The 461,373-nt window shown below is 35.4% G+C and carries 450 protein-coding genes, 12 tRNA genes, 6 rRNA genes, 1 other RNA gene and 14 pseudogenes (1 of these 483 only partly in view); 255 read left to right on the forward strand and 228 right to left on the reverse strand.

Annotated elements, in window-relative coordinates; genetic code table 11:
* The 3 genes from dnaA to gyrB all read left to right on the forward strand — a co-directional run bounded on the left by dnaA (window position 1) and on the right by gyrB (window position 4,849).
* A complete protein-coding gene (gene dnaA, locus EL158_RS00005) occupies window positions 1-1,320 on the forward strand; it encodes a chromosomal replication initiator protein DnaA (protein ID WP_027304165.1) in 1,320 nt (439 codons plus the stop codon).
* Between the two features lie 139 nt (window positions 1,321-1,459).
* The gene (gene dnaN, locus EL158_RS00010) at window positions 1,460-2,527 is read left to right on the forward strand and encodes a DNA polymerase III subunit beta (protein WP_027304164.1); all 1,068 of its coding nucleotides are present in this window, start codon (window positions 1,460-1,462) and stop codon (window positions 2,525-2,527) included.
* A gap of 9 nt (window positions 2,528-2,536) precedes the next feature.
* Entirely contained in the window at window positions 2,537-4,849 is a 2,313-nt protein-coding gene (gene gyrB, locus EL158_RS00015) for a DNA topoisomerase (ATP-hydrolyzing) subunit B (RefSeq protein WP_027304163.1), read from the forward strand.
* A 1,152-nt stretch (window positions 4,850-6,001) separates the two neighbouring features.
* On the opposite strand, the gene rrf (EL158_RS00020) is transcribed toward gyrB, so the two are convergent.
* From rrf (EL158_RS00020) to EL158_RS08445, 16 genes and pseudogenes are all read right to left on the reverse strand, one after another.
* A 5S ribosomal RNA gene (rrf, locus tag EL158_RS00020) occupies window positions 6,002-6,118 on the reverse strand.
* A 241-nt stretch (window positions 6,119-6,359) separates the two neighbouring features.
* Window positions 6,360-9,447 (reverse strand): 23S ribosomal RNA (locus tag EL158_RS00025).
* Window positions 9,448-9,980: 533 nt separating this feature from the next.
* A complete protein-coding gene (gene metK / locus EL158_RS00030; protein WP_027304815.1) occupies window positions 9,981-11,180 on the reverse strand; it encodes a methionine adenosyltransferase in 1,200 nt (399 codons plus the stop codon).
* Between the two features lie 176 nt (window positions 11,181-11,356).
* Window positions 11,357-11,974, reverse strand: coding sequence for a LysE/ArgO family amino acid transporter (locus EL158_RS00035; RefSeq protein ID WP_034956241.1), 618 nt, complete (start codon window positions 11,972-11,974; stop codon window positions 11,357-11,359).
* Window positions 11,974-12,348, reverse strand: coding sequence for a hypothetical protein (locus EL158_RS00040; RefSeq protein ID WP_126361337.1), 375 nt, complete (start codon window positions 12,346-12,348; stop codon window positions 11,974-11,976). Before EL158_RS00040 ends, EL158_RS00035 begins: the two co-directional genes overlap by 1 nt.
* A 72-nt stretch (window positions 12,349-12,420) precedes the next feature.
* Window positions 12,421-12,497 (reverse strand) — tRNA-Ile (locus EL158_RS00045).
* 7 nt (window positions 12,498-12,504) lie between these two features.
* Window positions 12,505-12,580 (reverse strand) — tRNA-Ala (locus EL158_RS00050).
* 112 nt (window positions 12,581-12,692) lie between these two features.
* Window positions 12,693-14,205 (reverse strand): 16S ribosomal RNA (locus tag EL158_RS00055).
* A 352-nt stretch (window positions 14,206-14,557) separates the two neighbouring features.
* Entirely contained in the window at window positions 14,558-15,613 is a 1,056-nt protein-coding gene (locus EL158_RS08905; protein WP_404842019.1) for a methyl-accepting chemotaxis protein, read from the reverse strand.
* Window positions 15,614-15,661: 48 nt separating this feature from the next.
* Window positions 15,662-16,198 (reverse strand): annotated as a pseudogene (locus EL158_RS08910) (MCP four helix bundle domain-containing protein); the annotation flags it as partial.
* A gap of 95 nt (window positions 16,199-16,293) precedes the next feature.
* Window positions 16,294-17,034: a pilus assembly FimT family protein gene (locus EL158_RS00065; protein ID WP_027304790.1), complete on the reverse strand. Its 741-nt coding sequence runs from the start codon at window positions 17,032-17,034 to the stop codon at window positions 16,294-16,296.
* Entirely contained in the window at window positions 17,018-18,235 is a 1,218-nt protein-coding gene (locus EL158_RS00070) for a glycosyltransferase family protein (protein ID WP_027304791.1), read from the reverse strand. The genes EL158_RS00065 and EL158_RS00070 overlap by 17 nt, the downstream gene beginning before the upstream one ends.
* Before the next feature lie 39 nt (window positions 18,236-18,274).
* Window positions 18,275-18,499 carry a hypothetical protein gene (locus EL158_RS00075; RefSeq protein WP_126361343.1) on the reverse strand — a complete coding sequence of 75 codons (225 nt, stop codon included), beginning with the start codon at window positions 18,497-18,499 and terminating at the stop codon, window positions 18,275-18,277.
* Window positions 18,469-18,837, reverse strand: coding sequence for a hypothetical protein (locus tag EL158_RS00080; RefSeq protein ID WP_027304792.1), 369 nt, complete (start codon window positions 18,835-18,837; stop codon window positions 18,469-18,471). The genes EL158_RS00075 and EL158_RS00080 overlap by 31 nt, the downstream gene beginning before the upstream one ends.
* 127 nt (window positions 18,838-18,964) lie before the next feature.
* Window positions 18,965-19,285: a hypothetical protein gene (locus EL158_RS00085; RefSeq protein WP_027304793.1), complete on the reverse strand. Its 321-nt coding sequence runs from the start codon at window positions 19,283-19,285 to the stop codon at window positions 18,965-18,967.
* 105 nt (window positions 19,286-19,390) lie between these two features.
* Window positions 19,391-19,564, reverse strand: a complete 174-nt coding sequence (locus EL158_RS08445) for a hypothetical protein (protein WP_155837621.1) — start codon at window positions 19,562-19,564, stop codon at window positions 19,391-19,393.
* A 153-nt stretch (window positions 19,565-19,717) separates the two neighbouring features.
* Between EL158_RS08445 and EL158_RS00090 the strand changes: the two genes are divergently transcribed.
* Genes EL158_RS00090 through EL158_RS00100 form a run of 3 tightly spaced genes read left to right on the forward strand, consistent with a single transcriptional unit; the run spans window position 19,718 to window position 21,968 of the window.
* The gene (locus tag EL158_RS00090) at window positions 19,718-20,563 is read left to right on the forward strand and encodes a TerC family protein (protein ID WP_027304795.1); all 846 of its coding nucleotides are present in this window, start codon (window positions 19,718-19,720) and stop codon (window positions 20,561-20,563) included.
* Window positions 20,563-20,772, forward strand: a complete 210-nt coding sequence (locus EL158_RS00095; RefSeq protein ID WP_027304796.1) for an alkylphosphonate utilization protein — start codon at window positions 20,563-20,565, stop codon at window positions 20,770-20,772. The genes EL158_RS00090 and EL158_RS00095 overlap by 1 nt, the downstream gene beginning before the upstream one ends.
* 8 nt (window positions 20,773-20,780) lie before the next feature.
* On the forward strand, window positions 20,781-21,968 hold the full coding sequence (locus tag EL158_RS00100; protein ID WP_027304797.1) for a metallophosphoesterase: 1,188 nt from the start codon (window positions 20,781-20,783) through the stop codon (window positions 21,966-21,968).
* Between the two features lie 9 nt (window positions 21,969-21,977).
* On the opposite strand, the gene dnaE is transcribed toward EL158_RS00100, so the two are convergent.
* On the reverse strand, window positions 21,978-25,571 hold the full coding sequence (dnaE, locus tag EL158_RS00105; RefSeq protein WP_027304798.1) for a DNA polymerase III subunit alpha: 3,594 nt from the start codon (window positions 25,569-25,571) through the stop codon (window positions 21,978-21,980).
* 124 nt (window positions 25,572-25,695) lie between these two features.
* On the opposite strand from dnaE, the gene EL158_RS00110 reads away from it, so the two are divergent.
* Window positions 25,696-25,929, forward strand: coding sequence for a SelT/SelW/SelH family (seleno)protein (locus EL158_RS00110; RefSeq protein WP_257425461.1), 234 nt, complete (start codon window positions 25,696-25,698; stop codon window positions 25,927-25,929).
* Window positions 25,930-25,952: 23 nt separating this feature from the next.
* Here the strand turns inward: EL158_RS00110 and EL158_RS00115 are convergent, their stop codons facing one another.
* From EL158_RS00115 to moaC, 6 genes and pseudogenes are all read right to left on the reverse strand, one after another.
* Window positions 25,953-26,522 carry a DJ-1 family glyoxalase III gene (locus EL158_RS00115; protein WP_027304799.1) on the reverse strand — a complete coding sequence of 190 codons (570 nt, stop codon included), beginning with the start codon at window positions 26,520-26,522 and terminating at the stop codon, window positions 25,953-25,955.
* A gap of 48 nt (window positions 26,523-26,570) precedes the next feature.
* Window positions 26,571-28,169 (reverse strand): annotated as a pseudogene (locus EL158_RS00120) (methyl-accepting chemotaxis protein); the annotation flags it as partial.
* Window positions 28,170-28,344: 175 nt separating this feature from the next.
* Window positions 28,345-28,536, reverse strand: a complete 192-nt coding sequence (locus tag EL158_RS08915; protein WP_027304747.1) for a hypothetical protein — start codon at window positions 28,534-28,536, stop codon at window positions 28,345-28,347.
* Window positions 28,537-28,632: 96 nt separating this feature from the next.
* Window positions 28,633-29,763 carry a hypothetical protein gene (locus tag EL158_RS00130; protein WP_027304746.1) on the reverse strand — a complete coding sequence of 377 codons (1,131 nt, stop codon included), beginning with the start codon at window positions 29,761-29,763 and terminating at the stop codon, window positions 28,633-28,635.
* Window positions 29,764-29,774: 11 nt separating this feature from the next.
* Complete coding sequence (locus EL158_RS00135) at window positions 29,775-30,038, reverse strand: HP0495 family protein (RefSeq protein ID WP_027304745.1); 264 nt, start codon at window positions 30,036-30,038, stop codon at window positions 29,775-29,777.
* Window positions 30,016-30,489, reverse strand: coding sequence for a cyclic pyranopterin monophosphate synthase MoaC (moaC, locus tag EL158_RS00140; RefSeq protein WP_027304744.1), 474 nt, complete (start codon window positions 30,487-30,489; stop codon window positions 30,016-30,018). Before moaC ends, EL158_RS00135 begins: the two co-directional genes overlap by 23 nt.
* A gap of 83 nt (window positions 30,490-30,572) precedes the next feature.
* On the opposite strand from moaC, the gene EL158_RS00145 reads away from it, so the two are divergent.
* Entirely contained in the window at window positions 30,573-30,716 is a 144-nt protein-coding gene (locus tag EL158_RS00145) for a highly acidic protein (protein ID WP_027304743.1), read from the forward strand.
* Window positions 30,716-32,005 (forward strand): MFS transporter, encoded by a 1,290-nt coding sequence (locus EL158_RS00150; RefSeq protein WP_027304742.1) that lies wholly within the window; start codon window positions 30,716-30,718, stop codon window positions 32,003-32,005. Before EL158_RS00145 ends, EL158_RS00150 begins: the two co-directional genes overlap by 1 nt.
* Here the strand turns inward: EL158_RS00150 and cheQ are convergent.
* The 4 genes from cheQ to rpmI all read right to left on the reverse strand — a co-directional run bounded on the left by cheQ (window position 32,002) and on the right by rpmI (window position 34,081).
* On the reverse strand, window positions 32,002-32,478 hold the full coding sequence (gene cheQ / locus EL158_RS00155; protein WP_004276006.1) for a cheVAW transcriptional regulator CheQ: 477 nt from the start codon (window positions 32,476-32,478) through the stop codon (window positions 32,002-32,004). The two genes, EL158_RS00150 and cheQ, sit on opposite strands and share 4 nt — an antisense overlap.
* A 19-nt stretch (window positions 32,479-32,497) precedes the next feature.
* A complete protein-coding gene (gene cheP / locus EL158_RS00160; protein ID WP_027304741.1) occupies window positions 32,498-33,352 on the reverse strand; it encodes a cheVAW transcriptional regulator CheP in 855 nt (284 codons plus the stop codon).
* A gap of 97 nt (window positions 33,353-33,449) precedes the next feature.
* Entirely contained in the window at window positions 33,450-33,803 is a 354-nt protein-coding gene (gene rplT / locus EL158_RS00165; RefSeq protein WP_004276008.1) for a 50S ribosomal protein L20, read from the reverse strand.
* Window positions 33,804-33,889: 86 nt separating this feature from the next.
* Window positions 33,890-34,081: a 50S ribosomal protein L35 gene (gene rpmI, locus EL158_RS00170; RefSeq protein ID WP_002777995.1), complete on the reverse strand. Its 192-nt coding sequence runs from the start codon at window positions 34,079-34,081 to the stop codon at window positions 33,890-33,892.
* 141 nt (window positions 34,082-34,222) lie between these two features.
* Between rpmI and EL158_RS00175 the strand changes: the two genes are divergently transcribed.
* From EL158_RS00175 to EL158_RS00190, 4 genes and pseudogenes are all read left to right on the forward strand, one after another.
* A complete protein-coding gene (locus EL158_RS00175) occupies window positions 34,223-35,365 on the forward strand; it encodes a Cj0814-related protein (RefSeq protein WP_027304740.1) in 1,143 nt (380 codons plus the stop codon).
* A gap of 78 nt (window positions 35,366-35,443) precedes the next feature.
* Window positions 35,444-35,829, forward strand: a pseudogene (locus EL158_RS00180) (hemerythrin domain-containing protein).
* A gap of 74 nt (window positions 35,830-35,903) precedes the next feature.
* A complete protein-coding gene (locus EL158_RS00185) occupies window positions 35,904-37,085 on the forward strand; it encodes a NifS family cysteine desulfurase (RefSeq protein WP_027304739.1) in 1,182 nt (393 codons plus the stop codon).
* A 9-nt stretch (window positions 37,086-37,094) separates the two neighbouring features.
* Window positions 37,095-38,066 (forward strand): iron-sulfur cluster assembly scaffold protein NifU, encoded by a 972-nt coding sequence (locus EL158_RS00190; RefSeq protein ID WP_027304738.1) that lies wholly within the window; start codon window positions 37,095-37,097, stop codon window positions 38,064-38,066.
* A gap of 17 nt (window positions 38,067-38,083) precedes the next feature.
* Here the strand turns inward: EL158_RS00190 and EL158_RS00195 are convergent, their stop codons facing one another.
* The 3 genes from EL158_RS00195 to galU form a co-directional block, all read right to left on the reverse strand.
* On the reverse strand, window positions 38,084-38,518 hold the full coding sequence (locus EL158_RS00195) for a Dps family protein (protein WP_027304737.1): 435 nt from the start codon (window positions 38,516-38,518) through the stop codon (window positions 38,084-38,086).
* A gap of 75 nt (window positions 38,519-38,593) precedes the next feature.
* Entirely contained in the window at window positions 38,594-39,814 is a 1,221-nt protein-coding gene (locus tag EL158_RS00200) for a glucose-6-phosphate isomerase (protein ID WP_027304736.1), read from the reverse strand.
* Complete coding sequence (galU, locus tag EL158_RS00205; RefSeq protein ID WP_004278108.1) at window positions 39,808-40,632, reverse strand: UTP--glucose-1-phosphate uridylyltransferase GalU; 825 nt, start codon at window positions 40,630-40,632, stop codon at window positions 39,808-39,810. Before galU ends, EL158_RS00200 begins: the two co-directional genes overlap by 7 nt.
* Window positions 40,633-40,735: 103 nt before the next feature.
* On the opposite strand from galU, the gene EL158_RS00210 reads away from it, so the two are divergent.
* From EL158_RS00210 to EL158_RS00255, 12 genes are all read left to right on the forward strand, one after another.
* The gene (locus tag EL158_RS00210) at window positions 40,736-41,155 is read left to right on the forward strand and encodes a MerR family transcriptional regulator (RefSeq protein WP_027304735.1); all 420 of its coding nucleotides are present in this window, start codon (window positions 40,736-40,738) and stop codon (window positions 41,153-41,155) included.
* A gap of 217 nt (window positions 41,156-41,372) precedes the next feature.
* Window positions 41,373-41,792, forward strand: a complete 420-nt coding sequence (locus EL158_RS00215) for a cupin domain-containing protein (RefSeq protein WP_034956189.1) — start codon at window positions 41,373-41,375, stop codon at window positions 41,790-41,792.
* A gap of 2 nt (window positions 41,793-41,794) precedes the next feature.
* Window positions 41,795-42,070: an LbetaH domain-containing protein gene (locus EL158_RS08630; protein ID WP_225532260.1), complete on the forward strand. Its 276-nt coding sequence runs from the start codon at window positions 41,795-41,797 to the stop codon at window positions 42,068-42,070.
* Window positions 42,067-42,369, forward strand: coding sequence for a DapH/DapD/GlmU-related protein (locus EL158_RS08635; RefSeq protein ID WP_225532262.1), 303 nt, complete (start codon window positions 42,067-42,069; stop codon window positions 42,367-42,369). The genes EL158_RS08630 and EL158_RS08635 overlap by 4 nt, the downstream gene beginning before the upstream one ends.
* A gap of 140 nt (window positions 42,370-42,509) precedes the next feature.
* Window positions 42,510-43,085, forward strand: coding sequence for an NAD(P)H-dependent oxidoreductase (locus EL158_RS00225; RefSeq protein WP_027304733.1), 576 nt, complete (start codon window positions 42,510-42,512; stop codon window positions 43,083-43,085).
* Window positions 43,086-43,093: 8 nt separating this feature from the next.
* Window positions 43,094-43,240 carry a hypothetical protein gene (locus EL158_RS08450; protein ID WP_164715681.1) on the forward strand — a complete coding sequence of 49 codons (147 nt, stop codon included), beginning with the start codon at window positions 43,094-43,096 and terminating at the stop codon, window positions 43,238-43,240.
* A 38-nt stretch (window positions 43,241-43,278) separates the two neighbouring features.
* Window positions 43,279-43,512, forward strand: a complete 234-nt coding sequence (locus tag EL158_RS08640) for a hypothetical protein (RefSeq protein ID WP_225532263.1) — start codon at window positions 43,279-43,281, stop codon at window positions 43,510-43,512.
* A 127-nt stretch (window positions 43,513-43,639) separates the two neighbouring features.
* Window positions 43,640-46,303: a DEAD/DEAH box helicase gene (locus tag EL158_RS00235; RefSeq protein ID WP_027304732.1), complete on the forward strand. Its 2,664-nt coding sequence runs from the start codon at window positions 43,640-43,642 to the stop codon at window positions 46,301-46,303.
* A gap of 292 nt (window positions 46,304-46,595) precedes the next feature.
* A complete protein-coding gene (locus EL158_RS00240; protein ID WP_232008209.1) occupies window positions 46,596-46,763 on the forward strand; it encodes a hypothetical protein in 168 nt (55 codons plus the stop codon).
* 203 nt (window positions 46,764-46,966) lie between these two features.
* A complete protein-coding gene (locus EL158_RS00245) occupies window positions 46,967-47,326 on the forward strand; it encodes a DUF485 domain-containing protein (RefSeq protein WP_004278096.1) in 360 nt (119 codons plus the stop codon).
* Complete coding sequence (locus EL158_RS00250) at window positions 47,323-48,969, forward strand: cation acetate symporter (RefSeq protein WP_027304731.1); 1,647 nt, start codon at window positions 47,323-47,325, stop codon at window positions 48,967-48,969. The genes EL158_RS00245 and EL158_RS00250 overlap by 4 nt, the downstream gene beginning before the upstream one ends.
* Before the next feature lie 111 nt (window positions 48,970-49,080).
* Window positions 49,081-50,892: a PhoX family protein gene (locus tag EL158_RS00255; protein ID WP_027304730.1), complete on the forward strand. Its 1,812-nt coding sequence runs from the start codon at window positions 49,081-49,083 to the stop codon at window positions 50,890-50,892.
* A gap of 30 nt (window positions 50,893-50,922) precedes the next feature.
* On the opposite strand, the gene EL158_RS00260 is transcribed toward EL158_RS00255, so the two are convergent.
* The 6 genes from EL158_RS00260 to EL158_RS00285 form a co-directional block, all read right to left on the reverse strand.
* Entirely contained in the window at window positions 50,923-51,516 is a 594-nt protein-coding gene (locus EL158_RS00260) for an FkbM family methyltransferase (RefSeq protein WP_174705430.1), read from the reverse strand.
* Between the two features lie 11 nt (window positions 51,517-51,527).
* Complete coding sequence (locus EL158_RS00265) at window positions 51,528-51,692, reverse strand: phosphoglycerate mutase (RefSeq protein ID WP_126361352.1); 165 nt, start codon at window positions 51,690-51,692, stop codon at window positions 51,528-51,530.
* A gap of 10 nt (window positions 51,693-51,702) precedes the next feature.
* Window positions 51,703-52,719, reverse strand: coding sequence for a GTPase ObgE (gene obgE, locus EL158_RS00270; protein WP_027304729.1), 1,017 nt, complete (start codon window positions 52,717-52,719; stop codon window positions 51,703-51,705).
* Complete coding sequence (gene queF / locus EL158_RS00275; protein WP_027304728.1) at window positions 52,710-53,102, reverse strand: preQ(1) synthase; 393 nt, start codon at window positions 53,100-53,102, stop codon at window positions 52,710-52,712. Before queF ends, obgE begins: the two co-directional genes overlap by 10 nt.
* 272 nt (window positions 53,103-53,374) lie before the next feature.
* Complete coding sequence (locus tag EL158_RS00280; RefSeq protein WP_126361355.1) at window positions 53,375-56,380, reverse strand: hypothetical protein; 3,006 nt, start codon at window positions 56,378-56,380, stop codon at window positions 53,375-53,377.
* A 194-nt stretch (window positions 56,381-56,574) separates the two neighbouring features.
* Window positions 56,575-56,650: transfer RNA gene (locus EL158_RS00285), tRNA-Phe, on the reverse strand.
* Window positions 56,651-56,775: 125 nt separating this feature from the next.
* On the opposite strand from EL158_RS00285, the gene EL158_RS00290 reads away from it, so the two are divergent.
* Together EL158_RS00290 and EL158_RS00295 are read left to right on the forward strand one after the other, a co-directional pair.
* On the forward strand, window positions 56,776-58,119 hold the full coding sequence (locus EL158_RS00290) for a TrkH family potassium uptake protein (protein ID WP_027304777.1): 1,344 nt from the start codon (window positions 56,776-56,778) through the stop codon (window positions 58,117-58,119).
* 11 nt (window positions 58,120-58,130) lie between these two features.
* The gene (locus EL158_RS00295; RefSeq protein WP_027304778.1) at window positions 58,131-58,781 is read left to right on the forward strand and encodes a potassium channel family protein; all 651 of its coding nucleotides are present in this window, start codon (window positions 58,131-58,133) and stop codon (window positions 58,779-58,781) included.
* Here EL158_RS00295 and EL158_RS00300 read toward each other — a convergent pair.
* Window positions 58,778-59,938 carry an amidohydrolase family protein gene (locus EL158_RS00300; protein WP_027304779.1) on the reverse strand — a complete coding sequence of 387 codons (1,161 nt, stop codon included), beginning with the start codon at window positions 59,936-59,938 and terminating at the stop codon, window positions 58,778-58,780. The two genes, EL158_RS00295 and EL158_RS00300, sit on opposite strands and share 4 nt — an antisense overlap.
* A gap of 1 nt (window position 59,939) precedes the next feature.
* The gene (locus tag EL158_RS00305; protein ID WP_027304780.1) at window positions 59,940-60,842 is read right to left on the reverse strand and encodes an NAD(P)H-dependent glycerol-3-phosphate dehydrogenase; all 903 of its coding nucleotides are present in this window, start codon (window positions 60,840-60,842) and stop codon (window positions 59,940-59,942) included.
* An 89-nt stretch (window positions 60,843-60,931) separates the two neighbouring features.
* Between EL158_RS00305 and EL158_RS00310 the strand changes: the two genes are divergently transcribed.
* Entirely contained in the window at window positions 60,932-61,306 is a 375-nt protein-coding gene (locus tag EL158_RS00310; protein WP_027304781.1) for a hypothetical protein, read from the forward strand.
* Here EL158_RS00310 and EL158_RS00315 read toward each other — a convergent pair.
* The 3 genes from EL158_RS00315 to EL158_RS00325 are packed head-to-tail and all read right to left on the reverse strand — an operon-like array spanning window position 61,277 to window position 64,501.
* Window positions 61,277-63,385, reverse strand: a complete 2,109-nt coding sequence (locus EL158_RS00315) for a heavy metal translocating P-type ATPase (RefSeq protein WP_027304782.1) — start codon at window positions 63,383-63,385, stop codon at window positions 61,277-61,279. The genes EL158_RS00310 and EL158_RS00315 overlap by 30 nt on opposite strands.
* Window positions 63,385-63,579 (reverse strand): heavy-metal-associated domain-containing protein, encoded by a 195-nt coding sequence (locus tag EL158_RS00320; RefSeq protein ID WP_027304783.1) that lies wholly within the window; start codon window positions 63,577-63,579, stop codon window positions 63,385-63,387. The genes EL158_RS00315 and EL158_RS00320 overlap by 1 nt, the downstream gene beginning before the upstream one ends.
* Window positions 63,569-64,501: a cation diffusion facilitator family transporter gene (locus tag EL158_RS00325; RefSeq protein WP_027304784.1), complete on the reverse strand. Its 933-nt coding sequence runs from the start codon at window positions 64,499-64,501 to the stop codon at window positions 63,569-63,571. Before EL158_RS00325 ends, EL158_RS00320 begins: the two co-directional genes overlap by 11 nt.
* Before the next feature lie 78 nt (window positions 64,502-64,579).
* Between EL158_RS00325 and EL158_RS00330 the strand changes: the two genes are divergently transcribed.
* The 4 genes from EL158_RS00330 to EL158_RS00345 all read left to right on the forward strand — a co-directional run bounded on the left by EL158_RS00330 (window position 64,580) and on the right by EL158_RS00345 (window position 69,102).
* On the forward strand, window positions 64,580-65,395 hold the full coding sequence (locus tag EL158_RS00330; protein WP_027304785.1) for a thiamine-phosphate kinase: 816 nt from the start codon (window positions 64,580-64,582) through the stop codon (window positions 65,393-65,395).
* Entirely contained in the window at window positions 65,364-66,485 is a 1,122-nt protein-coding gene (gene truD, locus EL158_RS00335; RefSeq protein WP_027304786.1) for a tRNA pseudouridine(13) synthase TruD, read from the forward strand. The genes EL158_RS00330 and truD overlap by 32 nt, the downstream gene beginning before the upstream one ends.
* 54 nt (window positions 66,486-66,539) lie before the next feature.
* On the forward strand, window positions 66,540-67,148 hold the full coding sequence (locus EL158_RS00340) for a hypothetical protein (protein WP_027304787.1): 609 nt from the start codon (window positions 66,540-66,542) through the stop codon (window positions 67,146-67,148).
* Between the two features lie 115 nt (window positions 67,149-67,263).
* Complete coding sequence (locus EL158_RS00345; protein ID WP_126361358.1) at window positions 67,264-69,102, forward strand: flagellin; 1,839 nt, start codon at window positions 67,264-67,266, stop codon at window positions 69,100-69,102.
* A 26-nt stretch (window positions 69,103-69,128) separates the two neighbouring features.
* On the opposite strand, the gene EL158_RS00350 is transcribed toward EL158_RS00345, so the two are convergent.
* From EL158_RS00350 to EL158_RS00395, 10 genes are all read right to left on the reverse strand, one after another.
* A complete protein-coding gene (locus EL158_RS00350; protein ID WP_027304347.1) occupies window positions 69,129-70,310 on the reverse strand; it encodes a type II secretion system F family protein in 1,182 nt (393 codons plus the stop codon).
* Window positions 70,307-71,914: a GspE/PulE family protein gene (locus EL158_RS00355; RefSeq protein WP_034956026.1), complete on the reverse strand. Its 1,608-nt coding sequence runs from the start codon at window positions 71,912-71,914 to the stop codon at window positions 70,307-70,309. Before EL158_RS00355 ends, EL158_RS00350 begins: the two co-directional genes overlap by 4 nt.
* Window positions 71,911-72,477 (reverse strand): CDC27 family protein, encoded by a 567-nt coding sequence (locus EL158_RS00360; RefSeq protein WP_027304349.1) that lies wholly within the window; start codon window positions 72,475-72,477, stop codon window positions 71,911-71,913. Before EL158_RS00360 ends, EL158_RS00355 begins: the two co-directional genes overlap by 4 nt.
* A gap of 1 nt (window position 72,478) precedes the next feature.
* Window positions 72,479-73,081, reverse strand: coding sequence for a TniB family NTP-binding protein (locus tag EL158_RS00365; protein WP_027304350.1), 603 nt, complete (start codon window positions 73,079-73,081; stop codon window positions 72,479-72,481).
* Entirely contained in the window at window positions 73,074-74,480 is a 1,407-nt protein-coding gene (gene mshL, locus EL158_RS00370) for a pilus (MSHA type) biogenesis protein MshL (protein WP_027304351.1), read from the reverse strand. The genes EL158_RS00365 and mshL overlap by 8 nt, the downstream gene beginning before the upstream one ends.
* The gene (locus EL158_RS00375) at window positions 74,458-74,718 is read right to left on the reverse strand and encodes a transformation system protein (RefSeq protein WP_179975631.1); all 261 of its coding nucleotides are present in this window, start codon (window positions 74,716-74,718) and stop codon (window positions 74,458-74,460) included. Before EL158_RS00375 ends, mshL begins: the two co-directional genes overlap by 23 nt.
* A 35-nt stretch (window positions 74,719-74,753) precedes the next feature.
* The gene (gene nifJ / locus EL158_RS00380) at window positions 74,754-78,317 is read right to left on the reverse strand and encodes a pyruvate:ferredoxin (flavodoxin) oxidoreductase (protein ID WP_027304352.1); all 3,564 of its coding nucleotides are present in this window, start codon (window positions 78,315-78,317) and stop codon (window positions 74,754-74,756) included.
* Between the two features lie 334 nt (window positions 78,318-78,651).
* Window positions 78,652-79,776, reverse strand: coding sequence for a cytochrome d ubiquinol oxidase subunit II (gene cydB, locus EL158_RS00385; protein ID WP_027304353.1), 1,125 nt, complete (start codon window positions 79,774-79,776; stop codon window positions 78,652-78,654).
* Window positions 79,776-81,311 carry a cytochrome ubiquinol oxidase subunit I gene (locus tag EL158_RS00390; RefSeq protein ID WP_027304354.1) on the reverse strand — a complete coding sequence of 512 codons (1,536 nt, stop codon included), beginning with the start codon at window positions 81,309-81,311 and terminating at the stop codon, window positions 79,776-79,778. The genes cydB and EL158_RS00390 overlap by 1 nt, the downstream gene beginning before the upstream one ends.
* Entirely contained in the window at window positions 81,308-81,532 is a 225-nt protein-coding gene (locus EL158_RS00395) for a DUF4492 domain-containing protein (RefSeq protein ID WP_027304355.1), read from the reverse strand. Before EL158_RS00395 ends, EL158_RS00390 begins: the two co-directional genes overlap by 4 nt.
* A gap of 88 nt (window positions 81,533-81,620) precedes the next feature.
* On the opposite strand from EL158_RS00395, the gene EL158_RS00400 reads away from it, so the two are divergent.
* The 4 genes from EL158_RS00400 (at window position 81,621) to EL158_RS08830 (ending at window position 84,475) form a co-directional block, all read left to right on the forward strand.
* Window positions 81,621-82,340, forward strand: a complete 720-nt coding sequence (locus EL158_RS00400) for a cytolethal distending toxin subunit A/C (RefSeq protein WP_027304356.1) — start codon at window positions 81,621-81,623, stop codon at window positions 82,338-82,340.
* Window positions 82,340-83,137, forward strand: coding sequence for a cytolethal distending toxin subunit B family protein (locus tag EL158_RS00405; protein ID WP_027304357.1), 798 nt, complete (start codon window positions 82,340-82,342; stop codon window positions 83,135-83,137). Before EL158_RS00400 ends, EL158_RS00405 begins: the two co-directional genes overlap by 1 nt.
* A gap of 9 nt (window positions 83,138-83,146) precedes the next feature.
* Window positions 83,147-83,716 carry an RICIN domain-containing protein gene (locus tag EL158_RS00410; RefSeq protein WP_027304358.1) on the forward strand — a complete coding sequence of 190 codons (570 nt, stop codon included), beginning with the start codon at window positions 83,147-83,149 and terminating at the stop codon, window positions 83,714-83,716.
* A 627-nt stretch (window positions 83,717-84,343) separates the two neighbouring features.
* Window positions 84,344-84,475, forward strand: a complete 132-nt coding sequence (locus EL158_RS08830) for a hypothetical protein (protein ID WP_263864771.1) — start codon at window positions 84,344-84,346, stop codon at window positions 84,473-84,475.
* Between the two features lie 23 nt (window positions 84,476-84,498).
* Here the strand turns inward: EL158_RS08830 and EL158_RS00415 are convergent, their stop codons facing one another.
* Both EL158_RS00415 and EL158_RS00420 read right to left on the reverse strand, forming a co-directional pair.
* A complete protein-coding gene (locus EL158_RS00415) occupies window positions 84,499-85,578 on the reverse strand; it encodes an NAD(P)-dependent alcohol dehydrogenase (protein WP_027304359.1) in 1,080 nt (359 codons plus the stop codon).
* Window positions 85,579-85,629: 51 nt separating this feature from the next.
* Window positions 85,630-87,948, reverse strand: coding sequence for an autotransporter outer membrane beta-barrel domain-containing protein (locus EL158_RS00420; RefSeq protein ID WP_027304360.1), 2,319 nt, complete (start codon window positions 87,946-87,948; stop codon window positions 85,630-85,632).
* Window positions 87,949-88,182: 234 nt separating this feature from the next.
* Between EL158_RS00420 and ccoN the strand changes: the two genes are divergently transcribed.
* From ccoN to EL158_RS00510, 19 genes are all read left to right on the forward strand, one after another.
* A complete protein-coding gene (gene ccoN, locus EL158_RS00425; RefSeq protein WP_027304361.1) occupies window positions 88,183-89,649 on the forward strand; it encodes a cytochrome-c oxidase, cbb3-type subunit I in 1,467 nt (488 codons plus the stop codon).
* 11 nt (window positions 89,650-89,660) lie between these two features.
* Window positions 89,661-90,326: a cytochrome-c oxidase, cbb3-type subunit II gene (ccoO, locus tag EL158_RS00430; protein WP_027304362.1), complete on the forward strand. Its 666-nt coding sequence runs from the start codon at window positions 89,661-89,663 to the stop codon at window positions 90,324-90,326.
* A 4-nt stretch (window positions 90,327-90,330) separates the two neighbouring features.
* A complete protein-coding gene (locus EL158_RS00435; protein ID WP_004276660.1) occupies window positions 90,331-90,594 on the forward strand; it encodes a cytochrome c oxidase, cbb3-type, CcoQ subunit in 264 nt (87 codons plus the stop codon).
* Entirely contained in the window at window positions 90,594-91,472 is an 879-nt protein-coding gene (gene ccoP, locus EL158_RS00440; protein WP_027304363.1) for a cytochrome-c oxidase, cbb3-type subunit III, read from the forward strand. The genes EL158_RS00435 and ccoP overlap by 1 nt, the downstream gene beginning before the upstream one ends.
* Window positions 91,472-91,690, forward strand: a complete 219-nt coding sequence (locus EL158_RS00445) for a DUF4006 family protein (RefSeq protein ID WP_027304364.1) — start codon at window positions 91,472-91,474, stop codon at window positions 91,688-91,690. Before ccoP ends, EL158_RS00445 begins: the two co-directional genes overlap by 1 nt.
* Entirely contained in the window at window positions 91,687-91,788 is a 102-nt protein-coding gene (locus tag EL158_RS08645; protein ID WP_223293652.1) for a hypothetical protein, read from the forward strand. Before EL158_RS00445 ends, EL158_RS08645 begins: the two co-directional genes overlap by 4 nt.
* The gene (locus tag EL158_RS00450) at window positions 91,785-92,405 is read left to right on the forward strand and encodes a TPM domain-containing protein (RefSeq protein ID WP_027304365.1); all 621 of its coding nucleotides are present in this window, start codon (window positions 91,785-91,787) and stop codon (window positions 92,403-92,405) included. Before EL158_RS08645 ends, EL158_RS00450 begins: the two co-directional genes overlap by 4 nt.
* Window positions 92,398-92,958 carry a hypothetical protein gene (locus EL158_RS00455; RefSeq protein ID WP_027304366.1) on the forward strand — a complete coding sequence of 187 codons (561 nt, stop codon included), beginning with the start codon at window positions 92,398-92,400 and terminating at the stop codon, window positions 92,956-92,958. The genes EL158_RS00450 and EL158_RS00455 overlap by 8 nt, the downstream gene beginning before the upstream one ends.
* Window positions 92,955-95,339, forward strand: coding sequence for a PD-(D/E)XK nuclease family protein (locus EL158_RS00460; RefSeq protein WP_027304367.1), 2,385 nt, complete (start codon window positions 92,955-92,957; stop codon window positions 95,337-95,339). Before EL158_RS00455 ends, EL158_RS00460 begins: the two co-directional genes overlap by 4 nt.
* Window positions 95,336-98,068, forward strand: a complete 2,733-nt coding sequence (locus EL158_RS00465) for a RecB-like helicase (RefSeq protein ID WP_027304368.1) — start codon at window positions 95,336-95,338, stop codon at window positions 98,066-98,068. The genes EL158_RS00460 and EL158_RS00465 overlap by 4 nt, the downstream gene beginning before the upstream one ends.
* Window positions 98,069-98,129: 61 nt before the next feature.
* Window positions 98,130-98,543 (forward strand): hypothetical protein, encoded by a 414-nt coding sequence (locus EL158_RS00470; protein WP_027304369.1) that lies wholly within the window; start codon window positions 98,130-98,132, stop codon window positions 98,541-98,543.
* Between the two features lie 18 nt (window positions 98,544-98,561).
* On the forward strand, window positions 98,562-98,843 hold the full coding sequence (locus EL158_RS00475; protein WP_027304370.1) for a YkgJ family cysteine cluster protein: 282 nt from the start codon (window positions 98,562-98,564) through the stop codon (window positions 98,841-98,843).
* 56 nt (window positions 98,844-98,899) lie between these two features.
* Window positions 98,900-99,916 (forward strand): hypothetical protein, encoded by a 1,017-nt coding sequence (locus EL158_RS00480; RefSeq protein ID WP_027304371.1) that lies wholly within the window; start codon window positions 98,900-98,902, stop codon window positions 99,914-99,916.
* Between the two features lie 43 nt (window positions 99,917-99,959).
* Window positions 99,960-101,615: a phage tail family protein gene (locus EL158_RS08455; protein WP_027304372.1), complete on the forward strand. Its 1,656-nt coding sequence runs from the start codon at window positions 99,960-99,962 to the stop codon at window positions 101,613-101,615.
* Window positions 101,616-101,706: 91 nt separating this feature from the next.
* Complete coding sequence (gene rplM, locus EL158_RS00490) at window positions 101,707-102,132, forward strand: 50S ribosomal protein L13 (RefSeq protein ID WP_027304373.1); 426 nt, start codon at window positions 101,707-101,709, stop codon at window positions 102,130-102,132.
* A gap of 2 nt (window positions 102,133-102,134) precedes the next feature.
* Window positions 102,135-102,527 (forward strand): 30S ribosomal protein S9, encoded by a 393-nt coding sequence (gene rpsI / locus EL158_RS00495; protein ID WP_027304374.1) that lies wholly within the window; start codon window positions 102,135-102,137, stop codon window positions 102,525-102,527.
* A 34-nt stretch (window positions 102,528-102,561) separates the two neighbouring features.
* A complete protein-coding gene (locus tag EL158_RS00500) occupies window positions 102,562-103,476 on the forward strand; it encodes an outer membrane protein A (RefSeq protein WP_027304375.1) in 915 nt (304 codons plus the stop codon).
* Window positions 103,473-104,117, forward strand: coding sequence for an HAD family hydrolase (locus EL158_RS00505; RefSeq protein WP_027304376.1), 645 nt, complete (start codon window positions 103,473-103,475; stop codon window positions 104,115-104,117). The genes EL158_RS00500 and EL158_RS00505 overlap by 4 nt, the downstream gene beginning before the upstream one ends.
* Before the next feature lie 65 nt (window positions 104,118-104,182).
* Window positions 104,183-104,605, forward strand: a complete 423-nt coding sequence (locus EL158_RS00510) for a PepSY-like domain-containing protein (protein WP_027304377.1) — start codon at window positions 104,183-104,185, stop codon at window positions 104,603-104,605.
* Here the strand turns inward: EL158_RS00510 and EL158_RS00515 are convergent.
* Both EL158_RS00515 and typA read right to left on the reverse strand, forming a co-directional pair.
* Window positions 104,602-105,234 (reverse strand): hypothetical protein, encoded by a 633-nt coding sequence (locus tag EL158_RS00515; protein WP_027304378.1) that lies wholly within the window; start codon window positions 105,232-105,234, stop codon window positions 104,602-104,604. The genes EL158_RS00510 and EL158_RS00515 overlap by 4 nt on opposite strands.
* Window positions 105,234-107,042, reverse strand: coding sequence for a translational GTPase TypA (gene typA, locus EL158_RS00520; protein ID WP_027304379.1), 1,809 nt, complete (start codon window positions 107,040-107,042; stop codon window positions 105,234-105,236). Before typA ends, EL158_RS00515 begins: the two co-directional genes overlap by 1 nt.
* Window positions 107,043-107,172: 130 nt before the next feature.
* Here typA and EL158_RS00525 point away from each other — a divergent pair, with 130 nt between their 5' ends.
* The 6 genes from EL158_RS00525 to rnhB all read left to right on the forward strand — a co-directional run bounded on the left by EL158_RS00525 (window position 107,173) and on the right by rnhB (window position 113,248).
* Complete coding sequence (locus tag EL158_RS00525; RefSeq protein ID WP_027304380.1) at window positions 107,173-107,499, forward strand: hypothetical protein; 327 nt, start codon at window positions 107,173-107,175, stop codon at window positions 107,497-107,499.
* A 14-nt stretch (window positions 107,500-107,513) separates the two neighbouring features.
* On the forward strand, window positions 107,514-109,418 hold the full coding sequence (fliK, locus tag EL158_RS00530; protein WP_027304381.1) for a flagellar hook-length control protein FliK: 1,905 nt from the start codon (window positions 107,514-107,516) through the stop codon (window positions 109,416-109,418).
* Between the two features lie 54 nt (window positions 109,419-109,472).
* On the forward strand, window positions 109,473-110,339 hold the full coding sequence (locus EL158_RS00535; protein WP_027304382.1) for a flagellar basal body rod modification protein: 867 nt from the start codon (window positions 109,473-109,475) through the stop codon (window positions 110,337-110,339).
* A 3-nt stretch (window positions 110,340-110,342) separates the two neighbouring features.
* The gene (locus EL158_RS00540; RefSeq protein ID WP_027304383.1) at window positions 110,343-111,980 is read left to right on the forward strand and encodes a flagellar hook-basal body complex protein; all 1,638 of its coding nucleotides are present in this window, start codon (window positions 110,343-110,345) and stop codon (window positions 111,978-111,980) included.
* 96 nt (window positions 111,981-112,076) lie between these two features.
* Window positions 112,077-112,724, forward strand: coding sequence for a ferritin family protein (locus EL158_RS00545; protein ID WP_027304384.1), 648 nt, complete (start codon window positions 112,077-112,079; stop codon window positions 112,722-112,724).
* A complete protein-coding gene (gene rnhB / locus EL158_RS00550) occupies window positions 112,724-113,248 on the forward strand; it encodes a ribonuclease HII (protein WP_027304385.1) in 525 nt (174 codons plus the stop codon). Before EL158_RS00545 ends, rnhB begins: the two co-directional genes overlap by 1 nt.
* Here rnhB and EL158_RS00555 read toward each other — a convergent pair.
* From EL158_RS00555 to EL158_RS00590, 10 genes are all read right to left on the reverse strand, one after another.
* Window positions 113,241-113,897 (reverse strand): sulfite exporter TauE/SafE family protein, encoded by a 657-nt coding sequence (locus tag EL158_RS00555; protein WP_027304386.1) that lies wholly within the window; start codon window positions 113,895-113,897, stop codon window positions 113,241-113,243. The two genes, rnhB and EL158_RS00555, sit on opposite strands and share 8 nt — an antisense overlap.
* Entirely contained in the window at window positions 113,894-115,006 is a 1,113-nt protein-coding gene (carA, locus tag EL158_RS00560) for a glutamine-hydrolyzing carbamoyl-phosphate synthase small subunit (protein WP_027304387.1), read from the reverse strand. The genes EL158_RS00555 and carA overlap by 4 nt, the downstream gene beginning before the upstream one ends.
* Complete coding sequence (locus EL158_RS00565; RefSeq protein ID WP_027304388.1) at window positions 115,003-115,554, reverse strand: DUF507 family protein; 552 nt, start codon at window positions 115,552-115,554, stop codon at window positions 115,003-115,005. Before EL158_RS00565 ends, carA begins: the two co-directional genes overlap by 4 nt.
* 65 nt (window positions 115,555-115,619) lie before the next feature.
* On the reverse strand, window positions 115,620-116,168 hold the full coding sequence (locus EL158_RS00570; protein ID WP_004276087.1) for a MotE family protein: 549 nt from the start codon (window positions 116,166-116,168) through the stop codon (window positions 115,620-115,622).
* Window positions 116,161-116,589: a flagellar export protein FliJ gene (locus EL158_RS00575; RefSeq protein ID WP_027304389.1), complete on the reverse strand. Its 429-nt coding sequence runs from the start codon at window positions 116,587-116,589 to the stop codon at window positions 116,161-116,163. The genes EL158_RS00570 and EL158_RS00575 overlap by 8 nt, the downstream gene beginning before the upstream one ends.
* On the reverse strand, window positions 116,586-117,836 hold the full coding sequence (locus tag EL158_RS00580) for an adenylosuccinate synthase (RefSeq protein WP_027304390.1): 1,251 nt from the start codon (window positions 117,834-117,836) through the stop codon (window positions 116,586-116,588). The genes EL158_RS00575 and EL158_RS00580 overlap by 4 nt, the downstream gene beginning before the upstream one ends.
* A gap of 15 nt (window positions 117,837-117,851) precedes the next feature.
* Window positions 117,852-117,949 (reverse strand) — tRNA-Sec (locus tag EL158_RS08460).
* Between the two features lie 42 nt (window positions 117,950-117,991).
* The gene (locus tag EL158_RS08650; RefSeq protein ID WP_225532267.1) at window positions 117,992-118,399 is read right to left on the reverse strand and encodes a hypothetical protein; all 408 of its coding nucleotides are present in this window, start codon (window positions 118,397-118,399) and stop codon (window positions 117,992-117,994) included.
* Window positions 118,360-118,662 (reverse strand): DUF1796 family putative cysteine peptidase, encoded by a 303-nt coding sequence (locus tag EL158_RS08655; RefSeq protein WP_225532268.1) that lies wholly within the window; start codon window positions 118,660-118,662, stop codon window positions 118,360-118,362. The genes EL158_RS08650 and EL158_RS08655 overlap by 40 nt, the downstream gene beginning before the upstream one ends.
* The gene (locus tag EL158_RS00590) at window positions 118,655-119,860 is read right to left on the reverse strand and encodes a saccharopine dehydrogenase family protein (RefSeq protein WP_027304391.1); all 1,206 of its coding nucleotides are present in this window, start codon (window positions 119,858-119,860) and stop codon (window positions 118,655-118,657) included. Before EL158_RS00590 ends, EL158_RS08655 begins: the two co-directional genes overlap by 8 nt.
* A gap of 101 nt (window positions 119,861-119,961) precedes the next feature.
* On the opposite strand from EL158_RS00590, the gene EL158_RS00595 reads away from it, so the two are divergent.
* Window positions 119,962-121,137: a putative transporter gene (locus EL158_RS00595; RefSeq protein WP_027304392.1), complete on the forward strand. Its 1,176-nt coding sequence runs from the start codon at window positions 119,962-119,964 to the stop codon at window positions 121,135-121,137.
* Here EL158_RS00595 and EL158_RS00600 read toward each other — a convergent pair.
* From EL158_RS00600 to EL158_RS00630, 7 genes are all read right to left on the reverse strand, one after another.
* Window positions 121,128-122,561 carry a nicotinate phosphoribosyltransferase gene (locus EL158_RS00600; RefSeq protein WP_034956032.1) on the reverse strand — a complete coding sequence of 478 codons (1,434 nt, stop codon included), beginning with the start codon at window positions 122,559-122,561 and terminating at the stop codon, window positions 121,128-121,130. The genes EL158_RS00595 and EL158_RS00600 overlap by 10 nt on opposite strands.
* Window positions 122,467-123,489: a ribonucleotide-diphosphate reductase subunit beta gene (locus EL158_RS00605; RefSeq protein WP_004276628.1), complete on the reverse strand. Its 1,023-nt coding sequence runs from the start codon at window positions 123,487-123,489 to the stop codon at window positions 122,467-122,469. Before EL158_RS00605 ends, EL158_RS00600 begins: the two co-directional genes overlap by 95 nt.
* Before the next feature lie 2 nt (window positions 123,490-123,491).
* Window positions 123,492-123,902 (reverse strand): RDD family protein, encoded by a 411-nt coding sequence (locus EL158_RS00610; RefSeq protein ID WP_027304394.1) that lies wholly within the window; start codon window positions 123,900-123,902, stop codon window positions 123,492-123,494.
* Complete coding sequence (gene pyrE / locus EL158_RS00615) at window positions 123,902-124,510, reverse strand: orotate phosphoribosyltransferase (protein WP_027304395.1); 609 nt, start codon at window positions 124,508-124,510, stop codon at window positions 123,902-123,904. The genes EL158_RS00610 and pyrE overlap by 1 nt, the downstream gene beginning before the upstream one ends.
* 2 nt (window positions 124,511-124,512) lie before the next feature.
* The gene (gene frr / locus EL158_RS00620; protein ID WP_027304396.1) at window positions 124,513-125,070 is read right to left on the reverse strand and encodes a ribosome recycling factor; all 558 of its coding nucleotides are present in this window, start codon (window positions 125,068-125,070) and stop codon (window positions 124,513-124,515) included.
* Between the two features lie 9 nt (window positions 125,071-125,079).
* Window positions 125,080-125,430: a preprotein translocase subunit SecG gene (secG, locus tag EL158_RS00625; protein ID WP_027304397.1), complete on the reverse strand. Its 351-nt coding sequence runs from the start codon at window positions 125,428-125,430 to the stop codon at window positions 125,080-125,082.
* A gap of 96 nt (window positions 125,431-125,526) precedes the next feature.
* Window positions 125,527-126,222 (reverse strand): Bax inhibitor-1/YccA family protein, encoded by a 696-nt coding sequence (locus tag EL158_RS00630; RefSeq protein ID WP_027304398.1) that lies wholly within the window; start codon window positions 126,220-126,222, stop codon window positions 125,527-125,529.
* 147 nt (window positions 126,223-126,369) lie between these two features.
* On the opposite strand from EL158_RS00630, the gene EL158_RS08660 reads away from it, so the two are divergent.
* From EL158_RS08660 to EL158_RS00655, 5 genes are read left to right on the forward strand one after another with little or no spacing between them, the layout of a single operon-like run.
* Window positions 126,370-126,609 carry a hypothetical protein gene (locus EL158_RS08660; RefSeq protein ID WP_027304399.1) on the forward strand — a complete coding sequence of 80 codons (240 nt, stop codon included), beginning with the start codon at window positions 126,370-126,372 and terminating at the stop codon, window positions 126,607-126,609.
* Window positions 126,591-128,306, forward strand: coding sequence for an LTA synthase family protein (locus tag EL158_RS00640; protein WP_225532273.1), 1,716 nt, complete (start codon window positions 126,591-126,593; stop codon window positions 128,304-128,306). The genes EL158_RS08660 and EL158_RS00640 overlap by 19 nt, the downstream gene beginning before the upstream one ends.
* Before the next feature lie 52 nt (window positions 128,307-128,358).
* Window positions 128,359-128,994 carry a carbonic anhydrase gene (locus EL158_RS00645; RefSeq protein ID WP_004276623.1) on the forward strand — a complete coding sequence of 212 codons (636 nt, stop codon included), beginning with the start codon at window positions 128,359-128,361 and terminating at the stop codon, window positions 128,992-128,994.
* Window positions 128,991-130,874 (forward strand): mechanosensitive ion channel family protein, encoded by a 1,884-nt coding sequence (locus EL158_RS00650; RefSeq protein ID WP_027304401.1) that lies wholly within the window; start codon window positions 128,991-128,993, stop codon window positions 130,872-130,874. The genes EL158_RS00645 and EL158_RS00650 overlap by 4 nt, the downstream gene beginning before the upstream one ends.
* On the forward strand, window positions 130,871-131,746 hold the full coding sequence (locus EL158_RS00655) for a fumarylacetoacetate hydrolase family protein (protein WP_027304402.1): 876 nt from the start codon (window positions 130,871-130,873) through the stop codon (window positions 131,744-131,746). Before EL158_RS00650 ends, EL158_RS00655 begins: the two co-directional genes overlap by 4 nt.
* Here the strand turns inward: EL158_RS00655 and EL158_RS00660 are convergent.
* Genes EL158_RS00660 through EL158_RS00670 form a run of 3 tightly spaced genes read right to left on the reverse strand, consistent with a single transcriptional unit; the run spans window position 131,741 to window position 133,855 of the window.
* Complete coding sequence (locus EL158_RS00660; protein ID WP_004276620.1) at window positions 131,741-131,974, reverse strand: replication/maintenance protein RepL; 234 nt, start codon at window positions 131,972-131,974, stop codon at window positions 131,741-131,743. The genes EL158_RS00655 and EL158_RS00660 overlap by 6 nt on opposite strands.
* Window positions 131,967-132,326: a diacylglycerol kinase gene (locus EL158_RS00665; protein WP_027304403.1), complete on the reverse strand. Its 360-nt coding sequence runs from the start codon at window positions 132,324-132,326 to the stop codon at window positions 131,967-131,969. Before EL158_RS00665 ends, EL158_RS00660 begins: the two co-directional genes overlap by 8 nt.
* The gene (locus EL158_RS00670; protein ID WP_027304404.1) at window positions 132,323-133,855 is read right to left on the reverse strand and encodes a lipid A/FlgG phosphoethanolamine transferase EptC; all 1,533 of its coding nucleotides are present in this window, start codon (window positions 133,853-133,855) and stop codon (window positions 132,323-132,325) included. The genes EL158_RS00665 and EL158_RS00670 overlap by 4 nt, the downstream gene beginning before the upstream one ends.
* Before the next feature lie 102 nt (window positions 133,856-133,957).
* Between EL158_RS00670 and EL158_RS00675 the strand changes: the two genes are divergently transcribed.
* Window positions 133,958-134,716 (forward strand): exodeoxyribonuclease III, encoded by a 759-nt coding sequence (locus EL158_RS00675; protein WP_027304405.1) that lies wholly within the window; start codon window positions 133,958-133,960, stop codon window positions 134,714-134,716.
* Here EL158_RS00675 and EL158_RS00680 read toward each other — a convergent pair.
* From EL158_RS00680 to mutY, 3 genes and pseudogenes are all read right to left on the reverse strand, one after another.
* Window positions 134,713-135,027: pseudogene (locus EL158_RS00680) on the reverse strand (manganese efflux pump). The gene EL158_RS00675 and the pseudogene EL158_RS00680 overlap by 4 nt on opposite strands.
* 212 nt (window positions 135,028-135,239) lie before the next feature.
* The gene (locus tag EL158_RS00685; RefSeq protein ID WP_027304406.1) at window positions 135,240-136,091 is read right to left on the reverse strand and encodes a radical SAM/SPASM domain-containing protein; all 852 of its coding nucleotides are present in this window, start codon (window positions 136,089-136,091) and stop codon (window positions 135,240-135,242) included.
* A complete protein-coding gene (gene mutY, locus EL158_RS00690) occupies window positions 136,081-137,079 on the reverse strand; it encodes an A/G-specific adenine glycosylase (RefSeq protein ID WP_027304407.1) in 999 nt (332 codons plus the stop codon). Before mutY ends, EL158_RS00685 begins: the two co-directional genes overlap by 11 nt.
* Window positions 137,080-137,152: 73 nt before the next feature.
* Between mutY and EL158_RS00695 the strand changes: the two genes are divergently transcribed.
* The 5 genes from EL158_RS00695 to EL158_RS00715 all read left to right on the forward strand — a co-directional run bounded on the left by EL158_RS00695 (window position 137,153) and on the right by EL158_RS00715 (window position 138,332).
* Window positions 137,153-137,917 carry an SIMPL domain-containing protein gene (locus EL158_RS00695; RefSeq protein ID WP_027304408.1) on the forward strand — a complete coding sequence of 255 codons (765 nt, stop codon included), beginning with the start codon at window positions 137,153-137,155 and terminating at the stop codon, window positions 137,915-137,917.
* A 60-nt stretch (window positions 137,918-137,977) separates the two neighbouring features.
* A tRNA-Gly gene (locus tag EL158_RS00700) sits at window positions 137,978-138,052 on the forward strand.
* A 3-nt stretch (window positions 138,053-138,055) separates the two neighbouring features.
* Window positions 138,056-138,144, forward strand: a tRNA-Leu gene (locus tag EL158_RS00705).
* Window positions 138,145-138,167: 23 nt separating this feature from the next.
* Window positions 138,168-138,241: transfer RNA gene (locus EL158_RS00710), tRNA-Cys, on the forward strand.
* Window positions 138,242-138,244: 3 nt separating this feature from the next.
* Window positions 138,245-138,332, forward strand: a tRNA-Ser gene (locus EL158_RS00715).
* A 103-nt stretch (window positions 138,333-138,435) separates the two neighbouring features.
* Here the strand turns inward: EL158_RS00715 and EL158_RS00720 are convergent.
* Together EL158_RS00720 and EL158_RS00725 are read right to left on the reverse strand one after the other, a co-directional pair.
* On the reverse strand, window positions 138,436-141,582 hold the full coding sequence (locus EL158_RS00720; protein WP_126361362.1) for an autotransporter outer membrane beta-barrel domain-containing protein: 3,147 nt from the start codon (window positions 141,580-141,582) through the stop codon (window positions 138,436-138,438).
* A 108-nt stretch (window positions 141,583-141,690) separates the two neighbouring features.
* Window positions 141,691-142,227 (reverse strand): gamma carbonic anhydrase family protein, encoded by a 537-nt coding sequence (locus EL158_RS00725; protein ID WP_027304410.1) that lies wholly within the window; start codon window positions 142,225-142,227, stop codon window positions 141,691-141,693.
* 75 nt (window positions 142,228-142,302) lie between these two features.
* Between EL158_RS00725 and EL158_RS00730 the strand changes: the two genes are divergently transcribed.
* Window positions 142,303-142,938, forward strand: a complete 636-nt coding sequence (locus tag EL158_RS00730; protein ID WP_027304411.1) for a protein-L-isoaspartate(D-aspartate) O-methyltransferase — start codon at window positions 142,303-142,305, stop codon at window positions 142,936-142,938.
* Here EL158_RS00730 and EL158_RS00735 read toward each other — a convergent pair.
* Window positions 142,935-144,245 carry an aromatic amino acid transport family protein gene (locus tag EL158_RS00735; RefSeq protein WP_027304412.1) on the reverse strand — a complete coding sequence of 437 codons (1,311 nt, stop codon included), beginning with the start codon at window positions 144,243-144,245 and terminating at the stop codon, window positions 142,935-142,937. The two genes, EL158_RS00730 and EL158_RS00735, sit on opposite strands and share 4 nt — an antisense overlap.
* 8 nt (window positions 144,246-144,253) lie before the next feature.
* Window positions 144,254-145,414, reverse strand: a complete 1,161-nt coding sequence (locus tag EL158_RS00740) for a tetrahydrodipicolinate N-succinyltransferase N-terminal domain-containing protein (protein WP_027304413.1) — start codon at window positions 145,412-145,414, stop codon at window positions 144,254-144,256.
* A gap of 156 nt (window positions 145,415-145,570) precedes the next feature.
* Between EL158_RS00740 and EL158_RS00745 the strand changes: the two genes are divergently transcribed.
* The 3 genes and pseudogenes from EL158_RS00745 to EL158_RS00755 all read left to right on the forward strand — a co-directional run.
* Complete coding sequence (locus tag EL158_RS00745; protein ID WP_225532318.1) at window positions 145,571-146,863, forward strand: hemolysin family protein; 1,293 nt, start codon at window positions 145,571-145,573, stop codon at window positions 146,861-146,863.
* A gap of 19 nt (window positions 146,864-146,882) precedes the next feature.
* A complete protein-coding gene (locus EL158_RS00750) occupies window positions 146,883-147,188 on the forward strand; it encodes a restriction endonuclease (RefSeq protein ID WP_225532275.1) in 306 nt (101 codons plus the stop codon).
* Between the two features lie 40 nt (window positions 147,189-147,228).
* Window positions 147,229-148,204, forward strand: a pseudogene (locus EL158_RS00755) (Na+/H+ antiporter NhaC family protein); the annotation flags it as partial.
* Between the two features lie 18 nt (window positions 148,205-148,222).
* Here EL158_RS00755 and ung read toward each other — a convergent pair.
* Entirely contained in the window at window positions 148,223-148,909 is a 687-nt protein-coding gene (gene ung / locus EL158_RS00760) for a uracil-DNA glycosylase (protein WP_027304419.1), read from the reverse strand.
* A gap of 215 nt (window positions 148,910-149,124) precedes the next feature.
* Between ung and EL158_RS00765 the strand changes: the two genes are divergently transcribed.
* From EL158_RS00765 to rpmA, 9 genes are all read left to right on the forward strand, one after another.
* The gene (locus EL158_RS00765) at window positions 149,125-150,537 is read left to right on the forward strand and encodes an aspartate ammonia-lyase (RefSeq protein ID WP_027304420.1); all 1,413 of its coding nucleotides are present in this window, start codon (window positions 149,125-149,127) and stop codon (window positions 150,535-150,537) included.
* 23 nt (window positions 150,538-150,560) lie between these two features.
* On the forward strand, window positions 150,561-151,889 hold the full coding sequence (locus tag EL158_RS00770; protein WP_027304421.1) for an anaerobic C4-dicarboxylate transporter: 1,329 nt from the start codon (window positions 150,561-150,563) through the stop codon (window positions 151,887-151,889).
* A gap of 65 nt (window positions 151,890-151,954) precedes the next feature.
* On the forward strand, window positions 151,955-153,307 hold the full coding sequence (locus EL158_RS00775; protein ID WP_027304422.1) for a COG3014 family protein: 1,353 nt from the start codon (window positions 151,955-151,957) through the stop codon (window positions 153,305-153,307).
* An 11-nt stretch (window positions 153,308-153,318) separates the two neighbouring features.
* Entirely contained in the window at window positions 153,319-153,687 is a 369-nt protein-coding gene (locus tag EL158_RS00780) for a YcfL family putative periplasmic lipoprotein (protein ID WP_027304423.1), read from the forward strand.
* Between the two features lie 15 nt (window positions 153,688-153,702).
* Window positions 153,703-154,326, forward strand: coding sequence for a penicillin-binding protein activator LpoB (gene lpoB / locus EL158_RS00785; RefSeq protein WP_004276030.1), 624 nt, complete (start codon window positions 153,703-153,705; stop codon window positions 154,324-154,326).
* 69 nt (window positions 154,327-154,395) lie between these two features.
* Window positions 154,396-155,724 (forward strand): DUF6844 domain-containing protein, encoded by a 1,329-nt coding sequence (locus tag EL158_RS00790; protein WP_027304424.1) that lies wholly within the window; start codon window positions 154,396-154,398, stop codon window positions 155,722-155,724.
* A 10-nt stretch (window positions 155,725-155,734) separates the two neighbouring features.
* The gene (locus tag EL158_RS00795) at window positions 155,735-156,937 is read left to right on the forward strand and encodes a CsgG/HfaB family protein (protein WP_027304425.1); all 1,203 of its coding nucleotides are present in this window, start codon (window positions 155,735-155,737) and stop codon (window positions 156,935-156,937) included.
* A 106-nt stretch (window positions 156,938-157,043) separates the two neighbouring features.
* Window positions 157,044-157,352 carry a 50S ribosomal protein L21 gene (gene rplU / locus EL158_RS00800; protein WP_004276027.1) on the forward strand — a complete coding sequence of 103 codons (309 nt, stop codon included), beginning with the start codon at window positions 157,044-157,046 and terminating at the stop codon, window positions 157,350-157,352.
* A 9-nt stretch (window positions 157,353-157,361) separates the two neighbouring features.
* A complete protein-coding gene (gene rpmA / locus EL158_RS00805; RefSeq protein WP_002778821.1) occupies window positions 157,362-157,616 on the forward strand; it encodes a 50S ribosomal protein L27 in 255 nt (84 codons plus the stop codon).
* Window positions 157,617-157,728: 112 nt separating this feature from the next.
* Here rpmA and EL158_RS08665 read toward each other — a convergent pair whose 3' ends face one another.
* The gene (locus tag EL158_RS08665) at window positions 157,729-157,908 is read right to left on the reverse strand and encodes a hypothetical protein (RefSeq protein WP_232008210.1); all 180 of its coding nucleotides are present in this window, start codon (window positions 157,906-157,908) and stop codon (window positions 157,729-157,731) included.
* Between EL158_RS08665 and EL158_RS00810 the strand changes: the two genes are divergently transcribed.
* Window positions 157,908-158,570 (forward strand): NYN domain-containing protein, encoded by a 663-nt coding sequence (locus EL158_RS00810; RefSeq protein WP_027304426.1) that lies wholly within the window; start codon window positions 157,908-157,910, stop codon window positions 158,568-158,570. The two genes, EL158_RS08665 and EL158_RS00810, sit on opposite strands and share 1 nt — an antisense overlap.
* Window positions 158,571-158,823: 253 nt before the next feature.
* Here EL158_RS00810 and EL158_RS08920 read toward each other — a convergent pair.
* Window positions 158,824-158,937: pseudogene (locus EL158_RS08920) on the reverse strand (S24 family peptidase); the annotation flags it as partial.
* Window positions 158,938-159,091: 154 nt separating this feature from the next.
* On the opposite strand from EL158_RS08920, the pseudogene EL158_RS00820 reads away from it, so the two are divergent.
* The 4 genes and pseudogenes from EL158_RS00820 to EL158_RS00835 all read left to right on the forward strand — a co-directional run.
* Window positions 159,092-160,938, forward strand: a pseudogene (locus EL158_RS00820) (integrase catalytic domain-containing protein); the annotation flags it as partial.
* 162 nt (window positions 160,939-161,100) lie between these two features.
* A pseudogene (locus tag EL158_RS00825) lies at window positions 161,101-161,974 on the forward strand (AAA family ATPase).
* A 133-nt stretch (window positions 161,975-162,107) separates the two neighbouring features.
* Window positions 162,108-162,298: pseudogene (locus EL158_RS08670) on the forward strand (hypothetical protein); the annotation flags it as partial.
* Window positions 162,299-162,615: 317 nt separating this feature from the next.
* Window positions 162,616-165,294 (forward strand): autotransporter outer membrane beta-barrel domain-containing protein, encoded by a 2,679-nt coding sequence (locus tag EL158_RS00835; RefSeq protein WP_126361365.1) that lies wholly within the window; start codon window positions 162,616-162,618, stop codon window positions 165,292-165,294.
* Window positions 165,295-165,393: 99 nt separating this feature from the next.
* Here the strand turns inward: EL158_RS00835 and EL158_RS00840 are convergent, their stop codons facing one another.
* The 12 genes and pseudogenes from EL158_RS00840 to gatB all read right to left on the reverse strand — a co-directional run bounded on the left by EL158_RS00840 (window position 165,394) and on the right by gatB (window position 173,744).
* On the reverse strand, window positions 165,394-165,978 hold the full coding sequence (locus tag EL158_RS00840) for a ferric reductase-like transmembrane domain-containing protein (protein WP_027304428.1): 585 nt from the start codon (window positions 165,976-165,978) through the stop codon (window positions 165,394-165,396).
* Entirely contained in the window at window positions 165,975-166,865 is an 891-nt protein-coding gene (msrP, locus tag EL158_RS00845; RefSeq protein WP_027304429.1) for a protein-methionine-sulfoxide reductase catalytic subunit MsrP, read from the reverse strand. The genes EL158_RS00840 and msrP overlap by 4 nt, the downstream gene beginning before the upstream one ends.
* A 13-nt stretch (window positions 166,866-166,878) precedes the next feature.
* Entirely contained in the window at window positions 166,879-167,559 is a 681-nt protein-coding gene (pyrF, locus tag EL158_RS00850) for an orotidine-5'-phosphate decarboxylase (RefSeq protein ID WP_027304430.1), read from the reverse strand.
* Window positions 167,556-167,954: a transcription antitermination factor NusB gene (gene nusB / locus EL158_RS00855; RefSeq protein WP_027304431.1), complete on the reverse strand. Its 399-nt coding sequence runs from the start codon at window positions 167,952-167,954 to the stop codon at window positions 167,556-167,558. Before nusB ends, pyrF begins: the two co-directional genes overlap by 4 nt.
* 1 nt (window position 167,955) lies before the next feature.
* Window positions 167,956-168,426 carry a 6,7-dimethyl-8-ribityllumazine synthase gene (gene ribH / locus EL158_RS00860; RefSeq protein WP_027304432.1) on the reverse strand — a complete coding sequence of 157 codons (471 nt, stop codon included), beginning with the start codon at window positions 168,424-168,426 and terminating at the stop codon, window positions 167,956-167,958.
* A gap of 9 nt (window positions 168,427-168,435) precedes the next feature.
* Window positions 168,436-169,239, reverse strand: a complete 804-nt coding sequence (gene kdsA / locus EL158_RS00865) for a 3-deoxy-8-phosphooctulonate synthase (RefSeq protein ID WP_027304433.1) — start codon at window positions 169,237-169,239, stop codon at window positions 168,436-168,438.
* Between the two features lie 86 nt (window positions 169,240-169,325).
* Entirely contained in the window at window positions 169,326-169,817 is a 492-nt protein-coding gene (fldA, locus tag EL158_RS00870) for a flavodoxin FldA (RefSeq protein WP_027304434.1), read from the reverse strand.
* Between the two features lie 74 nt (window positions 169,818-169,891).
* Complete coding sequence (locus EL158_RS00875) at window positions 169,892-170,206, reverse strand: DUF2325 domain-containing protein (RefSeq protein WP_027304435.1); 315 nt, start codon at window positions 170,204-170,206, stop codon at window positions 169,892-169,894.
* An 88-nt stretch (window positions 170,207-170,294) separates the two neighbouring features.
* A pseudogene (locus EL158_RS00880) lies at window positions 170,295-170,876 on the reverse strand (RsmD family RNA methyltransferase); the annotation flags it as partial.
* Window positions 170,875-171,258 carry a hypothetical protein gene (locus EL158_RS00885; RefSeq protein ID WP_027304437.1) on the reverse strand — a complete coding sequence of 128 codons (384 nt, stop codon included), beginning with the start codon at window positions 171,256-171,258 and terminating at the stop codon, window positions 170,875-170,877. The gene EL158_RS00885 and the pseudogene EL158_RS00880, both read right to left, overlap by 2 nt.
* Window positions 171,255-172,316: an HdrB C-terminal domain-containing protein gene (locus EL158_RS00890; protein WP_027304438.1), complete on the reverse strand. Its 1,062-nt coding sequence runs from the start codon at window positions 172,314-172,316 to the stop codon at window positions 171,255-171,257. The genes EL158_RS00885 and EL158_RS00890 overlap by 4 nt, the downstream gene beginning before the upstream one ends.
* 9 nt (window positions 172,317-172,325) lie before the next feature.
* Window positions 172,326-173,744 carry an Asp-tRNA(Asn)/Glu-tRNA(Gln) amidotransferase subunit GatB gene (gene gatB, locus EL158_RS00895; RefSeq protein ID WP_004276704.1) on the reverse strand — a complete coding sequence of 473 codons (1,419 nt, stop codon included), beginning with the start codon at window positions 173,742-173,744 and terminating at the stop codon, window positions 172,326-172,328.
* A 97-nt stretch (window positions 173,745-173,841) separates the two neighbouring features.
* Between gatB and EL158_RS00900 the strand changes: the two genes are divergently transcribed.
* The 15 genes from EL158_RS00900 (at window position 173,842) to EL158_RS00975 (ending at window position 188,793) form a co-directional block, all read left to right on the forward strand.
* The gene (locus tag EL158_RS00900) at window positions 173,842-174,564 is read left to right on the forward strand and encodes a class I SAM-dependent methyltransferase (protein WP_027304439.1); all 723 of its coding nucleotides are present in this window, start codon (window positions 173,842-173,844) and stop codon (window positions 174,562-174,564) included.
* The gene (locus EL158_RS00905) at window positions 174,557-175,228 is read left to right on the forward strand and encodes a class I SAM-dependent methyltransferase (RefSeq protein WP_027304440.1); all 672 of its coding nucleotides are present in this window, start codon (window positions 174,557-174,559) and stop codon (window positions 175,226-175,228) included. Before EL158_RS00900 ends, EL158_RS00905 begins: the two co-directional genes overlap by 8 nt.
* A 77-nt stretch (window positions 175,229-175,305) precedes the next feature.
* Window positions 175,306-177,168 carry a methionyl-tRNA formyltransferase gene (locus EL158_RS08675; protein WP_232008211.1) on the forward strand — a complete coding sequence of 621 codons (1,863 nt, stop codon included), beginning with the start codon at window positions 175,306-175,308 and terminating at the stop codon, window positions 177,166-177,168.
* A 24-nt stretch (window positions 177,169-177,192) separates the two neighbouring features.
* Complete coding sequence (locus EL158_RS00920; protein ID WP_027304441.1) at window positions 177,193-178,314, forward strand: N-acetyl sugar amidotransferase; 1,122 nt, start codon at window positions 177,193-177,195, stop codon at window positions 178,312-178,314.
* Window positions 178,315-178,605: 291 nt separating this feature from the next.
* On the forward strand, window positions 178,606-178,875 hold the full coding sequence (locus EL158_RS08680) for a methyltransferase domain-containing protein (protein ID WP_126361368.1): 270 nt from the start codon (window positions 178,606-178,608) through the stop codon (window positions 178,873-178,875).
* Entirely contained in the window at window positions 178,841-179,281 is a 441-nt protein-coding gene (locus tag EL158_RS08465) for a methyltransferase (protein ID WP_225532283.1), read from the forward strand. Before EL158_RS08680 ends, EL158_RS08465 begins: the two co-directional genes overlap by 35 nt.
* Window positions 179,278-180,276 (forward strand): N-acetylneuraminate synthase, encoded by a 999-nt coding sequence (gene neuB, locus EL158_RS00935; RefSeq protein ID WP_027304444.1) that lies wholly within the window; start codon window positions 179,278-179,280, stop codon window positions 180,274-180,276. Before EL158_RS08465 ends, neuB begins: the two co-directional genes overlap by 4 nt.
* Window positions 180,269-181,423 carry a UDP-N-acetylglucosamine 2-epimerase gene (neuC, locus tag EL158_RS00940; RefSeq protein ID WP_027304445.1) on the forward strand — a complete coding sequence of 385 codons (1,155 nt, stop codon included), beginning with the start codon at window positions 180,269-180,271 and terminating at the stop codon, window positions 181,421-181,423. Before neuB ends, neuC begins: the two co-directional genes overlap by 8 nt.
* The gene (locus EL158_RS00945; protein WP_027304446.1) at window positions 181,420-182,454 is read left to right on the forward strand and encodes a nucleotidyltransferase family protein; all 1,035 of its coding nucleotides are present in this window, start codon (window positions 181,420-181,422) and stop codon (window positions 182,452-182,454) included. The genes neuC and EL158_RS00945 overlap by 4 nt, the downstream gene beginning before the upstream one ends.
* The gene (locus EL158_RS00950; protein WP_027304447.1) at window positions 182,435-183,352 is read left to right on the forward strand and encodes a Gfo/Idh/MocA family protein; all 918 of its coding nucleotides are present in this window, start codon (window positions 182,435-182,437) and stop codon (window positions 183,350-183,352) included. The genes EL158_RS00945 and EL158_RS00950 overlap by 20 nt, the downstream gene beginning before the upstream one ends.
* Window positions 183,349-184,050 (forward strand): acylneuraminate cytidylyltransferase family protein, encoded by a 702-nt coding sequence (locus EL158_RS00955; RefSeq protein WP_027304448.1) that lies wholly within the window; start codon window positions 183,349-183,351, stop codon window positions 184,048-184,050. The genes EL158_RS00950 and EL158_RS00955 overlap by 4 nt, the downstream gene beginning before the upstream one ends.
* On the forward strand, window positions 184,037-184,795 hold the full coding sequence (gene ptmA, locus EL158_RS00960; RefSeq protein ID WP_027304449.1) for a flagellin modification protein PtmA: 759 nt from the start codon (window positions 184,037-184,039) through the stop codon (window positions 184,793-184,795). Before EL158_RS00955 ends, ptmA begins: the two co-directional genes overlap by 14 nt.
* Entirely contained in the window at window positions 184,795-186,693 is a 1,899-nt protein-coding gene (locus tag EL158_RS00965) for a motility associated factor glycosyltransferase family protein (RefSeq protein ID WP_051529137.1), read from the forward strand. Before ptmA ends, EL158_RS00965 begins: the two co-directional genes overlap by 1 nt.
* Window positions 186,690-187,661, forward strand: coding sequence for a GDP-mannose 4,6-dehydratase (locus tag EL158_RS00970; RefSeq protein ID WP_027304451.1), 972 nt, complete (start codon window positions 186,690-186,692; stop codon window positions 187,659-187,661). Before EL158_RS00965 ends, EL158_RS00970 begins: the two co-directional genes overlap by 4 nt.
* Window positions 187,654-188,793, forward strand: a complete 1,140-nt coding sequence (locus EL158_RS00975; protein ID WP_027304452.1) for a LegC family aminotransferase — start codon at window positions 187,654-187,656, stop codon at window positions 188,791-188,793. The genes EL158_RS00970 and EL158_RS00975 overlap by 8 nt, the downstream gene beginning before the upstream one ends.
* Here EL158_RS00975 and EL158_RS00980 read toward each other — a convergent pair.
* The gene (locus EL158_RS00980; RefSeq protein ID WP_027304453.1) at window positions 188,790-189,470 is read right to left on the reverse strand and encodes a F0F1 ATP synthase subunit A; all 681 of its coding nucleotides are present in this window, start codon (window positions 189,468-189,470) and stop codon (window positions 188,790-188,792) included. The two genes, EL158_RS00975 and EL158_RS00980, sit on opposite strands and share 4 nt — an antisense overlap.
* A gap of 174 nt (window positions 189,471-189,644) precedes the next feature.
* Between EL158_RS00980 and infA the strand changes: the two genes are divergently transcribed.
* The gene (infA, locus tag EL158_RS00985) at window positions 189,645-189,863 is read left to right on the forward strand and encodes a translation initiation factor IF-1 (protein ID WP_004275892.1); all 219 of its coding nucleotides are present in this window, start codon (window positions 189,645-189,647) and stop codon (window positions 189,861-189,863) included.
* A gap of 218 nt (window positions 189,864-190,081) precedes the next feature.
* Here infA and EL158_RS08925 read toward each other — a convergent pair whose 3' ends face one another.
* The 5 genes from EL158_RS08925 to purM all read right to left on the reverse strand — a co-directional run bounded on the left by EL158_RS08925 (window position 190,082) and on the right by purM (window position 192,550).
* The gene (locus EL158_RS08925) at window positions 190,082-190,327 is read right to left on the reverse strand and encodes a substrate-binding domain-containing protein (RefSeq protein ID WP_404842020.1); all 246 of its coding nucleotides are present in this window, start codon (window positions 190,325-190,327) and stop codon (window positions 190,082-190,084) included.
* Window positions 190,328-190,392: 65 nt separating this feature from the next.
* Window positions 190,393-190,596, reverse strand: a complete 204-nt coding sequence (locus EL158_RS08625) for a hypothetical protein (protein ID WP_027304454.1) — start codon at window positions 190,594-190,596, stop codon at window positions 190,393-190,395.
* Entirely contained in the window at window positions 190,580-191,410 is an 831-nt protein-coding gene (locus tag EL158_RS00995; RefSeq protein ID WP_174705423.1) for a glycosyltransferase family 9 protein, read from the reverse strand. Before EL158_RS00995 ends, EL158_RS08625 begins: the two co-directional genes overlap by 17 nt.
* Window positions 191,379-191,567 (reverse strand): hypothetical protein, encoded by a 189-nt coding sequence (locus tag EL158_RS08580; RefSeq protein WP_174705424.1) that lies wholly within the window; start codon window positions 191,565-191,567, stop codon window positions 191,379-191,381. The genes EL158_RS00995 and EL158_RS08580 overlap by 32 nt, the downstream gene beginning before the upstream one ends.
* Window positions 191,564-192,550, reverse strand: a complete 987-nt coding sequence (purM, locus tag EL158_RS01000; RefSeq protein ID WP_027304455.1) for a phosphoribosylformylglycinamidine cyclo-ligase — start codon at window positions 192,548-192,550, stop codon at window positions 191,564-191,566. Before purM ends, EL158_RS08580 begins: the two co-directional genes overlap by 4 nt.
* Window positions 192,551-192,611: 61 nt before the next feature.
* On the opposite strand from purM, the gene coaE reads away from it, so the two are divergent.
* Genes coaE through EL158_RS01015 form a run of 3 tightly spaced genes read left to right on the forward strand, consistent with a single transcriptional unit; the run spans window position 192,612 to window position 194,639 of the window.
* Window positions 192,612-193,199: a dephospho-CoA kinase gene (gene coaE / locus EL158_RS01005; RefSeq protein ID WP_027304456.1), complete on the forward strand. Its 588-nt coding sequence runs from the start codon at window positions 192,612-192,614 to the stop codon at window positions 193,197-193,199.
* On the forward strand, window positions 193,196-193,945 hold the full coding sequence (dapF, locus tag EL158_RS01010; RefSeq protein ID WP_027304457.1) for a diaminopimelate epimerase: 750 nt from the start codon (window positions 193,196-193,198) through the stop codon (window positions 193,943-193,945). The genes coaE and dapF overlap by 4 nt, the downstream gene beginning before the upstream one ends.
* Window positions 193,920-194,639 carry a glucosaminidase domain-containing protein gene (locus EL158_RS01015; protein ID WP_027304458.1) on the forward strand — a complete coding sequence of 240 codons (720 nt, stop codon included), beginning with the start codon at window positions 193,920-193,922 and terminating at the stop codon, window positions 194,637-194,639. Before dapF ends, EL158_RS01015 begins: the two co-directional genes overlap by 26 nt.
* Here the strand turns inward: EL158_RS01015 and EL158_RS01020 are convergent.
* Genes EL158_RS01020 through EL158_RS01070 form a run of 11 tightly spaced genes read right to left on the reverse strand, consistent with a single transcriptional unit; the run spans window position 194,607 to window position 204,000 of the window.
* Window positions 194,607-195,626: an ATP-binding protein gene (locus tag EL158_RS01020; RefSeq protein WP_027304459.1), complete on the reverse strand. Its 1,020-nt coding sequence runs from the start codon at window positions 195,624-195,626 to the stop codon at window positions 194,607-194,609. The two genes, EL158_RS01015 and EL158_RS01020, sit on opposite strands and share 33 nt — an antisense overlap.
* 1 nt (window position 195,627) lies before the next feature.
* Window positions 195,628-196,137, reverse strand: a complete 510-nt coding sequence (locus tag EL158_RS01025; protein ID WP_027304460.1) for a DUF2393 family protein — start codon at window positions 196,135-196,137, stop codon at window positions 195,628-195,630.
* Entirely contained in the window at window positions 196,137-196,667 is a 531-nt protein-coding gene (locus EL158_RS01030; RefSeq protein WP_027304461.1) for a DUF2393 family protein, read from the reverse strand. Before EL158_RS01030 ends, EL158_RS01025 begins: the two co-directional genes overlap by 1 nt.
* A gap of 9 nt (window positions 196,668-196,676) precedes the next feature.
* Entirely contained in the window at window positions 196,677-197,762 is a 1,086-nt protein-coding gene (locus tag EL158_RS01035) for a prohibitin family protein (RefSeq protein ID WP_027304462.1), read from the reverse strand.
* 10 nt (window positions 197,763-197,772) lie between these two features.
* On the reverse strand, window positions 197,773-198,687 hold the full coding sequence (gene ilvE, locus EL158_RS01040) for a branched-chain-amino-acid transaminase (protein ID WP_027304463.1): 915 nt from the start codon (window positions 198,685-198,687) through the stop codon (window positions 197,773-197,775).
* 44 nt (window positions 198,688-198,731) lie between these two features.
* Complete coding sequence (locus EL158_RS01045) at window positions 198,732-199,577, reverse strand: DcsG N-terminal domain-containing protein (RefSeq protein ID WP_027304464.1); 846 nt, start codon at window positions 199,575-199,577, stop codon at window positions 198,732-198,734.
* The gene (locus EL158_RS01050) at window positions 199,577-200,014 is read right to left on the reverse strand and encodes a pseudoazurin (protein ID WP_034956056.1); all 438 of its coding nucleotides are present in this window, start codon (window positions 200,012-200,014) and stop codon (window positions 199,577-199,579) included. Before EL158_RS01050 ends, EL158_RS01045 begins: the two co-directional genes overlap by 1 nt.
* Window positions 199,998-200,777 (reverse strand): ABC transporter ATP-binding protein, encoded by a 780-nt coding sequence (locus tag EL158_RS01055; RefSeq protein WP_027304466.1) that lies wholly within the window; start codon window positions 200,775-200,777, stop codon window positions 199,998-200,000. Before EL158_RS01055 ends, EL158_RS01050 begins: the two co-directional genes overlap by 17 nt.
* A complete protein-coding gene (locus EL158_RS01060) occupies window positions 200,764-201,822 on the reverse strand; it encodes a FecCD family ABC transporter permease (protein WP_027304467.1) in 1,059 nt (352 codons plus the stop codon). Before EL158_RS01060 ends, EL158_RS01055 begins: the two co-directional genes overlap by 14 nt.
* A complete protein-coding gene (locus tag EL158_RS01065) occupies window positions 201,812-202,906 on the reverse strand; it encodes an ABC transporter substrate-binding protein (protein ID WP_027304468.1) in 1,095 nt (364 codons plus the stop codon). Before EL158_RS01065 ends, EL158_RS01060 begins: the two co-directional genes overlap by 11 nt.
* Window positions 202,903-204,000: an ABC transporter substrate-binding protein gene (locus tag EL158_RS01070; RefSeq protein ID WP_027304469.1), complete on the reverse strand. Its 1,098-nt coding sequence runs from the start codon at window positions 203,998-204,000 to the stop codon at window positions 202,903-202,905. Before EL158_RS01070 ends, EL158_RS01065 begins: the two co-directional genes overlap by 4 nt.
* A gap of 195 nt (window positions 204,001-204,195) precedes the next feature.
* Between EL158_RS01070 and EL158_RS01075 the strand changes: the two genes are divergently transcribed.
* The 17 genes from EL158_RS01075 to EL158_RS01155 all read left to right on the forward strand — a co-directional run bounded on the left by EL158_RS01075 (window position 204,196) and on the right by EL158_RS01155 (window position 219,206).
* A complete protein-coding gene (locus EL158_RS01075; protein ID WP_027304470.1) occupies window positions 204,196-204,402 on the forward strand; it encodes a tautomerase family protein in 207 nt (68 codons plus the stop codon).
* The gene (gene bcp, locus EL158_RS01080) at window positions 204,399-204,857 is read left to right on the forward strand and encodes a thioredoxin-dependent thiol peroxidase (protein WP_027304471.1); all 459 of its coding nucleotides are present in this window, start codon (window positions 204,399-204,401) and stop codon (window positions 204,855-204,857) included. Before EL158_RS01075 ends, bcp begins: the two co-directional genes overlap by 4 nt.
* Entirely contained in the window at window positions 204,857-205,939 is a 1,083-nt protein-coding gene (locus EL158_RS01085; protein ID WP_027304472.1) for an epoxyqueuosine reductase QueH, read from the forward strand. Before bcp ends, EL158_RS01085 begins: the two co-directional genes overlap by 1 nt.
* Window positions 205,936-206,802 carry a hypothetical protein gene (locus EL158_RS01090; protein ID WP_027304473.1) on the forward strand — a complete coding sequence of 289 codons (867 nt, stop codon included), beginning with the start codon at window positions 205,936-205,938 and terminating at the stop codon, window positions 206,800-206,802. Before EL158_RS01085 ends, EL158_RS01090 begins: the two co-directional genes overlap by 4 nt.
* Before the next feature lie 72 nt (window positions 206,803-206,874).
* On the forward strand, window positions 206,875-207,315 hold the full coding sequence (gene fabZ, locus EL158_RS01095) for a 3-hydroxyacyl-ACP dehydratase FabZ (RefSeq protein WP_027304474.1): 441 nt from the start codon (window positions 206,875-206,877) through the stop codon (window positions 207,313-207,315).
* 7 nt (window positions 207,316-207,322) lie between these two features.
* Window positions 207,323-208,114 (forward strand): acyl-ACP--UDP-N-acetylglucosamine O-acyltransferase, encoded by a 792-nt coding sequence (lpxA, locus tag EL158_RS01100; RefSeq protein ID WP_027304475.1) that lies wholly within the window; start codon window positions 207,323-207,325, stop codon window positions 208,112-208,114.
* Window positions 208,107-209,336 carry an ATP-dependent Clp protease ATP-binding subunit ClpX gene (clpX, locus tag EL158_RS01105; RefSeq protein WP_027304476.1) on the forward strand — a complete coding sequence of 410 codons (1,230 nt, stop codon included), beginning with the start codon at window positions 208,107-208,109 and terminating at the stop codon, window positions 209,334-209,336. The genes lpxA and clpX overlap by 8 nt, the downstream gene beginning before the upstream one ends.
* Window positions 209,337-209,346: 10 nt before the next feature.
* Window positions 209,347-210,387, forward strand: coding sequence for a rod shape-determining protein (locus tag EL158_RS01110; RefSeq protein ID WP_027304477.1), 1,041 nt, complete (start codon window positions 209,347-209,349; stop codon window positions 210,385-210,387).
* Entirely contained in the window at window positions 210,377-211,126 is a 750-nt protein-coding gene (gene mreC, locus EL158_RS01115) for a rod shape-determining protein MreC (RefSeq protein WP_027304478.1), read from the forward strand. Before EL158_RS01110 ends, mreC begins: the two co-directional genes overlap by 11 nt.
* A gap of 57 nt (window positions 211,127-211,183) precedes the next feature.
* Window positions 211,184-214,459 (forward strand): carbamoyl-phosphate synthase large subunit, encoded by a 3,276-nt coding sequence (gene carB / locus EL158_RS01120; protein WP_027304479.1) that lies wholly within the window; start codon window positions 211,184-211,186, stop codon window positions 214,457-214,459.
* A gap of 17 nt (window positions 214,460-214,476) precedes the next feature.
* Window positions 214,477-215,118: a PI-PLC domain-containing protein gene (locus tag EL158_RS01125; RefSeq protein WP_027304480.1), complete on the forward strand. Its 642-nt coding sequence runs from the start codon at window positions 214,477-214,479 to the stop codon at window positions 215,116-215,118.
* Window positions 215,111-215,737 carry an HAD family hydrolase gene (locus EL158_RS01130; protein WP_027304481.1) on the forward strand — a complete coding sequence of 209 codons (627 nt, stop codon included), beginning with the start codon at window positions 215,111-215,113 and terminating at the stop codon, window positions 215,735-215,737. Before EL158_RS01125 ends, EL158_RS01130 begins: the two co-directional genes overlap by 8 nt.
* Window positions 215,734-216,459, forward strand: a complete 726-nt coding sequence (locus tag EL158_RS01135; protein ID WP_027304482.1) for a glycosyltransferase family 2 protein — start codon at window positions 215,734-215,736, stop codon at window positions 216,457-216,459. The genes EL158_RS01130 and EL158_RS01135 overlap by 4 nt, the downstream gene beginning before the upstream one ends.
* Window positions 216,452-216,784, forward strand: coding sequence for a nuclear transport factor 2 family protein (locus EL158_RS01140; RefSeq protein ID WP_027304483.1), 333 nt, complete (start codon window positions 216,452-216,454; stop codon window positions 216,782-216,784). Before EL158_RS01135 ends, EL158_RS01140 begins: the two co-directional genes overlap by 8 nt.
* Window positions 216,781-218,130, forward strand: a complete 1,350-nt coding sequence (locus tag EL158_RS01145; protein WP_126361371.1) for a DUF8374 domain-containing protein — start codon at window positions 216,781-216,783, stop codon at window positions 218,128-218,130. The genes EL158_RS01140 and EL158_RS01145 overlap by 4 nt, the downstream gene beginning before the upstream one ends.
* Before the next feature lie 48 nt (window positions 218,131-218,178).
* Window positions 218,179-218,484 carry a cupin domain-containing protein gene (locus EL158_RS01150; RefSeq protein WP_263864795.1) on the forward strand — a complete coding sequence of 102 codons (306 nt, stop codon included), beginning with the start codon at window positions 218,179-218,181 and terminating at the stop codon, window positions 218,482-218,484.
* Complete coding sequence (locus EL158_RS01155; protein WP_027304486.1) at window positions 218,481-219,206, forward strand: glycosyltransferase family 2 protein; 726 nt, start codon at window positions 218,481-218,483, stop codon at window positions 219,204-219,206. Before EL158_RS01150 ends, EL158_RS01155 begins: the two co-directional genes overlap by 4 nt.
* On the opposite strand, the gene dcd is transcribed toward EL158_RS01155, so the two are convergent.
* Entirely contained in the window at window positions 219,207-219,767 is a 561-nt protein-coding gene (dcd, locus tag EL158_RS01160) for a dCTP deaminase (RefSeq protein WP_027304487.1), read from the reverse strand.
* Between the two features lie 108 nt (window positions 219,768-219,875).
* Between dcd and EL158_RS01165 the strand changes: the two genes are divergently transcribed.
* Window positions 219,876-220,634 carry a basic amino acid ABC transporter substrate-binding protein gene (locus EL158_RS01165; protein WP_027304488.1) on the forward strand — a complete coding sequence of 253 codons (759 nt, stop codon included), beginning with the start codon at window positions 219,876-219,878 and terminating at the stop codon, window positions 220,632-220,634.
* On the opposite strand, the gene EL158_RS01170 is transcribed toward EL158_RS01165, so the two are convergent.
* The gene (locus tag EL158_RS01170; RefSeq protein WP_027304489.1) at window positions 220,635-221,903 is read right to left on the reverse strand and encodes an aminotransferase class V-fold PLP-dependent enzyme; all 1,269 of its coding nucleotides are present in this window, start codon (window positions 221,901-221,903) and stop codon (window positions 220,635-220,637) included.
* Between the two features lie 113 nt (window positions 221,904-222,016).
* Here EL158_RS01170 and EL158_RS01175 point away from each other — a divergent pair, with 113 nt between their 5' ends.
* Together EL158_RS01175 and EL158_RS01180 are read left to right on the forward strand one after the other, a co-directional pair.
* Window positions 222,017-222,808, forward strand: coding sequence for a DUF234 domain-containing protein (locus EL158_RS01175; protein WP_051529139.1), 792 nt, complete (start codon window positions 222,017-222,019; stop codon window positions 222,806-222,808).
* A 7-nt stretch (window positions 222,809-222,815) separates the two neighbouring features.
* The gene (locus tag EL158_RS01180) at window positions 222,816-223,850 is read left to right on the forward strand and encodes a fla regulon two-component system sensor histidine kinase FlgS (protein ID WP_027304491.1); all 1,035 of its coding nucleotides are present in this window, start codon (window positions 222,816-222,818) and stop codon (window positions 223,848-223,850) included.
* Here EL158_RS01180 and flgG read toward each other — a convergent pair.
* From flgG to EL158_RS01205, 5 genes are all read right to left on the reverse strand, one after another.
* A complete protein-coding gene (gene flgG, locus EL158_RS01185) occupies window positions 223,821-224,612 on the reverse strand; it encodes a flagellar basal-body rod protein FlgG (protein ID WP_027304492.1) in 792 nt (263 codons plus the stop codon). The genes EL158_RS01180 and flgG overlap by 30 nt on opposite strands.
* A gap of 25 nt (window positions 224,613-224,637) precedes the next feature.
* Window positions 224,638-225,450 carry a flagellar hook-basal body protein gene (locus tag EL158_RS01190; protein ID WP_027304493.1) on the reverse strand — a complete coding sequence of 271 codons (813 nt, stop codon included), beginning with the start codon at window positions 225,448-225,450 and terminating at the stop codon, window positions 224,638-224,640.
* A gap of 66 nt (window positions 225,451-225,516) precedes the next feature.
* The gene (locus EL158_RS01195; RefSeq protein ID WP_027304494.1) at window positions 225,517-226,326 is read right to left on the reverse strand and encodes a metal ABC transporter permease; all 810 of its coding nucleotides are present in this window, start codon (window positions 226,324-226,326) and stop codon (window positions 225,517-225,519) included.
* A complete protein-coding gene (locus EL158_RS01200) occupies window positions 226,319-227,146 on the reverse strand; it encodes a metal ABC transporter ATP-binding protein (RefSeq protein WP_027304495.1) in 828 nt (275 codons plus the stop codon). Before EL158_RS01200 ends, EL158_RS01195 begins: the two co-directional genes overlap by 8 nt.
* Window positions 227,146-227,994, reverse strand: coding sequence for a metal ABC transporter solute-binding protein, Zn/Mn family (locus tag EL158_RS01205; protein ID WP_027304496.1), 849 nt, complete (start codon window positions 227,992-227,994; stop codon window positions 227,146-227,148). Before EL158_RS01205 ends, EL158_RS01200 begins: the two co-directional genes overlap by 1 nt.
* A 150-nt stretch (window positions 227,995-228,144) precedes the next feature.
* Between EL158_RS01205 and EL158_RS01210 the strand changes: the two genes are divergently transcribed.
* Complete coding sequence (locus EL158_RS01210) at window positions 228,145-230,139, forward strand: methyl-accepting chemotaxis protein (RefSeq protein WP_126361377.1); 1,995 nt, start codon at window positions 228,145-228,147, stop codon at window positions 230,137-230,139.
* 48 nt (window positions 230,140-230,187) lie between these two features.
* On the opposite strand, the gene EL158_RS01215 is transcribed toward EL158_RS01210, so the two are convergent.
* Both EL158_RS01215 and EL158_RS01220 read right to left on the reverse strand, forming a co-directional pair.
* Window positions 230,188-230,646, reverse strand: a complete 459-nt coding sequence (locus EL158_RS01215) for a hypothetical protein (RefSeq protein WP_027303821.1) — start codon at window positions 230,644-230,646, stop codon at window positions 230,188-230,190.
* Between the two features lie 112 nt (window positions 230,647-230,758).
* Complete coding sequence (locus tag EL158_RS01220) at window positions 230,759-231,673, reverse strand: DMT family transporter (protein ID WP_027303822.1); 915 nt, start codon at window positions 231,671-231,673, stop codon at window positions 230,759-230,761.
* 92 nt (window positions 231,674-231,765) lie between these two features.
* Between EL158_RS01220 and der the strand changes: the two genes are divergently transcribed.
* From der to pflB, 5 genes are read left to right on the forward strand one after another with little or no spacing between them, the layout of a single operon-like run.
* Window positions 231,766-233,145, forward strand: coding sequence for a ribosome biogenesis GTPase Der (gene der, locus EL158_RS01225; RefSeq protein WP_027303823.1), 1,380 nt, complete (start codon window positions 231,766-231,768; stop codon window positions 233,143-233,145).
* The gene (locus tag EL158_RS01230; protein ID WP_027303824.1) at window positions 233,138-233,629 is read left to right on the forward strand and encodes a shikimate kinase; all 492 of its coding nucleotides are present in this window, start codon (window positions 233,138-233,140) and stop codon (window positions 233,627-233,629) included. The genes der and EL158_RS01230 overlap by 8 nt, the downstream gene beginning before the upstream one ends.
* Window positions 233,626-234,585 (forward strand): tryptophan--tRNA ligase, encoded by a 960-nt coding sequence (gene trpS / locus EL158_RS01235; protein WP_027303825.1) that lies wholly within the window; start codon window positions 233,626-233,628, stop codon window positions 234,583-234,585. The genes EL158_RS01230 and trpS overlap by 4 nt, the downstream gene beginning before the upstream one ends.
* A gap of 47 nt (window positions 234,586-234,632) precedes the next feature.
* The gene (serS, locus tag EL158_RS01240) at window positions 234,633-235,868 is read left to right on the forward strand and encodes a serine--tRNA ligase (protein ID WP_027303826.1); all 1,236 of its coding nucleotides are present in this window, start codon (window positions 234,633-234,635) and stop codon (window positions 235,866-235,868) included.
* A gap of 8 nt (window positions 235,869-235,876) precedes the next feature.
* Entirely contained in the window at window positions 235,877-238,321 is a 2,445-nt protein-coding gene (gene pflB, locus EL158_RS01245) for a motility protein PflB (protein WP_027303827.1), read from the forward strand.
* Here the strand turns inward: pflB and recJ are convergent.
* Window positions 238,307-239,893 (reverse strand): single-stranded-DNA-specific exonuclease RecJ, encoded by a 1,587-nt coding sequence (gene recJ / locus EL158_RS01250; protein WP_027303828.1) that lies wholly within the window; start codon window positions 239,891-239,893, stop codon window positions 238,307-238,309. The two genes, pflB and recJ, sit on opposite strands and share 15 nt — an antisense overlap.
* Window positions 239,877-241,502, reverse strand: coding sequence for a CTP synthase (gene pyrG, locus EL158_RS01255; protein ID WP_027303829.1), 1,626 nt, complete (start codon window positions 241,500-241,502; stop codon window positions 239,877-239,879). Before pyrG ends, recJ begins: the two co-directional genes overlap by 17 nt.
* A 103-nt stretch (window positions 241,503-241,605) precedes the next feature.
* On the opposite strand from pyrG, the gene EL158_RS01260 reads away from it, so the two are divergent.
* From EL158_RS01260 to EL158_RS01275, 4 genes and pseudogenes are all read left to right on the forward strand, one after another.
* Window positions 241,606-241,788 (forward strand): hypothetical protein, encoded by a 183-nt coding sequence (locus EL158_RS01260; RefSeq protein WP_051529118.1) that lies wholly within the window; start codon window positions 241,606-241,608, stop codon window positions 241,786-241,788.
* Window positions 241,789-241,817: 29 nt separating this feature from the next.
* Window positions 241,818-243,512: pseudogene (locus EL158_RS01265) on the forward strand (motility associated factor glycosyltransferase family protein); the annotation flags it as partial.
* A gap of 18 nt (window positions 243,513-243,530) precedes the next feature.
* Entirely contained in the window at window positions 243,531-244,145 is a 615-nt protein-coding gene (gene thyX / locus EL158_RS01270; protein WP_027303830.1) for an FAD-dependent thymidylate synthase, read from the forward strand.
* Window positions 244,146-244,263: 118 nt separating this feature from the next.
* Complete coding sequence (locus EL158_RS01275) at window positions 244,264-245,652, forward strand: cation:dicarboxylate symporter family transporter (RefSeq protein WP_027303831.1); 1,389 nt, start codon at window positions 244,264-244,266, stop codon at window positions 245,650-245,652.
* Here the strand turns inward: EL158_RS01275 and EL158_RS01280 are convergent.
* From EL158_RS01280 to gltX, 3 genes are read right to left on the reverse strand one after another with little or no spacing between them, the layout of a single operon-like run.
* A complete protein-coding gene (locus EL158_RS01280; RefSeq protein WP_027303832.1) occupies window positions 245,642-246,319 on the reverse strand; it encodes an MqnA/MqnD/SBP family protein in 678 nt (225 codons plus the stop codon). The two genes, EL158_RS01275 and EL158_RS01280, sit on opposite strands and share 11 nt — an antisense overlap.
* 8 nt (window positions 246,320-246,327) lie before the next feature.
* Window positions 246,328-247,563, reverse strand: a complete 1,236-nt coding sequence (locus tag EL158_RS01285; protein WP_027303833.1) for a malic enzyme-like NAD(P)-binding protein — start codon at window positions 247,561-247,563, stop codon at window positions 246,328-246,330.
* On the reverse strand, window positions 247,560-248,954 hold the full coding sequence (gltX, locus tag EL158_RS01290) for a glutamate--tRNA ligase (protein WP_027303834.1): 1,395 nt from the start codon (window positions 248,952-248,954) through the stop codon (window positions 247,560-247,562). Before gltX ends, EL158_RS01285 begins: the two co-directional genes overlap by 4 nt.
* A 111-nt stretch (window positions 248,955-249,065) precedes the next feature.
* On the opposite strand from gltX, the gene EL158_RS01295 reads away from it, so the two are divergent.
* Window positions 249,066-249,884, forward strand: a complete 819-nt coding sequence (locus EL158_RS01295; RefSeq protein ID WP_027303835.1) for a peptidylprolyl isomerase — start codon at window positions 249,066-249,068, stop codon at window positions 249,882-249,884.
* Between the two features lie 13 nt (window positions 249,885-249,897).
* Here the strand turns inward: EL158_RS01295 and EL158_RS01300 are convergent, their stop codons facing one another.
* On the reverse strand, window positions 249,898-251,088 hold the full coding sequence (locus EL158_RS01300; protein ID WP_027303836.1) for a M20 metallopeptidase family protein: 1,191 nt from the start codon (window positions 251,086-251,088) through the stop codon (window positions 249,898-249,900).
* Entirely contained in the window at window positions 251,063-251,947 is an 885-nt protein-coding gene (gene ppk2 / locus EL158_RS01305; RefSeq protein WP_027303837.1) for a polyphosphate kinase 2, read from the reverse strand. The genes EL158_RS01300 and ppk2 overlap by 26 nt, the downstream gene beginning before the upstream one ends.
* 82 nt (window positions 251,948-252,029) lie before the next feature.
* On the opposite strand from ppk2, the gene dsbD reads away from it, so the two are divergent.
* Genes dsbD through EL158_RS01320 form a run of 3 tightly spaced genes read left to right on the forward strand, consistent with a single transcriptional unit; the run spans window position 252,030 to window position 255,707 of the window.
* On the forward strand, window positions 252,030-253,688 hold the full coding sequence (gene dsbD, locus EL158_RS01310) for a protein-disulfide reductase DsbD (RefSeq protein ID WP_027303838.1): 1,659 nt from the start codon (window positions 252,030-252,032) through the stop codon (window positions 253,686-253,688).
* The gene (locus tag EL158_RS01315; protein WP_027303839.1) at window positions 253,688-254,356 is read left to right on the forward strand and encodes an MOSC domain-containing protein; all 669 of its coding nucleotides are present in this window, start codon (window positions 253,688-253,690) and stop codon (window positions 254,354-254,356) included. The genes dsbD and EL158_RS01315 overlap by 1 nt, the downstream gene beginning before the upstream one ends.
* A 10-nt stretch (window positions 254,357-254,366) precedes the next feature.
* Window positions 254,367-255,707: a sodium-dependent transporter gene (locus EL158_RS01320; protein ID WP_027303840.1), complete on the forward strand. Its 1,341-nt coding sequence runs from the start codon at window positions 254,367-254,369 to the stop codon at window positions 255,705-255,707.
* Here EL158_RS01320 and EL158_RS01325 read toward each other — a convergent pair.
* From EL158_RS01325 to EL158_RS01345, 5 genes are all read right to left on the reverse strand, one after another.
* On the reverse strand, window positions 255,670-256,563 hold the full coding sequence (locus EL158_RS01325) for a 1-aminocyclopropane-1-carboxylate deaminase/D-cysteine desulfhydrase (RefSeq protein WP_027303841.1): 894 nt from the start codon (window positions 256,561-256,563) through the stop codon (window positions 255,670-255,672). The two genes, EL158_RS01320 and EL158_RS01325, sit on opposite strands and share 38 nt — an antisense overlap.
* Window positions 256,550-257,491, reverse strand: coding sequence for an OmpA family protein (locus EL158_RS01330; protein ID WP_027303842.1), 942 nt, complete (start codon window positions 257,489-257,491; stop codon window positions 256,550-256,552). The genes EL158_RS01325 and EL158_RS01330 overlap by 14 nt, the downstream gene beginning before the upstream one ends.
* On the reverse strand, window positions 257,481-258,848 hold the full coding sequence (locus EL158_RS01335) for a MotA/TolQ/ExbB proton channel family protein (RefSeq protein ID WP_027303843.1): 1,368 nt from the start codon (window positions 258,846-258,848) through the stop codon (window positions 257,481-257,483). Before EL158_RS01335 ends, EL158_RS01330 begins: the two co-directional genes overlap by 11 nt.
* 72 nt (window positions 258,849-258,920) lie before the next feature.
* A complete protein-coding gene (gene fbaA, locus EL158_RS01340) occupies window positions 258,921-259,985 on the reverse strand; it encodes a class II fructose-bisphosphate aldolase (RefSeq protein ID WP_027303844.1) in 1,065 nt (354 codons plus the stop codon).
* Window positions 259,985-260,806 (reverse strand): peptidylprolyl isomerase, encoded by an 822-nt coding sequence (locus EL158_RS01345; protein WP_027303845.1) that lies wholly within the window; start codon window positions 260,804-260,806, stop codon window positions 259,985-259,987. The genes fbaA and EL158_RS01345 overlap by 1 nt, the downstream gene beginning before the upstream one ends.
* Window positions 260,807-260,882: 76 nt before the next feature.
* Between EL158_RS01345 and nth the strand changes: the two genes are divergently transcribed.
* From nth to EL158_RS01365, 4 genes are read left to right on the forward strand one after another with little or no spacing between them, the layout of a single operon-like run.
* Window positions 260,883-261,518 carry an endonuclease III gene (gene nth, locus EL158_RS01350; RefSeq protein WP_027303846.1) on the forward strand — a complete coding sequence of 212 codons (636 nt, stop codon included), beginning with the start codon at window positions 260,883-260,885 and terminating at the stop codon, window positions 261,516-261,518.
* Window positions 261,515-262,159 (forward strand): DNA/RNA non-specific endonuclease, encoded by a 645-nt coding sequence (locus tag EL158_RS01355; protein ID WP_027303847.1) that lies wholly within the window; start codon window positions 261,515-261,517, stop codon window positions 262,157-262,159. Before nth ends, EL158_RS01355 begins: the two co-directional genes overlap by 4 nt.
* A complete protein-coding gene (locus EL158_RS01360) occupies window positions 262,159-262,776 on the forward strand; it encodes a trimeric intracellular cation channel family protein (protein ID WP_027303848.1) in 618 nt (205 codons plus the stop codon). Before EL158_RS01355 ends, EL158_RS01360 begins: the two co-directional genes overlap by 1 nt.
* On the forward strand, window positions 262,773-262,994 hold the full coding sequence (locus tag EL158_RS01365) for an EexN family lipoprotein (RefSeq protein ID WP_027303849.1): 222 nt from the start codon (window positions 262,773-262,775) through the stop codon (window positions 262,992-262,994). Before EL158_RS01360 ends, EL158_RS01365 begins: the two co-directional genes overlap by 4 nt.
* A gap of 52 nt (window positions 262,995-263,046) precedes the next feature.
* On the opposite strand, the gene EL158_RS01370 is transcribed toward EL158_RS01365, so the two are convergent.
* The 11 genes and pseudogenes from EL158_RS01370 to EL158_RS01420 form a co-directional block, all read right to left on the reverse strand.
* Window positions 263,047-263,619, reverse strand: coding sequence for a hypothetical protein (locus EL158_RS01370; RefSeq protein WP_027303850.1), 573 nt, complete (start codon window positions 263,617-263,619; stop codon window positions 263,047-263,049).
* 90 nt (window positions 263,620-263,709) lie between these two features.
* Window positions 263,710-265,503, reverse strand: a complete 1,794-nt coding sequence (locus EL158_RS01375; RefSeq protein ID WP_027303851.1) for a Na/Pi cotransporter family protein — start codon at window positions 265,501-265,503, stop codon at window positions 263,710-263,712.
* 9 nt (window positions 265,504-265,512) lie between these two features.
* Window positions 265,513-265,947 (reverse strand): hypothetical protein, encoded by a 435-nt coding sequence (locus EL158_RS01380; protein WP_027303852.1) that lies wholly within the window; start codon window positions 265,945-265,947, stop codon window positions 265,513-265,515.
* Window positions 265,944-266,273: a rhodanese-like domain-containing protein gene (locus tag EL158_RS01385; protein WP_027303853.1), complete on the reverse strand. Its 330-nt coding sequence runs from the start codon at window positions 266,271-266,273 to the stop codon at window positions 265,944-265,946. Before EL158_RS01385 ends, EL158_RS01380 begins: the two co-directional genes overlap by 4 nt.
* Window positions 266,270-268,111 carry a molecular chaperone HtpG gene (gene htpG, locus EL158_RS01390; RefSeq protein ID WP_027303854.1) on the reverse strand — a complete coding sequence of 614 codons (1,842 nt, stop codon included), beginning with the start codon at window positions 268,109-268,111 and terminating at the stop codon, window positions 266,270-266,272. Before htpG ends, EL158_RS01385 begins: the two co-directional genes overlap by 4 nt.
* A gap of 42 nt (window positions 268,112-268,153) precedes the next feature.
* Complete coding sequence (locus EL158_RS01395; RefSeq protein ID WP_027303855.1) at window positions 268,154-268,852, reverse strand: lysophospholipid acyltransferase family protein; 699 nt, start codon at window positions 268,850-268,852, stop codon at window positions 268,154-268,156.
* Entirely contained in the window at window positions 268,827-269,999 is a 1,173-nt protein-coding gene (locus EL158_RS01400; protein ID WP_027303856.1) for an SH3 domain-containing protein, read from the reverse strand. Before EL158_RS01400 ends, EL158_RS01395 begins: the two co-directional genes overlap by 26 nt.
* A pseudogene (gene purQ, locus EL158_RS01405) lies at window positions 269,935-270,643 on the reverse strand (phosphoribosylformylglycinamidine synthase subunit PurQ). Before purQ ends, EL158_RS01400 begins: the two are co-directional and overlap by 65 nt.
* 9 nt (window positions 270,644-270,652) lie before the next feature.
* Window positions 270,653-270,889 carry a phosphoribosylformylglycinamidine synthase subunit PurS gene (purS, locus tag EL158_RS01410; RefSeq protein ID WP_027303858.1) on the reverse strand — a complete coding sequence of 79 codons (237 nt, stop codon included), beginning with the start codon at window positions 270,887-270,889 and terminating at the stop codon, window positions 270,653-270,655.
* A gap of 9 nt (window positions 270,890-270,898) precedes the next feature.
* Window positions 270,899-271,609, reverse strand: a complete 711-nt coding sequence (gene purC, locus EL158_RS01415; RefSeq protein WP_027303859.1) for a phosphoribosylaminoimidazolesuccinocarboxamide synthase — start codon at window positions 271,607-271,609, stop codon at window positions 270,899-270,901.
* 2 nt (window positions 271,610-271,611) lie between these two features.
* The gene (locus EL158_RS01420) at window positions 271,612-272,937 is read right to left on the reverse strand and encodes a S41 family peptidase (protein ID WP_174705432.1); all 1,326 of its coding nucleotides are present in this window, start codon (window positions 272,935-272,937) and stop codon (window positions 271,612-271,614) included.
* A 93-nt stretch (window positions 272,938-273,030) separates the two neighbouring features.
* Between EL158_RS01420 and EL158_RS01425 the strand changes: the two genes are divergently transcribed.
* From EL158_RS01425 to EL158_RS01435, 3 genes are all read left to right on the forward strand, one after another.
* Window positions 273,031-273,306 carry a metal-sensing transcriptional repressor gene (locus EL158_RS01425; protein ID WP_004276174.1) on the forward strand — a complete coding sequence of 92 codons (276 nt, stop codon included), beginning with the start codon at window positions 273,031-273,033 and terminating at the stop codon, window positions 273,304-273,306.
* A gap of 83 nt (window positions 273,307-273,389) precedes the next feature.
* Complete coding sequence (locus EL158_RS01430; RefSeq protein WP_034955777.1) at window positions 273,390-275,963, forward strand: ATP-dependent Clp protease ATP-binding subunit; 2,574 nt, start codon at window positions 273,390-273,392, stop codon at window positions 275,961-275,963.
* A gap of 219 nt (window positions 275,964-276,182) precedes the next feature.
* On the forward strand, window positions 276,183-277,484 hold the full coding sequence (locus EL158_RS01435; protein ID WP_027303863.1) for a major outer membrane protein: 1,302 nt from the start codon (window positions 276,183-276,185) through the stop codon (window positions 277,482-277,484).
* 283 nt (window positions 277,485-277,767) lie between these two features.
* Here the strand turns inward: EL158_RS01435 and EL158_RS08685 are convergent.
* Window positions 277,768-277,836, reverse strand: a pseudogene (locus tag EL158_RS08685) (hypothetical protein); the annotation flags it as partial.
* Between the two features lie 154 nt (window positions 277,837-277,990).
* Window positions 277,991-278,974, reverse strand: coding sequence for a type II asparaginase (locus tag EL158_RS01440; RefSeq protein WP_034955881.1), 984 nt, complete (start codon window positions 278,972-278,974; stop codon window positions 277,991-277,993).
* 180 nt (window positions 278,975-279,154) lie between these two features.
* Between EL158_RS01440 and accB the strand changes: the two genes are divergently transcribed.
* Together accB and EL158_RS01450 are read left to right on the forward strand one after the other, a co-directional pair.
* Complete coding sequence (gene accB, locus EL158_RS01445; RefSeq protein WP_027303865.1) at window positions 279,155-279,607, forward strand: acetyl-CoA carboxylase biotin carboxyl carrier protein; 453 nt, start codon at window positions 279,155-279,157, stop codon at window positions 279,605-279,607.
* Window positions 279,608-280,939, forward strand: coding sequence for an acetyl-CoA carboxylase biotin carboxylase subunit (locus EL158_RS01450; RefSeq protein WP_027303866.1), 1,332 nt, complete (start codon window positions 279,608-279,610; stop codon window positions 280,937-280,939). It begins immediately after the preceding gene.
* A 208-nt stretch (window positions 280,940-281,147) separates the two neighbouring features.
* Here the strand turns inward: EL158_RS01450 and EL158_RS01455 are convergent, their stop codons facing one another.
* Genes EL158_RS01455 through hemB form a run of 9 tightly spaced genes read right to left on the reverse strand, consistent with a single transcriptional unit; the run spans window position 281,148 to window position 288,737 of the window.
* Window positions 281,148-281,768, reverse strand: a complete 621-nt coding sequence (locus tag EL158_RS01455; protein ID WP_027303867.1) for a formyltransferase family protein — start codon at window positions 281,766-281,768, stop codon at window positions 281,148-281,150.
* Window positions 281,765-282,256, reverse strand: coding sequence for a UDP-4-amino-4,6-dideoxy-N-acetyl-beta-L-altrosamine N-acetyltransferase (gene pseH, locus EL158_RS01460; RefSeq protein ID WP_126361380.1), 492 nt, complete (start codon window positions 282,254-282,256; stop codon window positions 281,765-281,767). The genes EL158_RS01455 and pseH overlap by 4 nt, the downstream gene beginning before the upstream one ends.
* Window positions 282,253-283,086, reverse strand: coding sequence for a UDP-2,4-diacetamido-2,4,6-trideoxy-beta-L-altropyranose hydrolase (gene pseG / locus EL158_RS01465; RefSeq protein WP_027303869.1), 834 nt, complete (start codon window positions 283,084-283,086; stop codon window positions 282,253-282,255). Before pseG ends, pseH begins: the two co-directional genes overlap by 4 nt.
* Window positions 283,083-283,763, reverse strand: coding sequence for a pseudaminic acid cytidylyltransferase (gene pseF, locus EL158_RS01470; RefSeq protein ID WP_027303870.1), 681 nt, complete (start codon window positions 283,761-283,763; stop codon window positions 283,083-283,085). Before pseF ends, pseG begins: the two co-directional genes overlap by 4 nt.
* Window positions 283,760-285,019, reverse strand: a complete 1,260-nt coding sequence (locus EL158_RS01475; protein ID WP_027303871.1) for a (Fe-S)-binding protein — start codon at window positions 285,017-285,019, stop codon at window positions 283,760-283,762. The genes pseF and EL158_RS01475 overlap by 4 nt, the downstream gene beginning before the upstream one ends.
* Complete coding sequence (gene hemN / locus EL158_RS01480; protein WP_027303872.1) at window positions 285,019-286,374, reverse strand: oxygen-independent coproporphyrinogen III oxidase; 1,356 nt, start codon at window positions 286,372-286,374, stop codon at window positions 285,019-285,021. The genes EL158_RS01475 and hemN overlap by 1 nt, the downstream gene beginning before the upstream one ends.
* Window positions 286,361-286,861 carry a DUF2603 domain-containing protein gene (locus EL158_RS01485; protein ID WP_027303873.1) on the reverse strand — a complete coding sequence of 167 codons (501 nt, stop codon included), beginning with the start codon at window positions 286,859-286,861 and terminating at the stop codon, window positions 286,361-286,363. Before EL158_RS01485 ends, hemN begins: the two co-directional genes overlap by 14 nt.
* On the reverse strand, window positions 286,858-287,757 hold the full coding sequence (argF, locus tag EL158_RS01490; protein WP_027303874.1) for an ornithine carbamoyltransferase: 900 nt from the start codon (window positions 287,755-287,757) through the stop codon (window positions 286,858-286,860). Before argF ends, EL158_RS01485 begins: the two co-directional genes overlap by 4 nt.
* The gene (gene hemB / locus EL158_RS01495) at window positions 287,754-288,737 is read right to left on the reverse strand and encodes a porphobilinogen synthase (protein ID WP_027303875.1); all 984 of its coding nucleotides are present in this window, start codon (window positions 288,735-288,737) and stop codon (window positions 287,754-287,756) included. The genes argF and hemB overlap by 4 nt, the downstream gene beginning before the upstream one ends.
* Window positions 288,738-288,795: 58 nt before the next feature.
* On the opposite strand from hemB, the gene ribA reads away from it, so the two are divergent.
* The 5 genes and pseudogenes from ribA (at window position 288,796) to EL158_RS01520 (ending at window position 295,416) form a co-directional block, all read left to right on the forward strand.
* Window positions 288,796-289,356 (forward strand): GTP cyclohydrolase II, encoded by a 561-nt coding sequence (ribA, locus tag EL158_RS01500; protein WP_004276166.1) that lies wholly within the window; start codon window positions 288,796-288,798, stop codon window positions 289,354-289,356.
* The gene (rsmG, locus tag EL158_RS01505; RefSeq protein ID WP_027303876.1) at window positions 289,353-289,919 is read left to right on the forward strand and encodes a 16S rRNA (guanine(527)-N(7))-methyltransferase RsmG; all 567 of its coding nucleotides are present in this window, start codon (window positions 289,353-289,355) and stop codon (window positions 289,917-289,919) included. Before ribA ends, rsmG begins: the two co-directional genes overlap by 4 nt.
* An 82-nt stretch (window positions 289,920-290,001) precedes the next feature.
* Window positions 290,002-292,315 (forward strand): annotated as a pseudogene (locus EL158_RS01510) (DEAD/DEAH box helicase family protein).
* Window positions 292,315-293,802 (forward strand): class I SAM-dependent DNA methyltransferase, encoded by a 1,488-nt coding sequence (locus EL158_RS01515; protein ID WP_225532289.1) that lies wholly within the window; start codon window positions 292,315-292,317, stop codon window positions 293,800-293,802. The pseudogene EL158_RS01510 and the gene EL158_RS01515 overlap by 1 nt, the downstream one beginning before the upstream one ends.
* 6 nt (window positions 293,803-293,808) lie before the next feature.
* Complete coding sequence (locus tag EL158_RS01520) at window positions 293,809-295,416, forward strand: restriction endonuclease subunit S (protein WP_027303877.1); 1,608 nt, start codon at window positions 293,809-293,811, stop codon at window positions 295,414-295,416.
* Here EL158_RS01520 and EL158_RS01525 read toward each other — a convergent pair.
* The gene (locus EL158_RS01525) at window positions 295,413-296,396 is read right to left on the reverse strand and encodes an MnmA/TRMU family protein (protein ID WP_027303878.1); all 984 of its coding nucleotides are present in this window, start codon (window positions 296,394-296,396) and stop codon (window positions 295,413-295,415) included. The two genes, EL158_RS01520 and EL158_RS01525, sit on opposite strands and share 4 nt — an antisense overlap.
* 79 nt (window positions 296,397-296,475) lie before the next feature.
* Between EL158_RS01525 and EL158_RS01530 the strand changes: the two genes are divergently transcribed.
* Window positions 296,476-297,318: a hypothetical protein gene (locus EL158_RS01530; protein ID WP_051529121.1), complete on the forward strand. Its 843-nt coding sequence runs from the start codon at window positions 296,476-296,478 to the stop codon at window positions 297,316-297,318.
* Here EL158_RS01530 and dnaG (EL158_RS01535) read toward each other — a convergent pair.
* Complete coding sequence (dnaG, locus tag EL158_RS01535; RefSeq protein ID WP_027303880.1) at window positions 297,315-299,102, reverse strand: DNA primase; 1,788 nt, start codon at window positions 299,100-299,102, stop codon at window positions 297,315-297,317. The two genes, EL158_RS01530 and dnaG (EL158_RS01535), sit on opposite strands and share 4 nt — an antisense overlap.
* 58 nt (window positions 299,103-299,160) lie before the next feature.
* Between dnaG (EL158_RS01535) and EL158_RS01540 the strand changes: the two genes are divergently transcribed.
* From EL158_RS01540 to aroC, 4 genes are read left to right on the forward strand one after another with little or no spacing between them, the layout of a single operon-like run.
* Window positions 299,161-300,120 (forward strand): tetratricopeptide repeat protein, encoded by a 960-nt coding sequence (locus EL158_RS01540; protein WP_027303881.1) that lies wholly within the window; start codon window positions 299,161-299,163, stop codon window positions 300,118-300,120.
* Complete coding sequence (gene rnhA, locus EL158_RS01545; RefSeq protein WP_027303882.1) at window positions 300,107-300,544, forward strand: ribonuclease HI; 438 nt, start codon at window positions 300,107-300,109, stop codon at window positions 300,542-300,544. The genes EL158_RS01540 and rnhA overlap by 14 nt, the downstream gene beginning before the upstream one ends.
* Window positions 300,544-301,218, forward strand: coding sequence for a ribonuclease III (rnc, locus tag EL158_RS01550; RefSeq protein ID WP_027303883.1), 675 nt, complete (start codon window positions 300,544-300,546; stop codon window positions 301,216-301,218). The genes rnhA and rnc overlap by 1 nt, the downstream gene beginning before the upstream one ends.
* A complete protein-coding gene (gene aroC / locus EL158_RS01555) occupies window positions 301,215-302,300 on the forward strand; it encodes a chorismate synthase (protein ID WP_027303884.1) in 1,086 nt (361 codons plus the stop codon). The genes rnc and aroC overlap by 4 nt, the downstream gene beginning before the upstream one ends.
* Here the strand turns inward: aroC and EL158_RS01560 are convergent.
* The 4 genes from EL158_RS01560 to EL158_RS01575 all read right to left on the reverse strand — a co-directional run bounded on the left by EL158_RS01560 (window position 302,297) and on the right by EL158_RS01575 (window position 306,171).
* Window positions 302,297-303,478 carry a DUF2920 family protein gene (locus EL158_RS01560; protein WP_126361386.1) on the reverse strand — a complete coding sequence of 394 codons (1,182 nt, stop codon included), beginning with the start codon at window positions 303,476-303,478 and terminating at the stop codon, window positions 302,297-302,299. The two genes, aroC and EL158_RS01560, sit on opposite strands and share 4 nt — an antisense overlap.
* A 67-nt stretch (window positions 303,479-303,545) precedes the next feature.
* Entirely contained in the window at window positions 303,546-304,544 is a 999-nt protein-coding gene (locus tag EL158_RS01565) for an SLAC1 anion channel family protein (protein WP_027303886.1), read from the reverse strand.
* On the reverse strand, window positions 304,544-305,218 hold the full coding sequence (locus EL158_RS01570; protein ID WP_027303887.1) for a cytochrome b/b6 domain-containing protein: 675 nt from the start codon (window positions 305,216-305,218) through the stop codon (window positions 304,544-304,546). Before EL158_RS01570 ends, EL158_RS01565 begins: the two co-directional genes overlap by 1 nt.
* Window positions 305,215-306,171, reverse strand: a complete 957-nt coding sequence (locus tag EL158_RS01575; RefSeq protein ID WP_027303888.1) for a 4Fe-4S dicluster domain-containing protein — start codon at window positions 306,169-306,171, stop codon at window positions 305,215-305,217. The genes EL158_RS01570 and EL158_RS01575 overlap by 4 nt, the downstream gene beginning before the upstream one ends.
* A 170-nt stretch (window positions 306,172-306,341) precedes the next feature.
* Here EL158_RS01575 and EL158_RS01580 point away from each other — a divergent pair, with 170 nt between their 5' ends.
* A complete protein-coding gene (locus EL158_RS01580) occupies window positions 306,342-306,629 on the forward strand; it encodes an EexN family lipoprotein (protein WP_027303889.1) in 288 nt (95 codons plus the stop codon).
* A 164-nt stretch (window positions 306,630-306,793) separates the two neighbouring features.
* Here EL158_RS01580 and prfA read toward each other — a convergent pair whose 3' ends face one another.
* The 6 genes from prfA to EL158_RS01610 form a co-directional block, all read right to left on the reverse strand.
* A complete protein-coding gene (gene prfA / locus EL158_RS01585) occupies window positions 306,794-307,861 on the reverse strand; it encodes a peptide chain release factor 1 (RefSeq protein WP_027303890.1) in 1,068 nt (355 codons plus the stop codon).
* Entirely contained in the window at window positions 307,862-308,125 is a 264-nt protein-coding gene (gene rpsT, locus EL158_RS01590) for a 30S ribosomal protein S20 (protein WP_004276151.1), read from the reverse strand. It abuts the gene before it with no gap.
* Between the two features lie 76 nt (window positions 308,126-308,201).
* Entirely contained in the window at window positions 308,202-308,702 is a 501-nt protein-coding gene (locus tag EL158_RS01595) for a phosphatidylglycerophosphatase A family protein (RefSeq protein WP_027303891.1), read from the reverse strand.
* Between the two features lies 1 nt (window position 308,703).
* Window positions 308,704-309,861, reverse strand: a complete 1,158-nt coding sequence (locus tag EL158_RS01600; protein WP_027303892.1) for a sulfate adenylyltransferase — start codon at window positions 309,859-309,861, stop codon at window positions 308,704-308,706.
* Window positions 309,839-310,738 carry a DNA-binding transcriptional response regulator gene (locus tag EL158_RS01605; protein ID WP_027303893.1) on the reverse strand — a complete coding sequence of 300 codons (900 nt, stop codon included), beginning with the start codon at window positions 310,736-310,738 and terminating at the stop codon, window positions 309,839-309,841. The genes EL158_RS01600 and EL158_RS01605 overlap by 23 nt, the downstream gene beginning before the upstream one ends.
* Window positions 310,738-311,853, reverse strand: a complete 1,116-nt coding sequence (locus tag EL158_RS01610) for a bifunctional 2-C-methyl-D-erythritol 4-phosphate cytidylyltransferase/2-C-methyl-D-erythritol 2,4-cyclodiphosphate synthase (protein ID WP_027303894.1) — start codon at window positions 311,851-311,853, stop codon at window positions 310,738-310,740. Before EL158_RS01610 ends, EL158_RS01605 begins: the two co-directional genes overlap by 1 nt.
* A gap of 104 nt (window positions 311,854-311,957) precedes the next feature.
* Between EL158_RS01610 and EL158_RS01615 the strand changes: the two genes are divergently transcribed.
* Complete coding sequence (locus tag EL158_RS01615) at window positions 311,958-313,055, forward strand: Mrp/NBP35 family ATP-binding protein (protein ID WP_027303895.1); 1,098 nt, start codon at window positions 311,958-311,960, stop codon at window positions 313,053-313,055.
* Here EL158_RS01615 and EL158_RS01620 read toward each other — a convergent pair.
* Genes EL158_RS01620 through dba form a run of 4 tightly spaced genes read right to left on the reverse strand, consistent with a single transcriptional unit; the run spans window position 313,048 to window position 316,804 of the window.
* Window positions 313,048-314,223, reverse strand: coding sequence for a replication-associated recombination protein A (locus EL158_RS01620; RefSeq protein WP_027303896.1), 1,176 nt, complete (start codon window positions 314,221-314,223; stop codon window positions 313,048-313,050). The genes EL158_RS01615 and EL158_RS01620 overlap by 8 nt on opposite strands.
* Window positions 314,223-315,062 carry a glycerophosphodiester phosphodiesterase family protein gene (locus EL158_RS01625; protein ID WP_027303897.1) on the reverse strand — a complete coding sequence of 280 codons (840 nt, stop codon included), beginning with the start codon at window positions 315,060-315,062 and terminating at the stop codon, window positions 314,223-314,225. The genes EL158_RS01620 and EL158_RS01625 overlap by 1 nt, the downstream gene beginning before the upstream one ends.
* Before the next feature lie 38 nt (window positions 315,063-315,100).
* Window positions 315,101-316,627: a disulfide bond formation protein DsbI gene (dsbI, locus tag EL158_RS01630; protein ID WP_027303898.1), complete on the reverse strand. Its 1,527-nt coding sequence runs from the start codon at window positions 316,625-316,627 to the stop codon at window positions 315,101-315,103.
* A 9-nt stretch (window positions 316,628-316,636) separates the two neighbouring features.
* On the reverse strand, window positions 316,637-316,804 hold the full coding sequence (gene dba, locus EL158_RS01635) for a disulfide bond formation protein Dba (protein WP_027303899.1): 168 nt from the start codon (window positions 316,802-316,804) through the stop codon (window positions 316,637-316,639).
* 155 nt (window positions 316,805-316,959) lie between these two features.
* Between dba and EL158_RS01640 the strand changes: the two genes are divergently transcribed.
* From EL158_RS01640 to EL158_RS01735, 20 genes are all read left to right on the forward strand, one after another.
* Window positions 316,960-318,492, forward strand: a complete 1,533-nt coding sequence (locus tag EL158_RS01640) for an ABC transporter substrate-binding protein (protein WP_051529122.1) — start codon at window positions 316,960-316,962, stop codon at window positions 318,490-318,492.
* Complete coding sequence (locus EL158_RS01645) at window positions 318,492-319,433, forward strand: ABC transporter permease (protein WP_027303901.1); 942 nt, start codon at window positions 318,492-318,494, stop codon at window positions 319,431-319,433. The genes EL158_RS01640 and EL158_RS01645 overlap by 1 nt, the downstream gene beginning before the upstream one ends.
* Window positions 319,430-320,215 (forward strand): ABC transporter permease, encoded by a 786-nt coding sequence (locus EL158_RS01650; RefSeq protein ID WP_027303902.1) that lies wholly within the window; start codon window positions 319,430-319,432, stop codon window positions 320,213-320,215. Before EL158_RS01645 ends, EL158_RS01650 begins: the two co-directional genes overlap by 4 nt.
* Window positions 320,116-320,952, forward strand: a complete 837-nt coding sequence (locus tag EL158_RS01655; RefSeq protein WP_232008212.1) for an ATP-binding cassette domain-containing protein — start codon at window positions 320,116-320,118, stop codon at window positions 320,950-320,952. The genes EL158_RS01650 and EL158_RS01655 overlap by 100 nt, the downstream gene beginning before the upstream one ends.
* Window positions 320,945-321,601: an ABC transporter ATP-binding protein gene (locus EL158_RS01660; protein WP_027303904.1), complete on the forward strand. Its 657-nt coding sequence runs from the start codon at window positions 320,945-320,947 to the stop codon at window positions 321,599-321,601. The genes EL158_RS01655 and EL158_RS01660 overlap by 8 nt, the downstream gene beginning before the upstream one ends.
* Window positions 321,602-321,714: 113 nt before the next feature.
* On the forward strand, window positions 321,715-322,104 hold the full coding sequence (locus EL158_RS01665) for an NAD(P)H-quinone oxidoreductase subunit 3 (protein WP_004276853.1): 390 nt from the start codon (window positions 321,715-321,717) through the stop codon (window positions 322,102-322,104).
* Window positions 322,086-322,589 (forward strand): NuoB/complex I 20 kDa subunit family protein, encoded by a 504-nt coding sequence (locus EL158_RS01670; RefSeq protein ID WP_004276137.1) that lies wholly within the window; start codon window positions 322,086-322,088, stop codon window positions 322,587-322,589. Before EL158_RS01665 ends, EL158_RS01670 begins: the two co-directional genes overlap by 19 nt.
* Window positions 322,586-323,380, forward strand: a complete 795-nt coding sequence (locus tag EL158_RS01675) for an NADH-quinone oxidoreductase subunit C (RefSeq protein ID WP_164715682.1) — start codon at window positions 322,586-322,588, stop codon at window positions 323,378-323,380. The genes EL158_RS01670 and EL158_RS01675 overlap by 4 nt, the downstream gene beginning before the upstream one ends.
* A gap of 1 nt (window position 323,381) precedes the next feature.
* Window positions 323,382-324,608, forward strand: a complete 1,227-nt coding sequence (nuoD, locus tag EL158_RS01680) for an NADH dehydrogenase (quinone) subunit D (protein WP_027303906.1) — start codon at window positions 323,382-323,384, stop codon at window positions 324,606-324,608.
* Entirely contained in the window at window positions 324,605-324,832 is a 228-nt protein-coding gene (locus tag EL158_RS01685; RefSeq protein ID WP_027303907.1) for an NADH-ubiquinone oxidoreductase subunit E family protein, read from the forward strand. The genes nuoD and EL158_RS01685 overlap by 4 nt, the downstream gene beginning before the upstream one ends.
* The gene (locus EL158_RS01690; RefSeq protein ID WP_004276858.1) at window positions 324,829-325,512 is read left to right on the forward strand and encodes a hypothetical protein; all 684 of its coding nucleotides are present in this window, start codon (window positions 324,829-324,831) and stop codon (window positions 325,510-325,512) included. Before EL158_RS01685 ends, EL158_RS01690 begins: the two co-directional genes overlap by 4 nt.
* Window positions 325,509-327,968 (forward strand): NADH-quinone oxidoreductase subunit G, encoded by a 2,460-nt coding sequence (locus EL158_RS01695; RefSeq protein ID WP_027303908.1) that lies wholly within the window; start codon window positions 325,509-325,511, stop codon window positions 327,966-327,968. The genes EL158_RS01690 and EL158_RS01695 overlap by 4 nt, the downstream gene beginning before the upstream one ends.
* Window positions 327,961-328,959 (forward strand): NADH-quinone oxidoreductase subunit NuoH, encoded by a 999-nt coding sequence (gene nuoH, locus EL158_RS01700; protein WP_027303909.1) that lies wholly within the window; start codon window positions 327,961-327,963, stop codon window positions 328,957-328,959. Before EL158_RS01695 ends, nuoH begins: the two co-directional genes overlap by 8 nt.
* 8 nt (window positions 328,960-328,967) lie before the next feature.
* Window positions 328,968-329,618, forward strand: coding sequence for an NADH-quinone oxidoreductase subunit NuoI (gene nuoI / locus EL158_RS01705; RefSeq protein WP_027303910.1), 651 nt, complete (start codon window positions 328,968-328,970; stop codon window positions 329,616-329,618).
* Window positions 329,618-330,136: an NADH-quinone oxidoreductase subunit J gene (locus tag EL158_RS01710; protein WP_004276862.1), complete on the forward strand. Its 519-nt coding sequence runs from the start codon at window positions 329,618-329,620 to the stop codon at window positions 330,134-330,136. Before nuoI ends, EL158_RS01710 begins: the two co-directional genes overlap by 1 nt.
* Window positions 330,133-330,429 (forward strand): NADH-quinone oxidoreductase subunit NuoK, encoded by a 297-nt coding sequence (nuoK, locus tag EL158_RS01715; RefSeq protein ID WP_004276128.1) that lies wholly within the window; start codon window positions 330,133-330,135, stop codon window positions 330,427-330,429. The genes EL158_RS01710 and nuoK overlap by 4 nt, the downstream gene beginning before the upstream one ends.
* Window position 330,430: 1 nt before the next feature.
* On the forward strand, window positions 330,431-332,221 hold the full coding sequence (gene nuoL / locus EL158_RS01720) for an NADH-quinone oxidoreductase subunit L (RefSeq protein ID WP_027303911.1): 1,791 nt from the start codon (window positions 330,431-330,433) through the stop codon (window positions 332,219-332,221).
* A complete protein-coding gene (locus tag EL158_RS01725; protein ID WP_027303912.1) occupies window positions 332,222-333,700 on the forward strand; it encodes an NADH-quinone oxidoreductase subunit M in 1,479 nt (492 codons plus the stop codon).
* On the forward strand, window positions 333,693-335,087 hold the full coding sequence (locus EL158_RS01730) for an NADH-quinone oxidoreductase subunit N (RefSeq protein WP_027303913.1): 1,395 nt from the start codon (window positions 333,693-333,695) through the stop codon (window positions 335,085-335,087). Before EL158_RS01725 ends, EL158_RS01730 begins: the two co-directional genes overlap by 8 nt.
* 20 nt (window positions 335,088-335,107) lie before the next feature.
* On the forward strand, window positions 335,108-337,474 hold the full coding sequence (locus EL158_RS01735; protein WP_027303914.1) for a DUF7494 domain-containing protein: 2,367 nt from the start codon (window positions 335,108-335,110) through the stop codon (window positions 337,472-337,474).
* On the opposite strand, the gene miaA is transcribed toward EL158_RS01735, so the two are convergent.
* Window positions 337,467-338,327 (reverse strand): tRNA (adenosine(37)-N6)-dimethylallyltransferase MiaA, encoded by an 861-nt coding sequence (gene miaA, locus EL158_RS01740; protein ID WP_027303915.1) that lies wholly within the window; start codon window positions 338,325-338,327, stop codon window positions 337,467-337,469. The genes EL158_RS01735 and miaA overlap by 8 nt on opposite strands.
* Window positions 338,328-338,392: 65 nt before the next feature.
* On the opposite strand from miaA, the gene mqnP reads away from it, so the two are divergent.
* From mqnP to trxA, 18 genes are read left to right on the forward strand one after another with little or no spacing between them, the layout of a single operon-like run.
* Window positions 338,393-339,268 carry a menaquinone biosynthesis prenyltransferase MqnP gene (mqnP, locus tag EL158_RS01745; RefSeq protein WP_027303916.1) on the forward strand — a complete coding sequence of 292 codons (876 nt, stop codon included), beginning with the start codon at window positions 338,393-338,395 and terminating at the stop codon, window positions 339,266-339,268.
* On the forward strand, window positions 339,259-339,753 hold the full coding sequence (locus EL158_RS01750) for a hypothetical protein (protein WP_126361389.1): 495 nt from the start codon (window positions 339,259-339,261) through the stop codon (window positions 339,751-339,753). The genes mqnP and EL158_RS01750 overlap by 10 nt, the downstream gene beginning before the upstream one ends.
* On the forward strand, window positions 339,746-340,255 hold the full coding sequence (locus EL158_RS01755; protein ID WP_027303918.1) for a DUF6115 domain-containing protein: 510 nt from the start codon (window positions 339,746-339,748) through the stop codon (window positions 340,253-340,255). The genes EL158_RS01750 and EL158_RS01755 overlap by 8 nt, the downstream gene beginning before the upstream one ends.
* The gene (moaA, locus tag EL158_RS01760; RefSeq protein ID WP_027303919.1) at window positions 340,255-341,217 is read left to right on the forward strand and encodes a GTP 3',8-cyclase MoaA; all 963 of its coding nucleotides are present in this window, start codon (window positions 340,255-340,257) and stop codon (window positions 341,215-341,217) included. Before EL158_RS01755 ends, moaA begins: the two co-directional genes overlap by 1 nt.
* A complete protein-coding gene (locus tag EL158_RS01765) occupies window positions 341,218-341,961 on the forward strand; it encodes a 7-carboxy-7-deazaguanine synthase QueE (protein WP_027303920.1) in 744 nt (247 codons plus the stop codon).
* Complete coding sequence (locus tag EL158_RS01770) at window positions 341,958-342,539, forward strand: 6-pyruvoyl trahydropterin synthase family protein (RefSeq protein WP_027303921.1); 582 nt, start codon at window positions 341,958-341,960, stop codon at window positions 342,537-342,539. Before EL158_RS01765 ends, EL158_RS01770 begins: the two co-directional genes overlap by 4 nt.
* Entirely contained in the window at window positions 342,539-342,721 is a 183-nt protein-coding gene (locus tag EL158_RS01775; protein ID WP_027303922.1) for a hypothetical protein, read from the forward strand. The genes EL158_RS01770 and EL158_RS01775 overlap by 1 nt, the downstream gene beginning before the upstream one ends.
* On the forward strand, window positions 342,721-343,137 hold the full coding sequence (locus EL158_RS01780; protein WP_027303923.1) for a hypothetical protein: 417 nt from the start codon (window positions 342,721-342,723) through the stop codon (window positions 343,135-343,137). Before EL158_RS01775 ends, EL158_RS01780 begins: the two co-directional genes overlap by 1 nt.
* Window positions 343,118-343,792 (forward strand): 16S rRNA (uracil(1498)-N(3))-methyltransferase, encoded by a 675-nt coding sequence (locus EL158_RS01785; RefSeq protein WP_027303924.1) that lies wholly within the window; start codon window positions 343,118-343,120, stop codon window positions 343,790-343,792. The genes EL158_RS01780 and EL158_RS01785 overlap by 20 nt, the downstream gene beginning before the upstream one ends.
* Before the next feature lie 46 nt (window positions 343,793-343,838).
* A complete protein-coding gene (rpmE, locus tag EL158_RS01790) occupies window positions 343,839-344,039 on the forward strand; it encodes a 50S ribosomal protein L31 (RefSeq protein ID WP_004276113.1) in 201 nt (66 codons plus the stop codon).
* 1 nt (window position 344,040) lies between these two features.
* Entirely contained in the window at window positions 344,041-344,874 is an 834-nt protein-coding gene (gene rsmI, locus EL158_RS01795) for a 16S rRNA (cytidine(1402)-2'-O)-methyltransferase (protein ID WP_027303925.1), read from the forward strand.
* Entirely contained in the window at window positions 344,875-345,564 is a 690-nt protein-coding gene (gene rlmB, locus EL158_RS01800; RefSeq protein WP_027303926.1) for a 23S rRNA (guanosine(2251)-2'-O)-methyltransferase RlmB, read from the forward strand.
* Window positions 345,551-346,492 (forward strand): RodZ family helix-turn-helix domain-containing protein, encoded by a 942-nt coding sequence (locus EL158_RS01805; protein ID WP_027303927.1) that lies wholly within the window; start codon window positions 345,551-345,553, stop codon window positions 346,490-346,492. The genes rlmB and EL158_RS01805 overlap by 14 nt, the downstream gene beginning before the upstream one ends.
* 1 nt (window position 346,493) lies before the next feature.
* Window positions 346,494-347,297, forward strand: coding sequence for a hypothetical protein (locus EL158_RS01810; protein ID WP_034955859.1), 804 nt, complete (start codon window positions 346,494-346,496; stop codon window positions 347,295-347,297).
* Window positions 347,298-347,299: 2 nt separating this feature from the next.
* Window positions 347,300-348,502, forward strand: coding sequence for an LL-diaminopimelate aminotransferase (locus tag EL158_RS01815; RefSeq protein ID WP_027303929.1), 1,203 nt, complete (start codon window positions 347,300-347,302; stop codon window positions 348,500-348,502).
* A 2-nt stretch (window positions 348,503-348,504) separates the two neighbouring features.
* Window positions 348,505-349,749, forward strand: a complete 1,245-nt coding sequence (locus EL158_RS01820) for a homoserine dehydrogenase (protein WP_027303930.1) — start codon at window positions 348,505-348,507, stop codon at window positions 349,747-349,749.
* A complete protein-coding gene (locus tag EL158_RS01825) occupies window positions 349,749-350,087 on the forward strand; it encodes a YraN family protein (protein WP_004276453.1) in 339 nt (112 codons plus the stop codon). The genes EL158_RS01820 and EL158_RS01825 overlap by 1 nt, the downstream gene beginning before the upstream one ends.
* A 53-nt stretch (window positions 350,088-350,140) precedes the next feature.
* Window positions 350,141-350,455, forward strand: coding sequence for a thioredoxin (gene trxA / locus EL158_RS01830; protein WP_004276883.1), 315 nt, complete (start codon window positions 350,141-350,143; stop codon window positions 350,453-350,455).
* A 263-nt stretch (window positions 350,456-350,718) separates the two neighbouring features.
* Here the strand turns inward: trxA and EL158_RS01835 are convergent, their stop codons facing one another.
* Entirely contained in the window at window positions 350,719-351,405 is a 687-nt protein-coding gene (locus tag EL158_RS01835) for a UpaP162 family type II restriction enzyme (protein WP_034955874.1), read from the reverse strand.
* The gene (locus EL158_RS01840) at window positions 351,395-352,675 is read right to left on the reverse strand and encodes a DNA cytosine methyltransferase (protein ID WP_027303932.1); all 1,281 of its coding nucleotides are present in this window, start codon (window positions 352,673-352,675) and stop codon (window positions 351,395-351,397) included. Before EL158_RS01840 ends, EL158_RS01835 begins: the two co-directional genes overlap by 11 nt.
* A 132-nt stretch (window positions 352,676-352,807) precedes the next feature.
* Between EL158_RS01840 and EL158_RS01845 the strand changes: the two genes are divergently transcribed.
* Window positions 352,808-353,473 carry a Crp/Fnr family transcriptional regulator gene (locus tag EL158_RS01845; protein WP_027303933.1) on the forward strand — a complete coding sequence of 222 codons (666 nt, stop codon included), beginning with the start codon at window positions 352,808-352,810 and terminating at the stop codon, window positions 353,471-353,473.
* 35 nt (window positions 353,474-353,508) lie between these two features.
* On the opposite strand, the gene EL158_RS01850 is transcribed toward EL158_RS01845, so the two are convergent.
* Genes EL158_RS01850 through alaS form a run of 3 tightly spaced genes read right to left on the reverse strand, consistent with a single transcriptional unit; the run spans window position 353,509 to window position 358,504 of the window.
* Window positions 353,509-355,428, reverse strand: a complete 1,920-nt coding sequence (locus EL158_RS01850; RefSeq protein ID WP_027303934.1) for a penicillin-binding protein 1A — start codon at window positions 355,426-355,428, stop codon at window positions 353,509-353,511.
* Window positions 355,425-355,970 carry a septum formation inhibitor Maf gene (gene maf, locus EL158_RS01855; RefSeq protein ID WP_027303935.1) on the reverse strand — a complete coding sequence of 182 codons (546 nt, stop codon included), beginning with the start codon at window positions 355,968-355,970 and terminating at the stop codon, window positions 355,425-355,427. The genes EL158_RS01850 and maf overlap by 4 nt, the downstream gene beginning before the upstream one ends.
* Window positions 355,970-358,504: an alanine--tRNA ligase gene (alaS, locus tag EL158_RS01860; protein ID WP_027303936.1), complete on the reverse strand. Its 2,535-nt coding sequence runs from the start codon at window positions 358,502-358,504 to the stop codon at window positions 355,970-355,972. Before alaS ends, maf begins: the two co-directional genes overlap by 1 nt.
* Before the next feature lie 88 nt (window positions 358,505-358,592).
* On the opposite strand from alaS, the gene hemH reads away from it, so the two are divergent.
* The gene (gene hemH, locus EL158_RS01865; protein ID WP_027303937.1) at window positions 358,593-359,507 is read left to right on the forward strand and encodes a ferrochelatase; all 915 of its coding nucleotides are present in this window, start codon (window positions 358,593-358,595) and stop codon (window positions 359,505-359,507) included.
* Here hemH and speA read toward each other — a convergent pair.
* From speA to EL158_RS01935, 14 genes are all read right to left on the reverse strand, one after another.
* Complete coding sequence (gene speA, locus EL158_RS01870; protein ID WP_027303938.1) at window positions 359,488-361,320, reverse strand: biosynthetic arginine decarboxylase; 1,833 nt, start codon at window positions 361,318-361,320, stop codon at window positions 359,488-359,490. The two genes, hemH and speA, sit on opposite strands and share 20 nt — an antisense overlap.
* Window positions 361,317-362,543, reverse strand: a complete 1,227-nt coding sequence (hisS, locus tag EL158_RS01875) for a histidine--tRNA ligase (protein WP_027303939.1) — start codon at window positions 362,541-362,543, stop codon at window positions 361,317-361,319. The genes speA and hisS overlap by 4 nt, the downstream gene beginning before the upstream one ends.
* Window positions 362,536-363,117 carry a dTMP kinase gene (gene tmk / locus EL158_RS01880; protein ID WP_027303940.1) on the reverse strand — a complete coding sequence of 194 codons (582 nt, stop codon included), beginning with the start codon at window positions 363,115-363,117 and terminating at the stop codon, window positions 362,536-362,538. Before tmk ends, hisS begins: the two co-directional genes overlap by 8 nt.
* Window positions 363,108-363,584 (reverse strand): pantetheine-phosphate adenylyltransferase, encoded by a 477-nt coding sequence (gene coaD, locus EL158_RS01885; protein ID WP_027303941.1) that lies wholly within the window; start codon window positions 363,582-363,584, stop codon window positions 363,108-363,110. Before coaD ends, tmk begins: the two co-directional genes overlap by 10 nt.
* Window positions 363,585-363,664: 80 nt before the next feature.
* The gene (locus tag EL158_RS01890) at window positions 363,665-364,618 is read right to left on the reverse strand and encodes a hypothetical protein (protein ID WP_027303942.1); all 954 of its coding nucleotides are present in this window, start codon (window positions 364,616-364,618) and stop codon (window positions 363,665-363,667) included.
* A 13-nt stretch (window positions 364,619-364,631) separates the two neighbouring features.
* Window positions 364,632-364,847, reverse strand: a complete 216-nt coding sequence (locus EL158_RS01895; protein ID WP_027303943.1) for a hypothetical protein — start codon at window positions 364,845-364,847, stop codon at window positions 364,632-364,634.
* A 397-nt stretch (window positions 364,848-365,244) separates the two neighbouring features.
* Window positions 365,245-366,432 carry a DnaB-like helicase C-terminal domain-containing protein gene (locus EL158_RS01900; protein WP_126361392.1) on the reverse strand — a complete coding sequence of 396 codons (1,188 nt, stop codon included), beginning with the start codon at window positions 366,430-366,432 and terminating at the stop codon, window positions 365,245-365,247.
* The gene (locus EL158_RS01905; RefSeq protein ID WP_126361395.1) at window positions 366,432-366,764 is read right to left on the reverse strand and encodes a hypothetical protein; all 333 of its coding nucleotides are present in this window, start codon (window positions 366,762-366,764) and stop codon (window positions 366,432-366,434) included. The genes EL158_RS01900 and EL158_RS01905 overlap by 1 nt, the downstream gene beginning before the upstream one ends.
* Window positions 366,765-366,826: 62 nt before the next feature.
* A complete protein-coding gene (locus tag EL158_RS01910) occupies window positions 366,827-367,123 on the reverse strand; it encodes a hypothetical protein (protein WP_126361398.1) in 297 nt (98 codons plus the stop codon).
* The gene (locus tag EL158_RS01915; RefSeq protein ID WP_126361401.1) at window positions 367,120-367,998 is read right to left on the reverse strand and encodes a phage replication initiator YdaU family protein; all 879 of its coding nucleotides are present in this window, start codon (window positions 367,996-367,998) and stop codon (window positions 367,120-367,122) included. Before EL158_RS01915 ends, EL158_RS01910 begins: the two co-directional genes overlap by 4 nt.
* Entirely contained in the window at window positions 367,995-368,276 is a 282-nt protein-coding gene (locus EL158_RS01920; RefSeq protein WP_027304825.1) for a hypothetical protein, read from the reverse strand. The genes EL158_RS01915 and EL158_RS01920 overlap by 4 nt, the downstream gene beginning before the upstream one ends.
* Window positions 368,251-368,562: a hypothetical protein gene (locus EL158_RS01925; protein ID WP_027304824.1), complete on the reverse strand. Its 312-nt coding sequence runs from the start codon at window positions 368,560-368,562 to the stop codon at window positions 368,251-368,253. Before EL158_RS01925 ends, EL158_RS01920 begins: the two co-directional genes overlap by 26 nt.
* Window positions 368,563-368,742 (reverse strand): hypothetical protein, encoded by a 180-nt coding sequence (locus EL158_RS01930; RefSeq protein ID WP_027304823.1) that lies wholly within the window; start codon window positions 368,740-368,742, stop codon window positions 368,563-368,565.
* Window positions 368,739-369,878, reverse strand: a complete 1,140-nt coding sequence (locus EL158_RS01935) for a tyrosine-type recombinase/integrase (RefSeq protein ID WP_126361404.1) — start codon at window positions 369,876-369,878, stop codon at window positions 368,739-368,741. Before EL158_RS01935 ends, EL158_RS01930 begins: the two co-directional genes overlap by 4 nt.
* Window positions 369,879-370,034: 156 nt before the next feature.
* Between EL158_RS01935 and EL158_RS08690 the strand changes: the two genes are divergently transcribed.
* The 4 genes from EL158_RS08690 to EL158_RS01950 all read left to right on the forward strand — a co-directional run bounded on the left by EL158_RS08690 (window position 370,035) and on the right by EL158_RS01950 (window position 375,738).
* Window positions 370,035-370,175, forward strand: coding sequence for a hypothetical protein (locus tag EL158_RS08690; RefSeq protein ID WP_232008213.1), 141 nt, complete (start codon window positions 370,035-370,037; stop codon window positions 370,173-370,175).
* 1,362 nt (window positions 370,176-371,537) lie between these two features.
* Window positions 371,538-371,804, forward strand: coding sequence for a hypothetical protein (locus tag EL158_RS01940; protein WP_126361407.1), 267 nt, complete (start codon window positions 371,538-371,540; stop codon window positions 371,802-371,804).
* Window positions 371,805-372,040: 236 nt separating this feature from the next.
* On the forward strand, window positions 372,041-373,573 hold the full coding sequence (gene dnaG / locus EL158_RS01945) for a DNA primase (RefSeq protein ID WP_027304828.1): 1,533 nt from the start codon (window positions 372,041-372,043) through the stop codon (window positions 373,571-373,573).
* 593 nt (window positions 373,574-374,166) lie between these two features.
* The gene (locus EL158_RS01950) at window positions 374,167-375,738 is read left to right on the forward strand and encodes a hypothetical protein (RefSeq protein WP_027304830.1); all 1,572 of its coding nucleotides are present in this window, start codon (window positions 374,167-374,169) and stop codon (window positions 375,736-375,738) included.
* Here the strand turns inward: EL158_RS01950 and EL158_RS01955 are convergent.
* Window positions 375,735-375,953 carry a hypothetical protein gene (locus tag EL158_RS01955; protein ID WP_126361410.1) on the reverse strand — a complete coding sequence of 73 codons (219 nt, stop codon included), beginning with the start codon at window positions 375,951-375,953 and terminating at the stop codon, window positions 375,735-375,737. The genes EL158_RS01950 and EL158_RS01955 overlap by 4 nt on opposite strands.
* 260 nt (window positions 375,954-376,213) lie before the next feature.
* On the opposite strand from EL158_RS01955, the gene EL158_RS01960 reads away from it, so the two are divergent.
* The 4 genes from EL158_RS01960 to EL158_RS01975 all read left to right on the forward strand — a co-directional run bounded on the left by EL158_RS01960 (window position 376,214) and on the right by EL158_RS01975 (window position 395,713).
* Window positions 376,214-377,935 carry a portal protein gene (locus EL158_RS01960; RefSeq protein ID WP_126361413.1) on the forward strand — a complete coding sequence of 574 codons (1,722 nt, stop codon included), beginning with the start codon at window positions 376,214-376,216 and terminating at the stop codon, window positions 377,933-377,935.
* A 304-nt stretch (window positions 377,936-378,239) separates the two neighbouring features.
* The gene (locus EL158_RS08590; RefSeq protein WP_126361415.1) at window positions 378,240-393,191 is read left to right on the forward strand and encodes a putative barnase/colicin E5 family endoribonuclease; all 14,952 of its coding nucleotides are present in this window, start codon (window positions 378,240-378,242) and stop codon (window positions 393,189-393,191) included.
* A gap of 182 nt (window positions 393,192-393,373) precedes the next feature.
* The gene (locus tag EL158_RS01970; protein ID WP_051529154.1) at window positions 393,374-393,913 is read left to right on the forward strand and encodes a Panacea domain-containing protein; all 540 of its coding nucleotides are present in this window, start codon (window positions 393,374-393,376) and stop codon (window positions 393,911-393,913) included.
* Between the two features lie 246 nt (window positions 393,914-394,159).
* Entirely contained in the window at window positions 394,160-395,713 is a 1,554-nt protein-coding gene (locus EL158_RS01975; protein WP_225532328.1) for a terminase large subunit domain-containing protein, read from the forward strand.
* Window positions 395,714-395,953: 240 nt separating this feature from the next.
* On the opposite strand, the gene EL158_RS01980 is transcribed toward EL158_RS01975, so the two are convergent.
* Genes EL158_RS01980 through EL158_RS01990 form a run of 3 tightly spaced genes read right to left on the reverse strand, consistent with a single transcriptional unit; the run spans window position 395,954 to window position 397,325 of the window.
* Window positions 395,954-396,580 (reverse strand): hypothetical protein, encoded by a 627-nt coding sequence (locus EL158_RS01980; protein WP_027304821.1) that lies wholly within the window; start codon window positions 396,578-396,580, stop codon window positions 395,954-395,956.
* Window positions 396,581-397,087, reverse strand: coding sequence for a hypothetical protein (locus tag EL158_RS01985; RefSeq protein ID WP_126361418.1), 507 nt, complete (start codon window positions 397,085-397,087; stop codon window positions 396,581-396,583).
* Window positions 397,080-397,325 carry a cupin domain-containing protein gene (locus EL158_RS01990; protein WP_126361421.1) on the reverse strand — a complete coding sequence of 82 codons (246 nt, stop codon included), beginning with the start codon at window positions 397,323-397,325 and terminating at the stop codon, window positions 397,080-397,082. The genes EL158_RS01985 and EL158_RS01990 overlap by 8 nt, the downstream gene beginning before the upstream one ends.
* Window positions 397,326-397,659: 334 nt before the next feature.
* Between EL158_RS01990 and EL158_RS01995 the strand changes: the two genes are divergently transcribed.
* The 19 genes from EL158_RS01995 to EL158_RS02070 all read left to right on the forward strand — a co-directional run bounded on the left by EL158_RS01995 (window position 397,660) and on the right by EL158_RS02070 (window position 411,160).
* Window positions 397,660-397,989, forward strand: coding sequence for a hypothetical protein (locus EL158_RS01995; protein ID WP_126361424.1), 330 nt, complete (start codon window positions 397,660-397,662; stop codon window positions 397,987-397,989).
* Between the two features lie 323 nt (window positions 397,990-398,312).
* Entirely contained in the window at window positions 398,313-399,059 is a 747-nt protein-coding gene (locus tag EL158_RS02000) for a hypothetical protein (RefSeq protein ID WP_126361427.1), read from the forward strand.
* 68 nt (window positions 399,060-399,127) lie between these two features.
* Window positions 399,128-399,676, forward strand: coding sequence for a hypothetical protein (locus tag EL158_RS02005; protein WP_126361430.1), 549 nt, complete (start codon window positions 399,128-399,130; stop codon window positions 399,674-399,676).
* A gap of 400 nt (window positions 399,677-400,076) precedes the next feature.
* Complete coding sequence (locus EL158_RS02010; RefSeq protein ID WP_126361433.1) at window positions 400,077-401,258, forward strand: phage capsid family protein; 1,182 nt, start codon at window positions 400,077-400,079, stop codon at window positions 401,256-401,258.
* Between the two features lie 310 nt (window positions 401,259-401,568).
* Entirely contained in the window at window positions 401,569-401,952 is a 384-nt protein-coding gene (locus EL158_RS02015) for a hypothetical protein (RefSeq protein WP_126361436.1), read from the forward strand.
* 306 nt (window positions 401,953-402,258) lie between these two features.
* Window positions 402,259-403,182: a hypothetical protein gene (locus EL158_RS02020; RefSeq protein WP_027304819.1), complete on the forward strand. Its 924-nt coding sequence runs from the start codon at window positions 402,259-402,261 to the stop codon at window positions 403,180-403,182.
* Window positions 403,182-403,949, forward strand: coding sequence for a hypothetical protein (locus EL158_RS02025; RefSeq protein WP_027304820.1), 768 nt, complete (start codon window positions 403,182-403,184; stop codon window positions 403,947-403,949). Before EL158_RS02020 ends, EL158_RS02025 begins: the two co-directional genes overlap by 1 nt.
* Before the next feature lie 199 nt (window positions 403,950-404,148).
* Window positions 404,149-404,301 (forward strand): hypothetical protein, encoded by a 153-nt coding sequence (locus EL158_RS08695; RefSeq protein WP_155837625.1) that lies wholly within the window; start codon window positions 404,149-404,151, stop codon window positions 404,299-404,301.
* 51 nt (window positions 404,302-404,352) lie between these two features.
* On the forward strand, window positions 404,353-404,946 hold the full coding sequence (locus EL158_RS02030; protein WP_027304835.1) for a hypothetical protein: 594 nt from the start codon (window positions 404,353-404,355) through the stop codon (window positions 404,944-404,946).
* Window positions 404,947-405,000: 54 nt separating this feature from the next.
* Window positions 405,001-405,798: a hypothetical protein gene (locus EL158_RS02035; RefSeq protein WP_034956264.1), complete on the forward strand. Its 798-nt coding sequence runs from the start codon at window positions 405,001-405,003 to the stop codon at window positions 405,796-405,798.
* 303 nt (window positions 405,799-406,101) lie between these two features.
* Entirely contained in the window at window positions 406,102-407,412 is a 1,311-nt protein-coding gene (locus EL158_RS02040) for a tropomyosin (protein WP_126361439.1), read from the forward strand.
* A gap of 208 nt (window positions 407,413-407,620) precedes the next feature.
* Window positions 407,621-408,100: a DUF4376 domain-containing protein gene (locus tag EL158_RS02045; RefSeq protein WP_126361442.1), complete on the forward strand. Its 480-nt coding sequence runs from the start codon at window positions 407,621-407,623 to the stop codon at window positions 408,098-408,100.
* A gap of 2 nt (window positions 408,101-408,102) precedes the next feature.
* Window positions 408,103-408,243, forward strand: a complete 141-nt coding sequence (locus tag EL158_RS08525; RefSeq protein WP_164715684.1) for a hypothetical protein — start codon at window positions 408,103-408,105, stop codon at window positions 408,241-408,243.
* A gap of 452 nt (window positions 408,244-408,695) precedes the next feature.
* On the forward strand, window positions 408,696-409,088 hold the full coding sequence (locus tag EL158_RS02050) for a DUF1353 domain-containing protein (protein WP_027304832.1): 393 nt from the start codon (window positions 408,696-408,698) through the stop codon (window positions 409,086-409,088).
* An 8-nt stretch (window positions 409,089-409,096) separates the two neighbouring features.
* Window positions 409,097-409,270: a hypothetical protein gene (locus tag EL158_RS08530; protein WP_164715685.1), complete on the forward strand. Its 174-nt coding sequence runs from the start codon at window positions 409,097-409,099 to the stop codon at window positions 409,268-409,270.
* 306 nt (window positions 409,271-409,576) lie between these two features.
* Window positions 409,577-410,035 carry a DUF5675 family protein gene (locus tag EL158_RS02055; protein ID WP_126361445.1) on the forward strand — a complete coding sequence of 153 codons (459 nt, stop codon included), beginning with the start codon at window positions 409,577-409,579 and terminating at the stop codon, window positions 410,033-410,035.
* A gap of 9 nt (window positions 410,036-410,044) precedes the next feature.
* Window positions 410,045-410,434 carry a DUF7365 family protein gene (locus EL158_RS02060; RefSeq protein ID WP_126361448.1) on the forward strand — a complete coding sequence of 130 codons (390 nt, stop codon included), beginning with the start codon at window positions 410,045-410,047 and terminating at the stop codon, window positions 410,432-410,434.
* Window positions 410,435-410,595: 161 nt separating this feature from the next.
* Entirely contained in the window at window positions 410,596-410,988 is a 393-nt protein-coding gene (locus tag EL158_RS02065; RefSeq protein ID WP_126361450.1) for a hypothetical protein, read from the forward strand.
* Window positions 410,939-411,160, forward strand: coding sequence for a hypothetical protein (locus tag EL158_RS02070; protein WP_126361453.1), 222 nt, complete (start codon window positions 410,939-410,941; stop codon window positions 411,158-411,160). Before EL158_RS02065 ends, EL158_RS02070 begins: the two co-directional genes overlap by 50 nt.
* Window positions 411,161-411,167: 7 nt before the next feature.
* Here EL158_RS02070 and EL158_RS02075 read toward each other — a convergent pair whose 3' ends face one another.
* The gene (locus EL158_RS02075) at window positions 411,168-411,647 is read right to left on the reverse strand and encodes a hypothetical protein (RefSeq protein WP_126361456.1); all 480 of its coding nucleotides are present in this window, start codon (window positions 411,645-411,647) and stop codon (window positions 411,168-411,170) included.
* Window positions 411,648-412,192: 545 nt separating this feature from the next.
* On the opposite strand from EL158_RS02075, the gene EL158_RS02080 reads away from it, so the two are divergent.
* Window positions 412,193-412,519 (forward strand): helix-turn-helix transcriptional regulator, encoded by a 327-nt coding sequence (locus tag EL158_RS02080; RefSeq protein ID WP_051529155.1) that lies wholly within the window; start codon window positions 412,193-412,195, stop codon window positions 412,517-412,519.
* Here EL158_RS02080 and EL158_RS08535 read toward each other — a convergent pair.
* From EL158_RS08535 to EL158_RS02095, 4 genes are all read right to left on the reverse strand, one after another.
* Window positions 412,499-412,675 (reverse strand): hypothetical protein, encoded by a 177-nt coding sequence (locus EL158_RS08535; protein WP_155837624.1) that lies wholly within the window; start codon window positions 412,673-412,675, stop codon window positions 412,499-412,501. The genes EL158_RS02080 and EL158_RS08535 overlap by 21 nt on opposite strands.
* Before the next feature lie 470 nt (window positions 412,676-413,145).
* Window positions 413,146-413,262 (reverse strand): 5S ribosomal RNA (rrf, locus tag EL158_RS02085).
* 241 nt (window positions 413,263-413,503) lie between these two features.
* Window positions 413,504-416,591, reverse strand: a 23S ribosomal RNA gene (locus EL158_RS02090).
* A 533-nt stretch (window positions 416,592-417,124) separates the two neighbouring features.
* Window positions 417,125-418,153 carry a bifunctional 3,4-dihydroxy-2-butanone 4-phosphate synthase/GTP cyclohydrolase II gene (locus EL158_RS02095; protein ID WP_027304816.1) on the reverse strand — a complete coding sequence of 343 codons (1,029 nt, stop codon included), beginning with the start codon at window positions 418,151-418,153 and terminating at the stop codon, window positions 417,125-417,127.
* Window positions 418,154-418,241: 88 nt separating this feature from the next.
* On the opposite strand from EL158_RS02095, the gene EL158_RS02100 reads away from it, so the two are divergent.
* From EL158_RS02100 to EL158_RS02110, 3 genes are all read left to right on the forward strand, one after another.
* Window positions 418,242-418,316, forward strand: a tRNA-Gln gene (locus EL158_RS02100).
* 14 nt (window positions 418,317-418,330) lie between these two features.
* Window positions 418,331-418,406: transfer RNA gene (locus tag EL158_RS02105), tRNA-Met, on the forward strand.
* A 96-nt stretch (window positions 418,407-418,502) separates the two neighbouring features.
* Window positions 418,503-418,730 carry an acyl carrier protein gene (locus EL158_RS02110; RefSeq protein WP_027304817.1) on the forward strand — a complete coding sequence of 76 codons (228 nt, stop codon included), beginning with the start codon at window positions 418,503-418,505 and terminating at the stop codon, window positions 418,728-418,730.
* Between the two features lies 1 nt (window position 418,731).
* Here EL158_RS02110 and EL158_RS02115 read toward each other — a convergent pair whose 3' ends face one another.
* Together EL158_RS02115 and EL158_RS02120 are read right to left on the reverse strand one after the other, a co-directional pair.
* The gene (locus EL158_RS02115; protein ID WP_126361459.1) at window positions 418,732-419,967 is read right to left on the reverse strand and encodes a DUF2920 family protein; all 1,236 of its coding nucleotides are present in this window, start codon (window positions 419,965-419,967) and stop codon (window positions 418,732-418,734) included.
* On the reverse strand, window positions 419,954-421,219 hold the full coding sequence (locus EL158_RS02120) for a DUF2920 family protein (RefSeq protein WP_126361462.1): 1,266 nt from the start codon (window positions 421,217-421,219) through the stop codon (window positions 419,954-419,956). Before EL158_RS02120 ends, EL158_RS02115 begins: the two co-directional genes overlap by 14 nt.
* Window positions 421,220-421,282: 63 nt before the next feature.
* Between EL158_RS02120 and EL158_RS02125 the strand changes: the two genes are divergently transcribed.
* Entirely contained in the window at window positions 421,283-422,779 is a 1,497-nt protein-coding gene (locus EL158_RS02125; protein ID WP_126361635.1) for an amino acid adenylation domain-containing protein, read from the forward strand.
* Window positions 422,766-423,491 (forward strand): GNAT family N-acetyltransferase, encoded by a 726-nt coding sequence (locus EL158_RS02130; protein ID WP_027304761.1) that lies wholly within the window; start codon window positions 422,766-422,768, stop codon window positions 423,489-423,491. Before EL158_RS02125 ends, EL158_RS02130 begins: the two co-directional genes overlap by 14 nt.
* A 56-nt stretch (window positions 423,492-423,547) precedes the next feature.
* Here the strand turns inward: EL158_RS02130 and lon are convergent, their stop codons facing one another.
* Window positions 423,548-425,923 (reverse strand): endopeptidase La, encoded by a 2,376-nt coding sequence (gene lon, locus EL158_RS02135; RefSeq protein WP_027304760.1) that lies wholly within the window; start codon window positions 425,921-425,923, stop codon window positions 423,548-423,550.
* 22 nt (window positions 425,924-425,945) lie between these two features.
* Window positions 425,946-426,593: an outer membrane protein assembly factor BamD gene (locus tag EL158_RS02140; protein ID WP_027304759.1), complete on the reverse strand. Its 648-nt coding sequence runs from the start codon at window positions 426,591-426,593 to the stop codon at window positions 425,946-425,948.
* Window positions 426,594-426,732: 139 nt separating this feature from the next.
* Here EL158_RS02140 and fliW point away from each other — a divergent pair, with 139 nt between their 5' ends.
* The 5 genes from fliW to EL158_RS02165 are packed head-to-tail and all read left to right on the forward strand — an operon-like array spanning window position 426,733 to window position 429,274.
* Window positions 426,733-427,122 carry a flagellar assembly protein FliW gene (gene fliW / locus EL158_RS02145; RefSeq protein ID WP_004276902.1) on the forward strand — a complete coding sequence of 130 codons (390 nt, stop codon included), beginning with the start codon at window positions 426,733-426,735 and terminating at the stop codon, window positions 427,120-427,122.
* The gene (locus EL158_RS02150; protein ID WP_034956206.1) at window positions 427,122-427,856 is read left to right on the forward strand and encodes a pyrroline-5-carboxylate reductase; all 735 of its coding nucleotides are present in this window, start codon (window positions 427,122-427,124) and stop codon (window positions 427,854-427,856) included. The genes fliW and EL158_RS02150 overlap by 1 nt, the downstream gene beginning before the upstream one ends.
* Window positions 427,853-428,167, forward strand: a complete 315-nt coding sequence (locus EL158_RS02155) for a type II secretion system protein (protein ID WP_004276904.1) — start codon at window positions 427,853-427,855, stop codon at window positions 428,165-428,167. Before EL158_RS02150 ends, EL158_RS02155 begins: the two co-directional genes overlap by 4 nt.
* Window positions 428,151-428,825 (forward strand): PulJ/GspJ family protein, encoded by a 675-nt coding sequence (locus EL158_RS02160; protein WP_027304757.1) that lies wholly within the window; start codon window positions 428,151-428,153, stop codon window positions 428,823-428,825. The genes EL158_RS02155 and EL158_RS02160 overlap by 17 nt, the downstream gene beginning before the upstream one ends.
* Window positions 428,822-429,274 carry a hypothetical protein gene (locus EL158_RS02165; RefSeq protein ID WP_004276906.1) on the forward strand — a complete coding sequence of 151 codons (453 nt, stop codon included), beginning with the start codon at window positions 428,822-428,824 and terminating at the stop codon, window positions 429,272-429,274. Before EL158_RS02160 ends, EL158_RS02165 begins: the two co-directional genes overlap by 4 nt.
* An 8-nt stretch (window positions 429,275-429,282) precedes the next feature.
* Here EL158_RS02165 and rpsR read toward each other — a convergent pair whose 3' ends face one another.
* From rpsR to EL158_RS02195, 6 genes are all read right to left on the reverse strand, one after another.
* Window positions 429,283-429,543: a 30S ribosomal protein S18 gene (rpsR, locus tag EL158_RS02170; RefSeq protein ID WP_004274960.1), complete on the reverse strand. Its 261-nt coding sequence runs from the start codon at window positions 429,541-429,543 to the stop codon at window positions 429,283-429,285.
* Window positions 429,544-429,555: 12 nt separating this feature from the next.
* Window positions 429,556-430,053, reverse strand: coding sequence for a single-stranded DNA-binding protein (locus EL158_RS02175; protein ID WP_004276907.1), 498 nt, complete (start codon window positions 430,051-430,053; stop codon window positions 429,556-429,558).
* Between the two features lie 8 nt (window positions 430,054-430,061).
* Window positions 430,062-430,439 (reverse strand): 30S ribosomal protein S6, encoded by a 378-nt coding sequence (rpsF, locus tag EL158_RS02180; RefSeq protein ID WP_027304756.1) that lies wholly within the window; start codon window positions 430,437-430,439, stop codon window positions 430,062-430,064.
* 97 nt (window positions 430,440-430,536) lie between these two features.
* Window positions 430,537-431,643, reverse strand: coding sequence for an RIP metalloprotease RseP (gene rseP, locus EL158_RS02185; RefSeq protein WP_027304755.1), 1,107 nt, complete (start codon window positions 431,641-431,643; stop codon window positions 430,537-430,539).
* A complete protein-coding gene (gene pgsA, locus EL158_RS02190) occupies window positions 431,640-432,170 on the reverse strand; it encodes a CDP-diacylglycerol--glycerol-3-phosphate 3-phosphatidyltransferase (RefSeq protein ID WP_027304754.1) in 531 nt (176 codons plus the stop codon). Before pgsA ends, rseP begins: the two co-directional genes overlap by 4 nt.
* A 79-nt stretch (window positions 432,171-432,249) precedes the next feature.
* Window positions 432,250-433,332 (reverse strand): CinA family protein, encoded by a 1,083-nt coding sequence (locus tag EL158_RS02195; RefSeq protein ID WP_027304753.1) that lies wholly within the window; start codon window positions 433,330-433,332, stop codon window positions 432,250-432,252.
* An 85-nt stretch (window positions 433,333-433,417) separates the two neighbouring features.
* On the opposite strand from EL158_RS02195, the gene ileS reads away from it, so the two are divergent.
* The 9 genes from ileS to EL158_RS02240 all read left to right on the forward strand — a co-directional run bounded on the left by ileS (window position 433,418) and on the right by EL158_RS02240 (window position 443,982).
* Entirely contained in the window at window positions 433,418-436,168 is a 2,751-nt protein-coding gene (gene ileS / locus EL158_RS02200) for an isoleucine--tRNA ligase (RefSeq protein WP_027304752.1), read from the forward strand.
* Between the two features lie 96 nt (window positions 436,169-436,264).
* Entirely contained in the window at window positions 436,265-437,626 is a 1,362-nt protein-coding gene (gatA, locus tag EL158_RS02205; protein ID WP_027304751.1) for an Asp-tRNA(Asn)/Glu-tRNA(Gln) amidotransferase subunit GatA, read from the forward strand.
* A gap of 3 nt (window positions 437,627-437,629) precedes the next feature.
* Window positions 437,630-439,084: an IMP dehydrogenase gene (guaB, locus tag EL158_RS02210; protein WP_027304750.1), complete on the forward strand. Its 1,455-nt coding sequence runs from the start codon at window positions 437,630-437,632 to the stop codon at window positions 439,082-439,084.
* A complete protein-coding gene (gene xseB, locus EL158_RS02215; protein WP_004276915.1) occupies window positions 439,081-439,254 on the forward strand; it encodes an exodeoxyribonuclease VII small subunit in 174 nt (57 codons plus the stop codon). The genes guaB and xseB overlap by 4 nt, the downstream gene beginning before the upstream one ends.
* Entirely contained in the window at window positions 439,247-440,047 is an 801-nt protein-coding gene (locus tag EL158_RS02220; protein WP_027304749.1) for a carbon-nitrogen hydrolase family protein, read from the forward strand. Before xseB ends, EL158_RS02220 begins: the two co-directional genes overlap by 8 nt.
* A 56-nt stretch (window positions 440,048-440,103) precedes the next feature.
* Window positions 440,104-441,861, forward strand: a complete 1,758-nt coding sequence (locus EL158_RS02225; protein ID WP_232008214.1) for a motility associated factor glycosyltransferase family protein — start codon at window positions 440,104-440,106, stop codon at window positions 441,859-441,861.
* 336 nt (window positions 441,862-442,197) lie between these two features.
* Window positions 442,198-443,710 (forward strand): 16S ribosomal RNA (locus tag EL158_RS02230).
* Window positions 443,711-443,822: 112 nt separating this feature from the next.
* Window positions 443,823-443,898, forward strand: a tRNA-Ala gene (locus EL158_RS02235).
* Between the two features lie 7 nt (window positions 443,899-443,905).
* Window positions 443,906-443,982 (forward strand) — tRNA-Ile (locus EL158_RS02240).
* 210 nt (window positions 443,983-444,192) lie between these two features.
* Here the strand turns inward: EL158_RS02240 and EL158_RS02245 are convergent.
* The 5 genes from EL158_RS02245 to EL158_RS02265 are packed head-to-tail and all read right to left on the reverse strand — an operon-like array spanning window position 444,193 to window position 449,678.
* Window positions 444,193-444,630 (reverse strand): YqaA family protein, encoded by a 438-nt coding sequence (locus EL158_RS02245; RefSeq protein ID WP_027304055.1) that lies wholly within the window; start codon window positions 444,628-444,630, stop codon window positions 444,193-444,195.
* Window positions 444,623-445,147: a PIN domain-containing protein gene (locus EL158_RS02250; RefSeq protein ID WP_027304056.1), complete on the reverse strand. Its 525-nt coding sequence runs from the start codon at window positions 445,145-445,147 to the stop codon at window positions 444,623-444,625. Before EL158_RS02250 ends, EL158_RS02245 begins: the two co-directional genes overlap by 8 nt.
* Window positions 445,144-447,948, reverse strand: a complete 2,805-nt coding sequence (gene uvrA / locus EL158_RS02255) for an excinuclease ABC subunit UvrA (protein ID WP_027304057.1) — start codon at window positions 447,946-447,948, stop codon at window positions 445,144-445,146. The genes EL158_RS02250 and uvrA overlap by 4 nt, the downstream gene beginning before the upstream one ends.
* Window positions 447,948-448,517 carry an elongation factor P gene (gene efp / locus EL158_RS02260; RefSeq protein WP_004276920.1) on the reverse strand — a complete coding sequence of 190 codons (570 nt, stop codon included), beginning with the start codon at window positions 448,515-448,517 and terminating at the stop codon, window positions 447,948-447,950. The genes uvrA and efp overlap by 1 nt, the downstream gene beginning before the upstream one ends.
* Window positions 448,518-448,571: 54 nt before the next feature.
* A complete protein-coding gene (locus tag EL158_RS02265; RefSeq protein WP_027304058.1) occupies window positions 448,572-449,678 on the reverse strand; it encodes a polysaccharide pyruvyl transferase family protein in 1,107 nt (368 codons plus the stop codon).
* Window positions 449,679-449,766: 88 nt separating this feature from the next.
* Between EL158_RS02265 and rnpB the strand changes: the two genes are divergently transcribed.
* Window positions 449,767-450,085, forward strand: an RNA gene (gene rnpB, locus EL158_RS02270) — RNase P RNA component class A.
* Here the strand turns inward: rnpB and EL158_RS02275 are convergent.
* The 6 genes from EL158_RS02275 to hemC all read right to left on the reverse strand — a co-directional run bounded on the left by EL158_RS02275 (window position 450,073) and on the right by hemC (window position 455,890).
* Window positions 450,073-450,336 carry a hypothetical protein gene (locus EL158_RS02275; RefSeq protein WP_027304059.1) on the reverse strand — a complete coding sequence of 88 codons (264 nt, stop codon included), beginning with the start codon at window positions 450,334-450,336 and terminating at the stop codon, window positions 450,073-450,075. The two genes, rnpB and EL158_RS02275, sit on opposite strands and share 13 nt — an antisense overlap.
* Complete coding sequence (fliS, locus tag EL158_RS02280; protein WP_004276923.1) at window positions 450,329-450,709, reverse strand: flagellar export chaperone FliS; 381 nt, start codon at window positions 450,707-450,709, stop codon at window positions 450,329-450,331. Before fliS ends, EL158_RS02275 begins: the two co-directional genes overlap by 8 nt.
* Before the next feature lie 9 nt (window positions 450,710-450,718).
* Window positions 450,719-452,656, reverse strand: a complete 1,938-nt coding sequence (gene fliD, locus EL158_RS02285) for a flagellar filament capping protein FliD (protein WP_027304060.1) — start codon at window positions 452,654-452,656, stop codon at window positions 450,719-450,721.
* A gap of 1 nt (window position 452,657) precedes the next feature.
* Window positions 452,658-453,017, reverse strand: a complete 360-nt coding sequence (gene flaG, locus EL158_RS02290) for a flagella length regulator FlaG (RefSeq protein ID WP_027304061.1) — start codon at window positions 453,015-453,017, stop codon at window positions 452,658-452,660.
* A 150-nt stretch (window positions 453,018-453,167) separates the two neighbouring features.
* Window positions 453,168-454,967, reverse strand: coding sequence for a menaquinone biosynthesis decarboxylase (locus EL158_RS02295; protein WP_027304062.1), 1,800 nt, complete (start codon window positions 454,965-454,967; stop codon window positions 453,168-453,170).
* Window positions 454,964-455,890: a hydroxymethylbilane synthase gene (hemC, locus tag EL158_RS02300; protein ID WP_027304063.1), complete on the reverse strand. Its 927-nt coding sequence runs from the start codon at window positions 455,888-455,890 to the stop codon at window positions 454,964-454,966. The genes EL158_RS02295 and hemC overlap by 4 nt, the downstream gene beginning before the upstream one ends.
* Before the next feature lie 151 nt (window positions 455,891-456,041).
* Here hemC and yedE point away from each other — a divergent pair, with 151 nt between their 5' ends.
* Together yedE and yedF are read left to right on the forward strand one after the other, a co-directional pair.
* Window positions 456,042-457,232 carry a selenium metabolism membrane protein YedE/FdhT gene (gene yedE / locus EL158_RS02305; RefSeq protein WP_034955945.1) on the forward strand — a complete coding sequence of 397 codons (1,191 nt, stop codon included), beginning with the start codon at window positions 456,042-456,044 and terminating at the stop codon, window positions 457,230-457,232.
* Entirely contained in the window at window positions 457,232-457,459 is a 228-nt protein-coding gene (gene yedF, locus EL158_RS02310; protein WP_027304065.1) for a sulfurtransferase-like selenium metabolism protein YedF, read from the forward strand. The genes yedE and yedF overlap by 1 nt, the downstream gene beginning before the upstream one ends.
* Here yedF and recR read toward each other — a convergent pair.
* The 5 genes from recR to EL158_RS02335 form a co-directional block, all read right to left on the reverse strand.
* Window positions 457,456-458,034, reverse strand: a complete 579-nt coding sequence (gene recR / locus EL158_RS02315; protein ID WP_004274931.1) for a recombination mediator RecR — start codon at window positions 458,032-458,034, stop codon at window positions 457,456-457,458. The genes yedF and recR overlap by 4 nt on opposite strands.
* Window positions 458,024-459,268: an ArsS family sensor histidine kinase gene (locus tag EL158_RS02320; RefSeq protein ID WP_027304066.1), complete on the reverse strand. Its 1,245-nt coding sequence runs from the start codon at window positions 459,266-459,268 to the stop codon at window positions 458,024-458,026. The genes recR and EL158_RS02320 overlap by 11 nt, the downstream gene beginning before the upstream one ends.
* Entirely contained in the window at window positions 459,265-459,936 is a 672-nt protein-coding gene (locus tag EL158_RS02325) for a response regulator transcription factor (RefSeq protein ID WP_004276932.1), read from the reverse strand. The genes EL158_RS02320 and EL158_RS02325 overlap by 4 nt, the downstream gene beginning before the upstream one ends.
* Before the next feature lie 358 nt (window positions 459,937-460,294).
* Complete coding sequence (locus EL158_RS02330; protein ID WP_225532300.1) at window positions 460,295-460,678, reverse strand: FxsA family protein; 384 nt, start codon at window positions 460,676-460,678, stop codon at window positions 460,295-460,297.
* Window positions 460,669-461,373, reverse strand: the 3' portion of a protein-coding gene (locus EL158_RS02335) for a proline--tRNA ligase (RefSeq protein ID WP_027304068.1). The gene runs 1,002 nt beyond the window's last position; the window shows 705 of its 1,707 coding nt (coding positions 1,003-1,707); the start codon falls outside the window, past its right edge; it ends in the stop codon at window positions 460,669-460,671. Before EL158_RS02335 ends, EL158_RS02330 begins: the two co-directional genes overlap by 10 nt.

Consider the following 461,373-nt stretch of genomic DNA (forward strand, 5'->3'; position numbering starts at 1 on the left):
ATGGACGCAAGTGAAATCTTAAATATTTTAAAAAAAGATTTAAAAGAAGAAGAATATAAAAATTACATCACCCATTTAAAATTTAACGAAAAGCAAAGTAAGGCAGATAGTCTAATATTCAACGCTCCAAACGAATTTTTAGCTAAATTTATCCAAACAAAATACGCCGAGAAAATCGCCTACATCTACGAAGCTCAAAGTGGCAATAAGGCTAAAATTTTAATCCAAAGTCAAACACATAAAAATAAAAATTCCACCAAAATAGACATCGCACACATTAAAATGCAAAGCACGATTTTAAACCCCTCTTTTACCTTTGATAGCTTTGTCGTAGGCGGGTCAAATCAATACGCCTACGCCACTTGTAAAGCTGTAAGCCAAAAAGACAAACTTGGAAAGCTTTATAATCCCATTTTCATCTATGGTCCCACAGGACTTGGAAAAACGCACTTACTTCAAGCGGTGGGAAATGCGTGTTTAGAAATGGGAAAAAAGGTCATTTATGCGACAAGTGAAAATTTCATCAATGACTTTAATTCTCACATCATCAACAAAACGATGGATAAATTTCAAGAAAAATATCAAAACTGTGATGTTTTACTCATAGATGATGTGCAGTTTTTAGGAAAAACGGACAAAATTCAAGAAAAATTCTTTTTCATTTTTAATGAAATTCGCGACCAATCAGGTCAAATCATAATGACTTCTGATAATCCTCCAAATATGCTAAAAGGCATTACAGATAGACTTAAATCACGCTTTGCAAATGGCATTATCGCAGATATTACTCCGCCTCAGCTTGAAACAAAAATCGCCATTATCCGTAAAAAATGTGAATTTAACGAAGTGAATTTAAGTAATGAAATTATCAGCTACCTTGCCACAGCTATGGGAGATAATATCCGTGAAATTGAAGGTATGATCACAAATTTAAATGCCTATTCTAGACTCATCAATCAAGAAATAAGCCTAGAATTTGCTAAAGAAATGATGAAAGATCATATTAAAGAAAAAAAAGAAAACATCACCATAGAAGATATTTTAAGCATTGTTAGCAAGGAATTTAACCTTAAAACAAGCGATATAAAATCAACAAAAAGAACGCAAAATATCGTCCTAGCAAGACGCATTATCATCTTCTTAGCAAGGGAGCTTACAAGCCTCTCTATGCCACAACTTGCCGTGTATTTTGAGATGAAAGATCACACAGCCATTTCACATAATATTAAAAAAATTAATGAAATGATCGAAGAAAATCATCATTTAAAAAACAAAATCGAAGAATTAAAGAATAAAATTTTAATCAAAAGTCAAAGTTAATGTGAAAAAATGTGAAAAACTATAAAAATTTAAAATGTAATAAAACTATGATAAAATACATTTTTAAAAGAACTTTTCACATTTTCAACATACTTATTATTATGATGAAAATTTAAAATAATTACAGAAAGGAAAACTGATGAAAATCAACATCAACAAAAACACCCTAGAAGCTGCCATACTTTTATGCAACGCTTATGTTGATAAAAAAGACTTAAGCACAGTTACTTCTCATCTTTTATTCGAAGCAAATGAAGACAAACTTATCATAAAAGCAAGTGATTATGAAATAGGCATTAATTACAAAATCAAAAAAATTCGCATTGAAAATCCGGGCTTTGCCACAGCAAATGCTAAAAGTATCGCTGATGTAATTAAAAATTTAAATAATGAAGAAATTATTCTTGAAACGATTGATAATTTTCTTTTTATAAGACAAAAAAATACAAAATACAAACTTCCTATGTTTAATTATGAGGATTTTCCAGCTTTTCCAAGTATAGAAAATAAAAATAAATTTGATATTGATTCTAGTGATTTAAGTCGTTCTTTAAAAAAAGTTCTCCCAAGTATCGACACAAATAATCCAAAATATTCTTTAAATGGAGCTTATTTAGACATTAAAGAAAATAAGATCAACTTTGTAAGTTCAGATTCTAAACGCCTTGCCATTTATACATTAAATAAAACAAATGACAATGAATTTCACATCAGCATCCCTAAAAAAGCCATTATGGAAATGCAAAAACTTTTTTATGAGAAAATTGAAATCTATTATGATGAAAATATGCTTATCGCTAAAAATGAGAATTTTGAATTTTTCACTAAGCTCATTAATGACAAATTCCCAGATTATGAAAAAGTTATCCCTCAACAATTTAAGCAAGAATTCACACTCCAAACAGAAGATTTCATTGATGCACTTAAAAAAATTAGCGTAGTAACCGAAAGTATGAAACTTCACTTCACTAAAAATAAAATCATCTTTGAGGGCATTAGCCTTGATAATATGGAAGCAAAAACCGAGCTTGAAAAAGAACTTGAAGTCGAAAATGATTTTTCTCTTACTATTAAAATCAAATATTTGCTCGATTTTTTAAATTCCATAGAAGAAAACGAATTTAAAATTAAAATCAATGAGCCAAATTTAGCTTTTGTAGTGAGTTCAAATGAGCTCGAAGTTGTTATTATGCCTATGATAATTTAAAGGAAAAATATGCAAAAAAACTACGGCGAAAGTAATATTAAGGTTTTAAAAGGCTTAGAAGCGGTTAGAAAACGCCCGGGTATGTATATAGGCGATACTAATATCAATGGACTTCATCATATGATTTATGAAGTTGTGGATAATTCTATCGATGAAGCTATGGCTGGGCATTGTGATACCATAGATATAGAGCTTACGACTGAGGGTAGTTGTATAGTCAGTGATAATGGTCGTGGAATTCCTGTGGGTATGCACCCAACGGAAAATATGCCTACACTTACTGTTGTTTTAACCGTGCTTCACGCAGGAGGGAAATTCGACCAAGATACTTATAAGGTCTCAGGCGGACTTCACGGCGTGGGTGTTTCAGTTGTTAATGCTTTATCTAAAAAGCTTGTTGCCACCGTGCAAAGAGAAGGGAAAATTTACCGCCAAGAATTTGCTAAAGGGCAAATAGCTAGTGAATTTGGCATTATAGGCGAGAGTAAAAAAACAGGCACGAGTATAGAATTTTTCCCTGATGAAGAGATTTTTGAACTTACGGAATTTGATTATGAAATTCTAGCCAAGCGTTTTAGAGAATTAGCCTATCTTAGTCCAAAAATTACCATAAATTTTAAGGATAATCGTGTCGGTAAAAGCGAAAGTTTTCACTTTGATGGCGGAATTTCACAATTTGTCAGCGATTTAAATAAAAAACAAGCCTTAACTAAGCCTATATTTTTTAGCGTTGATGAAGATAATGTTAATGTTGAGATTGCCTTACTTTATAATGATACTTATAGTGAAAATTTGCTCTCTTTTGTCAATAATATCAAAACTCCAGACGGCGGCACTCACGAAACAGGCTTTAGAATGGGGCTTACGCGTGTAATTACAAATTATGTCGAGGCAAATGCAAGTGCGAGAGAAAAGGATAATAAAATCACAGGCGAAGATGTCCGTGAGGGTCTTATCGCCATAGTTAGCGTGAAAGTGCCTGAACCTCAATTTGAAGGACAAACGAAAGGCAAATTAGGCTCTTCTTATGTGCGTCCTATTGTTAATAAAGCTAGTTTTGACTATCTCACAAAATATTTTGAGGAAAATCCTATCGAGGCTAAGGCAATTATGAATAAAGCCTTAATGGCAGCTAGAGGAAGAGAAGCTGCGAAAAAAGCAAGGGAACTTACGCGTAAAAAAGAAAGCTTAAGCGTAGGGACACTACCTGGAAAACTTGCCGATTGTCAAAGTAAAGACCCAAGCGAGAGTGAAATTTATTTAGTCGAGGGTGATAGTGCGGGAGGCTCTGCTAAACAAGGACGCGAAAGGGCTTTTCAAGCGATTTTACCTTTAAGAGGTAAAATTTTAAATGTCGAAAAAGCAAGATTAGATAAAATTTTAAAAAGTGAGCAAATTCAAAATATGATCACCGCTTTTGGCTGTGGGATAGGCGAGGACTTTGACCTTACAAAATTGCGTTACCATAAAATCATTATTATGACAGATGCTGATGTCGATGGCTCACACATACAAACCCTACTTTTAACTTTTTTCTTCCGCTTTATGAACGAGCTTGTCGCAAATGGACACATTTACCTAGCCCAGCCTCCGCTTTATCGTTATAAAAAAGGTCAAAAACGAGAAATTTATCTTAAAGATGAAAAAGCCTTAAATGAATTTTTAATCGAAGTTGGTATAGAAAATTCGAATTATGAAGGCATAGGACTTAACGACTTAAAAGACTTTTTAAAGATAGTTGCAGCGTATCGATCAGTTTTAAAAGACTTAGAAAAGCGTTTTAATGTCATTTCAGTTATAAGGTATTTAATAGAAAATCCCGATTTGATAAAAAATTCCAACGAAGAGCTTTTTAAGATCATTAAAGCCTTTTTAGAAAAACAAGGACATAATATTTTAAATTCTTATCTTAATGAAAATGAACTTAGAATTTATGTGCAAACTGAAAGCGGACTTGAGGAGCTTATCATTAATGACGACTTATTTTCTCATCCACTTTACACAGAGGCTAGTTATATCTTCACTAAAATTAAAGAACGAGAGCTAAATTTTGAAAGAGATATTTTAGACATTCTTGATGAGGTAGAGAAAAATGCCAAAAAAGGTGCTTACATACAACGCTACAAAGGCTTAGGCGAGATGAACCCTGAACAACTTTGGGAGACAACTATGGACCCTAGCATTAGAAGACTTTTGAAAATTACTATTGAAGATGCCAAAAGAGCTGATGATACCTTTAATCTTTTTATGGGTGATGAGGTTGAGCCAAGGCGTGATTATATCCAAGCCCACGCAAAAGATGTTAAGCATTTAGATGTGTGAAGTTATTGACAACTTCCAAATGATTATGGAGTTTTAGGAATTTATACAGGCTTTGAAAATGCTGAGCAAAAGGTTAATGCACAAAGATTAGATTTAGACGGAAACTCTTATTATGCAGGTTTAATTTTTAATCTTATAAATACCTTTCTAGAATAACATATCATTTTAAACTCATCGTCACATCAAAATTCCAACTTCTACGCATATTGTCTTTGAAAAAGGTAATATGCACTCATCATTGATAAAGAAGTAAATGTTACAAAAGATGATAATATCACATTTTATCTTGTTAAAAAATGAAGCTTACAAAATCTTGATTTCAGTCTCAATCAATCTTAATAAAAAGCTTGTTTAAAATTTATCCGTAGCCCTATCGATTAGCTTATCGCTTTTATTTAGGGCTTTATCTGTAAGATTTTATCTGCTTTATTTGAGTTTTCTTTTTCTTCAGCATATAAGCACGAAGATAATACAAAAATAGAAAGGATAAGTCCTAAAAATACTTTCATTTTGATTCCTTTTGATAAAAATTTTCAGTATTTTAGTTTTTTTGAATTTTTGCTGAATTTTAAAAAAAATTTAAAACAATAAAAACTAAGTTCTTATTAAAGCTTTCATAAAGAATTCAACAGCAAGGAGGCATTATGATAAAAATGATAGACTTAAAAAAGAGCTTTTTAATAGCTCATTTATATTATGCAAAGTAGTCAAATGCAAGATAGCAATAGTCCCAAATTTATCAATTTTCATAGTTTAAAAATCAATACTTAGAAAAATTAGCAAATGAGTTATACGGCATTTAATGTTGTTTTATTTTGCAAATTATTTTATCTATACTAAAAAATTTAATTTTGCGTTTTCTAAATTCATTAAAACTAATTAAGGAGCATTCAAACAAAAAATGCTTAAAATAACAGCGTTTATTTATCGGTGGAGCTTAGTTAAACGGGCTTTTAATAGCCTTAAAAGGGGCTTTAAAAGCTTCAGTGCGGTTTCTTTGATAGAGCTTTAAGGGCGTTATGTAGCAAACTTATGGTTTCAAAAAATGCTTATGACACCATATTTAAAGGCTATGTATTTTATGGCTTTGTTTATAAAATACATTTCTTAGGCTATAAAAGAGCTATGAAGGTATCTAAAAAAGAATTAACAAGTCCGCAATGAGCTACTTTCCCCCTGCCAGTAAGGCGTAGTATCATCACCCACGATGTGCTTAGCTTCTTGGTTCGGGATGGAGCAAGGCGTTTCCACATCTGTATAATCACGGACATTGTTATTTAAATATTCTTTGAAAGATTGAATTTAAGAATAAAACTTAATCTTTTATTTCTTTACTTTTTTCTTTATTCTCTTTCTTCTTTTCTTATCTTTTATCTTAGATAAGTTTTTATATAGAATACTTAAAAAACAATGTTAAGAGCAAGTTTTATTAAACTCTTTACACTTTATTAAGGTTAAACCTTAACAAGGAAGTGATGCTTTATTAACTTAAAAGATAAGTTAATATTTATAAGATAAGCCAAACGCTCTATTAGTACTGGTCAGCTAAAGGACTTTCATCCATTACACACCCAGCCTATCAAACTAGTAGTCTTCTAGAGAGCTTAGAGAAGATTCATCTTAGAGTTGGCTTCACGCTTAGATGCTTTCAGCGTTTATCCTTTCCAAACTTAGCTACGCTGCGATGCTCTTGGCAGAACAACAGCTACACCAGTGGTTTGTTCAACCCGGTCCTCTCGTACTAGGGTCAAATCTCTTCAATCTTCTTACGCCCACGGCAGATAGGGACCGAACTGTCTCACGACGTTCTGAACCCAGCTCGCGTACCGCTTTAAATGGCGAACAGCCATACCCTTGGGACCTGCTCCAGCCCCAGGATGCGATGAGCCGACATCGAGGTGCCAAACCTCCCCGTCGATGTGAGCTCTTGGGGGAGATCAGCCTGTTATCCCCGGGGTACCTTTTATCCTTTGAGCGATGGCCCTTCCACACAGAACCACCGGATCACTAAGACCGACTTTCGTCTCTGCTTGACTTGTATGTCTTGCAGTTAAGCTGGCTTATACCTTTATACTCTACTAGCGATTTCCAACCGCTATGAGCCAACCTTTGTAAGCCTCCGTTATTATTTGGGAGGCGACCGCCCCAGTCAAACTACCCACCAGACATTGTCCCACTTGAGGATAACTCAAGCTGGTTAGCTACCCAAATAAGAAAGAGTGGTATCTCAACAATGGCTCATATACAACTGGCGTCATATACTCAAAGCCTCCCACCTATCCTGCACATTCTTATCCAAATAGCAGTGTCAAGCTGTAGTAAAGGTCCACGGGGTCTTTCCGTCTTGCCGCGGGTAGGAGGAATTTTCACCTCCACTACAATTTCACTGGATCCCTCTTTGAGACAGCTCCCATCTCGTTACGCCATTCATGCAGGTCGGTATTTAACCGACAAGGAATTTCGCTACCTTAGGACCGTTATAGTTACGGCCGCCGTTTACTCGGGCTTCGATCAAGAGCTTCGCTAATGCTAACCCCATCAATTAACCTTCGAGCACCGGGCAGGCGTCACACCCTATACATCCTCTTACGAGTTAGCAGAGTGCTGTGTTTTTGGTAAACAGTCGGGAGGGACTCTTTGTTGTAACCTTCTTTGCTTTCGGAGTAAATCCTAATACAAAGGGAGGCACACCTTATACCGAAGATACGGTGCTATTTTGCAGAGTTCCTTAAAGAGAGTTCTTCCACGCGCCTTAGAATACTCATCCCACCCACCTGTGTCGGTTTACGGTACGGGCAACATTAGCTAAACTTAGAAACTTTTCTTGGCTCGACGGCATCAGGGGTTCTTCTTTCCATCCGAAGACTTCAAAAAGCCTTTCAGTTCTCGGAGTATTCTTATACGGATTTTCCTGTATAAGCTCCTACGACCTTAGACTAGCACTTCCATCCGCTAGCCCCCTTAGCCCTAAGCGTCCTTCCATCGCACACTAATGTTGGTATAGGAATATTAACCTATTTGCCATCGCTTACCCCTTTCGGACTCAGCTTAGGACCCGACTAACCCTACGATGACGAGCATCGCGTAGGAAACCTTGGGTTTACGGCGTTAATGATTCTCACATTAATTATCGCTACTCATGCCTGCATGCTCACTTCTATTCGCTCCAGCACTCCTTGTCGGTATACCTTCGACGCAAATAGAACGCTCTCCTACCACATTGCACACAACTTAAACGACTTAACTCTTTTAATCTAAGAATATTTTTATTGTTTTTTACTATATTTTATTATTTTTACGAAGTTTTTGTTTTTATCTTTACTCTATAAAAATGAATAAAGATAAGCAAAAAATAAATAAAAATAAATTTAGTTTCTCATATTTTAAATTTAAATCATCTAAGTTGTGTGCAAGTCTAAAGCTTCGGTACTTACTTTAGCCCCGTTATATTTTCCGCGCAAAATCACTAGACCAGTGAGCTATTACGCTTTCTTTAAAGGATGGCTGCTTCTAAGCCAACCTCCTGGTTGTTTAAGTAACTTCACATCGTTTTCCACTTAAGTAAGATTTGGGGACCTTAGCTGTTAGTCTGGGTTGTTTCCCTCTTGACGACGGATTTTATCACTCGCCGCCTGACTGCTGTGATTACATATAAGGTATTCGGAGTTTGATAGGGTTTGGTACATTGGTGTATGCCCTAGCCCATTCAGTGCTCTACCCCCTTATATTACGACACAACGCTATACCTAAATATATTTCGGAGAGAACCAGCTATCACGAAGTTTGATTGGCCTTTCACCCCTATCCACAAGTCATCCCATAGCTTTTCAACGCTAGCGGGTTCGGTCCTCCACTAGTTCTTACACTAGCTTCAACCTGCTCATGGATAGATCACTTCGTTTCGGGTCTGCAGCATCTGACTTAGCGCCCTATTCAGACTCGCTTTCGCTACGGCTTCGCGTTAGCTTAACCTTGCCAGACACCACAACTCGCAGGCTCATTATGCAAAAGGCAGTCCATCACACTGTATTGCTACATAGTGCTCTGAATGATTGTAAGCAAATGGTTTCAGGTTCTATTTCACTCGGCTCACCGCCGTTCTTTTCACCTTTCCCTCACGGTACTTGTTCGCTATCGATCTGGTAGGAGTATTTAGGGTTGGATAGTGGTCTACCCAGCTTCAGACAGGATTTCTCGTGTCCCGCCCTACTCAGGATACTGCTAGCTAAGGTTAGGTTTTTGCATACGGGACTATCACCCTCTATGGCTACACTTTCCAGAGTGTTCTGCTAACCTTTCCTCTTGCACATTGCAGTCCTACAACCCCCAGTGCAAGCACTGGGTTTGCCCTCTTACGCTTTCGCTCGCCGCTACTGACGCAATCTCGTTTGATTTCTTTTCCTGAGGGTACTAAGATGTTTCAATTCCCCTCGTTCGCTCCATTATGGTAGTATATATCTCTATATACTGGGTTGCCCCATTCGGAAATCTAGGCATCAAAGCTTCTTGACAGCTCCACCTAGCTTATCGCAGTCTAGTACGTCCTTCATCGCCTCTACCAGTCAAGGCATCCACCATTCGCTCTTAGTAGCTTACCTTTTAATGTTCTTTTAGTAAAGAACCAAAGCTAAAGATTACCCCGCCAAGCCTTAAGGAAATTCCTTAAGCTTAAGGGCTTGTCTAAAAAGCTCTAGTTCTACTAAAAAAACAATGACATAAAAGCCAAAATTAGCTTTTTTGATTCTAAAACGCATCACTTCCTTGCTAAAGTTTAATGATAAAAGAGCTATATTATAAATTGAAACTATATATTTAAAGATAGGTTCATTACATATATAAAGACGGAAAGTGTTTAATCTTTAGTTCATATAAACGCAAAGTCAATGTGAAGCTAAAGCGTGTATTAAACTTTATTTCTTTTATCCTTTAACAAGGTTCAGTAAAATTGTTTATTAAAACTTGCTTGTGACTCTTAACAATGATAAGTTAAAGAACGGCTTTCTAAAGGAGTTAAAATGTTGTATTTAGACTTTTTTAGAAAGTGAAAGTCGAAATTATACATAAAGAAGCTTAAGGGAAGATGAAAGTGGGAAGATTTGTGAAAAATATTAAGCCCTTGTGGGGCTTAATATTAAAGTAGGTTTTTGAATTTGTCTAAAGCGTCTAATTTTTCCCAAGGATAGTCTTTTTGCCCCACCTGTCCTCTTGCAGCAACATCAGCGTATAAAAATGTGCTTTCGCTTGGCTTATCAAGAGCAAATTTATCTCTAATCCAATTAGGAGTGAGCGCAAAATTTTCCATCACAAATTCGCTTAATTTATCATCATCGACACTGCTCAAATTTGTCCCCATACAATCCACGCTTACAGAAGTCGGCTTTGCCACGCCTATGGCGTAACTTAACTGAACAATACATTTTTTCGCAAGTTTTGCAGCAACTATATTTTTCGCTAACCACCTAGCCGCATAAAGTCCGCTCCTATCGACTTTAGTGTAATCTTTGCTAGACTGCGCTCCACCACCTATAGGCGAGTAGCCACCAAAACTATCTACGATAAGTTTGCGTCCCGTTAAGCCACTATCGTGTAAGGAGCTATGATTGACATATTTGCCTGTTGGATTAATTAAAATTCTTGTCGTTTCTGGGCAAAAAAGCTCTTTAGGTAATTTTGTATCCAAAATGAGCCGCATAACCAACGCCCTTAATTCCTCTATTTTCATACTCTCTACGCAAGGAGCAGAGACTACTATGGTGTGAATTTTTTGCGGAGAGCAATTTTCAAAATTTGCCTTCGTGCCATAATCAATCGTAACCTGTGTTTTTATATCCACGCCAAGTTCATTTGGATGTGCTTTAGCGTAAGTATAGACCTTATCGCAAAGCATTCTAGCATAGCTAATCGCCGCTGGCATATACTCTTCCGCCTCGCAGCTTGCAAAGCCAAACATTATGCCCTGATCTCCGGCACCTGTTTCGCCGTCCTCTTGATCGACCCCTTGATTAATGTCTGGGCTTTGCTCATTTAAAAACACCATAACATCGACTTCATCAGGGTGCAAACATTGCTCTTTACTAAAATGTCCAGCCCCATCATAGCCTATTTTTCTCAAAACATTTTTAACTAAATTATCGTAATCGGTTTTACTAAGCTTGTGATTTGACTTAACTTCGCCTCCTATCACAACCTTATTACCTGCGACAAAAACCTCACTCGCCACTCTTGAATTTTTGTCATTTTTCAAGAGTATATCCACTATTGTATCAGCGATTATATCAGCACATTTGTCAGGATGACCTGCGCTTACGACTTCTGAAGTGAATAGATACATAAAAGTCCTTTCGTAAAAAATAAAGGGGGCATTATACAAAATTTAAGTTACAATACGCTTTAAACTCATATAAAGTAAATTCTTATGTGAAAAGCTCAAACTTCAAATTTGATATGCGTCAAATCTACACATTGTTTAGAGCGTGTGAAATGAATTTGCTAAGAAGTTGTAAGGTATTAAATTCTTTCCAAAATATATAAAATTAGAGAATATGCAACCATACACATTATAAGACATACAAACAAATCAATTATTTTTACAATGTTTGGCTTTATATAAGAACTCAAAAATTTAGCCCCATAACCTAAAGAAAAAAACCACAAAAACGAAGCACTTAAAGCTCCTAATGCAAAAAGAATTTTTTCATCAAAAGAAAAATTTAAAGCCGCACTGCCTACTAAAAAAACCGTATCTAAATAAACATGAGGATTGGCAAGAGTAACAAGCAAAGTCGAAATGATCACTTTTTTTAATGGAGGAGGATTTTCTTTTGCTAATTGTAACTTTATAGAATTTGCAAAAACAGCTCTTAAGGATAAAAAAGCATAATATAAAGCAAAACACACGCCACAAAGAGCTAAAATAAGAGCTAAAATTTGATTTTTCGCAAAAATTTCCCCAACACCAAAAATACCCACACATATCAAAATCACATCACACAAAAAACAAAGCAAACAAACGATGAAAATGTAATGGTTTGTTAAAGCCTGTCTTAAAATAAAAACATTTTGCGCCCCTATGGCTACAATAAGAGATAAAGAAAGCAAAAAGCCCTTAAATAACGGAGTCATCATCAAATTCCAAGTAAAAATCGCACCTTTTCAAAATCCGCTTCCTGGATATAATCTCCGCTCAAAGCCGATATAACCAAAACGCCAATATGATTTTCTTTTCTACAATCGAAAGCATCGTTGTTAATAAGAGCTAAATTTTGATTATGATTTGAATTGATAAAATGTTGAGAAATTAAACGCTTTTTATTTGCCTTCATTGTGGCTAAATGCTTAAGAATATTTTTATCAATATGGAGCTGCGAAAAGTCAAAATCTAAATCGATGAATTTTTTGACATAATCTATCTTATTTTTATGCGGCAAATGTAAATCGTCCTCGTACTTCAAATAAGAATTGGAAATCTTGTTTTGCTTCGTTTTTAAATCAATTTGCATATTAACATTATTTATAGGGGAAATAAGAAAATTATTCACATAAAACCTCGATTAAACTTTATCCAAACCTCATGGTGGGCCTAACAAGACTTGAACTTGTGACCTCACCCTTATCAGGGGTGCACTCTAACCAGCTGAGCTATAGGCCCTTTATAATGGTGGAGAATAGCGGGATCGAACCGCTGACCTCCTGCGTGCAAAGCAGGCGCTCTCCCAGCTGAGCTAATTCCCCAAAATTAGCTTATCAATCTTTAAAATCTAAACAAGGACAATTGAATAAGTTAGCTTTGTGAGAAAGCTACTTTTATACTCTATCCTAATGAAAGGATAAAGTTGTACTCTAGAAAGGAGGTGATCCAACCGCAGGTTCTCCTACGGTTACCTTGTTACGACTTCACCCCAGTCGCTGATTCCACTGTGGGGGATAACTAGTTTAGTATTTCCACTTCGAGTGAAATCAACTCCCATGGTGTGACGGGCGGTGAGTACAAGACCCGGGAACGTATTCACCGCAACATGGCTGATTTGCGATTACTAGCGATTCCGGCTTCATGCTCTCGAGTTGCAGAGAACAATCCGAACTGGGACATATTTTATAGATTTGCTCCACCTCGCGGTATTGCGTCTCATTGTATATGCCATTGTAGCACGTGTGTCGCCCTAGGCGTAAGGGCCATGATGACTTGACGTCGTCCCCACCTTCCTCCTCCTTACGAAGGCAGTCTCCTTAGAGTGCTCGACCGAATCGTTAGCAACTAAGGACGAGGGTTGCGCTCGTTGCGGGACTTAACCCAACATCTCACGACACGAGCTGACGACAGCCGTGCAGCACCTGTCTCAACATTCTAGCAAGCTAGCACTTCCGTATCTCTACAGAATTTGTTGGATATCAAGCCTAGGTAAGGTTCTTCGCGTAGCTTCGAATTAAACCACATGCTCCACCGCTTGTGCGGGTCCCCGTCTATTCCTTTGAGTTTTAATCTTGCGACCGTACTCCCCAGGCGGTATGCTTAATGCGTTAGCTGCATTACTGAGATGACTAGCACCCCAACAACTAGCATACATCGTTTAGGGCGTGGACTACCAGGGTATCTAATCCTGTTTGCTCCCCACGCTTTCGCGCCTTAGCGTCAGTTGAGTTCCAGCAGATCGCCTTCGCAATGGGTATTCTTGGTGATATCTACGGATTTTACCCCTACACCACCAATTCCATCTGCCTCTCCCTCACTCTAGACTATCAGTTTCCCAAGCAGTTTAATGGTTAAGCCATTAGATTTCACAAGAGACTTGATAATCCGCCTACGCGCCCTTTACGCCCAGTGATTCCGAGTAACGCTTGCACCCTCCGTATTACCGCGGCTGCTGGCACGGAGTTAGCCGGTGCTTATTCCTTTGGTACCGTCAAAATTCTTCCCAAAGAAAAGGAGTTTACGCTCCGAAAAGTGTCATCCTCCACGCGGCGTTGCTGCGTCAGGGTTTCCCCCATTGCGCAATATTCCCTACTGCTGCCTCCCGTAGGAGTCTGGACCGTGTCTCAGTTCCAGTGTGACTGATCATCCTCTCAGACCAGTTAAGCGTCATAGCCTTGGTAAGCCTTTACCTTACCAACTAGCTGATACTATATAGTCTCATCCTACACCGAAAAACTTTCCCTATCTAACTTATGTTAGGTAGGAGTATGGGGTATTAGCACTCATTTCTAAGTGTTGTCCCCCAGTGTAGGGCAGATTAACTATACCTTACTCACCCGTGCGCCACTAATCCACTTCTAGCAAGCTAAAAGCTTCATCGTTCGACTTGCATGTATTAGGCACGCCGCCAGCGTTCACTCTGAGCCAGGATCAAACTCTCCATATTGACTTCTTTAATGTAGGCAAAGCCTAATGAAGAAGAATACTAAAGATAAGATTGCTAAAAGCAATCTATATAAGTTTCCTTAATATCTTTAGTGCTATGAAGTTTTAATCTAAAACTTTTAATGTTTATTTCACTTTATTTATAAAGTGTGGCTCAATCGTCACTTATTTAGATTTCAAAGATTGACTATAAGATTTGAATAACAATATCGATGTTAAAGAACAAGACTTTTTAGGTTTTTAATGAGGCTTAAAGCTGAGTTAAAAACAATAAAGAAATGAAATTATAGTAAAGAAAGCTTAAGGGGAGGTTAAAGTTGGGGAGGATTGGAGATTTAAAATCTCCAATTATTTTAAAGTTTAAAAATTTGAATTTCTCTTTGAAGATTATCGCTAAGATCCTTAAGTTCCATCATAGAATTTCTATTTTCTCCAACTGCTTTTTGTGTTTGCTCTGAAATACTTGCGACAAAATTAATTTTTTCTTCAATCTCATTCATCAAATTCACTTGTTCTGCGACCTCTTTATTAACCTCTTGTGCTTTGATAAGACTATCATTTGCTTGATTAAAGATGATCTCTACGCTATCTCTAACGCCCTCACTTAAAGCTTTACCTTGTGAAATGAGAGGAATAGATTCTTCAATGGCACCCACAGTGGCTAAAGTTTCTTCTTGAATTTTCTTGTTTATCATCGCAATTTGCTCTGTTGCCGAGCCTGTTTTTTCTGCAAGTTTGCGAATTTCATCAGCCACGACTGCAAAGCCACGCCCTACTTCACCAGCTCTAGCTGCTTCTATGGCGGCGTTTAGTGCAAGTAAATTTGTTTGCTCTGTAATTTCACTAATCAACTCCGTGCTTGTGCCTATGTTTTTAGCATGCTCATCAAGCAAATTGATTTGCTGAGAAATTTTAGAAGAATTATCGGCAATGAATTCCATTTGCGAAGCGGTATCTTCGGCGGATTTTTTATTATTTTCACAAATTTCTGTCGTATCTTTTGAATTTTGCTCTGTTTCTAAAGCAATTTGAGAAACATTTTGTGTTTTTTGACTGACCTCTTTAATCTTTTGCGCTGATTCTCTTGAAGTTTTACCCTGAATAATTACAGATTTTTCCGTCTCCACAAAACGCTCGACTGCTAAATCTACTTTTTCATTTAAATTCTTTGAAGTGTGAAGCATTTGTTCAACTATGTTTCTTAATTGCTCTTGCATTTTTCCCACTGCATAAAGTATGCTTTCATTGTAATTTGTATCAATCTTTTGGGTTAAATTTCCATTTGCCACCTCTTTAATAACGCGATTGACCTCATTTGGCTCACCTCCAACAGATTTTTTAATATAAGAAACGATAAAATAAGCAATGAATAAAGCAAACACTAAAGCAGCACCGACAACACTTAGCATAGTAATTCCGAAAGAGCCTGTTGCCTTGAGTGATTCGCCAGTTAATTTTTGACTTGAAGCCTCTTCATAGTCAATCAATTTGTTAATCTGTGCTAACCACAAAATAAATTTAGCCCTAGCTTCATCGAGTAAAAGCTCTGTGGCGACTGTTTTATTGCTCTTTGTAATGACTTGATTAATAATCTCTTCGTAAAGTTTTTTTGTGATAGCATTAGTCTTAGCAATATCTTCATACATAGCTTTTTCATTAGCATCGCCGACTCTGTTTAAAATATCTATCAAAACCTTATCCGCCCTATCATAATCCTCCTCAAGCTTTCTAATCTCCGCTAAAGTCTGCTCCAAATCTGCCTTATCATTATTAATCAAAAGCACATCGCGCACCAAAATCGACCTATCATGCACACTCCCCCTATAATTTATCGCTTGACGCGAAATGAGAGCATTTCTATCTGTGGTCATTCTTAAAGCATCATCTAAAAAATTTACCTTAGCCATAGAAAAAAACGCAACTAGCAACATAATAACGATAATGAAAGAAAAACTTAAATAAAGTTTAGCTGAAATACCTAAATTTTTTAACATTTTTGTCCTTTACTTAATAAAATAATTTTTTTAATAATTTTTATTATTTAATAAAACGAAATTATAATTTATAGAACTTATTGTTTTATTAAAAATCATATTTTACCACATTCAACTAATTTATTTTTTAAAAAAACAAATTGCGTGTTAAAATTGCTAAATTTTGGGATATAAGCATAACCGCTTAATGTGTCTATGACAATGCAAATTTGCTTTTTATATTTAGAATTAAGGCGTAAAATGCAAGTAGAAGAGCTTTTAGCAAGGCTTTTGTCAAAGGCATTTTTGGCACTTCTTAAAGGAGAATAGAGCCTACCAAATTCATCAAAAATAATACGCGTAGTCCCACTACAAGCACCCTTAAATTCAACCTTTTCTATGCCAAATCTTTTTTCAATATTAAACCTCGCACTCGCCTTTTCATCATCTTTATGAATCACTCCACTTTGTCCTGAATTCATCAATTTCATAGGATTTACAATATCTACGGCGATTTCTCTATCCAAATTCACATTAAGCTTGCCTAAATTTGCGTTCCCATCGCCATTTTTATCTAAAAAAATTGTATAAGTTTGCTCATAATTACTTGCCGCAGAATTGATAAAATAAAGCTGCCACCTGCTTTTATACCACTCTCTTTTAGCGTGGCTTAGCTCGTTTGCTCTAAAAGAGTTTTGCATAAGAGCTAAATTTCTCGTGTATAAAATATCATTTAAAATACTTCTTGCACCCTCGCTTAGCTTATCTTGTTTTAAATTAAAACCTGCAAAACTTATCAGTATGCCCAAAATCATCATCACAAGCACAAGCTCAAGCAAACTAAAGGCTTTTTTCACGCTCAAAACTTTTAATTTGATAAATTTTTCGGTGCTTACCAAAAGAAAATTGTATAGTTTTGAGCTTAGGATCCAAGCTCTCGCCCTTTTTTAAAGCCTTAAGATAATAAAAATCGCTATTTTTAATGCCATAAAATTCCAGTCTTTTTTGTAAATCTTCAGCGACTCTTAGGGCTGTAATGCCTTCTTTTTTAAGCTCAAGGCTTAATTCTTTTGCCAGATGATAATTGTAAGCAAAATGCTTTTTTGGCTCATCGATGATATAATATAAAAGTTGATTTGCTACGATGATAAAATAACAAAAAAGCAAAAAAATCCCCGCACATTCAATGAAAATTTTATATTTTAGTCTAAATTTGGGCAATCTTACCCTGTAACTTTGCATTAGGGTTTTAATAAGCAAAGGAGTGCAAATCACACAAAAAGGCAAAAAATCCTCCAAATAAAGCTTCTGTCTTAAAGAAAGCAAAGAGCAAAAAAGAAAGGTTGTAGTCATTAAAAACCATAGCAAACTTTTATCTTTTTTAAAGGCAAGGCGGTAAATCACATAAAAAAAATAAACAAAAACTAAGGGCGAAAAACACGCCGCAAAAATGCCCAAAGTATCTAAAAAATAGCCCTTAGGTCTCCCACCCGTGTCAAAGCCATAATAAAACACACTCAAAACAAAAAGCGTTAAAGAAAAGATAGATAAAAAGCCATTTTTCTTATAAATTCCAAAAAAGAAAAAAGTAAGGAAAAGGATAGAAAAGGACTTATCGACAAATAAAACAAGCACAAAAAGCGGATAAAAAAGCCATTTTTTCTCATATTCATACGCACAAAGCAAGGCTAAAGAAAGCAAGATGACAAAGGAAGCTTCATTGACAAGCAAGGCACTTGCCACGGTGCCGGGAAGTAAGATGAAAAGCAAAAGAGAAAAAATGCTATCGCTCATTTTTTTCGTGTATTTTAAAGCGAGTAAAAAAAGCAAAATGCAACTTAAAAAATGAAAAAGTAAAAAAGCGAAACGCAAGCCAAAGTCATTTTTTCCAAATAAAAGCGTCCCAAAATGTGTAAAATAATAAAGCAAATTTGAAGCGTTAAAATAAATTTCTGCCTCATCTTCGCTAATGCTTAAAGTCGAAATTCCATAAAGCAAGGCGACTAAATCGACAAAAAGTATCAAAAAAACAAATTTAAAATCTAAAATTCTTCTCATCATTTTAGATTTTATAAAATTTAAGCTTAATCAAAAGCCTTAAGCGTTTAATTTCGTTTTAATTTTTTCACACTCTTTAAGCTCGTTTTGAAGTTTTATTGAGCCAAAGAGCATTAAATTTAAATAAAAAAGTGGGAAAAATGCACCCCTAAGGATAAAAAATGCAAATTTAAAAATCCAAACAATCCAAATGGTATTATCGGCATACATTCTATTCTCTTCCAATTTTTCTCTTACTCCAGCGGCAGTATTTTCAAACTCCATTTTTTTTGAGTTCTTTCTGCAAATCCAGCAAAAGCCCAAATAAAACAAGCGATAAGATAATGCTCAACTGAAAATGAAATACCTTCCGCAAAAGGAGATAGCAAAACTATACAACCTATCGCTAAAATCACGCTCCAAATGATTTTTTTTAGTGTGATTTGGCTCAATTCTTTTTTAAGCTCCACAATATAGTTTTCCACCATAGTCAAATGACAAGGCTTACAAATAGGCTTATTATCTATCTTAAAGGCGTTTGTAATGCACTCATTACAAAGCCCTACATTACAATTTTGACAAGCACCAACGGCAACTTTTTCATTATGATTAAAACAATTCATAGTAATCCTTAAAATAAATTTAAGTGATTTTATGAAAAAAAACAAATTGCAAATCAAAATATTGTGAAAATAATAAAAATAAAAGAAGTAAAGGCAAAAAATATTTGCCTTTAAAAGTGTAGCAAATTTACAAAGCCTCTTTCTTTTTGATTTCTTTAAATTTAATCCAAGCAATAAGCTCAACAATGTTTGCGACAATTATACCCAAAATAGGAATAAAAAGTGTAAAAATCGCAACCGCACGACATATAAAAGCGTATAAAAAGAATTTTTCATTTGTAACTGCAGCTAAGTCTCTATAATAAAAATAGCCAAACACCAAACCGCCAAGGCATATCAACGCACCAAGCACAATAAAAGCTATCGTTCCAAAGCTAAACTCACTGCGGCTGTCTAAGCCTATAATAAAACCTCCAGCAATGGAAAATCCCACAATCATTTCTCCCAACAAAACCAACCCCCAAGAAGTCCAAAAATCTAGCCTATAACAGGTATAACACCAAGAAAAATTCCAGCCACATAAATATAAGCTTTTGTTTTAATAGAACTAATGCTATCGCCTCCTTGCATAATATTTCCAATGCTTATGGAATTTTTTTGCGATAACTATAGACTTCGCCTTTGTCCCGTCAATCTCAAAATCCACTTCGGCATTGATAACATCATTCATCGTTTTACTGCCCAAATTTCTTACATCTTGAATTGTAGCGATTCCCATCATTTGCATCAATAAGACCATCAGCGAGTATTTTACCCTGCATTTTGACTCCTTGTAATTTAAAATGAGCCGTATTTTTTTTGTATTTTTGCTGAATTTAAGCCTTAATTTGTTTTAAAATTATAAAATTATGCCTTTTAAATAAATGAAGGATTTTACATAATGTTTGAATGGGTTTTCAGCCCCGATGCGTGGGTAACGCTCATCACCTTAAGCGCACTTGAAATTGTGCTTGGTGTAGATAATATCATTTTTTTAGCGATTTTAGTCAGCAAACTTCCGCTAGAACATAGGGATAAGGGGCGCATTTTAGGACTTGGCTTTGCGATGGTTACGCGAATTTTGCTTTTGCTTTCGCTATTTTGGGTGATGAAGCTTATAACGCCTTTATTTTCTCTTTATGTCGGCGATGTGGGAAATTTAAGCGAGGAAGTCAAAAATGCAGCCCTTTTTAGCTTAAGCTTTTTTGCCTTTTTTAGTGGCGGTATAGCAGACTTTGAGGGGCTTAAATACTGGGGAGAAATTTCTGGTAGGGATTTGGTTTTATTTTTCGGGGGCTTGTTTTTGATTATTAAGTCCATAAAGGAAATTAAAGAAGAAATTTTAAGTGAGCATAGTGATGATGATAAGCCCCATATTAAAATAAGCTCCAAACTCTGGGTAGTCGTAGCCGAAATCGCCATTATAGACATTGTCTTTTCACTTGATAGTGTGATTACAGCGGTAGGGATAGCGGATAATATTGAAATTATGATTATCGCGGTGATTTTGGCAGTTTTAGTGATGCTTTTTGCCTCTAAGCCCATTGCAGATTTTGTGGAGAGGTATCCTAGTATCAAAATTCTAGCCTTAGCCTTTTTGATTATGATAGGTGTGGTTTTAGTGGCGGAGAGTTTAGAGCTTCACTTTGGCAAGGCTTACATTTATGTGGCTATGGTCTTTGCTCTTGGAACAGAAATTCTTAATATCATCGCCGCAAAGAAAAAAAATAAAAGAAAGGAGAAGTAATGGCAAAGGATTCAAACGGCACAGAGCTTAATGCTGGAGATAGCGTGAGTGTGATTAAGGATTTAAAGGTCAAAGGTGCTAGCACAACTCTAAAGCGTGGCACAACGATTAAAAACATCAAACTTACAAATAAAGACAACGAAATCGAAGCTAAGGTTGATAAATTTGGCACTTTAGTGTTAAAGACTGAATTTTTAAAGAAAATTTAGGATTTTTTTTGCGTATTTTACTCATTTTAAGAGGAAATTACCACGCTGGGCAAGATGAATTTATCCTACAAAATGAGCTAAAAGACTATACGCTTGATATTAATGAATTAAGATTTTTAAGTGCTAGAAGTAAAAATACACTCGGTGGCTTAAAAAGTCTTAATTATAAAAATGACAATGAGCTTAATCGCATTTTGCTTTATTTTTTAAAAATAAGAATGCAAAAGGGCGAATTTTGTGTTATTAATGCCTATAATGAGGCTTTAAAATCCTTTAAAGATTTAGCTACGCTGTATCGCTATAAGCTTTTTATTATCGATTTTAGCGATACTCCGCTTCATATTTGTAAGCAAAGAAATGCCCTTGAAGCACAGAAAACAGGCTTTTTAATCCCGACAAAATTACTCGAAAAAACACACGATTTGCTTAAAAAAATTCCCAAAAAATACGCCGTTTTAAAGCCAAATGAGTGGAAAAATTGCCTTTATCAAATGCCAAATTTAAGTGCATATAAAAAAATTCATCATATCGGCGACTTACAGGGCTGTTATAGTGTGCTTAAAAAATACTTAAGGGAATTAAAAGATGATGAATATTACATTTTTTTGGGTGATTACATAGATAGAGGCATTGAAAATGGCAAGGTTTTGAAATTTTTACTTAAAATTTGTGAAAAAGAAAATGTGTGTTTGCTGGAGGGAAATCACGAAAGATATTTGATAAAATGGGCAAATGGAGAACTTGTCAATTATAAAGAATTTAGCGAAAATACTCTAAAAGATTTCCGCAAAGAAAAGTTCACTCCAAAAGACGCTAGGAATTTTTACCCACACTTAAAAGAGTGCTTGTGGTATAAATATGGCTCGAAGAAAATCTTTTGCTCGCATGGGGGCATTACACTTTTGCCTAAAAAAAGTGAAAATTTAAGCTTTGTGCCAAGTAATGACTTTATTTACGGCGTGGGTGATTATGATGATAGCTTAAAAGTGGCGGAAGAATTTTTACAAAATCACCCACTTAGCTTTTACCAAATTTTTGGACACAGAAATCGCCTTAAACTCCCCATCAAACTTAACAAAAGAGTATTTTTATGTGAAAGTAAGGTCGATGATGGAGGCTTTTTACGCATTGTAACGCTTGATAAAAAAGGCTTTGAGTGCGTAGAGGTCAAAAACGAAATTTATAGGAAAAAATAGTAGGGACTTTCACCCTACATATTTGCTTAAAATTTTCTCGCTTACCCTATCTGAGATGATAAAATCCGTATGATAAAGCAAACAAGACCCCGCACTAATCACCCTTAAAACAAGCTTTTTATTGCCTTTTTCGTTAGGATTATGTGCGTTTCTAGCTAACTCGTGAATTTCATAAATAAGTTCTTTATTTAAGCGGCTTAAATCAAGCTCGATGATGTTATTTTCAAATTCCATAGGCTCTTTTGTGTAGTCATTTTTCTTTTCAAATTTTTTAGAAGAATATTTTTTAACCGCCTTAAAATCGCCACCTTTAATTTCGTCCAAAGTGCGAACTGCTTTTAGAGTAAAACTAAGTCTTGCATCATCATTTCTAAAGCCAAGCACAAAGCCAAAAGCGTCATTTTTACGCTCTTTGATGATGGTTTCTATCTCCTCAATGTGCGACTCAAAAATGGTTACCTCAAAAGAAGAATAAAAGTCCAAAATTTCAAGTATGCCGTAGCGTTTGCCACTCTTACTCATCAAGCTTTTAAAATTTTCCACCTTACCTATGCTTAAAATTTCTCCACCACCCTTAAGATTTTCAAAATCTATGCTTTTTGTGTATTCTATGCCGTTAATCTCTTCAAAAAATTTATCCAAAGGATGCCCTGAGATGTAAATTCCTAGAATTTCCTTTTCATAGCCAAGTTTTTCCATAGCTTCAAATTCGCTATTATCCACCACTATATTGATCTTTGTGTCGGCATTTAACTCCTCCGCACCAAAAAGCGAACTGGCAGAATTTTTTCTCACTTCAGCCATTTTTCTCGCACTTTCGGCTAGGGTGTCAAGATTATTAAACAAGCATTTTCTTGTAAAACCAAAATCATCAAAAGAACCCGCCTTAATAAAGCCCTCAAGGGTTCTTCTATTAATCTTAGCTGTGTCAATTTTACTTAAAAAATCGTGCAAATCCTTAAAATCCCCATTTTTAGATCTTAATTCTAAAACATTTTCAATCGCAGGTCCGCCCACGCTCTTAATCGCTCCCAAGCCATAAACGATAGCCTCCGTGCCATCCTCTTGTTTAATGGCACTAAATTCACTGATAGCCTTATTAATCCTCGGTGGCAAAAGCTTAATGTTCATCTTTTTCATTTCTTCGATATACATAGCAACATTTTCGATTTTATTTTGCTCACTTGTCAAAAGAGCCGCCATAAATTCACTAGGATAATAAGTCTTTAAATACGCCGTTTGAAAGGTAATAAGCCCGTAAGCTGCCGAGTGCGATTTATTAAAACCATAGCCCGCAAACTTAACGATAAGCTCCCACAAATCCTCCGCCTTAGCACGGTTATAGCCCTGCTTTTCAGCACCATTTGCAAATTCATCTTTAAGCTTTGCCATTTTTTCAGGGTCCTTTTTACCCATAGCTCTTCGCACTACATCAGCCCCGCCCAAAGAAAAGCCGCCGATGATTTGCACGATTTGCATCACTTGCTCTTGATAAACGATAACGCCATAAGTTGGCTCAAGCACTTCTTTAAGCACATCAAAGGGATAAATGATTTTTTTAAGTCCGTGCTTTCTGTCGATGAAATCATCAAGCATTCCAGATTCCATAGGTCCGGGACGATACAAAGCCAAAACAGCGATTAAATCCTCAAAATTTTCAGGTTTTAAACGCGCATTGAGGCTTTGCATACCATCAGATTCTATTTGAAAAATCCCAAGCGTATTTCCGCTTTGTATGGTCTTATAAACCTTAGCATCATTGACATCAATGCTTTCCCAAACAATGTCTTTATTATAACGCTCCTTAATGAGTTTAATGGCATTGTGGATAAGGGTTAGCGTTTTAAGTCCCAAGAAGTCAAATTTTATCAAATCCACATCTTCTAAATGATCCTTAGAATATTGCGTAATTAAATGCCTTTCATCGTTTTTGCTTTGTCTAAAAAGTGGAGTTTTATTCCATAAGCTTTCATTTGAAATCACAAGTCCAGCCGCGTGTATGCCTGCATTTCTATTTAAGCCCTCTAAAGCCTTAGCATACTCCCAAAGCTCTTTGCCTTTAGGGTGTTTTTCTATAAATTCTTTGATTTTAGGCTCTTTTTCATACGCCTCATCAAGAGTGATTTTAAGCTCTTCTGGCACAAGTTTAATAAATTCATCAACATCTTGTAAGCTTATATCCAAAACCCTCGCTACATCGCGTATAACGCCCTTAGCTAAAAGTTTATTAAAGGTGCTAACCTGTGCGACCTTATCACTGCCATATTTATCAATGACATAATCAATCACTTCATCACGCCTATCTCTACAAAAATCCACATCAATATCAGGCATACTCACACGCTCAGGATTTAAAAATCTCTCAAAAAGCAAATTATAAGGAAGAGGGTCAATGTCTGTGATTTTAAGTGCATAAGCGACTAAGCTTCCCGCTGCCGAGCCTCTGCCCGGACCCACAGGGATATTTTTATCCTTAGCGACTTTGATAAAATCATGGACGATTAGCATATAACCTGAAAATTTCATCTCTTTGATGATTTTAATTTCCGTTTCAAGCCTTGCTTTATACTCATCGTGTTTGTTTTCATCGACAAATTTTAACCTCTCTTCAAGTCCCTTTCTACAAAGATGCTCAAAAACTAAATCATCGTTTTCAAAGCTAAATTCCACATTCTCTTGTGCTAAAGCAACATTAAATTCCTTAGCATATTCTCTTGTAAATTTAAAATTTGGAGGAGTTGGATCGCCTAGTTTTAATTCTAAATTGCATTTATTTGCTAAATCTTGCGTATTTGAAATAGCTTCTGGAATGTCCGCAAAAAGTTCGCTCATTTGCTCACTTGTTTTGACATAAAATTCTTTGACGCTATGACGCATTCTATCAGGGTCATTAAGTCTTTTTCCCATACCTATACACATAAAAACCTCGTGTGCTTCGGCTCTTTCTTTAAAAGTATAATGCGTGTCATTTGTGGCTATAATTTTAATGTCAAGTTCTTTAGAAAGCCTTATAATATCATCATCAATAGCTCTTTGATCGTTAATACCGTGCCTCATAATCTCAAAATAAAAATCCTCCCCAAACACCCTTTTATACCAAAGAGCCGCTTCTTTTGCCGCCTCGTAGCCCTTCGCGCCAAAGCGGATATTTCTTTCATTATAAATATTTAAATGCCAATTAACCTCACCTTGTAAGCAAGCAGAAGAGCAGATAAGCCCCTCGCTATGTTTTTCTAAAAGCTTTTTATTAATACGCGGATAATAATAAAGCCCGTGAATATAACTTTGCGAGCTAAGATACATTAAATTCTTATAACCTATTTCATTTTTCGCATAAAGGCAGAGATGAAAACGCTGTCTTGAGCTTTTATCGCCTAAATCGTCCATATTATGCAAATACGCCTCAAGCCCAATAATAGGCTTAAGCCCGTGCGATCTCATCGTTTGATAAAAATCAATCGCCCCAAACATATTCCCATGATCTGTCATCGCCACGCTTGTAGCACCTTGTTCTTTAAGCGTGAGGGCGAGTTCTTTAAGCTTGTTTGCCCCGTCTAGCATTGAATATTCTGTATGTAAGTGAAGATGTGTAAATTGACTCATTGCTAATCCTCGCTAAAATTTTTTAGAAAGATTATAAAAAATCCTTGCTGAATTTAAAGAATTTTAAAGAGCATTTTTATCTTTTTTCGTTAAAATCCTCAAACTTTAAATTTAAAGGATCAAAATGCAAATTAAAATTTATTATTGTCAAATATGAAACTATAAGCCACAAGCTGCAAGGGTTGCAGAAGAGTTGCAAAAGGACTTTAATGATGTGAAAGTCTCATTTGAAGTCGGTGGTAGAGGAGATTTTATAGTCGAGCTTGACGAAAAGGTCATTTTTTCTAAAAAGGCTTTAAAAGACGGGGAGCGTTTTCCTGAAGTTGGGGAGATTAGCAAACTCATTAAAGAAAATTAAAATAGGCGGTTAAAGCCGCCTTATCAAGCCTTACTTAAAGGCACAAGCATACCCTCATATAAAGCCTTATAAATTTCCTCTCCGCAAAGTGCTTTTGCAAGTTCCAAACCAAATAAAATCGCCGTTGCAGGACCTGCTCCTGTGATAACATTATCCCTCACAAGCACAGCTTTTTCGAGCCTTTGTCCCTTAAGTCCAGTCTCACAACCCGGATAACAAGCAAATTCCGCACTCAAAACCCCCGCTTCATTTAACACAATGGGCGAAGCACAAATCGCCGCAACAATCTTTTTGTCGCTATGAAGTTTTTTGATGATACTTAAAATCGTGCCATTATTTTTAAGATTATTCATACCATCAAAACCACCCGGCAAGGCTATGGCGTCAAGGCTTTTTGTATCGACACTTTCTAAAGAACACTCCGCCTTAATAAAAATGCCATTTGCACCCTTAACCCAAAGCTCACTATCTAAAGAAGCGATGATGAGTTCTAAATTCCCACTCATCGCACTCGCTCTTTTTAAAACATCTGCTATGCCTATAAATTCGGCTTCTTCAAAACCTACCGCAAGTGGAACTAAAACTCTTTTCATCTTTGCTCCTTATTTATGATTAAATTATTTTACAAATTTAAAGCAAACCTAAAACTTCTTCTTCACATCTTCAAGGATATTATTAGCTATATCACTAACAGTGTTAGAGATGATAGCACTTTCATTAGCAATTTCTACATTATCCTTAGTGGTTTGATCTATTTGAGCCACACTTTCATTAATCTGTGTGATACCAGCAGTTTGTTCTTTAATGCTTTCTGCCATATCATTGATAGATTGGACAAGTAAATTAGTATTTGCTTCTATCTCACTTAAAGACTTTTGGGTTCTTTCTGCTAGTTTTCTTACTTCATCAGCCACGACGGCAAAGCCTCTTCCGTGTTCTCCTGCTCTTGCAGCTTCTATGGCAGCATTAAGAGCTAGAAGATTGATTTGATCAGCTATATCACCTATAATGCTTGTTACATTTTTAATATCTTCACTTTGAGCGATAACATCACTTGTTTTTTGAGAAACATTTTGCATAGAGGAGGTTATCTCTTCTAAAGCAGCAGCAGTTTCTTCTAAAGAAGCAGCTTGAGAATTTGAACTTGTAGTAAGGTTTTGCACAGCGTTTTGAAGTTTGGAGCTTTCATTGGCTAAAGAATTTGCAAAATCAGAGCTTTGTTTAAGCATTTTGATGATTTCTTCGCCTAAGGCATTAGTGGTTACTTCTACACTACCGCTTGCATTTTCTATTTTGTGTCTAAAGTCTAGGCTTTTAAATTCTTCAAAGATAGAATGAATTTTATTCATATCTTTACCCACTTTAGTTTGTAAGACATCAAGGAGATTATTAAGAACGCTTTTAAGTTCTATGAGTTGTGGGTTTCTAGGATTAGCTGTGATTCTTGCTGTTAAATCTCCGTTTTCGACTATGCCTACTGTGGTAACACTTTCTTTTACAGCTTGTTTATCTTGGTCTAAGCCTTCTTTGGTGGCTTTGATGTTTTCGTTAATAGCAGCTGCCATTTGACCAAATTCATCGCTTGTTTTAATGCTAATGGTAGAGATGTCTTGTGTTTTATGATTGATGAAATCAAAGAAGGAGTTGAGACCGGATTGGATGGAGTTGAGTGGATATAAATTTCTAGCAATTAAAATTCTTACCAAAAGAAGTGCTACGATGATAGCCACTAAACCAGAAATAACTTGTTGAAACAAAATTTTATTACTCGCTTTAGAACAACTACTTTCAGCTGTAATGGTGCAAATTCTAAAATAAGGATTAAAGGTTAAATCGCACATTACCGCCTGTGCTTTACCATCATTACCTTTGACATAAAATAAAGTATCGTCATTATCATCATCTAAAAGATGTGGATTTGCCTTAATTGCATTAGCAATATTTTTACTTAAAGTTGTTTTGCTTAAAATTTTCTCTTCTTCTTCGTGGAAAAGTATATCACCATTAGGACTAATCACTTGAGAATACGACTCCGCAGTGCGTCCCATCATTAAAATTTGGTCAGAAATCGCTGCTAAATTCAAATCTCCACCCACTATACCGACAAATGTGCCATTATGGATAACTGACACGGTATAAGTGATGACTGTTTTGCCATCTGTTGCATTTTTATAAGGTTCGGTGGCGATTAGCTTATCTTCTTGTTTAGTTTTTTCATACCAAGGTCTTGTTTTGAAATCAAGTTGCTTAAGGCTAAGTGAAGTGCGATTTGAAAGGTAAGTTTTAGCATTTTGCTCACTTGCAAAGAAAACTTCGCCAAATTCTGCCGTTTTAAGTGTCATTTCAAGTAACTCATAAATTTCGTCTTCGTCCAAATGTCCTATTTGAGAGGCTAGAACGGTCATAGCATTTCTTTTAAATCCTATTAAAAGTCTTTAAGGTATCGTCCATTAATTTAAATTGCGATTCCTTAAGGAGTCTAAAGCTATTTTCTTTAGAGCCAAAATAAGCTACAGCACTTGTGATGCTTAAAATAATTACAATCAAAATCCCAACATAAAGTGTTAGTTTTGAAGATACACTCCCTAATTTCCCTTGTTTTACCATACCTATCCTTCTTGTATTGAAATTAAATTTAGGATAAATATTGTATTTAAATTTTATTTAAAAAATTTGAAAATAGTTTTTATTATTTACTTTATATTAATTTTTTTTATGGATAAATTTTTTCGCCCTCTCCCATAGTCTAAAACCCAAATTTTTAGCTTTTTTAATATTTAAATTTTTATATTTTTCGCTTGTTCTTTTTTCTAATTTTAAAAAATTCGCATTTAAATCGTTCATCTTTCTTTGTGCAAATTCATTAAAGTCATTGATTTTAGGATTTTTCTTAAGTTCCACCAAAAAGAAGTTTATTTGCTCTCTATTTTCATTTGCAAAGCGTTTAAGTTTGGCAAAAATGCTATCAAACTCCTCTTCGATTAAACGCTCAATTAGCTCTTTTGAAGGGTTTTTTTGCTTTTTTGCCTCTGTTTTTAACAAGGATACAAAATCGTCCTCAATGCCGATTAATTCTTTACTTTTAAGTCGAATTTCCTCCTCAAATTCGATGAAAGTAAGAGAATTTTTAAATTTTTCTATCCCCAAACTAATGCCATCACTCACACCTCTAACCGCTCCTAAAACCAAGTCTTTGGCAAAAACTATGCTTTCATTTGCAAGCTCAAACACCACATTTAAAACAAGGCTTGAAATTTGCAAAATTCTTTCTTTTTCAAAATGCGACTCACAAATGGCATTATAGACCAAATTTTTAGCAATCTCCTCGCTCGTTAGCTCTATATCCTCACCCTTTTCAAGTGTCGTTAAAAAGGCACTTTCGGCTGTTTCTTTCAAAATGCCTAACATCTCAATGTCAAATAAAATTGCCCCATCAAGCCCCTTAGAAAACTCATTTTTGAAATTTGACTCTTGTAATATTTTTTCAAATTCTAAAAAGCGATGGCTGATTTGATTTTTCAAAGAAATTTTATAATTTTCTATTTGCCCCTCAAGTCTCTCCGCTTCCGCTATAAGAGCATAAAGCGAATTTTGTGCGTCCTTAGTGTTAGCCCTAACCATCGCTTTAATCACCTTTGTTATATTTTCTTCATCAAACAAACCAAGCTTTTTCAAAATGTCTAAAAAGCCTAGTAAAAGTTCATTTAGGGCATTTGCTTTTTGATTTTCTTGCTTATAGACTAAATTAAAACTTAAATCCTCCAAAATTTCCTTCACATTTTCAGGGCTTAAATTTGACAAAGAATTTTCAAAAATCATTAGGGTATTTTTCATCGTTTGCCTTTCTACAATACAAATTTAGATTTTTCTTTAAGTTTTGCAAAAATAGAAAGCCTATCTTCCTTACTATCCACATAAACGCTTAATAAATAGCTTTGATATTTACCATTTTTACTTGAATTTGAAGCCTTATATTTAAATTCCCTCTGCTTTAAAATGCTTTCAAAAAGCTCTCCTGCCCTCTCTTCACGCTCAAGTATGACCTTAAAATCCCAGAAAGTAGGGTAATTAATAATAGGTTCTTGCTTAAAATCGCACAAATTGACCACTTTTGCCACCTTCCTTGCTTAAAAGCATAATTTCATCAAGGCACATCATTTTATCAATAGCCTTAACCATATCATAAATTGTTAAAAGTCCAACACTTACAGCCGTTAAAGCTTCCATTTCTACGCCTGTTTTGCCCTCGCATTTCACACTTACGATAAGCTTAAAGGCACACTCCTTTTCAAGCTCGATGATGTCGGTTTCGACCTTAGAAAGCATTAAAGGATGGCACATAGGGATCAAATCGCTCGTTTTCTTCGCTCCCATAATCGCCGCTATAATCGCCGTTTGAAGCACGGGACCCTTTTTGGCACTATTAGTTTTAACCGCCTCAAAAGCCTCTTTACTCATCGTGATTTTACCGCTAGCCTTTGCGATTCTTAGCGTGTCATTTTTCTCACTCACATCGACCATTTTGGGACGATTTTTCTCATCTAGGTGGGTTAAATTCATCATTTTCCTTAAAAAAATGCAAAATTATAGCAAATTTAATGAAATTTAAGCTAAAATACACTTTTTTAAATTAAGGAGTAAAAATGTCTTGGAACGATGAGAAAGAAAATTTCGAAGAATTTGATGATGAAGAAGAAGTTAGGAATTCGCATAATTCTTATAATTATGATGAAGATGATTACGAATTTGATGATGAAGAAAATGACGATTTTTACGAGGTGGACTAATGCAAACTTTAAAAAGAAAACACTTTAAAACTCTCGCTCTTTCCTCTTTGGGCGGAACTTTAGAATTTTATGATTTTATCATTTTTGTCTTTTTTGCTGCTTATATTTCTAAGAATTTTTTCCCTGAAAATTTAAGTGAGTTTTGGAAATTATTTAACACTTACGGCATTTTTGCGGCTGGATACTTAGCGCGTCCTTTGGGTGGGATAGTTATGGCACATTTTGGCGATAAATTTGGGCGTAAAAATATGTTTATGTTAAGCATTTTACTTATGGTGATCCCTACTTTTTCTTTAGCTTTTATACCAGGTTTTGAAACTCTAGGTTATACTTGCATCGTGCTTTTGGTGCTTGTGAGAGTCTTGCAAGGCATAGCCATAGGTGGGGAATTACCCGGTGCTTGGGTCTTTACCTACGAACACGCCCCATATCATCAACGACACACCTATTTAGGCATTTTAACTGCTTCTGTTTGTGGTGGAATTTTGCTTGGAAGTTTGGTATTTTTGATGATGAATAAAATTTACACTCAAGAAGAGCTTTTTGAGTGGGCTTGGAGAGTGCCGTTTTTCTTAGGAGGAATTTTTGGCATTATTTCTGTATATCTTAGAAAATTTTTAAGCGAAACACCTATCTTTGAAGAGATGAAAAGAGAGCAAAACTTAGAAAAATTCCCACTTAAAGAGGTTTTTAAAAGAGCGAAGCTTAGTGTAATTTGCTCTATGCTTATCACTTGGGTTTTAACGGGGTGTGTTGTCATTTTAATCTTGCTTTTACCAAGCTATATGAGTGCAATGCTTCAAATCGATAAAATCGAACAAAGCTATTTGCAAATGCTAGGTATCGTTTCGCTTTGCGCAGGTTGCGTTTTTAGCGGAATTTTGGGTGATAAAATCGGCGTTGCAAAGACTTGCATTTTATTTGCCTTAGGACTTATCGTTTTTAATTTCATCTATTTTAGCACTCTTTACGCACCAAATTCTAGCCTTAATAGCGTTACAAAATGGTATCTTTTGGCTTGTTTTTTTGGAGGGATAGTTAATCTCTGCCCTATGATAATGAGTGAAATTTTTGACCCTAAAATCAAATTTTCCGGACTTTCTCTAGGCTATAATCTCGCCTACGCTTTAGCTGGAGGATTTACCCCGCAGCTTGCCTTTTTCTTGCATACTTTTGCTTTGCAAAATTTGGATAATGCTTTGCGTTTTTCTCTTGGATTTTACATTTTATTTTTAGGTTTTGTGGCTTTTTTAACGGCTTTTATGTATCAAAAATTAGCTAAATTTTAATAATAGCCCACGCATAAACTTGGCGTAATTTTAATACGCCTTTCTAATGGCGTGGGGCTAAAAAAATGGCACTTTTCTATATAAATGTGTTGATGATAATCAAGCTTTAAAAAATCATAAAATTTCTTTAAGTTCACAAATTTAACCCCAAAAAGCTCTTTAAGCTCCAAAAGTTTATAAATGGCGGAATTATTTTTCTCAACTAAATGAGAGGGGGAAAGTGTCGTAAAGGAGCAAAAAGCACTTGCTAACACAAAACCACTTAGATCCGTGCATTGCTTAAGGGCATTTTGATGCTTTTCTAAAATGCAGTTTTTATGCAAGAAAACAATTCTCGTGCCTTGATACCTGCCTATCTCGGCTTTTTTCCAAAATTTATAGGCATTTTTAGAAATATTTGCAAAATGAGAAAATTCGACATTTAAAACATAATGATCTAAAAATTCATTAGGAGGTAAAATAAGACTTTTCATCGCAAACTAGCCAAAATGGCTAGCCCTTATTGATATTGTTGCGTGCTTTTTCAGGAAGCTTTGCGATGAAATTATCCATATCAAAAGATACGCCGCCATTTTTTGCTTCTTGCATTAGAGCTATGACTGCCTCGACATTAAAAGGCGAAGAGCCGTGATAAGGTGCGAAAAGATGATTGGTAATAGACAAAACATAGGCAGATTTTTTCACATTATCAGAAGCAGCGTGAGGAGAATTGATGTAGCAAACACTTTCAATCAAACTCTCATCAAAATTCCACCTATGAAGCAAAAAGCCTAAAAATGAGAGACTATCCACACCTAAAAATTCGTTTTCAATTAAAGAAATGTTAGAAAAATTAGCCGCTTTAAGCCTTTCTAAAAATTCCTTATCTTTCTTATTTTGTATAAGAAAATGAGAAAATACAACCATACCAAGCCTTAAAAGCATCACGCAAGGCACAAGAGTGTAGGAGAGCTTTTTATCCTCATCATTAAGCCAATTTGTGATGAAATTGACCTCTTCATTGCAAGAATTTAAAAAATCCTCAGTGTTTAAACCATAAGGGCTAAGATCGATTTTAAAATTATCTTTAATAGAATTTGCTAAAACTACATTTTTAATATTTCCTATGCCAAGCAAGGTTATAACTTGTGTGATGGTCGTTATCTCACTTTTAAAACCATAAAAAGGGGAATTGACAAGTTGCAAAAGCTTTGCCATTAAAAGTGGGTCGCCAGAAATAATCTCCGCAACTTTTTCCGTCTCAATCTCAGCACCCGCTTCATCGATGTAAGCTCTAAGCTTATTAACAGTGTCTGGTAGGGGAGGTAAGCTTTCTACGCTTTGAAGCAAAAGCTCGTTCATATCCATTTTTTATCCTTATTAGGAAAATTCTAAAAAATGATTATAGCTTAATTTTGTTAATTAAAGTTGTAAGAATTTATCCAAGTTAGACTTGGATAAAAGATTATAGAGCTTTTTTAACGGCGTCTGCTATCTTAGCAAAAGCTGCTGCGTCATTCATAGCCAAATCGGCTAAAATTTTTCTATCAAGCTCAATACCCGCTTTTTTAAGACCATTGATAAATTTAGAATAACTTAAATCATTTAGCCTACAAGCTGCATTGATACGCACAATCCAAAGACGGCGAAAATCTCTTTTTTTACGGCGTCTATCACGATAAGCATAAACTAAACTTCTTTCTAATTGCTCTTTAGCTTTTCTAAAATGCTTACGGCGTCCGCTATAAAAACCACGCGCTAATTTTAAAACTTTTTTATGTCTGCGGCGTCTTACCACGCCTGTTTTTACTCTTGCCATTTTTATTTCCTTTCATAAAGTGGCGTCCAAATTTGGAACTTGCCCTTAAATTTTTAAGGGGAGCTTGAATGACCGAAGTCAAAAACTTAAATTCCTAGCATTTTCTCCACAGCTTTTACATTTGTGCTATGCACATATTTAGCTGTTCTTAAGTCGCGCATTCTCTTTGCAGGCTTTTTTGTCAAAATATGACTACGAAATGCCGAGCCTCTTTTGATCTTGTTTTTACCTACTTTGAAGCGTTTAACTGCGCTTTTAACGCTTTTCATCTTTGGCATACGCTTTCCTTTGGTTTAATTTTTTCATAATGAAAGGGCGAATTATACTAAAGCTTTGCTTTTTTTGGGCTTAAGCTTTGAAATTTAACTTGGCACATTTTTTGCTTGATGATTAAAGCAATCAATTTGAAAAGAGCAACAATGATAATTAATTCAACAAACAATTACCAAAATTTCGCCCCCTCTCATCTCAATTTAGCAAATTTAGAGCAAAAAGAAACGGAGGCTAAAACAGAGCAAAAGCAAGAATTAGAACAAAGCTTTCATACGAATTATAAACAAACTTATAGTAGCGAATTTGGCTTTAGAATCGATGAAAAAGGCTTTTTTGAAAAGGACTTAAATCAAATCGCCAATCTTCCGCAAAATTACGCTATACACATTAATAGCGTGCGTTTAATCGCCAAAGAAATCGTCAAAACAGAGCAAATTAATCATAATCAAATCGACCTTCCTAAACTTTTAAACGAGCATTATAACGCTTTAAAATCTTTAAATGAGGAATTTAAAAGCGAAGATGATGTGAGCTTAAATCGTTCTCAAATTTCTTCTTTAAAGGCTGGATTTTCCACTATGAGTGGGGAATTTAATGATGCAATTATCCGTGTATATCCTCATCAAGAAGCCCTTATTAGAGCTCAAAAAGAAATAAGCTCTTTAAACACCCTCTTTTTGGATAATAAAATCACAAGTTTTCAATTTGACAAAGCTCTAAGCAACACCTCATCAAATAAAATTTTAAAGCCTTATCTTAGTAAAAATGGCGAGGTTTCTAAAACGGGACTTTTAATGAATTTTACTTATCACAATATCAAAGAAACAAACGAAAAAGAAGCAAATTTTTTTATGAAACCTGCAAATTTAGACCTTAATTCCCATCAAAATTTATATAAAATTTTAAAAGGTGAGCTAAAAACAGAAGATTTTATCAAGGATAATAACGAAGAAAAAATGAGCTTTGATCTTTATCTTTATGTCAATGGAGTAGATAAAAAAACGACTTCACAAGATAAACTTTCCGTATTTTTTCAACAATATATCAATTATCAAAAAGAGATGAATTTGAGAGAATTTGCAAATTCTAGTTCCATTTTTAAGCTTTATAGCGATGGGGTTAGAGAAGACTTTGAGTCTATGGCAAGAGACTTTAAAAGTCAAAATGAAAATTTAGAAAATATCAATTTGCAAAGAGCTAAAGAAGCAGAGAATTTTTTAGAACGCCGCCAGAAAATAGCAAATTTTAATAAAATCGTCAGTTCCTATTTAGATGTGATGAATTTTTAAGCGAAGAAAAGATATGATCCGCCCTTTTCAATTTTCTAAATTTCAAGGAAAAAATTGTATCGTCTAGAATCCTTAACTATGCATAATAAGCTTTTAGATGCCCAGCATAAAGAGCTTTACGAACTCGCTAAAAGAATCACGCATTTAAATTCTTCCTTTGTGTATTCTAAAGAACTTAAGCCTTTTTTGAGAGAATTGCTTTCATTTATGAATAGGCATTTTGTCGATGAAGAAGAATTTATGCTGCAAATCAATTATCCAAATTTAAGCGAACACAAAAAATTCACCGCAAAATCATCTTAGAAATTGAAGAAATCATCATCACGGAAGCTAAAATTTTAAACACTATGTCAAGAAAAATAGAAAATGTCGTAACGGATTTAATTTTCAAACACACAGCCAAAGAGGATTATAAAATCGCCCAATTTTATGAAGAAAATTTCCTCAACAAAGGCAAAATTTAAACAAGATTTTATAAATTTTTGCTATTATCCACTTTAAAAAGACTTAATATGTCCTAAATAAAGGAGTTATTTTAATGAAGGTTTATTTAGACAATAACGCAACAACAATGCTCGACCATAGTGCCTTAGAGCTGATGTTGCCTTATCTTAGAGAAAGTTATGGCAATCCAAATAGTTTGCACCAGTGGGGTAGCTTAACTCACCCAGCCTTAAGAGCAGCTATGGATAAGCTTTATGAAGGGCTTGGAGCGAGTGATTTAGATGACATTGTCATCACTTCCTGTGCGACTGAAAGTATTAATTGGGTGCTAAAAAGTGCTTATTTTGACTATATTTTAGATAAAGAACGCGATGAGATTATCATCTCAAGTGTAGAGCATCCTGCTGTTTCTGGGGCGGCACATTTTCTAAAAAGCCTTGGCGTTAAAGTCATTGAATTGCCCGTTAATAGCGAAGGCGTCTCAAGCGTAGAGCATTTAAGAGAAGTGATAAGCGATAAAACTGCCCTTGTGAGCGTAATGTGGGCAAATAACGAAACAGGTATGATTTTTCCCATCAAAGAAATGGCAGAACTTAGCCACGAATTTGGTGCATTATTTCACACAGACGCCACACAAGCAGTAGGGAAAATCAAAGTTGATTTAAGGCAAAGTGGGGTCGATTTTGCCTCTTTTTCAGCACATAAATTCCACGGACCAAAGGGCGTGGGCGGACTTTTCATCAAAAAAGGTTTAAAACTCACTCCGCTTTTACACGGGGGTGAGCATATGGGAGGACGGCGAAGTGGAACGCTAAATGTTCCTTATATCGTGGCTATGGCAGAAGCTTTACGCATAGCAAATTCTATGTTAAATTTCGAAGACTCTCACATACGCCGCTTAAGAGATAAGCTCGAAGACGCTGTTTTGAGCATAGAAGATACTAGTGTCGTAGGAGATAGAAAAAACCGCGTCCCAAATACCATTTTAGCAAGCATAAAAGGAGTCGAAGGCGAAGCGATGCTATGGGATTTAAATAAAAATGGCATAGCCGCTAGCACGGGATCAGCCTGTGCGAGTGAAGATTTGGAAAGCAATCCTATAATGGAAGCCATAGGTGCTGAAAACGACCTTGCTCATACAGCTTTAAGGCTTTCTTTATCGCGTTTTAACACGGAGGAAGAGATAGACTACGCAGCGACTCAAATCAAAGCCGCCGCTAAACGCCTAAGGGCAATTTCAAGCACTTACGCTTATAATCCAAACAATTATAAATAAGGAAAAACAATGGCTAAAAATAATCTAATCGGTGGTTCCATTTGGGACGAATACTCTCAAAAAGTGCAAGATAGAATGAATCATCCTAAATTTATGGGTGAATTTAACGAAGAAGATGCGAAAAATAGAGACGCAAAACTGATTGTGGCAGATTTTGGTGCAGAAAGCTGCGGCGATGCGGTGAGACTTTTTTGGCTTGTCGATGAAAAAACGGACACTATTATCGATGCGAGATTTAAAAGCTTTGGCTGTGGAACGGCAATCGCAAGTAGCGATACTATGGCGGAACTTTGCATAGGTAAAAAAGTCGATGAAGCCGTAAAAATCACAAATTTAGATGTCGAGTTTGCAATGCGTGATGAGCCAAATACCCCTGCCGTGCCACCACAAAAAATGCACTGCTCGGTTATGGCTTATGATGTGATTAAGCAAGCAGCAGCGACTTACAAAGGCGTGTCTCCTGAAGATTTTGAAGAGCAAATTATAGTTTGTGAATGTGCTAGAATCAGTCTTGGGACAATCAAAGAAGTCATTAGGCTTAATGACCTTCATAGTGTCGAAGAAATCACGCAATACACTAAGGCTGGAGCTTTTTGTAAATCCTGTATTAAACCCGGCGGACACGAGGCTAGAGAGTATTATCTAGTCGATATTTTGGCACAAACTAGAGCCGAAATGGATAAGGAGCGTTTGAAAAATTCTACAAAAGATAATGTTGCTTTTGATGAAATGACTATGGTGGGACAACTTAAAGCTGTTGAAGCTGTATTGGATACGGAAATTCGTCCTATGCTTCAAGGAGATGGTGGCGATATGGAAGTTATAGATTTACAAAAAGCTGAGGGAGGGGCTATTGATATTTATATCCGTTATTTAGGGGCTTGTAGTGGCTGTTCTAGTGGGAGTGGAGCGACTCTTTACGCGATAGAAAGCGTCTTGCAAGAAGAGCTTAGTCCAAATATACGCGTTATGCCTGTGTAAGCGGAGTTAAACTCCGCTTAGGCTAGGCTTGACTTAAGCATCCAAAGACTTTTTTCATACTTAGCGATATTTTCTTGTGCGAAAGCCGCTGTTGTAGTATCTGCGGCTTTTTCTGCTTCTTCATTGAGCTTTTTAAATTCACTTAAGAGATATTCATAATCTTTTTTTACAAGCTCTAAAATCTCAAGCGGGGTAAAGCAGTCTTTTTCCGCTTTTGGAGCCTTAGCATTTTCTAGCAAAACCTTAGGGCAAACGATAGCCTTTTCTCCAAGCTGTAAAGCTCTCTCCGCACAAGCGTCAAAAAGTTCGGCTAACTCTTCATAAGCTTTTTCTGTATATTCGTGGATAGAAAAAAACTGAAGTCCCTTAACATTCCAGTGATAATTGTGGAATTTAATCCACAAGCTATGCGCATCCGCTTGTAATTGTAATAATTGTTTTGTTACTGACATTTTGTCTCCTTTTTAAGATTTGTAAAATTATAGCATTGAATTCTTAAATAATAATTATTATTAATTAAAAAAATTTTATTTCCTTAATAAATTTTTTAAAATAAGCTTTCCAACCTCAACTCCGGGCTGATCGTAAGTATTAATTCCAAGCATAAGCCCACACGCCGAAGTAAAAAGCTCATAATAATACATCAAATACCCACAATGCCACGCATCAAGCCTCTCAAGCTCTATCACATCGACACTTAAATTCTCCGCACACAAGGCGTGCATAGTCGCATCGCACTGGGCGTTTAAAAGCTCGTGTAAATTCACGCCATTACTCAAAGAATCTAGAAATTTAAAATGAATATCAGGGATAAGTGGGGCTTTTTGACTATCCTTAATTTTTAAAAAAGTTATGGTTTTATTTTTCGGTCCGTCCATTATAAGCTGCAAGAAACTATGCTGATCTCTAGCACCGATGAGAGCTATGGGCGTTAAACCTAGTCTTTTATAGCCTTGCTTTTTGCCAAGACTTTCAGCGATGAGCTGGATATACCACTCATTAAAGCCCTTAAAAGCATCACTATAAGAAAAAAGCACATTAATGTTTGCACTTTTATGCGTGCAGTAATGATAAGCCTTTTGCAAAATCACATCTTTTTTATGCGAGAAAAAGTCCTCAAAGCAAGCTTCCGCTCCCTTTAAAAGTGCTTTGGCATTATAGCCACAAAAGCAAAGTGGCACAATGCCCACAGCAGATAAAATGCTAAAACGCCCACCGACATTTTGTGGGATAAAAAAGCATTTTATCCCCAAACTCTCGCCCTCTTTATGCAAATTTGAATTTTCATCAGTGATAAAAACAAAATACTTATGAAGTTCGTTTAAATTTAAATTAAAATGTGCGATGATGAGTTTAAAAAGGCTAATTACCTCGACCGTGCTACCTGTCTTACTTGTGATGATGAAAAGACTCTCCTCAAGCTTGACTTGCTTTAAAATTTGACTGACAGAATGCGAAGAGGTATTATCAAGTATTAAAAGCTCTCTATCATTATCTTTTTCGTCAAAAAGTAAGTCTTTAAGGGCTTTTACTCCACAACTTGACCCGCCCATACCGACTAAAACGACCTTTTTAACATAAGCTTTTTGAGAGATAAATTCCAAGCTTTCTTCTATCAAAGTCTCGCCCATTTTATGCAGGTGATAATAGCCCACATCGCCACTTTCTTGCTCGTCATTAATGCGTCTAGCGTAAGCGTCTATCTTCTCTAGGCTTGTTTTTTTAAAAAAAAGGGTATTTTCTAGCATAAACTTTTCTTGTAAAAATAATTTGTCGCTTCGACATATCCATCAACACTACCGCAGTCAAAGCGTTTTCCCTCAAATTTATAGGCTAAAACCATACCATTAGTTGCTTGAGTTAAAAGGGCGTCTGTGAGCTGAATTTCGCCGTTTTTCCCCGCCTTAGTATTTTCTAAAATGCCAAAAATATCAGGCGTTAAGATATAACGCCCTATAATGGCTAAATTACTCGGTGCTTCTTCAACGCTTGGTTTTTCTATCATAGAATGCACCATAATTAAATTATCCTCCACGGCATTTCCTGCTATGACGCCATAATTACTCACCTGATCCTTTTCCACCTCCATCACGGCGATAATGGTGCAGCGGTATTTCTCGTAAATTTTAACCATTTGAGCCATTACATTTTGTCCGTTTTCATTGACGCATAAATCATCAGCCAAAATCACCCCAAAAGCCTCATCACTCGCCAAAGGTCGCCCCTTTAAAACCGCATCGCCTAAGCCTCTCATTTCATTTTGTCTTGTAAAAGTAAAAGTGCAACGGCTTATTAAAGAGCGAATCTCGCTTAATAAATACTCCTTTTTCGTGCCTGAAATTTGATGTTCAAGCTCATAAGAGATGTCAAAATAATCCTCCAAAGCCCTCTTTCCACGCCCTGTAACAAAGCCCATATTGTCCATACCTGCCTCTAAAGCCTCATCAACTCCATAATGAATCAAAGGCTTAGTTAAGATAGGAAGCATCTCCTTTGGTAAAGCCTTAGTTGCTGGTAAAAAGCGTGTGCCATAGCCCGCAGCGGGAAAAATGCAAGTTTGAAGCATAAAATATCCTTAAATTTTTGTAAGGATTATATTTAAATTTTACAAATGAAATTCAATTAAATTAAATAATATTCTTTAAATACAATTACAAAAAGGATAGCAAATGGCATATACAATCATAGAAGTTGAGAGAATGATAAATATCCCTTCAAGAAAGATTAGATTCTGGCTTGATAAGGGGCTATTTCCCTTTGTGGAACGCGATGAAAATGGGGTGCGTTACTTTGCAAAAAGTGATATGGAGTGGGTGAAGTGGATAGAGTGGCTTAGGCAGTGTGGAATGAGCTTGAAAGAAATTAGAGAGTATGCGGAGGCTTTGAGTGGAGGCATTAAAACTGCACCAAAACGCAGGGCATTATTGCAAAAAAGCTATGCAAATTTACAAGCACATATCGCTTCATTGCAAGAGATTTCACAAAAGCTAGAGACAAAAATTGGGCTATATGATGAGATGATAGAAAAGGGCGTAGATACCTTTAACCCACAAAGTAGGGATTATAAAGAGTGCGAAAAGCAGTGCTAAGCTACTGCTAAATCGCCCTTAGTCAAATAGGCTATATTTCCTTAGCCTTAAACCTAACTTTGAAATTCTAGCCGCTTTCAAGCCCTAGTCTAAATAAGTTCAAAAATCTTGCATTTTCCCCTTGACAGACACTAGGTGTCAGGCTTTATGCTTTTATTTTAGAATCTAATATTTGCTTAAAAGCTTAGATTCTATCAAATACTCAAAGGAGACAAATATGCAAGAGATTACAAAAGATGCAACAGAGATGAAAGGAGATTCTAGAATCTTTAGTGGTGAAGTTGGAGTTACAATGCTTTTTGAGAAAAATGCGTGGCGAGATTTTAGCGGTGCAAAGGTGCATTTTAGCCCAAAGGCTAGGAGTGCTTGGCATACTCACCCCGCTGGACAGACACTTATCGTAACGCAAGGTGTGATTTACACAGGCACAAAAGATGGCATTATCCACAAAGCAGAAGTAGGGGAGAGCATTTCTTGTCCGCCGAATGTAGAGCATTGGCACGGAGCTGGGCTAGAATCTAGCGGCACACATATCGCCCTAACGCAATATGATAAGGATTCTAATGTGATATGGGGCGATAAACTAAGCGATACAGAGTATTTGCAAGCGATTAAACAAGCAGAGAAAAGGAAGTGATTATGCAGGATATAAATAAAGCAAAAGCTACAACAAACGCTACGCCAAGCACAGATAGAGATATTTTGGATATAAATGGGGAGTTAATAAGCCCTGATGATAAGGATTTCTCACAGATTTTAGCCGTTATAGAAAACACACAAAAGCTAGATAAAGATTCGCTAAGGGCTGTTTTTAGCGAGATTGTAGGCTATGAAGTGGATTCTAGCACTTGGATATTCCCGCCTTTTTATACAGATTTTGGACGCAATATCAAGGTAGGCAAAACTTCTTTATGAATAGCTCTTGCACTTTTATGGATAGGGGCGGGATTACAATCGGTGATGATGTGTTTATCGCCCCAAAGGTATGTCTTACCACAATCAATCACGATTTTAACCCCTACAATCGCAAGGCGACTTTCACAAAGCTCATTGTGATAAAAGATAGAGTGTGGATAGGGATAAATGCCACGATTTGCCCGGGCGTTACCATTGGGGAGAATTCAATCATCGCCACAGGAAGCGTGGTAACTAAAGATGTCCCACCAAATGTCATTGTAGGCGGAAATCCAGCTAAGATTCTAAAAAGGCTTTAGAATCTAATATAGGGATTGTGAGATAAAGCATTTTGATATAAGAGGATTCTAAAATTATATATATTTTTTTATTTTCTCCCTTGACAAACACTAGGTGTCAGGATTTATAATGTCGCTTATATTTCACAAAAGGATTTAATATGCAAGCATTACTCATAAATGGCAGTAAAAAATTTGGCAATGATGGCACAAGGCTTAATGCTACTTTACAAAGTGTGGCAAAAGAGGAGCTAGAATCTAAGGGCTATAAGGTGCTAGAGACAATTATTGATAAAGGCTACACACCACAAGAGGAGATAGCAAAGATTAAAGAATCTAGCCTTATTATTTATCAAATGCCTGCGTGGTGGATGGGTGAGCCTTGGATTGTGAAAAAATATATTGATGAGGTGTATCTTGGTGGGGTGGGCATTTTGTTTGCAAATGATGGGCGAAGTCGTGCTGATGAAAGTTTAAAATATGGCAGTGGCGGACTAGCACAGGATAAAAAAGTAATGCTAAGTGTAACTTGGAATGCCCCAAAAGAAGCCTTTATAGAATCTAATGGCTTTTTTGAAGGTGTGGGGGTGGAGGGTGTGTATTTGCACTTACGCAAAATACACGAGTTTTGTGGTATGGAGTGGTTGCCGATTTTTATGTGTAATGATGTGGTGAAAAACCCACAGGTGGAACGCTATATTACTAAGTATAGAGAACATATAAGAACATATTGTTAAGGAAAATTATGATTATTCTAATCGGTGGGGAAAGCCATACAGGCAAAATGCTTTTGGCACAAAGGTTGCTTGAAATCTATCATTATCCTTATATGAGTTTAGATCATTTAAAAATGGGCTTTATAAAAGGGGTGAAAATCCGCCTTTTAGCGTAGAAGAAGATTCTAAAATCACCGCATTTTTATGGAATATCGTGCAAGGCATTATTGAGACTTGCAATGAGCAAAATCTCATACTAGAGGGCGTGTATTTAACGCCAAAAAATGTGCGAAATTTGCTAGATTCTAAGCCCTTTGCACCTATAAAAGTGCTTTTTCTTATCTTTTCAAAGCAATATATTTTAAAACATTATCACACAATAAAACTCAAAGAAAATACCATAGAAAAACGCAGGAATCTTATGTGGCTAGTAAAGAGCAGCTTATAAAAGAGCAATGCAAAAAGTGTAATATTCCATTTATTGAGATACAAGAAGATTATGAGAGTGAAATGCAAGGGGTGGTTGTGGTGTAATATTTTATCTTATAATATCATAAACTTATTATGGAGCATTTATGGATAGCACAAAGTTTTTGATTATACTTAATGGTGAAGATAAAACAGAATCTATTGCAAGTATAAAAAAGCAAGATGATGTATGGCACATCACATTTGCTAATAGGGCAAAAACCTATACTTATAAATACGATAAAGTTATCTTTCTTACAAATCCACAAAGACACACAAAGCCAGAGAAGCTTGGTATTTATAATGCTAAATTTGCTCTTATTTTTGAAAAATATTGCAAAATATTTTTTGACAATGGGACAACAAAATTGCTAGAAACAGCAATACTATTACCAAATGTAAAAAGCAGTAATGCTAATGTGTTTTTGTATTGCAAAGAGTTGGCTACTATCGTGGGGGTAAAAAATGAAGATAATGAATCGCTTCTATCAAGGGCATACAATAAAATAGATATGTTAGTAAAAGAGAGTGTTTTGAGCAATTATTTACACCCAAGTCAGCCGCATAGGACTAATGAGATAAATGCTCCCATACTTTCGCCATTTGGCTTAAATGCCTCACAATTCCAAGCAATTTGCAATGCTCTAGAATCTCAAATAAGTATCATAGAAGGACCACCCGGCACAGGTAAAACACAAAGCATATTAAACATCATTGCAAATAGTCTATTTCTTGGAAAAAATGTAGCCGTGGTTTCTAACAATAATGCTGCCACGGATAATGTCTTTATGAAGTTAGAAAAATATGGCTTAACATACTTATGTGCAAAACTTGGCAAAAAAGATAATATCAAGCAGTTTTTGCAGAATCAATCACACACCTACCCAGATTTTGCACAATCTATTACACAAGAAAGGAAAGATACCTTCTCTCAAGCTATCAAAAAGCTCAATATACAAGCACAAGAAATCTTTACTTTGCAAAATGCAATCGCAAAACAAAAGACTATGCTTAGTGCATTAGAGCTAGAATTTCACCATTTTACAATGCAAGAAAACTTAACGATACGACCACATTTTTTAACACTTTTGCAAAAGGATTCTACTCTTTTGTTAAAGACAAAAATTGCTCTTGAAAACACCCCAAAAGGCTGGCGATATTTTTTACTTGTATGCAAACTTTTCTTAATACAACGCATTGGAAATTTTACTTTTTATAAACTTCCCCTGCAAGATATTATCCAGCATTTTGAATATGCCTATTATATGCAAAGCATCGCTACTGCTAGAGAAATACTCACGCACGATACAAAGCGATTAGAAATATTACGCGATACACAGACCCTAGAGCATTTACAAGAATATTCCTTAACCCTTTTACAAGAATCTTTGCGGATTAGATATGGCACCCACACGCAAAGACCCATTTTTAGCGAAAAAGATCTTTTGACTAATGCGGAGCAGTTTTGCGATGAATATCCTATAATTTTTAGCACCACACACGCTATCAAAAATTGCTTTGGGCGAGATTTTCTCTTTGATTATTTAATCATTGATGAAGCCTCGCAGGTAGATTTGGTAACAGGTGTTTTAGCTCTAAGTGTGGCTAGAAATATTGTGATTGTAGGAGACACAAAGCAGCTGCCAAATGTGATAGACTCTACAATGTCTCAACAAATCCAAGAGCTTACCACACGCTATAAAATACCTCCACATTATGACTATATGCAGCACTCTTTCCTAAGCTCTGTGTGCAGTGTTTTGCCAAATGCTCCTAGCATTTTGCTTAAAGAGCATTATCGCTGCCACCCTAAAATCATCAATTTTTGCAATCAAAAGTTTTATGGCAGCGAGCTTGTCATTTTAAGCGAAGATAATGGGGAAGCAAATGTGCTAGAAGCGTATGTTAGCCCTGCTGGAAATCACGCAAGAGGGCATTATAATCAAAGAGAAATTGACATTATTGCCAATGAAATTCTGCCAAACACCACCATAGAGCCACAAGAAATAGGCATTATTACACCCTATAATGAGCAAAAAGCACGGCTGCAAAATGCAGTTGGCGAGATTGAAGCAGACACCGTGCATAAATACCAAGGCAGAGAAAAAGACCTTATCATCATCGCAACTACCGATAATCAAAGCAATGATTTTATCGATGATAGCAAAATGCTAAATGTCGCCATTACACGAGCTAAAAAGCAGCTCAAACTCATCGTATCCTATGAAGTGTGCCATAAGCAAAACACAAATATCAATGACTTTATCCGCTATATTACTTATCAAAGTGCCAAGCCTATAGAGAGTAAAATTTATTCAATCTTTGATTTACTCTATAAAGCAAATGCACAAGCAAGGGCATTGTATCTCAAGGGCAAAAGGCGTATCTCACAATTTGATTCAGAAAATATTGCCTTTGCTTTTATCAAAGATATACTTCAGCAAGATTCCTACCATAGCCTTGATGTTTTGCCACATATACCCCTTGCTAAAGTCATTAAAATAGATGAAACTCTCACACAAGAAGAAAAGCTCTATGCGCAAAACCCACTCACACATTTTGACTTCATCATCTATCACATTATGGATAAAGCCCCCCTGCTTGCTGTTGAGATTGATGGCTATGCGTTTCACCATACGCATAAGCAGCTAAATCGCGATAGGCTTAAAGATAGCATTTGCAAAAAGCACAATTTACCACTTTTGCGTCTTAGCACCACACAAAGTGCAGAATCTAAACGCTTAAAAGATATGCTTCAGGCTTTGCTTTAAAAGATAAATGCGATATTGAATGTAAAAAGAGTCGTAAAAATTTAAAAATTTTAACGACAAGTTGGTAAGCTTCAATCTTGCTAAATTAAGTCATTAAATATTGCAAATTTTCACAAACTCCCTTGACGGACACTAGATGTGAGGTTTTATAATGCCAACTCAAATTTAAAGGATTTTTATGCAACACATCACTTTAAATAATGGCATTACAATGAAAATTGCCTTATTATGACGAACTTATGTATTTATTTTTATCTGTGCGAAACAAAAACTAGCATTGTTTATATTTGCTGTGCTACTTGGGATTTTAGTTAGCATTGTGAATAATGCCGCACATTATGTGATAACGCACCCCTATCCACAAGCCCCTGATTTTGCTAATGGGCGATTTGTTTCATCGGCAAATATAGGATTAAGCACTGCAATGCTATTTAGGGTGCGATTGGAAAAGTTTAAGTAAGCAAGTGGGATAAATCTAGTTTATAATCAAATTTAGAAATCAATTTTTATAAAAATGTGAATTTTAGTAACATTTTTAAGCAAGTGTTACTTTTCTTAATATTTAATCACAAAATTCTACGATTATTTTAAATTTAAACACTTAAAAGCCCTAATGAAGCAATTTTTTTGCTATATTATTTCAAAAATCAAAAGGAGTTCGCTATGAATTTAAACTCTACGCAAAAAAATGCCTTATCAAATTTTAAAAAATTTGTTTCTTTTAGAAACAAAATATCCCTTTACTTGTCCTTAATTGTGCTGATTTGTTACTATATCTTCATTTTAGGCGTAGGACTTACGCCTGAAATTTTAGGCTATAAACTCGGTCCTAGTGCAATAACGCTTGGCATTATGGCAGGGGTTGGCTTAATTGTGCTGTGTATTATTTCCACAGGAATTTATACCTTCATCGCCAATTATTTTTTAGACAAAGAGCAAGAAGAAGTGCTTAAAAACTTAGAAAAAGAAGGCTTGATAGACGCCTTACAAAATGGAAAAATCAGCTATAAGGAGATCTTATGAAAGCTTTAGTTTTTTTAAGCTGTCTTTTAAATTTAACCTTTGGTGCTGGTTTTGAACTAGGAGAGGTTAGTCAAAAGTCTTTAAATATAACGGCTATAACTATGTTTTTACTTTTTGTTTTAGCGACCCTATTTATCACTTATTATTCTAATAAAAAATCCCAATCTAAAAGCGGATTTTACACAGCTGGGGGTAATATCACTGGTATGCAAAATGGTATGGCTATCGCGGGTGATTTTATGAGTGCGGCAAGTTTTCTTGGTATCACGGCTTTAGTTTTTACAAACGGCTTTGACGGACTGATTTACTCCATAGGCTTTTTAGTAGGTTGGCCTATTATTTTATTTTTAATCGCAGAAAAATTCAGAAATCTTGGCAAATTCACCTTTGCAGATATTACAGCCTATCGTTTAGAGGCTAAATCTATAAGAACTATTTCGGCAATTTCAGCCCTAAGCGTCATCGTTTTTTATCTCATTGCACAAATGGTAGGAGCAGGACAGCTTATACAATTACTTTTTGGCTTACCTTACACCTTTGCAGTTATTTTAGTGGGAATTTTAATGATATGTTATGTAGCTTTTGGCGGTATGCACGCAACGACTTGGGTGCAAATCATAAAAGCCATTTTACTCTTATCGGGAGCGACTTTTATGGCGATTATGATTTTATATCTTACGAAATTTGATTTAAAATATTATTTTGATTTAGCCATTTCACACCATCCAAAAGGCGAGAGTATTATGAAGCCTGGCACTTTTCTACCCGATACCATTTCAGCCCTTTCTTTAGGCTTAGCACTGATGTTTGGAACGGCGGGACTGCCTCATATTTTAATGAGATTTTTTACCGTTAAAGACGCTAAAGAAGCGAGAAAGTCCGTTTTTTACGCGACAGGCTTTATAGGCTATTTTTATATACTCACTTTCATCATAGGCTTTGGAGCCATAGCACTTTTACTAAGTAACCCTGAATTTATCAATGCTGATGGAAGCTTTAAGGGTGCTAGTAATATGATAGCTGTAACCTTAGCCGAGCTTTTAGGTGGGGATATTTTTTTAGGCTTTATTTCGGCAGTAGCTTTTGCGACTATTTTGGCTGTTGTTGCAGGACTTGCTATTTCAGGTGCGGGAGCGATTAGCCACGATTTATATGTCAATGTTCTTAAAAATGGCAAGGTCGAACATAAAAATGAAATGAAAATCACAAAATTCGCAACCATAGGCATAGGAATTTTCGCCATTTTACTTGGCATAGTTTTTGAAAATCAAAATGTCGCCTTTACCGTAGGACTTGCCTTTGCTATCGCCGCAAGCGTGAATTTTCCTATACTTTTGCTTTGCATTTATTGGAAAAATCTTACCACAAAAGGTGCTTTTTGGGGTGGTTTAATAGGACTTATAGTCGTTCTTGCTCTTGTGATTTTAAGCCCGAGTATATGGGTTAAAAGTTTTGGCTTTAGTGAGGCAATCTTTCCTTACGACCACCCCGCTTTATTTTCAATGCCTTTAAGTTTCTTACTTATTTATCTCATCTCCAAATTTGACCGCTCCAAAAGGGCTAAAAAAGATAGAGAAGGCTTTGAAGCACAAGATTTTAGAGCGCAAAGTGGTGTAGGCATTAGCGAGGCAGTAGCTCATTAAAATTCATTAAGCGTAAAATGTCAATTTTACATACATTTTACGCACTCTTCTTAAGCTTTTTACAAACTTATTTTACAATTTAATACCACGAAATTTATAAAAAGGATTTTTATGCAAAGACGCGATTTTTTAAAGGCAAGCTCTCTTGCACTTTCTTATGTAGGCTTTTTTACAGCAGCACCAATTAACGCTTTTGGCACTTCTTTAAAGGGACAGAATTTGCTAGGATTTAAGGCAATTAGTGCGAGCACAAAAGATGAGGTTATCGTCCCAAGTGGCTATGAAGTTAAGCCTCTCATTAGCTTTGGCGATCCGCTTTTTAGCAATGCCACGCCTTTTGATGAAGGCAAAACAATCAACGCAACTTCCATTGCAAATATCGCAAAAACTTTCGGTGATAATACAGACGGAATGTCGCTTTTCCCACTTGATGATGAAAGAGCCATTTTGTGCGTTAATAATGAATATATTAATCCAGAGCTTTTATTTAACGATAATGGTAAAACTATGGATGAGCAAAAAGTAGCTTATGAGCAAAATGCTGTGGGTGTAAGCATTTTTGAGATTAAACAGGGTCAAAACGGCTTTGAAGTCGTGCTAGACTCTCCTTATAATCGCAGAATCACAGCCCACACTCCTATGCAAATTAGCGGCGGTGCAAAGGGTCATAAAAGTATGCGAACAAAGGCAGATAAGAAGGGTGAATTAGCACTTGGCACACTTAATAACTGTGCAAATGGACAAACTCCGTGGGGGACTTACTTAACCTGTGAAGAGAATTTTGATGACTTTTTTGGAAGTAGCGATGCAAACTACAAATTTACAGAAAGTGAAAAACGCTACGGACTAGGCGTAAAAAGCACTTATGGCTGGGAGATTGATTCTAGATTTGACCTTGCTAAAAATCCAAATGAGCCAAATCGCTTCGGCTTTGTTGTCGAAATCGACCCTTATGATGCAAATTCTACGCCGATTAAACGCACTGCACTTGGTCGCTTTAAGCACGAAAATGTTGAAATTGTCATTAGTAAAGAGGGTAATGTAGTCGCTTATATGGGCGATGATGAAATCAATGAATTTTTATACAAATTCGTTTCAAAAGGCAAATTTGATCCAAATAATCCTAAGAATAATAAAAATCTTTTAGATGAAGGAACACTTTATGTCGCAAAATTTGAGGGCGAGAATTTAAGCGGAAAAGGCGAGTGGATAGAATTAAGCTATGGTAAAAATAACCTTGTTGCTAAAAACGGCTTTCACTCTCAAGCCGATATTTTAATCAATACACGCCTTGCAGCAAGCATAGTAGGAGCGACTCCTATGGATAGACCTGAGTGGATTGCTGCTGATTTAAAAGGCGAATTTGTCTATGCAACACTAACCAATAATAAAAAAAGGGAAAGCACAGACGCTGCAAATCCACGCGTTAAAAACATTTACGGACAAATTATAAGGTGGAGCCCTAAGAAAAATAATCATTTAGATACCAAATTTGAGTGGGATATGTTCTTACTCGCTGGTAATCCTACCAAACATCCAAACAGCCTTCATAAAGGAACAAGCAATATCACTAAGGATAATATGTTTAACTCACCTGATGGCTTGAAATTTGATAAATTTGGTCGTCTTTGGATACAAACGGATGGCGATTATTCCAACAAGGGCGATTATGAGGGTATGGGAAATAATCAAATGCTTTGTGCTGATCCTGCCACAGGCGAAATTAGACGCTTTTTAACCGCTCCTATTGCTGCGGAAGTTACTGGACTTGCTTTTTCAAGCGATCATAAAACGATGTTTGTCGGTATCCAGCACCCGGGAGAAAAACTTGCTCCAAGCCACTATCCAAACGGCGGAAATTCTACACCTAGAAGCACCATTGTCCAAATTCGCAAAAAAGACGGCGGCATTATAGGTAGCTAAAAAGAAAGGCTTAAAAGCCTTTCACCACTTTTAAACCCAGTCTAAATAGATATTTTTAATTTGCTTTTTTGCGATTTTTTCTTTTAATATGCTTATTTTTTCTTTAGGATTATCAAAAAATCTTTCGTGAGTTTCTACCATAATATACTCGATATTTTCATATAAATTTTTTTCAATCAAAGCGTTTAAAACATCAAATTCAGCCCCTTCAATGTCAAGCTTTACAAAGGCTATTTTGCCGTGTTTTTGAATAAGCTCTGCGATAAATTCACAAAAGTCTATCATCTGCACTTCATAAGCACTTTTTTGCTTTGCTTTAGGCATAGAAATGATGCTATTTCCACTGCTTACAACATCTTCGTTCATATTATAAAAAATCGCTTTTTCATTTTTATGTGAGATAGCTTGCTCTTTTAAAATCAATCTTTCATTATCCTTATAAAGATTTTTCAAAAAAGCCGCTAGGTAGATATTTGGCTCAAAAGCATAGCAAATTCCGCCACTTGCTAAAGCCACATCACTAAAAACACCAGCATGCGCTCCGCCGTCTATGAAAACGACCTCCTCGCCCCTACTTGAACGCAGATAAAAATCATAAAAAATATGACGATACTTAGGACGAATTTCAGCCCTTTCTAAGAGAAAGTTAAAATATGAAACCCCCCCCCCCCCATTTGTGCATTTTGCAAAAGCTCACATTGATATTTTAAATATCTTTTCATATTTGTATATTTACAAATTCTTAATTTACCAAGATAAATTTCTCTTAAACCATTTTCGTGCTTGATTTTACGAAACATTTTTACTCCTTTAGTTTTTATTTTTCACTTGTTCTAAAAGTTTGAATTTAAGCTCTTTAAGTCCTGTTTTATCAAGGCTTGAAACTTTTAAGATAAACATAGGCTTTTCATTTTGTAAAAAGCTTTCTAAATCCTTAATATTTTCTTTAAGCTCCTTAGCAAAACCCAAATTCTCGCTATCAATCTTAGAAATCATCACACCAAAAGAACGCTTACTAAGCTCTTTAGAAAAGCTAAGAAGCTCCTTTTTTAAAATGATAAATTGCTCTTTTAAGCTCATTTGTCTCATCGTATCCAAAACAAAAAGCAAAAAATTCGTCCGCTCAATGTGCTTTAAAAACAAAAGTCCCAAGCCTTTCCCTCCACTAGCACCCTCAATAATGCCCGGGATATCCGCCATTACAAAAGAGTGATATTCATCAACCTCCACAAGCCCGAGTTTAGGTGTCAGCGTGGTGAATTCATAATTGGCAATTTCAGGCTTTGCGTTTGAAACTACGCTTATAAGAGTGGATTTACCAGCATTTGGAAAGCCTACTAAACCTACATCGGCGATGAGTTTTAGCTCAAGCCTTACCTCGCAAATTTCGCCTTTAACACCGGGCTGTGCGTAATCAGGGCGTTGATTAGTTGAGTTTTTAAAATGCGTGTTTCCAAGCCCTCCCTTACCGCCTTTTAAAAAAACTTCCCTCTGCCCCTCTTTCACTAAATCAAGCAAAATTTTACCCGTTTTTGCGTCAATGATTTGCGTTCCTTGTGGGACGATAAGCTCTAAATTTGTGCCTTTTTTGCCATTTTTATTACGCCCAGATCCTGCGGCTCCATTTTGTGCGCGAAGTTCTTTTTTGCCTTTAAAATTCATTAAAGTATGGGTATTATTATCACAAATGATAATTACATCGCCGCCATTTCCGCCGTCTCCGCCATCAGGTCCGCCCAAAGGCACATGCTTTTCACGGCGAAAGCTTACCGCTCCTTTGCCGCCGTCTCCTGAAGCAAGGGTTAATTTTACGCTATCTATAAACATTGAGGCACGACCATATCGCTACGGCATTCTATGAGAGTATGCACATTTCCGCGTGGGTTAAAGTCCCCAACGACCTTTATCCATTTAGGTTTTAACTTATCTTTTAAAGTGCTATAAATTTCATTAATGCTTGCTTCGTGGCTAATATTACGATTCATAAAAGAATTGATATAAATTTTTATCGCTTTTAGCTCAACGACAAGCTTATCAGGCATATACTCCACATAAATAGTGGCAAAATCAGGATACCCACTCCTAGGACAAAGACAACAAAACTCAGGCAAAGTAATCTTAATCACATAATCATTTTGTGCCGTGTTTTCCCAAAGCTCCAAATCTTTATCGACATCAAATTCTTTAATTTCTTTTTCACCATAACGCATAGTAATCCTTTGTAAATCAAAAATTATACAACAAAGAATTAAATGGTAGCCAAAAGCGTGAGCCTCATAGGCTCACATAGTAGTTAAACTCTCACCACCACCAAGCATATCTAAACATAAAGGCGTGAGATCTTATAGTATTAGCTGAAGAGAAAATTCCACTATATCCTAAAGCTATTTTTTACTAAGGAGTTTTATAGAAATGCAAACTAAAAAAATAAACAGACTAACTCATAAGGACACAAGCCTTAGCTTATATCCTTTAAAAAGTCTTAAAAAGTCTTATGCAGTCTTAAACTAGCAGTGTGTGATGTTGCACTTTCTCCAAAGAGGAATTTATAGCCTAAACTTACATCTACTCCATAAGGATTTATCCACATAAAAGCTCCCCCTAATTGTGAATAGTATTTTGATGTTTCAAAATGATTGGTAAAGTTTTGATTATTGATTTTAGTTTGGGTATCTATTTCATTATTAAGATTGACCCTTACACCTCCATCAAGCTGAATAGCAACATTATCTTTTCTTTTAAACCAATTCAAACTTGCTGTTGCATAAGTGATACCATAAGTCATATCATCTAAGCTTTCTTTATAGGCTAATTTATTCCCTTTCATATCAAAGCCTTTTAACTTAGCTCCTGTATGACCTATGCCTATTTGAGGAGTGAGATATTGGCTATGATCTTGTAAGTTATAATAAATAATAGAAGCTAAAAATACTCTAGCATCATAAGCATAGTTTTTTGCATCTCCTTGAGATTTAAAACCACTTACTGGTTCTCTTTCAAGATCTGCTTTAGTATAAGAGCCTCTTATATCCACTCCACCAAAAAGTTGTCCTATATGACTTTGAGCTAGTTCTATGCTATATTTTGAACCAAGTAAGAAAGTATCACTATCAAAATTAAAGACATCATCAGCTAAATGAGTCTTATTTTTCTCTACTGCTCCATAAAGCATTAATAAGCTATTATCAAAATATGTATGTCCTCCTGCTAAGATACCAGAGCTTGTTCCATCTGCTTTTTCTGGTATATCTGCTAAGTCTGTTTTAATCTTAGAATAATAAGGACGCACAAAGATATCAAAATTTGTATCAGGTTGGGTTCTTTTATATCTTAAAGAAGCACGACTTGCTTCATTTAAGAAAGAATCAAATAATAAAGAACGACGCCCTAATTGATTGATAAAGGCTTGAGAGAATAAACCTGCCGCACCAAGATTAGCATTAAAACGGGTGTCTATAGTTTGAGTTTGTGCATTAAATTTCCCATAAAAGCCACTTTGTTTAAGATCTTGTGAAAAGTCTGCACTTTTAACATAAACATTTCCAACTCCAGTATTAGCAGCACCTGATACTGAATTAGCTAAAGAAACACTTTTACCAATTTGTGTATCCTCACTCACTAAGGCTATGGTAAGTTTATCTATGGCTACTTTAGCTTGAGTGGTATTAGCATTACTTGTGCTATCTACAAGCTTAACAGTTGCATAGGTTTCTTGTGCTGTGGTGGCTGTTCTTACTTCACCAAAATTTAGAGTAGGAGCAGCACCACTTGCTATTCTAAAGGTAGAAATTCCATTATTATAGCCTATATTCATATTATCATTAATATTAATCTTACCATTTCCACCTATTTCTATATTAGCAATTCTACCTTGCTGCATATTATTTAGTTCAAAATCACCTGAAGTAATTTTAAGATTTTCAATAGTGCCTTGGTAATTGTTTAGGGAGCCACCTGTGCTAGTGAGGGTGTTAATCGTGCCTAAATTATTCACTTTTGCATTTGCACTTGTATTATTAAGCGTAGTGATACTTCCTCCACTTGTATTCATTACATTAGCACTATTATTAAGAGTGCTAATTGTGCCTGATTGATTATTAACATTACCTCCTGTGTTATTAAGCATAGTGATAGTTCCACCTGTATTCATAACCCTACCGCTAGTATTAGTTAAGGTTGCTATAGTTCCGCTTTGATTTGTTACACTTGCATTGGCATTATTGTTATTAAGCGTAGTGATGGTTCCGCCTGTATTCATTACATTACCGCTACCATTATTGTTGAGGGTGGTGATAGTTCCGCTTTGGTTGGTTATAGTATTCATATTATTAAGAGTGCTAATTGTTCCGCCTGAGTTTGTAGCTTTACCATTATTGTTAAGGGTAGTGATAGTGCCCGTGCCATTTATAGCATTGATAGTGCCACTATTATCAATATTACTTAAAGTTGAATTATTTCTTATTTGGCTTATGGTGCCTCCTCTGTTTTCAATCTTATCACCTATGCTACCGCCATTCTCTATGACTATGCCTTGACCACCAATGGTGCCTGTATTTAAGATGCCACTGCTAATCGTTCCGCTTTTAATTTCTATGCCCCCTCTTATCTCTGTGTTATTAATAATTTTTTCTATTGTTCCGCCATCATTGATGATTTTACCTTCAATGCGACCTTCATCATAATTTGCGGGAAGATAATTTTGAACAATTAGGTGCGTAATGGTTCCTTTATTAGTAAAATCTCCTGCTAGAATACTTCGCATAAAAATAGCTCCACCTGTGATGTTTGCTGTGGTATCCCATTCAATATTCTTTATATATCCATAATTAGATAAATTTCTCTGTATATTCCCACTCACTTTAAGCTTATCTATCTTGTGATAAGTTTGAAATCCACCGCTTACAGTCGCACCATCTTCAATAGTAAGAGTGCCTATGCCTCGACTATTGCCTGCGTTATTTATAGTTTTTAAATTCGCACCTTGCTTAATTGTTAAATTCTCAATGCGCCCCCCGCTCTCATTACGAATACTATTGCCACCAGTATTATTTATTGTTCCACCGACTTCAAGATTTGTTATTGTCCCTTGATTAAAAATACCGTGCTGTTGCGTAGTGAGTGTTTTACCATTACTTAACACAATACTACTAACGCTAGTGCCTTTACTCACAGAGACACCGCCCCTAGTGCCAGTAGAGCCATTAGCAGTAAGGTCAGCATTGATAGTTAAAGTTCCTGCGGAGTTACCATTTGTATAAAAAATCCAGTTTTTGTTATTAACCGTGCCTCCGTTTGAGATTGTTAAATCATTGCCATTTTGGCTACTTCCATCAGGCTTATTATGCACCCACCCTGCTTGCAAAGGGCTATATAAAGCAGTGATGACGCTTAAGGCTAAGAAAGAGGGGATTAAACGACTTTTGAAACTATGAGAGTCTAAGCGACTCTGGGGTAAATTTTGAATTCCTTGCTGATTACAGAAGAGCATTGCCCCCCCCCCCCCCCGCAAGAGAGTTAATAAGATCTTTTTTCATAACTAAATCCTTTCTAAATAAGATAAAAATTACCCTCAATTATAAAATAAAATTAACAAAAAGTAAAGAGGAATTTGAAAAATCGTTTTTTTTTTTTTTTGTAAAATGTGTAAAAATAGGAGTTTTAAAGGGATAAATGGAGTAAAAGTGGTGGTTAGAGGCAGAATCGAACTGCCGACACGCAGATTTTCAGTCTGCTGCTCTACCGACTGAGCTATCCAACCACAATGAAAAATGTAATTCTATCTTTTTAACTTTAAGATAAGTTTAAAAATTCCAAATTTATTTTATACTTTTTAAAGTTTTGATAAGATAGAATAAAATTTTTTAGCTTAAAAAAGAGGAATTTTTGAAACAATTTGGACTAGATAGACGCACCTTTAAAATTTTTCTCGCAGGATATATCATCATCGCTTTTTTTGGTGCGGTGCTTTTGAGTTTTGAGTGGGCACATACTAAGCCTATATCCTTTATAGACGCTTTTTTTACTAGCACTTCGGCTGTAAGTATGACGGGGCTTGTAGTGAAAAACACGGCAGCGGATTTCACACTACTGGGGCAAATCATCATCTTAGCGCTTGTGCAAATTGGCGGCTTGGGCTATATGGGGATAGGACTTTTTGTCTATATGCTCATACGCAAAAAGGTCGGCTTTAGTGGTAGGAATTTGCTTAAAGAGTCCTTGCTTTATCCCTCAATGGACGGGATTTTTAAATTTTTTAAAAAAGTTTTGCTTTTTATTTTCATTATAGAGCTTATAGGCACGGTGCTTTTTACCCTGCGATTTGCCTTAGAAATGGACTTTACTAAGGCTTTATGGTTTGGCTTTTTTCACGCTGTGAGTGCCTTTAATAACTCAGGCTTCATACTTTTTGAAAATGGCTTACTACATTATAAACACGACCTTGCGATTAATCTTTTGATTACTTCTTTGGTGATTATTGGGGGGCTTGGGTATTTTGTGGTGATTGAGCTTTATTTCTTTCAAAAAAAGCGTTTGCAAAGCCTTAGTTTGCATACGAAAATTGTCATTTTTGCGACTATTTTTTTCATCATTTTTTCTACACTCATCACTTTTATTTTTGAATATTCTAACGCTAAAAGCATAGGGGAATTTTCCTTTTTTGACAAACTTTTGGCGTCTTATTTTGCGGCTGTGAATTACCGCACTTCAGGCTTTAATACTTTAGATATTGCAAATTTTAAAGATGCGAGTTTGTTTTTTGGCTCTTTGTTTATGGTGATAGGGGGTGCGCCTGGAGGCACGGCTGGGGGTATGAAAGTAACAACTGTGATGGTGCTTTTACTCTATGCTTACTGGACTTTGAGAAATGGGCGTGTGAGAATGTTTGGCTATGAAATTCCGCAAGAAACGATTAATAAGGCTTTTATCATAGCCGTTGGTTCGGCTGTTTATATAGTCGTGGCGGCGATTTCTATCTCCTTGCTGGAGACGGATTTTAAATTTATCGCTTTATTTTTTGAGACCTCTTCTGCTTTTGCCACGGTGGGACTTTCGGTAGGAGATGGGGGGACTCTTTCTTTATGTGCGAAATTCCACGATACGAGCAAAATTATTATTATCATTATGATGATAAGCGGTAGGATAGGCGTTTTTGCCTTTTTTCTTTCTGTGTTTAACCAAGATAAGGCTATACATTTAAGATACCCTCAAGGCAGGGTTAATTTATAAAAAGGATAGAGATGAAAAATTTAACTTATGGCGTGATAGGACTTGGAAAATTTGGCTCTGTGGTGGCGGAGGAGCTTTTAGCCGCAGGGCATACGGTGGTGATAGCGGATAAAGATGAAGAAGCGCTTAAGAATATACAAAATAGCGTTAATTACGCTTATATTTTGGACTCTACTAATGTCGCTGCCCTTAAGGAGGCTGGTTTTCACGACCTTGGGGTTGTGATAGTAAGTATAGGGGAAAATGTGGAAAAAAGCATTTTAACCCTAATGGCACTTAAAGACATAGGCGTGAGTAATATCATCGCAAAAGCCACTTCTAATATACACGGACAAATTCTTTCAAAGCTGGGTGCGACTAAGGTCATCTACCCTGAAAAAGAAAGCGCAAAAAGACTGGTGAAGGAATTTTTGGTGCAGAGTATGGATTTTGAAGTATTTGACCTCTCTTCTAATACTATGCGTGCGGTAAAAATCACTATCGATGATAAATTAGCAGGAAATTCACTCAAACACATCGCGCAAAATATGCACTTAGTCGCCTATAAAAAACTCAATAGCAACTGGGAAATTTTGCCCGATTTAGAGACCATTACGGCTTTTTCGGGTGATGTTGTGATTTTACTTGGCACGACAAAAGAGCTAAAAGAATTTGAGCATTAAAAGACAAATTCGCCTTTAAGCAAGTGGTGTTTAACCTCTCCTTTAAGTGTATCCTTGCTATAAAGGGAGTTTAGAGGAGCTTTTGTGCTTACATTTTCGTCAAATAAAATCAAATTTGCTTCTTTGCCCTCTTTGATTTCTCCGCTGTTTAGCTTTAAAAACTTGGCTGGATTGAGACTTGTCGCTTCGCATAATTTTTCCCACGATATAAAGGCATTTTGCACTAAAAAGCTATAACAAAGGCTCACATACTCGCAAATGCTGTGAATTCCAAACGCCGCTTCATCAAAGGCTAAATCCTTTAAATTTGAAGACTTAGGGCAGTGCATAGCACTTAAAAAGCGAATTTTGCCTTTTTTAAGGGCATTTTGTAAAAAGGCTCTATCCTCTTCGCTTCTTAAGGGAGGTTTGATTTTCGCGGCGGTGTTAAAATTCTCACAAGCATTTTCATTTTTAATAAGATGATGAATACTTATCAAAATCGTCTCATCGGTAGCGATCTTAAGGGACCTTGCAAGACTTAAGCAATCATATATAACCTCACTTTGATAAAAAGCGGCGATTTCTTTAAGCTTTGCGACTTCGCTACTTTCTGCAAGCTCACTCATACCTATAAGCCCTAATTTAGAGCTTAAAAGGCAGTCGTTCATCACGCCATTATCGTCAAAATCTTCATTTAAGCATTTTGCAAAAATAGGCACTTTTTTCATCAGGGCGTATTGCATAGCGATTTTAAGAATATTTGCATTAAGTTTGCTTTCAAGATCCAAAGCCACAGCACCTTGATTAATCATTGAAGCGATATTTTTAAGCGGTTCTTTAACCTTAACGCTAGAAAAAATTTGTAAAGTTCTGTGTGATAAATTTTGTAAAAATAAAATAAAAGTTTCTTCATCAAAGTCCATTACATCACGCAAAAGTATAGTGCTAACTCCGCCTTTTAAGCACTCTTTTTCCAAAAGATCTAGGTGATTGAGCGAAAATTTGTCATTTTTAAGATAGACACATAAATCGATAAAAGAGGGCAAAAGCGTTAGCCCCTTAGCGTCAAAAATTTCTTCTCCTTGCAAATTTTCGCCTATTTTTTGTATGAGTCCTTGTGAAATTTCAAGGTCTTTTAGCTCTTTTCCATAAATTTTTGCATTTTTGATAATCATTTTATATCCAATCTTTTTGTTTTAAGAGTTTTTCTACCGAATTTCTTACGCTCTCACCTTGTAAAATGCTTACTACTTCGCTTACTATGGGGGTGTAAATTTGATTTTTTTTAGCCAATTTTTCGATAGCAAAAGCCGTTTCAACGCCCTCAGCCACTTCGCCAAGCGTTTGTAAAATTTCTTGCAAATTTTTATTTTGTGCTAACATTAAACCTACGCGGTAATTTCTTGAAAGCATACTTGAAGCTGTTAAGAACAAATCCCCAGCCCCGCTTAACCCTAAAAAAGTCTCCTCTTTTGCCTTAAAAAATTTGCCAAAGCGGTGCATTTCGATTAAGCCTCTTGAAATGAGACTTGCCCTTGCATTATTTCCAAGCTTTAAGCCATCGCATATCCCACTAGCTATAGCAAGGACATTTTTATACGCTCCGCAAATTTCAGCCCCTCTTACATCATCATCAATATAAGTTTTGATAAAGGGAGGGAAAAAATTTGCAAATTCCTTACAAAGGGCTAAATTTTTACCATTAATCATCAATGCAGTTGGCAAGTGCTTTTCTACCTCCGCAGCAAAGGACGGACCGCTTAAGACGCAAATTTGATTTTCATCTAAAAATTCCATAAAAATTTCATCTAAAAATAATCCTGTCCTAGCCTCAATCCCCTTAGAAGCAATCAATACTTTTGCATTTTGATTTTTAAAATGCGTTTTAAGCCAAGTATGCAGGGCTTGAGCACTTAAAGCAAAGATGAGATAATCGCATTTTAAAGCTTCTTTTATGGGGATAAAATGAGGCATTTCTCTTGGAGTAGGAGAGCTTATAAAGCAGGTATTTTTCGTGTTTAAAGCGTGGTATAATGCACTTCCCCATTTTCCAGCACCTATGATGGCAATTGAACTCATTTAGCACTTTCTATTGATTTTATTTTATTTTATCCTTTTTTCATTAACTTTAAGCAAAATAAGGTAAAATCGCACTAAAAAGGATTTTTATGCTTATTTTTGGATACAAGTTTATAAAAGCTCCAAATTTCATTTTTACAAAAGAAAATTTTAGTGATGTAAGGGGGGCGATTTTTTGTTTTGATTATGATGAAAAATGTATTAAAGAAGCGAAAAAAAGGGGGGTTAAATTTGCCATTTTCATTAAGGATAAAGATGAAATTTTTCTCTCTAATGCTTTAGGGGCGGAATATTTAATTTTTAAAGATGAAAATTTGGCTAAGTTTGGTGCAAAGGCGGCGGAATTTTATTTATTTGATAGTAAAATTTTAGCACTCGTTAAAGAATTTTGTCATTTAGAAAAATACTATGAAATGGGCGTTGATGGCGTGATTTTAGAAAGTTTTATCCATTTTAAGTCTTAAAGAATTTAAAACCACAGCTAAAGAGCTTAAACTCATCATTAAAGCGGCTAAATGTGGGCTTAATGAAAGGCTAAAAGCCCCCGCTGCAAGAGGTATGCTAAAAAGATTATAGCTAAAAGCCCAAAAAAGATTAAGCTTGATGATGTGTTTTGTCCTTTTTGCCAGATGAAAACAAAGCTTAATGAGGGTCAAATCTTCACGCATTAAAATAATATCGGTATTTTGCTTTGCTAACTCACTTGCCTCGCTAAAACTTATGCTAAGGTCTGCTTTTTGAAGTGCGGCGGCGTCATTTAAACCATCGCCTATGAAAAGAATTTTACATTGTTCTTGTTCTTTTTGTAAGAAATTAAGCTTATCTTTGGGGGTCATTTTAGCGTGAAAGTCGATTTGTAATTCTTTGGCTATTTTTGCTACGCTTTTTTCATTATCTCCGCTTAAAATCACGCTTTTAATGTGTTGTAAATTTAAAAAGTTTATTAGCTCTTTTGCATCTTTTTTAAGGGCATTTTGTAAGGCTACGCCTCCAAGGCAAACGCCATTTTTAGCAAAATAAACCCTAATGGGTGCAAATTCATCGCAAGTATTTAAAAATTCTCTCGTTTTTTCTAGTTCTTTTGTGTCTTTAACTAGCTCTTCATTGCCTATGAGATAGGTATTTTCGTCCTCTTTGTAAATAAGCCCCTTGCCGATTTGATGAGTGATTTCACCTTTTAAGGTGCTTTCTTTTGATTTTTTAGCGATAGCTTTTGCGATAGGGTGAGAACTTTGAGTTTGAATTTGAGCGAGTTTAAGGAAATTTTCTTCACTTAAATTATGCTTAAAAACGCTTAGTGTATTTTGCGTGAGTGTGCCTGTTTTATCAAAAAACACAAGTTTGATTTGACTTAAAATTTCAAGTGCGGCAGGGTTTTTAAGCAGGATAAAATTTTTAGCTCCTTTTTCAAAGGCTAGAGCTAGAGCTAGAGGCGTGGCAAGTCCTAAGGCACAAGGGCAAGAGATCAAAAGCACGGCTAGCGCGTGTAAAAAAGCCTTTTCTAAATTTGGTAAATAAAATAGAAAAACTAGCAAGGCTAAGATGAGGATAAAGCCCACAAAATAAGCCGAAATTTTATCAATCAAACGCATTAGGGGGCTTTTAAAAAGACTCGCCCTAAAAACAAGGTCTTTAAGCTGCTCTAGGGTGCTATCCATAGCCTTTTTGCTTGCCTTTAGCTTTAAATTTCCGCTAATGATCATCGCCCCAGCCTCTATACTTTCTCCAGCTTTTTTAAGCACAGGCATAAATTCGCCATTTAAAAAGCTCATATCCACTTCAGCCCTGCCCTCTAAAATCAGCCCATCGACAGGACTTACTTCATTTTGAGAAAGTAGCAAAATATCATCAGTTTTGACAAAAGAGCTAGAAAGCTCCTTAATCTCGCCATTTTCAAGTAAAATTCTTGCCTTTTTAGCCTCTAAATTTTGGAGTTTGTTTTGGTATATTTGTGCTTTATTTTTAGTTTTTTCCTCGATAAATTTACCCAAAAGCACAAAAGAGACAATCATCGCCGCCCCGCTAAAATATAAATGCTCCCCAAAAAGCCCAAAATACACACACAAAGAGTATAAAAACGCACTTAAACTTCCCAAAGCAACTAGGGTATTCATCGTCAAATTTTTATGCCTTAAGCCCTTTAAAGCACTGAAAAAGAAGTCAAATCCGCAGTAAAAAATCACCACAAAGCTTAAAATAAGTTGTAAATTATAAGAAAAAGTGTTAAAAACAAACATTTCAAAAGCCATAATGACAGAACTTAAGATAAAAGCAAATAAAAGCTTAAATTTAAGGCGTTTTAGCTCTTTTTGCTTTGCATTTTCTATATTTAATTCATCTTGTAAGACACTAAAGCCTAGTTGAGAAATTTTATCTTTTACGCTTTGTTTTGCTGTGTCATTTTTAAGTAAAAAAACTCCACTCATATTTGTGTAAGAAATGCTAGCATCCTCCACGCCCTCAAGCTTTCTTGTAGCATTTTCTATGGCATTGGCACAATTTACACAGCTCATTTTGCCGATTTTAAGTCTATATTCTTCCATTAAAGTTGCTCTAAAAGTTCAAAACCTAGTTCGCTTAATTCTTTTTTAAAATTTTCTTTATCTTTTTCTTGTAAATTGACGCTTAAAATTTTAGCCTCAAGGTCAATTTCAATCGCACCAAAAGTGCTTTCTAGTGAATTTTTGATAAGACTTACGCAGTTATTACAATTCACATTAGCTATTTTAAATCGCATTTTTACTCCTTAAAGCTTGTATGGTCGAATGTCCTATATGAAATTTCTCAAGTAAATTTTTTGCCAAATCTTGCGATAAAAGCTCAAATTCATCAAGGCTAACAAGAGGCGTTTTAATATGCATAGTCGCCACTAGCATTTCATTAGTAATTTGCGTAATGTGTAAGTCAAATACCTCTTCAACTCTTTCATCCTCTAAAATCACAGCCTTAACGGCATTAATATCAACAGGAGAGCTTTCAAGTAAGATATTTGCACTTTGTTTAAGTAAAATCACAGCCCAACGCAAAAGTAAAAAAGCTAAAATGAGCGCTAAAAGACTATCGATGTAAAAAATTCCACTTAAATACACAGCCACTCCCCCCACGACAACCACAACAGAGCCAAGCAAATCACTCATCATATGGTAAAAGGCGGATTTGATGTTAAGATTATCCAAATTTGCATTTTTAAACATCAAAAAAGCGTTAAAGGCATTGACTAAAAGTCCCAAAAAAGCAACGATAATCATAGTCTTAGCGTCAATTTCTTCTGGATAAAAAAGCTTATAAATACTCTCATAAATAATAAAAATCGCCGATAAAATAATACTTAAAGCATTAATAAAAGCAACCAAAACTTCAAGGCGAAAATAGCCAAAGGTTTTTTGCTCATTTTGCCATTTTTGCACGGCAATTAAGGCAAAAAGACTTAAAGCTAGAGCAAAAACATCCGAAAACATATGCAAGGTATCACTTAAAAGAGCTAAGGAATTTGAAAGCAAGGCATAGACAAATTGCACAAACATCATCGAGGCAGTCATCGTTAAAGAAATCGTTAAAATTTTCTTATCCATAGTTCTTACATCGGCGTGATTATGAGCGTGAGTGTGATCGTGCTTACAAGCCTTTAATAAAGGCTGATGTGAGAGATAATCATACATTTTGATCCTTTTGCTAAATTATAAGCAATTTTTACAAAATTTCACTAACAATTAAAGAAAATTCTATAAAATTTCCTTATGAATAAGGAAGATTTTATCATTAAGGCTTTTAAAAACAAGCTTAACGGAGATGATGGTGCCGTGCTTGGAAAATGGTGCTTTAGTAAGGATTTGTTTGTCCAAGATGTGCATTTTAAACGCTCTTGGCTAAGTTTAGAGCAAATCGCTACAAAAGCAATGCTAGTTAATATCTCAGATGCCGTAGTGATGAACGCCGTGCCAAAATACGCTCTTTTAGGACTTAGCTTGCCAAATTTAAGCAAAAAAGAGCTTAAAAATTTGCAAAAAGGCTTTTTAAAAACGGCGAAAAAATTCAAAATCAAAATCATAGGCGGAGATACGATACAAAGTGATAAAATAAGCATTAGCATTACTTTAATTTCTAAGGTTAAAAAACCTGTGTTTAGAACAGGGCTTAAAAAAGGACATTTGCTCGCTTTTACAGGCAAACTAGGTCAAAGCTTAGAGGGGCTTAAAACCCTGCAAAATGGGGGGAAGCTTCCTAAAAATCACAAATTTATTAAGCCTAAATTACAACCTAAATTTTTTTATGAAATCGCCCCTAAAATCTCTTGTGCTATGGATATTTCAGACGGCTTAAGTAAGGATTTATCACGCCTTTTAAAGGCTAATCATTTGGGCGTTTTCATGTTTAAAAAACTTAGCAAAAAAGAGCTTTATAGCGGGGAGGAATATGAAATTTTATTTGGCTTTGACAAAAAACACAAAAAAGAACTTAAAAAAATCGCCAAAAAACACAAAATCAAACTCAATATTTTTGCTAAAGCAGTGAAAGGAAAATATGAATTTAAAGGACGAGAACACCATTTTTAAGCCCTTGCGTGTGCTAAGACATAGTAAAATTAATGCGTATTTTAGTAAAAATAGCGAAGATTTTGTCGTAAGGGAAAAACCGCTTTATGAGTTTAGTGGGGATGGGGAGCATTTGATTATCCAAATTTGCAAAAAGGACCTTAGCACAAACGAGGCTTTGCGAATTTTAAGCGAATTTAGTGGGGCTAAAATGCGTGATTTTGGCTATGCAGGACTTAAAGATAAGCAAGGATGCACCTTTCAGCACATCTCTTTACCTAAAAAATTTGAAGCAAAACTTAGTCATTTTTCCCACCCTAAAATGAAAATTATGCAAAGTTTTATCCATAATAATAAGCTAAGAATAGGACATTTAAAGGGAAATTCCTTTTTTATCAGGCTTAAAAAAGTGCTAGCTAGTGATGCGCTTAAACTAGAACAAGCCTTAGAAAATCTTAACAAAATGGGCTTTGCAAATTATTTTGGCTATCAGCGTTTTGGCAAATTTAAAGATAATTATAAAGAGGGACTTGCCATTTTACAGGGTAAAAAGATGAAAAATGTCAAAATGAAAGATTTTTTACTTTCTGCTTTTCAAAGTGAGCTTTTTAATCGCTATCTTAGCAAAAGAGTGGAAATTTCGCATTTTTCTAAGGAATTTAGCCTTAGTGAGCTAGGTGAAATTTATCACATTTCTAAAGAAGAAGCAAAAAGCTTAAAAACACAAAAGCAGTTTTTTAAACTTTTAAAAAACGAGGTTTTGGGACATTATCCTTTTGGGAAGTGTTTTTTGTGTGAAAATTTAGAAAATGAGCTTGTAAGATTTAGGGCAAGAGATATTAGTGCTATGGGGCTTTTAGTGGGAGTTAGGGCGTTTGAGTGTGGGGAGGGTTTTGCGAAAAATTTAGAACAAGAATTTTTTAAAGAAGGCTTGGAATTTAGGAATCAAATGCAAGGCTCAAGGCGTTTTATGTGGGGATATTTAAAAGATTTAAAATATCATTATGACGCACAAAAGGCACATTTTAGCTTTGAATTTTTCTTAGAAAAAGGCTCTTATGCAACTGTTATTTTGGACGAGCTTTTGCAAAATGAGGGTTTAGAAAGCTAAATTTTTTTAAAAAAAAGCCGATATTAAGGATACCCCACGCGTAAAGGAGCAAAAATGCAAGTGGATACTTATGCAAATGTCGCTAGCATAACGCACGCGGTTAGCAATAAAAAGGCAAATGTGGAGTCTAACACCCAAACAATAAATTTGCAAAGTGCGAATTTAAAGGATGAAGAGACTTTAGACAAATTAAATTCTCTCGGCGGAAAAGGCTTATCGCGGCTTTATTTTATGGAGTTTGCACAGCAAAGTATGAATGCCATTTTTGGCAATACTAACGCACAGGCTGGAGTGTCAAATTTATTAGGCGGCACGGCGGAGTCTATCCTTTCTAAGATAGATTTTGCAGGGCTTGGCTATATGGGAAAAAGTCCCCTAGCTATGAATCAAGATGAACTTAAAGAGCTTGTTGGGGAGAATGGATTTTTTGGTGTCGCAAATACAGCAAATCGTATCGCGGACTTTGTGATACAAGGTGCTGGAGACAACCTTGAAAAGCTTCAAAAGGGCTTTGAGGGTATGAAAAAAGGCTTTGAAGAGGCACAAAATTTGTGGGGTGGAAAACTGCCTCAAATAAGCCAAGACACTATCAATCAAGCCCTAGAAAAGGTCAGCAAACGCATTGACGAGCTTGGCGGACAAACGCTAAATCTTGAGGCTTGAATCTAAGGCACATCTTGTGCCTTAACTTTCTTTTATCTTATAAAATCATTAATTATTTAAACTTGGAACACTTCTTGCTTTATCCCTTTCGAGCAATATTTTGAAAGGATTTAAAATGGGTTTTAGAATAAACACAAATATCGGTGCGTTAAACGCTCACGCAAATTCAGTGGTTAATGCAGGACAGCTCGATAAGTCTTTATCAAGACTAAGTTCTGGTCTTAGAATTAACTCAGCAGCAGATGATGCTTCAGGGATGGCGATAGCGGATTCTTTGCGTTCTCAAGCAGCCACTTTAGGGCAAGCTATTAATAATGGTAACGATGCCATAGGTATCTTACAAACAGCTGATAAGGCTATGGACGAGCAGCTTAAAATCTTAGATACTATCAAAACTAAGGCAACTCAAGCAGCTCAAGATGGTCAAAGTCTTAAAACAAGAACTATGCTTCAAGCAGACATCAACAGGCTTATGGAAGAGCTTGACAACATCGCTAATACAACTTCCTTTAACGGAAAGCAGCTTTTAAGTGGTGGTTTCATCAATCAAGAGTTTCAAATAGGCTCACAGTCTAATCAAACTATAAAAGCAACCATAGGACCAACACAATCTAGCAAAATCGGTCTTACGAGATTTGAAACGGGTGCGCAAATTATTCAAAGTAGTGAAGTTGAAATGACCATTAAAAATTATAATGGCTTAGAAGATTTTAAATTTCCTAAAATTAAAATTTCAACCTCAGTAGGAACAGGGCTTGGTGCTTTAGCTGAAGAGATTAATAGGGTAGCTGATAAAACAGGTGTTCGTGCTAGTTTCAATGTCCAAACAGTAGGTGCAAGACCTGTTATGAAAGGCACAACAAATGAAAATTTCGCTATTAATGGTGTAATTATTGGCAAAATTTCTTATGAAAATAATGACTCAAATGGTGCTTTAATCGCCGCTATCAATGCCGTTAAAGATACCACAGGCGTTCAAGCAGCTTTAGATGAAGAAGGTAAGCTAGTGCTTACTTCAGCTGATGGTCGTGGGATTAAAATCAGTGGCTATATAGGACCTGGTGCTGGCATAGCTATGAATATGATGGAAAACTATGGTCGTTTATCCTTAGTGAAAAATGATGGTAGAGATATAGCCATAGAGGGAACTGGCTTTGGCTTTGACAATGATAAACTGGTTTCTCAATCTTCTGTATCTTTAAGAGAGACTAAGGGTCAAATTTCTAAAGAATTAGCCGAAGCTATGGGCTTTAACTCTGTAGATAGGTTAGGAAGTGTCCAAGTAGGCGTTAGCGCTCTTTCAGTGCTTGCAGGAACAGGTATGAGTACTATTACTACACTTGTACATAGCAATGGTAGTGGTTTTTCTAAGTGGGTAACTACTAAAATCTCCAATGTGGGTCAAATGATAGATATAGGACCTGGACTTGGAACACTCTCTACTATGGGAGCAAGACTTTCAGCTTTGGGTATGTCAGGTTTAGCTTCTTTACAATTCTCTGCTGTTTATACAGTAGCTTTCAATGCTCTTTCGACAGTGAAAGGAGATTTACAAATAGGCTCTGCTCAAGCGGGTGGTCTTAGTGCTATTTTATCTCAAATCGGTGTTGTAAGAGAGACAAATAGAACTGATAATATCGGTCAAGTGCAAACTGCAGGTGTAACAACCCTCAAAGGTGCTATGGCGGTAATGGATGTTGTTGAAACAGCGACTATAAACCTAGACCAAATCCGTGCAGACATCGGTGCCGTGCAAAATCAGCTTCAAGTTACGATTAATAACATTACCGTAACTCAGGTCAATGTTAAAGCTGCTGAATCAACCATACGCGATGTGGATTTTGCTGCTGAGAGTGCCAATTTCTCAAAATATAACATTTTAGCTCAAAGTGGATCTTACGCTATGAGTCAGGCAAATCAAGTCCAACAAAATGTTCTAAAACTTTTACAATAATGCTTAATGGGTGCTTTTTGCACCCATTATACTCCACTACTTAGCTCCCACATCGGCAAAAAAATCCCTAAAGCTAAAAATAAAACCAAAATTCCCACAAGCAAAGTCATCAAGGGCTCTAAGAATTTTAAAAATATCTCAATAAAATCCTCTTGCTTTTCTTCGTAAAAATGGGCAATTTTAGCACTTAGAAGATCTAGCGTTCCACTTTTCATCGCACTATGAAGTAAAGAAATGACAAGCTCATCAAAAATCTCCGCTTTTTTAAAAGCTAAAGAAAGCTCTAATCCCTGCCCCAAAGAAAGCTCGATCTGCTTAAATTTCTCTTTTAAAAATTTATTTTCCACACTAGAACTTGCCAAATGAAAGGCTTGTGAGAGGGCATTACCGCTTTGTAAAAGTAAAGAGAAAATCATAAAAAAATAATAATTTTGATGATAAAGAATAAAACGCGAGAAAAAAGGAAACTTTAAAAGCATCAAATCCACCCAAAAAGCAAATTTGACACTTTTTTTATAAATGACAATAAATCCACTCAAAAAGCCTACAAAAACGCAAATCAAAGACAAATAATTCTCACTTAAAAATACATAAATATTAAGTAGAATTTGCGTCATTAAGGGCAAATTTGCTCCCAAACTTTCAAAAATGTCCAAAAATTCAGGTACAACAAAAAACATTAAAAATAAAAACGCCCCAAAAAGTGCCAAAAAAACTAAACAAGGATAGTGAATCGCCTTTTTAAAACGCTTTTTGTTTAAAATCAGCTTTGTTCTTAATTCTGCAATTTGAGAAAAAATATGTGCCAAATTTCCCGTCTTTTCGCCCATTTTAATGAGGCTTAATTCGCTCAAGTTTAAATTTAACGCTAAATTGCTAAATGCCACACTTAAACTCTGCCCAGAATTTAAATTCACACTTAATTCTTTTGCCGCGTCTTTTAAATGTTTGCTAGAGTTTTCACTCATCAAATTTAAAGCTTCCTTAATGCTTAATCCCGCATTAAGCAAGAGGGCAAATTCTTTAAAAAAAGCACAAAAAAGCGTATCGCTAATCTTAATCCTACTTTGCTTTTTAAGTTCCTTTAAGCTTATAATTTGCAAATTTTGTTTCAAAGCCATAGTTTGGGCGGTGTTAAGATTTTTCGCCTTGATGATTTTCTTTAATTTTTGCTGATTTTTAAGATAATAAAGCTCATAAATTCTCACCCCACTACCCTCATAAGCTCATTAAAACTTATTATGCCACTTTTTGCCTTTTTAAGTCCTAGCTCAAACATCGTTAAAAAGCCTTGTTTTCTAGCGTAAGTTAAAAGCTCATTTTTGCTAGCATTTTTACGAATTAGCTCTTTTAAACCCTCATCAAGCTCCAAACACTCTTCTAGCAACTCCCTCCCCCAAAAGCCACTAAAATGGCACTTTTCACAGCCTTTAGCCTCGTAAAATACTTCCTCATCTTCAAGCTTTTGTATTTTACAATAGGGACAAAGCCTTCTTGCAAGGCGTTGAGCGATGATGAGATTAAGCGAAGAGGCTATTAAATAGGGCTTTGCTCTCATATCAAGCAAGCGTTCTATGGTAGAAAGGGCATCATTTGTATGGAGTGTGCTAAGGATTAAATGTCCTGTTTGCGCACCTTTTAAAGCTATATCAAGACTTTCTTCATCGCGGATTTCACCGACCATAATGATATCAGGATCCTGCCTTAAAATCGCCCTTAAAGCATTGCTAAAATCAAGCCCTGCTTTAGAATTAAGTGCGATTTGTTGAATTTGAGGCATTTTATATTCTATGGGATCTTCTGCGGTAATGATTTTTTTCTCCACACAAGCAAGACTTTTTAGACAAGCGTATAAAGTCGTGCTTTTACCGCTGCCTGTGGGTCCTGTGAGTAAAATCATACCAAAAGGTTTTTGGATATTTTTTGTAATTAAGGCTAAATTTTGCTTAGAAAAATGCAAATTTTCAAGGCTTAAAAGCTCCAAATCCTGCCTTAAAATTCTAAGCACCACACTTTCGCCCTTTTGCAAAGGTAAGGTTGAGATACGAAAGTCAAATTCTACGCCCTCGTAATTCTTATTAAAACTCCCATCTTGTGCTTTTCTGCTTTGGGCGACATTTAAATGTGCCAAAAGTTTAATGTGAAAAATCAAAGCCTGATAAAGCTGCTCCTCCAAAACACAAAAAAGACGCAACACCCCATCGACACGAAAACGAATCAAGGCTTCATTTTCCAAACTTTCTATATGCACATCGCTTGCTCTTAATTTCAAAGCCTCTTGCAAGATAAAATTAAAAAGCAAACTCACGCCACTTTGCTCGTTTTCTTTAGAATTTGCATTTAATTCTTGTTTTAAATTGCTACTTAACTCTTTTAATTTTTGCTTAATGTAAAGCTTATTTAAATTTTGATTTAAGGAATAAATATCGCAAAGTGCATTTTTGATAAATTTGGAGCGAAAAAGATGCTCTATTTTACTTAAAAGCTCCAAATTTATGGGTTTAGAAGAGAGGATAAAGATACTTTCATCATCTTTTTGTAAGGGTAAAATTTGATTTTTCCAAAGCAAAGAAAAGGCAAAAGAATCACACAAATTTTCATCAATATCTTTCAATTCTACAAATTCTAAATCTAAATACTTTGCTAAAGCTCTTAAAAAATCTTCACTTTTCACGCCTAAATTGACAAAAAGCAAATTTAAATCAAGCTCATTTTTTAAATAAAGCTCAAATAAAAAATGCCTCAAATTCTCATCTTCAAAGCCTTCTTTTGCTTCTTTGTCAAAACCTAAATTTTTTAAAAATTCCATCATCTTGCCTCATAAAGCTCAAACACCCTTTTTGCCTCCACCACTTCGCCTAAAGCCTCCTTAGCCTTAGCAAATAAAAGTAGGCTTTGCTTAGAACTTGCATCCATTTCATTTGCTTTCAAGGACCAAAAAATCGACTTTTTATAATCTTTATTTTCCAAATAAAGCTCAGCTAATTTTAAAGCCTTTTCAATGCTAGGATTTTGATAAAACGATCTTTTTAGATTTGCTAAATTGAGGGCATTGGAGCTGATGATGAATTTTTGCGGAGGATTTTGTAAAAGCTCTAATTCCTCCCTTAAAAGTTCTTTTTCTCTTTCAAGTTTTTGATGGTTTATTTTTTGCTTTTCTTGTGTGATTTTTGCTTGGTCTATTTTGCTTTCTAAAGCCCTTTTTTCAGCATTTGCTTTTAAAAAAAGTTCTTTTTTCTCTTGCCATTTTTCCCAAAAGAAAAAAGCACCCCAAAGGGCAAAAATTCCCACAAAAAGCCCTAAAACTCTTTTAAGCCATAATTTTTTCAAATATCTTTTATATGCTTTTTCTAGTTCATAAATTCGCTCTTGCATATTAACCTAACAAATGATTTTCCAAAGCACTTAGCTTTAAAGCATATAAAGGCTCTTTATCCAAAAAGGCGTGAAGCTCTTTAAAGCCTTTCAAAAGTTTATCGACATTTCTTAAATTGTTTTTGCAAATTTTAAAAACAAATTGTAATTCTTTTTGCTCTAACCTTACGCCGTGTTTTTCCTCCACATAATTTAAAAGTTCTTCTTTTTCTAAGCCTTTTAGCTCAAATTCCGCTAAAATTCTGCTTTTAAAATGCTCTTTTGTAAAAATTTTAAGTCTTTTATGTGAGCTTAAAAGCACCAAATTTAAATCACTATAAAGGCGTAAAATTTCAAACAAATCTTCTTCATACAAACCCACCTCATCAAACAAGAGTAAAGCCTTATTTTCCAAGTTTTGTAGGCGTTCTTTAAGCTGTTCTTTGTCTTTAAAAATTTCTGTGATTTTGATGGCATTTTTTTGCCTTGAAAAACGCTCCAAAATCACGCTTTTTCCACTTCCACTTTTGCCATAAAGGCAGATTAAGCCCTTTTTCGCTTCGCTAAGCTCATCAAGTCTTTTTAAAATTTGATCCTGACTTTTAATGCTAATAAACTCACTCATAATGCCTAAATCCCAAATCCTTAAGGCTTAAAACTCCCATTTGCTTATCCACTATGCTAGGCGTGATGATGAAAACAATTTCCGTGCTATTTGAGCTTGTCTCATCGCCACTAAATAAAAGCCCGAGCAAAGGAATTTTAGAGAGAAAATTGACCTCACTTGCTTCTTTGATTTGATTATGTGAGATAAGCCCACCTAAGATCAAGGTTTGATTATTTTCCATAGAAACGACTGTGGATAGCTTTTTTTGTATGGTATCAGGTGCTATGGTGCGGGGGCTACTTTGTCTTTGATTATCTTGAGGATATTTAAAATCACTAAGACTTGGATTAATGCGAAGCATAATTTTATTATCGTCCGAAATTTCAGGCAAAATGCTTAATAAAATCCCCACAAAAATAGAATAATTGCTAAAACTTTCACTCACCGTTGTGCCATTTTCTGTGCCTTTGGAGCTTTCTTTAACTTGGTAATTGATCGTATCACCTACCGAAATGATAGCTTGTTGATTATTTAAAGCCATAAGTTTAGGACTTGAAAGAACCTGAGTTTTGCCATTTTGCGAAAGAAAATTCAAAACAGAATTAAAATTAATATTCGCCCTTAAACCTAAATTTTTCACAAAACCCTGCCCACTTTGAAGCTGGATAAAAGAATTTTGCCCATTTTGCGTAGTGCTGGCAAAATCGAGATTGAAATTTTGCCAATTAATGCCGCTTGAGTGATTTTCATTTAAATTCACAGCGATAATGCTAACATCAATAATCACTTGTTTTTTAAGTCTATTTTCAAGCTTAGTGATATATTCTCCTATCTTTTTAAGCTGTATGGGTGTGCCTGTAACGATGATAATGCCAGCATTTGCATTGATAATAGGCATTTTTACCTCACCATAAGCTTCTAATAAAGCAGTGATTTCTTTTTCTATATTTTGCCAAAAGTCAAATTTTTCCATACTTTTAATCATATTATCATCACTCTCATCACTTAAATCATTTTCATTTTGTCTGGGCTTAGAATCCACAGAAGCCTTAATAATGCTTTGTCCTTCACGAATAGAAGTGATATAACTTAATTTAAAAATTTGCGTTGAAATTCCCCAAATGCTTAAAATCTTGCCATCGAATTCATAATTTAAATTATTTTCTTTCAGCAAAAGCTTAAAAATTTCCTCCAAAGTCATTTGGCTAATGTAAAGACTTTTTTGCATTTTTCCTAGTTCGTTTTTAGCCAATTCATCCTTAACAACTATGCTAAAAGTGCAATAGCTCGCAAGCTCATCAAGTGCTTCTTCTATACTTAAACTTTCTTTAATGTGAATATCAAAAAGTCTTTTTTTGCAGTCCATACCATAAAAAATCGAACAAAAAAACAAATTAATCAATAAAAATCTTAGCATTTTGCCTAAACTCTAAAGTAATATTTTGTTCATCATATTCAAAAATAACGCTTCTTGCGTCAATACGCCTTAAAATCGCATTATGAATAAGGTCATTTTCTTTATACCATTTATTATTAATCCTCACTTTTTGGGGAAAAATGGCTTGAATTTCTAGCTTTGCCATTTGTTCTAAAGTGGGATTTAAGAATGGATTTTGCAAATTTAACAATTTATTTTGTAAATCTTGTGCGTGCAAGCTAAACCCTAACAAACACGCACAAAAAATAGTCCTCACTCGCCTTGCTTTTCATCACTATAATCAGCCATAGCGATGCGTTTGAGCTGTCTATAACGGCGTTGAGCGTCCTTTTTATTACGCTCGAAAAGCTCACTTGCGTGTTGTGGATTAGCTTTTTTCAAAGAATTATAACGCACCTCATTCATCAAAAACTGCTCGTAAAGCTCCCAATTAGGCTCTTTGCTTACCATAGTGAGGGGATTTTTCCCCTCTTCTTCAAGACGCGGATCAAAGGTATAAAGAGGCCAGTAGCCACATTTTGTAGCTAATTCGCCCTGCTCACCAGAATAGCCAAGCCCACCCTTAATCCCGTGTGCGATACAAGGAGAGTAAGCTATCACCAAAGAAGGTCCCTCATAAGCCTCAGCAGCCTTTAAAACCTTAATAAGATGATTATAATTTGCACTTGAATTAACTTGTGCAACAAAAATATAACCATAAGTCATAGCGATTTGCCCTAGATCTTTTTTTTGCACAGGCTTACCAGCGGCGGCAAATTGTGCTACGGCTCCAGTGCGTGAAGATTTAGAGCTTTGACCGCCAGTATTAGAATACACTTCCGTATCCATAACTAAAATATTGACATTTTCCCCACTTGCTAAAACATGGTCAAGCCCTCCATAGCCTATATCATAAGCCCAGCCATCTCCACCAAAAATCCAGTGCGATTTTTTCATCAAAAAGCTTTTTAAATTTAAAATATCTCTAACGCCCTTGATATCTTTATGCTGTTCTAATAAAGGGACTAGTTTATCGCGGATTTGTAAGCTTTCCTCACCCTTGTCCTTATTTGCAATCCACTCTTTAAATAAGGCACTTATGGCATTTGGAACGGCATTGATATTTTCGTTCATAATATTTTTTATGCGTTCCCTTGTGTTTTCAGTAGCGATTTTCATACCTAAACCAAATTCAGCATTATCTTCAAATAAAGAATTTGCCCAAGCAGGTCCGTAGCCGTTTTTCACACTCTTTCTATAAGGAGTAGATGGAGCAGAACCTCCATAAATAGAACTACAGCCTGTCGCATTAGCGATAATCATTCTCTCACCAAAAAGCCTTGTAATAAGCGTAATATAAGGCGTCTCTCCACAACCCGGACAAGCGCCGTGAAATTCAAATAAAGGTTGAGCAAATTGTGCGCCTTTAACACTATCTTTACTTAAAATTTGATCTTTATATTCAATTTGCTTAAATAAATAATCGGCATTTTCTTGCTCTCCAAAGTCCATTTCTTCTTGCAAAGGCACCATTACTAAGGACTTTTCTTTAGTAGGACACTCATGCACACAAAGCTCACAACCTGTGCAATCAAGAGGAGAAACTTGAATTTTAAAACTTAATTTCTCCCCCTTAGTCCCCTTAGCGTCTAAAGCGTGTTCTTTTACACCTCTTGGGGCTTTTGACATTTCTTCATCATTGATTAAAAATGGACGGATAACAGCGTGAGGGCAGACAGATGCGCATTGATTACACTGGATACAATTTGCTTCAATCCAGCGTGGCACCATAACGCCTACGCCTCTTTTTTCAAATTCAGTCGTGCCGTGCTCAAAGCTTCCATCTTCATAGCCCAAAAACGCCGACACGGGCAAATCATCTCCCTTAGCTGCATTCATAGGTTTGACGATTTTCTCCACAAATTCCGTGCCTTTGTAGGCATTAACTTCTTCTTTTTCTTTAATTTCTAAATTTTTCCACTCAGGATCAACTTCCACCTTCACAAGCCCATCAGCACCCATATCTATGGCTTTATAATTCATCTCAACAATAGCATCGCCTTTTTTGCTATAAGACTTATAGGCAAGTTCCTTCATAAATTTTTGCGCATCTTCGTAAGGTATGATTTTAGCAAGTTTGAAAAAGGCTGATTGCATAATGGTATTTGTGCGGTTTCCAAGCCCTATGTCGCGGGCTAGTTTAGTAGCGTTGATGATATAAAAATTCACTTCTTTTTCCGCTAAAGTTTTTTTGACAAAATCAGGAAGCTGCCTTATAGTTTCTTCAGCGTTCCAAATGCTATTTAGCAAGAAAGTTCCACCTTTGCGAATTCCAGCTAAAACATCATAAATTTCCAAATAAGCCGCCACAGAACAGGCTACAAAATGAGGTGTTGAAACGAGGTAAGTGGAGCGGATAGGCTTTTTAGAAAAGCGTAAATGCGACCTTGTATAACCGCCCGATTTTTTAGAATCATAAGCAAAATAAGCTTGTGCGTAAAAATCTGTCTTATCGCCGATGATTTTAATGGAATTTTTATTTGCTCCCACAGTTCCGTCTGCTCCAAGTCCATAAAATAGGCACTCAATAGCACTCTCATCGCCAAGCGCGATTTTCTCACCTGTTTTTAAAGAAGTGTGCGTTACATCGTCATTAATCCCAACCGTAAAGCCATCTTTTGGCTGCTCTTGTTTAAGATTTTCAAAAACGGCTAACATTTGCGCAGGATCGACATCTTTAGAAGATAAGCCATAACGACCACCCACGATAAGCGGAGCATTTTCTCTGCCATAAAAAGCACTCTTAACATCGACATAAAGCGGCTCACCTAAGCTTCCCGGTTCTTTTGTTCTATCTAAAACGGCGATTTTCTTTACAGATTTTGGCATAACATCAAAAAAATATTTAAGACTAAAAGGACGATAAAGATAAACTTTAAAAACGCCCACTTTTTCACCTTTTGAATTTAAATAATCTACAACCTCTTCTAAAGTTTGCGTTACTGACCCCATAGCAATCACAATGCGTTCAGGTTCTTTATGTCCGTAATATGTGAAAGGCTTATACTCTCTACCTGTGATTTTAGAAATTTCTTGCATATAGTCATTAACCACATCAGGTAAGGCATCATAAAAGCGATTTGTTAATTCTCTTGTTTGAAAATAAATATCATCATTTTGTGCTGTGCCACGCGTTTTGGGATTTTCAGGATTTAAAGAAGAATTTCTAAAAGCTAAAACCGCTTCTCTATCAAGCAAGCGGTCAAAATGTGCATAATCCATAACCTCAACTTTTTGAATTTCGTGGCTCGTTCTAAATCCATCAAAAAAATGCAAAAATGGCACACGCCCTCTAATCGCCGCTAAGTGTGCCACACCAGCTAAGTCCATAGTTTCTTGCACAGAATGTGAGCAAAGCATAGCAAAGCCTATTTGTCTAGCGGCATAAATATCTTGATGATCGCCAAAGATGGATAAAGCTTGAGATGCGATCGACCTAGCTGCGACATGGATAACACAAGGAAGAAGTTGCCCTGCAATCTTATACATATTAGGAATTTTAAGTAATAAGCCTTGAGAAGCCGTATATGTGGTCGTCAAAGCACCTGTTTGTAAAGAACCATGCACAGAGCCAGCTGCACCTGCTTCACTTTGCATCTCGACTAGTTTAACAGGCATACCAAATAAATTTTTCTTTCCCGCAGCCGCCCACATATCGGTATAATCAGCCATAGGAGAACTTGGAGTAATAGGATAAATCCCAGCAACCTCAGTAAAAGCATAAGCTGCATAAGCTGCCGCTTCGTTGCCGTCCATAGTTTTCATTACTTTACTCATCTTAACTTCCTTAATTTTACTTTAACTCTTTGCTTTAACTATACTACAATTTCATTAATAAGTGATTGAAAAAAAATAATTGTGAAAAATTTGCTTAAAATTAAGAGAAAAATTTACTCATTACAATGGAGAATAAAAACCCAAGCTTTAACTTGGGTTTATTGCAATATTTTGAAAAGATTCATCTACTATATCGTTTATTTTTCAAAATACTTTAGTCTTTTTATAATTTTTTATCTTTTTCTAATTGATTAATATTTAGCATAATGAATTTATAGCTAAGATAAATCACTAGGGGCCAAATTAATAAAAATAAAGCTTCCATTTTTTCTCCTTAATAAGCATGTTCATCGTTTGCTATTTCTTCTTTTGTGATTTTGATCCTATCCATAGCTCTCCACACATAAGCGATATAAGCCAAAACAAAAGGCACAAATAAAGAAACATAAGCCATTACACTAAGGGTATAATAACTCGAACTAGCATTTTTGATTGTCAGTGAGCTTTGTAAATCACTAAGACTTGGATAAAAGGCACTAGATCCCAAACCTACGCTTAAAAATAAAGCAAAAACACACAAAATAGTGCCAACACCCAAAGTCCAAATAGCCTTAGTGCATTTTTTAGCCCCTTGCACCATACCCAAAAGCACCAAAACAACACCCAAAAGCAAAAGCACCGCAAAGATAGGATAAGAAAGAAAATTTTGCAAATATACATTTGCCTGTAAGCTTACCACGCCCTCATCGCTCACAAAAAAACCATCCTTAAGAAAAATCCAAGCCAAAAAGCCTAAGAAAAAGGGTAAAAATAAGAGGCTATTCATTTTCAATTTAGCAATACATTTAGTCTTAATAGCTTCATCGTTAATATTATTCATAAAATATGCTGTGCCTAAAATTCGGCTTAAAAATATCAAAGTAAAGCCTAAAAGATAATTGTAAGGATTAAGCAAAAGCTCAAGCCCTCTTAAAGGGTGCTGCCACTGGACAAAATTTTGCGAATTTAAAGTAAAATGCGAACCGCTAAAAAAACTACTCACCGCTACACCTATCAAAAATACGCCCAAAAAGCCGTTAATTTTAAGAAAAATTTCGTAAGTTTTTGAACCAAGCACATTATTTTCTTTCAAGCGATATTCATAACTTACTGCTTGAAGTATGAAACAAAGCAAAATGGCAAGCCAAGCCCAGTAAGCTCCCCCAAAACTAGTCGAGTAGAAAAGAGGGAAAGCCGCAAAAGCCGCCCCACCAAAAAGCACCAAAGTTGTAAAACCTAGCTCCCATTTACGCCCTAAAGAATTGATAAGCATAGTCTTTTCTAAGGCAGTGCTTGAAAGCTCGTCCATTAAGGTCTGTCCCCCTTGCACAAAAAACATAAATACCAAAAGTCCGCCCAAAAGACTCAAAATCACCCACCAATAAATTTGTAAGGCTTCAAGCTCTAAACCAAAAAACATTATTTAGCCTCCTTTTCAGCAAAACCTTTTTTAATCTGCGTTAGCATAATCTTAATCTCAGCCAAAAGTAAAGCCGTGAAAAGCACAGCAAAAATCCAAAAAGAAATTTGCACATTAAGCTTACCAAGCTCTGTGGCGGCGATACCCACAGGCATTAAGTCCTGTATAGCCCAAGGTTGGCGTCCCACTTCAGCCACGATCCACCCTGCTTCAGCGGCTACATAGCCAAGCGGTATGCAAAGCACACAAAGCCATAAAATTTTGCGAAATTTCTCAATATCATTTGCCATAGTCAAATAAAGCGTTACAATAAATAATACGAAAAATAAGCTCCCAAGTCCAACCATAATATGAAAGCTATAAAAGGTTAAAGCCACAGGTGGCACAGCATCTTCTGGTTTTTCTAAATAGCCGTAACCAAAATCTTTAAAATTATTTTCAAGCAAACTTCTACTTGTTTGCATTAGGCTTGTATTATTATGCTCTTTGGCATTTTGATAATCTTTAAAGGCATTTATGGCGATTTTGCCCCTATCAATGCGATTTTGCAAAGGCTCAATGCCCTTTTCAACATTACCATAAACAATATCCTCAATGCCCGGAACAAAAGAATGTGGGTCGCGATTACCTAAAATAGAAAGTGCGTAAGGTATAGTTAAATCAAACAAAAACACGCTTTCATTATTATCAATTTCTTTTTTAGGATTTAAAATTCCAAAAGCTACAATACCAGCCCTATGTTCTCCTTGATAAATTCCCTCCATAGTAGCGAGCTTCATCGGCTGAGTTTGAGTAACCCTATAAGCACTTTCATCGCCACTAAAAAATAAGAAAATCGAACAAACAAAACCAAAGCTAGCTCCAACGACTAAAGACTTTTTCGCCTCAATAATATGCCTTTTTTTGAGTAAAAACCACGCAGAAATTCCCATCACAAAAAGTGCGGAAATCACATAACCGCTTCCTATGGTATGCAAGAATTTCGCAATAGCCACAGGAGAAAAAGCGACTTCAAAAAAACTTTGCATTTCGCTTCTTGCGGTATCTGGATTAAACGCCATACCGACAGGATATTGCATCCAGCCATTAGCCACTAAAATCCAAAATGCCGATAAATTTGAGCCTATCGCCACGCACCAAGTTGAGATAAGGTGAAAACCCTTGCTAACCTTATCCCAGCCAAAAAACATTACCGCAAAAAAGGTCGCCTCTAAAAAGAAGGCGAAAATCCCCTCCACAGCTAAAGGAGCGCCAAAAATATCTCCTACAAACCAGCTATAATTCGCCCAATTTGTTCCAAATTCAAATTCCATTATAATACCCGTAGCCACACCTATGGCGAAGTTAATGGCAAATAAAGAAAGCCAGAATTTAGTGATATTTTTCCAACGCTTGCTGCCCGTTTTAACATAAATCGTTTCCATTATCGCTATGATAAAAGAAAGTCCTAAGGTTAGCGGCACAAATAAAAAATGATAAAGTGCCGTAAGGGCAAATTGCGCCCTTGACCAATCCACACTGCTAAGTTCGCTCATTGATTTTCCTTTGAGATGAGATTTTGTATGACGAAATTTGATTTACTTGCATCATCTTTATAAAGACTTTTAAAATTCACATCAAAAACAAAAAGTTTGAGGATAATAAGAATCACAAAAAGCTTTATAAAGATAATTTTCCAAAGGGTTTTGCCTAAGGTTAAATTTTTAAAACCCTCTTTATAAAAATCAAAAATTTTAAAAATAAAACGCAAAGTCATCAAAATTTCCTAACTAATTTAATTAAGCTTGGGATTTTATCTCATTTTATGTTATGATAGACTTAAATAAAAAATGAGAAAGGTTTTTATGCAAAAATTGCTAAAATTTGGAATTTTATTGTGTGTTTTATTGACACTGAGTGCTTGTGGGACAAAAGAAATCAATCCGCTTGGCTCTTCTTTTGGAGCGAAAGATGATAGCGATCCTTTAAAACTTGGAGCAAATCCTACCTTCCCAGCCAAGCAAAAAACACCCACTCTCATTGAAGGACGCAATCTTGTCCCACAAACTAATGTCGTCCCCTTGCCACGCCCTATTCTAGGCTCATCAGGGGATAGCCCTTTGGCGAGTGATTTTATGAGTATTTTAGGACCTAGTGGGGCAGCTTTGACCGTGTGGGCTTTAGCACAAGGGAATTGGATTTGGGGCTATACTTTGCTTGATAGTAAAAGTTTTGGAGATGCAAGAGTTTGGCAGCTACTTATAAGACCTGATAATATCGTTTTAATTAAAAATGCGAAAACCTTAACTTGTCTTAATGCTTACAAAAATGGTATAGTGCATTTTTCTTGCGATGCGAGTAATCCTGCCCAGCTTTGGAAATTAAAACCTATGGATAATGGAGCCGTGCAAATAGAAAATGTTGGAACTAAGAAATGTATCCAAGCACCTATTGACAATCCTTTGGGAGATTTTAAAGTTTTTAGTATTTTTATTAGCGAGTGTCAAAATAAGCAAAATTTAAACCAGCAGTGGTATCTTACCACTCCGCCTTTTAAGGCACAACCTTTATATAGGGAGAGATGATGAAAAAAATTTTTATACTATTTTTAAGCCTTAGCTTTCTTTGGGCAGATTTGGAAAAATATAATGTCGGCACTTGGAATTTGCAAGGCTCATCAGCGGCAAGTGAAAGTAAATGGAGTGTGAGCATACGCCAACTCATCACAGGCGATAATCCTTTAGATGTTTTAATGGTGCAAGAAGCAGGCGTTTTGCCAAATTCGGCAATGATGACAGGTAGAATGGTGCAGCCCGGAGGCATACCGATTCACGAATACATTTGGAATTTAGGCTCAAATTCGCGTCCAAATTCTGTTTATATTTATTATTCTCGTATTGATGTGGGAGCAAATCGCGTGAATTTAGCCATAGTTAGTCGCGTTCAAGCTGATGAAGTCTTTGTTTTACCTCCTCCTACAACCGCTTCACGCCCTATTATAGGCATACGCATAGGAAATGATGCTTTTTTCTCCATACACGCCCTTGCTAGAGGAGGTAATGATGCGGGTGCTATCATTACTGCGGTAGATGCTTTTTTTAGAGATCGTCCTGAGATTAATTGGATGATAGCTGGGGATTTTAACCGACCGCCTGATATGCTCTTAAGATTAGTCGATTTTGATGTGGCTAATCATGTTAATATCGTCTCTCCGTCAAGCTTTACGCAGGTAAGTGGAGGCACACTTGATTACGCAGTTACAGGGAATTCAAACAGAAGACAGCCTTATATCGCACCGCTTTTAAGTGCGATTTTGATGTTAGCGAATCTAAGGACACATTTAGTATCCGACCATTTTCCTGTTAATTTTAGAAAATTTTAAGGAGTAAAAATGAGAAAAATTTTATTATCCTTTTTATTTGCGATAAGTTTTGCTTTCGCAGAAAATCCGGGCGAGGGAGATTTACAAGATTTTACGCAAATTTTTTCCTTGCGTAGTTTAGAAAATGGCATAGTTTTAAGCGTATTTAGAGATAGCACCGAGCTTTTACATCAAAACTGGCGTTTAAGAGAGCTTGTTTTAACAGCGCAACTTAGAGCTAAAGATAAAATGGCAGATAAAGCACCCTTTGGTTATGTACAGTTTGTAACTCCTACGCAAGATGATACTTGTATGGCGATTTTGCCTAGCGGCTTTTTTGGTGCTAAGTCTTGCACAAGGGACTTAGAAGAAGGGGCTTTGGAGACGGTTTTTTCTATTATGCCTACCACGACTTCGGCTGTGCAAATTCGTTCTGTGGTTTTAAATTCTAATGAGTGCATAGGCACTTTTTTCAATCCTAATGTCCCCATAGAAAAGCGTTTTGGACTGAAGCGTTGCACCTTTGACCCTTTTTCAGTGATTTTACCTGAAGACTTAATGATAATCACTCCACCCTTACTTAAGGCTAATGTTTTATAAGAGTTCTTAAGGAACTCTTAACTTACATATTGCTATACATTTAAAAGAGCGATTTTAAAACTATCTGTTACTTTTTGAAACAATTTTTCATTTTTTTAAATTTTTTAATCAAGCAATTTTTCCTTGATATTTACACTTGATTTTTTTGAAATAATTTGTAAATATTTTTACAAGGAGTTTTAATGAAATTAAATTTTTAAGAATTTAGGATTTAAATTAAGTGTAGGACTATGAGTTTTATTAAATAGGACGGAAGTCCCAATCTAGTTTTTGAAGTGCAAATTCTCCCTCATTACGCATTAACCGTCCTTTCTAAAAATGATAAGCCTATTACAATCAATAATGTCATTGTTAATTGTGGAGTGAGTAACTTTGGTTTATATGTTTTTAAACCAAACAATACTTTAAAAAACAATTAAAGAAAAAATTAAGAGTGGGCTACCTCAAACTTATAGTATAGGCGGTAACACTTACCATAGAAATTGGTTTTTTATGATAGCTATCATCACCCAAAAGAAAAATTAGAGCTAGAGCAGATGATAAGGGATATTAAATGAGATTAACCGGCACAAAGTAAAGGTAAGTAGTGTATATGTTAAAGAATTAGCTCAGCTTTATCAACAAGGTATGCAAAAATATTCTCAAACCTTAAAATTTGGCAAAAAAGGTTATTTTAGAATTCATTGTGCTTACGATACCGTGCTAAAAGTAGAGCTTCACACGGATAAACCTACAAAATGCAATAAAATTGCAAAATAACCCTGCCTAAGCAGGGCATACTTCTACTCTAAATTCCTCATATCAATCACATAGCGGAATTTTGCTGTGCCGTTAGTCAGTTTTTCATAAGCCTCATCGATTTGATAGGGTTTGATAAGCTCTGTTTCTGGGTAAATTGCGTGCTTGAGTGAAAAATCCATCATCTCTTGCGTTTCTTTAATGCCCCCTATGAGTGAGCCATAAACCTTTTTACCTGCTTTATACACTAAATCTTTTACGCTAAGGCTTGGCATAGTATCGTGCGGTGGAAGTCCTACGATAGCGAATTCTCCCCCAAATTTGAGTAAATCTAAATACGCACTCACATCATAAAAAGTTGGGATTGTAGAGATGATAAGGTCAAACCTCTCCTTCACTTCATCAGCCCTAACACTAGCATAAAAGCCACTCACACCCATTTTAAGCGCTTCTTCTTTTTTCTTTTCATTTCTCGCAAAAACGCTTACACTAGCACCCATTTTTAAGGCGTATTTAACCGCCATTACCCCAAGCCCTCCAAAGCCAGCCACGCCGACTTTAAAGCCCTCTTTAACCTTGCTAAATTTTAAAGGAGAATAAGTAGTAATGCCCGCACAAAGCAAAGGAGCAACCTTTTCTAATGGGGCATTTTGTGGCACTTTTATGGCGAAATTTTCACTCACGACTATATTATTTGAATAGCCTCCATAAGTGTTTTCACCGCCGTGAAAGATGTCCTTGCTATTGTAGGTAAAAATGGTCTGCCCTCTTTGGCAAAACTGCTCTTGGCTTTGTTTGCACGCCTCGCACTCACCGCAAGAATTTACCATACAACCAACCCCTGCATAATCACCCACTTTAAACTGGCTCACGCCCTTACCCACAGCCACAACTTCACCTGCGATTTCGTGTCCTGGCACACAAGGATAAGTAGCCTCTCCCCACTCACTCCTTGCGGTATGTATGTCGCTATGACAAATTCCAGCGTAAAGGATTTTGATTAAAATATCCCTTTCTCCTAAGGCGTGGCGCGTGAAGTCAAAAGGCGTAAATTTCGCGTCCTTGCTTAACATCGCAAAGCCCTTACTTTGCACCCTACCATTTTCTAAAATCTTGTATGACATCAGCTTTTCTCCTTAATTGCAATTTTAAAAATTCTAAAGCAAAAAGGTAAATTAAAAAACAAGTTTAAAGACTAAATTTCCTCCAAAATAGCCTATTTCATCTTTATTAAAGCTATTTTTGTAAAAGCCCTCTAAACCGACCACAGAATAAGGCGTGAGGTAAAAATAAGAACCTGTATTGATGAAAAATTTATAAGTATAAGGTGCTTTATATCTTAAAGGCTCTTTTGTCGTCCCTGCTAAAAAGTGCTGATAATCCTCTGTGTTGATAATCGCACCTTGTAAGCCGGTATTAAGCTTTAAATAATTTTTCTCAAAATAAGTGCTAAATTCCACTCCGCCCACTACATCTAAATTATAGGCATTTAAACTTTCACTTTCTAAAGGCACGGCATTACCATTTTCTGCAATCTTACTTCTATGATTATAAAAATGCTCCAAACCCACATAAGGCTTGATATTGAAAGTATTATTATAAACATAATTATAATTTAGCAAATTTTGCATACTTAGTTGATAAAAATTATAATCCCCCGTTGAGTTAAGATTAAAAGCTGGGAAAACCATAGTCCTAGAAGTATCAAAAAGCCCCACACCAAGATAAATTCTATTATTCGTAGAAAGTCTATCGTCAAATTCATAATGCTGCGAAATTCCCACGCCAAATAAATCGCCCTTTGACGAAGCCTTATGATAATCATCTCTTTTATGTAAAGAGCTATAACCATAATCTAACTCAAATCTTAAAAGATGCTCATACGCTTCTTTATAATGATTGATATGAAAGCCAAATGTATAGCCCTTACCCTCGCCTAAAAAGCCTGAGGCAAAGGTGCTAAACTCATAAGGTTCATAATCCTTATGAAAACTCAAAAGCTCTCTATCTCGCATAGCATCTAAACTAGCGTGCGGTAGTGATAAATAGCTCATTCTAATGCCCTTATCCGTATCGTCTAAAATGCCTCGCATAATGTCGGCATTATAGGAACTTACGGCAAAGAAATTTTTTATCGCTTTAGCCATTCTAAATCTAGTCGTTGAAACACCTATAATATCACCTAAAGCTAGACTCCTTAATAAGGCTCTTCCATTAGCACTTGCACTATTTCCATAGACAAGCTTTTCAAGCTGCTCGACTTTAGCGGGCGGATTTGAGCCACCGCCACTTCCACCCCCTGAGCCGCCACCCCCTCCTGTGCTAGGACAGGTTAAATTTTGTCCTACCATACCTACGATGATAGAGCCATCGGGACAGGATAAGGTTTGAGTCATATTTGAGCCGCCGTTGATTGCTATATTTGTATTGCCGCTGATATTTCCTGTGATAAGCTGTAAATTTCCTTGCTGATTTATCCCTGTAATGTCGGCTTTAATATCACCCTGATTATTAAGTCCGCTTCCCTGAACTTCCAATTTCCCAAAATTTCCATTATTATCTGCTTTAAAGTCAATGGCTGAATTTGCTTTATTTTCCATACCACCCTTGACTACAACGCTACCGCCTTGTATAGAAAGACTTGAATTTGTTTTATTTTGCGTATCGTTAAAACTCTCATTTGTTAGCTTTCCCTCTATGGTAATGCTACCTCCCTCATTGACGATTTTACCATTGCCGCAAGTGCCAAGTTTATCGCAAATATCAAGGCTATTAGAACCTCCGTCAAAAGAGCCATTACTTACATCACCTTTTATGGTGATTGTTCCGCCTTTATTTGTAAGAGTAGCTAAGCCAAGCTCATTGCCTAAAGTTCCTTTTTCTACACCTTTTACAATAAGAGATTTTGCGGTAAAAGTGCTGTTTTCAATATTTGCATTTTGTGTAAAAATAACCTTATCGTCTATATCTACCTTAGAATTATTTCTTGCTGTAAATTCCCCTGAAGTGCTAAAACCACCTATGGTATTTTTAATTTCTAAGGTGCTATTATCTAAAGATATAGCTTTGTGGCTGGAAAAACCTTTGCCTGCTTTATTATTACCGACAAAAATAAGTTTAGCCTGATTGCTTAAGGTCATACCATCGGCGATAAAATAATCAAAATTTTTAATGTCAAAAGTTCCGCCATTTTGCACAAAAGTCCCAAAATAAATCGGCACATCTTTATCACCCGGCTTGTTTTCAGGCTGTGTTCCCGTGGGTGGATTTTGTCGCGTGATGGTAAGGGTATGCCCATTTCCGTTGAGAGTAAAGTCATAGCCACCACTAGAGCCATTATAATTAAAAGCACAAGATTGAGGGAAGGAACAATCAATAATGGCATTGTGATTTTCATCACTTGTTAAAGTTATGGTAGGTGGAGTAAATTTCCCAGTATAATCCGCATAAGAATAGATAGCACAAAATACACTTAAAGATAGAATTTTTTTCATTATTAATTCCCTTTTAAAAATTTAAATTGCGGATTATACAAAAAAAAAAAAATGATTGCTAAAAATTTTCAAAATTGATTAAAAATTTGAAATGTAATAAGACTTTTTAAATCCTAAATTAAACAAATTTTAAAGTTTTATTAACAAAAATTAAAAAAATTTAGGATTTTAAGGCTAAATCTACAAATAATATTTTATAATACGGCTTTTATGATTTAATTTTAAGGAGAGTCGATGCACCCAGGTAATGTGTTGAACTACGACTATACGGTAGCGAAATACTTTATGTTTGCGACCATATTGTTTGGAATTGTAGGTATGGCGATAGGAACGCTCATAGCATTTCAAATGGCATATCCTGACCTAAACTACTTAGCAGGGGAATACGCCACTTTTTCAAGACTTAGACCTTTGCATACTTCAGGCGTCATTTTTGGCTTTATGCTTTCAGGGATTTGGGCTACTTGGTATTATATAGGACAACGCGTTCTTAAGGTATCTATGGCAGAATCGGCGTTTTTAATGGCAGTAGGCAAACTTCACTTTTGGCTTTATATGATAACGATGATTTTAGCAGTCATTAGCCTCTTTTTAGGCGTAAGCACTTCTAAAGAATATGCCGAGCTTGAGTGGCCCTTGGATATTTTAGTTGTTTTAGTGTGGGTTTTATGGGGTGTAAGCATTTTTGGGCTTGTAGGAATACGCCGTGAAAAAACTCTTTATATCTCTCTTTGGTATTACATTGCAACCTTTTTGGGTATAGCTATGCTCTATCTTTTTAACAATATGGCAGTGCCGACTTATTTTGTAACAGGGCTTGGAAACTGGTGGCATAGTGTTTCTATGTATGCTGGGACAAATGATGCCTTAGTGCAGTGGTGGTATGGGCATAATGCCGTTGCCTTTGTTTTTACCGTGGGAATTATCGCTCAAATTTATTATTTCTTACCTAAAGAAAGCGGACAGCCGATTTTCTCCTATAAGCTTTCTTTATTTGCTTTTTGGGGCTTGATGTTTGTGTATTTATGGGCGGGAGGACACCATTTGATTTATTCAACCGTGCCTGATTGGATGCAAACTATGGGTTCGATTTTCTCTATTGTTTTGATTTTACCTTCTTGGGGTTCGGCGATTAATATACTCTTAACAATGAAAGGCGAGTGGAGTCAGTTAAGAGAAAGTCCTCTCATTAAATTTATGATTCTAGCTTCAACTTTTTATATGTTCTCAACCCTTGAAGGACCGATTTTATCTATCAAATCTGTAAATGCCCTAGCACACTTTACAGACTGGATACCAGGACATGTTCACGATGGCACACTAGGCTGGGTAGGCTTTATGACTATGGCGGCACTTTATCATATGACGCCTAGAATCTTTAAAAGAGAGCTTTATAGCAAATCTTTAATGGAAGCACAATTTTGGGTGCAAACGACAGGTATTGTGCTTTACTTCTCATCAATGTGGATAGCAGGGATTACTCAAGGTATGATGTGGAGAGCTACTGATGAATATGGTAGTTTGCTTTACACCTTCATCGACACAGTTGAAGTGCTTATGCCTTACTACTGGATAAGAGCAATCGGCGGGTTGTTATATTTGCTAGGATTCTTTATGTTTGTTTATAATATTTACAAATCAATTAGCTGTGGAAAAGTGCTTGACAAAGAGCCAAAAAGCGCTTCGCCTATGGCAGCATAAAAGGAGAAAAAATGTTTGCTTGGTTAGAAAAAAATCCTTTCTTTTTTGCTGTGGCAGTTTTTATCGTCATTGCTTATGCGGGTATTGTTGAAGTTTTACCAAATTTCGCAGATAATGCAAGACCTCTTGAGGGTAAAAAGCCTTATTCTGTGTTAGAACTTGCAGGGCGTCAAGTTTATATTAAAGATAGTTGTAATGCTTGCCATTCTCAGCTTATCCGTCCATTTAAGTCTGAAACAGACCGCTATGGTATGTATTCAGTTAGTGGCGAATTTGCTTATGATAGACCATTTTTGTGGGGTTCAAAAAGAACAGGACCTGATTTAGCACGCGTAGGAAATTATAGAACAGCAGATTGGCACGAAAATCATATGCTAGATCCTACTTCTGTGGTGCCTGGTTCTATTATGCCAGCTTATAAGCATATGTTTAGCAATAATGCCGACATTGAAACAGCCTATGCGGAGGCACTCACGGTAAAAAAAGTCTTTAATGTCCCTTACGATGTGGAAGGACAAACTAAGCTTGGCACTTGGGAAGAAGCACAAGAGGAAGTTAAGGCTCAAGCGGCTGAGATTGTGGAGCAGATGAAAAATCAAGAGGTTAAAGACGCTTTTGCTAGGGGAGAAATCAAAGAAATCGTTGCTTTGATTGCTTATTTAAATAGTCTAAAGTAAGAGTATGCAGGATTTAGAAATTTTTTTTAGCGTCATAGGACAGCTTTTAAGCTTTAATTTGTCCGGTATAGAAAAACGCGAATGGGAGATTTTTCAAGGCTATGGCTTTTTCTCCCTTGTTGTTTTTTTAGTCGTTGTTTTATATGCGTATTGGTTTCATCTTTATAGAAGCGAAAAAAGGGGTGAAAGAAATTATGAAAAATATGCCGACCTTGCTTTAAATGATGAACTTGATGACCGTATTTTAGAAAATAAAAGGAGTGCTTAATGCAATGGTTAAATTTAGAAGATAATATTAATCTTTTATCTTTGATTGGGGCGATTCTTATTATTCTAATCACGCTTGTGGTGATAGCTAGAATTTTCCAACAGATGAAAGAAAAAAAAGAAAGTGCGGAGCTTAGTGAGCATAATTGGGACGACATAGGCGAGTATAAAAACCCTATCCCTGTGGGTTGGGCTATTGTATTTTTTCTCACTATTGTTTGGGCGATTTGGTATTTTTTATGGGGCTATCCTTTAAATTCTTATTCAAGAATAGGCGAATATAATGAAGAAGTTGCCGCTCACACAGCCAAATTTGAAGAGAAATTTAAAAATCTTTCCACAGAAGACAAGGTCGCTATGGGTCAAAATTTATTCTTAGTGCAATGCTCCCAGTGCCACGGAATCACCGCTGATGGGATTAATGGCAAAGCTCAAGATTTAAACATTTGGGGTTCAGAAGAAGGGCTTATCGATGTCATCACTAAAGGTTCTAAAGGTATGGGATATCTTATGGGAGAAATGTCTCCAGCAGCTGATTTAGGCATTAGCGAAGAGGATATCCCAGCCGTAGCTGCTTATGTAGCAAAAGAAATTTCAGCCATTAAAAAAACAGCAAACGAAAATTTAGTTGCTAGAGGTAAGGAAGTATTTGCTACTTGTGTAACTTGCCACGGCGAAGATGGCACGGGCGTTATAGGAGGCGAGGTTATGGCTCCTGATTTGACAAAATATGGCTCTGCTGAATTTGTGGTTGAGATCTTAAATAGGGGCAAAAATGGTGCGATCGGCTCTATGCCTAAATTTAATAGCGATCTTTTAAGCGATATTCAAAAACAAGCTGTTGGCGAATATGTCATTTCTCTTTCAAGGGGTGAGTAATGGAAAACACTAATCGTTGCGTATTTTCACTTTCGGGTGTTACAGGTATGCTTATAGCGACAGTTTTATTATTGGCGATTTTAGTTGGGCTTACTATTTGGGGTATTAAGGCACAGCAAGATGTTATGCAAAAGCCTTATAAACTTGAAAATCCACAAGCGGTTAAAATGATAGGCTCTAAGGAACAAGATCATATAATTATAAAGGACACAAAATGAGTAAAACACTTGAGTATTTAATCCTTGTGGGCTTAATCGTTAGTGCTGTGGTAACAGCTTGGTCTGTTTTAACCCTTAATCATCTTAACATAGGATGAGAAAATTTCTTCAAGGTGGCTTTTTAGCCATCTTTTTATCTTCTTTAATGCCTCTTTCTTGTTTTGCGTTAGAGGCGGTGATTTATAATGAAAATGTTTTAAGTCAAAAAGTCAGCAATGAAATTAACCTCATCGGTAAGGAATTATATGAAAAAACGGGAATTTTTTTAGCCATTGCCACTGGAGAACAAAGCTCGTTTGAAAACTTAGCTCAAAAACAAAAAGATTTACCAGAGCCTAATGTCTTGCTAATTCTTTCTAAAAATTCACACAAAGTCGATATAATAGGCTCTAGTGAAGCTTTAAGCTTTTTTGATAAAGAAGCGGTTTTAAGCCCTTATGCTGGCACAGGCACTATACTTCCTATACTAGCCTCTAAAAAAGGCGACATTTATAACGCTGCTCTTTTAAATGGCTATGGCGATATAGCTGATAGACTTGCTAAGTATTTTAATATCAAGCTAGAAAGCTCCATAGGTAATGCCAACAAAGACACGCTAAATATACTTCGCATTTTACTTTATGGCTTTATTTGTTTTGCTCTGCTTTACTACACGCAAAGAAGATTAAAAAAACGAGACACAAAAATAAAAACAAAAAGGAGACGCTTTGGATAAAAAGAAAACTTTTTGGCCCTATGGAATTTTGCTTTCTCTTTTTGCTATTGTTTTAGCTTGTGTGGCGACTATCATTTTTGCAAGTGGGTATCCTGTTTATGAAGACGATAGCTTTTTCTTAAGCTATCAAGAAGTGGAAAACAATTATGATCAAATCGAACTAAAGCAAAAAAAATTTTTTGAAAATTTTGCCTTGATACTTGATGATAGCAAGATAAATTTCGAAGAAAAAATAATTGATGAAAAACGCTCAAAAAAAGCTTATGTTTTAAAAGATGATAATATCACTTTACTTTTAGTCAAACAGCCAGAAAGCAAAATCGAACTAAAAGATATTCATTTAAGTGCTAAACTCACAAGACCGCACACAAGCGAAAATGATATGTTTTTGCAAGAAAAAAATGTTAGCATTAAACTCTTTAATAATGGGGCTAAAGCAAAGGCTTATTTATTTAGTTTGCCTACACTTGCAAAAGGCAGGTGGCAGCTTAAAGTAAAGGCTGAAAATAAGGACATTTTAGGCTTTAAAAGTTTTGAGTTTTTCGTGCAATGAAACTTTATATTTTTAGCTCCTCAAGAAAGATTAAAGAGTATTATCAACAAAGCAAAGGCACAAATGCCCTTATCGACCAAGCCTTAAGCGTAGCCGAATTTTTAGATAAAATTTGCCTAAGTCAAGGCTTTAGAGCTAGTGCTTATGAGCAATTATTATTAATGCAAGAAGCGTGTAAGAAGAGTCAAAATTTAGAACAAAAGCTTGGAATTTCAACCGAATTTTTTGCCTTTTTGAAAAATAATGAATATCTTTTTTCCTTCTTTAGAGAACTTGCCTTAGAAAATAAAAGCATTAAGGACTTGCAAAATAGTGATTATTATGCGAGTTACAATGAGCATTTAGAAATTTTAGACTGCGTTTTTCAAAATTATCTAAATCTTTTAAAAAGAGAAAATTTATACGATGAGCTTTCTTTGCCACTCTCTTACACTCTTAACTTGGACTTTTTGGAAGATTATGAAAGTATTATTTATGATTTGGAGGGCTTTTTAAGCCGTTTTGAACTTTCTTTACTTTTGCAAATAGCAAAGCATAAGGAGCTTATTTTGCGTTTTAAAACAAGTAAATTTAATCTTGCTTATTTTAAAGAGCTGCCCTTTTTAAAAGATGTCATTTTAAAAGAAAACTATCATTATGAATTTAACATCACGCAAAATATTTTACTTAAAAAAGAATCTTTAAAGCCAAAAAATGCCTTTGTAAAAGTTCAGCAATTTGAGCTTAGGATTTTGCAAGCGGCTTTTGTTTTCGATGAAATTTCATCTTTTATTAGAGCGGGACTAAAGGCGGAGGATATTGTCGTCATTACGCCTGATGAGGGCTTTTGCGATTTCTTACGCCTTTTGGATCAAAATAATATGCTTAATTATGCAAGTGGGATTAGCATTAAAGAAAGCCTATTTTATCAAAGATTAAGAAGTCTTTATGAAAGTGCGAATTTGGACGATTTTTATTTTGATGACAATCAAAATTATTTTGACGAAGCACTAAATTTCGACCTACATAATAGCCTTTTGCACTATTTTGAGCTTGATTTTAAGGAATTTAAGGAGCATTTTACTAAAGAGTGTGAATTTTCTTATTTTGAAACCTTGATTAAACAATTTTTAGCAAATGAAAATAGCGAATTAAGCCTTTTTGTAGAAAAGGAGCTTTTTTTCATCAAAAATTTACTTACAAATCAAAAGTTAAATTTAAAGCAAATTTTAGAGCTTTTTTTCATACAAATTTCTTCCTTTAAACAAAGCTATGTCGGCGGCGGGGCTGTTACTGCTATGGGGATTTTAGAAAGTAGAGGGCTTAGTTTTGATGGGGTGATTGTGGTGGATTTTAATGAAGATCTTATCCCAAAAAGAAGTGTTAATGAACTATTTTTAAATAATGAAGTGCGGACAAAGGCAGGACTTATAAGCTATGAAAAAAGAGAAAATTTACAAAGATTTTATTATGAACAGCTTTTTAAAAATGCTAAAAAAATAAGTATTTGCTATGTAGAAAATGAAGAAAAAAGCAGGTCGCGTCTTTTAGAAGACCTTGAATTTAGGCTTGATTTGACTAAGGAATTTAGCCAAAAGGCTTATTTAAACGCCTTAAAACTAAACTATAAAGCAAATATCATCAACCTAGAGCCTCCTCAAGCACCTAAATTAAAACATAATCTTTTCGCCACGCCCCTTTCTTACTCAAGGCTAACTTTATTTTTAGAGTCTAAACGCACTTATTTTTATAAATATATCAAGCATTTAAAAGAGCCAAGAGAGCTAAAAATGGACATAAAAGAGCAAAACGATAGAAAGAGGCTTAAAAATTTAGGTATTTTTGTCCATCGTATTTTGGAGCTTTATTATAAACATTATGATTTTTTTGATGAAAAGCTTTTTGCTTCCTTGCTTGAAAAAGAGGGGCAAAAAGAGGGACTTGACGCTCTTGATTTAGAACTTTTAAAGATAAAATTTAAAGAATTTGCAAAAAAGGAACAAGAGCGTTTTAAGCAAGGTTACCATATTAAGCATTTAGAACTTAATGTGGATAAAAGCATTATTTTAGAGGGTCAAAGGATAGAGCTTGCAGGTAAAATCGACCGCATTGACTCAAATGAGCGTTTTGGGGAGCTGATATTAGACTATAAAAGTGGGAAAATCCCTGAAAAATCCTACCAACTCGCCTTTTATAAGCTTTTATATAATGAAAACGCCCACGCCTCTTTTTATGATTTAAATGATTTTGAACTTAAAGAGGGTAAAGATACAAAAAGCATTTTTGCCCTTAAAGAGGAGCTTGAAAAGCTTTTAGAAGAGGTGGATAAAGAAATCGTTTTTGAAAATGAAAAAAGCAATTTTTGTCCGTATAAATTACTTTATGAAAAAGATTTAAAATGAGTGAATTTAAGCCCTTTTTAGCCCTAGAGGCAAGTGCTGGTAGTGGAAAAACCTTTGCTTTGAGTATGCGTTTTGTTGCTTTGATTTTAAATGGAGCTAAAATTGATGAAATTTTAGCCATTACCTTTACCAAAAAAGCCACAAATGAAATGAAAAAAAGAGTGATAGAAAATTTCTTAACTTTTGACAAAAAAGAAGCCGAAACGAAAGAGCTTTGCAAACTTTTAGGTAAGGATAAAGAGGAGTTAATCCGCTTAAGAGACGCTAAAAAAGAGGAATTTTTAAGAAAAAATCTAAAAATATACACCTTTGATGCCTTATTTTCTCAAATTTTACGCTCCTTTGCTTTAAATTTAGGCTTGATGAGTGATTTTGAAAGCGTTGAAAATTCTCAAGATGTAAGAAAGGCTTTTTTAAAAAAGCTTTCTAAAGAGGAGCTTAAAAAACTGGCAACTTATATTTTAAAAATTGATGAAAAAGAGCATTTTTTTAATGAGCTTGAAAGCCTTTATCAAAACGCTTATTTTAAAAGTCTTAATATAACAAATCAGCCTGATTTATCCAAGCTTCAAAGTGCTTATGATGATTTGAGAAAATACTGCTTAAGTTTTGATAATAAAAATTTAAAAAGCAATTTTAAAAGCGAAAAATTACATCTTAAAGAATTTTTAAAAAGTTCTATTATTGACCAATTTGAGGAAAAAAAATATTTGCGAGATTTAGCCCAAGAAGATGTCAATTTTACTGCAAAAAGAGAGCGTTTTTTAGAAAGTTTAAGGCAGTATGCCCTAGAGCTAGAGGACTTTAAAATAGCGAATTTAATGGAGCTTTTAAAGATTTTTATCGAGGCAAAAAACGATTTACATAAAAATAAAAATATTTTAAGCTTTAGTGATATTAGCAGAAGAGTTTTAGACCTTATACGAAGTGATTTAAAGGATATGATTTATTTTAGGCTTGATGGGCGTATTAGTCATCTTTTAATTGACGAATTTCAAGACACTAGCGTTGTGCAGTATGAGACTTTAAAACCCATTATCGCCGAGCTTGTGAGTGGAGAGGGTGTGAAAAAAAATCGAAGCTTTTTTTATGTCGGGGACAAAAAGCAAAGCATTTACCGCTTTAGAAATAGCAAAAAAGAGCTTTTTGACCTACTTAGAGACACTTTTACGCAGATTAAAACAGAAAACCTTGATACAAATTACCGCTCTTTAGGGCATTTAATCGAATTTGTTAATACTCAATTTAAAAATAAATTTGAAAATTTTATCCCTCAAAAGATTTTAGAGCAAAATCAAAATAAAGGCTTTGTTCGCATAGTGCAAAGCGAGGAAACAGACGCTAAAAAGACCAAGCAAGAACTTCTTAAAGTTTTAAAAGAACAGCTTGATTTCCTACATCAAAAAGGTGTTTTGTATGAGAAAATTTGCATTTTATGTTGGCAAAATAATGACGCAAATGAAATTTTAGAATATTTAAAAGAGCATAAAATCCCAGCTTTTACACAAAGTAATATTTTGCTTGAAAATAAGGCTAGCGTGCGTTTGGTGTTAGAATATGCAAAATACTGCATTTTTGGCGATGTTTTTTATTTAGAAGTGATGAGGGAATTTTTAGGCTTTGAGCCTGAAAGATTGCAGCTTGATTTAGCTAAAAGTCCTGAGCAAAATGTGCTTTATCTCATTAAAAATTTAAAGCTTGACCTAGCCGATATAGCCTTGCTTCAGTTTTTAGAATATGCCAAGCAAAAGGGCAATTTTATGGAGCTTTTATTTAGCCCTTGTCCTTTAAAGATGATGGGCGAGGAAAATTATGGTATTAGCATTATGACCGTGCATAAATCTAAGGGGCTTGAATTTGACTATGTAACCGTGCTTGATAGACTTTCAAAGGGTAAAAATGACAATGAGCAAATTTTACTTGAATACGATATTCAAAAAGGCTGGGAGCTAAGGATTAAAAATGCTTTTCACAAAGCCACGCGTGATACCTCCTATCAAGATTTTTTAGCGAGGATAGAAAAAGCTCAAAAAGATGATGATATTAACAAGCTTTATGTCGCACTCACAAGGGCTAAAAATGGTCTTATTGTCATTAAGAAAAATCCATTTTGCGTTAATGGTAACAATCCAAGCTATTTTAACGGCAAGGGTTATTTAGACCTTGAGTGTTGTGAAATAGGCACTCTTAACGAGCAAACAGCTCCTAAAAACGAGGAGCAAAAAGAGCAAAACACCCTTAAAGAATTTGTCAAAATTCCTCTACAAAATGTCGAAAAAATAGAACTTAAAGAAGAATTTCATTTTGGTAATGCCTTTCACTTTTGTATGCAAAGCTTAAGGCTTCCAAAGGGAGAAAATTTAGAAAATGTCAAGCAAAAAACAAGGGATAAATTCCGCCATTTTTTAAGCGAAGATGAATTTAACGCCCTTTTTAAAAGAGTGCAAAATTTACTTGAAAATAAAGATTTTCAAGCCCTTTTACAAGGTAAAAAATTATTAAAAGAACAGCCGCTTAGTTTTAATGGTGAATTAAAAAGACTTGATTTACTTGCACTTGATGAAAAGGAAGCGTTGATTATTGATTATAAAACGGGTGAATTTAATGCTAAAAATGCCGAGCAAATCACACTTTACAAACAAGCCATTAAAGAAATTTTAAATAAGCAAAACACAAGAGCTTTTTTGGTGTATAGTCTCGATAAAAATATACAAATACAAAAAATTTAAGCAAAACAAAAAAAAAAAAAAATGCTAGACTTTACCACTTTATTTCAAAAAAGGAGCATTGATGTTTTTAGGACTGCTAAATCAAGAGGAAAAATTGGCGTTTTTAGAAATCGCACATCACTTCGCGTGGAGTAATAATAACTTTTCAGATGCACAAAAAGAGATTATTGCTGCATATTGTTTGGAAATGCAAGTGAGTGATATTTCATATAATGAAAGTGAGTTTAGTCTCAAAAATACTTTGGCAAAGTTTAAGGATAAAACACATCAAAAGATTGTTTTGCTAGAGACTATGGCGTTGGCAATGGCAGACAACATCACGACTTTAGAAGCCCTGCATAAAGGCGAAAAGGAAGTGTTAGAGACAATGATTAAGGAGTTTGGCTTGAGTAATGAATTGGCTGTGGTGTATGCAGATTGGACAAAAGCTATGCTAATTCTTACCGATCAGGGTAAAAATCTTATCAGTCTTTAGGTAGAAATTAGGCAGAAAATGGACTTTCCTTGCACAAAATGTGGTGCGTGTTGCAAAAACATTAGTGGCATTAAAGAGCTAGAATCTTACGATTTAGGCAATGGCGTATGCAAGCACTTAGACACGCAAAGCAATGAATGCAAAATCTATGCAAATCGCCCTATGATATGCAGAATAGAAGCGATGTATAAAAAGGTCTATTTGAGAAAATATAGCAAAGAGGAGTTTTACGCACTCAATATAGAATCTTGCAAAGTTTTGCAAGAAAAAGAGGGTGTGGATAGGGCATTTAGGTTGTAGATTCTATAAACTAGAATCTATCTTATATTTTATATTCTAAATTTTAAGGAGGCAATATGCCATTACCATTGATACCAGTTTTACTTGGAGGAGCAGCATTGGTAACTGCTGCATTTGGAGCTAAAAAGGGCTATGATGCGTATGAGGATACAAAGACAGCTGATTATTGGCACAATAGGGCAAAAGAAATGTATAGTGAGACAGAATCTGATCTCAATGAAGCAAGAAAAGCAACACAAGATACTTTTGAAAAATTAGGGCAATTGCAAGCAAATATTGTTGAAAATGAGCTAACAAGCTATGCAGAGCTTATAGACAAGCTTGATATAAAAAGTAATGTAGATTTTGCAAACATTGTAGGAAAAGAAACAATGGATAAACTCGTAGAGGTAAGACAATCTATCGTGTCGTTAGAGACAACGCTAGGTGCTGTTGCTGGGAGTGCTGCGGCTGGGGCTTTGGCTGGATTTGGTGCATTTGGTGGGGCTGGGTTATTAGCAACTGCCTCAACGGGGACTGCTATTAGTGCTCTAAGTGGTGTGGCTGCTACAAATGCGACTTTAGCGTGGTTTGGCGGTGGCTCTTTGGTTGCTGGTGGGCTAGGAATGGCTGGAGGGACCTTGGTGCTTGGTGGCATTGTAGCAGCTCCTGTTATCGCTGTGGCGGCTTCAGTCTTTGCAGCAAGTGCTGAAAAGAAAAAATATGATGCTTATGCGTATTGTGATAGCGTGGAAGCATTGTGTGAGGCTATGAAAGGTGAATCTTTAACACATAAGCAAATACTTGCTAAAAGTAGCGAAAAAATAAAAATCTTGGGAACAAATAGACAAGAAATGGAGGAGTTAATTGGAGAAGTAGAAAGCATTATGCGGGACAAAGGTGTAAGCATATCCATTTGGAACAAAATAGAACAAAGGGTGTTAAAAACCTTAATGCAACTAGCAGAAGCCATTGTTACAACCATCAATGCCCCTATAATGAATGATGAAGATGAATTAACAAAACGCCTAAGAGAACATCAGGAAAAATGCAAAGAACTTATGAGTGAGATTCAAAGAAAATGGGGGGAATGAGATTTTCAATGCTTTATAATCTCTTGTAGCTTAAAGGATTAATATGGCACAAAAAGCACTTTATGAAGAAGTAATTGAAGAAATTGGCACACAAACTTTGGCTCGTTTTGGGTTAAATATCTTTAGTTTAAATACCTATGCAGCATATGGGGCAAGTGTGCAGATGACGCTTGATGCAAGTAAAGCGTATAATCAGCACAAAAAGAATGATCAATATTTTGGACAAACCTTTGAAGAGCTTGATATAGGCAATCAAAATATAAAAGATTCTCTTGCTAATAATGGTAATAAAACTTACACAACAGATACGCTATATGACATTAAAAATGTGCGTGAAATGCTTGCAAGTGGCAAGAAACTAGAGAATCTAAATGAAAAAGATAGGGCAAAGGTGGAATATATTCTAACTTATTATGGCGATGAAGTGAAAAATATGGATTTTGACAAAATTGGAGATTTTGCAACAAAAAATCACAACACCACAGACACAATAACCCTTGATAAAAATGGCAATGTAGTAAAATCCGCACAACTTAAGGTTATTAAAAACACAGAGGGATTACTTAAGGATAGATATTTAGTAGGCGATAGTGCGGCAGATGAACTTAAAGTGCCTTTTGATGAATACAAAGAACATAAGGAAAATTTGGAGAAAATGATCGCAAATGGGAAACAAAATCCAAATGATGAAAAAGCAGTTGCAAAGGCAGAAAAGGCAAAAATCGCTCTAGAAAAACTTAATGCGAGTAATACTTGCAATCGTCTTATGGCTGAAAATCCACGCACAACGGCTGTGATAACTCAAAGCGTAGTAGCAAGCGGGCATATAGCCCAAGCAGGATTTAGCGATGCGATTGTGGTTACTCTATCAACACTTGCAAACGGAATCATCTGGGAAGTGAAGGATATGTTTAGCGGTAAGGTAGATTCTGAAACTTCTATTATGACTAGAATCAAGCGGTTATTGCAAAAGGTAAAAGAAGCCTTTCAAAGTAATTTTGCAAGGGGTGCTGGATTTGGTGCGATTGATGTAGTGGTTGGGATTGTGGGGCAGATTTTTAAAAGTGTTGCTGGGAGTTTAAGGCAGCTTTGGTCTAGCTTGCGAACTTCTGCAAAATCCATTTATAATGGTATATATTCTTATATAAAAGGTGAAATCAAGGATTTTAGAACGCTTACAAAAACGATTTTAAAATCTCTTTTTTCAGCAGCTTGGGTTGTTGGGGCAGTGGGTTTAGAAAAACAAATAGAAAGTGCATTGTTGGGTATAATGCCTCCACTTGCCCCTTTTATCGCCCCAGTGCTTGCCATTGTTGCAGCGGCATTTGCAGTTGTCGTTACAAGTAGAAGCATAGATATGGCAGTAGATGCTCTCTTTGGTGTGTATGCCGCAAGAGATAAAGCAAAGCTAAGGGCAGAGGAGATAGCAAATTTAGTCGCAGAAAAATTGCCTGTATTGATAGAAAATCGAGAAAAGCTAGAGCAGCTTATCGAGGAAACACACCATCAAAGATTAATGGTTATAGATTCTTCTTTTAGAGACTATCAATTAGCCTATGCAAATAACAATGATGTTGGAATCTACAATGCTTTGAATGGTATTTGTAGTCTCTATGGCGAAACATTAAGCATAAAAGATATGAACGATGTCAAACAAATTTTAGAAAAACCAAATAGAACAGGGAAATTGCAATGGTAAATATTTAAGCTTTAAAAAAGCTTAAATTAAGTTAAATTAAAGAAAATATTATTATAATTGCCTTTTTAAATTTTTGGCAAAAGGTAAGAAAATGACAAAGATAACAAAGCCAAACGAGGTCAAACGCGAATGGATCGTTTTAGACGCTGAAGGAAAGCGTTTCGGTCGTCTTTTAACAGAGGTGGCGACTATTTTAAGAGGTAAAAATAAGCCTTGTTATACACCAAATGTCGATTGTGGAGATTATGTCGTCATCATCAATGCTTCAAAAGCTGTTTTCACTGGAGCAAATAAGGCTGAAGATAAGCTTTATCATAGGCATTCTGGCTATTTTGGAAGTGTGAAAAGTGAAAAATTTGGAGATTTGCTTGAAAAAAACCCTGCAAAGCTTTATAAATTAGCCGTTAGAGGTATGCTTCCTAAAACAAATTTAGGTAGAGCTATGCTTAAAAAACTTAAAATTTACGCAGGAAGTGAGCATCCTCACACCGCACAAATCGCTAAAGAAGGAAAATAATTATGGCAAAAGCAACATACGCAACAGGTAAGAGAAAAACCGCTATCGCTAAGGTTTGGATTAAGTCAGGTAGTGGAAAAATAAGCGTTAATGGAGTGGATTTAAACACTTGGCTTGGCGGACACGAAGCGATAAAACTTAAAGTCGTGCAACCTCTACTTGTAACAAAACAAGAAGCAAGTATGGATATACGCGCAACGACTTTAGGGGGAGGCTACTCCGCACAAGCTGAAGCTTTAAGACACGGGATTTCAAGGGCTTTAGCTGCTATGGACGCTGACTTTAGAGCCTTACTTAAACCGCAAGGCTTATTAACAAGAGATAGTAGAAGCGTAGAGCGTAAGAAATACGGACGCAGAAAAGCAAGAAGAAGTCCGCAGTTCTCTAAGCGTTAATGTGGATTTTAAATTCATTTTTGAAAGGTTTGTTATGAAAAAAGTATTTTTATGTTTAGGTTTAGCAAGTGCTTTATTTGCAGCGGATAATAGTGTCAAATTTGAACTAACTCCTACCTTTAGTTTTAATAAATTTGAGGGAAATTTAGACCTTGATGATAGAGCAGCGCCTGGTGTGAGACTTGGCTATCATTTTGATGATTTTTGGCTTGACCAACTTGAGCTTGGCTTGGAGCATTATTCTAATGTAAAATATTCTAACACTGATAGAACAAATCTTACGAAAGTATTTTTAAGTGCGATTAAGGGCATCGATGTAGGTGAAAGCTTTTACTTTTATGGTTTAGCTGGTGGAGGTTATGAAAGATTTTCTAACGAGCAGTTTGACAATGAAAGTGGCGGTTTTGGGCATTATGGTGCGGGTATGAAGTATAAACTTACAGATTCTTTAGCTTTAAGACTTGAGACAAGAGACCAAATAAGCTTCCACGAAGCAAATCATAACTGGGTTACTACGCTTGGCGTAAGTTTTGGCTTTGGTGGCTCAAAAAATAGCTCGACAACTAATACTCAAAAAAACTCCCCGGAAGAAACTTCACTTGAAGGAAAAACCATTAGCTTAGAAGGGCATTTTGACTTTGACAAAACAACTATAAATCCAGCTTTTGAAAGCAAAATTCAAAATATCGCCAAGGTCCTAGAAGAAAATGAAAAATACAACACCATTTTAGAGGGACACACAGATAACATAGGCTCAAGAGCTTATAACCAAAAGCTTTCTGAACGCCGCGCACAAAGAGTCGCAAATGAGCTTATGAAATTTGGCGTAGATAAAAAACGCATTGAAGTTAAAGGCTATGGGCAAGATAAACCACGCTCAAGCAACGAAACAAAAGAAGGTAGAGCGGATAATAGAAGAGTTGAAGCAAGATTTTTCCTCGCTCAATGAAAGATAAAACTCTTCTTTTCGACCTAGATGGCACCTTGATAGACTCAACGCCTGCCATCTTAAATTCTTTTCACTTCGCCTTTGAAAAGCTGGGCTTAAAGCCTAGCTTAGATGAGGATATTAAACGCTTAATAGGACTTCCACTTGATGAAGCTTTTAAAGTGCTTTGTAAAGAAAAAGCGTATTTAGCCGAGCAATTTGTCGATTTTTATAGAGAAAAATACCGCACCATTTATTTAGACCAAACCACGCTTTTGCCTTTAGCTAAAGAGGCTTTAGAAATGGCTAGCGAATTTGCAGATTTAGCGGTTGTAACGACTAAGGGGTCGCAATTTACTAAGCCTTTGCTAGATTTTTTAGGAGTGGGACATTTCTTTAAAAGCATAGTAGGGCGTAATGATGTGCAGTTTGCAAAACCTCACCCAGAGCCTATTTTAACGGCATTAAAAAGATTAAATAAAGACAAAACTCACGCTTTTATGATAGGCGATACTCAATTTGACATTTTAGCGGCTAAGGCAGCAGGAATTTCTCATATAGCCTTAAGCTGTGGTTATGAAAGTATAGAAAGCCTACAAAAATATAGCGATTGTATCAAAAATAACGCTTATGAAGCGGTAAAGCATATAGCAAATTTATAATTTTTACTTCACATTAACTTCACAAAAAAATGTTAAAGTTCTCTTATCAATTTAAAGGAGAAACAATGAAAACAAAAATCGCTCTAGCAGCTTTACTAAGTGCAGCTGTGCTTTATGCACAAGATATGGTTATAAGTCCAGCCCAGCTTCCTAACAATGCGCAAAGCTTTTTAAACACACATTTTAAGGGTGTTAATATAGGACTTGCAAAAAAAGACCTAGATTCTTACGATGTAACTTTGACGGACGGCACGGAAATTGATTTTATCATCAATGGAGAATGGAAGGAAGTTGATGGTAAATATAAGGCAATTCCGCTTGGATTCTTACCTTCTACTCTTGTAGCTAAAGTGCAAGTGAGCCAACCAAACGCACAAATTTTCAAAGTCGAAAAGCAAATTAACGGCTATAAATTTAAATTTAATAATAATATGGAAGTTTATACAGACTTTAATGGCAATATTTTGGGGCAAAAATTTGACGATTAAGCGTTAAAAAGGGAATTTAGTTTTTCTAAATTCCCTTGCATTATTTTCAAATTTTCCTCTACATCTTTTTTAAGATTGACAAAGAAAGGATTCGCCAAACAGGCGATCAAAACACGCCCTTCTTTAGCAAAATAGCTTGAAAGCTCGAAATTTTTTCCTACTACTTTCTTATAAATTTGCTCTTCATCGCCACCATTTAACACCTGCTTTGAAATCAAACAAATTCCACAAAAAAGGCGCCCCAAATGATCCTTAAATTTCACATCATACAAGGCAAAATTTTTAAATTTAATGCCCTTTTCGCAATGAAATTCCTTTAAATCTTCGCTTAATTTAAATTGCATAAATTCCTCGCGTGAAAGCTCATTAATGGGAAAATACGCCTTATGACGCATTAAAAAAAGCTTTAAAACGCTAGTTTCAAGCTCCTTTTTGCTTTTTATAAGCTTTTTGCTTGTAAGGCGGTAAAAAAATACGCCTACAAACATAGCCCCAATCATAGCAATCACCATATCTTTGATAAAAACAAAAGCCAAAAAGCCCACCAGTAAGGCTTCAATGACGCTTAAGAATTTCAAAATCCCTAAGCGTTTTAAGATATAGAGCCTTTGACTTTCTAAATTTGCCATTAAGACTTGCTTTTTTCCATTCTTTTTCTTTGAGTTGGGTCAAGATAGCGTTTTCTCACACGCACATTAAGCGGTGTAACCTCGACAAGCTCGTCTTCTTCTATCCACTCTAAGGCTCTTTCAAGGCTGAGTTTTCTAGGAGGGACAAGCTTAATTGCATCATCACTCCCACTGGCTCTAACATTTGTTAAATTCTTACCTTTGATAGGATTAACATCAAGGTCGTTACTACGGCTATGCTCCCCTATAATCATACCCGTATAAACCTTAGTTTGCGGCTCGATGAAAAGCACGCCCCTGTCTTGAAGATTAAATAAAGAATAGCCCAAAGCCACGCCATTTTCCATAGAAATCAAAGCACCATTTGCCCTTTTCTCCACCGCTCCGCTAAAGGGACGAAATTCCAAAAAGCTATGATTCATCACGCCCTCGCCCTTAGTATCCGTTAAAAACTGGCTTCTAAAGCCTATAAGTCCCCTTGCTGGGATTTCAAACTCAAGCCTTGTTTGTCCATCTCCTGTGGGAGACATCGTTTTCATCTCTGCTTTTCTTTTGCCTAGTTTTTCAATGACTGCTCCGCTAAATTCCTCCGGCACATCGATGACTAAATGCTCGAAAGGCTCTGTTTTAACGCCGTCTTCGTTTTTGACAATTACTTCAGGGCGTCCCATACAAAACTCAAAGCCTTCTCTACGCATATTTTCTGCTAAAATTGTGATTTGTAGCTCACCCCTGCCGCTGACTTTAAATTTACCCTCGCCACTGCTTTCATATTTCATAGCGATGTTAGTTTTCATTTCTGCTTCTAGGCGTTCGGCGATTTTGTTAGAGGTTACATGTTTTCCCTCCGTGCCAGCAAGAGGTCCGTCATTAACGGCAAAAACAATGCTTAAAGTCGGCTCCTCAATGTGAAGGGGGTCTAAAGGCATAGGATTATTAGGGCATACGACACTATCTCCTACATCTAAGGTTTCAAAACCAGCGATAGCGACTATATCTCCACTGCTTGCCTCCTCAATGTCCATTTTTTCTAAGCCCATAAAGCCTATGAGCTTGGAAATTCTGCCATTAACCTTTTCTCCGTCTGCTTTGACTAACATTACAGATTGATTTTTCTTTACAACGCCATTAAAAATTCTTGCTATGCCTATTTTACCGACAAAATTATCATAGCCTAGTGTGAAAACTTGAAGTTGGAGAGGATTTTGCTTATCTCCGCTTGGAGCGGGAACTCTTTCAAGGATTGTTTTAAAAAGTGGCTCCATATTATCACTTGTATCGTTTAAATCAAGTTTTGCATAGCCATTTTTAGCCGCCGCATAAACAATGGCAAAATCAAGCTGTTCATCATTGGCATCCAAAGCGACAAAAAGGTCAAAAATTTCATTAATCACTCTTTCAGGATCAGCTGCTGGTTTATCAATTTTATTAATCACAACTATGGGTTTTAAGCCAAGCTGTAAAGCCTTTTTTACCACAAATTTAGTTTGCGGCATCACTCCCTCTTGTGCATCGACTAAAAGTAAAACACCATCGATCATCTTTAAAACCCGTTCCACCTCGCCACCAAAATCAGCGTGTCCGGGGGTATCGATGATATTAATCTTCGTGCCTTTGTAATTAATGGCTGTGTTTTTAGAAAGTATAGTAATGCCCCTTTCTTTCTCTATATCATTACTATCCATAACGCGTTCTGCGATTTGCTCTCTTTCGCTAAAAGTGCCTGATTGCTTTAAAAGCTCATCGACCATAGTCGTTTTTCCGTGATCAACATGGGCGATGACGGCGATATTTCTTATATTTTCCATTGTAACTCCCAAAGATTTAAAAGGGCTAATTATATAAAAACTTTGCTTAAAGATTGAAAATTTAACTATGACAAAGTTGGAATACTTTTTGCTTTAGTATCTGCAAGACTTAATTTTGAAAGGATACAAAATGTCAAAACCACTTAACGAAGTGCTTTTAAGCGAAATTTTTAACGCAGAGTGTGAAGCAAGGGAAAGCGAAACATTAATGCAAGTTCTTAATTTACTAGAAATTTTAAAAAGTGAAAAAAATAATAAAATGGCACGAATTTCAAGCGAATTAAGCGAACTTTTAGACAATGAGAAAAATTTCAAAAAAATTTCAAAAGCAAAGAATTTGAACGAACTTTTGGATATCTTAGTTTCTTTACAAAAAGATAAAATGATAAAAGTTTATGAAAATTCTTATTTAGAAAAAAAATTTCCAGCCCTAACAAAGGACAATTTTTTAAAATAAACTAAGGATTAAAAATGTCAAATTTAGCCCCACAAAGCGAGATTTTAAATCTCGCCCCAAGTAAAACTAGTCAAGCTTCTTTTAGCAAAACGATTAAAAATAATCCAAAAGAAGAAAAAGCTGGTGAAAATGAAAGGGAGAGCTTTTTAAATGCTTTACTTGCCTCCATTGAGGAGACAAATGAGCATTTGCCAACGCATATGAAGATAAGCGAAAGCGAAATCGTGGGTGAAGTGATGCAAAAATTACAAATCGGCAATTTTGATGAGGGGGATAAAATAAGCGTTTTTGAATCCGCCCCTCTAATGCAAATTTTATCCGTGCTTGATAAATTAAAAACGGATCTTTCTAATGTAAAATTAGCCAATCTTGCAAATAATAATACCCTTTTACAACTCATCAAAAATGAAAATAATTTTAATGCTCTTAAAAATGCAAACAGCTTAGGAGAGCTTTTAAATTTGGCTAAAGATATGGGACTTGAGGTTAGGGACATTAAGATCGATAGATTGCTTGATTTGAAAGCGACTTTTCCAAATTTAGATAAAAAAGACTTTTTTAAGGGGGCTATTGATAATGTTTTTAAAGAAGTTTTAAATCATAAATTAGCCCATATAGAAAAAAGCTTAGATAAAAATTTGCACACGCAAAATAAAACACCTGCAAAAACAAATGAGGCAAATTCCTTGCTTTCTAAAACTTTGCAAAATTTAGACTTTCTTATCAAAAAAGAGGATAAAACTCATCAGTTTGATAAAGCTAAAAAAGAAAACGATGAGGAGATAGAGCTAAAAACTCCTATAAAAACTAATAAAAATGAAATTTTAAACGAAGTTGTAGAAAAATTTTCACAAAAAACTAAAATCAATGAAAAAGAAACGCAAAGCAAAGAAACTTTTAAACTTAAAGAAGAAATAAAAGAGCCAAATTTAGAACCTAAAAAAGAGAATTTAAGCACTCAAAAGGAAAATTTGAAGATTCAAAAAGAGAGTTTAAATATTCAAAAGGAAAATTTTAAGACTCAAAAAGAAGATTTAAGCACTCAAAAGGAAAATTTAAAAACTCAAAAAGAAGATTTAAAAGAGATGACTCATTTGGGCAAAGAGCCTTTAAATAAACCTGATGAAAATGTCAATTTACAAGAAAAAACTAAATCCCCTCTCAAAGAAGCCGTTTTAAATGCTACTTTAGGTAAAGATATAGCAAAAGAGACAATAAAAGAAACGCCCAATGTTAAAGATTTCATACAAAAAGAATTTACACAAAAAGAAACTAGCAAAGAAAATCTTAAAGATGTGAAATTAAATCATCTTAGCGAGGGATTAAAAATCACAAGCGAAAATTTAACAAAAGTCGTGCAAAATAAAACGAGTGAAAATCTTTTTAGCGAGCTTTTAAATAAAGAAACAAATAAAGAATTATTCACTAAAGAAAATGGCGAAAATACCGCCAATACAGAAAAGTCTGGCATAGATGATTTAAATAATCTTGTCAAAGATTTAAGCAGGGTCAATCAAAATCAAAAAATCATCTCTCCAAAAGAGACCTTACAATACTTTTCTAAAGATTTAAAAGAGGCTATGGAGCAGTATAAAGCGCCTATTACCAAACTAAGCATTACGCTTAATCCTTCAAATTTGGGTGAAGTTGAAGTAACTTTAGTGCAAAGAGGAGCAAATCTTCACATTAATTTTAATTCCAATCATAATGCGATGAATTTATTTTTACAGCACCAAGCCGAATTTAAAAATTCTCTTGTAAATATGGGTTTTACAGGGCTTGAAATGAATTTTAGCGAGCAAGGCAAAAGAGAACAGCAGCAAGAAAAGAAAGCAAAATCACATTATTATGAAGAAAATTTTGAAGAAGAAAATAGTCCTAAAATTAATTTAGAACTTGTTTTAGCAAAATATTTCTAAAGTGGAACGATTTTTGCTTTTATTATAGAAAAGACTTTAAATAAGGAGCTTAAAATGACAACGGAATGGAATCCAAATTTAAACTGGCAAAATACACAAAGCAAACCAAACGACACCACCCAAAATAATGGAGGAAGTCTAACTCCTAATAATCAAGGCAATCCCGGAGCTGTTTTAGACAAAGATGCCTTCTTAAAGCTTCTTTTAATAGAAATGCAGCATCAAGATCCAACTGACCCTATGGATAGTGATAAAATGCTTACGCAAACTTCGCAACTAGCAGCCCTTGAAATGCAACAAAACACTAATAACACTATGCAACAAATGGTCGCGCAAATGGAAAAACTCTCAAACGCTATGGGAACAAGTCAAAGCATAGGTGCTTTAGGAGCTATCGGTAAAATGGCAACCGTTGCAGATAATAAAATCAAGCTTACAGGATCTAATGAAGTTATCGCCCTTAAGATGTATTTACCAGAAGCGTCAAATAAAGACGGAATTACCCTAGAAGTCTATGATAAAGATAATAAGCTTGTTTATACGGAAAAAGCGAGCGAGGGCAAGGAAGTTTCAGCAGGACACTTTACTATGGAGTGGCCGGGTAGAAATAATGATGGTGTTTATGCAGGGGATGGAGAATATACGGTTAAAATCGTCTATAACAATCAGCAAGGTGAGAAAGTAACAGCAAGCTATGGAACTTATCCTATCGAGGGTGTAGTGTTTAAAGAAGGGGTTGCCTATGCAAAAATGGCAGGGCAAGAAGTGCCATTTGACGCTTTAGGGGAGATTACAGATTATAAATTTAGTCTAGGTTCTAATAACTCAAACAATAATACAGGTGGAGATAGCGAAAAGCCAGAAACTGACAGCAAACCAACAGACCCTAATGCAAAACCCGAAGAAAAACCTAAGGCTTAAGCAATGATGGGTGCATTTTATAATGGAATAAGTGGTGTTAAAACAAATAGTTTTGGTATTGACATCAGTGCGAATAATATAGCAAATGTCAATACCACAGGCTTTAAGTATTCTAATGCTGAATTTAAGGACATTTTTTATAGCACTATCACTTCGCAATCAACTAATCCAGCTCAAGGAGGATATGGCTCAACGCAAGCTTCTTCAAAACTAGTTTTTGAACAAGGCTCTCCTGTGGCAAGTGAGGGGGAATTTGATGTGGCTTTACAAGGAAAGGGCTTTTTTGGTGTTTTGGGTGCGGATGATATGCCTTATTACACTAGAAATGGGGCTTTTAAACGCGATGCAAATGGGCATTTGGTAGATTCTTATGGAAATTTTGTGTTAGGCACGATGAATCCAGCCTTTCAGGGTATAACATATAGCGATAGAGTAGCGGGACTTATGGGCGATTACTTAAACACAGGAACACCCATTAATAATGGCTTTACGGTAAATTCTAATGACAAATTTACTTTAGGCACCACAGGCTCACAAGGGGCTTTACAAGTGCCTATAAATATGTATCTTCCTCCAAAAGTTACGCAAAATGTGCAGTGGAAGGGAAATTTAAATACCAACACAAAAACTGAAGTTGTAACCATCGATTTAAATCCTAACAATTTTAAAGTGGAAAAAACACCAGATGGAAAATTTAAAGTCAGCGGAAGTGTAAGTAAAAATGAGGTTTTTAGTGCTAAGGAAAATGATAGAATTTTGCTTAATTTCATCGATAAAAATGGCGTTAAACAAAGCTTTGAAGCGACTTTGGATAAGGATTTAAATTTTGTTAGTAAAGAGCTTGACTTAAAGGGTTTAGATACCGACTCTATCAAGCTTGAATCCGCACAAATTAGCACGGAACAGCAAAAGGCAAATAAGGACATTTTAGAAGCACCTATTTATAACGCTGATGGGAGCAAAAGCACACTAAGACTGACTTTAGAGAGAATTTTGCCTCAAGTGGGCGATACTATGGTATATAAAGTAAGCGCACAAATTTACAATGCTAAAGGCGAAGCAGTAGGAGAGCCAACTGAAGGAAGTATGACCTTTAATCAACACGGAGCCTTATTAAGCAATGACATTAAAAGCGTTAATAACCCTGAAGGAGGAACGATTAACATTGATCTAGGAACGCCTTATGACCCTAATATAGCAGGAAGTGGTTATAGTGGAATTTATGTTCAAGCGGGAAAAGAAAAAAATGTCATCACAAGACACGATGGCATAGCGGAAGGATTTTTCGACCAATACAGAATAGGCGATGGAGGTGAGTTAATCGCTCAATTTAGCAATGGACAAACCGCAATAGTCGGCAAAATCGCCCTTTATAATTTCATCAATGAGCAAGGCTTAATGGCTATGGGAGATAATATCTTCGCGGCTACAGGAAATAGTGGCGAGGCAAGTTTTATAATGAAAGACGGAGAAATTGTCAATACTGCTAAATTTAAAGGAGGCTTTTTAGAGCAGTCTAATGTCAATTTAAGTATGGAGCTTTCTAATCTTATCGTTACACAAAGGGCTTTTGATGCAAGCTCTAAAAGCATCACTACAAGCGATCAAATGATACAAAAAGCCATTAATATGAAAAAATAAGTCCTAAAATAGGACTTATTGACACATAAAATCTTTTGTACTATAATTTTTCGATTCTCAAAAAAGAATTAAAATGAAAATCAAAAAGGATACAAAATGAGACAATACGAAACTTATCGATGTCAAAAATGTGGCAATGAGGTTGAGGTGCAAAATGTAGGTGGTGGAACTTTGACTTGCTGTAATGAGCCTATGCAGTGCATTACGAAAGATTTAACTGCCATAAATTTAATGAAAGCTTTCGCAGGTGAGTCAATGGCAAGAAACAAATATGATCTTTTTGCCGATATCGCCGAAGAAGAAGGCTGGCACGCTGTGGCAAGGCATTTTAGAGAAGCTGCGGAAAATGAAAAATGGCACGCTAGAGCGGAATTTAAGGCTTATCACGAATTAGTCGATGGTAAGGCTTTAGACATCACGACTAAAAATCTCGTTTGTGCGGCTGAAGGGGAAAATTACGAGCATACTATAATGTATCCTAATTTTGCAAAAATCGCAGAAGATGAGGGTAAGAAGGCTATCGCTAGGCTTTTTACAGCCATAGGTAAAGTGGAGATAGAGCACGAAAGGGAGTATTTAGCCCTTAAAAAAATGCTTGAAGAAGAGGAATTTTTTAATAGTGAAGTTGAAGAATTGTGGGTTTGCGAAGTGTGCGGACATATTCATCGTGGCAAAAAAGCTCCAGCAGCCTGTCCTTTATGTAAAGCGCCAAAAGAGTATTTTAAAAGAGAATTTTTAGGCTAATGCTTGTTGGTATCGATGAGGCGGGGCGAGGAGCTTTAGCTGGACCTTTATTTATGGCGGCTTGTGAGCTTTTAAAGCCCCTTAATGAGCTTAAAGATTCCAAAAAATTAAGTGAAAAAAAGCGTGAAAAACTTTATGAAGAGATTATTTTAAACTCAAACTATCTAATCCTCGCCTTTTCAAACGCCCAAATTGACACGCTAGGACTTAGCAAATGTCTGCAAAGAGGACTTGAAATCATTCATTTGCATTTTGAAAAGCAAAGAAAAATTTTTGACGGCAATACAAATTACGGTGTTTTAGGTGTAGAAAATTTAATCAAGGCTGATAGCCTTATCGCCGAAGTAAGTGCGGCTAGCATTTTAGCTAAGGTTAGCAGAGATAAGGTGATGCAATTTTTAGCCTTAAAATACCCACAATATGGCTTTGAAATTCATAAAGCCTACGGCACAAAAGCACATAGAGAAAGCATAGCAAAATACGGAGCTTGTAAGCTTCACCGCTTAAGCTTTAAACTCACATAAAGCCCTTAAATCCCATAAAAGCAAGATAAATTCCATACCCTACTATCAAAATGGACGAAAGAGCTGAAAAAAGGCGGCTAAAACGCTCTTTAATATAATTTGAAACATAAGTGAAAAAAAGTAAAGTGGGCAAGGTAGAAAGCCCGAAAATAAGCATAATGAAAGCAGATTTTAATAAATTTGACTGACTTAAAGCGCTAGCTAAGAAAAAATAAACCAAACCACAAGGCACAAAGCCATTACAAAAACCTAAAATCAAAGCACCATTAAAGCCTTTAAAATGAAGAGCTTTTTTAGCAAGTTTTGAGAAAAAAAGCTCCCACAAAATATTTCTTTCTAAAAAATTTAAAATCTGTCCTTTGAAAAATAAGGCTAAACCCAAAATACTCACAAAAATACCCAAAACAAAAAAACTAAAACTTTGAATTTTTGCATTAAAAGCAAGTAAAGAGCCAAATATACCGCATAAAATTCCAAGTAAAACATAAGCAAAAATACGCGATAAATGATAAGATAAATTTAATAAAAAAGGATTTTTAGCCTTGGAGCTTATCTTTAAAAAAGCGAGATTAAATCCCCCGCACATCGCATAGCAATGGCTAAAACTTGACAAAAATGCTATGGATATAATGCTAATAATTTCACTCAAAGTAAATTCGCAAATTCTTTAAAAATATATTTACTCTCATGAGGACCTGAGGAGCTTTCTGGGTGATGCTGCACGGAAATAATGGGATAGTCTTTATATCTCACGCCCTCGACATTATCGCCAAATAAATTTCTATGCGTAATAAAAGCGACCTCACAAAGCTCTTCTGGGACATTGTAGTTATGATTTTGAGCGGTAATTTCGACTTTTTTATTTTCTAAATTAATCACGGGGTGATTTGCTCCGTGCTGACCGAATTTCATCTTATAAGTTTCATAACCAAAGGCATTGCTTAAAAGCTGATGTCCCAAACAAATGCCAAGCATAGGCACTTTAGCTTCGGCTAATTTTTTAATTTCGGCAATTTCATCTTTTAAAATTTTAGGCTCCCCCGGACCATTTGAAAGAAAAACGCCGTGAATTTCACCCTTTTTAAAAAGAGTGATTAATTCTTGTGCTTTCACATTGTAAGGGAAAACTTCGACAGCCAAATTTGCATCCACAAGTTCGTTTAAAATATTTCTTTTGACACCATAATCAATTACGGCGATTTTTTTCTTTGCTTTTTTAGGCTCATTATAAGTTTTGCCGTTCCATACGCCTTGCTCGTGCTTATAGGGCTTTTTAGTCGAAACTTCTTTGACAAAATTCACCTCATCGATCTTTTTACTTGCCAAAAGCTTTTCTTTAAGCTCCTCTTTATTTGAAATTTCTGTCGAAACAATGGCTCTTAAATTTCCGCTATCTCGTATGAGTTTAACCAAAAAACGCGTATCTATATCACAAATTCCTATTTTTTGATGCTTTTTAAGATAAGTATCTAAACTTTCCTTTGCTCTATAATTAGAAAAAGTGGAGCTAAACTCACGCACGAAAATTCCACTCGCAAAAATATCCTTGCTCTCGTCATCGTCCTCATTTGTGCCGACTATGCCGATTTCTGGCATAGAAAAGACGATGAATTGCCCTGCATAAGAAGGGTCTGAAATGATTTCTTGATAACCACTCATCGAGGTATTAAAAACAAGCTCTCCCAAAAAGGTCCCCTCACAGCCAAAAGCCCTAGCACTTAAAAAGACATCGTTTTCTAAATAAATATAAGCCTTCAAAACATACCCTTTTTTCTAAGCTCTTCTTGGTAAAGCTTTTCAAAGATAAGCTCATATTCTTCACTTCCTGGCACGGGCTTATTTTTATAATTACTAATCTTATCATAAACATCATCTTCGATTGTTTCATAAATTTTTAAATAATCTTCAATGCTTGAAAAAATGAGATTTTTTACTCTATTTTCACTCACAATGAAATTAATATAATCATTTTCAACAAGTGCATTTAAAATTTGATGAGAAAGGCGACTGTGTCTTTCCTCTTTATCTAAAATCACATCATATTCAGCAGCCAACTTTCGCTTCACAAGCCAAAACATATTTTTTCTATCAACCTGCATAAGTTCCATTTCATCTTCTTGCTTTTCAAGCAATTCTCTCGCTCTTTCGTCTAATTTTTTTTCTTTATTTAAATCCTCTTCTAAAATATTTTTTACGCATAAATTTAATTTTTCCAACTGGTCTTTAATCTCTATAAAAGAAGAATGGCTAATATCAAGCATAATTTTATTTGCTATATAGGGGATATGTGGGAATTTAATACGCATTTTTAAACCTTTATTTTTAATTTGAAATGATAGCTTATTTTCGGTAAAAAATGGTAATAAAAGCCTTAATTACTCGCGTTATTTTCCGTAGTATTGTCGCTTTTATCTTCTTCTTTTTTGTCTAAGTTTTGAAGTAGTAAAGTTAGCTCACTAGCCTTTTGTGGGTCCATTTTAGAAAGTATGCCTGAAATTTTTCTAGACTCTAAAGAAAGCATTATTTTACTAGCCTCTTCAGCGTCCATTTGACTTAAAACATCTGCCACAGCCGTATCTTTCATTTGAGAATAAATTTCTTTAATGCGACCCTCTGTTTTATTATTGATAGAATTTAAAATTTCCTCATTTTGCTTTAAAAGCCTTTCATTTTCCTCTCTTAAGCTTTCAATCTTAGCTAAAGTCGCATTGACCTCGGCTTCTTTTTGATTTAAGGCATTCATTTTTTCTTTTTGTAAGCTTTCAAAAGAAGCTTTAAAAGCCTCTAAAGCTTGTCTAGCTTCATCAAATTCGCGTGTTTGAATTTCTAGCTCTCCCTTTCTTGATTCAAAATATTGCTGACAATCCTCCGCAAAAACAACTCCAAAAAATAGTGCTAAAATTACAATTTTTCTATTCATCTTTATCCTTTTTAAAAAAACGACTAATCGCAAGCTCATCGAGGAATTTTTCCTCCGCTTTTTGCATAGCCTTTTGCATAGCTTTAAGCTCTTCACTTTGCAAATATTTTATCTTTTCATAATCTAAATGTGCTTTTTTGTATAAAAATTGATAATGATTAACTTCTTTATGAGAAAGCTCTACTTTTTCCTTAGCCCTAGCCAAAGCCTCTCTCGCAACACCTTCCATAAAAACATTTGCTCTTAACTCCTCACTTGAAATTTGACCTTTTAAAGTGCTTAAATTTAACAACTCCTCCTGTGCTAACCCCAAAAGTCTCTCATTTTCTTTTTGCCTTTGCAAGGCGGCGTTTAAGTCTGTTTGTGCCTTGTCAAGCTGCTGTTTTTTGACCTTGATAACGGCGTTAAATTTGCTTTTCATAAGATGATAGTGTCATCTCTTTCCGCACTTGTAGAAATGAGCTTTACCTTTACGCCGACTAATTCTTCAAGTCTAGCGATGTATTTTTTAGCATTTTGCGGCAACAGGTCAAAATCTCGTATCCCAAAGACCTTATCCCAGCCCTCCATTTCTTCATAAATGGGCTTTGCCTTCTCCAAATCGCTTGGCATATAGTCAATTTCTTCACCCTCATACTCATAAGCACGGCAAATTTTAACCTTCTCAAAGCCGTCTAAAACATCAAGCTTCATCAAGGCTAAATGATCAAGTCCATTAAGCCTTGCTGTATATTTTACCGCCACAGCGTCAAACCATCCGCACCTTCTTTTACGCCCAGTGCTAACGCCTATTTCCTTGCCTATCCTTGCGATTTTCTCTCCCTCTTCGCCCTTATCCTCGCTAGGAAAAGCTCCATTTCCCACCCGAGTCGCATAGGCTTTTACTATACCTGTGATAGAACCAGCCTCCTTAGGATTTAGCCCAAGTCCTGTTAAAGCCCCTGCTGAAATGGTATTTGAACTTGTTACAAAAGGATAAGTGCCGTGGTCAATATCTAGCATAGAGCCTTGCGCCCCCTCTAAAAGCACCCTTTTATCTTCATCTAATGCCTTCCAAAGCAATCTAGTCGTATCGGTAATATAAGGCGTTAAAATTTCACTAAAACGCTTTAAATCAACCAAAAGCTCATCTTGATTTGGAATTTCCACACCTAAAAATTCCAAAAAAGTTTGATTATTTTCAAAATCTCTCATCAAATTTTCGCATAATTTTTCAGGCTCTAAAAGCTCGGCAACTCTGTGTCCTACGCGGTTAATCTTATCTGCATAGCTAGGTCCTATACCCTTGCCTGTCGTGCCTATGGCGTTTTTACCCTTAAGTTTTTCTTTTGCTAAGTCTATTAAGGAGTGGTGTTTTAAATTTAAATGCGCCCTATCGCTAATATAAAGTCGTCCTTTAAGATTGTCAAATTGTGCCATTTCGGCGATTAAAACCTCAGGCGAAACAACTACGCCATTACCTATGATATTAATGCAGTTTTGATGTAAAACACCTGATGGCATTAAGTGAAGTGCATAGCGGACACCATTGACCCAAATGGTATGCCCAGCATTATGCCCCCCCGCACTTCGGCATACAAAATCATAATTTTCACATAATTTATCGACTACTTTACCTTTACCCTCATCACCCCATTGAATTCCTACGACTATATCAGCCTTACTCATCGTTTTCCTTTTTTATGGCGAGAAGATGAGAGAATCGAACTCCCCAAAGAATAGCCAGCTACCCTTTCATCTGATTTGAAGTCAGTGGCGCTCACCAGAGTCGCTTATCTTCCGCTTTGATTATAGCATTTTAAGTCAATTTTACAAAATAAGCACTAACTCCTTTTTTCCAAGCTTAAAGAACGCATAATTTTATGCCAAAGCTTAGTATTACCAAGCCAAGCTCTCTTATATGCCTCACCTTTTTTATGCGTATCGTTAAAAAGATATTCTATAAAATGTAGCTTTTCTCCCCACTCTAACTCAACTTTTTTCATTTCCTTACAATTTAAATCGTGGCGGATATTAATAAGAGTGTATTTTGCGTGATGAAAAATTTGCATTTGCTTTAAAAATTTTTCAAATTCCGCATAATTATCTTGCCTACAAGAAACAAAACAAATATGTTTAGAGGCTTTAATGTGGCGTTTTAAATTCTCAAATCGTCTTCTTTTTTGCGTGATAAAACGCTCATAGCCACACTCTAAACTCTCCTCAAAAGAAAAATCGTGCATAGAACGCATCCCATTTGCCTATCTCTTACCCAACGCTTATTTGTGGTGCTAGCCACTTCTTCGTATTCTTTGAAAAAATTTGCAAAATCCTCTTCAAAACAAGCATTAATATCACTTAAAGTATAAAGTCCTAACCAGTCAAAGGGGGAAGAAAAAGTGCGTAATTTAAATTTTCTCAAATAAAACGCCACCTTACAACCCCCACCTGCACTTATAAAAACATCGGCTCTAAATCTTGTGTGGCGTTTAAAAAATGGTAGAAAATCAATCACCCAAATCAGGCTTCATCTCTAAAATTTTCCAAGGAAGCCCCTGTGTATTTAGCTCGTCCATAAAAGGCTTAGCGTCGAATTCCTCCATATTTTTCACACCGACCCCACTCCAAATTCCACGCGCTACAAGCTTTGCACCTATCATCGCTGGAACTCCTGTGGTATAACTTACCGCTTGAGAAAGAGTTTCTTTAAAACACTCCTCGTGATTGCAAACATTATAGATATAAACTTGCTTATCTTTGCCGTCCTTAATGCCCCTTATTACGCAGCCTATATTCGTATAGCCTTTTGTTCTTTCTCCAAGAGAGGCGGGGTCTGGTAAAAGGGTTTTAAGAAATTCAATAGGCACGATTTCTACTCCCTTATGTTTTACGGGTTTAATACCTAACATACCGACATTTTCAAGGCATTTCATATGAGTGAGATAGCTTTGTCCAAAGGTCATAAAAAAGCGAATTCTTTTCAAACTTGGGATATTTTTAACTAAACTTTCAAGCTCCTCGTGATAAAGCAAATAGCTATCCTTTACGCCTACTTCTGGATAATCCCACTCCATTTTAATAGCCATAGGCTCTGTTTCTATCCACTGCCCGTTTTCAAAATATCGCCCCTTAGCTGAAACTTCTCTAAGGTTGATTTCTGGGTTAAAATTGGTCGCAAAAGGGTAGCCGTGATCCCCTGCATTACAATCTAAAATATCGATATAGTGAATTTCATCGAATAAATTTTGCTTCGCATAAGCACAAAAAACATTCGTTACTCCCGGGTCAAACCCACTTCCTAAAAGTCCTAAAATCCCAGCTTTTTTAAAGCTTTCATCTTTTGCCCATTGCTCTTTATATTCAAATTTAGCTAGGTCTGGATGCTCATAATTTGCTGTGTCTATGTAGTGAATTCCTGTTTTCAAACAAGCGTCCATTAGACTTAAATCCTGATAGGGCAAGGCGAGATTAAGCAAAATTTCCGCCCCAGTTTTTTGGATTAAAGTAACCACTGCTTCGACATTATCCGCGTCAATTTCCGCTGTATCCACGCTTACACCCAAACGCTCTTTAATAAAAGAGGCTATGGCATCGCATTTGCTTTTCGTGCGACTTGCGAGAGTGATTTTAGTGAAAACATCACTATTCATCGCACATTTCACACTTGCGACCCTACTAACTCCGCCCGCACCGATAATAAGAAGATTTGCCATTTCATATCCTTAAATTCAATTTTTGCTTATTGTAACAAATTTAAACTAAACACCATTACGAATTTTTACTATAATTTCTCATCTTTTTTATAAGGTTTTTAATGTTTTCAGCGTTTTTTCTCTCTAAAAAATGGGCTTTATGGGCTTATGCGGGACTTTTTGTGCTTTTAGCTTTTTTGTATTTGCAAACAAGTCTTAATGTCGCTATTAACGAGTGGTATAGAGATTTTTATAATATTTTACAAAAACCAAATGTGCAAAACGCCCCTTTAATCTTAGACGCAAATGCGACCAAAATCGCTAACGAAAATGCGCAAAAAGCCTTAGAAAATGCGAATTTCATTAATAAAGCCTCCATTTTTTACTACCAGCTTTTAAACGAATACTTTTTTTCTAGCAAAAGCATAGCCGCTCAAAAAGCCTATGCGATGAGTGATTTTTATTCTAGCATTGCTGTTTTTTTATGTATAGCCTTGCCTTATGTTTTTATCGCCACTTTAAGCATTTATTTTGCAAGCGTTTATACCTTTAAATGGCGTGAGGCTATGACCTTTGCTTATTTGAAATTTTGGAAAAATAAGGACGATAATATCGAGGGAAGCTCACAAAGAATCCAAGAAGATGCCTATAATTTTTCCAAAATAGTCGAAAGTTTAGGACTTGCCTTTGTGAAATCCTTAATGATTTTAATGGCTTTTATTCCTATTTTATGGACTTTAAGCGAAGATGTTTCCAAAATTCTTTTTAAAAATTTAAGCGAAGATAGTATTTTTTATTTTTTAAAAGATATGCAAGGACTGCTTGTTTATGTAGCTTTGTTTATCTCGCTTGGAGGGCTTATTATATCGTGGTTTGTAGGCATTAAACTACCCGGACTTGAATACAATAATCAAAAAGCAGAAGCCGCCTTTAGAAAAGAGCTTGTTTATGCGGAGGATAATCGCAAGGATTATGCTAAAAGCGAGACGATGATAGAGCTTTTTACGGGACTTAAATTCAATTACAAAAGGCTATTTTTGCATTATGGTTATTTTAATATTTGGCTGATAATGTTTGAGCAAATCATCGTCATCGTGCCATTTTTGATTATGGGACCCTCACTTTTTGCTGGAGCTATCACGCTTGGCGTTGTAATACAAATTAACAATGCTTTTGACCAAGTTAGAAGCTCTTTTAGTGTTTTCATCACAAACTGGACTAAAATCACAGAGCTTAGAAGTATCCATAAACGCCTTAGCGAATTTGAAAAAAATATCCTTTATAAAAATCAACCTTGACTTAGACTTTTTTTAAGACTTTTCAAAGCAGGAGAAAGTCTTAGCTCGTAAGCTTTTTTCGCATCAAGTAAGCCTTCATCAAGGCTTGAAAGTTGAGCTTTTGTAAAAAGGGCTAATGTTTCAATGCTTTTATTTGCATAAAGTCTTTTTCCCTCTTTAAAAACACAGCTCAAAAGCTCTTCACGCCTTAAATTCGGTGGCAAATTTTCTAAAACTTCATCATAAATCATAAGCTCATCATACAAAGCTTTTTCTCCCTCATAAACGCGAAAAAGTTTTTTAAAATGTGGAATTGTCGTTTTGAAAGAGTCTTGAGAAATTTTGATTTTGGGATAAATTTCTCCTTTAATCTCCACCGCCACAAGCTTATAAACGCAGCCAAAAATCGCATCGCTAAAAGCCGTGATTAAACGCTCTCCAACCCCAAAGCCGTCAATTTTAGCACCATTTTTAAGTAGGGTTTCAATGCTTTTTTCGTCCAAAGAATTTGAAGCGATGATTTTACACTCTTTAAGTCCAGCCTCATCGAGTTTTTTGCGAATTTTAAGGCTTAATTCACATAAATTTCCAGAATCAATCCTCACAGCCCCCTTTTTAATGCCAAATTCTTTAAAAACTCTAATCGCATTTTCAAGCCCCAAAAAGCAATCATAAGTATCAATAAGTAAAGTTGCATTTTCAGGGTAAAGCTTCACAAAAGCCCTAAAAGCCTCATATTCGTCTGCAAACATTTGCACCCAAGCATGTGCCATAGTTCCGCTTGTTTTTAATCCATAAAGTTTAGCTGCAAGGGTATTTGAAGTGCCTAAACATCCGCCTATCATCGCTGCTCTAGCACCTTTAAGTGCTGCCTCGCCACCGTGAGCTCTTCTTGCTCCAAATTCTAAAACAGCCCTACCCCTAGCTGCCCTTACAATGCGACTTGCCTTAGTGGCGATTAGACTTTGATGATTGAGAGTGCAAAGCAAAAAAGTTTCTAAAAGTTGTGCCTCAATAGCCCTAGCTTTAATCACCATCACAGGTTCATTTGCGAAGATTACCGCACCTTCTTTAACGGAATAAATTTCGCCACTAAATTTAAAATGCTCCAAATATTTTAAAAAGTCCTCATCAAAGCCCTTTTGCCTCAAAAAAGCAAGATCCTCCGCATCAAAATGCAAATTTTCTACAAAATCTAAAACATCTTCAAGTCCAGCAAAAATAGCAAAAGCCCCTCCATCAGGAGCCTTTCTAAAAAAAATATCAAAATAGCAAATTCTATCCGCAAAACCCTCTTTTAAATAGCCTTGCGTCATAGTAAATTCATAAAAATCACAAAGAAGATGATATTTAAAAGTCGTCAAAACTGATACTACCTTTAGAATAATTTGTAACTTTGCTTTCGAAAAAATTGCTTTTTTGGTCATTGAATTTAGAAAAATCATCAACCCACTTAATCGGATGTTTGGCATTGTAAATTCTATCCAAATTAATCGCTATAAGCCTTTGATCGACTAGATAATGAATATATTCTTCGATAATATCGTCCGTAAAGCCCATAATTTGATTTTGCGTGATGTATTTACCCCACTTAATCTCAAGCTCACCAGCTCTTTTAAACATAGAATAAATTTTATCGATATTTTGCTCGTTAAATAAATCAGGTCTTTCTTTACGCACAGAATTGATCATATTTTGAAATAATAATAAATGCGTAATTTCATCTCTTTGTATAAAGCGAATCATTTGTGCAGAGCCTAGCATTTTACCCGCTCTTGCTAGAGCATAAATTGCCGTAAAACCGCTATAAAAATACACGCCCTCTAAAATTTGATTTGCCACCATAGCAAGAAGCAATTTATTATCATCAACATCACCTGCTAATTCTTCATAAATGCCTGAAATAAAGTCATTTTTTTCCCTTAAGGTCGCATCGTGCTTTTCCATTTCATAGATTAAATCCGTATTATCACAAATCGCCTCGACCATTACAGCATAGGATTTGGAATGATTTGCCTCCTCATAAGCTTGGCGTGCTAGGACAGCGTTGATTTCAGGGGCTGTGATATAAGGATTGATATTATCGGCTAAATTATTTGTTTGAAAACTATCCATTGAAATGAGTTGAGACCAGACAAGATCATACATTCTTTTTTCTGCTGCGGTTAAATTACAGCGGTAATCAAGAGCGTCTCTTGTCGTATCGACTTCTTTAGGAAACCAAGTGTTTGCTTCCATTAAATCCCAAAGTTTTAAAGCCCAAGTGTATTTTGCCTTAGTGAAATTTAAAATCCCGTGCGGATTACCTGAAAAAACCTTTCTATCGCCTAAACTTTCATTTGAATTTGGATTATAAATTCTTTTTCTTTGCATTTTTACCCTTTCAAAACTATGCAAGTTTGTGTTAAAACATCGTGCAAACTTAAACGATCTTTTCTTAAAAAGCTTACAAATAAGCCAAAAAATAAACCAAAACTAACAATAAAAATTAAATATCTTAAAAAAATTCGCAAAAAGCTTACCTTTTTGCCCGTTTTTTTGTCTATCAAATATAATTCATAGGCTTTAAGTCCGGGACTTTGCGCCTTTAAACTTAAAAATATAGTTTGCACAAAACCAAAAAATAAAGTGCAAAAAAGCGGTATTAAAACGCTAGTCAAAAAAGCTTCTTTTGAGCCTAAAACAAAATAAAAAGCGTATAAAATCGGCACATAAATTAAAAAAATATCAATTAAAAAAGCACGGAACCTAAGCCACCTTGAAGCGATTTTCGCCTTAGTTTTCATCAATTTCCACGACTTCCAGGCTTAACCGCTTTACTTCCTTGCAAACAAAGTGGGCATTGCTGTGCCTCATAAATTTCAAAATCAAAATTTCCTAAAGCAAAAAGCGGTAAATTACTAGGAAGTTTGGCATTTTCTTTTCTTTCGTTATTTAAATTTTGAACCGCACAAAAACCGCGATTTGCCAAAGCTGCGTAAGCTACGATTTCGCCACCCAAATTTTCAATAATTTTTGCACTTTCTAAAGCACTACCACCTGTTGTGATAATATCTTCACAAATAATGAATTTTTCGCCCTTTCTCACTTCAAAGCCTCGTCTTAAAGTCATCACTCCCTCAACTCTTTCTGTGAAAATAAAACGCTTTTTACTAGCCCTAGCTAATTCATACCCTGCTAAAACTCCGCCCAAAGCAGGAGAGCAAATGCTATCAAATTCTATCTTATAAGAAGTGATGATTTTAGCTAAATTTTCGCATAATTTTCCTGCTAAAATGGGATTTTCAAGCACTTTTGCACTTTGGAGGTAAAATTGCGAGTGTTTGCCAGAACTTAACAAAAAATGCCCCTCTAAATACGCTCCACACTCTTTATAAATTTGCTCCAAATTCATCATCAAACCTTTAAAAGTTGTGTTTCTTTATCTTTAACGCTTTCGTCAATTTTATGTGTGTAAAGGTCGGTTAATTTTTGCACTTCATCATAAGCTTTTTTAGCCTCATCTTCTGAAATAGCCTTATCTTTTTCAAGCTTTTTAATGGTATCATTGGCATCTTTTCTGCCATTTCTTATAGAAACTTTAGCCTTTTCTCCCATAGCCTTAGCATGCTTGACATTTTCTTCTCTTTGCTCCTTAGTCATAGGAGGGAAAAAGAGCTTGACACTTTCGCCGTCATTGTTTGGATTAACGCCGATATTTGCTGCCGCGATAGCACTTTCAATAGCCTTCAGCATAGGCTTTTCCCAAGGGGTAATGCTAATGGTTGAAGCATCACTTGCTAACACTGTGGCAACTTGATTAAGCGGAGTTGCACTTCCATAATAATCCACTTGTATAGGATCTAATATATGGATATTAACCTTACCTGTTCTTAGGGTCGTAAAGTCCTTTTTTAGAGCCTCTAAACTCTTTTCCGCTTGAGCTTTTTGCTTTTCATAAATTTCATTTAGCATTTTAAATCCTTATTTGCTTGTATTAACTTCACCTGGAAGCTGTGGAGCACTCGGCGCACTTGGTATATTTGCTGGTAAATTTGGTAAAGTCGCATTAGAGTCAATTTGCACTTTTTCTGCTAAGGAATTTTTATTAGAACTATTATAAAGATAGCCTAAAGCTATGGTATTTGCGATAAGTAAAAGACCCATTATAAAAGTAAATTTTGCCAAAAAGCCAGCAGGACCTTTCGCACCAAACAAACTTTCATTGCTTCCACTATACGCACCAAGACCTATACTTGAGCTTTTTTGCAATAAAACAGCGATACAAATCACCACAACAATAACAAATTGCAAAACAATTAAAAGAGTAATCATAACCAAATCCTAAGATAAAAAATTTAAATTGACATTGTAGCTAAAAAAGCTTGAAAAGAGTTTGAAACCCCAAAATTTGCGAGAAAACTCGCAAATTTATCGGCTATTAAAACTTCTTAAAATGTTAAGTAAAGAAATGAAAAGATTAACAAAGTCAAGATAAAGGGCTACCGCACCTTCAATAGGCGTTTCGTAATTTCCGCGTATGATATTTTGCGTATCATAAAGGATATAAAATGAAAAAAGTATCGCCGCCACAGCAGAAACTGCTAAATTTAAAAGACTACTTTGAAAGAAAAGATTAAGCAAAGATGCCGCCACAACGACAATTAAAACGATAAATAAAGCCTTACCCATCATTGTAAAGTCTTTTTTGGTATTCATCGCGAAAATGCTAAGTCCCCCAAAAGCTACCGTTGTCAAAGCAAAAGCCTGCGCCACAATCACTCCACCCGTTGGCAATGCCAAAACAGAAATAAGTAAAGGCGTTAGCGTAAGCCCTGAAACAAAGGTAAAGGCAAAAAGCAAGATAAGATTAAGCGGAGCTTCTTTTTTCTTATACATTAAGCCAAAAAGTAAGCCTAACTCGACCGCAAAAAGTATCCAAAATGTAATTTGAGACTGCACAAAAAATTGTGCTAAAGCAAAAATTCCTATATAAGCACCCGCGGTCGCTGCCAAAAGTGAAGCGGCAAAAAGCTGGTAAGTTTGCTTAATAAAAACGCTTAATTCACTTGAACGAGTGTTTTCAAATGCACTAGATTTAGAATAATCTCTATCATAAAGACTCATTATATACTCCTTAAAAATTATCAAAATTTTTTGAAAGCAAAATCTAACATAATTTATTTAACATAAAATAAATTTGCATTTTTTGTGGCGGCTTAATTTGTTTTTTTTTTTTTTTTGATTATAATAACGGCTTTTGGAGGTTGGAAAATGAGAAAAATTTTATTACAAATTCTTTGTTTTAGCTTTATTTTTATGGGGATTTTTATCATCTCTCGTTTTTTAAGTTTGCAAAGTTTAAGTGGTGAAAATGAAGGCTCTTTTATGGTGTATCTTTACGGACTTGGACATGACATGAGGACCTTTAGTGCTGCCTTTTTGCCTTTATTTTTATGTGCGATTTTAGCGCAGTTTAGTGGCTTACTTAAAAAGTGGGGGGGGGGGGGTTAATCCTTAAAATTTACACTTATCTTTCTAGCTCTTATATCGCTTTTTTATCTTTTGTTATTTTAATCTCTTCTTTTATTCATTATTATTATTTTCAAATGTATGGAGAAAAAATTAATGTTTTTATCTTCGGCTTAAAAGATGATGATACAAGTGCTGTTCTTTCTATCATTTTTGAGGATTATCCTATCGTTACAATTTTAATTTTAGCTGTGCTTTTTAGTATTTTTTCTTTTTGGTTTAGTATAAAAATAATGCGTTTTGAGTTAAAGAAAGTTAAAATATCTCTTATTTTGCTTATCTTATTAAATGTGGCTTTGCTGTATCTTTACACGGTGGCTTTAAGAGGGCATTTTACTTATAATGCGCTAAGGGCGTCCAATTATGAATTTAGCACCACAAAAGCCTTTAACGAAATTTCAACTAACCCCCTAATGGCTTTTTCGTGGGCGTATAAAGAATACAAAAATACCCTAGAATTACCAAAAGTCCCAGATGATGCTATAAAAAACCTAGAAAAAGAGCTTTTTGACATTTTAGATACCACGACAAGTCATAATAATCACGCTAAAAATCATGTTTATTTTAATTTAATGGAGAGTTTTGGCTTAAATGTTTTGGATTTTAGCAATGAAAAACATAATTTTTTAGCCGAGCTACAAAAGCATTTTGATGAGGATTTTGTGTGGAAAAGATTTTTATCCGCTGGCAATAACACCATAGAAAGCCTAAATCGCTTAATCTTTTTAAGCCCAAATATCATCTCTAATGGCCTATATCAAAAACAAGTTTTAAGCCTTAGCCCTTTACAAATTTACAAAAAAGCAGGCTATGAAGTCATCTTTGTGTATAGCGGCAATGCTTCGTGGTATAATCTTGGAAATTATTTTAAATTTCAAGGAGCGGATAGAATCGTTGATGAAAATACCCTACTTGAGGAATTCCCACAAGCTAAAGCGACTAAGCATAAATACGGAATCGCCGATGAGTTTATGTATGAAAAAATTTACTCCATCTTTAAAGAGGCTAAAAAACCTACACTCATCGTATCTTTAAGCATTTCTACGCATAGACCTTATATACACGAAAGTAAGAAAAAGCTTTTTGATGAAAATAAGCTAGAGCCTCGTTTGCTTGAAAGTTTTATTATAGACAATCCGCAAAACGCTTTAAAAACCTATGCGTATGCTAATGATGAATTTGGCAAATTTTTAAGCAAGGTAAAACAAAGTGATTTAAAGGATAAAATCATCATCGCAGCAACGGGTGACCACCGTTTTAGAGATTTAAAAATGGACTCTAACACTCATAAAGCCTTTGCTTACAGTGTACCTTTTTATCTTTACTTACCGCAACACTTAAGGCATAATCTTGACTATGATAAAAACCGCGTAGGCTCTCATAAGGACATTTTCCCTACGCTTTATCATTTAAGCCTAAGTCAAACGCAGTATCTTGGACTTGGCGGACGCAATATGCTAGCAAAAGCTAAAGACGCGAAAAAAGAATTTGGCTTTAATGAGCTTGTGTGGATTGATGAAAATGGTGTATATAGTGGCGATAAGGGTTATTATTTTGAAAATAACGCAAGCTTGAAAAATACAAACGAAAGCTTTGAGCCGAGTTTATACCATAAAAATTTTTCACAAAATTATAAAAAATTATACTCATATCAGCTTAGCAAGCGTTTGGAAAAATAAATTTTACCCTAATTTGCTATAATGGCAAAATTTCATTTTTGGGTAAGTTGGTATGGAAAATCTTATTAGCGGTGCAATTAAATTTATGCAAGAAGACTTTAAGGAGCATTCTGCACTTTTTGAAAGCTTAAAAAATAAGCAAAATCCTCATACACTTTTTATAGGCTGTTCGGACTCTAGAGTGATACCTAATCTCATCACAAATACAGGTCCAGGAGAGCTTTTTGTCATAAGAAATATCGCCAATATCGTCCCGCCTTACCGCGTAGGAGAGGATTATTTAGCTACAACCTCAGCGATAGAATACGCACTTACAAGCTTACAAATTAAAAACATTGTCGTTTGTGGGCATAGTAATTGTGGGGGGTGCAATGCACTTTATAGCAGCGAAGAAGAATTGGAAAAAGTGCCAAATGTCAAAAAATGGCTCACTATGCTAGAGCCTATCAAAAAAGATGTTTTACTTTTTTCTAACAATGATTTAGCAATGCGTTCTTGGCTAACTGAAAAGCTTAATTTAGTCAATTCTTTGCAAAATATCCTTACTTATCCCGGAGTTGAAAAAGCTTTAAATGAAGGGAAAATCGAGGTGCATGCGTGGTATTACATCATCGAAACGGGTGAAATTTATGAATATGACTTTAAGGCTAAAATTTTTACCCTAATTCAAAATAGGAGAAATGTATGAAAAAAATCTTTTTAGCACTCTTTCTTTCTTTTTTTTCTTTTTCTTTTGCTCTAAGTAGCGACTTAACAGAAAATAATAAAAATGTAAGAACAGAAAATAATCTTTTCAATCTCGTTCAAAGCTATGTCGAGCTAAATGTCAAAATAAAAGAATACGCTCAAACAAGCGATACAAATTCAAGCACTTATAAACAAATCATCGAAGAATTAAATAATGAAAAACAGAAAATTCTCTCAAGAATCCCAGAAATCATAGTCTCGCAAGAAATCGATCAAAAAAATGTCGAGCTTTTTTTACAAAAAAAAGAAGAATTGAAAAAGCTTAAAAATAAAAGTCCTAAACAAAGCTTTATCTACATTAATACCAGTCTTGATTTGCTTTATTTGCAAATTTTAGAGGAATTTTATAAGGCACTTGCTGAGCTTAAGGAGCTATTTAAAAATGCCGCAAGTAGCGAGGATATGATTAAGCTTATTGACGCAAGTATGGAAAATTTGCAAATGTTTGTCAATGCAGATTTTTCTCCTTATAAGGATAAAATCACAAACACAGCAGAGCTTGAAACAATCAACACAAAAGAAACGCTCATCAAAAATACCTTTAGCTCATATAGCGAAATTTTAAAATATCTTAGAACTAACGCAAGGCTTTTAGAAAGCAACTATCTCTTTAGTGCTTTAGGACTTCAAATTTGGATTGATAAAATCAATTCTTTTTTTAATATAGGATTTCTTAATGTCGGTAAAATCGTCATATCCTTGCTTGTTTTAGTCTTTTTTATGTCGCTTAGGAGATTTTTCTCTCACATTGTTTATTTTTTTCTTGTGAAGTTAATTTATCGTGGCAGGGCAAATGTCGATGACATTAAAACGATGTTTATAGAAAATATCAAAAAGCCTGTGGGTTTTTTGCTTGTTGTTTATGCTATTAGTCTTTGTCTTACCATAGCTTTTTATCCAGCGCCTATGAATTTAGGACTTAGCAATACTTTTTACATCATTTATGCGATTTTTATCGCTTGGCTTATTTTGACTATTTTAGACGGCTATGGTATGGTTTTAATCTCAAAACTTGCCCAAAAAAGCGGTAAAAAAGAAGTTGTCAATCTCATCATTAAAATTTTATATTTTGTTATTATCGTTATCGCTCTTTTGTTTATCTTAGCACAGCTTGGCTTTAATATTTCAGCCATCATCGCTTCACTAGGAATTGGTGGTTTAGCCGTAGCCTTAGCGGCGAAAGATATTATCGCAAATTTCTTTGCGTCTATACTGCTTTTATTTGATAATAGCTTTAATCAAGGTGATTGGGTTGAAGTTTCAGGCGTGGAAGGCACGGTTGTAGAAACTGGGCTTAGAAAAACGACTATTAGAACCTTTGACAATTCTTTAGTTTTTTTACCAAATTCAGTTATTATGGGAGCAAATATCAAAAACTGGAGTAAAAGACGCATAGGACGCCATATTAAAATGTATTTGGGCGTGGGCTATGACGCTACTCCTGAAAAATTAGAAGCTTGCGTTAAAGACCTTAAAGAGCTTTTAAGCACAAGCGCTTTAGTCGCTCACCCTGAAGATAGTGCTTTAAAATATGGCGATAGCTCCGCTAAATATAGGCAAAATCTCGTCTCCATTAACGACCTTGAGGGCTATAAAAATGCTTGTTATGTAGGGCTTAGTGATTTTGGAGAAAGTAGTATTAATATAGAAATTTATTTTTACACAAAAGCCATTACAGCAGATGGTTTTAGAGACGCAAGACAAGCTTTAATGCTCGAATTTATGCGTATTGTAGAAAAAAATGGATTAAGCTTTGCTTTCCCAAGTAGAAGCATTTATATAGAAAATTTACCCCCACTTGATAAGGCTTTTAAAGTATGAAATTTGTGCATTTTTTATGGAACGGCGAAAGGCATTTAGGTGTGCTAAATGCTGAAAATAAAGTCATTTGCTTTAAACATTTGGGTATTAAAACAAATGATATGAACGCATTTATTATCCATTATGATGAATTTAAAAATAAGCTTATTGATCTTAATGCACATCCAGCCATAGAAGTGCCAAAAGAAAAGCTTTTAGCCCCTATAACAGAGCCTTTGCAAGATATTATTTGTCTTGGGATTAATTTTTTAGACCACGCAAAAGAATCGGCGAAATTTAAGGGTGAGAATTTTGAAGAGAGAAAATACCCTGTATATTTTGGCAAAAGGGTTAATTTTGCAAGTGCGCCTTATGGCAAAATTCCTTTACATAGTGGAGTAACAAATCAGCTTGATTATGAGTGTGAATTAGCCTTTATCTTGGCTAAGGACGCTTATAAAATCAAAGCAGACGAGGCGAAAAATTATATCTTTGGCTATACTATCATTAATGAAATTTCAGCTAGAGATTTACAAGCTAAGCATAAGCAGTTTTACCGTGCAAAAAGTTTGGAGGGTAGCACCATAATGGGTCCTTGTATAGTAAGTATTGATGAGCTTTCCTACCCGCCAAAACTTCAGCTTAAAAGCTATGTTAATGGCGAGTTAAGGCAAGATGATAATACAAAAAATTTCATCTTTGACATCGCTTATGTTTTAGAGGAATTAAGTGCCGGTATGCGTTTAAAGGCTGGAACTATCATCTCAATGGGAACGCCAAGTGGGGTTGGTATGGGGCTTAATCCGCCGCAATTTTTAAAAGATCAAGATGAAGTGCGTTGCGAAATCGAAAAAATCGGCACACTTTGCAATATTATCGATAAGAACTTATAAATTTAATTGATAAAAGCCGTTTTTAAGTCTTTTAAAAAGCTTTTTTTCTTCTAAAAATTTAAACGAAGCGATAATGGTAGGCTTACTTTGCCCAAGCTTTTTTTCCAACTCACTTATTTTAATCATCACAAAGCCGTTTTCATCAGCATTTTCACAAAGAAAATAAAGCAATTCAAAACGCTTTTTACCTAGAATTTTTTCTAAAGCTTTTTTAAAATTTTCACACATAAAAAACCTTAAATAAAATCACCCCCCAAGAAAATAAAGCAAAAATAATAGCAAAAAACACAGCCGCACTTCCGCAGTCCTTAGCCATTTTAGCCTTTTCGTGCCATTTATTAGTTATTAAATCCACACAGGCTTCAATCGCCGAATTTAAGGCTTCTGTGATGAGTATTAGCACCAAAACCCCTGCTAAAAACAGATGCTCCATTAAAGTAAGAGGTAAAAAATAATTTAAAATCAAAGCGGGGATTATGATAAAAAGCTCTATTTTAAAAGATTTTTCAAATTGAAGTAAGGCTAAGAAACCTTGCAAGGCGTATTTTGTATTAGCAAAAAAGGAGTATTTTGGCTTCACTTTTTCTCTCCAAATTTAAGATTTAAAAAGTCAAATTCTTCTTCATAAAAAGGTGTTTTAATCTCAAAATAACCCAAAATCGTGCTAAAAATACTATCGTGTGAAGTGGCTAAATTTCTATGCTTAAGGGCTATGTTTTGCAAATTTTCATCATTACTCCATAGAATCATAGGAATATGCGTTTGCGTTTTGGGTGCTATGGCGTAGGGTAATCCGTGCAAATATATGCCATTTTCTCCCAAACTCTCGCCGTGGTCTGAAATGTAAATGAGAGTGTTTTGATAATCTTTAATCGTCTTAAGCTCGTCAATCATCTCTTCGACCACCCAATCTGTATAAAGTATAGTATTATCATAAGTATTGGCGATTTGCTCTGGGGTGCATTTTGAAAGCTCGTTTGTATCACAAGTGGGCGTAAATTTTTCAAATTCTTTAGGATAGCGTTTGTAATAAGCCGGTCCGTGTGATCCTTGCAAATGCACGATGATAAAATTTGCCGTGTCTAAATTTATTAAAGTTTTTTTAAGCTCTTCGATTAAAAAACCATCATATTCTTCTTTAAAAATATGCGTTTGTTTAAGCCTTTGGCAAACGCCTTGACAACCACCTGAATTATTATCCAGCCAAGTCGTATTAACGCCCATTTTATCTACAAAATCTAGCAAATTTTCCTCATAAGTTTTATTGGAAAAATCATTTTTTTTCGAAGCAGAAAACATACAAGGCAAACTTATAGCCGTAGAAGTGCCGCAGCTTGAAACTTTGTCAAAATATACCACACCTTCGTGAGGGGTTGCCAAATTAGTTTGATTTTTATATCCTCCAAGAGAATAATTTGCCGCCCTTGCCGTTTCTCCTATGACAAGCACTAGGTTTCTTTTTGTAGTATTATTTTCCCTATAAGCTTCATTACTTAAAATTTTAAGCTCTGCTTTAGGAGCTAGATAAATTTGATAGTAGCGAAATAAGGCGTAAAATTGATAAAAAGGCACATTATACATTCTCATTTCACTATAAGTTCTAAAAAACGGCACAAAGCTTTTAGTCAGCGGTAAAAAAACAGCACAAAAAATTCCAAATGCCAAGAAAATATTTAATAATCTAACGCCAAGTTGCTTTTTAAAAGGCGGATAAAAAATTGTAGTTTTTAAAATCAAAAAACTAACAATAATAAGCCCCAAAACAAGCAAAATTAAAGGTATATTAACCAAATCAAAAGCCTCTTTAGTATCTGTGTTAAAAACATTGCGTAGCATATCGCTATCGATTAAAACCCCATAACTTTGCATAAAATAAGCACTCATACCAGCCGTAATCAGCAAAATAATAGAAAAAAATTTGCTCAAAAATCTTACAAAAATCACACAAAGTATCATATGCACCAAGCAAGCATAAGCGATGATAAGGGCTAAAGTTAGCCATAATTGATTGGATGATAAATTTTTATAAACAAAAATAAAGCCGTTAAAATTCAGTAAAACAATTAAAAATGTATTTAAAAATACAAATTGAAACCAAGAAATTTTCAAATTTTATCCTTTTTAGTGTCCGCTTAAAGAGCGTGATTATATTTTTTTATCATTAATATTTAGCAAAATTTGATAGAATTAGCCCTTTTGAAAAGGATAAAAATGAAATTATTATCGTGGAATATTAACGGTTTAAGGGCGATTTGTGATAAAGGCGGCTTGGAGTGGCTAAGAGAAGAAAAAATTGATTTTATAGGCTTTCAAGAAATTAAGGCGAGTGAGGATAAATTCCCTAAAAAAATTTACGAATTTCCTTTTAAGCATATGTATTTTAATTCTGCTAAAAGGGCGGGTTATTCTGGCGTAATGAGCCTTTGTAATTTTGAAAGCGAAACGAAAAAATGCGAATTTTTTGACGATGATGAGGGGAGGGTTTTAGAACATCGCTTTGAAAATATCGTGCTTTTTAATATTTATTTTCCTAATGGGCAAAAAGACGAAATTCGTTTAAATCACAAGATGAAATTTTATGCGGATTTTTTAGTCTATTTAGATAAGCTTTTAAAAGAGGGTAAAGAAGTCATCATCTGCGGCGATGTCAATACCGCTCATAAAGAAATAGACCTAACTCACCCTAAGGCAAATGCCAATACTTCAGGCTTTTTGCCTATTGAAAGGGCGTGGATTGATGATTTATTAGCACTTGGTTTCATTGATAGCTTTAGAGAAATTAACGGCGAGATTAAAGAAAAATACTCGTGGTGGTCTTATAGAATGAAGGCTAGAGAAAGAAATGTGGGCTGGAGGATTGATTATTTCTTCATCTCAAAGGGGCTAAAATCTAAACTTAAAAATGCCTTCATCAAAGATGACATTTTTGGCTCAGACCACGCTCCAGTAGGGATAGAGCTGGACATTTAATCCCAAAATAAATGCGAAATAAGTATTTTAAAGCCAAGCAAAATTAGCACACTCTAATTCCGCCTTACCTTTAAGATGAGTGCCAAAGCAATTGCCTATTTTAACGCAATAATACAAAAAATAAAAGTAATGCCACCTATAAGAAAAAGTGCAAGAGTGAGTGAAACCTGTAAAAAAGCGAAGCTTACACCAACTAAAAAACCAAGTGCGGGCATTAAAGCCACCAAAATAAATCCAACAATAAGATAATGCCTTAGCGTAAGAGTTTTAACGCTAAAGCTCTTACATAAAGATACGGCAAAAGCGTCCATTGCCAAGGCACAAGAAAGCAAAACAAGCTCAATAAAACTCGCAACTTAGTCCTCATCCTCTTCATCTTTTATTTTTCAAAAAGCATTTTGGCAATCTCCGGCTTTGTAAAATACTCATCAAAATGATTATTAAGATTCTTTCTCATCACGCCACCATTAACATATTTTAAAGTCATTTTTGTCCTTATATATTTTTCATATTATAGCAAATTTCAAATTTTCGCCTTAAAAAATTCACATCTTTGGCATAAATTTTCTAGTCTTTCTCCTCTTTCAAAGCCCTGTTTTAAGTCTAAAAATTTTTTTGTTTCTAGCAGATTTTGAAAGGAATTTTCAAGCACATTACCCAAATTAATCGCTCCGCCACTATCCAAACAGCAAGGCACAAGTGTGCCATCGCTTAAAATCCCCACCTGCTCTTTTAAAGCGTAGCAAAAGCCCTTTTTAGAAACAAAAGGAGCGTTTAAACTAGGCCAAGTAAAACGCCTTGCTTGGTGCAATATGATATGCCTTTGAAGGCGAATTTTTGACATTTGAAAATTAAATTTCCCCTCAAAACTTCGTCTTAAAAGCTCATAAATCGCTTCATTTTCTTTAGGTGCTTTAAAATCCATATTAAAATTCCATAATCTTAAATTAATAAAACTTGAATTTTTACACTTAAAATGTCTCTCGCAAAGCTTTAAAATAGGCTTTAAATAGGCGTTTAAATCGAGATTTTTTTGCGAAAAAAAAGCGGCAAGAGAAAAATTTATTTGATGGATATTTTCATAATCTAAAAGCAAATTTTGATTTTTCTCACTGAGATAAAATCCGCTTGTTGTGATTTCAAGTCTCATTTTATAAGCCTTAGCTATGCTTAAAAACTGCTCTAAATTATCTAAAATCAAAGGGTCTCCCAAAAGATGAAAGGTAAAAATTTCAGCCCTTTCACAAATTTGCATAGCAATTTTTTCAAAATCTTGCAAGGATAAAACGCCTCTTCGTGCTTTTTGAGAAGGGCAAAATTCGCATTTAAGTCCGCAAATATCGCTTAATTCTATGTAAATTTTTTTAAAACGCATTTTGAGCCTTAAAGATTTGTAAAGCCTTTAAAGAAAGGTTTGAAAGGGCTAAATTTTCAAGCTCCTCTAAGCTTTTAAACTCAAATTCCATATTTTCTTTTTGTAAGATTTGATGATAAATTTTAATCTTTAATTTATATTTTGTATAAGTATGCTTAAATTCCCCTAAAAACCTTGCTTTATAGGGTTTTAAGTTCTCTTTAAAAGGGAAATTATAAAGCCCCTTATAAAGCTTTTTTGTGCTTTTTTCAAGGGCAAATTTACCTCCAAATTCTAAAAAAACTAAATCAAGTTCTAAATTTTCGTAGCGTTTTTTAGGGCTTTTTGTGTAAAGTTCAGGCGTATTTTTACCCTTACAAAAAGCATTTAGTGGACAAAGCTTACATTTTGGATTTTTAGACAGACAAAGCAAAGCACCCACATCAAGTAAGGCTTGATTATGATTAAAAGGTTCTTTTGCGTTTAAAAGAAGTTTGGCTCTAAATTCAAGCTCTTTTTGCGTAGGATTTTCTAAGGCAAAAAGGCGTTTTAAAATACGGCTAATATTCGCATCGACAAAGCTCTCACACGCATCATAACCAAAGCAAGCCACCGCCCCAGCAGTGTAAGCTCCTATTCCGCATAATTTTAGCAAATCGTCTTTTTTACGCGGTAAAAGCCCGCCAAATTCCGCCACACACTGCCTTGCTGCCTTTTTTAAATTTCTAGCCCTTGAGTAATAACCAAGTCCCTGCCAAGCCTTTAAAAGTTCGTCTTCTTTAGCATTTGCAAGGCTTAAAAGCGTGGGGAATTTTTGTAAAAAAGGGAAATAAAATCTTTCTAAAACGACCTTAACTTGCGTTTGTTGAAGCATTATTTCACTAATATAAACGGCGTAAGCTCTATTTACATCATTTTGTAAATTTCTCCAAGGAAGCGTTTTGCGTCCGTTATTTTCATACCATTTGAGTAAATTTTTTTGTAATTTTTCTATCATCTCTTTTTGCATAAGGGCAAAAGTATAGCAAAAATTTTCATTTTTTTGTTAAAATTCATCAAAATATAAACATTAAGGAAAGAAAATGCTAACATTTTTTAAGGGTTTAGGCGTAGGATTTTTGTGTCTCTTGCTTTTTGTGGCGGGAGTTGTTTTTAATGTCGAGTTTTTGGGTAAAGAAGCGAATTCTAATGTAATGCAACTTAGCACACAAATTGAAGCTTATACGAAGTTAAAGCCCGATACTTACGAAGCTGAAATTAATTTTTGGGCAAATGAAAAATTAAGCACGACACTTAATTTAAGCGAGGCAGAAAAGGAGCAAATTTCACAAAGTTTTAAAGAAATTCTAGCAAGAAGTGCGAAAGATAATTTTTGCACAGGCGGAGCTTATAGTTTGGAGGAAAATTATTCTTATGAAAATAATTTAAAAGTTCCTAAAGGACAGAGGCTAAACGCCACTTTACAATGTGAGATAAAGGGCGAAAATTTAAACGCCTTTAATGCTTTTTTAAAGGATCTTAATGACATCGTTGCAAAAAGCGAATTTATCGGCGTTTCGACACCTGCCTTAGTGGCGGTTTATTCTAAAGAAACGCAAAGAAACGCAACAGAAAAGTTAAACGATGAGCTTTTAAACAAGGCTTATGAGTATGAAAAGGCTTATTCTACTAAACTTAATAAAAAATGCGTTTTAACGGAATTTAGTTTTAATCAAAATGGTATGGCAAGGAATTTTCAAGGCGTGATGATGAGTGCGAAAAGCTTGGAAAATGATACTGTGTCATTGCCTTTAACTAAAGAAGAAGAATTAAACGCTAGAGCAAATTTACTCTTTACTTGCAAATAACTTAAAGCAAAATAAACTCTATTTAAGTTTATTTTGCTACAATTTCGCTTTTAACTTTATGCGGGAATAGCTCAGGGGTAGAGCACAACCTTGCCAAGGTTGGGGTCGCGAGTTCGAATCTCGTTTCCCGCTCCACCTGCCCGGGTGGTGGAATTGGTAGACACAAGGGACTTAAAATCCCTCGGAATTTTTCTTCCGTGCCGGTTCAAGTCCGGCCTCGGGCACCACACTTATGAAATTTAGACTTTGAGGCGACATAGCCAAGTGGTAAGGCACGAGCCTGCAAAGCTCTGATCCCCGGTTCGAATCCGGGTGTCGCCTCCATAACGGGAGATGGCTGAGTGGTCGAAAGCGGCGGTCTTGAAAACCGTTGAGGGTAACACCTCCAGGGGTTCGAATCCCTTTCTCCCGGCCACGATACCCACTATCTAAATAAAATTAAATGCTAGTCAAATTTAATTATTTCAATGCGAAGAAATGAAGCGTGAGCCTCATAGGCTCACATAGTAGTTAAACTCTCACCACCACCAAGCATATCTAAACATAAAGGCGTGAGATTTTATGGTATTAGCTGAAGAGAAAATTCCACTATATCCTAAAGAAATATCAGAATCCTTAGTCAAGTCATAAGAAATTCCCCCTTGCACTACTCCATAAAGTCTAGCAATGTCAAGTTCAGCATTTAAGACATTGCTATCAAGATGTAAGGTTCCTTTTGCATCTTTATAGACATTAATAATCGTCCCTAGTGCCACAGCTGTTTTAAAACGATTAATCCAAGGAGTTTCATATTTTATCGTTGCAACTGCATCGATGAAATTAAAATTTTGTGCTAAATAATGCTCCCTTGTGCCTCCTAAGTGATTAAGAGTAAAAGGCTTATTATGCATACCTAGATAATTAAAGCCTATTTGAGGAGAGATTTTTGCATCATTTTTAAGATAATGACTAAATCCTACCCTAGCATTAGCCCCGTATCCAAATACCTTTGCCGTAGAACTAGCAGAGCCTATATAACCACGATAAGTCTTAGTTACATCTCTTTCTATATAATCAATCTTAGTAGTAAGATTCATAAAATAAGTTGTTAAATCATCTTCATAAAAGCTATGATTATAAGTTAAACCTGCATAGTAAGAATTTCCGTCCATTTCTAATCTTTGTGCATTAACCTTTTGGTCAGCATTTTCAAAGCCTGTATAAATTCCTAAGACTCCATAATCATTTGGAAGTTGTCTTTGTGTAGCGATCAGCATACCTGAGGAATTTGATTTTAATTTTCCTGTCTCACTTCCTAAGTCTGCGCTAAAGTTTTGATAATAAGGAATCACAAAGGTATGATTTTGAGAGTTTTGATCTCTGTGATTGGTGTGGAGTTGTTCTAACTGACCTAAGCTTTTTCCATTAGCATTTGTTTCACTTTCTTTACCTGAAACAAAGACTTGAGTGGTTGCTTCTCTTAGTATCCTTGAGAGATTGACATTTCTTATTCTTTGAGAATAAATAATAGATTGTGCTAGGGTTCTACCACTTAGCTCGTCTCTATTAATGATAGCTCTATACTCACCCTTTGCCCCGTAATTTTCAAAGGTATAAATGCCTGAAACAGAATAGAGTTTATTGATATTTATACCTTGACCATTATTGATTTTATCTCCTACAGCATTGCCGTTTTTATCTGCGATGAAAGTGTTAGCATTATAGGTTTTATCTACATCTAAATTATGTGTGCTAACAAAAGCATTTTCTAAGGTAATGTTTGCATAATCTCCATCTACAAGTAAGGCATTGTTTTTTCTTTCTTCTTGTGTGGCATAGTCTTCTTTATTAAAATACCAAATAGGGATATTAAGCTTACCATTATTGTTGTTTTCCATATGGACACCATTTGCTGTTTTACCTATTTGTCCTATGGTTTCAAAATTTTTTGTCCCTTCAATCCTTCTAAAGTCATTAACAACAGTTAAAGTTCCGCCGTCATTGATGATACCATTTGTGATTTTGCCTTGATTACGGATTGTGGCGGTGCCTTTATTTTCAATTTTATTGTTAATAGTGCCTGTGTTGTGGATAGTTGCGGTTGCACCTTGATTATTGGTAATGCCTTGAGCGAGGGTTCCGTCATTAGTAATCTTTGCTACGCCACTATTTGTGAGAGTGTTTGTGATAATGCCATCATTATTGACATCACCGCCTGTATTAGTTAGAGTTGTGATAGTGCCAGCATTATTGACTATTCCATTAGTATTAGTCAGGGTGGTGATAGTGGCATTTTTCATATTTGCTACAATTCCATTTGTGTTATCAAAGGTATCAATTTGACCCTCATTGGCTACTAAATCTGTATTTGCCTTTGTTTGAATTGCCTTTGTGGTAGGGGCTGCTTTGTAGGTAAGAAAAGTTATTGTTCCTTTATTTATAACATTACCGCCTTGATTGCTAGTCAGGGTGGCGATAGTGCCTGATTCATTATTGACATCACCGCCTGTATTAGTTAGAGTTGTGATAGTTCCACTCATTAAATTCGTGTTGCCGTCATTTTGCGTGAGTTTATCAATGGTGTTTGTATTAGCTATGATGTTTGCTGTGCCGTTTTCTTTAGTATAGGTATTAGAGAAATTTTTCCTAAGAGTTAGGGTTAGGGTTCCGTCCTCTTGGCTTAGAGCTGTGATGTTACTACCATTTTCAAGGGTTAGAGCGTTTGTGCCACCTGTAACTTTTAAAGTGCCTACATTAGCACCATCATTTATTATTGTGTTTCCTCCTGCTTGATTAAAAGTTGTTACATTTGAGCCTTGAGCAAGACTACTTGTACCTCCGCTTTGATTGAAGTTAATGACATTAGCATTATTATTTAAAGTTACCTTACCATTTTGCTGATTAAGCGTCGTGATGCTTCCGCCGTTTTGATTAAAGATAGCGTTAGCGTGATTTTGGTCAAAGGTTGTGATAGTACCTCCACTTTGCGTAGTCGTTCCACCTGTTTGGGTGAAGGTAGTTATCGTCCCATTATTTATCGTGGTTATTCCTCCACTTTGGCGGTAATGATTTGCACTCCCCCCATTATTCATTGTCGTGGTGCCTTGTCTTTGAGTGTAGTTATTAACTTTACCATTTATAGTGGCTCGACTTTGCTGGTTTTGTTGGGTGAGATTGTTTATTATTCCGCTACCGCTATTGAGTGTAAAGGCATTAGGTCTTGAGAGTGTGATATTACTAGCATTTCCAGTGAGTGTTAGAGTAACGGGTATGTTTTGGTTGAATCGATTAGCAAAAGTAAGATTTGAAAGGTTACCTTTATTTTGCACACTTATATTTACATTTCTTAATTGATTATTATAAGCATTTGATAAACTAATATTTGTCCGATGCTCAACATTTATAGTTAGATTAGCACCATTGGGAGCATTTGTATTGGGCCATCTATTTGGTCGATATTGCAGAATCATAGTATTGGGCTGTGATTTACAAGTAAGATTACTTCCTGAGTTCATACAAGTCCAAGTAGTAGTAGTATTACCGACTATCCAATTATTTCCCCACACTTCGCAACTCAAAGCAAGAATACAGGCTAAAGATAAAAGAGGCTTTTTATAGGAACGATGAGTTACCCCCCCCCCCCCCCGTGAGAGTTTGACTAAATTGCTGCATATTAAACCTTTCATAAATGAGATAAAATTTATCTGCGATTATAAAATAAAATTAACAAAAAGTAAAGAGAAATTTGAAAAATCGTTTTTTTTTTTTTTTGTAAAAGCCTAGAAAATAGGCTTTTAGGTAACGGAGCTTTCTTTCAAAAAGGCATTTTTAAATTCGACATAATTTTGAGCGGATATTTTAAGAAAATCGACTTCTTCTTGGCTTAATTCTCTTACAAATTTGGCTGGATTGCCTAGTATTAAGGAGCGAGGAGGGAATTTTTTATGCTTAGTTACCACGCTTCCTGCACCTACTATGCTATCCTCCTCTATACAAGCGCCGTCCATTATAGTGGAGTTCATACCGACTAAAACGCGGTTTTTAATCTCGCAAGCGTGAATTACGCAGTTATGCCCTATGCTAACATCATCGCCTATAATGGTAGGATAGCCCTTATCGTTAGGTTCTCTATGCCAAATGTGGATAGTCGTTAAATCCTGTATGTTGGTCCTTTTGCCTATTTTGATGAAGTTAAAATCGGCTCTTAAAACGCAGTTAAACCATACGCTACTATCCTCGCCAAGCTCGACTTCACCGATGACTTTCGCACCTTGTGCTATGAAAACTTTATCACCCACTTGAGGCGTTTTGCCTTGAAATTTGATAAGCATTTTTTCTCCTTTTCGTTAAGTATAGCTAAAAAATTTAACCTTTTTCGTTACAATTTCTCTTTTTTAGGAGTGAAAATGAACGCATTTGAGCAAAAACGCTGTCAAGCTATGGCGGAGGAAATCGCTACAAAAACCTTTATCAATGAAGAGCTTTTTAACGCCTTTTGCCAAGTGCCTAGAGAAATTTTTTCTCCACTTAAAGCCCACGCTTATAGCCTTAATGCCCTGCCTTTGGCAAATTCGCAGTGGATAAGCTCTCCTTTAACGGTGGCTAAGATGACTATGGCACTACAATGTAAAGATGCCGATAGTGTGCTAGAAATAGGCTGTGGAAGTGGGTATCAAGCGGCGATTTTAAGTCGTGTGATAAGACGCGTTTTTACCATAGAGCGTATAGAAAGACTTGCGAAAAGTGCAGCAAATACCTTTAGGGAACTTGGCTTTTTAAATATCAATGTTCGCTTTGATGATGGACAAAATGGCTGGAAAAATTATGCGCCTTATGATAGGATTTTATTTTCTGCTTATGCGACTTCTATCCCTGAAATTTTACTCGACCAGCTAAGTGACGGGGGGATTTTAGTCGCACCCATTTTACATAATGGCAAACAATTTATCACAAGAATTAGCAAAAATGGCACAAATTTACAAAAAGAAATTTTAGAGGAATGCCTTTTTGTGCCTGTTGTCGATGGTAAAGAACAGCTTTAAAAGCTGTAAATTACCGTGATGATAGTGAGTAAGCCTGTCGCAAAAACAAACAAATCTAAAGGCTTATTTTGAAATTTCTTAAGTTTTGAAATGCTATAAATCGCAATCATAGGCATTAAAAATAAAATCGCCGCTATAATAGGACCGCCAAGCTTTTCTATAAAATCTAAAACGCTAGGATTATAAAAGCCTACAAGTAGCATAATGATATACATCACGCTTCCGCAAATGAGCTTGATGAGCTTTTGATTAGGATTTAAAATTCCTGTCATTTTGCAGCACTTACGCACTATGCCATAAGCACCCTCTCTCGCACCAAAATAATGCCCAAAAAATGAACTTGTAATCGCTAAAAACGCCACTAAAGGACCACCATAAGCGATGATAGGATTATCAAGCTTATTAGCAAAATACGAAAGCACGGGGATATTTTGCGCTCTAGCGTCGCTAAATTCCTCGCCATTTAAAGAAAATACGCAAGAAAAGACAAAAAACATCACAAAAATAAGTAGCATAATGGAGGTTTTAAAAAGAATTTGATTAGCTTTTTCTATGCTTTTATGCTCTTTATAGTGCCTTTTCACGCTTAAAGTAAAGGTTGAAATGGCTGGAGAGTGATTGAAGGAAAAAACTAAAACAGGTAAGGTAAGCCAAACTATGGTGATAAATTCTTTAAAATGAGGGATTTGCGTAAAGCTTTCTAAATTCCAGTGAGGGATAAGATAGAGTGAAAATAAAAATAAAATCAAGCATAAAGGATAAACAAGCCATTCGCAAATTTTTGTGATAAGCTCTTCGCTTAGAAGCATTACTAGCATAAACGAACTTACCAAAATAAACACAAGCAAAGCTCTATAAAATGGGGTAAGGTTGGCTATGATTTTGCCATTTTCACTTGTGCTTACGCTATAAATGCTTTGGATAAATTCGGCTACATTTTCACTTGCTAGGGGCATAAACTGATGATAAATAAAGCTTTCAAAGGTATTACTAATCCCCACACAATACGCAAGGCATATAGGAAAAATCGCGAAAAAATAAAGCACGGAGATAAATAAAGCCGTTTTTCTACCAAAATACTCCTCCGCAGCGTGCGTGATGTCCTTATCTGCTCCATTTGCCTGAGAGACAAAACGACTCAAGGCTCTATGGCTAAGATACACCATAGGGAAAATGATAAAACACATCGCTATGACGGGTAAAACACCTCCAGTCCCAGCTTTAATGGGTAAATATAAAATCCCAGCCCCCACAGCCGTGCCAAAAAGAGAAAGCATCCACCTCGTGTCAAATTTATATGATTTCATAGCTTACTTTAATGCAAGGCGGCGTTGAGTGTTATGGCTTTTTTATTAAAACCCACTATCATCGCACCGCTAATGCTATCTTGTCTAAAATGCAGGGCGTTAAGGTTTTTAAGCTCTATGCCTTTATAAATTTCTTTATTAAAATCAAAGCCTAGATTGACTTTTTGAAGCTCTTCTTTGTCTTTGAGTAAAAATTTCGTCCCCTCAAGCACCGCAATGCCAGCATCAATTATACAATTATCCCCCAAAGGTATGCCCGTAACAGAATTTGCACCTAAAAGACAAGCCTTACCTACGCTTATGGCATTACCGCTTGTGCCACTTAAAACGCCTAGTATAGACGCTCCGCCTCCTATGTCGCTACCCTCGCCCACTATGGCACTTGAGCTTATACGCCCCTCGACCATACAAGCACCCGTTGTGCCTGCGTTAAAATTCACATAAGAAGCGCCGGGCATTATAGTCGTGCCAGCGGCTAGGGCTGCACCCATACGCACTTTAGAACTCTCTAAAATGCGTGTATTATCTTCAGGGATAATGTGAGCTAAAAAGCGAGGGAATTTATCGACAAAATCGATTTTAGGATATTGCCTACTCATTTTAAGACGCATTTCATTTTCTCTTAAATACTCAAGCTCGATAGGCTTATCCTCGCTCCAAGCGACATTATGAAGTAAGCCAAAAGCACCATTTAGATTAAGCCCTCTTAAAGGCACTTTTTTAGAAGAAAGCAAATAAAGCTTAAGATACACGCTCTCCACACTTAAAGGCTCTTTATCATCAAAAAGGCACACGAAGGCGAATTCATCATCTTTAAATTTGTCTTTAATGATTTTAAGTAAGTCTATATTTTTATGTCCCTCTTCTTCTAAAAAAGGCTTAAAGCAAGAAAGGGCAAAGTCAATATCCTCAAGCTTTAAAAGCCCTACAAATTCGCTTTTGCTAAAATCAAGCTCCACGCCACGCCTTGCAAAAGCCTCAAGCATAATAGCCGCTGAGGCGTAATTTTGCTCGTAATTAATCAAGGCGAAATTAGCTTGTAGGATTTTATTTTTATTAAGCTGTCCTCTATCTAGCCTTGCGATACCAAAGGCGTAAGGCTTTTTGTAGTTTGCTTTTTGCTCGATTTGCTTTACCAAAAGCAAAAAGTCTTCTTTAGTGTTTATCATCACTTATCCTTTTAAAAAAAATGCTTCAATTTTAACTTTTTTTGTTTAATAATTTTTGTGAAAATTGTAGTTTTTGTGTATAATGACACATTTATTTTCTAAGGAGTTTCATTGGACCCCAGTCAAATCGCTACTGATACTAGCTATTCTATCTTTATGATTTTTGTTGCACTTGCTTTAGTTTTTTTAAATGGTTTTTTCGTTTTGTCTGAATTTAGCATTGTTAAGGTTCGCCGTTCTAAACTTGAAGAAATGGTTAAGGAAAAAAAGCCTAATGCTAAAAAGGCTTTAGATGTAACTTCAAAGCTTGATACTTATCTAAGTGCTTGTCAGCTTGGCATTACCTTAAGTTCACTTGCTCTTGGCTGGATAGGAGAACCTGCCATTGCCAAGATGCTTGAAGCTCCGCTTTTAAAACTAGGCTTAAATGCTGTTTTAATTCATACCATAGCTTTTGTTATCGCTTTTAGTATTATCACCCTTTTGCATGTCGTTTTAGGAGAGCTTGTCCCTAAAAGTATAGCCATAGCCATAGCGGATAAAGCCGTGCTTTGGGTGGCTAGACCTTTGCACTGGTTTTGGATTTTATTTTTACCTTGTATCAAAATTTTTGATATTTTGGCGGCTTTAACGCTTAAAATTTTTGGCATTAAACCTGCTAAAGAACACGAGCTAACGCATAGTGAAGAAGAGATTAAAATCATAGCAAGTGAAAGTCAAAAAGGTGGGGTTTTAGATGAATTTGAAACGGAGATTATCCGTAATGCTGTGGATTTTAGCGATACTGTGGCAAAAGAAGTGATGACCCCTAGAAAGGATATGATTTGCCTTAACAAGCAAAAATCTTATAGTGAAAATATGCAGATTATTTGTGAGCATAAGCATACGCGTTTCCCTTATATAGACGGCTCTAAGGATACGATCTTGGGTATGGTGCATATAAGAGATATTGTGCAAAATGAACTAAATACTAAAAGTGAAAATTTGGAAAATTTTGTCAAGCCGCTTATTTTAGTGCCTGAAAATCTTAGCATTTCAAAAGTGCTTGTGATGATGAATAAGGAGCGTTCGCACACAGCCTTAGTGATTGACGAATATGGCGGCACGGCGGGACTTTTGACTATGGAAGATATTATGGAGGAGATTATCGGCGAGATTAAAAGCGAACACGAGGAAGATAATTATAAAAAACTTGCCGATAATATTTACGAATTTCAAGGGCGTTGTGATATAGAAAAAGTCGAGGAGCTTTTACTCATCACTTATGATGAGGATTTAGAGCAAGTTACCATAGGTGGTTATGTCTTTAATCTTTTGGGTCGTTTGCCTGTGGTAGGCGATAGGATAGAGGACGAGCTTTGTTATTATGAAGTGAAAAAAATGGATGGAAATTCCATTGAAAGAGTGAAGGTCGTCAAAAAAACAAAAACTGAAGAGAGTGAAGACTAAATTCACTCTAAGTTTTTTTTTGATTGAAACCACAAAAAGAGGTTTAAATAATTCTTTTCGATTTGATAAAATTAATCCAAAATACAATTATGACTACATTATTTTTGGGCATTGTGTGCGTTATTACATCGTAAATAAAAAGCAAGATTATCATTATAACCATACTTTAAGAAAAGAATACATTAAGGTTAATGGCAAAGATAAACAACTTGTGATGATGAATCCTGGCAATCAGGTCAATCTTAAGCTTACGCTAAATTTAAAAGAATTGAAGCCTATTGCAAATTTTGCAAACGAACTTTATGCTATTTTTACATCAATTTAAGAAAGATTTTCTAAAATACCTCTTTTAAATTTAAAGGAAAATAATGCTTTTAACAAATCCCATTATATCAGTGTTTTGGTGATGATAATCCTTTGTTTGTTTCACTTTAATGTCTTATTAAGTGTGCTAATTTCTGCTTTAATCGCTGGACTTGTCGCACAAGTGCCTATGCTTGAGACGATGAATACTCTCATCAATGGTATGAAAGGAAATTTACAAACGGCTCTAAGCTATATCCTACTAGGTGCCATTGCAGCAGCGATTTCTAAGACAAATTTAACGGCTTTTCTCATTAAAATCGTAAGCCATTTCATCTCGCATAAAAAATATTTGCTTATACTTTCTTTAGCCTTAATCGCTTGTTTTTCGCAAAATTTAGTGCCTATCCATATGGCTTTTGTGCCGATTTTAATTCCTCCTTTGCTAACACTTTTTAATAAACTTAAAATCGACCGCAGGGGCGTTGCTTGTGCTTTGACCTTTGGGTTTTGGGCTAATTTTTCAAAATTTACTCGTGAATAATCTTAATCAAAACGGCGTAGCCGTGAATTTGAGCGATGTAACAAGCACGATGTTTTTGGCGGCTTTTTGTATGCTTTTTGGGCTTTTGCTTTCTATTTTCATTTTTTATTCTAAGCCTAGAGAGTATCAAGAAATTGCTATTGAAAATATGGATTATGAAAATATTCAAATGACGCGTAGGGAATGGGGCGTTTTAGCGGGGTTAGCTATAAAAAAGTAGATTTAGTCTTTGATGATGGGCTTTATCGCCTTTGTAATGCTTGTAGCGGCTGGCTATGGCGAGGTTTTAAAACAAAGTGGAGCGGTAGAGGAGCTTGTAAATTCCGTTATCCCTTTTGTTGAGGGGAATAAATTTTTGGCTATTTTTGCTATGCTTTTTATAGGACTCATCATAGGCACTTCTTTTGGCACTATACCTATTTATAGCGACTTTATTTTGCCCTATTTGCTTAGAGCTTGGCTTTTCTGCGAATTTGATTATTTTCATCATCGGCACTTTCATCGCAATGTTCTTATAAGTCCCATTTTATAGGTTCTTTGCCTAGTTTTTCTAAGAGAGCATTACTTTTAGAAAAATGCCTACACCCTAAAAAACCCTGCCTAGCAAGAGGGCTTGGGTGTGCCGCTTCTAGGATAAAATGCTTTCGTGTATCGATGAGGCTTTTTTTACTCTGTGCGAATTTACCCCATAAAATGAAAATGAGTCCCTTTTTTTCAAGACTTAGTTTTTTAATAATATTATCGCTAAATTCTTGCCAACCCCATAAACTATGGCTTAAAGGCTTATTCTCCTCTACGCTAAAAATAGCATTTAAAAGCAAAACGCCTTGTCTAGCCCACGCACTTAAATCACCATTTTGAGGGATTTTAACTCCTAAATCCGCATTTAATTCTTTAAAAATATTTCTAAGACTTGGAGGAATTTGCACGCCCTTTGGCACAGAAAAGCTAAGCCCCATAGCTTGATTTTGTTTGTGATAAGGGTCCTGCCCTAAAAGCACGATTTTAAGGGAATTTAAGGGAGTAAGATTAAAGGCGTTAAAGGTTAAATTTGCGGGGGGATAGATGTTTTTTCCAGCCTTTAAAGTTTCGATATATTGCCTTTTAATATCTAAAAAATAAGGTTTTTTAAATTCTTCTTCTAAAAATTCTAACCAGTCGGCATTGATTTTAATCTTATCAAGTTTGATTTCTAGCATAATATCCTTTACTAATGATTTATCATAGAGATTTTACACTATTTTATACAATTTTAAATCTTTTGTAAATATAAAAATAACTTTCAAACGCCCGAAATTAATGAGTTATATTATATCTCATTAATTTTTTCTTAAGTATTTTGGAGTATGATTAATTAATTTTAGGCAAATTGTAGTTTGCATAAAATAATCTAAATTATTTAGAAAGGTTCAAAATGGGAACGAGAAAAGAACACGATTTCATCGGTGAGCTTGAAATTGCTGATGATGTGTATTATGGGGTTCAAACTTTTAGAGCTCTTGAAAATTTCCATATGAGTGGAAGGAGTTTAAAGAATTATCCTTTCTTTATTAAGGCTTTTGCACAAGTGAAAAAGGCAGCAGCTTTAGCAAATAAAGAAGTGGGCGTTTTAGACGCCGATAAGGCAGACGCTCTTGCAAAAGCTTGCGATAGACTTATTGCAGGTGAGTTTTTAGACCAGTTTGTTGTCGATATGATTCAAGGCGGTGCTGGCACAAGCACAAATATGAATGTTAATGAAGTTTTAACAAATATCGCATTGGAGAGTATGGGACATAAAAAAGGCGAATATCAATATCTCCATCCAAACGACCATACGAATTTAGGGCAATCTACAAATGACACTTATCCAAGCTCAATTAAAGTCGCCACACACGCTAAATTAGGCGATTTGCTTAAGGCTATGGAAGAACTTAAAAATGACCTTGAAGCTAAAGCAAAAGAATATAAAGATATGATTAAAATGGGTAGAACAGAGCTTGAAGATGCTGTTCCTACGACTTTAGGAAATACTTTCAACGCTTTTGCAAGTTATATTAAAAGTGATATAGCAAAACTGACAAAAGCAAGAGAGGCTATGACTGTGCTAAATTTAGGTGCAACTGCCATAGGCACGGGTATTAACTGCCACCCTGATTATAAAAATGTCGTTGAGAAAAAACTTAAAGAAATCACAGGCGTAAATTTCACTCCTGCTGAGGATTTAATCGCAGCAACTCAAGACACAGCTGATTTTGTTTATGTGAGTGGTTGCTTAAAAACCGCTGCGGTAAGACTTTCTAAGATCGCAAACGACTTAAGATTAATGAATTCAGGTCCTAGATGTGGGCTTGGAGAAATTACCCTCCCTGCTATGCAACCGGGAAGCTCCATTATGCCGGGAAAAGTTAATCCTGTTATTTGTGAAGTGGTCGGCGAGGCGTGCTATGAGGTTATTGGCAATGATGTTACCATTATGCTTTGCTCTGAAAGAGGCGAATTTGAGCTTAATGCTTTTGAGCCGGGCATTGCGTATGGTTTGTTTAATTCTTTAATTTTACTTGAAAATGCTATGAAAACTCTAGCAAATAAAGCTATTAAAGGCTTAAAGGCTAATCCTGAAGCATGCAAAAAACTCGTGCTTAATTCTATCGGCATAGTAACTGCCTTTAATCCTGTGCTAGGCTATGAAAAATCAGCAAGTATGGCTAAAGAAGCCCTACAAACAGGAAAAGCTGTGGGCGATATTTGCCTTGAAAGAGGTTATTTAACAAAAGAGGAAATTGACAAAATTTTAGACCCTGAAAATATGCTCAATCCTCAAATGAAAGAAAAAAGAAAAGCCTAATTGCTTTTTAATCGAGGAAAATTATGGATATTATGGTTATTTTAGAACTTATCGTGCTTTTGGGTGCGATTTTTGTCGGTATTAGACTTGGAGGCATTGCTATTGGTTATGCTGGTGGTCTTGGCGTTGTGATTTTATCACTTGTTTTAGGTATGAAGCCTGGAAGCATTCCTTGGGATGTTATTTTAATCATTGCTGCGGCAATTGCGGCGATTTCCGCTATGCAACAAGCTGGCGGACTTGATTATATGGTGCGTGTGGTTGAAAAGCTTTTAAGGGCAAATCCTCGCTTTATCAATTATCTAGCTCCAGCTTGCGGATGGTTACTAACCATCTTAGCAGGAACGGGAAATGCGGTATTTTCTCTTATGCCTGTTGTTGTCGATGTGGCTAAGTCTCAAAATATAAGACCTTCTGCGCCTCTTTCTTTGATGGTTGTTTCTTCACAAATCGGCATTACCGCCTCTCCTGTAAGTGCGGCTGTTGTGTATATGAGCGGTGTTTTGGAGGGCTTTGGATGGAATTATCCTACCTTAATAGGAATTTGGATTGTTACCACTTTCATCGCTTGTATGGCAACCGCTTTCATCGTTAGCCTTATCACTCCGCTTGATTTAAGTAAAGATCCTGTGTATCAAGAGCGTTTAAAGGCTGGTTTGGTTCAAGATGCGGGTGAAATTCTACACGGCACAGATAAGCCAGGTGCGAAACTTTCTGTAGGAATTTTCTTATTCACAGTTTTAGTCGTGGTTTTATATGCGACTGCGATTTCAAATAATATTAAGTGGATTGACCCTGTAATTATGCCGCGCGATGCTGCTATTATGAGCTTCTTGCTAACTGCTGCGACTTTAATCACTTGGCTTTGTAAGGTAGATCCAGGCAAAATTTTAGACACTAGCGTATTTAAAAGCGGTATGACAGCTTGCGTGTGCGTCTTTGGTGTGGCTTGGCTTGGAAACACTTTCGTTGCTGGACATGAGCAAGCGATTAAAGATGTTGCGGGTGAGTGGGTTAAACAAACTCCAGCTTTATTAGCAGTGGCATTTTTCTTTGCTAGTATGCTTCTTTATTCTCAAGCGGCTACGGCTAAGGCAATCACTCCTGTTATCATCTCGGCTTTAGGTTTAGCGACTGTTGCGGATTCTGGTATGCTTGTAGCTTGTTTTGCGGCAGTTTCTGCGCTTTTTGTTTTACCAACTTATCCAACTTTGCTTGGTGCGGTTCAAATGGACGATACGGGCTCAACAAGAATTGGTAAATTTATTTTCAACCACGCCTTCTTCTTGCCGGGTGTTTTAGCTATTGCGATTGCTGTGGCTTTGGGCTTTTTAGTCGTTTCACTCTTTTAGAAATTCCCGCTTAAGCGGGAATTTTTTTGCTATAATTTTCTCATTGATTTTGGTAAGGAGTTTTAATGAATTTCAAATTAGGTTTAATTTTTATAGGTGCTTTGCTTTTTAGTGCTTGTTCTAATGGTGCCAAAAGTAATGCGACCTTTGAAAATGCTTTAATAAACAAATATTGCAACGAGGAAATTTTCGCTACAAATTTACAAAAATTAGAACAAAATGATGATGTGATTTACACAGGCTTAAATGTAGGCTTGATCGCTAGAAATTGCGGTGATTTTAATAAAAGTAATGTCTTTTTTGATAAGGCTGAAGAGTCTTATAAATATGATGTGGATTTACAAAATGTCGGCAAAAAGGGTGCTAAGGTCGTTGCAACAACTTTAATTAATGATACCATAGTCGATTATGAGGGTTCTTTGTATGAAAGAATTATGGTTAATGTTTATAAGGGTTTGAATTTTATGAGTCTTAATGACTATGCAAATGCTAGAGTGGAATTTAATCGTGCCTTAATGAGGCAGGACAAAGCTAAAGAATATTTTGCCAAAGAGATAGAAAAAAATAGAGAAAAACTTAAAAAAGCCAAAGAAGATCCAAATTATAAACAAAATATGAACGAAAATGCTAAAGCTATTGATAAAGAATATGCGCATTTGTTTGAGGCTTTTGACACAACAAAAAACTTCGTTAATCCTTATGCAACCTATTTGGCTTCTGTATTTTTCTTTATGGACAATGATTTTAGAAAGGCGGGAGGGCTTTTTAGAGAGGTCGCTGCTATCAATTCTAAAAATGCCGAAATCGTAAAACAAGCCAAGTTTTTCAAAAGTGCCTCAAGCAAAAGCTCTAAAAGCAAGAAAAAATACATTTTTGTCGTTTATGAAAATGGCTTTGGCGTGATGAAGGATGACTTTGCTTTAACTTTACCTTTCTTGGTCGAGGGTAAAATCATTAGCACAAGCGTAGCCTTACAAACATTGAAAAAAAGAGAAGGTTCTTTTGAATTTATAGAAGCAAATGGAGCAAAAACTTCTCAATTTGTTGATTTAGATAACATTGTCGCAACAGAATTTAAAATCAATATGCCGGCAATGATCAGCAAGGCTTTAGCACAAACAATTCTCAAAACAACATTAAATTTAGCGGTAGCAAATAACGACTCCACAGGCGGTTGGCTCACTTTAGCAAGTTCTGTTGCCACAGCGACGACAAATAGAGCTGATGTAAGAAGCTGGAGAGGCTTACCAAAAAGAATTTCTGTGGCTATGGTAGAAAATAAAGGCGAAATTAGCGTAAAAAATCCTCAAGGAGCAGAACTTTTCAGCTCAAAGCTCGACAAGAAGAAAAATGCTCTTGTAATCGTGCGTTCTTTCTCTCCTGTGTTACCTGTCAATGTTCAAGTGATTGAAAAATAAGGGTTAAAAAGATGAAAAAATATATTTTACTTTTTGCCGTGCTTTTTTTATACGCTTGCACTCCTATGCAACAAAATTCAAATGAATTTGCTAATGCAAATTTAAGCTCAAATTTACCTAAAAGCCTTGTCAAACAAATCAAACAACGCATTAATAACAATGGCTTTTTAGAGGTCGAACTCGTGCTAAAAAGCACTTTTGCTAAAGATGTGTTTTATAAGGTAAATTGGCTAGACAAAGACGGCTTTGTACTTAGAAATTCCGTTAAAGAAGACTATGAATTTATAAGAATTCCAGCAGGTCAAGAGGTGATTTTAAAAAAACTTGCTTTTGATAAAAGAGCGGTCGATTTTAGAATCGATATGAAAACAAAAAATTAATCGAAAGGAAAAACAATGAAAAAAACAAAAATTTTAACAGCATTTTTAGCAGGATCTTTATTTTTAGGGGGTTGTGTGCAAAGCACTTACACAGATGGCAAAGCCTCTCAAGTGAAAAAGGGCGATGCGCTTACTTTAGGACTTGATAGAGAAGATTTTGAAAATGCAGCTGAAACGATGATAAATAGTATGCTTAGCGATCCAGCTTTTGCGAATATTAAGCCCGGAACTAGAAAGGTTATTGCCATTGGTAGAGTTATTAATGATACTCCACAAAGGATAGACACCGAAAAATTAACCGCTAAAATTACTACCGCTTTAAGAAAATCGGGCAAATTTGTGCTAACTTCAGCCGTAGCAGCTGGTGGGGCACTTGATAGTATGAGCGAAGATGTGAGAGAGCTTAGGGATAATGATGAATTTAATCAAAATACCATAGCTAAAAAAGGCACACTCGTTTCTCCTGACTTTTCTTTAGCAGGTAAAATCCGTCAAGATAATGTCAAATTAAGCAATGGTAAAACACAAGTGGAATATTTCTTTTTATTAAGACTAACCGATCTAAATTCAGGGCTTGTATATTGGGAAGATGAGCAAACGATAGACAAAACAGGTTCAAGCAAAAGTGTAACTTGGTAAATTTTTAAACCTCAAGTCGCCCAAGTTTCGATGAAGCTTGGGCTTTTTTTATGACTAAAAAGGAAAAAAATGAAAAAAATATTAATTAACTCTTTAATTCTCGTAGGTTTTTTATACGCAAAACCCATAGAAATTTCACAAAATGACATTAATTTACAAAATGAGCTTTCAGACGCTAGTCAAAAAGACATTAGCCCTCAAAGCTTAGATGACTTTTTTGATGAATTTACACAAAAATATAATATAGAATATTCTCAAACAAAGGACGGCAAGACCTTTTATACGGGAGAGGCAGAAGTTTTACTTAAAGAAAATGACCCTGAATTTGCTAAGGCTTTATCGGTGGCTTATCAAAGGGCGATTTTAAATTTACAAAGAAATTTCATAAAAGATACTTTTGGAAGAAGTGCAACAGAAAGAATTTCAAAATACTATGCGGACAATTCTACCAATGCAAAAGAATTTGAAGAGCTTTCTAAAGGCGGGACTATGGAGCAAATTTTTGACAAATTAACGCAATTAGTGGGTGCGAAGCTTGATACCGCCTTGCAAGATCTAGGAATTAATGCGGAGGGCTTGAGTGAAGAGCGTAAAAAAACCTTACTTAAAGATGAATTTTTAAGTAAAACCATAGTCAATGCCATAGGACAAATGAGTGGCTTAGTCCCTGTGCAAAGCGTCATCACACATAAAAATGGTGCTTACCGCATAGGTGTTGTAGCTGTCATCTCCAATAAAACGCGTCAAATTGCTCGCGATATGGCACTTGGTAGAGAAAGTCTTATTAAAGGTAAGGGTAAAAATATAATGGAATATTTACCTAAAGAAAACGCAGGCTTTGTAAATGAGTATGGAATTCGCCTTGTTTATGATGAAAATGGTTCGCCTGTGATTTTAAGCTACGGACATTGGGGATTCGTGCCAAATGCAAGCGATGCAAGAATTACAAATCGCTTAGAGAGTGCCTCTAAAGAAAGTGCATTAAATCAAGCCGATGCGGCGATTATTGAATTTATAAATCTTAATGTAAGCTTAAAAGATGAACAAACTACGGGAGATAGCTTTGAGCAAAGCATTAAACAAAGCGTTAGCGTTAATGATGGTAGCACGGAGGAAATAGAAAGCACAATGGCAAATGTGATTGATAAAATCAATCAACAAGTCAAAACCAAATCAAGCGGTAAAATTCGCGGAATTCGCACTTTAAAACGCTGGAGTTTCACGGCAGAAAATGGCGTGGAGCATACGGGCGTTGTGAGAGCTTATTCTTTCGCTAATCTTAAAAATACCAACGAAATGCTTCAGCAAAAACCAAATTCTCAAGGCACAAATTCTAAATCAAGCGGAGAAAAGGTGCAAAGAAGCTCTAATATTGTCAATAGCATAGATGATTTTTAAGGAGTGAGTGATGAAAGTCATTAAAATTCTTTTCTTAAGCTTATTTTTAAGCTTAAGCCTTAATGCGAAAGTAGTAACTTCAACTAACACCAAATCAAGCACAGGTGAGGGAGTGGGCTTAACAAGAGAAGAGGCGATTAATAATGCCATTATTGAAGCGGTCGGTAAAATGGGCGGAGTTAATATAAATTCCCTTAGAAAGTCTAACTCAAGCGTTTTTTCAAATGGCTTAGATACGACTATACAAGATCATTATAGTGAGCAAATTTCAAAAGCGACTAAGGGTAGAGTGGATAGCTATGAGATCAATAGCATCGAGCAAGATGAAAATGGCAAATATATGGCTAATGTTACGATTTTCAAAACTACAACAACTAAGAAATATCAAGCTCCCGGACTAAGTGCGGATAATCGTAGAAGCATCAGCGTCTTTGACTCCACACCAGACCCCACAAAAAGAGGAATTGGTGCTGCTTTACAACAAAAAATCACCACAAATTTACTTCAAAGTAGGAAATTTAATGTCTTAGATAGAGATTCAAATGGCTACTATGAAATGGAAAAAGCTTTAATCCAAAGTGGCAACGCAGCAAAAGACGAAATTTACAAACTTAAAAATGTGCTAGGGACAGATTATATTTTACTTTTTTCAATTTCTGCACTTGATGGAAAACAAAAAACGAGTAATCTTACAGGAAAAAGCAAAATGGAAGCGGAAGTTGTGATAGATTACCGTGTGCTTTTATTTGCAACAAGGCAAATCAAATTCGCCAACACACTCTCAACGAAAGTGGCTCTTAAAGATGATAGTTTAAGCACAAACGAGCAGGTTTTAGGTCAAATTGCCCGTCAAATTTCTAATGATATTTTAAATGCCATTTATCCCTTAAAAGTAGCTGGTGTGGAAAATGGTGAAATCATTTTTTCACAAAGCTTAAATCAAGGCGATGTTTATGAGTGCTTTTCTTTAGGCAAAGCTATCAAAGATTCTTACACAAAAGAAACCACAGGCAGAATAGAAACAAAAAGTGGCAGCATGGAAGTAACACGCTCCACGCCCAAACTCTCTTACGCGAAAATCACAGAAGGTAGCGTTAAAGTGGGCGATATATGTCGTCCCTTAAGCAATAGCGGAAGCGGAAATGGCTATACAATAGGACGCGATGCAAATTATAAGGTCGAAGAAGGAGGTGGCGTAAATCTTGGCTTTTAATAAAATTTAAAGCTAATTTTTATATAATAAGCCCTTTTATAACTACTAGAGCTTTTAAATCCAAATTTTTGGTGCTTTGTAGGACTACCATTTTAAAGGAAGAGCAATGTATGCTATTATCAAACACAGCGGAAAGCAGTATAAGCTTAGCGTAGGCGATGAGCTTAAATTAGACCGCTTTGAAGCTGAAGAGAAGTCTAGCATTGAAGTGAGCGAAGTGCTTGCGATCAATGATAAGGAATTAAAGGTAGGTGCGCCTTTTGTAGCGGGTGCAAAGGTCATTTTAGAAGTGATTAATCACGGCAGAGACAAAAAAGTCGTGATTTATAAAAAAAGACGCAGAAAAGATTCTAAGCTTAAAAAAGGTTTTAGAAGATCTTTCACACGCGTCAAAGTTAAAGAAATCAAAGCTTAAGGAGTAAAAATGGCACACAAGAAAGGTCAAGGCTCAACGCAAAATAACCGCGACTCCATAGGTCGCCGTTTAGGTGTAAAAAAATTTGGTGGCGAATTTGTCCGTGCTGGCAATATCATCATCCGCCAAAGAGGCACAGCAACTCACGCTGGAAATAATGTAGGCATAGGTAAAGATCATACCATTTTTGCTTTAATTGACGGCTTTGTCAAATTCGAAAGAAAAGACAAAGATAGAAAAAAAGTCTCCGTCTATCCTGCGTAAATTTAGGGGAGTTTATCCTCCCCCCCCTTTTTTTTCTCTCATTTTTTTGTTCCTCTATTTTTAAATGCTTTTTACAATAAAGAGTATATGTATTGACAAATTGTTTTTTTTGTTAAGATTTGGCATTTTGATAGAAAGGAGGAATAGCTATGCCAAAAAACAATCCAAGACCACCTAATGGTCCAAGCACTACTGGTAATCCAAGTGGTGGCGGTCGCGGCAATAACCCGCCTAAAAAATAATTAAAAATTCCTCCTCCTAAATTAAGGGGGAGTTTCAAAAGGAAAAACAATGGAAAATAAAAGCGTAGCCATTTTCATCGATGCGGAAAATATTAGCTTTAAATATGCCAAAGATATTTTTAATATTGCTTCAAGTTATGGAGAGCTTATCATCAAAAGGATTTACGCAGATTGGAGAAGTCCAGCACTAAGTGGCTGGAAAGATGAAATCGCCGAACATTCTATCATTGCGATACAAAATTTCAAATTTAACCGCAAAAATTCAAGCGATATGCACTTAATGGCAGATGCGATGAGTATATTTTATGAAAAAGATGTTGAAATTTTCATCATAGTTTCAAGCGATAGCGACTATATCCCCCTAACACAAAAACTAAGAGAGAGCAAAAAGCAAGTTATAGGTATGGGAGAAAATAAAGCGAACAAATTTTATATTAATGCCTTTAGTGCTTTTCACTATTTAGACAAAAAGGAAGAAAAAAGCGACAAAGTCATCAAAGAGCTTTTTGCTATTATCAATCAACTGATTGAAGAGAAAAATCGTGCTGAATATGCCCAAATTTCTTTAATGATGAAACGCAAATATCCTGATTTTAATCCACAAAATTACGGTTGCCCAAGCTTTAGAAAGCTTATGGATAAATTTGTCAAAGACAAATATCAAGAAGAAATCGCCGATGACAATACCACATTTTATCTTGTTAAAAAATGAAGCTTACAAAATTTTGCCTTCAATCGTAGGCAAGATTAATTAAAAATTTTATTTAAAAATTTATCAGTAGCTCTATCAATTAACTCATCACTTTTATTTAGGGCTTTATCTGTAACTTTATTGTTATTTTATCCGCTTTTTTCTTTAGTTTCTTTCTTTTATGTGGCATTTGTTGGCGGAAAGATAAAAATACACTTTTTAGTATAATTTTATCTTTCCCTAAACTTTAAACTTAAATACATTTTGTTATAAATTATAATTTCCTATAGCTTAAATCATAAGTTTCAACAACTCTGCCTATGATTTTTATTTCTTCATCTTCTTTTATAATAATGGGTAAATAATTTTTGTTATCGCTAATCAAAAATAAAGGTTGTTTTTGATCTTTTCACAAAAACTTTATTTGATACTCTATAATATAAATCCCTCTTTCAATCATAGAACCATCATCTTGAAAAATTATCATTTCGCTTTCTTTGATAGTAGGCGTCATGCTATTTCATATCTTAATAAATGCAATTAATCAAAAATTAATCATTAAAAATACTTTAATTATGATGGAAAAATGCAAAAATAAAATTAAGCAAAATTATAAGTGAAAATAATACAAATTGCATTATTGAAAAGAAAAATTTAAATTTAACAGAGCCAAAAATAAATGATGATTTGGCTGTTTTAAATTTGAAAATTTAAGCGATGAACTTAAAGAAGATGTGAAAAGTAAAGTAAAATTACTTAAACAAGTAGAAAAATATATTGAAGGTGGATTGAAGTAAAAGAGGACTTTGGAGATATGTGGAGTTTCTAAAATGGAAATTTTTAGAATTCGCAAAGCATATAAAGAAAATGGCATTCTAGGTCTTGTCGATACAAAAGGTCTTTACCGCAAAAATAAAACAAAACTTAGCACTTGGATGCAAGAATATGCCTTAAGAGAGTATCGCACCTTTGGAGCAGGTGGATTTAATTTCACTGAGCTTTGGTGCAAATTCATAAGGAGACAACTACTAAAAAATATGACTTTATAGGATTTGATTTAGGATAGGTAAAGCCACTCTTTAGTGTAAAAACCTTGCAAAACTTTATTAAAAACTACTACAAAGATAAACCATTAGAACATTGCATTATTATTCAAGGTTTAGATAAAGCAAAAAGTAAGTTTCTCCCTGCGCAAGGTAATCAAAGAAAGCTTTATGACATGAAAAACATGTATTGGCAAATAGATAGCTCCCCAGCTGATTTTATAATAAGAGATGATGAAACACTAGAGCCTTTTCGCCCTCACATCTTAAGTGTCGTTGATGTCTTTAGAGGTATGGGTGTGGCTACTTTAGTAAGTAAATCAAATTCTTTAAGCCTAACTAGACTTTTATGGAAAGCTATAGATAAGTTTGGAAAACCTGATATGATAAAAGGAGATAATGGAAAAGATTATCTTTCTAAAGATTTTCAAAGCTTACTTGATGGGCTTAATATTACCTATGATGTAGCTATTGCTTATGCAGGAGAACAAAAAGCTTTAGTTGAAAGACGCTTTGGGACACTTCAACATGCAGGAATTTCTAAAATGCATGGATATATTGGCAATAATCTTACTAAAAGAGAAATGATAGAGCAAAAAACTCCTAAAAAAGATAGATGTGCTAAAGATGAATACGGCTTTGCTAAAAAAACTAATCAAAAATTACTTCTTACTTTTAGTGAAGCTTGTGAGCTTTTAGAAGCTGAAGTGATCAAGTGGAACATGAGCAAAGTTCGCCGTAAAAAAGGCATTAAAACTCCACTTGAGCTTTGGAACTCATGCGATAGAGCTATTGTAAAAATATCTTATGAAGAATTTTTGTTTAACGCTGGAAATAAAGAACTTAGGGTCGTGGGTAAAAAAGGCATTAACTTTTAAGATAGAGTTTATAAAAATGCTTTAATGCCAAGCGTTAAATGTGTGCAAAATATCGACAATGTCAAAGAACTTTTCATTTATGATTTAAGCGGAAACTTCCTTTGTCCAGCTCTTGATGAAAGTATAACTAAGCTTAGCAAAGAAAGCTATAAAATGCTTAAAAAAGGTTATGAAAGTGAAGTTAAAGCCATTAAAGAAGTGCTTAAAAAAGATGAGATTGCCGCCTTTACTAAACTTAATATTAAACAAGATTTACAAAGTGTTTTTGAAAACTCACTCGTAGAAGCTAAAGAGGTGCATCAAAAATCCCTTGCAAAAGAAACTTTAAAAACTCAAAGAGAATTAGAAGAGATTAAAAACAATGCTAATGCAGATGAGCTTATTTTAAATGCTAAAAAAGAAATAAATAATGATGAAAGCGAGTTTGATATGGAAGCCTTTGTCGAAAAGAAATATTTTGCTGGTTAAAAATTGTTTAAAGCTTGATTAATCCAAGTTTTAAAGAGTTTTTATAAAGCTCTAAAACAAAGATGCCCTCACTTCAGTAGGACGGGGGCTTTAGGTGGATGCAAGGTCCTGCTCACAAAGCGGAATTTACTTCAGCTGTGAAGTTAAGAGAAAGGATAAAAAATGAAATTAGTAGAACTTACTAAAAAGTTTTTAAATACCCAAAACATCTCTCAAAACAATCTCTCCGATCGTTTAGGGATTAATAAAAGCTATATGGTGGGCTATAAATACGCTTCAAAAGTAGAGCCTTTACTTGAAAAATACATTAAAAGCTTTGTGGAAGAAAAAAGCGTGAAAGAGCTTCAAGCCCCTTTTATCGCTACCAAAAATGCAAAGGCGATTAATGTAACCATTGAAAATGCCATGAGCAATAGAGAAATGGGAGTAATCATTGGCGAAGCGGGGACTGGAAAAAGCAGAGCCATTAAAGAATATGCCGAACAAGAGTGGTGCTTTTTGAAGCAACAACAAAAACTAGTAAAAGAATGCTTTTGGTGGGGCTTGAAAATAAACTCAATGTGTGTTTAAAGATTCTTTATATGATAAGATTGGAGGCATTGCTAGCGAGTTAGCAAGAACTTCAAAGGTTTTAATTATAGATGAGAGTGAGCATTTGCCGTTTCGTGCTTTGGAGTGCTTAAGACGCATATATGATTTTTCAAATACTGCTTTAATCTTAGTAGGCACTAGAAAACTTAAAAACAATCTTGCAGGCATTGGCAGAAATGATTACAACGAGTATGGACAGCTAAGCTTTAGAATTGGTGCAAAATGGGAATTAAAAGGACTTTGCTACCAAATAAAAGATGAAGATTTAAAAACCCTTTGCAATCATTTTGATGTGGAGGAGAAAAAGGCTATTGACTTGGTTTTTAACCTCGCTCGTGGCAACTTTAGAAAAAATGAGAAGCTTTTAAAAAGAGCTTGTGAATTTGCAGATGAAAAAGCGGTGGAGCTTAAACACATAGAGCAGTGCATTACAACCTTGCTTTAAAAAGCTATGGTCTTAAAAGAGTGGTAAAAGATAATTTTAAAATAGAGCCAAAGATTGAAAGCTTAGAAATTAAAAATTTAACAAAGCTCATTGATTTAATGGGCTTGATTAAGTTTTAACAAGGAAAAATAAAATGAATTTGGATTTTTTAAATGAGTTTAAGTTAAAAAATAAAGATTTAAACGAGAAATTAGAGTTTTTAATCCCTGATTTTAGTTAAATGCAAATGGTGGCAGTGGAAAAAGTTATTTAAGCACCGCCATTTCTAAAACACTTTGCAAAAATGCAAGGGTTAAAAGCATCGTTTATGCTGACAAAGAAGATTTTGGTGATCTTGAAAAAAATTAATGAAGTTGCAAATACTGAATATAATAAAGAGGTGGTTACCGGTATTATTATAGATTTTCATAATATCTGTATAGAAAAAGGCGTATTTATTCCTAACATATACTATACAAGAATTCTAAATTGCTTTGATTATTTTGTAAAATGCTTACTATATTTTGATCCTCTCCGCTCAACTCCTATTTTTACACATTTTACAAAAAAAAAAAAAAACGATTTTTCGAATTTCTCTTTACTTTTTGTTAATTTTTCCTTATAATTACGATTATTTTTATCTCATTTATGAAAGGTTTAATATGCAAAAATTTCAACCAAACTCACACACGGGGGGGGGGGGGGAGTATGACTTAAAAAAGCCTCTTTTATCTTTAGCCTGCATTTTTGCTTTAGCTTGTGCTACTAACCTACAAGCAGATGCAGAGGTTACAGAACCGGAAAATCCACAAAGCAATTTTTTAAAATCACATTATAGTTATCAAAGTGAAAGTCGAGAGAGAGAATACAGTCAAAGAATTAATCCAAGAGATTCGATAGGTTGCTCCCATTCAATCTGTAAATATGACCAAGAATACACAAAGGTTAATTTTGCCGAAAATTCTAGCGCTTTGAATTGGAATTATAGGACAACCGATTGGAATAAGCTTACAATAAAAAGTATTGGTTCTATCAAATGGCAAAATTTTGGACTTCATACCGTAAATATCAAAGAAGCTAATATGAAGGGTAATACACAAATCGAATTTCAAATTAAAACAGGCTCTAACTCTATCACTACTCTCAATCATAATGCCAAAAGAATAAATTTTAAAATCAATGGTGGAAGTGGCGGCACCCTAACCATCACCACCCTCAACCAAGACTCCACAAATGGTGACACTCAGCTTTTTAACGGCGTAAGCATACAAACGGTTAATCTTACAGCAGGTAAATTTTATCAATACGCAGGCACAATCAATACGCTTCATATAAAAAATGGCACGGAATTCCGTCAAGGCTTAAAAGATAACGGAACGATAAATAGTGACGGAGACGGAGGCACCATTACCAATCTTACCATTGATAATGGCACCTTTACCAAAGCTAAAGGAAGTGTAACTGGCACTATCACTAATACCAATGGTAATATTAATAATATGGCAAATTCCTCTATCAACACTATCACTAGCACAAATGGTAACATCACCAACGCAGGAACTATCACTTCCCTAACCTACAAAGCAGCCCCTACTACAAAAGCTATCCAAACAAAGGCTAGCACAGATAGTATTACTAACACAGGCACTATTACCACCTTTACAAATGATGGAGGAAATCTAACAAACACAGGCTCTATCCAAACCTACACTCAAGAAAGTGGAAACACAATGCAAAGTGGAGGCACTATACAAACTCTTACTCAAAAAGGAGGAAACTTTACTTATCAAGGTGGAACGATAGGCTCTTTAAAACAAGAAGGCGGAAGCTTTAATAACCTTCAACAAAACATTAGCCTCTTTACCACTCAAGGTGGCTCCCTAAACAACATACAAGGCACTATTGAAAATCTTAAAATTACTTCAGGTGATTTTGAACTAAATAATATGCAGCAAGGTAGAATTGCTAATATAGAAATAGGTGGAAATGGTAAGATTAATATTAATGATAATATGAATATAGGCTATAATAATGGAATTTCTACCTTTAGAATAGCAAATGGTGCTGCTCCTACTTTAAATTTTGGTGAAGTAAGAACAGCCACCACAGCACAAGAAACCTATGCAACTGTTAAGCTTGTAGATACAAATAATGCTAATACCACTCAAGCTAAAGTAGCCATAGATAAACTTACCATAGCCTTAGTGAGTGAGGATACACAAATTGGTAAAAGTGTTTCTTTAGCTAATTCAGTATCAGGTGCTGCTAATACTGGAGTTGGAAATGTTTATGTTAAAAGTGCAGACTTTTCACAAGATCTTAAACAAAGTGGCTTTTATGGGAAATTTAATGCACAAACTCAAACTATAGACACCCGTTTTAATGCTAATCTTGGTGCGGCAGGTTTATTCTCTCAAGCCTTTATCAATCAATTAGGGCGTCGTTCTTTATTATTTGATTCTTTCTTAAATGAAGCAAGTCGTGCTTCTTTAAGATATAAAAGAACCCAACCTGATACAAATTTTGATATCTTTGTGCGTCCTTATTATTCTAAGATTAAAACAGACTTAGCAGATATACCAGAAAAAGCAGATGGAACAAGCTCTGGTATCTTAGCAGGAGGACATACATATTTTGATAATAGCTTATTAATGCTTTATGGAGCAGTAGAGAAAAATAAGACTCATTTAGCTGATGATGTCTTTAATTTTGATAGTGATACTTTCTTACTTGGTTCAAAATATAGCATAGAACTAGCTCAAAGTCATATAGGACAACTTTTTGGTGGAGTGGATATAAGAGGCTCTTATACTAAAGCAGATCTTGAAAGGGAACCAGTAAGTGGTTTTAAATCTCAAGGAGATGCAAAAAACTATGCTTATGATGCTAGAGTATTTTTAGCTTCTATTATTTATTATAACTTACAAGATCATAGCCAATATCTTACTCCTCAAATAGGCATAGGTCATACAGGAGCTAAGTTAAAAGGCTTTGATATGAAAGGGAATAAATTAGCCTATAAAGAAAGCTTAGATGATATGACTTATGGTATCACTTATGCAACAGCAAGTTTGAATTGGTTTAAAAGAAAAGATAATGTTGCTATTCAGCTTGATGGAGGTGTAAGGGTCAATCTTAATAATGAAATAGATACCCAAACTAAAATCAATAATCAAAACTTTACCAATCATTTTGAAACATCAAAATACTATTCACAATTAGGGGGAGCTTTTATGTGGATAAATCCTTATGGAGTAGATGTAAGTTTAGGCTATAAATTCCTCTTTGGAGAAAGTGCAACATCACACACTGCTAGTTTAAGACTGCATAAGACTTTTTAACTGCATAGACTTTTTAACGATAAAGGATATAAGCTAAGGCTTGTGTCCTTATGAGTTTTTATTTGCTTTTTGACTTTTTTTTGTTTGATTTTAGGTTTTTTAGATTTGATTTGTTTTTATATAAAATAGAAAGCTTCTTAAATAACGCAAGGTAAAATAAAACAAAGCAAGACTTAAAGCAAGATACTCAAAAAACTGCGGAACTTTTGCGGATAAAAAATAATGATAACTCGCTATAACTATACATAAATAACCAAGCTTTCTTACATTTTCAAGTTTTTTAAAGGTTTTAAAAGAGCTTAAAAACATCAAAAAAATAATGACAAAGGCTACAAAGCCACTGCCCTCAAATAATCTTTTGCTAATGTCATCATAAAGTTTTAGTAGGCTTAAATTTTTAGAAAAAACAAAATACACAATAAAATGTAAAAAAACCCAAATCCCCCCAAAAAGTCCTAATAATTTTGGATAGGTTTTTGTAGGCTTAAATTTAAAAAGAGAAAAAATAATGCTTAAATGTAAAAATACAAGTGCAAAAATGCCTGTATAAAAATAAAGCTCTTTAATTAAATCAAAGCCCACAAAAAAGACATTATAAACCGCTGCATAAGTGGTAAAAATAAGGCTTAAAATAAAAATGATAAAAGCCAAATTTTTATAAAATTTAGCTTTTAAACGCTTCAAAAATTTGCCCTTAAATCCATACCTGCATATAAATGCGCGACCTCTTTTTCATAGCCGTTAAATAAAAGCGTAGGTTTGGTGAAAAACTCTCCTAAGGCTCTTTCATCGGCTTGCGACCATCTAGGATGAGAGACTGCTGGATTGACATTAGCATAAAAGCCGTATTCATCAGGTGCGTAAGCTTGCCAAGTGCTAACAGGCTGTTCTTTGACAAATTCTATTTTGACTATGGATTTAATGCTCTTAAAACCATATTTCCAAGGCACGACAAGGCGTATAGGTGCGCCATTTTGTGCGAGAAGAGGCTTTTTATACATACCTACGGCTAAAATGCTTAAAGGATTCATCGCCTCATCAAGTCTTAAACCCTCAACATAGGGATATTTAAGCGTTGGAAAAAAGGCGTTTTGGTCAGGAAAGCGGCTTTTATCAAAAAGCGTGGTAAATTTAATAAATTTCGCCTCACTTGTGGGCTTGACCTTATCTATTAAATGCCTTAACTCAAAACCCACCCAAGGAACGACCATAGACCAAGTTTCAACGCACCTAAAGCGGTAAATCCTCTCCTCCAAAGGAAAGGCTAAAAAGTCCTCCATACTAAGCTTTAAAGGCTTTTCAATCTCTCCTTCTATGCTAACTTCCCAATTTTTTGTTGTGAAATTTTTCGCGTGTTCGACTGCTTCTTTTTTATTAACAGAAAATTCATAAAAATTTACATAGCTAGTCGCAAGTTTTTCATCACTTAGTTTAAAATTATTAGGATTTTCATCGGCTTTGAAATTAAGCTCTAAAAGTTTCGCTTCAATTAAAGCTGGACTTAGCAAAGCCCCCGCTCCAAGCTTTAAAAAAGCTCTTCTTTTTTTGTATAAATCTTCTGGGGTTATCATTGTTTTCCTTTCTTTATAGATTTGTTAGTATTTTTTCACAAATTTCTTTAGGGTTTAAAGCCTCATAAATAGGACGCCCAACGACTATAAAATCGCTTTTATTTGCTTTTGCACTTTCTAAATTTGCCACTCTTTTTTGGTCATTTGCTTCCTCTTTAAAGGGGCGAATAGCAGGGGTAAGGGTGAGAAAATTTTCGCTTGTATTTTGCTTAATTAACAGGCTTTCAAACACAGAGCAAACCATACCATCAAGCCCACTTTCATAGGCAAGTTTTGAAAAATTGATGACTGCTTCTTGTAAATTTTGCCTATAAACGCTATAAAACTCTTCCTCATCAAAGCTAGTAAGAGCCGAAACGCCAAGCACTAAGGGGCGTTTTTGCATTTTTGCTAATCTTTGCATAACGCTTTGCATAGCCTTTTTCCCAGCACTTGCGTGAAGATTTATCATATTAACCCCAAGTTTCGCACACTCCTCACAAGCATCGCTCATAGTGTTTGGGATATCATAAATTTTTAAGTCTAAAAAAAGGGGCTGTGTGCTTAATTTTTTAAGCTCTTCTATGAATTTAAAGCCGTCTCTTATATAGGCTCTAAGTCCTATTTTAAGCCATATATCAAGGTCTTTTAGCTCTCTTACAAGCTCTAAACAACGCTCTTTGTTTTCTAAATCTAAGGCTACGCAAAGCTTCATTTTTTAGCCTTTTGTAAGCCGTCTAAAACGCCGTTGATAAGCTTTGGAGCGTTTTCGTTTGCCATTTCTTTTGCTAATTCTACCGCCTCATTAATCACAATAGCCCCTAAGGTTTCTGTGTATAAAAGCTCAAAAGCCCCAAGCCTTAAAATCGCCCTTTCGATGTGTCCTATTTGATGAATTTTATTTTCATTTAAAAAGGTATCGATGTGTTCATCTAAATTTTGCAAATGCTCTAAAACACCATTATATAAGCTTAGTGTGAAATTTTTCGCCTCATTGCGAATTTTTTTCTCTTGTAAAAATTCCGTGATGAAATTGTCATTTTTACCATTTAATTCTAGGGCATAAAGCAGAGAAATCACACTTTGTCTTGCTTGATGTCTGCTAGCCATTTTAAGCCTTTAAAATGTGAGTGAGTCCAAGCATTTCTATGAGGCTAGTCATAGCTTCAAATCCCTTATTTCCAGCTTTTGAGCCTGCTCTTTCTATGGCTTGTTCTAAGGTATCTGTGGTTAAAACGCCAAAACTCACAGGCACATTATATTTTAAACTTATATTTGCAATGCCCTTAGTTGTTTCAGCCGAAACATAGTCAAAATGGGGCGTTGAGCCTCTTATCACCGCACCTAAGCAACAAATCGCATCAAATTTCTTACTTTCAATCGCCACTTTAAGCGCAAAAGGCACTTCAAAAGCACCCGGCACTAAAACAAGGCTTAAATTTTCCTCTTTTCCTCCGTGTCTTAAAAAGGCGTCTTTAGCACCCTCGACTAAGCGGTCTGTGATGATGTGATTAAATCTTGAATTGATGATTGCAATTTTTTCATCGCCTCTTAAATGGAGTTTTCCCTCTAAAATTTGCATAATTTTTCCTTATATGATTTCTTGTATTTTTAAAAGTGTGCTAACGCAGTCTTTTAGTCGCTTGATATTTAGCATATTTGCCCCATCGCATAAAGCCTCGCAAGGATTAATGTGCGTTTCAAAGAAAAAGCCATCAACCCCAACAGCCGCCGCCGCCCTTGCTAAAGGCTCGACAAATTCACTCTTTCCGCCACTACTACCTCCTGCGGCTCCTGGCATTTGCACACTATGAGTAGCGTCAAAAATGACAGGTGCAAATTCACGCATAATCACTAAAGAACGCATATCAACAACCAAATTTCCATAGCCAAAGCTACTTCCCCTCTCTGCCACAAAAACACCATTTTTCTCCGCTATCTCATAGCCTTGTTCCTTAATTCCACGCGTTTGAAGCACTTTTTTAATGCTATATTGTATGTCGCTTGGTGTGAGAAACTGCCCTTTTTTAATATTGATTTTTGCGGGAGTTTTTGCTACGGCGACAAGCAGGTCCGTTTGACGACATAAAAAAGCAGGGATTTGAAGCACATCAGCGACTTCACTTGCTCTTTTTGCTTGATGACTTTCGTGAATGTCTGTTAAAATTTGCATTTTAAATTTATCTTTAACTTTTTGTAAAATTTCTAAGCCTCTTTCAAGTCCGGGACCACGAAAAGAACTTATGCTCGTGCGATTTGCTTTATCAAAGCTCGATTTAAAATAAAAGTCGATTTTGTCATTTTCATTGAATTCTTGTAAAGCTTCTGCTACGCTAAAGACAAGCTCCTCGCTTTCTATCACGCAAGGACCTGCGATTAAAATCATTTTTTTCATCATATTTCCTCTACAAATTTGCAAAAAGATTATAACAAAGAATATTTAATTGTCTGTGAAAAAACCCTCTTAAAGAGGGCTTGAGATTAAGAAAATTGAGGTTTGATTTGTGCGATCCAAGCGTCTATTCTTGCTTCGGTTTGATCTTCTTGATTGTCGTTATCTAAAGCTAGTCCAACAAATTTACCATCAACGACCGCATCGCTAGATTCAAAATTGTAGCCATCTGTGGAAACTTCGCCAACTAAAGTTGCACCAGCATCTTTTAAATTTTGCGCTAATTTTCCCATACCACCACAATAAGTATCCGAATAGCTTTCGCTATCACCCATACCAAAGACTGCTACAACCTTACCGCTAAGGCTTAATCCTGAAAAGTCAAAGCCATCCCAGTCATCTTGCAAATCGCCACTTCCCCAAGTCGAAGTTCCGCAAATAAGCTTGTCGTAAGAATTGATTTTGTCTGCATTAATGTCCGCTATATTTAAAACATCGCTAATGCCAAGTTTATCAGCTATGATGTTTGCCGCACTTTCAGTGTTTCCCATAGCACTTCCGTAAATTACTGCTACTGCCATTTGTTCTCCTTGAAATTTAATATCTGTTAATTTTAGCATAGTTTTGCTAAATCATACAAAAAAAGTTTTATTTGTTAGTATTTAGAGCAAGAAAATTCCTTATCTAGTTTAAAAATTTTGCAATACTCACAATATACGCAACTTACGCTTCTTTTAGCGCATACTAAGGGAATTTTACGCTTTTTTGCTTCGGTTTTGATTTTTTTCATTGTGTTGTGGTTGAGAAAGCTTGTGAGCATAACTACGCATTGTGTGTCGTTTGGGATAGGCTTTTTATTGACTCTGTTTTCATTTCTTGCATCCCAATGCACGATTTTTTTAGCACCTAAATCTTGTAAAACTGCTCGAATGGGCGTTATTTCATCTGCGCCTATGACTAAAACTGACATTGTGTTTCCTTTTTTATATTTTGATAATAATTATTATATTATAAAAAACTGAATAAATTTTGAATTTTATTATCAAAATAAAAGGAATTTAGCTTAAAATTTCATAAAAACTTAAGCTTGTAGCACCGAATTTTTTTAATTTTGTTTTTGTGAAATTCGCTATATTTTCAGGCGTTTCAGCCTTGCTTTGATGTTCTAAGATGATACGCTCTACCCCACTTAAATCAAGTTTTTGTAAAAAATGATAAATCTTATCATAAATTCCGCTAAATCCTTCGCGTATATTAAAAGGTGGGTCAAAATATAAAATAACAGGTTTATTAAGACTTTTTAAAAGCTCTGGCAAAAGTAAAAAGCTATCTCCGTTTAGAATTTCAAGCTCTATTTCAAGGCTTTTGGCATTTTGCGAGGCGATTTTAAAGGCGTTTTTGTCGAGTTCGATCGCATAAGCTTTTAAGGCATAATTGCTTAAAGCTTCAGCAGCCATTAAAGCACTTCCACCAAAGGCTTCAATGAAAATTTTCCCTCTTAAATTCTCTCTTAAGACATTAAAAACGCAAGCTTTTACTATGCTTTTGGTGCTTCTTGTTTTTTCAAGGCTTGGTAAAAGTAGTTTTTTGCCTTTAAATCGACCGCTTTCTATGGCGGTGTAGAGTTTTTGAAAGCTTTTACTCATTAACTAAGGCTTTGACGAGTTTATTTTTAAGCTCTAAAATCGCCATATCGATTTTATCTTGATAATCTTTTTTAAATTCGTTGGCGATATGATCAATTTTTGCTTCAAGCTTTCTTTTTTCCTCTTCTACGCGTTTTTGTGTGGCAAGCTCTAAGGCGGTATCAAATTCTTCTAAACTCGCCAAAAGCTTTTCCTTGCTAAAAGGTGTGGATAAAAAAGGCGAGTTTTTTGCTATGATGAAAAGTGGCTTAGAGCTTGAAATTTTAGTATCACTAATGATAAAATTGCAATCTTTTTTCATCACCAAATGCTCTTTTAAAAATAATTCCAAAGTTCTTTCTAAAAGTAAATCTTTAAATTCTAAAGAAATTTTCATATTAAATCGACCTTTAAAGAGTGGTTTTTAAGGCTTTGAGGCTTAGTCCCTTGCGTTAAAAGCTCAAATTCCTTAAGGCTTAAAACATAAAAATCATCAAATTCTCTTCCGCAACTTTGCATTAATTTTTTCGCACAAGTATCAAAGAGAAAAAAATCATCCGTATTATTGACTAATAAAAAGTCCGCCCCACTATCATAAGCGTCTAAAATAATCTCACTTGCCATTTTGTAAGTTAAATCTTCGTTGAGTTTTAAAAGCGAAAAGCCATTATTTTGATAAGCTTTTTCAAATGCAATGAAGCGAGCTTTTAATTTAGCTTTTAAAGAGTCATCTAAGTCAAAATTGTAACAAGCGATGTTGAAATTTGAAAAATTATGTTTCAAGTGTTCTTTAAAATTTGGAAGACCTTCATTTTCTTTTTTGAAGCAAAGTAAATTTTTATCAAATAGACCTTGTTTTAAAATTTCCTCACAAAGCCATTTTATAGCGTTTTCAAGTTCATCAAAAGGGCTTTTAAGATGATAAAAAATCCCCCTTTCTTTATCGCATAAAATTTTCAAAATAGCCTCTTTTTTGCTAGAGTCTTTTTCTATTATCTTAAAGGCAAGGTAAAATAGGGCATTACCCATAAATTCACTATGAAATTCTAAAAGCTCATCTGCGTAATAAAAATGCTCCAAATTCCCATAAAGCCTTTTATCCTCTTCATCGCAAAAGGGTGCTAAAAGTGTAAATTTCTCCCAAAAATCGCTTTTATCAAACAGCAAATCTTTATAAGCTCTTTTTGTGCTAAGTGGCTCTATGCTAAGTTTTAAGCCAAATCGCAGCAAAATATCCTCTAAAGGCGTAGAAAGAGGAACTGGGACATTATTAATTTTTACATAAGAGTTTTCATTTTCATCAAATTTAAAATAAATATCATCATCTTGCACTTGCAAAAGTAAATCATAAAGCTTTAAAAAATTTTCATAATTCTCATAAATATAAGGTTTATAATAGCTCTCATAATCTAACTCTTTATCAAAGCGAAAAATGCGTAATTCTAGCTTTTTCATTTTTATCCTTTAAGTAAGTTTCGCTTTTAAAAGCTCATTGACCTTAGCAGGATTAAACGCACCCTTACCCTCTTTCATCACCTGTCCTACAAAAAAGCCAAAAAGCTTATCTTTACCGCTTTTATACTCAGCGACCTTATTAGCATTTGCTTCTAAAATTTGTGTAATTACCGCTTCAATAGCCCCATCATCGCTGATTTGTTTAAGCCCTAATTTCTCAATCGCAGCGTCAATTTCCACTTCCACATTTTCAAATACAAAGGCTAAAACATCTTTAGCCGCTTTAGCACTGATTTCTCCTTCTTCAATGCGTTTTATTAAAACGCTTAGTTTTTGTGCATTGACAGGAGAATTTTCTATGGTTAAATCACCCTTTAAAAGTCCCATAAGCTCGGTTGTAAGCCAAGTTACGCAAAGTTTAGGATTTAAATTTTGTCCGCATAAATATTCAAAAAAACGACTCATTTCAAGGGAGCTTATTAGCACCTCTGCATCGCTTTCTTTAATGCCAAACTCACGCATATAACGCGTTTTTTTCTCATCAGGAAGTTCGGGTATGCTTAAAGTTAAAAACTCCTCTTTTAAAAGCACAGGCAAAAGGTCAGGGTCTGGGAAATAACGATACTCTGCCGCCTCCTCTTTACCTCTCATCGAACGCGTGATGAGCTTAGTTGTATCAAATAGTCTTGTTTCTTGCACGACTTCTTCCTCATAAGTGCCGTCCTCCCACGCTCTGCTTTGTCTTTCCACCTCATAATCAATCGCCTTTTGGATAAAGCGAAAAGAATTAAGATTTTTAATCTCTACCCTCGTATAAAGCTTTGTGTCGCCTTTTGGGCGTATGCTTACATTTGCATCGCAGCGAAAGCTACCCTCTTGCATATTAGCGTCTGAAATATCTAAAAAGCGTATAATGGAGTGCAGTTTTTTAAGATAAGCCACCGCTTCATCGCTACTTCTAAGCTCAGGCTCACTTACTATCTCAAGCAAGGGCGTGCCAGAGCGGTTTAAATCGACCTTAGAAAAATTTGCCTCGTGGATATTTTTCCCCGCATCTTCTTCTAAATGCGCCCTTGTAATGCCTATGCGTTTTTGTGTGTCATTTATAGTGATAAAAAGCTCCCCTCCTTCAACGATGGGTATGTCAAATTGCGAAATTTGATAAGCCTTTGGTAAGTCCGGATAAAAATAATTTTTGCGGTTAAAAACGCTTTTTTGATGAATTGTCGCATTAATGGCTTTACCAAAGGATACGGCTTTTTTTACCGCCTCTTCATTTAGCACAGGTAAGGCACCGGGCAAGGCTAGGCAAGTGGGACAGACATTAGTATTAGGCTCTTCGCCAAAGGAAGTAGCACAAGAGCAAAAAATCTTCGTTTTGGTATTAAGCTGGGCATGCACCTCTAGCCCTATCACAACTTCAAACATTGAGTTTTCCTTATGATTTAAATTTGTAGTATTATAATCAAATAATATTAATTTATAATCTTATGTTAAGATAACACATCGCATTTAAAGGAAAATGATGAAAATTTACGCAGACAATAAAGAAGTTTCGAGTAATCAAGGCTCAAATGAGCAAATTTGGGAAGAAATCTTTTCTAAAAAAGAATGGGGTAAATACCCAAGCGAAAGTGTGATCCGCTTTATCGCTAGGAATTTTTATAATACAAAAGACAGAAACACGATTAAAATTTTAGAACTAGGACTTGGCACTGGTGCAAATTTATGGTTTTGTGCTAGAGAGGGCTTTAAAGTCAGTGGCATAGAGTGGAGTAAGACAGGAGTAGAGCGTTTTAAAGCAAGACTTAAAGAAGAAAAGTTAAGCACACAAATAGAACAAATTGAAATAGGAGATTATTTAGAAAAGCTTGATAATTTTAAAGATGAAAGCTTTGACGCGTGGATGGATAGCTATTCTCTAGCTTATAATGATTTTGAAAAAACGAAGCAAATTATAAAAAAAGCGATGAAAAAACTTAAAATAGGTGGTAAATTTTTCTCTCTAACCCCTAGTCTTTATAATGAGGGCTTTAAAGAGGAGGCAAATTTAGGCTATCATTTGGTAAAGCCTGTTAGCGGTAGTGATGCCTTTACAGGCGTGATAAGATACTGCGATGAGGGGGATTTAAGAAAGCTTTATGAGGGGGAGGGTTATAAAATCACAAGTATTAAAATCCATATCCAAAAAGACTTAGAAAAACAACTAAATGAGCTTTACATCATCGAGGGAGAGCGTTATGAATAGAAGTGTTTTATGGGAAGAAATCTTTTCTAAAAAAGAGTGGGGTAAATACCCAAGCGAAAGTGTGATCCGCTTTATCGCTAGGAATTTTTATAATACAAAAGACAGAAACACGATTAAAATTTTAGAACTAGGACTTGGCACTGGTGCAAATTTATGGTTTTGTGCTAGAGAGGGCTTTAAAGTCAGTGGCATAGAGTGGAGTAAAACAGGAGTAGAGCGTTTTAAGGCAAGACTTAAAGATGAAAATTTAAGCACACAAATAGAACAAATTGAAATAGGCGATTATTTAGAAAAGCTTGATAATTTTAAAGATGAAAGCTTTGATGCGGTGATTGATGTGGCAAGTTTATGTTGTAATGATAGGGAGAAAACGCGTCAAATTTTCTTAAAATCCTTTAAAAAGCTTAAGGTGGGAGGTAAATTTTTCTCCCTTACTTTAGCGAAAGGGCTTTTGGGTTATGAAGAGGGTAGGGGCGATTTTTTTGAACCAAAAGAAGGAATTTATACGCATTTGGGTTTATTACGCTTTGACGATGAGCTAAGTCTTAAAGAGCTTTATGCACACGAAAATTTAAAATGCCTTAGCCTTAGCACTCAAATTTTAGAAAATGAGGGCGTAGTTCTTGATAAAATCTTAATTTTTGAGGGGCTTAAAAATGCTTAACACACGGGGGGGGGGGGGGGGTAAAACCCCTTGTTATAGGATATTTAGGCGATGGAAAATGGGCAAGATTTGCTCTTTTGAAATTCTTAAGTGATGAAAGATTAAAAGTGGCTTTTGTCATTTTAAGAGTGCAAAAAGATGTGAAATTGCAAAAATTAGCACGGAAATTTGACCTGCCTTGTTTTGTGTGCGAAGATATCAATAATGAAAAGAGTTTAAGGCTTATTGAAAGTTTTGCGCCTGATTTGCTTGTATCGATGAGTTTTGACCAAATTTTTAAAGAGCGGATTTTAAATGCTTTTGAGGGTAAAATCATTAATTGCCACGCGAGCAAACTCCCCTTTTATCGTGGGCGTAATAATCTAAACTGGGTTTTAATCAACGATGAAAAAGAATTTGGCGTGAGTGTGCATTTTGTAGATAGTGGTGTGGATACGGGTGATATTATCTTGCAAAAAAGCTTTAGTATTAGCGATGAAGATGATTATAGCACGCTTTTAAAGAGGGCTTATAAGGCGTGTGGCACTTTGCTTTATGAGGCGGTGCTTTTATTTTTAAACCCGCCTGTTAGGGCATATTCGCAACGAGGCTTTGTTTGCAAACGCCGCGTTGAGGGTGATGAGAGAATTGACTGGACTTTAAGCACGAGGGAACTTTTTAATTTTATCCGTGCCTTAAATGCTCCAAATTTAGGTGCTTCAGCCTTTATAAACGGCGTTTTAATTAAGCTTTATAAGAGTGAAATTTTAAAGCAAGAATTTAAGGGTGCTGTTGGAGAGATTGTAAGTGTAAATGATGAGGGCTTTATCGTTTGCACAAAAGACGGAGCTTTAAGGATAACGCATTATAAAGGAGAAGTGGCTTTGGGAAGTTTTTTTGACACACGGGGGGGGGGGGGGGGGGGTAACTCTTCCTTCAACAAAAAGGAACTTTGGAAAATGAGTAAGATAAGTCTTGATGCTTTTCTAGGAGAAAAAAGCGGGAATTTTAGCGAGGATCTTTATTTTAGTAAAGAGTATGCCAGGCTTTATGGGGAGGTATTTGAATTTAGTTTTGAGAAAAATGGAGCATTTTTTAAAACTATAGCCATTAAAAAGCAAATTCCAAACACGCCTTTTTTTGACCTGCAAAGTCCTTATGGTTATAGTGGTTTTTATAGCAATTCTAACGATGAAAGCTTTTTAAAACAAGCCCTAGAAAGCCTTAAGCAAAAGGCTTTGAGTGAAAATATCATCGCCTTTTTTCTAAGGCTTCACCCCTTTGATACAAATTTAAGCTTTTATGAGGCGAATTTAGACTTTTTTAAAAAAGAAAGAAAAATCGTTTTAATCAATTGTAATCAAGATTTTACAAGCCTTAGAAAAGACTACTCCCCGCGCATTTTAAGCTATGTGAAAAAGGCACGAAAAGAGCTTGAAATTTCTTTTTGTGATAAAAGTTTTTCTAAGGATTTTTACAAGCTTTATGAAAAAACGATGCAAAGAAATAGGGCGGATAGCTTCTATTTTTTCGAGCAAAAATATTTTGACACGCTTTTTACTTTTAAGCAAAATGTCGTTTTAAGGGCTAAATTTGAGGGAGAAATTCTAGCTTTTGCGAGTTTTTTTGTGGGAGAGGAATTTGCCTACTATCATCTTAGTGCAAATTGTAATGAAAGAAATGCAAATGCAGCTTTGCTTGATTTTTTCTTTGAGTTTTGCGTGAAAAAGGGCGTTAAATTCGTGCTTTTGGGTGGGGGCGTGAAAGATGATGATAATTTATATTATTTTAAAAGTCGTTTTTCAACCCTTTGGACGCATTTTAGTATAGGCGGACTTGTATTTGACACTCTTAATTATGAAAAATTATGCGAGGGAAGCAAAAATGCTTTGTTTTTAAAATACCGCTCTTGTGCGGGGGGGGGGGGGGGGGTTGAGTTTTTTCTAGCTGTGCCGATTTAGCTTTAAATTTCAAAAAGGATTAAAATGCGATATTGTGATTACTGCGTTATGCCAGATACGCGTCCGGGGATTAAATTTAGCCTTGATGAAAAAGGCAAAAATATCTGCTCTGCTTGTATCAATCATCAAAATAAAGATAAAATCGACTATAAAGCAAGGTTTAAAGAGCTTGAAGCCCTTTGCGATAAGCATCGCCGCCGTAATGGTAAATTTGAGTATGATTGTGCCATCGCTGTGAGCGGAGGCAAAGATAGTCATTTTCAAGTGCATATTATGAAGGAAAAGCTTGGTATGAATCCTGTGCTTTTTAGTGTGGAGGATAATTTCACTATGACAGAGGCAGGGAAGAAAAATCTGCGAAATATTAGCGAGGAATTTGGCTGTCATCTCATCACGCTTAAGCCTGACATTAAAACGCAAAAAAGGGTGATGTTAAAAACCTTTGAAAAATATGGCAAACCGACTTGGTTTATCGACCGCCTCATTTATAGCTATCCTTTTGGTATGGCTTTGAAATTTAATACACCCTTGCTTGTGTATGGGGAAAATGTAAGCTATGAATACGGCGGAGGGGACGCTGTAGAAACGCCTAGCGCTAAGGGGATATTTTTAAACGGCGTAGCAAGTGATATGGACTTAAATGAGTTTTTAGATGATGAGGTAAGAGAGGAAAATTTACAGCTTTTCTTCGACCCTAGCAAGGACGATTTAGCTAAGCTTGAGCCTATATATTTGAGTTATTTTATAAAGTGGAATTCCTATCAAAATTATATTTTTGCGAAAAAGCGTGGTTTTTGTGATTTGCAGGGTGAGTGGGATAGAACGCACACGGCAGAGTGTTTTGACCAAGTCGATAGCGTGGCTTATATTGTGCATTCTTGGATGAAATATCCTAAATTTGGACACGCTATGAGTAGTGATTATGCGGCGCGTTTTGTGAGGTATGGATTATTAAGCCGTGAGGAAGCGGTAGAAATCGTCAAAAAAAGGGATCATAATTTAGATAATCGTTGCGTGGAGGATTTTTGTAACTTCGTAGGCATTTCAAAAACAAAATTTTGGCAAATCATAGAAAAGCACTATAATAGAGAGCTTTTTTATCAAAATGAATTTGGGGAATTTAAGCTTAAAAACGAGCTTAAATAGGCGTTTGTGCTGACATTGCTAAGAACGGCAAGTTATAGATTGCCACGAGTTTTTAACAAACTCTCGCAATGACGGCTTTTGCGAAGTGGTGGCTTGGGTTTTAGCTAAGTAGCAAACTAAGGCAAATCCGTAGGATTTGGGCGAGTCGTGCCTTTAGCTTTAAATAAGTTTGAGTGGCAAAACTAGGGGCTTTTTGCTTTGCAAAAAGGGACGGCGTGGGCTTTAGCTTTGCTACTTTAGCAAGGCTTTGCCTTGCGTTAAAAGTAGGTAAAAAAAGGAAAAAATAAAACAATGCAAAATTCTTTATCAACTTATACAAAAAAATATGATGATTTAAATTATGGACTAAGTTTTCCCGATGGACATATCGTGCGTTTTTATGAGAGAATTTTAAAATACAAGCTCGATTTTAAAGCGGGAAATATGCTTGATTTTGGGTGCGGAAACGGAGTGCATAGTGCCTTTTTTAAAAGCAAGGGTTATAAGTGCTTTGGTGTGGATATAGTGCCAAGCTTAAAGCAAGCTTATGAAAAATTTGTTGGGGGGGGGGGGGGGGTGTAAGATTATCCAGCCTAATGCCAGTCTTGCGGGACTTTTTGAGGAAAAGATGAATTTAATTTTAGCAAATCAAAGCCTTTATTATTTACCTAAAAACACTTTAGCACAAAATATGGACGAGTTTTATGAAATGAGCGAAAAGGGGGCTATCTTTTTTGCGACTATGATGAGTGAGAAAAATTATTATTTCAAACACGCAGGAAAAGAGGACGAGCAAGGGCTTAGAAAGGTTGTTTTAGAGGGTAGGCTTAATGAGACAAGTTATATTCATTTTGTCAAAAATGCGACAGATTTAAAAGAGCTTTTTAAGCCTTTTAAATGCCTATATTTAGGGGAGTATGACCCGATTAATTTTTATGAGTTTGAGGGCAGTGCGCACCATTTTATTTTTGTAGGGGTGAAAGAGTGAAAAAAGTGCTAATCATAGCAGAAGCTGGAGTGAATCATAATGGTGATATTAATTTAGCTAAAAAGCTTATAGAGCAAGCCGCTAAAGCAGGGGCTGATGTGGTAAAATTTCAAACCTTTAAGGCTAATTCTTGCGTAAGTGTGAGTGCAAAAAAGGCAAAATACCAGCTAGAAACGACTGCCAAAGAGGAAAGCCAACTTGAAATGATAGAAAAACTCGAGCTTTCTTACGAGTCGCATTTTGAGCTAATGAAGCATTGTAAAAAGCACGGCATTGCCTTTTTATCCACGCCTTTTGATTTGGAGAGTGTGGAGTTTTTAAGGGGGCTTGATTTGCCTTATTTTAAAATTCCAAGCGGAGAAATTACAAATTTACCTTATTTAAAAGCGGTAGCAAAGTGTAAAAAAAAGGTGCTTTTATCCACAGGTATGGCGAATTTGGGTGAGATTGAAGCTGCCCTTGAAATTTTACGCAAAAACGGCACGAGAAATATCACGCTTTTGCATTGTAATACCGAATACCCAACGCCTTTTGAAGATGTGAATTTAAACGCTTTAAAGACTTTAAAAGAGGCTTTTAAGCTTGAGGTGGGGTATTCAGACCATACTGAGGGTATAGTGGCGTCTTTGGGTGCGGTGGCTTTGGGTGCGGTGGTAATTGAAAAGCACTTTACTTTGGATAAGACTATGGAGGGACCTGACCATAGGGCAAGTTTGGAATTTGAGGAGTTAAAAGCACTTTGCAAGGGCATAAGAGAGCTTGAAAAGGCTTTAGGAAGTGGCATAAAAAAAGCAAGTAAAAGCGAAGCGAAAAATAAAATTATCGCTAGAAAAAGTTTAGTAGCAAAGCGTGAAATTCAAAAAGGCGAGAAATTTAGCGAACAAAATTTAACGACAAAACGCCCAGGAAGTGGCATAAGTGCAATGCGGTATGAGGAGTATTTGGGAAAAAGAGCCTTAAAAACTTACAAAAAAGATGAGCTTATCAATGAGTAGGAAAAAAATAGCCCTTGTAAGTGCGACTAGGGCGGAGTGGTATTTGCTATGGAATTTGGCAAAGGAGCTTGAGAAAGATGAGGGGATAGAGCTTTTACTTTTGGTAACTGGGGCGCATTTGAGCGAGAGTTTTGGTAATACTTATCAAGAAATTGAAAAAGATTTTAACATCACACATAAAATTCCTATTTTAGAAAATAATGACGATAAACTAAGCCTTGCGAAAAGCTTGGCGGTGGCGGTGAGTGCTTTTGCGGAGGCTTTTGAGACATTAAAACCTGATGCGGTGGTTATTTTAGGGGATAGATATGAAATGCTAGGCGTTGCAAGTGCGGCTTTGATGATGCATATCCCTATTATTCATCTTTGCGGTGGGGAGCTTACTTTAGGTGCTATGGATGATAGCATAAGACATAGCATTTCTAAAATGGCTAGTCTTCATTTTGTAAGCACCAAAGCTTATAAAAAAAGACTTATGCAGCTTGGCGAGGAGGAGGGGCGTATTTTTAATGTCGGCTCCTTAGCAGGGGAAAATGTCAAAAAATTAAAGCTTTTAAGCAAAAAAGAGCTCGAAAGCGAGCTTGGTTTAAGCCTTAAAAATTTCTTACTCATCACTTATCACAGCGAAACACTAAATTTGCAAAATACAAAAAAAGAAGTGCAAATTTTACTTGATTTTTTAGATACACTTAAAGACATTACTCTAATTTTTACTAAGGCAAATGCCGATGAAAACGGACTTTTAATCAATCAAGCCCTAGAAAATTACTGCCTTAAAAACTCTCATAAAGCAAAGCTTTTTGATAATCTTGGGGCGCTTAAGTATCTAAGTGCCTTAAAACACGCAAAAGCAGTGGTGGGAAATAGTTCAAGTGGAATTTGTGAAAGTGGCTTTTTTAAAACCCCTTGCATTAATATAGGCGATAGGCAAAAAGGAAGAATTAGGGGGGATAATATCATTGATTGTAAGATGAAAGATTTAAAAAAGGCTTTTAAAAGGCTTGAAAGTAAGGAATTTAAAGAAAAAATGAAGCATTTTAAAAACCCTTTTGAAAGTAAAAAAAGTCCATCGATTTTTATAAAAGATGTGATTAAAAACACAAATTTAGCTACAATTTTACAAAAAGATTTTGTGGATAGAAAATGAATATAGAGAGTTTAAAGCTAAGTGTAAATTCCAGCATAGAAAAAGCCCTTGAGATTATAGGAAAAGAGAGGGTCAGGCTTGGCGTAGTGGTAGGTAAAAATGGGGAATTTTTGGGGATTATTTCAGATTCTAACATTAGAAAAGCCTTAATTAATGGCAAAACCTTAAAAAGCAAAATTAAAGAAATTTATACCAAAAACCCCATTACCATAGCCGAAAATACAAGCAAAGCAAAACTTTTAGAATTAAGTGCTAAGACTGATATTTATGATTTTCCTGTTTTAAATAAAAAGGGCGAGGTCGTTTCTATCCGCTCTATTTCTTCGCTTTTAAGCACGAAAAAACTCCCCTTTTATGTCATCTTAATGGCAGGTGGGCTTGGATCACGCCTAAAAGAGCTGACTAAAGAAACGCCAAAACCTATGCTAAAGGTCGGCAAAAAGCCTATTTTAGAAAATATTATCCAAAGGCTTCACACACAAGGCTTTGAAAAATTTATCTTTTGCGTAAATTATAAAAGGCAAATTATTGAGGATTATTTCAAAAAAGGCGAGGAATTTGACATTAAAATTTCTTATATTAAAGAGCGTAAAAAGCTAGGCACAGCAGGGGCTTTAAGCCTCATAAGGCAAAAAATAGAGCAAAGTTTTGTTGTGATGAATGCGGATATTTTAACCGAGCTTGATTTTAATGAGCTTTTAAAAGCACATCAAAAAAGTGGAGCTTTGATGAGCGTTTGCGTGAGGGAATTTCATCATCAAGTGCCTTATGGGGTGATTAAGCAAAAAAATGGCTTTATCACACACATCGAGGAAAAGCCTATGCAAAGCTTTTTAGTTAGTGCGGGTATTTATGTGTGTGAGCCGCAAATTTTAGAGCTTTTGGAAAAAAATGCTTACCTTGATATGCCAGAGCTTATCCAAAAGGTAATGCAAAAAGGCAAGGTGAATACCTTTTTAATCGAGGATTATTGGATTGATATAGGTAGGCTTGAGGAATTTAAAAGGGCAAATGATGAAATCAAAGAGTAAAGCCCTCATCATAGGTTTTGGAAGCATAGGCAAAAAGCATTTTTTAGCCCTTAAAACGCTTGGTTTTGAAGTAAGTGTCGTGTCAAAAAGTGCTAATGAAAGCTTATTTAAGGAGTTTGGAGAATTTGAAATTTATCGCTCTTTAAAGGGACTTGATTTAAGTGAATTTGAGCTTTTTATCATAGCAAATATTACCACTAAGCATTACAAAACTCTTCAATTTTTAGATAAAAGGCTGAAAAATAAAAGCATTTTAGTAGAAAAACCGCTTTTTGAGAAAAATTACTCCTTTAAAGAAAGTGGGAAAAACTGCATTTTTGTGGCTTATTTGTTGCGTTTTCATAGTGTGGTGGAGAAATTAAGAGAGCTTTTAAAAGATGAAAAGCCTTATTTTGCGAGTTTAGAGTGCGATTCTTACTTGCCTAAGTGGCGAAGTGTGGATTATAGGCAAAATTATAGTGCGAAAAAAAAGCTTGGTGGGGGCGTTTTGCTTGATCTTTCTCACGAGCTTGACTTGGCTTTATTTTTGTTTAAAGACTTAAGGCTTAAATTTTCTCAAAATGCCAAAATAAGTGAGCTTGAGATAAAAAGCGATGATTTTGCCTTTTTAGCCTTAGAAAAAAAAGGTTTGAAGGTGCATATAAGGCTGAATTATTTTTCTAAATTTGAAAAAAGACAAATCATTATCCACACACGCACACAAAGCTTAAGCGTGGATTTAAGAGAGGCTAAAATAAGCATTTTTAAAGAAAATGAAAGCGAAATTTTAAATTATGAAAGTGATACTATAAGTCTTTTGGCAAGATTGCAAGAGGCGGTTTTAAGAAAAGATGAGAATCTTTGCACACTCAAAGTTGCAAAAAGGCTTTTAAAACTTTGTGATAAGGCTAGGAAATGATACTTTGCACGATTTGCGTTAGAGGCGGAAGTAAGGGCGTTAAGAATAAAAATATCCGCCAAATTGACGGACTTGAATTAATCGCTTATAGCATTTTACAAGCGAGGGAGAGTGGGCTTTTTGAGCATATAGTCATTAGCACCGATAGCGATGAGATAGCTAGTGTCGCTACAAAATATGGCGGCGAGGTTTTTTTCAAAAGAGAAGCAGCGATGAGTAGTGATAGTGCGGCAAAAGTGCCTGCGATAAGAGATGCTTTGCTAAGAAGTGAGGAGCATTTTAAGAGGCAATTTGACACCTTAATCGACCTTGACGCTACCGCACCCCTTCGCACGAGCGAGGATATTAAAAAAGCTTACAAGCTTTTTAAAAGTGGGGATTATGAGAATTTAATCACCGCCGTTCCTGCTAGGCGTAATCCTTATTTTAATCTCATCGAAGAGCAAAAAGAGGGAGGCTATAACACTTCTAAGCCTTGTTCTTTTGTGTGCCGTCAAGAAGCACCTAAATGTTATGATATGAATGCGAGTATTTATATATTTGATAGGGAGAGGCTTTTAAAAAGAGATGATGTTTTTGGCACGAAAACGGCTTTATATGTGATGAGTGAGGAGAGTGCTTTTGATATCGATAGTGAGCTAGATTTTAAAATCGTAGAGTTTCTATTAAGAGAAAGGAGGCTAAATGTTAAGAGATAAGGTCATTTTCATAGCTGGAGCTTGTGGGCGTATAGGCTCTGCTTTGGCTAGTGAGCTTTTAAGACAAAATGCTAAGGTTATTTTGGCAGATATTAATGAGGCAAATTTAGAGAAATTAAGCTTAAATTTAAGGGGAGAATTTTTAAGCCTTGAGCTTGACATTACAAAAAAAGAAAGTTTAGAAAGTGCCATTAATAAGGCGGTGCGGCATTTTGCTAAGATTGATGGCTTTGTTAATGCTAGCTATCCTTTTGGGAAAGATTGGGGAAAGGTGGAGTATTATGAGGCTAGTTATGAGCAAATTTGTGAGAGTTTAAATTTACATCTTGGTGGCTTTATTTTAGCGGCAAATGCTTTTGTGAAGTTTTTTAAAAAGCAAGGTTATGGAAATATCATCAATCTTAGCTCCATTATGGGTGTTTATGCGCCTAAATTTGAAAATTATGCGGGAACTTCTATGCAAAGTAGCTTAGAATATAGCGTGATAAAAGCGGGGATTAATCATATGGGTGCGTGGATGGCTAAAGAGCTTTTTAATACAAATATCAGGGTTAATACCCTAGCAAGTGGGGGGATTTTAGATAATCAACCAGAGAGCTTTTTAAAAGCTTACCGAAAATGTTGCGCGAGTAAGGGTATGCTTGAGGCTAGTGATGTGTGTGGTATGATAGCGTTTTTATTAAGCGATAAGGCTAAATTTATCACAGGGCAGACTCTAGTCGTGGCTGATGGCTGGGGGCTTTGATGTCTATTTTTGAAAGAAATTTAGCTCACCTTAGCCCCTCTTTACAAAACGCACTTTTAAGCCTTGATGAAAAGAGTAAAAACGCCTTTAAAATCACCGAAGAATACGCAAAAAACGAAAGGGTGTTTTATAAAAATTTCATTGCAGTTGGGGGGGGGGCAGTGTTTGATTATGAGGAGTTTGAAGAGAGGTTAAAAGAATTTAAGGAAAAATACCCCCTTTATCCTGTGCTTTATTTTTACGGCATTTCTAATGCTTTTATGATAGAGAATTTATTGCAAAATCCTTATCATTGCCATTTAGTTATTTATGAGAGAGATTTAGCCTTGCTTTATGTTGTTTTATCAAGCATTGATTTAAGCACGGCTTTAGCACAAAAAAGGCTTTTGATTTTTAATGAAGTGAGCCAAATGGAGTATATTTTTGAGACCCAGCCTTTTTTAGCGTATTCTAGGACTTATTTTTTAGAGCTTATGAGTGATTTTTATGCTAGAGAAGAAAGAGAAGTTTTAGCCCTAAATTCCTTTTTAATGGAGGGTTTTAAAAAGAGCATTTTAAAGCAAGGAAACGACCCAAAAGACGCCTTACAAGGCATAAGACAATATGTTTATAATTTAGCTTCTATGATTAAAAATCCTAGCTTAAAAGAATTATTAGAAAAAAGAAAAGCTAAATTTAAATCCTGTGTGATTGTTAGCACGGGACCAAGCCTTACTAAGCAACTCCCCCTTTTAAAAGAAGTGCAAGAAAAAGTTGTGATATTTGCTGCTGATAGTGCTTATCCTATCCTAATGCAAAATGACATCGTGCCTGATTATGTGTGTATGGTGGAACGCACGGATTTTACGGCGGAGTTTTTTAAGCACGATTTTGGAAATAAAGATGATAAAACGACCTTTTTACTCGCTTCTTTAGTGCATCCAAATGCCATTGAGTATTTAGAAAAAAGAGGGAGAAATTATATTTTAATCCCAAAACATTTAAATTTCGCACAATATGTTGATTTAAAGGCTTTTTCTTTGCTATCTTCTGCTGTGAGCGTGGCACATATGGCTTTTGCCATAGCTTTAGAGCTTGAGTTTAAGGAGCTTGTTTTCATCGGGCAGGATTTAGCTTATAATGATGTGGGGCATTCGCATCCTAAAGATTATCAACATAGTGCAAATTTTGAAAGCGAGGCTTACGAGAAAATTAAGGTTGTAGCTTATGGCGGAGAGGGCTTTGTGGAAAGCCACGAAATTTGGATTTTCTTTAGGCAGATTTTGGAAGATTTAATTAAATATGTCGTAAGTGCTAAGATTTATAACGCCACGCAAGGAGGGGCTAGGATAGAGGGTATGATAGAAAAGCCTTTTAGTGAGTGTTGCAAGGACTTTAATGAAAATAAGCAAAACTTAGAGAAGCTTCAGCCTTTAAGTGAGGATAAGCAAAAAGAATACGCCCTTAAAGCCTATGCTAAAGTTAAAAAAGCTTTTAAAGAAAGTGTGGAATTTCAGGCGATGTTAAGGACTTATTATGAAGACATTGAGCCTGAATTTTTAAGGCTTAACACGCTTGATTTAGAGGAGGGTTTGAGGGAAAGTTTCTCACTTGTGCTAAAGGTTGATAAATTTAGAGATGAATTTAGTGTGATTAGTAGTGTTTTTTATGAGCTTATCCACGCATTTTTTGCACATTTTTGTATGAATTTAAATAAAATTTTAGTGCTAAATCCTCTCACTAAAGAGGATTTTTTTAATAAAAATGTGCTTTATATTAAGGAACATCTTGATTTTATACAAAGCATTTTTGGCTTTGTAAAAGCACAAGAAGAAACGCTAAAATTTGCCCTCACTCCGCTTGAAAATGCTCTAAAAGCAAAGGGTTTAAGCAAATATGTAGAAAGGCTAAATCAATGAAAAAAATTCTCATCACAGGAGCAGACGGCTTTATAGGCTCACATCTTTGCGAGGTTTTACACGCTAAGGGCTATGAAATCAGGGCTTTAAGTCTTTATAATTCTTTTAATTTTTGGGGACATTTGGAGCATTTAGCGTGTAAGGACAAACTTGAGATAGTGAGTGGGGACTTAAGAGACAGCTTTTTTTGCGATAGTCTTGTAAAAGGCGTGGATGCGGTGCTTCATTTAGGAGCTTTAATTGCCATACCTTATTCTTACACTGCACCGCAAAGCTATGTCGATACCAACATACAAGGCACTTTAAATTTACTTGAAGCGGCTAAAAGACACGGCGTAAAACGCTTTATCCATACTTCAACGAGCGAGGTTTATGGGAGTGCGATTTATACGCCCATTGATGAAAAACATCCGCTTCAGCCTCAAAGTCCTTATTCTGCAAGTAAAATCGGGGCAGATATGTTAGCCCTTAGCTATTTTTACAGCTTTAATCTCCCTGTTATTGTAGCGCGTCCTTTTAATGCCTATGGTCCGCGTCAAAGTGCTAGAGCTTTTATCCCTGCGATGATGGTGCAGATTTTAAGCGGAGCGAGGGAACTTAAGGTAGGGGATTTAAGCACGAAGAGGGATTTAAATTTCGTGCGAGATACTTGCGAGGGTTTTGCAGCTTTACTTAGTAATGGCGATTTTGGCGAGGTTTATAATATAGGCAGTGGGGTAGAATATACGATGAGCGAGGTTTTAGAGCTGATTTGTAAGCTAAGTGGGGCGGAGCTTAAAATCACTCAAGATAAAACAAGACTTCGCCCTAAAAATAGCGAGGTTACGAGGCTACTTTGTGATAGTTCTAAACTAAAAAGCGTGAGTGCGTGGCGTAGTCAAATTTCGCTCAAAGAGGGCTTAGAGCAAACCTTAGCTTATGTGAAAGCGAATTTAAATGCTTATAAAACAGGAATTTACAATGTTTGAAAAAGAAATTGCCTTTATTAAAAACCTTTACAAAAAAGAGCAAATCGCCCTTCACGAGCCTTGCTTTGGGGTAGAAGAAAAGACGCTTTTAAATGAATGTATAGAAAGTGGGTTTGTCTCAAGTGTGGGGAAATTTGTAGGCGAATTTGAGGAGCAAATCAAAAAATTTAGCAACGCAAAATACGCCATAGCCACAAACAGCGGCACTTCAGCCCTTCACATCGCTCTTTTGGCAAATAAAGTCGATGAAAAATGCGAGGTCATCACGCAGGCTTTAAGCTTTGTAGCGACTGCAAATGCCATTGCTTACACGGGTGCAAAGCCTATTTTTTTAGATGTGAGCTTAAAAACGCTAAGTTTAAGTGCTAAGGCTGTGAGTGAATTTTTAGCAAAAAATACCTTTATGAAAAATGAAAAATGCTTTAACAAGCACACGAAAAAGCACATTAAAGCCTTAGTTTTAATGCACACTTTTGGCTTAAGTGGCGAAATTGTAGAGCTTAAAAAACTTTGTGAAAAATATCATATCATCTTAATAGAAGACGCCGCAGAGGCACTTGGAAGCTTTTATCACAACAAAGCCTTAGGCACTTTTGGCAAATGTGGAATTTATAGCTTTAATGGCAATAAAATCATCACAGGAGGCTGTGGTGGCGTGATTTTAAGCGATGATGAAAAAATCGCTAAAAGAGCAAGACACTTAAGCACAACGGCTAAAATCCCTCACGCCTATCATTACAAGCACGATATGCTAGGCTTTAATTATAGGCTTTGTAATGTTAATGCCGCCTTGCTCGTAGCACAAATGAAAAAGCTTAATGTCTTTTTGAAAGATAAAAGAAACACGGCTAAACTTTATAAAGAATTTTTTAAAGAAAGTGAATTTTGTGAATTTGTCGATGAAAATGAGGGGGAAAAAAGTAATTTTTGGCTTTGTGCTTTGAAATTTAAAAAGCCTAGTTTGAGAAAAGAATTTATTAAAGTCTGCCTTGCAAATCAAATTTTTGTCCGTCCTGTGTGGAAAAGTTTGGCAGGGTTAAAGATGTATAGACATTGTCAAAAAGATACTTTGAAAAATACAAAAATTTTAGAAAAAACCTTGCTAAATTTGCCAAGTAGCGTCAGGGCTTAATGCCCCTCTTCTACAATGGTCGCTCCCGCTAAATAAACATAAGTTAAAATCATAAAAATAAAGGCTTGCAAAAACGCCATAAAGGTTAAAAGCACATAGGCAGGAAGTGGTGCGATATAAGGCACAAGAGCCAAAATAACGGCTAAAAATAAATCATCGCCCTTAATATTACCAAACAAACGAAAGGATAAAGAAATCACACGAGAAAAGTGAGAAACAAGCTCAATAGGAAACATCAAAGGAGCTAGAATTTTCACAGGTCCCATAAAATGAGCGAAGTATTTTACCACCCCTTGCGTCCTAATACCCTCAAAATGATAATACACAAAAACAATTAAGGCTAAAGAAAGGGTTAAATTTAAACTTGCGCTTGGAGCGTGAAAGCCTGGAATAATGCCTATAATATTACTAAAAAATACAACAATGCCCAAAGTCGCCACGAGGGGGAGGTATTTTCTAGCGGACTTTTCATTACCCATAGTATCATTACCCATAGACAAAACGCCCTCCAAAAAGGCTTCGCTTATATTTTGCATGCCTCTTGGGATAAGCTGCATAGAACGGGTAGAAAGTTTAGCAATAATCACAGCAAATAAAGCTACCAAAGCTAAGTGAAAAAAGTATGAAAAAGTATGACTTGGGTCGATTAAAGAGCTAAATAAAAATAAATCTTTCATCTATATTCCTTAAGGGGCTAATTCTTAAAATCAAAAAGGCAATTCTAGCAAATTTTTGCTTAATATTTTAATATGCTTTCAAAAAAAGCGATATTTTTACGCATTTTTTTTCTTGTAAAAAAACCTTTTTTTTGTTAAAATGACGGCTTTAAATTGACTTATAAAGGATAAATTTTGGCAAAAGATGATGTCATAGAAATTGATGGAAATGTAATTGAAGCTTTACCTAATGCAAATTTTAAAGTCGAACTTGATAATAAACATATTATTTTATGCCACATAGCAGGTAAAATGCGTATGCACTATATCCGCATTATGCCAGGAGATAGAGTTAAGGTTGAGCTAACACCTTATAGCCTTGATAAGGGTCGCATCACCTTTAGATATAAATAAAAAACAAAATTTATTCAAAATGCTGCTTTGCATAAGCGGCGTTTTCATATAAACTCTCTTTATATTTCTCTTTTCATAATTTGTGATGATGTCCTGTCCCTCTTTTTCACTTAAGAATTTTACAAAAAAAAGGGCTAATTTTGAAGGATTTTTTGTCGTCATAGCGACATAGGTGTTAATTAAAACTTTATCATTAGAGTAAAGAATTTCTAAATTTTTTAGCTCATTTTTGGCAAGTTTCCATTAGGCTCGATGTTTGCACTTTTCCAAATGCTCATTTCTTTCTTATGTGTGCCAGAATTGTCCGCTCTTGTGTAAAAAAGTGCTTGATTTTGCGCGATTTTGCTGTAAGCTTCCTTGGCATTTTTTGAATTTTTAATACCAGCAGGGTCATCTTTTGGTCCCAGGATATAAAATTCATTTGAGCCTATGAGGGTTCTATTTGCTGCCCAGCCTTTTTTTATCGCTTATTTTTCTGCTTTTGGTGCATGCACCATAGCGATGTCGATTTGCTTTTCTTTAAGAAGTTTTAAGCTTTCTCCACTCTCTGCTTTAATCCAGGTTTAGCATTAAAAGCCTTAGCTAATTCTTCTAAAAGTCCAAGCTCTCCCAAGCTTCCTGTGGTAAGCTTGATTTGTTCTTTGCCTTCTCCATAAATAGCCGTGCAGTCCATAGCGCTAACCTCCGTAAGTGAAATCACGACAACTAGTGCCATTTTAGATAGCATTTTCATTTTTGATTCTTGTGGTAAAGTGATTTGCTTTTTCATAAAAGTTTTGCATAATCTTAGCATAATTTTTTTGATAGCCATTTTCTTGACTAAATTTATCGCACACTCCGCCGTAACTTCCACCACTAAATCTATAAAAAGTATGTTTTGGGATAAAAATGAGACTTGGAATTTGCAAAATATCGCAAAGATGCACTATGCCAGTATCCACAGAGATAAGTCCATCAAGCTTTTTACAAAAAGCTACAAGGGAGGCTATGGAGTTGTTATTGATGAAAACTTTTAAATTAGCTTGTTCTCTAAGGTTAAATTGTAAGGTATTATGCGTGAAATTGACTAAAACAAACAAAATTTCAGGGTGTTCTTTGGCTAAATTTTGACTTAGATTAAGCCAAGTTCTTGGCAGAGGATTAAAGCCTATGTTTTCTGTTTGATTGCCAAAAATATTAAGGGCGATGATTTTAGAAAATTTGGTATTTTGTTTAAAAAATTCATCACTTAAAATTGTATCACTAGGAAGTAAATTTCTTACTTCTTTAAAATTAATCTTAGAAAAATTTGTATCATAATGTCTTTTATCGATGGCTCTTACGAGTTTAAGAGCGATTTCGCTCATATGAAGTTTAGTCCTTCGGTAAGGCAGAGGTGTGTCAAAATGATATAAAAGGCTAAGAAGATGAGGCTGGGCGATAATGCGTTTAAATTGAAATTTGTGCAGTGTTTTGAAAAAATGTGAATTTCTTATATTGGTGATAAAAACATCGCTTTTTAAATTTTCAAAATCCTTACCCCCCCCCCCCCCCAGTATAAATTTCATCAATGAAAGAGATATTTTGAAGAAAGCTTTCATCACTAAAGCCATTTTGTGCTAAGATGAGTTTATCATTTGGATAAAGGCATTTGATAGCAAAAAGGGCTTTAAAGCATACGAGCAAATCGCCAAAGCCATTTTGATGAAAGACTATGCGTCTCATTCTAAAATAACGCCTTCATTGATAACAACTTCGCCTATGATAAAGGCATCTGTGCTTTCAAGCACCTTAGAGGCATTGCTAGGACTTACGACAAGCACTAAGCCAACGCCCATATTAAAGCTTCTATACATTTCAGCCTCTTCTACCATTTCGCCGATGTGATAGAAAATTTCAGGGATTTTTAGATGATGTTTTCTTATCACAGCACCTAAGCCTCTGGGTAAGACGCGCGGTAAATTCTCTACTAAGCCTCCGCCTGTAATGTGTGCTAAAGCATTAATATGGGGCTTTAGAGCTAAAAAGTCTTTCACATAAATGCGTGTAGGCTCAAGCAAGATGTCGATTAAATTCCTACCCTCGATTTTATCATCAAATTTCATTTTCAGGCTTTCAAAAAGCACCTTTCTAGCTAAAGAATAGCCATTTGAGTGAAGCCCTGAGCTAGGTAGTGCTAAAAGCAAATCGCCGTTTTTCACATAAGATGAGCGATCTAACTCGTCTTCTTCGGCTATACCTACTGCAAAGCCCGCTAAGTCAAAATCATCTTTTGCATACATTCCGGGCATTTCAGCCGTTTCTCCGCCTATTAAAGCACAATTTGCCTTCTTACAACCCTTAGCTATGCCCTCAACCACAGCTTTTGCGACCTCTACTTCAAGTTTTGCCGTAGCGTAATAATCAAGAAAAAATAAAGGCGTAGCAAAATTACAAATCAAATCATTTACGCACATCGCCACTAAATCCTGCCCTATGGTATCGTAGCGTTTTGCATCGATGGCTAGACGAAGTTTAGTGCCAACCCCATCAGTCGCTCCTAAAATCACAGGCTTTTCATAGCCGCTTGGCAGTCTAAAAGCCCCTGCAAATGAGCCTATGCCACCGATGACATTTTGGTTAAAAGTCTCTTTCACAAGAGGCTTAATCGCCTCTACAAAGGCATTGCCATTATCTATACTTACTCCAGCATCTTCGTATGAAATCATTTATTTACCTTTAAGAATTTAAAGGGTATTTTAGTCAAAAAAAGTTTCGACAAGGTATAAAATGAAAAATGCGTATTTTGTGAGTGCGAGCATAGCTTGTGGGAAAAGTTCTTTTGTAAAAATAGCAAATGAGCTAGGCTTTGAAAGTTTAAGTGCGGACTTGATCGCAAATGAAATCACACAAAAAAATGCTGCTGTTTTAGCTGAGATGTTTTTGCTAAATTTGGATAAAGAGGGCAAAATAGATAAAAAAGCCCTTGCAAATTTAATTTTTAAGGATAAAAAGGCTAAAGAAAAATTAGAAAATTTTATGCATCCTAAAATACGCGAAGAGCTTTTAAGAAAAATGCAAATTTTAGAGCAAAAAGGACGCATTTTTTTTGTAGAACTTCCGCTTTTTTTTGAAAGTGATTTTTATCAAAATTTAGGCAAAAGTGTGCTTATTTATGCACCTAAAAATGTGAGTTTGCAAAGATTAATGCAAAGAGATGGGTTAGATAAAGATGAAGCATTAAGAAGAATAAAGTCGCAAATGGATATAGAAAAAAAGCGTGAAATGGCAGATTTTGTGATACAAAATATCGGCTCTTATGAAGAATTTAGGCAAAATTGTGTTAAATTTATCAAAAGCTTAAAGGAGCAGGGGTGAAGTTTTTCAAATATTGTGCTAGTGGGAACGATTTTGTGATTTTTAATGCTGGCAAAAAAGCAAACAGAAGCGAGTTGGCACGCATTTTGTGTAATCGTTACGAGGGCGTGGGTGCTGATGGTATGATAGTGATTTTACCTCACGAAAAATACGATTTTGAATGGGAATTTTACAATAAGGACGGCTCAAGAGCGGCGATGTGTGGTAATGGCTCAAGAGCGGCGGCACATTTTGCTTATCATGTCAATGGGGTCAATTCTAAAATGCGTTTTTTAAGCGAAGCAGGAGTGATTGAAGCGAGTGTGAAAAAAAGTGGGGTTGAGGTAGTTTTAGGGGAGGTAAGAGCTGTTAAAGAGTCTTTTGAATTTGGGGGAAGAGTGTGGCAATATTGCGATACGGGAGTGCCGCATTTGGTGCATTTTTGCGAAAATATCGAGGAATTTGACAAAAAAACCTGTCAAGTTTTAAGAAAAAAATATAATGCTAATGTGAATTTCGCACAAATTATCGATGATAAATTAATAAAAGTGCGAACCTTTGAGCGTGGAGTTGAAGATGAAACTTTAGCGTGTGGGACGGGGATGGCGGCTTGTTTTTATCTAGCATATTTGCAAAAAAAACTTAAGGATAAGGTTAAAATCGTGCCAAAAAGCGGGGAGCAGCTTAGTTTTTCTTTAAAAGATAAGAAAATTTATTTTAAGGGTAAGGTGAAGTGCTGTTTTGAGGCGAATTATTATTTTTCTTAGCCTATTTTCTCTAGCTTTTGCTGGTTTTGACGAAAGTTATTATAAGCTTTCAAATGAAGAAAGAAGGGCTGTTTTTTTTACAAAAATGGATACACTTTTAGATCGCTCCTTTGCTAAGGTGGCTAAGGAAAGGGCTTTTGTAAAGTTTTTTTTAGAAAATGGTGCTAAAAACGGCTTTAGAGAGAGCGAGGGTTTAATCAAACTTGCAAATTTAAGGGAAAAATACCGCGTTAAAAATCTTTTTTCTTGGGAAGAATATGATAAAAAAATGCGTCTAGTGCCCAAATCTTTAGCAATGGCACAAGCTTTAATTGAAAGTGCGACCGCGACAAGTCGTTTTGCAAGAAAAGCAAATAATCTTTTTGGCGAATGGACTTGGGGAGAAAAAGGTATAGTGCCTGAAAATAGAGCACCAAATTCTAAGCATAAAATTCGTATTTTTGACAGCTTAGAGGAAAGTGTGGATTCTTATGTGCTTAATTTAAATCGGCATTTTGCTTATGAAAATTTTCGTAAAAAACGCTACGAATTTGCTAAAGAGGGTAAGGAATTTAGTGGAATCGAAGCAGCTAAAAGCCTTCACTCTTATTCTGAGCTTGGTGGGAGCTATATTAAAATGGTAACTCAAGTGATACAAAAATATAAACTTATGGAGTATGACTTAAAGACTCAAAGCCCACTTATCAAATGGTAAAATTTCAAATTTAACGCCTTGTTCAAAAAAACTTTCTTCGCTTGAAAGTGTGATGAAAACTATGTGGAAAATACCTAATTCAAGGGCTTTTGGTAGAATTTTTTTAGCCCTTAGCTTAATGAGGTCTATGTCTAGGGTTGGACTTGAGATGTAGGCGTGATGCGTGGTGTAAAAGTGGAAAAATTTATTATAAAAAAGCTTTTTTTGGCATTTAAAAAGCTCGCATAGGAGCATATTTTCAAAAAGGGCGTTAAAATTTTTTTGTATGCAAAGGGCATTTCTTAGACTAAAATCTTTAAAATAAATTTTAAAAAGCTTTTTTTCTCCGTGTGTTAAATTTGTAATGATGAAGCGATTTTCTAAATCTTTTATGCTTTTATAAACGCTATCTTTTGAGGTTTTAATTTTTGTTTTAAGGTTTAAAAAAAGTTGGTTTATGCTGATTTCTTTGCCTAAATTAAGAGCCAAGTATTTTAAAATTTCAAGCTCTAAAAGATTAAATTCTTTTGGGGAGATTTTATCATTTTCTTTTTGTCCGTTTTGTAGAAAAAGCCCTAAGAGCTGTTGTATGGGAAGATTTTTTTTACTAATGCTAATAAATTCTTCAAAATCACAAAAATTTAAATAAAGCTCCTTAAAGCCCTTTAAATTTAACAAATTATTATGAGTGCAAACTATGGTATTTACGGGACTTTGAAAGTTTAAATTAGTGGGAGCATTATAAAGGCAGAGAATTTGAATTTGCGGATTTTGCTTTAAAAAGGGTGTTAAATTTTTAAGACTTTCTTTTTCAAAACGCACATCTTCAAGGTCGATAAATAGCACCTCTTCGCTTTTAAAAGAAGAGAAAAAATTCAAAATAAGGCGTTTTTTACCGCTATTTTTCGCACCTTTTAAAAGAATATTTGCAGGATAAAGTTTTAATTTTCTTTCATAATTTGGCTCAAATTTGGGGTGATTTTCATAGAAAAAATTTAAGATTTTCACGCTAGATACATTTTAGGGTATGGTAAAATTCAGCATTATCAAAGCTCGGTGGAAAGGGGACTTTGGCACTGAATTCTTTATAGGTGTTACCCGGGAGTTTGTTGGCTATTTCTATGGTGTAGGTTGCGCTTGTATTTTTCATCGTGGCGTTTTTAAGATTTTCATCAGCAAAAACCTCTCCGCCGACTGCTTTTTTGTTTGTAATGCTTAAATGAAGATAACATTTTCCAATGTCGTATTTTGTAAGGTTTTGCACTCTGCCACTTACAATGAGGCTTTCGTGCCTTAAATCTCTAGTATAAGTGAGTTTAGAAAGTGAAGCTTGTGTGGTAAATTCGCTAATGGTTACTAAAACGGAGTAAATTAAAATCGCCATAAATATGGTGTTGATACTATAAAGAATAAGGGCGATTTCTTTTTGTTTAAATTTGAGAAAGATTAAAACGCAAATTAAAATAAAACAAATGAATAAAAGCACAAAAGCGAGGATATGAAAAAAAGTAAATTGCATTAAAAACACTCCGAACTTAAACGAAGGGTATAATTGCCTTCTTTGTCAAAATTGTCAAAGGCTATTCTTTGAAACTGGGTGCTACCTTTTTCTAAATTATTAAAACTTTTGCTTTTTTGTCTAAAGGCAATAAATTGTTTTTTAAAGCTTGAAATGAAATTGTCATTTTCGTTTGGATTTTGATAAAGCTTGGCAGTAACTTTACAGTCTTTAAAATTAAATTTAGAGGTGTTTGTGATGTTAAAATCGACTATAAAAGCACCCGAGCTTTGTATGATTCTTTGATTTTGTATGGTTGTAATTCTACTTCTTAATTCAAAATCGATAAAGCGATAACCATAAATATAAATCAAAAATGAAGCAATAATGTCTAAAGCTATGATAAACAGGGCTATGATGGGTCTATGGCTTAGAAAAATACATAAAAACAAAATGCAAGTGAAAAACAAAAATACTAGCAAAATTAGCATAAAATCTGCTAAATAAAAATGGCTAGTATAAAAAAGAATCCATTCTTTTATGTTTTCCACTTAATTTTCCTAGTTTGGGCTAACTGCAGTTTGCTTTTTAGCATCCTTAGTATCGACCCAGATATTAGGCACTGCACCGCCAGGCGTTAGGAAAATTTTTGCGTCTTGATTGACCTTTAGGGCTTCATTGAAAGCCTTTTGCGTTTCGATTTGTTTTAAGTTAAGTAAAGGCGTGTTAAGGCTTTGAGCGATTTCTTTATTAGAATAAGCTTGTGCATCCGCTTCTATCTTTACAGCCGTTGCCTTACCCTTAGCACTGATGATAGTCGCATTTGCTTCACCCTCTGCTAAAGCAGCCTTTTTAAGGGCTTCTTGGTTAGCTCTTTCGACTTCGTATTTTGTTCTTTCGGCTTCTTGCTTGGCGATTTGCACGCGTTCAATTTGCTCCTTAACTTTGGCTGGGAGTATGATTTCTCTAAGTTGCACAGCTCTAAGCTCGACAGGTTCATTTGGCTGGGCTATGATGGTTTTTCTTATGCCCTCTTCGATTTGCGTGGCTATGGCGTTACGATTGGTTGGTAATTCTTCAGCCGTGTAGCGTCCTACGACACTACGCACGACATCACGCACAACAGGGTCGATGATTTTATTTTCCCAGTTTAAGCTCCAAACAGCTATGGTTTGAGGCACTTGAATAGGATTTAATTGATATTGCACCGTTACATCAATAGACACGGGCAAACCACGCGAGTCAAGCACAGAAATGCTATTTTTATTAATCACGCCCGTGCCAATACCCAAATTTTCGTTCGTTCCTTCCAAAGAAGCGTAATTAATCTGCCTTACCCTAGTATCCACAACAATCACCCTATCAATGAAAGGTAGGAAAAAGTGAAGTCCGGGCTCAAGGGGATTGGGATCATATTGACCAGTGCGGGCTTTAATGCCCATTTCGCCGGAATTTATGATGACAAAAGGTTTTGCGACAATTAAAATCAAAGCAATAATAATAAGCGTGTAAATCACAGGTGCAAATTTACCAAAGCCTTTAAAATTAAATTCTGGAGCTTTGAAATTAAAATTTTGGCGATGATTGTTTCCGCCGTTTGAATTTCCATTTTTCTTATTAAAATAATCATTTAAATCTGCTGGCATTGTTTTCCTTTTAAATATAAGTTAGCATTGAAGCGTATTTTTCATTACGCCCATAAACTATGTCAAAATAGGCATCTTGAATTTTTCGAGTTAGTTTTCCTCGTAAGCCATCGCCTATTATCCTTGCGTCAATGTTATTAATAGGTGTGATTTCTGCGGCTGTGCCTGTGAAAAACGCCTCATCTGCTGTATAAACCTCATCGCGTGAAATTCTTTGTCTAAGCACATCAATCCCTAAATCGTGGGCGATTTTAAGCACCATATCTTGCGTGATACTTTTGAGAGAAAAATCATTTGGCGGAGTGATTAAAACGCCATTTTTAACGATGAAAAAGCACTCTCCCGTTCCCTCTGCCACAAAACCTTCTTCATCAAGCATTAAGGCTTCTTCATATCCTGCTTCTATGGCTTCAAATTTAGCAATTTGAGAATTGAGATAATTCGCACTTGCTTTAGCCTTACCCATACAAGATTTGACGCTATTTCTAGCAAAAGAGGAAATTTTGACCTTAATACCCTTTTCAAGTCCCTCCTCGCCAAGATAAGCCCCCCATTCCCAAGCAGCTATACCCACACGCACAGGGGCTTTGATATGATAAAGCCCTATAACGCCATCACCTAAGAAGATTAAGGGGCGTATGTAAGTATTTTCTTTAAAGGCATTTGCCCTTAAAAGCTCTATTTGTGCATTTTCAAGCTCTTTTTGAGAGAATGGACAATTTAAAAGCGTAATTTTTGCACTTTCAAGCAGTCTTTTTGTGTGCTCTTCAAGTCTAAAAATCGCTAAACCTCTATCCGTTTTATAAGCTCTAGTCCCTTCAAACACGGCATTGCCATAATGTAAAGAGTGGGTTAGAAAATGCAAAGTTGCATCTTTAAAATTAACAAGTTTTCCATCAAGCCAAATTTTTTCTGCGTGTATCATCTTTACCTCTTTTCATTTAAAAGCGTGATTGTAGCAAAAATAGGCTAACAATTAGCTTTTAGATAAAAATGAAGTAAATTTTTTATAAATATTTCAAGGGCGTTTTCGTGAAAGTCAAAATACAAGCTAGGCTCTATTAATTCAACTTCATTAATCAAAACATTGCCATTTTTTTGCGGCAATAAATCCACTCTAGCATAAAGCAAATTTGAGCTTTTAAGAGCTTTGAGTGCCTTTAGAGCTAGGTCAATGTGAGCTTTGCTAGGGTTTTTAAGTGGAGCTATTTTGACGCCGTAATTTGAATTTGCTCTCCAGTCTTTTTGCGTTTGTCTGTGAATCGCATAATTAAATTTTCCACCAAAAAAGATAAAACAAAACTCTCCTAGCTCCTCCACACTTTCTATAAAAGGCTGAATTAATGCTCCGTGGGGAAATTCTTCTTTAGTGGGTATTTTTTGCTCTAAAAATCGCACTTTATACCCACTTTGCCCGACTAAAGGTTTAATCACGGCTTTTTGAAAAGGAATTAAGCTAAGATCAAATTCTTCATTTTGTTTAAAAATAATACTATCAATGATAGGTAAATTCGCTTCTTCTAAGATCTTAAGATAGCTTTTATCAGCGTTCATCTTTAAAATTTCGCTAGGATTTAAGATGGAAATTTTTGCCCTTTCAAGTTCGTTTAAAAAGTGTAAAAAATTCGCATATTCTAAGCTATAATCCCACACAGCAAGAGGCAAAATGAGGGTGTTTGGAGCTAAATGACGCACTCTTATTTCTTGCCAAGCTTTTAACTCGCATTGATAATGTAAATTTTCTAATTTTGCTTTTAGTTTTTTTAATGCTTCATTGCCCTCTTTATAAGCTTTGCAAGTGGCGATGATAAGCATTATTTTAGCTCTTTAACATAAGCTTCAAGGCGTCCTTGATTCATCATTGCTCTTTTTTCAAGCTTAGGCACGGCGTTTTTGATTTGCTCTAAATTCTCTGCTTTGCCAACTTGTATGAAACCTAGCATATTCATCATTCTATGTGGTGGGCACTCATAAAGATAAACACCCTCTTTTTCAAATGTAAAAGTCGCTTTTTCATCAAGTTTGCTTTCAAATTTGCTAGCACCCTTAGGCACTATCACGCTTTTAGCCCAGTGGCTTTTGTGAGTTGGGACGAAAGTTACGCTATCACCCACTTCTATGTGTAGGACGGCTGGCTCAAAAATCATCGTTTGATTTTTGCTATCAAGATCAAGCATTTTTACTTCATAGTTTTTTGCCTCTAAACTCATCATTAAAAGCCCTAAAATCGCTGTTTTAATTAAAATTTTCATTTTCTTTTCCTTTCAATTCTTTGGCGGCAGATTTAGCCAAAACACAAGGCAAACCCCGCTCACAATAAAAAATGTCCGCATCAATGCGATACACCTCCTTTAACAAGTCCTTATTTAATACATTTTCAGGTTTATCTTTAGCCTTAATTTTTGCTTGATGTAAGATAATAAGCTCATCGGCAAATTGCGAAGCTAAAGATAAATCGTGCAAAATCACAAGGGTTAGCAAATTTTGCTCTTTTGTGTGTTTTTTGACATTTTCTAATAAAACGCATTGATGATGTAAATCTAAAGCTGAAACAGGCTCATCAAGCAGTAAAATTTGCGGTTCCTTCAAAAGCACGGAAGCAAAATTAACCATTTGTCTTTGACCGCCTGAAAGTGTGCTAATATCCCTCTCTGCTAGGTGTAAAATGCCAAGTTCTTCCATAAGTTTTGCGGCTTTTTTGATTTGCATATTACTTAAATACATTCCAAGTTGATCTATAAGCCCTAGTAAAACAACTTCAAGTGCGCTTAAATTAGCGTCTATGTAATTATCCTGAGGCATATAGCCTATAAGCTTTTTGTTTAAATTCTTATCATCAAATTTCACCTGACCAGAACTTGCAAATTCTCCAAAAATAGCTCCTAAAAGCGAAGATTTACCCGCTCCATTTGCGCCTAAGATAGCATAAATTTTACCTTTTTCAAGTTTTAAATTGATTTGATCGACAACGCATAAATTTTTACGATGCACGCTAAAATTTTCAAGCTTTAGCATAATTTTTCCTTGAAAAAATAATCCAAAAAAAGAAAGGCACACCTATTAAAGAAGTGATGATACCAACGGGAAATAAAGCCCCCGGTATAATCACCTTTGATAACACAGAAGCCAAGGATAAAAATGCCGCTCCTACAAACATAGCACTAGGTAGGAAAAATCTTTGATCTTCTCCCACCAACATTCTTGCTATGTGTGGCGAAACAAGCCCTATAAAGCCTATAACGCCCACAAAAGAAATAGCAGTCGCTGTCATAATGGAAACCAAAACAAGAGTTTTAAAGCGTAGAAAATTGAGATTAATCCCCATACTTTTAGCCCTTGCCTCGCCTAATTTAAGTGCCGTTAAAGCCCAAGAATCGCGAAGTAAAAGTAAAACGCAAACAAGAGTTACTATGCTGACTATGGGTAGATTTGTCCAATTTGACTTTAGTAAAGAGCCAAAAAGCCAAAAAAGAATTTGTTGTGAAATTTCAGGGGCGGAGAGATACTGCACTAAAGATAGGAAAGATTGAAATAAAAAAAGTAAGGAAATTCCAACCAAAACAAGCATAGCTGAGTCAAATCTCTTAAAACTTGCAAAGCCAAAAAGCACGGAAGCGGCTAACATCGTCATCAAAAATGCTCCTATGGGAACAGCCGTGATGAGGGGTAAGCCAAAACTTCCAAAGGCTATCACCAAAGACGCTCCAAAGCCACTAGCTGCTGCAAGTCCTAGAGTGTAGGGGCTTGCCATAGGATTATTAAGAAGAGTTTGAATTTCTGCTCCACCTATACCTAAAGCCGCTCCCACGACTAAAGCCATTAAAGCCATAGGAAGTCTTAAATCATAGACTATGCTTAAGGTTGTTAAATCAACCTCTTTTGAAGTAAAAGGCGATAAAAGTGCGCTTAAAACTTCTTTAGGGGCGAGTAGTGAGGGACCTGTGGCGATGTCAAAAATCAAAGAGATGAAAGCAATCATTAAAAAACTTATGATGATATAAAATCTTTTTAATTCTCTTTTTCGATGTGCTTTGAGCGTGGCTACAATTTTATTTTGCATTTTTTGCCTTAATCATAAAAGTGCCTTGAGGTTTAGCCAGAAGAAATTTTTGATGAAAATCCAAATAAGTTTTTAAAGGGTCAATGTCTTCAAAAAGGCTAGGATAGAGAGTTTTAGCTATAAATTCTACCATAGCTACATCGGCTAAAGTAGTGCTTGCTCTGTGATAAGCACCGAAGAGTTTGTGATGGATGATGGCATTTAAATTCTCATATCCTTTTCTAAATTTAAACCCTTCAAGTCTTTTTAAAGCCTCATTTTCTTCAATATTAAAGCCCATAACCATAGCTTCTTTGTTTTTTTCCAAATCACTTTCTCTACCTGTAATGATGATAACATCAGGATTAGCCGCTAAGACGAGTTCAGGATTAATCACGCCCCATTTTTTTACCAAATTTCTAGCGATATTTTCACCTCCTGCTAAGTCAATCAAAGCTCCCCACATATCATCGCCAAAGGTAAAGCTATTTTCTTGCGGACCTTTATTACCAAATTCTATATAAATTTTTGGCTTAGGTAGTGCGGCTGATTTTATCCTCTCTTGCACGACATCGATTTTGCTTTTATAAAAATTAACTAATTCCAAAGCCCTTGCTTCCTGTCCTAAAATTTGTCCCAAAATTTCTGTGCTAAGACTATGTCTAGCGACACTTTCTTGATTGTAATCAATCACAACAACAGGGATATTATGCTTTTCAAAAGTGGATAAATCTTCTTGAATCACTTCATATTGCCACGCTGCTAAAATGAGTAAATCAGGCTTTAAAGCGAGCACTTTTTCTACAGAAAAGGTTCCAAATTGAGGGTCGCCTACATCGGCTAAATTTTTAATGCGAGGGATAAATTGAGCATAAAATTCATAACTATTTTTGGCATACACAGCCCAACCATCTTTTACAAAACCAACAACCTTATCGAAAGCTTCAACCCCACCTACTGCTAAGAAGTCAGTGTAATAAAATCCTAAAACAATGCGTTTTGCGGGTAAATCCACCCTAACTTCTCTATCTAAAACATCTTTAATCGCTACTTCTTTAGCGTTAAGACATACTATTAAGCTTAGAAAATAAAATAAAACTTTCATTTTGCTTGTACCCCAAAAGTCCCTTCAGGTATAACCGGGAGATAGTTTTTGTGAAAATTGATATAGGTTTGAATCGGGTCAATATCCTCAAACAAGCTTGGATACAAAGCTTTGGCGATGTATTGGATCATTGCAGCATCGGCTAAAGTCCTTGAAGCACCCATATAAAGTCCGTAAAGTCTATTGTCCTTTATGGCAGGTAATGCACTCCAACCCGGTCTATTTTTATACGCTTCTAATCTTCTCAAAGCTTCTTTTTCTTCGATATTAAAGCCCATTACCATCGCTTCTTTATTTTTCTTAAGCTCTGTTTCTCTTCCTGCTATCATAATCACATCAGGCTTAGAAACGATCACTTGCTCAGGATTAATAGGCGCCCATTGTTTGACAAAAGGAGCCGCGATATTATCACCGCCTGCTAAATCAATGAGGCTTCCCCACATATCTTTTCCGTAAGTAAAGCCCGTTTCATTTGGACCTTTATTGCCAAATTCTATGTAAATTTTAGGTTTAGGAAGTTGAGCCTTTTCTATCCTGTTAGCAACTTCATTTGCGGTATTTTTGTAAAATTTCACAAGTTCTTCAGCTCTTTTTTCTTCCCCTGTAATCACTCCTAAAAGCTCTGTGCTTTTAGCGTGAAGTTCGACTTTTTCCTTATTATAATCTAACACGATGATAGGAATATTCGCTTCCATAATAGGTTCTAAGTCAAATTCTAAAACTTGATATTGCCACGCCGCTAAGATAAGCAAATCAGGCTTTAAAGAAAGAACTTTTTCCACAGAAAAGGTCCCTACTTCAACCTCTCCAAAATCAGCAAGCGTGTCTAATTTCGGTAAAGCTTTTTTATAAACTTCCCAACTAGCAGGCGTCCAATCCGTCCATACTGCTTTAGAAAAACCGACAACTTTATCTAAAGACTTTGTCCCTCCAACGGCTAAAAAATCTGTATAGTAAAAGCCTAAAGCTATGCGTTTAAGAGGTAAGTTAAGCTTAACTTCTCTATCTAAAACATCTTTGACAATAAGTTCTTTAGAAAAGCTAAAAGAAGTAATGAGCATTAAAAATAATGCAACTTTGAAAATTTTTCGCATCTTATCTCCTTATAAATAATGATAAATAATTTCATTTTAAAAATTAAAAGCGTATTGTATTTTTTAAAAACTTATAATTTAATAAATTTTTTAATAAGTATTATCATTATTTAAAGATGAAAATTTTTTTGAGTTAAATTTAAAAAGCGTTTTAAAATTAGCGTTAAAATTTATCTTAAAATTAAAGGAGTAAAAATGCCTATTGTTAATATTAAACTTGCAAAACCTGCTTTAAGTAAAGAGCAAAAAGCCGAGCTAATCGCCGATGTAAGTGAGCTTTTAAGCACGAAATATCATAAAGCTAAAGAAAGAATCGTTGTGATGATAGAAGATGTTGAACCTTATGATATAGGCTTTGGTGGGGAGAGTGTGGAGAGCATTAAAAAAGGGATGCAACAATGAAAGCTTTAAAAATAGGAGATTTTGCTCCAAATTTCGAGCTTTTAAATCAGGACGGCGTTAAAATTGCTTTAAAAGATTTTATTGGAAAAAAGGTTATTTTATATTTTTATCCTAAGGATAATACGCCAGGCTGCACGAGTGAATCTTGCGATTTCTCTACGCTTTATGAGAAATTTCATACTAAAAATGCTGTCATTTTAGGCATAAGTCCTGATAGTATCAAAAGCCACGAAAAATTTATTCAAAAATATCATCTAAACCAAACCCTATTAAGTGATGAAAATAAGGAAGTTTGTAAAGCTTATGGAGCGTGGGGTTTAAAGAAAAATTATGGTAAAGAATATGAGGGCTTAATCCGTTCAACTTTCATCATCGATGAAGAGGGCAAAATCACTCAAATTTATAGCCCAGTGCGTGTGAAAGACCACGCTTTAAAAGTGCTTGAGGGTCTTTAATGCTTGTGCATATTTGTTGTAGTGTGGATAGCCATTATTTCATACAAGAGCTTCAAAAAACTTATCCTAGTGAAAAAATTATAGGTTTTTTTTATGACCCTAATATCCATCCTTATAGTGAATATGAATTGCGTTTTTTAGATGTGAAAAGAAGTTGCGAAAAGCTAGGCATAAAGCTTTATAAGGGTGAGTATGAGTATGAAAAATGGCTTAGTGTGGTAAAAGGCTATGAAGATGAGCCAGAAAAGGGTGCTAGGTGTGAAATTTGCTTTGATTTTAGAATAGGTGGGAGCGTGGAATTTGCGAAAAAAATGGGAGAGAAAAAACTCACAACCACTCTTTTAACAAGTCCTAAAAAGGATCTAGAGCAGCTTAAAAATGCTTTACAAAAAGAATGTGAGCCCTATGGGATAGAATTTTTAGCCCCTGATTTTCGCAAAAATGGCGGCACACAAAGGCAGTTTGCCCTTGCTAAAGAGGCTATGCTTTATCATCAAAATTATTGCGGTTGTCTTTACGCGCTTTCAAAACAAAAGCAAAATAAGCCCTTTATTGACGAGCTTGCAAGCCCTTTAAATAGGCAAATTCTACCCGCTAGCATTGAGGATAAAATAAGGCTTTATAAAAAGGTGCAAGCTTTAGAAAAAAAGGGGATTAAATTCTCACTTGAGCGTGAGAAATTTTTAAATTATCGTCTTTTAAATGGACTTTTAAAAAGGGATAAAAGGGTCATTAAAAGTCATATTTTATTCTACTCACATTTTAAAAATGCTTTGAGTAAATTTCGTATCAATGAGGACTTAAGAGGCGAATTTAAGAGTGTTAAAGATGAGCTTTGTTTTTGGGATTTTGAGTATTTTAATGCAAAATGTGGAGCTAAATTTAAGAATTACGAGGATTTTTTAAAGCGTCCTTTAAGCGTTGCTAAAGAAATTTCTTTGAGGCAGAAAATTTTTGGGGCGTATCACCTTTCGCCTATTATTATCGTAGAGAGCTTGAGTAGTGGCACTTATGAGCTTATGGCAAAGAGCGAAATTTATTTTGATGTGAGAGAAAAAATTGTTAAAGAGAGGGTCAAATGAAACGATTTATTTTATTGGCATTTGCGTTTTTAATGCTTAGGGCAGAGGATGGCATTTTAAAATATGGCTTTGAGTTCAAAGACGGAGTTTATCACTTGGTAAAATTTAAAGAAGAGCAAAAAAAATTATGTCTAGGGAAAATTTGTAGTATTGAAAAAATATATGCCGAGGGCAATTATTCTTTTACTAGTAGCTATGAGGGTAAAGAAAATAAAGCTATTAATTTTTATAAAAACACTCTTTTTTTTATCCCAGATGAAAAGTTCATTTTAGGAAATTTAGAAAATGAAAATTTAAATAAAGACTTAAATTCTAGCTCTTCAAAAGAAGCTTTTAATAAACTTTTACAAGATAAAAGACATTTTTTGAAAAATAAAGAATCAAATTGTTGCGGAAATGAAATCAGCCAAAATTTAAAGATTACAAAAATCACACAAGATAAGATTTTTTTTGAGAATTTTGTCGATTATTCTTACAGCGGTGCGGCACATCCTAGTTTTTATACAAGTGGCTTTTCTTTAGATACTAAGACTATGGAGCTTAAAACTTATCTTTTAAGTGATGTTGTTGAGGATAGTCCTAAATTTAGAGCTTTTATTAATAAAATTTTAAAAGAATATTTGACTAAAAATAAAGAAGAATGGGCGGATTGGGATAAGAGAGATTATTTTGGCAAAGATGAAAAAGATGAATTTGAATTTAATATTTTAGAGCAAGAGGTCGTTTTTAAGGAGAAAGGACTTTATATTAATTTGCGTTATTTACTTAGCGAAGCGGGACGCAATTTAGATTTTTTCGAAGTGCCTTATGAAAATTTAAAGGATTTTGCTAAGGGAGATTTAAAGCGAATTTTGGAGAAATAAAATGGGCGTTTTTTATCTTTTGTTAGGTTTTTTTATGTAGAATAATGATTTAAAATTTTTGAGGGCTTTGTGATGATAGATGTTATGCAAATTCAAGAGATTTTACCGCACCGCTATCCTTTTTTGCTTGTTGATAAAATCACAGAATTAAAAATCGGCGAAGTGATTAAAGGCTATAAAAATATTAGCATTAGCGATTATGTATTTATGGGGCATTTTCCAGGACATCCTATTTATCCGGGTGTTTTGATTTTAGAAGGTATGGCACAAACGGGCGGAGTTTTAGCTTTCGAAAGTATGGATAATAAGGTCAATCCTAAAGAAAAAGTTGTGTATTTTACAGGCATTGACGGGGCGAAATTTAGAAACCCTGTCCGCCCGGGCGATAGGCTTGATTATGAAATGCGTGTAGTGAAAAATCGCGGTGCTTTATGGATTTTTGAAGGGAAGGCTTTTGTGGAGGAAAATTTGGTCGCAGAAGCTGAACTTAAAGCGATGATAGTGGATAAGTGAGAGAATTTTGAAAAAGATTCATCCTAGTGCGGTCGTAGAAGATGGAGCGATTTTGGGCGATGATGTGCAAATTGAAGCTTATGCTTTTGTGAGTAAAGAAGCTAAAATCGGCAATGGCGTCATCATCAAGCAAGGGGCTAGAATTTTAGCCGATACGACAATAGGCGATGAAAGTCGTATATTTTCTTACGCTTGTGTGGGTGATATCCCTCAAGATATTTCTTATAAAGAAGAACAAAAAACGGGCGTGATTATAGGTAAAAATGCGACAATTAGAGAATTTGCTACGATTAATTCAGGCACGGCAAAGGGCGATGGCTTTACTAAAATAGGCGATAATGCCTTTATAATGGCATATTGTCATATAGCTCATGATTGCATTTTGGGGCATCATATCATTTTGGCAAATAATGCGACTTTAGCAGGGCATGTGGAACTTGATGATTATGTTGTTGTTGGGGGTTTAACGCCTATTCATCAATTTGTTAAAGTGGGAGAGGGTGCTATGATAGCTGGCGCTTCGGCTCTTTCACAAGATATTGTGCCATTTTGTTTAGCGGAGGGAAATAGGGCTAGTATTAGAAGTTTAAATTTGGTAGGAATTCGCCGCCGTTTTGAAAAAGATGAAGTTGAATACTTAAATAAAGCCTATAAATTTTTGTTTAAGAGCGGAACTTTAAAAGAAAATGCGAAAATTTTATTAGAAGAGGCAAAAAGTGAAAATGTCAAAAAAATGTGCCGTTTCATTTTAGAGACAAAACGCGGAATTCCTGTATATAAAGGCAAAAATAATGGCTAAACGATGCAGTTTTTGTAATAGAGATGATAGTGATAATATAAAAATTTTAGCAAATGAAGATGGTGATGCTTGCATTTGTGAGTATTGTGTTGAGGGTGCTTATAGTATTATTTATGGAGAGGAAAATTCTTTAAAAAAAGCTCAAAATACAGAAAAAAGTGATTTGAATTTTCAAAATATTACCCCTAAAAGCTTAAAGGCTTATTTAGATCGTTATGTAATAGGACAAGACAGGGCAAAAAAGATTTTTAGCGTAGGCGTATATAATCACTACAAAAGGCTTTTTAGGGCAGATTTAGAAGATGATGATACTGAGCTTTTTAAATCTAATATTTTGCTTGTTGGTCCCACAGGTAGCGGTAAAACGCTTTTGGCACAGACTTTAGCACGCTTTTTAGATGTGCCTATTGCTATTTGCGATGCGACTTCTTTAACGGAGGCTGGCTATGTGGGAGAAGATGTAGAAAACATACTTACACGCCTTTTACAAGCGGCTAATAATGATGTAGAAAGAGCGCAAAAAGGTATCGTTTTTATTGATGAGATTGATAAAATTGCTAGAATGAGTGAAAATCGCTCTATTACGCGTGATGTGAGCGGTGAGGGAGTGCAGCAAGCCTTACTTAAGATTATAGAAGGAAGTTTGGTTAATATCCCTCCAAAAGGGGGTAGAAAGCATCCTAATCAAGACTTTATACAAATTGATACGAGTAATATTTTATTTGTATGTGGTGGTGCTTTTGATGGTTTGGAGCAAATTTTAAAACGCAAACTTGGCGATAAAGTTGTGGGCTTTTTTGATGATAGTGGAGAAAAAGATAAGGATTTGCTAGAGAAAATCGAGCCTGATGACTTGGTGCATTTTGGACTTATACCTGAGCTTATTGGGCGTTTGCATATCATTGCTTCTTTAAATGAGCTTGATGAAGATGATATGGTAAGAATTTTAACTGAACCTAAAAATGCAATTATTAAACAATATCAAAAACTTTTTGCCATTGATGGGGTGAATTTGAAATTTGAGGAAGACGCTTTAAGGGCTATTGCAAAACTAGCGCTTGAGAGAAAGACGGGTGCGAGAGGACTTAGGAGCATTATCGAGGAAATGATGGTTGATTTAATGTTTGAATTACCTGAATATAAAGACTATGATATTGTTATCACAAAAGAGGTCGTTTGCGAGGGTGCGAAGGCTTTGTTGATTAAGAAAAAAATAAGTTAAAGGGATAGAAATGATTTTGGATCAATTAATAGGATTTTTCTCCAGTGATATGGGCATCGATTTAGGCACGGCTAATACTTTGGTATTGGTTAAGGATAAGGGTATAGTGATTAATGAGCCTTCTGTTGTGGCTGTGGAGCGTGAAAGATACGGCTCTAAGGCTAAAATTTTGGCTGTGGGTAAAGAAGCGAAAGAAATGGTCGGTAAAACCCCGGGTAATATCGAGGCGATTCGCCCTATGAAGGACGGCGTGATTGCGGATTTTGATATGACTGAAAAAATGATTCGTTATTTTATAGAAAAAACACATCGCAGAAAGAGTTTCTTACGCCCTAGAATCATCATCTCCGTGCCTTATGGCTTGACACAGGTTGAAAGAAAGGCTGTGCGTGAGAGTGCTTTAAGTGCTGGGGCTAGAGAGGTCTTTTTGATAGAAGAGCCTATGGCGGCGGCTATTGGAGCAAATTTGCCGATTCAAGAGCCTAAGGGGAATTTGGTTGTTGATATTGGTGGTGGGACGACTGAAATAGGCGTGATTTCACTTGGCGGACTTGTGATTTCAAAATCTATACGCACAGCTGGCGATAAACTTGATATGAGCATTGTTAATTATGTTAAAGAAAAATATAATCTTGTCATAGGCGAAAGAACGGGTGAAGAGGTTAAAATAACCATAGGTTCAGCCGTACAACTCCCAAAAGAGCTTTCTATGGTCGTAAAAGGACGCGACCAAATAAGTGGCTTACTCTCTCGCATTGAGCTTACGAGCGAAGATGTAAGGGAGGCGATGAAGGAACATTTAAAAGAGATAGCCGATGCGCTTAAAATGGTGCTTGAGATGATGCCGCCTGATTTGGCGAGTGATATAGTCGAAAATGGTGTGGTTTTAACAGGAGGCGGAGCTTTGATTCGTGGGCTTGATAAGTATTTAAGCGAATTAGTGAGATTGCCTGTATATGTGGCTGATGAGCCGCTTTTAGCAGTAGCTAGAGGCACAGGTAAGGCTTTAGAAGAAATTTCACTTTTACATCAACTAACGAATGAAGAATAAGATTTTTTATGTCTTAATCTTAGCTTTTTTAGTTTTTGTCTCTTTTTATTATGGGGGCGTGATAAAAAAAAATACTCTTTATGTTAATGACTTTGTCTTAAATAATCTTTATAATTTTAAGGATTATTTAAGTGCTTCTATTTCTAAGCATTTTGACCAAGCTGAGCAAATTGAAATTCTAAAAAAAAGAAATAAAGAATTAGAAGAAAGTTCTATCTTACTCAATACCTTTGCAGATAGGATTAATCGTTTTTTAGAAGATAAGAATTCAACGCAGTATTTTCCAAGTTTAACTCTCACAAGGGCACTTTCTTATGTGAGTGTAAATGATTATCAAAAGGTGTGGCTTGATGATTTTAAGGGTAGTTCGAAAAATCGTGGCTTGATCTATTCAGGTTTTAGTGCAGGTATAGCCGTCAATAAGGACGGCAGGACTATGGCACTCTTGCAAGGCGATGATAAATGTATTTTCTCTGTTTATATCGGTAAGGATAAGTATCCTGGCATTATACACGGCGAAAATGGCAAGGTTGTGGCGAAATTTATCCCTAAAGCTTCTAAGATCAAAGAGGGCGATGTGGTTTATACGAGTGGGCTTGATAATGTCTTTTTTGCTGGGGTTGGTGTGGGTGTTATCGAAAGCATTAAGGAAGATGATATGTATAAAAATGCCCTTGTGAAACCTTATGTAAGTCTTAATATTCCCTCTTATTTATATATCATTGAAAAAACTTACTAAAGGGCTTTGATTAGTGAATTTTAGTTATAATTTCACAATTTTACTCTAGGAAAGATTATGCCAAAGCGAAGCGATATTAAAAACATTTTATTGATAGGAAGCGGTCCTATTGTCATAGGGCAAGCTTGTGAATTTGATTATTCTGGCACACAGGCGGCTAAAACCCTAAAGGAGCTTGGATACCGCGTTATTTTGATTAATTCAAATCCTGCGACTATTATGACAGACCCTGAATTTGCCGATGCGACTTATATAGAACCTATCACAAAAGAAAGCATTTTGAGCATACTTAAAAAAGAAAAAGTGGATGCCATTTTACCTACTATGGGCGGTCAAGTTGCCTTAAATGTGGCTATGGAAGTGTTTGAGAGTGAGGAATTTAAAAAAGACTTTTCTTTTGTGAAATTCTTAGGTGCAAATCCTGAAGCGATTAAAAAGGGCGAAGATAGACAAATTTTTAAAGAATGTATGAAAAAAATCGGTATGGATTTACCTAAATCTATGTATGCTTACGATTATGAAGAAGCCTTAAAAGCAGTCGATGAAATAGGCTTTCCTTTGATGATACGCGCTTCTTACACGCTTGGAGGAGCGGGAAGTGGTGTTGTGTATAATTTAGACGAATTTAAAGACCTTGCCACAGCAGCGCTTAGTCTCTCTCCTATCCACGAAATTTTGATTGAGGAGAGTTTGCTCGGCTGGAAAGAATATGAAATGGAGGTTATACGCGATAGGCTTGATAATTGTATTATCGTTTGTAGCATAGAAAATTTAGACCCTATGGGCGTGCATACGGGAGATAGCATAACAATAGCCCCCGCCCTAACTTTAACTGATAAAGAATATCAAGCGATGCGTAACGCCTCTTTTGCTATTTTGCGTGAAATCGGCGTGGATACAGGTGGCTCGAATGTGCAATTTGCTATTCACCCACAAAATGGCAGAATGATAGTCATTGAGATGAATCCACGCGTTTCACGCTCCTCCGCTCTTGCCTCTAAAGCCACAGGTTATCCCATTGCTAAGGTTGCTACGCTTTTAGCAGTTGGTTTTAGTTTAGATGAGATTAAAAACGACATCACAGGAACTCCTGCTTCTTTTGAACCTGCGATTGATTATATTGTTACAAAAATTCCGCGTTTTACCTTTGAGAAATTTCCAGGAGCCAATGAAATTTTAGGCACGGCGATGAAAAGTGTGGGTGAAGTTATGGCTATGGGACGCACCTTTAAGGAGAGTTTGCAAAAAGCACTTTGCTCTTTGGAGAGAAATTATAGCGGTTTTGATAGGGTGCAGTTTGAAGATAAAAATGAGCTTATTTTTAAGATAAGAAATGCAAATGAAAAGAGGCTTTTATATATAGCAGAAGCTTACAGACAGGGCTTTAGCACGGAGGAGCTTTATGAGCTTTGTAGGGTGGATAGGTGGTTTTTGGAGCAAATTAGAGAAATTGTTGAGTTTGAAAAAAAGATTGATATGGATATTTTAAGCGATAAAGTGCTTTTAAGAAAAGCGAAAACTATGGGTTTTTCGGATAAGAAAATCGCCGTTTTAGTCAATGAAAAGGATAATTTAGAGCTTTCTCAAAATGACATTTATTATGCGAGAGTTAAGCATAAGATTATAGCTGAATTTAGCGAAGTAGATACTTGTGCAGGGGAGTTTAAAGCTCTTACACCTTATCTTTACTCAAGCATTAATGCTAGTGAGCTAACTCAAAGTAAATTTGAAAACAAAAAGGAAAAAAAGGTGCTTATTATAGGAGGAGGACCAAACCGCATAGGACAGGGCATTGAATTTGACTATGCTTGCGTGCATGCCTCTTTTGCCTTGAAAGATTTAGGCATTAAGACCTTGATGTATAACTGCAATCCAGAAACCGTTTCAACCGATTATGATACGAGCGATGTATTGTATTTTGAGCCTATTGATTTTGAGCATTTAAGAGCGGTGATTGAAAGGGAAAAACCTGATGGTGTGATAGTGCATTTTGGAGGGCAAACTCCGCTTAAATTTGCTAAAAGACTAAGTGCTTTTGGGGCGAAGATTATTGGCACGAGTGCTAGGGTGATTGATTTAGCTGAAGATAGAAAGAAATTTGCGCTTTTTTGTGAGAATTTGGAGATTAATCAGCCTAGAAACGCTACTGCTACTAAGGTTGAAGAGGCGGTTTTAAAAGCGAGTGAGATAGGCTATCCTGTGTTAGTGCGTCCAAGTTATGTTTTAGGTGGGCGTGCGATGCGTGTGGTATATGATGAGAGCGAACTTCGTCTTTATATGCAAGAGGCGGTGGCTGTGAGTGAGAGAAGTCCTGTTTTAATCGATGAGTTTTTAGATAATGCCACAGAAATCGATGTTGATGCCATAAGTGATGGTAAAGAAGTCTATGTGGCTGGTATTATGGAGCATATTGAGGAGGCTGGAATTCACTCAGGTGATAGTGCTTGCTCCTTGCCACCTTGTAATATCGATGAAAAAACGCAAGAACTCATTTGTCAAAAAACCACAGAAATAGCTCTAAATTTAGGTGTTAAAGGTCTTTTAAATATCCAATTTGCCCTGCATAAAAATAAGCTTTTTATGATAGAAGTTAATCCTAGAGCTAGTCGCACCGTGCCTTTTGTGAGTAAAGCCACAGGAGTGCCTTTAGCTAAGGTCGCTACGCGTGTGATGTGGCAGGGGAATTTAAGGGAGGCTTTGGGCTTTTATGACTCTTTTGGGGTGGTTGATTTTAAACTTTTACGCCCTAAAAAGTCAAATTATATAAGCATTAAAGAAGCGGTTTTTCCTTTTGCGAAATTAAGCGGAAGCGATTTGGAACTTGGACCTGAGATGAGATCAACTGGCGAAGTTATGGGTATTAGCAAGGATTTTACTAAAGCTTATGCTAAGAGTCAAATTTGTGCCTTTAATCCTCTGCCTAAAAGCGGTGTCGTTTTTATCTCTCTTAAAGAAAAGGATAAAAAATTCGCTACTAAAATTGCTGAAGCTTATACTAAAATAGGCTTTTCTTTGTTTGCTACAAGCGGTACTTGTGCGAAGATTAAAGAAGCTGGTTATGCGTGTGAGTTAGTGTATAAGATTTCAGAAGGACGCCCTAATGTCGAAGATAGGCTTAAAAATGGCGAAATTCATCTTGTCATTAATACAAGCGATTCGCATAGTTTTGTGGGGGATACGAAGAAGATTAGGGAAAATATTTTGCGTTTTAAAATTCCTTATTTTACAAATTTGCGTTCAGCTTTTGCGGGAGCAAAGAGCATTAAGGCTATGCAGGATAAAAGTTATTTAGAAGTCAAAAGCTTACAAGAGTGGCTTAGGCAAAATCATTAATAAATTAAAGGACTAATATGCAAATTTTAGCACATCGTGGGTTTTGGCGTGAAAAAAACGAGCAAAATACCCTTGCAAGTTTAGCTAAGGCTTTTGATATGGGTTTTGGCATAGAAACAGACCTTAGAGACGGGGGGGGGGGGGGTAATCTTTTACTTTCTCACGATATCCCCACATCTTTAAGTGAGAAAGCGGAAGAGTTTTTTCAATTTTATCATGCACATTCTTTTCATTTTCCATTGGCTTTAAATATTAAGGCTGATGGGCTACAAAAACATCTTTTAGAATTCATTAAACGCTACGAAATCAAAAATTACTTCGTTTTTGATATGTCAGTCCCTGATGCCCTTTTGTATCTTAAAGATGGCTTTAAGGTCTTTACAAGGCAGAGTGAGTATGAAAAAGAACCAAGCTTTTATGAGGATGCTTGTGGGGTGTGGCTTGATGAATTTCATACGCATTATATCGATGAAAAGCTTATTTTAGAACATTTGGAAAATGACAAACAAATAGCGATCGTTTCACCAGATTTACATAAAAGATCCTATGAAAAAGAGTGGGAGGAGTATAAAAAAATTATAACTAAGCATAAGCTTTATGGAAAAATAATGCTTTGCACAGATAAGGTTTTAGAAGCGAAGGAGTTTTTTAATGATTAGGGCGATTATTTTTGATATGGACGGAGTTTTGATTGAGGCGAAGGATTGGCATTATGAGGCTTTAAATAGAGCCTTGAGGCTTTTTGGTTTGGAGATTAGTCGTTATGAGCACTTGAGTGTATTTGATGGCTTACCAACGAGGGATAAGCTCGAGATGTTGAGCGTAGAAAGAGGATTACCTAGGGCTTTGCATAGTTTTATTAATGAGATGAAGCAGCAATTTACTATGGAACTTGTGCATTGTGCTTGTAAGCCGCGTTTTTGCCACGAATTTGCCCTGTCAAAACTTAAAAGCGAGGGTTATAAAATAGCAGTGTGTTCGAATTCTATCCGTAAAAGTATAGAGGTGATGATGCAAAAGGCAGCACTTGATAGTTATTTAGACTTTTATCTTTCTAATGAAGATGTGAGTAAGGGTAAGCCTGATCCTCAAATGTATAATAAAGCGATTGAAAAATTTGGCTTAAACCCTAAAGAATGCTTGATAATTGAGGATAATGAAAACGGCATTAAAGCAGCAAAAGCAAGCGGTGCAAATGTAATGATAGTAAGTGAGGTCGATGAGGTTAATTATGATAATATCAAGGCGCAAATTGCTAAATTTAAGGAGGCTTTATGATAAATATAGTCGTGCCTATGGCGGGTTCATCGTTTTTCTTCGATGAGAAAAAGGACGGCTTTATTAAGCCTTTTGTGGAAATTTGTGGCAAAACAATGCTTGAGCTTTTTATAGAAAATTATGCTTTTGTGGAAGATAAGCGTTTTATTTTTATCTTAAAAGAAGAGGATGTAAGAAGTTTTCATTTAGATGAGGCAATTAGCGTTTTAACACATCATAAAGCGTCTATTTTAACGACAAAAAATGAAACGGCAGGTATGCTTTGCTCGGCTTTATTGGCTGTGGAATTGATAGAAAATGATGAGCCTTTATTGGTGGTTAATAGTGATCAAATTTTTGAATTTGACATAAATGCAACATTAAAAGAATTTAAAGACTATGATGCTGGGGTTTTAAGCTTTGAAAGTATTCATCCGCGTTTTGCCTATGTGAAATGTGATGAGAGGAATTTGGTGCTTGAAGCTTTTGAAAAGCGACCGATGAGTAAAAATGCTGTGGCGGGCTTTTATTATTTTAAAAAGGGGCGATTTTTTGTCGAGGCAGCGAAAAGGACGATAAGAAAGGATATGAGTTTAAATGGGAAATTTTTTATCGCCCCGCTTTTAAATGAACTCATTTTGCAAAATAAAAAAATTTTAAATAATAAAATCGATAAAAATGCTTATCATACATTTTATTCTAAAGAAAAAATTAACGAATACGAAAGGATAAAAAATGCTTAAAAATTTGACAAAAGCTTACATTAAGGCTTTTAATGATAGGAACTTAGAGAGTGTTGAGGCTCTTTTAGATGAGGATTTTATTTTACAAGACCCTGCTGTAAAAAGGATAGAAGGGAAGCAAAAAGCCCTTGAGGCGGTTGAGAGCATTTTTTCTTCTTGTAAAAATTTAAGCTTTAGTGCGAAAAATATTTATGAAGATGGACAAACGACCTTCATAGAATTTATCTTAAAGCTTGATGAGGTAAAGCTTGAGGGTGTGGATATTTTGGAGTGGCAAGGAGATAAGATTAAAGAACTTCGTGCTTATTTGGATTTACCTAAATGAAGCCTTTTAAAATCGCTCTTTGTTTAAGTGGGGCTTTAAGATATGATTATTGTGAAGATTTAAGACATATTGTTAAAAATGTCGCCACCCCTCTTAATGCGGACATTTTTCTTTTTTCTTGGGACGAGGCTTATTTGTGGGCTGGAGCTGGTGGGCTTGGTGTGGGTTTTTTGCGAAATTTTATCGATGAAAAATTACTTCAAAATGCTCCAAATGAGCTTTTGATTGATAATTATCAATTTTCAAAACTCTTTCCTAATGTCTTTTCTTTAATTGAGCAAGAATACGCAGCTAAAATTCCAAAGAAAAATTTAGATACTATTAAAAATTTTACAAATTTTAAAGCTTTGGCTTTAGAAAATGTCGATTTTTTTATGCAAAATTATCCTAGAATTTTACCTATCCATAATAGTTCAAAAATGTTTTATGGTTGGAATAGAGTTTTAAATTTACTTTTTGAATACGAAAGAAAAATGAAAGAGCGTTATGATTTTATCATTATGCTTCGCCCAGATAAACGCTACACTTTAAATTTAAGCCTTGATGAGCTTAAAAATTTAAAGACTAAAGATCTTGTCATTGAGACTTCTAGTGATGAAAAACAACTTGGCGATGTTTATGCTTTTGGTAGGCGTTTTGCTATGGTGGAGTTTTTATCGACCTTTGCTAAGGCAAGTGGAGGTGTAAATGAAGAATTTTTTGAACATTTTCCTTGTGGGATTAATTGTGCGAGTTATGGTTGTTTAGATCACGCTATGTTAAGGCGTTATGTGGATTTTATAGGGCTTAATGTGATTAAGGGGCAAAATTATGTCAAATGGCAAAGTGCAAGTAAGGCGACACATTTTCCTAATGTTAAAGAAGCACTTGGGAGCGATTTGAAAAAATTATCACAAAATTATCCTAAAGAGAAATTAAAAGAATTTGAAAGCTTTTTTGAGGGATTAAATTCTCATCTAAAATCACTTAAAATTCATAGAAAATATTTTTATTACAATAAAACTTTAGCAGATGAGAGAATTAAGGCGACTTTAACTTACAGATTAGGCTTTGAGCTAGTGCAAACTTGTAAAAATAGGAATTTGGTTGATTTTATAGCTTTACCTTATCGTTTATTAAAAATCAAAAAACTTCATAAAATTGAAAAAGAAAATTACCAAAAAGCGATAAAAATTAATCCAAAGCTTAGTTTGCCACCTTTAGAGCATTGTGCTGATTATGAAAAAGCTTTATATGTTAAAAATCATCTATCTTACAAAGTGGGAGAGAGTTTTTTAAAAGCTTGTAACACGGGGGGGGGGGGGGGGGGTGGCTCCGCTTCTTTTTCAAGGAGCTTCCTAGGATAAACAAAGAATTTAAAAGGAGAAAAAGTGCAAATTTTTAAATTAGAAAATATGATAAGGGGCTGGTTTGTAGGAAATTTTGAACCTAGCGTTTTAAAAAGTAAAGATGTGGAAGTTGGCGTTAAAGAGTATCAAAAAGGCGATTATGAGCAAAAACATCATCATAAAATCGCCACAGAAATCACACTTATAGCAAGAGGTAGAGTAAAAATGAACGGCGTAGAGTATCAAAAAGGCGATATTATCGTTATAGAGCCTAATGAGGCGAGTGATTTTGAGGCGCTTGAAGATACGATTAGCGTTGTGGTAAAAATGCCTTGTGTTTTAGATGATAAGTATTTAGGAGAAGCAAAATGAATATAGTTATCCCAATGGCAGGGCTTGGAAGTCGCTTTGCAAAGGCAGGTTTTAAAAAGTCAAAACCTTTTATCGATGTGCTTGGAAAGCCTATGATAGTGCGTGTTTTAGAAAATTTAGCTTATGAAAATGCAAAATACATTTTAATTGCTAGAAAAGAGCAGTTGGAAAACGAAAAAGAAGCGATAGAGGAGATTAAAAAAGAATTTAATGTCGAATTGATTTGCATTGATTCTCTTAGTGAAGGCACTGCTTGCACGGTGCTTTATGCAAGAAAACTTATTGATAATGACACGCCCTTACTCATCGCAAATTCCGATCAAGTGGTCGATTTTACTTTGAGTGATTTTGCTAAGGATTGTTTTGAAAGAAAGTTGGACGGCTCTATTTTGACCTTTATTGATTTAAAAAAAGATCCTAAATGGTCTTTTGCTAGACTTGAAAAGGATTTGGTTGTGGAGGTTAAGGAAAAAGAGGCGATTAGCGATATTGCGACTGTGGGAATTTATCTTTTTACTAGAGGGAGTGAATTTGTGGATAGTGCGATTGATATGATTTGCCGAAATGATAGGGTTAATAATGAATTTTACACTTGCCCTGTGTATAATTATGCTATAAAAAATGGCTTAAAGATAGGAATTTACAACATAGCTTTTGAAAATATGCACGGGCTTGGCACACCGGAGGATTTAGAAGCGTATTTAGGGCTTTTACGCTCTTAATCACTTCAAAATGCGAGGCAAAGTGATGCCTGTTTGTTTTTGATACTTGCCTTTTTTATCCTTATAGGTCGTATCACAAGGGCTATCCCCCTCCAAAAATAGCACCTGAGCTATGCCCTCATTAGCATAGATTTTGGCAGGTAGGGGGGTGGTGTTAGAAATTTCTATAGTGATATGTCCTTCAAAGCCCGGCTCAAATGGCGTTACATTGACTATAATCCCACATCTTGCATAAGTGCTTTTACCTAGACAAATGGCTAAAACATCATCGGGCATTTTAAAATATTCCACCGTCCTAGCCAGAGCAAAAGAATTTGCAGGCACTATACACACATCGCCCACAAAATCGACTACATTAGCCTCAAAAAAATTCTTAGGATCGATCACGGTCGAATTAATATTGGTAAAAATTTTAAACTCACGCCCCACTCTTATGTCATAACCATAGCTTGAAAGCCCGTAGCTTACAACTCCTTTGCCTATATTTGCTTCACAAAATGGCTCGATCATTTGGTGTTTTTGTGCCATTTCTCTTATCCATTTATCTGCTTTTAAACCCACTTTTTTCCTTTCAAATTTATGTCAATTTTAGCGAAAAAGAGTTTAAATTTCTTATCATACACTTAAAAATTTTATAATGACACTTTAATTTTTTTATAAGGATGGAAGATGAGAAAAATATTTGCTTTTTTGGTGGCTTTTTTGAGCCTTTTTGTAGTGGCTTGTAGTGATACTTCTACAACAAATAATGATTCAAATGCAAGTTTGAGCTTAAGAGTTGGCACAGCACCTAATTATAAGCCTTTTGACTATAAAGAAGATGCGAAATTAACGGGCTTAGATATTGATTTAGTCAATGAGATTGCCAAAAGAGAAGGCATAGAGCTTACTTGGGTGGAGATGAGCTTTGATGGGTTGATTCCAGCTTTAAAAACAGGTAAGATTGATATGATAGCCTCTGCGATGAGTGCGACAGAGGACAGAAGAAAGAGTGTGGATTTTAGTGATGTGTATTACACAACTAAGAATCTTTACATTAAGAAAAAAGATAATGAGGCTTTAAATTCTAAAGAGGATTTAGAAGGTAAGATTATAGGCGTTCAGCTCGGCACTTTGCAAGAGCCAGCTGCTAAGGCGATTAAAGATACTAAAGTGCAAAGTAATGAAAGCTTGAGCGTGGTGATTATGGAGCTTAAAGAGGGCAAAATTGATGCGGTAGTTGCCGATAAAGATGTTTCAATGGGCTATTTGAAAGAAAATGCTGATCTGATAGGCTTTTTTGAAGAAGAAGACGGCAGTGAGGGCTTTAGCTTTGCTTTTGATAAAGACAAGCAAAAAGAGGCGATTGAGAAATTTAATAAGGGTTTGAAAGACTTAAAAGCAGATGGCACTTATGATCAAATTTTAACTAAATACGAGCTTAACTAATCAAAAACTAAGCCTTGCAATGCTTTCTTGCAGGGCTTTGAAAAAGTGGTCAATATCTTCTTTTTCGTGCGTATAATGAAAGCTAACCCTAAGCCAACCCGGCTTAAAAGTTAATTTTTGATTATCTTTTAAATGTAGCAAATCGTGTCCATAAGGTCCTGCACAAGCACAGCCAGCTCTTGTTTCTATGTGAAATTTCTTACTTAAATCATAAGCTAAATCAAAGGGAGAAAGTTTTTTGATATTAAAAGAAAAAATGGCTAGTCTTTTTGTCAAATTTTTAGCATAAAGTTCTAAATTTGGCACTTCTTGACATTTTTGAAAAAAATAATTTTTTAAAAACTCTTCTTTTTTTTCTATATAATCAAGTCCTATTTTATCTCTTATTTCAAAGGCTAAAGAAGCGCGTATGAGCTGCAAAATTCCGGGCGTTCCTCCTTCTTCTAAATTTTCTTCATTACAAAGATAATTTTGCGAAGTGCGTGAGACATAACCCACCGTTCCTCCAGCAGCAAAACTTGGCGTTGTTCCACATAAAGTCTTTTTGATAGCCAAAAGCCCACACGAGCCTACTCCGCCTATGAGTTTATGTGCGCTGATGAAAAGAGCATCGTAGAATTTGCAAGGGATATTTTTATAGGGGATAAAGCTTGAGGCATCAAAGGCGACTAAACCTCCATATTGCCTTACTAGGGTTGAAATTTTTTCATAATCACTTAAAATCCCCGTTACATTAGAGGCTAGAGAAAAACTAGCGATGATTTGCCTTTTTTGATTGAGGCTTAAAATTTGCTTTAAAAATGCAAAATCAATCTCCCCTTGCTTATCTAGTGGCACTCTTACACACTCACAAAGGGCTTCTCTAAAGGAAAGCTCATTAGAATGATGCTCATAAGGTCCTACAAGCACGAGCGGGAGGGATTTGGGATCTATTTGACTAAGATATTTTTGCTTTAAAACAGGAGGTGCATAAAGTCCTAAAAGCTCTTGAAATTTCTTAATCGCTCCACTACTACCTGTTCCACAAGCGATTAGGGCGAAATCTTCGTTTAAATTTAAGCTTTTTTTAATTTTAATCCTTGCTTCTTCGTAGAGTTTTTGCATTTTAAAGGCATTAAGTGAGCTTTCTGAGTGAGTGTTTGCATAAAAGGGCAAAATCGATTTGATGCGTTTTTCTACACTTTTAAGGGCTAAAGCACTTGCTGCAAAGTCCAAATAAAGCGTATTTTTACGCAAAATGATGTCTTTTTTTAAATCCTCAATTTGCAAACATTATCCTTAATGAAATTTTGTTAAAATTATAAAAAATTATTTTAAATAAAAGGATAGACATTAAATTTCATAGCTTTGCGTGTTTGCATCCTGAGCTTGATTTACATCAAATGGTTGATTTTTATAGTGTGTTTGATGGGCTTTGGGTGGAGTATTTTTCTAATGATATTTTTGATAGTATTAAGGCGTTGATTTTACCAAATTATAAGCTTTTAGATGAAAAATTTTTGATTAATGAGACGGAAGAAAAGGCTTTGATTTTATTTGCTAAAAATAATCGCAAACGCTATTCTATTAACCGCGAAATTCAGCACTTTAAGGCGTTAAACACTTTTAACAAGCTTTTGAAATCTGGCATTTTACGCATAGAAAAAAGCAAGGAAAATAAAATAGAAAAATCCAAGCACCACAAGCTAAAAAAAGAGTTAAGAGACTATGTCATTCAAGATAAAATTCTTTTTAAGGATCATTATACGCGTTTTCATTTTTATTTTTTAAAGCCTAATGAAAATTTGATTTTGGCGGGGAAATTTGATGAGCTTTTGGAAAAGATAAGGGAGAAATTTGAGTTTTATCAAAGCTTTTGTTTTGAGCAATTAGCAAGGGAATTTGTGGAAAAGCATTTTAATCTTTACTGCGTTCAAAGCTATTGGGATAGGAATTTGGAGCTTGATTTATATTATAAAGATGAAACAATTTCTCTCATAGGCGAGGTCAAATTTAAAAATAAAAAAATTTGTAAAAATGTCTTAAATGATCTTTATAAAAAAGCACAAGAGCTCAATTTAAAGCCTAATTATTATATAATCTTTTCTAAAAATGGCTTTTCTAAGGAGCTTGAAAGCTTACAAAGTGAGCATTTGCTTTTGTTTGATTTAAGTCATTTTAAAGCTTTGATGTGAGGATAAAATGGATAAAAATATTTTGCAAAGTTTAGACTCTAATGAAAAAGAAACATTGCAAAAAGGGCTTCAAAGCCTCATTGAGCAAACTTATGTGATAGAAAATGAGTATAAAATACTTAATGAAAATTACAACGCCCTAAGGGCTATGATGAGTGAAGTTATCGAGGTTTTGCCTACGGCACTTTGGATTATGGATAGAGATAAAAAGATCATTTTGCAAAATAGAGCCGCCGCACAAAATGCAAATTTATTGGAGCAAATTGATCTTAAAAGCACCCACTATGAGCTTGAATTTGAGAACAAATTTTATACGATAAAAATCATAGCTCAAAATGAAAAAACTATCATTTCAGCCACAGACATTAGTGATGAAAAAAGAAATGAACGCCTTGCTAGTATGGGAAGTGTGGCAGCACATTTAGCTCACGAGATAAGAAATCCCATAGGCTCTATATCTTTACTTGCCTCCACGCTTTTTTCTAGAGTCGAGCTTAAAAATAAAAATATCGTGCTTGAAATTCAAAAAGCTATCGCAAGGGTTGAAAGAATAGTGAATTCCACCTTGCTTTTTACTAAGGGTGTGCATATTAATAAGGGCTTTTTTAATCTCTTAGAATTAAAAGAAGAGTGCGAACAAGCCATTGCATCTTATAATTTTTCTAGTGATATTAGCTTTGAAATGGAATTTTTTGATTTGGAAATTTATGCGGATAAGGCTTTGCTAGGCTTAGTTTTGCAAAATCTTATTTATAATGCTATTGATGCGATTGAAGAAGAGGAGAGCGAAGAGCCTAAAATTTGCATTAAAGCTTATGTAAAAGGGACGAATTTGCATGTGGAAATTTTAGATAATGGTTGTGAAATTAAGGACGAAAAGCTTGTTTTTGAAGCCTTTAAAACAACTAAACTTAAGGGAAATGGGCTTGGACTTTCTTTGTCAAAAGAAATCATCAATGCCCATAAAGGAGAGCTTGGCTTTAAGATAAAGCCTAAGCTATTTTATTTTACCTTACCTTTTGAGTTGATTGACAATACTTAGCATTTCATCACTTGTGGTAATCGCCTTTGAACCTGCTTCATAAGCTCTTTGTCCTGTGATGAGGTCGGTCATTTCTTCGACAAGTTGGACATTGCTAAGTTCCACAAAGCCGTGTCTTATGTTTCCTAAGCCGTCCTGTCCTGCTATACCTGCTACTGGTGCGCCACTAGCTCCGGTTTCAAGGTAGAGATTATCCCCCATAGAGTGAAGTCCTGCTGGGTTGATAAACTGCACTAATTCAATTTGCCCGATTTGCGTTTCTTCTTGTTCGCCTGCTAACATCACAGAGACGGTGCCGTCTTTTGCGATGCTAATGTTTGTCGCACCCTCTGGAACGGTCATTTCTGGTATTAATCTATATCCGTCTGCATTGACGACATTTCCTTCATTATCCCTTGTAAATTGTCCATTTCTTGTATAAGCTGTCGTGCCGTCAGGAAGCTGAATTTGGAAAAAGCCATTACCCTCGATCGCCATATCAAAGCTATCTGTGCTAGTAGATTTATAGCTACCCGGTGTAAAGACCTTTGTAACAGCCGTAGGACGCACCCCTAAGCCTACTTCTATGCCTGATGGAGAAAGCGTAGTGGCAGAGGTGGAAGTGCCTGCATATTTCATCGTTTGATACATCAAGTCCGCAAATTCGGCTCTTGATTTTTTAAAGCCTACGGTATTGACATTTGAGATATTGTTTGAAGTTACATCGATTTGTGTCTGTTGGGCGACCATACCTGTGGCTGCCGTGTGAAGTGAACGCATCATTTTTTATCCTTTTTTATTTATTTTATTACTTAACGCTTGCGAGTTTATTAATCGCATCTTGATTTAAATCATCCATATGAGCTGTCATTACCTTTTGATACATCTCAACCATTCTATTTGCCTCGATGAGGCTGACCATTTCGCTAACGGGATTGACATTTGAGCCTTGAGAAAAGCCTTGTTTAACCGAATTTGAAATTTCTAAATCTCTAATGCGGGTTAAATCATCGATTTTATAGGTATTATCCCCATCCTTTTCTAAAGCCCTTACATCATCAACTTGAGCGATGAAAAGCCTAGCATTATTCTCTCCATCGACACTAATATTGCCATTTTTATCTGCATTAATATGCACCGCACCGTTTCCTATAATGATGCCAGCACCTTCTGGATTATTAAAATAATTACTGCTTAAGACCTTATAGCCTTGCTTATTAACCAAATAGCCCTCATCATCAAGTTGAAAATTTCCGTCTTTTGTGAGTCTTAGCTCCCCATTTTTAGTTTGCACGAGGTAAAAGGTATCCTCTCTAGTCATTGCAAAGTCTAAAGGATTATTGGTCGCTTTTAAAGAGCCTGTGCTAAAATCCGTGTAATCTTGCGAAATTTGAGGCACTCTATCAATAGTCGAATTGACAAAACGCGCCGCGTCTTTTGTGTGATTTTCTATAGGCAACTCGTCCTTAGTTTCTTTAAAAATCCTTTTAAAATCCGCAATAACTACATCATCACGCTTATAACCGCTTGTGTTAATGTTTGCTAGGTTGTTTGTGATAACTTCAAGTTTGTTAAACTGCGTTACCATACCACCTGTGGCTTGATAATATCCATTTTGCATATTTTCACCTATATTTTAAGATTTACAGCTACTCTAGCAAAATGTGTTCCACTTTTTAAAAAGGCTTTATTTTGGGCGTTTAATCAGCCTAAAAGCAAAATGAAGCATAAAAAAAAGACAAGAAATTCCTATAATGCAAGCTCCACTTGAAAGATTAAACGCTGCACTTACAAATAAGCCAAACACACAAAAAATGCCGCTAATGCAAGAAGAAATGAGCATCATAGCTCCCAGTCTTTTGGCAAAAGATTCTGCGATAAAACTAGGGATACTTAGCATAGCCATAACTAAAATAAGCCCCACCAAGCGTATAGAAATGACGATGCAAAAAGCTAGCATTGCGATTAAAAGATAATGAAAAAAGCTCGTGTGAATTCCCTTAACTTTTGCAAATTCTTTGTCAAAACTTAGAATTTCAAATTGTCTATAAAATAAAAATAAAAGCAAGATAAAAGCACCATCGACAAAAGCCATAAGCCATAAATCATCGCTTGAAACGGCTAAAATAGAACCAAATAAATAAGCCATTAAATCGCTATTTTGCCCTGGACTTAAATCAATGAGTATAACCCCCACAGCCATACCAAAAGCCCAAATTACCGCAATAAAACTATCACTTCTATGAGAATAATGTTTGCTTAAAAAGGCGACTAAAAAAGCTAAAAAAAGTGTAAAAATACTCGTGCTAAGTAAAATGGGCAAAGAGAAATAAATCGCCAAGCCTATGCCTCCAAAAGCACCGTGCGTAATGCCTCCAGCCATAGAAAAGAGGCGATTTATCATCACTAAAACCCCCATAGCTCCACAGGCAATACTTACTAAAAGGGCGGCTAAAAGGGCGTTTTGAAAAAAGGTGTAGTTTAAAAACTCAAGCATTATTTTGTCTAAGATTTGTGATGTTTTGTGTTATATTTTTACTATAATTTAAAATTTTACTTTCGCAATTTTGCTTTTCTTCACACTGCAAACAATGCTCCAAGCTCATCTCCACATCACAAAAATGCGTATGATTTTCATATAAATGTTTTAAAAAAACACTTTTTTGTCTTTCTTTTTTGTCATTTTGATGTAAAAAAAGCTCTTTATTTAAATGTGCGATTTTATCGCTATAAGCAAGGACTAAATTAATATCGTGGCACACGGTTATAACGCCTATTCCTTCATTATGCAAGGCACTTAGCATTTCAAAAATTTGCACCGCACTTTTACTATCAACACTTGCCGTTGGCTCATCTAGGATAAGTAGTTTGCACCTATCGATTAAAGCTCTAGCGATGAGAACTTTTTGCCTTTGTCCCCCGCTTAATTCATTAAAGCTTTTATCCCAAAATTCCTCCATACCTATATTTTTAAGGCTTTTTAAGGCTTTTTTTTGATCTTCTTTTGTGTAAAAGCCAAAAATTTTTTGTCCTACAAGTCCCATTAAAACGATCTCAAGCACACGCGCATTGAAATTTGTGTTAATAAGGCTTTGTTGTGGGACATAGGCAATTTCATTTTTTTGGATATTAAAAAATTCAATTTGTTTTTTAGAGTTTAAAAGTCCCAAAATGAGCTTTAAGAGTGTTGATTTCCCAGCTCCATTTGCACCGATGATGGAGAGAAATTCGCGGCTATCATAGCTAAGATTGATATTTTTTAAAATTTCTTCTTTGTCGTAGCTATAATTTAAATTGTTAATTTTAAAATAAAGCACTAAAAAGCCTTTTTTAACGCCTTAGTCGTTTCTAAAAGCTCTTTGTCCCACTCCTTTGAGAGATGATTAATCATTGCAATTCTTGCATTGCACTCTTTTGCTAAAACCCTTGCAGCATTTTCAGGAAAGCCCGGCTGCACGAAAATGACTTTGATATTTTCTTCTCTTGCTTTTTTTATAATGCGTTTTAAATCGCTGATTTTAGGCTCTTTTCCTGCTATTTCTACCGGAATTTGCTCCAAATGATAGCGTTTTGCAAAATATGCCCAAGAAGGGTGATAAACGATAAATTTGCGATTTTTCACTCCTTTTAATTCCTCATCGATTTGTGAATTTAGACTTTCTAATTCTTTATGAAAATTTTGCAAATTGTTTTCATACATTTTAGCATTTTGTGGGTATTTTTCTTTGAGGGCTGTGGCTATGTTTGTCGCTAGGATTTTGACTAAAATGGGATCAAGCCAAGTGTGTACATCTTTAGCGTGGTCGTGGTCGTGGTCGTGGTCGTGATGCTCGTGTTCTTCTTCAAATTCTAAAAAGTGAATATTTTTTTGAGTATTTACAATGCTTAAGTTTGGAAAATTACGCTTAAATTTATCTAAAAAAACTTTTTCAAATTCCAAACCCATCGTAAAATAAAGATCACTTTTTTCAAGTTTGCTAAGATGAGATGCTTTAAATTCAAAGGTATGCTCATCACTATTTTGCGGTAAGAGCGTGTTAATTTCTACACTATCTCCTGCGATTTTTTTTACAAAAAACTCCTGTGGAGCTATGCTGACACTCACTACGGGCTTTGCCATCAAAAAACTGAAACCAAAAAATAAAAAGAGAAGAATTTTTTTCATCATTTCCTACCTAAATTTTAAATGCGAAATTATACGAAAATAATCTTAAAAATGCACTAATTTACACAAAAAAAAAAAAAAAACAAATTAATTTTTAAGAATTCTTGTATTAAAATTGCCACTTTGCAAGAATTCCTAAAGGAGAAAGTTATGACAAAAACACTTGGAGGCAAGATTTTAGCCTGTGTTGTGGCGATTTTTGTTGTAGTGATTGGTGTGATTGTAACTTACAACTATATTTCTAGTTCAAGTCAAATTTCCACACTTTTTAGAAGTATTCAAAAAGGTATTTTAGACGCTTCTTATACTACGATAGATATTACGATGAATGTTGAGGCAAAGCAGCATTTAAATGCTGTAGCGGAGCAAATTGTCGCACTGGATAAAAATGATGTTATCGCTCAAAGACGCGTTTTGATGACGGCGGAGGAGCTTATTAAATATCCTTCTATGTATATTGTTTATGAAAATGACGGAAAGGTGATTTTGCAGGATTACCATCCTGAAGTGGGTATTGAGAATTTATCTTCAAATTTTGATAATGTCGGTTTAGACTTAAGAGATAGATTTTGGTACAAAGAAACTAAGGAGAAAAGGCAAGGCATTATCTCTTCTACCTATGTTTCAAGTGCGGGTAATTATAAGGGTCAAAGACTTGCAACAGCAACTTATCCTTTAATTAAAAATGGCGAATTTATCGGCGTTATTGGTATGGATTTATTTGTGGGTGATTTTCAAAAAAGATTTGAAAATTTTGAAAGGGAGGAATTACCTGGACTTGATGTTTATATTACCGATGCAGATGGGAAAATTTTCTCCCATAAAGATCAAAAGATTATTGAAAGCACCACTCGAACCGAAGCAGAAATAGCCTTGCAAACAGCTTTAAAAAATGCACTTGAGGGCGAATTTGTCTATATGCACGATGGCAAAGAAAGAATAGGCTTTTATAAGCAATTTCCTTTTGGCTGGACCATAGTTTCTGCGACAACGCAAAGCGATTATACTGAGGCGATTAATAAGCAATTTTTCATCAGCACGGCAATAGCCTTAGTCTTGCTTGTTGTTGGTGCGATGTTTTTAGTGGTGTTTGTGAAAAAGCTTGTCGCTCCACTCAACTCCATCCAATCCGGTCTCAACTCCTTCTTTGATTTCATCAATCATAAAACACAAGACATCTCTACCATTAGCATTAAAACAAGCGATGAATTTGGTCAAATGGCAGCTGCTATTAACGAAAACATCAAAGCCACCAAAGAAGGCTTAGACCAAGATAAACAAGCTGTAAAAGAAAGTGTTACCACAGTAGGCATAGTCGAAAACGGAGATTTAACAGCAAGAATCACAGCTAATCCTAGAAACCCACAACTCATAGAACTTAAAAGCGTTCTTAATAATCTCCTTGATGTCTTACAAACTAAAGTGGGTAAAGATATGAATAAAATTCATTCTATCTTTGAAGAATTTAAAAGCCTAGACTTTAGACACAAAATAGAAAATGCAAGCGGTAGTGTAGAAGTAACCACTAATGCCTTAGGCGAAGAAATCATCAAAATGCTTAAACAAAGCTCTGATTTTGCAAATTCTTTAGCCAATGAAAGCTCCAAACTTCAAAACGCTGTGCAAAACCTTACTACAAGTTCAAATTCTCAAGCTGCTTCTTTAGAAGAAACTGCTGCTGCTTTAGAAGAGATAACCTCCTCTATGCAAAATGTTTCTCAAAAAACAAGTGATGTTATCACTCAAAGTGAAGAGATTAAAAATGTTACAGGCATTATAGGTGATATAGCTGACCAAATCAATCTTCTAGCCCTTAATGCTGCCATAGAAGCAGCAAGAGCAGGAGAACACGGAAGAGGCTTTGCCGTCGTGGCTGATGAAGTAAGAAAACTAGCTGAAAGAACACAAAAGTCTTTAAGTGAGATAGAAGCAAATACTAACTTACTTGTCCAATCTATCAATGATATGGCAGAAAGCATTAAAGAACAAACTGCTGGTATCACACAGATTAATGAAAGTGTGGCTCAAATAGATCAAACCACTAAGGATAATGTAGAAATTGCTAATGAAAGTGCTATCATCTCTAATACTGTTAGTGATATAGCTAATAATATCCTTGAAGATGTGAAGAAGAAGAAGTTTTAGGAGTTTTAATTTATACCCACTCTTATAACCTCCACTTTTTTGTGGGGGTTAATTGGTGATTAATGCAAGTAGAATTACAACAATAAGAAAAATTAAGAAATATTTTAAAAATTTGCCTTTTGTTTTTTTATGTGTTGCCATAAATGCTTTTTTATCAAAAATCATAGTTTGTAAGATTGTATGCATCGCTCCATCAATTTGTGCTAAGGATTGTGAGCCATTTTCATAAGTTATAATAATTGTTGAAATTTGCTGATTTCCTCCAGCCATACCACCTACTATAGCTCCTACTCCACCTAATAAAAGTCCGCCAATAGCAGCTGCAGCAATTGTTCCACCGGCTTTTTTACAATTGTCTTGATTTGCAATTTCTATTGATGAGATATTTGAGAGATAAAAATTTTCTTTATCTATAACTTTTGTAACATTCATCATTCTATCTTTATTTTTAATATAGCGATATTCATTTCCTGCGTAAGTACCAGCTAATATTTTGATTTTTGCCATTTTTTTCCTTTGTGAGATATTGATAAAAAAGAAAAATAACAAAAAAAAAAAAAAATAAAAAGTAAATAATTAAGTTTATAAATTTAAGAAAGTTGAAAATAAAAGGACCGAATTATTTCTTTTTGTTTCTCATTAAAATAAGCCCACCAACAACAATACCAATAATCCCCAAAAATACCATAGCGCTAGGCAACGCATCTCCTAAAATTACACCGACAATAATAGAAAAAACGACATCTAAATAACTCACTCCAGCTACGATTCCCGCTTGCTTTGCTATGCCGTAACTTTTTGTAATGTGTATTTGATAAATTGTGCCTAAAATTCCCATAGCTAAAATAAAAATCCAAGCCTTAAAAGAGGGCATTACAAAAGGAGCGATAATAAAATCCAGCTTTTCATTGACATAAAATTCGCCCACAAGCATAGAGATTAAGGGCATTAATGTGCCTACAAAGATGAAAGAAAAAGCGATTTGCTCTGTTGCGTAATAGCTTCTCAATTCTCTTACGCTTGTAAGCGCTAAGGCTGCTAAAAAGCCACTTAAAACGCCTAGTAAGGAATTTTTTAAGTCAAAGCCAGAGTGTAAATCCTCGTGCGTGAAAGGTTGAGCGATAAAAAGCACACCGATAAAGGCGATGAAAATTCCAAACCACCCCTTAAGTCCTATATTTTCTTTGAAAATGACAAAGGCGATTAAAGTGATGAAAATGGGAGAGGTTTTTTGAAAAGCAAAAGCCCCTCCAAGTGTGATATTTGAGACATTGTAGAAAAAAAGATATAAAGAAAGTGTGCCAACAACCCCTCTAAAAATCAAAAGCCAAAGTTTGCCCCCCTCTTTATGTGTCCTAAGTTTTCTTAACATATAAAGCATAAAAACAACGCCGATAACATTACGGAAAAACATAATTTCTATGGAGCTTAATTCTTCGCTTAAAATCTTCGCACAAGCACTCATTAAAGCAAAATCTAAACAAGCTAAAATCATAAAATAAACGCCTAAATTACGCTTAATCACCCTTAGCATAACTTTCCTTTAGTAAAATCCTTGCTATTTTAGTCTTTTTTGCTTAATTTTAAGGCAAATTTTATATAATCCCTTTTAAAAAAGTTGGAAAAATGCAAAATATCATACTTATAGGTAAGCCAAATGTCGGTAAATCAAGCCTTTTTAATCGCATAGCAAGGCAAAGAATCGCCATCACAAGTGAAATTTCAGGCACGACTAGAGATACAAATAAAATAAAAGTTAATATCAATGGCAAAGAAGCCTTGCTTATCGATAGTGGCGGACTTGATGAAAGCAATGAGCTGTTTAAAAATGTCAAGCAAAATTCCCTCAATGCTGCTAAAAATGCTGATATTATTCTCTATTTAGTTGATGGTAAAAACTTACCCGATGAAGAGGATAGAAAATTTTTTTACGCATTAAAAAAGCTTCAAAAGCCTATGGCACTCATCATCAATAAGGTCGATAACAAAAAAGATGAAGAGAGGGCGTATGAGTTTGCAAATTTTGGGGTTAAAGAGCTTTTTAACCTTTCTGTAACGCATAATATAGGGCTTGACGAGCTTTATGCTTGGCTTGAGAATTTTTTGCACACGAGTGTTTTAAAAAATGATGAAGAAGAGCAAAGCTTAGAGGAATTTTTAGAAAATTACGATGAAGAGAAGGAAATTAAATTTAAAGAAATTGATGAAAATCACATTAAAATCGGCATAGTTGGGCGTGTAAATGTCGGTAAATCAAGCCTTTTAAATGCCCTTGTGAAAGAGCAAAGAAGTGTCGTAAGTAGCATAGCTGGAACGACCATAGACCCTGTAAATGAAAGCGTGATGTATAAGGATAAACTTTTAGAATTTATCGATACGGCAGGCATTAGAAAAAGAGGGAAAATTCAAGGATTAGAACGCTTTGCGCTTAACCGCACGGAAAAGATGTTAGAAAATTCACAAATTGCTCTTTTAGTTTTGGATGCAAATGAGGGCTTTAATGAGCTTGATGAGCGTATTGCAGGGCTGATTAGTAAGCATTATTTAGGCGTGATTATCGTGCTAAATAAGTGGGATAAAACGCGTTATGAATTTGATAAAGTAGTAAAAGAATTAAGGCTTGACCGCTTTAAATTTCTTTCTCACGCGCCTATTATTAGCGTGTCGGCTTTAAGCGGGAAGAGGGTGCATGTTGTAATGGATAAAATTTTAGAGGTTTTTGCTAATTTTACACAAAAAATCCCTACCGCAAAGCTTAATGATTTGGTTAATAAAGCCACTAAAGCTCATCCTTTGCCACACGATTATGGAAAATTAGTCAAAATTTATTATGCTGTGCAATATGACTTAGCACCGCCTAAAATCGCTTTAATTATGAATCGTCCTAAGGCTTTGCATTTTAGCTATAAACGCTATTTACAAAATCAAATTAGAAAGGAATTTAACTTCGAAGGGGTGCCGCTAATCCTTGCTTCGCGTAAAAAAGGAGAAAAGGAAAATGAGTGAAAATGTCCTTTTTATCGGTTTTATGGGCTGTGGAAAAAGCACTTTAGCGAGGGCTTTTGCGAGGGAAAGTGGGCGTGTGTTTATCGATAGTGATGCCTTGATTGAAATGCAATTTGATTTAAGCGTAAATGAAATTTTTGCCAAATTTGGCGAGGAGTTTTTTCGTAAAGAGGAGCAAAAAATGGCGAATTTTCTCACTTATACAAGAGGCATTTCTCTAGCCACAGGTGGGGGTTTTGTGGGTGTGAGAAATTTAGATAAAATAGGCTTTTGCGTGTATTTAAGAGCTAGTTTTAAATTTTTAAAAGAGCGTTTAAGCGAGGAAGAAAGAGCTAAAAGACCGCTTTTTTTAGATGAAAAAAGAGCAAGGAGCTTATATGAGGCAAGACTTGCTTTGTATGAAGAAAAGGCAAATTTAATTTTAGATATTGAAAATCAAAGCTTAGAAAGCTTGATAAAAGAATTAAAAAAGAGGATAAAATGAGAGTTTTAACAGGACTTCAGCCGAGTGGAGATTTACATATAGGGAATTTTTTTGGTGCGATTAAGCCTATGATAGAAGCACAAGAAACAAGTGAGATGTTTATTTTCATCGCAAATTATCACGCGATGACTTCAAGTCAAAATGGTGCAGTTTTAAAGCAAAATGCCCTTAAGGCAGCAGCGGCTTTTTTAAGTCTTGGCGTTGATCCTCAAAAAAGTGTTTTTTGGCTACAAAGTGATGTAAAAGAGGTGCTTGAGCTTTATTGGATTTTATCACAATTTAGCCCTATGGGTTTGCTTGAAAGAGCACATAGCTATAAGGATAAGGTCGCTAAGGGACTGCCTTCTTCGCACGGACTTTTTTCTTATCCTGTTTTGATGGCGGCTGATATTTTGCTTTTTGACACGCAAATCGTGCCTGTGGGAAAGGATCAAATTCAACATGTTGAAATTGCAAGAGACATTGCTCTAAAGGTTAATAATGAGTGGGGAGAAATTTTTACCCTGCCTGAAGCTAGGGTGAGTGAAAATGTCGCCGTGGTGCCCGGCACTGACGGAGCTAAGATGAGTAAATCTTATCAAAATACCATAGATATTTTTGCAGGTGAAAAGCTAAGAAAAAAGCAAATTTCTTCCATTGTAACGGATAGCACACCTTTAGAGGAGCCTAAAAATTGGCAAGATTGTAATGTTTTTAAAATAGCTAAACTTTTTTTAAGCAAAGAAAAGCAAGAGGAGCTAAAAGGGCGGTATGAAAAAGGTGGCGAGGGTTATGGACATTTTAAAGCGTATTTAAATGAGCTTGTAGGGGCATATTTTAAAGAAGCACAGGAAAATTATGAAAATTATTTAAAAGAGCCTAAAAAGCTTGAAGAAATTTTAGAATTTGGAGCAAGTAAAGCGAGAAAAATCGCACAGCTAAAAATGCAAAAAATTTATGATAAAATAGGCTTATAATTAACTTAACTAAGCTATGATTGAGAAATTTTTATAAAAGAGGGTTAATGCTAGATTTAAAAAAATTGCAAAATGACTTTGATAGCGTAGCAACAAAGCTTAAAAATAAAAAGGTTGATGAGCTTTTGCTTAAGGATTTGAGCGAAATTTTTACACTTTTGAAAAAAGAAAAAATGCTTTTAGAGGAGCTTCAAGCCTTTCAAAATAAATTTAGCAAAGAATTAGCAAAAGCTGAAAATAAGGAAGAATTAAAGCAACAATTAAGCGAAAATAAAACAAAAATCGCCACACAAAATCAAAAGGTCAAAGAGCTTGAAGAAAGACTTGAAAATCTAGCCTTTAAGATCCCAAATATCCCAGATGATGATGTGATTGTAGGAGACGATGAGGACGGAAATTTGGAACTTAAAAGAGTGCTAACTCCGCCTTCATTTGATTTTGAGCCAAGGGAGCATTTTGAGCTTGGCGAGAGGCTTGAGTGGCTTGATTTTGTGCGAGGGGTTAAAATCGCGCAAAGCCGTTTTTGTGTGCTTAAAGAGGAGGGGGCGTTACTAAATCGTGCTTTGATAAATTATATGATAGATTTCAACCGCTCACGAGGCTTTAAGCTTGTCAATGTGCCTTTTTTAGTAAATCAAAATGCGATGTTTGGCACGGGGCAACTACCGAAATTCAAGGACGATATGTATAAGGTCGAGGAGGAGGATTTATATCTCATCTCAACTTCCGAAATAGCCTTGACTAATCTTTTTAACGATGAAATTTTAAATGCGGAAAATTTGCCACTTAAAATGACGGCTTATAGTGCTTGCTTTAGAAAAGAAGCAGGCAGTGCGGGGCGTGATACAAGAGGCATTATAAGGCAGCACCAATTTGAAAAAGTCGAGCTTGTCAGTATCACAAGCCCTAAGCAAAGTGAGAGTGTGTTTAATGAAATGTGTGAATGTGCTAGTGATTTACTTAGCTCACTTGGCTTAGCACATAGGTGGGTGATGCTTTGCACGGGGGATTTGGGTTTTAGTGCGGCTAAGACTATTGATTTAGAAGTGTGGCTACCTGGGCAAAATCAATTTAGAGAAATTTCTTCTATATCAAATTGCCGTGATTTTCAAGCAAGAAGGGCAAAAATTCGCTATAAAAACGAGCAGGGTAAAAATGAGCTTGTCCATACGCTTAATGGCTCTTCTTTGGCTGTGGGAAGAACTTTAGTGGCGATTATGGAAAATTATCAAGATAAAAATGGCAAAATAGCCATACCAGATGTTTTAAGAAAGTATTTTTGAGAATTTAAATGGCTGAAGAAGTAATCCTTGAAAAACCAGAAGAAAAAAGGCTTGATGAAAGCTTAGATGGCTTTAGAGGTGAGGAGGGGGCAGCACCTGAGGGAGAAGAATTAGCCGCTTTACCAGAAGAGCTTCCTAGTGAAAGTAGCACGGGTTTTAGCTTTACAAGAGAGGGAGCTAAGGAGGAGGAAAGCACTTTTTTCGAGGAGGTCGATGAGCAAAAAGCGCAAGAGTGGTATAAAGATAAGAAATTTATGTCTCTTGTGGGACTTTCTTTGGCTATTATATCCGTTCTTATTTTCACGCTTTTTTATCTCACTTTTAGCGAAGGTAATATTAAACCAGATTTTTTCGCTGATAAAGAAGAGGCGCACTCTATAACACCACTTGATGAATCTTATGATTATAGCGATATGGCTAAGATCGATGGGATGATACAAAAAGCAAATGCGCTTTATCTTAGAGGTGAGGTCGAGCAGGCTTTGGATATTTACGCGCAAGTTGCTGTATATAATGAAGCACTTTCTAATTATAATTTAGGTGTTTTACAGATGAACGAGGGCGATTTTAAAACCGCACTTGAAAGCTTTAAGAGAGCCATTTCTAATGGAGAAAATCAAAGCGTTTCGGCTATTAATGCTGCTGTTTGTGCATTAAAGCTTAATGATGAGGAGAAATTTCGCTACTATATCAGCTTGGCTGAAGTTTATTTGCCAAAGGAGGGCAAATCTAAGCTTTATGAATATTATCTTAGTTTGATTAATTATTATAAGGGCTATTATCCAGAAGCCTTACAAATGCTTCAAAAAACAAAAATAGAACCATACGCTGACACAGCAAAGTATCTTTCGGCTAAAATTTATGCCAAAATGGACCTTGATAAAAAGGCGATTAGTGAGCTTACAACGCAGGGAGGTTTTGAGTCTAGCCTTTCTTTGGGGCTATTATATGCAAGAGTGGGCGAGTATGATAAGGCTAGAAGAGCTTTGGAAACAGCGATGAAGATAGAAAGAGATTTTAATGCCAGCCTAGCGACTCTTACGCTTGTGGATTTAAAAACGGGCAAATTTCAAGATATGTTGATACGCCTTGATAATGCCTATAAAGATGAAGCAGCAAAATATCAAATTTTAGGGCGTTATAAGATCAAAACCATACTTTCAAAAGAGCTTTTTGATATTAATTTAGCACAGGAAAATTTTTCAAAAGATTTACTTAAAAATTCTAAAGATCAGTTTGATTTACTTTTTTATTTTGCACCTTATCAGGTTTTTGACAGCAAACAAGCGGCTTTTTATATTAAAAAAGCAAATATTACAGGCTTTGTTGATGATAATTTTAATACGGGGAATTATTTAGCTGCTAGTAGGGCACTTTCTTCGACAAATGTTAAAATTGCTAGCATTATCAATCACGCCTTAAATCAACGCTTAAGGCAAGCAAATGCCGAATTTAAAGCCTTGCTTGATATTTATCCTGAGCATAGCATTTTGCATTATAATCTAGCACTTACCTACGCTCAACTGCAAAATTACGACCTAGCCTACAAGCATTTTGCAAGTTCTTATCATCTTAATCCTAAAAATTATCAAGCAGGTGCTTTTGCTATGCTAAGTGCTAAACTAAGTGGGGCGGATACGCATAAATTTTATAATGAAATTTTAGAAAATATAAGTGTAGATACCGAATTTAAAGCTACTATGGCAAAAAGTATGCTTTTTTTAGCAAATGCGGATTTTATTTCTATGCTACCTTTTTTAGATGAAATCAAGCAAGAAACGCCCCTTAGTCTCATTTTTGAAGCTATTATTGCTAAAAATAATGGCTTAAATCAGCAAGTAGGCGTTAAAATCGCCAAGCTAAAAGCCCTTTTGCCAAATGATATTGTGAGTAATATTTTGTATTTTAATTCTCTTAATAAAAATGCTAGCATTAAAGAATACGCACAAAATGCACAAATTCATTTTAAAAATTTGGGTTTTGATTATAGAGCGGTGTTTGGCGGTGCGGACATCGCTAGGGAGTATTATGTCTCTTTAATGCATATTGCAGGGCTTTTGAATTTAGAAAGACAAAAATTTAAGGAATATCTTAATACAAATGCAGGGCAAAATGAAGGAGCGATTCAAACTTTAGCTTATTTGGATATTTTTGCGGGGCAGTTTGAGGAGGCTTACGCACTTTATAATGAGCTTATCGACACTTATGGGGTAAGGGATTCTCATACGCTTTTTTTAGCCGCTGTTGCTGCCACAGGGGCGAATAATCCAAATTCCGCCATAGCCCTTTTGCAACTTGCTAAATTAAATGATAATGGCAATAAAGAAAGCAAGGCTGCTTTAGGCTTTTTATACCACGAAGTGCAAAATTATGAGCCCGCTCTTTTGCAGTATAAAAGCTTACCAAATGATTTTAAAAGTAAATTTTTTACCTTTGATTTAAGAAGAGAGTGAATAAAGCTCTTGTATGATAAATTGAGGCGTTACAAGTCCTCTAAATTCATTTTTAGAAATGCTACCTACAAGATTGATACTCTCTTCTAAATTTGGCTCTTTGTCAAAATTGAAAAAAAGTGCCTCTATGGTTTTATTATCTTTGACTAAGATAAGCTTTAAATGCTTTTTTTCTTTGCCGAGTAATTTTTTATTTTTGACCTTTAAATTTTCTAGCACGAAATAAGGACGAGGATTTTTATACCCAAAAGGCTCAAAACTTTCTAAAATTTCAAGCATTTCAAAATCAATCTCACTAGGCTCTAGCACCCCTAAAACTTCTTCTGTATCTAAAAATTCTTCCTTATCAATTAAAGCACTTTCTTTTTGAATCAAATTTTTAAAATTTTCATAGTCCTTAAGCTCTAAGCTAAGTCCCGCCGCCCCTTTATGACCGCCATAGTTTTTAAGATAGGGATTTGCTTTAGAAATTAAATTTAAAATATCTATCTTGCCGACACTTCTAGCACTACCTTTTAGTTTATCCTCATTGATAGAAAAGACAAAAGAGGGCTTTTTAAAATGCTTTGCCAAGCGACTTGCCACTATGCCAAGCACACCTTCGTGCCACTCTTCTCCACCCACAATGACGCAAGATTGCTTTTCATCAATTTGCCTTAAGCTCTCTTCGAAAAGCTGTTTTTCTTCATCTTTACGGCTTTCATTAAAGCTAATGATTTGCTCTAAATAATACATCGCTTTATTTAAATCTTTAGTGTGTAAAAATTTATAAGAAACGCTAGCATCGTCCATTCTCCCCGCACTATTAATCAAAGGAGCGATTAAAAAGCCTATGTTATCAATGGCAAATTTATCTTTTTGATAATATTGCTTCATCGCTCTAAAAGCCGCTCTTTTGGATTTATTAATACACTCTATTCCTCTTCTTACACAAGTCCTATTTAAGTCCCTAAGCTCCATCATATCGGCGATGATAGCTATGGCTAAAAGCTCTAAAAATTTACACATATCATATTTTAATTTACATACTTCCTTTAAGGCTGCGATTAAGTACCAAGCTACTTGCGCTCCACAAATTTCAATGTTTGGGAAATTACACTCTTTTTGTTTGGGATTAATGATAGCATAAGCTTCGGGCAGGGTTTGTAGGGGCGTATGATGATCTGTGATGATGAGGTCAATCCCTCTTTCTTTGCAAAGCTTCGCCGCCCCAAGTGCGGCTATGCCATTATCCACCGTGATGATAACCTTAATATCTTCAAGCTCGTTAATAATCTCTTCATTTAAGCCGTAGCCGTCTTTAAAGCGATTAGGAATTTTCACACTATAATCAAAACCTATATCATCAAAAAATTCGCTTAAAATCACGCAAGAAATGATTCCATCGACATCATAATCGCCCACAATGGCGACTTTTTCATTTTTCTCAATGGCTTCTTTAATGCGATTTGCCGCCTTATAAATATCTTTTAAGCAGCTAGGTAATGGTAATTCACAAAGCTTTTTATGTAGGTCATTTTCAAAGCGTGAAGCTAAAATTTGCCTCAATTCTTTTTTAGTTATGGTATGCATTTGCTGCCTTGATAAAGCTTAAAATGACAGGATTGACTCTTTCTAGTCTCGAAGTGAATTCAGGGTGAAACTGCACAGCTAGGAAAAAATCGTGCGTTTTAAGCTCCACCGCTTCGATTAAGCCATCGCTTTCTCCACTTACCACTAAGCCCTTATTTTCGTAATCTTTACGGAATTTTGGGTTTGCTTCATAACGATGTCTGTGGCGTTCTTTGATGCTTTTTGCATTGTAAATTTTACTTAAAAGAGTGTTTTCTTTGATTTGGCAAGGATAAGCACCTAGTCTCATCGTGCCTCCAAGTGGGGTTTTAGCGGTGCGAATTTGTTTTTTACCGCTGCTATCTATAAATTCATCGATAAGATAAACAACAGCATTTTTGCAATTTGGCTCAAATTCGCTTGAATTCGCATCTTTAATCTTTAAAATACTTCTTGCAAACTCCACCAAAACAAGTTGCATGCCTAAACAAATGCCTAAAAATGGAATTTTATGCTCTCTTGCGTAAGTAATGGCTTTGATTTTACCCTCCACTCCACGCACACCAAAGCCTCCAGCGACTAAAATTCCACTCACTTCCTTAAAGCTTTCATTGAGATCTAAATTTTCAAGCTTTTCACTATCAATCCAGCGAATTTCTACCCTAGTATCAAGTGCTGCACCAGCGTGGATAAGGGCTTCTGTAAGGCTTTTATAGCTTTCTTTTAAATCCACATATTTACCCACAAAAGCGATTTTGACTTCATTGCTTGGAGCAATGACTCTTTTGACTAGACTATCCCAGTTTTCCATATTTGGCTTTAAATTTTTAAGGTTTAAAGCTTGACAAATGGGCGTTAAAATATCTTGTTTTAAAAAATTAAGCGGAATTTGATAAATGCTAGCCGCATCCACGCTTTCTATGACGCAGTTTCTCTCCACACCACAAGAAATAGCGATTTTATCTTTCAAATCCCTATCAAGAGGCTTTTCGCTCCTGCAAATAATCATATCAGGACTTATTCCTATGCGTCTTAGCTCTCCTACGCTGTGTTGCGTGGGCTTAGTTTTAAGCTCTCCTGCGGCTTTGATGAAAGGCACTAAAGTTAGGTGGATATTCATCGCATTATTTTTACCTACTTCAAGCTTTAGGGCGCGTATGGCTTCTAAAAAGGGCAAACCCTCGATGTCGCCGACAGTGCCACCTATCTCTACGATTAAAATGTCCTTGTTTTCACCTGCTTTTTTAATTCTTTCTTTAATCTCCCCTACAATGTGCGGAATCACTTGTATGGTTTTACCTAGATACTCGCCTCTTCTTTCTTTTTCTATCACGCTTTGATAAACCTTACCTGTGGTAAAATTATTATCCTGACTTAAATTTTCATCTAAAAACCTCTCATAATGCCCTAAGTCTAAATCCGTCTCTGCTCCATCTTCAGTTACAAATACTTCGCCGTGTTCAAAAGGACTCATTGTGCCGGGATCGACATTGATATAAGGATCGGCTTTTAAAATGCTAACTTTAAGCTTTGAATTTTTAAGTAAAGTCGCAATGGAAGCAGCGGCTATGCCTTTACCAAGAGAGCTTAAAACCCCACCCGTTACGAAAATATATTTAGTTTGTTTCATTGATTTGCCTTATTTTTAGTGTAATTATAACGAGAAAAAACTTTTTGTTTTATTATTTAAAGTAGAATTTCAAGTCAAATAAGCCTATTTAATAAGGAAAATTATGGATTTTAATGCTAGGCAGATGATGATTTTCGAAGCAAATTTAAATGCCATTGAAGATGAAAATTTGAAAAAAGAATTGAGTGAAATTGTGGCTAAGGATTATCAATTTTCACAAGGAGATGATCCTTTAGATATTAATGCAAACGGGGGGGGGGGGGTAAGCTTTATCAAAATCCTTTAAGCGAAGTTCAAAGTAAAGCTGCTTTTTACCAGCAAAAATTCGCCCTTTATCCTGTGTTATTTTTTTACGGCGTAGGTAATGGAGTTTTACTCAAAATTCTTTTTCAAAATCCTACGCATAAACTTATTATTGTCTTTGAAAAGGAGCTTGAAATTTTATGGCACATCTTACATTTTTTAGATTTTTCTAAGGAATTAGCCTTAAAAAAGCTTTGTTTTTTCGACACTAAAAGGCTTGATGATGACAAATTTAACGCCCTTTGTGAGGGTTTAAATATCTTTGCAAGAATTTATCATTTAGAATTAATGTGTGCTTTTTATGAAAATTTTAGGGAAGATTTTGCAAGGGTTGATGAGGCTATGCGTGAATTTTTTGACAAAAGCACTTTGCGTTATGGAAATGATATTGAAGATTGCTTAATGGGACTTAGCAATTTTGTCCATAATCTTCCTAAAATGCTGACAAATCCTAGCCTTAAAACACTCAAAAAAGCTTATGAAAAATGCCATCAAACCGCTATTATAGTTAGCACGGGACCAAGCCTTTCAAAACAACTTCCTCTTTTAAAACAATACGCTTCTAAGGCTGTGATTTTCGCAGCCGATAGTGCTTATCCTATCTTAGCAAAACACGGCATTAAGCCTGATTTTGTCTTTATGGTCGAACGCACAGATTTTACGGCGGAATTTTTTAATAATGATTTTAAAGAATTTGATGAAAATATACTTTTCATTTTAGCAGCTGTGGTGCATCCTAGAGCTTTGGAGCTTTTAGAAAAAAATCACCGCCCCTATATCATTGTGCCGCGTTATTACGACTTTGCTTATTATTGTGATTTTAAGGAATTTGATTTTGTTAATGATTGTGTTAGTGTGGCACATATGGCTTTAGAAATTGCTCTTTGTTTGAAATTTGAAAATATCATCTTCATAGGGCAGGATTTAGCCTTTGATGAAAATGGAAATTCGCATCCTAAGGACTATCAAAATTCTGCAAATTTTGAAAGCACGATGTATGAAATTTTAAAAACCGAAGCCTATGGAGGCGATGGTTTGGTTAAAACGCACGGAATTTGGCTTTTATTTAAGCAAGTTTTAGAGCTTTTAATTGCCAAAGCTTCACAAAATGGAATAAAAATTTATAATGCCACTGAGGGAGGAGTGAGGATAAAAGGAGCTTTTGAAAAGCCCTTTAGTGAGTGCTGTGAAGAATTTTTAAATAAGCCTTTAAAACCCTTACCGCCTTTAAAAAAGCCAAATCAAAATAAGCAAAATGAGTGGCTTTTAAAGGCTTTTGCTAAGATCTTTCTAGCAATTAAAAAATGCGAGAAAGTCGAAGGGGAACTAGAAATGCTTTTTGCGAATTTAAATTATGAAAATTTAGATAATGAAGCTTTGCGTAATTTAAGTTTTAAGCTTGATGATTTGAAAGAGAAATTGCTAAATTCTAGACCTTTACTTGAAGTTTTGCGTCCTAGTTTGCATAGTTTTGAGCTTAAATTTATGCAAATTTTTGTCATAAAGCCTCAAAATGAAGAGCAAAAAAGAGAGAAAATTCTAGCACTCGTAAGGCTTTATTTATGGTGGCTTGGTATCTCTTTAGGTTCGATTAAGAAAGAAAAAATGACTTTACAAAATCATATCAAGCCCTTAGAGCTTGAATTAAAAAAGAGAAATTTTTTAGAAAAAATTACAAAATGGCAAGAAAAAGCGGCTAAAATTTGAAAAAATTTAAGGAAAATTATGCGAGTTACTTTACTTTTTCATACCCCTCTTAGCGTTTGTTCTCACGCTACACGCACTTGTTGGCAGAGTTTTGAAAAGGGCGATTGTGGTGGAGAAAAGGATAAAGAATTAATTGACAGAGTGGGAAATAAATTCAAACACGCTTCGACTTTGGAGCATTTAAATTATAATTTTTATATCCAAGAAATTTCAAGGGCTTGTTTGCAAGAACTTGCTCGTCATAGGCATGCGAGTTTTAGTGTCAAAAGCACGCGTTATACGCTTAAAGAGCTTAGAAATGAAAGTGAATTTAAAGAAAATGATTTTGAAAATGCGGGGCGTTATTTGGTTTTTTGTGGTAATGAGGCTGTGGATAATGCTAGCATTAAGGCACTTGAAAATTTAAGAGAGATTTTACAAACAAGCATTAGTTTAGATTTGGCTAAATACTGCCTCCCTGAAAGCTATAAAACAGAACTTACCTTTAGCATTAATGCTAGAAGTTTGCAAAATTTCTTATCTTTGCGAAGTTCAAAGTCGGCTTTATGGGAGATAAGGGCTTTAGCTAGAGCCTTATTTGAGGCTTTGCCTGAGGAACACCATTTTATTTTTGAGCATTGTATGCAAGATTAAAATTTTATAAATCGTAGTTTTTTTATCCTATTTTAATCAAAAAGCTGTCATAATCACTTTCAAGGTATATAAGTATGAAAATATACCTTTCAAAATATAGTTTCTCAAAGGACTTTTTATGAATCAGGAATTTTTTACTCACTTCTTACGATTTTCAAGTTGGCAAATTTTCGTCATTTTTGCTGTGCTTTTCGCTACATTTTTTACGCTTAAAAAGATGCGTGATAAGAAAATTAATTTTTCTTTAAGAATGCTTTTCGCACTTTTTATTGGTATTTTACTAGGCTTTATTTTGCAACATTTAGCCGCTTATCCTAGCGGTGATGAAGCTAAGAATATCATTTGGTTTAGCGAGGCGAAACATTGGTTTGGTTTTTTTAGTTCTGTTTTTGTAGCCTTCATTAAAATGCTTGTTATTCCTCTTATTTTTGCTTGTATCATTAAGGTCATTATAGAAATTAATCAAGACATTAAGGTTAGTTCTTTGATTGGCACTAGTCTTTTTTGGATACTTTTTAGCACAGCTTTAGCGGCTATTTTAGGTGTTAGTTTAGCACTTAATTTTGGCTTAGGCGAGGGTTTAAGTGTCAATGAAGGGACTAGACAAATTAGAGAAATCGCAACTTTCACAAGTATTTTACAAAATTTAATCCCTAGCAATATCGTTAATGCTATGAGTAAGGAAAATATCATTGCCATAGTTCTTTTTGCTTTTTTTATTGGACTTTGTGCGAAAAATATTAGTCAAAAAGAAGAATACGCACAGCCTTTTGAAAGCTTTCAAAAGCTTATTTTAAGTTTTTATGGCATTATGATGAATATGACAGCGACTGTGATTCGCTTTATGCCTTATGCGGTAGTTTGTATGATGGCAAATGTAATTCTAAGCAATGGCTTTGAAGCGATTAAGACAGCAGGACTTTTTATTATACTCACTTATGTGGCTATGATTTTAATGTTTGGAGTGCATTTTTTAATGCTACTTTCTCAAGGCTTAAATCCGTTGATTTATGCTAAAAAAGCCTTCCCTGTTTGGCTTTTTGCTTTTAGCTCTCGTTCAAGCGTTGCAACTTTACCCTTAAGTATCTCTACCCTACAAGAAAGACTTGGCGTATCCCCAGCCGTAGCTAATTTTGTGGCTTCTATTGGCACAACTACGGGACTTAATGGTTGTGCGGGTTATTTTCCTGCTATGGCAGCGGTCTTTGTAGCACATATATTAGGCGTGGAACTTGATTTTAGCTTTATTTTGATGATAGTTTTAGTGGCAATTCTTGGTTCTTTAGGCATAGCTGGAGTTCCTGGCAGTGCGACTATGGCTGCTTCTATTATGTTAGCAGGTATTGGTTTTGGAGATAATTTTATGCTTTTAAGTCTTATTTTAGCTGTCGACCCTATCGTAGATATGGCACGCACAACAAGTAATGTTTCAGGGGCTATGACTTCGGCACTTTGCACGGCTAAAAATTTAAAAGCCTTAGATAAAGAAGTCTATCTTAAGTCTTAAATTTATTTTGAAAACGCACGGCTTTAGTAAATTTTGCTAAAGCCTTTTTTTCCTTTCTTTCAAGCTTGTAATAAATCACTTTTTCTAAATAAAATAAAATATCTTTTTTATCTATCCCTCTCGTTTTGGCGTAGTTTTCTAAGATGTAGTTTGGGATTTTAATCTTACTTTTTGCAAAAGGGAGAAGAATTTTTTTATATATTGTTTTGTGTTTTGTGCAAGAAAAACGCGCAAACACAAAGGGTAAATGCGTCCTTTCATACCAAAGTTCGCAAAGGTCTATAAAATGATTTTTATTTTCTAAATAAAGTCTTAAAGCCTTATCTCCTATGATGACTCTACCTTTTTGCTTTAAAACACTAGCTAGAGCGTTAGAACTTGCCGAGCTTGAATCCTTTTGATTTGCTGTTTTTTTCTCCACCAAAACGCTTAAAACGCGTTTATTTGCACAAATTCCTAAATTTAAATTGTGATATTTTGGCTTAATGCTTTCTATACTTGAAATGATAGCTGCGTCAATTTGTCCCCTATAAAGAGCGTGATTTAGCTTACTTGGCACACCTTTTTTACGCTCAAAACTTGCCTTAATGCCACTTGGTAGGGGGTATTTTTTAAGATAAATGTGAAGGGGCAATAGATTGATATAATCAATCTTTCCAAAAATCATCATTGTCCTTACTGCAAACTTTGAAAATAAGCTTTTTCGTCAAATTTCTTTACTTTTGCTACCCCATCTTTAACTGCTGCATTTGCGACTGCACTGCTTACGACTGCTTTAACTCTTTTATCAAAAGGTTTTGGGATAACATAGTCTTTACCAAATTCTAAATGCGTGATAGCATAGGCTTTTTTTACATCTTCACTAACAGGGAGTTTGGCTAAGTCCGCTAGGGCTTTAGCTGCTGCAACTTTCATATTTTCTGTGATTTGACTCGCCCTTACATCAAGCGCACCGCGGAAGATAAAAGGAAAGCCTAAGACATTATTAATTTGATTAGCATAATCACTCCTACCCGTGCCGACTATGGCGTCTTTGCGGACTTGATACACAAGTTCAGGCATTACTTCAGGCACAGGATTAGCTAGGGCGAAAATAACAGGATTTTGTGCCATAGACTTTAACATTTCCTCATCGATAATATTAGGTTTTGAAAGTCCCAAAAATACATCAGCATCTCTCATAGCGTCCCTTAAAGTTCTTTCCTTTGTATCCCTTGCAAATTCAAGTTTTTCAAGCCCTAAATCCGCCCTATCCTTACTTACAACGCCTTTGCTATCAATTAAAATGATATTTTCAACGCCCAAATTACGATACATTTTAGCACTAGCGATCCCAGCTGCTCCAGCCCCACTAATGACGACTTTAATATTTTTAAAGCTTTTATTGCTAATTTCCATAGCATTCATTAGCCCTGCGGTAGAAATAATGGCTGTGCCGTGCTGGTCATCGTGCATTACAGGAATACCAAGTCCTTGTAAAGCAGCTTCTATTGCAAAACATTTGGGTGCTGAAATATCCTCCAAATTAATCCCCCCAACACTCGGTGCTAAAGCCTTACAAAAGGCTACAATCTCTTCTACGCTATGTGCATTAATTTCTAGGTCAAAAGCGTCAATATTTGCAAATTTTTTAAATAAACACGCCTTTCCCTCCATCACAGGCTTACTTGCTGCTGCACCTATATTACCCAAGCCAAGCACTGCCGAGCCATCACTAACGATAGCAACTAAATTTGCCTTATTTGTATAAGTATAGGCTAAATTTTCATCTTTAGCGATTTCAAGGCAGGGTTCTGCCACACCCGGACTATAAGCTAGGCTTAAATCATAGCTTGTATTTAGAGCTTTGGTAGGTTGTATGCTTGTTTTGCCACCTAAGTGGTATTTTAATGCTTCTTCTTTTAAATTCATTGTTTTTCCTTATATTCTAAAAATGCTTGTATGCGTTTTTGACATTCTTTAACGCCCAAAAATTCTAAAACTTCAAAAATGCTAGGACTTACCGCTGTGCCTGTGAGAGCAATGCGTAAGGGCTGGGCTAGGTCTTTTAGTTTTGCTTCGTTTTGCTCTAAAAAATGTGTGGTTAATTCTTCAAATTCTTTTGCTTTATTTTGTGTGCTAAGAGAAGTGGCGAAATTGCGTAATAAATTTAAATTGTTCTCATTGACAAATTTTGCAATCGCCACTTCATCATAGCTTTTTGGCGTTTCTAAAATGCTTTTTGCGGAGCTAATAATATCAAGCAGGGTTTTTGCCCTTTCTCTTAATAAATCTAACAAAAATCCCGCCTTTTCTACCCCACTTAAATCAAAGCCAAGTCCCTTAAGCTGGGAATTAATCTCTTCAAAAGGAAGAGTTTTAATATAATGTGCGTTAAGCCACTCAAGTTTTTTAAAATTATATGAAGATGCACCCTTGCTAATGTGATGTGGATCAAAAAGCCTTTTCATATCGTTTAGAGAGAAAATTTCATCATCATTATGCCCCCAGCCTAAACGCACGAGAAAATTAAGCAAAGCTTGTGGGAGAATACCCATTTGTTTATATTCCATCACATCAGTTGCACCGTGTCTTTTGGAGAGTTTTTTGCCGTCTTCGCCGTGTATCATCGCCACATGGAAAAAATTAGGAATTTTAAAGCCAAGCGCCTCATAAAGCACGATTTGCTTAGGGGTATTTGAAAGATGGTCATCGCCTCTTATCACATCGCTTACTTTCATTAATGCATCATCAATCACAACGCAAAAATTATAAGTAACGCTCCCATCACTTCTTGCAATGACAAAGTCATCTAATATATCTTCAGCCTTAAATTCAATTTTGCCTTTTACCCCATCTTCAAAGCTAATCACACCACTTTGTGGTGCCTTAATACGCACCACAGGCTCAATGCCTTGCGGAGGAGTTCCTTTAAAATCTCTATACCTTCCATCATATCTTGGACGCTCTTTATTTGCTTCTTGGTCTTTTCTTAATTCTTCTAATTCTTCTTTAGACATATAGCAATAATATGCCTTACCCTCATCAAGTAATTTTTGGATATATTGTTTATAAATTGCACTTCTTTGCGACTGATAACAAGCCTCGCCATCATAGTCTAAACCGCACCATTTAAAGGCTTCTATGATAGCTTTTGTTGCTTCTTTGGAATTTCTTTTTAAATCTGTATCTTCAATGCGAAGTAAAAATTTCCCTCCATTTTTTCTTGCGTATAAATAGCTATAAAGTGCCGTTCTCAAACCACCTATATGTAAGTATCCAGTAGGAGATGGAGCAAAGCGTGTCGTAAGAATTTCTTGCATATTTGACCTTTAAATTTAATGCTCGAAATTATAATTGAAATTTCTTAATGTTAGTGTTTATTTTCTTAGTTTTGTTATGATTTATTTTGATTACACAAATAAAGGTTTTTGATGAAAAAAATTTTGATGATTTTATTATTTTTTGTTGCGATTGTAAATGCTAAGGTGCTTAATTCTGTCGCTTTAGTCGTAGAAAAAGAGCCTATTACAAACTATGACATAGAGCAAACGATGAAGCTTTTAAAGCTACCTAGAGAGCAGGCTTTGGCTGTGCTTATTAATGAAAAAATGGAGCTTTCTCAAATCAAACAATTTTCCATAGTTGTTAATGAGCTTGAGGTTGATGCGGCGATTTCTAAGATTCTTACGCAAAATAAAATGAATTTGGAGCAGTTTAAAAATTCTCTAAAGGCTAAGGGACAAAATTATGAGCTTTTCCGCCATAATCTTAAGAAAGACTTGGAAAAAAGAAAGCTTTATGAGAAAATAGCCAGTATGAATAAAACGGATTTTAGCGAAGAAAGTGCGAAGAAATTTTTTGAAGCTAATAAAGAAAAATTCCTTTTTTACACTTCTATTGATGTTAAAATTTACCGCTCTAGCGATCAAGCCATTTTAGAAAAAATGAAAGCTGATAAAAAAATCACATTAAAAGCTCAAAATGCCAATTTAAATCCACACAATGCCGACCCTAGACTACTAGCTCTTTTATCACAGCTTAAGATAGGCGAATTTTCTCCTGTATTAAATTCTAAAGAGGGTTTTGAGCTTTATGAGGTTATGGCAAAAAGTGGGGCAAATGTCCCTGAATTTGAGCAAATCAAAGATAGCGTGATGAATGTTTATTTTAACGAACAAAGACAAAATTATATTCAAGATTACTTTGATAAACTTCGCTCTAAATTAAACATAGAATACCTTAAGAATTAATCTTAAGGCTATTTTAAGCTTGATTTAAAAATTCCAAAGCCATTAAAGCATCGCCTTGCATTAAGATTTTTAAATTCTCATCGTCCCAGCAAAAGGTGCTGCTATGGTGCAAGGCAGGATTTTTTAAATCTTTAGAAATCCCAACAAAAACATAAGCACCCTGCCTTGCCTGCGTTAAAAAGGCAAAGTCCTCCGCACCCATATCAGGCTTGGCTTGCGTGATGATGTTATCCTCTTCTAAAACTTTCGCAAAGGCTTTTCTTGCTATGAGAGCCATTTTTTCATCATTGATAAGGGGCGGATATTCTCTTTTGTATTGAAGCTTAAATTCTCCGCCAAATTCTAAAGCCACAGCCTTAGCTGTATTTTCAATGGCATTTTGCAAAAGAGCTTGATTTTCTTCACTTAAAAAACGCACCGTGCCTGTTAAAATAGCATTTTCAGGAATAATATTAAAAGCCGTTCCTGCGTGGATACTTCCTATGGTTATCACTCCAGCGTCGACAGGCTTTAAGCGTCTTGAAATCGCACATTGAATATCGCTGATAAATTTCGCCGCCATAACGATAGGATCTATTGTGGTGTGCGGGTGTGCGCCGTGTCCGCCACGACCGATAAATTCAAGCTCAAAGACATCAACTCCAGCCATCATTTCTCCACTTACAATTTGTGCGGTATTTTCAAGTAAAGCTCCCCATAAATGACAGCCAAAGACGGCATCAACCTTAGGATTTTCTAAAATTCCTGCTTCTATCATAGGCTTTGCTCCACCGCTTCCTTCTTCAGCAGGTTGAAACATAAATTTAATTGTCCCACTAAATTCACTTTTTAACTCATTTAAAATAAGCAAAGCCCCCATAAGTCCTGCACTATGTCCATCGTGCCCACAAGCGTGCATTTTACCTGCTATCTTTGAAGCATAGGGTAAATTTGTCTCTTCTTGCACGGGCAAGGCGTCCATATCGGCTCTTAAAAGCACACATTTGCCTTCTTTTTCGCCTTGAATTTGTGCTAAAATACCCGTTTTTGCGATATTTCTTTGATATTTTATGCCATATTTATCTAGCATAGCACATAGCAAATTTGCTGTATTTTCCTCTTCAAACTCAAGCTCAGGATGCATATGTATAGCGTGTCTAAGCTCAACTATCTCTGGGTAATATTTTTGCGTGAGGGTTTTAATCTTGGCTAGAATTTGCTGCATTAAACTCCTCCTCATAGTTACCATTTTCGGCATTTTCTATGTCTTTATTTTGTCCTGCTTCAGCTTCCATTTTAAAGATTTCAGCCTCCCCACTTCTAACTAAATCTTTGTCAATTTTAGAAAATTTGCCCTCTTTTTTACCCGGATACTCGACTTTTGAGAGTATGAATCGTATGAGATTAAGCCTTGCTTTTTTCTTATCGTTTGAGTCAATAATGGTCCAAGGACAAGCCTCCGTATTAGAAGCTAAAAGCATAGAATATTTTGCTATGGTGTATTTGCCCCATAATTCTTGCGATTTTTGATCAACTGGAGAGAGCTTGTATTGTTTAAGAGGATTTTTAAGGCGTTCTTTAAAGCGTTTTTGCTGCTGTTTTTTGGATACAGAAAGATAAATTTTAAAAAACATCACCCCACTTTTGTGGATCATATGCTCAAAAAGAGGCACCTCTCTTAAAAATTGCTCGTGCTGTTCTGGGGTGCAAAAGCCCATTACATACTCCACACCCGCCCTATTATACCAAGAGCGGTCAAAAATCACGATTTCACCAGCTGATGGGAGATGATTAACATAGCGTTGAAAATACCACTGTGTTTGCTCGATTGCGTTGGGTTTTGATAATGCGACAACGCGACAACCTCTAGGATTTAAATGCTCGGTTAATCTCTTAATGCTCCCGCCCTTACCAGCACCATCGCGACCCTCTAAGATAATAAGGATTTTTAAACCCTGTGCTTTAACATGGTTTTGAAATTTTAAAAGTTCAATTTGCAAACTTTCTAAATCTTTTTCGTATTTTAAGGTGCTTTTTTTGACCTTAACTTCGACATATTCCTCTTCATTATGCTCTTTTGACATTTGCTTTCCTTTAACGAGTATTTAGTTTAAATTTACCATAATAACTTAGAATTAAGCTTAAAATTACTTTTAAAAGGTAAAAATGCGACTGCTTTTTTTAGTCTTGCTTTTTTTGCAATGCTCTTTTGCTAATGTTTTAAGCGCTAAAGATGCCTTTAAGCTTGATATTTTGGCAAATGAACAGGCTTTAATTTTGAAATTTAATATAGCAAAGGATCATTTTTTATATCACAATCAGCTTAAAATCAAGCTAAATGATAAGGACCTCACAGCTTTAATAAACTACCCGCAAGGCGAAATTAAGCAAGAGCAAAAGGTTTATTTTCATTTGCTTGAATTAGCACTTTCAAATTTAATGTTAGATGATTATGTTGAAAACGATTCTAAACTAAGCATTTGGTATCAAGGCTGTTCAAATGATGGCTTTTGTTATGCTCCGCAAAAGCGTGAATTTAGAATTTTTAAAGAGGGTCAAATTTATAAAACTAGCCCTTATGAAACAATGCAAAGTGAAGAAGAGCAAATTGCCTTTTCTTTGAAAAATGAAAATTTAGCACTCATCTTGCTTAGTTTTTTTGGTTACGGACTTTTACTTTCTCTTACGCCTTGCACCTTACCGATGATTCCTATTTTATCTTCGCTCATCATAGCAAAAGGTGGCACGAAACCCTCTAAAAAACAAGGCTTTTTACTTTCTTTAATCTATGTGTTTTTTATGTCTTTAGCCTATGCTTTGGCGGGAATTTTGGCTAGTTTTTTGGGTGCTAGTATTCAAGCACTTTTACAGCAAACTTGGCTTTTAGTAGGTTTTTCTTTACTTTTTGTTTTCTTTGCTTTTGTGTGTTTTAGTGGTTTTAATTTTGAATTACCTAAAAGCTTACAGAGCTTAATCCAACACAAAACAAGCAAAACAAAAGGCGTTTTAGGCATAGCCTTAATGGGCTTTTTATCTGCCCTTATCGTAGGTCCTTGTGTGGCAGCACCTTTGGCGGGGGCTTTGCTTTATCTTGCGGATTCTGGTTCATTTTTACTTGGGGGTTTGGCTCTTTTTACGCTTAGTTTTGGTATGGGTGTGCCTTTGCTTTTTGTGGGGCTTGGATTTGGCTTTTTAAAGCCCGGCTTTTGGATGCAAAGAATTCAAATTTTCTTTGGTTTTGTAATGTTAGTTATGGCACTTTGGATACTTTCACGCATTATTCCCTCAAATTTAATTATGCTAGCTTATGGAATTTTGGGTGTATTTTTTGTCGTTTTTATGGGACTTTTTGAAAGAGCTTGTAATGGGATACAAAAAGTGAAAAAAGCCTTTTTAATCTTAATATTAGCTTATAGCTTAATGCTTTTTCTTCAGGGTATTTTTAGTATCAATTCCTCTTTAAATTTTAATCAAAAAGAAGTAGAAAGGCAAACATTAAGCTTTAAAACATTACAAAATTTAACACAAATCAAAGAAATAATCGAAAAGGAAGAAAAAGTTTTGCTTTATTTTACCGCTTCTTGGTGTGAATATTGTAAAATTTTAGATGCAAAGGTTTTTAGCGATGAAAGAATCATCGCTAAATTTGCAAATTATGAAAAAATTAAGATTGATGTGAGTGAAAATAGCCCCTTACAACTTGAAATAATGAAAGAATTTAATGTCTTCGCCCCACCCGTTCTTATCTTTTTTGATAAAGGTGAAAGGCGAGATAAAATTACAGGTTACATTACAAGCGATGAGCTTTTAAAAAGGGGTTTGTAATGAGGCTAGTTAGTTTGCAAGTGGGGAAAATTAAAGATTATGAAAAATTTAAAAGCGCTTTTATCAAGGATATTTATTTGCAAAATGCCTTTATAAGCACTTTAGGCTTGAGTGAAAATGAAATTGCCGATACAAAAAATCACGGAGGCGTGTTTAAGGCTATTTTTGCGAATGCGACAAGTAATTATAAGCTTTGGGAGGAATTTTTGGGTAAAAAGCTAAGATATGGGGCGATGGGGGAGAATTTAAGCTTAAGCGGACTTGATGAAAAAAGCGTTTGCGTGGGAGATATCCACCGCTTAGGAGAGGTTGTTTTACAAGTGAGTGAGCCACGCTCACCTTGCGTGAAAATTTCAAAAGTGCATCAAAAAAATGATTTTTGTGCGAAAATTTTTGAAAGTGGGCTTAGTGGGTGGTATTATAGGGTTTTAAAGGAGGGAAAATGCTCTGTCAATACCTCACTTGAAATCACACAAAAACACCCTGCAAAACTTAGCATTATGGAGTTAAACAGGCTTTTTTATGAGCCAAAAACCTTTTTAAAGCAAAATCCAAATTTGAAAGAAAAAATCGAACAAGTAAAGGACATTTTAAGCAAAGAGTGGCAAAAAAGCATTGCCCTAAGGCTTAAAAATCAATATGATACAAGCTATATGCACAATTTATAAAGGATAAGCCATGCAAAGACAAACTTGGAGTAATACCCTCACTTACATCTTAACCGTAGCTGGTGCGACCATAGGCTTTGGAGCGACTTGGCGTTTTCCTTATTTAGTAGGAGAAAATGGCGGTGGAGCCTATGTTTTAGCCTTTTGCCTTGCTATGATTTTTATAGGAATTCCTGTAATTTTGGTCGAAAATATCATCGGCAGAAAGGCGATGAAAAATAGTGTCGATGCCTTTAAGGGAAAATGGCAGAGCGTGGGCTATATGGGGCTTTTGGGAAGTTTTGGGATTATGGCTTATTATATGGTGCTTGGGGGCTTTGTTTTGGTATATATTTTTTCTTTACTCTTTGGGGATTTTAATCTTTCAAGTGCCGTGAGTAAAGAATATACGCACGAATTTTACACACAAAATATTGCCTTTAATCCTCTTGGCGTAGGGATTTTTACAACCATTTTCGTCGTGATAAATTGGGTAATTTTAAGGCGTGGGATTATCGATGGGATTGAAAAAGCTGTGAAATTTTTAATGCCTATGCTTTTGATTTGTCTTATTTTGGTTGTGGGGAGGAATTTGAGCTTAGATGGTGCTATGGAGGGGGTTAAATTCTATCTTTTGCCTGATTTTTCAAAACTTAGCCCTAAACTTTTCATCGATGTTTTAGGACAGGTATTTTTCGCTCTTTCTTTGGGCTTTGGCGTGATGATAACGCTTTCTTCTCACCTTAGTAAAAAAGAAAATATGATAAAAACGGCGATTTATACAGGGATTTTAAATACGCTGATTGCGGTTTTGGCGGGTTTTATGATTTTCCCAGCACTTTTTTCAGCAAATTTAGCACCAGATAAAGGTCCTTCTTTAGTCTTTGAAACCCTACCCATAGCCTTTTCTTATATTCATTTTGGGACCTTGATTTGTGCTTTATTTTTCTTTCTTTTACTCATTGCAGCACTAACGACTAGTTTGCCTATTTATCAAGTGATTATTAGCGTTTTAGAGGAGAAATTTAAACTTAAGAAAAAAACCGCCATTAATCTTACTTTAGGCGTGATTTTTATTTTGGGAAATTTGCCTTGTATTTTAACTTATGGACCTTTAAGCGATGTTGTTTTGATAAGGGGTAAAAATATTTTTGACACCTTTGATTTTATTAGCGGCAATGTGCTTTTTGTTTTGACGGCGTTTTTGTGTTGCATTTATGTAGGCTGGGTGTTGAAAAAAGAGCTGTGCTTAAGAGAACTTTCAAATGAAGGTGAGCTAAAAAGTGCTTGGCTTAGCGTGTGGTTTTATTATGTGAAATTTATTGTGCCTTTGATTATTTTGGTGATTTTTTATTTTGGTATGGTAAATTAAAGCCCTTAAATTCATATCTTTGTAGCATAGTTTCATTTCCTAAAAGCCCACCTTGATGGATATAAAGGGGGTTTTTGAGCTTATTTTTATGGTGGATTAAGGTGCTAAAGCCTAGCATATCATAAAGTAGGTCAAATTCTACGCCACATTCTTGCTTTAAGGCGTGATACAGGGCGTAAAATTCCGCGTAAGGCTTGGCAAAATGGTATTTTTTAGGCGGCTCTAAAATGAAAAGATTAGAAAAGTCATAAAGCGGTTCTAATCTTAAAATTTGCTTCTTTAAATAAGCACTTCCTCCCACACAAGCACAGGTAAAAACCCTAAATTCGCTATGTTTGGCTAGAAAAGCAGCAGATGTGCCTGTGCCTGAGGGTAAAAAAATATCAAATTTCACGCCTTGCTCTTTGCTATGCTCTTTTAATTCTTTGGCAAGTTCTTTATAACCAAACTCGGCATTTTGATTTGTTATGCCTTCCTCGATAAAAATATCTCCCTCTTTACAGAGGCTAAGTGCCATTTCTCTATGGCTTGGAAAGGATAAATTTTCTAAAATTTCTGCTTGATTTTGTAGGGCAAAGGCATAGTTTCCGCAAGGATTTTGCTTTAAAAAGCTTGAAATTTTTTCACATACAAAGATGAGTTTATAATTTTTTGCAAAAATGCTAAGGGCGGCTAGGGCGTTACTTTGTGAGCCTCCGTAACTTACAAAGCGTTGATTTTTGGGATAATTTTGCTGAAGATAAAAGCGAAGTTTTCTCGCCTTATTACCATTAAGCTCACCTAATAAATCATCGCGTTTAAGATAAAATTCTAAGTCTTTAAAACGCCTTTTTTCAAGCACACTAGCGAAATTCAAAGAAATTTTCAAGCTCCTTTAGGGCTGTGTCATTTTTAAGGCTAAATTTAATTTCAATCCTACGACTTAAGTCCTTATCCTCCACGCCATTTTTTAAAATAGGCACAGAAAAGCTCCTCCCACTTGCCATTAAAAGCTTTTGTAGTCTTTCGTCTTTGTAAAAACTATAAATAAAACTCATCACTTCATAAGCTCTTTTTTGCGATAAATCAAGATTGTAAATATAAGAACCATCGCTGTCTGTGTGTCCTTCGATGATGATATTTTCGATATTTTTGCTGATATTTTCATCATTTAAAATACCCGTCAAGTAACCACTTAAAATTTTCTTAAGGCTAGTCTTAGCTTCCTCTTTTAAAATGAAAGAATCTTTGTCAAAAAGCACTTCTGCCGGTAAAGAAATCGCCCCTGTTTTTTGGTCTATGCTGATATTTTCATCAAGCTTTTTTTGTAATTCTTTGCTTAAATTCTCCCTGATAAAGCTTAAATTTTCTACCCTTTCTTTAGCCTCTTTGAAATCTTGCTGGATAGCTTTTAGCTCTTTTTCTTTAAGTTCGATTTGATTAAGTAAAATGAGAATTTGCCTGTCTTTTTCATCAATATTATTTTTTAAATCCTTACTTAAAGTGCTAATATTATTTTCAAGTTCTGTTTTTTGAGTGTGAATAAGATTGAGTGTATTTGCGGTGGCATTTAATTCTTTGCTGAGTTGAAACACTATGCTTTCTTTATCTTTTAAAGCTTGTTTGCTAAGCTCTAAATTTGCTTCTTGGGTGTTTAAGTTTTCTTTGATTATTTTTAAATCGCTTTGTGTTAAGACATATTTAACCACGATAGCACCGATTAAAAGTATGAAAATAAAAAGCAGTCCCGCCATTAAATCCGCATAAGCGATCCAAAAATTCCCTTCTTCTTTATTATTTTTCATCATCTTTTTTTAAGTCTTCTTTATTTTCTTCATCTTGAGTTGCTTTTAAATTCTCATTTTCTTTACCTTCTAGTTTGGCAATCACTTCTTTTGTTTCATTATCTAAGGCGTTTAATTCTTTTTTAAATTCGTCCATTAATTCGATTTTTTCATCGATATTTTTTTCTTCTTCATAAATTTCTTTAAATTTCTCCATACCCTCAAAAAGACTTGTTTTAAAGCCGTTAAAGACTTTTTCTTGATTTTCTAGCATTGCTTTTTCATAAAGTTCGAAATTTTTAGAAAAGCGTTCGATTTTATCGTCAAAATTTTCTAAGGTTTTATCTAAATGGGTGATTTTTTCTGTGCTTATGTTAAGAAGTCTATTGTATTGCTCACTCATTCTAGTGCTAACTTCTTTTAAGTTTTGATTAAGCAAACTGACTCCATTTAGCATTTCGCTATAAAGTTTTCCTAAATCTCTTTGGTCTCTTTGCATTTTAGAAAGCTCACTCATACTTTGTTTGATATGCTCACTACTAAGTCTAATCGCCTTTTCTTCGATATTTAACATATCTTGAAAAATGCCAAATTTACGCTCTATAGTGTGGTCAAGTTCGCTAAAAAAGTCATCGCTGCTTACTTGCTTAAAGATAGTTCCTATCTTATCAAAATGCTGCAAACTCTCGCTTAAATATTTTAAATCAAGCTCTTCTTTTGTCCAAAAAAAGCCCTCGGTTGAATTTTTTTGACGATTTAAGAGTCTTTGAATTTTGCTTGAGCCAATTTTTTCAAAGAAAATCCACCACAAAGCAAGAAAAATTCCATAAATCGACACATAAAAAGCCGTGCCAACTCCACTTAAAAGTAGGGCTATTTCTTGCTCTAGAGCCTCTGTATTTGAGGAAGAAAAATTTGGCATAGAAAGAGCTATACTAATGAAAGTGCCTAAAATTCCCATCATAGGAAAGATAGTCGCACCCACTGCGGCGAAATTCTCATTGCGCGTCCCTTTAATGTAGGCATTAGCAAAATCATCAAAATTAGCATTTGACTTTGTATCTTTTCCTATGGTTAAAAAATGTTTCATAATGTAACGCTTTAAAGCCTGTTTAAATTCATCTTTTTGTTGTTCGAAGATGTTATAGGCGTATTCAGCACTATGCCTAGCAAAAATTAAAGCACTAAGATAAATAATTCCTGTCATTACGAGGGTATGGATTTCCACTTGAAAATTGATTTGTTTGAGGTAACCAAGCACTACAAAAGCATAAAGTAAAGTAGGGATAAAAATAATTTTAAGATAAACTAAAGAGCCTCTTTTTTCCTTACTTTCAGGCAAAATTAACTCAGAAAATTCTTGTGCTTTTAACTCCATAAAAAGACCTTATCGATAAGTTTTATTTTAAAGACTTCATCTTCAAAATAAAACCAACCTTAAGGCTGGTTTTCAATTTTTATTAATGCAATTTAAATGTTCAAAAGCATCTTCAAGTCTTTTTACCATACTTTCCTCTCCAGCTCTAAGCCAAGCGCGTGGATCGTAGTATTTCTTATTAGGCTTGTCATCGCCTTCTGGATTGCCGATTTGCCCTTGTAAAAATGTTTTATGTTTTGCTTCATAAGCCCTTACTCCGTCCCAAAAAGCCCACTGTGTATCGGTGTCGATATTCATCTTAATCACACCATAACTAATCGCCTCCCTTATGTCCTTTAGCTCACTTCCACTTCCTCCGTGAAAGACAAAATGCACAGGCTTATCGTTATTTAGTTTAAATTTTTCTTTGATAAAAAGTTGCGAATTTTTCAAAATTTCAGGCTCAAGGCTTACATTGCCGGGCTTATAAACTCCGTGCACATTACCAAAACTTGCCGCGATAGAGAAATTTGGGCTAATTTTCATTAATCTTTCATAAGCTAAAGCTACATCTTCAGGTTGAGTGTAAAGCTTGGCATTATCAATGCTTGTATTATCGACCCCATCTTCTTCACCACCTGTGCAACCAAGTTCGATTTCTAAAGAAATTCCAAGCACACTAAGCTTTTTAAGATAATCCTCACAAGTGCTGAGATTATCCTCCAAGTCTTCTTCGCTTAAATCAAGCATATGCGAGCTAAATAAGGCTTGATTATGATGTGCTTTAAAGCGTGTGTTTTCGGCGATTAAAGCATCAATCCAAGGAAGGAGCTTTCTAGCGGCGTGATCAGTATGTAAGATTACGGGCACACCATAAGCCTTAGCCATTAAATGCACATGTCTAGCTCCACTTATAGCTCCCAAAACATCGCCATTTGGGCAGTTTTTCCCTGCGAGAAATTGAGCCCCTCCGTTAGAAAATTGTATAATAACGGGAGAATTGACCCTTCTAGCCGCTTCTAAAACGGCATTTATAGAGCTACTTCCCACGACATTAACCGCAGGAATAGCAAAATTTTCACTCTTAGCATAGTCATAAACGAGATTAAGCTTATCTCCGCTTATAACTCCTGCCTCAACGATATTTAAAAGTCCCATTACTTAATTTCCACTTTAGCGTTTTTATAAAGTTCTTGTCCTTTAAGGGCTATTCTTTTTTGAAATTCTTCAAATTTAAGTCTGTTTTCAATGCCCATTTTGGCATCTTTAAAGGCGACTTGTTCTTTCGCTCTTGAATCTTGCTTTAAGATAATGTGATAACCGAAATTCGTTTTTACCGGAGTTTTTGTGATTTCACCATTTTTAAGAGAAAAAGTTGCATCAGTGAAAGGTTTTACCATAGTCGATTCATCAAACCAACCCAAGTCGCCGCCATTAGCAGCTGAGCCTGTATCGATTGACTTTTCTCTTGCAATTTGTGCAAATTTATTTTCTAAGTCTTTAGCCTTTAGATTTTTAAGCTCATTGATGATGTTTTTAGCTTCTTGTTCGCTTGTTACTAAAATGTGTTTAGCCTTGACTCTTGCTGGTTTTACAAATTGCTCTTTGTTTTTTTCATAAGCTTCTTTAACCTTAGCAGCATCAACTTTAATATCTTGTATCATTTTATTTTGATAAACATTGAGTAAAAGCTCATCTTTTGCACGCTCAAGTCCTTTGATATACATAGGGTCTTTTTCTAAATTTTGTTTTTTTGCGTCCTTTAAAATTAAATCCTGCATAACATATTGTTGAATTAAAGCTTTTTGTTGTTCTTCAGGTAATTTTTTGAAATCTTGCCCTCTAAGCATTGGAGCGTAAAATTCATTTACTTCTGTGTCGCTGATTTTTTCACCATCTACGGTTGCTACTGTGGCAGCATTTAAGCTTAAACTTACGCTAGCGATTAAACTAGCTGCAATTAAAGAAAATTTTTTCATAATGTATCCTTTTTGAAAATTGTTTGTAAGTGATTATATATAAACTTGGTTAAAACTAATTAACTACAATAAAAAAATGAAAAGAAATTTAGCAATAAAAGAACTTTTTTTAAAAAAATTTGATAAGCCTGTTACAGAACTCAAATTTTCTACCCTTTACGAGCTTTTAGTTTGCGTAATGCTTTCAGCTCAATGCACCGACAAAAGGGTTAATCTTATCACTCCCGCACTTTTTAAGGCTTATCCTGATGTTAAAAGCCTAGCTAAAGCAAATTTGGCTAGTGTGAAAGGCTATATCCAAAGCTGTTCGTTTTTTAATAATAAGGCACAAAATCTCATCAAAATGGCACAAGCTGTTTGTGAGCATTTTAATGGCGAAATTCCTTTAAATGAAAAAGATTTAAAGAGTTTAGCGGGTGTAGGGCAAAAAACTGCTCATGTGGTTTTGATAGAGTGGTGTGGAGCAAATTTTATGGCGGTGGATACGCATGTTTTTCGTGTTTCTCATCGTTTGGGCTTAAGTAAGGCAAAAACTCCAGAAGCCACAGAGGAGGATTTAACACGCATTTTTAAAGATGAATTAAATTATCTTCATCAAGCTATGGTGCTATTTGGTCGCTATACTTGCAAGGCGAAAAATCCTTTATGTCATCAATGTTTTTTGTATGATTTTTGCAAAAGTAAGGATAAAAAATTAAAGGAGAAAGTGTGAAAATTCTAATTTTACTTGCTATTTTTAGTCTTTCTCTTTTTGCAAAATATGAGCTAGATGAGGAATTTAAAGGCTATTTTAACGGCTTAAATTGCTCTATTGTGATGGATAAAATTTATTATATTAATTGCTATGATTATCATTTAAAAGGCTCAAAAGCTCTAGCTTATGAAGTTAAAGCGGAAAATTTAGTCTTAAAGCAACTTAAAAAAAGACCAAGATTTGAAGAAGATTTTGCTTTAGCGAAAAAATATAGAACTCGCTGGGAAGACTATAAAAATAGCTCTTATAGTAGAGGACATATCGCACCTAATGCGTCTTTTAGCTATTCTTTGGCTTCACAAAAGGCTGTATTTTTGATGAGTAATATTACGCCACAAAATTTTCAAATTAACAATAAAATTTGGAACGATATAGAAAAAAGAGAAAGAGAGCTAGCGCACAAATTTCAAAAAATAGCCGTCTTAAACCTTATGCTTTATGATGTAAATCCTAAACGCATTAAAAACCATATTGCCGTGCCTAGTTTTTACATTAAAATTTTTAAAGCAAAAGATTTTAAAGAGTGCTATAAAGTGCCTAATATTAATGTTTTAGATGAAAATATTAACACTTATCAAATTTCTTGTGAGAATTTTTAATGCTTTTAACAACGCTTTATATTATAGGAATTTCTGCTGAGGGTATGACAGGGGCTTTAGCCGCTGGACGGCATAAGATGGATCTTTTTGGAGTGATTTTCATCGCTTTGGTAACGGCGATTGGGGGTGGGAGTATTAGAGATGTGCTTTTGGGGCATTATCCTCTTACTTGGGTTAAGCATCCTGAATATATTATTTTAATATGTTTTTGTGCGCTTATTGCCACTAGAATTCCTCGCCTTGTTACAAGACTTGAGAGCCTTTTTCTCACTCTTGATGCAATAGGACTTGTCGTTTTTAGCATACTTGGAGCACAAATTGCTATTAATGAAGAATATGGTCTAATCATCGCCATTTCGGCTGCTGTAATCACAGGTGTTTTTGGTGGAATTTTAAGAGATATTTTGTGTATGCGAATCCCTTTAGTTTTTCAAAAAGAAATTTATGCTGGTATTGCTATTATTTCTGGTGCGCTTTATTATGTCTTAGTGGTTTGGGTGCAACTTGATGTGTTTGTTTGCACTATTATAACGCTTATTGTGGGTGTGGGAGCGAGACTTTTAGCGATTAAATATCAATGGTCTTTGCCGATTTTTTCTTATAAGGAAGAGAAATGAAAAATTTTTTCTTATTAACAACTTCTTTGTTTTTTGTAGCTTGTGAGCAGACTAGATCGCTCGAATTTTACGAGCAAAATCCACAAATTGCTAGAGAAAGGTCTTTGGAATGTCGCGAAAAATCTATCATCAGTCAAGATTGCGTTAATGCCCATAAGGTCGGTTTTCCAAAAAGTAAAAAAGGAAATGCTAACAAAAAAAGCGGTATAAAGGGCTGAAAAATTTCATTTTATATCAAATTTTTCAGCATTTTAAATCAGTTTAAGCGGTTTAATCTGCTAAATCTGCACTAAAACTAACATTAACCAAAGGCCAAGAAATAGTGCCGTGTCCTGGAGCAGCGTCGCTTAAGTCTTTTAAGGCTTTAGCACCATTTTTAAAGCTGTGTAAATCAAGTTGCCCCTTAGCTTCGAATTTACCATCTTTTATCGTATAGCTTAATGGCATAACCGTGCTTTTTTTGTCTAAAGTAACCTTAGCACTGATAATCCCTTTATTATCGCCCTCTACAAGATTTTGAAAAACAACCTTGATGTCTCCTTGACCAAGCAAGCTTGGGAAGAAAACATTGACAATATTATTTGTGATAGGTTCAGCATCCTCTCCCATAAAGGCTGATTTAGGATTGATAGTAGCTTTGGCATTTTTTAAATAAGAGCTAATATCTTTTGTATCCTTTCCTAGTGAATACTTAACCTCTTTAAATTCTCCACTAACACCTACCATATCGGCAGTTTTAAATCCTTCAAACGCTATTTTTAAGCTATCTTGCTTGAAAGAAAACGCATTTAACCCAGAAGTCAATAAACAAAAAGCTATGGAGCTTAAAATTACTTTCTTCATCATTAATCCTTTCTTAAAATAAAATTTGAAATGTGATTATACATAAAAAAAATTAACTAAAAAAAATTATTAAAAACTAAAATATTTTCATTATCTATCTTTTTCCTTCTTTTTAATTTCATCTTTAGAGAAGATGATTTCAACCGCTTCGATGATTTCTTCGGCTATTTTAGCGATAAAGGCTGTATCATTAAGGATAGAAATGCCCTCTGTTGTGGTGATTTTGCCTTGTGAGAGAAGATTTTCTATTTTTTTCAGGGTTTCATTATCAATTTCTTTTAACATTTCTTTTGCTTTTGTGAAATTTTTAATGATAAGATAAGCCTTTTCATCTTCGACTAAACGAAGTTCCTCCACACTTCTTAAAAGCTCTCCTAAATTTATTCTTATAGTGTTGTATTCATTTGCTAGATTTTCGTTTTGAGAATTGGAGTTTTTTTTGATATTAGTCTGTATGATTTTGAGATTTTTAGTCGCTTCTGTTAAGTTTTTAGCGGCGATTTTAAAGGCGAAAATGCGTTCATTTTTTGCTTCGTCTTTGATGTGAAGCTGTGCTTTTGCGGAAAATTCCATAATGGCTTCAAAAAGCACTTTAATTCTTGTTTGGTATAAATAGTCTAAATCGACATTTTGCCTAAACCATTTTTTTGTTTTGATAATTTCGCTAAAGCTTAAATTTGAGCGTATATCTCTGCGGTTAAAGCCTATAGTGTGAGCGATAATAGCATAAGTATTATTATAAAGATGTTCGCTTTCTTTTCTTAAAGCTTCAATGGCTGTGTCTGGATAATGCGTAAGATTAGGGTCTAAATAAAGGGCTTTGTCTTTATTTTTATCTTTTGCAGCCTTGATGAAGCGGTCTAAAAATTTGACAATGTGTTTAATTAAAAGACCAAATAAAATAACGGCGATGAGATTAAAAAGCGTGTGAAAAACGGCAGTTTTAAGGGCAAAATTATCCTTAGCTATGCCGACAAATTGAGCGATAAAATCAACCATCATTACAAAATAAGGAAAAACAGCCAAAACAATTACCGCAATGCCAAAATTAAAAATACAATTTGCAAGGGCAAGTTTTTTCCCTTCGATATTTGTGCTAAGTGAAGCAAGTAGAGCCGTTACCACACCTCCAACACTAGTTCCTAAAGTCGCCGCCAAAGCATTTTCGTAAGAAATTTGATGAGAAAGTAGGGCTGAGATGATGATGGCTAAAGTGGCGTGGGAGGATTGTATCACGCCTGTTAAAATAGCCCCAAGTGCCGTAAATATAAGCACTCCCTTAAAGCCCTCGACATTAAAACGCTCTAGATTGAAAATTTCCTTAACTTCTTCAAAGCCATTTTTAATATAATCTACTCCCAAAAAGAAAAAGCCTATGCCAATGAGAATTTGCCCCACTCCTTTAAAAATCGCATCATTTTGAAAAAAAAGCAAAACCCCAATAATAAGCATAGGTATAGCAAAGCTTGAAATTTTAATGCTTGTAATCCCAACGATAAGCCAAGAGCCAGCACTATTGCCTAAATTTGCACCAAACATAATGCCTATGCCTTGAAGAAGTGAGATAAGACCAGCCGAAAGAAAAGAAATGCTAATGATAGAAACAAGCGAAGAAGACTGCATAATCACAGTGCTAATCGTGCCAAAAATAATGCTTTTTGGTGTCGTATCGGTGCTTTTTGCTAGAATTTTTTCAAGCAAACCACCGCTAAAAGCTTTAAAACCTCCATTTAAATTCATCATACCTATAAGCAAAATAGCCACTCCCGCTAAAATACTAGCAAGCTCATCATAAATCACAAGCATATAAGCTAAAATAGCGATAAAAATGATAATGGCAATTTGTTTGATATATTTGAAGTCGTGTTTATTTTCCTCTTGCAAATGCTCTCCTTAGGCTTTTAAGCTCCCAAATGCATTCATCAGTTTCTCTCTTAAAGTATCGCTTAAAATTTCTGCATTTTTAAGATAACGCAAGATTAAATTTTCAAGCTCTTTTAAAAAGTTAAAAAGCTCACTTTGCCAAATGGAGTCATTTTTCTTGCTTAAATTCATCGTTTGTATGAAAGTTAGTTCCCTGCTTAAATCTCCAAGCGATTCTAAAAATTCTTCTTTTTTCTCGTCTTCTAAAAGCTCAAATTCTCCACTTTCTACACCTTCTTTTAAGGCTCTTATCTCCTCATCAATAATATCACAAAATTGAGGATAAATATCTGCTTTTATCGGCTCTAAAAGCTTATTTTCATCTATATTTAATGTGAGTTTTTTCACAGCAAAATAAAGTGCTAAAAAACTTAGAGCTGCGATTAAAAGATAAAAGCCTATCATTTGATAAGCTCTTTTTCGTAGGCTAAAACGCCTCCTTCTAAATTCACGCCCCGAATTTCAAGCTTATCAAGCACCATTGAAGCAGCGATTTCGCTTCTGTGTCCGCTACGACAGATAAAGGCTAGGGTTTTGTCATTTTTTTGATATTTTGCCTTAAATTCTTCTATAAAATTTTCATTTAAAAGCCCCATATCATCAAGTAAAGCGACACATTTTACACCATCAATTACACCTTCTTCTCGCCACTCGCTTGGCGTTCTTACATCAAAAATTTGGTAAGAGCTTAAGCTCTTATTCCAAATTTTAGGAGCGATATGCTCTATCACGATAAAGCCTTAGTGATGATTTTGCTTAAACTTGCATTAAATTCGCTCGCATTTTCTATACCCATACCCTCGCTTAATTTTGCCATATTAAGAGTTAAAATGGCGATATCTGGGACAAAACTTTCATTTTCTTTTAGTTTTGCAAAAATGCTATGCTTAGGATTTAGCTCTAAAATGGGCTTGACATTTTGCTCTTGACCCATCTGTTTTAAAAGTTGTTGCATAGCAAAATCGGGCTTATTTTTATCATACACTATACAGCTTGGGCTATCTTTAAGTCTTGAAGTAAGTCTCACATCTTCAACTTCATCTTTTAAAAGCTCTTTAAATTTTGCAAGAAAAGGGGCGAAATTTTGCTTTTCTTCTTCGCTTAGTTCGTTTTTATCCTCGACTTGATTGATCGCTGTGAATTTCAAGCCCTCAAATTCACCAAGCATAGGCATAATAATGCTATCAATCTCATCATCAAGTAGTAAAACTTCAATATTTCTAGCCTTATAATCCTCAAGCAAAGGCGAATTTCTTAGGAGGCTTTCGCTACTTCCTATAATGTAAAAAATCTCTTTTTGCTCATCTGCTAGGTCGTTTTTATACTCTTCTAAGCTTCTTAAATCCGCCCCTTTAGAGCTTTTAAAATACATCAATTTTAATAAGCTTTCCTTCTCTGTGCTAAAGCCATAAAGCCCCTCTTTTAAAACTCTGCCAAAATTCCTAAAAAAGCTTAAATATTTTTCTTTATCTTTTTCTTTAAGCTTTTGAAGTTCGCCTAGAATTTTTTTAACACTTGCTTCTTTAACGCCCTTTAAAATGACATTTTCTTGTAAAATTTCACGGCTGACATTTAAAGGTAAATCCTCCACATCGATAATCCCTCTTACAAAACGCAAATAAGTCGGCAAAAGCTCCTTATCATCATCGCTGATAAACACACGCTTCACATAAAGCTTCAAGCCACTTTGATAATCGACTCTATAAAGGTCAAAGGGTGCATTTTGTGGGATAAAAAATAAAGAATTATACTCAAGCTTACCCTCGCTTTTTGTATGGATATAAAGTAAAGGCTTATTTGTATCGTGAAAATTTTGTTCGTAAAAATTTTCATAATCATCTGCCTTAAGGCTTGATTTTGACATCGTCCAAAGAGCGTTTGCCTTATTAATTTGTGAGATTTTAAGCTCCTTTTTAGGCTCTTTATTTTCTTTTTGCTCTTCCTCGCTTAGAGAGACAAACTCCTCTTTTTCCATAAAGATAGGAAATTGTATGTGATTAGAATATTTCTCTACTATGCCCTCTATCTTAAATTCGTTTAAAAATTCTTCATCTTTAAGATGTAGGGTTATGCTTGTGCCTTGCGTGTCTTTTTGTGCTTCTTCTATCTCATAGCCATTTGCATCAGAGCTCCATAGATACGCCTCATTTTCTAAAGCCTTTTTGCTTAAAACTTCGATTTTATCCGCCACCATAAAGGCTGAGTAAAAGCCCACGCCAAACTGCCCTATGAGTTGCGAGTCCTTTTTCGCGTCTCCACTTAAATTTTCCAAAAAGCTTTTTGTGCCGCTTTTTGCTATGGTGCCAAGGTGGTTGATTAAATCGTCTTTATTCATACCTATACCATTATCGCTTATGGTAAGGGTTTTTTTGTCTTTATCAAGTTTAAGTTCGATTTTAGGTTCGAATTTTAAGCCCTTATAGGCATCATCACTCACGCTTAAAAAATTAAGCTTATCTAAGGCATCGCTAGCATTAGAAATAAGTTCGCGTAAAAAAATCTCCTTATTAGAATATAAAGAGTGTATCATAAGTTGTAGAAGTTGATTAACTTCAGTTTGAAATTGCATTTTTTATCCTTTTTAAAAATTTGTCGCATTGTAGCAAAAAATTTACAATAAAACCGCCCTTTCTTGCTCCAAACGCTCTTGCATTGTTTTTCTTGTATTTTCTAGCCAATTTGCGTCATTTGTATCCACAAGTGGTAGGGCTATAAGCTTTAAAATTCCACTTTTTGCTTCGAATTTTTGAGTATCTAAAATCTTAGCAGAATCGACAATTAAAACAGGTTGCACCTTTAAATTTAATTTCTCGCTTAAAATCTTAGCACCGCTTTGAAATTTAAGCATTTTTTCACTTTTTGAGCGTGTCCCTTCAGGGAAAATTGCCAAAACTCTCCCCGCCTTAAGTCTTTCTTTAGCCTCTTTTAAAACACTCACTAAGGCGCGTGGATTTTTCCTATCTATGCAAAGAAGTTGAGACTTTTTAATGGCGATTTGAAACACAGGAATTTCACCCAGCTCTTTTTTAGCTATCCAGCATAAATTCTTAGGATAAATGCTCTCAAGTGCGATAATGTCTAAGGCACTTTGATGATTCATCACTAGCATTTGTGCGTCTTGGTGAAATTCGCCTATAAGTTCTATTTTATAGTTTAAAATTAGCTTTTGGGCTTTAGCCCAAAGACGGCGAATTTTCCAAATGCTATTTTGATTTTGTGTGAAGCAAAAGGCTATAATCACACCACTAACGCTAAAAATAAAAAATATCCAAAAAATTAAAGCTTTAATTTTTGAGTAAATCTGTGTCATTAACCCAGCCTATTTTGCCATTTTTAAACAAAACTTTAATGTAATTTTCTCTTTTTCCTAAAATTTCTACCTCTTCTTCTGTGTTGGTAGTGTAAAAATAAGTTGAAGGTTCAGTCGGTAAAATTTTGACCCTAGTATTTGTTTTTAAAAGTCCATTATGCGTATTTGTATCGACTAAAAAGCTTAGAGCAAAACTTAGCAAAGCAAAACCTAAGATAAAATAATTTCTTTTAAAGATAAATAAAATCGCCAAAACAAAAGCCAAAGCCCATAAGGCGTATTGTTTATAGATATTAAAGTCCTTATTTGTAGGATTTAAATCGCTTTGCGTGCTGATTTCATCATTAGAAATTTGAAGCTTGATGTTAAAATTTTCAAGCTTTTTACTTTCTTTATTAAAATAAGAAAATTCAAAATGATTTTTATTTGCAGGGAAAATGGCATAATAAAATGCCTTTGAAGCGTTAAAATCGCCCTTATAATTTTCAATGCCTTGTTTTTGCACTCCATTTACAAAAAAGCTCTTAAGATTTGCATTTGTCGCATTTAGCTCAAGCATCATAATGATATTTTTTTCATCAAAATAATTTGTCTTAACTTGCCCTACATCCAAAGAGCTTGCCACGATATGAGCGTAAGTTTGCTCTTTGGGTGGGTATTGAAAACGCAGGGGTTGAATTTGCAAACTAGCCTTTTGAAAGACCTCGCCATTTCTTAACATAGAAACGACAATTTGCTCTAAATTTGCATTAGCGTCCTTAGCCTCAAACCATAGCGTATTTTTATAAGTATCATTAGAAATTTTTTCAAATGAGTTTTTAGGGTTTAAAAAATGCAAGCTGTCATTTTTGACTAAAGAGAGGTTAAAATCAAATTTAACATCTTCCAAAGTTTTAGCGTAAAGCTCTATGTTAAAGGCTTCTCCTACATAAAAATTTTGCGGATATTCCTCACTCGTTAAGGCTAAGCTTGAATGTGCCACATAATCTTCATAACGATTATTTTCATAATCTGTATTTTCATCGCTTGGGGCGATATTTTTGTAAAATTCTTTTTGGCTTTCTATCGTTTTTTGCTGACCTTCAAAAACGGATGGTTCCGCCCATAAAATTATGATAAATGAAAATAAAACGCTTAAAATTCTCAAGATAAAAATCCCTCAAACATCTTAAGCCCTACATCATCACCCAAAAGCTTTTCGCAAGCTCTTTCAGGGTGAGGCATAAGACCGAAAATTTTCTTAGTTTCATCACAAATTCCAGCGATATTATTACAAGAGCCGTTAGGATTATTTTCATATTTGAGTGTGATGAGGTCTTTATCTTCTAGGTATTTAAGCGTAGCTTCATCGGCATAATAATTCCCCTCGCCGTGTGCTATGGGAAGGGTGATTAGCTCATTTTTGTGAAATTTTTTTAAAAAAGCATTATCGTTAGAAACGATTCTTAGGGTTTGATTTTTGGAGATAAAGCTTAAATTTTCATTATGCTTCATCGCACCCTTTAAAAGTCCTGCTTCGAGTAGAATTTGAAAGCCATTGCAAATCCCAAGTATAAAGCCACCTTTTTTAGCGTGTTTGAAAACGCCTTGCATAGCGGGAGCAAGTTTAGCAATAGCCGCACAACGCAAATAATCCCCATAAGAAAAGCCCCCCGGTAAAACGACCAAATCCGCCTCAAATTCCCTTTCCTCGTGCCAAACGAGCTGGACTTTAGCACCGATTTTTTCAAAGGCGTATTGTGTGTCAAATTCGCAATTTGTCCCTAAAAATCTTATAATAGCAACTTTCATTTTTTCTTCTTAAAGTAAAATTTCATAATCTTCTATCACACTATTAACAAGCAGTTCCTCGCACATCTTAGCTACAAGCTCTCTAGCCTTTTGCGTGTCGCTTTCATCAAGTTCGATTTTAAGCTGTTTTGCCACACGCACTTCTTTAACCTTAGAAAAATTTAAAGAGTGCAAAGCCTTTTCTAAAGCCTTGCCTTGCGGGTCTAAAACGCCATTTTTTAAAAATACATTAACAACAACTTGCATTTTTATCCCTTAACTTAAAATTCTTTTTAAAACTTCTTCATAAGCCATTTTGACATTGCCTAGATCTTGCCTAAATCTATCCTTATCAAGCTTTTCATTTGTCTCTTTATCCCAAAAACGGCAGCTATCAGGGCTTATTTCATCGGCTAAAATGAGCTTATCATCTTTATCTAAGCCAAGTTCGATTTTAAAATCGATCAGTCTTAAATTTTTCTTATCAAAAAAGTCCAAAAGTATGGCGTTAATTTTCCTAGCTATTGTTTTAATTTCCTCGATTTGCTCTTGATTTTTGACTAAATTTAAAAGCAAACAATGCTCATCATTGATGAAAGGATCGCCCAAAGCATCATCTTTTAAGCAAAATTCCACTAAAGCAAAAGGAAGCTTTGTGCCGTCTTTAATGCCAAGCCTTTTTGTAAGAGAGCCAGTAGCGACATTACGCACGATGACTTCAATAGGCACGATTTTGCATTTTTTAACAAGCTGTTCATTTTCGCTTAAGGTTTGAACCAAATGCGTAGCGATTCCTCCTTTTTCTAAAAGATGAAAAAGCTCGGTGCTAATTTTGCAATTAAGCGCCCCCTTACCCGCTTCATTACCCTTTTTTTCAGCGTTAAAGGCAGTTAGGTCATCTTTAAATTCCGTGATAAGCAAAAATTCATCATCGGTTTTAAAAAGCTTCTTGCCCTTGCCCTCGTAAAGCAATTCCTTCTTTTCCATTTTTATTTTCCTTTTTTGATGTTTAGAATTTTAATGCTATCAATTGCCGCTTTTAGCTGTGCGTCTTCATTGATTTGTTTTTTTGTGATAAGGCTTTTATTTTCCTTTAACTCTTTTTTATTTTCTTTCTTTTCTAATTTCTCAAGCTCACTTTCTAAGTGTTGCTTTAAATCACTTTCTTTAATGCTAAAGCCATCTTCTTTAGCCGTAACCTTGCCCGGGAAAACTTCCACATCAGGTTTTACGCCCACAGCTTGTATGGTGCGTCCGCTTGGGAGATAGTATCTTGCTATGGTGAGTTTTAAAGCCTCTGTTTTGTTTAGAGGTATAGTTTGCTGCACACTGCCCTTACCAAAGGTATTTTCCCCCACGATAATGGCTCTTTTTAAATCTTGTAAAGCTCCGCTTACAATCTCACTTGCACTCGCACTTCCGCCATTAACTAAAACGACTAGGGACGAATTTGAAATTTTATTTTTAGGATCTGCCTTATAGTCCTTATTTTCACTTTCATTTCTACCCTTTTGAGAAACGATAATGCCCTTATCGACAAATAAATTTGTAAGTCCTATGGCTTGGTTTAAAATCCCTCCCGGATTATTTCTTAAATCTAAAATTACGCCCTTATTATTAGGGTATTTTTTAAGCTCTTTTCGTGCTTCATCGACTATATTTTTATTAAAACTTGTAACTCTAAGATATAAAATGTCCTCATCTTCTATCCTTTTACTATAAACGCTCTCTACCTTGATGATTTCTCTTGTTAAATTCACATCAAAAGGCTTACTTGCTCCCTCTCTAAAAATGGTTAAAGTGATTTTGGTGCTAGGCTTTCCACGCATTTTATCCACGGCATCATTTAAGTTCATACCTAAAGTGGCTTCATTATTGATTTTAAGGATAATATCGCCTGATTTGATCCCCGCTTTATCCGCAGGAGTTCCCTCTATGGGTGAAACCACGCTCAAAGCTCCGTCTTTCATACCCACAGTGATCCCAAGTCCGCCAAATTCGCCACTCATTTGCATTTTCATATCATTATAATCTTTTTCATTTAAAAAAGAAGAGTGTGCGTCCAAATTTGTCAAAAGTCCTGAAAGTGATTTATCGACTAAATCGCTAATATTTTGCTCATCGACATAATACTGCTCGACAATTTGAAGCGTTTTAGTAAGTTTTTCCAAAGCTTCGAGGCGTTTTTGCATTTGTTCCGTTTTATCATCGGCATATAAGACATTTGCAAGTCCAAGACATAAAATAAGCGATCCCGTAAATCCCGCTAAAGCAGCGAGAATTTGTTTCCTTTTCACTATCAACTCCTTAAAGATTTTAAAGCTAAGATTTTAATAAAAATTTGTAAATACAAAGAATTTGCATTTTTTGCTACAATTTTGTAAATTTCAAAAAGAGAAAGTAAAATTATGCATCATCACCACTCCCCCAAACACATCAAGCAAATTTCAAACCGCCTAGCCAAAACCATAGGACATTTAGAAGCCATTAAAAAAATGGTAGAAAATGACAAAGACTGCAGCGAAATTCTTATCCAACTCTCCGCCGTTAAATCCGCCGTTAATAACACTGCCACCGCTATTTTAAAGGAGCATTTATCGCATTGTCTTATTCACGCTTTAGAGGAAAATGACCATAAAAGTTTAGAGGATTTGCATAAGGCTATTGATATGTTTGTAAAGTAAATTAAAAAAATTTATTAAAATAACTTGACATTAATAGACTAAAGATATATAATACCACCATTATAAAACTAAAAGGAGCTATTATGGCAAATTTACAAGATTTTCTCACAGATTCTATGCTTTCAAATGTCGAAAGTGCAGTCTCTTTAGCGATACATAGTAAAAATAGTGAAGTCGTCCCGCTTCATCTTTTATGGGCTTTAGCGGTAGATAGCACGAGCCTACTTTCTCAAATTTGCAATAAACTTAACATCTCAAAAGAAGCCCTAGAGCTTGAGCTTAAAAGCCAAATTAAAGCCTTACCTACAAGCTCAAATGTAAGCAGAGATAATATAAGAATTTCAAACGAGCTTTTAAATTCCTTAGAAAATGCTAAGGGTTTAATGAGTGCAAATGGCGATAGTTATTTAAGCGTAGATACCTATCTCATCGCAGAAAGTAAGCGTTCTCCCATTAAAGAGCTTTTAGCTAAATTTATGGATTTAAACGAGCTTAAAAAAGAACTAGAGCTTTTAAGGGCAGGGCGTAAGATAGAGAGTAAAACAAGCGAAGATACTATGGACTCTCTTAATAAATTTGGCATAGATTTAACGCAAAAAGCCCAGCAAAACGAGCTTGACCCTATCATAGGTAGAGAAGAAGAGATAGAAAGAACTATGCAAATTCTCATTAGAAAAAGTAAGAATAACCCTATCCTACTAGGTGAGCCAGGCGTTGGTAAAACAGCCATTGTAGAAGCCTTAGCACAAAGGATAGTGAAAAAAGATGTCCCCACTTCTTTACAAAATAAACGCCTCATCGCCCTTGATATGAGTGCCTTAATCGCAGGGGCAAAGTATAGAGGCGAATTTGAAGACAGGCTTAAAAGCGTGGTTGATGAAGTGATAAAAAGTAAAAATGTGATTTTATTTATCGATGAAATTCACACCATAGTAGGAGCAGGGGCTAGCGAGGGCAGTATGGACGCGGCAAATATTCTAAAACCAGCCCTAGCAAGAGGCGAACTTCACACCATAGGAGCGACTACGCTTAAAGAATACCGCAAGTATTTTGAAAAAGACGCCGCTCTTGAGCGCCGCTTTCAGCCTGTAAGTGTGAGTGAGCCAAGCATTAACGAGGCTTTGGCTATGTTAAGAGGCATTAAAGAAAAGCTTGAAATTCATCATAATGTAAGCATTACAGACTCCGCCCTAGTTGCAGCGGCAAAGCTTTCTAAGCGTTATATAAATGATCGCTTTTTACCTGATAAAGCAATCGATCTCATTGACGAAGCAGCCGCCGAGCTTAAAATGCAAATAGAAAGCGAGCCAAGCTCTTTAAGAAAAGTAAGAAAAGAGCTAGAAACCTTAGAAGTCGAAAAAGAAGCGCTTAAAATGGAGCAAAATGAAGCAAATGAGAAAAGATTAGAGGAAATTGCCAAAGAACTAGCAAATTTAAAAGAGGAGCAAAACGCCCTAAACGCCCAGTTTGAAAACGAAAAAAGTGTATTTGATAGCATAAGCGTTAAGAAAAAAGAAATTGATATGCTAAAAAACGAAGCGAATTTAGCTAAAAATAAAGGCGATTTTCAAAAAGCCGCCGAGTTAGAATACGGACAAATCCCAGCCCTAGAAAAAGAAGTTTTAAGCCTTGAAGAAAAATGGCAGCTTTTAAGTCAAAACGGCGTTTTATTAAAAAATAAAGTCGATGAAGACCTAGTCGCAGGAATTTTAAGCAAATGGACAGGCATATCCGTGCAAAAAATGCTAAAAAGCGAAAAGCAAAAATTCCTAGAAGTCGAAAAGCATTTAAAAGAAAGCGTCATAGGACAAGATAGAGCCTTAAACGCCTTAGCCAAGGCGATAAAACGCAACAAAGCAGGACTAAACGAGGGTAGCAAACCCATAGGAAGCTTTTTATTCTTAGGACCAACAGGCGTGGGTAAAACCCAGTCCGCCAAAGCTTTAGCGAAGTTTTTATTTGATGATGAAAAAGCAATGATTCGTTTTGATATGAGCGAATTTATGGAAAAACATAGCGTTTCACGCTTACTTGGTGCGCCTCCGGGCTACATAGGACACGAGGAGGGCGGAGAGCTTACTGAAGCCGTGAGAAGAAAGCCTTATAGTGTGATTTTATTTGACGAGGTAGAAAAAGCACATAAAGATGTTTTTAACATACTTTTAGGCATATTAGATGACGCAAGAGCCACAGATAGCAAGGGCGTGAGTGTGGATTTTAAAAATACCATTATCATTTTAACTTCTAACATCGCCTCAACCGCTATTATGAATTTAAAAGGAAAAGAGCAAGAAGAAGCCGTAAAAGCAGAGCTTAAAAGTTTCTTTAAGCCCGAATTTTTAAACCGCCTTGATGAGATTATCACTTTTAACCCATTGGGTGAAAATGAAGCGTATGAAATCGTCAAACTTCTCTTTAAAGACCTGCAAAAAAGCCTAGAAAATAAGGGCTTAAAAGCGACCTTAAGCGACGAAGCGGCTAAATTTATAGCTAAAGAGGGCTTTGATGAGGATTTTGGAGCAAGACCTCTTAAAAGAGCCATTTATGATAAGATAGAGGATAAATTAAGCGATATGATTTTAAGCGATACCTTAAGCCTAAACGATACCATAAGCATAGATTTAAAAGAAAATGAGATAGTGATTAATAAAATTTAATATTATTTACTTATCATTAAGCTTTTAAATTTATCATTTCATCGTGTAAATTAAACATTCATAAGAACTCCTTAAAAGCCCTAGTTTAAAGCTCTGGGGCTTTATTTCTTATCTTTATTTTCTTTAATATTTTTAATTTTTAAGTATTATTTAAGTAAAAAAGCTCATTTATATGCTATAATTTCGCCGTTTTATATCTTAATTTTAAGGAGAATTCTCATGAAACTAGTTAAACTTAGTTTAGTTGCAGCTCTTGCTGCGGGTGCTTTCTCAGTGGCAAATGCTGCTCCACTAGAAGAAGCGATTAAAGATATCGATGTATCAGGTGTTTTAAGATACCGCTATGAGGCAGGAAATATCAAAGATAATGCTGGTCTTGTTGGTCAGTCAGGTCTTAATACCTCTAAGCAATTTCACAAATACAGAGCGCAAGTTAATTTCAACGCTGCGATCGCAGATAACTTCAAAGCTTTCGTTCAGTTAGATTACAATGCTAAAGATGGTGGTTATGGTAAAGAAAATAATCAATATATCCCGAGTGTTACAAAAGGCGATAGTGCGACTTTACATGTAAGACAACTTTACCTAACTTACACTAATGAAGACTTTGCTACTAGCGTATCAGTAGGTAAGCAACAGCTTAACACTATCTGGACTGACAGTGGCGTAGATGGTCTTGTTGGCACAGGTGTCAAAGTGGTTAATAACAGCTTTGACGGCTTAACTCTTGCAGCTTTCGCGGTAGATAGCTACAATGTAGATGAGCAAGATAGTGATGTAACAGGTTTTGGTAATGTTCCAACTTTTGATGAAGTTGGTAACCTTTATGGTGGTGCTGCTATCGCTTCTTATGAAGTTTTCGGCGGACAACTTGACTCTCAACTATGGGCTGCTTATTGGGATAAAGTAGGCGTTTGGTATGCTTTAGATTTAGCTTATGGCACAACTATCTTTAACGATGTCAACTGGAAGCTTAATGCCGCTTATTTAGGAAACTACCTAGATAAAACTTATACTGCTAACGATAGACCGGGAGAATCTACAGGACCAAATAATAAAAAATTTGAAGACGGAAATTTCTTCGCTTTAAGAGGTTCTATTGACTGGAATGGCTTTGACGCTAGCCTAGGTGGTTTATACTATGGTGAAAAAGATGCTGTAACAGTAACAGTGATCGAAGATCAAGGCAACTTAGGACATCTTCTTGCTGGTAACGAAATTTACTACACTGAAGGTTCACACTTAAATGGCGACCTTGGTCAAAATACTTTTGGTTACCTAACTGCTGGTTATACCTTCAATGAAGCATTGCGTTTAGGTGCAGACTTCGTATATGGTGGAACTAAAACAAATGACCACAAGAGCGGTGGTGAAAAATTTGAAGCTGTTACAAGAGTAGATTATAAATACTCTCCAAAACTATCTTTCCAAGCTTTGTATTCTTATCTAAATGTTGATAAAGATAAAAATGGCGAAGGTAAAAAAGATGTTGTAAGACTTCAAGCTCTTTACAAGTTTTAATTTTTATGGTATAATGCCACTTATCCACCCAGCCCCCTCCCTTTTAGCTGGGTGGTCAGCCCCTGCCCCCAGGGGCTTTTTTCGTTCTAAGCATATAAAATTAACAATTATCCAAGACTTAGTTAAAAAATTATTTCTCCCCCCTTATTTTCTTAGAAATAATAAGAATTTTGCATTTTATGATTTATAAAATTTTAGCAAATTATCCTCCACGCTATAAAATTTAGTTTTTATCTGCCTTGCCACACTTCCAGCCACTACTTATAGCTAACTTTAAGTCTTAAAGCTCTTTTAAAACTTCTTTTTGTGCTTCGTGTATGCTACCAGCACCACTTCCAGCGACCACTATACCATACTGATGAAACCTAGCTTTTTATCCGCCTCACTTACTGCCACATTTCCAGCGACTACTATACCATTTCAAATAAAGCCTTATGAATTACAATGCGTTTTTAAGTGAATTTAAAATTAAAACTTTGAATATAGGCTCATAAAGAGCCTATGTTTTAGTATTTTAAGAAATACTCTTGAATTTTCTTAACATCGTTAGTCTTAGTTAAAGCTAACATTAGCAAAATTCTAGCTTTTTGTGGGTTTAAATCCTCCGCACTGATGAAACCTAGCTTTTTATCAGCCTCACTTACTGCCACGCGACCAGCGACTACACGAGAGCTTACAGCGACTTTAAGCCCCTTAGTTAAAAGCTCTTTTAAAACTTTTTTTTGTGCTTCGTGTATGCTTCCAGCACCACTTCCAGCGACTACTATACCTTTTGTGCCATTTTCAAATAAAGCTTTAGCAGCCACCCCACTGCCATCATTTGAATAGCTATAAAGAATATCTACTTTTGGCAATTCTTTAAGATTTTTTACATCAAAAGGTGCTTTTTTGGTATGAGCTTTTGCGACATTGTTATAAAAATAAACTTTACCATCAACGATATAACCCATATCTCCAAAATCAGGCGAAGAGAAAGCATCGACATTTAAAGTATGTGTTTTTACCACAGCTCTAGCACTTTGAATTTTATCGTTCATAGCAACCATTACGCCTTTGGCATTTTTATCAGCTGCTAGAGCGACTGCGTTGTAAAGATTTTTAGGACCATCAGCACTTATGGCTGTGCTTGGACGCATAGCACCAACTAAAACGACAGGCTTATCGCTTTTAATGGTTAAATTTAAAAAATAAGCCGTTTCCTCCATAGTATCCGTTCCGTGAGTGATCACCACGCCATCAACTCCACTTGCGAAAAGTTTGTTAATCTCTTGTGCGAGTTTAAGCCAAATTTCATCACGCATATTTGAGCTGTCGATATTTGCGATTTGCTGTCCTTCAATTTTCGCTAAATTTTGAATTTCAGGCACTGCTTTAATCAGCACATCAACACCTACAACACCAGCCGTATAGCCAGTAGTAGCAACCGCACTATCGATAGACCCTGCTATCGTTCCTCCTGTGGCTAAAATAGCAACTTTTGGTTCCTCCATACTCGCCCCTACTATAAAAAATGCAATCATACAAAGCAATAATTTCTTCATATGTGCCTCTTTTAAGAATTTATCTCATCTTTGTGATGAAATATGCTTAATTTTAGCAAAAAAAATTCAATTTTAATTACTATTTTTTAATATAATAGCGATTTAAAGTCTTTAATATAGGAGAATTGTATGACTAAAGAAGAGATTAAGGAGCTTGTAAATTTGTTTGCTGAGGCAAATATTAGCAAGATTAAGATTAAAGAGCAGGACGGCTTTGAAATAGAGCTTGAAAGAGAGATGTTCTGTGATGTGCCAGCGCCTACTACTCCACCTCCTACTACTCCTCAGCCTATTAATGTCAATGTCGTTAATGAAACTCATCGCACTCCAACTAAAAGCAATCAACCAAGCATTACAAGCCCTATGGTAGGCACTTTCTACCAAGCGCCAAGCCCGGGTGCAGCACCCTTTGTCAAAGCGGGGGCTAATGTGAAAAAAGGCGACACCATAGCCATAATAGAAGCGATGAAGATTATGAACGAGATTGAAGCGGAGTTTGATTGCCGTATCGTTGAAGTTTTAGTTGCGGACGGACAGCCTGTGGAATTTGGCATGCCTTTGTTTGCAGTGGAGAAACTATAAATGGAAATTAAAAGCGTTTTAATAGCAAATCGCGGTGAAATCGCCCTAAGAGCCTTAAGAACGATTAAAGAAATGGGAAAAAGGGCTATTTGTGTCTATTCTGAAGCGGATAAAGACGCCCTCTATCTCAAATACGCTGACGCAAATATCTGCATAGGTAAGGCAAGAAGTGCGGAGAGTTATCTTAATATCCCTGCTATTATCACAGCAGCAGAAATTGCGGAGGCAGATGCAATTTTCCCCGGATACGGCTTTTTAAGTGAGAATCAAAATTTTGTCGAAATTTGTGCTAAACATAATCTTAAATTTATAGGTCCTTCAGTGGAGGCGATGAATTTAATGAGCGATAAAAGCAAGGCAAAACAAGTAATGCAAAGGGCTGGTGTGCCTGTGATCCCCGGAAGTGATGGGGCTTTAGCTGGGGCGGAAGCGGCGAAAAAACTTGCAAAAGAAATAGGCTATCCCGTCATTTTAAAAGCGGCTGCTGGAGGCGGTGGGCGTGGTATGCGTGTGGTGGATAATGAAAAAGATTTAGAAAAAGCATACTGGTCGGCTGAAAGTGAGGCGATGACGGCTTTTGGAGACGGAACGATGTATATGGAAAAATATATCCAAAACCCTCGCCATATCGAAGTGCAAGTCGTAGGAGATAGCTTTGGTAATGTTATACACATAGGCGAGAGAGACTGCTCTATGCAAAGGCGTCATCAAAAGCTTATAGAGGAGAGTCCTGCTATTTTGCTTGATGAAAAGACAAGGATAAGATTACACGAAACAGCTGTAAAAGCGGCAAAAGCCATAGGCTATGAGGGGGCGGGGACTTTTGAATTTTTGGTAGATAAAAATTTGGATTTTTACTTTATAGAAATGAATACGCGTTTGCAGGTAGAACACTGCGTAAGCGAAATGGTAAGCGGTATAGACATCATAGAATTGATGATAAAGGTTGCTGAGGGCTATGCCTTGCCTTCGCAAGAGAGTGTTAAATTACGCGGTCATAGCATAGAGTGTAGAATCACGGCGGAGGATAGCAAGACTTTTTTACCAAGTCCGGGTAAAATCACCAAATATATCCCACCAGCAGGGCGTAATGTAAGAATGGAAAGCCACTGCTATGAGGGCTATGCGGTGCCGCCTTATTATGACTCGATGATAGGCAAACTTGTCGTGTGGGGGGAGGATAGAAACACGGCTATTTCTAAAATGAAAGTAGCTTTAAATGAGCTTATCGTTGGGGGGATTAAAACTACGCGTGATTTTCATCTTTCTATGATGGAAAATCCCGATTTTATCGATAATAACTACGATACAAACTACCTTGCAAGACATTAAATTTGTAGCCTTAGGGCTACAATGTTAAGTTTATATTTTGCGATAGGTTTTATTAATTTCAATAGGCTTTAAACAATTTTAAAAATTTTTGTTTTGGTGTGTTTGTTTGCTTGTAAGTTGTGATGTGAAATGTTGCTTAAATTATGATTTGTTATTATTAACATAAATTTAATAATTGCTTAATAATAATTTATTTTTAATACTAAAACTAAATTTCCTCATAAATCTTTAGCACAAATTTTTTACCTTTGTGATAGAAAAAAGCAGGAAAATCCTCATTAGAGCAAATGCGTAAAAGATTAAATTGCTCTTTTAAACTTTTATCGATGTTTAATTCGCTATCTTTAGGGCTTCTTTTAGGGTAAAAGCTCTCCACTCCATTTTGCTTTTTAGACTTTAAATTTGGATAAAGTTTTAAAAAATCCTCACAAAGCTCTAAACTGAAAAAAGCTTGCTTGTTTCTTAATTCTTCGTAAAGCTCATCGCCTCTAAGCTTAAGCGTTTTTTGAAGATAAATATCCCCACTATCCACACCCTTATCCGCCTCAAAAAGCGTGAAAACAATGTCATTTTTACCCTCTAAAATTTGATAAAACATAGGCGACCAGCCCTTTCCTTGCGGAAGTTTGGAGGCGTGTATGATGAGATTGTGTTGATTAAGATTTAATAAATTTGGCGGGATAATTTTGTGATAAGATAAAATGAAAACGACCTCATAGCCTCTTACTTTTTCATACGCTTCAAAAAAATCCGCCCCAAGTTTTTTCGCAAATTCCAAAGCCTTTTCATAAAACCACTGATTAGGCGAAGTTACGAGAGCTATTTTCACGAAGCTCTCCTTAAAGGATTAAGATAAAGGGTTACCCCCCCCCCCCCCCCCCGTTTGCAAAGATAAAACATTTTTTCGTCCTCACTGATGATTTTAAAGTCATTTTTAAGATACAAAGTTAAAGCCCTTTCATTTGTCTTAAATACACAAGCTTTTAGAATTTGCACTTTTAAAGTGTCAAAAGCATAGTTTAAAACTTCGTTCATTAAAAGTTGTCCTACGCCTCTTAAATTCGGCTTTGCATAAAGTCCAAATTCGCAAGTTTGAAGGTTGATATTAAAAAGATGTATCACGCCTATACTTTGCCCCCCTTTAAAAACTACAAAATAACGCTTACTTTCATCGTTTTTAAGGCTATTTACAAATTTCAAATGCTCTTCTAGGCTGATATTTTGCGTTTTCATAAAATTTCCCACGCTATTACGCCATTTTAAAAGCTCCTTAAGCTCATTTTCATTAAGAGAGATAAAATTTCTAAGCTCTATCATCTATACTCGATTTCATAGTCTTTTTCTAAAAGCCACTGGGCTAGTTTTTCTTGATTTTTTTGGGTGCAAATGGCTTTAAAATTCGCCTTTAAAAGCAAGGCTTCATTAACTAAACTTGAAGCTTGGATAATGAGTTTTCTACTTTCGTTCATCGTCTTAGCAAAATGCTCTAAATTCACAGCCAAGCTAATGTTAGGCGTGTTTTGCTCTAAATGCTTTAAGGCTTTTAAATTCTTATTTGCACTTGTTGTTGCGATGAGAATTTTCAAGCTTTTGGGAAGATCGAGGGCTAGTTTGGCGGAGAGATTTTTACTATCTGTGCCACCCATACAAATGAAAATATCCCAAATTTTAGGGCGTTTTTTCTTTGCCTCTTCGTAAAATTCCTCTCTAATCAAAGCATAAGAAAAGCCACATCTAAGCTCGCAAGTAGCAGGGACTAAATTTTTATAAAGTGAAGGTTTGGCATAGGCATTAACATTAAGTAAAATATCACAAAAATGAGGCTTTAGCTCATCATCAAAGCTTAAAATTTGCACCTCACACATCGCCTTAATCGCTCTTTCATCTTGCTCTTTAAAATCATAATGATCAAGCACTAAAAGTTCAAAACTTTCTTCTTTAATCAGCCCACAAAGCTCATCTAGGCTCGTCCCTTCAAGTAAAAAAACCTCATTTGGAATTTTTTCTATGATATTTCCCTCAAGCTCCAAACAAGCAAAGTTCACTTCGTGTCCTAATTTTTCATATTGCTTTGCTAAAATCAAACAACGCTGTATGTGTCCGTGTCCTATCTTAAAAGAGCTATCCGCACGAATGAGAATTTTCACATCAAAGCCTTATTTAACGCAAAAAGTTTTTTCGCAAATTCTAAATCCTGTGGCGTGTCAATGTCGCAAACCAAATTTCTAGGCAGCAAATACACGCTAGAATTCGGTGTGAAAATCATCTCCTCCTTAAGCCACGCTTCTTTTTTACCAAAATAAAATACCCCCGCATCGTGATACGCCCTTTCTAAATCCTGAGAACGCACAAAATACTGACTTTCATCAAACATATAAACCCTTTTTCCCTTCAAATAAAACGCCCTTTGGATAGGATAGTCAAATTCCACAGCGCCAAACAAAAAGCTAAAATCGCCCTTAATAAATTCTTCATAAGCTTCTTTTAAAAGCTTTGCATTAAGTAAGGGTGCGGTCGCATAAAGACAGCAAATGTTTTCATACCCAGCCCCTATTTTTTCGCTAACGCTTTTTATAACCTTAGAACTTGAGCTAAAATCATCACTTAACTCCTTTTCCCTCATCAAAGCCCTCGCCCCAAAAACCTCTGCCACTTGCAAAATTTCCTCATCATCACTAGAAACCACAACTTCCTCAAAAATGCCTGAATTTAGGGCATTTTCTATACTATAAGCCATCAAGGGTTTGCCACAAAAATCAATAATATTTTTTCTTGGAATTCGCTTAGAACCACCACGCGCTGGGATAATGCAAAGACTTTTCACTGCTTTAAAGCCTGTGCGATTAATTCAAGGGGGCTTTTAAAAACCACCTTGCTTTGATTTTGCGTAAGGGCGTTTGAAATTTGCATTCTACAAGCCGAACATTCCGCACTCACCACGCTAGCACCACTTTCATCAATCATCTTAGCTTTTTTAAGTCCCACTTTTAAGGTATTTTCATAATAATCACTTTGCATACTCACGCCTCCAAAACCGCAACAAGCATTAGAATCACTCATCTCAGCAAAGCGGTAATTTACCTTTAAAAAGGCTCTAGGCTCCTTAAACACTCCTTGCATTTTCCTCGCGTGGCAAGGGTCGTGGTAGGTTAAAAGTAAATCTCTTTTCCCCTTAGTTTTTAAAAGCTCTAAAAGAGGCGTTTTTTCATAAAAATACCAAGTCGCAAGCTTGATTTTAGGGGCGATTTTAGCCGCTCTTTTAGCCCACTGCTCCTCCTTTATCATCGTAAAAAAATGCTCCAAATCCACACTAAGCATAGCCGAGCAAGTCGCTTCAGGAGTGATGATATACTCCACACTTTCAAGTTTTTTTTCAAAATATTCCACATTTTTTTTCGCTAGACTTTCAAGGCTTTTAAAATCCCCTGTGAAAAAATGCGGCGCTCCACAGCAAACCTGCTCTTTCATCAAATCAACATTAATTTTAAGCTCTTTAGCTATACTAAGCACGGCTTTTGCACTATCTATATAAAAATAATTTGCCAAACAGCCTACAAAAAATCCCACGCTTTTTTCTCCGCCATTATCGATAAATTCGGTGTTTTGATTTAAAAAGCTTTTTTGCTTAAAACTAGGCAAAAGTCTGCCTTTTTTGATAAAGGGTAAAGAAAAACGCGCCTTCATACCAGAATTTTGCAAAGCAAAAGCACAGCTTTGAAATACAAAGCCAAATTTAGCTGCTATATCAAGGGCTTTTCTCGTGCGTAAAAAATAAAGCAAAAGCCTTTTATACCACGCTATGCCAAATTTCTTAGCGATGTCATAACGCACCGCCTCAATGGCATTATCAACCCTAATGTGCGATGGGCAAACCTCCACGCAATTCGTGCATAAAAAGCAAGATTCAAACACTCTTTTTGCTTCTTTATCAAGCTCTAAATTTCCCTCTTTATAGGCAGCCAAAAGGTCTAAAAAACCACGCGGAGAATTAATCTCATCGCGTTTGATTTGATGAATAGTGCAAGTAGGGATACATTTACCACATTTAACACAGCTTTGAGAAAATTTTGTAAAGTCCATTATAAAGTCTTTGAAAATACTTTTTTTTCTTCGCTAATGTTTTTTAAATACGCATCAAAACACATTGCGATATTTCTTATAAGCATTGTGCCTGTTTCATTGACTTTAATGAAATCATTTTCAACGCTTACAAACTCACCATACTCCTCAAGAGCCTTTAAATCCTGTTTAAAATATTCTCTAAAATCAATTTTAAATTCTCTTTCTATCTCTTTAATATCTAGCTTAAAATTCGCCATTAAAGCCATAATAACAGCCTTTCTAAGCCTATCATCATCACTAAGTAAAACCCCCCTTTCAAAAGGCAAAATCCCCCTTTCAATCGCTTCTTCGTAAGATTTTAAATCCTTGAAATTTTGCGCATAATAATTTTGCCCCTCGCCTATGCTAGTCAGTCCCACGCCCACTAAATCCACACCACCCTTAGTCGTGTAGCCTTGAAAATTTCTATGCAAGGTATTATCATTTAAAGCTTTAAAAAGCTCATCATCTTCTTTAGCAAAATGGTCCATTCCTATCATTTTGTAGTGATTTTGCCCTAAAAATTGCTCACAATATTCTAAAATTTGAAGCTTGACATCAGGGCTTGGTAGGGTATTTTCGTCAAATTTTCTCATATTTTTCTTAAGCCAAGGCACATGCGCGTAATTAAAAATCGCCAAGCGGTCAGGGTCTAAAAGCAAAATTTTGTCTAAGGTTTGCTTAAAACTTTGCAAATTTTGAAAAGGTAAGCCATAAATTAGGTCGATATTAACGGACTTTATCCCACGACTTCGCACCTTTAAAAGCGCTTCTTTTGTTAAATCAAAAGGTTGAATTCTATGGATTTCTTTTTGCACTCTTTCGTCAAAATCTTGCACCCCAAAGCTAATGCGGTTAAAACCATTTTGCACCAAAACATCAGCTTGTGCGTCATTGAAAAAGCGAGGGTCTATCTCGCAACTTAGCTCGGCTTCTTTGTCAAAATGAGAAAAAACGCTTTTAATTTTTAAAATTAAACTTTCTAATTCCTCAGCAGAAAAATAAGTCGGTGTACCACCTCCAAAGTGCATCTGCACGACTTTTTTTTGTGTGTCTAAAAGAGAGCTTAAAATGTCAAGCTCTCTAAAAAGATATGTTAAATAACGCTTTTTACTCTCTTCTTTAGCTGTGTAAATGACATTACACCCGCAAAAATAGCAAGCGCTTCTACAAAAAGGCAGGTGAAAATATAAAGAAAGATCGCGTTTGGACTCCCTTAAACATCTTAAATATTTCCCATAGCTAAATTCCGTGCTAAATTCCACAGCCGTAGGGTAGGAAGTGTAACGAGGACCAGCCTTAGAATACTTTACAAAGGCTTTATAATCTTTCATTTTGCAAACTCTCCATCATCATATTCATATCGATAAATAAATTTGGGTGTTCTTTTTTAATGTCTTCAAGTAGGCGGTCTAAATCGACATTAGCCCTAGCCACTCCAGTAACCCTTACAATTTTTTCAACAGCGTCCATAGCCACAGCCCAAGCGTCATTAAAATCCACAGGCATTTGTTGATAAATCGCTTTTTCAAGCTTAAGCTCAAAAATTTCTTTTTGATTTTTCTTAAGAGTATCTAGCAAATTATTAAGACTATGCAAAGAAGTTAATGCGTGTGTGCCGCCGTCCTCATCGATGATAAACCAAGGCTCAACTCTATTAAGCTTACTATTTTTAAGCCTTAGTCTATACTCATTTTCTTCAGGAAGCATTTCAAAAATCGTCAAATCCCGCTTTTTCATACCTAAATACTTGCTAAAATCATTAATCTGTGCCACAGCATTTTTTGGTTTTTTTACTATGGTTTTTTTCATTTCTTTCATTTTTCTCTCTCCAAAAAACACAATAAAGCTTTTACAACAAAAAGGCGGTTTCTCGCCTCCTCAAAAATCACCTCGCTGTGTAACTCAAAAAGCTCTTCACTCACCTCATAGCCCCTATAAGCGGGTAAGCAATGGAGTAAAATCGCATCTTTTTTCGCCACACTCATCGCCTCTTTATCGATGATAAAGCCCTCAAAATCTTTGATTTTCTGCTCTTTTTGCTCCTCTTCACCCATAGAAATCCAAGTATCTGTAATCACCACTTCCTTATCTTTAATAGCCTCGAATTTATCGTTTGTAAGAGTGATTTTCGCTCCACTTTTTTTTGCATTTTCTTTTGCAAATTCCAAAATTTCAGGGCGAATGTGATAATTTTTAGGTAAAGCAATGCTTAATTCATAGCCTAGTATTGAAGCGGCGATAAGCCAAGAATTACACATATTATTACTATCTCCTACAAAGGCTATTTGACCTTCTTTTTGATATTCTTGCATAGTTAGCAAGTCGCCTAAAATTTGCGTAGGGTGGTATAAATCACTCAAAGCATTAATCACAGGAGCTTTTGAGTATTTAGCAAATTCCTCCAAACTTGCGTGGTGATTAACCCTAAGCATTACAAAATCGACCATAGAGCCTATAACTCTCGCCGTATCCTTAAGTGGTTCTCCTCTACTAAGCTGCAAATCATTAGCATTTAAAAATAAAGCCTTGCCACCAAGCTCTGTAATGGCTAATTCAAAAGCCATTCTAGTGCGTGTGGAATTTTTTTCAAAAATCATCGCTAAAGTTTTATCTATCAAAAGTTTTTCAGACTTTTGCTTTAAAACTTTAGCGTGATTAACAAGGGCTAAAATTTCTTCCTTGCTAAAATCCTTTAAGCTTAAAAAATGTCTCACGCCTTTTTCCTTAAAATTTCCGCCACTTCTTTAGCGTGATAAGTGATGATGAGTTTCGCACCAGCCCTTTTAAATGCTATCATCGTTTCTATAAGTGTTTTTTCATAATCAATCACCCCAGCCCTTTTAGCCGCTTGAAACATCGCATATTCGCCACTTACATTATAAACGCAAAGTGGTAAATTTGTATTTTGCGAAAGCTCCTTTACCACATCTAAATACGCAAGAGCAGGTTTTACCATCAAAATATCTGCTCCTTGTGCTTCATCTTCTAGGCTTTCCATTAGGGCTTCTTTGCCATTGTGAAAGTCCATTTGATAGCTCTTTCTATCGCCATAGCTTGGGGCGGAATTTGCCACTTCTCTAAAAGGTCCATAATAGCTTGACGCAAATTTGGTTGAATAGCTCATAAGAGGCAAATTTTCATACCCAGCCGCGTCTAAAGCCTCGCGTAAGCTAAGGATAATGCCGTCCATCATACCACTTGGTGCTATCATATCAACGCCTGCTTTAGCGTGGATAAGAGCTTGTTTAGCTGAAAGCTCTAAGGTGGCGTCATTATCCACGCTTTTAGTTTTTGGCTCTATAATGCCACAATGTCCGTGTTCTGTATATTCACAAAAGCATAAATCGCTAATGATAAAAATTTGAGGATAGTCCTTTTTAATGGCTCTTATGGCTCTTGCGATGAGGCTATTTTCATCTAGGGCTTCACTTCCGCAACTATCTTTTTTTGCTTCTTCTATCACGCCAAAAAGTATAATGGCTTTTAAGTCTAGCTTCACAAGCTCCTCGCACTCTTTTAAAATCATATCTAAGCTCATTTGAAATACGCCGCTCATAGAGGAAATTTCATTTTTTACCCCATTTCCCTCCACGACAAAAAGAGGGTAAATCAAATCCCGAATTTCTAAAGAATTTTCCCTTAACATCTCTCTTAAATTTGGATTTAATCTTAATCTTCTAAATCTTTTAAACATAATTTTGTCCTTTTTTTGTTAGAATTCAATTTTAGCATAATTTAATTAAAGGTTATCAATGGAAATTAAAATTTCAAAAATTGCAAATTTACCAAGCAAATGGGGGCAGTTTCAAATTCAAAGTTTTAAAGAGGGAGAAAAGGAACATCTTTGCATTTTTAAGGGAAAGCCAAGTGATATTTTAAATTTACGAATTCATTCAGAGTGCCTTACGGGTGATGGTTTGGGAAGTTTAAAGTGCGATTGTGGAGAGCAGCTTGAATTTGCTTTAAAATACATCGAGCAAAATGGTGGTATGGTCATTTACTTAAGGCAAGAGGGGCGTAATATAGGACTTTTTAATAAGGTCAATGCCTACGCCTTGCAAGATGAGGGCTTAAACACCATAGAGGCAAACGAGCATCTAGGCTTTAAGCCTGATGAAAGGACTTATGAGGTGGTGGATTTCATACTAAATTATTATCAAATTTCACAAATTAATCTCATCACAAATAATCCTAACAAGCTAGATTTTCTAAAAACAAAGCTTATTAAACGCATTCCTATACTTATCAAAAGTAATGAATTTAACGATGCTTATCTTAAAATCAAGCAAGATTCTATGGGACATTTAAAGTGAAATTTTTGCCAGATTATGACAAAAAACTTTTTGAAAAAAGGGTGGAAATTTATAAAAATTTGCTTAAAAAATTTAATCAAATTCACAATCTCACCCATTTTAAAAACATCGATGAAAACATACAAGATAGCATAGAAATCTTAAATTTCATCGACCTTACAAAGGCTCAAAATATCATTGATATAGGAAGTGGAGCGGGCTTTCCTGCCATTTTTTTAAGCTTTTTGCTTGATAGTCGTTTTTATCTTTTTGAGCCAAATGCCAAAAAAGCTGCCTTTTTAAGAAGTGTAAAGGTAGAATGCGAGCTTACAAATCTTCACATTATTAAAGAAAAAGTTCAAAATCACAAGGCTGAATTTAAAGCCGATATCATCACTTCAAGAGCCTTGATGAGAGCAAAAGATTTGATCCAAATTTGTCAAAATTTAAGCGATGAAAACACAAGCTTTATCCTTTATAAAGGAAGCGAAGCTAAAAAAGAAATGCAGGACTTTAAGGATTATCAAATTTATGAAAATAAATGGCGTAAATACTGCGTTTTTACGCTTAAAAATTCATTATGAAACTAATGCTTTGCGTAGTTGCTCTATAAACTTTTTATTTATTATCACTTTTTAATATAATCGTTTAATTTAGGAGTTAAATTTGAAAGCATTGCAAAACCTTAGCGAAGAAGACACCAAAAAGCGTTATATTGAACCTGCTTTAAGTAAAGCAAACTGGGATTTTGAATCCATTAAAATGGAATATGGAGTAAAAGCTAAAGATTATGAATTTAGCGAAGGCAAAATTGACATCAAAACAGGCAAAAGGGATAAAAGCACTATAAAAAAGGCTGATTATGTGCTTTTTCACAATGGAATCGCCCTTGCAGTCTTAGAAGCAAAAGCCTATAAATACGAAGATAGCGAGGGGATAGAACAGGCGAAAAACTATGCCAAAGCACTCAAAGCCCCCTTTGCCTTTTCTAGTAGTGGCAAGGGCTTTGTAAAATACACGCTTACTAAAGATTTTAAGGGAGTAGCAAAAGAGAATTTACCCCTTAATGCTTTCCCAAGCCCAAGGGAGCTGTATGAAGCCTATAAAAAATGGCAAAATCTCACAAATGACAATCTTTTACAAACGCATTGTGATTTAAGCCAAACAACACCGCCTTTTTAATCAAACCTTGCCAAATGGCAAAAAGATAGAGAAAATTCTTTATCTAGCTGACAGAAATGAGCTTATAAACACCGACACCACAAGGACTTTTAAAAGCTTTGCCAAAGGCATTTATACGATACATAACCGCGACTTTAAAAGCGAATATAGTTTGTATTTTGGAATTTATCAGCAATTTATTAGCGGTAGCGAAGAAAATAATGATAAAAAAGAGCATTATAAAGCCTTGAAACCAGACTTTTTTGACCTTATTTTTATCGATGAGTGCCACAGGGGCAGCGCTAGGGCGGATTCTACTTGGAGAGAGATTTTGGAATATTTTAGCTCCGCATTGCAAATTGGTATGACTGCCACGCCTAAATATAATAAAGAGCAAAGAGAGAGCCAAGAAGCAGGCGAGTTAGAAAAAAGAGATGATGATAATATAGATTATTTTGGCGAGCCGGTGTATCAATACAGCTTAAAACAAGGCATAGATGATGGCTATCTAGCCCCATTTTCAGTAGTAGAGCTACTTTCAAATGTCGTGCAAGAGGGCTACACACCAGAGCTAGGTAAGCGTGATGAAGAGGGCAGAGAGATCCCACAAGAAACTTTCACTTCCCCAGATTTTAACCGCACAATTTATCTCAAACCTCAAATCCGCTTCGTTGCCAAAGAAGTGAGTAAATTTTTGCACCACACTCTAAAAAATCCTTACGCTAAAACTATCATTTTCTGCGAAGACCAACGCCACGCCCTTTTGATGAAAGATGCCTTGCAAGATGAAAACAAACAAGAAATGACAAAAGATTCTAACTACATCACACGCATAACAAGCGATGATGATAAGGGCAAAGCCCTGCTAGATAATTTTAAAAGCGTAAGCAAACGCTATCCAGTCATTGCCACAACTTCCCAGCTTTTAAGCACGGGGGTAGATACGCAAATGGTGCAAGTCATAGTCATTGATAAAATTGTGCGTGATAAAAGTCTATTTAAGCAAATGATAGGGCGAGGCACAAGGCTTAATGAAGTCTTAGAATCTAGGGGCAAAACGCATTTTTATGTGCTAGATTTTAAAGGCATTGCAAGGGAATTTTTAAACGACTTTGACTTTGATGGCGAGGTGGAGTTTATCGGCACAGATGAGGTAAGAGAGCGAGAGAAAAAGCCAAAAAACACAGATAAGGAGAATGAAACAGAGTCTAACGACCTGCCACCAGATATAAAAGACCCACCGATAAAGCACACCATAGACGGCGAAGAGATACAAGTCTATATGCAAGATAAATCTGTCATCATCTTACGCAATGTTAATGGCGTTTTGACACCCATCACACAAAGCCTAGAATCTTTTAGCGGTGAAAAGCTTCAAAATACTAAAGCTTTTGAATCTTACCTTGACACCCTACGCACAGGTGATAAAGCCACGCGTGAAGAGCTTTTAAACAAGCTTGAAGAAAAGGGTATTTTTATCCAAGAATTAGGGCAAATGGATAAATTTAAAAACTGCGATGAATTTGACATTTTACTCTCCCTTGCTAAAGGCACACAAGCCCTAAGCCGCACACAAAGGGCAAAAAAGGCAAACCGCTTTCTAGCAGAGCTTGAGCCAAAGGCTAAAGAGCTTTTAGAACTCTTACTTGAGAAATACACACAAGGGGGCATTGATGAGCTAGATTCTAGCGTGTTTAAAAATGAGCCTTTTACTTCAAGGTATAATCTCACCACAATCGCACAAATTTTTAAAGAATACGGCGGACTTAACGCAATACTACAAAATCTTAAAAACGCACTTTATGAGGAGGTAAGCTAATGCTAAATGTCAAAAAACTTCAAAACATTATGCGTCAAGACGCAGGGGTCAATGGCGATGCACAAAGAATGGAGCAAATCGCGTGGATTTTATTCCTAAAGCTTTATGATTATTATGAAAGCGAGTGGATTGCCGAAAATGAAATGGACGGCACGGAGTATCACTCTATAATCCCCGAGCATTTGCGTTGGGAGTCTTGGGCGATAGGGCAGAAGTCCCCCACAGGCGAACCCTTACTCACATTTGTTAATAATGAGCTTTTCCCCACGCTAAAAGCCCTAAATATCACAGAATCCACTCCGTTAAATCAATCCATCGTGCGAAAAGTTTTTGAAGATTTAAATAACTATATGAAAAATGGCTATCTTTTACGCGAAGTGATAAACGAGATAGAATCTAGCCTTAAGATTCACAATAGACAAGATTTTAAAGAGCTTTGCAAAATCTATGAAAGCTTTTTAAAAACCTTGCAAAGTGCAGGAAATGCCGGCGAGTTTTACACACCGCGTGCCGTTACAGAATTTATGGTAGAAATGCTTAGCCCAAAGCTAGGTGAGAGTGTGGCGGACTTAGCTTGTGGGACAGGGGGCTTTCTCATTTCAGCGGCACATTTTTTAGAAAAGCAAGTAAATCTTACAAATGATAGAAAAGTTTTTAAAACAAGCTTTTACGGTGTAGAGAAAAAGTCCTTGCCCTTTTTGCTTTGTGCGACAAATTTACTCATTAATGGCATAGAAAATCCAAACCTAAAGCACGGCAATGCCTTTGAATTTAGTAATTTTGAAGACTTTGATATAAATCTTACAAAATTCCCCAAATTTGACATTATTTTAATGAATCCCTCTTATGGTGGTAATGAGCGTAATGATGAAATTAAAAACTTCCCCCAAGAATACAAAAGCAGTGAAACGGCAGATTTATTTATGGCACTCATTTTGCACCGCTTATCTTTCAAGGGTAAGGGTGCAGTCGTGCTGCCCGATGGCTTTTTATTTGGTGCTGATAATGCAAAAATCAATCTCAAAAGAAAGCTTTTAAGTGATTTTAATCTCTACCTTATCTTGCGTTTGCCTAAAAGCGTTTTCGCCCCTTACACTTCTATCCCCACAAATTTACTTTTTTTCAACGCCGACCCACAAGGCACACAGCACACCCATTTCTACCGCCTTGATATGCCAGAGGGTATAAAATCCTTTGGCAAAACGAAGCAAATTAGCCTAGAGCATTTTGAGCCATTTTTGCAATGGTGGCAAAGTGATAGGCAAACTTTGCAAGATGAAAGCGGGAATTTCAAAGCAAAATCCTACACCAAAGAAGAGCTAGAATCTAGGAATTATAACTTTGATTTATGCGGCTATGTAAGCGAAGAAGAAGAAGAGATTTTAGAGCCTTTAGAGCTTATGGAGCAAATCAAAGCCGAGAGAGATAAGCTAAAACGCCACGCTAGATTCCATAATGAAGCAAATTTCTCAAATCATCAAGGATAATGAATAATGAAAACAGATACCTTAAAAAAGTCCTTGCTAGACTATGCCATTAAGGGAAGACTAAGTGCTAAATTCCGCCGAGAAAATAGTGGGCTTAACGCCTTTGATGAGCTTGAAATTTATAACGATAACATAAAGCAAAAACGCAAAGATTTAGAAAAGAAGCTCAAAATTTGTGAAAAAGAATTAAAGCTTGAAAAAGACAAGGATAAAAAAGCCTTTTTTAAATCTCAAATTCAAAGCCTTAAAAAAGAAATTGTAAAATGCAAAGAAATCACGCCGTTAAACCTTAGCGAAGCCCCCTTTACTATCCCAAATTCTTGGGCGTGGGTAAAACTTGGGGATATTACATCGCTACAAAATGGCTATGCTTTCAAGGCTGAACAATTTTCTAATAATGGGATACCAATTATAAAAATAGGGGATATTCAACAAGGAAAAATCAATTTAGCAAATTGTGTTTTTTTAAATAATGAAAATATAGATGATTTTAAAGATTACCAAGTTGCAAAAAATGATATTTTAATAGCAATGAGCGGTGCTACAACAGGTAAGGTTGGTATTTACACAGATGAAAGATTAGCTCTGCTAAATCAGCGAGTTGGGCTTTTAAGAATAGAAAATACTTTTTTAAGAAAATATATATATTATTTTTTAACTTTTTATAGTGCAGACAATTTAAAGCAATCGGCAGGTTCAGCTCAACCAAATTTAAGCACACAACAAATCAATGCAACTTTTATCCCACTGCCGCCATTATGCGAACAGCAAGAAATCGTAAAAAAACTTGATTTGCTCGTTACACTCGCAAATGATTTTGCTATCACTAAAGAGAATTTAAAGAGAATTGAAAAGAGAATTGAAAAGAGTTTGCTCAAACTTGCCCTAGAGGGCAGCTTAAGCAAACTTTATCGCAGAAGCTCCCCTACACTCTCCGCCTTTAATGAAATCAGCACTTACAACGATAACATAAAGCAAAAACGCAAAGATTTAGAAAAGAAGCTCAAAATTTGTGAAAAAGAATTAAAGCTTGAAAAAGACAAGGATAAAAAAGCCTTTTTGAAATCCCAAATTCAAATTTTAAAAAAAGAAATTGCAAAATGCAAAGAAATCACGCCCTTAAACCTTAGCGAAGCACCCTTTGAAATCCCTAACACTTGGGCGTGGGTCAAACTCGGGGATATTTGTGAGATAATAAGCGGAGAAATTATTGATTTACAAGAAGAAAATTTACCTCTGCTTGATGTGAAATATTTACGAAGTAAAGGGGATAAAAAACTAGCAAATAGCGGAAATTTCGCTAATGCTAATGATAGGCTTATTTTAATGGACGGCGAAAATTCTGGGGAAATTTTTATTACTAAAGAAAAAGGATTTTTGGGAAGCACTTTAAAAAAGCTTGAATTTTCTAGCTTAAGTCAGGTTGAATTTATGGATTTTATGTTGCTTTGCTATAAAGACTTTTTTAAAGGCAATAAAAAGGGAGCGGCTATACCGCATTTAGATAGAAAATTATTTACAAATCTTTCTATCCCCCTGCCGCCATTATGCGAACAAGAATACATAGTGCAAACTTTAGACACCCTTTTTACACTCAAAAAGGGCTTAGATTAAGAAATAAAAAATTCGCCCAGTTTCGCTTTATCATCAAAAGCTCTTGCCTCAAATTCCTTTTCTTTAAAGCCTAGTTTATAGGAGGCTTTTGGGTCGTTTTTAGTATAAGTAAGGGCTATTTTAAGTGCTAAATTTAAATCTTCCTCGCAAATATCACTACTGACTAAAGAATAAGCGCCGATTAAATCAAATAGCTTGATTTCTTCATATTTACTTGTTTTCAAAGTCCTTAAAAGCTCGTTTTCAAGCTCGTTACGCCCCACAATCATCTTTGCACCTTTTGGAAGTCTTAAATGGCGTCCGTATTTTAAAAGCTGGGCGTCATTTACTTCCATATTGCTATCAAATTCTTTAAAATCTTTAATTTTTTTCGCAAAACTTTCTAGCGTGAGTAAGCACCCACCGCCCGGGCTTTCAAAGTCCTCTATGCCAAATTCTTCTGCCATTTCAAGCTGTCTTTTTCGGCTACGCCCACTTATGCCCTCAAGTTTTGCTCTATCGACCCAGCCTTCTCTTTCGGGCTTGGTTTCAGGCAGGTTTTTCGCACACATAGGACGCAAAATTAAATCCTCCTCATCAGCGGCTAGGCGTTTAACTTTCGCCATAGCATCATTTCTTTGACTCATAGGGCGTTGTCCTAAAACCTCGCCTGTGATGATAAAACTCGCCCCCTCATCTTTAAGCATAGCAAGAGCTGTTTTAAACATAAAGGCGTGGCAGTCTATGCAGGGGTTAAAATGCTTCCCGTAGCCATATTGTGGGTTAAAAAGAACTTCTTTAAGATAAGAATTTCTCACATCAATCATTTCAAATTCCGCTCCTACTAAGGCGGCACGGCGTCTCATCTCCTCGCTTTTATCGCTTCTTGAGCCAAAGCCTATGTTGATATTTAAAGCCTTAACCGCTATGCCTTGTGAAGTGATGAGCTTCATCGCTAATAAACTATCCAAACCTCCGCTAAAAAGTGCTAATGCTTTCATAATTTTCCTTTAAAATGATATAAATAAAAATGATTTTTTGCCGATATAAAAAAGTGTAATTGTAGCATAAGGAGTGATAATGAATACAATCAATACTTTAAATGCAAATTTGCCAAATTCACAAAATATCGCGAGTCGTAAGGAAATTTTAGAACTTAAGCAAGAAGAGCAAGATAAATTTAAAGTCGATGACATCTCAAACACAAATTCAGGCTTTAAGGTGGTGTTTGAAAACAAAAAGGGCGAGTTAATGGCGGTGAGAATTAATGAGGAAAATTATCAAAATTTGCAAAATCATTTTAGCTCCTATACAAATTATATCGCTAGAGAGGACGGCTCTATCAGGCTTAATGGTGAGGCAAATGCCTTTGTGGCGGAGTGGTTTGAAAAGGTGAGCAATACGCTTTTTGACGCAAATTCTCTTCTTCAAAATGAGACCAATTTCACTTCTTTAAGCTTTCATAAAAGAACGACGCTTGAGAGCTTACAAAATCTAGCCTTGAATAAGGGGGATAGTTTAGCTAGTGGTGCAAATTTGGAGGAGAAATTAAATTTCGCTTTAGAAAAGGACATTAATCAAGACGGAAAGGTAAGTGAGCTTGATGTCAAAAAAGAAAATTTGAGCGAAATTTTAAGAGGCTTAAAGGAGGCAAGTGGTGGCGGAGCTAATGCTAACACTATGCAAGATAGTGAAAAAATAGAAGTCAAAGATAAAAAAGAAGAGGAGCTTAAAGACGAGAGAACGCCTTTAGAAAAGGCTTTAGAAGAGGGCTTTGCCTCACTTAGTGCGGAGGAAAAAGCAAAGCTTGAAAGCTCACATCCGCAGAAATTCAAAGAATTTCAATTGGAGCAAAGCTTTACACAGGATTTAAAAGCACAAATTGCACGCGGAGAAAGCCCTCTTGTAGATAAGCTTGTCTAAAAAGGCGAGCTTTCTAAGCCAAGATCTAGGGGGCTTATATTTTTTTGAGAGAAAATTTGATGCCAAGTTTTAAGGCGTGTTTCTAAAATTTGTGTATCTCTTTCGCTTTTGATAAAACTTAAGGCTTCTTTGTAAAATTCAAAAAGGGCGTTTTCATCAAGCTGTTTTTTAAGCTTTTCAGCGTTTTTATCTAAAAGGCTTAAAAGCTGTTTTTTAAGCCCTAGATGAGGCTTTGTGATAGCAAGGGCGTTAAAAAAGGCAAGATTGATTTTACAAAGTAGGCATAAGAAATCATTAAGATTAGTGATAGTGCCTAAATTTCGAAGCTCAAGTTCTCTAATGTCGCTATCCTCAAGCCCACAACCTGCCAAAACTTTTTCGCAAAGTTCCTTATGCTTAAAACAAGCCTTATCACTCATCGTTAAAAATAAAGCCCTAGCTTCACTTGAAGCTCTAAGAAAGCTTAAAAGCTCTAATTCGCCTAAATGCACTCTTGATTTTTGCGTTTCTAAAAGAGGGGTTTTAGGGGGGCGGCTGGCATTTTTGCTTAAAACGATGAGATTTTTTTCTACGCCTAGAAGTTTTGAGACTAAATTAGTATAAGAATTTGCCACTAAAGGTTCAAGCAAAAAGGTGTATTTTTGCACGGATTCTAAGGCTTTTTGTTTATCAAGGGCGGAATTTATGCTGCCCCTTAAAAGCTCTCTTATGTAAAACTCTCCAAGCTCCATAGCCTTTTCTAAAAGGGCGTGAAGCTTTTTAGCCTCATCATTTGCCACAAGCTCGGCAGGATCCTTTCCGCCCTCAAGCAAGACGACTTTGCCATCGATTTTATTAACACTTAGTAAAAAAGCCGAACGAAATGCCGCTTTGCGTCCTGCCTCGTCATTATCAAAACAAAGCAAAACCTTTGCTTCATAACGGCGGATAAGGGGGAGATGATGTTCTGTTAAAGCTGTGCCAAGCACTGCCACAGCGTTAGTAAAGCCTGCTTTATGAAAGGCTATGGCGTCCATATAACCCTCGCAAATAATCATCTCTTTTTGCCTCGCTATGCTATCCTTAGCAAGATGAAAGGCGTAAAAAATGCGTGCTTTGTCAAAAAGCGGACTTTGAGGGGAATTGACATATTTAGCGGCGTTATTTGCGTTTAAAGTCCTACCCCCAAAACCTACCAATAAGCCTTTATAATCATAAATGGGAAAGGTGATTCTATGGATAAAACTCGCATAAAATCCTCCTCTTCCATCTTTTTTAATCGCCCCCACATAAAGGGCGTCTTCGTTTGAAATTTGCTCGTTTTTAAGTAGCCTTAAGCTTTCTTCATTTCCCACTGCATAGCCAAGTTCGAATTTTTTAATGTCCTCATCGCTTAATTTTCTTTGATAAAGATAGTCTAAAGCCTCTTTATGTTTAGCTAAATTTTGCTTATAAAAGGCGTTTAAAAGGGGCAAAATGTGCTTAATTTCTTTTTTATTTTCCTCTTTTTCTTTGGTGTAGGTGAGGGTGAAATTACTTAAATGCGCCACTTTTTCTACCGCTTCAGCGAAATTCACTCTTTCAAAGTCCATTACAAATTTAAAAACATCGCCTCCAGCCCCACAGCCAAAGCAATGGTAAAAATTTTTTTGGGTATTGATGTGTAAGGACGGATTTCTATCATCGTGAAAGGGGCAAACGCATACATAAGAAGCCCCACTCCTACGCACCTGGACAAAATGAGAAATAATGCTTAAAATGTCTGCTCTTTGGCTTAAAAGTTCTATGCTATCTTTTGCTATCATAATGAAAATTATACAAAGTTTTGGCTATAATTTGTTAATTTCATTTTGCGGATATTTTATGGATTTTTTCTTTGTGGAATACAGAGACCCCATAGTGGGGCTGATTTTTCTTACTCTGCTTATTTTAGTCGTGGCTTTGGCACATTATGCGTGGAGGATTTTTGCAGACAAAGATAAGGAGCAAAAACTAGAAAAATTTATTAAAAAATTTGAGCTTGAAAACGCCCATAAAGAGCTTTTAAGAAGTGAGAATTTAAGCTTTTCAAATCTTAGCTTTTTGGCTGAAATTTTTACTAAGAGTGGCGAATTTGAAAAGGCAAGTGGAATTTATTTAATCGCTTTGGAAAAAACAAAGGATAAAAACGAGCAAGAGGAGGCTTTTTTAGCTTTAGCGAAGGTCTATTTTAAGGCGGGGTTTTTAGAAAAATGCACCGAAGTGCTTTTAAATGCCCTTAAAATTCGCTCTCGTAATAAAGAAGCCTTAAAACTGCTTAAAATAAGCTATCTTAAGCTTAAAAAATATAAAGAAAATTTAGAGCTTTTGGAGTGTTTGTTTGAATTAGGCGAGGACATTAAGGAGGAAGCTGAATTTATCAAAGCTTTAGCACTTGAAAATAAAGAAAACGCTAAAGAAAAAATTTTAAAGCTTGATGAAAGTTCTGCTTTAAAACGCTACTTGTTTGAAAAATATGGCATTTTTAAAAAGCAAAATTTAGTGCAAATTTGCGATTTGCTTTATAAGAGTAAAGAGCCTATTAATTTGGACGATGAGGAATATTATGAGTTTTTTTATATGCTTGATTTAGTGGAGAAAAAAGAGGGCTTTTCTTTTAGAAATTCACACTTTAAGATGTATCACATTTTAAAGCAAAATCATTTTAAAGCGAGACTTGAATTTTCTTATATGTGTTTGGAGTGTAAAAACATTATGCCGCTTTTTTTCTATCATTGTCCTGTGTGCTATGAATTTAATCGTTGTAAAATTTTATATGAGGTTAAAAACGATGAAACGCGTTGAAATTTATACAGATGGCTCTTGCTTAAATAACCCGGGCTTTGGGGGTTATGCTTACATCGTGCGTTATAAAGAACACGAAAAAGTGGGTGTCGGCGCAGAGGAAAACACGACCAATAATAAAATGGAGCTAAAGGCTATCATTAAGGCTTTAGAGATACTTAAAGAGCCTTGTGAAGTGTATCTTTACACAGACTCAAATTTAATGGTGCAAAGCATTAATGAGTGGCTTGAGGGCTGGGTAAAGAAAAATTTCAAAGGTAGGAAAAATGCCGATTTATGGCGTGAGTATTTACGCGTCTCAAAAGAGCATAAAATCAAGGCTTTTTGGATCAAAGCACATAACGGACATAAGGAAAATGAGCGTTGCGACACTCTAGCAAGAGAGGCAGCACTTAAGCTACAAAGAGAACATAAGGAAGCATAATGGCTAAACTCGAACGCTTAGAAGCAAAGCTAAATTACAAATTTAAAGATAAAAATCTTCTTATCTGTGCTCTAACACACAAAAGCGCAAAGAAAAATTACAATAATGAAAGGCTAGAATTTTTGGGTGATGCGGTGCTTGATTTAGTTGTGGGCGAATTTTTATTTCATAAATTTAAAAATGAAGCAGAAGGCGATTTATCCAAGCTTAGAGCCGCCCTTGTCAATGAAAAATCCTTTGCTAAAATCGCCACTTCTCTTAATCTAGGTGCTTTTATCTTTATGAGTATAGCCGAGCAAAATAACGGCGGCAAAACTAAACCTTCCATACTCTCAGACGCCTTTGAAGCTCTAATTGGTGCTTTACATTTAGAAGCTGGTTTTATAAAGGCTAAAGAAATCGCACTAAGGCTTATAGAGGAGAATTTCCCTAACATTGACGCAAAGAGCCTATTTAAGGACTATAAAACAAAACTTCAAGAAATCACACAAGCTAAAATGGGCTCAACCCCCGAATATGAAACGCTAAGAGCCTTTGGACCTGACCATCAAAAAAGCTTTGAAATCGCCTTAAATTTGGAAGGCAAAGAAATGGCAAGAGCCATAGCAAGTAGTAAAAAAGAAGCCCAGCAAATGGCGGCAAAAATCACTTTAGAAAAGTTAGGAGCATTATGAATACTTTTGGGACAAGATTAAAAATGACAAGCTTTGGAGAATCACACGGAAAAGCCATAGGCGTGGTGCTTGATGGTATGCCCTCTAATGTGAAATTTGACGAGGAATTTTTGCAAAAGGAGCTGGATAAAAGAAAGGGTGGAAGCAAATTTGCCACGCCTAGAAAAGAAAGCGATGAAGCGGAAATTTTAAGCGGAGTTTTCGAGGGTTTTACCACAGGACAGCCCATAGCTATGCTTTTTAGAAATGAAAATACGCGTTCAAAAGATTATAGTGAGCTTAAAAGCCTTTTTCGTCCCTCGCATGCGGATTTTAGCTATTTTCAAAAATATGGCATAAGAGATTATAGGGGAGGAGGGCGTTCAAGTGCTAGAGAAAGCGTAGCTAGAGTGGCAGCTGGAGCGGTGGCTGCTATGCTTTTGAGGGAATTTAATATCGAGGTTTTAAGCGGAGTTTTTGGCGTAGGCAGGTGCGTTTCGACCCTTAAAAATAATGAATTCGACTTTGAATTTGCAAATAAAAGTGAAATTTTTTGCCTTGATAAGGATTTAGAGGAAAATTTTAAGCAAGAAATTTTAAAAGCAAAAAAGGCAAAAGATAGCGTTGGAGCGGCTGTTTTTACTAAGGTTAGTGGTGTAATGGCAGGACTTGGGGAGGTGCTTTATGATAAGCTTGATTCTAAACTCGCCCACGCTTTAATGGGGATAAATGCTGTAAAATCCGTAGAAATAGGCTCTGGTATAAGCTCAAGTCAAAAAAGAGGCTCGCAAAATAACGACTCTATGCAAAATGGCAAATTTTTAAGCAATCATAGCGGAGGGATTTTAGGTGGCATTTCAAATGGCGATTTAATCGAGCTTAAGAGCTATTTTAAACCTACGCCGTCCATTTTTCTAGCTCAAAAAACGATAAATGAAGACGGCGAAAATGTCTTGTGTGAGCTAAGTGGTAGGCACGACCCTTGCGTGGGTGTGAGAGGAAGTGTGGTTGCTAATGCTATGGTTAGGCTTGTGATAGCTGATGTTTTGCTTTTAAATGCAAGTGCAAATTTAGAGCATCTTAAAGCAATTTATAAAAGCTAATCAAGACGCAAACAATAAGCCTCACCCTCATCTTTAAAGGTGAAAATTTTATCCTCACAAGGATAGCTTATGGAAGCATTTTGAAGGGGGAATTTGCCTCCTTCAAATTCTTTTAAGAGAGAGGGGAGTTCTTTTAAAAAAACGCGGTGATTTGAAATGCCTCCGTGAGTTAAATCTCTTATGATTTTATGGTCGATGTCCTCTTTTTTAGCTAGATGTAGCTTTGCCTTAAAGCCCATTTTTTCATAAATTTCATATAAAAGTTTTTTATCTTTTGCGGTTTCAAACTCATCTTCACTACCATGATAACTCACATAATGAATATGCCCGCAATGTGTTTTTTGAATTTGTAAATGGGACGGAGTTAGCAAAGAGCGTATTTCATAATGTGCCTTTGTGAAATTATTCTCATTCCAAAAAGTTTTGGTAAAGCAATGTGATGAAAAATCATCTGTGTTTATAAAAAATTCTCCGTGCCCTAAAGTCCTACCCATAAACATCTCAAAAAAGGGCAGAGGCGCGCAGGCTATATCAATGACAGCGTTGGTGTGATGAGGGGCGATTTTGGCGATTAAGTGTGCTAAATAGCCTCCATAACATCCGCCCCCATAAATGACGGGTAAGTTACCCCCCCCCCCCCCCCCATGAGTTTTGAGATCTTTTAAAACATTGATATGATCAAGTGCAGCCATAATGCCGTAATTTTGATATTCTTCATTAGGTGGGAGGAGGGTGTAGGTGAGGGTGTTGATTCTAAAATCTTTAGCTAAATTTCCCTTTTTCTTTTCTTTTTGTATGGATTCTTCTATAAATTTTAAAGCTTCTGTGCTTGTTAAATTTGCATAGGGTAAGCCTACATCTTGACAAAGCTTGATTAAATTTGCTTTATCCTCTTCAAGTATGGCGATTTGAGCGCTATATTGTTGCTCTAAGTTATTCACGCGACAACAAAAGCAATGATACAGCACATTTACAGCCGCCACGCCGAATTTAGAAGCGATTTGTTTTCTAGTAAAATCCATCATTCTAAGGTCTGTATTTGTCCCAAAACCACCGATGATGAAAAAGATTGCCTTAGGATTTTGTGGGGAGCTTAGGCGGTATTCAAGCTTGGAATTTCTTTTAATGCCAAGTTCCACATCATCACAAGAAGAAATAAAAAATTGCTTATCTATCATTTTTAGCCTTTAAATTTATAAATAAATTTAACATAGCTTTTTAAACTATCATAAAATTTGATAATTTTTAATGCTCCTTAAAAATCATACCATTTGCTACGGCTCTTAAGGTTTTATAAGAGATGAAAAAGACTGCAAAAAGTGCTAAAATGAGTGCTAAAACCCCTAAAAATCCATAAAAATACTTAAATTTATAAGTGATAAATAAATCAAAACTTGCTATGCTAAAAGCACATAAAGGAAAGGTAAAAGCCCACCAAGACGGAGCAAAGCTAAGTTTGCTAAAAATTTTGCTTAAAAAGATTAATAAAAGCACGAAAAATAAAGCTATAAAATACACCATTAAGCTTAAAATGCTATGTGTTTGAAAAAGACTATGAAAATCTAGCACAAAAATGCTAGGCGGAGCGATGAAAATAAAAAGCGTAGGGATAAATTTAGTCTCCAAACTTTGCTCAAAAATAAGCCTTTGCATAATCATCGCACTTAAAATAATCCAAAAAAAGCACCCTATGGAAAAGAAAAAAAGTAGCATATCTTTTGGGGCATTGATGAAAGCGCCGCTAAGTGGGACTATTAAATTTCCAACGACAGGGATAAACCACGCAGGAGAAAGCAAGGAGCTTTTCATACTTTCTTTAAACCAAAAACTCATCACATATAAGCTTAAAATAAGCTGTAAAGCACTCGCCACATAAAAACTTCCTAAAATCACCCACCAAAATCCACTTTCCTTAGAGATAAAATCACTCCAAAACGCCGTAATAATAAGCATACTTATAGGTACACTTGAGAGAAAATTAATCTTAACTTGATGTGTGAAATCCTCTTTAAAAGCTTTAAAATGATAGAGTATTTTCGCACCATAACACACAAATAAAAGTGCAAAAACAATCAATGCTAAAATCGCAAAAATAAAGGCAGACCACGCTAAAAAATCTTGATGATTAAAAGCCATACTAGCTTTTTTAAACGCAAGAGAAAGCCCTCCAATCCCCATAACCGAAGCAAATAAAACTATGGGAAAATTTGCAAGTTTTGAAATTTTTTCGATATTTTCTTGCATTATGACTCCTTATCTGCCATTTTAACGCCTTCTTCCCACAAACTATGTCTTTCTTTAATGTAGTTAGCATCGACCTTGCCACTAAACATAGCCCCTAAAAGAGGGCGATTTGCCTTAAATATAAAAGCTGCTAAATGCCCTATAATCCCTAAAATAATTAAAATCATACCAAGATTATGTAGCTGTGCACTCCAAAAATAAAGCCCCTCGCTTAAATTCCACCCCGCTAAATTTTTAGCCGTTTTAATGAGTCCTGTGATAATTAAAAGAAGCAAAACAAGCCCGATGAAAAAATAAGCCAATCTTTGCTCGGGTAAATATTTCTCACTCTTTGGCTCAACTCCTCCAAAAAGCATAGCTTTGATAATTTTAAGACTTTTTACTCCGTCGCCTTTTTTAGGAAAGATGTCAAATTCCGCTCTAGCTATGTGGAAAAATAAGTGAAACGCCACGAAAAAAATGAGGCTAAAAGCCCCTACATAGTGCATTATAAGACTGATATGATAGTCCCCACTCCACGCCATTAGGGGCAATTCGTTAATCATATATCTTTTTGAAACGGGCATTTGAAACATACCGCTTATAATTAGTGCAAAAGTGCTTACCGCCACACCCCAATGCACGATACGATTTTGCAGACTTTGACGCAATATCATTTTTTTAATTTTTTTCATAACTCTTCCTTTTTTATTTTTCTAGCTTTTGTCACAGCGATAGCTCCAGCTACTACGCCTACAAGAGGTGCGGTTAAAACGCCTTTGATGAGAGTGGAGTCTTCATTGATGAAATTATCCACCTTAACTTTCATATGCGGTCGTCCTACTTGTCCGGTATTTTCATATTTTTTAGCGATAGCTTCATCGATTTTGGTAAAATCCACAGAAGAAATGTAAAAAGTGCTCGTTCCGCCATTTTGCGTATCGCCATAGATGAATTTTCCCTGCTTTTTAGCCTTTTCGACAAGATTTAAAATTTTAGCCTTGTCGTCAAAAATTATGGCATTTTTTGGGCATTGTGTTTCACAAGCTGGTTTTTTGCCTTCTGCGAGTAAGTCCGCACACATATCACATTTAAACATAGCACCCCCACCAGCTAATTTTGGAGCGATTTTAAGATAAATTCCAACCCCAGCTTGTCTTTGAGGAATCCCCCAAGGACAGACATCACGGCACTTTGCCCCACCAAAGCAAAAATGCTCATCGATATTAACGGCGTTATTTTTATCCTTAGAAATCACCCCAAAAGGGCAAATTTTTTGACAAGTAGGATCATCGCAGTGCATACAACGACGCGGAATAAAAATTTTTTTAGAATCCACCTCCACAGCCTCCACAAAGGTCCAGTTATAAGGACTTAAACGGGAAATGTCGTTTTGTTTTTGTGAATAATCCTCATTGATTTTACGCGGAAAATAATTAGGAATTTCTTCCACAGGCTTAGGAAAACGCGCCGCATTTTTCTCCTTACACGCACTTACACATTTTGGCATATCAAAGCCAGTGCAGCCATCGCAGCGGTCTAGGTCTATAATGCTAGCCTTGCCTTTAATCTTACTAAAGTCTAAATTTACACCAGCGACTAAAACGGGGCTTAATGCTAAGGATTTTAAAAATTTGCGTCTTTGCATAATGCTAACCTTTTAAATAATTTCTAGCATTGTATGTAAATTTAAGTGCTTTGTGTGTAACTTTATTACAAAAAAAGGCTTTTAAAGGCGAGATAAAATGTGTAATGTAAAAATATTTTGCTTTATGTTTCTTATATGATAACAAATATTTTAATACATAAGGAGACACAATGAAAAATGTTATCAAATTAGGTTTGCTTAGTGCAATTGTTGCCACTTTATTTTCTGCTTGTTCTTCAGAGCCAAAGAGTGTGCAATATTATGAAGATCCAAAAAATGCTAAAGAATTGGAAGCCAAAATACAAGAATGCGATAAAAACGCTAATTCTGCAAAAACTAATACAGAATGTGCAAATGCTTACAAGGCACGATACTCAAAATCACTTCAAAATTTTCAAAATGAAAAACTTACAGACGAAGAAATTAAAAAGTATTTTAAACATAGAGATAACAAATGAATTTTTTCAAACTCTAGGTTATAGAACAAATTATTAATGCCATTAGATAAACAGGAACAAGCGATAAGATTACTGAACTTTAAGCCTTTATATCTTTAAAGGCTTAATTTTATCTAATGCTACAAAGTCTTTTTCTGTATGTAAAATGCAATTTTTTAAAGTGCTTATAATTTCTGCTCTTTCAAAGCTTCGCTTTGATGATGAGCGATTAAAGGCTCGATAAGCTCGTCAAAAAGCCCTCCCTCCATAATGGCATCAAGTCTATAAAGCGTAAGATTAATGCGATGGTCGCTAATGCGGTTTTGTGGGAAATTATAAGTGCGTATGCGTTCGCTCCTATCGCCACTTCCCACTTGAGACTTGCGTGCCTCGCTTTCTTTGGCTAATCTTTCACTTTCTTGCATTTCATAAAGTCTCGCTTTTAGGATTTTCATCGCACTTTCTTTATTTTTATGTTGAGATTTGCCGTCTTGATTGACGACAACTAAGCCACTTGGTATGTGAGTGATACGAACGGCTGAATCTGTGGTATTGACACTTTGTCCGCCGTGTCCTGAAGAACGCATAACATCGATTTTAAGGTCGTTTGGATTGATTTGAATTTCTATATCATCGACCTCTGGCATAATGGCGACTGTGATGGCTGAGGTGTGAATTCTACCTTGAGATTCTGTTTGAGGGATTCTTTGCACTCTGTGTGTGCCACTTTCAAATTTGAGCCTTGAGTAAGCTCCTGTGCCTTTAACAAGCATAATAAGTTCTTTAAAGCCTCCCGCACTGCCCTCACTTGAGCTAACAATTTCAATCTTATAGCCTCTTAAATCCGCATATCTTGCGTAAGCTTTGACTAAATCTCCCACAAACAAGGATGCCTCATCCCCTCCCGTCCCTGCACGAATTTCAAGGAAGATATTTTTTTCATCGTTTGGATCTTTAGGTAGAAGTAAGATTTTAATTTCTTCTTCAAAATTGATTTTTTCTTCTTCTAAATTTTTCAATTCTTCTTTAGCAAGTTCGCTAAATTCTGGGTCATTTAAAAGGGCTTTATTATCTTCAATTTGAGTGAGTGTATTAAAATAATCTTTTGTTTTTAAGACTATGGGTTCTAAATTTTTTTGCTCTTTGGAAAGAGAGGTCATTTTTTCTATATCATTAATAATTTTTGTATCGCTAAGAAGAGTGTTTAATTCTTCATAGCGTTTGAGAAAGGGTTGTAATTTTTCCGCTAACATTTAGGCGATTTTGTTGATTAAAAGGGCAAGTCTGCTCACGCGGCGTGCGGCAGTTTGTTTTTTAAGAAAGCCACGACTTACCATAGCGTGGATGCTTTTATTTGCGATTTTAAAAGCTTCGTTAGCTGCGTTTTTGTCATTATTTGCAGCAGCTTCTCTAACGGCTTTTGTGATGTTCTTAAGTCTAGTTCTATAAAATCTATTTCTTTCTGTTTTTTTGATGGTTTGTCTTGCTCTTTTTTCGGCGGATTTGTGATTTGCCATAAAATTTCCTTATCTTAAAATTAAAACTAGGATTATATAAAAGTAAAAGTTAAAATAGACTTAATTTAAGTAAAAATTAAAACAAAGTTTTCAAAGAAATATCCCAAGCGACTAGATTAAATTTAAGCAAAAAGCCGTAAATCACTGCACATAAAAGCCCAGCAAAAAGCCCTGCTAACATATCATCAAGCATTACGCCTAAGCCACCCTTGACCTTTTTGTCTATTTTGCCGATGATAGATGGCTTAGTGATGTCAAAAAAACGGAAAAAGATAAAGGCTAAGACGAAATTTAAAAGTGAATTTTCTGCACTTGCCGCAATAGCACAAGCTAAAAAAACTCCCGCCACTTCGTCAATGACGATGTGTTTATCATCGTGTTTTTGTGTCTTTTTTTCATAATCATCAATCACGCGTATTGAAGCGATGAAAATCAAAATGGAAAGTAAAAAAAGTGTTTGTTCTCCTAAATATCTAAGCACAAAAAAGGCAGGAATCATCGCCGCTAAAGTGCCAAAGGTTCCGGGTGCTTTTTTCACACTTCCTGAATAAAAAAAGGTTAAATAAAATCTTTGCATTTCACACCATATAAGTCATTTGATGAACTTCTAAAAGTTTTTGGTAAAATTCCTCATCGCTTTTATCTTCTAAAATCCCATCTGTTGGGAAGAGATTTTGGTAAAGTTGCTGTAAATTTTTAAGGCGTTGTGGAAAAAGTGCGCTTAAGATAAGACTTGAAATTTCCTTACGCATAAAAACAGCAGGAGGGATTATACCAGCTCTTAGTAAATCTTTTAAAGAATTGGCATTATAGTGCAAATGATGATGTGTGCCGTGCGGACAAGAGCGTGTTGAGACGATCATTTTGCATTGATCGCAAAAAACAAATTCTGGTAAAATAATCGTTTCTATACCATAATCTTTAGAAAATTCATCAAGAATGCTTTTGGGTTGATTAGCATCGTAAAACATACCCAAACCGCTATGATTTTGCCCTACGACAAGCTTAGTGCAGCCAAGACTTTTTGCGATAATGCTTTCAAGCCCGGGATTTAGGTGTGCGTGAAAAATATTAATATTTTTAAGCGGAAAGACAAAAATGCATTCTTTTGGCAGATAATTTTGAATAAAAGTTTGTAAATATTTTTCTTTAAGCTCAAATTCAAAGCCATTTGCTTCATAGGACTCTATGAGAAAAACTACTACCAAATCAGCCTTATCAATGGTCCAGCGAAAAATTCTTTCATGTGCTCTATGAAGTGGGTCAAAGCTTGAAACAATTGCGGTGATTTTTTGTGCATTTCGTGCGTTTTTAATGCGATTAAATTCTTGTTTATAAAAGGAGAGTTCATTGCGGTAGAGTTCTATTTCTCCATAGATGTAAAAACTATTTTCATTATTAAGTGGGCAGATGTTTGGATTAAAAATATTGATAAAATTTTTATCATCTTTGAATTTATCTTGATAAATAATATGCCCTACAATTTCGCCGTTTAATTCAAGCTCTAGCAAATCCTTAGACTTTAAATCTTTCAAAATACTACAATCGCTTGGAGCGAAGCTTAAGGGGTATGGAAAACTTTCATTTTTAAATTTGCCCGTTTTTAAAATTTGCTTACTTTCTTTTTCACTCATCAAGCGTGAGCAAGAGCCTAGTAATCCCTCCTTAATGAGTGAAAGTATGCCAAATTCACTAGAATTAATCTTAATGCTTTTATTTTTTCTTACTGATTTCATATTTTTTCCTTTTTTCCCATAAGGATTTGCGTGAAATTCCAAGTTTTTTGGAGAGTTCTGTGTCTGCGAAAACATTTTGATAGCTTAAAATAATGTGCTTGATATATTCATCTATGGTTAAAATTTCATTATTATTAATATCCTTTTCATCATGATTAAAATCGATACAATGAAATCCAAGCTCTTCGAAATTAAGTTCGCAAATTTTGTGTGTATGGATAATAATAGCTTTATTTTTGACAAATTCTAAAAGTTTTTCTTTTTCATTATGTTTTAAAATTTGAAAATGGCTTAAAAAAAGCACTTTGTTTTCTAAATCAAGCTTCATCACCTTATCCACAGAATTTGGCACAGATAAATCGACATAACAAAGTTCCACATTACACTCGTTCATATAGGAAAAAGCGAAAGCATCTGCGTAGCTTTGCTTGTTGGTTTGTAAGATAAGGGGGAGTTTGAGTTTTTTATATGAAAAATGTGGTAATTTTACCGCACTAAGACGCGATTTGATATAGTTTTGATAAGTAGAATTAAGCAATAAAAGATGTCTAAAATCTTGATGATGTTTGATTTTTCTTAATAATTCTTCCATCATAAAAGGCTTTTGTATATAATCGCTTGCCCCCATTTTCAAAGGTGTGGAAACGGTGTCTGTGCTAATGTAAGAAATAAGCAAAATGACGATGTTGTTTTTAAATTTTTCCACAGCTTTTAAGAAATTTGGCGTGTTAGAGGAGATTAAAACAATTTCATAGTTTTTTTGCCCTATTAATTCATCATAAGAATTAAAAATTTCGCAACTATATCCCAAATCACTTAGCCTCATCGCTATACTTTGTGCTAAGTAAAGTTCATTTTCTATAATTAAAACTCGCATTATTTAGTCCAATCAAAATATTTTAAATTCACACTTGCTTGCACGGCTATACCCTCGCTTCTTCCTATAAATCCTAGCTTTTCTGTGGTGGTGGCTTTGACATTGACTCTAAATTCATCAAGGTCTAAAATTTGGGCGATATTTTTGGCTATTTCTTTTTTAAAATCGCCAATTTTAGGCTTTTGTGCTAGGATTGTGATGTCGATATTAACACAAGTGAAGCCGTATTGCCTTATTTGCGTGTAAATTTGGGCTAAAAGTTTCATAGAATCGGCATTTTTATACTTTAAATCTGTATCTGGAAAAAGCTCTCCTATATCTCCAAGCGAGGAAGCACCCAAAAGTGCATCGCTAAGAGCGTGTGCTAAGACATCGCCATCGCTATGGGCTTTTAATCCTATTGTAGGATGGATTTCAACCCCTCCTAAAAGCAAAGCGCGTTTTTCTCCAAATTCATGCACATCAAAGCCATTTCCGGTGAAAATATCCTTGCTAGGGGCAGGAAGCTTAAGCTTTTTAAGATCTTCTTTAAAGGTGATTTTACGCGCATTTTCTTCGCCACTTACAAACCAAATTTTACCTCCCACAGCAGCGATAGCCGTGCTATCATCTGTGAATTCTTGTCCTGTTTGAAGAGCTTTTTTAAGTAGGGCGGTGCGGGAGAGTTGCGGGGTTTGTATGAGCTTGATTTTCTCCCTTTGCAAACTTTGTTCATTTTCATAAAGTGCGGTATCACAAACCTTTAAGGCGGGTGTGATACAGTCTGCATTATGGATATTTTCTAAAAGGCGGTTGAATAAATTTTTTGAGATTAAAACCCTTGCTACATCACTTACCATTACAAATTCACTTTCAACTAAATCAAGAGCGTTTTTTAAAGACTGCATTCTGCTTGCTCCGCCTTGCACAAATTCGTAATTTTTTGCAAATTTTTTCATATAAGAAATGTTACTAGATGTAACAATTATTTTTTTAAAAGAATAAAAAGAGCTTAAATTTTTTGTCGCAAAAAGCCAAAGGGGGTCATCGCCTAGGCGGATAAATTGTTTTTTTACGCCCATATTAAAGCGTGTAGAATCTCCAGCTGCGAGCATAATTAAGCTTATATTTGACACTTTTACTCCTTGCAAATTCTTATGTTACTATATTATACACTTTAAGAAGCTAATTTTTAACTTTTTAAGAGTAAAATTTATTTTATTAAGCATAAGGAGAAATGATGATAGAAAAGATTAAAGAAAGACTAGCTAGAGTGAAATATCCTAATTTTGAAAAGGATATTATGAGTTATGGCTTTGTCAAAGAAATCAGAGCAGACGATGAAAAGGCTTACATAAAGCTTGAGATAGTCGCCGCAAATCCTAGCATAGCGGATACTTTGAGAAAGGATATTGATGAAGTCTTAAAAGATCTTAATTTAAAGGACATTAAGCTAGAAATTTTACAACCACAAATCGAAGAAGAAAAAAGCAATTCAAAAAGTGGGAAAAATGTCGCTCCACAGGTTAAAAATTTCGTTATGGTTTCAAGTGGTAAGGGAGGTGTGGGTAAAAGCACTACCGCTTTGAATTTGGCTATTTCTATGGCGAAAATGGGCTTAAAGGTGGGTATAGTCGATGCGGACATTTATGGACCTAATATCCCAAGAATGCTAGGAGAAGTCGGCACTCAACCTGAAGTCGTGGGAGCGAAATTAAGACCTATTTTAACACACGGAATTTATATGATGAGTATGGGCGTTTTGATAGAAGAGGGGCAAGGGCTTATGTGGCGTGGAGCGATGATAATGAAAGCGGTGGAGCAGCTTTTAAGCGATGTTTTGTGGCCTGAGCTTGATGTGCTATTTTTAGATATGCCTCCTGGAACGGGCGATGCGCAAATTACCTCCGCACAGAGTATTCCTATTAACGCTGGTGTGTGCGTTTCTACTCCGCAAATTGTTTCTTTAGATGATAGCAAGAGAGCTTTAGATATGTTTCAAAAGCTTCATATCCCCATAGCTGGAGTGATAGAAAATATGAGTGGCTTTTTATGTCCTGATAATGGCAAAGAGTATGAAATTTTTGGCAAGGGTAATGCTAAAGCTATGGCAGAGCTTTACGGCTGTGAGCTTTTAGCACAAATTCCTCTTGAGATGAGTGTAAGAGAGGGTGGCGATGAGGGTAAGCCTGTGAGCTTTTATCAAAGTGAAAGTGTGAGTGCGAAACGCTACGCTGAGGCGGCACAAAAGCTTTGGGATTTTATCCAAAAAAATGGCAGTAGTGATAATGCGGCGATTCAGCCTGTGATGAACGGCAAAAGCGCTTGTTCTAGTTAGATTTTAATTTTCGTAAATTTTCTAATAAAATTTTTTCCTCGCCTATGCCTTTAGAATAGTAGAATTTAAGGGCTTGGCTGAGGTATTTTTGCTCGACATATCCTCCAAAGTCGTGTGGATAAAGATAATCCTTGCTTTGTGGAGCGTTATTGTTTAAGTAAGCTGGGATTGGTAGAGGTGGATTATTTCTTACGAAATGCAATGCCTCATTAATGGCTTTATAGCTGGAATTTGACTTCATAGCACTAGCTAGATAAATGACGCATTGTGCTAAAATAATTCTAGCTTCTGGATAGCCTATATTTTTAACCGCTTCAAGTGTCGAAGTTGCTAAGATAAGAGCCTTACTATCGGCATTTCCTATATCTTCACTGGCAAATATCACTAAACGCCTCGCGATAAAATCTGCACTCTCTCCCCCATCAATAAGCCTTGCAAGATAGTAAAGTGCCGCATCGACATCGCTGCCTCTAAGGCTTTTTATCAAAGCACTTGCTAAAAGATAGTGCGTATCTTTAGAGCTTACTCCTTCGCTATTTGTGGTGTTTCTAAGTTTTTTAAGATTTTTAAGATTAATGTGCTTTTGCTCTAAAACAAGCACAAATTCGATTAAATTAAGCATAGATCTTGCATCGCCACTTTTAAGCAAAAAGTCCTTAGCATCATCATCAAGCGTGAAATTAAGGTTTTTTTGCACTTTTTTTAACAAAAGCTCTAATTCCTCCACGCCTAAAGCTTTAAAATGAAAAAGCATACTACGACTTCTTATGCCTTGACTTAGGACAAAATAAGGATTTTCCGTGCTTGCACCGATTAAAATAAGACGATAATTTTCCATAGGGATTAAAAGCATTTCTTGTTGGGTTTTGCTAAGACGATGAATCTCATCGATGAAAATGAGGGGTTTATAGAGGCTATTTTTATAGTTTTCTAAGATTTTTCTTAGTTCTTCAAGTTTAAAATTTCCTCCATCAAATTCATAAAAATCTAAGCCAAATTCCTTAGCCACCACTCTTGCAAAGCTTGTTTTACCAGAGCCAGCTACGCCAAAAAAGAGACTATGGGGAAGTTTTTGCATCGCAATGAAGCGTTTAAAAACTTCCACCAAATCATTTTGTCCTAAAATTTCATCTAAATTTTGAGGGCGTAATTGTAAGGTTAAAGGCATCACCTATCTTTAAATAAACTAGGACTATCTACCATCACGCCATCGGCTTTTAGCACTTTTGCTTTTTCATAAGCTTGAGGAGTGTTGATGCCAAAAAGTATCACCTTGCCCTCATTTTGTCCAAAACACTCCATAGCTTCATTATCCCAAGTAAGAGTCGTTTCACTCACGCCCTCTCCTAGAGTAAATTTCTCAACCACCTTAACCGCTCTTTCAAGTTCCAAACCATAATACACATTTTCTTGCTCTTCTGCCTTGCAAAAATGTGTCAAACTTACATCGGCTAGTTTTTTACGAGTTGCACCTCTAGTTGCAAAGCTTGGTATTTCTTTACTTAAAGCAAGTATATAATTATCTTCAGTGGAATAAAGTCGCACTCTATCCAAACTCTTCGTTTTTTTCAAAAGTTCTAACAAAATTTTAGCTTGCTCTTTATCGTTGGCGTCGGGACTTTTAAGGTCGATATAAAATTGCGTTCGCGGAAACTGCTTTAAAACCTCTTCAAGCAAGGGAATATAAAGCTTGTCATTACTATAAATAGCTTTATTAGCTGGGGATTTTGTAATATGAATGTTTTGAAGTTGTTTGGCATCAAATTGAGAAATTTTACCTTGCTTATCTGTTAAGGCACTCAAATCGCTAGGACGATAAAGGACGAATTTTTTATCCTTACTCAGCTGCACGCTAATCCAAATCACATCGGCTTTGTTTTTTAAAGCAAGTTTAATTGCTGCAAGTGTATTTTCTGGTGCATCAGCTGTGCCAGCACGATGTGCAACAAGCAGTGGATTTGCCGATAAAGTTAAAGCCAACATTAAAACATACAAAACTATTTTCATCAAATTTCCTTACAATTTTGTATAAAATCCTAAAAAATTTAGGATTTTTGTTCTAAAACATAAAGCTTATTTTCTCCATCTTGATAGGATAAAATGTGAATCTTGCCTTCTTTAAAAAATAAGCTTCTTGCATTGGTGATGGTGTTTGGATAAGCTATTACCTTTACAATCTCTTCTTTTGAAGGATTTATAACGGCTATAACATTATGATTTTTACTTAAAGCGTAAATTTTACCATCTTTAAACGCCATAGAGCTTACATATAAATCACCCAAAGTTTTACCTTCTTTAAGTGCTGCTTTTGGACTAAATTCGCCTGAAAGAACTCTATCTTTTAGAGAAACTTTAGAGATGATGAAGTCTTTTGCGTTTTTGTTATTTGGCACTGTGGCTAGGTAGAGGTAATTTGCATCATTTGTCATACTAGCGACATGGTGAAATTTCGCACGCACTGTATCAAGTCTGCCACGACCTAAATCCTTGCCTTGTCCTTCAAATTTATCCGCTCCTTTGATAAAATCTGCATATTGCAAAACTTCATCGGCGTTTTCATTTTTAGCAAATCTTAAGAAAGATTTATTTGAACCCATAAGTAAGAATTTATCTTGCATATAAGGAATAATGCCTATGATAGGATCAATAGTCGCTGAGAAGTAAGGGTCAAGCTCAAAAGCACTTTTGATATTAAAATTTTCGTCCATAAATGCTACATCAAATTTAGAACTTGCCACAAATTCCCCACCTATAAAATCAAGCGTGTTAATTGGCTTATCAAAGCTAATATTTTGCTCACTTACGATTTTTAAATCTTCATCAATTTTTGTAAAAGGAGAGTTTTGGCTATCATTGTCAAAAACAATGCCTAGTTTCTCACTTGCAGGAGCGAAAGCATAATCGGGAGCTTTCACATCGCGTTTTCCTAAGAAAGAGATATTTTGCCATAAGCCGCTCCAGCCTTTATCGCTCCAAATGATGTATTTTGGATTAAGAGTGAATCTTACAGGGTCTCCTTGCCCAACATAAGGAGGCACACCCGTGCTAACAAAAGCTTGAAAAACATTAGAGGCTACGATGAAAGTGCTGATTAAAACAGCGACAAAACTAAATTTAGTCCATTGTCTAAATTTTTCCCCTGCCATTTCTGTCTCAAATGCACTAAATTTCGGTGCAAAAGCAAAAATCACGCCCAAAATAAGCACCACAGCCCAAAAGACAACTTCAGCCCAAAAATAAGTATGAATTCCAAACACAGCCAAGCCAAAGCCTTGATCTAAGTCTCTGTGAGCGTGATTACCAAAATGGGCGAAAGATTGATAAAGACCAAAAGCTGTCATAATCAAAAGAGCCGCCAAATATTTGCCCTTAAGTCCATAACGCACGATAAAAAGAGCAATAACGCCGATGAAAATCATCGCTTCTCTTTGTCCCCAGCAAAGTGTGCAAGGGCTATCCTTTAAAACATAACCAAAAATTAAATTTGCAATACCAACAGGCAAAAGTATGATTAAAAAGCCTGCTAAACACATTAAAGTGTAGAAATTTTTTGTTTTATTGATTTCACACATTTTTATCCCTTATAAGTTCATAATTGTCAAAAACGCACTGGACTTGTGTCCAACATAATAAAAAATCATAATAGCCCAAGATACCATCACTAAACCAAAAGCAAGTTTTTCTTTTTCTGGTTTTGCTAGGATTAAAACAAGGGCAATTAAAACAAGTAAAAGTTCTAAAAACTCCATTTTGTCTCCTTTGAAAAATAAAAAGCGTAATTTTATAGAAAGAAACATAAGAAAAAATTAAATTTTTATAATTTTTTCATAAATTTAACCCCCCCATAGGCTTGTAAGGAATTTTTAATTATTTTATAATCGCATAAATTTTTCAAGGAATTTTTATGAGAATTATTGCGTTAATTTTATGCTTTATTTGTGCCTTATGGGCAAGTCCAAAAGATACGCTCATCGTAGCTGTGGAAAATGAAGCGTCTAAAATCAATCCCGCTTATAGTGAGGATCATGATGCGGTGATAGGTTTGATTTTTTCGGGTTTAATTCGCTTTGATGAAGATATGAAAGCAAAGCCTGATTTAGCAAAGTCTTGGAGCATTAGCAAGGACGGCTTAGTGTATGAGCTTGAGCTTAGAGATGATGTTTTGTGGCACGATGGGGCTAAATTTAGTGCTAAAGATGTGAAATTTAGCCTTGAAGCTTTTAAAAATCCTCAAAATAATGCCGAAATTTATGTCAATTTTAAGGATATTGAAAAGATAGAAATTTTAAGTGATTATAAGATCAAAATCACACTTTCGCGTCCCTTTGTCGGCTTTTTGGACTCTTTAAGTGCTGGTATGCTTCCTTCTCATTTGCTTGAAAATGAAAATTTAAGCACAAGTGAATTTAATCAAAATCCAGTCGGCACAGGCGCTTTTAAATTTGAAAAATGGAAAAAAGGCGAGTATGTCAGTTTGGTCGCAAATGAAAATTTTCATTTAGGAAAAGTGAAGAGTAAAAGACTGATTTTAAGGCATATTAACGATGCAAATGTCGTTGCTGTGGAGCTTAAAAATGGTAAGATTGATGCAGCTTTGATTGACTCTTCTTTATTAAAAAGCTTTGAAAATGATAAAAAATTTAAGGTTTTAAGAGAAAAATCGGCTGATTATAGGGCTTTAATGTTTAATTTGGAAAATGAATTTTTAAAAGATAAAAATGTCCGCTTAGCATTAAATTATGCAGTTAATAAACAAGCCATTGTTGATAATATCTTACACGGATACGGCTTCATCGCCTCACATCCCTTAGAGAATTCTTGGGCAGCACCTAAGGAATTTAAAAGCTATACTTATGATGTAAAAAAAGCTGATGAGCTTTTGCAAAAAGCAGGTTTTAAGAAAAATGAAAAAGGCTTGTATGCAAAAAATGGCAAAATTCTAAGTTTTGACATTTATACGATGAGCAATGACCCATTACGCGTGAGTTTGGCTGGAATTTTACAAAGTGAATTTAAGAAATTTGGAGTGGAAGTTAAGGTCGTGGCTAAACCTGCTGGAAGCTTTGATTATTCTAAAGTTGATAGTTTTTTAATAGGCTGGGGCAGTCCGTATGACCCTGACTTTCATACTTATAGAGTGTTTGAAAGCTCACAAGATACAAATAAAAATTCTTCAGGCTGGAATTTTGGGCATTATAATGACAAAAATGCCGATGAAGCTTTAGAAAAAGCAAGAAATTCACTAGATCCTCAAGAAAGAAAAAAATATTATGTCCAATTTATTAACGCTCTTTATGAAAATCCGCCCTTTATTTTTCTAACTTATTTGGATTTTGCTTTGGTTTATAAGGCGAATTTAAAGGGGATTAAGCCACGAATTTTAGGACATCACGGCGTAGGCTTTACTTGGAATATTTATGAGTGGAGTCAAAATTAGTGTTTAAACGCCTCATTTTTGTGGTATTTATCGCTTTTTTTAGCACCTTTTTATGTTTTAGTATGCTTTATTTTAGTAAGGGAAGCATAGCCTATGCAAAAGGCACAAATGCCATAAGCTTGGAGGCGAAAGAACGCCTTGAAAAAAGTTTTGATTTAGATAAGCCCTTATTAAAGCAGTATAGCTCTTGGCTTTTTAAAGCTTTAAGGGGGGATTTTGGCGTATCCTTAATCCACGGCGAGAAAATTGTAAGTCTTATTAAAGAACGCTTTTTTAATACGCTTATTTTAAGCTTGAGTGCGTTTTTTGTTTTATTTTTAGCTTCTTTAACACTTGGAATTTTATGCTTACTTTATCCTAATTCACTCTTAGAAAAGTTAATTCATATCCTTAGTATGAGTTTTTTTGCTCTACCTTCTTTTGCCTTATCTTTAGTTTTTATTTTGTTTTTTGCGGTATTTTTGCAAATTTTACCAAGCTCAGGCACCACAGATATAGGCTTTGAAGATGATATTTTAAATAGAATTAATCATTTAATTTTACCTGTTTGTGTTTTAGTTTTATCTCATTTAGCCGTTTTTATGCAAGTGGCTAAAACTTCGCTTTATCAAAGCTATGAAAAGCCCTTTATTTTGAGTGCTTATGCAAGAGGTCTTAGTCAAATAAGAATTATTTTACACTTTACATTAAAACACGCTCTAAGTCCTATTATTTCATATTTTGGAGCTTGTGCTTTAAGCTTTATGATGAGTGCTTATGTGGTGGAGAGTGTTTTTGCTTATGGAGGACTTGGGAATTTAATGATTGAAAGTATTATTTTTAAGGATTATCCTGTGGTTTTAGCTTTGGTTTTTGTTAGCGTTTTGTTAGCGGGATTTTTTACCTTTTTGGCTGATTTAATTTGTTTATTTCTTAATCCTCGCTTAAGGGGCATCAATTGAAAATTTTTTATCTTTTAAGTCCTTTATTTTTAGCACTTTCATTAGCTTTCTTTACGCCTTTGTTTAGCTCCTATGACCCACATTTTGGTGATATTAATGCAATTTATATTGCTCCTAATTTAAAGCACATTTTAGGCACGGATATGCTAGGTAGAGATTTATTTACACGCATACTTTATGGCATTAAAACTTCTTTTTTTATAGGCTTGTTAAGCTCTTTTTTGATCTTAGTTTTGGCACTTTTTTATGTCTTTGTGGCAAGATTATTTTTTTATACTTTTTTTATGCGTTTGCTTGATATGTTTTTAGCCTTACCTTTTTTGCTTTTGATGATGTTTTTTTCGGGTTTTATGAGGGGGAATGATTTGAGTATGATTTTAATAATAGCCTTAACGCATTGGAGTTTTGTAGCGAAACTTTTTGCAAGTGAGTTAAAAAGGCTTGAAAATTTGGAATTTTATCAAGCAGCCTTAGTGCTTGGAAGCACAAAAACTAAGGCGTTTTTTAAGGACTTGCTACCGCCTTGCTTTTCACTTTTATCTGTGCTTTTTGTGCTTAATATTGTGCATGCTATTAGCACAGAGGCAACTTTGAGTTTTTTTGGTTTAGGACTTGATTTTGAAATCGCCAGTTTAGGAAATATTCTAAACGAAGCGTCAAAGGCTGTTTTTATAGGAGCTTGGTGGATTGTTCTTTATCCGCTTTTAGCTTTACTTATTCTTATCTTGCCGCTTTTAGCCTTAAGTGCGTATTTAAGAAAATATTTTGGTGTGAGCTTATGATTTATTTAGAAAAATTAAATTTAAGTTATGAAAATATAAGACTTTTAAGAGATATTTCTTTAAATTTACAAGAAGGAAAACATTTGGCGATTATGGGCGAGAGTGGGAGTGGCAAAAGTCTATTTGCTAGGGCTTTAATTGCTTTATTTTCTCAAAATTATCGTTTAGAAGCCAAGCAATTTTTGATTAATGAAAAAAACCCTACCAAACTTAAAAAGAAAGCCTTGCGAGAGTTTAGAAGTGAAGTTGCTTTAATTTTTCAGGACGCACAAAATAGCTTTTATCCTTATCTTAATTTGGGAGATCTTTTTCACATCGTTTTAAAAACACACACAAATTTAAATGCAAAAGAGCGTAAAAGCAAAGCTTTTCAATGTATGCAAATGCTAGGATTAAAAGACTTGGAACTTTTATGGCACTCTTTTGCGCATCAGTTTAGCACAGGTATGGCAAGACGCATACAATTAGCTCTAGCTCTTTCAAGCTCCCCAAAATACTTAATTTGCGATGAGCTTACTGCTTCGCTTGATAAAGAAAATGAGCAAAAATTAATCGCACTTTTAAAAAATTTGCAAAAAAGTTTAAAACTTATACTTATCACGCACGATTTTAACTTACTTTCTTTGTGTGATGAGCTTTTATTATTTGAAAAAGGAAGCGCGAAGCAGTTTGAGGTGCAAGAGTTTTTAAATTCACAAAATGCGTGGCTTAAAGCTTATAGGGAATTTAATGTTTGAAGTGCGTCATTTGGCTAAAAATTATCCTTTAAAACGCCACTGGTATCTTAAAGAAGAGCAAAGAAGTATTTTTGAAAATGTTAATTTTAGCTTAAATTTAGGCGAGAATTTGCTTATAAGTGGTGAGAGTGGAGCAGGTAAAAGCACTTTGGCTAGGGTGCTTTGTGGTTTGGAAAAACCTAGCTTTGGGGAGGTTTTGTATAGGGGGAAAAGTATGCATTTGGGTGAAAATTTACATTTTAAAAAAGAGGTGCAATATGTCTTTCAAGATCAAAAATTAGCTCTTAATCCTTATAGAAAGATTAAAAGTCTTATAAATGATGTGTGGGAAAATTTTGCTTTGAAGAAAGATGAGGTTTTTTTAAAAGAGCTTTTGGGAAAATTGAATTTAAAAGAAGAAATTTTTGCACTCAAATCGACACAATTAAGCGGAGGAGAAGCCAGTAGAGTAGGACTTTTAAGGGCTTTTTTGTTGCGTCCTAAAATTTTGATTTTAGATGAGCTAACGAGTGCTTTAGATATTTTAAATATTGTTAAAATTGTTGAATTTTTAAAAGAATATCAAGAAAAAAACGCCATTTCTTATATTTTCATCACACATCAAGAAGAATTTTTTAGAAAATTTGACTGCAAAAAATATTTTATTTAATTTTAGTTTAAGTTAAAATAAAAAATTCGTAGTTTTTTACTCTTATATAAGTTTTGATTTTAGAAAAATTATGTAAAATTTTTATAAATTACTTTTGAATTTAAGGAAAATAAATGACTCATATGAGTGTGGAGCACCCTTATTTAGGCATTTTTATAATGCTTGTTTTATCGTGTGTGATATTTTTTGGCTTGGTTTTTTTAGCTTCTAAAATCGGTAACCATTTCGCCGCTCGTAATCGCAAAAGACTTGGGCTTGGAATTTATGAGTGTGGTCCCATCCCTGTTAAACAGGCTAATAAAATTAATTCTCAATTTTTTGTTTTCGCGTTAATTTTTATTTTGCTTGATATTGAGGTTGTTTTTTTATTTCCTTGGGCTTTGATTTTTAGAGATTTGGGTTGGTTTGGACTTTTGGAAATTGTTATTTTTCTCGCACTTTTGGCGGTAGGATTTTTATACGCATACAAAAAAGGAGGCTTTAGATGGCAGAGCATCAAGTAAATTATGCGAGTGGTTTGCCTGTGGTTTTGACAAGTGTGGATAAACTTGTGCAATGGGGTAGAAGCAATTCTTTATGGGCTTTATCTTATGGCTTGGCTTGCTGTGCGATTGAAATGATGGCAGCGGGAGGTTCAAGGTATGATTTTGACCGCTTTGGGACTATTTTTAGGGCTTCGCCACGCCATAGTGAAGTGATGATAATCGCAGGCACACTTTGCAAAAAACACGCCGAATTTACACGCCGCCTTTATGATATGATGCCTGATCCTAAATGGGTGATTTCTATGGGAAGCTGTGCAAATACGGGCGGTATGTTTAACACTTACTCCACTGTGCAAGGTGTGGATAGGATTATCCCTGTGGATATTTATGTGCCAGGCTGCGCACCGCGACCTGAGAGCTTTCAATTTGCCCTTATGATTTTGCAGAAAAAAATTCGTAAAGAAAAAGCTTCGCGTAAAATTCCACCTAAAAGGCTTGTGTGATGAGAAAATATAGCGATAAAAAAAACGCTCAATTAAAAAATTATTATGAAGATAGATTTTACCACGCTCCGCATACTCAAAAATTACCCGTTGAAGAAAGCGCTTTTAAGGAATTTGAGTCTTTATTAAAACAAGAGCTCGAGCTTAAAACTTCTTTTGTGGAGCTTGATTTTTGGGTGATAGAAATTCAAAAGGAGGATAATCTCAAGGCTTTGACCCTACTTAAGGGCTTGGGTTTTGAAGTCTTCACTGAAGCAAGTGCTATTGATTTTATTGCTACGAAAAAGGGCTTTGAGCTTTTTTATCAGCTTTTAAATTTAAAGCAAAAACTAAGAGTGCGTGTAAAAACCTTTGTCGGTGTTAAGGAAAGGGTGCAAAGTGTCGCAAGTGTGTTTAAGGGAGCTAATTGGAGCGAGAGAGAAATTTATGATATGTTTGGTATTTTTATCGTAGGGCATCCTAATTTAAAGCGTCTTTTAATGCCTGATGATTGGTTTGGACATCCTTTTTTAAAGAGCTATCCTTTACAAGGCGATGAATTTGCAAAATGGTATGAAATTGATAAAATTTTTGGTAAAGAATATCGCGAAGTGGTAGGTAAAGAGCAGAGGGATCCGGGCTTTGCCGATGATAAAGACACGCTTAATTTTTCAAGGCTTTATCACGAAACGCAAAAGGGTGCTTTGCAAAATGAAAAATCTTTCAAACAAGAATATCAAGAAGAAAGTGGCGTAGCTTTTGTCAAAAAAGTCAAACGCGACCAGGCTAAAATTTTGGATAAAAGGCGTTAAAATGCAAATTCCTAGTAAATTAAAACCTTATTATGAAAATATCGCTTTTGAGAGAGATGATGCTAAGATGATTATTAATCTAGGTCCTCAGCACCCCTCCGCTCATGGAAATTTACGCCTTATCTTAGAGCTTGATGGGGAGCAAGTTACTAAAGCGCGTCCTTGCATAGGTTATATGCATCGCGGCATGGAAAAAATGGCGGAAAATATGATTTATCAAGAATTTATCCCAACGACCGATAGAATGGATTATATCGCCGCTTCGGCAAATAATTATGCTTACTGTGCGGCAGTTGAGAAACTTTGTGGGCTTGAAATTCCACGCCGTGCGGCTGTGATTCGAATGATACTTTTAGAGCTTAACCGCATTGCCTCGCATTTGCTTTGGCTCGCTACACACGCCTTGGATATAGGGGCGATGAGTGTATTTTTGTATTGTTTTAGAGAGCGTGAGTATGTGCTTGATTTGATAGAAAGATATTGTGGAGCTAGGCTAACTCACTCTTCAATGCGTATTGGTGGAGTGATGCTTGATTTGCCTGATGGTTTTTTGGACGAACTTTTGGCTTTTTGTGCGAAATTTCCAAACGATGTGAAAGATTATGAAGCGCTTTTAGATGATAATAGAATTTGGCGTTTAAGAACAGAAAATGTTGGACTTGTTACCAAAGAGCAGGCGATGAATTGGGGTTGTTCTGGCGTGATGCTTCGTGGAAGTGGAGTGTGCTATGATATTCGCAAAGAAGAGCCTTACTTGCTTTATGATGAGGTGGATTTTGGTGTGCCTTATGCGTCTCAGGGCGATTCTTACGCAAGATATAAAGTTTATATGCAAGAATTTAGAGAAAGTCTTAAAATTTTAACGCAGTGTGTTAAGCTTTATAAGGATACTCCGCCTGAAATTTTGGCAAATCACCCTGAGTATGTGAGTGCTTCAAAAGAGCAGATTATGACGCAAAATTATTCTTTAATGCAACATTTTGTTCTTGTTACGCAGGGGCTTAAGCCTCCTAAGGGCGAGGTGTATGTGCCAACTGAAAGTCCTAAGGGCGAGCTTGGCTTTTTTATCCATAGTGATGGTACGGGTCGTCCATATCGTTTAAAGGCGAGAACGCCGAGCTTTTGGCATTGTGCATTTTTTGAAGAGATGCTTGTGGGAAGCTATTTGGCTGATGTTGTGGCGATTATGGGTAATGTAAATATTGTTTTGGGCGAGATAGATAGATGAGACGGGTGGATTTGAGAAATAGCAAGGATTTTTTTGCAGATTTAACTCTTGTTATTCGCGAGGCTAAAGAAGGTGAAGTTCTTATCGTGATGTTTGAAATAGGTGATTTCAGTGCGGTTGAAAAAAGCTTTTCTTTTGTGAGGGAGCAAAATTGCGAACTTTTAAATTCCTTGAAATTTAATGAGGTGGATTGGAGTATAGTGATTAAAAAGGTCAAAATATGAAAGCTCTTTGCTTTGTTGATATGCTTTCTTTGAAAAATCCTTCTTTGTGCGAGAATTTGGAAAAAGAGAGCATTAATATTTCTTGCCTTGAAGATAAGGCTTTAAAGGCGAGATTTTATAAATGTGAGATTGAAAGCGTGAGTTTTGTTTTGGCTCTTCTTTGCAAATTACATAAAGCTTTGGAATTTGAAGCTTTAGATGAGGGCTATTTGAGTGCGGAGTCTTGTTTTGGAGAAGACGAGGCTTTAGAAGTGCTTAAATATCTTAAAGAATTTGAGACCTTAATCTTTGATGTGGGGTTTAAAAAACACAAAGATTATGAAAATATTAAATATTTTTTAAATTTTTTAAGCAAGGAATTTCATTTGGAGCTTTTGGATAGTGAGGGCGTAAAATGGGATTTTAGTGAGGCTGTTTTGACAAAGTTAAAAGAGCTTGATAATTATGATGGCTTAGTGCTTTTTAACGCACCCCTAAAGGATAAAATTCTTCACGCTTCAAAGCAATTTTTATCAATTGCTAAGTGTCAAAATGAAGCTCTAGTCGAGCTTTGTGGCGAGAATTTAAAGATAGAAACTAAGATTATTTTAGATGAAAATTTGCAAGGAACAATAGCTTTTTTAAATTATGAAAATGCGAAGGAAAATTTTGTAAAAATTAGGCTAAAGGAATTAGGATGAAAGTGAAAATTAATAGCGTAGAATGCGAATTTAGCGATGGAGAAACAATTTTAAATATCGCAAGAAGAAATGACATTTTTATCCCTGCCATTTGCTATCTTTCAGGTTGTAGTGCAACTTTGGCTTGTCGTATGTGTATGGTTGAAGCTGATGGAAAAAAGGTTTATTCTTGTAACACTAAGGCTAAAGACGGTATGGTTGTAGAGAGTGATTTGGGCTCTTTATGGGAGGAGAGAAATGAGATTATGCAAGCATACTGCATTAATCATCCTTTGCAATGTGGAGTTTGCGATAAATCGGGCGAATGTGAGCTACAAAATTTCACGCATAAAGCAAGAGTTAATATCCAAAAACACTGGATTCAAGATACGCATAAGCCACATAAAGAATGGGGTTTTATCAATTACGATCCTGCACTTTGCATAGTGTGCGAGCGTTGCGTTACTGTGTGTAAGGATAAAATCGGCGAAAGTGCCTTAAAAACGACTCCAAGAGGCGGAGTTGCTGTGGATGCGACTTTTAAAGAGAGTATGGGAAAGGACGCTTATGCGATTTGGACGAAATTTCAAAAAAGTCTCATTGCTCCAGCAACTGGAGATAAGCTTGAGTGTTCAAGCTGTGGAGAATGCACGAGCGTTTGTCCTACTGGTGCTTTAATAGGAGCTAAATTTCAATACACTTCAAATATTTGGGAGCTTAAACGCATCCCTGCTTCTAATCCACACTCAAGTGATTGCGAATTGCTTTATTATGACATTAAGCAAAGTGGTATAGCTGTGCAAAAGCCTAAAATTTATAGAGTGAGTAACGATTTTTCCTTTGCTAGTTTAAATAAGGCTGCAAGATATGGATATGATACACAAAATGAAGCCTGTAAAGATGAAAAAGCCTTCAAGCTTTTATGTGAAAAAATTCAAAATGGTGTGATTAAAAATATTAAATTTAACAGCTTTATTACAAATGAAGAAGCTTTAATTTTGCAAAATTTAAAGAAAAAATTTAATCTTCGTTTGCTTAATGATGAAGCTTTGAAATTTAAGGAATTCTTGGAGGAATTTAACCAAAATGCCGGTGAGTTTTATATGGCAAATAGTGAGGATATAGCAAAAAGTGATTTTATCGTTGTGGTTGGGACTTTGTTGCGTTATGATGCTCCAAGTTTAAGTTATAAAATCAATAATGCCTTAGTGATGAATAAGGGTGCCGGACTTTATTTTCATCTTTTCAAAGATAAGGGCGTGGAAAAATATTCTAAAAATTTTCTTTCTCATACACATAAAAGTGGAGAAGAGGAGCAAATTCTTTATTATTTACTTCAAAAATTTAGCACAGACGAAACGCTTAAAGAACGCTTAAATTCCTTTTTTATCGAGGAGGAAAAGGAGATTGAGGAGAGCGTTAGCGAAGAAGTAAGCGAAATGATAAGTGAAACAAACGAAGCGGGTGAGAGTATAGAAAAAGAAGTGAAGAAAAACATTACAAAAAAGATTAAGAAAAAAATCCCTATAAAGCGTAGTCTTTTTGCTAAAAATTTGGAGTTTGATGAGGATAAAATGGAAGACTTGTTGCTTAAAAAATCGCATTTTACTTTAGTTGTGGGAAGTGATTTTTATTTCAGTAAAAAGGCAAAAAAGCTTGCAAAATTACTTGCTCTTATTCAAAAAACAACACCTTTTAAGGTATTTTTAAACCCTACACATACAAATACTTTAGGTGTAGCTTTGATTTGCGATTTGGATAAAGAACCACAAGATGGTGAAATTTTAGGTTATAACGAAAGAGGAGATTTTAGCTTTTCTTATGAAGAGCATTGTGATTTGGCAAGCTCAAGCCTTAATCAGCAAGAAGGCACTTTTGTTAATTTTGATAAAAGAATCGTCCCAACAAATGCCGCTTTAGAATTTGAAGGCTATTTTTTAAACGATGTGGCAAATGCTTTAGGCTTTGATGAGGAATTTAGCATTAATTATACGCAAAAGCTTCCTATTAATAAGGGTTTTTCTCCTATCCATTTTGATCATTTGGATAATTTTTACACGAATGGCGGAGAGAATCAAAGAGGCTATTTGCTTGATTTATCTCATTATGAAAAAACGCCAAATTTAAGTTACGAAGAGCCTGAATTTAAGGCTTTAGACTTAGAAAATTCTTTTTTGCTTTATAGTGCAAATCCTAGCTATCAATTTGGTCGTTTTTCTAATCGTGCAAGTGCCTTAAATGAAGCGATTTTTTTGGGGCTTAGTGAGGATTTAGCGCTTAAATTTGATGTAGGCGATAAGGATTTAATTAAGCTTAAATTGGAAAATAAGGATTTAAATTTGAGCGTTAGGATAGATAAAGATTTGACTGGAGTAGCCTATTTGCCTTATTTTGATGAGAAAATTGACACTTTAAGTTTTTTTGAAGAAAGAGTTTTGAGAGCAAATTTAGAGAAAATAGGGGGAATCGATGAGTGAGCTAGGATTTTTCATCTTAGAAAGCGTTATTAAATGCTTGTTTGTTTTGGCTGTTTTTGCGACTTTAGCAGGGTTTGCGACCTATGCTGAAAGAAAGGTTTTGGCTTATTTTCAAAGAAGAATCGGACCTGATATGGTCGGTCCTTTTGGACTTATTCAACTTGTGGCAGATATGATAAAACTTTTCACCAAAGAAGATATTATCCCATCAAATTCTCAAAAACTTATCTTTGCCATTGCACCCTTAATTGCTGCTATTTGTGCCTTTGTATCCTTAGCAGCGATTCCAATGCTTCCCGAATTTACGCTTTTTGGACACACGATACGCCCTATTATAGCTGATATTAATGTAGCTTTACTCTTTGTCATCGGCACTTCAGGGCTTTGTTTTTATGCTATTTTTTTGGGCGGACTTGCAAGTCATAATAAATATTCTATCATAGGCGGTGCAAGGGCTTTGGTGGCGATTATTTCTTATGAGAGTGTAGGGGCTTTAGCTTTAATTGCTGTGGTGATGCTTGTGGGATCTTTTTCTTTGATTGAAATCAATAATTATCAAAATGATGGCATTTTATCGTGGCTTATTTTTAAGCAACCCTTAGCCTTTGTGCTTTTTGTCATCGCCCTTTTTATAGAGACAAATCGCACCCCCCTTTGTTTGACTGAAAATGAAGCGGATATTGTTTCTGGCTATGGCACGGAGTATTCTGGGCTTCGATGGGGTATGTTTTTTATCGGTGAATATGCTTCGATGATAGCAGGGGCGATTTTAATCACACTTTTATTTTTGGGTGGATTTAATGATTTTTATTTTATTCCGGATTGGATTATGATGATTTTAAAATCAAGCTTTATTTTCTTTTGGTATTTTTGGGCTAGGGCAGCTTTTCCGCAGCTTCGCCCCGACCAAGTAATGAAAATGTGCTACTTGATTTTAATCCCTCTAGCGGTTTTAAATCTCTTAATCACTGCTTTGTTTGTATTAATTTAGGAGCGATGATGAAAAATTATTATTTGGTTGATGAAAAAAGAAGAAATCCTCAAAACACTTGGGAAAAAATAACAAGAGCCTTAAAACGCAGCGTAAAGCTTGAGCTTTTCGTGGGCTTGTGGGTTGTGATGCGTGAATTGCTTAAAAAGGGTAATTCAGCGACCATTAAATACCCTTTCGAAAAGGTTCAAATAGACAATCGCTACCGTGCCGTGCATAGACTTATGCGTTTTATAGAAAGTGAAAATGAAAGATGTATAGGATGTGGGCTTTGTGAGAAAATTTGCATTAGTAATTGCATAAGAATGGAAACATCCCTTGATGAAAAGGGACGCAAGAAAGCGAATAATTATAGTATTAATCTAGGGCGTTGTATTTATTGTGGTTTTTGTGCTGAAGTGTGTCCTGAGCTTGCCATTGTCCATGGGAAAGAATATGAAAATGCAGCTGAACAAAGATCTTATTTTGGCTATAAAGAAGACTTTTTAACGCCTATTGATAAGCTTAAAAATCAAGTCGAATTTGAGGGTGCTGGTAGCCTTAGAAAAGATGCGGATAATTTTGTGAAAAAAACGCCTCAATATTATGAAATTTTGCAAAAAAGAGAGCAAGATTTGTGCGATGATACAAACTGCGCACTACCTAAAGGAGAAGCATAATGATAGAACAATTATCCTTTATAGTTTTTTCTGTGCTTATTTTGGGCTTTTTCTTAGTCGCTGTTTTGAGTAAAAATATGCTTTATTCTCTTTCGGCTTTAGCTGGAGGAATGGTATTTTTATCAAGCTTTTATTTTATGCTTGATGCGGAATTTTTAGGTGCGATACAAATCATCGTTTATAGTGGAGCTGTGCTTGGAATTTATAGCTTTGCGATGATGTTTTTTGACGCTTCGAAAGATTTTAAAGAAAGATTGAAATTTAAAAAAAGTTTTTTTGCTTTAATCGGTCTTAGTTTGGTAGGACTTTTTGCAAGTCTTATGAGTTTTAAATTGAACTCCGTAAATGTAGATTTACCATTTATTGACACAGCCTTATTTGATTTAAATAAACAACTTGCCTTTGCAATTTTTTCTAAATATTTACTAGCTTTTGAATTTGTAGCCCTTCTACTTTTAATTGCTCTTGTTTGTGCAATTGTTTTAACACATAAAGAACTTATTAAGGAAAAGCAATGATAGAAAAATATCTTTTTGTGGCTTTATTAATGTTTATTATAGGACTTGTAGGTATTTTAAGAAGACAAAATTTAATTATGCTTTTTATCTCGAGTGAGATTTTACTCAATGCCGCAAATTTAGCTCTTATTGCTGGTTCAAAAGCGCATAATGACCTTAACGGACAAGTTTTTGCCCTTTTTGTTATGGCAATTGCTGCAGCTGAAGTGGCTGTGGGCGTGGCTTTGTGTGTGCTTTGGTATAGAAAAACAGGCACTTTAGAATTAAAAAGTTTGAAAGAAGTGGAGAATTAATATGCAAAATTTAGCCTTAATTTCCCTTTTTGCGCCTTTTGTATCCTTTTTGTTTGCTAGTATTTTTGCTTTAAGGCAAAGAAGTATTTTGCTTGGCTTTATTTGTTCTTTGCTCATTGCTTTAAGTGCGATTTGCTCTTTAATTTTATTTTTTAAAGATGCGAGTTTTAATATTACGCTTTTTGAATGGTTTGTGGGTGTAAATTTTGGCTTTGACATTGATGCTGTCTCTTTAAGTATGATGAGTGTTGTTGGTATAGTGGCAACTTGTGTGCATTTTTATAGTATTTTTTATATGGAAAAAGACGATGGTTTTAATAAATTTTTTGCCTATCTTGGACTTTTTGTTTTTTCTATGCTTTTTTTAGTGATGAGTGATAATTTCTTGGGACTTTTTGTCGGTTGGGAGGGCGTTGGGCTTTGCTCTTGGTTACTCATTGGCTTTTGGTATCATAATGATAAATATTCCTTCGCGGCAAATGAAGCCTTTATTATGAATAGAATCGCTGATTTGGGCATGCTGCTTGGAATTTTTTGGCTTTATTTGCAAGTTGGCACACTCAAATATAGCGAAGTTTTTGTTATGGCTAGTAGCCTTGACCATGGTGCTTTAATACTCATAGCAAGTTGCCTTTTCATCGGTGCTATGGGAAAGTCAGCACAATTTCCACTTCATACTTGGCTAGCCGATGCTATGGCAGGTCCTACACCTGTTTCAGCACTTATTCACGCTGCGACTATGGTAACGGCTGGGGTTTATTTGGTGATTAGAGCTGGGGGGATTTATGACCTTGTTCCTGAAGTGGGTTACATTATCGCCATTTTGGGTGCTTTTGTGGCACTTTTTGCCGCTTCTATGGCTCTAGTGACTAGAGATTTAAAACGCATTATTGCCTATTCTACTCTTTCACAGCTTGGTTATATGTTTGTAGCGGCTGGACTTGGTGCTTATGCTTTAGCTTTATTTCACTTAGGCACACACGCCTTTTTTAAATCTTTACTTTTCTTAGGCGCTGGTAATGTTATGCACGCGATGAACGATGAGCTTGATATTAAAAAAATGGGTGGATTGGCTAAGCCCTTAAAAATCACTGCCATTTTTATGACTATTGCTTCTTTGGCTTTGGCAGGAATTTATCCTTTGGCAGGTTTTTTCTCTAAGGATTTGATTTTGGGTTATGCCTTTATATCCTTTCATCACGGCATTTTTTTAACGCTTTTAATTGCTGCTTTTATGACAGCTTTTTATAGTTTTAGACTTTTAATGCTTGTCTTTTTTACGCCTAAAAGACATTATGCACATCCGCACGAAGCAAGTAAAATCGCCCTTTTCGCTATGAGTCCTTTGGTGATTTTAGCTCTTATTTCTGGTTTTTTTGAGCATGGCTTTTTGGAATATCTTAGCACTAAGCTTGTTTTTATTGACGCACAAAATGGCTTAGTGATGATTTTAGCAAGTGTTGCTGCGGTGCTTGGTGTGCTTTTGGCTATTATTGCTTATCGTAGAGCGTGGTTTAAAGAAAGTATCGAACAAAAAAGCATATATAAGCTTTTGCAAAATGACTATTTTATCCCGCGTTTTTATCATCATTTTCTAGTAGCAAAATATGATTTGTTTTGTGAGCTTGCAAGAAAATTTGATGTAAAGGTTTTAGATGCCTTTGTGCGTGGAATTTGTGCTTTTGTCTTAAGAATTTCACAAGCAATTCTTATGCCTAATAGCCTTAACTTAATGCTTTATTTTATAGTAGGAGCTTTTGTGGTTTTACTTCTTTTGGTATGGGGGGTTTAAATGTTAAATATTTTAATTTTCTTTCCTTTATTGGTCGCTTTTTTAAGCTTTTTTTTAGGGCGTGGCGGGATTAAAATTTTTAGCGTTGTGGCAAGTTTGCTTATTTTAGGACTTAATTTGCAAATTTTTTTCGATTTTTTGCAGGGCGTGAGCTTTGAGAGTCATTTTAGCCTAGGCTTTGCGAAATTTTTCAGTTTTCACATCGGTGTTAGTGCTATATCGTTGAGTTTGATGCTGCTTTGCTCTTTGATGATTTTTTTAAGCTTCTTGTTTTTAAAGATTGAAAATAAAGCTATTGTCAGTGCGATTTTCTTCTTAGAATTTGCGATGATGGGGCTTTTTAGCGCACAAGATGCCTTGCTTTTTTATATCTTTTGGGAATTTTCCCTCTTGCCTTTGCTTTACATTTTGGGTGTTTATGGTAAGGATTTTAAAGCGGGGATTAAATTTTTCATTTATGCCTTTGCAGGTTCTATTTTAATGCTTGTAGCCATACTTTATCAAGCTTCTTTAACCCAGCAAGTTTTAGGAATTTTCACCTTTGACTTAGAAATTTGGAAAAATAATGTCTCCGTCACGCCACTTTTAGAGCAAATCGTGCTTTTCTTAGCCTTTTTCATCGCTTTTGCGATTAAAGCACCTTTATTTCCTTTACACACTTGGGCGCCTAAGGTTTATGCAAATTCGCCTATTTTAGTATCTGTTATGCTTGTAGCCTTTAAAATGGCACCTTTTGGCTTTTTGCAATTTTGCCTACCGCTTTTTCCTGATGCAAGCGTTTATTTAATGCCTTTTGTGCTAGTTTTATGTGTGATTAGCGTTGTCTATTGTGCGATGATAGCTTTTAAAACGAGAGATTTAAAAGAGCTTATCGCTTATAGTTCGATTTCTCATATTGGCATTATGGTGGCTGGAATTTTTACTTTTAGCACTTTGGGGATTAGTGGAGCTGTTTTTTATATGTTTGCTCACGGCTTGGTTACAGGGACTTTATTTTTATTAGCACATCTTTTGGTGAAAAAATACGGCACCAGTGAGCTTAATAAGCTTCACTCCCTATCGCTTAAAGCTCCTGGTTTTGCGATTTTCTTTGCTTTAGTTTTACTTGCTAGCGTGTCTTTGCCTTTGACTATATCTTTTGTGGGAGAGTTTTTGGTGCTTTTAGCCTTAGCTAAGATTAACATTTTCTTAGCTTTATTTGCAGGGCTTGTGGTGATTTTAGGTGCGATTTATATGTTAGCAGTGTTTAGAAAGATCTTTTTTATGCAAAAAGAAGGTGAAATTGCTAGTTTTGGACTTAAAATGCGAGAAATTTTAGCTTTAATCCCTATTGTTGCTTTGATTTTTTATCTAGGTATAGCTCCAAATATTTTATTAAAACCCTTGCAAGATGAAGCTAAATCTTTACAAGAAATGATGCATTTAAGGGCTTTGGAACAAAAAAGTGTGAATTTTTTAGTAGGAGGGCAAGATGAGTGAATTTTTAAATGGAGTTGATTTAAATGTCGAATTAGCCTATCCTTTTTTACTCTTAATTGCTGCGGCTATTATTTTATTACTTTGCTCGGCTTTTTACCGATTTAAGGCAAATTTTTATGCCGCTTTGAGTCTTTTAGCCTTAATGGCTAGTTTTTTTTTAGAGCTTTCTAATGTTAATGCCTTTGGTTTTAACTCAAATGCTTTTTTAGGCACTTTAAATAATGACATTATCGCCTTTTATGCGCAATGTGTGATTTTGCTTTTTTCTTTTTTATATCTTTTAATGGACAAAAAGGATCATATTGGCGAATTTTATGCTTTGTTTTTATTTATGATTGCTTCTTTAATGCTTATGGTTTCAAGCTCAAATTTACTTTTGATTTTCATAGGACTTGAGGCTTCTTCTTTAGCTCTTTACACACTTATTGCGATGCAGGGAAGTCGTAATGCTATCTCATCGGCACTTAAGTATTTTAGTGTTGCGGCTGTGGGGAGTGGATTTTTCGTTTTAGCTTGTGCTTTTATTTATTTTAAAATGGGAAAATTTGACCTATCTTTAAGTTTAAATGGTGGATCAAAGGACATTTGGCTTTTGAGTGCTGGGGTGCTTATTTTTGTTCTTTGTGCCATTAAACTCTCTTTAGCTCCTTTTCATTTTTGGTTACGCGATGTGTACTATGCTAGTCATTCTAATTTGGTTGCCTTTATTTCTGTTGTGCCTAAAATAGCAATGTTTGCTGTGCTTATAAGACTTTTTGATTTTTTCAATTATGCAGAATTTGGCACTATTATCGCTATTTTAGCTGTTTTTTCTATGATAGTCGCTTCATTGGCAGCTTTAAGTCAAAATGATGTGAAGAAGATGTTTGCCTATTCTTCTGTGGTCCATTCTTCTTTTGTATTGGTCGCACTTGTGCCTATGTTAAGTTTTAAATTGGGAGATGATTTAAATTTTGTATTTTGGGTGGTTTTTGGCTATTGGATCTTATTTGCTTTTGCAAATTATGGCGTTTTTCTAATCTTAAGCACTTTGCAAAAAAGTTCTTTTGAGACCTTAAATTCTCTGTTAAATGTTAAGCCATTTTTAGCTTTTGCTTTGGGGCTTTGTGCGCTTTCTTTGGCTGGAATTCCTCCTTTTGGACTTTTTTGGGGCAAATTTATGGTGCTAAAATCTTTGGTGGAAAACGATTTGGCGTATTTGGCACTTTTTGTGGCTTTGGCTTCTGTATTAATGCTTTATAATTATTTAAAAATTATAATTTATGCTTTTTTTATGAGAGAAAAGGTTACAGAAAAAGAGCTTTGTAAAGATTTAAAATGGGAGCAAAAATTAGCCTTAGCACTTTGTGTTATTGTAAATGTTTTTGCCTTATTGTTGATGTTATAAGAGTTTTGTTATAATTTTATATGAGAATTTTAATTTTATTATTTTTTGGCATTTCTTTAGCATTTTCTTTTGAGCTTGTTCTTAATTCCGGTCGCGAGGAGAGTGAGCCTTTTGCAGTTTTACACGCTAAAAATGACGAACCTTTTACTTGTATGCAAAAAATAAGCGAGGCAAAGCTTTTTTTTGAATGTGAAATTATGGGCGTGGTAAATAATGAATTGAAAAATCAAAATTTCGCCCTTTTTGACCTTAAATTTCAAAAAGAAGAACAAAAAATTAAAATGTTTATTATCCCAAAAATTAATGCAAAAATGTTTAATCTTTCTCAAAATATTTATGAAGATAAAGAATTAAGCGTTTTAAATTCACATCGTTCTAAGGGCTTTACCTTTGTCTTTTCGCATCAAATGGCTATGCATCATATAGATGATGGCTTGAATTTTGACATTGTTTTCCCACACGAAACCTTACCATTTGTAGGAGCACTTGATTTAAACTCAGACCCCGTGATTATCCCGCAAAGTGCGGATATTAATACCTATTTGCGTATTAAAAATGAATTTGAAAAGAGCAATTTTATGCAAGTGATCACCGATGCGCAAAATGCCATAATGCGTTATAAGGGTAGCATTTTTATGAACGAGTTTATGCTTTATAAGCTTAGAGCGCAAAGTGAAATTTATACGCAAAATCCAAGCATTAGAGACCAACAAAGCTTAGAAAAAATGATCGATGAGATTAAAACTTACACGAGAACTTTCACAAGTGATAAAAATTACGCAGAAATTTTACATATTATGCTTAAGACTTATATAGCACTTTCGCAGAGAAAAGATGTAGATTATACAATGTCTATTTTAGAAAATGAGCTTCCTAAAAATAATTTTACTCAGCTCTCTCGTCTTGAATATGCCGATTATATCTATCATCTTAATGAAAAAGATAGAGCGATTAAAATTTATGAGGATATTTATTTTAATACGGACAATTTAGACCTCGCCTCAAGAGCGGCTATGGCTTTGGCTAAGGATTATTTATCAAATCATAATGCTTTTAAGGCTAGAGAATTTACAAATACGATTTTAAAGGCTAATGCAAGTTATTTTAGTAAAGATCTTACGCGCTCTTTAGAACTTGCCAAGCTATTTTATGCGATAAAAGATTATGATATGAGTTCGCAAATTTATTTGCACGCTTTTTCTAAAATGCCTAGAATTGACGAACGCTACGAAGAAACCTTGAAAAATTTAGCCCTTTCTTTAGCACAAAATGCAAAGCCTAATGAAGCCAAACACTATATTGATTTGTATCTTAATGAATACCACGATGGCAAATATTTAGACTCCATTAAAAAAGCTAGCGATGAAGTGTTTTTTGCTGTGGGGGATAATAATGCCACACTTTTACACACGCGTTATAAAGATTTGATGAAGGAATATGAGCTTAAAGATGAAAGTATAGCTCGTAAAGCCTTAGATGAAGATGTTAAGCTTTATTTTGAGGAGAAAAATTATCCTGCTGTTTTAGCTTATAAAAATATTATTGAAGAAAGTAAGTTGCCTAATGCTACTAAATTTTTGGAAATGGCGGCTATTGAGGAATTAAAAGCAAATCTTAAAAAAGATGAGTGTATTGAGGCTGTGAAGATTTTTACGCAATTTAGCATTTATGAAATAGGACAAAAAATAGAAAATAAAAAGCAAATGTTAGCTTGTCTGCAAAGAACTTCTAAGATTAACAAAGCTTTAGAATATATCGATAAAAACGCTCACGAGGATAGCATTTTCTATCATCTTCAAAAGGCACAAATTTATTTTGATAATAAGCAATATACCCAAAGTATAGACTTGGCAAAGGAGATTAGTGGTTCTAAAGTTTTAAAAAATGAGGAGGAGGAATTTAGGGCATATTATTTACAATTTGTTTCACTTTTACGCCTAAATCACTACAATGACGCCATTAAAATTTTGCAAATTTTAGAAAGTTTTCCTATGAATTTTACTATGGTTGAAGCTTATGATGAGTTGATTTCTTACGCTAAAGATAAAGATATGACGACTACGATTTTAACTTACGCACCTAAGGCTATTGATTATCAAAATTACAAGGGAATTAATCTTTTCAGCCCTAATTTGGAATTTATCTACCTAGAAACCCTGCAAAAAAATGCCGAATTTGACAAAGCTTTAGAGCTTTTAAAAGATTTAATCAAGCTTAAGTTAAGTCCTAGTGATAAGGCAAGAGCACTTTATATAAGAAGTCAAATTTATGAAAGTTTAAAGGATACAAATGCTCAAAAACAAAGCCTTAAAGAATGTTTGGAGCTTAGTGGCTCGTCAAATTGGCAAAATTTATGCAGAGAGAAAAATGCTCTTTTGACTAATTGAATTTATTGCTTAAAAACTCAAAAGCTTGATGAAAGCTAAGGGGTGTGCTTTGGAATTTTTTATTAAAGGTTCTTTGTCTTTTAGCAAGTTGTGCGGTGTGGGTATTGATGAGGATTTCAAGCTCTTTAAGCGAAATTTCATCATTTAAATATGCCTTACACTCTTTTAGCCCTATGGAATTTAGTGGCTTTAAATTTGCATCAAAGCGTGTAAAAAGCTCCCTAGCTTCTTCGATTAAGCCTTGTTTTAGCATAAGTTTTGTGCGTTTTCGTATGTTTTTTGTAAGCTCTTCTTTATCCCAGCACAATTCATAAATTTCAAGTTCTTTTAAAATGCCTTCTTTTTTTGTTCTTTGTAAAAATTTGCTAGGAATTTCTTTTGTGCTTTCATAAATATTTAGCCATTTTTTAAGGCGATAACTATCATTTTGAGCCACCTTAAATTCAGGGTCTATTTGTAGGCAAAGTGTGTAAATTTCACTATTATTAAGTTTTGTTTCCACCTCCTCTACCTTATCACTTAGTCCTTCCATCATCGTTTTAAGATAAAAACTTGTTCCACCTGTGATGATAAGGGGTTTTTGCCTATTTTTAGCAAATTCTTTGGCTTTTTGATACTCTTTGATAAACAAACCCACATTAAAATGCTCCCAAACGCTCAAAAGATTAACCCCAAAATAATCTATTTTTTCTAAAATTTCTTTTTCTACTTTTGCGTTTGCGATGTTGATTTCTTTATACACGCAAAGGCTATCAAGGCTTAAAATGACGGCATTAAATTTTAAGGCAAGAGCATTTGCAAGGGCTGTTTTTCCGCTAGCTGTGGTGCCTATGAGTGCAAATTCAAAAAACATAGTCATTTTTTCCTAAAAATTTATTTATTTTGAGTAAAATTATAGCAAAAATTTAAAGGCTAAAAATGAGTGTGTTGTGGATAAAAATTAAAGATATTTTGGAGCTTGTGGTATTTAAGCATTCTATTTTTGCCCTACCTTTTTTATTAAGTGCGATGATAGTCGCTTCTAAGCTTAAAAATGATAGTGTTTGGTTTGGTTTTAGTGCTTTGATTTTGGGTATTATTTGTGCGGTGAGTGCTAGAAATTTCGCTATGGCTACCAATCGCTTAATGGATGAGGATATCGATAAAGACAATCCTCGCTGCAAAGACCGCCCTAATATTAGCGGTCGTATCGGTAAGATGAGTGTTTGGGGATTTATCCTTGTAAATGCTCTTGTTTTCATAGTTTGTTCTTATTTTATTAATCCTCTTGCCTTTTATCTTTCTTTTCCTGTGCTTTTTTTATTAGCATTTTATTCGGCTTTTAAACGCTTTAGCTCTTTGGCACATTTAGTTTTAGGCTTTTGCTTGGGACTTGCGCCTGTGGCTGGGAGCATTATTGTTTTAGGTGAAATTCATCTTTTTAGTGTGATTTTATGTTTAGGTGTTACTTTTTGGACGGCTGGTTTTGATCTACTTTATTCCTTGCAAGATATGGAGTATGATAAAAAGGTCGGTTTGCACTCTGTTCCTGCGAAATTTGGAGCAAATGCCACTCTTTTTATCTCGGCTTTTTGCCATTTTTTAGCTACGCTTTTTTGGCTTTTGTTTGTGTGGGTGGCACCACTTGGAGGATTAGCTTTTTTTGGGGTGTTGATTTGCGGAGCTATTTTAATGGCGGAGCATTTGATTGTGCGTAAGAATTTTGCTCACATTGATAGAGCATTTTTTACCTTAAATGGCTATTTAAGCGTGGTGTTTTTCATTTTTGTATTGGTGGATTTATTATGGAGATGAGCTTATTTCAAACAAGATTTAAGATAGAATTTGATGAAAGTAAAAGTGAAATTTTAAGTGAATATGCAAATATCAACATCAATTCCAAATTAGTAAAATGGAAAAAACTCATTTATAAAGTTGATTTTGAGGAAAGCGAAAAGGTTATTTTTGACTTACTTTTAAGCCTTAAAGAAGATATTATCCGTATAGAAAATCATCTCTTCCGCCAAGAAGAACTACTTGCTTTAAAATACAAAACGCACATTAAGGCTTTAAATTTTGAATATTTAGAATTTTTAGAAAATATGCTTGAAAGCGGTAAAAATTATTATGCAAGATTTGAGTTAAATCATCAAAAAATAGCCTTCTTTTTTAAAGCACAAAGTGAAAATTTAGCTAAAATTACTAAAATCAAGCCAGAGGATTTAATTTCTTATAATGCTTTTGTGGTTGAAATTCAAAGAAATGCAATTAGAGAAAAAAAGGAAGCTAGTTATGGGTGAAGAATTGCTTTATTTGGTGTTTATTGTGATTTTATTTGCAGCCATTGTCGCTTATATGTATCTTAAAGACAAGGAGCAAAGCCTTAAATTATCAAAATTTGAAAGTGTTGTGGAGGATATGAGTAAGGAACTTCATTATGTCAAAAAAGAGCTTTTAAGCCGCGATGCTTTTGATGAGGAGTATAACAACGAGCTTTTGAGAAATGAAATGCAAATTTTACTAGAAAAAGAAGTAGCGAATAAAATTTTACCGATTTTAAAAAGTTTGCAGGGTATGGAGCATATTATCGAGCAGTTTCAAAATGAACAGCAAGAAAGGCTTTTAAGCCTAGAGCAAAAGGCACAAAGTATCACGAAACTCACGCCAAATTATGATGCCGAAGAGCAAAAAATCATCGATTTGTTTAAAGAGGGCAAGAGCATAGAGCAAATCGCTAAAGATTTAAGAATAGGCACGGGTAATGTTGAGTTAGTGCTTAAATTTAAAAAGATTATAAAATAATGTTAATTGATAGTTTTGGTCGTCATATTACTTATCTTCGCATTTCTGTTACACAAAGGTGTAATTTTCGCTGTCTTTACTGTATGCCTAAAATTCCTTTTGACTATGTGCCAAAAGAAGATATTTTAAGCTTTGAGGAGATGTTTGTTTTTGTAAAAGAATTGATTGATAGAGGGGTGAAAAAGATTCGCATAAGTGGTGGAGAACCCTTACTGCGTAAGGATTTGAGCATTTTTGTAAGGATGATAAGATCTTATAAACATGATATTGATTTAGCCCTAACGAGCAATGGCTTTTTGCTTAAAGACTACGCTAAAGAGTTGAAAAATGCAGGGCTTGACCGCATTAATATCTCTCTTGATACGCTAGATTCTAAAAAAGCAAAAAAACTCGCTCAAAAAGATGTTTTAAGCTCTGTTTTGGCTGGTATTGAAGAGGCGATTGAAGTTGGATTAAATGTTAAATTAAATACCGTTGCGCTTAAGGGCTTAAATGATGATGAATTACTTTCCCTTTTAGAATTTGCTAAAAATAAAAAAATGCAAATTCGCTTCATAGAATTTATGGAAAATATCCACGCTTACGGGGCTTTAAAAGGTTTAAAAAAGGACGAAATTATCGACATTTTATCGCAAAAATATCAAATTTCTTTAATTAAAAAGGCTGAATTTGCTCCTGTGAGTTTATATAGTGCAAGTGGCTATGAATTTGGCATTATCGACCCGCATAGCGATGCGTTTTGTAAAAGTTGTAACCGTATAAGATTGAGTGCTGAGGGGCTTTTAATCCCTTGCTTATATCACGAAGATGCCTTAAGCATTAAGGAGGCAATGCGTTCAAAAGATATTGAAAAAGCTTTACAAATTTTAATTAAAGTCTTGGAAAATAAGCCCGAAAAAAACGAGTGGAGATTAAATGATAATCAAATTTCTAAGCGTGCTTTTTATCAAACTGGGGGTTAAATGAAAGTTGTTGAGAGCTTTTTAAGCATACAGGGTGAGGGGAAATTTGCAGGGCGTTTGGCTGTTTTTGTGCGTTTTGCGGGGTGTAATTTTAATTGCGTGGGCTTTAATGTTAAAAAACAAAAAGAGAACAGGGAGCTTGTGGGCTGTGATACTTTAAGGGCTGTTTTTACTAAAGAATATCAAAATACTTATGAGAATTTAAATGCAAAAGAGCTTTTTTTAAGAGTGCTAAAGATGGCTAAGGACCTTAAGCCCATAATTGTGATAACGGGAGGTGAGCCTTTACTTCATCATAAAAAAAGCGAATTTTTAAAATTTATTAAGCTTTTATTAGAGGCTAAATTTGAGGTGCATTTTGAAACAAATGCAAGCATTAGGGTCGATTTTAAAAAATATCCTTTATATAAAAAATGCATTTTTGCACTTGGCGTAAAGCTTAGTAATAGTGGTGTCTCAAAAGAAAAAAGGCTCAATTACAAAGCCCTTAAAGCCTTTAAAAAAGAGGCAAAAAAGAGTTTTTATAAATTTGTTTTGGAAGAGGAATTTTTAAGTAAGGCTGAAGAGGAAATTAAAGAAATTTTAAGTGTAGTTAAAAATGAGGTTTATTGTATGCCTTTAGGAGAAAACGAAGCAAGGCTCAAGAAAAATGCTCTTGCTTTGGTTAATTTTTGCTTAAAAAATGGCTATAATTATTCGGATAGAACGCACATTAGGCTATGGGGAGATAAGGAAGGCGTATGATTATAAGAAAAATGTTTGAATTTGAAAATGCACATATTGTGAGATTTTGCTCTTCTAAACGCTGCAAAACTAGCATTCACGGACATTCTTATAAGATAGAAGTTTTACTTGAGAGTAAGTATTTAGATAATGCGGGTATGGTGTATGACTTTGGACTTTTAAAAAATGAAATGAGGCAAATTGTAGATAGTTTTGACCATGCTATTACGCTTTTTAAAGATGATGATAAGGCTTATCTTAGGGAAATGCAAAGATATTCTAGTCGTTGGGTGCTTTTGCCCGTTAATGTGAGTGCGGAGAATTTTTGTCGTGTGTTTTTTGTCTTAATTGACGCTTTGTTAGAAAAAACAAAAATGCAAAATGGCGAAAGGGGCGTAAAGCTTCAAAGTATCATCATACACGAGACGAGAACGGGCTATGCGCAAGGTTTTAGAGAAGATGCTTATAGTGAATTTTTACCTAAAATTTCATTAGAGGATATTGAATTTTCTAAGGCGATTAAGGCTGAGTGGAGTGATGAAAGCTTTTATGAAAAGCTTTGTGGAACTCATATTTTTATCAATCCTAAGGAGTTATAATGAGGATTTTTGGCGTTTTAATTTTATTTCTAGCTTTATTTTTGGCAGCTTGTAGTGCAGAAAAGGAACAAGAAGTCAAAAAAAGTGTTGAAGATGAAGTGGTGCAAATTGAACAAAATGACGAAAAGACCGAATTAAATGACAATAATCTTCCTTTGCCAGTAGAAGATGAGGCACGCTAATGCAAGGATATGAGTTTTTTCTCGCTTTACATCTTTATACGCTTTATGCTAGTGCGTTTTTAATGCTTTTTTATCTTGGTTTAACGCAAGGAAATTTTAAAACAGAATTTATTTTTATCCGTAGAGTCCGGCTCTTTTTACCCGTATTTTATCTTTTTTTAACTCTTGCTTTATTTACAGGCTTGTTACTTTGGGCGCTTAAGGGTTTTGAGGCAAATTTACGCTTTTTTGTGATGCTTTTGATTTGGATTTTGATTTTAGCCTTGGCTATTTTTCAATTTGTTTTATTTAAAAAAGCGCGTAGTGTAAGGCGTTATGTTGGTTTTAGATGGGCTTCTTTGGCGATTTTACTTGTTGAGCTTTTGTTGCTTATGATACCTTTTATTGATATAAATTATGCAATTTTTGTATCATAAAGAGGCAAAAAATTCTTCTATTTTTTTAGAGAAAGAAGAGTTTTTACATCTTAAAGTGAGAAGGGTTAAAGAGGGCGAAAGTCTCAATTTGCGTAATTTGCAAGATGATTTTTTATACACTTATAGGATTAGTGATTTAAAAAGAAATAGTTGCGTTTTAAGCCTTATCTCGCAAGAAGAAAATTTAACTTTTAAAAGCGGAGTTAATTTAGCTTTAGGCGTGATAGAGCCTAAAATTGTGGAAAAAATTTTGCCATTTTTTAATGAAATGGGACTAGAAAAACTTATTTTGGTTTATTGCGAATTTTCGCAAAAAAATTTTAAAATTGATAAAAAACGCCTTGAAAAAATTCTTATTAATTCTTGCCAGCAGTGTGGAAGAGGGGATTTGATGAGGATTGAAATTTATGAAAATGTGGATAGTTTTTTAGCAATTTATCCTAAGGTTGTTTTGGTGGATTTTGAAGGCGAAAAAAAAGAATTTGATAAAGATACGCTATATTTTGTCGGTGCTGAGGGAGGATTTAGCGAGAGTGAAAGAAGGAGAATTAAGGATAAGATCGCTTTAAATTCGCCCTTTATTTTAAAAAGCCAAAGTGCTGCTTTGGGTGTTTTGTCGAAAATTTTGCTTAATTTTATCTTTCTTTTATGTTAATCAATTATAATTACAGCTTATTGTTTAAAAATTTCAAGGAAAAATGATGAAAAAAGAACTTCACCCAGAATATGTAGAATGCAAAGTGAGTTGTGCTTGTGGAAACACTTTTGTTACAAAGTCTAATAAGGCTGAATTAAGGGTAGATATTTGCTCAAATTGCCATCCTTTTTTCACAGGTAGTGAAAAAATAGTCGATGCCGCTGGACGCGTAGAGAAATTTAAGAAAAAATACGCAATGCAGTAAAATGCTTTATTTTATTCCTACTCCCATAGGAAATTTAGGCGATATTAGCTTACGCTCTTTGGAGCTTTTAAGTGCTTGTGAAATTGTATTTTGTGAAGATACAAGAGTTTGCAAGCATTTGATTACCTTACTAAACGAAAGATTTAAGACCTGTATTAAACCTCAAAAAATTCTTTCTTTACATACACATAATGAAAAAGAAGTGCTTGAAAAGCTTGATTTAAAGCTATTTGAAAAAAATGTTGCGTATTTAAGTGATGCGGGGATGCCTGGTATTAGCGATCCGGGTTTTGCCCTTGTTCAATTCGCTCTAAAACATAAGCTTTTTTACGAAGTCTTACCTGGTGCAAATGCTGCTTTAGTCGCACTTGTAAGCTCAAATTTGTGCGAAAAAGAATTTATTTTTCTTGGCTTTTTAGCAAATAAGGGTAAGCAAAGGCAAAAAGAGATAGAAAATTTACTTTTAAATCCTTATCCCACTATAATTTATGAAGCTCCCACACGCATTTTAGCCCTAGTGCAAACCATCGCAAAGCTTGAGCCAAAAAGAGAGCTTTTTGCGATGAAAGAGATTAGTAAAAAATTTCAAACTTCTTTTAGGAGTAGGGCTGAAAAACTTGTTGAAGAGTTGAAAGGTGCAAATTTAAATGGCGAATGGGTTTTAGTCGTGGCAAAATCTTCGCAAAATTTTTCTTCAAATTCGCTTTGTGAGAGTGATATTTTGAAGCTTGATTTGCCTTTAAAAATCAAAAGTAAGCTTTTGGCTAAAATGAGTGGAAAAAATTCAAAAGAGCTTTATCAAAAACTGCTTTTAAGTCAAAATGAGGTAAAATAAATGATAGTCTATGGAAAGCAAGTATTTTTTTACATTTTGCAAAAGCATAAAAAGATGATTAATGAGCTTTACTTGGCAAAAGAGTGTGATAAAGCCACATTTTCTTTGATAGCAAAAGCTGGATTTAAAATTAAAAAACTAGATTTTAAAAGTGCTCAAGCCTTAGCTAGGGGCGGAAATCATCAAGGTTTTTTAATGGATATTAAAGAATTTGACTTTGTGCCTTTTTGTGAGCTTAAAAAAAGCGAATTTATCGTTATGCTTTGTGGAATTAGCGATGTGGGAAATATCGGTGCTATCATACGCACGGCTTATGCTTTGGGTGTTGATGGTTTGCTTTTTATAGGAAAAAATTTGGCACAAGAGAGCATTGTGCGTTCTAGTAGTGGAGCGGCTCTTGACTTGCCTATATGTTTAAGCAATGACGCCTTATCGGCATTAAATGAGCTTAAACAAATGGAATTTAAGCTTTATGGTGCCGATGGAAAAGGTAGGGAAGTTCATCACCTTACTTTTCCAAAAGGTAAAAAGGTTTTGATAATGGGAAGTGAGGGCTTTGGATTGTCCTCAAAAATTATTCAAAAGTGTGATGAGTGCGTTGGTATAGCTATGCAAAATGACTTTGATAGCCTTAATGTCAGTGCGGCTTTTGCAATACTTTGTGATAGGATAGTGCATGCAAAATTATAAAAAATTACAAGATTTAAATTTGAGAGAAGTTTCGACAAATACGCAAATTGAAATGGATTTTTTACAAGCTTTAATTGAAAAGGATTTTAAAACCTTAATCCGCTTTAATGTAAAGGGTTTCATTAAAATTTTAGAGCGTGAATATGAGCTTGATTTTACGGAATTTAATGAGGAGCTTGAGCAGTATTTAAGTGAAAATCAGCCCGATTCTTTACATATCACCAAAACAGTAACTCCACCACTTGCTTCTTATAGTCATAAAGGCTCGATTTTACCTATTGTAGTTATTGTTTTGTTTGCTTTTATTGTGGGGCTTGGAATTTATTATTTTGATACATTGAAAGAATTATTAAAAAGCGAGGAAAGCTTCGCGAGTGCGATGAGTTTAGATGCGGCAAAAGAGGCGGAGCTTAATTTAAAAAATCTTGAAAATTCCGTTGTAATTGTGGGCGAGGAAAATTTAAGCGAAAATGAAATAAATACAAGTGCTAAGACTCAAGAAAATTTAAGCAAAGAGCCTGAAGAAGAACTTAAAGACACTAATGAGAGCTTAAAAACCGCCTCTTTAATTAATGAAAATAATACTAGCGAAGTTAATCAAACTAAGCTAGAGGAGACGGATTTAAATTCGCAAAAAATTTTAAAAGAGGTCGCTGAATTTAAGGTCAATAGTAAGGTTTGGGTAGGTGTGATTAACCTTAAAACTGGCAAAAAGATGACTTGGGTTAAGGAGAGCGATTTTGAAATTCCTTTAAATGAAGATCAGCTTATTTTAACAGGTGCCACAGCCTTTGTAGTCAGTGATGAGGAGGGTAATGAAAAGTCTTATCCTGCGGGAATTTCTAAGAGATTTTTGATTAAAGACGGCAAGATTGCCAGCATTAGTGCTGCAGAATTTAAGCAATTAAACAAGGGCAAAGACTGGTAAGATGAGAATTTTTTGTTTGATTGTGTGTTTTGTAACGGGTGTTTTTGGGGTTTCTAGTTTAGAATTGGCACAAAATATTGTAGGTGATAGTAGTAAAAATAGTCAAATTTCTTTATTATTTTCCCATCAAGAATTTAATGATAATAGAGGAAATTTGGACATCGAACGCATTTTAAGAGTATTAAAAACAAATTCTTTATTAAATCTTACTCTTCCAAGTCCTCAAACCTTAAAACTCAATTTTAAAGCAAAAAGTGATGCGGTTTTGTTTTTTAAGATTATTAATGAGGCTTTAAATGATGCTGGTTATGTTTATTTTATCCCTGTGCATTTAAGCTTGAGTGCGGGTGAGATTGATTACACCATACAATTAGAATCTCAATACATCTTAGATCCCGGCACTTTTTACCGAATTTTGAAAACAAATTCGGTTTATATAGAAGATATTAGACAAAGTGCTAAAAATTATTATGAATATGAGCTTGATTTTAGCGAGGCTAAACTTGAAACAAATGTCAATTTAACCCTAAATGTAACGAAAAATTTGGAAAAGCCTTTGAGGGATTATGTTTTTGCACTTAAGGGAGCAAAGAGTATGGAGATAGAGGCAAATGCGGCGGATTCTTGGTTTATCAAAATTCTATTTTTGGATAAAAATTTAAATTTAATTAGTGCGGTTAAAAATGATAAGAAAAATAATCATTTTTCAGGAGCAGTTCCAAACGCCGCAGTTTATGCAATAGTCAGCGATATGTATAATTTAGACAATATCAAAAGAGGCTTAAAAATCACTTTAAAGAGATAAAAATGTTTGACGAAATTCATTTTAATACCATAGAAAGACTTCCAAATTATGTTTTCGCAGAGGTTAATGCGATTAAAATGGCAGCAAGAAGAGCGGGAGAGGACATTATAGACTTTTCTATGGGTAATCCAGATGGTAAAACCCCTCAGCATATCATCGATAAGCTTTGCGAAAGTGCGAATAAGGACAAGACTTCGGGCTATTCGACCTCTATGGGAATTTATAAGCTTCGTTTAGCCATTTGTAATTGGTATAAAAGAAAATATAGCGTCAATTTAGACCCGGACAGTGAAGTCGTGGCGACTATGGGAAGTAAGGAGGGCTTTGTCAATCTTGCAAGAGCTGTGATAAACCCAGGCGATGTCGCCATAGTGCCAACTCCAGCTTATCCCATCCACACGCAAGCCTTTATCATCGCTGGGGGCAATGTTACTAAAATGCCTTTGTTTTATAATGATCATTTTGAACTTGATGAAAATGCTTTTTTTGAAAGTCTTAATAAGGCGCTTTATGAAAGCGTTCCAAGGGCGCGTTATGTGGTTGTGAATTTTCCGCATAATCCTACAACAATTACTTGCGAAAAGAGCTTTTATGAAAGATTAGTCGCTATGGCTAAGAAGGAGCGTTTTTATATTATTAGCGATATTGCTTATGCGGATTTGACCTTTGATGGGTATCAAACGCCTTCTATTTTGGAGGTTGAAGGAGCTAAAGATGTGGCTGTGGAGACCTATACTCTTTCTAAATCTTACAATATGGCAGGTTGGCGTGTAGGCTTTGTCGTGGGAAATAAACGCCTCATCGCCGCTCTTAAAAAAATTAAATCTTGGTTTGATTATGGTATGTATACACCTATACAAGTCGCCGCTACCATAGCACTTGATGGCGATCAAAAATGCGTAGAAGAAATTTGTCAAATTTATGATAAAAGAAAAGATGTTTTGCTCGATTCTTTTGCTAATGCTGGTTGGAATTTGCAAAAACCTAAGGCAAGTATGTTTATATGGGCGCGTTTGCCTGAAAATAAGAGGCATTTAAAAAGTTTGGAATTTTCTAAGCAACTTTTACAAAAAGCAAATGTTGCTGTAAGTCCGGGACTTGGATTTGGCGAGGCTGGAGATGATTTTGTAAGAATTGCTTTAATAGAAAATGAAAATCGCATCCGTCAAGCTGCGAGAAATATTAAGAAATTTTTAAAAGATTAAAGATGAATATAGCGCTTTTGGGTTATGGCGTGGTCGGCTCTGCTGTGGCTAAGGCTTTGATAGAAAATCAAGAAATCATCAAGGCAAGATGTGGCGAGGAGATAAAGCCTGTGATCGCTCTTGCAAGAAGTCCTAAAAAAGACGCCCTAATTCCTATTGCTTATGATGTGGAAGAAATTTTAAAACGAAAGGACATTGATGTGTATGTCGAGCTTATGGGAGGCGTTGAGTTTGCTTATGAGCTTGTATATAGGCTTTTAAAAGAAGGTAAAAGGGTCGTCAGTGCAAATAAAGCAATGCTTGCTTATCATCGCTATGAGCTTGAAAATTTAGCAGGAAAATTAGCCTTTGAGGCAAGTGTGGCGGGAGGAATTCCCATTATAAAAGCTTTAAAAGAGGGCTTAGCGGCAAATCAAATTTTAAGCATTAAAGGCATACTTAATGGCACGAGTAATTATATTTTAAGTGCGATGAGTGAAAAGGGGGCTAATTTTGAAGCTATGCTTAAAAAAGCACAAGAATTAGGCTATGCAGAGGCAAATCCTAGCTTTGATATTAGCGGAGAAGATGCGGCACATAAGCTTTTGATTTTGGCTAGTCTTGCTTATGGCATTAAGGCGTTGCCTGAGGAGATTTTGTGTGAGGGCATTAGCGAAATTGACGCTCTTGATATGGAATTTGCAAAGGAATTTGATTATACCATTAAACTTTTGGGGATCGCTAAGAAGCAAGATTTTAGCGTAGAGCTTAGGGTGCATCCTACGATGATACCAAAAAATACGATGATCGCTAAGGTTAATGGCGTGATGAATGCTATTAGCATAGAGGGCGATTTACTTGGCGAAAGTCTTTATTATGGGGCTGGAGCTGGTGGAAAGGCGACTGCAAGTGCTGTGGTGGCAAATTTGATGGAATTTGCAAGGGGGAGTTATACCTCTCCTATGCTTGGTTTTAAACAAAATTTACCCTTTGTTTTGCTTGAAAAGGAAGAAATCATTACGAAATATTACTTAAGACTTAAAGTCGAGGATAAAATAGGCGTTTTGTCTAAAATCACACATTTAATGAGCGAGTGTGGAATTTCTGTGGATAGTTTTTTGCAAAAGCCTAAGATCAATGAGCCTTATAGCACGCTTTTTTTCACTACGCATAAAAGTTATGAAAAAAGCATAAGAGCTTTACTTAAAGCCTTAGAAAAGCAAGAATTTATCAAGGCTAAGCCTTTTATGATGCGTATAGAAGAATAATGGGCTTAATTTCGCATTTAAGTGGAATTTTAGGAGAAAATAGAGCTTGTGCCTTTTTAAAAAAGCATCGTTTTGAGATTTTAGAGAGGAATTTTCACTCTAAATTTGGCGAGATTGACATCATTGCCAAAAAAGATGAAATTTTACATTTTGTTGAGGTAAAATTTACGCAAAAAGACTATGAGCCTTATGAAAGACTTGATTTTAAAAAATATAACAAAATTTTAAAAACCATAGAATTTTATAAGCTTAAAAGACAAATTTCTAACGATTTTCAACTTGATCTCATTTGCATTAAAGATAAAGATATAGAATTTTTTGAAAACATCAGCCTTTAAGCTAAGATTTTATTTATTTTATTATAATCATAGAAAATTTTAAAGGAGAAACTATGGGAAAGTATATTGAACTTACTTCAGAAAACTTTGCGACAGCAAAAGAGGGTGTGGCTTTAGTGGATTTTTGGGCGCCTTGGTGCGGACCTTGCAGGATGTTATCCCCTGTGATTGACGAGCTTGCGAGTGATTTTGAAGGCAAGGCTAAAATTTGTAAGGTAAATACAGACGAGCAAGGCGACTTGGCGGCTGAGTATGGTGTGCGTTCTATACCGACTTTGATTTTTTTCAAAAATGGCGAAGTTGCAGGACAGCTTGTAGGCGCACAATCAAAGCAAACTATTGCTGATAAAATCAACTCTCTACTTTAATATTCTTGTGGGGCTTTACGCCCCATTTTTTACATTAAATAATCTTTAATTTTAGATGTTTTTTACTTTAGTGAAAAGCTTTGGTTGTGCAAATCAATAAAGGAGCTTTTAGGACTTAAATTTTTTCTTATGAAAAAGAAAAGTGTCTTTTAGACACTAACCTTTTTAAGTTATAATTTTCTAACATTATATGCAAATTTATAAGCTTTGTGTGTAACTTTATCACAAAAGGGAAATGTTGTCGTTAGTATATAAAAATGCAATTATTCACTATGTGCAATTTGTTTAATAAAATCAAAAGTTTTTTGGTATGAAATTTGTGTTATATCGCATTTATTTTTGTTTCTAAAACTATCATTTATTAATAATCTACCAGATTGTGCTTTAAATTCCTTGCTCCAATTTCTACTATCTTGTTTGTGTCCATCACTAAAATCAACTTCTTCTAAAAAATATCCATCCACACCCAATATAGAAAGAACTCGCTCATTTTTGCTATTAGAATTATTAAATGTATAATGTATTTTTATGATTAAATATGCTTTTTCTTGGCTTGGGTTGCTACAATAATCCCTATGCAAAATATTGATTGCAGAAATTGCATTATTTTGCCCTTTATCTTTTTGAACTTTTATATTAATCATACATAATAAATTTTTAAATTCAGTATAACAATCATAACTATGATTTGTAGCAGTATTATCCTTTGCCCTATTGATGCAAAAAATATTTTCTTTTTTACTATATTTTTCTAATTTTGAAACTATAAATTCTTCAATGATAAACCCAGGTGCAGTTGAACTCTCTAAACAATTATGTCTATTTTTCAAAAGGTTATAGTCCTCTAATTTTAATACCAACTCATCATCATATACTCTAAAAATGGTTATTATATAATTGATAATTTCTTTTTTTAAATATACACACTTTTGAAAATAGCTATTTGACATTATTTTCCTTTAGCGATTTGATGATAGATAATCCAATAGCCTTGCTCAAAAGTGGTGGCACAGCGTTCCCAATTTGCACTAATTGCCATTTTTTTGAACCTGCAAATATAAAATCATCAGGGAAACTCTGCAATGCTGCCAATTCTCTAGGAGTCATCACCCTATTTAAAATAGGATGGATATTTACTCCGCCGTGATTTTCCTTAACCGTGCAAGATGGTTTATTCCAATCGACTTTTTTCCACGCATCACCATAATGACTATAAAGACTTTTTCCCACTTCTACATTTTGCATTCTAGCAACCATTTCTGGACTATGTCTAGTCATAATATGATTAATCGACTCATTCTCAGGTACATTTAAAAACTTTAAAATTGCATCACCAACAGTTTTGTAATTTTGCGATGTTAAAAGTGGCTTTGGATGATAATTTTTTGCCCCAATCCTGTTGCCGATAAATATAACACGCTTTCTAATTTGCGGAACTTCATAATCGGCAGAATTTAGTGTTGTTACATTGATTTCATAACCTATTTCTTTATAATCATTTATTATTTTTTTTTCAATTGCACCACCTAGCATTGAACGCAAACCTTCAACATTTTCCATTAAAACAAAGTCTGGACGAATCTTTTCAACAATATCAAGCATATCTAAATATAAGGAATTTCTAGGATCACACACTATACGGTGTCCTGACATTGAAAATCCTTGACACGGAAATCCGCCAGAAATTAAATGAATGTGTTTATCTTTGATAGAGCTAATTAACTTTTCTTTAACACTAGCTTCTTTAATATCTTGTGCAATTATGTTTTCATTAAAATTTTTCAATTTTGAAAAATTGTTTTTGTATGTCAAAACAGCCTCGGGCATAATTTCTATACTTGCAATAGGCATAAAACCAGCCATTACCAATCCGCAAGACAAACCACCAGCCCCCGAAAACAAATCAATGCAGTTATAGGTGGTCTCTAAATGATTAATCCAGCCATTTATTTCTTTAAATTCTTTTTCAATATTTATCCAATTTGCTATATCTTCTTGTCTTTTTTGTTTAATAATTTTATTCTGTTGATTAAGATTTTTCTTTGATTGATTATCTTTCCAATGTAAAAAAGAATGCTTATCAATCAAAATTCTACCATTCTTTTTTTGACTCACAAAAGATCCATTAGCAATTTCTCTGCGAACATATTTGATAGATAAATTTATCAACCGTGCGGCTTGTTCTATGTGTAAAGTTTCATCAACTTGTAAGCTATCCACTAAATTTCCTCAATTTATATCATTTTAAGATCATTATGATACCAGAAAAATACTAAATGAAAAATTTCTAGCCAAGCCATAATCAAACCTTTTTAGGCTATAATTCAAGCGATTTTATCACAAAAGGAAAATATGCAACCACTAACTAAAGAGATTTTAACGCAGATAAATACCACAATATGTGGCGATGAGAAAAGCCTTGAAGTCCTGCAAAATAAGGGCATTGTAAAAGCCTACGCAAAAGGATATAGAATCTACCCAGATAGCGATGAGCTGCTAGGCTTTTTGTATGTTTTAAGTGGCAAAATCCGCTTTTTTAGCGTCTCAAGCAATGCTAAGGAAATCACCATTTTTACTATAAGTGGCAAAGAGAGTTGTATTATCGCTACAAGCTGTATTTTTTCAAATATACAAGTTGATGTGGTGCTTGAGTTTATGGAAGATTCTAGTGTGTTTATCCTGCCAAATAAAAGCTTTGAAGTCCTCACGCATAGCAATGAATCTATTATGCGTTTTAATCTCTCTTTAGTCTCTAAACGCCTAAAACAAGCCTTTGATACCATTAATGATGTAAGCTTTAAAAGTCTTAAAAATCGCGTAGCGAAGTTTCTATTAAGCAATGCTAGGGATAACCATGTAAAGGCTAGTCAAGAAAGCATAGCAAATAACATCGGCAGTGCTAGAGAGGCAGTTGCAAGGGTGATAAAAGAGCTAAAAACACAAGGGCTAATTGACACAAATCGCAATGAAATTGTGCTTAAAAGCGGACTTTATGAGCTAGGCGAAGAAGAAAGTTAAGTGCTATTTTATCGCCTAGTTTTTTAATTTCATCATCAAAACAAAATCTCATTTTGATGGTGTTTTTTATTAGGTAGAGGCGATTTGGGTGTGTAATATTCTCTTGAATTATTATAGGTCCCACGCCTGACATCATTTGGCACATCAAATTTTCTTTTAGTTTCTGGGAAGGCTGCGATATAACGCGTCAAAAAGTCCTTAAATACAGGTGCAGCTGTCCTAGCACCTCCTTCTGTGTAACGCATAGGTTTGTTATTGTCATTACCATACCAAATGAGTGCTTCTATCTCTGGCGTAAGCCCACAAAACCACGCATCGATGCTTTTATTTGATGTGCCTGTCTTACCTGCTATTTCGATATCTGCGACTCTAGCGTTACGCCCTGTGCCCTTTTCAACGACACTTTTCATCATATCAAGCACTAAAAAAGTCTGTCCTGCCTCACTGACTTGTGTTTCCTTTGAGTTAAATTGTGCGATTAAAACTCCATTTTTATTTTTAATTTCTTTAATTAAAACAGGCTCTTTAATCACACCATAATTACCAAACATCGTATAAAATTTAGCAAATTCTAAAGGCGAAATTCCAAAGCTTCCAAGCACTATGGATAAATCCGCAGGGATATTTTGACTAAAGCCAAATTCTAAAAGTTTAGAATAGACTACATCAAGTCCTATTTCAAGGGCTAAATTGATGGTTGCTAGATTTCTTGAAGCAGTAAGAGCCTGTTTTAGGGTGATGAGTCCTTGAAAATTGCTCCCATAATTTTTAGGTTTCCAGTCCTTCTCTGCACTTTCAAAAATGCGTGAAATATCAGGAACTTCACTCATAGTCGAGTAGCCAAGATTGATAGCGATTTGGTATAAAAAAGGTTTAAAAGAGCTTCCGGGCTGCCTTGTGCTTTGCGTGGCTCTATTATAATGACTTTTTTCATAATCAACCCCACCCACTAAGGCTAAAACATCGCCATTTTGATGATTAACCACGACCATAGCACCATTTAAAGTGCTTAAATTTGCGTCTTTATCGCGTTTAATGATTTCATCATAGCCAAATTTTAAGGCTTCTCTTGCCATTTTTTGCACTTCAAGGTCTAAATTTAGGGTGATTTGATAGCCTCCTGTTTTTAAATCGCTAAATTGTGGGCTTAATTGCTTAATGACTTCATCGACTACATAAGGTGCGACATTTTGCGTTAGGGTATCATCATACACTTTTGGTGTTTCCTTCATCGCTATCTCATAATCATTTTTAGAAATCCACCCTAAAGAATATAATCTCGCTATGACATTATTTGCCCTTGAAACGCTTAAATCAAAATGTTTGGTAGGGTCATAAGAGCTAGGAGCTTTTGGCATACCTACAAGCATAGCAATTTCTTTAAGGCTTAATTCATCTAATTCTTTATGAAAATAACCTCTAGCCGCTGTTTTAACGCCATAATATCCGTGTCCAAAAAAGATGAAATTCAAATAGCGTTCTAAAATTTCTTCCTTGCTTAATAAGGTTTCCATTTTATAGGCGAGTAGAGCTTCTTTAATTTTTCTATTAAGCGTTCTTTCGGGGGTTAATTCTGTGTTTTTGATAAATTGCTGCGTGAGAGTTGAAGCACCCTCCATAGTCTGCCCCCCTGTTTTGATAATTTTTAAAGCGGCACGAAAAATAGCATCGATATTAACGCCATTATGCTCAAAAAAAGCAGTATCCTCGATGGCTATTAAAGCTTCTATGAGTTTTGGAGGAAATTCTTCATATTTAGCATAAAAGCGATGTTGCTCGAAAATATTAGCGATTAATTTGCCATTTTTATCATAAATTTGACTTGTAAGAGGAGGGCTGTATTCTTTAAAAGTATAGCCCTCTGTGTCTGCACTTACAAACAAATAGCTCGCGTAAATCACCCCACAAATGAAAATAAGAATTGCAAAAGAGAAAAAATATTTTAAAATTTTCATAAATATGCCTTTAAGGTTTGAGTATCCAGTCCTAAAGCTGTGTTTAAAGAGCCGTTTTGCTTTAAGATGTATTTTTGATGAAAGCCCTCGCACATTAACGCACCAGCTTTGTTTAGATAAAGTTTGCTTTGAATATATTGCCTCATATCTTCTTTGTCAAATTGGGCTAAAAAAAGTGTCGTTTTAGAAAGAGAAAATACCCTTTTTAAAGGACTTTGAAGCAAAAAAGCACTTAAAACACTCACTTCATTTTGACTTTGCATTAAGAGCATTTTAAGAGCTTCTTCATCGTTTTTAGCCTTAGTTAAAATTTGCCCCCTTATGCTTACAACGCTATCTGCAAAAAGCAAAGTTTCGTTTTTTAAGTCGTTTTTTATGCAAAATTGTCTTTCTTTTTCAAGGACGATTTTTTGCACATAAAGATGAGGCTTAGTGTCTTTTTTAAGACTTTCATCATAATCAAATGACATTTGTTGAAATTCTACGCCCTCATTTTGAAGCAAGGAGGCTCTTATTTTAGAACTTGAAGCTAAGATAAGCATTAAAGTCCTTTTTCTATAAAGCTTTTAGCCTCTTTTAAAGCTTCATCTATTTTTGTAAGATCCTTGCCTCCAGCTGTGGCAAAGTCATCTTTTCCGCCGCCATTTCCTCCCAAAATTATAGCGATATTTTTGACTAAATTTCCAGCCTTTAAAGGAGCATTTTTAACTCCAGCAGCAAGGCTTATCTTGCCTTCTTTTTCTTGTATGAGTAAAATGACCGCTTTTTCAAATTGATTTTTAAAATGATCAATCATCGCCTTTATGTCGCCATTTTCTACTTTAGCTATGCAAATTTGCACGCCTTTGATATTTTCGCTTTTTAGCTCATTTTGATTTGAGTTTTTTAGCTCATTTTTAAGCTTTGAAATTTCATTTTTCAGCTTTGAAATTCCGCTTAATAAATCATTATTTTTAAGCTCCATTTTTAAACTTTCAAGTTCTTTTAAGGCATTTTTAGCGTAAGTGTGTGCCGCTTTTGAAACCACAGCTTCAATACGCCTTACTCCAGCACTCACTCCACTTTCTTTCAGTATGAAAAAGCTTCCTATTTCAGCACTATTATTTACATGCGTTCCACCGCAAAGCTCCTTGCTTTCTCCTAAGCTTAAAACTCTAACTTTACTTTCATATTTTTCACTAAAAAGGGCTATCGCACCGCTTTTTTTTGCATCATCAAGGCTCATTTCTTCAAGCAGGGCAGGATAAGAGGAGCTAATCATCTCATTGACTAAATTTTCTATCTTTTCTAATTCTTCTTTAGTGAGAGCTTTAGGGTGATTAAAATCAAAGCGAAGTTTATTAAATTCGACCAAAGACCCAGCTTGAGCGATGTGTGTTCCTAAAATTTTACGCAAAGCATAGTGAAGTAAATGCGTAGCGGAGTGATGCCTTGCGATTTGTTCTCTTTTATCCTCATCAATGCGTGCTAAAAGCTTCTCATCTAGCTTAAGCTCATTTTTAGCGGTGATTTTGCTAAGATTAAGCTCGAAGAATTTTTGCGTATCGCTGATTTCATTTTCGCCTAAAAAGCCCTTATCTCCCACTTGTCCGCCGCTATTTGCATAAAAGGGCGTTTTATCTAAAAAGACCCAGCCTGTTTGTCCATTATGAAGTTTTTCTTGCATTTTGAAATTTTCATCTAAAAGGGCTAGAATTTGACTCTCACACGCTTTTTGCGTGTAACCTACAAATTCATTTTTACCAAAGCGTTCTAGCAAAATTTTAAAATCCCCACTCACAACCTTATCTCCGCTTCCTTTCCAAGCAGCTTTAGCTCTTTCTTTTTGCTCACTCATTAATCTTTCAAAGCACTCTTCATCAATGCTTAGTCCCTTTTCTCTTAACATATCCTGCGTTAAATCAAGAGGGAAACCATAGGTATCATAAAGCTTAAAGGCTATCTCTCCGCTAAAAATATTTTGTGTTTTGGCTAATTCTTCGTTAAAAAGCTCTATACCCTTTTCTATAGTGCCTAAAAATCTTTCTTCTTCGAGTTTAATTTGCTCTTTAATGGCTTCTTTTTTTTCATTTAAATACGCATAATGTCCGCCCATAAGCTCACAAAGCACATCGACAAGCTTATACATAAAAGGTTCTTTAAGCCCTAGCAAATAGCCGTGTCTTAAAGCTCTGCGTAAAATTCTGCGTAAAACATAGCCCCTGCCTTCTTTATCAAAACTTACTCCTTGAGCGAGTAAAAAAGCACTTGAGCGGATATGATCGGCTATGACTCTATAACTTGCTCCGCTTTCATACACATAAGCCCTGCCACAAAGCGAGGCGATTTGATTAATTAAAGGCATAAATAAGGAGCTGTCAAAATTGCTTAATTTTCCTTCCTTAATCGCATAAACTCTCTCAAGTCCCATCCCTGTATCTATGCTAGGCTTAGGAAGAGGGCTTAAAGTGCCATCGCTACTTCTTTCATACTGCATAAAAACCAAATTCCAAATTTCTAAAAAGCGATCTCCATCACCTCCCATATAGTCTTCACTTGAGTGAAAATGCTCTTCGCCTTGATCGTAAAAAATTTCGCTACAAGGTCCGCAAGGTCCAGTATCGCCCATTTGCCAAAAATTATCCTTATCGCCAAATTGGTAAATGCGTTCTTTTTCAATGTGTGCTTGCCAAAGCGTATAAGCCTCGTCATCTTTTTCGTGAACCGTAACATAAAGTCTTTCTTTAGGGAGTTTTAAAACCTCCGTTACAAATTCCCAAGCATAGGCAATAGCCTCTTTTTTAAAATAATCTCCAAAGCTAAAATTCCCAAGCATTTCAAAAAAGGTATGATGGCGCGCAGTGTAGCCGACATTGTCTAAATCATTATGCTTTCCACCTGCTCTAATGCAGGTTTGACAGCTTGTTTTACGCGGAGGAGTAGGGCGTGGCACCTCTCCTGTGAAAATATTTTTAAAAGGCACCATACCAGCATTTGTAAAAAGAAGACTTGCATCATCAGGCACTAAAGGGCTTGAGGGAGTGATCTCGTGTCCTTTTGAGGCGAAAAAATTTAAAAATTGGGCTCTTATATCCATTATTTTTCCTATTAAAATTTCTAAAAGTCAAATAATAGCAAAATTAAGTAAAATTAAGCTATAATCAAGCTTTTTTCAAAGGGATATGATGAAGCTTGTTTTGTTTTTAAATATGGGCGGGGCTTGCAATTTGAAAGATTGTGAGCTTTTTTTAAAAAATATGTTTAATGATCCTTATATTTTGGGGATTAAAAATGCTTTTTTACGCTCTTTTGTCGCTTTTTGCATCACTAAGGTAAGGGTAGGAGCGATGAGGGAAAATTATAAGCAAATAGGCGGCTTTTCGCCGCTTAATTTCATTACCACCTCTCTTTGCGATAAGCTAAATTCTAGACAAAAAGATTTTCAATTTGATTTTGTTAATCTTTATGTCCCGCCCTTTGCCAAAGAAGTTTTGCAAAAATATGACTTAAACAACGATGATGAATTGATACTTTTCCCTCTTTATCCTCATCACTCATCAACGACCATCACAACTTCGCTTGAAGTCTTGCATAAGGAGATAAAAAAGCAAGAAATTAAGACAAAGCTAAAAGAAGTGGAATTTTTTTACAAAGATAAGTTTTATAATGAAATGCTGATAAGCCATATTTTAAAAGCTAATGAAAGCTTTATGCCCGGATATAAAAAAAGCCTTATTTTTTCAGCACACTCTTTGCCTCTTTCTGTGATAAAAAAGGGGGATTTGTATGAAAAGCATATTAATGCACATTTTGAGCTTTTAAAAGAAAGCTTGAAGGATTATTTTGATGAAATTTTACTTGCTTACCAGTCAAAATTGGGTCCGGTAAAATGGTTAGGTCCTAGCACGAGCGAAATTCTTTCAACGCTTAAAAATGAGGTTTTGATTTATCCGCTTTCTTTTTGTATTGATTGTGTGGAGACGATTTTCGAGCTAGAGATAGAATATAGAAAAATCGCATCCAAAGATTATAAAGTCATCGCTTGCCCCAATGAAAGCGAGGAATTTATGGAATTTATCCTTAAACGCCTATACTCTTAAGATAGCCATTATCATTTAAAAAAAGATAAAGCTCTCCTAAAATGTGCTTTTTTTGCTTTTCATCAACGAGCGAAGATTCGCTAATACGCTCATTTAAAATATCCATAATCGCGTGAATATCATAGTCTATATCCTCTAAAATATCGAGTATAGATTGTGCTTCGATAATGTCTTTTAAAACATAGCCATTTTCATCTATATAAACGCTAGCTTCAGTTGGGTGAGTGAAAAGATTATGCTTCATACCAAGCACTTCCTGATAAGCCCCCATAAGAAAAAAGCCTAAAAAATAGTTCTCCTTTTCCACATCGACATCGTGCAAAAGTAAAGGATTGTCTTTAGAATAAGAAATTTCACCATCGCTATCACAAGTGATATCCCAAATACTCGCACTTCTTGTAGGCTTTTCATCGAGTCTGTCAAGAGGCATAATGGGGAAATTTTGCTCCAAACCCCAAAAATCGGGCATACTTTGAAAGAGAGAAAAATTTACCAAATAGCGTTCTTGCACTTCATTTTGTATAGCGATTAAATCCGCACTTGGCTTATCTTTAAGCAGTAAAATTGCCTTTTTGCTAATGAGTTGAGTTAAAATTTCGGCATTTGAGCGGTCTTTTAAATCCACATAGCCTAAATCAAAAAGCGTCAAAATGCTTTCAAGATGGTCAATGCTATCGTGAAGATATTCAAGGGCGTTGGAGGGCTTTATGTTTTGATAAAGATCGTAAAGCTCATCGATGAGTTTAGGATTTTGCTTTTTTAAAACAAGCTTATTTTCGGCATATTCTTGAGAAAAAAGCTCTAAAACAGGAGCGATTAAAATGGCGTGCGAGGCAGCGACAAAACGCCCACTTTCTATGAAAATATCAGGCTCAATATCACTTTTTTGCTCAGCGATATTTTTAAGGATAAAAACCACATCATTAGCATATTCTCTTAAAGTGTAATTTCTACTTTTTTCGTCTTTAAACTGCGAATACTCCACCGCCAAGCCCCCGCCTAAATTAATAGCTTTTAAATTTTTAGCCCCCATTTTTCTAAGTTCAGTATAGATATTTCCTGCTTCATTTAAGGCTTTTTTAAGCGGGTGAATTTCGTTAATTTGTGAGCCTAGATGAAAATGAATCATCGTAAATTGCTCTATAAGCTTGTTTTCTTTAAGCAAATTTACAGCTTCAATCAGTTCGGTTGAGGTTAGTCCAAATTTAGAATGAATTCCCCCACTTTTCGCCCAAATTCCTACTCCAGCCGAGTGCAAACGCACCCTAAGTCCTATATTTGGTTTAGGTTTAAAACGCTCTTTAGCGATGTCGATAATGGCTTCAAGCTCATTAAGCCCTTCTATGGTTAAGGTGATATTATGTCCCATTTCAGCGGCGATGAAGCCTATGTTGATTAATTCTCTATCTTTAAAGCCATTAACGGTAATGGGAGAGTTTTCATTATTATAAGCCATAGCGAGTAAAAGTTCTGCCTTTGAGCCTGCTTCAAGTCCGTAATTATAATCTTTGCCAAGCTTGACAAGGTTTTTTACAAAGCCTGGATATTGATTGACTTTTAAAGGATAAACGGCGTTAAAACCGCCCTTATAATCAAATTCCTTACGCGCCTTAGTAAAACTACCATAAATATTTTCGATTTGTTTTTGGATAAGGTGTGGAAAACGAAGCAGTAAAGGACCTCTATATCCGTCATTGCGTAGTTCTTTGATCATATCGATAATGGCGGGTTTTTTGCCAGAATTGACACAAACTTTGCCATTTTTAATAATGAAATTATCATCTCCCCAAATGTCTATACCATAGCTATTCATAAATGCTGCTCCAAAGTTGAGATTAAAATTTGCTTTTCTTCTTTTGTGTTTAAATTTTTATAAAATAAGCTTTGATTTTTTGCTTCATTTTCACCCATACATAAAAAGATTTCAGTCTCCATAGTATCGGCACTTGCTAGATGTTTTGCAAGTTTTTTTGCTTCGTAAGATAAAAATACTTTTTTGTTTTTTCTTAATTTTGTAGCGATTTGCATTAGATGTGGCATATAAGCTTCATCTAAGGCACAAAGATAAATTCCCTTACGCTCCTCATTTTCTTCTTTTTGCTCCAAAATCGCAATAAGCCTTTCAATGCCAAGCGCAAAGCCTACGCCATAGCCATTTTTACCACCTAAATATTCAATGAGTCTATCATATCTTCCTCCCCCAGCGATAGCCGCTTTAGCACCTATTTCATCGCTAATAAACTCAAATGCCGTTTGAGAATAATAATCAAGCCCCCTCACAAGCTTATCGTCAAGCTCAAATTCCACGCCATTTTCTTTTAGGCAAGTTTGTAAAAGTGTGAAATTTTTCTCACAAGAGGGGCAAAGTCTTTGACTAAGCAAAGGCGCGTTTTGAAGCAGACTTTGACAATGCTCATTTTTGCAGTCTAAAACGCGTATGGGATTAAGCGTTTGACGCCGCAAACAATCTTCACAAAAGCCATTTTGAGTTTTTAAAAATTCTATTAAGGTTTTTTTATAAGACTCTAAGCACTCAAAACAGCCCAAAGAATTAATAATAAGTTTAAATTTAATGTCAAGGCGTGTGAAAATTTCTACTAGCATTAAAATAAGAGAAGCATCTTCATAGATGCTTTTAGTGCCAAAACTCTCTACGCCAAATTGATGAAATTCTCTCAAACGCCCTTTTTGCGGTCTTTCGTAGCGAAACATTGAGCCGTGGTAAAACCATCGCTTCACACTTCCACTTTTATCCATTTTATGCTCGATGTAAGAACGCACCACACCAGCCGTGCCTTCAGGTCTTAAACAGACTTCATTGCCGCCCTTATCGATAAATTCATACATCTCTTTACCGACTATGTCAGAGCTTTCTCCCACACTTCTTTTAAAAAGTTTGCTAAGTTCTAAATGTGGAGTGTTGATGAAGCTAAAGCCGTAGTTTTGGGCGACTTCTTCGCAAATTTTTATGATTTTAGTATAATAAAAGGCTTGTTTGCCTTCCACATCTTTCATACCCTTTAAAGCGTTAATCATTAATGAATTCCTTTATCTTTTCGTGTAAATTTTCTATACTATCTTTCGCATCTAACTCTAAAATTTTAAGATCAATTTTAAATTTTAAGAAATTTAAAACCTTTTCCATTTTTTCTTGCACATTTATAAAATACGCAACTCCTCGTTTTTCTATATCGTCTAAATTTTTTTGCTCCATTCTTTCTTTGAGTAAGCTCTCATCACCTCTTAGAAAAATGGCTTTTTGTGGGAAAAAGCCATTAAGGGCAAAGTCATTTAAGGTAAATAAAATATCAAGGTCAAAATTTTTAGCATAAGCCATACCTGAAATTATGCTTCTATCACTGATGATAAGCTTTTGCTCGTTTTCTCTTAAAATTTCTTCATAATGTTGATTTCTATCGGCTAAAAAGAGTAAAAGCTCTGCTTTTGATGAGATAGGGTAGGGTCTATTAAGCAAAAGTTCTCTTAAATACTCTCCCAGCTTAGTCGCACCAGGCTCACTTGTGAAAATGGCATCTTTGTAAATAGGCTTTAAAAGCTCTATTTGTGTGCTTTTTCCTACGCAATCAATTCCCTCTAAAACTACATACACGAGCTATCCTTTAAAAAGGGTAAAATTTCTTTTGGCACTAAAGAGCTGACATCGCCTCCGTGTGCTGCTATGGAGCGGACTATGGAGCTTGAGATGAAGGCATTTTTTAAATTTGGCATTAGATAAACCGTTTCAAATTCACTCCATAAAGTGTTATTTGCATAGCCTATTTGAAGCTCATATTCAAAATCACTCACCGCTCTAAGTCCTCTAATAACCGTTTTTATCTCAAGCTCCTTAGCTAAATCCACAAGCAAATTAGTAAAGGTAACAATCTCTACATTTTTTAAATTTTGTGTCGCAAGTAGGGCTAAATCTTTGCGTTTTTCTAAACTAAAACAAGGGTTTTTATGCTCACTTTGTGCTATGGCAACAACCACTTTGTCAAAGATTTTAAGCGCTCTTTTAATCACATCTAAATGCCCATTTGTGATGGGGTCAAAGCTGCCCGGATATAAACAAGTCATCGACTCTCCTCATAAAAATGTGTTATTTTACTTAAATAAAATTAATTGGAATTTGATTTATTGTATAGTTTATGTTAAGACTAGGTTAGCTGGTCGATGATTTTTAGACTTTCATAGTGTGCTTTTAAGTCCTCATTTAAATCTTTGCTTAAATTGTCTAAATCCTTTTGTTTTAGCTGCTCGTATTCCTCTGGGTATTGTTCTTTAAGCTTTAAAAGCTCACTCATATTTAAGGCACTTAGTCCTTGCTCTAACGCTTTATTTTTGATATTAGTTGCGTCATTTTTCTCCTCTGCCTCATCGCTTGCATTTTCTATCTCTTTGCTTTTTCTTTTTAATTTTTCTAAAATTTCTTTACTTATGGAGCTTGGATTATCAAATATAATTTTAGCCTTAGCGATAACTCTTTCTTTTGAGCCTTCAAGCTCCAAAATGCTTATTTTTTTGTCCGCATTTTTATCAAAGGCAAGAAAGGCATTTAAAGCCTCGTCCAAGCTTCTTTCTTTATCATCATTTGCCAAAATTTTACCCCCACCACCTTGTAGGTAAAGTTGTCTTACAACATCATTTGGACCACCTTTATAAACATTTGGCGTGTAGATTACTTCACTATTATAAAGGTAAAGATTTTCGTTTTCTCTTCCTTGTATCAAGCCATTTTTATCTGCATCGGCTTTGAGATAATTTAAATCATAAGCCGCATTTTTAAACCACCCAGCGATGAAATTTTGCGCTTCTCCGTTAAGCCTTATCGCTCCATCTTCTCGTAAAAAATAATTATCTTTTTGATTAAAATGTTTTATAATTCTTGCAAAATTACTTTTTGTGAGATTTAAGCTGACAAATTTAGAGCTTTCCTCATCTTGGAAAATCACCCTCACGCCCTCACTACGATTTAAAACGCTTAAAAAATCTTCTTGCTTAAGTTGCTCTTCTTTTAAGCTTTGAAAATCTTTAGCCTTTATACTCGCTCTTTTAGAATAGGTAAAACCATCATTTAAACCGATAATTTGGACATCTTGGGCGATTTTCATTATTTATCCTTTACTATCTTGGTTTATATTGCATAGCTGATAAACGGCACATACTTGCTTGATAGTAAGGCAATCTATCGCAGTATCTTAATTTATTGTAATAAATATACCACTGCTCCGCATAAATGCTGGAACTTGATTTTGATTTACTTAAATCATAAGCAGAATTTGCTAAAGCAACACCTGAAAAGAACACACCGAGCAACATAATAAAAAATAATTTTTTCATTATTTACCTTTCAAATTGAGATATTTACATTTAAGATTCTAGCAAAATAAATATAAAAAATTTAAAAAAACAATTTTTTTGATAAAAAATCAAAAGCATTTGTTACTTTTAGGAATTTTTTTATTCTTTTTATGATTAATCATTAATTTTATCGCTTAAAATAACAGCGTTTATTTGCGATTTGTGTTTAAAGTTTTAAAAGAGAGGGCTTATGCTTTAGATTGAAATTTGACAAAATTTTATAAATGCTTCAAATGATTTCTTAGGCTATAAAAGAGCTATGAAGGTATCTAAAAAAGAATTAACAAGTCCGCAATGAGCTACTTTCCCCCTGCCAGTAAGGCGGTTAAGCGATAAACCAAGCCCCCACGCCTTTTAAATTCTAAAACCAAGCCCTTTAAAATGGCTCATCACTCTCTAAATTTAGCGTTTTTTGAATTTCTTTAAAATCCACTTGCACCATTTTTTTACCCTCATCATATAGGCTATAAAAGCTTTGATTATTTTGCTTAAAGCCCACTTCCTCGACAAAGTGCTTTCCTGTTTGCTTGTTTTTTTGCATGATGAATTTGCGTTTTGAGGGGTGAAAAGCCTTATTTTTATGGCTTAGGTCGTGTTTGTCGCATTCTACCTTCTCAAGCCGCATGATGATACTTGCCTCATGCGATGCTCTTTTAGAGCCAAGAGGATTTTCCGTATCACTTTTAGAGGTTTGCACGACCATTAAGATTAAAATGTCAAGCTTATGACAAAGCTTAGCTAAAACGCTAAATTTCATCGTTTCCCTTTCTTCAGGGTTGTTTCCTTCATTATTATTTTCTACCCTCATTTGGCTATCGATGAAAAAGACTTTTACGCCCTTTTTGGCTAAAATTCTTATATTATTTTCCATTTCAAAGATATTATAACCATCATTTAAAATAATCAAATTTTCCTTATTAAAATGCGTGTTATTTTGCCTTTTTTTGATGTAGTCCCATATGGTAAATTCAAAGCAGAAAAAGGCGACTTTATGCAAACGGGAGATATTTTCTATCACTTGGAGGCAAAGGCTAGTTTTACCCATTTCAGGATCTCCGCTAATTAGTACAAGCTGTGCCATTTCAAAGCCTCCGTCTAAAGCGTGGTCTAAAAAGCTCACTCCGCTTTTTATCTGCTCGTTTGCCTCTCTTTGATTGTATTTATTCTCCCACTCTAAAAAGCTTAAAAAAGAGCTTGTATAAAGCTCACTAAAATCACTTTGCAAATTCTCTAAATTTAAAAGCGTTTTTTCGCTACTTGCCTTTAGCAAAAGCCTTGCTAAACTCTCTTGCTCTCTTAGCATAAAGGACTTTTTAAGAGGCTTTTCGTATTCTAAAAAGTCAAGCTCAGGTACGGCGCTTGCGATTTTTATATACTCCTCACTTTTAAGCTCCATTTCGCTTAATTCTGCTTCAAAAGCGGCTAGGCTGATTTTCTCTAACTTATAGATTTTAGAAAGGAAATTTTGATAACTTGGCTCAAATATTTTTTTATGAAAAGCGTTTTCAAATTCACTTAATTTCTGCGGGAATTCAAGTAAAGATCTTATCACTATGCTTTGCATTATTTGCCTTTTTGTAAAGAATTATTTTTTAATTTTTCATAATAATAGCTTCTTAAAAGCTCCAAAGGGTCGTATTTATAGCGGTCGTTTTGACTTTTAAAATTAATCTTAGAATTTCTTGCAAGTCTTAAAGCCTCCTCGTTTAAAAGCTCATCATACAGGGCATTTAAGCTCTTTAGATTAATCACTCTTTCGCCCAAAGCTCTTTGAAAAAGTGCTTTGATAAAGCTCTCATTTAAACGCATGACAAATTCACACAAAAGCCTTTTTTCCACGCTGTTAAGATAGCTTACATTATCAATAATGTATTCTAAAAACTCTTTTTTATTCATCATCACGCCCAAAAAAGAAAATATTTTGCGATTTATACTGCTCTAAAAAGTCCAGTAAAGACTTAGTTAAATAGGCATTTTTGGTCAGTTTCATCTTTTTGCTTTGCCTTGCAATTTGCAAATTTGTGCTTGTTTTTAGCATAAATCTTTGTCTTTTTTTTGATTTTGTTTGCTCTTTTAAAATTCCTGTTTCTTGCATAATTTAAGCTCCTTTCTACCATTATGCTAAGGCTGATGTTTTCAAATTGTGCGATTTCTTTTAAAAGCTTTAAAAGCCGTCTTTCTAGGTAAAAAGTCGTGCTTCTTTGCTTAGGTTTTTTACTTGTTTTATAATGGCTAGATCTATTAAGACTTCTCATTTTACTGCCTCTAAGCTATCAAAATACGCCATTAAGCCGTCTTTTTCTTTTTGCCTTACACTTGCCTTGCTTTGTGAATTTGTGCTTGTTTTAAAGGCAAATAGCCCTTGCCAACCTTGCTCTATGCTTTGATTGATGATGGCGATAATGTTTTGATTTGCTAGTTTAAAACCCTTGATTTTTTTGAGTTGTCTTTCCTTACTCATTGCGTTAAATTGTCCTTTTGAAAGCCTTTTTTTATAAGCAAACCATTTATCGATTTCAATTTTTTCTCTTTCATCAAAACAAGAAAGGTCTAAAAGGCTATTTTTTGCTTTAAAGCCTTGTTGAAGGTTTAAAAAAATGGTGCGATTTGAAAAATTTTTCAATCGGTATAAGAATTTTTTATTGCTAAAAAATTCTTTATTATATATGTGCGAACTGAGTCCGTCCAGCGGTTTTTTGTCGCCCCTTTGCACTTCCTTATTTTCCATACTTTTAGCATTTGCATCCTTAACAAATCCGTCATTTTCCATACTTTCATTTTCATTAACGCTATTTTTAGGGCTTTCATTGCACTCATTTAGCTCTTTTTCCTCATCATCAAAAGAGTTAAAAATAATGGTAAAATTTTGCGTGTATTTTGCACTTTTTTCGTCTAATTCTTGTGCCTTTTCAAAAATCCCCACATCAATTAATTCTCTTAAATATCTTTGAGTTGCCCTCACGCCTAAGCCTAAAAAATTTGCTAAATATTTTGTATTAAGCCGCCAATTTTCAGGCAAAGAAAGAATTTTAATACACAAAAGTTTGGCTGTGTTACTTAAATGTGGATGGTTGATAAGCTCATTGCTAACCTGCGTGAAATTCCCTTTTAATTTTGCTTTAATTATCATATTCTTTCCTTTCTTGCTTTCATTTTAAGCGTATAAATGCTAGAGCTTTTAAGCTCATAAAGCTCTAGCGTGATGTTAAAATTCGCGCCTTTAAAGCAGTGCGGACATAAAGGCTCACACTCAAAACGCCCCTGGTTTAAAACCTTAGCTTTTTGCTTTTCATTAAGCTTTTCAAAAAGCGGCTTTGTCGCGTGAAAAAGGGGCGCATAAGCCCCACAAAAGCCGCATATAAATTTCTCGCTTCGCGGCATTTTAAATTTGTAAAAGATTTCTTGCATAGCGTTTCTCCTTTTCTATAAACTCAAATAGTAAAAGATAGCACCGCATAAAATGGCTTTTATCTTTTAAAATAAGAGGCGTTTTGCCCTTATGCTTTATCTTTATACTTATTTGCATAAGGCTTAATAACTGCTCTAAATTCTCAAAACTAAAGCCCTTAGTTTCCCTGTTTTTAAGATTTTGTAAAAAGTCCCTCACACACTTGCTATAACTCTGCTTCGTGCCGTCATAAAAACCTGCTAAAAGTTTCTTTTCCCAAATTCTGCTTAGGTAGTATTGTTTCATTTAAATCTCACTTTCTTTAGTGTTAAAATTCTTAAAGCTAAAAGCCTTAAGCTTCCAGCCTCCTTGCTTATAAACATCGATGATTTTTTGAATATCTGCGAGGCAGTAAGCTTTCGTATCTATCATTTTTTCCCGTCCTGTTTTTTCATTAATGACCTTTATAAAAAGCGTGTAAGTCATAGCGCACCCCCTAAAAAGCCCTTTAAAAACTCCGCGTGCGTGCCGCTTGGTAGGTATTTAGAATAAAAACTTAGCGTAATGCTTGTATTTTTATGCCCCATCATCCAGCTTACCCACATTAAATTCTCCCCCTTTGAAAGCATAAAGGAGGCGAAGCTATGCCTAGTGTTATAAATAGGACGATAAGCGATGTTAAAACGGCTTAAAAGGGTGATGTATTGCACTCTTAAATAGCTTTTGTGAAAATTCTTTATATAAGGCTTTAAAACGCCTTTAAAGATGAAGTCCTCCTCACTTGGCTTTCTTTGCTCTTTAACCTGCTCTAAAAATTCAAAAAGAGGTTTCAAAAGATCTATAATCCGCCTTGAATTTGCCGTTTTAGGACTGCCTAAGCCAAAGCTATTGATACTTTGCTCTATGATGATTTTTTCATTTTCAAAGTCTATATGCTTCCATTGCAAGGCTAAAATTTCGCCTGTTCTAGCCCCACACAAAAGGGCGATTTTAAGATAAATGCCTATCTCTCCTGTGCTTTGCGTGAGTAGGGTTTGAATTTCTTGATTGCTAAAGGCTTGAATTTCTTTTGTATCATCACGCCATTTTCGCATTTTGAAGGGGTTTTTTTCTATAAGCTCATTTTCTAAAGCATAGCAAAGCACTCTATTTAGCGTTTTGGCATAGTGCTTTTTCGTGCAAACGCTGATATTTTTTTCATCTAAGAAATTGAAAAATTTCTCAATTTCCTCTTTATCGATGTCTGTTACATTATGCCACTCAAAAAAGCCAAGCGCGGGGCGTATGTTTTCCACAAGGCTATTTTTAGACTTTGGCTTAAGCCCGTATAGGGAGTCTAAGAAGTCTTTAGCCACATTTTTAAAAAGCTTCACGCCTCTTTTTTTATGTGCTTCATAGGTCTTTTTGAATTTGTGCTTTTGCTTTTTAAGATAGAGCTTTACAAAGTCCGTTTTAAGCTCTTTTAAAAGGGCGTATTGCTCGCTTTGCTTTTTCATCTCATCCACCGCAAAAGAAGTCGAAAAACGCAGTCTTTCTTGCGTCCCATTTCTAACGATACTTGCATCGATATACCACACACCATTACGCTCATAAAGCGTAGAATTTAGAATTTTTTCTATCATAATCTTTTCTCCTTTTTTGCCTAGTTTCCTAAGCTTTTAAGCCTTAAGATACCAAATTTAACTTTGCTCCTATGTATCTTTTAGCACCTATTTTCCAGCTTTAAGAAAAGCTTTTTTGGCTTGGCTTAAATTTGCCTCGCCGCCGCCCCGCCCTGCTTGACCCTGCCCCGCCGCCACACAAAAGGCATTAATTTAGCCTTGCTTTTTGCTCACACGCTTAAGCTAAATCACGCTTCGCAAGCTCACCCTACAAACGCTCTAGCGACTTGTTTTAACCAAAGCCTATGCCGTGCTTAGCTCACGCTTTTGCTTTTTTCGCCACGCTTTGTGCTTGTCTGCCACACACTTGACAAATTCACGCCCTTAAGCGACCGCACACGAGCTTCCTAACCGCTTTTAGAGCGTGCTTTTTGACGCCGTTTTAGAGGCTTTGCTTTGCCTCCTCAAAGCAGTTTCACACGACTTAAGCCCCACTTTAACCCTGTCCTAGCTTGTTTTTAGCCACGCTTAAGCTAATTTACGCTTTAACGACCGCTCACGCCCTAGCCTTTTGCCGCCACACGAGAGCCGCCTACAAAGCCTCCGCCTTTGCTTCACGCCGCCGCCCTTTTTGATACGACTGCTTACCCTCACACGAGCCAAGCCTCCTTACCAGTGCCAAATTCACGCCGATAAGCCACACAAAAAGCTTTCATAAAGCCCAAACTATCGCCTAACAAGAGGCTTTAACTGCCCCAGTAGCGACCGCACACGAGGGGGCGTTTAAGCTAGTTTTTAGTTTTTATGGGGTTTAAAGTGCTTTAAACCCCATAAAAAGGGCTTTTCTAAAGGGCTTTAAAACGCCTTTTTGTGCCAAAAGCTTTTTTTAAAAGCTAAAAGCCTTTAAAAGCCTTGTTTATAGGGCTTAGATTAGATTTATCCTTGCTTTTTTATGGCACAAAGCATTTTAAATTTGTGTCATAGTGATAAAGCTAGTCTAAGCCCTATAACATAGACTTTTGAAAAGATTTTTTACTCAAAAGATTTTTTAAAGCGTGAGACAAAAACAAAACTTTAAGGTGGGGCTGACCCCCCCTCCGCTTTCTTAAAAAATCCTAAAGCCTTTTTTAAAATACTTTTCAAAAGCCTATATCATCGAAGCTTTTATTTTTTTTGAAAAATTGCTGTTTATTTTAGTGGAGAGGCTTCTAGCCTTAGTTTTCTCTCTGCCTTACTGGCAGGGGGAAAGGGTGAGAGTGTGGAAAAATAGGCTTTTAAAGGCTTAATTAGATTTGCTTTGAATTGAGCTTAGGGGGCTTTTGGTGGGTTGAATTGAGACAAAATTTAAGGCTTTTAGGACTGGGTTTAAATGAGCTTAGGGGCGAACTGGGGCTTTTAGAGTAAGTTTAAAGGCTTAGGCGTCTTAATTGGGTGGGGCTAGGCTCTGTTTGGATAAAAGTCGGTTAAATAAAACGGCTTTGCAAAGTGGTGGGGACGGCTTTTATTAAACAAGGGCAAAATTTGGCAAAGTCTAAGAGGGGTTTTAGCGTTTGGGACTAAGAAATTCAAGGCAAAACGGGGCTTTTTTCACTTGTGAAAAAAGGGTGGGGACGCCTTTAGGTTTGTTACTTTAGCGGAGCTTTGCTTCGCGGTGAAAGTAAATTAAAAAAAGGAAATAAAATGTTTTTAAATTGTTTTTTTGAAAGTGGTAAGGAAAAAATGGTCTGTGATGTGTGTCAAAGGGAAAATGATAAGGCACTCATTTTTAATTACAATGTCGATAAAAACGCTGTTTTTAGGCAAATGCTCATCGAGGCAAATTATAGCGGGGTGCTAGAATTTAAGCCCTTATGTGTCTCTTGTGAGTGTGAAATGCAAACCCCGCTTCGCTTTGAAATCGCACATAAGGAAATTACGGGGATTTTTTTAAAGGCTAGGGCTGTGTAGGGGGGGGGACGGCTTGGGCGTGAATTTAGGGTGAAAATCAAAACGCTTAAGGCGTTTCTTTTCTAAAGGGCTAAATTGCTTCGTTATGAAAGGCTTTGATTTTCTTAGGAAAGCAAGTTTAAAAAGGCAAAATTTGGCAAAGGCGTGAGCCTTTGGGCGGGTGGTGCCTTTAGGTTTGCTACTTTAAGGCGAATTTACTTCGCCTGATGAAAGTAGGTTAAAATAGGAGGAAAGTGATGGATTTGCAAGAGTTTAAAAGTAGGATAGACATCGTTAGGATTATAGAAAATTATCTCATTTTAAGAAAAGAGGGGGCGTTTTACAAGGCAAATTGCCCCTTTCACGCGGAAAAAACTGCCTCTTTTATCATCAATGTTAATAAGGGCTATTGGCATTGCTTTGGGTGCGGAAAGGGTGGTGATGCTATCAAATTCTTACAAGATTATAAAAATCTTAGCTTCACTGAAGCGGCGGCTGAAGTGGCGAAGCTTGAAAATATAGAATTTAGCTTTAACTCCACTCAAAAAGAGGAATTTGGCTTTTTAAAAGAGCTTGGTGAGTATTTTAAAAATAATTTTAATGAGGAGTGCTTAGCTTTTTGCAAAAAAAGGGGCTTAGATGAGAGTGATATAGGCGAATTTGAGCTTGGATATACGGGGGATTTGGAAAATTTGCTTAGATTTTTAAAGGCGAAAAATTATATGAGCTTAGCCAAAAAACTGGGTTATATCAAAGAAAATCAAAAGGGCTTTTATTCTCTTTTTGTAGGGCGCTTAAGCTTTGTGATAAAAGATAGCTTTGGCAGAGTGAGGGGCTTTTCTACAAGAGAGCTAAAGGCAGGAGGAAAGCTTGGCAAATATGTGAATTCTTTAAATAGTGAGCTTTTTAATAAGAGCTTTTTGCTTTATGGTTTTGATAAGGCAAAAGACTATGCGAGGCTTTCTAAAAAGCTTTATTTATGTGAGGGCTTTTTTGACGCGATCGCCTTACAAAAAGCGGGTTTTAAAAGTGCGGTGGCTTGCTTAGGGACGGCTTTTACGCATTCGCATTTAAGCCTTATCAAAAGGCTAAATGTGGAGAATTTGGAGCTTGTTTTCGTGCCTGATAAGGATAAGGCTGGCTATGAAGCTGTGAATAAAGCTCTTTGGCTGTGCTTTGAAAATGAATTTTTTAATCTCAAAGTGGCGCTGTGTAAAAAAAATGTGAAAGATATAGGCGAATTTATGCAAAAATACGACATTAAAAGCCTAGCTTTGCATACTTATGAGGGTCTTGAGTTTTACATTAAATTTGCTATGCAAAAGGCGCAAAATAGTGAGGCAAAACACGCGCTTTTTATAAAGCTTAAAAAGATGATAGAAAGCGTGAGTAATTTTTATCTTAAAAAAGAGCTTTTTAGCAAGGCGGCAAGGCTTTTAAATATCGATGAGAGCGAGTTTTTAAAGGCAAAAAAGACTTTTAAAAATGATACGGAAAATCAAAGACAAATTTTGCAAATTATTAAAAGTGCTTTAAACGATGAGGACTTTAAAGAAAGGCTTATTTACTATGCGGGGGAGTTTTTAGACAGGGCGTTTTTTAACGATGAGGGCAAAAAAAGGGAGCTTTTAGCTGATGAAAGTGTGGAAATTTACGCAAAAGAAAGGCAAAATGAAGCCTTAAAAGCCTTTGTTCTTTCAAATCTTTATAAGCAAAAAGAAAGCGAAAAAGAGCCTTTGAGGCTTAAGGAATTAGCCAGTAAAATCACACAAATTAAAAGCGAGGTTTAGGCTTTTGAGATTTTATAAAGCGTGTAAAATACGGCAAAAATGAAACAAGCAAGAGAGACAAATAAGGTTAAAATTCCAAACATTTCAATTCTCCTTTTCGAGCTTATCAAGCTCTTTTATAAAATATTTTAAAGCGATGATTAAGACTAAAATTAAAACGAGGCTTACGCAAGAAATGATTATAACACAAATTTTAAGGCTTTTTTTAATGGGCTTTTTGGGTTATTTTCGGTGCTTAAAGGGAAATTTTGGGTGCTTATTTTAAACCCTTATTTACGGGGCAAGGGTTATCCACAAGTGAAGCTTAAAGGCTAACGCCTTTTTTCACTTGGGCTAAATTGTTTCGTTGCATAAGGTTTAAAATAAGCTTGGAAAGTGAGCTTAAGGCGAGGGGCTTTTGGGCTTTAGCTAGGTTTTAGGTGGGATTTTGGCAAATCCGCAGGATTTGGGCGGGTCGTGCCTTTAGCTTTGAAAGTTGTAGAGGCGAACTTGGGGCTTTTGCGTAAGCAAAAGGGTGGGGACGCCTTTAGGTTTGCTACTTTAAGGCGAATTTGCTTCGCGGTGAAAGTAGGTAAAAATAGGAAATAATTTTTATGGGTTTAACAGGTAGAACTAAGAGAAAAAGAAAAAGGTATTATAATCAAGCTATGAATCAATTTGGTGCTATTATAGAAAAATATGAGCTTGGTATGGCTGCAAATGAGTATAGTTACATCGCTTGGGCTATCGCCGATGCAAAGGTCGAGGCAAGTAAGGGGATATTTGGCGGCTTTAATATCTTTGGGGGGATTTTCACTATCATAGGGAGCATTTTTACAGGGGGGATTTTAGGCATAGTAGGTGGGGGCTTGGGCTTAGCGGCTAATAAAATTATGACAGGCAACGCCCTTAAGGCGGGGGATTTAGCCTTTAGAGCAAATGCTACTTATGCAAAATCAGCGTGGCAAAAGGCTTTTAATGATAGTAGAAATAAAGGAGATCAAAGCCTTTTAAATAGCGATAAAAATTATAGCATTTACGCAGATGGGAGCATTTATAGGCAAAATGCGCCCGGAAGTGAAAGTTACAGCCCTAGTCTTGCTTATGATACTAGCAAGGGCTTAAGAGGGGATTTAAAAGAAGATAAAGTCGATGAAATGATAATGACAAGAGCCCATTATACACAAGGGGGAAATGAAGGCTTTGTAAATGAGCTAGGCGAGGGTTATATCCAAAAGGGCGAGGGGGGCATAAGTGTCAAAGAAAAGCAAGATAGCCATTTAATCAATGCTAAGAAAGCTAATGACCGCATACTAAAGGGCTTTAGTGAGCTTGTGGGAGTGGGCTTTGATTTTAAGGGGACTGCAAATAAGCATTATGAAGCTGTGGTGGCTAAACAGGTGCATCCTTTTTTTAGACAAATTTGCACGGAGGATTTTATAGACAAAAATAAAAATTATAATAGGGCTTTAAGGCTAGAGCTGCCTTTGCATTTTGACGAACTTACCAAAACAAGAAGGCAAAGCAAAGAGGAGAGGGATAAGGCTTTTAAAGAAAGTGAGAGTTTTAAGAGGGTGTTAAATGAGGATTATGAAAAATGGCTAGGTGAGAGTGAGGAGTTAAAGGAGCTTGAAAAGGCTTTAGAAAATGCGGGGTGGTTTTATAAAAAGATAGAAAGGCAAATTGCAAAATTAAAAGAGGAAAATAAAAAAAGGCTTGAAAAAGCGCTTTTTGAGAGTGAAAAGGCTTTGATGAGTGGGGATTATTATATCCAAAAATCGCGCCTTTATACTTTGGAGGAAAAAAGGGAAAATTATGCTCAAATGGTGGAAGTTAGGGTGGAGGATTTTATCAAAAAAGTGCCTTTTGTGTGCTTTTATAAAGATGAGGCGGCTTTAAATAATGCCTCTTTTTTAAACACGGAGCTTTTTTATAATGAAAATAGCACTTGGATAAGTAAAAATAGCAAGGACATTGATAGCTGTTTTGATACGCTTTTTAGTGAGGATAGCGATGAAAATATCATAAGCTTTTATGAAACTTACATTTTAAATCATTTCGCGCCTCTTGTCTTTAAAAATGGCGAAAGTAAGGAGGCATTTTATCTCATCTTTGAGGGGAAAATTTATCTTAAAGTGGTAGAAAATGCAGAGCTTTTAAAAGAGAGGGTTTATAGGGGGTTTTAATCTTTTAATTTTTTGAAAAATTTAAGATAAAGCCAAATAATACAAACAAGCGAGATTAAATTAAGACAAATGGCAAAAATCAAAATGCTAATTCTTAAAAAGATTAAATTTTCAGCATTTAAAAATAAATAAGAAATCAAAGCGATGAGCGTTAGGGAAAATGAGCCGGCAAGTTTTTCTAAATTATCTAAAATGCGGGTTAGTTTATTTTTCATCGATTAAATCCGCAAGTTTTTTAAAGAAAAATATGGGAGCGGTAAAAATAAAAATGATAGAAACGATTAAAATGGCTATGCTTAAAATTTGCATTTTCTCTCCTTTTTTTGAAATTATAACATAATTTAAGCCTTTTTTTAAAAGGGCGTTTAAAGCATAATTTTAAAGCTTTAAGGCTTCTCTCCTAAAGTTTTAAAGCGGTAAAAACAAGGCGGGGTCTCCTTTGACTATCATAATCTCCCGCCTTTTAAGGGTTAGTATGCTTTCACTTAATGAGCTTAAAGAACTTTACGATTTTGATTTAAGAGCAAGTCAAAGATCTTTTTATGAATTTCATCAAAGTTTAAAGTATTATCACGGCGATCAAATCGACCCTGTGAATTTACAGACCATTTTAGAAAGAAGACAAAGCCCCGTTATAGAAAATATTTTTAAACTCATCATTAATAAAATCATAGGCTATAAAGCCCAAAGTATAGCAGAAATCAAAGTCAGCGGACGCCAAGAAAGTGATCATAATACCGCGATTTTAATCAATGATATTTTAAAAGTATTTAGTGAGGATATAAATTACAATAAAGAAATCATTAAAAGAGATAGGAATTTAATTTTTGGCTTAGGCTTGTGCGAGTTATGGTGCGAAAAAGACAATGAGGGCGATTTTTTCTTAAGTCTTAAAAGCCTAGATCCGCTTAGCTTTTTAATGGACGCTTATAGTGAGGATTTAAACGCTCTTGATGCAAGGCGTTTTCATAAAAAGCTTAATATGGGCTTTGAGGAGGCAAAAAGGCTTTTAAAAACGCCCCCTTATATCAAAAATCAAAGAAATTTCGACCAAAGATGTATTTTAATAGAAAGCTGGATCAAAGAGGAGCAGGGTTTTGCTAGGTATATTTGGCAGGAGGAAGGCTTACTAAGCTATGAAAAAAAGCCCTTTAAAAATGGTATGCATCCTTTTATAGTGAGTAAATTTAATATCGATGAAAAGGGTGTTTGGTATGGGCTTTTTAGAGACATTAAGCCTTTGCAAGATTATATTAATTATAGTGAAAATAAAATGATGAATATGATAGGCACTTTAAAGGCGTTTTTTGAAGAAGATGCCATTTTAGAAGCGGAGGAATTTATCAAACAAGCTAGTTTAGATAATGCTGTTGTGAAAGTAAGAAGCGGAGCTTTAAGAGATAATAAGCTTAAATTTGTAGAGCATCACAACGACATAGCGACCATTAGCGCTAAGGCAAATGAAAAGCGAAATTTAGCCAAAATGATAAGTGGTTTAAACGATGAAGCCTTAGGAATTGCTAATAATAGAATGAGTAATGATGCCATTTCACAACGCCGCGAAGCTGGGCTTATGGGCTTACAAGAATACCTAAATGCTTGTGATGCTATGGATAGGCTCATTTTTAAAAAGGCGATTGATTATATCAGTCTTTATTTTACCAAAAAACAAGTCTTTCAAATCAGTGATGAGAGGGTGGGGCAGAGGTATTTTAGCATTAATGAAAATGAAAATAACCGCATAAAAATAGGCAAATTTGACCTTTCTTATAAATCTCAAATCAAAACGCAGTCAAATGAGGAAAAATTAGCCTCTTGGGCTGAGATTATTAAAAGCTTTTCGCACGATCCTAACTTAATGAGCCAAATGATGCTTTTAATGCTAAAAGATGTCCAAAGCACACAGGCAAAAGACTTGCTTGAACTCATCACGCAAAAGCAAAATGAGGCACAAAATGAAAGTGAGAATTTAGAAAAAGAGCTAAATTTAGAAAATATGAAGCTTGAGCTTGAAAAGAAAAAAGCCGAGATTTTAGAGCTAAAAGCAAAAACGAAAAAATACTCCTCTCAAGGCGATTTAGCACACGGCGTAGCCATTAATCAAAGCACACAAAACGCCCTTTTACTTGAAAATCCAAAGAGTTTAGAGCAAAAGGGCAATGCCTCTATGCAAAAAGCGGGGCAGGATTTAAGGTAAGAATTTGAAAAAGCTTTATTTGAGGTGCTTATTTTAAACCCTTATTTATTCAGCAAGGGTTATCCACAAGTGAAGCTTAAAACCCTGACGGGTTTTTTTTCACTTGGGCTAAATTGCTTCATTACGCAAGGTTTTAAATATAAGCCCTAAAAGCAAATTTAAAGGCGGGTCGTGCCTTTAGGGTGTAACAAATTCAAAGCTTAACACGGCTTTGCGGAGCAAAGGGACGGACTGGGCTTTAGCTTTTGTTACTTTTAGGCGAAATCGCATTTCGCCGCTAAAAAGTAAATTAAAAGGAGAATTTATGCAGTTTAATTTCAATTTTGAAGCGTTTGAAAAGAGTGGAAAAGATAAAAGTGAGGCGATAAATTATTTAAAAGGCTTAAATTCAAGCCTTGATTTTGATAAATTAGAAAGTGATTTAAAAGGCGATGAAAATGCCATTTATGAGGCTTTAAAGGGCGGTAATTTCTCCTTTTCAAAGCCTAGTGTTGAGGATACCAGGCAAAAACTGCTTAAAAATAAAGAAAATGAAGCCTTAAGGGCTGAATTTAACGCTTCGCTTTCTTGGCTTGATAATAAGCAAGATTATAATTTTTATGATTTTAAAAAGGCAAAAGAAAGGGCGAATTCAAAAGAGGGTTTAATCAAAGCGGATTTAAAAGCACAGGAAAAAGAGCTTAAAAGAAAAGAAGCCTTATTCGAAAAAAGGCTAGAAAATGAAAATATTTTGACTAAAAGCTTAAGAGATACGGCGGATAATCTTGGGCTTAACGCCGTAGCTGATAGCTTAGAACTGGGGCTTAATAAACTTGGCTTTAAAGATGAAAATTATATCTTTGAAAGTGAAAAAGAGGACATTAAAAAAAGAGCGCTTAAAAGCGTGAGGGAAAAGCTTCAAAGAGGGGATTTAGAACTTAATGAAAGGGAAAAATATGCCCTAAGGGATAAATACGATGAATTAGATTATAAAAAAGCGCTTGAAAAGGAAAAAGAAAAGCTAAGACTCATACAAAAAGATAGCGGATATAATAAAAGCGAAGTTGAATTTATGGAGGAGGAGCTGGGCTTTTTTCACACGCTTTTTAATGAGGCTAAGGACACGATAAGAGAATTTAAAGATGAGTATAAAAGTGAGGGGCTTATCGGTGCTGATGTGCAAAAAGCGATCAATGTGCTAAAGCAATTTGAGGAAAGTGAGCTTTTAAGACACGCTTTTAGCGATAAAAAGCAAGAATTACAACAAGAATATCTAAAAAATGCCCTAATTATAGCAGAGTTAAACGGCTTTGATGATGTGGGTCTTAGTAAGGAAAATGAGCTTTATTTCATCAAAAAAGACAAGGATAAAGAGCAAAAATACCTCGTAAATACGGGCTTTTTGGATAATTTTTGGGATTTAATCGAAAATTCTAAATTTGAAATCGCAGGAGGTGTAGCAGGAGGGATCAAGGGCTTTAATAGTGGTAAAAGTGCCAAAGGTAAGGTCGTAAAGAGCGTTTTAGGAGCTGCGGCTGGGAGCTTTGGCGGGGGATTAATGGACGCAAAAATTGCGGATATGTATCTAAATAGAGAGAGCAATTATGGGAGGAATTTAGAATACGCCCTTCAAGCAGGATTACTAAGCATAGCAGGGGACGGGGTGATCATAGCGGCTAAGCCTATGGCAAAAGGCGTGGCAAAGGGCGTAAAAAATGCTTATACTTATGCAAAAGAGCATACGCCTTTAGGGCTTTTTAGCACAATTCCTAGCCAAAATATAAACGCGGCAAATAAAATCATCGATGAAGTTTTTACGCCTGAGATGAAGGAGGAGCTAAAAGCCGCACAAAAGGAGTATGGTGGAGGCGTGAGGGGGGAGGATTTGGCAAATCCTGTCTTTGAAAAATTAAAAGAAAGCTTTGCTAAAAAATACGGAAAAGAGGATAAAAAAACGCAAAAAATAGCAAAACTGGCTGAAATCTTTAATCAAAACTCGCTAAAAACCAAGCAACAAGAAATGCTAGATCTAATAAGAAGCGATAAGGACGGCTCTACTTTAGCCTATTTGTTAGAAGTGGCAAAAGATGATGTGAAAATCCAAAATAATCTTAAAAATATGCTAAATCTTGCCTCTTATAATGTAGAAAAAAATCTTAAAAACTTAAATATAAATCCGCGTGAGATTAAGAGCATTTTAGACGAGTTTGAAAGCGGAAATAAAGCCGCTTTTAAAGAGGTCGAAAGCCAAATTTCAAAGCTTTATAATGAGGATATAAAGGTCGTTTTAGATAGAACAAAGTATGAAAATATCAAAAAGGACTTTTTAGAAAATGGGGTCAATTTAGAGGAAATGACGCCTTTTTTGAGGGATTTAGAAAATAATGTCTTTGCTAAAGAGGGCGTAACATTTGCAAAACTGAATAATTTTAGGAAAAATCTTAATTTTTACATTTTCAATAAAGACAAAACGCCTAATTTCATAAATACCCTTAAAAAAATAGCTGAAACTTCTTTAAAAGCGGAGATTGATAGGGGGATTGATAATATCTTTAAAGAGCTGCCAAAGGCTTATGAGAGCATTAAAGAGCTTTATAGCACTTCTTTGAAAGATTATGCCGCGATGAAAGAGCTGGGTGAGAGCATTAAAAATCTAAAGCTTCAAGATAGTGCTAAAAGTGCCGATGAAGTGGTGGAAAGTCTCATAAAATACGCTAAAGGACAAGGCGAAAATGGGATAAATAATCTGCAAAAAATCAAGGCTTATTTAGGTGAGGAGAATAACGCCTTTTTAGAAATGCAAATTTTAAACAGGCTTTTTAAGGAAAGCGTGGTGGATAACACAAAACTTAGGGTGTTTGATAGTGAGGGCTTTTTAAATAGGGTTAAGGAATTGGTGGGGGATACCCCCGCTCCGTTAGGGGCAAATTTAGAGGCTCGTGCCTTGAGCGGAGCTTCTCAAGGACCTTCTAAACAAGAGAATTTTATAAAAAAAGCTTTAAATGAGGCTGAATTCAAGGAAAGAAACGCCTTTATAGAAAGATTTTCGCACTTAAAAGGGCTTTTATTTAGCAATGAAAACACGGGGATTAAGGCTAGTTTTGGCACGGCTGGACTTAAGAAAATGACAAGCGATAAGGCTATTTTAAAAAGTGTTAATAATGGCTTTAGTGTCAAAGAGCATTTAGAGGCAGTAAAAAACATCAAAGAGCTTTATGAAAAGGCTAGTTATAAGGGCGTAGATGATGATGTAAGGCATAGTGATAAGGCTGTAAAAATTCATCGTTTTATAAGTGAATTTGAGGGCGGAAATGCGGAAATTTTAGTTAAAGAAAGTTTAGACAAAAATCAAAATAAAATCTACACTTTAGAGCTGAAAGAATTGCATAAAGATAACGCTAGCCTTATCCAAAGTTTCACTAGCAGAGCAAGTAAGCAAGGCAATGGACTTGCAAATGAAAGTATAACACAACCCTTATTTAAAAGCAAGGAGGCTAGGGAGTTTTTAGAGCTAGTAGAGGGCTTTCACAAGCTTTATAAAAACGATGCAATAATTGCTAAAAATTTCACGCAAGGCACAGCCTCACAGCTAAGCACAAGCATAGCCACAAGTGCGGAGGGAGCGATAAAACAAAAGGTGGTTAAGGGTGGGTTTGATCCTATCTTTAGACTTTTGCCTGATGGGATTTTATTTGGACTTTTTTCTAAGCAAATTCAAGGAGGGGCGTTAAGGTATCATCTAAGAAAGGCACTAAGTAGAAGTTTAAATTATGATGATTTTAAGATAAAGCTTGAAAGAGAATTAAAACGCAGGCATTTTAACTCAAACACAAGCCGATTAATCGAAAAATTTATGCAAAATTTAGAGGATTTTAACGCAGAAAAAGAAGCAAAACTAGCAAGGATAAGAGAGGAGGAGGAGCTACAAAGGCAAGAGGAGTTAAAAAGATTAAATGAAATCAAAGCCGCACAAGAAAACGCATATCACACACAAGAGGCAAATTTAGGACAAGACATTTTAGAAACCGAGCTTAAAGAGGATTTTGGAGTAAATTTTGAGGGCTTTAAAGGCAAGGAGGCTATAAACAAGCTTTTAGAGGAAAAAAGAGGGCAAGTAAAGGGGGCGTTTTATAAAGAGGGCTTAGGGGAGATTGACTTAGTATGGGGGGAGGTTAAAGGAAGTGGTAAGGAAGCAAAAGGTTACGGACTTTCTAAAATAATCGAAAAACACGGCGAGGATTTTAAGGAATTTGGCGAGGGTTTAGAGGGAGTTAGCAAAGGGCTTGATGAAATCATCACAAAGGGCGAAATTCACACGCAAGAATATGGCAGAAAGACGATTATTTACCATAAAAATGGCGATGTTTATAAGGTGGGATTAAAGCAAAACTGGAAGGGTGAGCCGACTAAAAATAGCTGGGTTATCACAAGTTATAAAGAGGATAGAGAAGCCGATAAGTTTATCCACTCTAGCGACTTTACAAAAGGCGAGACTCTGCCTTTAAACTCAAATGAAAGTATAGCACAAAAAGCTGATGATTTTGGAGTAAATTTTGAGGGCTTTAAAGGCAAGGAGGCTATAAACAAGCTTTTAGAGGAAAAAAGAGGGCAAGTAAAGGGGGCGTTTTATAAAGAGGGCTTAGGGGATATTGATTTAGTATGGGGGGATAAAAACTATGGCTTAGAGCATATTTTAAACAAGCACGGCGGGGAATTTGAAAACTTAGCAAAAGAACTTAGCGAAGCGGTAGAAAATGGCAAGATTGTCAAAGATGACAAAGGGCGTTTAAGGCTTGAATATGAGAATAAAATCGTAGGGATAAAGGATAATTGGAAAGGCGAAAAAACTGCCCATTGGGTAGTAACTGCTTATGTTAAAAAAGAGAAAGAAGCAAGTTTATATACATCTGCTTCTTTTACAAAAGGCGAGACTCTGCCTTTAAACTCTAGCACCATTATACCACAAAACACGCAAGAAATAATTAAACAAGCAAAAGAGAAAGGCGAAAGTATATCATCTACGCCTTTTACTAAAGAGGATAATCTCTCTTTAAACTCAAGTGAAAGTATAGCACAAAAAGCTAAAAATGACGAAGTTTTGGAAGTGGAGATAATAGAGGAAGTAGGCTTAAATGAGCCGATGAAGTTTTTAGAATTTCAGCAAAGAAAGCTTTTAACATATATTAAGCAAAACACGCCTTTAAGGCTTTTAGAACGCAAAATTGAGCTTAAGACAAGAGATATTTTAAATTATTTAGAGCAAAGTGCCTTAAATGGCAAGGAAAAAGCCTTTTTAATGCGAAATTTAGAGAGGGACTTAGGCAAAATTGAGGCGAAAATCAAAGAAAAAGAGAGCGTTAAAGAGAGTGAAACTAACGGGGCTTTAAAGAATAAGAGGGAAAAATTTTTAACACAAGAATTAATCGATTATTTAAGGGAAGTTAAGCGAGGGTTATTAAAAGTATCAAATTTGCCTTTAGAAAAATTAAAAGATGAAGTTAGGTCAATAGACCCTAAATTTATAAAACGCGAAGTAGAATATAAAAAGAGAACGGCGCGCGAATTTTATGACAATTTTGAGAATATAGGAATAAATGACATAATGCAGGCAATAAATCTTTCTAATGTGGAAAATAGATTATCATACGAGCAAATAAAACAAATTCAAAAAGCAATAAAAAATAGAGGTGAATTTAAACGCTTTTTTAGCAAGGAGAAAAAGGCTAATTTTGAATATGAAACGCAAGAAGCTAAGGGGAGTGAGGATATAATTTTTACTGATACAAAGGGTAAGGAACACACACTCACAAAAGAAACGCAAAAAGCGTGGCTAGAGGCGTTTGGGCTTAAAAGTTTAGATGAGGAAGCAATAGTAGAAATCCCAGTCGATTTAAAAGAGCGTTTAGGTAAGGAGATTAAGCTAAACAAAAAAGATTTTGAAAAGCTTGTAAAAAATAAGCGTGAAAAGTATATACCACAAATCAAAGAAACTTTTAAAGAGCCTGAAGCGGTATTCATCGATGAAAATGACGACTTAATTTTTGCGAAAAGCTTTAATGATAAATTGTTTTTTGTAAATGTCAATAGAGACTATGGCGAGGCTTTTAAAGCCTTATCCTTAGCACCAAAGAAAAATAATAATCTTTTAAATAAGCTTGATAAGAGTAAAGAGATTTTGAAGCTAGACTCCAAACTTCGAGATTACACAGCCCAACAAGCTTTTACAGGAGTTCTATCTGCGTCCAACAAGCCTAGCAGTGAAAGTATAGCACAAAATGCGGGGGAAATAAAGCCTTTAAGCAAAAAAGACTGGACGCAGTTTAAAAGGGATAAGGAAAAATTTGCCAAAAAATACGAAGAGGCGCAAGGACTTTCTCGCTTAAAAGATGAAATTTCGCATCAAAAACATTTAAAGGAACAAGCAGAAAGAAATTTAAAAGAACATTATAGTGATGAAAAATTACAAGAAGCAAAAAACGAAATAGCTTTAGCAAAAACTAGCGAGGAAAAAGACCGCGCAAAATGGTGGGCTGATGAAGCCTTTCTAAAAGAACGACAATGGCATTTAGACAATTTGCAAGAGGCAAATGAGGAGTTAGAAAAATTAGAAAGAGAACTTAAAAAGGCACTTGAGGATGATGAGCTAAAAAAGCAAGAGCTAAACGAACTTAAAAAGGAATTAGAAAAGAAGAATTATGAATTTTATAATTTTGATAATAGATTAATACTAGGATTAAAACTCGATGCTTTAACTCCGCTTGACACGATAAAAAATGCCTTTTATTATGGTCTTGAAAAAATAAGCCCAAAAGAAGCTTTAGGGTATTTAGACGCAAATAAAAAAGGTTTTAAAGTCCCTTACACTTTAAAATTATTTGATAAGCTTGTAGAAATTACTAAAGAGCCTGAAGTTAGAGAAATTTTTAACAAGCGAACCGAAATATTAAATAAACAAGAGCAAGAGCAGTTTTTAAAAGAGCTTGAACCAGCCTTAGATAAGCTTATGCAAAAATCCGCTAAAGCGGAGCAAGAAAGTGAGCTTATAGATTTTAATGCAAATATAAAGCAAATAAAAACACAAATGCTAGAGCGTTTAAAGCCTTTATTTAACCAAGAAATTATCACAAAACACGGCTTTAAAGCCGTGTTTAACTTAAAATCTCTTTCAAAAATGACAAGCGATAAGGCTATACAAAAAAGCATAAATAACGGCTTTAGTAAAGAGAAGCATTTAAGAGCGGTTTTAGATATAGAAAGCTTATTTAAAAAGGCAAATTTGGTAAAAACATACGAGGACGAAAAGGGTGGGAAAAATGTTTTAATCCATCGTTTTAATAGTGAATTTGAAAATGCAAATGCCTTAATTACAACAAAAGAAAGCTTAGATAAAAATTTAAATAAAATCTATACTTTAGAGCTTGAATTAACCCCGCGTTTTAGCGATGAAGTGCGTCCGACTGACACTAAATCTAACACGGGCGGCTTTAACTCACAAGAGCATACGGCGGACGAAAACATAGCGACTATTGCTAAAACCGATGAGGAAAGTATAGCACAAAAAACTACAAAGCAAAGCGAAAAAGAGGAGCTAGAAAGGCAAATCCCTTTCATTGAAGCAGAAATTCAAAAATATGAGGCAAAAACCGCAAGGCTTGATGAGAGGATTAAAAAAACGCAGACTAGAATACAGCCTTATTTAGATGAAATCAATGCCTTACAAAAACAATACGATGAGCTTTATTTTACAGAGACAAGGGGCGAGGAGGCAAACGCAAAAAAATGGCTTAAGCTTGATGAAATCAAAGCAAAGCAAGAGGAGCTAAGAAAGCCTTATAATGATGCGCTTTTCAAATTTATACACCCTTATCAAAGACTTAAGGGCAAAGTGCAAACGGAAATTCAAAAGTTAAAATTTGGCTTACAAGATAGGGCGGAAAGACTGCAGGAAATTCAAAACGAAGCTTTAACAAGCAAGGCACAAAAGGCGTGGTTAGAGGCTTTTGGCTTAAAGAGTATGGAGGAAGCTTACACGCCGAAATTTAGCAAAGAAGTGAGCGAGGCTTTAGAAAGGGTGCTAAATGGCGAACAAATCAAGCTTACAAAGGGAAGTTATGAAAAGCTTTTAAAGCGTGATAGAGAGGAGTTTTTGCCCTTTATCAAAGAGACTTTAGAAAATGCGGATGCGGTGTTAAAAGATAAGGAAAATGCCCTTATTTTTGTGAAAGATATAGGCAAAAAGAGCTATTTTACAAGCGTGGCAAAAAATGCAAATAATGAGTGGGTCATCTCTACAAATTCGCTTAAGACTTTAAATACTTTAAAAAATAGACTTGATGATAATGGAGAGCTTTTGTATCTAAGCAAGGAAGCCTCAAATATACTCGCTGAAGCTTTTACCAAAAGAGCGTTTTCTAATGAACTTGCAAAGGATATTATACCACAAACCCCACAAGAAATCATAAAACAAGCAAAAGAGCAAGGCAAAAGTGTAACAGAAACAAAGCAATTACTACAAAAGCATAAAGACAATAAAATCATAAATACCCTAAAAGATATGCAAGATAAGGACTTAAATACAAAGTTAGGGGACAAAGATTTATTAGACCTTTATGCAAATGCTAGCAGGGATATTGTGCAAAATATGGAAAATGCTAGTTTTGAGCTAGATTTTATACATCAAATAAAGCAATACAATGACAATCTTTTCACCTTTTTTGAAAAAAATCCACAATTTAAAGAGCTTAGCCTTTTTAAAAATTTTTATAATCATTTGCAAAATATTATAAGAAAAAAGCAAATTGAAAATTTTACTAAGCCTTTAAATAGTAAAACCGAAATTAGCACAAAAAGCGGAAATATTTATTATTTTGATGAAAAGCACAATTTGTTAAAAAATCCACAAGAAAAGCCAATAAAAAAAGATGAAATTGTTTTAAATGAAAAAGGTGATACGCTTTTATTAAGTGATACACATTTAGTTTTGACAAATAAAAATAAAGATTTTAAAGACAGATATATACATTTACTTACAAATAGTGATAAAAGAGAAGTTTTGCAATTTGCAAATTTCTTTCAAAATGGACTTACGCTAGAAAATAAAAAGCTTTTTGATTTATTTAAAAGCATACCAAAAGCGGCGTTTATGAAATATCCTTTAGAAATTTTAATGCAGATTTTTAATGATATTGTTCCAAACAATAAGGCAACAATACCTTTTTATGCCGAATTTGCAAAAAAGCATTATGGCAGTGTAGATAATTTTAATAAAGATTTTTTGCAAAAAATGGATAGGCAGTATAAAGAAAATGGGAATCCTTTTGGAATCCTTTTTAATGATGAAGTAACTATAAAAGAATTTAGCAAAGAGTATTTTAAAGGTAAAAATGCAATAGATTTTTTACTTAAAGCACAAGCAGGACATATAGAAAATGCGTTTTATAGGGAGGAATTAGGGGATATTGATTTAGTATGGGGGGATGAGAATTTTGGCTTAAGGCATATAATAGAGAAGCACGGAGGGGAATTTGAGGATATAGCAAAAGATTTAAGTGAGGCTATGGAAAATGGAGTGCTTAAAAAACAAAATGAAGTAAGAAGTAGAATTGAATATGGAAATTTTGTAATAGGTTTAAGCGGGGAATTTAAAGGTGAAAAACGCGCATTTATCATCACTGCTTTTAATCGAAAAGGGAAATCAAGCACACTTTCACCGAAGCAAGATTTTACTGATAAATCGGACGATGTATTATCAAACCAAGAAAGCATTATAACACAAAATGCTAACACTATAAATATTTTAAAAGATATGCAAGATAAGGACTTAAATACAAAGTTAGGGGACAAAGATTTATTAGACCTTTATGCAAATGCTAGCAGGGATATTGTGCAAAATATGGAAAATGCTAGTTTTGAGCTAGATTTTATACATCAAATAAAGCAATACAATGACAATCTTTTCACCTTTTTTGAAAAAAATCCACAATTTAAAGAGCTTAGCCTTTTTAAAAATTTTTATAATCATTTGCAAAATATTATAAGAAAAAAGCAAATTGAAAATTTTACTAAGCCTTTAAATAGTAAAACCGAAATTAGCACAAAAAGCGGAAATATTTATTATTTTGATGAAAAGCACAATTTGTTAAAAAATCCACAAGAAAAGCCAATAAAAAAAGATGAAATTGTTTTAAATGAAAAAGGTGATACGCTTTTATTAAGTGATACACATTTAGTTTTGACAAATAAAAATAAAGATTTTAAAGACAGATATATACATTTACTTACAAATAGTGATAAAAGAGAAGTTTTGCAATTTGCAAATTTCTTTCAAAATGGACTTACGCTAGAAAATAAAAAGCTTTTTGATTTATTTAAAAGCATACCAAAAGCGGCGTTTATGAAATATCCTTTAGAAATTTTAATGCAGATTTTTAATGATATTGTTCCAAACAATAAGGCAACAATACCTTTTTATGCCGAATTTGCAAAAAAGCATTATGGCAGTGTAGATAATTTTAATAAAGATTTTTTGCAAAAAATGGATAGGCAGTATAAAGAAAATGGGAATCCTTTTGGAATCCTTTTTAATGATGAAGTAACTATAAAAGAATTTAGCAAAGAGTATTTTAAAGGTAAAAATGCAATAGATTTTTTACTTAAAGCACAAGCAGGACATATAGAAAATGCGTTTTATAGGGAGGAATTAGGGGATATTGATTTAGTATGGGGGGATGAGAATTTTGGCTTAAGGCATATTTTAGAGCAAAGAGCGAAGCAGTGGGGAGAGGAAAAGGCTTTAAAATTCATCTCTCATTTAAGCGAAAATATAGAAAAAGGGCAAATTGTAGAGCTAGAAAAAGGTAGAGTGGGCATTAAGACGGATTTAACAACCATAATCCTAGACAAGAAAGAAAATAATAATTTTGTTTTAACGGCGTTTAGAGATAGAAATAATAAAAAAGAGCTGGAAAGCCTTAATTTAAGTCAGTCTAAGACTTTTACAAGTGAAAACGCTGAAACTAACGCAAAGGAAAGCCCTGTTACTCCACTTAACCAAGAAAGCATTATAGCACAAAATAGCGAAAAATTACCTTTTGAAATGCAAGTTTTCGCGGAGGATAAATTAAGCGGTGATGAAGTGAGGTATTTAGCAAATAAAATCGGCGAAAAATCAACAATGTCTTATTTTAAAGACTACTTGCTAAAAATGGATAGAGATTTTCACACACGCGCGAAAGATATTATTAGAGAGTATTACAAAATAGAGCCGTTTAGAAAAGAGCTTGAAAATCAATGGGAAAATGTGAAAGAGGCGTATAAAAATGGTGAAATGAGCCTCAAAGAATTTAAATTTTTATCAAAATATAAAGATGAAAAAAGCTTTTTAAATCAAGTCGCTAGAGTGCTTTGGCATCACAATAACGAACTTGTAAAAAATCAAGGATATACATTTAATAAGTATGGGCAAATAGAGCAAGGAAAGGGAGATAATTATTACCAAAACTTAGCTTTAGAATATGATGGCGCGCTAAAAAATCTTAAAAAATGGTTTTATTATATTCAAAAGGCAAACAAACAAGCACAAAGCTTTTTTAATAAAAACGAGCCGCAGGACTTAAAGGCTAAAGAAAGTGCTAGGGGCGAAAATGAGAACGAAAAGCTTAAAAGCGATTTACTAGACAAAACTAAGCCTTTAAGAAAAGCAGAAAAAGAGGAGTTAACAAACGAGCTTTTAGAGGAGGCAAAAGAGCAAAATGCGAAAATATGGGTGGGAAATTTAGAAAGTGAAAATTTAGCAGATGAATTAGGGCTTAATTTTCAAAAGGGCGTTAAAATAACTATGAACGGCAACGCCTTAAAGCATATTGAAAAGAGGCACGGCGTAAATTCTACACTAGCTAAAAATGGACAGCCTATTGTGGAAAATGAGGATTATGCTAATCACGCTAAAATAGTCAATGAAGCGGATAAAAGAAAGATTATTTTAAGTGAGGATAATCAAAAAATACTAGTGAGCGGTAAGCAAATTAATGGTTATCACATTATCATAGAAAGCATAAGCACGAAAGATAATGAGCTAAAACTAAAAACTATGTATAAAGAAAATGGAAGCCTTGAAAATAGCAATATTTTTAAAGAGCCAGTTAGAGACCGCATAAGCGGCGGCGAATCCCTTAGAGTAAATCCAAGTAACGCCTTAGACCCTAATGGCTTAAATGAAAGTATAGCACAAAATGCGGGGGAAATAAAGCCTTTAAGCAAAAAAGACTGGACGCAGTTTGAAAAACATATAGAGTATATTAAAGAAAATTATGGAGACATTTTTTTACAAGCAAGTGGAGAGTATCATCAAAAAAAAAGAGAGTTAGATATAAAAGAGCTTGAGAGGGAGCAAAAGGGGCTTTTCAATGTGGCTTATAATGGAAAAAATGCCACGCTAATCAAAAAGGATTTAGAAGCGGTTGAGGAGGCAATAGCCTTAATGCAAGGAACACGCTATAAAGGTGCGAAACACGAAAGGATAAAGCATTTAACAGACCCTAGCAAAGAGGGCTATATCACGGATTTAGAATTCGTCAATTTAGGCAAGAGTATAAGGGAGTTTTTAGAAAGCTATGAGCCTTTTATTGATAAAAATAGAGCAAGAATTTATGAGTGGGAAAACAAAGATAAGGTTAGATTTAGAGTTGTAGTTAATGATGTAGCGGATATGGACTCTAACCCCACCACCGCTACGGAGGAAATTATAACATTTTATAGTGATAGAAATCTTAAAGAAAAGATGAAATTTAAAAATCCTGTGTTAAAGGTGCAAGAGAAGTTTAAATTTAATCCGCAAAAGGCGAAAGACTTGCTAGAGTGGCATAAAGACTCACACGCTTTAACCAAAGATGAAAACGGACTGCCTAAGGTGTTTTATCACGGAACTTATGCTAAGTTTGAAGTGTTTAAAAGAGCAGGAAAGGCGTCTCAACAAGGCTTTTTCTTTACGCCTAGTCAAAAAGCCACAGAGGAATATGGAGATATAACTTTAAACACTTTTTTAAATATCAAAAATCCTTTTAGAGCTGATGAGCTTAAGATAAATAAAGAGGCGGATTTACAAAAATGGGCGGATATTTTAAAGCTTGATTATGATAAAGAAAAATATGAAAGCTTTAAAGACTTAAAAACCAAGCTTGAAAAAGTCAAAGAGGCTACAAAAAAGGCTGGATTTAAGTTTCACTCTGCAAGTGGTGGAGGCGTTTATGTTATAGATAATAAGGGTCGAAATAGCTTTATAAATTTAGAGGAATTAGATAAGGAAAATAAGCGTGTAGTAGAGGCTTTTAAGGGGCTTGAGACAGAGGATATTTATTTTTATTATGTTGTTAGAAATGAATTTGATTTAGTCTTATATGCGCTTAATAAAAACGATAGATATTTTCACACCTCTGGGCGTGATGAAGTCAAACGCGTGCTTGAAAAGCTAGGATATGACGGCGCAGTGCTTAATGATACTATAATAACAGTGTTTAACTCTAATCAAATCAAGCACATTGATAACAAAGGAAGCTTTACTGACACAAAAGGCAATGTTACAAGCAAAAAGCCAAAAAATAAAGAAGTGGAATTTAGCTATTTTAACGAAAAAAGCGATAATATCTATCACTCTAACCCTCACTTAGGGGCGGGTTTAGTAGGAGGTGTGCTAAATGGCGTAGAGCAAGATGAGGAGGGGAATTTAAGCTTTGACCCTGCGAAATTTGCAATGGGTTTTTTAGGGGGAGCAGTGGGAAGTAAGGCTGTGAGTAGTGGCATTAAGTGGAGGGCGAATAAGGTTAAAAAAGCTTATCCAAATATCGCTAAAAATAATCCTGTTTTAATGGAGCAAATCGCAAAAAGGGACTTGCTAACTTACGCAAAAAATGAAACGCAAAACGCCCTAACACGCTTTTTGAATAAAAATAAGCATTTTGATAGCACAAGGGGGCTTTTTGCAGGAGAAAAAGCCCTTTTAAATGAGGCTTACGCACCGCACAAAGCAAGACTAGCTAAGGCAAAAGAGCTAGAAAGTAAGGGTGCTGATGAGATAGAAATTTGGGAAAAAACAGGCTGGTATAAAGACAAGGATAATAAATGGAAATTTGAAATCTCTCAAAGGGGTGGGGAGCTAAAGCTAAAATACACACCAAAGAATAAGGCTGCGGATTGGTTAGTTTATAGTATAGGAGTAGAAAAAAATCTTGCGGATTTTTTAGACGATAAAGAGCTTTTTAAGGCTTATCCGCAGTTAAAAGATATAAAAATAAAGACATTTACATACCAAGAAAGTGCGGATAGTCCCTTTGTAGTAGGTAGATATGAGCAAGATAAAAAAGAGATAAAACTCAATGCAGAAAACATAGACACTGATATGGAAAAAGCAAAAAGCTTTCTTTACCACGAAATACAACACGCAATCCAAGATATAGAGGGCTTTGCTTATGGGGAACATTTATCTATGTATAGCAAGGATAATTATAGACTAAGGCACGGCGAAGTGGAGGCTAGAAATGTGCAAAAGAGATTGAGGGGGCGGGGGAAGCCTTATACTAAAGAGGACGCTAAAAGAGGCTTAGAAATCCTTAATGCAAGTATAAAACGCATAGAGCAAGGGATACAAAATGTAAAAAACGGCGTGGGTGAATATAAAGATGAAACGCAGGAGACTAAGGATTTTATATTGCAAAATTATGATAGTGATTTACGAGAAGCCTTAGAGGATAAAGAGTATGTATTGCATTTTATAAATGATGAAATTTATAATAGAACTCCACATCCGCACAAAACTATGGACACGCCCTTGAGTGAAACCATAGCTGAAACGACAATACAAGGCGAAGCGTTGAGTAAAGCAAATCCTTCAAATCTTAGTGCATTAAGAAATGAAACAAAAGAGCTTTTAAAGCCTTTCACGCATAAGCCTATAGAAAATAAAAATGATAATACTAAGGCTATTGTTACGATGAGCGGAGTTAAGGAGATGTTAAGCGTTAAGGCGATTAAGCAAAGTGTGAAAAACGGCTTTAAAGCAAAGCAACATATAAAAGCGGTTAAGGCTTTACCTGCTTTATTTGAAAAAGCGATTTTTAAGGAAAGACAGAAGCAAAGGCATTTTAAAGACTATGTGGAAGCTTATAGGGTTTATAGTGCGGATTTTGAAGGAGGAAAGGCTATTATAAGCGTGCAAGAAAGAAAGGTAGGCGATGATGTGTTATATTTTCTTAAGCTTGATGAATTACGGCTAAATAATGCTTAAGCTAAGTCGGCACAAAGCACACTATTAGCCTTAATCTATGGTGGTTATCTAGGTATGCCACGCCTCCGAGCATAGATTTAAGTAGATTATACCACAAATTTAAAGAATAAATTACTAGATTATAAAAGGATTAAAGAGATGATAAGTATAAAAAAATATAATAAAAATATAGGAGAGTTAAGATGACTAAGCTTGAAAAAATTATTAATTACATCATTTATTCTTTTAGGGACGAGCCTTTAAAATTAGGGAAATTGAAACTTGCTAAAATTTTGTGGTTTAGTGATAGGGCTTTTATGTATAAATATAGTGAAACTTTAACGGGCTTAGAATATATCAAAATGCAATATGGTCCCCTACCTAAAAAATATGACAAGATATTAAAAAGCCTTGAAAATGATCGCGTGATACATAGCTATCAATCAAATGCTTATGGCGATGATGATAAAAAGCAAATTTGCTTTCATAGTCTTATTGAGCCTAATATGAACGACTTTAATGCAAAAGAAATTCAAATCATAGACGAAGTTATGGCAAGGCTAAAGGACGAAAGGGCGGTTGATTTATCAAAACAAACGCACGATAAGCTATGGGAGAGTGTGAATATCGGGGAAATTATGCCTATTGAAGCGGTATTTTGGAACGATATAGAGCCAGTCAATGAAGAGGATATAAAATGGGCGAAAGCTGTGTTAAAGACTAAGGGATTTTATGCAGATTAAAAATGCGGATACTTAGCTTTTAAAAATGGGAAAAATGTCTATTGTTTATAAAAATTTTAAAGATAAAATAAAGATTATTGAAATACATATTTTTTAAATACGCTTTCTTTTTAACCCTTTTTTTGCAAGATAAAGAATAATAAACTAAGTTAAATGCAATGGCACATAAATGAGCTTAGGAAAATTATTATTAAAAAGGCAAAAAAAAGATGAAAAAACGAATATTAAGAAAGTTTGAGAAAATCAATGAGTGATAAACAAAACGAAGCTTTGAGAGAACTAGCGCTTAGAGAATTGGCAAGGCGTGATTTAAAGACCTTTTTAAGGCTAAAATGGGCGCGTTTTAATCAAATGCCTTTTTTGGATAATTGGCATTTTGATTATTTATGTCAAGTTTTACAAAGCACGATGAAGGAATTTTCAAACCCTCCACTTCGCCGCGTTATGCTAAATATGCCACCCTCTTATGGCAAAACGGAAACCATAGCTAGGACTTTTATCCCTTGGGCTTTGGGGAATAATCCTTATCGTAAATTTATTTATATCTCTTATAGTGATGATTTAGGCAGGAAAATCAATAAGCAAATAAGAGAGCTGATGCACTCACAATTTTATAGAAGCATATTTGGCACGCCTTTATTTATCCAGGCAAATTCAAGCGAGTTTATCCTAAAGCAAGGCGGAGGGCTTTTTGTAACGACTTTAAAGGGGGCAATTACTGGCTTTCACGCGGATAGCATACTCATAGATGATCCTATAAAAGTGGAAAATATGAAAAGCAAAAAAGAGCGTGAATTTGTCAATCAAGCCTTTAAGGATAGCATTTTAACGAGATTACAGGATAAGGATTCTAACATTACTATTTTAATGCAAAGGTTAGGCGAAGATGATTTATGCGGCTTTTTGCTTAATGAAAGGCATTTTACGCCTGAGATTATCAAAGAGTGGAAAGTGCTTAAAATGGAGGCTTTAAACAAGGAAAAAACCCTTTATCAGGTAGGTAAATTTAGCTATGAAAGAGAAGCAAATGAGCCTTTATTTATGAAAAAGCACGATTTAGAGGGCTTAAAGGCTTTAAAGGCACAAATGGGCGATGATGAGTTTTTTACCCAGTATCAGCAAGAGCCGCAAGCGAGTGAGAGCGGATTTTTTTTACTTGAGAATTTTAAGACAATTCCAAGTTTTGAGATGAAAGAGCAAAAAGAATATATCTTTTTTGACGGGGCATTTGCTATTAATGCAAGGGCGGATAATAGGGCTTTGGTAGTCGTGGGCGTGGAAAATCACGGCGAAAATAGCGTAAGATATGTGCTAAAAAACTGCTTTTATGGGATATGGGACGAAATGCAAACTTGCGAGCATATCATAGAAACTTTGATTAATTATCCTAATGCTAGGGTTTATATGGAAAGTGAGGGCGGAGGGCTTATACTGCATAGGCTTTTACAGCGTGAAATCGTGCGTGTTAATGAAAATCTTAAAAGGCAAAATAAGCCCTTAATTAATAATATCATAGAGGTGTATCCAGCCAATAGAAAAATCTCAAAAGTGGAGAAAATCAAGGCGATGAGGGCGTATTATAATAGCGGTGCTTTGGTGTTTTTAAATCAAGCTTCCTCGCTTAATCAAATCAAAAAAGAATTATTAAGCTTTAACCCTGAAAAGCCTTTTAGAAAAGATGACTGCATTGACGCGCTTGCTTCTTGCATAGCACATAAGGACACTTTGCCTCCTGCGGCTTTAAAAATGCCTTTGCAAAAGAGTGGTAGAAGCGTGTATCAAAGCGGATGGAATATTTAAGAATTTAAGATAAAATTGTAAAGTTTAAGTTCGCTAACTTTCTTTTATGTGGAAAGGAGGCTTGAAAAATGTGGATTAAGATTATTAACATTTTAATTCTAATTTTAGAGCTAGTCAAGGAATTTTTAAAAACCCTTGACTAAAAAACTCATAAACACAAAAATTATAAGTTAAACCGCCTTAGCTTACGCTTAAACGATTTTACCATTATAGCATAAAAGAAAGGGCGGTTCTTTTATGCTAGTTAATGTCTATAATCTCCCCCGCTAGGGCTTTAAGCTCGTTTTCGCTAAGTTTTTTAAGGTCGATGTTTGTATTATTTGCGTTAAGGGCGTGTTCTAGCAAGTCTTTAGAATAAAGGCTTTTTTGTATGCTTGAAAGCATATTGATAAGCTTTTCGCTCATAGCGATTAAAGTCGGGTCTGCTTTATAATCTTTTCTTAGCAAACTCATTCTTTTAAGCTCGTGTTTAGCATATAAAAAACTCTCCATCATATTTTTATGGATAAATTCAGCACTCAAAGCCGCAGTGAGGACCTTATCACTAATCTTTTCTAATTCTAGGTTAAACTCCTCTAAACTAAGGCTTTCAAAATCTTTTAAATTCTCAATCTTGCTTTTAACGCTATCCTTAATTTTCTGGCTTTGCATATCTAATCTTGTGCCAAATTCCTTTTTTAAAAGCTCGTTTTTCGTGCTTTCTTTTAACACGCCCTTAACTAACACGCCCTTTTGCCACTTCTCCTTTTCTATCCACTTCATCAAGGTGCGGTAATTAATCTCAAAGGCTCGGCTGACTTCTTTAGCATTGTCAAAATTGCTTTCATAATGAAGCCTTATTTTTGCTTTGAGTTTTAGATCTATCATTTATCGCCTTTGAGGAAAAAGCCCATTTTCGCTAAAGCTTAAGGCGTTTTGTATGTCTGTATCATCTATGTTAGAAAAGCCGCTTTGACTATAATTAAGCGGATTTAGCCTTTTGCTAAGCTTGTCAAAATCCTCCTTTTCTTTTCTTTGCATTTTTAAAGCCTTTTGCTGCTCGTTATTTACTCCTGCTGAAGCGTAAGCGGCGGCGTTTTGGGCTTTGTTTCTAGCTCTTTCTTGCTCTTTGTCTTTTTCAAAATGCGCTAAATTCTTGCCTAAAAGCTCGTTTTGCTTTTGCAGACTATCTTTTTGCAAGGCGTGGATTTGCTCTTTTTGTAAATCCGCCTTATCCTCTCTTTTTTCCGCTCTTTGCTCTTTCACAAAAGAGGCAAATTTATCAAACATAGAATTCATTAAAGCTTGTTGTTTTAAAACGCCATTATGATAAGCCTCTGCGGCTGCTATTGCCACGCTTGCAGGTCCGCTACCTGCTCTTAAATCATTACGCATTGCTTGTCCTTTTAAAAAGGGTGTTTTTATAGTCAAAATAGCGCGCCCCCTCGCCCTCACTCATCAAAATCACATCGCCTTTTGTGAAAATATAATCCTTACCTTTGCTATCTTTATGATGATAAGGCTCATCGCCTATATATAAAAACTTGGCTAAATCCACATAAATTTCTTTATTTTTTTTGCTTGGCTTACTTTCTTTAAGCTCGTTTTCTAAGACTTCTTTTTTACCTGGCATTTTTATCCTTTCTTAATAAATTAAGTAAAAATATAAAAAAGCTCTTTTGTAAAAAAGGCTTAAAAAGCTTAAATTAAGAAAAGTTAAGGGAGTTTTTATACTTTAAAGATAAATTACAAAGTTATAAATGAATGATATTCTTTTTGCTCTTTTTGCTTGATAATTTGCTCTTTAAAGCTTAAATGAGCGAGTGGTATTTTAAAGTATAGCCTAGCTTCATTACTCTGCTTAAATGCGAAATTTTAACGAAAGAAAATAAATAAAAGCCTTAAGCCTTTTTTTAAAGCCTTTGCAGGGGTAAAGTTAGCTTAAAAAGTGTTTTAAAAGGATAAATATGGACTTAATGCCACCTATAAATAATGCAGAAAAAGCGGCAAATGAAAGCGGTTTATGGACTAAATTTAGCAATTATTTAGGCAGTGATAATTTTGCAAATTTTGGTAAAGGTATGCAAGGCGTGGGAGCAATAGCAAGTATAGGGACAAATATTTATGGCATTTTTCAAAGTAACAAAGCCTTAAAAATGCAAAAAAGAGCCTTAGCAAATGCCGAAAAGCAGCAGTCCATAGAAAACGCAAGATATGATAAAAGAGAAAAGGAAAGAGATGAGGCGACTGATATGGTGATGAGTGGGGCGGGGCTTTTGGATACAAGCAGGGTTTAGATTTGCAAGAAATTTAAAACCCTTACGCAAGGGTGAGTTTAAGCGTGAATTTAAAACGCTTTTATTTAGGGCTTATTTTAAACCCTTACTTACTCAGCAAGAGTTATCCACAAGCGAAGCTTAAACGCTTAAAAGCGTTTTTTCACTTGGGCTAAATTGCTTCGCTATGAAAGGCTTTGATTTTCTTTAGAAAGTGCTTAAAATGGGTTTTAGGCAAAATTTGGCAAATCCGCAGGATTTGGGCGGGTCGTGCCTTTAGCTTTTGTTACTTTTAGGCGAAATCGCATTTCGCCGCTAAAAAGTAAATAAAAAAGGACAAAAATATGACAAAACGCTTTAATTTTTGGGATCATTTTAACGAGGCTTACACGCATTTAGAAAAAAAGCATAAAAGCCGTTTGACCGATGATAAATTAGTCTCTTTTGCAAGTGAGTTAGCCTTAAAATTAGTCGAAATCGACTTTAAAGAAAAGGAAAACGCTTATAATTATGAAAAAGCCGAAGCCGAGATTAAAAACCTAATCTTACAAAGCAAAACGCAAAATGAAGCCTTACAAATAGAAAAGCTTAAAAGCCTAGTGCAAGCGCACGCTATGTTACTTAGTGTAGGAGATAATGCGGCGATTAATAAGGCAAATGCGGTGGTGAGCTTTTTAAATGTGGTCGGTAATGCAAGTAATGAAAAAATGGTCGCTTCTTATACAAATCAAGTTATGACGCTTATTAATCAAATCTCAAATAAAGATATGAGTGCGGATTATAAGCCGCTTTTAGACAAGATTAAAGAACTAGCAAATGAGGGCTTTGAGGACGGCAGAGGCGTTAAGGAGCTTGGCATAATATGCCCTAGAGTTAAGCTTAGGATTAATGAAGCGGTCGAAATCAACGCTTATACGATGTATGCAAATAAGGAGCATTATTTTGAGCTTGAGGGGCGTAGGTATGAGGGGACTTGCCTTTTTTTCATCAGTGAAGCGGCGGGGGAATTTGAGCTAAGTTTTAAAGCAAGAAATCATAAAAACGAGCTTTTAAGCACGAGTATAAAACTTAGAGTTATCGAGGAAAATTAAAAAGCTTTAAGCCTTTTTTTAAAATCCTCTTAAAGCTATCTTTTCACAAATTACAAAAAGGAGCAAGTATGGACGAAGCAGCACAAAGTCCCTTAAATGACGATGAAGCACGCTTAGCGGTTTTAGAAAATGAAATCAGCCAAGCCGAAGCGAGTTTAGAGCAAGACTTTGCAAGTTTTGCCGCTGAAAAATTAGCCAGTGATGAGAGTTTGGAGGAGCTATATTTCGAGGATAAAGAGGAGTTTATTAAGCAGATTTTGCATTTGCAAAACGAGTTTTTAAAATCCTTGCAAAATAAGGTCGATGAGGCAAATGAGCTAAGGGGTCAAATAGGGCAAAAAAAAGCGTTTGATAATATCCAAGCCGCAGCTGATGCTTTTGATGAGCGTAATTTAGGCGTTAGCTCTGATGAGCTTTTGGACTTTTTTCAAAAGGATTTAAGCCCTAGAGCTAAGGCGAATTTAGAAAGCTTAGAGCCTAGTGCCTTTTTTGAGGAGCTTTACAAGCTTTATCAAGGTGAAACGCAGGAGCAAAGTGAGGAACTCCCGCAAAGGCTTAATGCAAGTAGTGCAAGTGTGGAAAGTGGGGGGGATAGTCTTGTAACGCAGAGATTTTAAAAGCTTTGGGGGTTGTGGTCGGGGTTGGCTTGGGTGAGAATTTAAGGCTTTTTTAGGTGCTTATTTTAAACCCTTACTTATTCAGCAAGGGTTATCCACTTTAGAAACTTGAAAGCTTTACAGCTTTCTTTTCTAAAGGGCTAAATTGCTTCATTGCATAAGGTTTAAAATAAGCTTGGAAAGCAAATTTAAGGTGAGAATTCAAAAGGGTGCTTAAAGGGAAATTTAAAGTCTTTGCTAATTCGGCAAGAGTTAAGCACTTTAGAAACTTGAAACGCTTAAGGCGTTTCTTTTCTAAAGGCTTAAATTACCTCATTACGCAAAACTTTAAATTTCTTAAAAGCTCTTTTGCAATTCTCTTGGAAAGTGAATTTAAAGGTATAAAAAGGAAATTCAAAAAATGTTAGATAGTTTAAACAAAATCAATTTAGCAGCGTGGAGAGAAAATCCAAATGTCGCGGTAGAAATCGCAAGAACGATAGAAAATGCAAGTTGGCAAAAAAGCCCTTTTGCGCCTTTTATGGGTAGGGGGCAAGATAGAGGGGTAAGAACCTATAATGTCAAGGATTCTAACCCTTATCGCCCTAGACTTAAAGCACAATTAACAGGCGACGGCGTGAGAGGAAATGCGGACTTTGAAACAAATTTCGATAATTTAGAAATTTTAAGTCAAACGGTGTATCCTTTAATCATAGGAAATTCCATTAAAAGCCCTGTTAAGCAATACACGCAAATAGAGCAAATCGACTTCATCAAAGAAGCGACTGAAAGCCTTACCGACTGGATACAAGATAAAAGGGACAGGGCTTTCATCACGGCTTTAAGTAATGATTTAAGCAATGTCGTAGTTTGTGATAAAAACGGCACAGGTTATAAGGATACCACAGCAGAAAATAGCGTTTTAGAAGCGAGTAAAAAAACGACTAAGGGCGATGTGTGTAATGTCAAAGCCTTACGCCGTGCAATTTTTATGGCAAGAAGTGGGATAAATTATAAAAACAAAGAAGCCTTTCCTATCAAGCCTATAAGAAGTAATATGCACTCAGTAGGAGGCATTGAAGTTACAAATTATTCTTACCTTATCTTGCTTGATACTTACCAAGCAAATCAGCTTAAAAACGACCCTGAGTGGATAGCGATGCAAAAAGTCGGTATAAGAGGTGAGAAAAATAACCTTTTCACTGGCTTAGTGGGTATCATCGATGAATGTCCTGTGATTGATATGGGTGTATGGACTAAGATGCAAGTGGGTTTGCTTAATAGTGAAATTAGCGATAGCGATTTTATCTCTAATATTAACGAACAAAATGTCGGCGGAAATTTAACTCCCCCTTCAGCCTATGCAAATACTCAACCTGTATCAATAGGCTTTTTAATCGGTGCTTCAGCTTTGGTAATGGTAGGAAGTGATACGCCTAGCTTTTACATCGATGAAAGTCAAGACGCAGGGCGTAAGGTCGTTTGCGGTGTGGATAGGCTTATGGCGATAGCTAAGGCGAAATTTGAAAATGCAAGTGGGGCGTTAAGTGCTTATGCAAATACGGATTTTTCTACCATAGGCATTATTTCAAGTAAGGAGTAAGTGGGCTTTAGGCGTTTTGTTTAGGTGAGAATTCAAAAACTCTTTTAGATGAAATTTAAAACGCTTTCACACTCAGCAAGGGTTATCCACAAGTGAAGCTTAAAACCCTGACGGGTTTTTTTTCACTTGGGCTAAATTGCTTCGTTATGAAAGGTTTTAAATTTCTTGGAAAGTGAATTTAAAGCAAAACACGGCTTTTTGCAGAGCAAAAAGGGACGGCGTGAGCTTTAGGTTTGCTACTTTAGCGGAGCTTTGCTTCGCGGTGAAAAGAACATTAAAAAAGTAAATAAAAAAAAGGAAAAGGATTAAAATGCAACAAAGAGTAAAAAATATCGCTTATTTAAGTGAAGTGGTGGTTGATTTGGCGACTTTAGATGTTACAAAGGGTTTAGAGGTGATTATGCTGCCAAAGGGTGCTAGTGTGTTAAGTGTGAAAATGGAGGTTTTAGAGCTGCCTAGAGATAGCATTACAGAGACTTTAACGCTTTCTTTGCAAAAAAATGGGCTTAAATTCTTTGAAAATGCACAAATTGCAAAAAATGCAAATGATAAGAAATTTTTAACAAGTAATATTCACACAACTATCGATTTTAACGATGTTTTGGTGCTTAAGCCTAGTGCTGCGATTAGTGGGGGCTTGGTAAAAGTTAAGGCGCATTTTTATAATCCTAGTGAGATTTTAGCCGAGCTTTGAGGGCTTTTAGGTGAGAATTCAAAAAGGTGCTTAAGGTGAAATTTAAAACGCTTTCACACTCAACAAGAGTTATCCACAAGTGAAGCTTAAAGGCTAACGCCTTTTTTCACTTGGGCTAAATTGTTTCGTTATGAAAGGTTTTAAATTTCTTAAAAAGCAAATTTAAAGGCGAGAAGTGGGCTTTAGCCTTTAGGTGCAACAAATTTAAAGCAAAACAAGGCAAAGGCGTGAGCCTTTGGGCGGGTCGTGCCTTTAGGTTTGCTACTTTAGCAAAAATCGCATTTTTGCGGTGAAAGTAGGTTTAAGGTGAACTACGAAAATTATATTAATGAAAGTTATGCGGAGAAAATAGGCGAAGCAAGCAAGCTTTTAAATGAGGCAAAGGACTTATTAAAGGCTGAAAATATCGATAGCCTTTTAAATGCGAAATTTGCACTTTTAAGCGCGGAATTAAGAGAGCTTATTATAAACGCCAATGAATTAAAGACAAGCGAATTAAAAGAGCACATTACTTATTATAATCATAACGAATTACAAAAATCTTACGCGAAAAATAAAGAGGATTTAATAGAGGCTTTAGCCTTACAAATCGACTTTAACGCCCTTTTTGTGGCAAATAAAAATGAATTTATCAATATCACAAAACAAGAATTTAGCAAAGAATTGCAAAGGCTTTTAAATGAAAATGAAAGCCTAGAAAATGCCATAAATATCTTAAAAGAAAGGGTAGAAAATACCACGCAAAACGCAAATATTGCTTTAAATGAAAGGCTTGAGAGCCTAGAGCTTGAAAATTTGACAAAAGAGCTTTTAAGAGCAGAAATCACAAGGCTTTCAAACGAGGCTTTAAAAGAAAATGCGCCCTTTATCTCTAAAGAAAGCGCAAAAGAGCTTTTAACAAATGAGGACTTTTTGGCGAATTTGGTGAGTGATATTTTAAATCATAGCGTTTTAGCAAGTAAAATCAAATATGAATTAGCCAAAGTGCTTGAAAATATCAATAAACAAGCCCTAGAAAGAGCCTTAAATCATAAAGAGCTTAAAAAAATGATGATTTTACAAAATATGATCATCGCTTCACTAAGCTTACAAAATGAGCTTAAAATCATCAGCGAAAATATGGTTTTCATTAATGATTATAAACTCATAGAAAAGCGTAAAGAATTCTTAGAAAATTTAGACAAAGAAAACGCAAAACTTCTATTTGAAAACAAATTTAAGGCAGTGTAATGGAAGAGTTTTTAATCCCAGTGCAAGAGCAAGAAATCCTAGAGTTAAAAACACAAAACGAGGCTTTACAAAATGAGCTTTTGCAAAACAACAATTTAGCAAACGAGGCAAAAAGCCCTTTTAATAATGCTTATGAGCAGTATTTGATGAAAAAGTATTATGGTGATGAGGGACTAAATTTAAAGGCTAAGCAAGATATTAATTTTAAAAGCAGAAGCATAAATGAGCCTATTAAGCAATTAGCAAGGATAAATAAGGCTTTAAAGGCGAGTGATGAGGCTTTAAAAAGTGTCGAGGAAGCGGGGATTTCTTACGGAGCAAATAAGAAGCTAAATAACCTAACAGGCGGCATTTGGGGCATAGGTGAGGAAAATGCCAAGCTTGACAATGCTTTGGCAAATTTTGCCAATATGAGCGGTCAAGTAACTTCACGAGGCGGCAATAATTCTAATAAAAGTGCTGATGAGCAGCAGCGTTTGCTAGGGCGTGATTTTGCTAGCACAAAAGAAAGGGTCAGCAGGATAGCCCAAACGCGTAAAAATATTATGGATTATTTCGAGCAAGAAAAGGCAGGGCTTGAGGCTTTAGGATACCGCTTAGATGAAAATTCAAGCTTTATGAGAGAATATTTAGAGCAAAAGAAAAAGCAAGAGTATTTAGAAAATAATGGCGGTGCTTTTGATTTTAACGCTTATGAAAAAAGCGTTTATGAGGATTTTGCCAAGCAAAAAGAGCAAAATGACGGACTTTTAAGGCTTAAGAAGTGAGAATTCAAAAGGCTTTATTTTGGGTGAGAATTTAAACGCTTTTATTTAGGTGCTTATTTTAACCTTTATTTAGGAGTGAGTTTAGGTGAGAATTCAAAAAGTCTTTAAGGTGAAAATCAAAACGCTTTCACACTCTTATCCACTTTAGAAACTTGAAAGCTTTACAGCTTTCTTTTCTAAAGGGCTAAATTGCTTCGTTATGAAAGGCTTTGATTTTCTTAGGAAAGCAAATTCAAAGCTCAACACGGCTTTACGAGACGGACTGGGCTTTAGGTGTAGTAAGTTTAATGGCGTGATTTGGCTAAATGCGGAGCATTTAGGTGGGCGTGCCTTTAGCTTTTGTTACTTTTAGGCGAAATCGCAATTTCGCCGCTAAAAAGTAAATAAAAAAATAAGGTAAGAAATGATAACGATAAAAGATTTAATCACAAAGATAAGAACAAGGCTAAGAGATGAAAGCGAGGGGGAATTTCGCTTTAGAGATAGTGAGCTACTTGATGCGCTAAATTCGGCTTATTTGGACTTAAATTATCAATTTAAGCTAAATATTAAAAAATACACTAAGCAAGTAAGCCAAACGGATAATGTTTTACAAACAAATAAAATGTTTCTTTCTTTTGAAAAGGCGTATTTAAATAATGCGCCCCTTTCTTTTAAGGCTTATGATGAAAAGGCTAAGACTTTGCAAATTTCAAGCTTTAGCGACTTTCAAAGTCTTATTATCTTACCAAGCACGGCGGCTAATGGGACTTTAGAAGTCTTTGTCAATGAAAGCGTAAAGCTTGAAATGGATAGCATTTTAAGTAGTGGGGACTTTTTGGAAAATGCTTTAATTTTTAGCGTTTTAATTAGCATTTTTCAAATAGAAAGCAATGAGAGCAATTTGCAAAGAGTGGGTTTTTATGAAAATCTTTATAAAAAAGAAACGGACAGGCTAAGAGCCTTAATCTCAGGCACAAAAGAGGCAAGAAGCTTTCAAACCTATTTTAATTATTAAGCCTTTTTTATAAGAAAATTTAGGCTTAAAATCACACAAAAAAAAGGGGTTTTTATGACAGATGAAGTAAGGGGAGGATTAACTCCTCCTAAAGAGGACTTTTATAACGAGCTTAAAGAGCTTTTAAAGGACAATGCCAAGTGGGTCGAGCAGGTGAAAATGAGCCTTGAGCTTTTGGCGCATTTGTATGATAGCTTTTTAAAGATAGAGAATAAATACGACACTTCTTTAAAAGAGTGCGAGAAAATCGCCCTTGAAGTGAAGCAAGAATACTTAAAAATAGAAGCTTTAAGCGTGGAAATAGGCGAGGACTTTTTGGAATTAAGAGAGGAGGCAAGAGGGCTTTTAGAGAGTATGAGCCTAAAAGAAAGTGCGGTTTTAGAGGCTTTAAAAAAGGTGGAGCATTTAGCGCACGAAATGGAAGTTTATTTTAGCGAGATAGAGAATTTCAAAGTCAAATTAGAGCTTTTTAAGGAGGAAATGGCGGAGTTTAACGACACTTTTAACGCGCAAAAAAGCGAAGTTTTGCAAAGCATTGAGGACTTTAAACGCGAATTTGCAGAGGATAAAATAAGACTTGAAGAAATGATTAATGATGCAAATGCTTCTTTAACGGGCTTTAGGACACAAATTTTACTAGAAAAAACTGAGCTTGAAGAGCGTTTAGAAAGTGCGAAACAAGATTTTACTAGCCTCACGCAAAACGCGACTAATGAGCTTTTAGGCAAAAAAGAGGAGATTAAAAACGAGCTTGAGGGCTTGGCAGAGCGTCATTTTGGCGAGCTTTATGCGCACATCTTTAACATTGAAAAGCTTTTAATGGAAAAAGGCGTGGTGAGTTTAGAGCAATAGCCTCTCCACTCTACTAAAGAGGCTTAAAAAGATAAAGTTAAGTTTAAACTAAGCAGAGTGAAGTATAATTTTTTTGAAATTATTTTTTAGTTCTTGCTTTAGCTTTTAAGGGCTAAAACAAGGACAACTAAGACTACCATAAAAGCGATAATTTCAGTCATCTTACCTCCTTTAGCATAAGCCTCCAGAGTTTCAACTTAACGATGTAATAATAACTAAAACTAGCTTAAAAACTGCACTTTCTTAAGCCTTTTTTTCTTTTTAACTTTTTTCTAAATTTTGCAAAAAAAAGGAGTTTTTAAGATGAGTTTAACACAAATTGAGGCAGATTTAAGGCAAAGTAGCGAGGCTTTGCAGGATTTAAGAAGCAAGTATGACGGGGCTTTGAGCAAGATAAATGAAGCAAATGAAGCGTGTAAAAATGAGCTTGAAAATCAAAAAACGGAGGCTTTGGAAGCCTTAGAGGCAAGTAAAGCCGAGCAAGGTGAGAAAATCACGGCACTTGAGACTAAAATGGAGGAGTTAGAGAGCCGTTTTATCACAGATGAAAATCAAATCTTAATCAAAGTGGGAAATAACGCTGATGAGGGAGAAATCGCCTCTTTAAAAGAGGCTTTAAATTTATCTTTAAAATACTCTCCAAGTATCCCTAGCAGTGTAACGCGTGAAAAAAATAAGGTCGTTATAGAGATACAAGAAGGCTGGGAGTGGCGTGAAGCTATCGGGCTTTATCATATGGACTTATCTCATATCATCATCACGCAAAAGAATTTCAATGTGCCGATAATGTGCGATTTTAGTAGGGAAAATATGCACGCGGATAATGGCATCCTTACCAAGCTTTATTTAGATAATTCTAAAATAAGCATTAAAAAGCTATATCTAAAGGCTAAGGCTAAGGAGCTAACGGAAAATAATTGCTGGTTCAATAATTATATTTATAGCCGTTTTGGAAGCGGGGTCTTTATAGAGCATTTAAAGCTTGATGATAGTTTATTAACGACTAGAAATTGCCGTCAAGCTGGGGGATATACTATCTTTACCGATGATGGATCGCAGCTTTTGGCACACAAAATTGAGATTATCAAAAGCAGCGCGACTAATGAAAGCTTTGCTGTCTGCGAAAACTCAAGGGCTTATGTGGATCATCTCATACTAAGCGGAGGGAATAATAATTATAACGGCGTGCTTATCAATACCGCTTCAAGTGCGCATATAGGAAATATTACTATAAGCGGCAATAGCGGACATAACGGCGTGCTTATCAATACCGCTTCAAGTGCGCATATAGGAAATATTACTATAAGCGGCAATAGCGGACATAACGGCGTGTTTATCAATACCGCTTCAAGTGCGTATATAGGAAATATTACTATAAGCTCTCGCTCAGGGCATCAACATCTCCTCATTGACGGGGCAAGGCTTACTAATCACGCTTCTTGTAATTTCACGGGTGGCAGCACGGGGAATAATCAAAAACTAGCAATCGTTAGAGGAGCTTTAGCATTGGTGGCTGGAAATGGCTACTCACGCGGGGCTGGAAATGATGCAAATCAAGCCGTAGGAGTGTGGTCAGCACATGGTAGCTGGTGCTTTTATGGTAACCGCACTTAAAGGTAAATTTAAAGGCTTTATTGAGGTGCTTTAAGTGAAAATCAAAACGCTTTCAACTTCAACGCGGTTATCCACAAGTGAAGCTTAAAACCCTGACGGGGTTTTTTTCACTTGGGCTAAAGCGTTTCATTATGAAAGATTTTGATTTTCTTTGGAAAGTTTAAAAGGCTTTTTAATAAGCTTGGAAAGTGAATAAAAAGGAATATAAATGCAAAATGTAGAATTAAACACGGCGTGGGCGGATTTGAGTCTAGAAAGTATAAAGGCGAATTTGGAGTGGGCTTTAACGCATCCTTATTTAAATCTATGGCTTGAAAATGCAGAAGCTAGTGAGGCTTTAGAAGTGAAAAAAGAGCTTAAAAAAGCAGAAATTACAAAAAAAAGAGATGAAGCCATAAATGGAGGCGTAGAGTATAAAGGCAAGGTTTTTCAAAGCGGTGAAAAGGATAGAAATTTGCTAACCTCTACCACTTCGCTTTTTAGCATAACTAAACAGGTGCCGCAGGGTTTTAAGTGGATAGCTAAGGACAATGAGGCGGTTAGCTTTACTTTGGAGGATTTAATCGCTTTGGGTGGCGTTATGGCTAATGCTGTAAATACTCACACGATGAAGGCAAGGGAGCTAAAAGACAAAGTCGAAAAGGCGAAAAGCGTGGCGGCTTTGGAAAAAATACAAGTAGAGTTTTAAAAATGGTAGAGGTGGTTGGGGCTTTTTCTTTTGCTGATGTGCTAGAAATCTTAAAAATCACGCTCTTTTTTGCTTTGGTTTATGGCGTGGGAGGCTTTTTAGGCTATATGTTTGTAAATTCGCTTTTTGAAAGAGGCAAATAAAGAGGCTTGAAAGCCTCGCAATGACGGGCGGATGGGGTGGGAATAGGCAAGCCTTATAAGAAAGCTTAAAAGAAACGAGCAAAACTTAAGAGGCTTTTAGGTGGGGCTTAAGCCCTTAATGGAAAGTTCTTTTAAAATGGGTCAATATGCGGTGCTTAAATAAGCCAAAAAATAAACCTTATATCTTAAAAACAAAGGCTGGGTAAAACTAGCCTTTGCTTGTGATGTGAATTTAGAGCAAATTCAAAGCAAAACAAGGCAAAGGCGTAAGCCTTTGGGACGGACTGGGCTTTAGGTGTAGCAAGTTTAAAAGGCAAAACTGGGGCTTTAGTTAGGTTTAGGCGAGGCTTGGCAAAGGCGTAAGCCTTTGGGCGGGTCGTGCCTTTAGGTTTTGGTTCTTTTAGCGGAGCTTTGCTTCGCGGTGAAAAGAACATTAAAAAAGTAGGTAAAAAATGAGTTTAAAAAGGGTTGTTGTAAAGCCTTATGATAAATATAAATTTGAGGTTTGGGAGGATTTTAACTATCAAATAGAGCTAAAGGAAAATGAGTTTATAAGTGGGGTCGTGCCTAAGGGTTACACGACTGACGGAGCTTCTATACCACGCATTTTTTGGAGTTTTTATCCTCCTTATAAAAGTGAGTATTTTAGTGCTTGTGTTTTACACGATTATCTATGCAGTCGTGCAATGCACGAAACAAGCATAAAAGAGGCTTATAAAAGGGCGGATTTGGTTTTTTATAAGCATTTAAGGCTTTTAAATGTTAATTTTGCCACTTGCTTTATTTTTTATCACTGGGTCGATAAGTTTCATAAGCTTAAATGTTATTTTAAAGGGTGGAAATGAAAGCTTTAATGAAAAATAAGGTAATTAAGGCTAGGGCAATTTGTGAGGAGCTTTACCTCTTAAATGAGGATAGCTTGGAATTAGTGCTAGAGCTTTTAAATGATGATGAAATAAACGACAAATACGGCGAAACGCTGGAGAATTTAAAGGAAAATTTGGAAAAAACGCATAATTTACTTTAGCCGATAGCCTTACAAATCGGCAGGAAGTATTGTTTAAGGATAAGCTAAGTAAGGCTACTCTATAATTTAAGTGTTGAATTTAGTGTTGGTTAAGGAGTTTTAGTAACTCTCTAGCCAGCCTCAATGTTTCTACGATAAGCTTTAAAATCTTAATCCATAAATTCATTTCAGCCACCTTTCTCCACCGAGTTAGCAACTTAAACAAGCAAATTTTAGCAAATTTACCTTAAAAAAACTGCCTTTTTTAATCCTTTTTTTCATACGCTTAAAAAGCTATCTTTTTACAAATTTAAAAAAGGATAGATTATGAAAATTGAGATTATTAACAGATATCAAGGCAAGTCTTGCGTTATTGGCAAGTTTAAGGTGTATGATGAAAACGGCGATTTAACTTTTCAATGCTTTTCTTTACAAGAGGATACCGCAGGGCTTGAAAGTGGCAAAGACTTAAGGATACCAGAGGGCGTTTATAAGCTAAAAAGGCATCCACACTCACGCTTTGAAGCGACTTTAAGAAAAATTACAGGGTATGAAAAAGATGAAATGCTAAATGTTTATAATGATTTGGTGCCTTATGAAAGACATATTTTGATACACTGGGGAAACACGGATAAAGACACGCAAGGCTGTATTTTACTTGGTGAAACAAAAACAAGCGATGAAAGCATAGGTGGAAGTAGGGCGGCTTGTAAATCATTTTATGATTTAATGCGAAGCGTAAATTTAGATATGGTCGAGCTTGTTATAAAAGATGAATTAGAATAAGGGGGCTTTATGAGTGAAAGTGCTATAGCTTCGGCTTCTGCTTTAGGGAGCTTAAGCGGTGCTGGTTTGCTTGGAGTTATGGTTTTAACTTTGGCTGGGGTGGTGATACACTTATATAAAAAGCAAAGTGAAATCGTAGGTGAAAAGCAAGAAAGGCAATTAAAGAATTTAGAGGATATAAAGCAAAATCTAAAGGAAAATTCTGCCATACAAAAGGCGACTTTGGATACTTATAAGGAAAATAATAAAACTATGATGGAATTTATAAGGGAGCATTGCAAAAATACAAATGAGGAGCTTAAAAGGGCAAATCTTAAGCTAGATGAAATAGATGATAATTTAGATGATTTAAAGGGCGTTGGGGCTTGGTTTAAAGACTTGCATAATATTAAGAAGTAGGTAAAAGATGATGTTTATAAGTATGAATTTGAAAAAAACATTAAAGGAAAAACTGGGGCTTTTCACGGAGTGAAAAGGGTGGGGACGCCTTTAGGTTTTGGTTCTTTTAGCGGAGCTTTGCTTCGCGGTGAAAAGAACATAAAAATAGAAAGTAGGTAAAAATGTTTAGCATAATTAGCACGATTTTAGGCTTTTTTAAAGGCAATATGTTTTTTTACATCTCCTTAGCTTTGGCTTTGGGTGCAATAGGCTTTTTAACTTTAAGCTTAGAGGCACAAAAGGCAAGATATGAAAAGGTAAAAAATGATTTAAATATAAGCTTAGAGGCGAATTATAATCTAGCCTTAAGCCTTGAAACGCTTAAGCTAGAGCATAAAAAGCAAATAGAGGCAATAAGCGAAGCAAATGAGGAAAAAGAGCAGGTTAAAGAGAGGATTGAGTATGTTAATCGTTACATTGTTAAGAAGTATGAAAGCGGTGAAAATAATCTTACTAAGCTTTTTAATGCTATGGCTAACAGGCTGTGGGAGCAGAACTGGGCAGCAAATCGTTAAAGATGTCAAAATCGTAAAGGTGCAAGTGCCAAAAGAGCTTTTAGAGCTTAAAACACTACCGAAGCCTTATGTTAATAGTGAAATTGAGATTTTAAACGCTTATTCTATGCTTTTTTATCACTATAAGCAATGTGTGATACAAATGGGGAAAATAAGGAAGCTAAGCGAATAAACTTCGCTTAATCTAAATAATCCATAAAACTAACGGCTGGGCTTTGTGGCTTTTCTATGCTTAGGCTTTGGGTTTGGCTTAGCTTAATTTTTAATCTTTCTTTAGTGGTGCTAACACGAAATAAAAATTTTTCATAGCTTAAAAATCTTTCATAATCATAAGCCTTAGCCGGTGTGCATAATCCTCCGTCTTTTTCTCTTAAAATAAGGGCTTTTAGTGGTGCTATGATGAGCGTTTTTTCACTTGTGGCTATGACTTTAAAAAAAGTGGGGGAATAATCACTACTAGAGACTAAAATATCGCCTGTTTTAAATCCTGCTAAATTGGGCTTATTTTTATGCTTTGCTAAGAAAGATTTAAGGGCTGTTTGATTGGCTTCGATGGCGTTTTTGGCGCGTAAATCGCAAAAGGTGGAGTAATCGACCTCTTTGCCGTCTGCTGTATAAATTTCTTTATGTCCATTGTAATCGCAAGTTAAAATTGTCATTTGCTGTCCTTTTAAGTTTGATTTTATCCTGCCTAGCTATAATGCTAGGCGAGGATTATTCGACTTTTAGTCTAATTTTTAGCTTTAGGCTAAATTTTAGGCTGAAAAGTTTAAAAACCCTTCTTAACTTCAAGACTTTCATAAAAGCCCTTTCATTAAAAAAAGTTTGCATTGACCTTTTAAGGCGACTTTGGCTGAAACCCCTTGCTTAATAAATTTGGATTTGTTAAGCTTTTTGGTTATAATAACCCAAACCCAGCCCTTAAAGGACTGGGAAAGCGGTTATTTTTTAAGCTTGAGGGCTATTTTTAGCCCTAAGAGCTTAATTTTTAAAACCACCTTTTTGAACTTCAAAATTTGCATTTTAAAGCCTTTCAAGTGGTATCTACCCACCCACCCTCCAAATAGCTATTAACTATTTTTTATGAGTATATCATAATAATTAAATACTTAATATATGCTTAAATTTATCATAATTTGTGAATTTTTATAAAAAATAATATTTATTAACTATAATTATATATAATTAAAAAAAAGGAGCAAAAATGACAAAAGAAAAATTTAAAAGCTTAATGCAAGAAGCGGGAATTAAGAGTAAAAAAGAATTAGCCGAGCTTATGGGCTTACATTACGGAACGATTAATAATTGGGGGAATACGCAAGGCTATCCTACCTATTTAAACAATTATTTTCACTTCATCATTAAAGCCAAAAAATACGATGAGGCGTTAAAAAAGGGCTTTGATGAGAGTGAAAAGCCTCAGGAGTGCCCTTCAAATGTGGAGGCTTTGAGCCTTGAAAATGCGAGGCTTAGGGAGGAGTGTGAAAAATATGAGGCTTTAAAAAGGGCGTTAAAAGAGGCTTTGAGATAGGCTTACTTCGCCTCTAAGTCCGTGCCGTGCTTTTCCCTCACACAAAGTGCCAAATTCACGCCCTACCGCCACACGACCCCGCCTGAGTGCTTTTGTCTGCTTTTTACGCCACACGAAAGAGCGTTTTAAAAACGATGAAATAAAGAAGCGAAGCATTTTAAGACTTGCAAAGGGGTCGTTTTGCAAGAAATTTTAAAGCGGTGTAAAAATGAATTTATGCCTTTTTGGCTTTAAAGGCGTATGAAGTAGAGCAAGTCGCTAGGGCTTTTTTAAAGGGCGTTAAAAAGGGCTTTGGCTAAATCATCAAAAAAAGCTTTTTAAGAAATATTTAAACAAAAAATGCTTAAAATAACGGCGTTTATTTATCGGTGGAGCTTAGTTAAACGGGCTTTTAATAGCCTGTAAAAAGGGGCTTTAAAACTAACTTTCTAAGCAATGCTTTAAAAGCTTCAGTGCGGTTTCTTTGATAGAGCTTTAAGGGCGTTATATAGCAAACTTATGGTTTCAAAAAATACTTATGACACCATATTCAAAGGCTATGTATTTTATGGCTTTGTTCATAAACGCTTCAAAGGCATTTCTTAGGCTATAAAAGAGCTATGAAGGTATCTAAAAAAGAATTAACAAGTCCGCAATGAGCTACTTTCCCCCTGCCAGTAAGGCGTAGTATCATCACCCACGATGTGCTTAGCTTCTTGGTTCGGGATGGAGCAAGGCGTTTCCACATCTGTATAATCACGGACATTGTTATTTAAATATTCTTTGAAAGATTGAATTTAAGAATAAAACTTAATCTTTTATTTCTTTACTTTTTTCTTTATTCTCTTTCTTCTTTTCTTATCTTTTATCTTAGATAAGTTTTTATATAGAATACTTAAAAAACAATGTTAAGAGCAAGTTTTATTAAACTCTTTACACTTTATTAAGGTTAAACCTTAACAAGGAAGTGATGCTTTATTAACTTAAAAGATAAGTTAATATTTATAAGATAAGCCAAACGCTCTATTAGTACTGGTCAGCTAAAGGACTTTCATCCATTACACACCCAGCCTATCAAACTAGTAGTCTTCTAGAGAGCTTAGAGAAGATTCATCTTAGAGTTGGCTTCACGCTTAGATGCTTTCAGCGTTTATCCTTTCCAAACTTAGCTACGCTGCGATGCTCTTGGCAGAACAACAGCTACACCAGTGGTTTGTTCAACCCGGTCCTCTCGTACTAGGGTCAAATCTCTTCAATCTTCTTACGCCCACGGCAGATAGGGACCGAACTGTCTCACGACGTTCTGAACCCAGCTCGCGTACCGCTTTAAATGGCGAACAGCCATACCCTTGGGACCTGCTCCAGCCCCAGGATGCGATGAGCCGACATCGAGGTGCCAAACCTCCCCGTCGATGTGAGCTCTTGGGGGAGATCAGCCTGTTATCCCCGGGGTACCTTTTATCCTTTGAGCGATGGCCCTTCCACACAGAACCACCGGATCACTAAGACCGACTTTCGTCTCTGCTTGACTTGTATGTCTTGCAGTTAAGCTGGCTTATACCTTTATACTCTACTAGCGATTTCCAACCGCTATGAGCCAACCTTTGTAAGCCTCCGTTATTATTTGGGAGGCGACCGCCCCAGTCAAACTACCCACCAGACATTGTCCCACTTGAGGATAACTCAAGCTGGTTAGCTACCCAAATAAGAAAGAGTGGTATCTCAACAATGGCTCATATACAACTGGCGTCATATACTCAAAGCCTCCCACCTATCCTGCACATTCTTATCCAAATAGCAGTGTCAAGCTGTAGTAAAGGTCCACGGGGTCTTTCCGTCTTGCCGCGGGTAGGAGGAATTTTCACCTCCACTACAATTTCACTGGATCCCTCTTTGAGACAGCTCCCATCTCGTTACGCCATTCATGCAGGTCGGTATTTAACCGACAAGGAATTTCGCTACCTTAGGACCGTTATAGTTACGGCCGCCGTTTACTCGGGCTTCGATCAAGAGCTTCGCTAATGCTAACCCCATCAATTAACCTTCGAGCACCGGGCAGGCGTCACACCCTATACATCCTCTTACGAGTTAGCAGAGTGCTGTGTTTTTGGTAAACAGTCGGGAGGGACTCTTTGTTGTAACCTTCTTTGCTTTCGGAGTAAATCCTAATACAAAGGGAGGCACACCTTATACCGAAGATACGGTGCTATTTTGCAGAGTTCCTTAAAGAGAGTTCTTCCACGCGCCTTAGAATACTCATCCCACCCACCTGTGTCGGTTTACGGTACGGGCAACATTAGCTAAACTTAGAAACTTTTCTTGGCTCGACGGCATCAGGGGTTCTTCTTTCCATCCGAAGACTTCAAAAAGCCTTTCAGTTCTCGGAGTATTCTTATACGGATTTTCCTGTATAAGCTCCTACGACCTTAGACTAGCACTTCCATCCGCTAGCCCCCTTAGCCCTAAGCGTCCTTCCATCGCACACTAATGTTGGTATAGGAATATTAACCTATTTGCCATCGCTTACCCCTTTCGGACTCAGCTTAGGACCCGACTAACCCTACGATGACGAGCATCGCGTAGGAAACCTTGGGTTTACGGCGTTAATGATTCTCACATTAATTATCGCTACTCATGCCTGCATGCTCACTTCTATTCGCTCCAGCACTCCTTGTCGGTATACCTTCGACGCAAATAGAACGCTCTCCTACCACATTGCACACAACTTAAACGACTTAACTCTTTTAATCTAAGAATATTTTTATTGTTTTTTACTATATTTTATTATTTTTACGAAGTTTTTGTTTTTATCTTTACTCTATAAAAATGAATAAAGATAAGCAAAAAATAAATAAAAATAAATTTAGTTTCTCATATTTTAAATTTAAATCATCTAAGTTGTGTGCAAGTCTAAAGCTTCGGTACTTACTTTAGCCCCGTTATATTTTCCGCGCAAAATCACTAGACCAGTGAGCTATTACGCTTTCTTTAAAGGATGGCTGCTTCTAAGCCAACCTCCTGGTTGTTTAAGTAACTTCACATCGTTTTCCACTTAAGTAAGATTTGGGGACCTTAGCTGTTAGTCTGGGTTGTTTCCCTCTTGACGACGGATTTTATCACTCGCCGCCTGACTGCTGTGATTACACTAAAGGTATTCGGAGTTTGATAGGGTTTGGTACATTGGTGTATGCCCTAGCCCATTCAGTGCTCTACCCCCTTTAGTTACGACACAACGCTATACCTAAATATATTTCGGAGAGAACCAGCTATCACGAAGTTTGATTGGCCTTTCACCCCTATCCACAAGTCATCCCATAGCTTTTCAACGCTAGCGGGTTCGGTCCTCCACTAGTTCTTACACTAGCTTCAACCTGCTCATGGATAGATCACTTCGTTTCGGGTCTGCAGCATCTGACTTAGCGCCCTATTCAGACTCGCTTTCGCTACGGCTTCGCGTTAGCTTAACCTTGCCAGACACCACAACTCGCAGGCTCATTATGCAAAAGGCAGTCCATCACACTGTATTGCTACATAGTGCTCTGAATGATTGTAAGCAAATGGTTTCAGGTTCTATTTCACTCGGCTCACCGCCGTTCTTTTCACCTTTCCCTCACGGTACTTGTTCGCTATCGATCTGGTAGGAGTATTTAGGGTTGGATAGTGGTCTACCCAGCTTCAGACAGGATTTCTCGTGTCCCGCCCTACTCAGGATACTGCTAGCTAAGGTTAGGTTTTTGCATACGGGACTATCACCCTCTATGGCTACACTTTCCAGAGTGTTCTGCTAACCTTTCCTCTTGCACATTGCAGTCCTACAACCCCCAGTGCAAGCACTGGGTTTGCCCTCTTACGCTTTCGCTCGCCGCTACTGACGCAATCTCGTTTGATTTCTTTTCCTGAGGGTACTAAGATGTTTCAATTCCCCTCGTTCGCTCCATTATGGTAGTATATATCTCTATATACTGGGTTGCCCCATTCGGAAATCTAGGCATCAAAGCTTCTTGACAGCTCCACCTAGCTTATCGCAGTCTAGTACGTCCTTCATCGCCTCTACCAGTCAAGGCATCCACCATTCGCTCTTAGTAGCTTACCTTTTAATGTTCTTTTAGTAAAGAACCAAAGCTAAAGATTACCTCGCCAAGCCTTAAGGAAATTCCTTAAGCTTAAGGGCTTGTCTAAAAAGCTCTAGTTCTACTAAAAAAACAATGACATAAAAGCCAAAATTAGCTTTTTTGATTCTAAAACGCATCACTTCCTTGCTAAAGTTTAATGATAAAAGAGCTATATTATAAATTGAAACTATATATTTAAAGATAGGTTCATTACATATATAAAGACGGAAAGTGTTTAATCTTTAGTTCATATAAACGCAAAGTCAATGTGAAGCTAAAGCGTGTATTAAACTTTATTTCTTTTATCCTTTAACAAGGTTCAGTAAAATTGTTTATTAAAACTTGCTTGTGACTCTTAACAATGATAAGTTAAAGAACGGCTTTCTAAAGGAGTTAAAATGTTGTATTTAGACTTTTTTAGAAAGTGAAAGTCGAAATTATACATAAAGAAGCTTAAGGGAAGATGAAAGTGGGAAGATTTGTGAAAAATATTAAGCCCTTGTGGGGCTTAATATTAAAGTAGGTTTTTGAATTGACAAGTTTTAATGTCAAGCCCAAAGCCCTTTAAAGCAATAAAGTCTTTATCGCAATTTTGCGACATTAAATGCACTTCTTCGACCTTAAAAAATCTTAAAATTTGTGCGCCTATGCCATAATTTTTAAATTGTGCCGCATTTGATTTTTCGCCTTGCATAAAAATGATAATTCCGCCATTTTGTGATAAAAATTGAATTTGTTCTAAAAGTTGCGAGAATTTATTTGAAGTTAAAAGCTCAAAATCACTATCACTAATGTGAAATTTAATATTTTCACTTTTTCTTGGTTGATTAAAACAAAAAGCAATGTGCTGAATTTGATTGTGGTCTTCAAAGATGAATTTTTGTGCTTTAAATCCTGCTAAAAAGCTAGCTTGCTGCTCTTTAAGAGTGATTAAGCTTTCATTTTTTAGACGATATTCTATTAAATCGGATACGGTTATCATATTAAGTTTGAATTTTTCGCAAAATTCTAGCAAATCTTCCCTTCTTGCCATATCCCCATTATCTTTAACAATTTCGCAAATCACGCAAGCGCCTTTCAAGCCAGCCAGATGACATAAATCCACACTTCCTTCTGTATGTCCTGTGCGTTCTAAAACTCCGCCTTTTTTGGCTATGAGAGGATTGATGTGTCCTGGACGAACGAAGTCGTTAGCACAGGCTGCATCATCGGCAAAAATTTTAATGGTCATATCACGCTCATAAGCACTAACACCTGTTGTGGCTTTTTTTGCATCAACTGTTATAGTGAAGGCTGTTTCGTGACTTGAGGTGTTTTTTGGCACCATTAAGGGTAATTCAAATTTCTTTGCTAAATTTTCATCTAAAGCTACACATAAGACTCCTCTAGCTTCTTTTATAGCAAAATTGACCTTTTCTTTAGTGCTAAATTGTGCAGGAAAGATAATATCTCCCTCATTTTCTCTATCTTCGGCATCAACCATTACGAGCATTTTGCCTTCTTTTAAGTCTTTTATCGCTTGTTCTATGCTTATAAAATTCATTGTGATCCTTAGGTTATAATTTTAGCATTGTAGCTAAATTTACTTGACAAATAAATTAAAAAAAAGTATAATTTCGTTTTTTATTTGCTGGGGTATCGCCAAGCGGTAAGGCAACAGGTTTTGGTCCTGTCATTCAGGGGTTCGAATCCCTTTACCCCATCCACTCCGAATTCATAACGCGAAGTAGAGCAGTGGTTAGCTCGTCGGGCTCATAACCCGAAGGTCGGGAGTTCAAATCTCCCCTTCGCAACCAGATTATAATTTTTATCGTTTTTGATTTTTACCTAAATTTTTGATAGCAAAATGGGATTTTAGTGATAGTTTTGTATATTTTAAACAAGGAGACATAATGCAAATAATTAAAGAATTTTTTATAAAAATTGGCAGAGATGACATCGATGAAAATATGAAAAATTTGGTAAGCAATAATGAAATTGATAGTATTGATGTGATGGCTTTAGTCGCAGAGATAGAAAAGCACTATCAAAAAACTCTCGATAGAAAATACATCAAAATGACATATTTTGAGGATTTTGAAAGCATTAAAAAAATGCTTAATGAAGCTTATGGAGATTAAATTAAGAAATTTCAAGAAGAAATTTCTCGCCCTCATCTTTGAAAGTGAAAATTTTATCTCCGCAAGGATAGCTAATTTCCCCCTGTCTTTGCGTGAAAACTTTCGTTCTAAATTGCTCTAAAATAGTGGGTAGTTCCTTACGAAAAAGCCCGCTATCACTCATACCAAGGCTATGACCTAAATTTCTAATAAATTTTTTATCTAACTCTTTTTCATCTTTTATAAGGTGTAATTTTGCCTTAAGACCTAATGTTTCATAAAGTTTATAAAGCTTTTCTTTATCATCTGCTGTGCCAAATTCATCATGGGCTGAGTGATAGCTGATAAAAAGCGTATCTTTAGCATACTTGGCTTGAATTTTTAAATGCTCTGCGTTAAGTAAAGAGCGAATTTTATAATGTGCTGGGGTAAAGCAGTGCTTAGAATTGGCATCGCAATTCCAAAAAGTTTTACAAAAAAGCTCTATGTTTAAATCTTTATCTAGCGTAGTAGCGTCGCCTTGACCAAGTTCTCTACCTACGATGTAGTTTAATTGCGGCAGGGGCGAGCAAGAATTGTCTAAAATAGCTTGGCAGTGCCACGGAGCGATTTTGGCGATTAAATGTGCAAGGTATCCACCATAAGAGCCACCTCCATAAATGACAGGTAAGGAGGCTACCCCCCCCCCCCCCAGTGTTTTAACTTTAATTAATCTTTTGCAGATATCTTTTAAAACAAAGATATGGTCAAGAGCTGGCATAATGCCATAATTTTGATATTCATCATTAGCAGGGAGTATGGTGTAACTTAAACCTTGCATTTTCATATCTTGTGGAATTTGTCCTTGCTCTTTATGGTGCTTGATCCATTGATTGAGTAAGTTATAGTAAGTGTAAGGCTCTAAATGACTTTGATAAGGAATTTTAACTTTTGCTAAACTCTCCTTTAAATTTAGCATATCTGCTTCACTATATGCAAGTTTTATGCTGTATTTTTCCTCATCTTGATTAAACCTATTACAAAAACAATGATAAAGGACATTAATCGCTAAAACGGGAAAATTTTGTGCTAAATTTTGTCTTGTAAAATCCATAAAAGAAAGATTAGTGCTACTGCCAAAACCTCCTATAATAAAGACGATAGCCTCAAGTTCTTTCGTCTCATCATAGCTAATGCGGTATTCTAATTTTGACTTTCTCTTAATCCCAAGCTCTACATCATCACAGCTTTTAATCTTATAAGTCTTATCCACAAGCATCTTCTACCTTTGAAATTTCTAGGTGCATTTTAGCATTTTTTTGCGAAAAATGATAAAGCAAATCATCACTTGGATAGCTTATGCTTTTGTTTTTGCAAGGGGATTTGGGGTGAGCTTTGATTTTTTTTAAAAGTTCTGGCAAATGCTTATTTACAAGGGCTTTAAAAGGTATGCCAAGTCCATGGTCTAAATTTTTAATAAAACGACCATCAATTTGTTTTTGATAACGCACAGCGTGTAAAGTCGCATCAAAGCCAAATTTTTCATAAAGTTTATAAAGCTCCACCTTTTCTTTTAAGGGTAACTCATAATCCTTTGCGGAATGATAACTTACATAAATGGGTTTGGGATAATTAGCCTGAATAGCAAGATGTTCCGGCTCTAGGATATAGCGAATTTTTCTTCTTGCAGGGGAGAAAAAATAGGGTGAGGTTGGATTTAGTGTCCAAAAACTTTTATCGTGAAAGCAGATGTAAATATGATCAAGTGGCACTCCCACACAAGCATTATCTCGATAATTTATTTCTTTACCAAAGCCTAGCATTCTCTCCACAAATTTTGCTCCTCCCGAATTATCTATCACTCCATCTATCGCCCACGGAGCAATTTTTGCACACAAAGAAGCCAAATAGCCACCATAACTTCCCCCAGCAATGATAACGGGTAAATCCCTAACGCTTACCCCCCCCCCCCCCCCCGTGCTAAAAGGAGCATTTTTTTGCACATAAAAAAGAGTGTTTAAGATGTCAAGGGCCGGCATAATGCCGAAATTTTGATACTCATTTCTCGCAGGAAATAAAGTTGCACTCATCGCCAATTGAAAGTCTTTTGCAACAACGCCATTTTCTTTAGTTATTTTAATAAAGTTCGATAAGATTTGATGGATATTAAAGGCAAATTCGCTTGTTTTAAAATCAGGAGGCAAGGGGATGCCATTAACTTTACAAAACTGCTCTACGATGCTTTTGTCAAAATCGTCCATTCCTATCTTTGCTCCTGTTTGAGGACGGTTACCGATATTGTGATAATTTGCAGCAATGACAGCAGCATTATGCTTTTGAGCTAAAGCTTGCATAATGAGTTTAAAAAAAGAATTGTTAATATCATCGCCTAAGCCTTGATTAAGCACTAAAAGAAGTTTTACTGGCTCACTATCATCATAACAAAGCCTAAATTCCAGCTTACTTTCCCTCTTAATCCCAAGCTCTACATCATCACAGCTTTTAATCTTATAAGTTTTATCTACAAGCATTTTTTGCCTTTTGTTTTGAAATTTAGATTATTATACAAAAAAAACGATGAAAGGCTAGAAAAGATGATATGTCATATTGATGACTTTTTACAAAAAAGTGTGAAAAAATTCCCACAAAAAATGCTTTTTAAAGAAATGGGGGGAGTAAGTATCACTTATAAAGAATTTGATGATTTAAGTCAAAAAGTTGCAACTAAGCTTTTAAACACCTTAGCAAAAGAGCCTATTCAAAGTCCTATTTTAATCATCTTACCTAAAAGCATTAACACGCTTATTAGTTTTTTTGGCGTGGCAAAGAGTGGGAATTTTTATACACTCTTAGATGAAAAAATGCCCCTTGAAAGAATAAAAAAAATCATTAGTGTTTTAAAACCTAAGGCTTTCATCACTTCAAAAAGTTTAAATTTAAAGCTTGATTTACCTACACTTTATACAGAAGATTTTGAAAGCTATGAAAGAGATGAAGAGGCTTTAGCAAAGGCAAGATTAAGACATATTGATACAAATTTACTTTATGTCTTTTTTACAAGTGGTAGCACAGGGCTACCTAAGGGAGTAAGCATAAGTCATAAAAGTGTGATTGATTATGCTTTTTGGGTGAGTGAGGAGTTTGAGCTTGATGAAAATGAAATCATAGCTAATCAAGCGCCGCTTTATGTCGATGCGTCCTTGCCTGATATTGTTGGAAGTATCGTTAGTGGGGGTTCAATGCATCTTATCCCTAATGCCTCTTTTGCTTTTCCTGATGAAATTTTGTCTTATTTGGAAAAAGAAAAAATTACGATGATATTTTGGAAGCCCGTGATTTATAATTATTTCGCCCCCAATAAAGAAAGTTTAAAGCCTTATCCTTTAAAACATTTGAGAAAAATTTTATGCGGAGGGGATTTGCTTAGTGCTAAGACTTTAAATATTTGGCGTTCCCACCTCCCCCACACCCTCTTTGCTAATCTTTATGGACCAACTGAAATCACTGATGTGTGTTGTTTTTATAAGGTAGATAGAGAATTTAAAGATGAAGAGCTTTTACCTATAGGAAAGGCTTGTAAGAATACAGAACTTTTAGTCTTTGATGAAAATAAAAATTTGATTAATGAAGTAGGTAAAAAGGGTGAGCTTTTCGTAAGAGGGACTAGCCTTTCTTTAGGTTATTATAATGACACAGAAAAAACAAAAGCAGCCTTTATACAAAATCCTTTGCATAATAATTATTTAGATTTACTTTATAAAACAGGAGATATTGTCGCTTATAATGAATTTGGGGAATTACTTTGCTATGGAAGACTTGATAATCAAATCAAATTTAAAGGACACAGAATTGAGCTTGGTGAGATAGAAGCAGTGTTAAATTCTCACGAAAAGATTAAAAATAGTGCTTGTATCTTTAAAGATGACAAACTCATCGCCTTTTATGAGAGTGATGAGGAGTTAAATTTAAAGGCTTTTTTGAAGGATAGATTGTCAGCTTATATGCTGCCAAAGCAAAGCATTAGACTTACAAAACTCCCTTTAAATATCAATAGTAAAGTAGATAGGTTAGCCCTTTATGCGTCTGTTTGAAAAATTTTATTATGAGGGTTTTAAGCTTAGTAATAGTTTAGAAAGTTTATCTTTTTTTGAGGATGGATTTAAAGCCCAAAATATAAGAATTGAGCAAAAAGGGGAGAATTTTTTTCTTTATGATAGGCATAATTTTTTATATTATTTTGTTAGAGAGCTTAAAGATTTCAGCTTACAAAAAAGTTTTGTAAAAATTTTGAGCCAAAATTCCACTTGGCTTATGCAAAATGAAAATTTTCTTAAACTCAATGGTTTTGAAAATCTTATAAAACATAGGCAAATGCAGCTTTTAAGCCCCACATTTACTCCGCAAAATTATTTTTTCATCGAAGGGGCTAAAAGGGAGGATATGGCAGAATTGAAGGAATTTTTTTCGCAATTTTTTGACACGACTTATCTTTTTTTACTTTCTTTAAAAGAGCTGGAGGATAAATTACATCAATGCCTCATTTACAAAGAAAAGGGTAGAATTTGCGGAGGATTGATTTATTCTAGCGTTTTAAATGGCTTATATATCGACTTCATCGCAGTGCGTAGAAATTTAGCTTACAAAAATGTCGCCTTTGCTTTGTTAAATACTCTCATCAAACGCCATCCAAAAGCACAGCTAAGGCTTTTTGTAGATAGGGTTAATCAAAGGGCTATTCATTTTTACGAAAGAGCGGGTTTTACTTATGCTAAAAATGAATTTAATTTTTATATTAAAAAATGACTTTAAAATTGAGTTAATTAAGATTTGTATTAATAAGGGCTTTTATGCCCTTAATATCACATTAAAGAATATTTTAGCACTTCTTCAAATTCCTTAACGGCGATGATTTGCATATTGTCCCTTACTTCTTGTGGGATATCTTTTAAATCTCTTTCGTAGTTTTTTTCGGGAATGAGTGCTGTTGTCATTTCAGCTTTATAGGCGGCTATAAGCTTTTCTTTTAAGCCACCTATAGGTAAAACTCTTCCATTTAAGTCAAGCTCACCCGTCATCGCTATATCGTTTCGCACTCTTTTTTCGCTAAAAATAGATGCCATAGCCGTAGCCATAGTGATACCCGCACTAGGTCCATCTTTTGGAGTCGCTCCATCTGGGACATGGATGTGGAGATTATATTGCTCGTAAGGATTTGTTTTGGTATCAAGTAGGGCTTTTTTAGGAATTTTAAGCTTTCCCTCATCGATTAGAACTTTAATGACGCTAAAAGCGATTTTAGCTGACTCTTTCATCACATCGCCCAAAGAGCCTGTTAGCATTAATTCGCCTTTCCCTTTAATTTTAATCGCCTCGACTTTTAGCACATCTCCACCCACAGCCGTCCAAGCTAGTCCATTAACCTGTCCTATTTTATCTTCTCTTTCTCTTTTTTGAATTTCATAAACTTTTTTATCTAAGAAATGGTGTAAATTTTTGGCAGTAATGCTAACCTTCTTAGTTTCTTCAAGCAAAATTTGCTTAGCAGTTTTACGGCAAAGCTCGGCAATTTTACGGCGTAAAGTTCTTACACCAGATTCTCTTGTATAATCGCTAATGAGCAATTCAATCCCATCCTTACTCACACTCAATTCACTAGCTTTTAAGCCGTGTTTTTTAAGCTCATCTGGGATAAGATAATTTTTTGCAATTTGGAATTTTTCATTTGGAGTATAAGAGCTAAGTTCGATAAATTCCATTCTATCTCTTAATGGTGAGGGAATATTGCTAATATCATTTGCCGTGGCGATAAAAATAGCTTTGCTTAAATCCAAATTAAAATTAAGATAATAATCCCTAAATTTAGAGTTTTGCTCAGGGTCTAAAATTTCTAGTAAAACAGCAGATGGATCGCCTCTAAAGCTGCGGTTAAGCTTGTCTATCTCATCAAGCACGATGACAGGATTTATTTGTCCGGCTTCTATTAAGCCCTGCGTAATGCGTCCGGGCATCGCTCCTATATAAGTGCGGCGGTGTCCGCGAAGCTCATTAACATCTTCAAGCCCTCCTAAAGCTATGCGTATAAGCTCTCTTTTTAAAGCCTTTGCGACAGAATTTGCAAGAGAGGTTTTACCCACGCCAGGAGGTCCGTAAAAGCATAATATAACTTTTGCTCCGTCTCTATCATTTATCTTTCTTTTTTCTAAAAGCTCACGCACAGCAAAATATTCTTCAATGCGTCTTTTAGGCTTTTCTAAGGCGTAATGGTCGCGTTCTAGTTGTTTGATAACCTCTTTAATGCTAAGTTTTTTCTTAGAAATTTTTTCAAAAGGCACATCAAGAGCCGTTTCTATGTAGGTTTGTATCATAGAGGCTTCTGAATTGTCTTGATGAATTCTTTCAAATTTTTCAATTTGTTTTTTGATTTCTTTATAGGCATCTTCGTGCATAAAGGGCTTTTTGAGCTCTAGTTTTTTGTAGTATTCTTGAACTTCATCTTCTTTTTGTGTATCTGAGCCTAGCTCTCTTTGAATTTGTCTTAATTGCTCTTTAAGAAAATATTCCTTATTTGCCTTGTCAATTCTTAAATGTGCTTTATTTTTAATATCTTTTTGCAAGCGGTTGGTTTCAATCTCTTCTACTAATAAATCAATAAGTTTGATAAGTTTGATTTCTAAATTCGAAAGGATAAAAAATTCATAAGCGTCTTGCTTTTTCATTTTTATAGTATTTAAGATTAAATCGCAAATCCTTGAAGCATCTAAGCCCTCTTCAATAGTTCTTAATAAATCTGGAGAGAAATAATGGCTAATGCTAGAAAGAATTTTGACCTTTTCTTTGACAACATCTAAAAGGGCTTTCTTTTTTTTGGGTTCTAGTTCTTCTTCGATTATGGGTTCGATTTGAGCTTCTAGTGGTTTGTTGGAAATTCTTTTTATAATTCTCGCTTTAGAATGCCCTTGAAAAAGAATTTTAATGCGTCCATCTGGCAAAGGCACTTTTCTCATTATGCTGCCTATAACACCACAATCATAAATTTCATCAAAACTTCGACCATTTTCATATTTTGAGGGAGCAACGAAAATCATATTATCATCTCTAAGAGCTTTGTCTAAGGCACTAGAATTTTTAGAATCGTTAATGAAAATGGGTGTTATCATAAAAGGATATAAAAATAACTCATCTTCGATTAAAACGGGAAAAATTTGTTTAATAGCCACTATGTCTTCTAATTCCATCATTTCTCCTAAATTTCAACTCTTAAAATTTTTCAAATATTGCTCTATACCAAGGAAGCTCAGGCGTTATAATGCTTCTTTTAAAAAATTCTGATTGTTGCAATTTTTCTTGGTAAATTTCATAGCTTTGCTGCCTATTTGTTCTATTATACAAATCTGCTATGGTGCTGTCTAAATAAAACACTGCGATATTAAATTTTGTAAGCATAGTTTGCACTAAAGGCTTGTATTGTGTATTTGGATATTCTTTTAAAAAATTATCAATTTCTTGCTGACTTTGAAGCATTAGGGCTTGATTACGATTTGGCACGGCAAAGGCTTCAAATTTGGCTTTTATTTTAAGATAGCGTGTATAATCGACATTTTTGGAATTTCCAAATTTTTTATTATATTCATCTAAATAAAATTCGGCTAATTGGTATTCTTCTTCGTCCATATGCGCTTGAGCTAGTATGATGAGTGTAGGCTCTAGTAAAGGGTCTGCGATATGCTCACTTGCCATACCGCTATAATGTGTGTCTGCTTTTTCTAAATCTTTATCTTGCAAATCTTTAATGATTTGCGCATACCATTGCGATGGGCTAAGATTATAAAGCTCATCTTTATTTTTTGTGCTGCAAGCTGTAAAAAAAGTGATAATCAAAGATAAAATTAATAAATTCTTTTTCATCAACAAACCTTACTTAAAATAAAAGCGTAATTTTAATCAAATTTGATTAATAAGCCTTAATTTTGTAAAAAAATAAAAAATTGGAATTATTATTGCTTATTTATGTTAAAATTAAAATTATAAAACTTGAGGAGATAAAATGACTCTAGCTGTTAAATGCCCTATCTTGGGTTTTGAAGAAACTAAGAATATGGAATTTACAACCATAGATGAGATATTTGTCAGGCTTAAAAGCCTCGATGGTAAGGATTTTTCTTTTGTTCTCATCAATCCCTACCTTATACGCCCCGATTATGAATTTGACATACCGACCTATTACCAAGAATTGCTTTCGCTCACACCAGAATCCAAACAGCAGGTTTTTAACATAGTCGCTTTAGCAAAGACTATTGAAGAATCTACTGTAAATTTTCTTGCTCCCGTGGTAATTAATTTGGACAACAATACTATGGCACAAGTCATTTTAGATACGGTGAATTATCCTGATTTCTTTCAGGCAGAAAAAATTTCTAATTACATTAAAAAATAATGTCCAGCATTTATATCCTTGCAAATGGTGCTATGGCGAGTGCCTTAGCTTATGGTTTAAGAGATTTTTATGAAATTTATATAGTGGGGCGTGAAGCTCAAAAACTTGAATATTTGAAAAAAGAAGGCTTTAAAACTTTACTTTACAACGAATTTGACTTGGAAAATAAAAATGTTATCTTGGCTTTTAAGCCTTATGCTTTAAATGAAATGTCCCAAATTTTAAAGGGGGAAGCGAGGATTTTAATTTCCGTTTTGGCAAGTACTAGTTTGAAAGAATTAGAGTGTATTAGAGCTCAAAATATTGCGAGGATTATGCCAAATATCGCTGCTAAATATAAAGCCTCTACCACACCTTTTATATTAAAAAACGAGCTTTTTAAAGAAGAAATAGTCCAAATTTTAACAAGTTTTGGTAATGCTTATGAATTGAGTAGCGAAAAACAAATGCCAAGTGCTATGGCTTTAAGTGGCTGTGCGCCCGCTTTTCTTTCTTTGGTGGCTGAAGCTCTTGCAAATGGTGGTGTGTATAGAGGTTTAGATAAGGAGTTAAGTTTAAAGCTTACGCAAGGGCTTTTTGAAAGCTTTTCGACACTTTTAGCTCACGAGCACCCAGCTCTTATCAAAGAAAGTGTTTGCTCACCTGCTGGTGTGAGCATAAAAGGCGTGAAGGTGTTAGAAGAAAGGGCTATTAGAGCGGCATTTATGGAGGCTGTTTATATCAGCTCCAAATGAAAAGAGCATTTTCTTTTGTCGAGCTTGTAATTTCTATAATTATCTTGGCTTTTATTTTTAGCTCCATTTCGCTTTTTTATACACAAATCGATAAAAATAATGTAACCTTAAAGTTTTTTGAAAGGCTCTATGCCCTTGAAGCTGGGCTTTTGATGCGTTCAAGTGGTAAAGAAATTTTTGTTGTTAATGATGTGTTAAAACCCTTACGACTAAAAGAGACAATTGCAAAAGATGAAATTTTTGAATTAAAAAAAATAGAGCCTTTTGATAAAACTTATACGCAGTATTTTTACAATGAAAAAAGCTTTTAGTTTGCTTGAATTAACAATTGCTTTAGTGATTTTTTCTATTATTTTTATGCTTATATCAAAGCCTTTGAGAGAATTTTACTTATTGCATTTAAAGTCTTTGGAGCAAAATGAAGTGATTTTAAAATTAAATCAAACTCTACTCAATTTAGAAAATATCCTTTTAAAATGCGTCAATTTGGAATTTACAAGTAGAAATTTCTCCTGTTTTTTGAAAGATGATGAAAGTATTTTTGTGCTTGAAAATGGCAAGCTAAAATTAGTCAATTCAATGCTAATTTTAAAAAATAATATGGGATTTTATTCTCCAAAGAGTGATTTTTCTTATCTTTTACAAAATAAAATGGATCTTTTTAAAGATAGAGAGGGAAGTTTTTATGCCTTAAAAAATGGAAAAGTTGAGCTTTTAAATCCTGCAAATTTACAAAGTGAAGGAATTTTTTATCCTTTGAAAGCCAAAATTGAATTTAAATTTGAAGATAATGCTTTAAAATTCACGCTTAAACCTAAAATATTTAATGAAAATTTGAAGCAGGAGGCTTTATTGCTTGATTTTGTTCGAGATTTTAGCTTGAGAGAGCAAAATGGAGTTTTATGGATTAAAATCTGTGTGCAAAAAACATATTTTTCACATTGTTTAGAAAAAATGGTCTCTTTATGAAAAAAGCTTATGTTTTGCTTGGTGTCGTATTTTTAACGCTTTTTGTGGGATTTTTAATGAGTGTGGGATTAAATATTTCAAGTTATATGCCAAGATTTTTAAAAGATAATTATGCTTATACTCAAGCTCAAATTCTAAGGTCAAATGCTAAAGAACTTGCCAAATATGCTCTTTTTCAAGCTAAAAAAGAGGGATTTGAATGCTTGAATTCTATCAGCTTTTCTTATCCTAGCGTTAAAGATAAAATCCAACTTGAATATTTTTATGCCTTTGCTGAGTGCCAAAAGGGTCGTTTGATAAATGTTAATCCAGATGTAAATTTATCTAAAGACGGCGTGATTATCGTCAATATCAGTGTATTTTCAAAGCTAAATGAAGGAGTTAATGAGGAAATTTTGATTAACGAAAAACTAAGGCTAGTCGCAAAAGAAAACTTTTGGATGCCTTAGAGTGTATTTTATAATCCTTCAAAAGGATTATTGATGACATTTTTTCTATCGACTATGTAAGGGATAAGGGCTACATGTCTTGCGCGTTTTATGGCTAATTCTACCATTTCTTGATATTTCTTGCTTGTGCCTGTTAAACGGCGTGGCATAATTTTAAAGCGTTCGGATAAAGCGTGCTTTAGCATTGCTGTGTCTTTGTAGTCGATAAATTCAACCTTAGCCTCTGTATATTTGCAATATTTGCGTGAATATTTTCTTTTTTCTGCCATAATTTTTCCTTTTTAAAATGGTAAATCGCTGTCATCACTATCATAAGCATCGACATCGATTTCTCTAATTTTTTCTTGATTTTGATTGGAGGTTTTTTGCATAGGCTTTTTACTATTTTCACTGGTATAAGGATCGTAGCTTTGCGTTTCTGCATAATTGTTAGGGGTGAAATGATTTGCATTATTTTGATTATTACCTAGCATTTCCATATTTTCAACCTGAACGCTATGTTTAGAGCGATTTTGACCATTTTGATCGGTCCATTGATCAAATTTTAAACGCCCTTCAATTAAAAGCTTACTTCCTTTTGAAAGATATTGATTTGCCACCTCTGCTTGTCTGCCAAAAAAGGTAATATCAACAAAACAAGTTTCTTCGCGTTTTTCACCATTGACGCTAAATTTTCTTGTAACGGCGATAGCAGAAGAGCCGATGGCTGTTCCACTTTGCCCATAACGCATTTCTATATCTCTAGTAAGATTTCCAATCAAAACAACTTTGTTAAACATCTTTTTGCCTATTGAATTTCAGGGGCTTCTATAGGTTTAATCTCTTTTTTTGACTGCTTGATACCTTGAGAAAGTTTTTCCCAAGCGGAAATTTCTTTCTTATTTTCATATTTAACAATCAAAAATCTTATAACTTCTTCGGTAATTCTAAGCACCCTTTCAAGTTCAGCAATTAAGCTTGTAGGAGCTTTGAAATAAATAACGAAATAAGTTCCTCTTTCGTATTTTTTGATTTTATACGCGAGCTTTCTTGTTCCCATAGGCACGACAGTTTGAATTTCTGCACCATTTTTACTAAGAATTTCTTTGACAAATTCCAACTTCGTACTAACTTCTTCTTCGGTCAGCGTAGGCTTTAAAATAAATAAAACCTCATAATGTTTCATTTTTTCTCCTTGTGGATATTAAGCCCATTTTCACGGGCAAGGATTGCAAGAGCGAATTATAGCTAAATATACTTAAGCTATGTTAAATCTTTAAAAATTAATTTTGCATTAATCTTATAATGTCGTTAAAGGTCGCAAAAAGCATCAAGCTTAAAAGCAAAGCCATACCACTATAACTTAGATATTCAAAGGCTTTTTGTGGGACTTCTTTTTTAAAAATTAAACTATAAAGATTAAACAAGATATGTCCGCCATCAAGCATAGGTATAGGTAAAAGATTTAAAATTCCAAGGTTGATAGAAATTAAAGCTGTGATAAATAAAAGCCACGAAAGGCTTATTTCAGCAGCTTTTGAAGTGATATCAACCATAGTGATAATCCCGCCCAAATTTTTTGCCTCTATATCACCGGCAATGAGTTTAAAAAGCCCTTTTATAATAAGAGTAGAAGCTTTTATGCTTTCATCTAAGGCATAGCTTAAACTTTGTAAGCCTGTGTAGCTAACGCTTATTTTTTCATTACTTGGAGCTATTCCAAGTTGTAGTTTTGGCACGATTTGTCCAAATTCATTATAGCCTTGTCCAGTTTTTGGTGTGATAAGAAGATTTAAGTTTTTTTCTTCTCTTTGAATTTCGATTATTAAGGCGTTTGGAGTGAGTAGGGCGGGGATTTCATCAAAGCTTTGAATTTTGACACCATTGATACTTTTAATGGTGTCTCCTTCTAAAAGTCCTATCTCTTGTGCGGCTGAATTTGGAGCGATGAAGCCTATTTTAGCGGAAGCTTTTTCTAAGCCCAAATTTGCTATGGCGATGTAAAGTAAAAAGGCTAAGAAGAGGTTGAAAAATGGTCCAGCAAAAAGGATATAAATTTTTTGCCACGCGTGCAAGGAGCCATAGCTATCTTTGTCATAATTTCTTAAAGCAGGATTTAAATCATCTTGCCCCTTAAGCTTGACATAGCCTCCAAGTGGCAGGGCGCTTAAGCGGTATTTTGTATTTTTAAATTCTTTTTCAAAAAGAGCTTTACCAAAACCTATGCTAAAAATTTCCACTCTTACGCCTAAAGATTTTGCAGCTAAGAAATGCCCTAATTCGTGGAAAAATATCAAAAAAGAAATGACAAAAATGGTCGCTAAAAACTGCACGGAGTAAAATTTCAAGCCTAAAATTAAGATAATTAAAAGAAAAAGAAGACTTTTCATCGCTTTTTCCTATGTTTGATATAATGATAAACATATTCAAAGCCCGAGTAAAGCGTAAGTGCAAGAGCAATGTAGAGTAAAATATCACCAAAAATCCAATCAAGCATTAAAAAAATAATGGCAGTCATTTGAAAGCCAGTTTTAAGCTTGCCAGCAAATGAGGCGCTAACATCTAAATTTTCACTTACCATAACGACTCTAAAACCTGTAATAAAAAATTCACGCACTAAGATAAGGTAAATTACCCATTCATTTGCCCTATCTAAAAGCAAAAGCCCTAAAAAAGCGGCTAAGATGAGCATTTTATCTGCTAAAGGGTCTAAAATAGCACCCAATTTTGTTGTTTGTCTCCATTTTCTTGCTATAAATCCGTCAAAAAAATCACTCAAAGCCGCTAAAGAAAAAAGTAAGGTGGCAAAATAATTAATCCAGCTTTGATGCACATTTTCAAAGGGAAAGGTAAGGACAAAAAATAAAAGCGGTGCTAAAATCATTCTTAAAATAGCTAAAAGATTTGGTAAATTCATTTTTGACCTTGTTGAAAATGAGAAATTTTGCAAAAAATATTATAGAAATTTAATAAATCATCGTTAAATTTGATTAAAATTAAACGAAAATTTCGGGCTTAAGCTTCATCATAAGGCAAAAGGCGGCTAAAACGGCTTGTTTTTGTATGAAAATTCTATCTCCTTTTAGTTGCAAAAGTTCTTGGATATAAGTGCCGTCTTTAAACATCGCTCCTATATAAATATTACCCGCCTTTATGTTCTTATCTTCACCCTCAGCCACTCCGCTTAAAGCTAGGGCAAAATCGGGCTTTGCTGTTTTAAAAATCCCCTTAAGCATAAAATAAACGCAACGCTCACTATACTCTCCACCATTTTCTAAAATGCTCTCACTAATGCCTAACCATTCGTGTTTTAAGCGATTTGAATAGCTCACAATAGAACCTTCAAAAATCGCACTTATGCCTGAAATTTTACTAAGCTCACTCGCACAAAGTCCCCCTGTGCAGCTTTCTGCAAAAGAAATTTTAAGCCCTCTTTGCATTAATTTAGAAACGATAAAACGCAAAGGATCTTTACCTAAGAAGAATTTTTGAGCAAATAAATTTGAAACACTTTGCAAAAAGCCATCAAGTGTGCCACTGTGAGAATCGCTAACTTTTAGTAGGGTTAAATTATCTAAAATTTTGCTTGATTTGAGGTTGATTTTATAGCTTTTTGTTAAAGTTTCTAGTAAAAGCAAGGCACTTTCTTCATCGATTCCAAAAAGGCAAAAATACTCATAGCCTAGGTCAATTTCTCCTAAAAGTTTTGGCATAGTTTCCTGAGTGTCAATTTTTAAAAGATTGACTTTGGAGGTTTCAAATTCGCAAGCAAAGCTATTGTGAGTATAAAGAGCTTTATCTGGCACAAGATTTTGTTCTTTTAAGATAAGATTATCATCGCTTAATGTGGCTAAAATTTTCGCTACTATGGCATAATTTTGTGTGCTAGCAAAAATGGTTATAAAGTCATAATCTTGCATTAATTTTTCTAGTAAAAAAGGCAATTCTTTATCGCTTTTTGCTTGGATACGAATTTCATTAATTTCTTTAAATTTTTCTTCATAAGTTCTAAAAATATAATCTTTATAAGTAGGATGTAGGATAAGCTCATCTCCTAAAATAAAAAGCAAATGTTTCATAAAATTCCCTTTTTCTTAGAATTATAACCAAATTTAAACTTAAATGCAGTAAAATTTGAAATTTAAAAAAAACTTAGGTGCGATTATGGATTATAAAGAAACTTTACTTTTGCCTAATACAAGCTTTGCGATGAGGGCAAATTTGGCAGAATTTGAAAAAGAGCGTTTTAAAAAATGGTTTCATCAAAATTATGCTTATGAAAAAATGCGTTCAAAGCGTCAAAATGCAGCTAAAAGCTTTACCTTGCACGATGGTCCCCCTTATGCAAACGGACATATTCACATAGGACACGCTTTAAATAAAATTTTAAAAGAAACAATTATCAAACTTCATTATTTTAAGGGCGAAAAGGTGCGTTTTACGCCCGGATGGGACTGCCACGGCTTACCGATAGAACAGCAAGTTGAAATCAAGCTTGGTGAAAAAAAGAAAAATTTAAGTAAAAAAGAAATTCGTCATTTTTGTAGAGAGCACGCAAAAGAATTTGTGGATATTCAAAAAGAGGAATTTAAAAGTCTTGGTGTGATAGCGGATTGGGAAAAGCCCTATTTAACTATGGATTATGCTTTTGAAGCGGAAATTTACCGCACTCTTTGTGGGGTGGCTAAAAAGGGACTTTTGGTGGAACGCTCCAAGCCTGTATTTTGGAGCTGGGCGGCAAGGTCAGCTTTAGCGGAAGCGGAAGTGGAATATCAAGATAAGGAAGATTATTCTACCTTTGTGGCTTTTGATTTGGGCGAGGAGGCTTTAAAAAGACTGGGAGTGCAAAAGGCTAGGGCGGTTATTTGGACGACTACGCCTTGGACTTTAGTGGCAAATCAAGCCATAGCCTTAAATCCTAATGAGCTTTATGTTTTGACAAAAGAAGGGCTTATTTTTGCAAAAGCCTTGCTTAAAAATATGACGGAGCTTCATTTCACTAAGGGCGAAATTGATAAAGAATTTGAGGCTAGAATTTTAGAAAAAAGCACAGCGATTAACCCTCTTAATCGTAGAAATTCCTTATTTATCTTAGGTGAGCATGTCTTAATGGATGGAGGTACAGGGCTTGTGCATACGGCACCAGGACACGGCGAAGATGATTATTATGTGTGTTTAAAATATAATATTGAAGTGTTGATGCCTGTTGATGAGGCGGGTTTGTATGATGAGACTTTAAGGATTAAGAAACTTTTACCAGAAGAGCTTTTGAGTGAATTTATAGGGCTTCATATCTTTAAAGCAAATGAAAGAATTTTAGATCTTTTGGGAAATAATCTTATCCACGCTTCAAAATTTACGCACTCTTATCCTTTTTGCTGGAGGACGCATAAGCCTGTGATTTACCGTGCGACCAAACAATGGTTCATTGCTATGGACGAATTAAGGCTTGAGGGTGAAAGTTTAAGAGCTAGGACGAAAGAAGAGCTTTTAAAAACGCGGTTTTATCCAGAAAATGGAGTTAAAAGAATAGGTTCTATGGTGGAAAATCGCCCCGATTGGTGCATTTCAAGACAAAGAGACTGGGGGACTCCGATAGCTTTTTTTAGGGATAAGATGAGCGGGGAAGTGATTTTTGATGATGAAATTTTGGAATTTATTGCAAAGATTTTTGAAAAAAGGGGTGCTGATGTTTGGTGGGAGCTTGACATTAGTGAGCTTTTACCTCCTAATTCTAAATACAAGCCTCAAAATTTAGAAAAAGTTTATGATATTTTAGATGTATGGTTTGATAGCGGTAGCACTTGGAAGGCTGTTTTAGACGGCGTTAAATTTGACGCGGGAGAAAAGATAGCTAATATGTATTTAGAAGGAAGCGACCAGCATAGAGGCTGGTTTCAAAGCTCTTTGCTTTTAAGTGTGGCTTTAAGAGGGTGTGCTCCTTATAAAAATGTTCTTACGCACGGATTTACCATAGATGAAAAAGGGCAGAAAATGAGTAAGTCCAAAGGTAATACCATAGCACCTGATTATGTCGCTAAAACTTATGGGGTGGAGATTTTAAGATTATGGGTATTTTTGAGCGATTATTCTACAGATTTAAAAATCTCTGAAAATATTCTTAAGCAAGTCAGTGAACAATACCGAAAAATTCGCAATACTATAAGATTTTTACTTGCTAACACTAATGATTTGGATAATATGCAAGATGCTGATTTCTCCTTTATTGATAAGTGGATTTTAACAAGGGCTAGTCGTGTTTTTAAAACGAGCGAAGAGGCGTTTTTAAATTATGAATTTGCTAAGGGCTTTAACGCTTTGCTTAATTTTTTAATCGCCGATTTGAGTGGAATTTATTTAGATATTAGCAAAGATAGGCTTTATTGTGAGGCTAAAACAAGTCTTAAGCGTAAAAGTTCGCAAATTGCTATGGCTTTGATAGCCAAAAAGCTTTTAAGCCTTCTAGCACCTTTTTTAACTTATAGTGTTGATGAGGCGTTAGAGCACGCCAATGTTTGCATTAAAAATGATGCTTTAGATGTTTTTGATTTGAATTTTAATGAAAAATTTGATTTTGAATTTGAAGTGGAAGATGAATTTTTGCTTAAAGTTAGAGAAGGCTTTTTTGAAAATATCGACAAACTTAAAAAAGATAAGTTGATAAAATCGACCCTTGAATTAATTTTACAAACAAATTCAAACCAGATCAATTCCCTACCAAATAACGAGATGAAAGACTGGTTTATGGTAAGTGGGCTTGAAAATTTAGACCATAGTGAAAAACTTTGTGAATTCAAAGTGGAAAATGAAAGTTTTGCTATTGTAAAAGCAAGGCTTAACAAATGCGAAAGATGTTGGAAATTTGAAGCGGTTGAGGACATTTGCCCTCGTTGTGCTGGAGTTTTAAATGTTTGAAAATCCTGTGCCAAATGAATTGCTAATTAGCACCATAGTCGCCGTGCTTTTATTAAGTGCTTTGGCTGTGGTTTTGATTAAGAAAAAAGGATAAAAATGATCACTTTAAAAGAAGCGTTAAAATACTCTAAAAATGAGCTTGAGGCTTTAAAAAAAGAGCTTAATGAAAGGGCTAAAAAACAAAGACAAATCGGTGCTTATGTGGAGCAATTTTTAGATTGCGATTTAAATAGCTCAGGGCAGGGCATACCTGTGGCTATTAAAGATAATATCAGCGTTAAAGACTGGGAGCTAACTTGCGGAAGTAAGATTTTGCAAGGATATGTCGCTCCTTATGATGCTACTGCCATTGTAAATTTGAAAAAAAACGGCTTTTCTCCTTTTGGACGCGCAAATATGGACGAATTTGCTATGGGAAGCTCGACCGCGACTTCTTTTTATGGTAGAACCTTAAATCCTCTTGATTTTTCGCGTGTTCCGGGTGGCTCAAGTGGTGGTAGTGCGGCAGCTGTGGCAGCAAATTTGGCTTTGGCAAGTTTGGGAAGTGATACGGGTGGCTCGGTAAGACAGCCTGCGGCTTTTTGTGGATGTGTGGGCTTTAAGCCAAGTTATGGCAGAGTGAGTCGTTATGGACTTGCTGCTTATTCTTCAAGCTTAGACCAAATCGGCGTTTTAACACAAAATGTCGAAGATGCAGCCTTGCTTTATGATGCTATTGCAGGACACGATGAAAAGGATAGCACGAGTGCAAATGTGAGCTTTGAGCCTACGAGTGATAAGCTAAATGCAAATGTCAAGCTTAAAATCGCCGTGATAGAAAATTACATTAACGCCGCTAGTGAGGAAGTTAAAAACACTCTTTTAAAAAGCATAGAGGCTTTAAAAGCACACGGACACGAGATTGTTTATAGAACTTTGCAAGATTATGAATTTGACATCGCGGCTTATTATATCATCGCTACGGCGGAAGCAAGTGCAAATTTAAGTCGTTATGATGGGGTGCGTTATGGAAGACGCAGTGAGCATTGTGAAAATTTAAAAGATCTTTACATTAATACCAGAAGCGAGGGTTTTGGAGAGGAGGTTAAGCGCAGAATTTTGCTTGGGACCTTTGTTTTGAGTAGTGGCTATTATGATGCTTATTATATCAAAGCACAAAAGGCTAGGGCTTACATCAAGGCTAAATATGAGGAAATTTTGCAAGATTGTGATTTGATTTTTATGCCTGTTACGCCGACTACCGCTTTTGTTTTTGATACGCAAAAAAGCCCTATGCAAAGCTATTTGGAAGATATTTACACTATCTCTGTGAATTTAGCAGGACTTGGGGGCATTAGTGTGCCTGTGGGTAAGGATAAGGACGGACTTAATATCTCCGCCCAGCTAATTTGTGGAGCGTATGATGAGCAAACCTTACTCAACGGTGCTTTAAATTTGGAAAAAATTGTAAAGGAGTAAAGTATGAAGATAGTTGGACGCGCTTTGACCTTTGAAGATGTTTTGTTAAGACCTTGTTATTCTGAAATTTTACCTAAAGAGGTGCAAATTCATACGCAATTAACTAAAAATATCAAGCTCAATATGCCCTTAATTTCGGCAGCTATGGATACCGTTACAGAGCATAGAGCTGCCATTATGATGGCTAGGCTTGGGGGGCTTGGCATTATCCATAAAAATATGGATATTAAAGCTCAAGTGAGAGAGGTTAAGAGAGTGAAAAAAAGTGAAAGTGGGGTGATTATAGATCCTATTTTCATCGCACCAAATGCTAGCATTTATGAGGCTTTAGAATTAATGGCAGAGTATAGAATTTCAGGTGTTCCTGTCGTTGATGAAGAGAGAAAATTGCTAGGAATTTTAACAAATCGCGATTTAAGATTTGAAAGCAATTTTAATAATAGAGTCGAAAATGTAATGACAAAAGCCCCACTCATCACCGCTCCAAAAGGCTGCACTTTAGATGATGCAGAGAAAATTTTTAGCACAAATAAGGTCGAAAAGCTTCCTATAGTCGATGAAAACAATCATCTCGTAGGGCTTATTACCATTAAAGATCTAAAAAAGCGTAAAGAATACCCAGACGCAAATAAAGACAGCTTCGGTCGCCTAAGAGTAGGTGCGGCAATTGGGGTTCATCAAATGGAAAGGGTGGATGCTTTAGTTGGAACCGATGTTGATGTAATCGTTCTTGATTCAGCACACGGACACTCGCGAGGTATTATAGAAAGCGTAAAGGCGATTAAAGCGAAATATCCTAAACTTGAAATCATCGCAGGTAATGTCGCCACAGCAGGAGCTACAAAGGCTTTATGTGAAGCAGGAGCAGATGCTGTTAAAGTCGGCATTGGACCGGGGAGTATTTGCACCACGCGTATTGTTTCAGGTGTGGGTGTGCCGCAAATTTCAGCCATTGATGAGTGTGCTTTGGAGGCGGATAAATTTGGCGTTCCTGTGATAGCTGATGGGGGGATTAAATATTCAGGCGATATAGCAAAAGCCCTTGCCGCAGGAGCTAGTTCGGTGATGATAGGCTCACTTCTTGCTGGCACAGATGAGAGTCCGGGAGAGCTTTTTACCTATCAAGGAAGGCAGTATAAAGCTTACCGCGGTATGGGTTCTTTAGGTGCTATGCAAAAGGGTAGTTCGGATCGCTATTTTCAGCAAGGAACAGCACAAGATAAACTCGTGCCTGAGGGCATTGAGGGGCGTGTGCCTTATGTGGGAAGCATTAAAAATGTGATTCATCAACTTTTAGGCGGACTTCGCTCATCTATGGGTTATGTGGGGGCTAAGGATATTTTAGATTTTAGAGAGAGGGCTGAATTTGTGGAGATCACAAGTGCTGGGCTTAAAGAAAGCCATGTGCATGATGTTACTATTACGCACGAAGCGCCGAATTATAAGGTTAATTCGTGAGTTTTGAAGCAAATTTGAAAAAGGCAAATGAAGCCTTAACTCAGCTTAATGAGGAAGAATTAAGCCTAGAAGAGAGTGTGAAAATTTATAAAATAGGGCTTGAAAGCATAGAAAAAGCAAGACTTGAGCTTGAAAAAGCAAAATTAGAGGTGGAGAAAATTGATGAATAAAATCGCCGCTTTGCAGTTTCCTACCCTTTCTTTGAGTGAATCAAGGCTTGATTATTATTTAAAAGCTGCGAAAGAAAGCGGAGCAAATTTGGTCGTTTTGGGAGAATATGTTTTAAATAGTTTTTTTAGTGAGCTTTTGACTATGCCAAAATCGATGATTAAAGAGCAAAGCGAAGCAAAAAAAAAGAGTCTTGAAAATTTAGCCAAAAAACACGAGCTTGAAATCATTGCTCCTTTTGTAAGTGTCGAAACAAAGGGTTTTAGGAAAGTTTGCCTTAAGGTTTCTCCCAGTGTGGTTAAAAGCTATGAGCAGCAAATTTTAATGCCTTACACACACTGGAATGAGGCGAAATTTTTTATCAATAAAACCGATAAAATCAAGCTTTTTAGCTTCACTTATGAGAAATTAAAATGCGCTTTGCTTTTTGGCTTTGAGACACATTTTGATTTATTTTGGCAAGAAATTCGTGCCAAAAAAATTGACCTTGTTATCGTGCCTAGTGCTTGCACTTTTGGGAGTCAAAAAAGATGGGAGGAGCTTTTAAAAACAAGGGCTTTTTTAAATCAAGTTAGCATTTTAAGAGTGAACCGCATAGGTAGTGCTAAACATAGCGAGGAGTGGAAATTTTATGGAGATAGCTTTTTTATCGATGCTTTTGGCGAGATGAAAGATAGGCTTGGTGAGGAAGAAGAAATGCTTATCGCTCAGCCACAAAGTGCCAATGAAGCTAGGAAAATTTGGACTTTTGATAAGATTATTAAAGATTATGAAAATGAACGAAATTTTAAGTAAAAATTTAAATGCTTTAAGAAATGATAAGCTTAAAAATAAACTTTTAGCCTTTATTAATGGGGGGGGGGGGGGGTGAGTTTAGGCGTTTTAGCATAGATGAGAATTTAAATATTTTTGATAAACAAAATCAAGTTTTGATGTATGAGGATATGGGTGCCGAGCTTGACTTTGTGGAAAACGCTATATTATCACAGACAAAGCGTTATCCTTTTATTTTCATCTATGGTATAGGAAATGCTCTGCTTTTAAAAAGGCTTTGTAAGGCACATTACCAGCATATTTTCGTGCTTGAAGGGAATTTGGAATTATTAATTTTAGCTTTGAGTAAGGTAGATTTGGGCGGGGAGCTAAATTTGGGCGGGATACATTTGCTAGATAGCGAAGATCCTTTTGCGGAATTTGAGCTTTCTTTTTATTTTAACAATCCCTTAATTTTAGAGCTTCACTCTCTTTACGGACTTTTTATACAAAATAGCTATTATGAGAAATTTTTTCATCAGCAAATGTTAAATGCCGATTTGCTTTGCCGTAAAGTAATTAATAATGTCTTAAATTCTAAGGCTGTAAGCACACCTGAGGCTATTTTTAAAACCTATAAAAATTTTCTTTTCAATGCTAAAACTATGCTTTATAATCCTCCTTTTCAAAGACTACTTTCACAAAGAAAAAAGAGTTTTAAAAACGCCATTGTCGTTTCTGCTGGACCATCACTTAGTGCAAATTTAGCTCTACTTAAAAAATATGAGGAAAATTTTGTCATTTTTTGTGTCGATGGGGCTTATTCTGTGCTTTGTGAAAATAATATTACGCCCGATTATGTGATAAATAATGATTATGACAGCCTTGCTTTGAAATTTTTTGAAGCAGACATTAAAGAAAGGACCATGTTTTTATGCTCTTCTTGTTCTGCTTTTGAGGTAGTAGAACGGCTTAAAAGATGTCATTTATGTGTAATTTTTGACCTTGAAGAATCCGAGAAATTGAATTTTTTAGATGATTTTGGCTATGTAAAATCTGAACTTTTTATTTCTTATTTTGCATATTGTATCGCTATGAAGCTTGGCTTTGAAAATGTCATTATGCTAGGGCAGGATTTAGCCCTTTCAAAAGAAGGAAATTCCCACACCGATGGCTTTAGTCTTGGGGTGCGAGTTGAAGCGGATATTTATGAAGAGTATTTTGAGGTAGAAGGTTTTGGTGGTAAGGTGCTAACCCATCCTGTGTGGAATATTTACCGCATTCATTTAGAAGGCTTTATCGCTAATCACGCTCATTTGGCTACCTTTTATAATGTTTCTCAAACAGGTGCTAGGATACATAATGCTGTGGAGTTAAGCTTTAAAGAATGTTGTGAAAAATTTGCCACAGATTTAAAACCTCATTTTGAGCCACCTGAAACCTTAGCTTTTAATGAAATTCAAAAACTTTTTGACAAATTTATCTTTTTTGTTAAAGAAAATATTAAGGCTTGCGAAGAAGTCGATATGGAGGCTTTAGCTCTACAAAACGCTCTTATTAGCATTTTAAACTCAAATAAAGATTTGCCTTTAGAATTTTTACAAAAAGTGGATTTAAATATAAGAAAATTTAATGCCATTGTTGCCAATAATTCATCAATGCAAGATTGGAAATTGTGGCACTGTATCATTAAAAGAGGCGATTTAATCGCTGAGGTTTATAAGAAAAATATTATTGATGAAAAAGAATTTTTACTTCATATTATGGTTGCTTTTGTAAAATGGTTAGAGTTTTTTAGGGAAAATTTAAAGATTAAAAAAGACTTATTGGAAGAATTTTTAAGTCGAAAAGTGTAAAATTTTTATTTTTTGCCCAACTTTAACCTCCCCTTAAGCTTTCTTTACTATAATTTCATTTCTTTATTGTTTTTAACTCAGCTTTAAGCCTCATTAAAAACCTAAAAAGTCTTGTTCTTTAACATCGATATTGTTATTCAAATCTTATAGTCAATCTTTGAAATCTAAATAAGTGACGATTGAGCCACACTTTATAAATAAAGTGAAATAAACATTAAAAGTTTTAGATTAAAACTTCATAGCACTAAAGATATTAAGGAAACTTATATAGATTGCTTTTAGCAATCTTATCTTTAGTATTCTTCTTCATTAGGCTTTGCCTACATTAAAGAAGTCAATATGGAGAGTTTGATCCTGGCTCAGAGTGAACGCTGGCGGCGTGCCTAATACATGCAAGTCGAACGATGAAGCTTTTAGCTTGCTAGAAGTGGATTAGTGGCGCACGGGTGAGTAAGGTATAGTTAATCTGCCCTACACTGGGGGACAACACTTAGAAATGAGTGCTAATACCCCATACTCCTACCTAACATAAGTTAGATAGGGAAAGTTTTTCGGTGTAGGATGAGACTATATAGTATCAGCTAGTTGGTAAGGTAAAGGCTTACCAAGGCTATGACGCTTAACTGGTCTGAGAGGATGATCAGTCACACTGGAACTGAGACACGGTCCAGACTCCTACGGGAGGCAGCAGTAGGGAATATTGCGCAATGGGGGAAACCCTGACGCAGCAACGCCGCGTGGAGGATGACACTTTTCGGAGCGTAAACTCCTTTTCTTTGGGAAGAATTTTGACGGTACCAAAGGAATAAGCACCGGCTAACTCCGTGCCAGCAGCCGCGGTAATACGGAGGGTGCAAGCGTTACTCGGAATCACTGGGCGTAAAGGGCGCGTAGGCGGATTATCAAGTCTCTTGTGAAATCTAATGGCTTAACCATTAAACTGCTTGGGAAACTGATAGTCTAGAGTGAGGGAGAGGCAGATGGAATTGGTGGTGTAGGGGTAAAATCCGTAGATATCACCAAGAATACCCATTGCGAAGGCGATCTGCTGGAACTCAACTGACGCTAAGGCGCGAAAGCGTGGGGAGCAAACAGGATTAGATACCCTGGTAGTCCACGCCCTAAACGATGTATGCTAGTTGTTGGGGTGCTAGTCATCTCAGTAATGCAGCTAACGCATTAAGCATACCGCCTGGGGAGTACGGTCGCAAGATTAAAACTCAAAGGAATAGACGGGGACCCGCACAAGCGGTGGAGCATGTGGTTTAATTCGAAGCTACGCGAAGAACCTTACCTAGGCTTGATATCCAACAAATTCTGTAGAGATACGGAAGTGCTAGCTTGCTAGAATGTTGAGACAGGTGCTGCACGGCTGTCGTCAGCTCGTGTCGTGAGATGTTGGGTTAAGTCCCGCAACGAGCGCAACCCTCGTCCTTAGTTGCTAACGATTCGGTCGAGCACTCTAAGGAGACTGCCTTCGTAAGGAGGAGGAAGGTGGGGACGACGTCAAGTCATCATGGCCCTTACGCCTAGGGCGACACACGTGCTACAATGGCATATACAATGAGACGCAATACCGCGAGGTGGAGCAAATCTATAAAATATGTCCCAGTTCGGATTGTTCTCTGCAACTCGAGAGCATGAAGCCGGAATCGCTAGTAATCGCAAATCAGCCATGTTGCGGTGAATACGTTCCCGGGTCTTGTACTCACCGCCCGTCACACCATGGGAGTTGATTTCACTCGAAGTGGAAATACTAAACTAGTTATCCCCCACAGTGGAATCAGCGACTGGGGTGAAGTCGTAACAAGGTAACCGTAGGAGAACCTGCGGTTGGATCACCTCCTTTCTAGAGTACAACTTTATCCTTTCATTAGGATAGAGTATAAAAGTAGCTTTCTCACAAAGCTAACTTATTCAATTGTCCTTGTTTAGATTTTAAAGATTGATAAGCTAATTTTGGGGAATTAGCTCAGCTGGGAGAGCGCCTGCTTTGCACGCAGGAGGTCAGCGGTTCGATCCCGCTATTCTCCACCATTATAAAGGGCCTATAGCTCAGCTGGTTAGAGTGCACCCCTGATAAGGGTGAGGTCACAAGTTCAAGTCTTGTTAGGCCCACCATGAGGTTTGGATAAAGATGTTAAGAATTTAAGATTAACTGCTTTATGAAAAACAAACTAAAACATATATTTTAAAGTTATAATGTTTTTATGACAATTTTTAATCTTTTTCTTTGTTTTATTATTTCTAATTTGCTTTATACTTTATTTTTTTCTATCAGTGTTTTTTATAAATTTGAGATAAATGTAAGCCTTTGAGAGCTTTCATCATTTAAGAGCTAAGGGAAATTAAGAAAAAATAACGACTCAATTTACCCAAAGCGATAAAAAAGGCTGTTTTTATAAGAGGATATTTAGCAAAGCCAAGTCCTAAAGCAAAAAGATCTCCTACTAAGGGTAAAAAACTTAAAAAAGCAAAAAGCCATCCTAATTTATAAAAATTTAGGGTGTAGTTTTCTAGTTTTTTTAAAGATGAGGCAAAGTATTTTTGTAGGATTTTTTCTTTACCAAAATAGGCTAAGGCGTAAGTGCTAAGACTTCCTAGTGTATTAGCTAAAGTCGCTGTTAAAAGCACTAAAGTGGGGTCAAAATCAAATTTAACAAAAGCCACCACAAAGGCTTCGCTTGCTAAGGGTAAAAGTGTGGAAGAGAGAAAAGATACTATAAAAAGCCCAATATAGCTTAGATTACTATAAAAAAAATCAAACATTTTCTAATGTTTTTAAAAGTTCTGGACGATTTGTTTTGATAAAACGATAAATGTTTGTAGCGATTTTTTGGTATGTTTTTTGCAAAAGAGTGTGAAATTCACTTTTTGAATTTGCTTTTTCTAAGAGCTTAATGATGTCTTTTTCGTGTTTGAGAAAAAAGGGTTCTTCTCTTTGAATATGAATAAGGTGAATTTCTTTGCCAAAAAATTCATACATATACTCAAGATTTTCAAAAATTTTATCATTGCTAATGATGTAAATATCCGTAATTTTCTTTTTTGTAGCCAAAATTCCAAGTAGGGTAAGAATAATTTTATCCGCATAATCTTTGCTAGGATGGTCGAAAGTAAAAATTTCATATTTTGTTTTGCTAAGGATTTTTAAACAACGCGTATTAAAGTGTAGGTGTGAATTTCCTACGATATAAAAAATATTTTTTTCCTCTTTTTTGAATTTGTAGTTTTTGAAAAAATTATGCGGACTGACATTTTCTGCGTCTATTAAATAAGCTTTCATCTGCAATTCTTTAATTCTAAATTAAGATAATGTCCCGTATAGCTTTTTTTATGGGCTTTGGCTAGGGTAGAGACATTACCCTCTGCTATGATTTTACCGCCTTTTACGCCACCCTCAGGTCCCATATCGATGATATAATCAGCGTTTTTAATCACATCTAAATTATGCTCGATGACTAAGACGGAATTTTTAAGCTCGACTAAGTGCTGCAAAACACTAATTAATTTACTCACATCATCAAAATGAAGTCCTGTTGTCGGCTCATCGAGTATGTAAAGCGTTTTGCCCGTATCGCTGCGGCTTAATTCTTTGGCAAGTTTAATTCTTTGGGCTTCACCGCCACTTAAAGTTGTAGCATTTTGTCCAAGGGTAAGATAGTCAAGTCCTACTTTGACAAGGGTGTCTAGTTTTTGTTTAATCTTAGGCACGGAAGCAAAAAATTCACTCGCTTCTAAAATACTCATATTTAAAATCTCGCTAATATTTTTGCCCTTATATTTTATCTCTAAGGTAGCCTCATTATATCTTTTTCCCTTGCAAGTATCACAAACGACCATTACATCGGGCAAAAAGTGCATTTCTACCTTAATCTCCCCATCCCCACTACATTTTTCACAACGCCCTCCCTTGACATTAAAGGAAAAACGCCCCGCTTTATAACCTCTCATCTTTGCTTCTTTTGTGGCAGCAAAAAGATTTCTTATCTCATCCATTGCACCTGTATAAGTAGCAGGATTTGAGCGAGGAGTGCGACCTATGGGACTTTGGTCAAGATAAATGACCTTATCTAAAAGCTCAAGCCCCTCAATCTCAACGCCTCCAAGTTTTTTAACCTTTTTAGCGTGATTAAGGGCTTCTTGTGCGAAAGGTAAAAGAGTTTGAAGGATTAAAGAGCTTTTGCCAGAGCCTGAAACGCCAGTAATGGCGACTAAATTTTGTAAGGGAAAATTGGCATTTAAATTTTTAATATTATTAATACTGACATTTTTGAGTTTGAGCCATTTTTTTTGAGGGCGGTTTAAAGAGTATGAAATTTGCTTTTTTCCACTCATATAAAGGGCGGTTTCACTTTTGCTTTTTAGCAGCTCTTTATAGGTCCCAGCAAAAACGACCTCACCACCGAACTTCCCTGCTCTAGGACCTATATCTACGATGAAATCAGCCTCTTTAATTGTCATTTTATCGTGTTCGACTACGATGAGAGTATTGCCTTTTTCTTGCAAATTTCTTAGTGTTTTGATGAGTTTTTGCGTATCTCTTTCGTGAAGTCCTATGCTAGGCTCATCAAGCACATACATCACACCACTTAAGCCACTGCCTATTTGAGAGGCGATGCGAATTCTTTGTGCTTCACCTCCGCTTATACTTCTTGCATCACGCCCCAAGCTAAGATAGCCAAGCCCTACATCATAAAGGAAAAATAATCTTTCATTAATCTCCTTTAAAATCGGCTTTGCGATGAGTCTTTCTTGCTCGTTTAAATAGCTAAAATTTGCTTCTTTAGAAAAAAATGCCGTGCAGTCCTCCACACTCATATCTAAAATTTCCCCTAAGCCCTTATTTGCGACTTTGACGGCTAAATTTTGTGCTTTTAGTCTATGCCCACCGCAGTCCTTACAAATTTTCTCACTCATATAGTCATTTAAATCTTTTTCATCTTTAAGCATATCGTAAGCGATTTTCACTACGCCCTCAAAAGTGCGTTTGAGGCGATTTCTTTTCCAAAAAAAGTCAATTTGTTTAGCATTTCCATATAAGACAAGCCTTTTTTGCTCCTCGCTAAGCTCACTAAAAGGGATTTTGATAGGGATTTGATTTTGCTCACAAAAGGCGATGAGAAATTTATAATAATAGCTTTTGTTAAAACCATACATCGTTTTAATTGCCCCATTTTCAAGGCTTAAAGTCTCATCAATAATTTTTTTCATATCTAAGGTGTAGCGGATTCCTAGCCCATCACAAGCCTCACAAGCACCCTTTGGAGAATTAAAAGAAAAGCTTAAAGGCTCAAGCGGAGTGAAAGAAATTTTACAAGCAAAACACGCACAATGCTCACTATAATGATAATGCTTTGAAATTCCAAACTCTTCTGCGTTTAAAATCTCAAGCTCGATTTCCCCAAAACTCTCCTCTAAACCTTTTTCTACATCACTTGCAAGGCGTGAGAGAAGATTTTCCTGCACTTCAATGCGGTCAATGACAAGTTTTATAGTGTGCTTTTTAGTTTTTGCTAGTTCAATGTCCTCATCAAGCCGCACCAAAACTCCGTCAATTTGCGCCCTTACATAGCCTTTATTACGCAAATTTTCTAGCAAATCTGTGTAAGTTCCCTTTTTGTCTCGCACTAAAGGAGCGTAAATGATGATTTTAGCACCTTTTGGAAGTTTTAAAATTTCACTGACAATATCCGCTGCACTCATCGATGAAATTTTTTCCCCACATTGATGACAATGCTGCACCCCAACCCTCGCATAAAGTAAGCGTAAATAATCATAAATTTCTGTTATCGTTCCCACCGTGGAGCGTGGATTTTTCGAAGTTGTCTTTTGGTCTATGGCTATGGCTGGGGTTAAGCCCTCGATTTTATCGACTTCTGGTTTGCCTACCTTATCTAAAAACTGCCTTGCATAAGCACTTAAGCTTTCAATGTAGCGGCGTTGTCCCTCAGCATAAAGTGTGCCAAAGGCTAGGGTAGATTTACCGCTACCACTTAAGCCTGTGAAAACGATGAGTTTATTTTTAGGTAGGTTAAGATTGATATTTTTGAGATTATTTTCTCTTGCACCGATGATTTTTATCATTATTTATTTGCTTTTTCTATATATTCGCCTCTTGTGGTATCAACGCGTATTACTTCACCCTCTAAAACATGAAAAGGGATTTGCACCACAGCACCTGTTTCAAGCGTGGCGGGCTTTTTGTTTGAGCCTTGTGTGTCGCCTTTGAAATTTGGAGCGGTTTCGATGATTTTAAGCTCAACTACTTGAGGCACTTCCACGCCTATGGCTTTGCCATTGTGAAAAAGCACTTCGACCATCATACCATCAAGCATCCATTTTTTAGCCTCGCCAACATCATCATCGCTGATAGCCACTTGCTCGTAACTTTGCGTATCCATAAATTGACAATTTTCGCCATCATCATAAAGATACTGCATTGTTTTTTGCTCCAAATTTGGAGCTTCGCATTTATCTCCTGCGTGGATTGTTTTTTCTAAAACCTTGCCGTCTATAAAAGACTTGATTTTCACGCGGACAAAGGCAGGTCCCTTGCCTGGTTTTACATGTTGATACTCTACTATCTTAAACGGAACGCCGTCAATTTCTATCTTAAGTCCCTTTTTTAAATCACCCATTGCATAAGTTGCCATAATTTTTCCTTTTGTTAAATTAAAAGCGTATTCTAGCCAAAATTCTTTTAAAACTTAATGAAAACGACTTGTTTTATAAGTTGCTATAAATTCGCGTAATTTTTTGAGCTTTTGCGTGTCTATTTCCTTGCCTCGTTCTTTGTCAATGCTAAGTTTTACATTTTCTAACATAGCCTCTTTTAAATCTTCGATATTTGGCACTTTAGGGGAAAAATCGACCGCATTTTGCTCTAAATCTTTTTTAGTATAAATGGGTATAATGCCCTTTAGGGCTGAAAAGCGGTTAAGTTGTTCTTCATTTTGTGCGATTAAAATGACAGGAATTCCCATAGCCGTGCAAGGTGAAGCGATGTGAAGTCCTGTGGTGATGATGAGTTTTGCTTCGTTTTTATAGCGTCTAAGTAAATTTTGCGTTTTTTTGAAAAAATGCTCTTGAGTATAGCTTGGCTCATCTTCTATTTTGATGGATTTTTGATTGATAAATTCAGCATTTTCGCGTAAATTTTGAGGGATAAAAGGCATTAAATCTTCATCAACATTGACTAAAAAAATCACACTTTGCGTTTCGCTTCTTTCTCTTTTATCTAAAGTTAAGGTTAAACATCTTGAAAGATAGGCATTAAAGCCCATTTTTTGACAAAATTCCAAAGTAAAATTATCTCTGCATCCTAAGTCTTTATTTTTGAAATAATGCGGAAAATGTGCGTTAAAAAATTGTATAAAATTCATCGCGCTTGGATTAAAATGCGTGCCGATGAAAACGCATAAAAGGCTAGGTGGCGGGAGAAAATTATTGCTAAGAGAAAAATAGCCTTGCATAATAACTATGCCTCCACCTTGCTTAAACATCAGGCTTTCACTGCTAGAGTATTCAAATTCTACTTTAGAAAAATTCTTTTTAATGGCGGCTTTTGTGGCGATAGTTTGGATAAAATCACCTAAATTATGATAACCTAAATGCGTATGATGAGAGTAGTCAAATAGCACAAAATGATTCGCCTTAAAATCTTTTTTAGTAGCATTTTGCATACTTTGCGTAAAAAGGTGTAAAAATTGCCTTCTTTCTATAAGTTCTAAATTTTTTTGAATTTTATCAAGCTCAAGCGCATCACGAAGTTTTTTAAAAAAAACACTTTTTTTATTTTTTAATTTTCTTAGCATCAAAACTCCTTTAAAAAGTTAAAAATTATAAAATAAAAAAAGTAAATTTGTTTTTGTATTAAGATTAATTGATTAAAATTTGCACTTCAAAGCATAGTAAATGCTCGCTTCGCAAGAAGAGGAAAGTCCGAGCTGCAAAAGACAAGCATTCCATCTAACAGATGGCTAGAGTGATCTAAGGGATAGTGCAACAGAAAGCAAACTACCGCAAAAGCGGAAAAGGTGAAACGGCAGGGTAAGAGCCTACCAGCGATTTTGGTAACAAAGTCGGCTATGTAAACCCAATGTGCAGCAAGAAGGGGTGGTTATCGTCTTTATTTTAACCCTTCGCTTGATTTTGTTTGTAAAAACAAAACTAGATAAATGAGCATTCACGACAGAACTCGGCTTATCGCTATGCTTTGATGTAATGAAGTGCCTTTTGAAATTTTTGTAATTCTGTGGCTTGATAATCTTTTTTAGCTCCAATGAGCTTAGTTGCTTCTTTTAAAAGTGCTTCTAGTTGAGAAAGTAGGGCATTTAAATTTTCTTTTAAGCTTTCATCATCGTCTAAATTCTCAACCATAGCTTTTAAATCAAGCGTAGAAGATAAAGTCTCTATCTTGTCGGTATCTTCCTCTATAAGGGCGAGTTTAAATTCTTTAATCCACTCATTGATTTTCATTGCTATGCACTTCTCTCCACGCTTCTAAGAGTCCTTTAGTTACATTAATGACTTCATCGATTTTTTCTTCACTATTTTCTAAATTTGCTAAGGATAAAAGCTGAATTTCCCTTGTGTAAAGTCCCGCTAGGTAAAAGGCGACCTCGCCCCCTTTTTCATAGTCTAAATTATTTGTCAGCTCTATGAAAATCGCCGTTACGCGTTTGATAAAATACACCCTTTGTTCGATGTCCTCATTTCTTATAGCGTGTTTGGCTCTGGCACAAAAGCGTAAAACTCCCTCATAAAGCATTTCCACTAGTCTTTGTGGGGATTCTATCCCCACTTGTGATTCTGAATAAACGCTGTAAGCTAGATTATTTTCCATTGTTTATCCTTAATTGTTATTAGACTGATTTGCAGCGTTTATCATATTGCTTATGGTATTAAGCTGCGTGTTAAGCCTATTTAAGATGACTTCATATTGCAAAAACTGCATTTGCATTGTTTCAAATCTTTTATTAATCATCTCTTGCGTGGAGTCTTTAGACTTATTAAGCGCTTCTGTGTCTTTAGTTAAGCCCTCGTCATATTTTGTTAAAGAGCCGTCTTTTCCCGTAATGCCCTCAAGCGTGTTTTTAAGCTGGGCGAAAATGCCTTTTCCCTCGATAGGTTGGGCTGTGATTTTAGTCGCACTTAAGCCAAATTGCTTGAGTAAGTCTTCTTTTCCCTCGATAGCAAAGTCCGAGCCACTTTCGCTGTGAAATTTAATCTTAAAGCCATTAACTCCGCCTTGTTTCACTTCCTCAAGCTTAACGCTAAGTCCGTCTATGCCAAGGGAGTTGATATGATCGACTAAACTTTGCATTTTTTCTTGCACACTACTACCTGTTGGCTTGAAAGGTTTACCATCTTTACCTTTTGACAAATCGTAGGTTTCGTGGTTAAAGATGATTTTAAAATCGCCTAGCCCAAATTCTTCATCCTCTATCTTGCCTTTATTAGTTTCGACAGTTTGCCCTGCGTGGTCGATGTCCTTATATTTTGTAATACCCGCAAAAAAGCCCTCCGCAAAGGAAATATCCTCTTTCATCTTTTTCTCAAAATCGCTTTTGATAAAGCTTAAATTCCCACTTTCACTTATCTTAAGCCCAAAGTCTTGCATAGAAAGCATAACGGTGGCGTTCATATCATTACCATTTTTATCCTTGATTACGCCCTCCACAGGCACAGAGTCAAAAAGAGCGGAGATAAGGGTGGAGCGTATGCTATTGACTTCACTCACACCTTGTAAGGTTCCCTTCATACCTGTTTCGCTATTAAAATCCGTTGAGGCGTTAAGATTTGCCACAAGGTCATTATAGGCATTAACTAAATCTTCCATAGCCTTCGTTACGGCTTCGGTATCTTGCTGGACTTCGAAATTCACTTCGCCTGTTTTATTAAGCGTGAGGGTTAAGCCCACGGCTAGGTCGGTTATGGTATTACTTGGACGCACCATTTTGATGCCGTCCATTGTAAATTCAGCATTTTGTGCTTTTTTAAGGTGATTCGTTTGGTCTTTGATGCCATAGCCCACTTTCTTTTTCTCCACATCTTCAGGTTTTAAAGAGGGGATAGTGTCAAGCTCCCAGCCTAAATTTGTAAAAATTTTCTTAGCTTCTTCATTTTCTTTATATTCCGTTTTAGATGTTCCATCTGGTTGTTTAGTTGTTTCCTTACTCCCCGGATAAAAGCTTATCGCATTTTCCTCGCCTGTTTCTTTACTTGTAAGGCTTAAGCGGTAGCCGTCAGGCTTTTCGCCTGTGTTGATGATTTTAGCGACTATGTTACCATCGCTTGCGGTGCTGATTTTATCCGCTAGGTCTTTGTAGGTAGTCGTTTTATCGATAGTTACGCTATATTCTTTACCATTTTGAAAAAAGGTGAGTTTGGTATCACTTTGTAAGTTCGCATTAATAACGCCCGTATCTGTCGTAAGAGCTTTACTTTGATACACATCTTTTTCCGCAAGTTGAGTAACATTAACCTTCATACTTTGCAAAGCCACGCCCGCATCCGCACTTAAACTTGCAGCTGGATTGTCTTTAATGCTAGAGCTTACCTTTCTAGCCGCAAAAGCGGTGGCATCCCCTAGTGAAGAAACGGCAGTTTGAAAGGCTAAAAGTTTAGTTTTTATCTCGGTTAAGTCCTTTTGTTTGGCAGCATTTTCTTCTACTTTTTTCTTATAGGGTTCAACCCTCCTTGCCTCTTCTGCTTTTTTTAATTTGTCAATGGTCTCTTGGGTTAAAACCCCAGAAGCAAAGCCTAAGCTTGATAAAGTTCCTAGTGCCATTTTAACTCTCCTTATCGAATATCATTCCTATCACTTCTCTAAAGTGCTCACTCAGTCGCATCGCCTCTTCGCTTGGAATTTGGCGTATCTCTTTACCTGTGCTTTTTTCTGTAACGCTAAGATACATCGAATTTATCTTATCGTTATAGCCAAAACGCACATTTGTGTTTAAAGACTCCGCTTGGTCGTTAAGCTTTTGTGCGACTTCTTTTAACTGCTCTGCAAAGCTTTGCTTTCCTTGCGTAGCCTCTGCGTTTGTCTTGTTTGTCTCTACTATTTTAGAGTTATCAGCAGTGTTTAGACTTTGATTTTTTGCGGTTAAGTCCATTTGCTGCCTAGTTATTGCCTTCGATATTTCCATTTTAAAGTCCTTTTTAAAATTTCTACTTCTTATATCGACTAAATGAAAATTTTCTAAATAGCTAAAAATGCAAAAATTTAAAAATTTTCTCTACAAAGTCATAAGCAAAAAATGTGCCAAATTGAATTTAAGAGGAGGGTTTGGCTAAATTTAGCCAAAAATTTCAAATTGTTTAAAAAGCTTTGTGTCTTCTTCAATAATATTACGCAAGATGAGATTTTCCACTACTTTTTTGGAGCAATCTGTCTGCTTTGGCCACTCTCTTTGATAATTTTCAAATTCATTTTTCGCTGTGGCGTTTAAGGCTATGCAATCATTTTTGATAAAAATGTCTCTTTGTGCGTCTAGATTATTAACCACACGCCACACTAGCATATAGGGGTTTTCTAGGTGATTTTCTTTATCTAAAAAGATGAGAATTCTAAAATGCTTTTTGTATTTTAAAAGCTTTTCAAAACTTGCTTTAACGCTTTCTTTTTTATCGTATAAAATACACACAATAGGGCTTTTACACTCTGTATAAAACTGCTTTAAGGCGTGAATTTCAAGCTCTTTTTCAAAAAGACTTTTAAGCATTTCATCGCTTAAAATTTCAAGCTCTTTAGCATTAAAATTACAAGTTGCATCAAGGGCTGCCTTACCGCCAAAACAAGCATTGGGTGAGGCGTGGTCAAGCTGGTCGCAAATGCCTTGAGAGATATAAATTTTCTCCACATCAAAGCGGTTTAAAATATAGGGGATTAAGCTTTCATAATCCTCTAAATTCGGCGCATCTTTATCCACAAAAAGGGCGTGTTTAACAAAGCTCATTTGCCCCACACCCCAAAGTGTGTGCATAATTTGTTGTGCGTGGGCGGGGTAATGCGTGTGAATTTTAGCTAAGATGAGATTATGAAAGACGCCATTTTCTGGCATTTTATAATCAAGTAAATCAGGCGTAGTTGTTTGTAAAAGCGGTAAAAAAATGCGTTCAGTCCCAAGTCCCATCACTCTATCTTCTAAAGGCGGTTTTCCCACTACAGTGGCTTGATAGACGGCGTCTTTTTTAGCATAAATTTTATCGACTTTCATCACGGGAAAAAGCTCAGGTGGAGTATAAAAGCCCGTATGATCGCCAAAAGGACCCTCAAGCTTAAAATTATCTAAATCTACATAGCCCTCAATTACAAAATCACTATCATAAGGCACAAAAATTCCATTTTCACACGGCGTAAGCCTTGCGTTTTGCCTTTTGATAAAGCCATAAAGCAAAAGCTCAAATATGCCCTTAGGAAGTGGAGCTTGTGCGCACCAAATGTAAAGTGGATCGCCTCCTATGGCTATGCTAACAGGCATTTTAGAAAGCCCAGCTTCTTTATACTCTCTACAAAAATTCGCTCCGTCTTTGTGAATTTGCCAGTGCATTAAAAGCTCATTTTCACTGCTTACTTGCAAACGATACATACCTAAATTATTTTGCGTTTTGTCGGGATTTTGCGTATAAATTTGACCCATAGTGATAAAGGGTGCGGCGTCTAGACTCCAAGTTTTAAGTATAGGAAGCTCTTTAAGTGAGGGTAAAAGCTCATAGCGATAAAGTGCTTTTTCTTTTTGAAGCCTTTTAGGTGGAGCAAAACGAAGCTTTGAAAGTTTGGTAAAAAAGTCAAATTTAGCCTTTAAGCTTGTGGGGATATGAAGCTTAGTTAGCTGTGAAATTTCGTCTGCTACTTCTTCATAATCACGCGTTAGAGCTAAATTTAAAGCCTTTTGATTACAAAAAGTATTCATTAAAACAGGGTATTTATAAGCCTTTTTCTCCCTTATGGGCTGGGTGAAAAGCAGTGCCTTTCCCTCTTCGAATTTTTTCGCCTCGATATAAGCGATATGGGGGATTTCAAGCTCTACATCTAAAGGTTCATCGATGATTTTTAAAAGCTCATTTTGCTTTAAAAGTTCTATAAAGCGTCTCATAGCATAGCCTCCGCTCTTTTTAAAAGCTCTTTCGCACCTCTTTTGATAAACTCAAGTGCAAGTCTCTCGCCAAAACCTTGATAATTTTTTTTCAAAATGATCCTTTTATCGCGTAAAATTTCACTGCCATCTGGTAAGCCTAGGATAGAACGCACGGTGATTTGCTCCCCAATTAATTCCGCATTAATCCCAATAGGCACTTGACACCCTCCCTCCAAAGTGCGGATAAAGTCTCTCTCAACCGTGCTTTCTATTAAGGATTTTTCATCGTTAAGGCATTGAAGTAGGGTTAAAATTTCGCTTTTATCAGGGCTTTGTATGCCTAAAATTCCTTGCGTAGCGGCTGGGACTAGCTCATCTTTGCTAAAGCGGTAAATAAATTTGACTTCTTTTTCAAGCCTTAGTCTTTTGACCCCTGCACTTGCCAAAATAATAGCGTCAAATTCGCCGTCTTTAAGTCTTTTAAGCCTAGAATTGACATTGCCCCTTAAATTGATAATATGCAAATCAGGACGCAAGGATAAAAGCTGCATTTTACGCCTTAAGCTTGTTGTGCCGACTTTAGCGTTTTGTGGTAGGGCGTTTAAGTCTTTATAAAGCTCACTTAAAAGTGCGTCCGTGTCATCTTCTCTTACGCTAAGTGCGGCTAAAACTAAGCCCTGAGGTAAGAAGCTAGGCACATCTTTTAAGCTATGCACGGCTAAATGAGCCTTATTTTCTAGCATAGCATTTTCAAGCTCTTTTGTGAAAAGTCCTTTACCGCCTATTTTAGCTAAGGGGCTATCAAGTAAAATATCTCCTTTAGTGCTAAAGCCCTCTAAATGCACTTCTATGCCGTGTGTTTTGCGTAAAATGTCTGCTATAAATTCACTTTGCCATAAAGCTAGTGGGCTTTTTCTCGTGGCTATGATGAGCTTTTTCATTGTATCCCTTTGGATTGATTTAAATTTTGCATTATAGCATTTTGCGTATCAAATAAGCCTTTTATGATAAATCTTTTTTGTAGATTGCGGTTTGATTAATGAAAATTTTATTATAATTCATCATCAAGTTTTGATAATACAAAGGATTTTTATGCACTCTTTCAAACAAAAATATCTCGTTAATTTTTGGGACAATTATAAAGCCTTAGTCGCACTTGGAATTTTGAGTGCTGTTTATTTTGGCATTTTTGGTAGTGTGTGGGCTGTAACAGGAGAGATGACTCGCTGGGGCGGGGAATTTTTGGAGCTTTTTGGGGTGGATTTAAGCTCTTATTCTTACTATCAAAAGCAAAATTTAAGTGGCACTCCTCTCACAAGAACGGACGGCTTAATGCTTATAGGTATGTTTGTGGGCTGTTTTATCGCTGCACTTTGGGCTAATAAAGTCAAATGGCGACTTCCAGCTAGTAAAATAAGAATTTTCCAAGCCCTTGTAGGCGGTGCTTTGGCTGGTTTTGGAGCGCGACTTGCTTTTGGCTGTAATTTGGCGAATTTTTTTACTGGACTTCCTTATTTTTCTTTGCATACTTGGATTTTTACACTTTTTATGGTCGGGGGAATTTATGTAGGCGTAAAGCTTTGCAATATGCCTTTTTTCAAACCTAAGGCAAAATTAATGAAAGTGGATAAGGCAAATTGCACTTTAAAGCCTGACAAAACTAGAGCGAGGGTGCATTTTGCATTAGGCAGTGTGCTTTTTATACTTTTTGTGCTTACTTTGGGTTATTTGAGTGCGGGTGAGCTTAATGTCAAGGATAAATCAAGTCTTTTAAGTCTCGCACTTTTGTTTGGCTTTGGTTTTGGCTTTGTGATAGCAAGGGCACAAATTTGCTTTACTTCTTGTTTTAGAGACTTATTTTTATTTGGCAGGGATAAGGCTGTAAAAGGTGCTTTAATGGGTATGATTATCGCTTCTTTAATCGCCTTTGCCTTTATTTTACAAGGACACGGCACGAAGCTTATAGAACTTTCTCCTGCTCTTGCTTTGGGGGCGTTTTTATTTGGCTTTGGGATAGTGTTTGCTGGGGGTTGTGAGTGTGGCTGGACTTATAGGGCTTTTGAGGGACAGACGCATTTTATGCTTGTGGGCGTGGCAAATATAGCTGGGACTATGATTTTGGCTTTGAGTTATGATTTGATCCCTAGTGCTTTAAAAGACGGAGTGAAGATTAATTTATTGAGTTTGGGAAATTTGACGGGTTTTGGGCTTAATTTCACACTTTTTATTTTTGTATTTGTTTTGATTTTATGCTATAAGAAAAATTTTTTTAAGGGGATATGATGAAGATCAATTATAGTTTAAATTTAGAGGGTGAGGCTTGTCCTTACCCTGCCATTGCGACCTTAGATGCTTTAGATGAGCTTAAAAGTGGGGAAATTTTAGAGGTGCTTTGTGATTGTCCGCAAAGCATACACTCTATCCCAAATGATGTGAAAAATAGAGGCTCTAAGGTGCTTGAAATCGATCAAGATGGACCAACTTTGCGTTTTTTAATCCAAAAAATTTAGTGGATTTTAGTGCGGAAATTCATAGCGCGGTGAAGAGAGATGAAATCGACATTTTCTAAATTCACTCCGCTTGGAATTCCTTGCGCTATCTTACTTAATTTTAATTCTAAATTTTTCAAATTTTCTTCTATGAAGAAGATTGTTGCGTCAGAATGAACGCTGTGAGTTAGTGCAAAAATAAGCTCCTTGCTTTTTAATTTTTCTATCATTGCTTTTAGTTTGCTTAATTTTTCTTCGTTTAATTCATTAAGGACGAAGTAAAAGCCATTATATCCGCCGCTTTCCTCTAGGATTAAAATATCCTTAGCGTTTTCCACAAGGCAAATGAGGTTTTCATCTCTTTGAGTATCTGTGCAAATTTCACAAAGTTCATTTTCACTTAAAGCCCCACATTGCTTACAGCTTTTGATAAATCTTAGGGCGTTTTCTATATTATGAGAGAGCTTCATACCCTCCAAAGGATTTTGCATACAAATATATAAAGCTAGGCGAATTGCCGTTTTTTTGCCTATGGTGGGAAGATTGGCAAAGCTTTCAACTAATTCGTTAAATTTTTCTAAGCCCTTATAAGCCATTATTTTCTCCAAAAAAAATCTCAAAATGATGTGTTTGTTCTTTAAATTCATACTTTAATTCAAAGTTGTGTAATTTACATACTTCATAAATAATATAAAGCCCAAGCCCCATACCTTCTTTATCTTTTGTGTTTTTATCGCGTGTAAAGGCTTTAATATAAAATTCTAAAGGATGCTCTAGGGCTTGTCCTTGGTTTTTAATCACAAAATAATGCTCAAAACACTCCAGCTCACAAGTGCCGTTTATGGAGTATTTAAGGGCATTATCCAAAAGATTTTTAATAATGAGAGAAAAAATTTCTCTATCAGCGTTAATAATAGGGTCATTATGTAAATTAATTTTAATTACTTTGTCAAAATCATCTCTTAAAAGAGAATTTTTCGCTTCATTTAAAAAGGTGCTAAAATGGTGATTTTCAAGAATAAGATTGTAATTTTTTGAAAAAAGATTTTCTATTTTGGCAAATTCGTTGATGAGGTTATTCATTCTTTCAAAAATTTCTATAAGGCGAGTTTTTTGCTTTTCATCTTTGGTCATTTCAGCGATAATTCTGCCCTTACCAATAGGCGTTTTAAGCTCGTGCATAATGGTCCTTAAGAAAAGCTGCCTTGAGTGGATAAGATCTTGATTTTTGCGATAAGCCTTGTCAAATTCTAAGGCGATCATACCTATTTCATCTTTGGAGTAGCCTTTAAAGTTGGGCGTTTCGTTGCTATTAATTTTAATAATTTCATTTTTAAGTTTTTTGAAAGGTTTTAGGGAATTTAATACAGAAAAATACATAAAAATAAACAAAAAGGCAAAAAAGAAAAAGCTAGCAAGCAAAAGTCCATAAATTCTATCATTGTCTTTTTGCTTGAAAATTCCATTAAAATGTTCGCAACTAATGCTAAGATAAATATTATGATGATAAAGTAAGGAAGAAAAAGAGCAGTCGCGTTCCTTAGCTTCGAAAAGCTTTTCGGCTTTTTTATGTATGGTTTGCGTGAGAGAATTTGGCTCTAGCTCTTTAAAGCCCATATTTTCAAGGTCTTTTTTAAGATCATTGTTTAAATAACTTCTTTTTTTGCTAGCGACTAGAAATTTGATAAGATCTGCTTGTTTAACATTGACCTTTTCATTATAAGCATTTTCTTCTATCTGCAAAAGCACGACAAAAAGAACGCAAACGATAGCGAAAGTAAGGGTGAAGAGGATTATAAGCTTAGAGCGTATCGTGTAAGTTTGTATCATCCTACGAGTTTATATCCTATACCTCTAACAGAAAAGATATATTTAGGGGCTCTTGAATTATCACCTATTTTAGTTCTTAAACGACCTATAATCACATCAAGGCTTTTGGAGTCCCTATCTCTTAAGCTTTTGCAGTGGCTTACTAACTGCTCTCTTGAAATGGAAAGTCCGTGTTGGGAGATGAGGTATTCTAAAATTTCATACTCGGCTGGAGTGAGGGTAAGTGGGCGACCATTACAAGAAATTTCGTGGCGTCTTTTATCGACTTTAAAGTCCGAATTAACGCTTTCTTTGGTGTTTTCTTCTATCCTTTTGCTGCGGCGAACTAGGCTTATGATTCTCGCATACATCTCTTTAGGATCATAAGGTTTTGGCAAATAATCATCAGCACCGATTTGAAGCCCCATAACCTTATCGCTTAAATCGCCTCTAGCAGAAGAAATGATAATGGGGATATGGCTTTTTGCTCTTATCTCTTTACACACCTCAAGCCCATCAATGCCCGGTAAAGTGAGGTCCAAAATAAGACAATCATACCCATCAAGTCCATCATTTAGGGCGTTTTTAGGAGATTCGTAATTTGTGATGTTAATATTAAATTGCACTAAATATTCAGAAAGCAGTTGCGCAAAATCTGCATCATCTTCTATCATTAAAACTTTCATCATTTTTGCCTTTCTTTAATAAAGGTTTATTTTTTCTTTCATTATAATGCAAATTTGTTACTAAGATATAAATATTTTATTAATTTTTAGTTAAGACATTTATTTATGAAACAAAACTTTTCAAATTAAATCTTTAGGTTCAAATAGACCATCGCTTAACGCTCATTTGTTATTATCGTATTTTATGGCTATTTTTTCTAAAATATTTAAGGGTTGTGTCCCTCACTCCATTTAAGCCCATATTTACAAAGCCTAGCTTGTCTAATAGGGGCTTAAGAAGTTCTTCACGCACGGAGTCTTCTTTAAATGTTTTTTAAAGCTTTCATCATTTTTTAGCTTTTCAAAAGTATTTTGAAATTTTTCATTTTCTCTCCTCGATGATTTCCACATCGATGATTTCTTCATTATGCTTTTGTTCTTTTTTGTAAAAATTTGTTTGTGTTTTTACCCCAAAAATAAGTCCAAAAATAAGCACTAAAATTCCAAAAACAGAACTTAAAACACCCGGGATTAAAAACAAAAACCCCGCAATCACAAAGGCAAATTGCTTAAGCGTATCTTTCAAGCCTCCCATTTGAAAATTTAGCATATTTTTCCAAAATAAAGCCAAAAGCACCACACCAGCTATCATACTCAAAAGCATAAAAATCAAAAAATTCCCAAAACCAAAAGCGATGATAAACACCGCACAAGCGATAAGCTCTATGATGAGAAAGGGCGCACCTAAAGAAAGCTTCATAATAATACCTTTTTAAGCTCTATCAAAGCTGTATCTGCTTTAAGCTTAATTTTACCTAAATCTTTTCTTTTGACAAGCTCAAGCTCATTATTTTCTAAGCCTTTGCCTATGATAAGAGCATAATTAAAGCCCATTAATTCAAAATCGTTCATTTTCACACCATATCTTTCATTTCTATCATCTAAAAGCACATTAATGCCTAATTTTCGTAAGTCTTCATATAAAGAAATGCCTAAATTTAAAGCTTTTTCGTCCTTAATGTTTGAAAGAATAATGACAAGCTTAAAAGGACTTAAAGCTTCTTGCCATACAATGCCCCTTTCATCAAAACTAGCTTCCACCGCCACAGCGACTAAGCGACTCACTCCCATACCATAGCAACCCATAACAAAGGGCTTTGCCTTACCATTTTCATCTAAAAAAGTTGCTTGCATCGCGGCGGAGTATTTTGTGCCGAGTTTAAAAATATGTCCTACTTCTATACCCTTGCTTTTTGTAAGTTTTGCACCACATTTAGCACAACAATCCCCCTCCTTAACCTCCACTAGGTCTTTAAATCTCTCCTCATTTAAATTCACCACATCAATGCCTACAAAATGATAATCTATCTCATTTGCTCCCATAATCATTTGCTTTTCGTCTTTTAGCTCATTATCGATATAAAAATCCACATTTTTAAGATTGATAAAGCCTATAAATCC

Source organism: Campylobacter upsaliensis, assembly GCF_900637395.1.
GTDB classification, from domain to species: Bacteria; Campylobacterota; Campylobacteria; order Campylobacterales; family Campylobacteraceae; genus Campylobacter_D; species Campylobacter_D upsaliensis.

Bases quoted from the DNA above. Each gene is read 5' to 3' on its own strand.
- mshL (WP_027304351.1), bottom strand. From the start codon at position 74,480: ATGCTAAGATTTTTATTGATTAATTTGTTTTTTTGTTCGATTTTTTAT.
- EL158_RS08660 (WP_027304399.1), top strand. From the start codon at position 126,370: ATGAGAAAAATTTTATTACAAATTCTTTGTTTTAGCTTTATTTTTATG.
- EL158_RS01930 (WP_027304823.1), bottom strand. From the start codon at position 368,742: ATGACTTACACGCTTTTTATAAAGGTCATTAATGAAAAAACAGGACGG.
- EL158_RS01960 (WP_126361413.1), top strand. From the start codon at position 376,214: ATGCTTTCACTTAATGAGCTTAAAGAACTTTACGATTTTGATTTAAGA.
- EL158_RS01785 (WP_027303924.1), top strand. From the start codon at position 343,118: ATGCAATTTTTGTATCATAAAGAGGCAAAAAATTCTTCTATTTTTTTA.
- EL158_RS01580 (WP_027303889.1), top strand. From the start codon at position 306,342: ATGAAAAATGTTATCAAATTAGGTTTGCTTAGTGCAATTGTTGCCACT.
- ribA (WP_004276166.1), top strand. From the start codon at position 288,796: ATGGAAATTAAAATTTCAAAAATTGCAAATTTACCAAGCAAATGGGGG.
- EL158_RS02165 (WP_004276906.1), top strand. From the start codon at position 428,822: ATGAAAAAAGCTTATGTTTTGCTTGGTGTCGTATTTTTAACGCTTTTT.
- uvrA (WP_027304057.1), bottom strand. From the start codon at position 447,948: ATGATAAAAATCATCGGTGCAAGAGAAAATAATCTCAAAAATATCAAT.
- EL158_RS00575 (WP_027304389.1), bottom strand. From the start codon at position 116,589: ATGAAAAGCAAATTTAACGCCGTTATCAAGGTCAAAAAACAGCAGCTT.
- EL158_RS01275 (WP_027303831.1), top strand. From the start codon at position 244,264: ATGAATCAGGAATTTTTTACTCACTTCTTACGATTTTCAAGTTGGCAA.
- guaB (WP_027304750.1), top strand. From the start codon at position 437,630: ATGAAGATAGTTGGACGCGCTTTGACCTTTGAAGATGTTTTGTTAAGA.
- nuoI (WP_027303910.1), top strand. From the start codon at position 328,968: ATGAAAAATTATTATTTGGTTGATGAAAAAAGAAGAAATCCTCAAAAC.
- EL158_RS00745 (WP_225532318.1), top strand. From the start codon at position 145,571: ATGATTTTTGTTGCACTTGCTTTAGTTTTTTTAAATGGTTTTTTCGTT.
- flaG (WP_027304061.1), bottom strand. From the start codon at position 453,017: ATGGAAATATCGAAGGCAATAACTAGGCAGCAAATGGACTTAACCGCA.
- EL158_RS00610 (WP_027304394.1), bottom strand. From the start codon at position 123,902: ATGAAAACTAAGGCGAAAATCGCTTCAAGGTGGCTTAGGTTCCGTGCT.
- EL158_RS02035 (WP_034956264.1), top strand. From the start codon at position 405,001: ATGACAGATGAAGTAAGGGGAGGATTAACTCCTCCTAAAGAGGACTTT.
- EL158_RS00875 (WP_027304435.1), bottom strand. From the start codon at position 170,206: ATGTCAGTTTTAGTCATAGGCGCAGATGAAATAACGCCCATTCGAGCA.
- trpS (WP_027303825.1), top strand. From the start codon at position 233,626: ATGAGAGTTTTAACAGGACTTCAGCCGAGTGGAGATTTACATATAGGG.
- EL158_RS01890 (WP_027303942.1), bottom strand. From the start codon at position 364,618: ATGAAAATCGCCCAAGATGTCCAAATTATCGGTTTAAATGATGGTTTT.
- EL158_RS02130 (WP_027304761.1), top strand. From the start codon at position 422,766: ATGCGTCTGTTTGAAAAATTTTATTATGAGGGTTTTAAGCTTAGTAAT.
- EL158_RS01050 (WP_034956056.1), bottom strand. From the start codon at position 200,014: ATGAAAATTTTAATTAAAACAGCGATTTTAGGGCTTTTAATGATGAGT.
- ccoN (WP_027304361.1), top strand. From the start codon at position 88,183: ATGCACCCAGGTAATGTGTTGAACTACGACTATACGGTAGCGAAATAC.
- EL158_RS01450 (WP_027303866.1), top strand. From the start codon at position 279,608: ATGGAAATTAAAAGCGTTTTAATAGCAAATCGCGGTGAAATCGCCCTA.
- EL158_RS00145 (WP_027304743.1), top strand. From the start codon at position 30,573: ATGTCTTGGAACGATGAGAAAGAAAATTTCGAAGAATTTGATGATGAA.
- EL158_RS01820 (WP_027303930.1), top strand. From the start codon at position 348,505: ATGAATATAGCGCTTTTGGGTTATGGCGTGGTCGGCTCTGCTGTGGCT.
- coaE (WP_027304456.1), top strand. From the start codon at position 192,612: ATGAAAAATGCGTATTTTGTGAGTGCGAGCATAGCTTGTGGGAAAAGT.
- EL158_RS00905 (WP_027304440.1), top strand. From the start codon at position 174,557: ATGAATAGAAGTGTTTTATGGGAAGAAATCTTTTCTAAAAAAGAGTGG.
- EL158_RS00130 (WP_027304746.1), bottom strand. From the start codon at position 29,763: ATGAAAAATACCCTAATGATTTTTGAAAATTCTTTGTCAAATTTAAGC.
- EL158_RS01770 (WP_027303921.1), top strand. From the start codon at position 341,958: ATGATTATAAGAAAAATGTTTGAATTTGAAAATGCACATATTGTGAGA.
- rlmB (WP_027303926.1), top strand. From the start codon at position 344,875: ATGATAGTCTATGGAAAGCAAGTATTTTTTTACATTTTGCAAAAGCAT.
- EL158_RS01075 (WP_027304470.1), top strand. From the start codon at position 204,196: ATGCCTATTGTTAATATTAAACTTGCAAAACCTGCTTTAAGTAAAGAG.
- EL158_RS00770 (WP_027304421.1), top strand. From the start codon at position 150,561: ATGGATATTATGGTTATTTTAGAACTTATCGTGCTTTTGGGTGCGATT.
- EL158_RS00730 (WP_027304411.1), top strand. From the start codon at position 142,303: ATGAACGCATTTGAGCAAAAACGCTGTCAAGCTATGGCGGAGGAAATC.
- EL158_RS00600 (WP_034956032.1), bottom strand. From the start codon at position 122,561: ATGATTTTTCTAAATTCAATGACCAAAAAAGCAATTTTTTCGAAAGCA.
- EL158_RS00645 (WP_004276623.1), top strand. From the start codon at position 128,359: ATGGAAAATCTTATTAGCGGTGCAATTAAATTTATGCAAGAAGACTTT.
- EL158_RS00435 (WP_004276660.1), top strand. From the start codon at position 90,331: ATGCAGGATTTAGAAATTTTTTTTAGCGTCATAGGACAGCTTTTAAGC.
- EL158_RS01595 (WP_027303891.1), bottom strand. From the start codon at position 308,702: ATGCAAAGATTTTATTTAACCTTTTTTTATTCAGGAAGTGTGAAAAAA.
- EL158_RS02175 (WP_004276907.1), bottom strand. From the start codon at position 430,053: ATGTTTAACAAAGTTGTTTTGATTGGAAATCTTACTAGAGATATAGAA.
- EL158_RS01905 (WP_126361395.1), bottom strand. From the start codon at position 366,764: ATGAATAAAAAAGAGTTTTTAGAATACATTATTGATAATGTAAGCTAT.
- EL158_RS02040 (WP_126361439.1), top strand. From the start codon at position 406,102: ATGAGTTTAACACAAATTGAGGCAGATTTAAGGCAAAGTAGCGAGGCT.
- EL158_RS01850 (WP_027303934.1), bottom strand. From the start codon at position 355,428: ATGAAAATTTTAAAATATTTTTTCTCTTTTGCAATTCTTATTTTCATT.
- EL158_RS08580 (WP_174705424.1), bottom strand. From the start codon at position 191,567: ATGAGACGCATAGTCTTTCATCAAAATGGCTTTGGCGATTTGCTCGTA.
- EL158_RS00535 (WP_027304382.1), top strand. From the start codon at position 109,473: ATGACAACGGAATGGAATCCAAATTTAAACTGGCAAAATACACAAAGC.
- nusB (WP_027304431.1), bottom strand. From the start codon at position 167,954: ATGGCTAGCAGACATCAAGCAAGACAAAGTGTGATTTCTCTGCTTTAT.
- EL158_RS01025 (WP_027304460.1), bottom strand. From the start codon at position 196,137: ATGCAATTTACTTTTTTTCATATCCTCGCTTTTGTGCTTTTATTCATT.
- EL158_RS08650 (WP_225532267.1), bottom strand. From the start codon at position 118,399: ATGCGTTCTATGCACGATTTTTCTTTTGAGGAGAGTTTAGAGTGTGGC.
- EL158_RS01035 (WP_027304462.1), bottom strand. From the start codon at position 197,762: ATGCCAGCAGATTTAAATGATTATTTTAATAAGAAAAATGGAAATTCA.
- EL158_RS01125 (WP_027304480.1), top strand. From the start codon at position 214,477: ATGCAAATTTTAGCACATCGTGGGTTTTGGCGTGAAAAAAACGAGCAA.
- cydB (WP_027304353.1), bottom strand. From the start codon at position 79,776: ATGTTTTTTGGTTTAGAGCTTGAAGCCTTACAAATTTATTGGTGGGTG.
- EL158_RS00510 (WP_027304377.1), top strand. From the start codon at position 104,183: ATGAAAACAAAAATCGCTCTAGCAGCTTTACTAAGTGCAGCTGTGCTT.
- EL158_RS01060 (WP_027304467.1), bottom strand. From the start codon at position 201,822: ATGCAAAATAAAATTGTAGCCACGCTCAAAGCACATCGAAAAAGAGAA.
- EL158_RS00890 (WP_027304438.1), bottom strand. From the start codon at position 172,316: ATGAAAAAGCTAGAATTACGCATTTTTCGCTTTGATAAAGAGTTAGAT.
- EL158_RS01300 (WP_027303836.1), bottom strand. From the start codon at position 251,088: ATGCAGCAAATTCTAGCCAAGATTAAAACCCTCACGCAAAAATATTAC.
- EL158_RS01330 (WP_027303842.1), bottom strand. From the start codon at position 257,491: ATGAAAAATAATAAAGAAGAAGGGAATTTTTGGATCGCTTATGCGGAT.
- EL158_RS01670 (WP_004276137.1), top strand. From the start codon at position 322,086: ATGGCAGAGCATCAAGTAAATTATGCGAGTGGTTTGCCTGTGGTTTTG.
- EL158_RS00280 (WP_126361355.1), bottom strand. From the start codon at position 56,380: ATGCTCTTCTGTAATCAGCAAGGAATTCAAAATTTACCCCAGAGTCGC.
- EL158_RS00580 (WP_027304390.1), bottom strand. From the start codon at position 117,836: ATGAGTAAGGCTGATATAGTCGTAGGAATTCAATGGGGTGATGAGGGT.
- EL158_RS00315 (WP_027304782.1), bottom strand. From the start codon at position 63,385: ATGGAAGAATATAGACTTAAAATCGGCAAAATGAGCTGTGTAAATTGT.
- EL158_RS01615 (WP_027303895.1), top strand. From the start codon at position 311,958: ATGATAGAAAAGATTAAAGAAAGACTAGCTAGAGTGAAATATCCTAAT.
- rpmE (WP_004276113.1), top strand. From the start codon at position 343,839: ATGAAAAAAGAACTTCACCCAGAATATGTAGAATGCAAAGTGAGTTGT.
- EL158_RS00185 (WP_027304739.1), top strand. From the start codon at position 35,904: ATGAAGGTTTATTTAGACAATAACGCAACAACAATGCTCGACCATAGT.
- EL158_RS01135 (WP_027304482.1), top strand. From the start codon at position 215,734: ATGATAAATATAGTCGTGCCTATGGCGGGTTCATCGTTTTTCTTCGAT.
- dnaG (WP_027304828.1), top strand. From the start codon at position 372,041: ATGGATTTGCAAGAGTTTAAAAGTAGGATAGACATCGTTAGGATTATA.
- galU (WP_004278108.1), bottom strand. From the start codon at position 40,632: ATGCTTCAAACTTGCATTTTTCCCGCTGCGGGCTATGGCACACGCTTT.
- miaA (WP_027303915.1), bottom strand. From the start codon at position 338,327: ATGTTTTTTGAATTTGCACTCATAGGCACCACAGCTAGCGGAAAAACA.
- EL158_RS00565 (WP_027304388.1), bottom strand. From the start codon at position 115,554: ATGCGTATTAAATTCCCACATATCCCCTATATAGCAAATAAAATTATG.
- EL158_RS08590 (WP_126361415.1), top strand. From the start codon at position 378,240: ATGCAGTTTAATTTCAATTTTGAAGCGTTTGAAAAGAGTGGAAAAGAT.
- EL158_RS00250 (WP_027304731.1), top strand. From the start codon at position 47,323: ATGAAAGCTTTAGTTTTTTTAAGCTGTCTTTTAAATTTAACCTTTGGT.
- EL158_RS00810 (WP_027304426.1), top strand. From the start codon at position 157,908: ATGGAAAATAAAAGCGTAGCCATTTTCATCGATGCGGAAAATATTAGC.
- ribH (WP_027304432.1), bottom strand. From the start codon at position 168,426: ATGCAAATTTTAGAGGGAAAACTCCATTTAAGAGGCGATGAAAAAATT.
- EL158_RS08915 (WP_027304747.1), bottom strand. From the start codon at position 28,536: ATGGTAAAACAAGGGAAATTAGGGAGTGTATCTTCAAAACTAACACTT.
- EL158_RS08695 (WP_155837625.1), top strand. From the start codon at position 404,149: ATGAAAGGCTTTGATTTTCTTAGGAAAGCAAATTCAAAGCTCAACACG.
- EL158_RS01600 (WP_027303892.1), bottom strand. From the start codon at position 309,861: ATGAAATCAGTAAGAAAAAATAAAAGCATTAAGATTAATTCTAGTGAA.
- nuoD (WP_027303906.1), top strand. From the start codon at position 323,382: ATGCAAATTCCTAGTAAATTAAAACCTTATTATGAAAATATCGCTTTT.
- bcp (WP_027304471.1), top strand. From the start codon at position 204,399: ATGAAAGCTTTAAAAATAGGAGATTTTGCTCCAAATTTCGAGCTTTTA.
- EL158_RS01320 (WP_027303840.1), top strand. From the start codon at position 254,367: ATGCAAAGACAAACTTGGAGTAATACCCTCACTTACATCTTAACCGTA.
- EL158_RS01735 (WP_027303914.1), top strand. From the start codon at position 335,108: ATGAGAATTTTAATTTTATTATTTTTTGGCATTTCTTTAGCATTTTCT.
- EL158_RS01180 (WP_027304491.1), top strand. From the start codon at position 222,816: ATGGATAAAAATATTTTGCAAAGTTTAGACTCTAATGAAAAAGAAACA.
- efp (WP_004276920.1), bottom strand. From the start codon at position 448,517: ATGGCAACTTATGCAATGGGTGATTTAAAAAAGGGACTTAAGATAGAA.
- EL158_RS02265 (WP_027304058.1), bottom strand. From the start codon at position 449,678: ATGCTAAGAAAATTAAAAAATAAAAAAAGTGTTTTTTTTAAAAAACTT.
- EL158_RS00980 (WP_027304453.1), bottom strand. From the start codon at position 189,470: ATGAAAGATTTATTTTTATTTAGCTCTTTAATCGACCCAAGTCATACT.
- EL158_RS00920 (WP_027304441.1), top strand. From the start codon at position 177,193: ATGCGATATTGTGATTACTGCGTTATGCCAGATACGCGTCCGGGGATT.
- EL158_RS00040 (WP_126361337.1), bottom strand. From the start codon at position 12,348: ATGCAAATTGATTTAAAAACGAAGCAAAACAAGATTTCCAATTCTTAT.
- ptmA (WP_027304449.1), top strand. From the start codon at position 184,037: ATGTTAAGAGATAAGGTCATTTTCATAGCTGGAGCTTGTGGGCGTATA.
- EL158_RS01365 (WP_027303849.1), top strand. From the start codon at position 262,773: ATGAAAAATTTTTTCTTATTAACAACTTCTTTGTTTTTTGTAGCTTGT.
- EL158_RS02060 (WP_126361448.1), top strand. From the start codon at position 410,045: ATGAGTGAAAGTGCTATAGCTTCGGCTTCTGCTTTAGGGAGCTTAAGC.
- EL158_RS00950 (WP_027304447.1), top strand. From the start codon at position 182,435: ATGATGAAATCAAAGAGTAAAGCCCTCATCATAGGTTTTGGAAGCATA.
- EL158_RS01570 (WP_027303887.1), bottom strand. From the start codon at position 305,218: ATGAAAAAAATTAAAAAAATGATATTGCGTCAAAGTCTGCAAAATCGT.
- EL158_RS01765 (WP_027303920.1), top strand. From the start codon at position 341,218: ATGAAAGTTGTTGAGAGCTTTTTAAGCATACAGGGTGAGGGGAAATTT.
- EL158_RS01895 (WP_027303943.1), bottom strand. From the start codon at position 364,847: ATGAAAAAATTATTTTTTATTATGTTGCTCGGTGTGTTCTTTTCAGGT.
- EL158_RS00340 (WP_027304787.1), top strand. From the start codon at position 66,540: ATGCAAGTGGATACTTATGCAAATGTCGCTAGCATAACGCACGCGGTT.
- EL158_RS02325 (WP_004276932.1), bottom strand. From the start codon at position 459,936: ATGATGAAAGTTTTAATGATAGAAGATGATGCAGATTTTGCGCAACTG.
- fabZ (WP_027304474.1), top strand. From the start codon at position 206,875: ATGATAGATGTTATGCAAATTCAAGAGATTTTACCGCACCGCTATCCT.
- purS (WP_027303858.1), bottom strand. From the start codon at position 270,889: ATGCAAGTTGTTGTTAATGTATTTTTAAAAAATGGCGTTTTAGACCCG.
- dsbD (WP_027303838.1), top strand. From the start codon at position 252,030: ATGCGACTGCTTTTTTTAGTCTTGCTTTTTTTGCAATGCTCTTTTGCT.
- EL158_RS02120 (WP_126361462.1), bottom strand. From the start codon at position 421,219: ATGCTTGTAGATAAAACTTATAAGATTAAAAGCTGTGATGATGTAGAG.
- EL158_RS00305 (WP_027304780.1), bottom strand. From the start codon at position 60,842: ATGAGTTCAATTGCCATCATAGGTGCTGGAAAATGGGGAAGTGCATTA.
- EL158_RS02070 (WP_126361453.1), top strand. From the start codon at position 410,939: ATGCTATGGCTAACAGGCTGTGGGAGCAGAACTGGGCAGCAAATCGTT.
- EL158_RS01070 (WP_027304469.1), bottom strand. From the start codon at position 204,000: ATGCGAAAAATTTTCAAAGTTGCATTATTTTTAATGCTCATTACTTCT.
- rplM (WP_027304373.1), top strand. From the start codon at position 101,707: ATGACAAAGATAACAAAGCCAAACGAGGTCAAACGCGAATGGATCGTT.
- EL158_RS08530 (WP_164715685.1), top strand. From the start codon at position 409,097: ATGAAAAATAAGGTAATTAAGGCTAGGGCAATTTGTGAGGAGCTTTAC.
- ileS (WP_027304752.1), top strand. From the start codon at position 433,418: ATGGATTATAAAGAAACTTTACTTTTGCCTAATACAAGCTTTGCGATG.
- EL158_RS00245 (WP_004278096.1), top strand. From the start codon at position 46,967: ATGAATTTAAACTCTACGCAAAAAAATGCCTTATCAAATTTTAAAAAA.
- EL158_RS02045 (WP_126361442.1), top strand. From the start codon at position 407,621: ATGCAAAATGTAGAATTAAACACGGCGTGGGCGGATTTGAGTCTAGAA.
- EL158_RS00675 (WP_027304405.1), top strand. From the start codon at position 133,958: ATGAAATTATTATCGTGGAATATTAACGGTTTAAGGGCGATTTGTGAT.
- EL158_RS00500 (WP_027304375.1), top strand. From the start codon at position 102,562: ATGAAAAAAGTATTTTTATGTTTAGGTTTAGCAAGTGCTTTATTTGCA.
- EL158_RS01045 (WP_027304464.1), bottom strand. From the start codon at position 199,577: ATGCTTATCATCGCCACTTGCAAAGCTTATAAAGAGGGCAATGAAGCA.
- pyrG (WP_027303829.1), bottom strand. From the start codon at position 241,502: ATGAAACAAACTAAATATATTTTCGTAACGGGTGGGGTTTTAAGCTCT.
- EL158_RS00570 (WP_004276087.1), bottom strand. From the start codon at position 116,168: ATGAATAGAAAAATTGTAATTTTAGCACTATTTTTTGGAGTTGTTTTT.
- hemB (WP_027303875.1), bottom strand. From the start codon at position 288,737: ATGTTTAAAAGATTTAGAAGATTAAGATTAAATCCAAATTTAAGAGAG.
- EL158_RS02080 (WP_051529155.1), top strand. From the start codon at position 412,193: ATGACAAAAGAAAAATTTAAAAGCTTAATGCAAGAAGCGGGAATTAAG.
- EL158_RS01835 (WP_034955874.1), bottom strand. From the start codon at position 351,405: ATGTCAAATAGCTATTTTCAAAAGTGTGTATATTTAAAAAAAGAAATT.
- EL158_RS00975 (WP_027304452.1), top strand. From the start codon at position 187,654: ATGTTTGAAAAAGAAATTGCCTTTATTAAAAACCTTTACAAAAAAGAG.
- truD (WP_027304786.1), top strand. From the start codon at position 65,364: ATGAATTTAAAGGACGAGAACACCATTTTTAAGCCCTTGCGTGTGCTA.
- EL158_RS00480 (WP_027304371.1), top strand. From the start codon at position 98,900: ATGCCATTACCATTGATACCAGTTTTACTTGGAGGAGCAGCATTGGTA.
- EL158_RS01295 (WP_027303835.1), top strand. From the start codon at position 249,066: ATGAAAAAAATTTTGATGATTTTATTATTTTTTGTTGCGATTGTAAAT.
- EL158_RS01145 (WP_126361371.1), top strand. From the start codon at position 216,781: ATGAAGCCTTTTAAAATCGCTCTTTGTTTAAGTGGGGCTTTAAGATAT.
- EL158_RS02095 (WP_027304816.1), bottom strand. From the start codon at position 418,153: ATGAATTTTATAAGCATAGAACAAGCGATAAAAGACTTAAAAGAAGGC.
- EL158_RS00630 (WP_027304398.1), bottom strand. From the start codon at position 126,222: ATGAGTCTTTATGATAGAGATTATTCTAAATCTAGTGCATTTGAAAAC.
- frr (WP_027304396.1), bottom strand. From the start codon at position 125,070: ATGCTAAATGAAATTTATGAAAAGCAAAAAGCTCAAGCGGAAAAGAGT.
- EL158_RS00095 (WP_027304796.1), top strand. From the start codon at position 20,563: ATGGCAAAGGATTCAAACGGCACAGAGCTTAATGCTGGAGATAGCGTG.
- coaD (WP_027303941.1), bottom strand. From the start codon at position 363,584: ATGACTTGTTTATATCCGGGCAGCTTTGACCCCATCACAAATGGGCAT.
- EL158_RS02220 (WP_027304749.1), top strand. From the start codon at position 439,247: ATGAATAAAATCGCCGCTTTGCAGTTTCCTACCCTTTCTTTGAGTGAA.
- EL158_RS02140 (WP_027304759.1), bottom strand. From the start codon at position 426,593: ATGAAAAAGAATTTATTAATTTTATCTTTGATTATCACTTTTTTTACA.
- speA (WP_027303938.1), bottom strand. From the start codon at position 361,320: ATGAATAGCTATGGTATAGACATTTGGGGAGATGATAATTTCATTATT.
- EL158_RS08830 (WP_263864771.1), top strand. From the start codon at position 84,344: ATGCAAAAATATTCTCAAACCTTAAAATTTGGCAAAAAAGGTTATTTT.
- EL158_RS00505 (WP_027304376.1), top strand. From the start codon at position 103,473: ATGAAAGATAAAACTCTTCTTTTCGACCTAGATGGCACCTTGATAGAC.
- thyX (WP_027303830.1), top strand. From the start codon at position 243,531: ATGCGAGTTACTTTACTTTTTCATACCCCTCTTAGCGTTTGTTCTCAC.
- typA (WP_027304379.1), bottom strand. From the start codon at position 107,042: ATGGAAAATATAAGAAATATCGCCGTCATCGCCCATGTTGATCACGGA.
- EL158_RS01565 (WP_027303886.1), bottom strand. From the start codon at position 304,544: ATGCAAGAAAATATCGAAAAAATTTCAAAACTTGCAAATTTTCCCATA.
- EL158_RS00175 (WP_027304740.1), top strand. From the start codon at position 34,223: ATGATAATTAATTCAACAAACAATTACCAAAATTTCGCCCCCTCTCAT.
- EL158_RS00410 (WP_027304358.1), top strand. From the start codon at position 83,147: ATGAGAAAAATTTTATTATCCTTTTTATTTGCGATAAGTTTTGCTTTC.
- EL158_RS00540 (WP_027304383.1), top strand. From the start codon at position 110,343: ATGATGGGTGCATTTTATAATGGAATAAGTGGTGTTAAAACAAATAGT.
- nifJ (WP_027304352.1), bottom strand. From the start codon at position 78,317: ATGAGTAAAGTAATGAAAACTATGGACGGCAACGAAGCGGCAGCTTAT.
- EL158_RS00415 (WP_027304359.1), bottom strand. From the start codon at position 85,578: ATGTCATACAAGATTTTAGAAAATGGTAGGGTGCAAAGTAAGGGCTTT.
- EL158_RS02115 (WP_126361459.1), bottom strand. From the start codon at position 419,967: ATGCTTGTGGATAAGACTTATAAGATTAAAAGCTGTGATGATGTAGAG.
- EL158_RS01685 (WP_027303907.1), top strand. From the start codon at position 324,605: ATGAGACGGGTGGATTTGAGAAATAGCAAGGATTTTTTTGCAGATTTA.
- EL158_RS01915 (WP_126361401.1), bottom strand. From the start codon at position 367,998: ATGATAATTAAAGCAAAATTAAAAGGGAATTTCACGCAGGTTAGCAAT.
- EL158_RS00955 (WP_027304448.1), top strand. From the start codon at position 183,349: ATGATACTTTGCACGATTTGCGTTAGAGGCGGAAGTAAGGGCGTTAAG.
- EL158_RS08525 (WP_164715684.1), top strand. From the start codon at position 408,103: ATGGTAGAGGTGGTTGGGGCTTTTTCTTTTGCTGATGTGCTAGAAATC.
- ccoP (WP_027304363.1), top strand. From the start codon at position 90,594: ATGCAATGGTTAAATTTAGAAGATAATATTAATCTTTTATCTTTGATT.
- EL158_RS02075 (WP_126361456.1), bottom strand. From the start codon at position 411,647: ATGACAATTTTAACTTGCGATTACAATGGACATAAAGAAATTTATACA.
- rpsI (WP_027304374.1), top strand. From the start codon at position 102,135: ATGGCAAAAGCAACATACGCAACAGGTAAGAGAAAAACCGCTATCGCT.
- secG (WP_027304397.1), bottom strand. From the start codon at position 125,430: ATGATTACTCTTTTAATTGTTTTGCAATTTGTTATTGTTGTGGTGATT.
- EL158_RS00525 (WP_027304380.1), top strand. From the start codon at position 107,173: ATGTCAAAACCACTTAACGAAGTGCTTTTAAGCGAAATTTTTAACGCA.
- EL158_RS00590 (WP_027304391.1), bottom strand. From the start codon at position 119,860: ATGGCAAATCTTCTTATTATCGGTGCGGGCGGAGTTAGTAGGGTCGCA.
- EL158_RS01440 (WP_034955881.1), bottom strand. From the start codon at position 278,974: ATGGAGGAACCAAAAGTTGCTATTTTAGCCACAGGAGGAACGATAGCA.
- mqnP (WP_027303916.1), top strand. From the start codon at position 338,393: ATGAGTGTGTTGTGGATAAAAATTAAAGATATTTTGGAGCTTGTGGTA.
- ccoO (WP_027304362.1), top strand. From the start codon at position 89,661: ATGTTTGCTTGGTTAGAAAAAAATCCTTTCTTTTTTGCTGTGGCAGTT.
- EL158_RS01190 (WP_027304493.1), bottom strand. From the start codon at position 225,450: ATGCAAAATGGATATTATCAAGCCACAGGTGGTATGGTAACGCAGTTT.
- EL158_RS01525 (WP_027303878.1), bottom strand. From the start codon at position 296,396: ATGAAAGCATTAGCACTTTTTAGCGGAGGTTTGGATAGTTTATTAGCG.
- EL158_RS01690 (WP_004276858.1), top strand. From the start codon at position 324,829: ATGAAAGCTCTTTGCTTTGTTGATATGCTTTCTTTGAAAAATCCTTCT.
- fldA (WP_027304434.1), bottom strand. From the start codon at position 169,817: ATGGCAGTAGCAGTAATTTACGGAAGTGCTATGGGAAACACTGAAAGT.
- EL158_RS01155 (WP_027304486.1), top strand. From the start codon at position 218,481: ATGAATATAGTTATCCCAATGGCAGGGCTTGGAAGTCGCTTTGCAAAG.
- pgsA (WP_027304754.1), bottom strand. From the start codon at position 432,170: ATGAATTTACCAAATCTTTTAGCTATTTTAAGAATGATTTTAGCACCG.
- EL158_RS01165 (WP_027304488.1), top strand. From the start codon at position 219,876: ATGAGAAAAATATTTGCTTTTTTGGTGGCTTTTTTGAGCCTTTTTGTA.
- EL158_RS00780 (WP_027304423.1), top strand. From the start codon at position 153,319: ATGAAAAAATATATTTTACTTTTTGCCGTGCTTTTTTTATACGCTTGC.
- EL158_RS02030 (WP_027304835.1), top strand. From the start codon at position 404,353: ATGATAACGATAAAAGATTTAATCACAAAGATAAGAACAAGGCTAAGA.
- EL158_RS00310 (WP_027304781.1), top strand. From the start codon at position 60,932: ATGCTTATTTTTGGATACAAGTTTATAAAAGCTCCAAATTTCATTTTT.
- EL158_RS00090 (WP_027304795.1), top strand. From the start codon at position 19,718: ATGTTTGAATGGGTTTTCAGCCCCGATGCGTGGGTAACGCTCATCACC.
- EL158_RS02110 (WP_027304817.1), top strand. From the start codon at position 418,503: ATGCAAATAATTAAAGAATTTTTTATAAAAATTGGCAGAGATGACATC.
- EL158_RS00195 (WP_027304737.1), bottom strand. From the start codon at position 38,518: ATGTCAGTAACAAAACAATTATTACAATTACAAGCGGATGCGCATAGC.
- mreC (WP_027304478.1), top strand. From the start codon at position 210,377: ATGAAGAATAAGATTTTTTATGTCTTAATCTTAGCTTTTTTAGTTTTT.
- recJ (WP_027303828.1), bottom strand. From the start codon at position 239,893: ATGCATACCATAACTAAAAAAGAATTGAGGCAAATTTTAGCTTCACGC.
- EL158_RS00720 (WP_126361362.1), bottom strand. From the start codon at position 141,582: ATGAAAGGTTTAATATGCAGCAATTTAGTCAAACTCTCACGGGGGGGG.
- EL158_RS01065 (WP_027304468.1), bottom strand. From the start codon at position 202,906: ATGAAAGTTTTATTTTATTTTCTAAGCTTAATAGTATGTCTTAACGCT.
- rsmI (WP_027303925.1), top strand. From the start codon at position 344,041: ATGCTTTATTTTATTCCTACTCCCATAGGAAATTTAGGCGATATTAGC.
- dnaN (WP_027304164.1), top strand. From the start codon at position 1,460: ATGAAAATCAACATCAACAAAAACACCCTAGAAGCTGCCATACTTTTA.
- EL158_RS00970 (WP_027304451.1), top strand. From the start codon at position 186,690: ATGAAAAAAATTCTCATCACAGGAGCAGACGGCTTTATAGGCTCACAT.
- EL158_RS01110 (WP_027304477.1), top strand. From the start codon at position 209,347: ATGATTTTGGATCAATTAATAGGATTTTTCTCCAGTGATATGGGCATC.
- EL158_RS00795 (WP_027304425.1), top strand. From the start codon at position 155,735: ATGAAAGTCATTAAAATTCTTTTCTTAAGCTTATTTTTAAGCTTAAGC.
- EL158_RS01090 (WP_027304473.1), top strand. From the start codon at position 205,936: ATGAAACGATTTATTTTATTGGCATTTGCGTTTTTAATGCTTAGGGCA.
- EL158_RS01085 (WP_027304472.1), top strand. From the start codon at position 204,857: ATGCTTGTGCATATTTGTTGTAGTGTGGATAGCCATTATTTCATACAA.
- EL158_RS01825 (WP_004276453.1), top strand. From the start codon at position 349,749: ATGGGCTTAATTTCGCATTTAAGTGGAATTTTAGGAGAAAATAGAGCT.
- flgG (WP_027304492.1), bottom strand. From the start codon at position 224,612: ATGATGCGTTCACTTCACACGGCAGCCACAGGTATGGTCGCCCAACAG.
- EL158_RS01920 (WP_027304825.1), bottom strand. From the start codon at position 368,276: ATGCAAGAAATCTTTTACAAATTTAAAATGCCGCGAAGCGAGAAATTT.
- EL158_RS01980 (WP_027304821.1), bottom strand. From the start codon at position 396,580: ATGATAGATCTAAAACTCAAAGCAAAAATAAGGCTTCATTATGAAAGC.
- EL158_RS01370 (WP_027303850.1), bottom strand. From the start codon at position 263,619: ATGAAGAAAGTAATTTTAAGCTCCATAGCTTTTTGTTTATTGACTTCT.
- EL158_RS08645 (WP_223293652.1), top strand. From the start codon at position 91,687: ATGAGTAAAACACTTGAGTATTTAATCCTTGTGGGCTTAATCGTTAGT.
- EL158_RS01140 (WP_027304483.1), top strand. From the start codon at position 216,452: ATGCTTAAAAATTTGACAAAAGCTTACATTAAGGCTTTTAATGATAGG.
- nuoH (WP_027303909.1), top strand. From the start codon at position 327,961: ATGAGTGAGCTAGGATTTTTCATCTTAGAAAGCGTTATTAAATGCTTG.
- EL158_RS00660 (WP_004276620.1), bottom strand. From the start codon at position 131,974: ATGTGTGAAAATTTTAAAAAAGCTTTAGAAAAAATTCTAGGTAAAAAG.
- EL158_RS01665 (WP_004276853.1), top strand. From the start codon at position 321,715: ATGACTCATATGAGTGTGGAGCACCCTTATTTAGGCATTTTTATAATG.
- EL158_RS00465 (WP_027304368.1), top strand. From the start codon at position 95,336: ATGAGTGAATTTAAGCCCTTTTTAGCCCTAGAGGCAAGTGCTGGTAGT.
- dnaE (WP_027304798.1), bottom strand. From the start codon at position 25,571: ATGAGTCAATTTACACATCTTCACTTACATACAGAATATTCAATGCTA.
- EL158_RS00475 (WP_027304370.1), top strand. From the start codon at position 98,562: ATGGACTTTCCTTGCACAAAATGTGGTGCGTGTTGCAAAAACATTAGT.
- EL158_RS01975 (WP_225532328.1), top strand. From the start codon at position 394,160: ATGAGTGATAAACAAAACGAAGCTTTGAGAGAACTAGCGCTTAGAGAA.
- yedF (WP_027304065.1), top strand. From the start codon at position 457,232: ATGAAGATCAATTATAGTTTAAATTTAGAGGGTGAGGCTTGTCCTTAC.
- rplU (WP_004276027.1), top strand. From the start codon at position 157,044: ATGTATGCTATTATCAAACACAGCGGAAAGCAGTATAAGCTTAGCGTA.
- EL158_RS01755 (WP_027303918.1), top strand. From the start codon at position 339,746: ATGGGTGAAGAATTGCTTTATTTGGTGTTTATTGTGATTTTATTTGCA.
- dnaA (WP_027304165.1), top strand. From the start codon at position 1: ATGGACGCAAGTGAAATCTTAAATATTTTAAAAAAAGATTTAAAAGAA.
- EL158_RS02050 (WP_027304832.1), top strand. From the start codon at position 408,696: ATGAGTTTAAAAAGGGTTGTTGTAAAGCCTTATGATAAATATAAATTT.
- EL158_RS01560 (WP_126361386.1), bottom strand. From the start codon at position 303,478: ATGATAGATAAGCAATTTTTTATTTCTTCTTGTGATGATGTGGAACTT.
- carB (WP_027304479.1), top strand. From the start codon at position 211,184: ATGCCAAAGCGAAGCGATATTAAAAACATTTTATTGATAGGAAGCGGT.
- EL158_RS01990 (WP_126361421.1), bottom strand. From the start codon at position 397,325: ATGCCAGGTAAAAAAGAAGTCTTAGAAAACGAGCTTAAAGAAAGTAAG.
- EL158_RS01215 (WP_027303821.1), bottom strand. From the start codon at position 230,646: ATGGCAAAAATCAAAATATTAGCTGGTACTTACGCAGGAAATGAATAT.
- EL158_RS01425 (WP_004276174.1), top strand. From the start codon at position 273,031: ATGCATCATCACCACTCCCCCAAACACATCAAGCAAATTTCAAACCGC.
- rpmI (WP_002777995.1), bottom strand. From the start codon at position 34,081: ATGCCAAAGATGAAAAGCGTTAAAAGCGCAGTTAAACGCTTCAAAGTA.
- EL158_RS01435 (WP_027303863.1), top strand. From the start codon at position 276,183: ATGAAACTAGTTAAACTTAGTTTAGTTGCAGCTCTTGCTGCGGGTGCT.
- EL158_RS01775 (WP_027303922.1), top strand. From the start codon at position 342,539: ATGAGGATTTTTGGCGTTTTAATTTTATTTCTAGCTTTATTTTTGGCA.
- EL158_RS02245 (WP_027304055.1), bottom strand. From the start codon at position 444,630: ATGTTTGATTTTTTTTATAGTAATCTAAGCTATATTGGGCTTTTTATA.
- obgE (WP_027304729.1), bottom strand. From the start codon at position 52,719: ATGTTTATAGATAGCGTAAAATTAACCCTTGCTTCAGGAGACGGCGGC.
- EL158_RS08455 (WP_027304372.1), top strand. From the start codon at position 99,960: ATGGCACAAAAAGCACTTTATGAAGAAGTAATTGAAGAAATTGGCACA.
- EL158_RS01660 (WP_027303904.1), top strand. From the start codon at position 320,945: ATGTTTGAAGTGCGTCATTTGGCTAAAAATTATCCTTTAAAACGCCAC.
- EL158_RS00650 (WP_027304401.1), top strand. From the start codon at position 128,991: ATGAAAAAAATCTTTTTAGCACTCTTTCTTTCTTTTTTTTCTTTTTCT.
- EL158_RS00965 (WP_051529137.1), top strand. From the start codon at position 184,795: ATGTCTATTTTTGAAAGAAATTTAGCTCACCTTAGCCCCTCTTTACAA.
- hemC (WP_027304063.1), bottom strand. From the start codon at position 455,890: ATGAAAAAGCTCATCATAGCCACGAGAAAAAGCCCACTAGCTTTATGG.
- EL158_RS00470 (WP_027304369.1), top strand. From the start codon at position 98,130: ATGTTTTTAGGACTGCTAAATCAAGAGGAAAAATTGGCGTTTTTAGAA.
- EL158_RS02225 (WP_232008214.1), top strand. From the start codon at position 440,104: ATGGGGGGGGGGGGGGGTGAGTTTAGGCGTTTTAGCATAGATGAGAAT.
- EL158_RS00360 (WP_027304349.1), bottom strand. From the start codon at position 72,477: ATGCAAGAGCGAATTTATGAACTAGAAAAAGCATATAAAAGATATTTG.
- serS (WP_027303826.1), top strand. From the start codon at position 234,633: ATGCTAGATTTAAAAAAATTGCAAAATGACTTTGATAGCGTAGCAACA.
- EL158_RS01315 (WP_027303839.1), top strand. From the start codon at position 253,688: ATGAGGCTAGTTAGTTTGCAAGTGGGGAAAATTAAAGATTATGAAAAA.
- dsbI (WP_027303898.1), bottom strand. From the start codon at position 316,627: ATGTGTGAAATCAATAAAACAAAAAATTTCTACACTTTAATGTGTTTA.
- EL158_RS00265 (WP_126361352.1), bottom strand. From the start codon at position 51,692: ATGTTTCGTAAAATCAAGCACGAAAATGGTTTAAGAGAAATTTATCTT.
- moaC (WP_027304744.1), bottom strand. From the start codon at position 30,489: ATGAATTTAACCCACCTAGATGAGAAAAATCGTCCCAAAATGGTCGAT.
- EL158_RS00450 (WP_027304365.1), top strand. From the start codon at position 91,785: ATGAGAAAATTTCTTCAAGGTGGCTTTTTAGCCATCTTTTTATCTTCT.
- EL158_RS01640 (WP_051529122.1), top strand. From the start codon at position 316,960: ATGAGAATTATTGCGTTAATTTTATGCTTTATTTGTGCCTTATGGGCA.
- EL158_RS00900 (WP_027304439.1), top strand. From the start codon at position 173,842: ATGAAAATTTACGCAGACAATAAAGAAGTTTCGAGTAATCAAGGCTCA.
- EL158_RS02250 (WP_027304056.1), bottom strand. From the start codon at position 445,147: ATGAAAGCTTATTTAATAGACGCAGAAAATGTCAGTCCGCATAATTTT.
- EL158_RS01530 (WP_051529121.1), top strand. From the start codon at position 296,476: ATGAATACAATCAATACTTTAAATGCAAATTTGCCAAATTCACAAAAT.
- alaS (WP_027303936.1), bottom strand. From the start codon at position 358,504: ATGGATATAAGAGCCCAATTTTTAAATTTTTTCGCCTCAAAAGGACAC.
- nuoK (WP_004276128.1), top strand. From the start codon at position 330,133: ATGATAGAAAAATATCTTTTTGTGGCTTTATTAATGTTTATTATAGGA.
- EL158_RS01150 (WP_263864795.1), top strand. From the start codon at position 218,179: ATGATAAGGGGCTGGTTTGTAGGAAATTTTGAACCTAGCGTTTTAAAA.
- fliW (WP_004276902.1), top strand. From the start codon at position 426,733: ATGACTCTAGCTGTTAAATGCCCTATCTTGGGTTTTGAAGAAACTAAG.
- EL158_RS01205 (WP_027304496.1), bottom strand. From the start codon at position 227,994: ATGAAAAAAATTCTTCTCTTTTTATTTTTTGGTTTCAGTTTTTTGATG.
- EL158_RS00200 (WP_027304736.1), bottom strand. From the start codon at position 39,814: ATGCTAGAAAATACCCTTTTTTTTAAAAAAACAAGCCTAGAGAAGATA.
- ppk2 (WP_027303837.1), bottom strand. From the start codon at position 251,947: ATGTCAAAAGAGCATAATGAAGAGGAATATGTCGAAGTTAAGGTCAAA.
- gltX (WP_027303834.1), bottom strand. From the start codon at position 248,954: ATGCAAGAAATTCTTACGACACGCTTTGCTCCATCTCCTACTGGATAC.
- EL158_RS01750 (WP_126361389.1), top strand. From the start codon at position 339,259: ATGGAGATGAGCTTATTTCAAACAAGATTTAAGATAGAATTTGATGAA.
- EL158_RS00885 (WP_027304437.1), bottom strand. From the start codon at position 171,258: ATGAAAATTTCTTTAGAATTTAAAGATTTACTTTTAGAAAGAACTTTG.
- EL158_RS01345 (WP_027303845.1), bottom strand. From the start codon at position 260,806: ATGAAAAAATTTTCTTTAATTGCAGCTAGTTTAATCGCTAGCGTAAGT.
- EL158_RS01230 (WP_027303824.1), top strand. From the start codon at position 233,138: ATGAGTGAAAATGTCCTTTTTATCGGTTTTATGGGCTGTGGAAAAAGC.
- EL158_RS02015 (WP_126361436.1), top strand. From the start codon at position 401,569: ATGCAACAAAGAGTAAAAAATATCGCTTATTTAAGTGAAGTGGTGGTT.
- EL158_RS01625 (WP_027303897.1), bottom strand. From the start codon at position 315,062: ATGAAAATAGTTTTGTATGTTTTAATGTTGGCTTTAACTTTATCGGCA.
- EL158_RS00395 (WP_027304355.1), bottom strand. From the start codon at position 81,532: ATGACTTTGCGTTTTATTTTTAAAATTTTTGATTTTTATAAAGAGGGT.
- EL158_RS01380 (WP_027303852.1), bottom strand. From the start codon at position 265,947: ATGATAGGCTTTTATCTTTTAATCGCAGCTCTAAGTTTTTTAGCACTT.
- EL158_RS00775 (WP_027304422.1), top strand. From the start codon at position 151,955: ATGAATTTCAAATTAGGTTTAATTTTTATAGGTGCTTTGCTTTTTAGT.
- ilvE (WP_027304463.1), bottom strand. From the start codon at position 198,687: ATGATACACGCAGAAAAAATTTGGCTTGATGGAAAACTTGTTAATTTT.
- EL158_RS08625 (WP_027304454.1), bottom strand. From the start codon at position 190,596: ATGAAAATGCTATCTAAAATGGCACTAGTTGTCGTGATTTCACTTACG.
- EL158_RS00070 (WP_027304791.1), bottom strand. From the start codon at position 18,235: ATGAGAAGAATTTTAGATTTTAAATTTGTTTTTTTGATACTTTTTGTC.
- aroC (WP_027303884.1), top strand. From the start codon at position 301,215: ATGAATACTTTTGGGACAAGATTAAAAATGACAAGCTTTGGAGAATCA.
- EL158_RS02295 (WP_027304062.1), bottom strand. From the start codon at position 454,967: ATGAGACGCTTTATAGAACTTTTAAAGCAAAATGAGCTTTTAAAAATC.
- der (WP_027303823.1), top strand. From the start codon at position 231,766: ATGCAAAATATCATACTTATAGGTAAGCCAAATGTCGGTAAATCAAGC.
- mutY (WP_027304407.1), bottom strand. From the start codon at position 137,079: ATGCAAAAAGAGATGATAGAAAAATTACAAAAAAATTTACTCAAATGG.
- rpsF (WP_027304756.1), bottom strand. From the start codon at position 430,439: ATGAAACATTATGAGGTTTTATTTATTTTAAAGCCTACGCTGACCGAA.
- rnhB (WP_027304385.1), top strand. From the start codon at position 112,724: ATGCTTGTTGGTATCGATGAGGCGGGGCGAGGAGCTTTAGCTGGACCT.
- cheQ (WP_004276006.1), bottom strand. From the start codon at position 32,478: ATGAAAAGTCTTATTTTACCTCCTAATGAATTTTTAGATCATTATGTT.
- msrP (WP_027304429.1), bottom strand. From the start codon at position 166,865: ATGATAACCCCAGAAGATTTATACAAAAAAAGAAGAGCTTTTTTAAAG.
- EL158_RS01605 (WP_027303893.1), bottom strand. From the start codon at position 310,738: ATGCGAGTTTTAATTATAGAAAATGAACTTTACTTAGCACAAAGTATA.
- EL158_RS01520 (WP_027303877.1), top strand. From the start codon at position 293,809: ATGAAAACAGATACCTTAAAAAAGTCCTTGCTAGACTATGCCATTAAG.
- EL158_RS00365 (WP_027304350.1), bottom strand. From the start codon at position 73,081: ATGAGTGAGTTTATTAGCATTAAAAGTCAGGATCAAATTTTAAAAAGA.
- EL158_RS01995 (WP_126361424.1), top strand. From the start codon at position 397,660: ATGGACTTAATGCCACCTATAAATAATGCAGAAAAAGCGGCAAATGAA.
- hemN (WP_027303872.1), bottom strand. From the start codon at position 286,374: ATGAAAGATTATAAAGCCTTTGTAAAGTATTCTAAGGCTGGTCCTCGT.
- EL158_RS00445 (WP_027304364.1), top strand. From the start codon at position 91,472: ATGGAAAACACTAATCGTTGCGTATTTTCACTTTCGGGTGTTACAGGT.
- EL158_RS01395 (WP_027303855.1), bottom strand. From the start codon at position 268,852: ATGACACAGATTTACTCAAAAATTAAAGCTTTAATTTTTTGGATATTT.
- EL158_RS00190 (WP_027304738.1), top strand. From the start codon at position 37,095: ATGGCTAAAAATAATCTAATCGGTGGTTCCATTTGGGACGAATACTCT.
- rplT (WP_004276008.1), bottom strand. From the start codon at position 33,803: ATGGCAAGAGTAAAAACAGGCGTGGTAAGACGCCGCAGACATAAAAAA.
- EL158_RS01285 (WP_027303833.1), bottom strand. From the start codon at position 247,563: ATGAATTTAAAAGAAGAAGCATTAAAATACCACTTAGGTGGCAAAACA.
- EL158_RS01540 (WP_027303881.1), top strand. From the start codon at position 299,161: ATGGATTTTTTCTTTGTGGAATACAGAGACCCCATAGTGGGGCTGATT.
- queF (WP_027304728.1), bottom strand. From the start codon at position 53,102: ATGCGTTATGGTGAAAAAGAAATTAAAGAATTTGATGTCGATAAAGAT.
- EL158_RS00765 (WP_027304420.1), top strand. From the start codon at position 149,125: ATGGGAACGAGAAAAGAACACGATTTCATCGGTGAGCTTGAAATTGCT.
- EL158_RS00215 (WP_034956189.1), top strand. From the start codon at position 41,373: ATGCAAGAGATTACAAAAGATGCAACAGAGATGAAAGGAGATTCTAGA.
- EL158_RS01195 (WP_027304494.1), bottom strand. From the start codon at position 226,326: ATGCTTGAGTTTTTAAACTACACCTTTTTTCAAAACGCCCTTTTAGCC.
- EL158_RS00075 (WP_126361343.1), bottom strand. From the start codon at position 18,499: ATGGAGTTTGAAAATACTGCCGCTGGAGTAAGAGAAAAATTGGAAGAG.
- fbaA (WP_027303844.1), bottom strand. From the start codon at position 259,985: ATGGGACTTTTAAATATCGTTGAGGCAGGAGTTATAAGCGGAGATAAG.
- gyrB (WP_027304163.1), top strand. From the start codon at position 2,537: ATGCAAAAAAACTACGGCGAAAGTAATATTAAGGTTTTAAAAGGCTTA.
- EL158_RS01515 (WP_225532289.1), top strand. From the start codon at position 292,315: ATGCTAAATGTCAAAAAACTTCAAAACATTATGCGTCAAGACGCAGGG.
- clpX (WP_027304476.1), top strand. From the start codon at position 208,107: ATGGCTAAACGATGCAGTTTTTGTAATAGAGATGATAGTGATAATATA.
- EL158_RS00605 (WP_004276628.1), bottom strand. From the start codon at position 123,489: ATGCAAAGAAAAAGAATTTATAATCCAAATTCAAATGAAAGTTTAGGC.
- EL158_RS01695 (WP_027303908.1), top strand. From the start codon at position 325,509: ATGAAAGTGAAAATTAATAGCGTAGAATGCGAATTTAGCGATGGAGAA.
- rpsR (WP_004274960.1), bottom strand. From the start codon at position 429,543: ATGGCAGAAAAAAGAAAATATTCACGCAAATATTGCAAATATACAGAG.
- EL158_RS00460 (WP_027304367.1), top strand. From the start codon at position 92,955: ATGAAACTTTATATTTTTAGCTCCTCAAGAAAGATTAAAGAGTATTAT.
- EL158_RS01260 (WP_051529118.1), top strand. From the start codon at position 241,606: ATGGATTTTAATGCTAGGCAGATGATGATTTTCGAAGCAAATTTAAAT.
- EL158_RS00695 (WP_027304408.1), top strand. From the start codon at position 137,153: ATGCTAACATTTTTTAAGGGTTTAGGCGTAGGATTTTTGTGTCTCTTG.
- EL158_RS01940 (WP_126361407.1), top strand. From the start codon at position 371,538: ATGTTTTTAAATTGTTTTTTTGAAAGTGGTAAGGAAAAAATGGTCTGT.
- nuoL (WP_027303911.1), top strand. From the start codon at position 330,431: ATGCAAAATTTAGCCTTAATTTCCCTTTTTGCGCCTTTTGTATCCTTT.
- EL158_RS01335 (WP_027303843.1), bottom strand. From the start codon at position 258,848: ATGGAGTTAAAAGCACAAGAATTTTCTGAGTTAATTTTGCCTGAAAGT.
- EL158_RS00790 (WP_027304424.1), top strand. From the start codon at position 154,396: ATGAAAAAAATATTAATTAACTCTTTAATTCTCGTAGGTTTTTTATAC.
- pyrF (WP_027304430.1), bottom strand. From the start codon at position 167,559: ATGAAGCTTTGCGTAGCCTTAGATTTAGAAAACAAAGAGCGTTGTTTA.
- moaA (WP_027303919.1), top strand. From the start codon at position 340,255: ATGTTAATTGATAGTTTTGGTCGTCATATTACTTATCTTCGCATTTCT.
- metK (WP_027304815.1), bottom strand. From the start codon at position 11,180: ATGTATCTATTCACTTCAGAAGTCGTAAGCGCAGGTCATCCTGACAAA.
- EL158_RS00080 (WP_027304792.1), bottom strand. From the start codon at position 18,837: ATGAATTGTTTTAATCATAATGAAAAAGTTGCCGTTGGTGCTTGTCAA.
- EL158_RS02010 (WP_126361433.1), top strand. From the start codon at position 400,077: ATGTTAGATAGTTTAAACAAAATCAATTTAGCAGCGTGGAGAGAAAAT.
- EL158_RS01900 (WP_126361392.1), bottom strand. From the start codon at position 366,432: ATGCAAAGCATAGTGATAAGATCTTTACTTGAATTCCCGCAGAAATTA.
- EL158_RS00400 (WP_027304356.1), top strand. From the start codon at position 81,621: ATGCAAAAATTGCTAAAATTTGGAATTTTATTGTGTGTTTTATTGACA.
- EL158_RS01805 (WP_027303927.1), top strand. From the start codon at position 345,551: ATGCAAAATTATAAAAAATTACAAGATTTAAATTTGAGAGAAGTTTCG.
- recR (WP_004274931.1), bottom strand. From the start codon at position 458,034: ATGGCTTATAAGGGCTTAGAAAAATTTAACGAATTAGTTGAAAGCTTT.
- EL158_RS00325 (WP_027304784.1), bottom strand. From the start codon at position 64,501: ATGTATGATTATCTCTCACATCAGCCTTTATTAAAGGCTTGTAAGCAC.
- hisS (WP_027303939.1), bottom strand. From the start codon at position 362,543: ATGATTAACGCTTTAAAGGGTATGAAAGATGTGGAAGGCAAACAAGCC.
- rnhA (WP_027303882.1), top strand. From the start codon at position 300,107: ATGAAACGCGTTGAAATTTATACAGATGGCTCTTGCTTAAATAACCCG.
- EL158_RS01280 (WP_027303832.1), bottom strand. From the start codon at position 246,319: ATGATTTTTGGAAAGATTGATTATATCAATCTATTGCCCCTTCACATT.
- EL158_RS00330 (WP_027304785.1), top strand. From the start codon at position 64,580: ATGAATAAGGAAGATTTTATCATTAAGGCTTTTAAAAACAAGCTTAAC.
- dnaG (WP_027303880.1), bottom strand. From the start codon at position 299,102: ATGATAGCAAAAGATAGCATAGAACTTTTAAGCCAAAGAGCAGACATT.
- EL158_RS00035 (WP_034956241.1), bottom strand. From the start codon at position 11,974: ATGATGACTCCGTTATTTAAGGGCTTTTTGCTTTCTTTATCTCTTATT.
- EL158_RS01970 (WP_051529154.1), top strand. From the start codon at position 393,374: ATGACTAAGCTTGAAAAAATTATTAATTACATCATTTATTCTTTTAGG.
- gatA (WP_027304751.1), top strand. From the start codon at position 436,265: ATGATCACTTTAAAAGAAGCGTTAAAATACTCTAAAAATGAGCTTGAG.
- EL158_RS02160 (WP_027304757.1), top strand. From the start codon at position 428,151: ATGAAAAAAGCTTTTAGTTTGCTTGAATTAACAATTGCTTTAGTGATT.
- EL158_RS02195 (WP_027304753.1), bottom strand. From the start codon at position 433,332: ATGAAACATTTGCTTTTTATTTTAGGAGATGAGCTTATCCTACATCCT.
- dba (WP_027303899.1), bottom strand. From the start codon at position 316,804: ATGGAGTTTTTAGAACTTTTACTTGTTTTAATTGCCCTTGTTTTAATC.
- maf (WP_027303935.1), bottom strand. From the start codon at position 355,970: ATGCTTATCTTAGCTTCAAGTTCTAAAATAAGAGCCTCCTTGCTTCAA.
- trxA (WP_004276883.1), top strand. From the start codon at position 350,141: ATGGGAAAGTATATTGAACTTACTTCAGAAAACTTTGCGACAGCAAAA.
- EL158_RS00405 (WP_027304357.1), top strand. From the start codon at position 82,340: ATGAAAAAAATTTTTATACTATTTTTAAGCCTTAGCTTTCTTTGGGCA.
- EL158_RS01955 (WP_126361410.1), bottom strand. From the start codon at position 375,953: ATGAAAAATAAACTAACCCGCATTTTAGATAATTTAGAAAAACTTGCC.
- EL158_RS08635 (WP_225532262.1), top strand. From the start codon at position 42,067: ATGAATAGCTCTTGCACTTTTATGGATAGGGGCGGGATTACAATCGGT.
- EL158_RS01475 (WP_027303871.1), bottom strand. From the start codon at position 285,019: ATGGACTTTACAAAATTTTCTCAAAGCTGTGTTAAATGTGGTAAATGT.
- nth (WP_027303846.1), top strand. From the start codon at position 260,883: ATGAAAAGAAATTTAGCAATAAAAGAACTTTTTTTAAAAAAATTTGAT.
- EL158_RS00515 (WP_027304378.1), bottom strand. From the start codon at position 105,234: ATGGCAAATTTAGAAAGTCAAAGGCTCTATATCTTAAAACGCTTAGGG.
- EL158_RS01130 (WP_027304481.1), top strand. From the start codon at position 215,111: ATGATTAGGGCGATTATTTTTGATATGGACGGAGTTTTGATTGAGGCG.
- EL158_RS01620 (WP_027303896.1), bottom strand. From the start codon at position 314,223: ATGCCTTTAACCTTACAATTACGCCCTCAAAATTTAGATGAAATTTTA.
- EL158_RS01430 (WP_034955777.1), top strand. From the start codon at position 273,390: ATGGCAAATTTACAAGATTTTCTCACAGATTCTATGCTTTCAAATGTC.
- EL158_RS01710 (WP_004276862.1), top strand. From the start codon at position 329,618: ATGATAGAACAATTATCCTTTATAGTTTTTTCTGTGCTTATTTTGGGC.
- EL158_RS02000 (WP_126361427.1), top strand. From the start codon at position 398,313: ATGACAAAACGCTTTAATTTTTGGGATCATTTTAACGAGGCTTACACG.
- lpoB (WP_004276030.1), top strand. From the start codon at position 153,703: ATGAAAAAAACAAAAATTTTAACAGCATTTTTAGCAGGATCTTTATTT.
- EL158_RS01810 (WP_034955859.1), top strand. From the start codon at position 346,494: ATGAGAATTTTTTGTTTGATTGTGTGTTTTGTAACGGGTGTTTTTGGG.
- EL158_RS00255 (WP_027304730.1), top strand. From the start codon at position 49,081: ATGCAAAGACGCGATTTTTTAAAGGCAAGCTCTCTTGCACTTTCTTAT.
- EL158_RS00235 (WP_027304732.1), top strand. From the start codon at position 43,640: ATGGATAGCACAAAGTTTTTGATTATACTTAATGGTGAAGATAAAACA.
- gatB (WP_004276704.1), bottom strand. From the start codon at position 173,744: ATGTTTGAAGTTGTGATAGGGCTAGAGGTGCATGCCCAGCTTAATACC.
- EL158_RS01815 (WP_027303929.1), top strand. From the start codon at position 347,300: ATGTTTGACGAAATTCATTTTAATACCATAGAAAGACTTCCAAATTAT.
- lon (WP_027304760.1), bottom strand. From the start codon at position 425,923: ATGGAATTAGAAGACATAGTGGCTATTAAACAAATTTTTCCCGTTTTA.
- purC (WP_027303859.1), bottom strand. From the start codon at position 271,609: ATGGAAAAGAAGGAATTGCTTTACGAGGGCAAGGGCAAGAAGCTTTTT.
- EL158_RS00225 (WP_027304733.1), top strand. From the start codon at position 42,510: ATGCAAGCATTACTCATAAATGGCAGTAAAAAATTTGGCAATGATGGC.
- EL158_RS00740 (WP_027304413.1), bottom strand. From the start codon at position 145,414: ATGATAAACACTAAAGAAGACTTTTTGCTTTTGGTAAAGCAAATCGAG.
- EL158_RS02055 (WP_126361445.1), top strand. From the start codon at position 409,577: ATGAAAATTGAGATTATTAACAGATATCAAGGCAAGTCTTGCGTTATT.
- EL158_RS00390 (WP_027304354.1), bottom strand. From the start codon at position 81,311: ATGAGCGAACTTAGCAGTGTGGATTGGTCAAGGGCGCAATTTGCCCTT.
- EL158_RS02155 (WP_004276904.1), top strand. From the start codon at position 427,853: ATGAAAAGAGCATTTTCTTTTGTCGAGCTTGTAATTTCTATAATTATC.
- htpG (WP_027303854.1), bottom strand. From the start codon at position 268,111: ATGCAATTTCAAACTGAAGTTAATCAACTTCTACAACTTATGATACAC.
- EL158_RS02025 (WP_027304820.1), top strand. From the start codon at position 403,182: ATGGAAGAGTTTTTAATCCCAGTGCAAGAGCAAGAAATCCTAGAGTTA.
- EL158_RS01725 (WP_027303912.1), top strand. From the start codon at position 332,222: ATGTTAAATATTTTAATTTTCTTTCCTTTATTGGTCGCTTTTTTAAGC.
- EL158_RS00355 (WP_034956026.1), bottom strand. From the start codon at position 71,914: ATGATGGAATTTTTAAAAAATTTAGGTTTTGACAAAGAAGCAAAAGAA.
- EL158_RS00150 (WP_027304742.1), top strand. From the start codon at position 30,716: ATGCAAACTTTAAAAAGAAAACACTTTAAAACTCTCGCTCTTTCCTCT.
- pyrE (WP_027304395.1), bottom strand. From the start codon at position 124,510: ATGAATTTGGAGCAAATTTATAAAGAGTGTGGAGCGTATTTAGAGGGG.
- EL158_RS00725 (WP_027304410.1), bottom strand. From the start codon at position 142,227: ATGCTTATCAAATTTCAAGGCAAAACGCCTCAAGTGGGTGATAAAGTT.
- EL158_RS08445 (WP_155837621.1), bottom strand. From the start codon at position 19,564: ATGCAAATGATGGGAATCGCTACAATTCAAGATGTAAGAAATTTGGGC.
- fliS (WP_004276923.1), bottom strand. From the start codon at position 450,709: ATGGAAAATAATCTAGCTTACAGCGTTTATTCAGAATCACAAGTGGGG.
- rnc (WP_027303883.1), top strand. From the start codon at position 300,544: ATGGCTAAACTCGAACGCTTAGAAGCAAAGCTAAATTACAAATTTAAA.
- EL158_RS01730 (WP_027303913.1), top strand. From the start codon at position 333,693: ATGAGTGAATTTTTAAATGGAGTTGATTTAAATGTCGAATTAGCCTAT.
- EL158_RS00595 (WP_027304392.1), top strand. From the start codon at position 119,962: ATGTTTTCAGCGTTTTTTCTCTCTAAAAAATGGGCTTTATGGGCTTAT.
- EL158_RS00115 (WP_027304799.1), bottom strand. From the start codon at position 26,522: ATGAAAAGAGTTTTAGTTCCACTTGCGGTAGGTTTTGAAGAAGCCGAA.
- EL158_RS00545 (WP_027304384.1), top strand. From the start codon at position 112,077: ATGAGACAATACGAAACTTATCGATGTCAAAAATGTGGCAATGAGGTT.
- pflB (WP_027303827.1), top strand. From the start codon at position 235,877: ATGGCTGAAGAAGTAATCCTTGAAAAACCAGAAGAAAAAAGGCTTGAT.
- EL158_RS01950 (WP_027304830.1), top strand. From the start codon at position 374,167: ATGGGTTTAACAGGTAGAACTAAGAGAAAAAGAAAAAGGTATTATAAT.
- EL158_RS00835 (WP_126361365.1), top strand. From the start codon at position 162,616: ATGCAAAAATTTCAACCAAACTCACACACGGGGGGGGGGGGGGAGTAT.
- EL158_RS02125 (WP_126361635.1), top strand. From the start codon at position 421,283: ATGATATGTCATATTGATGACTTTTTACAAAAAAGTGTGAAAAAATTC.
- ung (WP_027304419.1), bottom strand. From the start codon at position 148,909: ATGCTAGAAATCAAACTTGATAAGATTAAAATCAATGCCGACTGGTTA.
- EL158_RS00995 (WP_174705423.1), bottom strand. From the start codon at position 191,410: ATGAAATTTATACTGGGGGGGGGGGGGGGTAAGGATTTTGAAAATTTA.
- EL158_RS00320 (WP_027304783.1), bottom strand. From the start codon at position 63,579: ATGCGATTTAAAATAGCTAATGTGAATTGTAATAACTGCGTAAGTCTT.
- EL158_RS08905 (WP_404842019.1), bottom strand. From the start codon at position 15,613: ATGCTAAGTGTTGTCGGTGCTGCTTTAGTGTTTGCTTTATTCATTGCT.
- EL158_RS01925 (WP_027304824.1), bottom strand. From the start codon at position 368,562: ATGAAACAATACTACCTAAGCAGAATTTGGGAAAAGAAACTTTTAGCA.
- EL158_RS02150 (WP_034956206.1), top strand. From the start codon at position 427,122: ATGTCCAGCATTTATATCCTTGCAAATGGTGCTATGGCGAGTGCCTTA.
- EL158_RS01910 (WP_126361398.1), bottom strand. From the start codon at position 367,123: ATGAGAAGTCTTAATAGATCTAGCCATTATAAAACAAGTAAAAAACCT.
- rpsT (WP_004276151.1), bottom strand. From the start codon at position 308,125: ATGGCAAATCACAAATCCGCCGAAAAAAGAGCAAGACAAACCATCAAA.
- kdsA (WP_027304433.1), bottom strand. From the start codon at position 169,239: ATGAAAAAAATGATTTTAATCGCAGGTCCTTGCGTGATAGAAAGCGAG.
- rpmA (WP_002778821.1), top strand. From the start codon at position 157,362: ATGGCACACAAGAAAGGTCAAGGCTCAACGCAAAATAACCGCGACTCC.
- EL158_RS01210 (WP_126361377.1), top strand. From the start codon at position 228,145: ATGACAAAAACACTTGGAGGCAAGATTTTAGCCTGTGTTGTGGCGATT.
- EL158_RS00210 (WP_027304735.1), top strand. From the start codon at position 40,736: ATGGCATATACAATCATAGAAGTTGAGAGAATGATAAATATCCCTTCA.
- EL158_RS00735 (WP_027304412.1), bottom strand. From the start codon at position 144,245: ATGAAATCATATAAATTTGACACGAGGTGGATGCTTTCTCTTTTTGGC.
- EL158_RS08535 (WP_155837624.1), bottom strand. From the start codon at position 412,675: ATGCTTCGCTTCTTTATTTCATCGTTTTTAAAACGCTCTTTCGTGTGG.
- EL158_RS00300 (WP_027304779.1), bottom strand. From the start codon at position 59,938: ATGATTATCAAAAATGCAAAAATTTATGGAAAAGAGCTAAAAGACCTT.
- yedE (WP_034955945.1), top strand. From the start codon at position 456,042: ATGCACTCTTTCAAACAAAAATATCTCGTTAATTTTTGGGACAATTAT.
- cheP (WP_027304741.1), bottom strand. From the start codon at position 33,352: ATGGATATGAACGAGCTTTTGCTTCAAAGCGTAGAAAGCTTACCTCCC.
- EL158_RS02320 (WP_027304066.1), bottom strand. From the start codon at position 459,268: ATGATACAAACTTACACGATACGCTCTAAGCTTATAATCCTCTTCACC.
- EL158_RS08680 (WP_126361368.1), top strand. From the start codon at position 178,606: ATGCAAAATTCTTTATCAACTTATACAAAAAAATATGATGATTTAAAT.
- EL158_RS01780 (WP_027303923.1), top strand. From the start codon at position 342,721: ATGCAAGGATATGAGTTTTTTCTCGCTTTACATCTTTATACGCTTTAT.
- EL158_RS01220 (WP_027303822.1), bottom strand. From the start codon at position 231,673: ATGCTAAGGGTGATTAAGCGTAATTTAGGCGTTTATTTTATGATTTTA.
- EL158_RS01575 (WP_027303888.1), bottom strand. From the start codon at position 306,171: ATGCAAAGACGCAAATTTTTAAAATCCTTAGCATTAAGCCCCGTTTTA.
- fliD (WP_027304060.1), bottom strand. From the start codon at position 452,656: ATGGCACTAGGAACTTTATCAAGCTTAGGCTTTGCTTCTGGGGTTTTA.
- purM (WP_027304455.1), bottom strand. From the start codon at position 192,550: ATGATTTCATACGAAGATGCTGGAGTAAGTATAGATAATGGCAATGCC.
- EL158_RS01485 (WP_027303873.1), bottom strand. From the start codon at position 286,861: ATGAAAGAAATGAAAAAAACCATAGTAAAAAAACCAAAAAATGCTGTG.
- EL158_RS02065 (WP_126361450.1), top strand. From the start codon at position 410,596: ATGTTTAGCATAATTAGCACGATTTTAGGCTTTTTTAAAGGCAATATG.
- neuC (WP_027304445.1), top strand. From the start codon at position 180,269: ATGAGTAGGAAAAAAATAGCCCTTGTAAGTGCGACTAGGGCGGAGTGG.
- rseP (WP_027304755.1), bottom strand. From the start codon at position 431,643: ATGAAAAGTCTTCTTTTTCTTTTAATTATCTTAATTTTAGGCTTGAAA.
- fliK (WP_027304381.1), top strand. From the start codon at position 107,514: ATGTCAAATTTAGCCCCACAAAGCGAGATTTTAAATCTCGCCCCAAGT.
- EL158_RS01175 (WP_051529139.1), top strand. From the start codon at position 222,017: ATGGTTGATTTTTATAGTGTGTTTGATGGGCTTTGGGTGGAGTATTTT.
- EL158_RS00945 (WP_027304446.1), top strand. From the start codon at position 181,420: ATGAATATAGAGAGTTTAAAGCTAAGTGTAAATTCCAGCATAGAAAAA.
- EL158_RS00685 (WP_027304406.1), bottom strand. From the start codon at position 136,091: ATGCGTTTTAAAAAAATTTACATAGAATTAAGCGATATTTGCGGACTT.
- pseH (WP_126361380.1), bottom strand. From the start codon at position 282,256: ATGATAGAGCTTAGAAATTTTATCTCTCTTAATGAAAATGAGCTTAAG.
- EL158_RS01055 (WP_027304466.1), bottom strand. From the start codon at position 200,777: ATGCTAAAGCTTGAAAATTTTAGCGTGCATCGTAAAAATTTATGCGTT.
- EL158_RS08450 (WP_164715681.1), top strand. From the start codon at position 43,094: ATGATTATTCTAATCGGTGGGGAAAGCCATACAGGCAAAATGCTTTTG.
- EL158_RS01985 (WP_126361418.1), bottom strand. From the start codon at position 397,087: ATGCGTAATGATTTAAGAGCAGGTAGCGGACCTGCAAGCGTGGCAATA.
- EL158_RS08465 (WP_225532283.1), top strand. From the start codon at position 178,841: ATGAAAAATTTGTTGGGGGGGGGGGGGGGGTGTAAGATTATCCAGCCT.
- EL158_RS01845 (WP_027303933.1), top strand. From the start codon at position 352,808: ATGCAACCACTAACTAAAGAGATTTTAACGCAGATAAATACCACAATA.
- EL158_RS01360 (WP_027303848.1), top strand. From the start codon at position 262,159: ATGCTTTTAACAACGCTTTATATTATAGGAATTTCTGCTGAGGGTATG.
- EL158_RS00345 (WP_126361358.1), top strand. From the start codon at position 67,264: ATGGGTTTTAGAATAAACACAAATATCGGTGCGTTAAACGCTCACGCA.
- accB (WP_027303865.1), top strand. From the start codon at position 279,155: ATGACTAAAGAAGAGATTAAGGAGCTTGTAAATTTGTTTGCTGAGGCA.
- EL158_RS00295 (WP_027304778.1), top strand. From the start codon at position 58,131: ATGAAAAATTTAACTTATGGCGTGATAGGACTTGGAAAATTTGGCTCT.
- EL158_RS08630 (WP_225532260.1), top strand. From the start codon at position 41,795: ATGCAGGATATAAATAAAGCAAAAGCTACAACAAACGCTACGCCAAGC.
- EL158_RS02005 (WP_126361430.1), top strand. From the start codon at position 399,128: ATGGACGAAGCAGCACAAAGTCCCTTAAATGACGATGAAGCACGCTTA.
- EL158_RS01935 (WP_126361404.1), bottom strand. From the start codon at position 369,878: ATGATAGAAAAAATTCTAAATTCTACGCTTTATGAGCGTAATGGTGTG.
- hemH (WP_027303937.1), top strand. From the start codon at position 358,593: ATGAAGCTTGTTTTGTTTTTAAATATGGGCGGGGCTTGCAATTTGAAA.
- prfA (WP_027303890.1), bottom strand. From the start codon at position 307,861: ATGTTAGCGGAAAAATTACAACCCTTTCTCAAACGCTATGAAGAATTA.
- EL158_RS00655 (WP_027304402.1), top strand. From the start codon at position 130,871: ATGAAATTTGTGCATTTTTTATGGAACGGCGAAAGGCATTTAGGTGTG.
- EL158_RS00420 (WP_027304360.1), bottom strand. From the start codon at position 87,948: ATGAAAAAAATTCTATCTTTAAGTGTATTTTGTGCTATCTATTCTTAT.